This is a genomic window from Rhizobacter sp. P2_G4 (genome assembly GCF_056403575.1).
In genome coordinates, this window is sequence record NZ_JBFUFG010000002.1 from 456328 (window position 1) to 916026 (window position 459699).

At 65.7% G+C, this 459699-nt stretch carries 400 protein-coding genes, 7 tRNA genes, 7 pseudogenes and 2 riboswitches (2 of these 416 cut by a window edge); of the genes and pseudogenes, 239 read left to right on the forward strand and 175 right to left on the reverse strand.

The window, feature by feature from the left end; translation table 11 throughout:
* A protein-coding gene (locus tag AC1DYS_RS08605) for a TPM domain-containing protein (RefSeq protein ID WP_477898023.1) crosses the window boundary here: on the reverse strand, positions 1-267 show its 5' end (the start). It extends 1104 nt beyond the left edge of the window; 267 of the gene's 1371 nt are visible here — the first part of the coding sequence; it begins with the start codon at positions 265-267; its stop codon lies beyond the left edge, outside the window.
* A gap of 301 nt (positions 268-568) precedes the next feature.
* On the opposite strand from AC1DYS_RS08605, the gene AC1DYS_RS08610 reads away from it, so the two are divergent.
* Positions 569-1357: a transporter gene (locus AC1DYS_RS08610; protein ID WP_477898025.1), complete on the forward strand. Its 789-nt coding sequence runs from the start codon at positions 569-571 to the stop codon at positions 1355-1357.
* 66 nt (positions 1358-1423) lie between these two features.
* Here AC1DYS_RS08610 and AC1DYS_RS08615 read toward each other — a convergent pair whose 3' ends face one another.
* The gene (locus tag AC1DYS_RS08615) at positions 1424-4612 is read right to left on the reverse strand and encodes a diguanylate cyclase domain-containing protein (protein ID WP_477898027.1); all 3189 of its coding nucleotides are present in this window, start codon (positions 4610-4612) and stop codon (positions 1424-1426) included.
* A gap of 467 nt (positions 4613-5079) precedes the next feature.
* On the opposite strand from AC1DYS_RS08615, the gene flhF reads away from it, so the two are divergent.
* Genes flhF through AC1DYS_RS08640 form a run of 5 tightly spaced genes read left to right on the forward strand, consistent with a single transcriptional unit; the run spans position 5080 to position 10520 of the window.
* On the forward strand, positions 5080-6828 hold the full coding sequence (gene flhF / locus AC1DYS_RS08620; RefSeq protein WP_477898029.1) for a flagellar biosynthesis GTPase FlhF: 1749 nt from the start codon (positions 5080-5082) through the stop codon (positions 6826-6828).
* Between the two features lie 55 nt (positions 6829-6883).
* Positions 6884-7660: a MinD/ParA family ATP-binding protein gene (locus AC1DYS_RS08625; protein WP_477898031.1), complete on the forward strand. Its 777-nt coding sequence runs from the start codon at positions 6884-6886 to the stop codon at positions 7658-7660.
* Positions 7661-7677: 17 nt separating this feature from the next.
* Positions 7678-8391: an RNA polymerase sigma factor FliA gene (locus AC1DYS_RS08630; protein WP_047484988.1), complete on the forward strand. Its 714-nt coding sequence runs from the start codon at positions 7678-7680 to the stop codon at positions 8389-8391.
* Positions 8392-8405: 14 nt separating this feature from the next.
* Positions 8406-9752: a methyl-accepting chemotaxis protein gene (locus AC1DYS_RS08635; RefSeq protein WP_477898033.1), complete on the forward strand. Its 1347-nt coding sequence runs from the start codon at positions 8406-8408 to the stop codon at positions 9750-9752.
* 9 nt (positions 9753-9761) lie between these two features.
* On the forward strand, positions 9762-10520 hold the full coding sequence (locus AC1DYS_RS08640; RefSeq protein ID WP_477898035.1) for a class I SAM-dependent methyltransferase: 759 nt from the start codon (positions 9762-9764) through the stop codon (positions 10518-10520).
* A gap of 4 nt (positions 10521-10524) precedes the next feature.
* Here AC1DYS_RS08640 and AC1DYS_RS08645 read toward each other — a convergent pair whose 3' ends face one another.
* From AC1DYS_RS08645 to flgA, 5 genes are all read right to left on the reverse strand, one after another.
* Positions 10525-11082: a methyltransferase family protein gene (locus tag AC1DYS_RS08645; RefSeq protein WP_477898037.1), complete on the reverse strand. Its 558-nt coding sequence runs from the start codon at positions 11080-11082 to the stop codon at positions 10525-10527.
* Entirely contained in the window at positions 11079-13733 is a 2655-nt protein-coding gene (locus AC1DYS_RS08650) for a DUF3857 domain-containing protein (RefSeq protein ID WP_477898039.1), read from the reverse strand. The genes AC1DYS_RS08645 and AC1DYS_RS08650 overlap by 4 nt, the downstream gene beginning before the upstream one ends.
* A gap of 195 nt (positions 13734-13928) precedes the next feature.
* On the reverse strand, positions 13929-14315 hold the full coding sequence (locus tag AC1DYS_RS08655) for a hypothetical protein (RefSeq protein ID WP_477898041.1): 387 nt from the start codon (positions 14313-14315) through the stop codon (positions 13929-13931).
* Positions 14316-14376: 61 nt separating this feature from the next.
* On the reverse strand, positions 14377-14685 hold the full coding sequence (gene flgM, locus AC1DYS_RS08660) for a flagellar biosynthesis anti-sigma factor FlgM (protein ID WP_047485392.1): 309 nt from the start codon (positions 14683-14685) through the stop codon (positions 14377-14379).
* A 115-nt stretch (positions 14686-14800) separates the two neighbouring features.
* Entirely contained in the window at positions 14801-15529 is a 729-nt protein-coding gene (gene flgA / locus AC1DYS_RS08665) for a flagellar basal body P-ring formation chaperone FlgA (protein ID WP_477898043.1), read from the reverse strand.
* Between the two features lie 137 nt (positions 15530-15666).
* On the opposite strand from flgA, the gene flgB reads away from it, so the two are divergent.
* The 14 genes from flgB (at position 15667) to AC1DYS_RS08735 (ending at position 31718) form a co-directional block, all read left to right on the forward strand.
* Positions 15667-16074, forward strand: a complete 408-nt coding sequence (gene flgB, locus AC1DYS_RS08670) for a flagellar basal body rod protein FlgB (protein ID WP_477898045.1) — start codon at positions 15667-15669, stop codon at positions 16072-16074.
* Positions 16074-16496 (forward strand): flagellar basal body rod protein FlgC, encoded by a 423-nt coding sequence (flgC, locus tag AC1DYS_RS08675; RefSeq protein WP_047485394.1) that lies wholly within the window; start codon positions 16074-16076, stop codon positions 16494-16496. Before flgB ends, flgC begins: the two co-directional genes overlap by 1 nt.
* Positions 16497-16518: 22 nt before the next feature.
* Positions 16519-17172 (forward strand): flagellar hook assembly protein FlgD, encoded by a 654-nt coding sequence (locus AC1DYS_RS08680; RefSeq protein WP_477898048.1) that lies wholly within the window; start codon positions 16519-16521, stop codon positions 17170-17172.
* Between the two features lie 40 nt (positions 17173-17212).
* Positions 17213-18475 (forward strand): flagellar hook protein FlgE, encoded by a 1263-nt coding sequence (gene flgE, locus AC1DYS_RS08685; RefSeq protein WP_477898050.1) that lies wholly within the window; start codon positions 17213-17215, stop codon positions 18473-18475.
* 25 nt (positions 18476-18500) lie between these two features.
* Entirely contained in the window at positions 18501-19235 is a 735-nt protein-coding gene (flgF, locus tag AC1DYS_RS08690; RefSeq protein WP_477898052.1) for a flagellar basal-body rod protein FlgF, read from the forward strand.
* Between the two features lie 31 nt (positions 19236-19266).
* A complete protein-coding gene (gene flgG, locus AC1DYS_RS08695) occupies positions 19267-20049 on the forward strand; it encodes a flagellar basal-body rod protein FlgG (protein WP_477898054.1) in 783 nt (260 codons plus the stop codon).
* Positions 20049-20726, forward strand: coding sequence for a flagellar basal body L-ring protein FlgH (locus AC1DYS_RS08700; RefSeq protein ID WP_477898056.1), 678 nt, complete (start codon positions 20049-20051; stop codon positions 20724-20726). Before flgG ends, AC1DYS_RS08700 begins: the two co-directional genes overlap by 1 nt.
* A 37-nt stretch (positions 20727-20763) precedes the next feature.
* The gene (locus AC1DYS_RS08705; RefSeq protein WP_477898058.1) at positions 20764-21912 is read left to right on the forward strand and encodes a flagellar basal body P-ring protein FlgI; all 1149 of its coding nucleotides are present in this window, start codon (positions 20764-20766) and stop codon (positions 21910-21912) included.
* 1 nt (position 21913) lies between these two features.
* Positions 21914-22789, forward strand: a complete 876-nt coding sequence (gene flgJ / locus AC1DYS_RS08710; RefSeq protein ID WP_477898060.1) for a flagellar assembly peptidoglycan hydrolase FlgJ — start codon at positions 21914-21916, stop codon at positions 22787-22789.
* A 101-nt stretch (positions 22790-22890) separates the two neighbouring features.
* Positions 22891-24855, forward strand: a complete 1965-nt coding sequence (gene flgK / locus AC1DYS_RS08715; protein ID WP_477898062.1) for a flagellar hook-associated protein FlgK — start codon at positions 22891-22893, stop codon at positions 24853-24855.
* A 20-nt stretch (positions 24856-24875) separates the two neighbouring features.
* On the forward strand, positions 24876-26069 hold the full coding sequence (gene flgL, locus AC1DYS_RS08720; RefSeq protein ID WP_477898064.1) for a flagellar hook-associated protein FlgL: 1194 nt from the start codon (positions 24876-24878) through the stop codon (positions 26067-26069).
* A gap of 9 nt (positions 26070-26078) precedes the next feature.
* Positions 26079-27284 (forward strand): EAL and HDOD domain-containing protein, encoded by a 1206-nt coding sequence (locus AC1DYS_RS08725; protein ID WP_477898066.1) that lies wholly within the window; start codon positions 26079-26081, stop codon positions 27282-27284.
* A gap of 75 nt (positions 27285-27359) precedes the next feature.
* The gene (locus tag AC1DYS_RS08730) at positions 27360-31016 is read left to right on the forward strand and encodes a PAS domain-containing sensor histidine kinase (RefSeq protein ID WP_477898068.1); all 3657 of its coding nucleotides are present in this window, start codon (positions 27360-27362) and stop codon (positions 31014-31016) included.
* 105 nt (positions 31017-31121) lie between these two features.
* Positions 31122-31718, forward strand: coding sequence for an ANTAR domain-containing response regulator (locus tag AC1DYS_RS08735; RefSeq protein ID WP_477898070.1), 597 nt, complete (start codon positions 31122-31124; stop codon positions 31716-31718).
* 111 nt (positions 31719-31829) lie between these two features.
* Here the strand turns inward: AC1DYS_RS08735 and AC1DYS_RS08740 are convergent, their stop codons facing one another.
* Entirely contained in the window at positions 31830-32987 is a 1158-nt protein-coding gene (locus AC1DYS_RS08740; protein WP_477898072.1) for a sensor histidine kinase, read from the reverse strand.
* Positions 32988-33146: 159 nt separating this feature from the next.
* Between AC1DYS_RS08740 and AC1DYS_RS08745 the strand changes: the two genes are divergently transcribed.
* The 4 genes from AC1DYS_RS08745 to AC1DYS_RS08760 all read left to right on the forward strand — a co-directional run bounded on the left by AC1DYS_RS08745 (position 33147) and on the right by AC1DYS_RS08760 (position 41403).
* Positions 33147-36653: a response regulator gene (locus AC1DYS_RS08745; protein ID WP_477898074.1), complete on the forward strand. Its 3507-nt coding sequence runs from the start codon at positions 33147-33149 to the stop codon at positions 36651-36653.
* A 3-nt stretch (positions 36654-36656) separates the two neighbouring features.
* A complete protein-coding gene (locus AC1DYS_RS08750; protein ID WP_047485025.1) occupies positions 36657-38909 on the forward strand; it encodes a putative bifunctional diguanylate cyclase/phosphodiesterase in 2253 nt (750 codons plus the stop codon).
* A gap of 40 nt (positions 38910-38949) precedes the next feature.
* The gene (locus AC1DYS_RS08755; RefSeq protein ID WP_477898076.1) at positions 38950-40650 is read left to right on the forward strand and encodes a sensor domain-containing diguanylate cyclase; all 1701 of its coding nucleotides are present in this window, start codon (positions 38950-38952) and stop codon (positions 40648-40650) included.
* A 123-nt stretch (positions 40651-40773) separates the two neighbouring features.
* A complete protein-coding gene (locus tag AC1DYS_RS08760) occupies positions 40774-41403 on the forward strand; it encodes a hypothetical protein (protein ID WP_477898078.1) in 630 nt (209 codons plus the stop codon).
* A 21-nt stretch (positions 41404-41424) separates the two neighbouring features.
* Here the strand turns inward: AC1DYS_RS08760 and AC1DYS_RS08765 are convergent, their stop codons facing one another.
* From AC1DYS_RS08765 to AC1DYS_RS08780, 4 genes are all read right to left on the reverse strand, one after another.
* Positions 41425-44232 (reverse strand): response regulator, encoded by a 2808-nt coding sequence (locus AC1DYS_RS08765; RefSeq protein ID WP_477898080.1) that lies wholly within the window; start codon positions 44230-44232, stop codon positions 41425-41427.
* Positions 44229-44798: a YfiR family protein gene (locus tag AC1DYS_RS08770; protein ID WP_477898082.1), complete on the reverse strand. Its 570-nt coding sequence runs from the start codon at positions 44796-44798 to the stop codon at positions 44229-44231. Before AC1DYS_RS08770 ends, AC1DYS_RS08765 begins: the two co-directional genes overlap by 4 nt.
* A complete protein-coding gene (locus AC1DYS_RS08775) occupies positions 44795-47026 on the reverse strand; it encodes a TonB-dependent siderophore receptor (protein WP_477898084.1) in 2232 nt (743 codons plus the stop codon). Before AC1DYS_RS08775 ends, AC1DYS_RS08770 begins: the two co-directional genes overlap by 4 nt.
* Before the next feature lie 339 nt (positions 47027-47365).
* Positions 47366-47650: a hypothetical protein gene (locus AC1DYS_RS08780; protein ID WP_477898086.1), complete on the reverse strand. Its 285-nt coding sequence runs from the start codon at positions 47648-47650 to the stop codon at positions 47366-47368.
* Between the two features lie 378 nt (positions 47651-48028).
* Between AC1DYS_RS08780 and AC1DYS_RS08785 the strand changes: the two genes are divergently transcribed.
* Positions 48029-48493, forward strand: coding sequence for a DUF2726 domain-containing protein (locus AC1DYS_RS08785; RefSeq protein WP_477898088.1), 465 nt, complete (start codon positions 48029-48031; stop codon positions 48491-48493).
* A 148-nt stretch (positions 48494-48641) separates the two neighbouring features.
* Here AC1DYS_RS08785 and AC1DYS_RS08790 read toward each other — a convergent pair.
* The 4 genes from AC1DYS_RS08790 to AC1DYS_RS08805 all read right to left on the reverse strand — a co-directional run bounded on the left by AC1DYS_RS08790 (position 48642) and on the right by AC1DYS_RS08805 (position 53440).
* Positions 48642-48731: transfer RNA gene (locus AC1DYS_RS08790), tRNA-Ser, on the reverse strand.
* 75 nt (positions 48732-48806) lie between these two features.
* A complete protein-coding gene (locus AC1DYS_RS08795) occupies positions 48807-50612 on the reverse strand; it encodes an RICIN domain-containing protein (RefSeq protein ID WP_477898090.1) in 1806 nt (601 codons plus the stop codon).
* Between the two features lie 49 nt (positions 50613-50661).
* Entirely contained in the window at positions 50662-52395 is a 1734-nt protein-coding gene (locus tag AC1DYS_RS08800; protein ID WP_477898092.1) for a beta-1,3-glucanase family protein, read from the reverse strand.
* Positions 52396-52618: 223 nt separating this feature from the next.
* Positions 52619-53440 carry a symmetrical bis(5'-nucleosyl)-tetraphosphatase gene (locus AC1DYS_RS08805; RefSeq protein WP_477898094.1) on the reverse strand — a complete coding sequence of 274 codons (822 nt, stop codon included), beginning with the start codon at positions 53438-53440 and terminating at the stop codon, positions 52619-52621.
* A gap of 93 nt (positions 53441-53533) precedes the next feature.
* Between AC1DYS_RS08805 and AC1DYS_RS08810 the strand changes: the two genes are divergently transcribed.
* The 4 genes and pseudogenes from AC1DYS_RS08810 (at position 53534) to AC1DYS_RS08825 (ending at position 57363) form a co-directional block, all read left to right on the forward strand.
* Positions 53534-54835 carry a hemolysin family protein gene (locus AC1DYS_RS08810; RefSeq protein ID WP_477898096.1) on the forward strand — a complete coding sequence of 434 codons (1302 nt, stop codon included), beginning with the start codon at positions 53534-53536 and terminating at the stop codon, positions 54833-54835.
* 105 nt (positions 54836-54940) lie between these two features.
* Positions 54941-56647 carry a GGDEF domain-containing protein gene (locus AC1DYS_RS08815; RefSeq protein ID WP_477898098.1) on the forward strand — a complete coding sequence of 569 codons (1707 nt, stop codon included), beginning with the start codon at positions 54941-54943 and terminating at the stop codon, positions 56645-56647.
* A gap of 20 nt (positions 56648-56667) precedes the next feature.
* A pseudogene (locus AC1DYS_RS08820) lies at positions 56668-57003 on the forward strand (homogentisate 1,2-dioxygenase domain-containing protein); the annotation flags it as partial.
* Positions 57004-57117: 114 nt separating this feature from the next.
* Positions 57118-57363, forward strand: a complete 246-nt coding sequence (locus tag AC1DYS_RS08825) for a hypothetical protein (RefSeq protein WP_477898100.1) — start codon at positions 57118-57120, stop codon at positions 57361-57363.
* Between the two features lie 112 nt (positions 57364-57475).
* Here AC1DYS_RS08825 and AC1DYS_RS08830 read toward each other — a convergent pair whose 3' ends face one another.
* The 7 genes from AC1DYS_RS08830 to AC1DYS_RS08860 all read right to left on the reverse strand — a co-directional run bounded on the left by AC1DYS_RS08830 (position 57476) and on the right by AC1DYS_RS08860 (position 64697).
* Entirely contained in the window at positions 57476-57895 is a 420-nt protein-coding gene (locus AC1DYS_RS08830) for a VanZ family protein (RefSeq protein ID WP_477898102.1), read from the reverse strand.
* A 76-nt stretch (positions 57896-57971) separates the two neighbouring features.
* A tRNA-Thr gene (locus AC1DYS_RS08835) sits at positions 57972-58047 on the reverse strand.
* A gap of 43 nt (positions 58048-58090) precedes the next feature.
* The gene (locus AC1DYS_RS08840; protein WP_477898104.1) at positions 58091-58762 is read right to left on the reverse strand and encodes a histidine phosphatase family protein; all 672 of its coding nucleotides are present in this window, start codon (positions 58760-58762) and stop codon (positions 58091-58093) included.
* Positions 58763-58819: 57 nt separating this feature from the next.
* Entirely contained in the window at positions 58820-59836 is a 1017-nt protein-coding gene (locus tag AC1DYS_RS08845) for a class 1 fructose-bisphosphatase (RefSeq protein ID WP_047485059.1), read from the reverse strand.
* Positions 59837-59846: 10 nt separating this feature from the next.
* On the reverse strand, positions 59847-62540 hold the full coding sequence (pepN, locus tag AC1DYS_RS08850) for an aminopeptidase N (RefSeq protein WP_477898106.1): 2694 nt from the start codon (positions 62538-62540) through the stop codon (positions 59847-59849).
* 22 nt (positions 62541-62562) lie between these two features.
* A protein-coding gene (gene prfB, locus AC1DYS_RS08855) for a peptide chain release factor 2 (RefSeq protein WP_156154200.1) occupies positions 62563-63667 on the reverse strand; the annotation gives its coding sequence in 2 pieces (ribosomal slippage) (positions 62563-63585 and positions 63587-63667; 1104 coding nt in all).
* A gap of 103 nt (positions 63668-63770) precedes the next feature.
* Positions 63771-64697: an alpha/beta fold hydrolase gene (locus AC1DYS_RS08860; RefSeq protein WP_477898108.1), complete on the reverse strand. Its 927-nt coding sequence runs from the start codon at positions 64695-64697 to the stop codon at positions 63771-63773.
* A 420-nt stretch (positions 64698-65117) separates the two neighbouring features.
* Here AC1DYS_RS08860 and AC1DYS_RS08865 point away from each other — a divergent pair, with 420 nt between their 5' ends.
* The 3 genes from AC1DYS_RS08865 to AC1DYS_RS08875 are packed head-to-tail and all read left to right on the forward strand — an operon-like array spanning position 65118 to position 68274.
* A complete protein-coding gene (locus AC1DYS_RS08865; protein WP_477898110.1) occupies positions 65118-65720 on the forward strand; it encodes a hypothetical protein in 603 nt (200 codons plus the stop codon).
* Complete coding sequence (locus AC1DYS_RS08870) at positions 65720-67906, forward strand: toll/interleukin-1 receptor domain-containing protein (protein WP_477898112.1); 2187 nt, start codon at positions 65720-65722, stop codon at positions 67904-67906. Before AC1DYS_RS08865 ends, AC1DYS_RS08870 begins: the two co-directional genes overlap by 1 nt.
* Positions 67903-68274, forward strand: a complete 372-nt coding sequence (locus AC1DYS_RS08875) for a hypothetical protein (RefSeq protein WP_477898114.1) — start codon at positions 67903-67905, stop codon at positions 68272-68274. The genes AC1DYS_RS08870 and AC1DYS_RS08875 overlap by 4 nt, the downstream gene beginning before the upstream one ends.
* 62 nt (positions 68275-68336) lie before the next feature.
* Here the strand turns inward: AC1DYS_RS08875 and AC1DYS_RS08880 are convergent, their stop codons facing one another.
* Positions 68337-70583, reverse strand: a complete 2247-nt coding sequence (locus AC1DYS_RS08880; RefSeq protein WP_477898116.1) for an ATP-binding protein — start codon at positions 70581-70583, stop codon at positions 68337-68339.
* Positions 70584-70849: 266 nt separating this feature from the next.
* Here AC1DYS_RS08880 and AC1DYS_RS08885 point away from each other — a divergent pair, with 266 nt between their 5' ends.
* Positions 70850-71665, forward strand: a complete 816-nt coding sequence (locus tag AC1DYS_RS08885) for an alpha/beta hydrolase (RefSeq protein WP_477898118.1) — start codon at positions 70850-70852, stop codon at positions 71663-71665.
* A 48-nt stretch (positions 71666-71713) separates the two neighbouring features.
* Complete coding sequence (locus tag AC1DYS_RS08890; RefSeq protein WP_477898120.1) at positions 71714-72232, forward strand: GNAT family N-acetyltransferase; 519 nt, start codon at positions 71714-71716, stop codon at positions 72230-72232.
* Here the strand turns inward: AC1DYS_RS08890 and AC1DYS_RS08895 are convergent.
* Entirely contained in the window at positions 72229-73944 is a 1716-nt protein-coding gene (locus AC1DYS_RS08895; protein WP_477898122.1) for an acetate--CoA ligase, read from the reverse strand. The genes AC1DYS_RS08890 and AC1DYS_RS08895 overlap by 4 nt on opposite strands.
* A 153-nt stretch (positions 73945-74097) precedes the next feature.
* Here AC1DYS_RS08895 and AC1DYS_RS08900 point away from each other — a divergent pair, with 153 nt between their 5' ends.
* Genes AC1DYS_RS08900 through AC1DYS_RS08915 form a run of 4 tightly spaced genes read left to right on the forward strand, consistent with a single transcriptional unit; the run spans position 74098 to position 76693 of the window.
* Positions 74098-75156: an aldo/keto reductase gene (locus tag AC1DYS_RS08900; protein WP_477898124.1), complete on the forward strand. Its 1059-nt coding sequence runs from the start codon at positions 74098-74100 to the stop codon at positions 75154-75156.
* Positions 75157-75163: 7 nt separating this feature from the next.
* Positions 75164-75655, forward strand: coding sequence for a Cys-tRNA(Pro) deacylase (gene ybaK, locus AC1DYS_RS08905; protein WP_477898126.1), 492 nt, complete (start codon positions 75164-75166; stop codon positions 75653-75655).
* Positions 75656-75680: 25 nt separating this feature from the next.
* Positions 75681-76337: a glycerol-3-phosphate 1-O-acyltransferase PlsY gene (plsY, locus tag AC1DYS_RS08910; protein WP_477898128.1), complete on the forward strand. Its 657-nt coding sequence runs from the start codon at positions 75681-75683 to the stop codon at positions 76335-76337.
* Complete coding sequence (locus AC1DYS_RS08915; RefSeq protein WP_477898130.1) at positions 76334-76693, forward strand: RidA family protein; 360 nt, start codon at positions 76334-76336, stop codon at positions 76691-76693. The genes plsY and AC1DYS_RS08915 overlap by 4 nt, the downstream gene beginning before the upstream one ends.
* Positions 76694-76767: 74 nt before the next feature.
* Here the strand turns inward: AC1DYS_RS08915 and AC1DYS_RS08920 are convergent, their stop codons facing one another.
* The 6 genes from AC1DYS_RS08920 to AC1DYS_RS08945 all read right to left on the reverse strand — a co-directional run bounded on the left by AC1DYS_RS08920 (position 76768) and on the right by AC1DYS_RS08945 (position 83362).
* Positions 76768-77400: an L-threonylcarbamoyladenylate synthase gene (locus AC1DYS_RS08920; RefSeq protein ID WP_477898132.1), complete on the reverse strand. Its 633-nt coding sequence runs from the start codon at positions 77398-77400 to the stop codon at positions 76768-76770.
* Positions 77401-77404: 4 nt separating this feature from the next.
* Positions 77405-78373 (reverse strand): DMT family transporter, encoded by a 969-nt coding sequence (locus AC1DYS_RS08925; protein WP_477898134.1) that lies wholly within the window; start codon positions 78371-78373, stop codon positions 77405-77407.
* Positions 78370-79227 carry a 3',5'-nucleoside bisphosphate phosphatase gene (locus AC1DYS_RS08930; protein ID WP_477898136.1) on the reverse strand — a complete coding sequence of 286 codons (858 nt, stop codon included), beginning with the start codon at positions 79225-79227 and terminating at the stop codon, positions 78370-78372. The genes AC1DYS_RS08925 and AC1DYS_RS08930 overlap by 4 nt, the downstream gene beginning before the upstream one ends.
* 61 nt (positions 79228-79288) lie before the next feature.
* Positions 79289-80617 carry a PQQ-dependent sugar dehydrogenase gene (locus tag AC1DYS_RS08935; protein WP_477898138.1) on the reverse strand — a complete coding sequence of 443 codons (1329 nt, stop codon included), beginning with the start codon at positions 80615-80617 and terminating at the stop codon, positions 79289-79291.
* A gap of 94 nt (positions 80618-80711) precedes the next feature.
* Positions 80712-82433, reverse strand: a complete 1722-nt coding sequence (recJ, locus tag AC1DYS_RS08940) for a single-stranded-DNA-specific exonuclease RecJ (protein WP_477898140.1) — start codon at positions 82431-82433, stop codon at positions 80712-80714.
* On the reverse strand, positions 82430-83362 hold the full coding sequence (locus tag AC1DYS_RS08945; RefSeq protein WP_477898142.1) for a hypothetical protein: 933 nt from the start codon (positions 83360-83362) through the stop codon (positions 82430-82432). The genes recJ and AC1DYS_RS08945 overlap by 4 nt, the downstream gene beginning before the upstream one ends.
* A gap of 759 nt (positions 83363-84121) precedes the next feature.
* Between AC1DYS_RS08945 and AC1DYS_RS08950 the strand changes: the two genes are divergently transcribed.
* Genes AC1DYS_RS08950 through sixA form a run of 4 tightly spaced genes read left to right on the forward strand, consistent with a single transcriptional unit; the run spans position 84122 to position 88572 of the window.
* The gene (locus AC1DYS_RS08950; RefSeq protein ID WP_477898143.1) at positions 84122-84985 is read left to right on the forward strand and encodes a UDP-2,3-diacylglucosamine diphosphatase; all 864 of its coding nucleotides are present in this window, start codon (positions 84122-84124) and stop codon (positions 84983-84985) included.
* Positions 84982-86049, forward strand: a complete 1068-nt coding sequence (locus AC1DYS_RS08955) for a glycosyltransferase family 4 protein (RefSeq protein WP_477898144.1) — start codon at positions 84982-84984, stop codon at positions 86047-86049. The genes AC1DYS_RS08950 and AC1DYS_RS08955 overlap by 4 nt, the downstream gene beginning before the upstream one ends.
* Complete coding sequence (ppk1, locus tag AC1DYS_RS08960) at positions 86046-88100, forward strand: polyphosphate kinase 1 (protein WP_477898146.1); 2055 nt, start codon at positions 86046-86048, stop codon at positions 88098-88100. The genes AC1DYS_RS08955 and ppk1 overlap by 4 nt, the downstream gene beginning before the upstream one ends.
* 10 nt (positions 88101-88110) lie before the next feature.
* Positions 88111-88572, forward strand: a complete 462-nt coding sequence (gene sixA, locus AC1DYS_RS08965) for a phosphohistidine phosphatase SixA (RefSeq protein ID WP_047483992.1) — start codon at positions 88111-88113, stop codon at positions 88570-88572.
* 16 nt (positions 88573-88588) lie between these two features.
* Here sixA and ppx read toward each other — a convergent pair whose 3' ends face one another.
* Positions 88589-90112: an exopolyphosphatase gene (gene ppx / locus AC1DYS_RS08970; protein WP_477898148.1), complete on the reverse strand. Its 1524-nt coding sequence runs from the start codon at positions 90110-90112 to the stop codon at positions 88589-88591.
* Between the two features lie 118 nt (positions 90113-90230).
* Here ppx and AC1DYS_RS08975 point away from each other — a divergent pair, with 118 nt between their 5' ends.
* Positions 90231-91103, forward strand: a complete 873-nt coding sequence (locus tag AC1DYS_RS08975; RefSeq protein ID WP_477898150.1) for a dienelactone hydrolase family protein — start codon at positions 90231-90233, stop codon at positions 91101-91103.
* Between the two features lie 74 nt (positions 91104-91177).
* On the forward strand, positions 91178-91957 hold the full coding sequence (locus AC1DYS_RS08980) for a ZIP family metal transporter (RefSeq protein ID WP_477898152.1): 780 nt from the start codon (positions 91178-91180) through the stop codon (positions 91955-91957).
* A 106-nt stretch (positions 91958-92063) separates the two neighbouring features.
* On the opposite strand, the gene AC1DYS_RS08985 is transcribed toward AC1DYS_RS08980, so the two are convergent.
* The 4 genes from AC1DYS_RS08985 to AC1DYS_RS09000 all read right to left on the reverse strand — a co-directional run bounded on the left by AC1DYS_RS08985 (position 92064) and on the right by AC1DYS_RS09000 (position 95531).
* Positions 92064-92498: a universal stress protein gene (locus AC1DYS_RS08985; protein ID WP_477898154.1), complete on the reverse strand. Its 435-nt coding sequence runs from the start codon at positions 92496-92498 to the stop codon at positions 92064-92066.
* Positions 92499-92599: 101 nt separating this feature from the next.
* Entirely contained in the window at positions 92600-93430 is an 831-nt protein-coding gene (locus AC1DYS_RS08990; protein WP_477898156.1) for a sulfurtransferase, read from the reverse strand.
* A 3-nt stretch (positions 93431-93433) separates the two neighbouring features.
* Complete coding sequence (locus AC1DYS_RS08995) at positions 93434-94303, reverse strand: DMT family transporter (protein WP_477899593.1); 870 nt, start codon at positions 94301-94303, stop codon at positions 93434-93436.
* A gap of 115 nt (positions 94304-94418) precedes the next feature.
* The gene (locus AC1DYS_RS09000) at positions 94419-95531 is read right to left on the reverse strand and encodes an aromatic ring-hydroxylating oxygenase subunit alpha (protein ID WP_477898158.1); all 1113 of its coding nucleotides are present in this window, start codon (positions 95529-95531) and stop codon (positions 94419-94421) included.
* Positions 95532-95784: 253 nt separating this feature from the next.
* On the opposite strand from AC1DYS_RS09000, the gene AC1DYS_RS09005 reads away from it, so the two are divergent.
* The 11 genes from AC1DYS_RS09005 to uca all read left to right on the forward strand — a co-directional run bounded on the left by AC1DYS_RS09005 (position 95785) and on the right by uca (position 109046).
* Entirely contained in the window at positions 95785-96027 is a 243-nt protein-coding gene (locus AC1DYS_RS09005; RefSeq protein ID WP_047484006.1) for an exodeoxyribonuclease VII small subunit, read from the forward strand.
* Positions 96024-96911, forward strand: a complete 888-nt coding sequence (locus tag AC1DYS_RS09010) for a polyprenyl synthetase family protein (protein ID WP_477898161.1) — start codon at positions 96024-96026, stop codon at positions 96909-96911. Before AC1DYS_RS09005 ends, AC1DYS_RS09010 begins: the two co-directional genes overlap by 4 nt.
* A gap of 84 nt (positions 96912-96995) precedes the next feature.
* Positions 96996-98894 carry a 1-deoxy-D-xylulose-5-phosphate synthase gene (gene dxs / locus AC1DYS_RS09015; protein ID WP_477898163.1) on the forward strand — a complete coding sequence of 633 codons (1899 nt, stop codon included), beginning with the start codon at positions 96996-96998 and terminating at the stop codon, positions 98892-98894.
* Between the two features lie 107 nt (positions 98895-99001).
* On the forward strand, positions 99002-99811 hold the full coding sequence (gene folE2, locus AC1DYS_RS09020; protein WP_477898165.1) for a GTP cyclohydrolase FolE2: 810 nt from the start codon (positions 99002-99004) through the stop codon (positions 99809-99811).
* A 99-nt stretch (positions 99812-99910) separates the two neighbouring features.
* A complete protein-coding gene (locus AC1DYS_RS09025; protein ID WP_477898167.1) occupies positions 99911-101167 on the forward strand; it encodes a lipoprotein-releasing ABC transporter permease subunit in 1257 nt (418 codons plus the stop codon).
* The gene (locus AC1DYS_RS09030) at positions 101160-101846 is read left to right on the forward strand and encodes an ABC transporter ATP-binding protein (protein ID WP_477898169.1); all 687 of its coding nucleotides are present in this window, start codon (positions 101160-101162) and stop codon (positions 101844-101846) included. Before AC1DYS_RS09025 ends, AC1DYS_RS09030 begins: the two co-directional genes overlap by 8 nt.
* A 138-nt stretch (positions 101847-101984) precedes the next feature.
* Positions 101985-102092, forward strand: a riboswitch (guanidine-I (ykkC/yxkD leader).
* A 66-nt stretch (positions 102093-102158) separates the two neighbouring features.
* Entirely contained in the window at positions 102159-102977 is an 819-nt protein-coding gene (locus AC1DYS_RS09035) for an ABC transporter permease (protein ID WP_477898171.1), read from the forward strand.
* 5 nt (positions 102978-102982) lie between these two features.
* The gene (locus AC1DYS_RS09040; RefSeq protein WP_477898173.1) at positions 102983-103837 is read left to right on the forward strand and encodes an ABC transporter ATP-binding protein; all 855 of its coding nucleotides are present in this window, start codon (positions 102983-102985) and stop codon (positions 103835-103837) included.
* A gap of 16 nt (positions 103838-103853) precedes the next feature.
* Positions 103854-104636: an urea amidolyase associated protein UAAP1 gene (locus AC1DYS_RS09045; protein ID WP_477899595.1), complete on the forward strand. Its 783-nt coding sequence runs from the start codon at positions 103854-103856 to the stop codon at positions 104634-104636.
* Positions 104637-104674: 38 nt separating this feature from the next.
* The gene (locus AC1DYS_RS09050) at positions 104675-105337 is read left to right on the forward strand and encodes an urea amidolyase associated protein UAAP2 (RefSeq protein WP_477899597.1); all 663 of its coding nucleotides are present in this window, start codon (positions 104675-104677) and stop codon (positions 105335-105337) included.
* An 88-nt stretch (positions 105338-105425) separates the two neighbouring features.
* Positions 105426-109046 (forward strand): urea carboxylase, encoded by a 3621-nt coding sequence (uca, locus tag AC1DYS_RS09055; protein ID WP_477898175.1) that lies wholly within the window; start codon positions 105426-105428, stop codon positions 109044-109046.
* On the opposite strand, the gene AC1DYS_RS09060 is transcribed toward uca, so the two are convergent.
* On the reverse strand, positions 109016-109270 hold the full coding sequence (locus AC1DYS_RS09060; protein WP_477898177.1) for a hypothetical protein: 255 nt from the start codon (positions 109268-109270) through the stop codon (positions 109016-109018). The two genes, uca and AC1DYS_RS09060, sit on opposite strands and share 31 nt — an antisense overlap.
* Positions 109259-109378: riboswitch (guanidine-I (ykkC/yxkD leader) on the forward strand. (Overlaps the previous gene by 12 nt.)
* Positions 109379-109431: 53 nt before the next feature.
* On the opposite strand from AC1DYS_RS09060, the gene AC1DYS_RS09065 reads away from it, so the two are divergent.
* The 7 genes from AC1DYS_RS09065 to AC1DYS_RS09095 all read left to right on the forward strand — a co-directional run bounded on the left by AC1DYS_RS09065 (position 109432) and on the right by AC1DYS_RS09095 (position 115406).
* Positions 109432-110481, forward strand: a complete 1050-nt coding sequence (locus AC1DYS_RS09065) for an ABC transporter substrate-binding protein (RefSeq protein ID WP_477898179.1) — start codon at positions 109432-109434, stop codon at positions 110479-110481.
* A 66-nt stretch (positions 110482-110547) separates the two neighbouring features.
* Positions 110548-111567, forward strand: coding sequence for a fatty acid desaturase family protein (locus AC1DYS_RS09070; RefSeq protein ID WP_477898181.1), 1020 nt, complete (start codon positions 110548-110550; stop codon positions 111565-111567).
* A 31-nt stretch (positions 111568-111598) separates the two neighbouring features.
* Positions 111599-112354: an SDR family NAD(P)-dependent oxidoreductase gene (locus AC1DYS_RS09075; protein ID WP_477898183.1), complete on the forward strand. Its 756-nt coding sequence runs from the start codon at positions 111599-111601 to the stop codon at positions 112352-112354.
* 67 nt (positions 112355-112421) lie between these two features.
* A complete protein-coding gene (locus tag AC1DYS_RS09080; RefSeq protein WP_477898185.1) occupies positions 112422-113183 on the forward strand; it encodes a creatininase in 762 nt (253 codons plus the stop codon).
* Positions 113180-113836 (forward strand): cysteine hydrolase family protein, encoded by a 657-nt coding sequence (locus tag AC1DYS_RS09085; RefSeq protein ID WP_477898187.1) that lies wholly within the window; start codon positions 113180-113182, stop codon positions 113834-113836. The genes AC1DYS_RS09080 and AC1DYS_RS09085 overlap by 4 nt, the downstream gene beginning before the upstream one ends.
* Positions 113833-114639 (forward strand): N-acyl homoserine lactonase family protein, encoded by an 807-nt coding sequence (locus AC1DYS_RS09090; protein WP_477898189.1) that lies wholly within the window; start codon positions 113833-113835, stop codon positions 114637-114639. The genes AC1DYS_RS09085 and AC1DYS_RS09090 overlap by 4 nt, the downstream gene beginning before the upstream one ends.
* Positions 114636-115406 carry a hypothetical protein gene (locus tag AC1DYS_RS09095; RefSeq protein WP_477898191.1) on the forward strand — a complete coding sequence of 257 codons (771 nt, stop codon included), beginning with the start codon at positions 114636-114638 and terminating at the stop codon, positions 115404-115406. The genes AC1DYS_RS09090 and AC1DYS_RS09095 overlap by 4 nt, the downstream gene beginning before the upstream one ends.
* A 21-nt stretch (positions 115407-115427) precedes the next feature.
* Here AC1DYS_RS09095 and AC1DYS_RS09100 read toward each other — a convergent pair whose 3' ends face one another.
* Genes AC1DYS_RS09100 through AC1DYS_RS09115 form a run of 4 tightly spaced genes read right to left on the reverse strand, consistent with a single transcriptional unit; the run spans position 115428 to position 119372 of the window.
* Positions 115428-116456, reverse strand: a complete 1029-nt coding sequence (locus AC1DYS_RS09100; protein WP_477898193.1) for a VWA domain-containing protein — start codon at positions 116454-116456, stop codon at positions 115428-115430.
* Positions 116437-117429, reverse strand: coding sequence for a DUF58 domain-containing protein (locus tag AC1DYS_RS09105; RefSeq protein WP_477898195.1), 993 nt, complete (start codon positions 117427-117429; stop codon positions 116437-116439). The genes AC1DYS_RS09100 and AC1DYS_RS09105 overlap by 20 nt, the downstream gene beginning before the upstream one ends.
* Positions 117407-118411: an AAA family ATPase gene (locus AC1DYS_RS09110; RefSeq protein WP_477898197.1), complete on the reverse strand. Its 1005-nt coding sequence runs from the start codon at positions 118409-118411 to the stop codon at positions 117407-117409. The genes AC1DYS_RS09105 and AC1DYS_RS09110 overlap by 23 nt, the downstream gene beginning before the upstream one ends.
* 10 nt (positions 118412-118421) lie before the next feature.
* Entirely contained in the window at positions 118422-119372 is a 951-nt protein-coding gene (locus AC1DYS_RS09115; protein WP_477898199.1) for a S1C family serine protease, read from the reverse strand.
* Between the two features lie 120 nt (positions 119373-119492).
* Between AC1DYS_RS09115 and AC1DYS_RS09120 the strand changes: the two genes are divergently transcribed.
* The 9 genes from AC1DYS_RS09120 (at position 119493) to AC1DYS_RS09160 (ending at position 128362) form a co-directional block, all read left to right on the forward strand.
* Positions 119493-120317: a TatD family hydrolase gene (locus AC1DYS_RS09120; protein ID WP_477898201.1), complete on the forward strand. Its 825-nt coding sequence runs from the start codon at positions 119493-119495 to the stop codon at positions 120315-120317.
* Between the two features lie 7 nt (positions 120318-120324).
* Complete coding sequence (locus AC1DYS_RS09125; protein WP_477898203.1) at positions 120325-120843, forward strand: DNA-deoxyinosine glycosylase; 519 nt, start codon at positions 120325-120327, stop codon at positions 120841-120843.
* Entirely contained in the window at positions 120840-121607 is a 768-nt protein-coding gene (locus AC1DYS_RS09130; RefSeq protein ID WP_477898205.1) for a spermine/spermidine synthase domain-containing protein, read from the forward strand. The genes AC1DYS_RS09125 and AC1DYS_RS09130 overlap by 4 nt, the downstream gene beginning before the upstream one ends.
* Positions 121604-123415, forward strand: coding sequence for a type IV pilus assembly ATPase TfpB (gene tfpB, locus AC1DYS_RS09135; protein WP_477898207.1), 1812 nt, complete (start codon positions 121604-121606; stop codon positions 123413-123415). The genes AC1DYS_RS09130 and tfpB overlap by 4 nt, the downstream gene beginning before the upstream one ends.
* 132 nt (positions 123416-123547) lie before the next feature.
* Complete coding sequence (locus AC1DYS_RS09140; RefSeq protein ID WP_047484046.1) at positions 123548-124012, forward strand: tripartite tricarboxylate transporter TctB family protein; 465 nt, start codon at positions 123548-123550, stop codon at positions 124010-124012.
* A gap of 45 nt (positions 124013-124057) precedes the next feature.
* Positions 124058-125563, forward strand: a complete 1506-nt coding sequence (locus tag AC1DYS_RS09145) for a tripartite tricarboxylate transporter permease (protein WP_477898209.1) — start codon at positions 124058-124060, stop codon at positions 125561-125563.
* An 85-nt stretch (positions 125564-125648) separates the two neighbouring features.
* The gene (locus AC1DYS_RS09150) at positions 125649-126497 is read left to right on the forward strand and encodes a GNAT family N-acetyltransferase (RefSeq protein WP_477898211.1); all 849 of its coding nucleotides are present in this window, start codon (positions 125649-125651) and stop codon (positions 126495-126497) included.
* Between the two features lie 25 nt (positions 126498-126522).
* On the forward strand, positions 126523-127440 hold the full coding sequence (locus AC1DYS_RS09155) for a DMT family transporter (RefSeq protein ID WP_477898213.1): 918 nt from the start codon (positions 126523-126525) through the stop codon (positions 127438-127440).
* 142 nt (positions 127441-127582) lie between these two features.
* Entirely contained in the window at positions 127583-128362 is a 780-nt protein-coding gene (locus AC1DYS_RS09160; protein ID WP_477898215.1) for an SDR family oxidoreductase, read from the forward strand.
* A gap of 30 nt (positions 128363-128392) precedes the next feature.
* On the opposite strand, the gene AC1DYS_RS09165 is transcribed toward AC1DYS_RS09160, so the two are convergent.
* Complete coding sequence (locus tag AC1DYS_RS09165; RefSeq protein WP_477898217.1) at positions 128393-129301, reverse strand: DMT family transporter; 909 nt, start codon at positions 129299-129301, stop codon at positions 128393-128395.
* Between the two features lie 262 nt (positions 129302-129563).
* Between AC1DYS_RS09165 and AC1DYS_RS09170 the strand changes: the two genes are divergently transcribed.
* On the forward strand, positions 129564-129923 hold the full coding sequence (locus AC1DYS_RS09170) for a hypothetical protein (protein WP_477898219.1): 360 nt from the start codon (positions 129564-129566) through the stop codon (positions 129921-129923).
* On the opposite strand, the gene AC1DYS_RS09175 is transcribed toward AC1DYS_RS09170, so the two are convergent.
* The gene (locus tag AC1DYS_RS09175) at positions 129910-130275 is read right to left on the reverse strand and encodes a 6-carboxytetrahydropterin synthase (RefSeq protein ID WP_477898221.1); all 366 of its coding nucleotides are present in this window, start codon (positions 130273-130275) and stop codon (positions 129910-129912) included. The genes AC1DYS_RS09170 and AC1DYS_RS09175 overlap by 14 nt on opposite strands.
* Positions 130272-130907, reverse strand: a complete 636-nt coding sequence (gene queE, locus AC1DYS_RS09180; RefSeq protein ID WP_477898223.1) for a 7-carboxy-7-deazaguanine synthase — start codon at positions 130905-130907, stop codon at positions 130272-130274. The genes AC1DYS_RS09175 and queE overlap by 4 nt, the downstream gene beginning before the upstream one ends.
* Positions 130908-131323: 416 nt before the next feature.
* Here queE and AC1DYS_RS09185 point away from each other — a divergent pair, with 416 nt between their 5' ends.
* Together AC1DYS_RS09185 and AC1DYS_RS09190 are read left to right on the forward strand one after the other, a co-directional pair.
* Entirely contained in the window at positions 131324-132709 is a 1386-nt protein-coding gene (locus AC1DYS_RS09185) for an ammonium transporter (protein ID WP_477898225.1), read from the forward strand.
* Between the two features lie 17 nt (positions 132710-132726).
* The gene (locus AC1DYS_RS09190; protein ID WP_477898229.1) at positions 132727-133107 is read left to right on the forward strand and encodes a hypothetical protein; all 381 of its coding nucleotides are present in this window, start codon (positions 132727-132729) and stop codon (positions 133105-133107) included.
* Positions 133108-133140: 33 nt separating this feature from the next.
* On the opposite strand, the gene AC1DYS_RS09195 is transcribed toward AC1DYS_RS09190, so the two are convergent.
* From AC1DYS_RS09195 to AC1DYS_RS09250, 12 genes are all read right to left on the reverse strand, one after another.
* Positions 133141-134268, reverse strand: a complete 1128-nt coding sequence (locus AC1DYS_RS09195; RefSeq protein ID WP_477898231.1) for a DUF3667 domain-containing protein — start codon at positions 134266-134268, stop codon at positions 133141-133143.
* Positions 134265-135326, reverse strand: coding sequence for an adenosine deaminase (locus AC1DYS_RS09200; protein ID WP_477898233.1), 1062 nt, complete (start codon positions 135324-135326; stop codon positions 134265-134267). The genes AC1DYS_RS09195 and AC1DYS_RS09200 overlap by 4 nt, the downstream gene beginning before the upstream one ends.
* Positions 135327-135348: 22 nt before the next feature.
* Positions 135349-136350 (reverse strand): aromatic ring-hydroxylating dioxygenase subunit alpha, encoded by a 1002-nt coding sequence (locus tag AC1DYS_RS09205; RefSeq protein ID WP_477898235.1) that lies wholly within the window; start codon positions 136348-136350, stop codon positions 135349-135351.
* Between the two features lie 64 nt (positions 136351-136414).
* Positions 136415-137569: a BMP family ABC transporter substrate-binding protein gene (locus AC1DYS_RS09210; protein WP_477898237.1), complete on the reverse strand. Its 1155-nt coding sequence runs from the start codon at positions 137567-137569 to the stop codon at positions 136415-136417.
* Positions 137570-137631: 62 nt separating this feature from the next.
* Entirely contained in the window at positions 137632-138552 is a 921-nt protein-coding gene (locus AC1DYS_RS09215; protein ID WP_477898239.1) for an ABC transporter permease, read from the reverse strand.
* A complete protein-coding gene (locus AC1DYS_RS09220) occupies positions 138549-139667 on the reverse strand; it encodes an ABC transporter permease (protein WP_477898241.1) in 1119 nt (372 codons plus the stop codon). The genes AC1DYS_RS09215 and AC1DYS_RS09220 overlap by 4 nt, the downstream gene beginning before the upstream one ends.
* Entirely contained in the window at positions 139654-141171 is a 1518-nt protein-coding gene (locus tag AC1DYS_RS09225) for an ABC transporter ATP-binding protein (RefSeq protein WP_477898243.1), read from the reverse strand. The genes AC1DYS_RS09220 and AC1DYS_RS09225 overlap by 14 nt, the downstream gene beginning before the upstream one ends.
* Positions 141172-141182: 11 nt before the next feature.
* The gene (locus AC1DYS_RS09230) at positions 141183-142406 is read right to left on the reverse strand and encodes a M20 family metallopeptidase (protein ID WP_477899599.1); all 1224 of its coding nucleotides are present in this window, start codon (positions 142404-142406) and stop codon (positions 141183-141185) included.
* A gap of 11 nt (positions 142407-142417) precedes the next feature.
* Positions 142418-144178 (reverse strand): 2-oxo-4-hydroxy-4-carboxy-5-ureidoimidazoline decarboxylase, encoded by a 1761-nt coding sequence (gene uraD, locus AC1DYS_RS09235; RefSeq protein ID WP_477898245.1) that lies wholly within the window; start codon positions 144176-144178, stop codon positions 142418-142420.
* 5 nt (positions 144179-144183) lie between these two features.
* Entirely contained in the window at positions 144184-145191 is a 1008-nt protein-coding gene (locus AC1DYS_RS09240) for a Bug family tripartite tricarboxylate transporter substrate binding protein (RefSeq protein ID WP_477898247.1), read from the reverse strand.
* A 73-nt stretch (positions 145192-145264) separates the two neighbouring features.
* Complete coding sequence (gene puuE / locus AC1DYS_RS09245) at positions 145265-146230, reverse strand: allantoinase PuuE (RefSeq protein ID WP_477898249.1); 966 nt, start codon at positions 146228-146230, stop codon at positions 145265-145267.
* Positions 146231-146236: 6 nt separating this feature from the next.
* Positions 146237-147040, reverse strand: coding sequence for a GntR family transcriptional regulator (locus AC1DYS_RS09250; protein ID WP_477898251.1), 804 nt, complete (start codon positions 147038-147040; stop codon positions 146237-146239).
* Between the two features lie 104 nt (positions 147041-147144).
* Here AC1DYS_RS09250 and uraH point away from each other — a divergent pair, with 104 nt between their 5' ends.
* A complete protein-coding gene (uraH, locus tag AC1DYS_RS09255; RefSeq protein ID WP_477898253.1) occupies positions 147145-147498 on the forward strand; it encodes a hydroxyisourate hydrolase in 354 nt (117 codons plus the stop codon).
* A 52-nt stretch (positions 147499-147550) separates the two neighbouring features.
* On the forward strand, positions 147551-148747 hold the full coding sequence (locus AC1DYS_RS09260) for a urate hydroxylase PuuD (RefSeq protein ID WP_477898254.1): 1197 nt from the start codon (positions 147551-147553) through the stop codon (positions 148745-148747).
* A 12-nt stretch (positions 148748-148759) separates the two neighbouring features.
* Here the strand turns inward: AC1DYS_RS09260 and AC1DYS_RS09265 are convergent, their stop codons facing one another.
* Together AC1DYS_RS09265 and murB are read right to left on the reverse strand one after the other, a co-directional pair.
* Positions 148760-149629, reverse strand: coding sequence for a glycine-rich domain-containing protein (locus tag AC1DYS_RS09265; RefSeq protein WP_477898255.1), 870 nt, complete (start codon positions 149627-149629; stop codon positions 148760-148762).
* A 13-nt stretch (positions 149630-149642) separates the two neighbouring features.
* On the reverse strand, positions 149643-150659 hold the full coding sequence (gene murB / locus AC1DYS_RS09270) for a UDP-N-acetylmuramate dehydrogenase (protein WP_477898257.1): 1017 nt from the start codon (positions 150657-150659) through the stop codon (positions 149643-149645).
* A 113-nt stretch (positions 150660-150772) separates the two neighbouring features.
* Between murB and AC1DYS_RS09275 the strand changes: the two genes are divergently transcribed.
* Together AC1DYS_RS09275 and AC1DYS_RS09280 are read left to right on the forward strand one after the other, a co-directional pair.
* Positions 150773-151261 carry a YajQ family cyclic di-GMP-binding protein gene (locus AC1DYS_RS09275; protein ID WP_477898259.1) on the forward strand — a complete coding sequence of 163 codons (489 nt, stop codon included), beginning with the start codon at positions 150773-150775 and terminating at the stop codon, positions 151259-151261.
* 3 nt (positions 151262-151264) lie between these two features.
* On the forward strand, positions 151265-151897 hold the full coding sequence (locus AC1DYS_RS09280) for a retropepsin-like aspartic protease family protein (protein ID WP_477898261.1): 633 nt from the start codon (positions 151265-151267) through the stop codon (positions 151895-151897).
* A 15-nt stretch (positions 151898-151912) separates the two neighbouring features.
* Here AC1DYS_RS09280 and AC1DYS_RS09285 read toward each other — a convergent pair whose 3' ends face one another.
* From AC1DYS_RS09285 to AC1DYS_RS09315, 7 genes are all read right to left on the reverse strand, one after another.
* Entirely contained in the window at positions 151913-152158 is a 246-nt protein-coding gene (locus AC1DYS_RS09285) for a hypothetical protein (protein WP_477898263.1), read from the reverse strand.
* 114 nt (positions 152159-152272) lie between these two features.
* Positions 152273-153049 carry an exodeoxyribonuclease III gene (xth, locus tag AC1DYS_RS09290; RefSeq protein ID WP_477898265.1) on the reverse strand — a complete coding sequence of 259 codons (777 nt, stop codon included), beginning with the start codon at positions 153047-153049 and terminating at the stop codon, positions 152273-152275.
* A 132-nt stretch (positions 153050-153181) separates the two neighbouring features.
* A complete protein-coding gene (locus AC1DYS_RS09295) occupies positions 153182-154027 on the reverse strand; it encodes a ParB N-terminal domain-containing protein (protein ID WP_477898267.1) in 846 nt (281 codons plus the stop codon).
* A gap of 56 nt (positions 154028-154083) precedes the next feature.
* Positions 154084-154764, reverse strand: a complete 681-nt coding sequence (locus AC1DYS_RS09300; protein ID WP_477898269.1) for a DUF2894 domain-containing protein — start codon at positions 154762-154764, stop codon at positions 154084-154086.
* A 22-nt stretch (positions 154765-154786) separates the two neighbouring features.
* Positions 154787-155434 (reverse strand): OmpA family protein, encoded by a 648-nt coding sequence (locus AC1DYS_RS09305; protein WP_477899601.1) that lies wholly within the window; start codon positions 155432-155434, stop codon positions 154787-154789.
* Positions 155431-157524, reverse strand: a complete 2094-nt coding sequence (locus AC1DYS_RS09310; RefSeq protein ID WP_477898271.1) for a DUF802 domain-containing protein — start codon at positions 157522-157524, stop codon at positions 155431-155433. The genes AC1DYS_RS09305 and AC1DYS_RS09310 overlap by 4 nt, the downstream gene beginning before the upstream one ends.
* Positions 157521-158222 (reverse strand): DUF3348 family protein, encoded by a 702-nt coding sequence (locus AC1DYS_RS09315; protein WP_477898273.1) that lies wholly within the window; start codon positions 158220-158222, stop codon positions 157521-157523. Before AC1DYS_RS09315 ends, AC1DYS_RS09310 begins: the two co-directional genes overlap by 4 nt.
* A gap of 159 nt (positions 158223-158381) precedes the next feature.
* Between AC1DYS_RS09315 and AC1DYS_RS09320 the strand changes: the two genes are divergently transcribed.
* The 7 genes from AC1DYS_RS09320 to lspA all read left to right on the forward strand — a co-directional run bounded on the left by AC1DYS_RS09320 (position 158382) and on the right by lspA (position 166577).
* Positions 158382-158699 (forward strand): hypothetical protein, encoded by a 318-nt coding sequence (locus tag AC1DYS_RS09320; RefSeq protein WP_477898275.1) that lies wholly within the window; start codon positions 158382-158384, stop codon positions 158697-158699.
* Between the two features lie 124 nt (positions 158700-158823).
* Positions 158824-159804 (forward strand): P1 family peptidase, encoded by a 981-nt coding sequence (locus AC1DYS_RS09325; RefSeq protein WP_477898277.1) that lies wholly within the window; start codon positions 158824-158826, stop codon positions 159802-159804.
* The gene (locus tag AC1DYS_RS09330) at positions 159801-161186 is read left to right on the forward strand and encodes an alpha/beta fold hydrolase (RefSeq protein ID WP_477898279.1); all 1386 of its coding nucleotides are present in this window, start codon (positions 159801-159803) and stop codon (positions 161184-161186) included. The genes AC1DYS_RS09325 and AC1DYS_RS09330 overlap by 4 nt, the downstream gene beginning before the upstream one ends.
* A gap of 67 nt (positions 161187-161253) precedes the next feature.
* Positions 161254-161955 (forward strand): pseudouridine synthase, encoded by a 702-nt coding sequence (locus AC1DYS_RS09335; RefSeq protein WP_477898281.1) that lies wholly within the window; start codon positions 161254-161256, stop codon positions 161953-161955.
* Positions 161956-162087: 132 nt separating this feature from the next.
* Positions 162088-163110 (forward strand): bifunctional riboflavin kinase/FAD synthetase, encoded by a 1023-nt coding sequence (locus AC1DYS_RS09340; RefSeq protein ID WP_477898283.1) that lies wholly within the window; start codon positions 162088-162090, stop codon positions 163108-163110.
* Between the two features lie 90 nt (positions 163111-163200).
* Positions 163201-166080, forward strand: a complete 2880-nt coding sequence (gene ileS, locus AC1DYS_RS09345) for an isoleucine--tRNA ligase (RefSeq protein ID WP_477898285.1) — start codon at positions 163201-163203, stop codon at positions 166078-166080.
* Between the two features lie 2 nt (positions 166081-166082).
* Entirely contained in the window at positions 166083-166577 is a 495-nt protein-coding gene (lspA, locus tag AC1DYS_RS09350; RefSeq protein ID WP_477898287.1) for a signal peptidase II, read from the forward strand.
* Positions 166578-166677: 100 nt separating this feature from the next.
* On the opposite strand, the gene ppnP is transcribed toward lspA, so the two are convergent.
* Positions 166678-166989 (reverse strand): pyrimidine/purine nucleoside phosphorylase, encoded by a 312-nt coding sequence (gene ppnP / locus AC1DYS_RS09355; RefSeq protein WP_477898289.1) that lies wholly within the window; start codon positions 166987-166989, stop codon positions 166678-166680.
* Positions 166990-167148: 159 nt separating this feature from the next.
* On the opposite strand from ppnP, the gene AC1DYS_RS09360 reads away from it, so the two are divergent.
* The gene (locus AC1DYS_RS09360) at positions 167149-168867 is read left to right on the forward strand and encodes a serine/threonine protein kinase (protein ID WP_477898291.1); all 1719 of its coding nucleotides are present in this window, start codon (positions 167149-167151) and stop codon (positions 168865-168867) included.
* A 14-nt stretch (positions 168868-168881) separates the two neighbouring features.
* On the opposite strand, the gene AC1DYS_RS09365 is transcribed toward AC1DYS_RS09360, so the two are convergent.
* Positions 168882-169421: a 3'-5' exonuclease gene (locus AC1DYS_RS09365; protein WP_477898293.1), complete on the reverse strand. Its 540-nt coding sequence runs from the start codon at positions 169419-169421 to the stop codon at positions 168882-168884.
* A 240-nt stretch (positions 169422-169661) separates the two neighbouring features.
* Between AC1DYS_RS09365 and AC1DYS_RS09370 the strand changes: the two genes are divergently transcribed.
* Positions 169662-171374: a long-chain fatty acid--CoA ligase gene (locus AC1DYS_RS09370; RefSeq protein WP_477898295.1), complete on the forward strand. Its 1713-nt coding sequence runs from the start codon at positions 169662-169664 to the stop codon at positions 171372-171374.
* Between the two features lie 157 nt (positions 171375-171531).
* On the opposite strand, the gene AC1DYS_RS09375 is transcribed toward AC1DYS_RS09370, so the two are convergent.
* The 5 genes from AC1DYS_RS09375 to AC1DYS_RS09395 form a co-directional block, all read right to left on the reverse strand.
* On the reverse strand, positions 171532-172113 hold the full coding sequence (locus AC1DYS_RS09375) for a DUF924 family protein (protein ID WP_477898297.1): 582 nt from the start codon (positions 172111-172113) through the stop codon (positions 171532-171534).
* The gene (locus AC1DYS_RS09380) at positions 172110-174170 is read right to left on the reverse strand and encodes a prolyl oligopeptidase family serine peptidase (protein WP_477898299.1); all 2061 of its coding nucleotides are present in this window, start codon (positions 174168-174170) and stop codon (positions 172110-172112) included. The genes AC1DYS_RS09375 and AC1DYS_RS09380 overlap by 4 nt, the downstream gene beginning before the upstream one ends.
* 62 nt (positions 174171-174232) lie before the next feature.
* Positions 174233-174523 (reverse strand): GNAT family N-acetyltransferase, encoded by a 291-nt coding sequence (locus tag AC1DYS_RS09385; protein ID WP_477898301.1) that lies wholly within the window; start codon positions 174521-174523, stop codon positions 174233-174235.
* Positions 174524-174618: 95 nt separating this feature from the next.
* Complete coding sequence (locus tag AC1DYS_RS09390) at positions 174619-175173, reverse strand: YaeQ family protein (RefSeq protein WP_477898303.1); 555 nt, start codon at positions 175171-175173, stop codon at positions 174619-174621.
* Between the two features lie 92 nt (positions 175174-175265).
* The gene (locus tag AC1DYS_RS09395; RefSeq protein ID WP_477898305.1) at positions 175266-176417 is read right to left on the reverse strand and encodes a branched-chain amino acid ABC transporter substrate-binding protein; all 1152 of its coding nucleotides are present in this window, start codon (positions 176415-176417) and stop codon (positions 175266-175268) included.
* 180 nt (positions 176418-176597) lie between these two features.
* On the opposite strand from AC1DYS_RS09395, the pseudogene AC1DYS_RS09400 reads away from it, so the two are divergent.
* A pseudogene (locus AC1DYS_RS09400) lies at positions 176598-176867 on the forward strand (hypothetical protein); the annotation flags it as partial.
* Positions 176868-176997: 130 nt separating this feature from the next.
* Here the strand turns inward: AC1DYS_RS09400 and AC1DYS_RS09405 are convergent.
* Positions 176998-177819 carry an acyl-CoA thioesterase gene (locus AC1DYS_RS09405; protein ID WP_477898307.1) on the reverse strand — a complete coding sequence of 274 codons (822 nt, stop codon included), beginning with the start codon at positions 177817-177819 and terminating at the stop codon, positions 176998-177000.
* 115 nt (positions 177820-177934) lie between these two features.
* Between AC1DYS_RS09405 and AC1DYS_RS09410 the strand changes: the two genes are divergently transcribed.
* Complete coding sequence (locus AC1DYS_RS09410) at positions 177935-178441, forward strand: hypothetical protein (protein WP_477898309.1); 507 nt, start codon at positions 177935-177937, stop codon at positions 178439-178441.
* Positions 178442-178508: 67 nt separating this feature from the next.
* On the opposite strand, the gene AC1DYS_RS09415 is transcribed toward AC1DYS_RS09410, so the two are convergent.
* The 3 genes from AC1DYS_RS09415 to AC1DYS_RS09425 form a co-directional block, all read right to left on the reverse strand.
* Positions 178509-180752, reverse strand: coding sequence for a xanthine dehydrogenase family protein molybdopterin-binding subunit (locus AC1DYS_RS09415; protein WP_477898310.1), 2244 nt, complete (start codon positions 180750-180752; stop codon positions 178509-178511).
* Between the two features lie 58 nt (positions 180753-180810).
* Positions 180811-181284, reverse strand: a complete 474-nt coding sequence (locus AC1DYS_RS09420) for a (2Fe-2S)-binding protein (protein WP_477898311.1) — start codon at positions 181282-181284, stop codon at positions 180811-180813.
* 69 nt (positions 181285-181353) lie between these two features.
* Complete coding sequence (locus tag AC1DYS_RS09425; RefSeq protein ID WP_477898312.1) at positions 181354-181926, reverse strand: TetR/AcrR family transcriptional regulator; 573 nt, start codon at positions 181924-181926, stop codon at positions 181354-181356.
* A 197-nt stretch (positions 181927-182123) separates the two neighbouring features.
* Here AC1DYS_RS09425 and AC1DYS_RS09430 point away from each other — a divergent pair, with 197 nt between their 5' ends.
* Positions 182124-184205: a M3 family metallopeptidase gene (locus AC1DYS_RS09430; protein ID WP_477898313.1), complete on the forward strand. Its 2082-nt coding sequence runs from the start codon at positions 182124-182126 to the stop codon at positions 184203-184205.
* Positions 184206-184212: 7 nt separating this feature from the next.
* On the opposite strand, the gene AC1DYS_RS09435 is transcribed toward AC1DYS_RS09430, so the two are convergent.
* The 4 genes from AC1DYS_RS09435 to AC1DYS_RS09450 form a co-directional block, all read right to left on the reverse strand.
* A complete protein-coding gene (locus AC1DYS_RS09435) occupies positions 184213-184749 on the reverse strand; it encodes a protease complex subunit PrcB family protein (protein ID WP_477898314.1) in 537 nt (178 codons plus the stop codon).
* A gap of 45 nt (positions 184750-184794) precedes the next feature.
* Entirely contained in the window at positions 184795-187881 is a 3087-nt protein-coding gene (locus AC1DYS_RS09440) for a PAS domain-containing protein (protein ID WP_477898316.1), read from the reverse strand.
* Positions 187882-187949: 68 nt separating this feature from the next.
* Positions 187950-188990: an NADP-dependent oxidoreductase gene (locus tag AC1DYS_RS09445; protein WP_477898318.1), complete on the reverse strand. Its 1041-nt coding sequence runs from the start codon at positions 188988-188990 to the stop codon at positions 187950-187952.
* 140 nt (positions 188991-189130) lie between these two features.
* The gene (locus AC1DYS_RS09450) at positions 189131-189340 is read right to left on the reverse strand and encodes a cold-shock protein (RefSeq protein ID WP_047484101.1); all 210 of its coding nucleotides are present in this window, start codon (positions 189338-189340) and stop codon (positions 189131-189133) included.
* A gap of 195 nt (positions 189341-189535) precedes the next feature.
* Between AC1DYS_RS09450 and AC1DYS_RS09455 the strand changes: the two genes are divergently transcribed.
* Both AC1DYS_RS09455 and AC1DYS_RS09460 read left to right on the forward strand, forming a co-directional pair.
* Positions 189536-190531, forward strand: a complete 996-nt coding sequence (locus AC1DYS_RS09455) for an LLM class flavin-dependent oxidoreductase (RefSeq protein WP_477898321.1) — start codon at positions 189536-189538, stop codon at positions 190529-190531.
* A gap of 20 nt (positions 190532-190551) precedes the next feature.
* Positions 190552-190761, forward strand: a pseudogene (locus tag AC1DYS_RS09460) (RNA-binding S4 domain-containing protein); the annotation flags it as partial.
* A gap of 119 nt (positions 190762-190880) precedes the next feature.
* Here the strand turns inward: AC1DYS_RS09460 and AC1DYS_RS09465 are convergent.
* From AC1DYS_RS09465 to AC1DYS_RS09485, 5 genes are all read right to left on the reverse strand, one after another.
* Entirely contained in the window at positions 190881-191408 is a 528-nt protein-coding gene (locus AC1DYS_RS09465) for a porin family protein (protein ID WP_047484103.1), read from the reverse strand.
* Positions 191409-191576: 168 nt separating this feature from the next.
* Positions 191577-191828 (reverse strand): VF530 family protein, encoded by a 252-nt coding sequence (locus AC1DYS_RS09470; protein ID WP_477898323.1) that lies wholly within the window; start codon positions 191826-191828, stop codon positions 191577-191579.
* Positions 191825-192319 carry a cupin domain-containing protein gene (locus tag AC1DYS_RS09475; protein WP_477898325.1) on the reverse strand — a complete coding sequence of 165 codons (495 nt, stop codon included), beginning with the start codon at positions 192317-192319 and terminating at the stop codon, positions 191825-191827. The genes AC1DYS_RS09470 and AC1DYS_RS09475 overlap by 4 nt, the downstream gene beginning before the upstream one ends.
* The gene (gene trhA / locus AC1DYS_RS09480) at positions 192320-192934 is read right to left on the reverse strand and encodes a PAQR family membrane homeostasis protein TrhA (protein ID WP_477898327.1); all 615 of its coding nucleotides are present in this window, start codon (positions 192932-192934) and stop codon (positions 192320-192322) included.
* Between the two features lie 23 nt (positions 192935-192957).
* The gene (locus AC1DYS_RS09485; RefSeq protein ID WP_477898329.1) at positions 192958-194265 is read right to left on the reverse strand and encodes a GNAT family N-acetyltransferase; all 1308 of its coding nucleotides are present in this window, start codon (positions 194263-194265) and stop codon (positions 192958-192960) included.
* Between the two features lie 66 nt (positions 194266-194331).
* Between AC1DYS_RS09485 and AC1DYS_RS09490 the strand changes: the two genes are divergently transcribed.
* Positions 194332-195075 (forward strand): 2OG-Fe dioxygenase family protein, encoded by a 744-nt coding sequence (locus AC1DYS_RS09490; RefSeq protein WP_477898331.1) that lies wholly within the window; start codon positions 194332-194334, stop codon positions 195073-195075.
* Positions 195076-195153: 78 nt separating this feature from the next.
* Positions 195154-195825 carry a class I SAM-dependent methyltransferase gene (locus tag AC1DYS_RS09495; RefSeq protein WP_477898333.1) on the forward strand — a complete coding sequence of 224 codons (672 nt, stop codon included), beginning with the start codon at positions 195154-195156 and terminating at the stop codon, positions 195823-195825.
* Here AC1DYS_RS09495 and AC1DYS_RS09500 read toward each other — a convergent pair.
* On the reverse strand, positions 195814-197814 hold the full coding sequence (locus tag AC1DYS_RS09500) for a S9 family peptidase (protein ID WP_477898335.1): 2001 nt from the start codon (positions 197812-197814) through the stop codon (positions 195814-195816). The genes AC1DYS_RS09495 and AC1DYS_RS09500 overlap by 12 nt on opposite strands.
* Positions 197815-197897: 83 nt before the next feature.
* Between AC1DYS_RS09500 and AC1DYS_RS09505 the strand changes: the two genes are divergently transcribed.
* Entirely contained in the window at positions 197898-198191 is a 294-nt protein-coding gene (locus AC1DYS_RS09505; RefSeq protein ID WP_477898337.1) for a hypothetical protein, read from the forward strand.
* 326 nt (positions 198192-198517) lie between these two features.
* Positions 198518-199627: a ribosome small subunit-dependent GTPase A gene (gene rsgA / locus AC1DYS_RS09510; RefSeq protein WP_477898339.1), complete on the forward strand. Its 1110-nt coding sequence runs from the start codon at positions 198518-198520 to the stop codon at positions 199625-199627.
* A 7-nt stretch (positions 199628-199634) separates the two neighbouring features.
* Here the strand turns inward: rsgA and AC1DYS_RS09515 are convergent, their stop codons facing one another.
* The 9 genes from AC1DYS_RS09515 to AC1DYS_RS09555 form a co-directional block, all read right to left on the reverse strand.
* Positions 199635-201347, reverse strand: coding sequence for a diguanylate cyclase domain-containing protein (locus tag AC1DYS_RS09515; RefSeq protein ID WP_477898341.1), 1713 nt, complete (start codon positions 201345-201347; stop codon positions 199635-199637).
* Complete coding sequence (locus AC1DYS_RS09520) at positions 201340-204507, reverse strand: acetoacetate decarboxylase family protein (protein WP_477898343.1); 3168 nt, start codon at positions 204505-204507, stop codon at positions 201340-201342. The genes AC1DYS_RS09515 and AC1DYS_RS09520 overlap by 8 nt, the downstream gene beginning before the upstream one ends.
* Positions 204508-204600: 93 nt before the next feature.
* Complete coding sequence (locus AC1DYS_RS09525; RefSeq protein WP_477899604.1) at positions 204601-205779, reverse strand: MFS transporter; 1179 nt, start codon at positions 205777-205779, stop codon at positions 204601-204603.
* Positions 205780-205838: 59 nt separating this feature from the next.
* Positions 205839-206297, reverse strand: a complete 459-nt coding sequence (locus AC1DYS_RS09530) for a YybH family protein (protein WP_477898345.1) — start codon at positions 206295-206297, stop codon at positions 205839-205841.
* A 709-nt stretch (positions 206298-207006) separates the two neighbouring features.
* Positions 207007-207636: a pseudouridine synthase gene (locus AC1DYS_RS09535; protein WP_477898347.1), complete on the reverse strand. Its 630-nt coding sequence runs from the start codon at positions 207634-207636 to the stop codon at positions 207007-207009.
* A complete protein-coding gene (locus tag AC1DYS_RS09540; RefSeq protein WP_477898349.1) occupies positions 207636-208802 on the reverse strand; it encodes a toxin-antitoxin system YwqK family antitoxin in 1167 nt (388 codons plus the stop codon). Before AC1DYS_RS09540 ends, AC1DYS_RS09535 begins: the two co-directional genes overlap by 1 nt.
* Positions 208803-208840: 38 nt before the next feature.
* Positions 208841-210280, reverse strand: a complete 1440-nt coding sequence (locus AC1DYS_RS09545) for a cytochrome P450 (RefSeq protein WP_477898351.1) — start codon at positions 210278-210280, stop codon at positions 208841-208843.
* Positions 210281-210401: 121 nt separating this feature from the next.
* Positions 210402-210587 (reverse strand): hypothetical protein, encoded by a 186-nt coding sequence (locus AC1DYS_RS09550; protein ID WP_047485090.1) that lies wholly within the window; start codon positions 210585-210587, stop codon positions 210402-210404.
* A 159-nt stretch (positions 210588-210746) separates the two neighbouring features.
* Positions 210747-212441, reverse strand: coding sequence for a serine/threonine protein kinase (locus tag AC1DYS_RS09555; protein WP_477898353.1), 1695 nt, complete (start codon positions 212439-212441; stop codon positions 210747-210749).
* A gap of 444 nt (positions 212442-212885) precedes the next feature.
* Between AC1DYS_RS09555 and AC1DYS_RS09560 the strand changes: the two genes are divergently transcribed.
* Positions 212886-213185, forward strand: coding sequence for a flagellar basal body rod protein FlgC (locus AC1DYS_RS09560; protein ID WP_477898355.1), 300 nt, complete (start codon positions 212886-212888; stop codon positions 213183-213185).
* Between the two features lie 100 nt (positions 213186-213285).
* Entirely contained in the window at positions 213286-214203 is a 918-nt protein-coding gene (locus tag AC1DYS_RS09565) for a DUF808 domain-containing protein (protein ID WP_477898357.1), read from the forward strand.
* On the opposite strand, the gene AC1DYS_RS09570 is transcribed toward AC1DYS_RS09565, so the two are convergent.
* Positions 214200-216485: a penicillin-binding protein 1A gene (locus AC1DYS_RS09570; protein ID WP_477898359.1), complete on the reverse strand. Its 2286-nt coding sequence runs from the start codon at positions 216483-216485 to the stop codon at positions 214200-214202. The two genes, AC1DYS_RS09565 and AC1DYS_RS09570, sit on opposite strands and share 4 nt — an antisense overlap.
* A 72-nt stretch (positions 216486-216557) precedes the next feature.
* Between AC1DYS_RS09570 and AC1DYS_RS09575 the strand changes: the two genes are divergently transcribed.
* A complete protein-coding gene (locus AC1DYS_RS09575; protein ID WP_477898361.1) occupies positions 216558-218453 on the forward strand; it encodes an ABC transporter ATP-binding protein in 1896 nt (631 codons plus the stop codon).
* Positions 218454-218473: 20 nt separating this feature from the next.
* Positions 218474-219325, forward strand: a pseudogene (locus AC1DYS_RS09580) (MFS transporter); the annotation flags it as partial.
* Between the two features lie 123 nt (positions 219326-219448).
* Here AC1DYS_RS09580 and AC1DYS_RS09585 read toward each other — a convergent pair.
* The 4 genes from AC1DYS_RS09585 to AC1DYS_RS09600 are packed head-to-tail and all read right to left on the reverse strand — an operon-like array spanning position 219449 to position 221479.
* Positions 219449-219952: an FKBP-type peptidyl-prolyl cis-trans isomerase gene (locus AC1DYS_RS09585; protein ID WP_477898363.1), complete on the reverse strand. Its 504-nt coding sequence runs from the start codon at positions 219950-219952 to the stop codon at positions 219449-219451.
* A 7-nt stretch (positions 219953-219959) separates the two neighbouring features.
* On the reverse strand, positions 219960-220508 hold the full coding sequence (locus tag AC1DYS_RS09590; protein WP_477898365.1) for a methylated-DNA--[protein]-cysteine S-methyltransferase: 549 nt from the start codon (positions 220506-220508) through the stop codon (positions 219960-219962).
* Positions 220505-220951: a hypothetical protein gene (locus AC1DYS_RS09595; RefSeq protein ID WP_477898367.1), complete on the reverse strand. Its 447-nt coding sequence runs from the start codon at positions 220949-220951 to the stop codon at positions 220505-220507. The genes AC1DYS_RS09590 and AC1DYS_RS09595 overlap by 4 nt, the downstream gene beginning before the upstream one ends.
* A gap of 27 nt (positions 220952-220978) precedes the next feature.
* The gene (locus AC1DYS_RS09600) at positions 220979-221479 is read right to left on the reverse strand and encodes a DinB family protein (RefSeq protein ID WP_477898369.1); all 501 of its coding nucleotides are present in this window, start codon (positions 221477-221479) and stop codon (positions 220979-220981) included.
* 188 nt (positions 221480-221667) lie between these two features.
* Here AC1DYS_RS09600 and AC1DYS_RS09605 point away from each other — a divergent pair, with 188 nt between their 5' ends.
* Positions 221668-222966: a glycerophosphodiester phosphodiesterase family protein gene (locus AC1DYS_RS09605; protein ID WP_477898371.1), complete on the forward strand. Its 1299-nt coding sequence runs from the start codon at positions 221668-221670 to the stop codon at positions 222964-222966.
* A gap of 35 nt (positions 222967-223001) precedes the next feature.
* On the opposite strand, the gene AC1DYS_RS09610 is transcribed toward AC1DYS_RS09605, so the two are convergent.
* Positions 223002-223475, reverse strand: coding sequence for a BAR domain-containing protein (locus AC1DYS_RS09610; protein ID WP_477898373.1), 474 nt, complete (start codon positions 223473-223475; stop codon positions 223002-223004).
* A 221-nt stretch (positions 223476-223696) separates the two neighbouring features.
* Between AC1DYS_RS09610 and AC1DYS_RS09615 the strand changes: the two genes are divergently transcribed.
* Complete coding sequence (locus AC1DYS_RS09615) at positions 223697-224662, forward strand: tRNA dihydrouridine synthase (RefSeq protein ID WP_477898375.1); 966 nt, start codon at positions 223697-223699, stop codon at positions 224660-224662.
* 112 nt (positions 224663-224774) lie between these two features.
* Here AC1DYS_RS09615 and AC1DYS_RS09620 read toward each other — a convergent pair whose 3' ends face one another.
* Positions 224775-225746, reverse strand: a complete 972-nt coding sequence (locus AC1DYS_RS09620; RefSeq protein WP_477898377.1) for a Bug family tripartite tricarboxylate transporter substrate binding protein — start codon at positions 225744-225746, stop codon at positions 224775-224777.
* Between the two features lie 90 nt (positions 225747-225836).
* Positions 225837-226475: a DsbA family protein gene (locus AC1DYS_RS09625; RefSeq protein ID WP_477898379.1), complete on the reverse strand. Its 639-nt coding sequence runs from the start codon at positions 226473-226475 to the stop codon at positions 225837-225839.
* A gap of 98 nt (positions 226476-226573) precedes the next feature.
* Between AC1DYS_RS09625 and AC1DYS_RS09630 the strand changes: the two genes are divergently transcribed.
* The 8 genes from AC1DYS_RS09630 (at position 226574) to AC1DYS_RS09665 (ending at position 233178) form a co-directional block, all read left to right on the forward strand.
* Complete coding sequence (locus AC1DYS_RS09630) at positions 226574-227539, forward strand: Bug family tripartite tricarboxylate transporter substrate binding protein (RefSeq protein ID WP_477898381.1); 966 nt, start codon at positions 226574-226576, stop codon at positions 227537-227539.
* Between the two features lie 102 nt (positions 227540-227641).
* The gene (locus AC1DYS_RS09635; protein ID WP_477898383.1) at positions 227642-228826 is read left to right on the forward strand and encodes an MFS transporter; all 1185 of its coding nucleotides are present in this window, start codon (positions 227642-227644) and stop codon (positions 228824-228826) included.
* 24 nt (positions 228827-228850) lie between these two features.
* Positions 228851-229075 carry a hypothetical protein gene (locus tag AC1DYS_RS09640; protein ID WP_477898385.1) on the forward strand — a complete coding sequence of 75 codons (225 nt, stop codon included), beginning with the start codon at positions 228851-228853 and terminating at the stop codon, positions 229073-229075.
* A 175-nt stretch (positions 229076-229250) separates the two neighbouring features.
* Positions 229251-230183, forward strand: coding sequence for a hypothetical protein (locus tag AC1DYS_RS09645; protein WP_477898387.1), 933 nt, complete (start codon positions 229251-229253; stop codon positions 230181-230183).
* Positions 230184-230434: 251 nt separating this feature from the next.
* The gene (locus tag AC1DYS_RS09650; protein ID WP_047485114.1) at positions 230435-230653 is read left to right on the forward strand and encodes a hypothetical protein; all 219 of its coding nucleotides are present in this window, start codon (positions 230435-230437) and stop codon (positions 230651-230653) included.
* Between the two features lie 81 nt (positions 230654-230734).
* On the forward strand, positions 230735-231529 hold the full coding sequence (locus tag AC1DYS_RS09655) for a hypothetical protein (protein WP_477898389.1): 795 nt from the start codon (positions 230735-230737) through the stop codon (positions 231527-231529).
* Between the two features lie 9 nt (positions 231530-231538).
* Complete coding sequence (gene ylqF, locus AC1DYS_RS09660) at positions 231539-232453, forward strand: ribosome biogenesis GTPase YlqF (RefSeq protein ID WP_477898391.1); 915 nt, start codon at positions 231539-231541, stop codon at positions 232451-232453.
* 107 nt (positions 232454-232560) lie between these two features.
* Positions 232561-233178, forward strand: a complete 618-nt coding sequence (locus AC1DYS_RS09665) for a hypothetical protein (protein ID WP_477898393.1) — start codon at positions 232561-232563, stop codon at positions 233176-233178.
* Between the two features lie 16 nt (positions 233179-233194).
* Here the strand turns inward: AC1DYS_RS09665 and AC1DYS_RS09670 are convergent, their stop codons facing one another.
* Positions 233195-234988: a glutamine--tRNA ligase/YqeY domain fusion protein gene (locus AC1DYS_RS09670; RefSeq protein WP_477898395.1), complete on the reverse strand. Its 1794-nt coding sequence runs from the start codon at positions 234986-234988 to the stop codon at positions 233195-233197.
* A 280-nt stretch (positions 234989-235268) separates the two neighbouring features.
* Between AC1DYS_RS09670 and AC1DYS_RS09675 the strand changes: the two genes are divergently transcribed.
* Both AC1DYS_RS09675 and AC1DYS_RS09680 read left to right on the forward strand, forming a co-directional pair.
* On the forward strand, positions 235269-235667 hold the full coding sequence (locus AC1DYS_RS09675) for a flagellar biosynthesis protein FlhF (protein ID WP_477898397.1): 399 nt from the start codon (positions 235269-235271) through the stop codon (positions 235665-235667).
* A gap of 157 nt (positions 235668-235824) precedes the next feature.
* Positions 235825-236271 carry a hypothetical protein gene (locus AC1DYS_RS09680; protein WP_477898399.1) on the forward strand — a complete coding sequence of 149 codons (447 nt, stop codon included), beginning with the start codon at positions 235825-235827 and terminating at the stop codon, positions 236269-236271.
* Positions 236272-236345: 74 nt separating this feature from the next.
* Here AC1DYS_RS09680 and AC1DYS_RS09685 read toward each other — a convergent pair whose 3' ends face one another.
* The 5 genes from AC1DYS_RS09685 to AC1DYS_RS09705 form a co-directional block, all read right to left on the reverse strand.
* Positions 236346-237491, reverse strand: a complete 1146-nt coding sequence (locus AC1DYS_RS09685; RefSeq protein WP_477898401.1) for a branched-chain amino acid ABC transporter substrate-binding protein — start codon at positions 237489-237491, stop codon at positions 236346-236348.
* A 241-nt stretch (positions 237492-237732) separates the two neighbouring features.
* The gene (locus AC1DYS_RS09690; protein ID WP_477898403.1) at positions 237733-238032 is read right to left on the reverse strand and encodes a 2TM domain-containing protein; all 300 of its coding nucleotides are present in this window, start codon (positions 238030-238032) and stop codon (positions 237733-237735) included.
* Complete coding sequence (locus AC1DYS_RS09695) at positions 238032-238835, reverse strand: LytR/AlgR family response regulator transcription factor (RefSeq protein WP_477898405.1); 804 nt, start codon at positions 238833-238835, stop codon at positions 238032-238034. Before AC1DYS_RS09695 ends, AC1DYS_RS09690 begins: the two co-directional genes overlap by 1 nt.
* Before the next feature lie 12 nt (positions 238836-238847).
* Complete coding sequence (locus tag AC1DYS_RS09700) at positions 238848-239900, reverse strand: sensor histidine kinase (RefSeq protein WP_477898407.1); 1053 nt, start codon at positions 239898-239900, stop codon at positions 238848-238850.
* A 29-nt stretch (positions 239901-239929) separates the two neighbouring features.
* Positions 239930-240463 (reverse strand): DUF6622 family protein, encoded by a 534-nt coding sequence (locus AC1DYS_RS09705; protein ID WP_477898409.1) that lies wholly within the window; start codon positions 240461-240463, stop codon positions 239930-239932.
* Positions 240464-240629: 166 nt separating this feature from the next.
* Between AC1DYS_RS09705 and AC1DYS_RS09710 the strand changes: the two genes are divergently transcribed.
* Complete coding sequence (locus tag AC1DYS_RS09710) at positions 240630-242375, forward strand: M14 family metallopeptidase (protein ID WP_477898411.1); 1746 nt, start codon at positions 240630-240632, stop codon at positions 242373-242375.
* A gap of 77 nt (positions 242376-242452) precedes the next feature.
* On the opposite strand, the gene AC1DYS_RS09715 is transcribed toward AC1DYS_RS09710, so the two are convergent.
* A complete protein-coding gene (locus AC1DYS_RS09715) occupies positions 242453-244003 on the reverse strand; it encodes a helicase HerA-like C-terminal domain-containing protein (protein ID WP_477898413.1) in 1551 nt (516 codons plus the stop codon).
* 91 nt (positions 244004-244094) lie between these two features.
* On the opposite strand from AC1DYS_RS09715, the gene AC1DYS_RS09720 reads away from it, so the two are divergent.
* The 9 genes from AC1DYS_RS09720 to AC1DYS_RS09760 all read left to right on the forward strand — a co-directional run bounded on the left by AC1DYS_RS09720 (position 244095) and on the right by AC1DYS_RS09760 (position 252122).
* The gene (locus AC1DYS_RS09720) at positions 244095-244820 is read left to right on the forward strand and encodes a YebC/PmpR family DNA-binding transcriptional regulator (RefSeq protein WP_477898415.1); all 726 of its coding nucleotides are present in this window, start codon (positions 244095-244097) and stop codon (positions 244818-244820) included.
* Entirely contained in the window at positions 244817-246109 is a 1293-nt protein-coding gene (gene purD / locus AC1DYS_RS09725; RefSeq protein ID WP_477898417.1) for a phosphoribosylamine--glycine ligase, read from the forward strand. Before AC1DYS_RS09720 ends, purD begins: the two co-directional genes overlap by 4 nt.
* A gap of 108 nt (positions 246110-246217) precedes the next feature.
* A complete protein-coding gene (hemF, locus tag AC1DYS_RS09730; protein WP_477898419.1) occupies positions 246218-247141 on the forward strand; it encodes an oxygen-dependent coproporphyrinogen oxidase in 924 nt (307 codons plus the stop codon).
* On the forward strand, positions 247138-247731 hold the full coding sequence (gene nadD / locus AC1DYS_RS09735; RefSeq protein WP_477898421.1) for a nicotinate-nucleotide adenylyltransferase: 594 nt from the start codon (positions 247138-247140) through the stop codon (positions 247729-247731). Before hemF ends, nadD begins: the two co-directional genes overlap by 4 nt.
* A complete protein-coding gene (gene rsfS / locus AC1DYS_RS09740; RefSeq protein ID WP_477898423.1) occupies positions 247732-248388 on the forward strand; it encodes a ribosome silencing factor in 657 nt (218 codons plus the stop codon).
* A complete protein-coding gene (rlmH, locus tag AC1DYS_RS09745; protein WP_477898425.1) occupies positions 248385-248852 on the forward strand; it encodes a 23S rRNA (pseudouridine(1915)-N(3))-methyltransferase RlmH in 468 nt (155 codons plus the stop codon). Before rsfS ends, rlmH begins: the two co-directional genes overlap by 4 nt.
* Positions 248845-249447 carry a Maf family protein gene (locus AC1DYS_RS09750; protein WP_477898427.1) on the forward strand — a complete coding sequence of 201 codons (603 nt, stop codon included), beginning with the start codon at positions 248845-248847 and terminating at the stop codon, positions 249445-249447. The genes rlmH and AC1DYS_RS09750 overlap by 8 nt, the downstream gene beginning before the upstream one ends.
* 39 nt (positions 249448-249486) lie before the next feature.
* Positions 249487-250989 (forward strand): ribonuclease G, encoded by a 1503-nt coding sequence (gene rng, locus AC1DYS_RS09755; RefSeq protein ID WP_477898429.1) that lies wholly within the window; start codon positions 249487-249489, stop codon positions 250987-250989.
* The gene (locus AC1DYS_RS09760; protein WP_477898431.1) at positions 250986-252122 is read left to right on the forward strand and encodes a glycosyltransferase family 9 protein; all 1137 of its coding nucleotides are present in this window, start codon (positions 250986-250988) and stop codon (positions 252120-252122) included. Before rng ends, AC1DYS_RS09760 begins: the two co-directional genes overlap by 4 nt.
* Here AC1DYS_RS09760 and AC1DYS_RS09765 read toward each other — a convergent pair.
* From AC1DYS_RS09765 to msbA, 7 genes are all read right to left on the reverse strand, one after another.
* The gene (locus AC1DYS_RS09765; protein ID WP_477898433.1) at positions 252109-253533 is read right to left on the reverse strand and encodes a glycosyltransferase; all 1425 of its coding nucleotides are present in this window, start codon (positions 253531-253533) and stop codon (positions 252109-252111) included. The two genes, AC1DYS_RS09760 and AC1DYS_RS09765, sit on opposite strands and share 14 nt — an antisense overlap.
* Positions 253534-253575: 42 nt before the next feature.
* Positions 253576-254235: a class I SAM-dependent methyltransferase gene (locus tag AC1DYS_RS09770; RefSeq protein WP_477898435.1), complete on the reverse strand. Its 660-nt coding sequence runs from the start codon at positions 254233-254235 to the stop codon at positions 253576-253578.
* A complete protein-coding gene (locus AC1DYS_RS09775; protein WP_477898437.1) occupies positions 254232-255266 on the reverse strand; it encodes a glycosyltransferase in 1035 nt (344 codons plus the stop codon). Before AC1DYS_RS09775 ends, AC1DYS_RS09770 begins: the two co-directional genes overlap by 4 nt.
* Before the next feature lie 117 nt (positions 255267-255383).
* On the reverse strand, positions 255384-256313 hold the full coding sequence (locus AC1DYS_RS09780) for a glycosyltransferase family 2 protein (protein ID WP_477898439.1): 930 nt from the start codon (positions 256311-256313) through the stop codon (positions 255384-255386).
* A 52-nt stretch (positions 256314-256365) separates the two neighbouring features.
* Positions 256366-257175 carry a glycosyltransferase family 2 protein gene (locus AC1DYS_RS09785; protein ID WP_477898441.1) on the reverse strand — a complete coding sequence of 270 codons (810 nt, stop codon included), beginning with the start codon at positions 257173-257175 and terminating at the stop codon, positions 256366-256368.
* A gap of 11 nt (positions 257176-257186) precedes the next feature.
* Positions 257187-258062, reverse strand: coding sequence for a glycosyltransferase family protein (locus tag AC1DYS_RS09790; RefSeq protein WP_477898443.1), 876 nt, complete (start codon positions 258060-258062; stop codon positions 257187-257189).
* A complete protein-coding gene (msbA, locus tag AC1DYS_RS09795; RefSeq protein WP_477898445.1) occupies positions 258059-259834 on the reverse strand; it encodes a lipid A export permease/ATP-binding protein MsbA in 1776 nt (591 codons plus the stop codon). The genes AC1DYS_RS09790 and msbA overlap by 4 nt, the downstream gene beginning before the upstream one ends.
* A gap of 92 nt (positions 259835-259926) precedes the next feature.
* On the opposite strand from msbA, the gene AC1DYS_RS09800 reads away from it, so the two are divergent.
* From AC1DYS_RS09800 to AC1DYS_RS09830, 7 genes are all read left to right on the forward strand, one after another.
* A complete protein-coding gene (locus tag AC1DYS_RS09800; RefSeq protein WP_477899606.1) occupies positions 259927-260697 on the forward strand; it encodes a glycosyltransferase family 2 protein in 771 nt (256 codons plus the stop codon).
* A 28-nt stretch (positions 260698-260725) separates the two neighbouring features.
* Entirely contained in the window at positions 260726-262003 is a 1278-nt protein-coding gene (gene tolB / locus AC1DYS_RS09805) for a Tol-Pal system beta propeller repeat protein TolB (protein ID WP_477898447.1), read from the forward strand.
* Between the two features lie 51 nt (positions 262004-262054).
* Positions 262055-262588: a peptidoglycan-associated lipoprotein Pal gene (pal, locus tag AC1DYS_RS09810; RefSeq protein WP_477898449.1), complete on the forward strand. Its 534-nt coding sequence runs from the start codon at positions 262055-262057 to the stop codon at positions 262586-262588.
* 11 nt (positions 262589-262599) lie between these two features.
* On the forward strand, positions 262600-263388 hold the full coding sequence (gene ybgF, locus AC1DYS_RS09815; RefSeq protein ID WP_047485155.1) for a tol-pal system protein YbgF: 789 nt from the start codon (positions 262600-262602) through the stop codon (positions 263386-263388).
* Between the two features lie 8 nt (positions 263389-263396).
* Complete coding sequence (locus AC1DYS_RS09820) at positions 263397-264167, forward strand: tRNA threonylcarbamoyladenosine dehydratase (protein ID WP_477898451.1); 771 nt, start codon at positions 263397-263399, stop codon at positions 264165-264167.
* A 38-nt stretch (positions 264168-264205) separates the two neighbouring features.
* A tRNA-Lys gene (locus AC1DYS_RS09825) sits at positions 264206-264281 on the forward strand.
* 30 nt (positions 264282-264311) lie between these two features.
* Positions 264312-264387: transfer RNA gene (locus AC1DYS_RS09830), tRNA-Lys, on the forward strand.
* Between the two features lie 141 nt (positions 264388-264528).
* Here AC1DYS_RS09830 and AC1DYS_RS09835 read toward each other — a convergent pair.
* Together AC1DYS_RS09835 and AC1DYS_RS09840 are read right to left on the reverse strand one after the other, a co-directional pair.
* Positions 264529-265524 (reverse strand): Bug family tripartite tricarboxylate transporter substrate binding protein, encoded by a 996-nt coding sequence (locus AC1DYS_RS09835; protein ID WP_477898453.1) that lies wholly within the window; start codon positions 265522-265524, stop codon positions 264529-264531.
* Positions 265525-265561: 37 nt separating this feature from the next.
* The gene (locus tag AC1DYS_RS09840; protein ID WP_477898455.1) at positions 265562-266650 is read right to left on the reverse strand and encodes a tartrate dehydrogenase; all 1089 of its coding nucleotides are present in this window, start codon (positions 266648-266650) and stop codon (positions 265562-265564) included.
* Between the two features lie 137 nt (positions 266651-266787).
* Between AC1DYS_RS09840 and AC1DYS_RS09845 the strand changes: the two genes are divergently transcribed.
* The 3 genes and pseudogenes from AC1DYS_RS09845 to AC1DYS_RS09855 form a co-directional block, all read left to right on the forward strand.
* Positions 266788-267717, forward strand: a complete 930-nt coding sequence (locus AC1DYS_RS09845; RefSeq protein WP_477898457.1) for a LysR family transcriptional regulator — start codon at positions 266788-266790, stop codon at positions 267715-267717.
* A 228-nt stretch (positions 267718-267945) separates the two neighbouring features.
* Positions 267946-269655 (forward strand): annotated as a pseudogene (locus AC1DYS_RS09850) (tannase/feruloyl esterase family alpha/beta hydrolase); the annotation flags it as partial.
* Positions 269656-269685: 30 nt separating this feature from the next.
* Positions 269686-271317: pseudogene (locus tag AC1DYS_RS09855) on the forward strand (carboxylesterase/lipase family protein); the annotation flags it as partial.
* Between the two features lie 65 nt (positions 271318-271382).
* Here the strand turns inward: AC1DYS_RS09855 and AC1DYS_RS09860 are convergent.
* Positions 271383-273404, reverse strand: coding sequence for a helix-turn-helix domain-containing protein (locus AC1DYS_RS09860; protein WP_477898459.1), 2022 nt, complete (start codon positions 273402-273404; stop codon positions 271383-271385).
* A 242-nt stretch (positions 273405-273646) separates the two neighbouring features.
* Between AC1DYS_RS09860 and AC1DYS_RS09865 the strand changes: the two genes are divergently transcribed.
* Genes AC1DYS_RS09865 through AC1DYS_RS09900 form a run of 8 tightly spaced genes read left to right on the forward strand, consistent with a single transcriptional unit; the run spans position 273647 to position 281264 of the window.
* Positions 273647-274438, forward strand: coding sequence for an SDR family oxidoreductase (locus AC1DYS_RS09865; RefSeq protein WP_477898461.1), 792 nt, complete (start codon positions 273647-273649; stop codon positions 274436-274438).
* Positions 274439-274470: 32 nt separating this feature from the next.
* The gene (locus AC1DYS_RS09870) at positions 274471-275712 is read left to right on the forward strand and encodes a branched-chain amino acid ABC transporter substrate-binding protein (RefSeq protein WP_477898463.1); all 1242 of its coding nucleotides are present in this window, start codon (positions 274471-274473) and stop codon (positions 275710-275712) included.
* 25 nt (positions 275713-275737) lie between these two features.
* Positions 275738-276679: a branched-chain amino acid ABC transporter permease gene (locus tag AC1DYS_RS09875; RefSeq protein WP_477898465.1), complete on the forward strand. Its 942-nt coding sequence runs from the start codon at positions 275738-275740 to the stop codon at positions 276677-276679.
* Between the two features lie 4 nt (positions 276680-276683).
* Complete coding sequence (locus AC1DYS_RS09880) at positions 276684-277901, forward strand: branched-chain amino acid ABC transporter permease (protein WP_477898467.1); 1218 nt, start codon at positions 276684-276686, stop codon at positions 277899-277901.
* Positions 277898-278668 (forward strand): ABC transporter ATP-binding protein, encoded by a 771-nt coding sequence (locus tag AC1DYS_RS09885; protein ID WP_477898469.1) that lies wholly within the window; start codon positions 277898-277900, stop codon positions 278666-278668. The genes AC1DYS_RS09880 and AC1DYS_RS09885 overlap by 4 nt, the downstream gene beginning before the upstream one ends.
* Positions 278665-279390: an ABC transporter ATP-binding protein gene (locus tag AC1DYS_RS09890; RefSeq protein ID WP_477898471.1), complete on the forward strand. Its 726-nt coding sequence runs from the start codon at positions 278665-278667 to the stop codon at positions 279388-279390. Before AC1DYS_RS09885 ends, AC1DYS_RS09890 begins: the two co-directional genes overlap by 4 nt.
* A 26-nt stretch (positions 279391-279416) precedes the next feature.
* Positions 279417-280358, forward strand: a complete 942-nt coding sequence (gene kce, locus AC1DYS_RS09895) for a 3,5-dioxohexanoate:acetyl-CoA acetone transferase (protein ID WP_477898473.1) — start codon at positions 279417-279419, stop codon at positions 280356-280358.
* An 18-nt stretch (positions 280359-280376) separates the two neighbouring features.
* The gene (locus AC1DYS_RS09900) at positions 280377-281264 is read left to right on the forward strand and encodes an SDR family NAD(P)-dependent oxidoreductase (protein ID WP_477898475.1); all 888 of its coding nucleotides are present in this window, start codon (positions 280377-280379) and stop codon (positions 281262-281264) included.
* An 18-nt stretch (positions 281265-281282) separates the two neighbouring features.
* On the opposite strand, the gene AC1DYS_RS09905 is transcribed toward AC1DYS_RS09900, so the two are convergent.
* Together AC1DYS_RS09905 and AC1DYS_RS09910 are read right to left on the reverse strand one after the other, a co-directional pair.
* On the reverse strand, positions 281283-281687 hold the full coding sequence (locus tag AC1DYS_RS09905; RefSeq protein ID WP_477898477.1) for a hypothetical protein: 405 nt from the start codon (positions 281685-281687) through the stop codon (positions 281283-281285).
* Positions 281688-281737: 50 nt separating this feature from the next.
* Complete coding sequence (locus AC1DYS_RS09910; protein ID WP_477898479.1) at positions 281738-281863, reverse strand: hypothetical protein; 126 nt, start codon at positions 281861-281863, stop codon at positions 281738-281740.
* 555 nt (positions 281864-282418) lie between these two features.
* On the opposite strand from AC1DYS_RS09910, the gene AC1DYS_RS09915 reads away from it, so the two are divergent.
* The 4 genes from AC1DYS_RS09915 (at position 282419) to AC1DYS_RS09930 (ending at position 288274) form a co-directional block, all read left to right on the forward strand.
* Positions 282419-284170, forward strand: a complete 1752-nt coding sequence (locus AC1DYS_RS09915) for a methyl-accepting chemotaxis protein (protein ID WP_477898481.1) — start codon at positions 282419-282421, stop codon at positions 284168-284170.
* A 234-nt stretch (positions 284171-284404) separates the two neighbouring features.
* The gene (locus tag AC1DYS_RS09920) at positions 284405-285499 is read left to right on the forward strand and encodes a fatty acid desaturase (protein WP_477898483.1); all 1095 of its coding nucleotides are present in this window, start codon (positions 284405-284407) and stop codon (positions 285497-285499) included.
* Between the two features lie 124 nt (positions 285500-285623).
* A complete protein-coding gene (locus AC1DYS_RS09925) occupies positions 285624-287477 on the forward strand; it encodes a PAS domain S-box protein (RefSeq protein ID WP_477898485.1) in 1854 nt (617 codons plus the stop codon).
* Positions 287474-288274, forward strand: coding sequence for a response regulator (locus AC1DYS_RS09930; RefSeq protein WP_477898487.1), 801 nt, complete (start codon positions 287474-287476; stop codon positions 288272-288274). The genes AC1DYS_RS09925 and AC1DYS_RS09930 overlap by 4 nt, the downstream gene beginning before the upstream one ends.
* Before the next feature lie 19 nt (positions 288275-288293).
* Here the strand turns inward: AC1DYS_RS09930 and AC1DYS_RS09935 are convergent, their stop codons facing one another.
* The 3 genes from AC1DYS_RS09935 to AC1DYS_RS09945 form a co-directional block, all read right to left on the reverse strand.
* Entirely contained in the window at positions 288294-290969 is a 2676-nt protein-coding gene (locus AC1DYS_RS09935) for a bifunctional acetate--CoA ligase family protein/GNAT family N-acetyltransferase (RefSeq protein WP_477898489.1), read from the reverse strand.
* Positions 290969-291811, reverse strand: a complete 843-nt coding sequence (locus AC1DYS_RS09940) for a universal stress protein (protein WP_477898491.1) — start codon at positions 291809-291811, stop codon at positions 290969-290971. Before AC1DYS_RS09940 ends, AC1DYS_RS09935 begins: the two co-directional genes overlap by 1 nt.
* Positions 291812-291884: 73 nt before the next feature.
* Complete coding sequence (locus tag AC1DYS_RS09945; protein ID WP_477898493.1) at positions 291885-292520, reverse strand: hemerythrin domain-containing protein; 636 nt, start codon at positions 292518-292520, stop codon at positions 291885-291887.
* 139 nt (positions 292521-292659) lie between these two features.
* Here AC1DYS_RS09945 and AC1DYS_RS09950 point away from each other — a divergent pair, with 139 nt between their 5' ends.
* The 12 genes from AC1DYS_RS09950 (at position 292660) to AC1DYS_RS10005 (ending at position 302984) form a co-directional block, all read left to right on the forward strand.
* A complete protein-coding gene (locus AC1DYS_RS09950) occupies positions 292660-294942 on the forward strand; it encodes a heavy metal translocating P-type ATPase (RefSeq protein ID WP_477898495.1) in 2283 nt (760 codons plus the stop codon).
* A gap of 9 nt (positions 294943-294951) precedes the next feature.
* On the forward strand, positions 294952-295140 hold the full coding sequence (ccoS, locus tag AC1DYS_RS09955) for a cbb3-type cytochrome oxidase assembly protein CcoS (RefSeq protein ID WP_477898497.1): 189 nt from the start codon (positions 294952-294954) through the stop codon (positions 295138-295140).
* 57 nt (positions 295141-295197) lie between these two features.
* The gene (ccoN, locus tag AC1DYS_RS09960; RefSeq protein ID WP_477898499.1) at positions 295198-296637 is read left to right on the forward strand and encodes a cytochrome-c oxidase, cbb3-type subunit I; all 1440 of its coding nucleotides are present in this window, start codon (positions 295198-295200) and stop codon (positions 296635-296637) included.
* Positions 296638-296655: 18 nt separating this feature from the next.
* On the forward strand, positions 296656-297297 hold the full coding sequence (ccoO, locus tag AC1DYS_RS09965) for a cytochrome-c oxidase, cbb3-type subunit II (protein ID WP_477898501.1): 642 nt from the start codon (positions 296656-296658) through the stop codon (positions 297295-297297).
* A 12-nt stretch (positions 297298-297309) separates the two neighbouring features.
* On the forward strand, positions 297310-297486 hold the full coding sequence (locus AC1DYS_RS09970) for a cbb3-type cytochrome oxidase subunit 3 (protein WP_477898503.1): 177 nt from the start codon (positions 297310-297312) through the stop codon (positions 297484-297486).
* Positions 297479-298393 (forward strand): cytochrome-c oxidase, cbb3-type subunit III, encoded by a 915-nt coding sequence (gene ccoP, locus AC1DYS_RS09975; RefSeq protein ID WP_477898505.1) that lies wholly within the window; start codon positions 297479-297481, stop codon positions 298391-298393. The genes AC1DYS_RS09970 and ccoP overlap by 8 nt, the downstream gene beginning before the upstream one ends.
* Before the next feature lie 12 nt (positions 298394-298405).
* A complete protein-coding gene (gene ccoG, locus AC1DYS_RS09980; RefSeq protein WP_477898507.1) occupies positions 298406-299860 on the forward strand; it encodes a cytochrome c oxidase accessory protein CcoG in 1455 nt (484 codons plus the stop codon).
* 25 nt (positions 299861-299885) lie between these two features.
* The gene (locus AC1DYS_RS09985) at positions 299886-300119 is read left to right on the forward strand and encodes a nitrogen fixation protein FixH (RefSeq protein WP_477898509.1); all 234 of its coding nucleotides are present in this window, start codon (positions 299886-299888) and stop codon (positions 300117-300119) included.
* Between the two features lie 19 nt (positions 300120-300138).
* A complete protein-coding gene (locus AC1DYS_RS09990) occupies positions 300139-300387 on the forward strand; it encodes a hypothetical protein (RefSeq protein ID WP_477898511.1) in 249 nt (82 codons plus the stop codon).
* 154 nt (positions 300388-300541) lie between these two features.
* Positions 300542-301897, forward strand: coding sequence for an oxygen-independent coproporphyrinogen III oxidase (gene hemN, locus AC1DYS_RS09995; RefSeq protein WP_477899608.1), 1356 nt, complete (start codon positions 300542-300544; stop codon positions 301895-301897).
* Positions 301898-301909: 12 nt separating this feature from the next.
* Positions 301910-302614: an urease accessory protein UreH domain-containing protein gene (locus AC1DYS_RS10000; protein ID WP_477898513.1), complete on the forward strand. Its 705-nt coding sequence runs from the start codon at positions 301910-301912 to the stop codon at positions 302612-302614.
* Positions 302615-302669: 55 nt separating this feature from the next.
* Entirely contained in the window at positions 302670-302984 is a 315-nt protein-coding gene (locus AC1DYS_RS10005) for a high-potential iron-sulfur protein (RefSeq protein WP_477898515.1), read from the forward strand.
* Positions 302985-303015: 31 nt separating this feature from the next.
* Here the strand turns inward: AC1DYS_RS10005 and AC1DYS_RS10010 are convergent, their stop codons facing one another.
* From AC1DYS_RS10010 to AC1DYS_RS10020, 3 genes are all read right to left on the reverse strand, one after another.
* Positions 303016-303510 (reverse strand): hemerythrin domain-containing protein, encoded by a 495-nt coding sequence (locus AC1DYS_RS10010; RefSeq protein ID WP_477898517.1) that lies wholly within the window; start codon positions 303508-303510, stop codon positions 303016-303018.
* Between the two features lie 150 nt (positions 303511-303660).
* Positions 303661-304230, reverse strand: coding sequence for an isochorismatase family protein (locus tag AC1DYS_RS10015; protein WP_477898519.1), 570 nt, complete (start codon positions 304228-304230; stop codon positions 303661-303663).
* A 59-nt stretch (positions 304231-304289) separates the two neighbouring features.
* The gene (locus AC1DYS_RS10020) at positions 304290-304757 is read right to left on the reverse strand and encodes a Rossmann-fold NAD(P)-binding domain-containing protein (RefSeq protein WP_477898521.1); all 468 of its coding nucleotides are present in this window, start codon (positions 304755-304757) and stop codon (positions 304290-304292) included.
* Positions 304758-304999: 242 nt separating this feature from the next.
* On the opposite strand from AC1DYS_RS10020, the gene AC1DYS_RS10025 reads away from it, so the two are divergent.
* Positions 305000-305794, forward strand: a complete 795-nt coding sequence (locus AC1DYS_RS10025; protein WP_477898523.1) for a Crp/Fnr family transcriptional regulator — start codon at positions 305000-305002, stop codon at positions 305792-305794.
* A gap of 4 nt (positions 305795-305798) precedes the next feature.
* Here AC1DYS_RS10025 and AC1DYS_RS10030 read toward each other — a convergent pair whose 3' ends face one another.
* The 3 genes from AC1DYS_RS10030 to AC1DYS_RS10040 all read right to left on the reverse strand — a co-directional run bounded on the left by AC1DYS_RS10030 (position 305799) and on the right by AC1DYS_RS10040 (position 309179).
* Positions 305799-307889: an ATP-binding protein gene (locus AC1DYS_RS10030; RefSeq protein WP_477898525.1), complete on the reverse strand. Its 2091-nt coding sequence runs from the start codon at positions 307887-307889 to the stop codon at positions 305799-305801.
* A complete protein-coding gene (locus AC1DYS_RS10035) occupies positions 307886-308614 on the reverse strand; it encodes a response regulator (RefSeq protein WP_477898527.1) in 729 nt (242 codons plus the stop codon). Before AC1DYS_RS10035 ends, AC1DYS_RS10030 begins: the two co-directional genes overlap by 4 nt.
* A 142-nt stretch (positions 308615-308756) precedes the next feature.
* Entirely contained in the window at positions 308757-309179 is a 423-nt protein-coding gene (locus tag AC1DYS_RS10040; protein WP_477898529.1) for a universal stress protein, read from the reverse strand.
* A gap of 320 nt (positions 309180-309499) precedes the next feature.
* Here AC1DYS_RS10040 and AC1DYS_RS10045 point away from each other — a divergent pair, with 320 nt between their 5' ends.
* Positions 309500-309967 carry an NAD(P)H-dependent oxidoreductase gene (locus tag AC1DYS_RS10045; protein WP_477898531.1) on the forward strand — a complete coding sequence of 156 codons (468 nt, stop codon included), beginning with the start codon at positions 309500-309502 and terminating at the stop codon, positions 309965-309967.
* 52 nt (positions 309968-310019) lie between these two features.
* Here AC1DYS_RS10045 and AC1DYS_RS10050 read toward each other — a convergent pair whose 3' ends face one another.
* Positions 310020-310685 (reverse strand): Crp/Fnr family transcriptional regulator, encoded by a 666-nt coding sequence (locus AC1DYS_RS10050; protein ID WP_477898533.1) that lies wholly within the window; start codon positions 310683-310685, stop codon positions 310020-310022.
* 235 nt (positions 310686-310920) lie between these two features.
* Positions 310921-311109 (reverse strand): YgaP family membrane protein, encoded by a 189-nt coding sequence (locus AC1DYS_RS10055; RefSeq protein ID WP_477898535.1) that lies wholly within the window; start codon positions 311107-311109, stop codon positions 310921-310923.
* A 143-nt stretch (positions 311110-311252) separates the two neighbouring features.
* Between AC1DYS_RS10055 and AC1DYS_RS10060 the strand changes: the two genes are divergently transcribed.
* Positions 311253-311699, forward strand: a complete 447-nt coding sequence (locus tag AC1DYS_RS10060; RefSeq protein ID WP_477898537.1) for a universal stress protein — start codon at positions 311253-311255, stop codon at positions 311697-311699.
* Between the two features lie 70 nt (positions 311700-311769).
* Here AC1DYS_RS10060 and AC1DYS_RS10065 read toward each other — a convergent pair whose 3' ends face one another.
* Complete coding sequence (locus tag AC1DYS_RS10065; RefSeq protein WP_477898539.1) at positions 311770-312513, reverse strand: SDR family oxidoreductase; 744 nt, start codon at positions 312511-312513, stop codon at positions 311770-311772.
* Positions 312514-312613: 100 nt separating this feature from the next.
* On the opposite strand from AC1DYS_RS10065, the gene AC1DYS_RS10070 reads away from it, so the two are divergent.
* Positions 312614-313510: an AraC family transcriptional regulator gene (locus tag AC1DYS_RS10070; RefSeq protein WP_477898541.1), complete on the forward strand. Its 897-nt coding sequence runs from the start codon at positions 312614-312616 to the stop codon at positions 313508-313510.
* A gap of 68 nt (positions 313511-313578) precedes the next feature.
* Here the strand turns inward: AC1DYS_RS10070 and fnr are convergent, their stop codons facing one another.
* Both fnr and AC1DYS_RS10080 read right to left on the reverse strand, forming a co-directional pair.
* Positions 313579-314316, reverse strand: coding sequence for a fumarate/nitrate reduction transcriptional regulator Fnr (fnr, locus tag AC1DYS_RS10075; RefSeq protein ID WP_477898543.1), 738 nt, complete (start codon positions 314314-314316; stop codon positions 313579-313581).
* A gap of 119 nt (positions 314317-314435) precedes the next feature.
* A complete protein-coding gene (locus AC1DYS_RS10080) occupies positions 314436-315227 on the reverse strand; it encodes a YoaK family protein (RefSeq protein ID WP_477898545.1) in 792 nt (263 codons plus the stop codon).
* 149 nt (positions 315228-315376) lie between these two features.
* Between AC1DYS_RS10080 and AC1DYS_RS10085 the strand changes: the two genes are divergently transcribed.
* From AC1DYS_RS10085 to AC1DYS_RS10100, 4 genes are read left to right on the forward strand one after another with little or no spacing between them, the layout of a single operon-like run.
* A complete protein-coding gene (locus AC1DYS_RS10085; RefSeq protein WP_477898547.1) occupies positions 315377-315970 on the forward strand; it encodes an RNA polymerase sigma factor in 594 nt (197 codons plus the stop codon).
* Positions 315971-315982: 12 nt separating this feature from the next.
* Entirely contained in the window at positions 315983-316357 is a 375-nt protein-coding gene (locus AC1DYS_RS10090; RefSeq protein WP_477898549.1) for a hypothetical protein, read from the forward strand.
* Entirely contained in the window at positions 316354-316668 is a 315-nt protein-coding gene (locus tag AC1DYS_RS10095; protein WP_477898551.1) for a 4Fe-4S dicluster domain-containing protein, read from the forward strand. Before AC1DYS_RS10090 ends, AC1DYS_RS10095 begins: the two co-directional genes overlap by 4 nt.
* The gene (locus AC1DYS_RS10100) at positions 316665-317903 is read left to right on the forward strand and encodes an MFS transporter (RefSeq protein ID WP_477898553.1); all 1239 of its coding nucleotides are present in this window, start codon (positions 316665-316667) and stop codon (positions 317901-317903) included. Before AC1DYS_RS10095 ends, AC1DYS_RS10100 begins: the two co-directional genes overlap by 4 nt.
* Before the next feature lie 111 nt (positions 317904-318014).
* Here the strand turns inward: AC1DYS_RS10100 and AC1DYS_RS10105 are convergent, their stop codons facing one another.
* The 4 genes from AC1DYS_RS10105 to AC1DYS_RS10120 form a co-directional block, all read right to left on the reverse strand.
* The gene (locus AC1DYS_RS10105) at positions 318015-319028 is read right to left on the reverse strand and encodes an alpha/beta hydrolase (RefSeq protein WP_477898555.1); all 1014 of its coding nucleotides are present in this window, start codon (positions 319026-319028) and stop codon (positions 318015-318017) included.
* Between the two features lie 160 nt (positions 319029-319188).
* On the reverse strand, positions 319189-319659 hold the full coding sequence (locus AC1DYS_RS10110) for a MarR family winged helix-turn-helix transcriptional regulator (RefSeq protein WP_477898557.1): 471 nt from the start codon (positions 319657-319659) through the stop codon (positions 319189-319191).
* Positions 319660-319753: 94 nt separating this feature from the next.
* The gene (locus AC1DYS_RS10115; protein ID WP_477898559.1) at positions 319754-320785 is read right to left on the reverse strand and encodes an NADPH-dependent curcumin/dihydrocurcumin reductase; all 1032 of its coding nucleotides are present in this window, start codon (positions 320783-320785) and stop codon (positions 319754-319756) included.
* Positions 320786-320827: 42 nt separating this feature from the next.
* Positions 320828-322060 carry an MFS transporter gene (locus AC1DYS_RS10120; RefSeq protein WP_477898561.1) on the reverse strand — a complete coding sequence of 411 codons (1233 nt, stop codon included), beginning with the start codon at positions 322058-322060 and terminating at the stop codon, positions 320828-320830.
* 76 nt (positions 322061-322136) lie between these two features.
* On the opposite strand from AC1DYS_RS10120, the gene AC1DYS_RS10125 reads away from it, so the two are divergent.
* Positions 322137-323252: an AraC family transcriptional regulator gene (locus tag AC1DYS_RS10125; RefSeq protein WP_477898563.1), complete on the forward strand. Its 1116-nt coding sequence runs from the start codon at positions 322137-322139 to the stop codon at positions 323250-323252.
* Here AC1DYS_RS10125 and AC1DYS_RS10130 read toward each other — a convergent pair.
* The 6 genes from AC1DYS_RS10130 to AC1DYS_RS10155 form a co-directional block, all read right to left on the reverse strand.
* Positions 323171-325372 (reverse strand): putative bifunctional diguanylate cyclase/phosphodiesterase, encoded by a 2202-nt coding sequence (locus AC1DYS_RS10130; RefSeq protein ID WP_477898565.1) that lies wholly within the window; start codon positions 325370-325372, stop codon positions 323171-323173. The genes AC1DYS_RS10125 and AC1DYS_RS10130 overlap by 82 nt on opposite strands.
* A 19-nt stretch (positions 325373-325391) precedes the next feature.
* Positions 325392-326399, reverse strand: a complete 1008-nt coding sequence (locus AC1DYS_RS10135; RefSeq protein ID WP_477898567.1) for an ABC transporter substrate-binding protein — start codon at positions 326397-326399, stop codon at positions 325392-325394.
* 112 nt (positions 326400-326511) lie between these two features.
* Positions 326512-327657, reverse strand: coding sequence for a response regulator (locus tag AC1DYS_RS10140; RefSeq protein ID WP_477898569.1), 1146 nt, complete (start codon positions 327655-327657; stop codon positions 326512-326514).
* Positions 327654-331547 (reverse strand): PAS domain S-box protein, encoded by a 3894-nt coding sequence (locus tag AC1DYS_RS10145; RefSeq protein ID WP_477898571.1) that lies wholly within the window; start codon positions 331545-331547, stop codon positions 327654-327656. Before AC1DYS_RS10145 ends, AC1DYS_RS10140 begins: the two co-directional genes overlap by 4 nt.
* A 28-nt stretch (positions 331548-331575) precedes the next feature.
* On the reverse strand, positions 331576-333207 hold the full coding sequence (locus AC1DYS_RS10150) for a response regulator (RefSeq protein WP_477898573.1): 1632 nt from the start codon (positions 333205-333207) through the stop codon (positions 331576-331578).
* A 244-nt stretch (positions 333208-333451) separates the two neighbouring features.
* Positions 333452-334405 (reverse strand): LysR family transcriptional regulator, encoded by a 954-nt coding sequence (locus tag AC1DYS_RS10155; RefSeq protein WP_477898575.1) that lies wholly within the window; start codon positions 334403-334405, stop codon positions 333452-333454.
* Between the two features lie 122 nt (positions 334406-334527).
* Here AC1DYS_RS10155 and AC1DYS_RS10160 point away from each other — a divergent pair, with 122 nt between their 5' ends.
* The 3 genes from AC1DYS_RS10160 to AC1DYS_RS10170 all read left to right on the forward strand — a co-directional run bounded on the left by AC1DYS_RS10160 (position 334528) and on the right by AC1DYS_RS10170 (position 336611).
* Entirely contained in the window at positions 334528-335418 is an 891-nt protein-coding gene (locus AC1DYS_RS10160) for an MBL fold metallo-hydrolase (RefSeq protein WP_477898577.1), read from the forward strand.
* A gap of 84 nt (positions 335419-335502) precedes the next feature.
* Positions 335503-336213: a DsbA family protein gene (locus AC1DYS_RS10165; RefSeq protein WP_477898579.1), complete on the forward strand. Its 711-nt coding sequence runs from the start codon at positions 335503-335505 to the stop codon at positions 336211-336213.
* Positions 336214-336221: 8 nt separating this feature from the next.
* Positions 336222-336611 (forward strand): nuclear transport factor 2 family protein, encoded by a 390-nt coding sequence (locus AC1DYS_RS10170; protein ID WP_477898581.1) that lies wholly within the window; start codon positions 336222-336224, stop codon positions 336609-336611.
* 16 nt (positions 336612-336627) lie between these two features.
* Here AC1DYS_RS10170 and fahA read toward each other — a convergent pair whose 3' ends face one another.
* From fahA to AC1DYS_RS10195, 5 genes are all read right to left on the reverse strand, one after another.
* The gene (gene fahA / locus AC1DYS_RS10175) at positions 336628-337929 is read right to left on the reverse strand and encodes a fumarylacetoacetase (protein WP_477898583.1); all 1302 of its coding nucleotides are present in this window, start codon (positions 337927-337929) and stop codon (positions 336628-336630) included.
* A 13-nt stretch (positions 337930-337942) separates the two neighbouring features.
* Entirely contained in the window at positions 337943-339025 is a 1083-nt protein-coding gene (locus AC1DYS_RS10180; protein WP_477898585.1) for a porin, read from the reverse strand.
* 130 nt (positions 339026-339155) lie between these two features.
* Positions 339156-339977 carry a cyclase family protein gene (locus AC1DYS_RS10185; protein WP_477898587.1) on the reverse strand — a complete coding sequence of 274 codons (822 nt, stop codon included), beginning with the start codon at positions 339975-339977 and terminating at the stop codon, positions 339156-339158.
* On the reverse strand, positions 339974-340675 hold the full coding sequence (locus AC1DYS_RS10190) for a TetR/AcrR family transcriptional regulator (protein ID WP_477898589.1): 702 nt from the start codon (positions 340673-340675) through the stop codon (positions 339974-339976). The genes AC1DYS_RS10185 and AC1DYS_RS10190 overlap by 4 nt, the downstream gene beginning before the upstream one ends.
* Positions 340672-341655, reverse strand: a complete 984-nt coding sequence (locus tag AC1DYS_RS10195) for a Bug family tripartite tricarboxylate transporter substrate binding protein (RefSeq protein ID WP_477898591.1) — start codon at positions 341653-341655, stop codon at positions 340672-340674. The genes AC1DYS_RS10190 and AC1DYS_RS10195 overlap by 4 nt, the downstream gene beginning before the upstream one ends.
* A gap of 250 nt (positions 341656-341905) precedes the next feature.
* Here AC1DYS_RS10195 and AC1DYS_RS10200 point away from each other — a divergent pair, with 250 nt between their 5' ends.
* The 8 genes from AC1DYS_RS10200 (at position 341906) to AC1DYS_RS10235 (ending at position 350036) form a co-directional block, all read left to right on the forward strand.
* Positions 341906-343297, forward strand: a complete 1392-nt coding sequence (locus tag AC1DYS_RS10200; protein ID WP_477898593.1) for a pyridoxal-phosphate dependent enzyme — start codon at positions 341906-341908, stop codon at positions 343295-343297.
* Entirely contained in the window at positions 343294-344490 is a 1197-nt protein-coding gene (locus tag AC1DYS_RS10205) for a trans-sulfuration enzyme family protein (protein WP_477898595.1), read from the forward strand. Before AC1DYS_RS10200 ends, AC1DYS_RS10205 begins: the two co-directional genes overlap by 4 nt.
* Positions 344490-345488 (forward strand): isopenicillin N synthase family dioxygenase, encoded by a 999-nt coding sequence (locus tag AC1DYS_RS10210; protein ID WP_477898597.1) that lies wholly within the window; start codon positions 344490-344492, stop codon positions 345486-345488. The genes AC1DYS_RS10205 and AC1DYS_RS10210 overlap by 1 nt, the downstream gene beginning before the upstream one ends.
* Positions 345489-345612: 124 nt before the next feature.
* Positions 345613-346797 (forward strand): acyltransferase family protein, encoded by a 1185-nt coding sequence (locus AC1DYS_RS10215; protein WP_477898599.1) that lies wholly within the window; start codon positions 345613-345615, stop codon positions 346795-346797.
* 167 nt (positions 346798-346964) lie between these two features.
* Positions 346965-347801: an ABC transporter substrate-binding protein gene (locus AC1DYS_RS10220; protein ID WP_477898601.1), complete on the forward strand. Its 837-nt coding sequence runs from the start codon at positions 346965-346967 to the stop codon at positions 347799-347801.
* A gap of 86 nt (positions 347802-347887) precedes the next feature.
* The gene (locus tag AC1DYS_RS10225) at positions 347888-348583 is read left to right on the forward strand and encodes an amino acid ABC transporter permease (protein ID WP_477898603.1); all 696 of its coding nucleotides are present in this window, start codon (positions 347888-347890) and stop codon (positions 348581-348583) included.
* On the forward strand, positions 348580-349299 hold the full coding sequence (locus AC1DYS_RS10230; RefSeq protein WP_477898605.1) for an amino acid ABC transporter permease: 720 nt from the start codon (positions 348580-348582) through the stop codon (positions 349297-349299). The genes AC1DYS_RS10225 and AC1DYS_RS10230 overlap by 4 nt, the downstream gene beginning before the upstream one ends.
* Positions 349296-350036, forward strand: a complete 741-nt coding sequence (locus AC1DYS_RS10235) for an amino acid ABC transporter ATP-binding protein (protein ID WP_477898607.1) — start codon at positions 349296-349298, stop codon at positions 350034-350036. The genes AC1DYS_RS10230 and AC1DYS_RS10235 overlap by 4 nt, the downstream gene beginning before the upstream one ends.
* A gap of 2 nt (positions 350037-350038) precedes the next feature.
* Here AC1DYS_RS10235 and AC1DYS_RS10240 read toward each other — a convergent pair whose 3' ends face one another.
* Positions 350039-351082, reverse strand: coding sequence for an aldo/keto reductase (locus AC1DYS_RS10240; RefSeq protein ID WP_477898609.1), 1044 nt, complete (start codon positions 351080-351082; stop codon positions 350039-350041).
* 35 nt (positions 351083-351117) lie between these two features.
* Positions 351118-352302, reverse strand: a complete 1185-nt coding sequence (locus AC1DYS_RS10245) for an MFS transporter (protein WP_477898611.1) — start codon at positions 352300-352302, stop codon at positions 351118-351120.
* 93 nt (positions 352303-352395) lie between these two features.
* On the opposite strand from AC1DYS_RS10245, the gene AC1DYS_RS10250 reads away from it, so the two are divergent.
* From AC1DYS_RS10250 to AC1DYS_RS10270, 5 genes are all read left to right on the forward strand, one after another.
* Positions 352396-353331: a LysR family transcriptional regulator gene (locus tag AC1DYS_RS10250; RefSeq protein WP_477898613.1), complete on the forward strand. Its 936-nt coding sequence runs from the start codon at positions 352396-352398 to the stop codon at positions 353329-353331.
* A gap of 22 nt (positions 353332-353353) precedes the next feature.
* The gene (locus tag AC1DYS_RS10255; RefSeq protein ID WP_477898615.1) at positions 353354-353836 is read left to right on the forward strand and encodes a hypothetical protein; all 483 of its coding nucleotides are present in this window, start codon (positions 353354-353356) and stop codon (positions 353834-353836) included.
* 3 nt (positions 353837-353839) lie between these two features.
* Positions 353840-354193 carry an ArsC family reductase gene (locus AC1DYS_RS10260; RefSeq protein WP_477898617.1) on the forward strand — a complete coding sequence of 118 codons (354 nt, stop codon included), beginning with the start codon at positions 353840-353842 and terminating at the stop codon, positions 354191-354193.
* Between the two features lie 940 nt (positions 354194-355133).
* The gene (locus AC1DYS_RS10265) at positions 355134-355397 is read left to right on the forward strand and encodes a hypothetical protein (protein WP_477898619.1); all 264 of its coding nucleotides are present in this window, start codon (positions 355134-355136) and stop codon (positions 355395-355397) included.
* A gap of 121 nt (positions 355398-355518) precedes the next feature.
* On the forward strand, positions 355519-356088 hold the full coding sequence (locus AC1DYS_RS10270) for a dihydrofolate reductase family protein (RefSeq protein ID WP_477898621.1): 570 nt from the start codon (positions 355519-355521) through the stop codon (positions 356086-356088).
* 272 nt (positions 356089-356360) lie between these two features.
* Here AC1DYS_RS10270 and AC1DYS_RS10275 read toward each other — a convergent pair whose 3' ends face one another.
* Complete coding sequence (locus AC1DYS_RS10275; protein WP_477898623.1) at positions 356361-357149, reverse strand: fumarylacetoacetate hydrolase family protein; 789 nt, start codon at positions 357147-357149, stop codon at positions 356361-356363.
* 31 nt (positions 357150-357180) lie between these two features.
* Entirely contained in the window at positions 357181-359916 is a 2736-nt protein-coding gene (gene acnA / locus AC1DYS_RS10280; RefSeq protein WP_477898625.1) for an aconitate hydratase AcnA, read from the reverse strand.
* A 266-nt stretch (positions 359917-360182) separates the two neighbouring features.
* On the opposite strand from acnA, the gene AC1DYS_RS10285 reads away from it, so the two are divergent.
* The 12 genes from AC1DYS_RS10285 to AC1DYS_RS10340 all read left to right on the forward strand — a co-directional run bounded on the left by AC1DYS_RS10285 (position 360183) and on the right by AC1DYS_RS10340 (position 373994).
* A complete protein-coding gene (locus AC1DYS_RS10285) occupies positions 360183-362039 on the forward strand; it encodes an O-linked N-acetylglucosamine transferase, SPINDLY family protein (protein ID WP_477898627.1) in 1857 nt (618 codons plus the stop codon).
* Between the two features lie 7 nt (positions 362040-362046).
* Complete coding sequence (locus AC1DYS_RS10290) at positions 362047-364347, forward strand: type I secretion system permease/ATPase (protein ID WP_477898629.1); 2301 nt, start codon at positions 362047-362049, stop codon at positions 364345-364347.
* On the forward strand, positions 364344-365567 hold the full coding sequence (locus AC1DYS_RS10295) for an HlyD family type I secretion periplasmic adaptor subunit (protein ID WP_477898631.1): 1224 nt from the start codon (positions 364344-364346) through the stop codon (positions 365565-365567). Before AC1DYS_RS10290 ends, AC1DYS_RS10295 begins: the two co-directional genes overlap by 4 nt.
* Before the next feature lie 132 nt (positions 365568-365699).
* Positions 365700-367043 carry a TolC family protein gene (locus AC1DYS_RS10300; RefSeq protein WP_477898633.1) on the forward strand — a complete coding sequence of 448 codons (1344 nt, stop codon included), beginning with the start codon at positions 365700-365702 and terminating at the stop codon, positions 367041-367043.
* Positions 367040-367621, forward strand: a complete 582-nt coding sequence (locus tag AC1DYS_RS10305) for a GNAT family N-acetyltransferase (RefSeq protein WP_477898635.1) — start codon at positions 367040-367042, stop codon at positions 367619-367621. Before AC1DYS_RS10300 ends, AC1DYS_RS10305 begins: the two co-directional genes overlap by 4 nt.
* 51 nt (positions 367622-367672) lie before the next feature.
* Positions 367673-367984, forward strand: a complete 312-nt coding sequence (locus tag AC1DYS_RS10310) for a hypothetical protein (protein ID WP_477898637.1) — start codon at positions 367673-367675, stop codon at positions 367982-367984.
* Between the two features lie 3 nt (positions 367985-367987).
* Positions 367988-368695: an SDR family NAD(P)-dependent oxidoreductase gene (locus AC1DYS_RS10315; protein ID WP_477898639.1), complete on the forward strand. Its 708-nt coding sequence runs from the start codon at positions 367988-367990 to the stop codon at positions 368693-368695.
* A gap of 2 nt (positions 368696-368697) precedes the next feature.
* Positions 368698-369363, forward strand: coding sequence for an MBL fold metallo-hydrolase (locus tag AC1DYS_RS10320; RefSeq protein WP_477898641.1), 666 nt, complete (start codon positions 368698-368700; stop codon positions 369361-369363).
* Entirely contained in the window at positions 369360-370370 is a 1011-nt protein-coding gene (locus tag AC1DYS_RS10325) for a ketoacyl-ACP synthase III (protein ID WP_477898643.1), read from the forward strand. Before AC1DYS_RS10320 ends, AC1DYS_RS10325 begins: the two co-directional genes overlap by 4 nt.
* A gap of 63 nt (positions 370371-370433) precedes the next feature.
* The gene (locus AC1DYS_RS10330; RefSeq protein ID WP_477898645.1) at positions 370434-371825 is read left to right on the forward strand and encodes an ANL family adenylate-forming protein; all 1392 of its coding nucleotides are present in this window, start codon (positions 370434-370436) and stop codon (positions 371823-371825) included.
* A 127-nt stretch (positions 371826-371952) separates the two neighbouring features.
* Positions 371953-372882: a WxcM-like domain-containing protein gene (locus tag AC1DYS_RS10335; protein WP_477898647.1), complete on the forward strand. Its 930-nt coding sequence runs from the start codon at positions 371953-371955 to the stop codon at positions 372880-372882.
* A gap of 5 nt (positions 372883-372887) precedes the next feature.
* Positions 372888-373994, forward strand: a complete 1107-nt coding sequence (locus AC1DYS_RS10340) for a DegT/DnrJ/EryC1/StrS family aminotransferase (RefSeq protein WP_477899610.1) — start codon at positions 372888-372890, stop codon at positions 373992-373994.
* Positions 373995-374106: 112 nt separating this feature from the next.
* Here the strand turns inward: AC1DYS_RS10340 and AC1DYS_RS10345 are convergent, their stop codons facing one another.
* The 4 genes from AC1DYS_RS10345 to AC1DYS_RS10360 all read right to left on the reverse strand — a co-directional run bounded on the left by AC1DYS_RS10345 (position 374107) and on the right by AC1DYS_RS10360 (position 377533).
* The gene (locus AC1DYS_RS10345; RefSeq protein ID WP_477898649.1) at positions 374107-375384 is read right to left on the reverse strand and encodes a hypothetical protein; all 1278 of its coding nucleotides are present in this window, start codon (positions 375382-375384) and stop codon (positions 374107-374109) included.
* Between the two features lie 21 nt (positions 375385-375405).
* Positions 375406-376233, reverse strand: a complete 828-nt coding sequence (locus tag AC1DYS_RS10350) for a hypothetical protein (RefSeq protein WP_477898651.1) — start codon at positions 376231-376233, stop codon at positions 375406-375408.
* A 144-nt stretch (positions 376234-376377) separates the two neighbouring features.
* Positions 376378-376815, reverse strand: coding sequence for a hypothetical protein (locus AC1DYS_RS10355; protein ID WP_477898653.1), 438 nt, complete (start codon positions 376813-376815; stop codon positions 376378-376380).
* 283 nt (positions 376816-377098) lie between these two features.
* Entirely contained in the window at positions 377099-377533 is a 435-nt protein-coding gene (locus tag AC1DYS_RS10360) for an energy transducer TonB (RefSeq protein ID WP_477898655.1), read from the reverse strand.
* A gap of 489 nt (positions 377534-378022) precedes the next feature.
* Here AC1DYS_RS10360 and AC1DYS_RS10365 point away from each other — a divergent pair, with 489 nt between their 5' ends.
* The 7 genes from AC1DYS_RS10365 to AC1DYS_RS10395 all read left to right on the forward strand — a co-directional run bounded on the left by AC1DYS_RS10365 (position 378023) and on the right by AC1DYS_RS10395 (position 382605).
* Positions 378023-378469 carry a hypothetical protein gene (locus AC1DYS_RS10365; protein ID WP_477898657.1) on the forward strand — a complete coding sequence of 149 codons (447 nt, stop codon included), beginning with the start codon at positions 378023-378025 and terminating at the stop codon, positions 378467-378469.
* 642 nt (positions 378470-379111) lie between these two features.
* The gene (locus AC1DYS_RS10370; protein WP_477898658.1) at positions 379112-379510 is read left to right on the forward strand and encodes a DUF7668 domain-containing protein; all 399 of its coding nucleotides are present in this window, start codon (positions 379112-379114) and stop codon (positions 379508-379510) included.
* A gap of 118 nt (positions 379511-379628) precedes the next feature.
* Positions 379629-380054 (forward strand): DUF4304 domain-containing protein, encoded by a 426-nt coding sequence (locus tag AC1DYS_RS10375; protein ID WP_477898660.1) that lies wholly within the window; start codon positions 379629-379631, stop codon positions 380052-380054.
* 92 nt (positions 380055-380146) lie between these two features.
* On the forward strand, positions 380147-380560 hold the full coding sequence (locus AC1DYS_RS10380; protein WP_477898662.1) for a hypothetical protein: 414 nt from the start codon (positions 380147-380149) through the stop codon (positions 380558-380560).
* A 212-nt stretch (positions 380561-380772) separates the two neighbouring features.
* Entirely contained in the window at positions 380773-381177 is a 405-nt protein-coding gene (locus AC1DYS_RS10385) for a GFA family protein (RefSeq protein WP_477898664.1), read from the forward strand.
* An 85-nt stretch (positions 381178-381262) separates the two neighbouring features.
* On the forward strand, positions 381263-382036 hold the full coding sequence (locus AC1DYS_RS10390) for a transporter substrate-binding domain-containing protein (RefSeq protein WP_477898666.1): 774 nt from the start codon (positions 381263-381265) through the stop codon (positions 382034-382036).
* A 68-nt stretch (positions 382037-382104) separates the two neighbouring features.
* A complete protein-coding gene (locus tag AC1DYS_RS10395) occupies positions 382105-382605 on the forward strand; it encodes a DinB family protein (RefSeq protein WP_477898668.1) in 501 nt (166 codons plus the stop codon).
* 81 nt (positions 382606-382686) lie between these two features.
* Here AC1DYS_RS10395 and AC1DYS_RS10400 read toward each other — a convergent pair whose 3' ends face one another.
* The gene (locus AC1DYS_RS10400) at positions 382687-383130 is read right to left on the reverse strand and encodes a GlcG/HbpS family heme-binding protein (protein WP_477898670.1); all 444 of its coding nucleotides are present in this window, start codon (positions 383128-383130) and stop codon (positions 382687-382689) included.
* Positions 383127-384104 carry an MBL fold metallo-hydrolase gene (locus AC1DYS_RS10405; RefSeq protein ID WP_477898672.1) on the reverse strand — a complete coding sequence of 326 codons (978 nt, stop codon included), beginning with the start codon at positions 384102-384104 and terminating at the stop codon, positions 383127-383129. The genes AC1DYS_RS10400 and AC1DYS_RS10405 overlap by 4 nt, the downstream gene beginning before the upstream one ends.
* A 149-nt stretch (positions 384105-384253) precedes the next feature.
* Here AC1DYS_RS10405 and AC1DYS_RS10410 point away from each other — a divergent pair, with 149 nt between their 5' ends.
* Positions 384254-385180, forward strand: coding sequence for a LysR family transcriptional regulator (locus tag AC1DYS_RS10410; RefSeq protein WP_477898674.1), 927 nt, complete (start codon positions 384254-384256; stop codon positions 385178-385180).
* 37 nt (positions 385181-385217) lie between these two features.
* Here the strand turns inward: AC1DYS_RS10410 and AC1DYS_RS10415 are convergent, their stop codons facing one another.
* The 4 genes from AC1DYS_RS10415 to serC form a co-directional block, all read right to left on the reverse strand.
* Positions 385218-386039: a YihY family inner membrane protein gene (locus AC1DYS_RS10415; protein ID WP_477898676.1), complete on the reverse strand. Its 822-nt coding sequence runs from the start codon at positions 386037-386039 to the stop codon at positions 385218-385220.
* Positions 386040-386126: 87 nt separating this feature from the next.
* The gene (locus AC1DYS_RS10420; protein WP_477898678.1) at positions 386127-388934 is read right to left on the reverse strand and encodes an SPM autocatalytic domain-containing protein; all 2808 of its coding nucleotides are present in this window, start codon (positions 388932-388934) and stop codon (positions 386127-386129) included.
* Between the two features lie 65 nt (positions 388935-388999).
* Positions 389000-395593 (reverse strand): SPM autocatalytic domain-containing protein, encoded by a 6594-nt coding sequence (locus tag AC1DYS_RS10425; protein WP_477898680.1) that lies wholly within the window; start codon positions 395591-395593, stop codon positions 389000-389002.
* Between the two features lie 434 nt (positions 395594-396027).
* Positions 396028-397110 carry a 3-phosphoserine/phosphohydroxythreonine transaminase gene (gene serC / locus AC1DYS_RS10430; protein ID WP_477898682.1) on the reverse strand — a complete coding sequence of 361 codons (1083 nt, stop codon included), beginning with the start codon at positions 397108-397110 and terminating at the stop codon, positions 396028-396030.
* A gap of 87 nt (positions 397111-397197) precedes the next feature.
* Between serC and sbcB the strand changes: the two genes are divergently transcribed.
* Positions 397198-398631 carry an exodeoxyribonuclease I gene (sbcB, locus tag AC1DYS_RS10435; protein WP_477898684.1) on the forward strand — a complete coding sequence of 478 codons (1434 nt, stop codon included), beginning with the start codon at positions 397198-397200 and terminating at the stop codon, positions 398629-398631.
* A gap of 315 nt (positions 398632-398946) precedes the next feature.
* Here the strand turns inward: sbcB and AC1DYS_RS10440 are convergent, their stop codons facing one another.
* Entirely contained in the window at positions 398947-399294 is a 348-nt protein-coding gene (locus AC1DYS_RS10440; RefSeq protein ID WP_477898686.1) for a hypothetical protein, read from the reverse strand.
* Between the two features lie 134 nt (positions 399295-399428).
* On the opposite strand from AC1DYS_RS10440, the gene AC1DYS_RS10445 reads away from it, so the two are divergent.
* On the forward strand, positions 399429-401522 hold the full coding sequence (locus AC1DYS_RS10445) for a PQQ-dependent sugar dehydrogenase (protein ID WP_477898688.1): 2094 nt from the start codon (positions 399429-399431) through the stop codon (positions 401520-401522).
* Between the two features lie 92 nt (positions 401523-401614).
* Positions 401615-402334, forward strand: a complete 720-nt coding sequence (locus AC1DYS_RS10450; protein WP_477898690.1) for a hypothetical protein — start codon at positions 401615-401617, stop codon at positions 402332-402334.
* 84 nt (positions 402335-402418) lie between these two features.
* On the opposite strand, the gene acnB is transcribed toward AC1DYS_RS10450, so the two are convergent.
* From acnB to AC1DYS_RS10475, 5 genes are all read right to left on the reverse strand, one after another.
* Positions 402419-405016 carry a bifunctional aconitate hydratase 2/2-methylisocitrate dehydratase gene (gene acnB / locus AC1DYS_RS10455; protein WP_477898692.1) on the reverse strand — a complete coding sequence of 866 codons (2598 nt, stop codon included), beginning with the start codon at positions 405014-405016 and terminating at the stop codon, positions 402419-402421.
* Between the two features lie 212 nt (positions 405017-405228).
* Positions 405229-405681, reverse strand: coding sequence for a hypothetical protein (locus AC1DYS_RS10460; RefSeq protein WP_477898694.1), 453 nt, complete (start codon positions 405679-405681; stop codon positions 405229-405231).
* Between the two features lie 310 nt (positions 405682-405991).
* Positions 405992-407005: an HpcH/HpaI aldolase/citrate lyase family protein gene (locus AC1DYS_RS10465; RefSeq protein ID WP_477898696.1), complete on the reverse strand. Its 1014-nt coding sequence runs from the start codon at positions 407003-407005 to the stop codon at positions 405992-405994.
* Entirely contained in the window at positions 407002-407778 is a 777-nt protein-coding gene (tam, locus tag AC1DYS_RS10470) for a trans-aconitate 2-methyltransferase (RefSeq protein WP_477898698.1), read from the reverse strand. The genes AC1DYS_RS10465 and tam overlap by 4 nt, the downstream gene beginning before the upstream one ends.
* A gap of 46 nt (positions 407779-407824) precedes the next feature.
* Complete coding sequence (locus AC1DYS_RS10475; RefSeq protein WP_477898700.1) at positions 407825-408811, reverse strand: malate dehydrogenase; 987 nt, start codon at positions 408809-408811, stop codon at positions 407825-407827.
* Positions 408812-408996: 185 nt separating this feature from the next.
* Here AC1DYS_RS10475 and AC1DYS_RS10480 point away from each other — a divergent pair, with 185 nt between their 5' ends.
* The 27 genes from AC1DYS_RS10480 (at position 408997) to AC1DYS_RS10610 (ending at position 435487) form a co-directional block, all read left to right on the forward strand.
* Complete coding sequence (locus AC1DYS_RS10480; RefSeq protein ID WP_477898702.1) at positions 408997-409770, forward strand: GntR family transcriptional regulator; 774 nt, start codon at positions 408997-408999, stop codon at positions 409768-409770.
* Positions 409771-409867: 97 nt separating this feature from the next.
* Positions 409868-410287, forward strand: coding sequence for a succinate dehydrogenase, cytochrome b556 subunit (sdhC, locus tag AC1DYS_RS10485; protein ID WP_477898704.1), 420 nt, complete (start codon positions 409868-409870; stop codon positions 410285-410287).
* A 24-nt stretch (positions 410288-410311) separates the two neighbouring features.
* Positions 410312-410677, forward strand: coding sequence for a succinate dehydrogenase, hydrophobic membrane anchor protein (gene sdhD, locus AC1DYS_RS10490; RefSeq protein ID WP_047486001.1), 366 nt, complete (start codon positions 410312-410314; stop codon positions 410675-410677).
* Between the two features lie 65 nt (positions 410678-410742).
* On the forward strand, positions 410743-412470 hold the full coding sequence (sdhA, locus tag AC1DYS_RS10495; RefSeq protein ID WP_477899612.1) for a succinate dehydrogenase flavoprotein subunit: 1728 nt from the start codon (positions 410743-410745) through the stop codon (positions 412468-412470).
* An 18-nt stretch (positions 412471-412488) separates the two neighbouring features.
* Positions 412489-413193 carry a succinate dehydrogenase iron-sulfur subunit gene (locus AC1DYS_RS10500; protein WP_047485997.1) on the forward strand — a complete coding sequence of 235 codons (705 nt, stop codon included), beginning with the start codon at positions 412489-412491 and terminating at the stop codon, positions 413191-413193.
* A 16-nt stretch (positions 413194-413209) separates the two neighbouring features.
* Entirely contained in the window at positions 413210-413476 is a 267-nt protein-coding gene (locus AC1DYS_RS10505; RefSeq protein WP_477898707.1) for an FAD assembly factor SdhE, read from the forward strand.
* Between the two features lie 43 nt (positions 413477-413519).
* Complete coding sequence (gene gltA, locus AC1DYS_RS10510; RefSeq protein WP_477898709.1) at positions 413520-414833, forward strand: citrate synthase; 1314 nt, start codon at positions 413520-413522, stop codon at positions 414831-414833.
* Positions 414834-415023: 190 nt separating this feature from the next.
* Entirely contained in the window at positions 415024-416433 is a 1410-nt protein-coding gene (gene leuC / locus AC1DYS_RS10515; RefSeq protein ID WP_477898711.1) for a 3-isopropylmalate dehydratase large subunit, read from the forward strand.
* A gap of 13 nt (positions 416434-416446) precedes the next feature.
* Positions 416447-417109 carry a 3-isopropylmalate dehydratase small subunit gene (gene leuD / locus AC1DYS_RS10520; RefSeq protein WP_477898713.1) on the forward strand — a complete coding sequence of 221 codons (663 nt, stop codon included), beginning with the start codon at positions 416447-416449 and terminating at the stop codon, positions 417107-417109.
* Positions 417106-418185, forward strand: a complete 1080-nt coding sequence (gene leuB, locus AC1DYS_RS10525; RefSeq protein WP_477898715.1) for a 3-isopropylmalate dehydrogenase — start codon at positions 417106-417108, stop codon at positions 418183-418185. The genes leuD and leuB overlap by 4 nt, the downstream gene beginning before the upstream one ends.
* Positions 418186-418236: 51 nt before the next feature.
* Positions 418237-419370 (forward strand): aspartate-semialdehyde dehydrogenase, encoded by a 1134-nt coding sequence (asd, locus tag AC1DYS_RS10530; RefSeq protein WP_477898717.1) that lies wholly within the window; start codon positions 418237-418239, stop codon positions 419368-419370.
* A 296-nt stretch (positions 419371-419666) separates the two neighbouring features.
* On the forward strand, positions 419667-422252 hold the full coding sequence (locus AC1DYS_RS10535) for a motility hub landmark protein FimV (protein WP_477898719.1): 2586 nt from the start codon (positions 419667-419669) through the stop codon (positions 422250-422252).
* A 64-nt stretch (positions 422253-422316) separates the two neighbouring features.
* On the forward strand, positions 422317-423105 hold the full coding sequence (truA, locus tag AC1DYS_RS10540; RefSeq protein ID WP_477898721.1) for a tRNA pseudouridine(38-40) synthase TruA: 789 nt from the start codon (positions 422317-422319) through the stop codon (positions 423103-423105).
* Positions 423102-423749 (forward strand): phosphoribosylanthranilate isomerase, encoded by a 648-nt coding sequence (locus tag AC1DYS_RS10545; protein ID WP_477898723.1) that lies wholly within the window; start codon positions 423102-423104, stop codon positions 423747-423749. Before truA ends, AC1DYS_RS10545 begins: the two co-directional genes overlap by 4 nt.
* A gap of 23 nt (positions 423750-423772) precedes the next feature.
* Entirely contained in the window at positions 423773-425017 is a 1245-nt protein-coding gene (gene trpB / locus AC1DYS_RS10550) for a tryptophan synthase subunit beta (protein WP_477898725.1), read from the forward strand.
* Positions 425014-425841: a tryptophan synthase subunit alpha gene (trpA, locus tag AC1DYS_RS10555; protein WP_477898727.1), complete on the forward strand. Its 828-nt coding sequence runs from the start codon at positions 425014-425016 to the stop codon at positions 425839-425841. The genes trpB and trpA overlap by 4 nt, the downstream gene beginning before the upstream one ends.
* Positions 425838-426710: an acetyl-CoA carboxylase, carboxyltransferase subunit beta gene (gene accD, locus AC1DYS_RS10560; protein WP_047485975.1), complete on the forward strand. Its 873-nt coding sequence runs from the start codon at positions 425838-425840 to the stop codon at positions 426708-426710. The genes trpA and accD overlap by 4 nt, the downstream gene beginning before the upstream one ends.
* A gap of 64 nt (positions 426711-426774) precedes the next feature.
* On the forward strand, positions 426775-428076 hold the full coding sequence (gene folC, locus AC1DYS_RS10565) for a bifunctional tetrahydrofolate synthase/dihydrofolate synthase (protein WP_477898729.1): 1302 nt from the start codon (positions 426775-426777) through the stop codon (positions 428074-428076).
* A gap of 33 nt (positions 428077-428109) precedes the next feature.
* The gene (locus tag AC1DYS_RS10570) at positions 428110-428958 is read left to right on the forward strand and encodes an SPOR domain-containing protein (protein ID WP_477898731.1); all 849 of its coding nucleotides are present in this window, start codon (positions 428110-428112) and stop codon (positions 428956-428958) included.
* Between the two features lie 9 nt (positions 428959-428967).
* Complete coding sequence (locus AC1DYS_RS10575; protein ID WP_477898733.1) at positions 428968-429471, forward strand: CvpA family protein; 504 nt, start codon at positions 428968-428970, stop codon at positions 429469-429471.
* A 16-nt stretch (positions 429472-429487) separates the two neighbouring features.
* Positions 429488-431005: an amidophosphoribosyltransferase gene (gene purF, locus AC1DYS_RS10580; protein ID WP_477898735.1), complete on the forward strand. Its 1518-nt coding sequence runs from the start codon at positions 429488-429490 to the stop codon at positions 431003-431005.
* Between the two features lie 2 nt (positions 431006-431007).
* Positions 431008-432222 carry an O-succinylhomoserine sulfhydrylase gene (locus tag AC1DYS_RS10585; protein WP_477898737.1) on the forward strand — a complete coding sequence of 405 codons (1215 nt, stop codon included), beginning with the start codon at positions 431008-431010 and terminating at the stop codon, positions 432220-432222.
* Between the two features lie 13 nt (positions 432223-432235).
* A complete protein-coding gene (gene gltX / locus AC1DYS_RS10590; RefSeq protein ID WP_477898739.1) occupies positions 432236-433630 on the forward strand; it encodes a glutamate--tRNA ligase in 1395 nt (464 codons plus the stop codon).
* 64 nt (positions 433631-433694) lie between these two features.
* Positions 433695-433770: transfer RNA gene (locus AC1DYS_RS10595), tRNA-Ala, on the forward strand.
* Positions 433771-433818: 48 nt separating this feature from the next.
* Positions 433819-433894 (forward strand) — tRNA-Glu (locus AC1DYS_RS10600).
* A 39-nt stretch (positions 433895-433933) separates the two neighbouring features.
* A tRNA-Asp gene (locus tag AC1DYS_RS10605) sits at positions 433934-434010 on the forward strand.
* Positions 434011-434749: 739 nt separating this feature from the next.
* A complete protein-coding gene (locus tag AC1DYS_RS10610) occupies positions 434750-435487 on the forward strand; it encodes a ParB/RepB/Spo0J family partition protein (RefSeq protein ID WP_477898741.1) in 738 nt (245 codons plus the stop codon).
* Between the two features lie 882 nt (positions 435488-436369).
* Here the strand turns inward: AC1DYS_RS10610 and AC1DYS_RS10615 are convergent.
* A complete protein-coding gene (locus tag AC1DYS_RS10615; RefSeq protein ID WP_477898743.1) occupies positions 436370-437935 on the reverse strand; it encodes a winged helix-turn-helix domain-containing tetratricopeptide repeat protein in 1566 nt (521 codons plus the stop codon).
* A 99-nt stretch (positions 437936-438034) separates the two neighbouring features.
* On the opposite strand from AC1DYS_RS10615, the gene AC1DYS_RS10620 reads away from it, so the two are divergent.
* Positions 438035-438562, forward strand: coding sequence for a lipocalin-like domain-containing protein (locus tag AC1DYS_RS10620; RefSeq protein WP_477898745.1), 528 nt, complete (start codon positions 438035-438037; stop codon positions 438560-438562).
* 187 nt (positions 438563-438749) lie between these two features.
* On the opposite strand, the gene AC1DYS_RS10625 is transcribed toward AC1DYS_RS10620, so the two are convergent.
* Positions 438750-439652 carry a phosphotransferase enzyme family protein gene (locus AC1DYS_RS10625; RefSeq protein ID WP_477898747.1) on the reverse strand — a complete coding sequence of 301 codons (903 nt, stop codon included), beginning with the start codon at positions 439650-439652 and terminating at the stop codon, positions 438750-438752.
* Positions 439653-439975: 323 nt separating this feature from the next.
* Between AC1DYS_RS10625 and AC1DYS_RS10630 the strand changes: the two genes are divergently transcribed.
* Complete coding sequence (locus AC1DYS_RS10630; protein WP_477898749.1) at positions 439976-440866, forward strand: helix-turn-helix transcriptional regulator; 891 nt, start codon at positions 439976-439978, stop codon at positions 440864-440866.
* A 275-nt stretch (positions 440867-441141) separates the two neighbouring features.
* Here the strand turns inward: AC1DYS_RS10630 and AC1DYS_RS10635 are convergent.
* Positions 441142-441255 (reverse strand): annotated as a pseudogene (locus AC1DYS_RS10635) (hypothetical protein); the annotation flags it as partial.
* A gap of 369 nt (positions 441256-441624) precedes the next feature.
* Here AC1DYS_RS10635 and AC1DYS_RS10640 point away from each other — a divergent pair.
* Entirely contained in the window at positions 441625-442485 is an 861-nt protein-coding gene (locus AC1DYS_RS10640; protein ID WP_477898751.1) for a nuclear transport factor 2 family protein, read from the forward strand.
* 42 nt (positions 442486-442527) lie between these two features.
* On the opposite strand, the gene AC1DYS_RS10645 is transcribed toward AC1DYS_RS10640, so the two are convergent.
* The gene (locus AC1DYS_RS10645; protein ID WP_477898753.1) at positions 442528-442833 is read right to left on the reverse strand and encodes a hypothetical protein; all 306 of its coding nucleotides are present in this window, start codon (positions 442831-442833) and stop codon (positions 442528-442530) included.
* 1172 nt (positions 442834-444005) lie between these two features.
* On the opposite strand from AC1DYS_RS10645, the gene AC1DYS_RS10650 reads away from it, so the two are divergent.
* The 5 genes in view from AC1DYS_RS10650 to AC1DYS_RS10670 are tightly spaced (each overlapping or abutting the next) and all read left to right on the forward strand, a layout consistent with a single transcriptional unit that may run on beyond the window.
* Positions 444006-444620, forward strand: a complete 615-nt coding sequence (locus AC1DYS_RS10650) for a hypothetical protein (RefSeq protein ID WP_477898755.1) — start codon at positions 444006-444008, stop codon at positions 444618-444620.
* Positions 444617-454432 carry a DUF6603 domain-containing protein gene (locus tag AC1DYS_RS10655; RefSeq protein WP_477898757.1) on the forward strand — a complete coding sequence of 3272 codons (9816 nt, stop codon included), beginning with the start codon at positions 444617-444619 and terminating at the stop codon, positions 454430-454432. Before AC1DYS_RS10650 ends, AC1DYS_RS10655 begins: the two co-directional genes overlap by 4 nt.
* A complete protein-coding gene (locus tag AC1DYS_RS10660; protein WP_477898759.1) occupies positions 454432-456447 on the forward strand; it encodes a hypothetical protein in 2016 nt (671 codons plus the stop codon). The genes AC1DYS_RS10655 and AC1DYS_RS10660 overlap by 1 nt, the downstream gene beginning before the upstream one ends.
* Positions 456444-457472, forward strand: a complete 1029-nt coding sequence (locus tag AC1DYS_RS10665; RefSeq protein WP_477898761.1) for a hypothetical protein — start codon at positions 456444-456446, stop codon at positions 457470-457472. The genes AC1DYS_RS10660 and AC1DYS_RS10665 overlap by 4 nt, the downstream gene beginning before the upstream one ends.
* Positions 457469-459699 carry the 5' portion of a hypothetical protein gene (locus AC1DYS_RS10670; protein ID WP_477898763.1) on the forward strand. The gene runs 1762 nt beyond the window's last position, so 2231 of the gene's 3993 nt are visible here — the first part of the coding sequence; the start codon lies at positions 457469-457471; its stop codon lies beyond the right edge, outside the window. Before AC1DYS_RS10665 ends, AC1DYS_RS10670 begins: the two co-directional genes overlap by 4 nt.

Below are 459699 nucleotides of genomic sequence, written 5' to 3' on the forward strand. Positions count from 1 at the left end.
CGTCGCGAACGACTTGGGCGCGAGGGCGCCGATGGTCGGCAGCACGACCACGGCGATCTCGACGCCCGTCTCGCGTTCCAGCTCGCCGATGGCGGCGTTGATCTCCTGCTGGTGGCGGCTGATCACGCCGGCGGGGTCGGCGACCCATCCGCCACCGTGGACCTGCGGGTTGGGAACGGCATCGAGCCGCTCCCTCAGCTCGTCGGCATGGGCCAAACTGACCAGAAGGCAGCAAGCAAGGGCAAGGCTTCTCAGCAAGGCAGTCATGGGCGCGCACCGCAGTGCGGCGTGTCGAAAGGTCATGTGGGTGTGCGCCCAGTTCAGGCGCATGTCGAAGGACGCGGGAAAGCGCCTCCAAATCTGCCGGGCCGTGGCAGGTTGATAGGCGTCTATTGAGAGACCGGCGGCGCGATTTTCGTCGAATGCCAGCGGGGATTCCCGAGACCCATCTGATCCGCGTCGCGTCGATCATCGGTGCAAGGGGCCACACTACTGAAGCGTGCCGTACCGATTCAATCCACAGCCGCGACGCCCAGAACCACCGTGGCCCCTAGAAATCGAGAGTTTGATGACACATTCCCCGAACATGCTGAAGACCTTGGCATTCTGTGCTGGCGTTTGCTGCTCCCCAGCCGTTCTGGCCGAAGCGATCGCGACCGACAGGCCCGACTTCGTTGAATCGAGTGACGTCGTGGGCACGGGCCGCTTCCAGGTCGAGACGAGTTTCTCGTTCGAGCGAAACAATGCCGACGGCATCAAGACGCGGACTGTCACCACACCCACGCTGCTCCGCCTGGGCTTGAGCGACAAGCTCGAGCTGCGCCTGGAGACCGACGGCTTCGTGCGTGCCAAAGCAGATGGCCAGCCGACTCAACGCGGCTTCGCCGACACCGCACTGGGCATCAAGTGGCACATGCAAGACGGCGACGAGGCGAGCGGCAAGCCCGCCATTGGCTGGCTGCTGAACCTCGACATGGACTCGGGCTCGGCGGCCTTCCGCGGGCAGGGTGTGCGCCCCGAGCTGCTGGCTGTCTTCGAATGGGAGCTGCCACACGGTTTTTCGCTGGGGGTGATGCCAGGCGTCGTCTCGGACAAGAACGCCGATGGCAAGCGGTTCACCGCCGGCATCCTGGCCGCCGTGCTCGGCAAAGAGCTCACGCCCGAATGGCACGGCTTCATCGAGCTGGCCGGCCAGCAGCTCACCACGGTTAAGAACGGTGGCTCGGTCGTGAGCTTCGACACGGGTGTGTCCTACCTGGTGAGCGATTCGGTTCAGGTCGATTTCTCGGTAGCACGCGGCCTCACTTCGTACACGCCCGATTTCACCTGGGGCGTCGGCCTGTCGGTTTGCTTCTGATTCCTGTACCGAAATCAGAGCGCTGTTCGCTGACCGAAGAGCGCCGCCCCTGCCGTCGAGATCACATCACGTGACTGCGACGGCTTCGGCTTCGCCGGCGGCCGAGTCGTGCCAGCGCCACGTGCCACGCCCGCCGCGCTTGGCTGCGTAGAGTGCCACGTCGGCGGCTTTGTACAACGCATCGGGTGCCTCGCCATGGTCGGGGCACAGCGCCACGCCGATGCTGGCGCCGACGCGCATCGTCGTTCCCTTGAGCAACAACGGTTCGGCCAGGCTGTCGACGATGCGGCGGCAGATGGTGTCGACGGCCTCCCTGTCGGACGTCTGAGGCAGCAGCACGGCAAACTCGTCTCCGCCGGTGCGCCACACGCGGTCGCTTTCGCGCATGACGCGGAGCAGGCGCTTGGCCGTCTGCTCCAGCATGGCGTCGCCCGCGTCGTGGCCGAAGCGGTCGTTGATCTGCTTGAAGCCGTCCAGGTCCAGCAGCATCAACGTGAAGTCCGCGCCGCCACGAGCCGCCAAGGCCGTCTGGTGGCGCAGTTCATCGTTGAACAGCCGGCGGTTGGGCAGGCCGGTGAGGGGGTCGATGTAGGCGATCTGCTCCAGCTGCTGCTGGCTCGCGCGCAATTCTTCGGTGCGTTGCAGGAGCGTGGCGGTGCGTTCGTCGACCAGGCTTTGCAGCTCGCGCTGGCGCCGCCGCAGGTACAGCGTGCGCGCCTGCACCAGCCCGCCGATCAGCGCCAGCGCCAGCAGTGACGCGAGGCCACGGAACCAGAGAGTCTGGTTCCAGGCGGGTAGCACGCGGATGGGAATCTGCAACGAGGTCTGCGACCAGTCGCCTTCGCGGTTGGACCCGCGCAGCTCCATCGTGTAGTCGCCCGGCGGCAGGTTGGTGTAGCTCGCAAACCGCCGTGTCGGCTCGGTGGCGATCCAGTCGGCGTCGAAGCCTTGCAGCCGATAGGCGTAGTGGTTGCGCTCTGGGGCTGAGTAGTCGAGCGCCGAGAACTCGACCGTCAGGCCGCGGTCTTGTGCCGAGATGTCGAGCGGCTTGCTGGTGCCGTTTTGCGGCTGGTTGAGCAACCCAGCGGACAAGGGCGTGGTGCCGGCGCGCGCGTCGGTGATCACCACCGGTGCCGAGTAGGTCCATCGCGTGAACAGCTCGGGGCGCACGATGGAGATGCCTCCCTGGCCGCCGAAGATCAGCTCGCCGGCGGCCGTGACGGCTCCGGCGTTGGTCCAGTAGGCGAGGACGTTCACACCCTGCGGACGCTGTAGCGGGCGGATCGCGAACGTCTTCGCATCGATCATCGCCAGGCCGTCGTCGGTGCTCACCCAGATGTCGCCGCGTGCGTCTTCCAGCATCTTGTTGACGCCGGCGTGGGGCAGCCCTTCGCGCACGCCCAGGGAGCGGAACCACAAGCGGCCGCTCGCATCCTTTCGCTCGAGGATCTGCACGCCGACGCCGAACGACGAGACCCACAGCCGGCCCTGGCGATCGATCAGCGTCGACGACACGTAGGTGCCCGGCAAACGTGTCGGATCGGTCGGGTCGGACGGGATGCGTTCGAACAGGCCGGAGCCGGTGTCCAGGTGGACGAGCCCGGTGCGCGTGCCGACCCACAACCAGCCATCGGCACCGGGTGCGATGCTTGTCACGCGGGAGTCGCCTAGCGTCAATGCGTCTTCCTGGCGCAGCAGTGCGGGCGCTCCGGCATGGCGAACATCCAGCGCCCACAGGCCGTCGAGTCCGCCGACCCACAAGATGCCGTTGCTGTAGCAGAGCGCCCAGACGCCGGCGGTGTCGTTGCGCTGGGGCACGTTGACGCGTGTGACGTGGCGGCCCTGGGCGTCGCTGCGGTAGAGGCCTTGCAGCGTGCCGATGTAGACCACGCCGTCGGCGCCTTCTGCCAGCGACATCACGCGTCCCTTGGGCAATGCACTGAGCGGCCGAGTGGGATCGGGGCGCAACTGTGCGACCCGGCCCCGCACCGGGTCGAGCACGTCGATGCCACCGTCGCCCACGCTCAGCCAGGCCTGGTCCGTGCGCGTGACGATCAGCGCGGGTACGTTGGGTTGGCTGAGTCCGTCGCTTCGCGTGCCGCTGCCCAGCAGTGTGATGACAGCGCGCTGCTGCGGGTCGTGCAGGCTCACCGAGTTGTTGGTGGCCACCCAGATCAGCCCGCTGCGATCGCGGTACAGCGCATAGACGTTGTCGTCGTTCAGGCTCGTCGGTGCATCGGCGTGGTGACGCAGGCGCCGGGTCGCGACATCCTGCGAGTCGACCACCACGATGCCGCCGCCGTCGATGCCCAGCCAGGTCTCGCCCTGCAGGGTCTCGAGGATCGAGGTGATGCGGTCGGTGGCGAGCCCCGCGGCCGCACCGCTCTCCTGCACAGGATGTGGTCCCGCCGCGTCCACGATGAAGGCACCGTGCGCGCGAGTGCCTACCCAAAGGCGGCCGGTGCTGTCTTCATACAGGCGTTCGATGGAAGGTGCCGAGCCGTCGCGCGTTTGCAGCGGAAGGGCTGAAAAGCCGCGCGCCGCGCGATCGCGCTTGATCAGGCCGTGGCGGGTACCGACCCACAGCGTGGCGTGGCGGTCCCTCAGCAGCGCGACCACGCCGCCTTCGGGCAGCCCCGACTTGAGGTCGTCGTCGGTCGGCAGCATGTTCGCTGGGGTCGCTGCGGCGAGCGGCGCGCCGGTGGACATGCTGGCGCGGGCGGCGTTGGCCGTGTCGCGGCGCACGGTGCCGGTGGCATCCATGCGGTCGAGGCCTTCATGGGTGCCGATCCACAGGCCGCCTTCTTCGTCGTCGATGATGGCCGTGATCGTTGCGTTCCGTTGCCCGGGCTGGCCGGTCGAATGCAGGGCGAAGCTGTCGATGTTCGCGTCGTAGCGGACCAGGCCGCGCGAGTTGGTGCCGATCCACAGCCGGCCGCGTTTGTCGGCGTGCAGTGAAGAGACGTAGCTGTCCGGCAGCGAACCTGGGGTTTGCGGGTCGGCGGCGTACTTGCGCAGGTTGTAGCCGTCCCAGCGCATCAGGCCGGCTTGCGAGCCGACCCACATGAAGCCGCTGGTGTCCTGCACGAAGGTCGTGCCGCCGCCGAGCGCGAAGGCCGCCGTCTGGTGTTTAAAGAGCGTGTCCGACAGTCCGACCCAGCGCGCCGGGGTGGCGGTCGTGTCTGATCCTGCGGCGCTCACGCCCACCCCGGCCAGGAGCAGCACATAGAACAGAAGACAGCGAAGCAAAGGCATGGGCCGACGTGAAGAGGCGGGCTATGAGCGATATCGGCGCGCGATGCAGCGCGCTTGAGGCCTCTATCTGTAAGCACTTGCCGCAGCGCGCACGAAGTGATGTTTTGCGCTGCGGGTGAGTGGGTACAAACGACGGTCCGGCGGGTGAAGTGCGAAACCGCACAGTTCCTGTTGCGCGACTGAAAAAGCCGCGCCGAGTCAACACCGGCTGCTCCAAGAAAAGCCCCCGATCCCCCCCTCTCATCAAGCTCAAGTTCAAACCCGACCCCGGAACAATGACAAGGCGCCAAACCTCTGCGCTTTGCCATGACGACACAACAACACCATCAGCATCCAGCCTCTCGGCACGAACCGACCCAAATGAAGGGCTTTACAGCTGCTGATCGCCAGACCGTCATGGCACACCCTCTTACACACTTGCTGTCATGCCAAGCCCTCTCCGTGGGCACGGCCAAGCGGAGCAACCCATGAACGTCAAACGCTTTACCGCGCGCACCTCGCGCGACGCCCTGACCCTGGTGCGCCAGGCTTTTGGCGAAGACGCCGTGGTGTTGTCGACCAAGCCCTGCCCCGAAGGCGTGGAAGTGTTGGCCATGGCGCCTGAGAGCGTGCAGCAGATCGAGCGCCTGTCGGCCTCGTCGATCGCAGCCCGCACCGCAGCTGCACAACAACAGCAAGCCCGTCCCATTGCCCGCCAGCCGCTGGCCCGCCCCGCACAGACCGCTCGCGCAGCGGCGCCGATCGCCGCACCCGAGCAGAACACCGAAGACGTCAGCGACGACGTGGCCCGCCTGTCGATGAGCACGCTGTCGTTCCAGGACTATGTGCGCGAGCGCATGCTCAAGCGCCGCCAGGCCGCGATGAACGCGCAATCGCGCCATCAGGAGCCGAGCTTCTCCGATTCACGCCAGGACTTCGCAGACTCGCGCCAGGGTTTCGCGGACTCGCGCCAAGGCTTTGCCGACTCGCGCCAAGGCTTTGCCGATTCCCGCCAAGACCTCGAACCCGATCTGCCCAGCGCGCTCGAACAGCGCCTGGCTGCTCGCAGCGCCGTGCCGCAACCGCAGAAGGCCGCCCCGTCGCTGGCCATCGTGCAGCAGCCCGCCGCACCGCGCGCCGCGTTGCGCGAGCCGCCCACGCTGCGCGAAGAAGTTCGCGTGCAGCAGCAGGCCCAACCCCAGATGCATGCCCAGCCCGTGCAGCAACCGGCCGTGGCCGTGCCGTCGCTGGCCGATGCCAACAGCGCGGTGAACCAGGCAACCGCCCGCCGCGAACAGCAAGACATGATGAACGAGCTACGCTCGATGAAGGGCCTGATCGAAGACCGCTTCGGTGCACTGGCCTTCATGGAGAAGATGCAGCGCTTCCCGGCGCAAGCCCAGCTGATCCAGAAGCTGCTCGACTGCGGCTTCTCGCCGGCGCTGACGCGCAAGCTGGTCGAGACCCTGCCGACCGACGTGAGCGACGAAACGGCCTGGGCCGGCAATGTGCTCGAACGCAACCTGCTCACCGGCGAGGCCGAGGCTTCGCTCGAAGACCAGGGCGGCGTGTTCGCGCTGATCGGCTCCACCGGCGTCGGCAAGACCACCAGCGCAGCCAAGATTGCGGCTGCCTTCGCCACCAAGCACGGCGCAGGCAACCTCGGCCTGATCACGCTCGACGCGTATCGCGTCGGCGCCCACGAACAACTGCGCGCCTACGGCCGCATCCTCGGCGTGCCGGTGCACACCGCACACGACCGCGCCTCGCTTGAAGACCTGCTGGAACTGCTGGCGTCCAAGAAGATGGTGCTGATTGACACCGCCGGCATGGCGCAGCGCGACACCCGCACCCGCGAACTGCTCGACATGCTGGCCCACCGCTCGATCCAGAAGCTGCTCGTCATCAACGCCTCGGCGCAAGGCGAGACCATCGAAGACGTGATGATTTCGTACCGCGCCGCTGCCTGCAAGGGCATCGTGCTGTCGAAGATGGACGAAGCCGTGAAGCTGGCACCGGCGCTCGACGCGCTGATCCGCCACAAGCTCAAGGTCGTCGGCGTGGCCAACGGCCAGCGCGTGCCCGAAGACTGGCACCGCCTGTCGGCGCATGCCCTCGTTCACCGTGCCCTGCGCGTCAACGTCAACCCGGCCTACCGTGTGGAAGCCTCCGACGTGAACCTGATCTTCACCGCGCGCCAGCAGGCGCAACGTGCGCGTCCGCCGCTCCACGCTTGATCGCGCCCTGAGCAGAACACCCGATCCTTACGTGCCAGACCCACACAAGAACCCCATGCACGACGACTTCGATTCTTCCTACCCAGCCGACCAGGCGCATGGCTTGCGCCAGATGTTTGCGCATGCCCGCGTGCGCTTCGTGCCGGTGGTGGCCAACCCGCATGTGGCCTTCGGCGGCGTGATGCTGGAGCGCCTGTGCACCGCCTTCGGTGAGCAGGGCGCCCACGTGCTGGTGATCGACGCAGCCGAGCGCGCGCCGATGCCCAAAGAGATGGCCGCACTCGACCTGAGCGAGTGCATCGAGACCCTCTCGTCGCAGGTGTCGTACCTGGCCGCCCGTGGCCTGCCGGTGCGCCACGTCGACGCACAAGGCTCGACGGCGAGCTTCCTGCAGACAGCAGCCGATGCCGCCCCGCAAGCCGACGTGGTGCTGGTGCACGCGAACGAATCCGACCTGTGCCGCCTCTTCATGCGCAGCGAGGCACGCCCACTGCTGCTGGCCGACGATCGGCCTTCCAGCGTGACGCACGCCTACGCCGCGATGAAGCTGCTGACACAGCGCGCTGGCCTGGTGGTGTACGACCTGCTGCTGTGCGCTTCACCCGCCTCACCGCGTGCCGAGCGCATCGCGATGCAGCTGGCCACTTGTGCCGATGATTTCCTCGGAGCGGTGCTGCGCGACTGGCTGCAGATCGACCCCGCAACCGATGCGCGCGAAGCGCCGCCGAGCGCACTGCGCCGCTGGGCTCGCGACGCGCTGATGCAAGTTCCCGGCGCTTATCCGCCGGTCTCCGGTGCGTATGCATCGGCCTCACAACACGCTTTGAATTGACCTCCGGGAGCCTATCCATGTACACCGCCAAAGGCCAACTCGACGTCAACTCGATGCTCAAGCAGTACAGCCCGTTGGTGCGCCGCCTGGCCCATCAGATGATCGCCAAGCTGCCTGCCAATGTGGAACTCGACGACCTGATCCAGGTCGGCATGATCGGCCTGACCGATGCGCTCAGCCGCTTCGATGCAGCGCAGGGCGTGCAGTTCGAGACCTTCGCGACGCAACGCATCCGCGGCGCCATGCTCGACGAGCTGCGCGGCAACGACTACCTCTCACGCGGCGTTCGCAAGCAGCAACGCAGCATCGAGAGCGCCGTGCACAAGCTCGAGCAGAAGCTCGGCCGTGCGCCGGCCGAAAGCGAGATCGCCCGCGAAATGGGCGTCACGCTGGTCGAGTACCAGGAACTGCTCGGCAAGGTGCGCGGCACCCAGCTCGTGTACCTCGAAGACATGTCGGGTGACGAAGGCGACAACGACTACCTCGACCGCCACGTGGCCGACGAAGGCTTCAACCCGCTCGCGCAGTTGCAAGACCAGCGCATGCGCGAGGCCCTGGTCGAAGGCATCAAGAACCTGCCCGAACGCGAGCAGTACGTGATGAGCATGTACTACGAGCACGACATGAACCTGAAAGAGATCGCCGCCGTGTTGAAGGTGACCGAATCTCGCGTGTGCCAACTGCACAGCCAGTCCATCGCCCGCTTGCGCGTCAAGCTGCGCGAGTGGTGATCACGGGAAACAGCATGTTCCAAGTCTTCAGATCAGCGCGCGAGCCCCAACCCGTGGCTGCGGCTGAACCCGCCGCAGCCCAACCCGATTTGCGTGCCGCCGTGCACTCGATCAGCAAGCAGGCCTCGACCATGGGCCGCGAAGTGGCCGAAGTGCGTGGCCAGCTTGACGACACCGCCAAGGGCGCTGCTCGCCAGGCGCAGGCCGTGGCCGCGCTTGCCGAGCAGCTGAAAAGCATCACGCGCGCGCAAGACGACATCAGCAACGTCACCGCGGGCAGCACCGACGCGGTCGGGCGTGCACGCCAGGCCGTCGAAGGCGTTGGCACCGAAGTCTCGGGCATCGTCGACACGCTGCGGCAGGTGGCCGATGCCGCCAGCCAGATCACCCAGATTGCCTTGCAGACCCGCCTGGTGGCGTTCAACGCGTCGGTCGAGGCCAAGCGCGCCGGCGATGCCGGGCGCGGCTTCGGCGTCGTGGCCGATGCAGTGAAGGATCTGGCGGGCAAGGTCGAGAGTTCGTCCAAGGCCATCATGAGCACGGTGGGGGACCTCGACACGCGCATCGAAGCGCTCGCACGCGAGATCCAGTCCCGCCCCAGTGGTGCCGAACAGGGCGCCTTCCAGCGCGCACTGGCGGAGCTCGAAGGCGGCGTCTCCAGCATCACTGCCGCGGCCGAGCAGAGCCGCAACATCTGCGCCGGCCTCAACGGTCAGATGGCGTCGATCGAAGCGGAGATGCGCCAGAACACCCGTGCGCTCGATTCGGCGCTCGTGCGCAGCGAATCCTTTCTGAAGGTGTCGGAGCACTTGATCGAACTCGTTTCCGAGTGCGGCATCGAAACCGAAGACACACCTTTCATCCAGTCGGCGAAGGAAGCCGCGGCACAGATCTCCAAACTGCTGGAAGACGCGCTGCGCACCGGCACGATCTCGGCCGCCGACCTGTTCGACGAGAACTACCGCCCGATGCCCGGCACCAACCCGGCACAGCACACCACGCGCTTCGTCGATCTGGCGGACCGCCTGTTCCCGCAGGTGCAGGAGCACGTGCTCGGCAGCAGCACGAAAATCGTCTTCTGCATCTCGGTTGACCGCAACGGCTACGTGGCCACGCACAACAAGCAGTACTGCAACCCGCAGCGTGGCGACCTCGTGTGGGACACCGCGCACAGCCGCTACCGCCGCATCTTCAACGACCGCACCGGCCTCGCGTCGGCGCGCAACCAGCGCCCGTTCCTGCTGCAGACCTACCGCCGTGACATGGGCGGCGGCAAGTTCGTGCTGCTGAAGGAAGCCGCCGCACCGATCACGGTGAACGGCAAGCACTGGGGCGGCCTGCGTCTCGCGTTCAATTTCTGATCGCGCTTGATGTGGCCCTTGCCCGCCCTGCTGGTCTGGGCTCTTTGCTGGGGCCTGTTCTTCGGCTTGCAGACCGTCGACGCGCCTGACTGGGTTTCGCTGCTGCTGGCTACTGCGCTCGGCGGCGTGCTCAGCCTGCTGAGCGCACGCCGCTGGCGCCGCGTGTTTCTGGCGTTAGGCTTCCCGCTGTCCCTGCTGGCCTCCGGTTTTGCAGCCGCCGTGCCGGCCTGGGGCTGGCTGCTGCCGCTGGTGGCACTGTTCGCGATGTACCCGGTGCACGCCTGGCGCGACGCACCGATGTTCCCGACACCTGCCGGTGCCTTGAAGGGCTTGGCCCGAGTGGCCACGCTCGACGGCAGCTCACCACGCGTCGTCGATGCCGGCTGCGGCATGGGCGACGCGTTGCGTGAGCTCCACACCCAGTACCCGCAAGCCCGGCTTGAAGGCCTGGAGTGGAGCTGGCCGCTGCGCATTGCCTGCGCGTGGCGCTGCCGCTGGCTTCGGGTGCCGGCGCAGGTCAAGCGCGCCGACATCTGGGCTGCCGACTGGGCGCCTTATGCAATGGTCTACCTCTTCCAGCGCCCGGAAAGCATGCCGCGCGCCGTGAAAAAGGCCGCACGCGAGCTGCGCTCCGGTGCGTGGATGGCGAGCCTGGAATTCGAAGCGGTGGACTTGCAGCCCACCGCCGTGCACCGCTGTGCCGATGGTCGGCCGCTGTGGCTCTACCAGGCACCGTTCAAGGTCAGGTCAGGCGCAGCAAGCGCTTGACCCATCAAAAGACAAACGGTACGAAGCGTTTGCTGGTCTTCATGTAGTCGTCGTAGACCTTGCCGAAGTGCTGGCGGCACTCGGCCTCGTCGCGCAGGGCGGTGAGCAGGAGCGCGACGCTCGCCACGCCGGCCAGCGAGGTGCTGGGCAGCGACAGGTCTTTCAGCCACGCGCCCCAGTTCAGGAACAGCAGGGCGGCATACATCGGGTGGCGGATGTAGCGGAAGGCGCCGGTGGTCACGAGCGTCGACGTCTTCTCGAAGGCGAACAGCTCAGCATCGCTGCGCTCCGTGCCTGGCCGGCCTATCGCCTTCAGCAGGCGCACTGCGTGCCCAGCCAGGGCGGCTGAAGTAGCGAGCAGCACCCACGAGACGATCTGCCGCGGCGAGAAGGGGTCGAGCGTCCACGACGGGAAGTTCAGCAGCACCAGGGCCAGCATGCACTCCCACGCGATGAAGCGGTAAAAGCCGTGCGAGCGGGGGTTCAGCAAGGCACGCCATGAGACGTAGAGGAAGAAGGCGCTGCCGGCGGCAAAGATGAGCAGCGAAACGGTGGCGTTCATGTTGCAGTGGTTTCCGGAGTCGGGGTCGGCGTGATGGCGGGGGCGGCCTTGGGAGTATCGCGGCCGCGCACGAAGGTCGCCTTGACGCGCTGTGACATGCGGAAGTAGCTCGCCCAGATGGCGAAGAACAGGGCGCCGCGCAGCAGCTCGCCCCAGTCCTTGCCGGTGACTGCACTGGCGGCGCTCGGGATGCTCTGGACCAGCGCGATGTCGATGCCCTGGATCAGCACGTTGCTGCCGAGCAGCACCGGGTAGAACAGCGGCACGACACGGCGCTTCTGGAAGAACATCACCAGCAGCAACGACATGAACACCAGGTAGCCCATGGTGTTCGCCAGCTCGAACAGCAGCACCGGCGCCCACATCGCGTGGTAGGCGTCGCCGCCCACGGTCGTCAGCTGCGTCCAGTTGTCGGTGGCATACGAGGGCAGCAGGCGAGACAGATCCATGAGCAGGCGAACCGGTGCCACCAGCAAACCGAGCGCCGGCAGCAGCAACCAGCCGGCGATGCCTTGCAGCTGCGCGTCGAACACCTCACGCGGCGCGGCCGGTGGGTCGTAGCGGTACAGCTTGGCCGCCAGCCACCCAAAGCCCGCGAGCAGCAGCACGCCGACCATGGCGATCGGCCAGTTGAAGCGTTCCATGGTGCTGAGCACCCGCTTCGGCGCGGCGTTGTCGCGCTTGTACAGGGCGTAGTCGACGGCATCACGCGCGCGGTCGAGGTTGGCGGCGTAGCGGGCCGTGTCGGCGGCGGCCACGTGGTCGGCGCGGCTGCGGAATGTGTCCACCAGCAGCAGCACCTTGTCTTTCTCGGACTTGCGCCGCTCGAACTCGAAGCTCGCGTCTTCGATTCGGGTCTTCTCGGCCGGCGTGTCCCAGGCCTCGGGCAGCCGCACTTCGGTGGTGTGGGTCAGGTTTACCGGGTGGTTGAGCGCCAGCGGGCTGGAGCGGATGGGGTCGCGCGGGCCGCGCAGGTACTCGTCGACCTCGGGCACGTTGATGTTGGCTTCGAGGCGCTTGCGCTCATCAGCGCGCTTCCAGAACTCGTCGATCAGGTAGTGCTCCGTCATCGTCAGGCGGTTGTCGTTCTCGTCTTCCTGCACGCTGATCGGCGAGGCCATCGTCAGCTTCGGGTAGTAGCGCGCATAGAAATTCAGGTAACGCTTCTGCAGGTCTTCGCGGTTCTCGCTGCTGAGCGTGGCGCGCAAGGCTTCGGCGCCCGCGCCTTGCACGATCGTCGTCACGGTGTAGCGCACCGGCTTGTCGAAGCCGTCCTGCGCTTCATACACGCTGCGGATGGTGCGTGTGGACAGGGCGCTGCTGTCGTTGGTCATCGGCACCAGGCCGGTCGTTTCGTCGTCGACCACCAGCGTGGCGTCGTAGTCGGGCTGGTAGAGGTGAACGATGTCGCCCTTTTGCGGCGCGCGGGTCGGGTCGATCCAGTAAGTGCGGCCGGCGATGCTCGTGCGCACCAGCACGTGGTTGAAGGCGAACGGCGTCGGCTGCAGTTCGCGGATGCCTCGCCGCAGCGAGGTGTTGACCAGCGCTGCGCGCGCCTCGATGCCCAGCGCTTGCAGCATCGTCATGGTCAGCAGCGACTTGTCCTTGCAATCGCCGAAGCGGCGTTCGAGCACCTGCTGCGGTTGGCTGGGCGCGTGCGAGCCGGGACCAATCTCGACGCCGAGGTAGCGGATCTCGCGCTGCACGAACAGCAGCGTCGCAAGCAGGCGCTCCTGGGGAGATGCGTGGGCCTTGGCGATGCGGTCGACTTCGGCTTGCAACGCCGGGCTCAGCTTTGCGGGCAGGCGGTAGTAGGGCACGGCCCAGCGGGCCACGGCCTGCCAGTCCTTGAACTCGCTCCACTGCACCGCGGGGTAGGGGTCGAACCAGTCGGGGGTGTTGGACTCGACCACGCGCGCGGCGATGTCGCGGCCTTGCCAGACGTACTCGCGCTGCGCGCCGAGCTCGCTGACCACCGCGGCCGCTGCGCCGTTGCGCGCGGCGAATTCGATCGGGCGTTCCGTGGGCCACAGCAGCCGCGAGTACGACTGGTGCACCGGTGCACTCCATTGCAGGTCGAAGCGGCCGAACTGGCGGTTGCCGAACACCGGGTTGCTGCCGCGCAGCGAGTACGAGTACTCGACGACGTCGCCGACGCGGATGTCATCGAGAAACACGTTCGCGGTCTTGCTGCCGTCGAAAATCAGGTATTCGAGCTCCTTCTCGCGCTGGAGGATCTTCACCGACGCGTTCGCCAGCTTCGAAGTGAGGCGCGCACCGCGGCGCACCTGGATCATGTGCAGCGTGAGCGCCTGGTACGAGGGGTCGAAGCGGATCTCTACATGCGCCACCGATTCGACGCCTCGCTCGCTCAGTGCCTTGGCGGCGATGTGGCGGTAGTGCACCTTGTCATGCGCGTCGACGCGGGTCTGCGTGTCGATCAGCAGGTAGTGCACGCCTTGGCTGATCTGCCCGGTGGGCGGCTCGGCCGTCTCGGCCGGTGCGATGGGCTGCACCCAGTCGGGGACGGGCGCGAGCGCGTATTCCTTCGTCGCGGCGGCGGCGCAAGCCATGGTGAGCCAGCCGCAGATCAGCGCGAGTACTGCTGGCCAGGCGCGCATCGGGGCCGGCAGTTTGAATCGGATTCTCAAGAAGGCTCCCTCGCGCCGCGTTTCGGCACCGACCGGCGGCAGGGCGTGGTCGCTCGCTCGCGTGCCGACGATTCTTTCACGGGATGTACGACCCACTGCTGCAAGCACACGCAGCAGCGCGCCACGGGCGTGAAATCCGTCGCGGCGCGTTGTGTCGAGATGAGCGAAAAAGGGGGGAGGAGGAGGGCCCTGGCCTCAGGCCTGGACCGTGCCGCTGCGCAAGGCGTTGCCTGCACCGCCGGCGGAGTACACCGATGCGGCGCGTTCACGCGGCATCAGCACGTCCATCGCGCGGTCGAGCGCGGCCGTGGCACGTGCCAGCGACTCGCGCTGCGAGGCGACAAGGCCGCCAGCCAGCTTCAAGCGCTCGCGCAAGGGCGGGGGCACCGCGCCTTTGCGTGCAGCATGAGTGAAATGGTCGACGGCACGCGCCAGGGCGCGGTGCAGTTCGGTGGCATGGTGGTCGATCGCCACGCTGTCGTTGGCGCGCAGCGATTCACCCAGCGAAGCGAGCTGGCTCTCGACCGCGGCGAGTGTGGCTTCGAGTTCGGGACTGACCAGTGCAGGGGCTGGCATGTTCATGTCGGGTTCACCAAAGGTGAGCAGGAACGGACTTCGGGCCGGAGCGAGAGGCCCGCGCGATTCAGTGTTGCGGCTTGCCGAGCACGTCGTGTGCGTTGGCAATCAGGCGGTCGGCGATCTTGTCGGCGTCGATCTGGAACTTGCCGTCGGTGATGGCCTGCGCAATGCGGGCCACCTTCTCGGCGTCGAAATCGGAGCTGGCGTCGGTGGACATCAGCGTCGCTGCGGTGTTCGACAGCTCGACCTTGGCGCTCGGGTCGGTGGTCTGGGCGGCGACTTCCTGGGCCTTGGCGGCTTCGCCAGGCTGGGTGCGTGTCGTCGCGACTGGCGCCGTGCCAGCGGTCTTGTCTGCGGGATTGCCGATCTTCATCATGTACTCCTTGGATTCGGTAACGACCCGAACCTTTCAACATGGACGGTGTATCGGCCCGTCCGGCAGGGGACTTTAGGGATTTCTTGCAGATTGTTGTCCGCGGCCCGATTTTTCACAATGCGAGTTCCAGTTGTCGCTCTGCCACCGGCATGCCGGATATCACCCGGCCGCTCTCGGTACGTACCCGTGCCGGCATGCCTTCCAGCCCGGCCGTGAGGGCCTCGCCTGCACCGGCCACAGCAAAACCCTTGCCTGCCACGCGAATCTGCACCGGGTCGCCGGCGGCAAACCACTGGCGGGCCTTCAGGCTCGCCGGGCGCAGGCTCTGGCCGGGCGCGACCGGTTTGGCCAGCGTGCGGCCGAGCAGCACGGCGGCATCGGTGATGGGTGGGTTCATCGTGTCTTCGGCCAGATTGACTTCGGCTTGACGGAAATCTTCGGCCGACAGCACATGGCCTGCCGGCAGCACCGAGCTTGAGACCAGCGCGTTGCCAAAAATGTTCACCGTCACCGGCAGATAAACGCTCCAGGGTGTGACGCCTTTCACGCATCGCAGACCCACGCGCGTCTTTCCGACGAGGCGGGCGCCGCTGGGCAGGTAGGTGAGAACCTTGTCGCAAGGGGCCAGGCGCAAGCGGCTGTCGAGTTGGCCGAAGCTCACTTCGGTGCGTGGCCGCCCCTGAGCCGCAACCTGCGACATCACGAAACGGCGTGCTTCTTCCACCAGCAACTCGGCCAGCGCGTTCTCGGCGTGCGCCGAGCCGGCGCATCCGAGCAGCATCGCCACGCCGGCCAGGAAGGCAAGGGCGGCTGAACGCGAGGAGCGAAGAGTCTTTTCCACGCTGCCACTTTAGAAGGCAGAGCCCCCAGGGCAGACGTGGAAATGACCGAGAAAGGGCCCGCTATTCCCGCTTATGTTTTGAAAGGCGCTGCCCACAATCCTTTCACATCGCCCCATGGGTTTTTGGGAAACGCCACATGCTGAACCGACTCACCAGTTCGCTCGACTTCCAAGGCCAGGCCCTCAGCCTGCGCTCGGAACGCCAGCGCCTGATCGCCAGCAACATCGCGAATGCGGACACCCCGGGCTTTGTGGCACGCGACATGGATTTCACCGCGGCGCTGAAGCAGGCCACCGGCCAGGTGCAAGGCGCACCGGCCATGGATGCCACGCAGCCAGGGCACATCGGTGGCGCGAACAACGCCGCCGCAGCGCAATCCAACCTTGTGTACGCGACGCCGAGCCAGACCAACCTCGACCGCAACACCGTCGACATGGACCGCGAGCGCGCCAACTTCGCCGACAACGCCGTGCACTACGAAGCCACGCTGCGTTTCATCAACAGCAACGTGCGCACGATGCTGGATGCGATCAGGGGTCAATGATGAGCATGTTCCAGATATTCAATGTGTCGGGCAGCGCAGTCAGTGCGCAGTCGCAGCGGCTCAACGTCGTCGCCTCCAACCTGGCCAACGCGGACACCGTCGCGGGCCCGGACGGCACGGCCTACAAGGCGCGGCAAGTCACCTTCCAGACCCAGCTGATGGGCCAGACCGGCCAGATGGGCGACGCCGCCGCAGCGGGCGTGAAGGTCAGCAACATCACCGAAGACCAGACCGCCGGCCGGCGCGTGCACGACCCCAAGCATCCCGGGGCCGATGCCGATGGCTACGTGACCTACAGCAACGTGAACGCGGTGGAGGAGATGGTCAACATGATCTCCGCCTCGCGCTCGTACCAGAACAACGTCGAAGTCATGAACACGGCCAAGACGCTGCTGCTCAAGACTCTGCAGATGGGCCAATGAGGCCCGCTGAAAGGAAAACGCCATGGCCGTGAACACCGTCGACAGCTCCAACCCGTACACCTCGTTGAACGGCTCGCAGACCACTGCGGGCACGAGCACCACCGAAGCCTCGGATCGCTTCCTGAAGCTGCTCGTGGCGCAGATGCAGAACCAGGACCCGCTGAATCCGATGGACAACGCGCAGGTCACGAGCCAGATGGCGCAGATCAACACCGTCACCGGCATCGAGAAGCTCAACACCACCGTGCAGGGCCTGTCGGGCCAATTCGTGCAGATGCAGGCGCTGCAAGGCGCAAGCCTCGTCGGCCGCGATGTCATCGTGCCGGGCAACAAGATCGACATGCAGGACGGCGTGGGCCAGGGCGGCTTCGAGCTGACCAGCGCCGCCGACAACGTGAAGGTCGAGGTGCTCAGCGCTGCAGGCCAGGTGCTCGACACCATGAACCTCGGCGCACAGACCGCCGGCACGCACAGCTTCGACTGGCCGGCCGGCACCAACGCCAGCGCGACCAACCTGACCTTCCGAGTCACGGCCACCAGCGGCGCCACCAAGCTCGACAGCACCGCGCTGATGCGCGACAAGGTCGACGCCGTGAACACCTCGGGCGACACGCTGACGCTCGAGCTCGAGAAGTCCGGCAACGTGGCCTACGACAAGGTCAAGGCTTTCAACTGATTCCTGCCCACGCGGCTTTACCGACAAACAAGGACAACCCATGAGCTTCCAACAAGGTCTTTCCGGTCTGAACGCGGCAAGCAAGAACCTCGAGATCATCGGCAACAACGTGGCCAATGCGAACACCTTCGGCGCCAAGTCATCGCGCGCCGAGTTCGGCGACATGTATGCGGCAGCGCTCGGCGGTGCCGGCGGCAGCAACATCGGCATCGGCGTGAACCTGCAGGCGGTGACACAGCAGTTCAGCCAGGGCAACATCACCACCACCGCCAATGGCATGGACATCGCCATCAATGGTCAGGGCTTCTTCGAGCTGCAGCAGAACGGGCAGACGCTGTACTCGCGCAACGGCCAGTTCCAGGTCAACAAGGAAGGCTTCATCGTCAACAACCAGGGTGCCCAGTTGCTGGGCTACCCGGCTGACGGCCAGGGCGTGATCCAGCCCGGCGTGGCCAGCCCGCTGCAGCTGCCGACCGCCGGCATCGACCCCTCGGCCACCACCGAGATCTCGATGGAGCTGAACCTCGACTCGCGCGCTGCGACCACGCTGCCCGCCACCACGCCGCAGGTGAACTTCAGCGACGCGAAGACCTACAACAATGCCACCTCGCTCACCGTCTTCGATGCCAAGGGCCAGGACGTTGCGCTGACCTACTACTTCCAGAAGACGGCGACCGACACGTGGAACGTCTACGTCACCGCCAACGGCACCTCGGTGGCGGTGGACGGCGCCGGTGACCCGGCCCCGCTGACGACGATCAACTTCCCGAGCAACGGCGGCACGCCGACCTCGCCGAGCGCTCCCATCACGCTCGACATCCCGGCTTCGACCAATGCCGCAGGTGCCGAAACGCTTGCCATCAGTGGCATCCAGCTCGACATGACGGGTGCCACGCAATACGGCGCCAGCTTCGGCGTCACCGACCTGAAGCAGGACGGCTATGCACCGGGGCAGCTGTCGGGTCTATCGATCGAAGACAGCGGCATCGTGATGGCCACCTATTCGAACGGCCAGTCCAAGCCGGCCGGCCAGATCGAACTCTCGACCTTCCGCAACGTGCAGGGCCTGAAGCCGCTGGGCGGCAACCTGTGGGCACGCACCTTCGAATCGGGTGACCCGATCGTCGGCACGCCGAGCCAGGGCAACCTGGGCGTGCTGCAGTCGGGCGCGCTGGAAGAGTCGAACGTCGACCTGACCGCCGAGCTGGTGAACATGATCACCGCGCAGCGCATCTACCAGGCCAATGCACAGACCATCAAGACGCAAGACCAGGTGTTGCAGACCTTGGTCAATCTGCGCTGATTTTCGAGACTAACGGGAGCGCCTCATGGATCGGATGATCTACCTCTCGATGTCCGGCGCCAAAGCCATGATGCAGCGGCAGGACACGCTGGCGAACAACCTCGCCAACGTCTCCACGCCCGGCTTCCGTGCGGAACTTCAAGCGTTCCGCGCCGTGCCCGTGCAAGGCAGCGGCGCGAGCACTCGCGTGTACTCGCTCGAAACCACACCTGGCTACGACGCCTCGCCCGGCGTCGTGTCCGACACCGGCCGCAACCTCGACGTGGCCGTCAAAGGAAATGCCTGGCTGTCGGTGCAGGCGCTCGACGGAACCGAGGCCTACACCCGCAGCGGTGCGCTCGACGTCAACAGCGAAGGTGCACTCGTCACCCTGAGCGGCCTGCCCGTGATGGGCGATGGCGGACCGATCCAGGTGCCGCCGCAAACCGAAGTGAGCATTGGCGGCGACGGCACGATCACCGGCAAGGCCATCACCGGCAAGATCGGCGTCATCGGCAAGTTGAAGCTCGTGACCCCCAACGCCGAGACACCGCTGGAGCGCGGCGAGGACGGCTTGTTCCGCGGTGCTGAAGGCGCCGAGCTGCCGGCCGACCCGACCGCGCGCGTGCAAGACGGCGCACTCGAAGGCTCCAACGTGAGCCCGGTGGAGACCATGGTCTCGATGATCACCGCGGCGCGCCAGTTCGAAGCGCAAATGAAGATGCTTCAGACGGCAGAAGGCGACGAAAAGGCCGCTGCCCAACTGCTCTCGATGAGCTGAACCCACACGAGATAGAGAAGGAGCATTCACCATGATGCGTTCCCTGTGGACATCCAAGACCGGCATGGAGGCCCAGCAAACCCAGCTGGACCACATCTCCCACAACCTCGCCAACAGCGCGACCAACGGCTACAAGAAGTCGCACGCGGTGTTCGAGGACCTGATGTACCAGAACCTGCGCCAGGCAGGCGCCAACAGCAGCGAGCAGACCACGCTGCCCACCGGCCTGCAGGTCGGCCTGGGCACTCGCGCGGTCGCCACGGCGCGCGTCTTCAGCCAGGGCAACCTGCAGCAGACCAGCAGCACCTTCGACGTCGCGATCCGCGGCAACGGCTTCTTCGAAGTGCAGATGCCCGACGGCAGCGCCGGCTACACGCGTGACGGCTCGTTCCAGGTCAACGCCCAGGGCCAGCTCGTGACGAACAACGGCTACCTGCTGCAGCCCGCCATCACGGTGCCGACGAACGCGCAGACGGTGACCATCGGCCTCGACGGTACGGTGACGGCCACGCTGCCCAACCAGACCACGCCGCAGACGCTCGGTCAGCTGCAGCTCACGAACTTCATCAACCCGCCGGGCCTCGAGCCCAAGGGCCAGAACCTGTTCGGAGAAACCGCCGCCTCGGGCACGCCGCAGACCGGCGCGCCTGGCCAGAACAGCCTGGGCCAATTGCAGCAGGGCTTCGTCGAAACCTCGAACGTGAACGTGGTCGAAGAGCTGATTGGCATGATCCAGACGCAGCGCGCCTACGAACTCAACTCCAAGGCGATCCAGACATCCGACCAGATGCTGCAGCGCTTGGCGCAACTGTGATGAAGGTTTGGTTCCTCGCCGCGGCCTGCCTGGCCAGCTTCGTGCTGTCGGGCTGCGAAACGCTGTACGCCGTACCCAAGGTCGACGTGACCGGCTCGCCGAAGACGCGGCCGGCCGAGGTGCAGCCGCCGGTCATCAACAACGGGTCGATCTTCCAGGCCAACCAGTACCGCCCGCTGTTCGAAGACCACCGCGCACGGCTGGTGGGCGACACGCTCACCGTGCAGATCGTGGAAAAAGTCGCAGCCAGCCAGAAGAGCACGAGCTCCATCGACAAGAGCGGCTCGGTCGCAGCCGGCGTGACCGCCTTGCCGGGCATCCGCCCCGCTGCTTTCGCCCGCGCCGGTGCCGAGGGCAGCTCGACCAACACCTTTGCCGGCAAGGGCAGCACCGAAAACACCAACGACTTCTCGGGCACCATCACCTCGGTCGTGACGGAAGTCCTGCCGAACGGGCATTTGCTTATCACCGGCGAGAAGCAGATCGGCGTGAACCAGAACGTCGACGTGCTGCGCTTCTCGGGCCAGGTGGACCCGCGCGCCATCCAGCCGGGCAATACCGTCGCCTCGGCACAGATCGCCAACGTGCGCATCGACCATCGCGGCAAGGGCGCCCAGGCCGACGCCAACGGAATAGGGTGGCTCGGACGCTTCTTTTTGAACGTTCTCCCGTTCTAAAGAATTCCAGAATGGTGGCAGGAGCACTGCCACCGCCATGGAAACCACCCAAGACAAGCTGTTCGAAGCACTGATCAAGGCCTTGATCACCATCACGGTGGTCGTCGCCAGTGCCGCACTGTGGTGGCCGGTGGAGGCGAACGCGACGCGCATCAAGGAAGTCGCCGCCATCCAGGGCGTGCGCAGCAACCAATTGGTCGGCTACGGCCTCGTCGTCGGCCTCGACGGCACCGGCGACCAGACCACCTCGGCCCCATTCACCGCGCAGAGCCTCACGGCGATGCTGCAGCAGATGGGCGTGACCGTGCCGCCCGGCACCAACATGCAGATCAAGAACGTGGCGGCCGTGATGGTCACCGCACAACTGCCTCCCTTCGCCCAGCCCGGGCAGACCATCGATGTGAACGTGTCGTCGATGGCCAACGCCAAGTCGCTGCGCGGCGGCACGCTGATCGTCACACCGCTCAAGGGCGCCGATGGCCAGATCTACGCGATCGCGCAAGGCAACCTGATCGTTGGCGGCGCCGGTGCGTCGGCCGGTGGCTCCAAGGTGCAGATCAACCACCTGAGCGCAGGCCGCGTGCCAGAAGGCGCAACGGTCGAACGCGCGGTGCCCACGCCGCTGAACCAGGGCGACCACCTTCAGCTCGACCTGAATGCCAGCGACTACAACACCGCCCGCGAAGTGGCGCGTGCCATCAACAGCAAGATGGGCGAGGGCATCGCCCAGCCGCTGAACGGCCGCGTGGTGCGCGTGAAGATGCCCGACTCGCCTGAAGCGCGCGTTGGCTTCCTCGCCGACATCGAGAACCTGCCGCTGACGCTTGCCGCGCCCTCGGCCAAGGTGGTGATCAACGCGCGCACCGGCTCGGTGGTGATGAACCAGACCGTTTCGCTCAGCGCCTGCGCCGTGGCGCACGGCAACCTCTCTGTGACGATCAACTCCACGCCTGTCATCAGCCAGCCATCGCCGTTCTCGACCGGCGGGCAGACGGTGGTGAAAGAGAAGGCCGACATCACAATCAAGCAGGAGCCGGGCGCGCTGATCCAGCTGCCCGCGGGCACGCAGCTCGCTGATGTGGTGAAGGCTTTGAGTGCCTTGGGTGCCACGCCGCAGGACCTGCTGGCGATCCTCCAGGCCATGAAAAGCGCTGGCGCTTTGAACGCTGAAATCGAGGTGATCTGACATGGCCGTCTCATCAGGTTCTCCCATCGGCGGCGGTGACTTCCGCGCGCTGCAACAGCTGCGCAGCAATGCGTCGACCGACCCGAAAGCGGCCGTGCGCGAAGCGGCCAAGCAGTTCGAAGGCATGTTCATGCAGCAGCTGCTCAAAAGCATGCGCGAGGCGAGCGCGTCCACCGGCATGCTGGACAACGCCGGCACGAAGATGGGCAACGAAATGCTCGACACGCAACTCGTGTCCAAGATGACCGGTCAGGCCGGCGGCCTCTCCGACATCATTGCCCGCCAGCTCGACAAGCAGCTGAGCCAACCGCTCGCCAACATTGCGGCCGAAGCCGCGGCTGCCAAGACCGGCGCGGTAGACACGACCAAGCAGGCGCCCGTGTCGCTGAACACGCTTCAGGGCAAGGACCGTCAGATCGGCTTTCTGAAATTGCACGACGGCGCAGCCAAGGCGGCCGAGGCGGCCACTGGCATCCCCGCGAGCTTCATGGTGGCGCAGGCCGCGCACGAGTCGGGCTGGGGCCGCCACGAGATCAAGAACTCCGACGGCTCCACGTCGTTCAACGTCTTCGGCATCAAGGCCGGCGGCAGCTGGAAGGGCCCGACCACCGAGGTAACGACCACCGAGGTGGTCGACGGCCAGGCGCACAAGGTCAAGGCCAAGTTCCGCGCCTACGGCAGCTACGAAGAGGCTTTCACCGACTACGCCAAGATGATGAAAGACAACCCGCGCTATTCGAAGGTGGTGGCCAACGCCGCCACGCCGCAGGGCTTTGCACAAGGCCTGCAGAAGGCGGGCTACGCCACCGACCCCGCATACGCCGACAAACTCACGCGGATGATCAACACGACGTTGCGGCTGCAGAGAGTTGCATGAAGCCCCCACGCTCACTTCGTTCACTGCCCCCCATGGGGGCGCAGGCCTTCCTTGGGGCGGCCCGGCGGAGGCCTGGCCTGACTTCTCTCCGGAGTAATTGAATGGGTGCTTCGACTTTGATGGGTATCGGCACGCGGGCGATGTTCGCCAACTACGCGGCGCTGCAGACCACCGGCAACAACATCGCCAACGCCAACACGCAGGGCTACTCGCGCCAGCAGGTCGAGCTGTCGACCGCCAAGGGGCAGTACACCGGCGCAGGTTTTTTCGGCCAGGGCGTGAACGTGACGACCGTCACGCGGTCCTACGACCGCTTTCTCACGACGCAGGCCGCCAGCACCAACTCGGTGGCGTCGGCAGACGCTGCGCGCAACGACCAGCTGACGCAGCTGGAGAACGTCTTTCCGCTCGGCGAATCGGGCCTGGGCTATGCGGCGGGCAAGCTGCTCAACGCCTTCGTCGACGTGGCGAACAACCCACAGGATGCATCGTCTCGCCAGGTGGTGCTCACGCGGGCGCAGGAGCTGTCGACCCGCTTTGCCACCGCGGGTGCGCAGCTCAACGCCTTGCAGATCGGCGTCACGCTGGACGTGCGCTCGGCGGTCGACACGCTGAACTCGCAGGCCAAGCAGCTGGCCGACCTGAACAAGCAGATCTCGGCGCTGAACGGCACCGGCCAGCCGCCGAACGACCTGCTCGACCAGCGCGACCAGCTCATCGCCGACATCAGCAGCAAGATCAACGTCACCACGATCCAGGCCGACGACGGCAGCATCGGCCTGTTCATCGGCGGCGGCCAGTCGCTGGTGCTGGGCTCGAACGCCAACACCTTGAAGGCCTCGCCCGACGACTACGACCCGGCCAAGGTGCAGATCACGCTGACCGAAGGCGGCGTCGACCGACCGGTGCTGTCGCAAAGCATCACCGGCGGCTCGATCGCCGGTTTGCTGCGCTTTCAGAACGACGACCTGTCGGCTGCCCGCAATCTGCTCGGCCAGATGGCCGTGGCGATCAGCGGCGCCGTCAACCAGCAGCAGTCCCTCGGGCTGGACGCTGGCCAACCAGCCGCCGCGGGTGCCCCGATCTTCTCGGTGGGTGCGCCGCGCACGCTGCCGGCCAGCGCCAACCTGGGCGATGCGAGCTTCGGCCTCACCGTCACCGACTCGACCCACGTGCTGGCCAGCGACTACGAGCTGCGCTTCGACGGCACCAGCTACTCGATGACCCGTCTCTCCGACAACGCGCAGGTGGCCAACGGCCTGACGGCTGCTGACCTCGCCGCCGGCGTGCAGGTCGATGGCCTCACGTTGCAGCTGAACGCGGGCGCATCCGCTTCCGGCGACCGCTACCTGCTGCAAGGGGTGGGCACCGCGTCGGCCGAGATGAAGACGGTGCTTGCCAACCCGAAAGGCTTGGCGGCCGCGGCTATGGTGACGTCGAACTTCGCCGTCACCAACACCGGCACGGCCACGGCCGCTTCGCTCGGCGTGGTGGACCCCAGCACCTACGACCCGGCGCTCACCGCGCGCTTCACCTTCAACACCAACACCGGCGACTACAGCTACGACATGCTCGATGCGAGCAATGGCGTCGTCTCCAGCGGCACCGGCACCTGGACGGCCGGCCAGCCCATCTCGGTGAATGGCTTCGAGCTCCAGCTGGCCGGCGTGCCACGCAGCGGCGACGTCGTCAGCGTCGGGCCGACCACCTCACCGGCCGCGAACAACGGCAATGCGCTCAACTTCGTGGCGCTGGCGAACTCGGCCTTCGTGGGCGCGGAAACGCTGTCGAACGGGTCCATCGCTCCCGGCAAGACCATCACCGATGCCTATGCCAGCGCGCTGTCGGAAATCGGCGTGCGTGTGCAGAGCGCCAAGTCGGCCGCGGGCATTTCGAGCTCGGTCGCGGCCACAGCCGAATCGACGCGTGCCAACAAGGCAGGCGTCAACCTCGATGAAGAAGCCGCGCGGCTGATCCAGTTCCAGCAGAGCTACCAGGCTGCTGCCAAGATGCTCCAGGTTGCGCAGTCGATCTTCGACACCCTGCTGCAGACCGCGGGCGGCTGACCTCTCACCTGAGAAACACCATGCGCATCAGCACCTCCCATTCCTATGACGCGACGATCGAGTCGCTGACTCGCCGCCAGACCGACATGGCCACGGCGCAGGAGCAGCTCACCACCGGGAAGCGCGTCAACCGTGCGAGCGACGACCCGGCCGGTGCCGCACGTGCCGAGCGCGCGCTGGCCGCCGAAGCGAACACCGATGCAGCGCAGCGCGCCGTCGACGCGAGCAAGAACGCGATGACGCTGTCCGAGAGCGCCATGGGCGATGCCGAAGAGCTGATGCAGCAGATCCGCGAGACCATCGTCGCGACGGGCAACGGCAGCTACAGCGACGCCGAACGCGCGACGCTGGCCGACAAGATCGCCGGCCTGCGCAACCAGTTGCTGAGCGTGGCCAACCGGCAAGACGGTTCGGGCACCTACCTGTTCGGCGGACAAACGCCCGACCACGCGCCGTTTCTCGACGCAGCCGGCGGGGTCGTTTTTCAGAGCACGTCCGGTCGGACCGATGCGGCGTCTTCGGACGGCTTGCCGCTGACCGTCGACGGCCAGGCGGCATGGACCAGCGGGCGCACCGGCAACGGCGTGTTCGTCACCAGCGCCGCCGTCAGCACCGGCTCGGCCTGGGTCGACTCAGGCCACGTGAGCGACCCCAGCGCCATCACCGGGTCGAACTACAGCTTGCAGTTCAGCGTGGTCGGTGGCGTGACGACCTATTCGGTGCTGCAGGATGGCACGCCGACCGCAATGGCGGGCATGCCGTACACCTCAGGCCACGCGATCGAGTTCGACGGCATGTCGATGATCGTCAGTGGCCAGCCGGCCGATGGCGACCAGTTCGACACCACACCGTCGACATCCGACCTCAACATCTTCAATGCGCTCGACAAGGTCGTGGCCGATCTGAAGACGCCGATGCGCACGTCGTCGCAGATTTCGCAGACGAATTCGAGCAACCTGGCCGCGATCGACAGCGCGATGTCGCAGCTGCAATCGGTGCGCAGCCAGGTCGGTGAAACGCTCAACCGCATCGACAGCGCGACGGGCCGGCTGGCCGACCTGAAGCTGTCGAGTCAGACGAACCGCGCCGATGCGGAGGGCCTTGACATGGTCAAGGCGCTTTCAGATTTTCAGAACAAACAAACCGGATACGATGCAGCGCTCAAGAGCTATTCGCTGGTGCAGAAGATGTCGCTCTTCAACTACATCACCTGAGGCTTGCGCGTGAACGACAACACCATCCTGGGTCAAGTCGCCCTCGGCTACTCACCTTTCATCGACCGCACCCGGGCCGTCACCGCGACGCGCCTGACGGTGTTCCCGCTGCACCCCGAAGCCACGCCCGACGTTGCGCAACTGCTGCATGCCGTGGGTGGCGTGTGGCCTGCCAGCGGCGGCAGGGCCTCGCTCAATGTGCTGAGCGAGAGCCTGCTCCACGACCTGATGAATGCCGCGCCTTCGCCGAACCTGATGGTCGAGGTGCCCGCCTTCATGGCCGTGGACCCGGCCAACATCATTCCGCTGCAGAACCTGCATGCCGCCGGCACCGTGCTGCTGATCAAGGGCCGCCCGCTGCGCGAGGTTCCGCGAGAGGTGCTGCCGTGCTTCACCTATTCGATCATCGACCTGGCCGACGACCGCCGCATCAACGAAACCGGCGCCGCCGCTCCGGCCGGCATCACGCGCAACATCGCCCACGTGCAGGCCGGCGTGCGCACGCTGGCCGAGCTTGAAGGCAGCTTCTCCCGCGGTGCGGCTGCCGTGCTCGGCTGGCCGATCGACGACGCGATCAACGAGGCGCAGGCCAAGAGCAAGCAGCCACAGAACGACCTGCAGGTGATCGTCGAGCTGATCCAGCGCGTCGACAAGGAAGAACCGATCGAGAAGCTCGAAGGCACGCTCAAGCGCGACCCGTCGCTCGCCTTCAGGCTGATGCGCTACATCAACTCGCCGGCCTTCGGCCTGCGGGTGGAGATCAGCTCCTTTCGCCACGCCATCATGATGCTCGGCTACCAGCGCCTGAAGCGCTGGCTCGCGCTGCTGCTGGCCACCGCCGGCAAGGACAGCAACATGAAGCCGGTGATGTTCGCCGCCGTTCGCCGCGGCCTGCTGATGGAAGAGCTGGTGCGTTCGTCGGGCGACGAAGAGATGCGCAACGAGATGTTCATCTGCGGCGTGTTCTCGCTGCTCGACCGCATGTTCAAGCAGCCGTTCTCCGAACTGCTGAAGACCATTCCGGTGCCCGAGCGCGTGTACCAGGCGCTGGTCAATGGCTCCGGGCCGTACCAACCGTATTTCGCGGTGGTGCAGGCGATCGAGAACGAGTCGCTGTACGACTTCCGCACGGCGGCCGACGAACTGATGATGAGCGTGAGCGAGATCAACCGCTGCGTTCTCAGTGCGCTGACCTCGGCCTCACAGATGGAGTAGGGCGGCCGCCAACGGCCGCGATCGCTGCGTACACTGCGCTGAACCAGCCCGCGAGGGGCTGGTAGCCCCGTACCCATGTTCGATCCCAAGGCCCTGCGCAGCTTTCTCGATCTCCTGTCCGATGCCGTGCTCGTGCTCGAGCGCGGTGGGCGGGTCTATTTCGCCAACGCCACCGCGTCGCGCCTCTTGAAGGCCGAGGCCGGCATTGCGCTGGCCGGGCTGACGCCGTTGTTCGGCGAAGCATTGGTCGCGGCGGTCTCGCAAGTGCTGGCCAAGGGGGTGGCGCGCGTCGGGGCGCCCAAACCCGCTGTGCCTGACACCTTGACGCTGCCGGACGGCCGCTTGTTCGGTGTGGCCTTGTTGCCGCTCGAAGGCGAGCGCTGGGCCTTGCGCCTGGCGGCGATGGCGTCGTCTGCGCAGGACTCGATGGCCGCACCGGTCACAGCCGAGTCGTCCATGTCTAGCGAACTGCTGGGGCTGTTCTGGGAATCGCCGTTCCCTGCCTGCTTGCAGGACAGCGAGTACCGCATGCTCCATGTGAACCAGGCCTTCGTCGATTTCACCGGCTTCACTGCCGCGTATCTGATGGGCCGCGACCCGGTGGAGCTGCAGCCACCGGAAGACCGGGAACTGCTGCTCGCCTATCGCAGCCAGATCACGGCGATGTCGAAGCCCGGCCAGCCGGCGCGGCTGATGGAGCGCCGGCTGATCCACGCCGATGGCCGCGAGCGCTGGTACCGCGGAACGTGGCGCACGTGGATCGACGAGCAGGGGCGCACGCGCTACCTCTCCGTGCTGCAGGACAACACCGCCGAGCATGTGGCGCGCGAGCGCGCCGACCGCTCGGCACGCGAGCTCGACGACTGGTTCGACCTGAGCCCGGTGGGCATGGTGCTCTTCGACGAGCAAGGCCTGCTGGTGCGAACGAACCCTGCGTTCGAGGCCTTGGTGGGCCAGGTGCCGGTGCTGATGTCGGAGGCTGAACCTGGCATCCAGCAGCTGTTGTGTTGGCAGGATGGTCAGCCGCTCGACGGCCTGGAGCCTGGCGCCAACCCGGTGGAGGCGCAGGCCTGGGTCTCTGGCCGAGGTACGGGGCCGCATGACGGCGGCCCGCGCCGGCTGCGCTCTGCGGTGCGCAGCTACCGCACCGCGAGCGGGCAACTGCGCTACATGGCGGTGGTGGAAGACCGCAGTGCCGAAGAAGAGCGCGATCTGGCGCAGATGCAGATCGGTGCCTTGATGGACACCGCCGGTGTCGGCCTCGCCACCTTCCAGGAACAATCGGGCTGGGTGCAGCACAGCAGCGCGCTCGCGCCACTGAGCGCAGATGCCACCGAGACGCCGGCCTCGGCGGCCTTGCAATCGATACGCCGCGACGTGGTGGTGGCCGAGTCGCTGCCCGAGTACGAGCGCCTGCAGCAGGCACTGCGCCACGCGCAGCGTGCCGAGGTGCGCTATGCGATCCGCCATCCCGACCTGGGCCAGCGCTGGCTGCTGACACGGGTGGAGCCGGCCACGCTGGCCTCGGGCAAACGGACCACCTCGGTGGTCACGCTCGACATCACCGAGCAGCACCAGTCGCAGCAGCGCAGCGAGACGTTGCTGCACGAGATGACCACCATCCTCGAGAGCACGACGGCCGGCATCGCCTACCTGCGCGGGAGGGTGCTGGTGCGTTGCAACAGCCGCTTCGAGGCGCTGCTGGGCTTCAACGCGGGCACGGTGGTGGGCAGCGGCGTGCACGAGCTGTTCGGCAGCCAGCCGCATGCCCAGGGGCTGATCGCCGACATCGAGTCGGCGCTCGAGCGCGACACTGTCTTCGAGACTGAACTCGCGATCGACCTGCCCGAGCAGGCGCGGCAGTGGTGCGCGCTGACGGTGCGCCGCGCTGGGCCGGCGGGCGATGCGTCGGAAGCGATCGCGGTGCTGTCCGACATCACGCGCCTCAAGGCGCAGCAGGCGGAGCTCGAAGCGCTGGCGCGCGACCACGAGCTGATGTTCAGCCTCTCGGAGGTGGGCATTGCCTTCATTCGCGACGATCGCATCCAGCGCGCCAACCAGGCCATGTGCGAGCTGACCGGCTACCACGATGGCACGATCGAGTTACCGATGGCCACGCTGTTCGCCAACTCCGCCGAGCACGACCGGCATCGCGCGATCGCGCAGACCAGCGTGCGACGCGACGGTAGCTGGAAGGGCGAGCGCCAGCTGCGCCGGCGCGATGGCAGCCTGATCTGGGTGCAGGTGAGCGCGAAGCCGGTCATCGAGCGCCAGCCGGAAGCCGGCCTGATCGCGTCGTACGTCAACGTCGACGACCGCCACCGCGCGCAGCAGGCGGTGGGCCTGCAGGCCGAGCGCACGCGCGCGATCCTCGACTCTGTGCTGGTGGGCATCGTGACCGTCGGCCCGCGCGGCATCGAGTGGATGAACCGCTCGGCGCGGCGCATGTTCGGCGGCGACCTGGCCGATTTCATCAACCAGCCGATGAGCACCGTGGCCACGCCCGGGGAGGACCATCCTTTCAGGCAGACGCACTACCTCAACGACTTGGTCGAAGGCCAGGCGGAGACCTTCGAATGTCGTGTGAAGGGCCGCGACGGCCGCGAGTTCTGGGTGGTGGGCAATGCGGTGGCCACCGGCCGCGAGTCGACAGGCCGGCAGCTCACCTACGCCTTGCTCGACATCGAGCGCCGGCGGCAGGCCGAGGCGCAGACCGCGCAGGCGCAGTCGTCGCTGCAGCGTGTTATCGAGGCGGCGCCGCTCGCGATCACGCTGTTCGATGCGGCCAGCCTGCGCATCCTGCAAGTCAACCAGGTGGCCGCAGCCAGCACCGAGCTGCCGCCGTCGCAGCTGATCGGTCGCTCGCCGGAAGAAATTTTTCCGGCGGCCGTGGCCGAGCAGCGCCGCTGGGACATGGCGAAGGCGCTGGCCTCAAGCGATGTAACGCACCGCGACTACCGCATCGAGGTCAACGGCGAGACGCGCCACTGGGACGCGCGCTACCTGCCGCTGGCCGCGCCCGGTGCGCCACCCGACCAGCTGCTGCTGGTGGCCACCGACGTGACGGAGCAGCGCGCCGCGCAAGAGGCGCGCTTCGAGGCCGCGATCGCGCAGCGCGAGATGTTGGTGAAGGAAGTGCACCACCGCATCAAGAACAACCTGCAGGGTGTCGCCGGTCTGCTGCAGCAGATTGGCGCTCGCAAGCCCGAAATGGCCTCGGCGATGGCCGAGGTGGTGGGGCAGGTGCAGGCCATCGCGCAGGTCTACGGGCTGCAGGTGGGCGTGACCGGGCCGCTGCGCGTGAAGAGCGTGCTGGAAGCCATTACCGGCTCGGTGCAGCGCACCTTCGGCCGCACCATCCGGCTCACGGTCGATGGCCCGGCGCCGCACCTGTGGGCCTTGCCCGAGGCAGAGTCGATCCCGATCGCGTTGACCGTCAACGAGCTGCTGACCAACGCCATCAAGCACAGCGCCGCGATCGACGACCCGTCGGCCGTGTACTGCAGCCTCGTGTGCAGCGACACCGGCATCCAGATCGGCATTGCCAACCGCGGCCAGTTGCCGGCGGGCTTCAGCCTCGCGCGATATCCCGGTGGCGTGTCGGGTCTGGGCCTGGTGCGCGCGCTGCTGCCTCGGCGCAATGCGGGCCTCACGGTCGAGCAGCAGGGCGACGACGTGGTGGCGACGATTGCGCTCACCTCGCCCGGCGTGACGCGGCTCGAGCAGGTGTGACATCCGAAGCGGCCGCGTGCGGCTGCTTACAAGGCCGCACGTGTGTTTGCCGGGGGTATCGGTCACAATCGACGATCGCCCCTGGGCGGACAAGCGAGACGGATCGTGACGCAAAAAGGCAAGATTCTCGTGGTCGACGATGACCGGCTCGTGCTGGCGACGCTGACCCATGGTCTCGCCGCTGCGGGCTACGAGATCATCGATGCCGACAACGGCGACGACGCCATGCTGCTGGCGCGCGCACATCGCCCCGACCTCGCCTTACTCGACATCCGCATGGAAGGGAAAAGCGGATTCGACGTCGCCGAGTTCCTGCGCGACTACTGCCAGATGCCGTTCATGTTCCTCTCGGCCTTCTCGGACGACGAGACCGTGGCCCAGGTGAAGGCACTCGGCGCTGTCGCCTACCTCGTCAAGCCCCTCGACATCCGCCAGATCGTGCCGGCCGTCGAGGCCGCCTTCGCGCAGCTGAGCAAGCGGCAAGTCGAAGCGGCCAATGCCGGCCACGCGCCCTCCGAAGACACACTCGCCCAAACCGTCGCCATGGCGGTCGGCGTGCTGATGCACCGCTACTCGCTGCCGCGCGCCGCGGCGCTGGAGCGTCTGCAACGTCTGGCGACCACCGAATCGCGGCCATTGCATGTGCAGGCCGAGCGCTTGCTGGAAGCTGTAGAGCTGCTCTCCAAGCCCGGCGAAGCCTAAGCGCTACGCGAGAGCGAAGCGACTCGCGTCATCAAGCAACGCCAGCGGAGCCGGCTTTGCCGGTCCGCCAGGCGGCGCCCCTCGGGGGCAGGAGCGCAGCGACTGGGGGGCCTACGGTATCCAGAACACGAAGCGCGCGCCGCGGTCGACTTCGCCTTCGGCCCAGATGTCGCCGCCGTGGCGGCGGATGATTCGCCGCACTGATGCCAGGCCCACGCCGGTACCCTGGAAGTCGTTCGCGCTGTGCAGGCGCTGGAACACGCCGAACAGGCGGTCAGAGAAGCGCATGTCGAAACCGGCGCCGTTGTCGCGCACGCTGAAGGCGGGCCGGCCTTCGTGCTCGATTCGCTCGAACCAGATGCGCGGCTCGCGGCACTTGGTGGTGTACTTCCACGCATTGCCCAGCAGGTTTTCGAGTGCCACGCGCAGCAGCGTCGCGTCGCCTTGCGCCTGCAGGCCGGGCTCGATGTAGATGTCGATCTGGCGCTCGGGCGACTGGCGGCGCAGGTCGTCGACGATGTAGCCCACGAGCTGGGTCAGGTTGACCGGTTGGCGCGTGAGCGGGCGCGACGAGAGCTGCGACAGCGCGAGCAGCGCATCGATCATGCTGTTCATGCGCGCGGCGGCGCCGAGCACGCGGTCGAGGTGGTCGTTGCCGATGCGGTCGAGCAGGCGGCCGTAGTCTTCCTTCACGATCTTGGTGAAGCCTTCGACCACGCGGATCGGTGCACGCAGGTCGTGCGAGACGGTATAGCTGAAGGACTCGTGGTCGCCGTTGTCGTCTTCGACGGAAGACGTGGCGGGGAGACTCGAGACGGCAGGCACGTCGCGCGCCGTGCCCACGTAGCCCGAGAAGCGGCCTTCGCTGTCGAGCAGCGCGGCGCCGCGCAGCACGAGCGAATGCCGCTGCCCGGCAGCAGCAGTGCGCCAGACGGGCAGGGCGTCGAGCTGAGCGTGACTTTGCACACGAGCACGCAGCAGGGAGTCGTCCGACTGGAAGATCTCCCACAGCAAGGGCTTGCCATCGACATCGGTCTGCGGGTTCGTCGCCGTGGCCGGCGAGTGCAGCTGCGTGAGCCGGTGCTGCGCGTTGGTGCGCCATTGCCAGACGTCGAGCGTGCCGGTCAGCGCATGGGCTTCGGCCCGGCTCGCCTGCAGTTCACAGCCGAGCTGCTGCAGCCGGCGCTGCGCGTGCAGGGCCCAGGCCACGGAGGCGACAGCGGCCACGGCGGCGAGCAGCGCCAACGCGGAGAGCAGCACAGACGTCATTGCAATGATTGTAAGGACTGACAACGCGGCATCGCGTGACGCAGCGGGCCAATTCAAGTCACTTCGCACACCTGCCGAAAACAACACGGTAAGCCGCAATGGTGCTGCTCGCTCCGCCTCGGGGCTATTCGCTGTGTCCATGTCTTCGTCCAATTACTCATGCCCCTGCTGAGCTTTCGTCTGTTGCTGGGTCTGGCGGCCATTGCGGCCTGCTTGTCGCTGGCTATTACTCACGGGGCTGCCCGTTGGCTGAGCTTTGTGGCCGTGGCGGCATTGGCGGGTGCCATGCTGCTGCGCCGGGCGGGACGCAGCCCTGGTGGTGAAGGCGATGTCGGCTCGAGCCTCGAAGTCGAATCGAATTCCCCGCACCCGGCAGACCCCGCTGCGGTGTACCTCGACCTCCTCAACCAGGTGGCGCGCTGTTCGGCCACCGCGACCACCTTGGAAGAAGCGCTTCACGCGGTCGGCGCGACCTTGGCCCATGGCCTGGGTGCACGCGACCTGCTGGTGTGGCGCGTGGTGTCGCTCACGTCCGACACGGCCGAGTTGTGCGCGCTGAGCGGAACCGATGAGATCGAGGCGGCCACGCGCATGACCGTGCGCAGCCACCTGAGCGGCACGGGCCTCGCGGTGTCGTGTCAGCACCCGACCATCACGCCTCCGCATGGCGGCACGCTTGCATGCGGCGTGGCCGTGCCGGTGTCGGTGGCTGGCCGCTGTGTGGCGGCCATCGAGCTGCATGCCGTGCCCTGCCGTGCCGACGATGCGGCCCTGCACAGCACGCTGGAAACCGTGCAGCTGCAATTGAGCCTGCTGGCCGAACGCGACGCGGTGCGCAGGCAATCGGTGTCGCTGCCCGACCGTGCAGGCATCGATCTCGGGCCGGAGTTCCTTCACACCCTGGTGGAGAACCTGCCGGTCAGCCTGTACGTGTTCAGCGTGGCCGACCATCGCATCCTGGGCATCAACAGCCACGCTGAGCGGGAATTCGACCTGCGGCGTGAGCAGCTGGTCGGCAAGACGATGCCCGAGGCTTTTGGTCCCAAGGTGAGCGGGCTCGTCGAAGCGGCGCTGGCCGAGGCCCTTGCAACCCAGACCGCGGTCGAGCGTGAATTCGATCTCAATGGCCCGAAAGGGCGGCGCATCGTCAGCGCGCGTTACGTGGCGCTGCTCGACGGGACCGGCCGCCCCAACGTGCTGATGGCGATGGCGCGCGACATGACGCGCGAGCGCCTGGCCGAGCGCGAGCTGCAGGAATCAGAAGCGCGTTTCCAGGAGTTCGCCGAAACGGTGGACGACAGTCTCTTCGTCACCAACCCCGACCGTAGCCACTACGAACTGCTGACGCCGGTGACCTTCGGCGGCCAGCATGCGACGCGTGTGAACTTCGACGGCCGGCGTGAGACGCTGGTCAACTTTCGCCCCGGTGCCGAATCGCCCAAGTCGCAGGCAGACCCGGCCGACCTGCCGGCTCTGGAAGCCCGGCGGCAGCGCGAGCTGATGCTGGAGCCGACCGACACCGTCTATCGCATCAAGCACCCGCAGATGGGCCTGCGCTGGATGCGCACCCGCACCCGCTCGCGCCGCATGCCCGATGGCCAGATACGCGTGTTCGGCCTGGCCTCCGACGTGACCGCAGAGCGCGAACAGCAGATCGAGCTTCAGCGTGCCCGCGACACGGCCGAACAGGCCAGCCAGGCGAAGAGCCAGTTCATGGCCAACATGAGCCACGAGATCCGCACGCCGATGAACGGCATTCTCGGCATGACCGAGCTGCTGCTCGGCACCACGCTGTCGGACAAGCAGCGCCGCTTCGTGCAGGCGGTGTACCGCTCGGGTGAATCCCTGCTGGAGATCATCAACGACATCCTCGATTTCTCGAAGATCGAAGCCGGCAAGCTCGAGCTGGCCAGCATCGACTTCGTGTTGCGCGGGGTGGTGGAAGACACGCTGGAACTGCTGGCTCCGCGTGCGCATGAAAAAGGCCTGGAGCTGAGCTTTCGCGAAGAGGCCGGTCTGCCCATCGTCGTCAACGGCGACCCGCTCCGTCTGCGTCAGGTGCTGACCAATCTGGTCGCCAATGCCATCAAGTTCACCGAGCAGGGCGAGGTGGTGGTGAGCCTGCGCGCCATGCCTGGTGTGCCCGGCCGTTTCGAGTTCACGGTGCATGACACCGGCATCGGCATTGAGGCCGATGTGCTGCCGCGCCTCTTTAGCGCCTTCACCCAGGCGAGCGTGGGCATGGCCCGCCGCTATGGCGGCACGGGTCTGGGCTTGACCATCTCCAAGCAGCTGGTCGAGCTGATGGGCGGCAGGATCGAGGTGCAGAGCCAGCCCGGCATCGGGTCGCGCTTCGTCTTCGGCTTGCCGTTCGGCGTGGTCGAAACCGACAACGCTGCGTTGGGCCTCGATCTGCTGACCATGCCGCAACTGCGCGTGCTGGTGGTGGAAGACAACGACACCAACCGCATCGTGCTCGACAACATGCTCAACGCCTGGGGCATGCAGGTGGTGCTGGCCGAAGACGGCCGCCAGGCGCTCGACATCCTGCAAGGGAAGACGGCGACCGACCCCCACTTCGACCTGGCCCTGGTCGATATGCGCATGCCACGCCTCGATGGCATGGGCCTGGCCCTGGCGCTGCAGGCGGCGGGCTCGCACCCCGAGATGAAGATGGTGCTGCTGTCCTCGGTGTCATCGCCCGACGACGTGCGTGCGGCGCACCAGGCGGGTTTCCACAGGTTCGTGCCCAAACCCATCCGAAAGGCCGAGTTGCGACAGGCCATTCTCGGCATTTCTGCCTCGATTACGGAGGTGGCCCGATTGACGCCACGACTGAACGCCCACATCCTTGTCGTGGAAGACAATGTGGTCAACCAGGAAGTGATCGGGCAGATGCTCAGAACGCTCGGGTGCCGGGTGCAGGTGAGTTCCGGCGCATTGGCGGGTCTTCGGGCCATGTGCGAAAAGCCCTTCAACCTGGTGCTCATGGACATCCAGATGCCGGGCATGGACGGCGTGGAGGCGCTCAACTGGTTCCGTCGCGGTACAGCGGGCCGATTCAACTTCCTGACTTCAGCAGATACTCCGATCATTGCGGTCACGGCCAATGCCCTGGGGGGAGACGAGGAACGCTTCCTGGGCCTGGGTTTCGATGACTACCTGTCCAAACCGTTTCGCCAGAGTCAACTGCTTGCGATGCTGACCAAACACCTTCGACCTGCTGCTCCCGCCGATTCCGGCGACAGAGGTGCTCCCAGTGGCACCACGACCCCGGGCGTCTTGGTCGGCGGGACCGGCGATGCGGAATCCGATTCCACGGTGCTCGACGCACAGGCACTGGAGCGTCTGCGTGAACTCGACCCCACGGGTGAGAATCGCCTGATGGAACGTGTGGTCAAGGCCTTCGAGAGTTCGGTGATGCGCCTCATGCCGCAGCTGCAAGACGCCTTGGACGCCAATGAACTGGGGGGTATTCGCCACGTGTCCCACACCCTAAAATCGTCTTCTGCCAGCATCGGAGCGATGAAGTTGTCCAGAATGTGCTCGGACGTCGAATCCAGGGCCCGCCATGAGCAAACCGAGGGCATGGCCGATCGCATTGCCCAGCTTCAGGCCGAAGTCGAGATCGTTCGCGTCGCGCTCCAACGGATCGTGAGCGCCTGACCCATGACCTCCAGCGCCGCCTTGGTCGACGACGATCTGCTGGTTCAACCCAAGGTGTTGCTCGTCGACGACGACGAGGTCAACCTGCTGCTCACCGCCATCGCCCTGCGCGAGCGCGGTTTTGCCATCACCGAAGCGACCAGCGGCGAACGTGCCATCCAGCTGCTGGCTGACTGGCTGCCCGATGTGGTGGTGCTCGACGCCCTGATGCCTGGGCTCGACGGGTTCCAGACTTGCCACGAGCTGCGCGCGCTGCCGGGTTTCGAGTCGCTGCCGGTGCTGATGCTCACCGGCCTCGACGACGACGCGTCCATCACCCGCGCCTACGAAGCCGGCGCCACCGATTTCTTCGTCAAGTCCACCCAGTGGAGCCTGCTCGCCGGCCGGCTGCGCTACCTGTTGCGGTCGTCGCGCACCCGTCTCGAGCTCGAGCGAAGCAAGGCCAAGCTGGCGCGCGCGCAAGACCTCGCCCGCATGGGCAGCTTCGACTGGCGGCTCGGCAGCGGCAGCCCGGTGTTCTCAGTCGAAGGCCTGCGGGTGTTTGGCTTGGGGGCCGGTGACGTCGCCACGATGCGCGGTGTGTTGCGCATGGTGCCTAACGACGATCGCGAGGGGTTCCTCATGGTGCTGCATGACGTATTCCGTCACAGCTCCGTGCTGGCCACCGACATCCCCGTCACGCTGCCCGATGGCCGCCAGCAGCGCATCGTGCACGTGGAAGCCGAGCCCGAGTTCAACGAACACGGCAACCTGTCGGGCTACACCGGCATCGTGCAGGACGTGACCGACCGGCGCATGGCCGAAGACAAGATCCGCCATCTGGCGAATTTCGATGCGCTCACCGGTCTGCCCAACCGCCGCCAGCTCATCTGGCGCGCCGAGCGCGCACTCGAACATGCACGCCGGCTGAACCACCCGGTGGCGTTGCTGCTGATCGACCTCGACCGCTTCAAGGTCATCAACGACACGTTGGGCCATGGGGCCGGCGACGAGTTGCTGATGGAGGTGTCGCGCCGGCTGCGCTCCTGCGTTCGCCACTCCGACCAGGTGATGGAAAGCTCCATCGAGTCGATGGGCTCGCGCTCGCATCGCACGCTCGAGGCCGTGGGCCGCCTGGGTGGCGACGAGTTCGTGGCGCTGCTGCCCGAGGTCTCAGATGAAAGCGACGCCGAGCGCGTGGCCGACCGCATTCTCGACGTCATGCGCGAGCCGATCTTCGTCGGCGGGCAAGAGTGCTTCGTGACGGCCAGCGTGGGCATCGCAATGTTCCCGCGCGATGGCGCGACCGTGGCCGACCTGATGCGCAACTCCGACGTGGCCATGTACTCGGTGAAAGCCCAAGGCCGCAACGCGGCGCTGCTGTACCGCCCGGCACTGGCCGGCAAGGGCCGCGAGAAACTGGAACTCGAGTCGGCGCTGCACAAGGCCATCGAACGCAACGAACTGGTGCTGCACTACCAGCCCAAGGTCGACGTGCGTGGCGCCAAGATGGTGGGCGTGGAGGCGCTGATGCGCTGGCAGCGCGGCAGCGTGCTGGTGCCACCTGGCGATTTCATTCCGCTGGCCGAAGAAACTGGTTTGATCATTCCGCTCAGCGAGTGGGCCATTCGCGAGGCCGCCCGCCAGGCACGCCTGTGGCAGGACAGCTTCGGCTTCTCGGACTCGATTGCCGTCAACTTGCCCAACCGCTTGTTCGAGCGCACTGATCTCGTCGAGAACATCCATCAGGCCGTCACGCTGTATGGCGTGCCGCACCATGCCATCGAGCTCGAGATCACCGAAACAGGCCTGATGAAGGACCTGCAGAACGTGATCCCGTCGCTGCACCGGCTCAACGAGATCGGCGTCGAGATCTCGATCGACGACTTCGGCACCGGCTATTCGTCTCTTGCTTACCTCACCACGCTGCCGATCAGCGAACTCAAAATCGACCGCTCGTTCGTGCGCGACCTGGGCATGACGCCGCAAAGCTCGGCCGTGGTCACTGCCATCATCGCGCTGGCCCGATCGCTCGGCCTGCGCGTGATTGCCGAAGGCGTGGAGAACATGCGCCAGATGGAGGTGCTGCACCGCCTGGGCTGCGTGGTGATGCAAGGCTTCCTTTTCAGCAAGGCGCAACCGCCCGACCTGCTCGAGCAGTGGCTCGAGCAGACGGTGCTCCCGCGCAAGGCGCCGTGGATCGTCAATGCCGGCGAGGCCGATGCGGCCGATGTGCTGCGGGCCGCCGTCGAGGCGCGTTCGCGGTTCACGCCCTGAGGGTACAGCGCCTCTCGCCTCTCTTTTGATCTGACTCCCGATGGACACGACACGCGCTGCTCCGCGAGCCGCATCAGACGCTCTGCCACCCCAGCTTGCCAAGGCCGCGCTGCGCCGGCTGGTGCTCGAGAAGCTCGAACCCACCCCTGAAAACTACGCCCGCGCCTACCACCTGGAAGCCGGCACGCCGGTGCCCGGAGCAGCCGCGCCGGCAGCGTCTGCCGTCGACAAGGAGGAGTCTGCCGCCCAGGCCGTGGCGCTGGCCAGCCTGATCGAGCGCGTTGTGCGGGGCGTGCAGCGTGGTGGCCGCCAATGGACGGTCGCGCGCAAGAAAGACAGCCTGCAACGCGTACTGTCCAGCTCGCGCAGCGATGTGCAGCGTATGCAGCAACGTCTCACGCAGCTGTTGGCCGGTTGGGAAAGCGATACCGTGGATGGCGCCGTCGACCCCGAGGCGCTGGCGGTCGAAGTCGAGCAGCCCTGGGGCGAGCCGACACAACCTGCGCCGCTGGCGATGGAGGCTTCGGCAGCGCCGTCCAACGAGACCACGCCGATCTGGCAAGAGCTGCTGAGCAGCCTGGGCGGCACGCTGCAGCAGGCCATGCCGCCCGCGCCGGCCGCCAACGCCGAGCTCGCCGACGAGATTGCCGAACTCACCAAGCGCATTCGTGAGCGCGGCCCCACGGTCGGGCAGAGCGATGAGCTGGAGCAGCTGTGCAAGCGTGCTTCGCGCGTGCTGGCGCATCGCCATCACCTGATCGACCAGCTCGGCGGCCTGTGCGAGCAGCTCACCGCCAGCCTGACCGATCTGGCCGAGGACGAAAGCTGGGCCAAGGGCCAGTGCGAGGCCATGCAGAACGAGATCGCCTATGGCCTCACGGCGCGCAGCGTGCGCTCGGTCGGTGAACTGCTCGACAACACGCGCGCCCGGCAGAAGCAGCTTCACATCGAGCGCGCCAAGGCCCGCGATTCGCTCAAGACGCTGATCAACCAGATGCTCAGCGAGCTGGGTGAGCTGGGGTCGCAGACTGGCCGCTTCCACGACAACCTCGGCCGCTACGCCGGCGTGATCGAAAAGGCCGATTCGCTGGAAAGCCTGGCAGGTGTCGTGCGTGAGATGGTCGAAGAGAGCCGCACGGTGCAGTCGCTGGTCAAGGTGGCGCAAGGAAAGCTGCAGTACGAGCAAGGGCGTGCCACCGATCTGTCCGAACGCGTGGTCGAACTCGAAACCGAGCTGCTGCGCTTGTCTGAAGAAGTGTCGACCGACCAGTTGACGCAGATCGCGAACCGCCGCGGGCTGCTTCAGGCCTTCGAGGCCGAGCGTGGGCGCCTGGAGCGCGAAGGCACGCAGTTGTCGATCGGCTTGCTCGACGTCGACAACTTCAAGAAGCTCAACGACGAGTTGGGCCATGGGGCAGGGGACGTGGCGCTGAAATCGCTGGCTGAGGTCGTCAGCAAGGCCTTGCGGCCGATGGATTTGGTGGCCCGCTACGGCGGAGAAGAATTCGTGGTGCTGCTGCCCAACACGCCGGTCGCCGAGGGCGAGCAGATCCTCACGCGGCTTCAGCGCTCGCTGACAGGCGGCCTGTTCATGCACGAGCAGAAGCAGGTGTTCGTCACCTTCTCGGCCGGTGTCACGGCCTACCGCCCTGGTGAGCGCATCGAGGTGGCGCTGGAGCGGGCCGACGAGGCCTTGTACGAGGCCAAGCGGACCGGTAAGAACCGCACCTGCGTCGCCTGAACGTTTCGAGCAGGCGCGCTGCCTGCGCTTTCTGGATTTGCCCCTGCGGGGCCCGGGTTCTTGGCCCGGCAGCGTACCCTGTGGTTTGTGGCGCTGCATCGAGCGCCGACCCAGGAGATTCGCATGACCGTCGCTCGAACCCGCACTGAATTCTTGGCCGTCGCCACCGTTGGTTTTGCCGGCGCCTTGTTGCTGGCCGGCTGTGCAACAAAGACGCTCGACGCTCAGTGGTCCGACCCGCAACTGACCAGCGGCAACCCGCTGCGAGGTGCGCGCGTGCTGGTGGTGTGCGAAGCGCAAGACCTGGTACTTCGACGCATCTGCCAGGACCAGGTCGGCGTGCAAGTGACTGCGGCGGGTGCGACACCCGTCGCAGCGCCTGATGGCGCAGCCGATGCCTCGGGCAACCCGGCGCGATACCTGGCTGCTGCGACAGCGGCGAGTGCCAAGGCGGTGTTGGTCACGACCGTGGCACCCGACAGTTCCGTCGCCAAGTCAGGTTTCACCGTCGGCTTCGGGCTCGGCGGTTTTGGGGGCGGTGGCTTCGGCGGCGGTGTCGGTGTTTCGGCGCCCGTCGGTGACACCAAGGTCGCTACCGGCTATGCCGCCAACGGGTCGATCACCGACGTCGCAAGTGGCCGCTTGATGTGGACGGGCAAGGCCACGGCCGCACCTTCGGATGACCTCAATTCGCAAGTCACCGAGCTGGCGAAAGCGGTGGTGACCGGAGCAGGGAAGGCCGGGCTGTTCTGACCTGCGGCGGGCTGGCCGAGCTCAGACGCGCGGCGAGCCGGGCGTCACCCAGCGCGCGAGTGTCGCGAACATCTGGTTGACGTTGATCGGCTTGGCGATGTGGTCGTTCATGCCGGCGGCCAGCGCGGCGTCGCGGTCGCCGACCATCGCGTTGGCCGTCATCGCGATGACCGGCAGTGTCTGCTGCAGCGGCCGCTTTCTGAGTGCCCGCGTGGCGGCGTAGCCGTCCATCACCGGCATCTGGCAGTCCATCAGAACAGCGTCGAATTCCTCGTGCTCCAGCACGTCCAACGCCTCCTGCCCATTGCGCGCCACGCTCACGTCGATGCCGGCGCCGCCCAGCAGGGCAAGCGCCAGCTCCTGGTTGACCTCGTTGTCTTCGACCAGCAGGATGCGAGCTCCTCGAAGGGTGGTGCTCGGGTCGGTGAAGTTCGCAGCTTCATGCACTGCATCGCGCAGAGTGCCAGGGACCGTGATGCCGAGCGCGATGTTGCAGGCGTCGACCAAGGTCGAGGGCGTGACCGGCTTGACGAGCAGCGCACTCACTGCCCGCTGCTGTTCGGCCAGCCCTTGCAGCACGGCTTCGCGTGACACGGCGGACATCATCAGCGCGACCGGAATCTGCGGTCGCTGCGGGCCGCGCCGGCCCAGCGCAGCGGCGCCTGCAGGATCGTCCATGCCAGGAATCTTCGAATCGACGAGCAGCAGCTCGTACGCCGCGTTTTCCGCGTCGGCCTGCGTTACGAGATGCAGTGCTTCGGTGGCATCGGCTGCGGCGTCGGCCTGGAGCCCCAGGGCCACACAGGTTGCAGCGAGCACGTTGCGCGCACCCGCGTTGCCGTCGACGATCAACACGCGGACTCCGCGCAAGCCTTGGGCTCGGCACTCGGCCGACGTCTGTGCCACCCCCATCTGCAGGCCGAAGCGCAGGGTGAAGCTGAAGCGGCTGCCCCGCGCCGCTTCACTGTCGACATCGAGCTCGCCGCCCATCAGCCGCACGAGGTGCCGGCTGATCGCAAGCCCCAACCCGCTGCCACCGTAGCGGCGGCTGGTGGATGCGTCCGCCTGGGAAAACGGCAGGAACAGGCGCTGCTGTACCGCGGGGCTCATGCCGATGCCGGTGTCGCGAACCTCGAAGCGCAACTGCGCCGAAGTGGCATCGCACGACGCGAGCTTCACGGCCACCGTGACCTCGCCACGCTCGGTGAACTTGACGGCGTTGTTGCCCAGATTGAGCAGCACCTGCCCCAGCCGCGATGGGTCACCCACCAGCGCCGTGGGCAGCTGGGGCGACAAGTCCAGCAGCAGCTCCAGGCCCACCTCCTCGGCCCGCATGGCGAGCACGTTGACGAGGTTGTCCAGCGTGGTGTCGAGGGTGAAAGGGATGGCTTCCACCTCCAGTTTGCCGGCCTCGATCTTCGAGAAGTCGAGGATGTCGTTGATGATGCCGAGCAGCGATTGCGCCGCGGCATGCGCCTTGTGGACGTAGTTGCGCTGTTGCGGTGCGAGGTCGCCCTGCAAGGCCAGCGCAGACATGCCGAGAATCGCATTCATCGGCGTGCGGATCTCGTGGCTCATGTTGGCCAGGAATGAACTCTTGGCCTGGTTGGCCGACTCGGCCGCGTCGCGTGCCAGTCGCAGCTCGGCGGTTCGCTGCTGCACGGTCTGTTCGAGCTCATCCTGATGACGGCGCGCCGCCGCCTCGGCCTGCTTGCGTTCGGTGAGGTCATGGGCCAGCGCGACGAAGCCGGTGATGCGGCCTCCTTCGCCGTGCTGCGCCGTGCGTGACAGCTGCACCGGCAGGCTGGAGCCGTCCTTGCGCACATAACTCCATTCGCCGTCGTCCGGCAGTCCGCGGTGAGCTCGGGCGAACAGGACCTCCATGCCGGGCGCGATGGTTGTCCCCAGCTCCGCAGACAACTCACGTGCCTTGCGCGCGATTTCGGCCGGGTCGTGCCACGCCATCGGTGTCAGCTTGCCCACGACTTCATCGGCGGTGTAGCCGAGCAGGCGCTCGGCCGCACGATTGAAGATGGTCACCACGCCGTCGGGGTTCACGGAGATGATGCACGAGCCCACGTTGTCGAGCACCGTGCGCTGCAGGGCCGAGAGATGGCGCAGCTCGGCGTCGCGGTCTTCGATGACGTCCATCATCGCGTTGAAGCCGCCGCCCAGCCGCGCGACCTCGTCGGCGCCAGCGACCGGAACGCGGTGGCTGTAATCGGCTCGCGTGCGCACCCGGTCCAACGCAACGGCCAGCGCGGCAATGGGGCTGACGACGCTGCGCTGCAGCCCGATCAGCAGGCCCAGCGCGACGACCGTCAACAGCATGATCGAGCCTCCGGCGATCATGAGCAGTGCGTTGCGGGTCTGGCGCTCGAGTTCGCCCAGGTGCATGACCAGGTGCAGGCGCGCGCCGTCCTGCAGGCTCTGCACCAGTTCCACGGAGTGCCGATCGGGCGAGAGCGCCACGCCGTCGGGCCGTTGTGGCGATGGCGAAGCCGAGGATGACGTCAGATCACCGGCGCTGTAGCGGGCCAGTTGGCGACCGTCGGCCAGCACGATCTTCGCTTCGAGGATCTGCGCATTGGCACGCAAGGTGTCGAGGATCTCCTGTGCCCGTGCGGCATCGCCGAACGCCACGGCGGCCTCTGCCCCGACCGACACGAGCTCCGCGTAGGGCCGCACGACGCCGCGTGCGCGGTCTTCGAGCGTGAAGCGCTCGAACAGCAGGATCGCCCCGGTGGCCATCGCAAAAGCCAGCAGCGCCGCGACGAACAGCGCCAGCGCCAGCATGCCGCGGATGCCGACCGGGCGCCACTGGCTCATCGCCATCTCCGCAGCGCGCCGTTCTCCACCACTTCGCGCGAAATCTCCAGCATCTTGGACGGGATCGTCAGCGTGGCGGCGCGTGCCTGGTCCAGGTTGATGCTCATTTCGATGCGCTCGCCGGCCATCAGCCGGATGACGCCGCCTTCTTCCAGGAACTCAGGCGCCCGGCCCACCGTGAGGATTGGTTGCTTCTTCAGCTCGGCGAGCGCGGCACGCCGCTCCGTGGCGAGGGGCAGGTCGACGAAGACGATCTGGCAGGCCGGAAGCTGGTCCAGCCGGGTGACACGCACGACCTCGAACGCGCGGCCGTGCTCCGTGCGGCCTTGGAAGGTCGCCTCCAGCGCGTTGTCGAACTGGTTGCGGCCGAGAAGGCAGATCTGCCACGGAGACCGCTCGCTGGCAAAGGCGCGCGTGGGCCACGTCACGTAGCGGGCAAAGTTGCGCAGGAACGCCGCTTCCACCCGCGCGGGGTCGGTAGCCTGGTCTTGCGCGGCTGCGGCGCCCTGCCACAGCAGAGCGGCCAGCAGGCCCGCGACAGTCGCCCAGCGCCACGGCCCCGTCACAGCGTGACTCGCAGCGTGAGCAGAACTTCGCGCGGGCGCGAGCGTGTGCTTTGCGACGGCCGGTAGGTGGCGCCGCTGAGGTTCTTGCCTGCCACCTCAAGGCTCATGTGTCGCCCGCCCGACAGCCACGAATAGCCGGCCAGCGCATTGAAGAGCGTGTAGCTCTGGCGCGATGACGGTGGCCCGTCGGGCTGCATCGTCTGGTCGCGAACGATGTTGACGCCGCCACCCAGGAAGGCGCCTTGCAGGCCGGGCGAAGTGAAGTCGTAGCGTGTCCACAGGTTGGCCAGGTGCGGAGCACTCATCGCGAGCCTGGCACCGTGCAGCAGGTTCACGTTCTTGTAGTTGAGCTGCCCAGCGGCGTCCAGCGAGGCCGGGTCTTGCGCGAGGATGGCCGCGTCGTTGCCCGTGACCTCGACGATGCGCGCCTTCATGTAGCTGTACGAGAGATACATCTGCCACTGCGGCACCGGCGTGATGGTGAGGTCGAGCTCCACGCCGCGAGAACGTTGCTCGCCGCTTTGCAGGTTGTAGATCACCACCGAGCCGGCCGAGTTCGTCTGCGCCAGATCGTTGACGATCCTGCGGTTGCGCAGATCGAACACGCTCAGCGTACCGGAGACGCGGCCGTCCAGCAGTTCGGCCTTTACGCCGAGGTCGAAGCCCTTTCCTTCGCTCGGTGCGGCGGGTACGGCTGAACCGTCGAGCTGAAACAGGATGCGTGAGCCGGGCACGAAGGACTCTGCATAAGAGGCGAAGGCGGCAAGCTCAGGCGTGACTTTGTAGAGCACACCCAATTGTGGTGTGACCTTGCGTGCGTCGATATGGTCGGTCTGCTGGGTCAGTCGACTCAGGATCTGGCTGTCTGTGGTGGTCGAGCGCAATCCGGCCAGCAGCAGCAGCCGGTCGTCGAACAGGCCCAGCGTGCTGCCGGCATAGATGGACTTGTCGGTGGAGTCCGTGCGAGTGTCGGTGGCGTTCTGGGTGAGCGTGGACAGTGGGATGTCGACGGCGCGGTTCCAGGTGGATGGATCGCGCAGGTCCCACAGCGGCAGCGGCGACCCGATCGGGTTGGTGCCCAGTGCGGGGTCGTTCGGTGCCTGGGCGGCCCAGTTGTCGAACCTTCGTTTGACATGCTGTGCACCGAGCAGCAAGCGCAGGCTCGCCGCACCGAGCTGGAACCGGCCGACGGCATCGAGCGAGAAGGTCTCGCCGCGGTTGGTGTAGGTCTGCCCACGCAATCGCCGGCCCTGCAGGAAGGTCGTGTTGTTGGGCATGCCGAAGTTGCCCGAGAAGAGCGCATCGACGCTGTAGTACTGCTTGGCATAGGCGCCACGAAGGTTCCAGTGCTCGTCGGCCTTGAAGTCGACCCATGCGTTCAGGCCATCGGTTTCGCTGCGTCGGCAGTCGACGTCCGACATGCTGTTCCAGGTGTCCGGCAGGCCGGGCACGCTCACACCCTGCAGGTTGGGGTCGGACGCCGTCGGCACGACGCCACTCTGGCGCCCGTAGGTTGGCTTTTGCATGAGCTGCGGCGACTCGAGCTTGTGGAAGCTCTCGTACTTGAGCGACACACTGACGCGATCGCTGGGCAGCCACAACAGCGAAGGCGAGATGTTGCGGGAGTGCGCGTCGTACGGCTCCCAGTAGTGGATGTCCTGGTCGTAGGAGGCGGCGAGGCGGTAGCGCAGCGTGTCTGATGCCGGCCCCGTCACGTCGGCCTGGGTTCGGTACTGCCCGTACGAGCCGGCGATGACTTCGCCCGTGGCCGAGAACCTCGGCTGCGGGCTCTTGGTGATGATATTGACAATGCCGCCGGGGGCCACCTGGCCGTACAGGAACGATGATGGTCCCTTGACCACTTCCACGCGTGCGATGTTGGTGAAATCGAAAATCGAGGGGCCGAGGGAACCGTCGCGCAGGATCTGCGTGCCGCCGGGCACGGAGCTCACCGCGAAGCCGCGGATGGCGAGGTTGGCGTTGCCTTCATTGAAGTCGTTGCTGCGGTACGTGACACCCGGCGAATAGCGGGCGATGTCGTGGATGTCACGCGGCGCCTGGTCTTTGATGAAGGACTCGGTGAATGCCTGGATGGCGAATGGCAACTCGCGCACCGGTGCATCGAAGCGTGACGCGGACACGGCATTCGAGGCCAGGTAGCCTCGGTCAAGGTGGCTGGATACGTCAAAGGGCGAGACGCGCACGTTCACCAGGTCGGTGATGTCCATGTCGGCCACATCGGGACTGACAGGCGCTTCCGGGGTGCGGCCGTCTTCGGCACCCTTCGCGGGAAGGGACCCCAGGCTCACCAGCGCCAAAGCGGCGCATGCAGCCCAACGCCCCGTCGTCTCGAAACAGCCAGTTGCCATCAGCCAATCCGCCTCGGCCCCATTCTGGGGCAGTCTAGCGGCGGAAACACCGTTGTGGCGTGATCTTTATCAAGCCATTCGACATGCCACGGTGCCTGTCCGTGATGCTTGCTGCATCGCCGCATGCCAGCATTGGGGGGCGCTGGCAGAGCCTCCTGGCGGATGCGGAGCAGCGCAGAAGAACGCGCTGCTTTGAGGCTACCTCGAGATGCAGGTCTCGTTGTAGGTCTTCTCCAGCGCCCGCAGCGCCTCGACCTCTTTGGCGTTCAGCTCGGCTTCTCGTCTGCGCTTGAGCGCGAGGATGTCGCGCATGCCGTCGCACCGGTCTGAGCGCACTCTCGCCTCTTTGCGCTCACTCACGGCGCTCTCCCGCTGGGCCATCAGCTGTTGGCGGTCCTTGCTCCGGTCCTGCTGTGCTTGCGTTCGAGCGTCCTGGTCTTCGACGGAACACTTCTGGCGGTACTCCTCGTGCAAGCCCTGCATGACGTCGCTCCGCACACCTCTTGCCGGACCGGTGCGAATGGCCTCGCTGATTGATGCGCAGGCGGAGCTTAGGTACTTGAGGTGATCCTGTGCCTTGGGCACGCCGGGGAGCGTTTGGGAGTACTGAGGTGTCTGCCGGACAGGTCCGTAAGACTGGATGGATGTGCTGGTCGCGCATCCGATTTGTTGGCCTTGCCGCAAGCACGACTACAAGCGCCTTGTCTTCGAGCCGATATGGATCGCCACAAAGGCGCGAAACGTGAGGTAGCTCACATCAAGTCCTCGAACAGTGCTCACAGTTGTGACGCCCTGAAAGGGCTAAGCGGCGGCTCGTAGGCGCGAGCTAGACTCGCTCGGAAAGGAATAGGAGCACTGGAGATGACGACGCTTGCGGTCATGGCACTTGTGCTGCTGGTCTTGATTGCGGTCGGCATCGTTGGCGCCAGGAGCAGGTCGCGGCCTCTCAAGGAAAAGCCAAAGGCGCGCATGCCTTTGACGAAGTACGAGCAGCCGATGTACTTCCGACTGCGCGAAACGTTTCCCGATGACGTTGTGCTTGCGCAAGTGGCGTTCTCGGCACTGCTGAAGAGCAAGAGCAGATCGACGCGCAACGCTTTCAACCAAAAGGTTGCCGACTTCGTCGTGTGCACCAAAGCGTTCGAAGTCTTGGCGATCATCGAGTTGGACGACTCAAGCCATGCTGATAACAAGGAGGCTGACGCGGCACGTGACGAGTTGCTCAAAGGCGCCGGATATCGCGTACTTCGGTACTCACGCACGCCTGACGCGGCCACGCTAAAAACCGCCATTGACGAGGCGAAGGCGGCGGTCAATTGCGCCTGATTTCGTTGCTGTACAGATTGGGCGCGGCGAGAAGCGGTCGCCGCTCTCTTAATCTCAATCCGTGAGAAGTTGCCTGGGCATTCTTTATTGATCCGGAGGACGACCCGCAGAACGCGAGCGCCTTGCGACGCTACTTAGCGTTCGCGACTGGCGGAAGCGGTGAGATTCGAACTCACGGAAGGGTTCCCCCTTCGCTGGTTTTCAAGACCAGTGCCTTAAACCGCTCGGCCACGCTTCCAACGGAGGCAGATTGTAGACCCGCAGGCTCGTGCCCTCCTTGCGAGGCCGGGGGCTTGCGGGCTCGCAAGAGCGGCTACTTCTGGTACACCCGCACGTAGTCGACTTCCATCTTCTGCGGGAAGCTCGAGCTGCCGTTCGGCGAGCCGGGCCAGTTGCCGCCGACAGCGATGTTCAGCAGCATGTGGAAGCGCTTGTTGAAGGGCGCCGGGAAGGCGCCGCCGCTGGACCACCAGTCGCTGGCGGTGTGGTACAGCACACCGTCGACATAGAAGCGGATCTGGGTGGCTTCCCACTCGACGGCGTAGACGTGGAAGTTGTCCACGATGCTGGTGGCCGGAACTGTATTCCCGCCCTTGTTCGTGTTGTTGGGCCAGGAGCCACCGTAGTGCAGCGTGCCGTAGACGGTGTTGCCACCGGCCGCCGCGGCATTGACCGCTTCCATGATGTCGATCTCTCCGCTCGCCGCCCAGCCGCCGTAGGCGCTGTCGGTGGGCAGCATCCAGATGGCCGGCCACAGGCCTTGGCCGCGCGGCAGCTTCGCACGGACTTCCATGCGGCCATACAGCCAGTCGCCCTTGCCCAAGGTGCGCAAGCGGGCGGATGTGTAGTCACGGCAACCGTCGGTGGAGCAGTAGCGCTCGGCCAGGGCCTGGATGGTGAGCACGCCGTTGGCGACGTAGGCGTTCTGCGAGCGGGCGGTGTAGTACTGCAACTCGTTGTTGCCGCCGCCACCGCCGTTGACCTCGAAGCCCCATTTGTTGCCGTCGACCGCATTGCCGTCGAACTCGTCTTGCCAGACGAGCCTCCAGCCGCTGGGCGGCGGGGTCGGGTCGGTGGTTGCGGTGCCGGCCGGGGTGAATGCCCAGCGCTGGTTGGCCTGGTCGCCGCCGCAGTCCCATTGCTGGATGTTGCCGCCTGCGGCCGTGCTCCAGTCCTTGACGTCGAGGCAGCGGTTGCTGTGGCGGGCCACGATCTGGTAGCCGCTGTTGGTGGTGTTGACGAAGAAGCGCTGGTTGTCGCCGGTGGTGTCGGGCCACTGGATGAGCAGGGCGCCGTTGGCCACCGAGATGGCGTCGATGTCCCACGATTGATGGCTCAGTGCGTTCGAAAGGCGATAAGAACCGCCGGCCTCGGGCAACACGTCGAAGCGTTGCGACGTGCTCGATGAGCACGCGTTTTGCACGACCCGCGCTGCATTGGCGGTGCTCGAGCCCGCGATGTCCATGCACAGGCGCGAGTGGTTCGACGTGATGGTGTACTGCCCCACCGGCAGCGCGCTGCGGCCTGCGTCGGAGCGCGGGTAGAAGTGGAACTGCTGCGCGCCGGTCCCGTTGCAGCCCCATTGCTGGATGTTGGCGCCGTCGTTCAACGAAGCGCCAGTCACGTCGGCACATTTGCCGCTGTTGACGTTGGTCAGCACGTAGCGATTGCCAAGAGTACGTGAGGCGCGAAAGCGCTGTGCGTTGGTGCCGTTGTCAGCCCACTGCTGCACGTTGGCGCCGTCGGCCGCCGAGCTGCTGGAGACGTCGATGGCTTTGCCGCTGCCGACATTTCTGAGCTTGTAGACTCCAGTGGAGGTCGACGTGACGTCGAACACCTGGGCGAGGTTGGTGTTGCAGGCGGCTTGCTGGATGTTGCCGCCGTCGGCCATGCTGGCGCCTGCCACGTCGACGCATTTGCCGCTCGCGGCATTGACGATCACGTAGCGGCCGGGTGGCAACGTCTCGGTGGAGACGCTCGCGGCTTGCTCGCGTTCGGCACCAGCCGTGGGGCTGGAGTTGGCACCGGTGCTGCTGGCGCCGCCGCAGCCTGAGATGAAGCCAACCGCAGCCAAGGCGATGGGCAGCAGCAAGCGCAGATCGGGTGTGCGAGGTGTCATGGGGCTTCCTCTTGAAACGTTGTGGTTGTCGTCTGAAGCCAGGGCGGCCTCACCAGCCCACGGTGACGATCAGTCCCTTGGGCGCCGGGTGCTCGAGCAGGCTGCTCTTGCTACGCACGTCGTCGTAGCAGAAGCCATAGGCAAGGCCGTCGATGCTGTGGTCGTGCCAGAACTTCGCGTAGTAGTTGGCTGGGCCGGCTGCGTAGTAGCTGGCAGCGTTGCTCCACTGCGCGGGATCGACGTTGACCAACAGATGTCGGTTGAATGCGGCGGTGATCTGCGCTTGCACCACCAGCTCCTGGGCGTTGCCCGAGGCGAGGTTGCCCGAGCCTTCAAAGATGGCCTGCGTGGTGGGCTTGCCGTGGATGTAGAGGTTGGCGGGGCCGCCGTCCTTCGAGAAGACGAGGTCGTTGCCGATCACGCGGCCACGGAATGTGCCGGCCTCGGCGGTGAACACCAGATCCCTGGCGGCGTAGGTGCTCCACACCTGGTTGACGTAGGCGTCGAAGTAGTTGCCGTTGGCCTTGCCGGCGTTGAAGTTGCTCTTGGCCGGCGCAATGATGCGGTAGGGACGCTGCGCCAACAAGCGGAATTCGGCGGGCACCTGTGCTTCATAGTCGGCAAAGATCGCAGCGCGCGATTGCGTTTCGCCGAGTGTGCGGTCGTAGCCATCCTTGCCGAGCAGGCGGGTGCGCAGCGGGAAGCCGAACTGGTCGACCCGCGTGGTGTTGCCGTGGTAGCCGTAGCCGTCGACCGTGAACTCCACCCACTCGAAGTAGACATCCTGGTTCGGGTCGCTCGGGTTGCCCATATCCGGCCCGGCGAAGCCGGTGCGCCCATCGCCTGCGGTGTTGATCTTGATGTACATGGGCGAGCCGACACTGAGGAACATCCGCCCCGAGTCGATCTTCGGGATGGAGACCCAGTTGGCCTCGCTCATCTTGTAGAAGTAGTTGGCGTAGGTCTGACCGTTCTTCGTCAGGCGGTTGGCGGCGTTGTTGTCGTTCACCGAGGCCGGCACGAGATTGCCGTTCCTGTCGACATAGGACAGAGCCCGCGTGGTCGGGTTGTAGCCGATGATGGACCAGTAGACCTGCGAGTCCGCATAGGCGCCATTGGTACCGTTGGCGAGCTTGATCGTCATCACGCCGTTGCCCACCGGGAGGTCGGTCGAGCTGGCCGGGCCGAGGGTGTACGACGAGGCCAGGTCGTTGAAGTTCAGCGCCACGAGGTTGGGCACATCGGCTGTCAGCGTGAGGCTGCGGCCGCCTTCGCTCGCGTGCTCGAACAACTGCAGCTGCTGACCGGCCCGCACCTTCACCGACGAGATGCGGTCGTTCCAGGTGCTGCCGACGTAGGCTGAACTCGCATCGCTGCAGAACGAGGCACCTTGGTAGTCGGCGTTTTCGTAGAAGCACGCCGCGCCTGTGGCAGGGGGCGGCGTCGTGCCACTGGCGACCGTGTAGCTGTAGCGCGGCGTGTCGTAGGCCGGCGCGCCGTTGTTGTAGGTGAAGAAGTAGCTGAGCGTGGTGCCGGTGCTCACCGGCACGGCTTGCTCATGGCGGGCGCTGGCGCTTTGGTAGCCCATGCGCAGGTTCTGCAGCCCGCCCCCGTTGACCTGGTAGTGGACGTCGACCCAACTGGTATTGACGCTGGACTTGAACCACAGCGTGGCAACGTTGCCCGAGGCGCTCACGCCTTGAGTGAAATCCGCCGCCAGCGCCGAGACAGACAGACTCCAGCCGACGAGCAAAGCGAAGCACCAAGCTCTGAAATTTTTCATACACCCCCCGTTAAGCAATGTTGTTTGCTGCGGATTCTGGGTGGTGCAAGCAAAGGCAGGTCGTGCGGCTTGCAACAAGCCGCAACCCGACGCCCGCCTCGGGCGCGTTCAGGTGGAGCGTGATTTTTTTCGCGGTTGGCCGCGCTGGCTTACCCCGGTTGGCGGGCGTTGAAATTGGTACTAAACTGGCATCTAAGCGCTTTACGGCGCCTTACAAATCCGCTTAACCCGGTTTCATGGCCTGTTCGCAGTCCACCTGGAAAACTTCGCGCGAGGCGCCGTCGACGCGCACTGCGGTGAGCTTGCCGCCCCAGATGCAGCCGGTGTCCAGCGACAGCAGGTCGGGCTGGTTGATCAGGCCCAGCGTCGACCAGTGGCCGAAGGCGATCGGAACGCCGGCGGTCAATCGGCCCGGGACTTCGAACCAGGGATAGAGACCCGGCGGCGTGGCGCCTGCGCCTTCCTTGGTCTTCAAGTCCAGCGTGCCGTCGGCGCTGCAGAAGCGGATGCGCGTCAGCACGTTCACTGCAAAGCGAAGCCTTGCATCGCCTTGCAACCCGGCATCCCAACGCGAGGGTTCGTTGCCGTACATCACGCGCAGGAAGTCGACCAACTCGGGGCTGCGCAATCGCTGCTCCACCTCATCTGCGAGCTGCAGCGTCGTTGCGAGATCCCACTGCGGAACCACGCCGGCATGCACCATCAGCCAGCCATGCTCATGCACCGCCATGCGTTGATGGCGCAGCCAATCGACGAGGGCGGGACGGTCGGGCGCCTCCAGCAACTCACCCAGCGTGTCGCTGCGGCCGGCGGGCCGAATGCCGTTGGCTACGGCGAGCAGGTGCAAGTCGTGGTTGCCCAGCAGGCAGGTGACGGCGTTGCCCAGCTCTTGCAGGCGGCGCAGTGTCGTCAGCGAGGCCGGGCCGCGATTGACCAGGTCGCCAAGGATGTATGCCCGGTCGCGCGACGGAGAAAAATCGACGCGCGCGAGCAGCCGTTCCAGCGCGTCGCAACAACCTTGCAGGTCACCGATCAAGTAGTTCATGCCGGCATTCTGCGGCCTGTCACTGCGACGCAGGCTCACTCTGATACGCTTGCTCGCTTCTTGGTACGGTGCGTTCCGGGCGGGCCCCGGTTCATGGACATAGCTCTTCTTGTTTTTCTGATTCTGCTCAACGGCTTGTTCGCCATGTCAGAGATGGCGCTCACCGCGAGCCGCCGGGCTCGGCTACAAGTGATGGTGGAGGCCGGCGATGCAGGGGCCCAGGTCGCAATGGACCTGCACGAGAACCCGACCAAGTTCCTGTCCACGGTGCAGATCGGCATCACGTCGATCGGCGTGCTCAACGGCATCGTCGGTGAGGCGGCGTTCTCCGAGCCGTTGGCTCAGTGGCTGAACACCGCGTTCAACATCCGCCCGAAGATTGCCGGCATTTCGGCCACGGCGCTCGTGGTGATGTGCATCACTTTCCTCACCATCATCTTCGGCGAGCTGGTGCCGAAACGCCTGGGTCAGATGTACCCCGAGATCGTGGCCCGCATGGTGGCGCAGCCGATGGAATGGCTCTCGCTCGCGGCGCGGCCGTTCGTCAAGCTACTCTCGTGGTGCACCGAGGCCACGCTGCGGCTGCTCGGCGTGCGCGGTGGGCCGAACCGCTCGGTGACCGAAGAAGAGATTGCCGCCAGCCTGGAAGAAGGTGTCGATGCCGGTGTGATCGAAGCGCAGGAACACCAGATGGTGCGCAACGTGTTCCGGCTCGACGACCGGCCGGTGGGCTCGATGATGATTCCCCGCACCGACATCGTCTGGCTCGACGCCGCCGCGCCGATCGAAGAGGTGCTCAAGGCCATCGTCGACCAGGAGCATTCGCGCTACCCGGTGTGCCGCGGCGGGCTGAACGACGTGCTCGGCGTGGTATCGGCGCAAACCCTGCTGCAGCAGCTGCTGCAAGGCCAGACGCTGTCGCTGACCGAAAAACTGCTGCCACCCGTGTTCGTGCCGGAGACGCTCTCGGGCATGGAGCTGTTGGACCAGTTTCGGGCGTCGAGCGCGCAGCTGGTGTTCGTCGTGGATGAATATGGCGAAGTGCAGGGCGTGATCACGGTGCGCGACGTGATGGAAGCCATCACGGGCGAGTTCACCACCCCTGCAGCCGAAGACGCCTGGGCCATCCAGCGCGAGGACGGGAGCTGGCTCTTCGACGGCCTGATCCCGGCGCCCGAGCTGAAGGACCGCCTGGGCCTGCGGGACCTTCCCGAAGAAGACCGCGGCCGCTACAACACGCTGGCCGGCATGGTGATGCTGTTGCTGGGGCGCCTGCCGCAGACCACCGATTCGGTGGAGTGGGAAAACTGGCGCTTCGAAGTGGTCGACCTCGACGGCAAGCGTGTCGACAAGGTGTTGGTCACGGCCCTGCAGCCCAGCGACGTGCCGGCCTGACGGCGGTATCGGTGGGTCGGCGCTCCACTCGGGTGCGCACTGAGGGGTTCATGGCCCCGGAGGCCTCGCAGGCCCCACAATCAGCCGCTCTTGGTTGCGACACCGATGAATACCCCGATCACATCCTCTGCCCCCCGCCGGCCCGCGCCGGTGGCTTTGGCCGAGGTGTTGCAGCAGGCCGAGCAGGCGGCCGAGCGAGACGAGCATGCGCGCGGTATTCAGCTTGCCCTCCATGCAGAAGCCCTGGCCCGCAGCGCACAGGACAAAGCCAGTCTGGCGCACGCGCTTCGGTTGCTGGTCCGGCTGAATGCCCGCGAGGGCCTGGCGGAGCAGGCCGTTGCGGCGGGGCAGGCGGTGCTGCCGTCCTTGCGCGAAACCGCTGACGACGCTGCCCGCGCGGACGTGTTGTGCAACATGGCCATGGCGTTCATGGACCTGGGCCTGAACCAGGAGGCGCTGGACCACATCAGCGAAAGCGTCGAAGCCGCTCGTGCCAGCGGCGATGCGAAGCTGCTGTGCCTGGCCTACAACCGCGTCGGCCTGACCAAGGCGCATCTGGGTCGCTATGAAGAGGGCGAACGCTTCCTGGCTGAGTCGTTGGCCATGGCGCGCGAGCTGCAAGACGAAGAAGAGATCTACCGCGCGTTGGCCAACCTCAGCGTGGTGGCGTCGGACGCTTTCGACGCGCTCGAATCGCGCGGTGACAGCATGGCAGCGCAGGCTGCCATCGAGCGCGCGCGCCGCCATGGCGAAGAGGCGCTGATCGTCGCGCGCCGTTCGGGTCATGCCTACCGCGAGGCGCTCACGCTGTCCAACCTGGGCCGCTATCTTGGCGTAAGCGGACAGGAGAAGGCAGCCTTCACGCTGCTGGACCACTCGCGGGCGCTCGCCATCGAGCACGGCCACCGCGCGATGGTGCTGGCCTGCGACGGCAACCGTGCCGAGCTGCTGGTGCGCGAGAAGCGTTACGACGAGGCCATCACGATCCTGAACGAGGCGCTGGCGGGTGCTCAAGAGCTGTACGCCAACGCCATGGTGCAAGACATGCACCTGCAGCTCTATATCGCGCACAAGGCGCGTGGCGACCTGGCCGAAGCCCTGATGCACCACGAGACTTACCACGCACTGACCAAGGCGCAGCTGGAGCAGCGCAACGACGCCCAATCGCGCTTGATGATGAACCGGCTCGAGCTCGACCAGGCGCTCTTCAGCGCCGAGCGTTCTCGCATGCAGGCCGAGCTGCAGCGCGTGCGCGCCGAGCAGATGGCTGCAGAAGCCGAGCGGCTGCAGGCGCAGGCGCGAGAGCTGGGCCGCTACGTGCTGGCCGACCCGCTCACCGGTTTGGGAAATCGCCGACAGGTGGAACGCGAGTTGCCTCGGCTGATATCGCACGGCACACGCAGTGGCGAGCCCTTGGCGGTGGCCATGCTGGATCTCGACCACTTCAAGCTGATCAACGACCGTTTCGGCCATGCCGTGGGCGACCAGGTGCTGACGGCCATCGCCGACCTGTTCAGGGCACGGGTGCGCGGTGGTGACCTGATCGCGCGCATGGGCGGCGAAGAGTTCCTGATCGTGTTTGCCCATGCCTCGCCGGAGTGGGCGCGTGACGCCTGTGAGCGCCTGCGCCTGGCGGTCCAGGGCCATGACTGGGAGCAGATTGCTGCGGGGCTGAAGGTGACGATCAGCATCGGCCTGTGCCTGGCCAAGCCCAACATCGAGGCGGCCCAGTTGCTGGAGCAGTCCGATCTCGCGCTTTACGAGGCCAAGCACCATGGGCGCAATCGCGTCGAGGTGATCGATTCGCGCTGAGAATGGAGCGCATCGCGTGCTGGCTGGTGGCCGAGGACACGTTCCGTCCGCCCTGGTACCACCGCAACGTGATGAGCGAGTTCATGGGCCTGGTGCATGGCCAGTACGACGCCAAGCAGGAAGGTTTTGTACCCGGCAGCACGAGTGTCCACAACAGCTTCGTGCTGCATGGGCCCGATGCCGATGCCTTCGAGAAGGCGACGTCGGCCAAGCTGGCACCGCAGAAGTTGGCCGACACGCTGGCCTTCATGTTTGAAAGCCGTTACCGCCTGCTGCCGATGGAATTTGCACTCGGCAGCGGTTTGTTGGATACGCGCTACGCCGACTGCTGGGCGGGGCTCGGCAAAACCACGTAAGCGTGAATTGGACCGCGAACGCCCTGTTTCATTCATCAAGTCGGGATCAGATAAGACGAAAAATAAGGTTCTGGTCGCCCTCGGAGCCTTTGAATGTCTTCTGCCACTTCCGTCATGGATTCATCCACCCTGCGCGAGCGCCTCATGGCGCCCGAGCCCATGCCTCGCGTGAAGGCGTTGCACGCGCTCGAAGCCGTCGGGCTGGAAGAAGGTGCCAGCCCCGCGCGTGCAGCACTGGCGCAGGCTGTTGCCAAGTTCGTCGAACGCGGCATCCCTTACTACTCGAAGCAAGACCCGCATTACCGCGCTTGGGTAAGCAAGGCCGTCGCGTACTGGGAAAAGCTGAGCGCGCCTCACTGAGTTGCCCCGCGACAGGCTCATCGCCGTCGCATTTCTTTGCGCCGTGATGTGCGCCGCGTCGCGGCGGTAAGGCGCTGCTTCACAGGCCGCGCTTGCGGCCTCGTGCGATCGCTCAGGCTGGCTGTGGGATTCGCCCGCGGGTGAGCCACAGCAGCGGCAAGGCCACCACCACGCCGCACAGCATGCCAACCGAGTCGGCCAGCAGGTCGAACCAGTCGCTGCTGCGGCCGGGCACGTAGGCCTGCAATACCTCGATCAGCCCGCCCAGGGCCAGCACCGCGAGCAGCAGAAGCAGGACCATCCGGCGAGAGCCCGGAAAGCCGAAGCAACCCGAGATCGTCAGCGCAGCGAATGCGGTGGCGTGGTTGAGCTTGTCCCAGCCCAGATCGATCTGCTGCGGAGGCGAGGGCATGAGCGCCAGATAGAGCACCACGGCGGTCAGCACGAACAGCAGCGCTTGCCACGAGCGCCGAGCATGGGTGATGGTGGCCAGCGCGCTCGAGAGGCGGCTTGGAGCTTGCAGAGAGCTCATGGTCTGTTCTAGATACCAAAAAGCCAACGGACCGCGGTGGGCGGAGGCGCTGGCTTCAGGCAAAACGATAAATATCTGGTGCCGGTGAAAGGAGTCGAACCCTCGACCTTCGCATTACGAATGCGCTGCTCTACCAACTGAGCTACACCGGCAGGTGAAGCGCGAGATTATAGCGGTGTGATCTGCGTCTTCGGCCTACGCGTACGTGATCCACGGCGCGTGGTCGGGGTGATCGAGGTGTGGCAGCGTGTTGTAGGTCACGAGCATGTGCCGCTTGGGGGTGAAGGCGAACTCAGTGACCGAGCTGTTGCGTATGCGCAGGTTCAGCTCGATGGTTGCTTCGGGCGACATGCCCAGCACTTGGCCCACGGCGGTGGAGATGGGTCCGCCGCTGGAGACGATGAGCACGTTCTTCTCATGGTGGTTCTGCCGGATGTGGTCGAGCGCGCCTGTCACGCCGCTCACGAAATCCGCGTAGCTGGGCATGCCCATGGGCTGCGTCGTGCCGGCCATCCATTGCACGAGGCCGTCGCGCAGCAAACGAAAGTGGTGGCGCACGAGTTCGGGCGTGTCGGGCTTGGCGAGCGGCTCCGGGTGGATCGCGCTGACGACAGCGTGGCTGTCGTATTCGTTGAGGCCCGGCCACGAGAGCGGCTCGGCCTGCCATTGCAGGCCTTCGGCAATGCCGGCAAGCGATTCGATCTGCCGCTGCAGCGTGCCGACCAGCGCGGCGTCGAACGTCACGCCCTTGTGGCGGAAATATTCACCCAGGCGCACGCATTGGCGGTGGCCGAGCTCACTCAGCTTGTCGTAGTTGTCGGCCCCGAACGAGGCTTGGCCGTGGCGCACGAGGTAGAGAGTTCCCATGGAGAAGATTCTCTCGCTGGCGCGTCACGCCGCCTGTCGCCGCGGCGACGAAGCCGCTCAGGCTTGGGCCTGGGCCTGGTGGTAGGCGGTGACGCGCTCGACCTCGTTCTTCGATCCCAGCACCACGCTCACGCGCTGGTGCAGCTTGCCGGGCTCGATGTCGAGGATGCGCTGCTGGCAGTTGGTGGCTGCGCCGCCTGCCTGCTCGACGAGGAAGCCCATTGGGTTGGCCTCGTACATCAGCCGCAGCTTGCCGGCCTTCTCGGGCTCGCGCTGGTCCCACGGGTACATGAACACGCCGCCGCGGGTGAGGATGCGGTGCACGTCGGCCACCATGCTGGCGATCCAGCGCATGTTGAAGTCCTTGCCGCGCGGGCCGGTCTTGCCCGCCAGGCATTCGTCGATGTAGCGCTTCATCGGCGGCGCCCAATGGCGCATGTTGCTCATGTTGACCGCAAACTCTTTGGTGTCTTCCGGGATCTGAACGCCGTCTTGCGTTAGCACGAATGAACCTTGCTCGCGATCGAGCGTGAACATGGCTACGCCATCGCCCACGGTGAGCACCAGCGTGGTCTGCGGGCCGTAGACGCAGTAGCCAGCGGCCACCTGCTGCTTGCCCGGCTGGAGGAAGTCGGCTTCGCTCACGCCGGCCGAACCATCGGGCTTCTTCAGCACCGAGAAGATGGTGCCGATGCTCACGTTGACGTCGATGTTGCTCGAGCCGTCGAGCGGGTCGAACAGCAGCAGATATTCGCCCTGCGGGTAGCGGTTGGGCACGACGTAGATGCCTTCCATTTCCTCGCTGGCCATCGCGGCGAGGGCGCCGCCCCATTCGTTGGCCTCGATCAGCACTTCGTTGGCGATGATGTCGAGCTTCTTCTGCACTTCGCCTTGCACGTTCTCGCTGCCGGCCGTGCCCAGCACGTCACCGAGCGCACCCTTGTTGACGCTGATGCTGATGCGTTTGCACGCGCGCGCCACCACCTCGATCAGCAGGCGCAGCTGCCCAGGGATGTTGTCGTGCAGGCGTTGCTGCTCGATCAGGTACTGGGTCAGGCTGATGCGCTTGCTCATGGGGTTTCCTTCAGTTCGATTCTTGTTGCAGGGCGCGGTTGACGATTTCAGCCACGTCGCTGGAGAGATCAGGTTTGGCAGCCACGCGCTTCAGCGCCTCGCCGGCTCCCGAGCGGTAGGGCTCGGCGAGCTGGCTCCAGCGGTCCATCACCCGCGCGAGGCGAGCGGCTAGCTGGGGGTTGATGCTGTCGAGCTCGATGATGCGGTCGGCCCAGAACACATAGCCGGCGGCATCGCTGCGGTGGAAGGCGGCCGGGTTGTTCATGCACAGCGATGCAATCAAGCTTCGTGCCCGATTCGGGTTCTTCAGCGAGAAGTCGCGGTGCTTGAGCAGCTGCTTGGCACGTGCGAACACCTGGCCGTCTTTTTCCGGCGTGGTGGCCTGCAGCGCAAACCACTTGTCGATGACCAGCGCTTCGTCCTTGAACAGCATGTGGAAGCGCTGCAACGCCAACTCGGCAAGCTCGGAATGTGAATGCGTCAGTGCCGTCAACGCGCCCAGCCGGTCGGTCATGTTGCCGGCATCCTTGAAGCGCTCGTAGGCGCGGCCTGGCCACACCACGTCGGCACGCGTGATGGCATCGCGGCAGAGCATGGTCAGCGCCAGATTGGCCAGTGCACGGCGGCCCGACGACACTGGGTCGGGCGAATAGCCGCCCTTGACCTGATGTGCTTCGAATGCCCAGACCCAGTCTTCCTTCAAGGCCTGCGCCAGCTGCAGCAGCATGGCTTCGCGTGCCTGGTGAATGCGCTGTGGGTCCACCGGGTTGAGCTGCTCGGCGACGTAGGCTTCGCTCGGCGGCGTGAGCGCCAATTCCTTGAAGGCGGCGTCGAGCTCTGGGTGGCGCAGCAGCTTGCGCATGGCGTCGATGAAGGCGTCGTCGAGTTGCAGCGGCGCTTGGTCTTTCACCGCGGCGAGCAGGCGGTTCAGCGCCAGGCGCTGGCCGGCTTCCCAGCGATTGAACGGGTCGGTGTCGTGCTGCAGCAGTGTGAGCAGATCGGCATCGGCCAGGTGATCGGCCAGCACCACCGGGGCGGAGAAGCCGCGCAGCAGCGACGGCACCGGTTCCACGTCGACGTTGATGAAGGTGAAGAAGCTGCGTGCCTCGTTGAGCACCAGCACGCGTTCTGTGCCCACCGGCTCGGCTTCGCCTTCGAGCTGCAGCGGCAGCGCGCGACCATCACGGCCAACCAGCCCCATCGCCAGCGGAATCACGTAGGCCTGCTTGGCCGGCTGGCCGGGCGAGGGCAGGGCGGTCTGCTCGACGCCCAACGTATACGTACGTGACGGCGCGTCGTAGCGGCCGCGCGCGCTGACACGGGGCGTGCCGGCCTGCGCGTACCAGCGCTTGAACTGCGGCAGCTGCCTGGCCAGCTCGCTTTGCGGGTTGGCATCGGCAATGGCCTGCGCGAAGTCATCACACGTCACGGCCTGGCCGTCGAAGCGGCTGAAGTAGAGCGTGATGCCACGCTCGAAACCCTCGCGGCTTACCAAGGTCTGCATCATGCGCACGACTTCGGCGCCCTTCTCGTAGACGGTGGCGGTGTAGAAGTTGTTGATCTCGACGTAGCTGTCCGGACGCACCGGGTGCGCCATGGCGCCGGCATCTTCGGGGAACTGCATCTGGCGCAGCGTGCGCACGTCTTCGATGCGCTTGACGGCGCGGGCGGTCGCGGTACCCGCCATGTCCATGCTGAATTCCTGGTCGCGGAAGACGGTCAGGCCTTCTTTCAGGCTGAGCTGGAACCAGTCGCGGCAGGTGATGCGGTTGCCCGTCCAGTTGTGGAAGTACTCGTGGCCCACCACGCTTTCGATGCCGGCGTAGTCGACGTCAGTGGCGGTGGCTGGGTTGGCCAGAACGAACTTCGTGTTGAAGATGTTCAGGCCCTTGTTTTCCATGGCGCCCATGTTGAAGTCGCCCACGGCGACGATCATGAAGCGCTCCAGGTCGAGCGGCAGCTTGAAGCGCGCTTCGTCCCACACCACGCTCGCGATCAGCGAGTTCATCGCGTGCTCGGTCTTCTCGAGGTCGCCGCGGCGCACGTACACCTGCAACAGATGGTCTTTGCCCGAGCGCGTGCGGATGTGCTGTTCACGCGCCACCAGGTCGGCCGCCACCAGGGCGAAGAGGTAGCTGGGCTTGGGAAACGGGTCATGCCACTTGGCGAAGTGGCGCGGGCCGTACACCCCGGCCATCATGTCGCCTTGCTCGACCAGGTTGCCGTTGGACAGCAGCACCGGGTACTGCGACTTGGCGGCACGCAAGGTGACGGTATAGACCGCCATCACATCGGGCCGGTCGAGGAAGTAGGTGATGCGGCGAAAGCCTTCCGCCTCGCACTGCGTGAAGAAGCCGCCGCCCGAGGTGTACAGGCCCGACAGCTGCGTGTTCTTCTCGGGGCAGCAGGTGTTGCGGATCTCGAGGTGGAACGAGCCTTCGGGCAGGTTGTCGATCACCAGCATGCCGTCTTCGTGTCGGAACGAGACCGACTCGTTGTTGACCAGCACGCGCGTCAGCATGATGTCTTCGCCATGCAGCTTGAGCGGCTGCACCGGCAGGGCCGTGTTGCGCTCGACCTGCATGCGGTTGATGACCAGCGTCTTGACCGGGTCGAGATCAAAAGTCAGGTCGACGGTCTTGATCCAGTACGCCGGTGCGGTGTAGTCCTCGCGGCGGATCAATGTGGCTGTGCCTTCACGCATGCAATATCTCCTTGTTCTTCTCTCAGACGCCCTGCTTGAGGCTGGCCTCGATGAAAACGTCCAAATCGCCATCGAGCACCTTCTGGGTGTTCGACATTTCGACGTTGGTACGCAGGTCCTTGATGCGGCTCTGGTCCAACACATAGCTTCTGATCTGGTGACCCCAACCCACGTCGGTCTTGGTGTCTTCGAGCTTCTGCTGCTCTTCCATGCGCTTGCGCATCTCGTGGTCGTACAGGCGCGAGCGCAGGCGCTTCCAGGCCACGTCGCGGTTGCTGTGCTGGCTGCGACCGTCCTGGCACTGAACCACGATGCCGGTCGGGATGTGCGTGAGCCGCACCGCCGAGTCGGTCTTGTTGATGTGCTGGCCACCGGCACCGCTGGCGCGGAAGGTGTCGGTGCGCACGTCGGCCGGGTTGATCTCGATCTCGACCGTGTCGTCGACCTCGGGGTAGACGAAGAGGCTGGCAAAGCTCGTGTGGCGCCCGCCCGCCGAATCGAACGGGCTCTTACGCACCAGGCGGTGCACGCCGGTCTCGGTGCGCAGCAGGCCGAACGCGTACTCGCCCTCGACCTTGATGGTGGCGCTCTTGATGCCGGCGATGTCACCCGGCGTCTCGTCTTCCATCGTGGTCTTGAAGCCCTTGCGCTCGGCGTACTTGAGGTACTGGCGCAGCAGCATGCTGGCCCAGTCGCAAGCTTCCGTGCCGCCGGCACCGGCCTGGATGTCGATGAAGCAGTTCAGCGGGTCGGCCGGGTTGTTGAACATCCGGCGGAACTCGAGGTCTTTGACCGTGGCGTCGAGCTTGTCGGCTTCGGCTTCAATGGCGGCGAGCGACGCGACATCGCCTTCTTCCTTGGCCATGTCGTAGAGCTCGGTGTTGTCTGCCAGGTTGCTGGTGAGGTGGTTGATCGTCTCGACCACCGTCTCCAGCGTGCGCTTCTCGCGCCCCAGTTCCTGTGCGCGCTTGGGTTCGTCCCAGACCTTCGGGTTCTCGAGCGCGGCGTTGACTTCGTTGAGTCTTAGAGCTTTGCGATCGTAGTCAAAGATACCCCCGGAGGTCGACCGTGCGCTTCGTCAGGTCGGCCAGGGAGTTGCCAATGGCATTGATGTGTTCGACGTCCATGATGCGATTCCTGTGAAATGTGGGCCGTGGCGCACGTCTGGCGTGCGAGGCAAGCCCGCGATTTTACGGCCTGAGGGCCACAACACTCGTCGCGAGCAACCCCTCAATTCGCGAGGAAGGCTTCGAGCAGACGGGCCAGCGCCTCGGGCTGGTCGTGGTGAAGCATGTGCCCGGCGGGAGACAGCACATGCGTTTCGCGCTGCGCCACGGTCGCGAGGCGCTCATGGAACTCGGCTTTGCTGTAGCGTTGGCCCCACCACTTGCCGATGTCGGTCTGGTCGCCTTCGACCCACATCACCGGGGCGGTGATGAGCTTCCAGCAGGCCAGCACCTCATCGCGTTGGTAGAGCAGCGGGTTGCTGCGCTTGTGGGCTGGGTCACCGAGGATCTGCCACTGGCCGTGTTCGTCCTGGCGTGACCAGTGCGCCGCCAGCCACGCTGCGCGGTTGGCCGGCAGCAGCGGGTTGGTCTTGCGCAGGCGCGTGGCCACGGCCTCCAAAGTCTTGTAGGGACGGATCTCCACCGGCTCCTTCAACTCGTCGAGCCACATCGCATAGCGCTTGGGTGCCAGCGAGGGGATCGTCGCCGGCATGCCGAAGCCTTCGAGGTTGACCAGCCGGCGAATCCGTTGCGGCCGCACACCGGCATAGATCATCACCACGTTGCCRCCCATGCTGTGGCCCACGAGGTCGACCTGCGTCACGCCGGCAAAGGGCTTCAGCGTGGTGTCGATGATCGCATCGAGGTCGCCCAGGTAGTCGGCGAACCAGTAGCTGTCTTCCTGCGGGCTGTCGGTGAGGCCGAAGCCGCGCCAGTCGGGCGCGATGACGTAGCGATCGTTGGCCAGCGCGTCGACCACGAACTGGAACGACGCACCCACGTCCATCCAGCCATGCACCAGGACCAGCGGTGGGCGCTCCTGGCTCACCAGGCTGGCATCGCCCCAGTGGCGCACGTGGTAGCTGAGGCCGCGGACGGCAATGAACTCGCTGCGGCTCTCGCGGCGCACGACGTAAGGGGTGTCACTCATGCGTTCGATGATAGGTCGGCCGATCGCGCCTCGCTGTCCGTGGTGCGACAGCGTTTTCAGAACGATTCAGGCCGCCTTCAGGACGTGCGTACCCCTTGCGCACGACAGTCCGCTGGAGCGCCAGGCCACGGAGTCGAATCATCACCACCACCTCTTTCGCGCGTGCGGTCGCAGCCTTGCTGTCGATCGTCGTGCTTCTCGCTGCTTCGTCGCCGGCGACTGAATCGGCCACGCGGGCTGCGCTTCAAGCGTCGTTGCCGGCATCCGTTGTGACACTTACCGAAAGGCGCGTGCCGTCCCCTATGCTTCGGGAGTCGGGGTACGCCATGGCCAAAGACAAGCTCGACTGAGTCAGGGAGACGTTCTTTGTTGCCGCAACGAGCAACCCGGGGTTTGAACATCGGTGTGACGGGGCATCGCTTGAATCGCATTTCGCAGCGCCAGCTCGAGCGGCTCACGCCGCAGCTTCGGCCCTTGCTGGCACAGATCGCCAAAGCGGCGCGCGCGGCCGCGCCGACCTTGTTGTCCGGCCTGGCCGAAGGTGCCGACCGGCATGTGGCACAGCTCGCGCTGGAAACGGGTTATGTCTTGCACGCCGTTCTGCCATTCGTGCGCGACACTTATGAACATGATTTCACCGACACCGCCTCTCGCGCGCAATTTGCTGAACTGCTCGCGCGGGCCGATCGCATCACAGAGCTCCCCGGGCGGCCCGGGGTCTCGGCGCAGGCCTATCGCCGCGCCGGCCATGCCCTGCTCGACGAAGCCGATGTGCTGCTGGCGGTGTGGAACGGGCAGCCAGCCCAGGGCGTCGGCGGCACCGCCGAGATCGTCAACGAAGCCTGCCGGCGCTGCATTCCGGTGATTCACGTGTCCACGCAGCCACAGACCACACCCGTGCTGATCTGGCAGCGGCAAGGCCGCGTCGCACGTGGCCGCAGCGCCTACGAGATGGCACCATCGCGGCCCTGCGGTCCCGCACAGGTGGCCTCGGTGATTGCGCATGTGACAAGGTCCGGGTGATGCTCGAACTGGTCTCGCCCGCCGACCCGCCTGCGCACCCCGTGCCGCAGGCGCCGAAGTACTGGGCGTTCCTGAGCTACAGCCACCATGACAAGGCAGTAGCCAAACGACTGCAGCGCCAGCTCGAAACCTACCGTCTGCCACGCCGCCTTGTCGGCCGAGAAACCTCCGAAGGCCCCGTGCCGGCGCGTGTGCTGCCGGTCTTCCGCGACCGTGACGAGCTGCACGCAGGTGCCGACCTCAAGAGCAGCGTGCAAGACGCGTTGTCACGCAGCCGCTGGCTCATCGTGGTCTGCACGCCAGATGCTGCGCGCTCGCCCTGGGTCAACCGCGAGATCATCGAGTTCAAGAGGCTGCGTGGCGAGCGCCATGTGCTCGCGCTCATCGTGCGCGGCGAGCCGTTTGCGAGTGACATGCCGGGGCGCGAAGCCGAAGAGTGCTTCCCGCCCGCCTTGCGCCGTGCGCTCACGCCCGAGGGTGTGGCCGAAGGCGAGCCGCTCGAACCCATCGCGGCCGACATGCGCAAGCACGGCGATGGACCGCAGCGCGCGATGCTCAAGCTGCTGGCCGGCATGGTGGGCGTGAGCTTCGACGACTTGGTGCGGCGCGATCTGCAGCGGCGCATGCGTTGGATGTCGGCATTGGTCGGCGCATCGGTGCTGGGTGTCATGGTGTTCGCGCTGATGGCTGTGATGGCTGTGCGAGCGCGCAATGAGGCGCAGCTTCAGCGGGTTCAGGCGGAAGGCTTGATCGAGTTCATGCTCGGTGATCTGCGTAAGAAGCTGGAGCCTGTGGGGCGGCTGGAAGTCTTGGATTCAGTGGGTGAGAAGGCGTTGGCTTACTACGGCGCGCAGGAGTCAGACCGATTGGATGCAACGGCACTAGGTCACCGATCCCGCGCGATGCATTTGATTGGCGAGATTCGCGATCTTCGCGGAAACCCCACCGAAGCACAGGCAGCGTTCGAACAGGCTGCTGGCACGACTGCGCAGTTGTTGGCCAAAGCACCGAATGACGGGGCGCGAATTTTCGATCATGCGCAAAGCGTGTTTTGGGTGGGATATGCGGCGTGGAAGAGAGCAGACGGAAAGCTCGCTGAAGAGAAGTTTCAGAACTATCTGGAGCTCGCTCAACGCTTGGTGAAGATCGACTCAAGCAATATCGATTGGCAAGCCGAGGTCGCATTTGCACATTTGAATGTCGGCATGGTTCAGCTCGGGTCCGACAAGCCGGCGCCTGCACTAGAGTCGTTGCAGTTGGCGCAAGCCTCGTTGCGAGAACTCTCCGTCAAGCGATCTGACCTGTTGTTTGACTTGGCAAATGCCCATGGCTGGCTCGCAGATGCATATGAGCTTCTGGGGGACTATCAGCGCGCCTCAAACGAGCAAAGAAGCAAGCTGACGGTCCTTCGCTCGGTGACGAACGCAGAAGCCGATAGGAACGTCCAACTGGCGACTATGAGCGCATTGCACTGGATCGGCATCTATGAGTTGGCACTCGGGCGCTTGGAAACCGCGAAGGCTAACGTCAAGAGTGCGATGGAAATTGCATCTGCTCTGGTGACCGGGGATCCTCAGAATCTTCGGTGGCGAGCTCACGAGTGTTCAGTTCGCCTGAGGCTGGCGGAGATTGAACTGGCGGAAGAGGCCCGAGCCGTTGCACAGGCAGAGTTTGTCAAGGCCAGCCAGTGTGTTTCCTACTACAGCTCGGTGGGGACGACGGGCCTGAGGGACTCGACGCTCATCAGAGCGAGATATTTGCGACTGGCAAGTCAACTCGCTGGACCAGACAAGCGTGCGAGCTTGGTCTCCGAGATGCGAGCCTTCTTGAATGACGTTTCGCCGAAGTTGACGGAGCACACTGTCGATCGAGCTAGGTTCTCTGTCGAGATAGCCAACCTTGCACTGGCGCTAGGCGAAATCTCGCCAGACGCCATTTCAGCGCGGGATGGATGGCGGCGAGCTGAAATGCTGCTCAGCCCGTTTGCTTCCATGTCAGAGGGGAGCGTCCTGGCTGCTTTGGCCCAGGCACGATTTCATATGGGTGACTTCGCTGGAGCCCAGCTTCTGGCTTCTCAAATAGAACTCACTTCGTACCGGCACCCCGCATATGCCCATCTTCTCGCAAATCTGCAAACCGCGCGGGGCGGGAGCAGGCCGACATCCACTACAGGAGCTAAACCATGATCAGAGGTAAGAGGAATCCAGTCGTTCACGTCTTGGCGTTGAAGAAGAACGCGGATGCCGAAATCGAAATCCGAGTCACTCCGGATGTTCTCGACATGACCGAATTTGCGAAGGGTGCTCAAGACATACGGTGGAAACTCGACACCGTGGGTTTTCACTTTCCCGTTGATGGGACGGCTATCGAATTCACATCACCTGGCGCGGAGAAGACTTTTGGCAAAGTCGTTGTGACTTGCGACGGGAAGTTGGCTGCGGTCCACAACAAGAATCGTGATGGGCTCGCGTACGCCTACACCGTTCGCGTTGTAGAGAAGGTCAGCGGTAAGTTGATAGAGCTGGATCCCACCGTGGGAAACAATACTCCTTGAAGTAGTTGCTGACGGCTCCCCGGCCTTTACTGGTCGGGCACGCCCAGCACGCTGCATGCAGCTCAGTTTCGCTTCGGAGGAATGCCAAAGTCCTTTGCTAAGGCTTCGGCTTCCGGCCGCAGATTCTCGGCACCAACAACGTCGCCTTGCGCTCTCAAGGCGGCCATCAAATTCCACAGCGCATTACACAACGTGGATGGCATGCGTCGGGCGCGTAGCTTGAAGATCAATTCCTGGCCTTGCTTGACCGCATCGTCGACATTGCCCAGTGCCAAAGCCAGATCGGCCAGATGCGACAGAGCACGCAATTGCCCGCGTTCGTCGCCTGCTGCCTTTCTCAAAGACAGTTCCGCTTCTCGAGCGGCAAGACTTTCCCTCAATGCCCCGTGGGCTCGTGCCACATCGGCGCGCGCACGTTGGCCCCAAGCACGCTCACGCGTCGGCCAATCACTGCGCTCCAACAACAGTGCCTCCTCCAGCGCTGCTACGGCTTGCGGATGCGCTTCACTCCACATGCCTGCCAACCCGGTAAGTTCGGCATAGAGGCCGTGCACGTCGCCGAGTTCACGATATAAGTCGTGGGCTTGCTCAGCCGCGGCGCGCGCGCGTTCGGGCGCTGATTCTGACCAGGCCCACTGTGCCGCGCGCCACCACTGAGCAGCAAGCGGCTTGGGCGTGGCGGCATCGAGCATCGATTCGCTGAGGTCGTGCCACTGCCTCGCTTCGCTGTGCAGTGACAGGTGGTGCCAGAGAGGAGCCGCTGCACCGACGAGTGCGACCACGGTCTCAGAATCGGCTTGGTGGTGAGCCCAGGCCAAGGCGGCACGCAGGTTGTCGAGTTCGGGTTCGTATCGAGCGAGCCAGTCCGCGTCGCTCATCTGCAACCAGTCGGAGGGCGATGCATCGAAGAAACGCCGCGTGGCGACGGCGTGACGCGTGCGCAAGGCGTTGTACTCGCTGCCAGCCTGCAGATGCGCGAGCGCATAGGCACGCGCCGTTTCGCTGAGTGCATAGCGCGGCGGGTCACCGGGGCTGACGCTCAGCAGCGAATGCTCGGCGAGCACGGCCAAGGCGTCGATCAGCGCCCATTCGTCCAACTCGTTGGTCACCAGCACGGCGCTCGCGAGGCTGAGAGTGAAACCACCCGCGAACACACCCAGCCGCTGGAACACGCTGCGCTCTGTCTCGGGGAGCAGGGCCAGACTCCAGTCGAGCGCCGCCTGCAGCGTTTGCTGGCGCGTTGGCGACGAGCGGCTACCGCCGGCGAGCAGCTTGAAGCGGTCATCGAGCCTCTCGGCCACGCCGCGGGCGCCGAGCAGCGGCATGCGCGCCGCTGCGAGTTCCAGTGCCAGGGGCATGCCGTCCAGGCGCTGGCAGATTTCGATCACGTCTCTAACGTTGTCGTCAGTCAGCGTAAAGCGTCGGTCTGCGGCACGGGCACGCTCGGTGAACAGGGCGACGGCGCCATGCTTCGCGGCACGTTGCGCATCGCTGCCTGATTCGGGCACAGCGAGCGCTTCTAGCCGCAGCACCTGCTCGCCCTGCAGTCGCAACGGGATTTGGCTTGTGACCAGCAAATGCACCCCGGGCGTGCCCTTGAGCAGAGCCTGGATCGTCACGGCCAGGTCGTCGAGCAGGTGCTCGGCGTTGTCGATGACCAGCAGCAACTGCATCGGCTTGAGCGCCGTGACCAGCGCCGGCAAGGCGTCGCCCCCTGGCGCCAGCTGCAGATCGAGTGCTTGCGCGATCGTGCCGGCGATGAGGCGAGGGTCCGTGAGCGAGGCCAGCTCGACCCACGCAACACCGTCAGGCAGGGCGCTTTGCCGGGCCAGCGCCGTGCTTCGCGCCAAGGTGGTCTTGCCGATGCCGCCTGGACCCACGAGCGTCACCAAGGAGTGCTTTTCAAGCAGCTCCAGCAGCGTGGCCATCTCGGCATCGCGGCCCAGCAGCGGCAGGGTCCGTTCGGGCAAGGCGGGCCGCGTGGCCGCTGGGCGGGCTGACGCTCCGGGTGCCTCGTCAATGACGAGCGTGAAGCGGTAACCCCGCCCAGGGATCGTCGCAATGGCCTGCGGGCCCAGCAGCTTGCGCAGGGCGGACACGTGCACCTGCAGGTTGTTTTCTTCGACCACCAGGCCGGGCCAGACGAAATCGAGCAGTTCGTTCTTCGACACCAGGCGGTCGCGGTTCTCCACCAGCGCGAGCAGCACGTCGAAGGCGCGCGCGCCCAGCGTGGCCGGCTGGTCGTCGACAAGCAGTTGGCGCTGGGCGGGTCGCAGGGCGAACCGGCCAAAAAGATATTGATCAGGCACGAGGCCCCTCCTGGGCCGCAATTTACGCGATAGCGCAGGTTTCAGAACGCTTCAGCTTGCTCAAGGACGCTGCCGAGGCGCTCGCCGAACACTGCAGACATCGATCGCGTCGCGTACCCAGCCCGGGGCCTGCCGCGGCAAACGCCCAGGAGCGAGCCATGAACACGCCATTGCCTTTGATGACTTCAGCCGTTGCMGCCGCAGGCGCTCGCTGGGTGGCGAAGCGCGCCTCCCGACCGCGCCGCAAAGTAGATTTTGAAGACTCCTTGCTCAAGACGGCCTCTCCCGACGAGGTGAGTTTCCTGTCGCGAGACGGCCGCGCGCGCGTCCAGGCCAGTTTGCTGCCGGCTGAAAATGCCCGTGCGGCGGTGGTGCTCGTGGTCGGCCAGGTGGGTTGCTGGGGCAGCGATGCTCGCGTCGAGAACCGCAGCCTGCACGTGCGAACCCTGGCGCAGGCGCTGCGCGCGCGCGGCATCACGGTGCTGGTGACGCGCCTGCGTGGCCATGGCGAGTCAGAACGCCATGATGTGCTGGGCGCTATCGACTACCTGCTCGCACGAGGCCATGGCTCGGGCAACATCGGTGTGCTCGGGGCCTCCATCGGTGCGTCGGCCGCGTTGCTGGCGGCGGCCGAAGAGCCGGCTGTGCAGGCCGTGGTGGCCGACAGCCCGCGCGTCGAGGCCCATGCCGACGCTGAGCGCCTCGTCGTGCCACCGCCGGTGCTGGCATTCGTGCGCTGGCTGGGCCGCGCCTTGTCGGGTGTGGACCTCGGCCGGCGCCCGGTGCTCGGCAGCCTGCCTGCGTTGCGCGACCGCGCGGTGCTCATCATCCATGGCCAGGGCGACCGGGTCGTGGCGCCTGCGGTGGCGCAGCAACTGGCCAAGGCATGCGGTGCGCGGCTGTGGCTCACGGCCAGCCAGTCGCATGCTGGCACGCTGCACGAGGCGTTGCCGCTTTACATCACCCGGGTGGTCGACTTCTTCAGCCAGCACCTGCTGCCACAGCGCAACGAGCCGCTGCTGGTGCGTGGCGAAAGCGCGCAAGCCGGTCTGGCACCGCTGTGGACTCCCATCACGATGTGATGCGAAGGGGTGATGCGAAAGGGCGATGCGGGCTGCGAGAATGCGCGCATGTCTTCCCATGCATCACCCGAACCGAAAGCCCCCGACCCCACCGTCCAGCTGCGCCCTGCCGAATTGCGGGACGTAGTGCCCATCGTCGGCCTGATCCGCGAACTGGCCGAGTTCGAAAAGCTGACCCACCTGCTGCAGGTCACACCCGAGAAGCTGCGCCCACACCTTTTCGGCGAAAAGGCAGTCGCCGAAGCGATGGTCGCCGAGGTGAATGGCGAAGTGGGGGCCTTCGCGCTGTACTTCACCAACTTCTCGACCTTCCTGGCCCAGCCCGGGCTGTACCTCGAAGACCTCTACGTTCAGCCGGCCCACCGCGGCAAGGGCGTCGGCGAGGCCTTGCTGACGCGGCTCGGCAAGCTGGCCGCAGAGCGCGGCTACGGCCGTTTCGAATGGAGCGTGCTCGACTGGAACGAGAGCGCCATCCGCTTCTATGAGCGCATGGGCGCGACTTTGCTGCCCGATTGGCGCATCTGCCGGGTGACCGGCGACGCGCTGGCCGCTTTCTCCGCGCGCTAGCCTGCGTCTCGGGCCTGCCCGGCGCGCTCTTCCTCGCGCTGGCGCAGCAATTTGCGCTGCACCTTGCCGGTGGTCGTCATCGGCAGTGCGTCGATGAACTCGATCTCCTTCGGGTATTGATACGGCGCCAGCCTTTCGCGCACGTGCTGCTGCAGTTCTTCGACGAGCTGCGGCGTGCCGCTGTGGCCGACGGCCAGCACCACGAAGGCCTTGACCACGGCACCGCGTTCGGCGTCGGGCTGGGGCACCACCGCCGAATTGGCCACCGCCGCGTGCTTCACCAGGCAGTTCTCGATTTCGCTCGGGCCGATGCGGTAGCCGGCTGCCTTGAACACATCGTCGCTGCGGCCCTGGTACCAGAAGTAGCCGTCGGCATCCATCAGCGCGGTGTCGCCGGTGCGGCACCATGAGTCCTCCGGGTCGCCGGTGAACTTTGCGCGCGTGGCCTCGTCGTTGCGCCAGTAGCCCAGGAAGAAGATTGGGTCGGGCTGGCCGTGCGCATCGAGCCGGTGCAGGGCCACGTCGCCGGGCGTTCCGGGCGGGCACTCTTGGCCTTCTTCGTCCAGCACGGCGATGCGGTGGCCGGGGTAGGGGCGGCCCATGCTGCCGGGGCGCGGCGGCCAGCCGATGTGCGGCGCGCCGGTGGTGTCGACGAACATGCCGCAGTTGCCGATCAGGTAGTTGATCTCGGTCTGCCCGAACATCTCGTTGACGACGACACCCAGCTGCTGCCGGCAGTACTCGAACACCGCGTCGCCCACGGCCTCGCCGCCGCTCATGATGGCCCTCAGCTTGAGCGCGTGGCGCTCGCGCGGCGCAGGCACCGTCTTCATCATGGCCTTGAGCGCCGTGGGGAAGAGGAAGGTGTTCGTCACGCCGTAGCGGGCCATCAGCTCGAAGGCCTTGTCGGAGGCAAAGCGGCCCTGGTAGGCCACGATGGGGTGGCCAAAGTAGAGCGTGGGCAGCAGCGCATCCATCAGCCCGCCGGTCCAGGCCCAGTCGGCGGGTGACCAGAACACATCGCCACGCTGAGGAAACCAGTTCTGGCTGCAGACGAAGCCGCTCAGGTTGCCGATCAGCGCGCGGTGCGGCAGCAGCGCACCCTTGGGTGCGCCTGTGGTGCCGCTGGTGTAGATCAGCACGGCGGGGTCGTCTGCGTAGGTCAGCAGCGAGCTGAATTGCGTGGGCTCACGCGCCAGCAGCTGCGGCCAGTCGGCATCGCCTTGGCCCTGCGAGCCACCCACGGCCACGATCGTCTGCAAGTTGGGGCACTCGGCGCGGGCGGCGAGCAGGTTCTCGATGCCGCCTTCGTCCACGATGGCGAGCCGGGCTTCGCTGTTCTGCAGGCGGTAGGCCAGCGCATCCGGGCCGAACAGCATCGACAAGGGCATGGCCACGGCGCCGAGCTGGTAGATGGCCATGTGCGCGACAGCAGTCTCCACCCGCTGCGGCATCACGATCGCCACCCGGTCGCCCTGTTGCACACCCAGGCGCTGCAGCGCATGGCTGAGGCGGTTGGCCTGCGCTTGCAGGCTCGCGTAGCTGCAGCTCAGCGTCTCGCCGTTCTCGTGTTCGTAGTGCACGGCGATGGCATCGGGCGTCTCGCGGGCCCAGCGCGTGCAACACGCCTCGGCGATGTTGAAGTGCTTGGGCACCTTCCAGCGAAAGCCGTTGTAGAGCTGTTCATACGGTGTCTCGGGGCGCTCGTGCATGCGCTTGTCTCCTGGTTTTTGCCGGCCGCGCAAGGGGCGCTGCCGAATGTCGTGTGGCCAACGCGGCCAAGAATAGCCGCCAAACGGTGCCGGGGGGCTTGCGGCACACTGCCGGCTCAGACCAACGCCAACGCCTCGACGAGCATCCACACCATGCAGCATGTTTCCCTCGGCCAAAGCGGCCTGAAAGTGACGTCCATCTGCCTGGGCACCATGACCTTTGGCCAGCAGGTGGGCGAAGAGCTGGCCCATTCGCTGCTCGACCACGCCGTGGCCCGCGGCATCGACTTCATCGACACCGCCGAGATGTATTCGGTGCCCGCGCGGCGCGAGACCTTTGGTGCCACCGAGCGCATCATTGGCAACTGGTTCGCGGCCCGCTCAGGTGTGCGCGACAAGGTGGTGCTGGCCACCAAGGTGGCGGGTCCGTCGCGCAACATGGACTGGGTACGCAACGGCAGCGGCAACCTCACGCCGGCCGACATCGTGCAGGCCTGCGACGACAGCTTGAAGCGCCTGCGCACCGACCGCATTGACCTGTACCAGATTCATTGGCCCAACCGCAATGCACCGGCCTTCGGCGCGCTGTATTTCGACCCGAAGCAGGACAGGGAATACACCTCGATCCGCGAGCAGCTCGAGGCCTTCGCCGGTCTGGTGAAGGCCGGCAAGGTCCGCTACATCGGGTTGTCGAACGAAACGCCCTGGGGTGTCAGCGAGTTCGTGCGCTTGGCCGAGCTGCATGGCCTGCCGCGCGTGGCCACGGTGCAGAACCCCTATGCGCTCATCAACCGCTCGCTCGACAACGGGCTCGATGAAACGCTGTACCGCCTTGGTGTGTCGTTGCTGGCCTATTCGCCGCTGGCGTTCGGCTCGCTGACCGGCAAGTACGACGAATCGGGCTTTGCGGCACCTGAAACCGTCGGCCGGCTGGCGGCCTTCGAGTCGATGCGCAAGCAGCGCTGGGGCCGCGCCGATTCGCTTGCCGCGGCCCGCTTGTACAACGCGCTGGCTCGCAAGCACGGTCTCACGCCAACGCAACTGGCGCTGGCCTTCTGCTACACCTCGTGGCGCGTGACCAGCACCATCATCGGCGTGACGAACCGGCAGCAGCTCGATGAAAACATCGACGCTCTCAGCGTGAAGCTGTCACCCGAAATCCTCGCCGAGATCGACGCCATCCGATGGAAGCACCGCGACCCTGCCCAATGAACTGAACATGGCGAAAAAAGATCACGTCTCCGAAACTCCGGCCACGCAGCTGCTCAAGTCGCACAAGGTGAACTACACCGAGCATGTCTACGACTACGTCGACCACGGGGGCACGACCGAGTCGTCTAAGCAGCTCGGCGTGGACGAGCACCACGTCGTCAAGACGCTGGTGATGGAAGACGAGAACGCCAAGCCGCTGATCGTGCTGATGCACGGCGACAAGCAGGTGAGTACCAAGAACCTGGCGCGGCAGATCGGCACCAAGAGGGTTTCGCCGTGCAAACCCGAAGTGGCGCAGCGCCACAGCGGGTACATGGTCGGTGGCACATCACCGTTCGGCACCAAGAAGGCGATGCCGATCTACGTCGAGCAAAGCGTGCTGGACTTGCCGCTGATCTACATCAACGGCGGGCGGCGCGGCTACCTCGTCGGCATTGCGCCACAGGTACTTTCCACGCTGCTGAACGCCAAGCCCGTTCAGTGTGCGGGTGCAGAATAGCGCCCCGAACACAACTGACTGCGTGATGGAGACCTTCTACCCTGCTGTTGCTGCGCTGGCGGCCTACCTGATCGGCTCGCTGTCGTTCGCGGTGATCATCAGCCGCTTGATGGGCCTGAACGATCCGCGTAGCTATGGGTCGGGCAACCCGGGCGCGACCAACGTGCTGCGTTCGGGCAACAAGGCCGCAGCGATCCTGACGCTGGTGTTCGATGCCTTGAAAGGCTTTGTTCCCGTGCTGCTCGTGCAGCAGTTCGGCGCGCGCTTCGGCCTGCACACCGGCACGGTGGCGCTGGTCGGGCTGGCAGCGTTTCTCGGGCATTTGTGGCCGGTTTTCTTCCGCTTCCAGGGCGGCAAGGGTGTCGCCACGGCGGCCGGTGTGCTGCTTGCGTTCAACCCCTTGCTGGGCCTCGCCACGCTGCTCACCTGGGTGATCATCGCGGTGTTCTTCCGCTACTCGTCGCTTGCGTCCATCGTGTCGGCGGTGTTCGCGCCGTTCTACCAATTGCTGATCTGGGACGGCGGCCCGCTGGCGGCCGCCATCGTCGTGATGTGCCTGCTGCTGATCTGGCGGCACAGCGCCAACATCCAGAAACTGTTTGCCGGCACCGAGAGCAAACTCGGCCAGAAATCCGGTGCCGCGGCACGTGCCAAGGCCCAACCACGAGGAAACAAGACATGACCCATGCGGTGCGGCGATACCACGTCGGCGACCGGCTGTCGGAGATGGCCATTCACCGTGGCACGGTCTACCTGGCCGGCCAGGTGCCCGATGACACCACGCAAGACATTCGTGGTCAGACACGCCAGGTGCTGGCCATGGTCGACAAGCTGCTCGGCGAGGCGCACACCGACAACGCGCATATCGTCATGGCGCAGATCTTCCTCACCGACATGGCAGATTTCGCCGGTATGAACGAGGTCTGGGACGACTGGGTCGCACCCGGCGATGCCCCGCCGCGCGCCACGGTGCAGGCGCAGCTTGCGAACCCCGCGTACAAGATCGAGATCGTCGTGACGGCGGCGTTGAAGGTCTAACCCCCGTACGGCGCCGGGCCGCCCCAAGCCGGACGCGCGCCCATTGGGGGCAGGAGTGAAACGACTGGGGCGCTCTATTCCGCCGTGAGGCCGAGCAGCGCCGGGTCGCCCAAGCCGATCCGACCCAGCAGCGGCATCTCGCCGGTGAGGTCGACGACCGTGGTCGGCTGCATCGGGCAGGCGCCGGCATCGACCACAGCCTGCACTTGGCCCTGGAAGCGTTCGCGGATTTCGTCCGGGTCGTTCATCGGCTCGGTCCCGCCGGGCGGGATCAGCGTCGTCGACAGCAGCGGCTGGCCGAAGATGTCGAGCAACTCCTGCAGCATCTTGTGCGCCGGTACGCGCAGGCCGATCGTGCGGCGCGACGGGTGCGACACGCGTCGCGGCACCTCCTTCGTGGCCTCCAGGATGAAGGTGAACGGTCCCGGCGTGCCCAGCTTCAACAGGCGGTATTGCTTGTTGTCCACGCGGGCGTAGCTCGACAGCTCGGAAAGGTCGCGGCACAGCAGTGTCAGGTGGTGCTTGTCGTCGACGCCGCGAATGCGGCGAAGCTTCTCGGCGGCCGCCTTGTCGTCGAGGTGGCACACCAGCGCATAACTCGAATCGGTGGGCACCGCGGCAATGCCGCCGCCGTGCAGGATCTGCGCGGCCTGTTTGAGCAGCCGCAGCTGCGGGTTGTCGGGGTGGACCTCGATGTACTGCGGCATGGCGTCAGTCTGCCATCAAGGCTGATTCGCTCGGCGCGATGCGTTGCGCCGCAGCGCTCTCACGCAGGTTCAGCCACACCGAGGTGGCACCGCACAGGGCCACCACCGCCATGCCCACGAAGGCCCAGCCGTCCGGCACATGGCCGAATGCCAGCCACCCGGTGAAGCTGGCCGTGGCGAGTTGCAGGTAGGTGAAGGGCATCAGCACCGACATAGGGGCCACGCCGACCGCGAGGATCAGGAATAGATGGCCGGCGGTGCCGGCGACGCCCGCGAGCACCATCAGGCCCCAGACCGACGGCGGCGCGGCCTGCAAGGCCTGCCAGGCATCCGCCGGCTGCGAGGCCAGGCCCACGAGCCCGACGACCACCGTGCCGACCAGCCCGGTGTAGAAGTGCGTGGTCAGCGGGTGGTCGAGGTGCGAGAGGCGCCGCGTGAGCAACTGGAAGCCGGCGTAGACGAGCGCCATCGCGAGCGGAATGAGCGCGACCCAGCCGAAGAGCCCGCTGCCCGGGCGGGTGACGACCAGCGCTCCGATGAAGCCGCCCAGCACCAGCAGTGCTCGCATCAGCGACACATGCTCGTGCAGGAACAGCGCTGCCAGCACGGTCACCAACACCGGGGTCAGCATGCCGATCGACGTGAACTCGGCCACCGGCATGTAGCGGATGCCGAAGAACAGCAGCGCACTGCAGGCGAGCAGCAGGCAGCCGCGCAGCGCCTGGAAGCGCGGATGCTCGGTGCGGAAGAGGTTGATCCCACCGCGCGCCCACCGAACACCCAGCCAGGTCCCCATGATGAGCGCCTGGATCAGGTAGCGGGCGAACAGGCTGACGATCACCGGCAGGGCCTGGCCGAGCAGCTTCGCGCTGGTGTCCAGCGTGGCGAAGCAGCTGACCATCAACAGGATGAGGCCGATGCCCAGCACCGGGCGAGGCTTGGCGCCGCCGGGCAATGACGGCGCCTGGCTCACGGGTGGTGCACCCGTTCGCTCAAGGCTTCCCAGACAGGCGTCAGGTTTTTGGGCAAGGCCGGCAGGGTGCCGAGGTCGACGTGGCTTTCGTCGGGGCTGTGGAAGTCCGAGCCGCGTGAGGCGAGCAGGCCGAACTCAAGCGCCGTGTCGGCGTACTTGGCGTAGTCGGCCGTGGTGTGGCTGCCGGTGACGACCTCGACACCGCGCCCGCCATGCGTCTTGAATTCGCTGAACAGTGCGTACTCTTCGTTCGGTGTGAACTTGTAGCGGCCCGGGTGCGCGATCACCGCCATGCCCCCGGCCTGCGTGATCCAGCGCACCGCGTCGCCGAGTGTGGCCCAGCGGTGGGGCACAAAACCTGGCTTGCCCTCGACCAAGAATTTGCGAAACACCTCCGAGGTGTCGTTGCACACGCCTGTCTCCACCAGGTGGCGGGCGAAGTGGGTGCGCGAGATCAGCTCGGGGTTGCCCACGTACTGGAGCGCACCTTCGTACGCGCCGGTGATGCCGACCTTTTCCAGCCCGGCGGCCATGTCGCGCGCGCGCTCTTCTCGGCCGCCACGGGTGGCGTGCAGGCCGGCCTTGAGGGCGGCGTCATCGGGGTCAAAGCCCAGGCCGACGATGTGAACCGTCGTGCCTGCAAAGGTGATGGAGATCTCGGTGCCGGTGAGGTAGGACAGGCCTTGCGCCAGCGCCGCGGCACGTGCGCGGTGCTGGCCGCCGATCTCGTCGTGATCGGTCAGCGCCCACAGATCGACCCCGTTGGCGCGGGCTCGCGCGGCCAGGGCTTCGGGTTCCAGTGTGCCGTCGGAAACGACGGAATGGCAGTGCAGATCGGCGTTGAGAGTGCTCACGCCTCGATTGTAGGCAGCCGGCCTTGCCGCAGATGGCGGCAAGGCGACACCACGGCAATGCCTATTGCTCGACGCGAATCAACTTGCCGCTGTCGGTCAGCAGATAGAGCCAGCCGTCCGGCCCCTGGCGCACGCAGCGGATGCGTTCACCGAGGTCAGCGAACAGGCGCTCGCGGCTGCTCACGGTGTTGCCGTCCAACGTCAGCCGCCACAGCGCCATTCCCGCAAGTGCGCCAACGAAGAGGTTGCCTGTCCAGCCCGTCAGCTTGTCGCCGGTGTAGAAGGTGATGCCGCTGGGTGCGATTGATGACTTAGCGGTCCCTGCCGTCCAGGCCGAGCCGTCGATCTTTTCCCAGTAAGTCACGGGTTGTTCCATGCCCGCCTTGGCGGTGCCTTCGCCGAACTGCGTCGTGGTGCCGTACTGCTGCCCCCAGCTGATCACCGGCCAGCCGTAATTCTTGCCGGCGCGCGCGATGTTGATCTCGTCACCGCCTTGCGGGCCGTGTTCTGCTTCCCAGAGTTCACCAGTGGTCGGGTGCAAGGCAGCGCCCTGCGGGTTGCGGTGGCCGTAGCTCCACAGGTTGGGTTTAGAACCGGCGCCGAAGTCGGGGTTGAGTTCGAGTGTGCCGTCAGGCACATTGCCGTCGCGTTTGATGCGCACGACCTTGCCGAGGTGGGTTGTGAGGTCTTGGGCGGGTGAGCCCTTGTCACGCTCACCAAGCGTGATGAACATCGTCTTGTCACCGCGGAACACGATACGCGAGCCGAAGTGGTTGCCTCCATCGACCTTGGGAAGTTGCTGGAAGATGCGCGTGAATTCGAGCAGCTGCCCGCTCGCCACGTCGAGCCGTGCCTTGCCAACGGCCGTGCCTGCCAAGCCGCCGCTGCCGCTTTCCGAGTACGAGAAGTAGACCCAGTTCGACGTCGAGTTCATCGTCGTGAAATCGGGGTCGAGCGCAACGTCGAGCAGGCCGCCCTGGCCGGTCGATACCACCGTCGGCACGCCAGCGAGGCCGCCGGACTTTGTCTTGCCGTCGGCGCTCAAGATCACCATGCTGCCGGCCCGCTGGGTGACGAGCATGCGGCCGTCGGGCAGGAAGGCAAGGCCCCATGGGCCCTCAAGCGTGCTGTTGAGCACCGTGGTCTTGATGGATGGCGCTGGCGCCGGAGCCGGCGGTGGGGGCGCGGGTGGCGGCGAGCCGCCGCTGCTGCCGCCACTCGGAGGCGGCGCAGACCCGGGAGGCGGCACGGGTGACGGTGTCGGGCTGTCAGATCCCCCGCATGCCGCGAGCGGCAACGCAGCCGTTGCGGCCCACAGGCTGCCGAGGCGAACGAGGCTTTCTCGTCGCTTCAGGTCAGGTGACTTGTCGTCGGGCGGTGTTGCGCTCATGGTCTTTGTCCTCGGTAATTTCCAAGAGTAGACCAGCTTCGCATAGCTTGCATGCAACCGGATGCAACCCATCACGATGGCACTGGCATTGCCCTCAGCGCACCGCCTCCACGATCATTTGCAGCCGTTGCTGGCCGTTGTATTCATCCACCCGGAGTTGGTACGCGATCGTCACCTTGCTGCCCACTGGTTCGCTGTGGCCGAACCAGATGGCGTCACGCACGGTGCCGGCGTGGCGCACCGCGAGCTTCAAATGTTTCTCGCCGACGAGACGCTGCGAGATCACTTCCACTTCGTCGCTGAACACCGGGGCCTCGAAAGCCTGGCCCCAGACCTGAGCGTCGAGCGAACGCACGGTCTCGAGGTTGAAATACTCGGCCGGCAACGGCCCGTCGCTCATCAGCGTGCGCGACAGCGTGGCGGCATCGAGCCATTCGGCCGCCACTTTCTGGAAGGCAGTGTCGAAGGTGTCGAAATCTTCTTCGGCCAGCGTGCAACCGGCCGCCATTGCATGGCCGCCGAATTTCTTCAACACGCCGGGGTGACGCTTGCTCACGAGGTCGAGTGCGTCGCGCAGATGAAAGCCGAGGATCGAACGGCCGGAGCCCTTGAGAAAACCGTCCTGCCCGAGCGCGAAGACAAAGGTGGGCCGATGCACACGGTCTTTGAGCCGCGAGGCCACGATGCCGACCACGCCCTCGTGGAACTCGGGGTCGTAGATGGCTAGAGCGGTGGGCGATTCACCCTCGGGCATCAGCGACTCGAGCATCGCTTCGGCCTGCTCACGCATGCCGCTCTCGACATCCCGGCGTTCGCGGTTGATGCCATCGAGCATCTGCGCCAGTTCGCTTGCGCGCACCGGGTCGTCGGTCATCAGGCATTCGATGCCGAGCGACATGTCGGACAGGCGCCCCGCCGCGTTGATGCGCGGGCCGAGTGCAAAGCCGAAATCGAAGCCCGTCGCGCGGCGCGCATCGCGCCCGGCAGCGACGAACAAGGCCGCGATCCCCGGCTGCATCTTGCCCGCGCGAATGCGTTTCAGGCCTTGCGCCACCAGGCGGCGGTTGTTGGCGTCGAGCCGCACGACGTCGGCCACCGTGCCCAGCGCCACCAGGTCGAGCAGGGTGTCGAGGCGCGGCTGGTTTTCCAGGGTGAACACGCCACGCTCGCGCAGCTCACTGCGCAAGGCCAGCAGCACATAGAACATCACGCCCACCCCTGCGAGGTGCTTGCTCGAGAAGCCGCAGGCCGGCTGGTTCGGGTTGACGATCACCGTGGCGTCGGGCAGCACGATCACGTCGTCTTCTTTCGCCGGCAGGTGGTGGTCGGTCACCACCACGGCCAGGCCCAGCGCACGTGCATGCGCCACGCCGGCGAGGCTCGCGATGCCGTTGTCGACCGTGAGCAGCACGTCGGGCTTCTTCTGCATGGCCAAGTCGACGATGGCCGGCGTGAGGCCGTAGCCATGCACCGCGCGATCGGGCACCACGTGGTGCAGGGTGTCGGGCCGCGCGCCGAGCAGCTTGAGGCCGCGCAGTGCCACGGCGCATGCGGTGGCGCCGTCGCAGTCGTAGTCGGCCACCACGCACAGGCGCTTTCCTTGAGCGATCGCGTCTGCGAGAAAGCGCGCTGCGGCTTGCGTACCGTGCAGGTCAGTGGGCGGCAATAGCCGGGCGAGCCCGTCATCGAGTTCGTCGATGTCACGCACGCCACGTGCCGCAAACAAGCGCGCGAGCAGCGGGTGCACGCCGCCTTGTTCCAGCGCCCACACCGTGCGGGGCGGTACCTCTCTCAACTTGATCTGCGGCTCGCTCACAGCGCCTCCAGTACCGGCACCACGGGCGGTGGCGACAAACGGTTGCTCATGCGAGACCACAGGCCTTTTGCTTGCTGCTCGAAACGCCGAGCCAGGCGTTCTCCACACAAGGTCAACGTGACGGGTTGGCCCTGCTGCGAGTGCTTCAACGCTTGAGCCACTTCGTTGGCATCGAGCGCTTGCCAGGCCTCGGCCCAGGCCGGCCAGTTTGAACTCACCAATGGTGCGCGCAGATGGGTTGCATGGACCAGATCGTCGATCGAGCGAGAGGCTTGTGCGCGCCCGCAACCGCTGAGCCAGAACGAGTTCACCGGCAGCGCGCCCTCGGCTATGCGCTCATCGTTCAACGGCTGTTGGTAGAGCAGCATCTGCACTTCGTTCTGCAGACGGCGAATCAGGCGCGCCTGCGGCGTGGTGGGCAGCCACAGGTCGATGTTGCGTCCGATCACGCGGTCGATGGACGCGCAAGGCAGGCCATCGAGCGAATCGTGCGCTGCGTACCAACGGGTCGGTGCGCCCCAGGCCATCACCCAGCCTTCGCTTTCGAACAGCGGCTTCACGATGTCGAACAGAGCCTGCGATTCCTCTGCGCTCAGGTGCAAGTTGTGCGGGTCGGGCAGGGTGACGTGGTCGGCAGCGACGTGCCAGTGAACGGGTGTGAGCTGGCCCCAGGCGCGCGTTCCGATGTCGATGCCGTCTTGCGCTGCGTTGTGTGCGGCCCAGGGGAGGGCGCCGTCTTCGGCTTGCCAGCCCAGTGTGATGGCGAGGGCGCGTTCGTGGGGCGGGGTGAGGCTGTATTCGTCGGTGCCGATGGTGGTTGTGGGGCTGAGACGGGAGAGGAGATGGGTCAGGTTGGGGAGCTTGAGGGTGCGCAATGTTTGCGTGCCTTGCTCGGAGAGGGCTGAGGCGAAGGGGATCAGCAGGTGCATTTCTTGATTATCGGTTGCTGGTTTTTTGTGCCCGCTTTGCGTGGATGCTTCTTCACTGGCGTGAGGCTGTTGCCGGGTATTCGGCCCGGCGGCCGAGTAACTTTCATTTGTCGCGCCAAATGAAAGTCACCAAAGCAAAGGCGCCGAACACCAGCCGACTTGTCACAGCTGCGTGGCTGCAGGACGCGACTTGTCACCTGAGGACAGATCCGTCCCACGGCACACCTGTTCAACGTACCCCACCACTCGGCTCGCTGCGCATCGCCACGACGCATGATGCGCAGCGAGCTGGGACAGGGAATGTCTGCGAAGCAAACGACCGCATTGCTCTTCGGGCCCCGTGGGTGGCGTCGAGGAGCGCAGGGGTTTGGGGCCGCGTGCGCAGCACGCTTCGTCAACTGACTTCGCGCGGCTGTCTGAGCGCAGCGGCCACAGGCCGCGTAGCGAGTTCGGCGCGAGGCCCCAACGCACGAGCACCGCAGAGCAGTCCGGCCCTGGCCGGACCACCCCCGTCGGGGTCGCCTTTGGTGTGCGCATAACTTGGCTTCGCCAAGTGAGCGCACCCCCGCTTCGCGACCTTTGCCTTCTTTCTTTGGCGAAGCAAAGAAAGAAGGCCGCCCGCCGGGGCGACATCCCGGCTACGGCCTCACGCAGTGAACAGAAGCCCCATGCGAATGCAGGCACCAAAAAAGAAAACGACACCAAACCTTCACACCCCCGCCACGCCCTCGTCACACCTCACCCTGACCATGCAACTCCATGCAAAGAGACGCCACCTTCCTTCGCGCATGGACCGACGCCGCATCACCGCCGGCAGACGATGACACGCTGAAGGAAAGCAAGCGGCATTACCGCAGCCTGTGGATATCCGATCTGCACCTGGGTACCCCAGGATGCCAAGCCGGCGCGCTGCTGGACTTCCTGAAGCACACCGAGTGCGAGCACCTGTTCCTGGTCGGTGACATCATCGATGGCTGGCAGCTGCGCCGCAGCTGGTACTGGCCGCAGTCGCACAACGACGTGGTGCAGAAGCTGCTGCGCAAGGCGCGCAAGGGCACGCGGGTGATCTTCGTGCCGGGCAACCACGATGAATTTGCGCGGCGTTATCTCGGCAATAACTTCGGTGGCATCGATGTGGTCGAGGACTGGATGCACCAGACCGCCGATGGCCGCAAGCTGTGGATCACCCACGGCGACTACTTCGACGGCGTGATCCAGTGCGCCAAGTGGCTGGCGCATGTGGGCGACTCGCTGTACGAGTTCACGCTCAAGCTGAACCGCCACCTCAATTCGCTGCGGGCCCGCATGGGCCTGCCTTACTGGAGCTTGTCGAAGTACCTCAAGCTCAAGGTCAAGCGGGCCGTGAACTTCATCGGCGACTTCGAGGCGGCTGTTGCCAAGGAGGCACGCCGCCGCGGTGCCCAGGGCGTCGTCTGCGGCCACATCCACCACGCCGAGCTGCGCGAGATCGACGGCATCGTCTACGCCAACGATGGCGACTGGGTCGAGAGCCTCACCGCGCTGGCAGAGCATGCCGATGGGCGGCTCGAAATTCTTGATTGGGCCGCGCACATGCGCGACCGGCGATCGGTCGTTCCCCACGCCAGCGAGGTACCCGCATGAAGATCGCCTTAGTCACCGACGCCTGGACGCCGCAGGTCAACGGCGTGGTCACCACGCTGGTCGAGCTGCACCAGGGCCTGCTCGGCCACGGGCACGAGGTGGTGTTGATCGAACCGTCGGGCTTCAAGCGCTTCCCATGCCCCGGTTACCGCGAGATCGAACTCGCGTGGCGGCCTGCCCGCAAGGTGGCCGAGATGCTGGAGGCCGCGCAGCCCGATGCCGTGCACATCGCGACCGAAGGGCCGATGGGCTCGGCGGCGCGCGCGTTCTGCATTCGCCGAGGCTGGGCTTTCACCACCGCGTTCCACACGCGGTTTCCCGACATCCTGGCGCGGGCACTCCACATTCCGGAAAGCTGGGGCTACGCCTGGTTCCGGCGCTTTCATGCCAAGTCCAGCGGCATCATGGTGCCGAGTTCGGGCATGCACGGCATCTTGCAAGGCTATGGGTTCGAGCCACTGCGGCAGTGGTCGCACGGTGTCGACCTGAGCCTGTTCCAACCTGTGCCGGATGCCGATCTGGGTTTGCCGCGGCCGGTCTTCCTTTATGTGGGCCGGGTGAGCTATGAGAAGAACCTCGACGCTTTCCTGAAGCTCGACCTGCCCGGCTCCAAGCTGGTTTACGGAGTCGGCCCGCTGCAGCCACGGCTGCAACGCGAATACCCTGATGTGCATTGGCGTGGCGTGGTGCCGCGCGCCGAGCTGGTCCATATCTACAGCGCAGCCGATGTATTCGTGTTTCCGGGCCGCTCGGAAACCTTCGGCCTGGTGATGCTGGAAGCCATGGCCTGCGGCACGCCGGTCGCTGCCTACCCCGTACCCGGCCCGCTCGATGTGGTCGACCCGAAGCACGATGGCGACGACGGTGGCGTTTTGCACGACGATCTGCGCACCGCGGCGCTGAAGGCGCTGGACATTCCACGTGGCGCTGCACGCAGGCGCGCCTTGCAGTTCGATTGGGCAGAAGTCTGCCGCGAGTTCATCGAGCATCTGGTCCCGGCCCGTCACACAGAAGCAGCGACCGTCACACAACCGTCGCAAAAGCTTCATAAACTGGTTTCATGACCCCGGCTACCCGCAATCCAGCGCTCCTCAACCGCGAAAGCTCTATCCTGGAGTTCAACCGCCGTGTGCTTGCACAAGCCCGGCGAGACGACGTGCCGCTGCTCGAGCGCCTGCGCTACATCTGCATCGTCTCGTCGAACATGGACGAGTTTTTCGAGGTACGGTTTGCCGACTACATCGAAGCGGCTCGCAAACCCGGTGCCGGTGTGTCGAACCGCGACCTCGAGCGAGTGGCCGCCGAAGCCCACACGCTGATCGACGACCAGTACCGCGCGTTCAACGACGACGTGATGCCGGCGTTGAAGCGCGCCGGCATCCACATCCTCAACCACTCCGACCGCAACGAAGCGCAGCGCCGCTGGGTCGATCAGTTCTTTCAGCGGCAGGTGCGGCCGCTGCTGGTGCCGGTGGGGCTCGACCCGTCGCACCCGTTCCCGCAGGTGGCCAACAAGTCGCTCAACTTCATCGTGCGGCTCGGGGGCAAGGATGCCTTCGGCCGCGAGAACATCATCGCCATCGTCAAGGTGCCGCGCGTTTTGCCGCGCGTGATGCGCCTGCCCGACGAGCTGGTGGAAGGCGCCGAGAAGGGCGTGCAGGCCTTCGTGCTGCTCACCAGCGTGATCCGTGCTCACCTGAACGAGCTTTTCCCAGGGCGCGAGGTCGAGGCCTTCTCGCAATTCCGCCTGACGCGCGACTCCGATCTGGACGTGGACCAGGAAGACGTCGTCAACCTCCGCCAGGCCCTGCGCTCGGGGCTGACCACGCGGCACTTCGGCCAAGCCATCCGCCTCGAGGTGGTCAACACCTGCCCGCCCGAGTTGTCTGAGTTTCTGCTGACGCAGTTCGCCTTGCCCAAGGCGGCGCTCTACACAGTCAACGGACCGGTGAACCTGGTGCGGCTGAATGCGCTGATCGACGGGGCCGATGCGCCGCAGCTGCGCTTCGAGCCACACGTCGCTCCGTGGCCGGCTGGCCTGTCGCCCGACGCCTCGATCTTCGAGCGCCTGCGTGCGGGCGACGTGCTGATGCACCACCCGTATGAATCCTTCGAGCCGGTGGTGCAGTTCCTGCGTGAGGCGGTGGAAGACACCGATGTGCTGGCCATCAAGCAGACCATCTACCGCACGGGCAGCGAATCGCCATTGATGGACCTGCTGATCGAGGCCGCGCGCCGCGGCAAGGAAGTGATGGCCGTCGTGGAGCTGAAGGCGCGCTTCGACGAAGAGGCCAACATCAACTGGGCCGAGCGCCTGGAGGCGGTGGGTGCGCAGGTGGTCTACGGCATCGTGGGCCTGAAGACGCACGCCAAGCTGCTGCTGGTGACACGCCGCGAAGGCGGCCGGTTGCGCCGCTACGGCCACCTGTCGACCGGCAACTACAACCCCAAGACTGCGCGGCTCTATACCGACGTGGGCTACCTCACGGCCGACCCCGACCTGACCTCGGACGCCGACGCCGTGTTCCAGCAGCTCGCCAGTCTCGGCAAGACGCGGCCGCTGCGCCAGCTGCTGCAGGCGCCGTTCACGCTGCACAAGCAGATGCTGAAGCACATCGAGCTGGTGGCGCAGGCGGCGCGAGAAGGCAAGCCGGCGCGCATCGTCGCGAAGATCAATGCGCTGACCGACGTTCCGCTGATCGATGCGTTGATCACTGCCGGCCAGGCCGGAGCGGACATCGACCTGATCGTGCGTGGCGCGTGCATGTTGCCGCCGGGCATTGCCGGTTTGACCGACCGCATCCGCGTACGTTCGGTGGTGGGACGCTTGCTGGAACATTCGCGGGTGCTGTATTTCCGGTGGGGATTGACGGATGCGGAAGAAGCGTTGTTCCTGTCCAGTGCAGACTGGATGGGCCGCAATATGTTCAGCCGCATCGAGGTGGCCTGGCCGGTGCGCGATGCGGTGCTGCGCCAACGCGTGATCGACGAGTGCCTGGTGCCTTATCTGCACGACCGACAGGACTCGTGGGAACTGAACGCCGACGGCAGCTACCGGCGCTTGGGCACCGACGGCCCGAGTGCGCAACAAGCGCTGATGCAGCGCTACATCTGAAAAGATCACGATGGACCTCATCCTCTGGCGCCACGCAGAAGCCCATGTGCAACGCGAAGGGCAGACCGACCTCGAGCGCGCGCTGACAGCCAAGGGCGAACGACAGGCGCAGCGCATGGCCGAATGGCTGAACCATCGCCTGGCGCATTCCACGCGCATCCTGGTGAGCCCGGCACTGCGCACCCAGCAGACGGCCAAGGCGCTGGATAGGCATTTCAAGACTGTTCAGTTGCTCGCGCCCGAAGCGTCGGCCACGGCCTTGCTGAGCGTGGTGCGATGGCCCGAGGCCAACGAGCCGGTGTTGGTCGTCGGCCACCAGCCCACGCTGGGCCAGGTGGCGGCCTTGCTGCTGGGCGAGGTGGCGCAGACCTGGGTGATCAAGAAGGGCGCGGTGTGGTGGCTGCGCAGCCGTGAGCGCGAGAGCGGCAACCAGGTGGTCGTGCAGGCAGTTCAGTCTCCCGACTGCCTCTAGCGCCTCAAGGTGCCGCTCAGTTCGTCAGCTGAAGGCGCAGCACGCCGCTGCGCTCCCACGCGGCCACTTCTTCGTTCAGCAGAAACAGCGTGCGCGGGTGCGAGTCGGCCCATTCCTGCGAGAACGACAGCTGGGCCACGTTGCCCTTGCGCTGCAGGCGCAGTGCGTTGGGGTTGACCTCGCCGCGCGCGTGGCACTTGATGATGGCCAGGCGCAATGAGAGCGCTTGCCAGGCGAAGCCATCTTGCGCGAGCTGCGATTCGACCTTGCGCAGACCACCGCGCTGCGCAAGCACCAGGTCGGCCAAGCGGCGCTGCTGCGACTGCGAGAACCCGGCCGCATCCACGTTGCTCAGCAGGTAGGCGCTGTGGCGGTGGTGGTCGTGGTGCGACACCATCATGCCGATCTCGTGCACCGCCGCAGCCCAGCCTAACTCGCGGGCGAGCGTGCGGTCGGCAGCGGGGACGGCGCCGGCGTACAGCGCGTCGGCCACGGCGGCCACGTTCCGCGCCTGTGCCACGTCGACCTCGAAGCGACGCTGCAGTTCGGCCACCGAGTCGTCGCGCACGTCGTGGCTCTCGCCGCTTTGGGCTGCTGCGTTCAGGCGCTCGTCCAGGTCGAAGATCACGCCCTGGCGCAAGGCGCCGCGAGCCGGCTGCAATGTCTCGATGCCGAAGTGCGTGGCCAGCGTATAGAGGATGGCGAGGCCGCCGCCGATCACGGCGCGCCTGTCTTCCTTCAGGCCGGGCAGGTTGAGCTTGTCGAGGCGGCCGGCGCGCAGACATTGGTCCATGCACCAGCGCAAGCCGTCGGGGGTGATGACGCCATCGGTGATGCCATTCGCGGCGAGCAAGTGAGATACCGCCCCCGCCGTGCCCGAGGAGCCGAGCGCCTCGCGCCAGTGTCGTGCGGCAAACGGCGCCAGTGCTTCTTCAAGCTCAGCACCGGCCGCCACTTGCGCGGCGCGAAAAGCGTTGTCGGTGAAGCGGCCGTCGCTGAAGTAGCGCATCGACAGGCTGACGCTGCCTACTTGGAACGACTCGGCGCGCAGCGGCGTGCGCCCCTGGCCGAGGATCATCTCGGTCGAGCGGCCGCCGATGTCGATGACCAGCCGTCGCTCGTCGGACGGCTGCAGGCGTGCCACTCCGGCGAAGATGAGACGTGCTTCTTCACGGCCCGAGATCACCTCGATGGGGTAGCCGAGCGCCGCTTGGGCGCGCGCGAGAAAGGCGTTGCGATTCTGTGCTTCGCGCAAGGTCTGCGTGGCCACAGCACGCACCTGCACGGCGGCATAACCGTCGAGACGCTGCGCGAAGCGGCGCAGGCAGGCGAGGCCACGCTGCATGGCGTCTTCGGTCAGCTGGCCCTGGGCGTCGAGACCGGCGCCCAGGCGCACAGTCTCCTTCAGGTAGTCGATTCGCTTGTAGCGGCCTGGGCTCAGCTGGCCGATTTCGAGGCGGAAGCTGTTGGAGCCCATGTCGATCGCGGCCAGGTGATCGGGCCAGCGGAGGTTGTCGGGCAAGGATCTGGGCAAATTCATCGCGCCGATTGTCCGGGCTTTTCGTGACCGCCTTGACGTGCAAAGGGTCAGTGCAAGAAAACTTCGTGCTTCCTAGAATGCGCTGCTTCTTGCACCCCGCTCACTTGGAGACTCCCACATGCTTCGCAAAGACCTGGACAGCCTGACCCCGACTCGCGACTTCAGTCGCCGCGATTTCGTTCAGACCGCCGTGGGCAGCGGGTTCGCCGCCGCCGTGCTGCCGGTGAGCGCGCAGACCATCAAGACCGACACGAGCGGCCTCACCGCCGGCCCGGTGACGATCTCTGTGGGCGACTTCAAGATGCCGGCTTATCGCTCGGCGCCCGAAGGCAAGACCAATCTGCCGGTGATCCTGGTCGTGTCCGAGATATTCGGTGTGCACGAACACATTGCCGACGTCACGCGGCGCTTTGCCAAGCTCGGCTACATGGCGATCGCACCCGAGCTGTTCGTGCGCCAAGGCGACGCCAAGGCGCCTACGGAAATCGCCAAGCTCATGTCCGACATCATCTCCAAGGTGCCCGACGAGCAGGTGATGGCCGACCTCGACGCCACTGTGGCGTGGGCCAAGGCGAATGGCGGCGACACCTCGCGTCTGGGCATCACCGGCTTCTGCTGGGGCGGGCGCATCACCTGGCTTTACGACGCGCACAACCCGGCCGTGAAGGCCGGCGTGGCTTGGTATGGCCGGCTGGTCGGCAACAGCACGCCGCTCACGCCGGCCAACCCGATCGACCTGACCGGCAGGCTCGCCGGTCCGGTGCTCGGCCTGTACGGCGGCGCCGACAGCGGCATCCCGGTCGACACGATTGATAAGATGAAAACCGCCTTGAGCACCGGCAGCGCAGCGGCCAAGAAGTCTGAGTTCGTCGTCTACCCCGACACGCCGCATGCCTTCAACGCCGACTACCGGCCCAGCTACCGCAAGGAAGCGGCTGACGACGGATGGAAGCGTGCAGTCGCCTGGTTCAAGGCCAACGGCGTGGCCTGAGCACACGCCGCTGATTCGACAAGCCGCGCGTGCTGCGCGGCTTTTTTGTGGCTGTGCGTTGTGGCTTTGGATTCATGACTTTTCTCTACATCGTCATCGCGACCTTGGCCGGCGGCCTGCTGTCGGTGCTGATCGCGGCGAGCCTGACCGTGAGGGTGCTCGGCCGCGTGGTGCACCACCTGGTCAGCCTGTCGGCCGGCGTGCTCTTGTCGACGGCCTTGCTCAACGTGCTGCCCGAGGCATTCGAGAGCAAGACGGCCAGCCCGCAAGCCTTGTTCGCGACGCTGCTCGGCGGCTTGATGTTCTTCTTCCTGCTCGAGAAGGCCGAGCTCTACCGCCACACCCACCACCACGAAGGCGACGGGCACCACCATCACCACCACTTCGACCAGCAGCAGGCTGGCCGCGGCGGCTGGAGCGTGCTGATGGGCGACAGCATCCACAACTTCTGCGACGGCATCATCATCGCGGCCGCATTCCTGACCGACACGCGGCTGGGCATCGTGACCTCGCTGGCCATCATTGCGCACGAGATACCGCAAGAGGTCGGCGACTACATCGTGCTGCTGAACGCTGGGCTCTCGCGCAGCAAGGCGCTGTTGTACAACGCCATCTCGGGGCTGTCGTCCGTGGTGGGCGGCGTGATCGGCTATTTCGTCGTCGGGCCGTGGGAGCAGCTCTTCCCGTACCTGCTGGTTATCGCATCCAGCAGCTTCATCTACGTGGCGGTGGCCGACCTCATTCCGCAGTTGCAGCACCGCCTGTCATTGAAGGACACGCTGGCCCAACTCGCCTGGCTGGCGGTGGGCATGGTGATCATCGTTGGGGTTGTGCAGGTAGTGCACGGCCACTAAAACAGCGAGCGCGGCGAAGCGTGACCGAGCCACGCCCGTGGATCCGGCTCCGCCGGTCCATTAGGCGGCGCCCCTTGGGGGCAGGAGCGGAAGCGACTGGGGGGCTCTATCGGACCACCAGCACCGGCACCTTGCTGTGCGTGAGCACCTTCTGTGTCTCGCTGCCCAGCAGCAGCGCAGTGACGCCGCGGCGGCCGTGCGACGCCATCACGATCAGGTCGCACTCGTGACGACGGGCATGTTCGATGATGGCTTCCCAGGGGTGCAAGGCTTCCACCGTGTGTGCTTCACAAGTCACACCAAGGCCTTCCGCCGATTCGCGCACGGTCTTCACGCGGACGGAGGCGATGCGCTCCTGAGCGTCGAAGAACTCCTGCGGCGGCGTGGGCTGCATCTCGGAGATGGCGCTGTAGGGGAACGGCTCTTTCACACTCAGCGTGTACAGCTTGGCGCCGACCGACTTGGCCAGCCCGATGGCTGCGTCGACCGCCTTGCCGGTGATCTCTGAGCCGTCGGTCGGAACCAGAATGCGGTTGAACATGATGGTCTCCTGAAATGAACGGGAGCGTTCAGTCGCGAACTTAGTCCGATGGCCCGCCCCGGTCAACGTGGATCGGCGGCTTTCATGGCGTAGGTCAATGCCTACCCGCGAGCCATGGGGCGCGAGGGGTCACTGGACCATTCGCTCCACGAGCCCGGGTAGAGCGCGGTGGTGCCCAGGCCCGCCACTTCCATCGCCAGCAGGTTGTGGCAGGCCGTCGCACCTGAACCGCATTGCTGCACCACCGGCCGGCCGTCGAGCAACGGGCTGAATTCGGCACGCAGTTGCTCGGCGGGTTTGAAGCGGCCGTCGGGCAGGAGGTTGTCCTTGAAGAAGCGGTTGACGGCACCGGGAATGTGGCCAGCCACCGCATCGAGCGGCTCCACGTCGCCGCGGTAGCGCTCGGGAGCGCGGGCGTCGATCACCAGCACCTCGTTCAGGCGAGCCTGCAGTTGCTGTGCGTCGAGGGTGGGCAGGCCGGGCGGCTGCGATGGATAAGGCGTAACCGGGGCGGGCGTGGGCACATCTGTGGTCAGCGTGCCGCCGGCCTGTTGCCATGCGGCCAGCCCGCCGTCGAGCAAGGCCACGTCGGCATGGCCCATCCAGCGCAATACCCACCAGGCGCGTGCCGCATACATGCCGCCCTGACGGTCGTAGGCGATGACGGGTATGCCGGGTGCGACGCCGATGTGGCCCATCCACTGCGCGTAGGCCGCGCGTTCGCGCAAGGGGTGGCGGCCGTTGCGGCCGGTCTTCGGGCCTGACAGATCGCGCTCCAGGCTCACGTACAGCGCCTGGGGCAGATGGCCCTCGCGGTAGCTGCGTTCACCGGCCGCGGTGTCGACGAGATCGAAGCTGCAGTCGAGCACCACGAGAGGGCTCTTGGAATCCAGCATCCGGCGCAGTTCGGCCGCGGTGATCAAGGGGTGCATGGCTCAGCTTTCCGAGAAGGTGGATGTGTCCGATGGCGCAGACTTGCTGCGCAACAAGGTAGCTGCCAGGCCGGAGCTGACGATCAGCGCCATGCCCAGCAGCGACAGCAGCGTCACCTTGTCGTTGAACAGCAGCACACCATAGCCAAACGAAAACGCGATGCCCAGGTACTGCAGGCTGGCGTTCACCAGCAGCTTGCCGGTGCCGTAGGCGCGTGTCATTAGCATCTGTGCGGTGGTGGCCAGCACCCCCACGGCGAGCAGCAGTCCGACCCCGCGCCAGGTGTGTGCATGGAAGCCGGTCCACACGCTCGCGAGCGCGCCAAGCAGCAAGCCGCCGAGCGAGAAATAGAAGACGATGCGGTAAACAGGTTCGCCGGCCCGGCCCATGGCGGTGACCTGCATGTAGGCGGTGGCGGCAATCATTCCCGACAGCAGGCCGATCAGGCCGTGCCAGAGCTGGTTCTGTTCGATCGTCGGCCGCAGGATGCAGGCCACGCCACCAAACCCCAGCAGCACGGCGGCAATCAAGCGGCCATCGACGCGCGAGGTGCCCAGCATCACGGCGCCACCGATCAGGAACAGCGCCATCCATACCGACGACATGTAGTTCAGCGTCATCGCCGTGGCCAGCGGCAGGTTGCCGATGGAATAGAACCACAGGCCGAGCGCGATCACACCGCTCAGGCTGCGCCAGAAGTGCATCGCCGGGACGGACGTGCGCAGCGTGCCGCCGCGGCGCCAGGTGATGAACGCCAGCGCGGTGGCGCCAACCAAGCCGCGGTAGAACACGATCTCGCCGGTCTCGTACAGCTCGGAGGCGAGCTTCACGCACACGCTCATCGTGGCGAACAGGAACGACGCCAGGATCATCAGCACGGGGGCTGGCAATGCGCCGATTCCGCTGTCAACGGACAGGTCGACAGCTCCCCGCATGGCGCGTGACCAGGCAGGGATCCGCACTCGGCTGCTCAGGCGCCGACGTTGTTCAGCCACGGAAATTCAAGGTGCGTCGGTACCACGCATGGAATTGCTCCATGCCGTCTTCCATCGGAGATTGGTACGGCCCGGCTTCGTTGTCGCCGCGCTCGTACAAGGCCTTGCGGCCGGCGTCCATGCGCACGGCGATCTCGTCGTCTTCGACGCAGGTCTCCATGTAGGCAGCCTGCTCGGCTTCGACAAACTCGCGCTCGAAGGCGGCGATCTCCTCGGGATAGAAGAACTCCACCACGTTGAGCGTCTTCTGCGGCCCTTTGGGATAGAGCGTGGACACCACCAACACGTGCGGGTACCACTCCACCATGATGTTCGGGTAGTAAGTGAGCCAAATCGCGCCGTGTTTCGGTGGCTCGCCATTGCGGAAGGCCAGCACGGCGTCATGCCATTTGCGGTAGGTGGTCGACCCGGCCTTGGCCAGTGCGTTGTTGGCGCCCACCGTCTGCACGGAGTGGTGCTTGCCGAACTCCCACGCCAGGTCTTCGCAGCTCACGAACTGGCTCAGGCCGGGGTGGAAGGGGCCGACGTGGTAGTCCTCCAGGTAAACCTCGATGAAGGTCTTCCAGTTGTAGTCGCACTCGTGCATGCGCACGCGGTCGAGCACGTAGCCGGAGAAGTCGAGGTCGGCACGTGGGCCGATGGCCGACAGCTCGGCGGCCACGTCACGGCCGTTGTCTTCGAAGATCAGGCCGTTCCACTGGCGTGTCTTGTAGGTATTCAAGTGCAGGCACGGGTCTTGCGCAAAGTGCGGCGCGCCGATGAGTTGGCCCTTCAGGTCGTAGGTCCAGCGGTGAAGCGGGCAAACGATGTTCTGGCCCGTGTGGCCACGGCCGCGCAGCATCACCGACTGGCGGTGGCGGCAGACGTTGGAGATCAGCTGAATGCCCTGGGCCGTGCGAACCAGTGCGCGGCCTTCGCCTTCTTGAGGCAGGGCGTAGTGATCGCCTATCTCGGGCACCGCCAGCGCGTGCCCGAGATAGCGCGGGCCATGCTGGAAGATGAGCTCCATCTCGCGGCGATGGAGATCGTCGTCGAAGTAGGCAGAGACAGGGAGTTGGGCGCCTTGGCGCTCGAGAGAGGAGAGAGCGAGGCTCAGGTCAGACATGATCCCGAGATTTCCTATGACCGATGTGAACGTGCCACCCGAGTAACGCCAGCGGGTGGGATGTTTTCGCTGCGCACGGCGCGGACGGGGTGAACCCAGTCATTCAGCGAAGGCCGAATTGTACCCATGGGGTCAATACCCTTCTTCCGGCTTCCCTACCTTTGGACGATGTGTGTCGAACTGCTGAACTGGTGTGTTCAGGCAACGCTCAGCTGCAACCGGCTGACTACAATCCTCTCTTTACTTTCGCAAGATGGCCCGTACACCTATCGCACCGATCACCAGCCCCGAGCCCGCCAGTTACGAACAGGCCCTGGCCGAACTGGAATCACTGGTGGCTGCCATGGAAGGCGGCCAGCTGCCCCTCGACGGCCTGCTGCAGAGCTACAAGCGTGGCGCCGATCTGCTGAACTACTGCCGCGAGCGCCTGCAAGCCGTGGAGTCGCAGGTCAAGGTGCTTGAAGAGGGTCAATTGAAGCCGTGGAAAAAGGAATGACGCAGGTCGATTTCGATAGCTGGTCGCGAATCCAGCTCGACAGCGTCGAGTCGGCACTGTCGGCCTGGGTGCCGGGCATGGCACCCGCCGGACTCGGCCAGGCCATGCGCTATGGCGTTCTCGACGGCGGAAAGCGCTTGCGCCCGCTGCTCGTGCTCGCAGCGGCACAAGCAGTCGATGGCCCCAATGAGGCGGCCCTGCGCGCCGCCTGCGCCGTGGAACTGATCCATGCGTATTCGCTGGTTCACGACGACATGCCTTGCATGGACAACGACGTGCTTCGCCGTGGCAAGCCCACGGTGCACGTGCAGTTCGGCGAAGCACAGGCCATGCTGGCCGGTGACGCCATGCAGGCGCTGGCCTTCGAGGTGCTCACGCCCGACGAAGGTGTGGAGCCTGCTTTGCAAGCCCGTCTCTGCTCGCTGCTGGCCCGCTCGGCAGGCCACGCCGGCATGGCCGGCGGCCAGGCGATCGACCTCGCCAGCATCGGTGTCTCACTGGACGAGCAGGCCTTGCGCGACATGCATCACCGCAAGACCGGAGCCTTGTTACAGGCCAGCGTGTTGATGGGTGCGGCCTGTGGGGATTGCGCTGGCCAGGCTTGGCAGGCATTGGCCGACTACGGAGACGCGGTGGGCCTGGCGTTCCAGGTGGTCGACGACATCCTCGACGTGACCCAGGCCTCTGAAACACTGGGCAAGACGGCCGGCAAGGACATGCACAACAACAAGCCGACCTACGTGACGGTGCTCGGCCTCGAAGCCGCCCGGCGCCACGCCAGGGAGCTGCGGGAAAACGCACACGCGGCGCTGGCCCGCAGTGGTCTGGAGGACGTGACTTGGCTCAGCCAGCTGGCCGATCGCGTGGTGGAAAGGGAGAGCTAATAATGAAACGACCCCACGGTCACTTTGTTCACTGCCCGTCGGAAAGGGCGCCTCGGTTCCTTGCGGCGGCCAGTCGGCACTGACATGAACCACGACCTGCTCAACACCATCCAGAGCCCGGCCGACTTGCGCCGACTGTCCCGGCCTGAGCTCAAGCAGCTGGCCGTGGAGCTGCGCGACTACGTGCTGCAAAGCGTGTCGCAGACCGGCGGCCACCTCTCGTCCAACCTCGGTACCGTGGAGCTGACGATCGCGCTGCACCATGTGTTCAGCACGCCGGACGACCGCCTGATCTGGGACGTGGGCCATCAGACCTACCCGCACAAGATCCTCACCGGCCGGCGCGAGCGCATGGCCTCGCTGCGGCAGATCGGCGGGTTGTCAGGCTTCCCGCGGCGCAGCGAGAGTGAGTACGACACCTTCGGCACGGCGCATTCGTCCACCTCGATCTCGGCAGCGCTCGGCATGGCCGTTGCCGCCAAGATTCGCGGCGAAGAGCGGCGGTCCGTGGCCGTGATCGGCGATGGCGCGATGACCGCCGGCATGGCCTTCGAGGCGCTCAACAACGCCGGCTACGTGCATGAAGGGATCGGGCAGGCCAACATGCTGGTGGTGCTGAACGACAACGACATGTCGATCTCGCCACCGGTGGGCGCGCTCAACCGCTACCTGGCCCGTTTGATGAGCGGCAAGTTCTACGCCGCTGCGCGCGACACCGCCAAGACGGTGCTGAAGAACGCGCCTCCGCTGTTCGAGCTGGCGCGCCGTTTCGAGGAGCACGCCAAGGGCATGGTCGTGCCCGGCACCATCTTCGAGGAATTCGGCTTCACTTATTTCGGCCCGATCGACGGTCACGACCTCGATTCGCTGGTGCCCACGCTCGAGAACCTGCGCGACATGAAGGGCCCGCTCTTCTTGCATGTGGTGACCAAGAAAGGCATGGGCTACAAGCTCGCCGAGGCTGACCCGGTGGCCTACCACGGCCCGAGCAAGTTCAACCCCGCCGAAGGCTTGAAGAAGCCGACCACGCCGCCCAAGACCACGTTCACGCAGGTGTTCGGCCAGTGGCTGTGCGACATGGCCGAAGCCGATCCGCGCCTGATCGGCATCACGCCGGCCATGCGCGAGGGCTCCGGCATGGTCGAGTTCGAACAGCGTTTCCCGAAGCGCTATTTCGACGTGGGCATTGCTGAGCAGCATGCCGTGACTTTTGCTGCGGGCCTGGCTTGCGAGGGCATGAAGCCGGTGGTGGCGATCTATTCGACCTTCCTGCAGCGCGCCTACGACCAGCTGATCCACGACGTCGCCATCCAGAACTTGCCGGTGGTCTTCGCGCTCGACCGCGCGGGCCTGGTGGGTGCCGACGGAGCGACGCATGCGGGCGCCTACGACATCGCTTTCCTGCGTTGCATTCCGGGCATGAGCTTGCTCGCGCCGGCCGATGAGAAGGAATGCCGCCAGGCGCTCACGGCCTCCTTCCGCCAAGACCACCCGACCGCCGTGCGCTATCCGCGTGGCGCAGGCGCCGGCACTGTCGTTGACTCGACGCTCGAGGCCATGCCCTGGGGCAAGGGCGAAGTGCGCCGCCAGGGTGAACGTATCGCCATCCTTGCGTTCGGCACGATGCTGTATCCGGCCCTGGCAGCCGCAGAGAATCTGGGCGCCACCGTCGCGAACATGCGGTTCATCAAGCCGCTGGATGTCGCCCTGGTGACTGAATTGGCGCGCAGCCATGATGCAATCGTCACGGTGGAAGAAGGCTGCCTCATGGGCGGTGCAGGCAGTGCCGTGATGGAGGCACTACAAGCCGCCCGCATCGAGGTGCCGGTGTTGAGTCTGGGCTTGCCCGATGAGTTCATCGAGCATGGAGATCCCGCCAAGCTTCTCAGCTTGTGTGGCCTGGACGCTGCGGGCATCGAGCAATCGATTCTCAAGCGCTTCGGTGCACGGCCTGCGCTGTTGCGGCCCGCGGCCAGTCGTTAGGAAGTCTCGTCTCCAAGCCCTTTGGGCGGCAGGGCGCTTCGATTGCTGTCATCCTCTCGAGCCTGACAGTGGAATCAGACCGCCACGCACGCGGCTGAGAGGTTGCTATGAATCACATGACCGACATGAAGAACGCGTTGAAAGACACGCTGCACATTCCCGACACGCAAAGCGAGCGCGACGAGCGGCACCTGGCCATTCAGCGCGTCGGCGTGAAGGATGTGCGCTACCCCTTGACGCTTCGCACCGGCACCACCACGCAGCCCAGCATCGGCGTGTGGGACCTCGACGTGGCGCTGCCGGCCGAACAGAAGGGCACGCACATGTCGCGCTTCGTGGCCTGGCTCGATGCGCTGAACGAGCCGCTCGATGCCGCTTCGCTGCGGGTGCACTTCACAGCCATGCTCGAGAAGCTGCACGCCACTGAAGGCCGCATCGAAGTACGCTTCCCGTTCTTCATCCGCAAGCGCGCGCCGGTGTCAGGCCTCGAGAGCCTGCTCGACTACCAAGGCAGCTGGGTTGCCGAATCACGCAACGGCCAGGCCGTGGTGTGGTCGCAGGTGGTGGTGCCGGTGAAGTCGCTGTGCCCGTGCTCCAAGGAAATTTCCGACTACGGCGCGCACAACCAGCGCTCGCACGTGACCATCCGCGCCGAGCTGCTGCAAGACGTGTCGTGGGCCGAACTGGTCCGCTTTGCCGAAGACTCGGCTTCCAGCGAAATCTGGCCGATGCTCAAGCGAGCCGACGAGAAGTGGGTCACCGAGCACGCCTACGAGAACCCCAAGTTCGTCGAAGACCTGGTGCGTGATGTGGCGCTGCTGCTGAACGCCGACAAGCGAATCGGCCGCTACAGCGTGGATGTGGAGAACTTCGAGTCCATCCACAACCACTCTGCTTACGCACGCATAGAACGCTAGCCCGCAGGCGCTTCGCTCCTGCCCCCATCGGCACCAACCAGCGGCCCCTGCAGAGCCGGTTCCGCGGCTGTTGCTTGCTCAGGTAGCATCCGCGCACTTATGAACTGGCCCTACGAACTACAGATAGGTTGGCGCTACACGCGCGCCGGTCGCGCCGGTCGGCGCAACGGTTTCATCTCCTTCATCTCTGGCGTGTCGATGCTGGGCATTGCGCTCGGCGTGGCAGCGTTGATCATCGTGCTGTCGGTGATGAACGGCTTCCAGAAAGAAGTGCGCGACCGCATGCTATCGGTGGTGGCTCACGTCGAGGTGTCGGACCTGATGGGTGGCGGCTTGACCGATTGGCAAGCCACGGCAGCCAAGGCGCGGCAGAACCCACAGGTCATCGGCGCAGCGCCCTTCGTTGCTGCACAAGCCTTGATCGCACGCGGCGACGACATGCGCGGAGCCGTGGTGCGCGGCATCTCGCCGAACGACGAGGCCACGGTGACCGACCTCGCTGCACAGCTGAAGAACACAACGCTCGCCAAGCTCACGCCCGGCAGCTGGGGCATCGTGCTCGGCATCGAACTCGCACACTCGCTTGGCGTGAAAGAAGGCGACAACGTCACCATCGTCGCGCCCGGTGGGCAGGTCACGCCGGCCGGTGTGGTGCCGAGGCTGAAGCAGCTCACGGTGGTGGGTACCTTCGATTCAGGCCACTACGAGTACGACAGCACGCTCGCGCTGATCCATCTTGACGATGCGTCTCGGCTCTTTCGCGTGGACGGCCCGACCGGCATTCAACTGCGCCTGACCGATCTGCACCAGGCGCCGGTCGTGGCCGCCGAGCTGGCGCAGTCGCTTGGCCCGCAGGTGGCCGTGCGCGACTGGACGCGCACCAACCGCAACTGGTTCGCCGCGGTGCAACTCGAGAAACGGCTGATGTTCATCATCCTGACGCTGATCGTCGCGGTGGCGGCGTTCAACCTCGTCTCCACCTTGGTGATGACCGTGACCGACAAGCGTGCCGACATCGCGATCCTGCGCACGCTGGGCGCGAGCCCGCGTTCCATCATGGGCGTGTTCATGGTGCAGGGCGCTGCTTCTGGCGTCATCGGCACGCTGGCTGGCGTTCTCTTCGGCCTGCTGATCGCCTTCAACATCGACGTCATCGTGCCCTTCATTGAATCGGCGCTGCACACGAGCTTCCTGCCGAGCAGCATCTACCTCATCAGCCGCATGCCGAGCGAGCCGCAATCGGCCGACATCCTCCCCATCACACTCATCTCGCTGGTCTTGTCGTTCGTGGCCACGCTGTACCCGAGCTGGCGCGCAAGCCGCGTGCAGCCGGCCGAGGCGCTGCGCTATGAATGAAGCCAAGGGTGTGGTGATCGAGGCCAAAGGCCTGCACAAGCGTTTCAGCGAAGGCGGGCTCGACGTGAACGTTCTGCAGGGCGTGGACCTCACCGTGCAGCAGGGTGAAACGGTGGCCATCGTCGGAGCCTCGGGGTCCGGCAAGAGCACGCTGCTGCACCTGCTCGGCGGGCTGGAGGCGCCCACGCAGGGCAAGGTGCGCCTGGCCGGCCGCGACTTCTCCGAGATGAGCCCTGCAGCGCAGGGCGACTGGCGCAACCAACAACTCGGCTTCGTCTACCAGTTCCACCACCTGCTGCCCGAGTTCACCGCGCTTGACAACGTGGCCATGCCACTGCGCATCCGCCGGGTGGCCAAGCCCGAAGCCCGCGCGCAGGCGCAGGCGGTGCTGGCCCAGGTGGGCCTCGCGGGGCGTGTCGACCACCGGCCGGCGCAGTTGTCGGGCGGCGAGCGCCAGCGCGTCGCCATCGCCCGTTCACTGGCCGGACGACCCGCCTGTGTGCTGGCCGACGAGCCAACCGGCAACCTAGACCGCGGTACGGCCAACGGCGTGTTCGAGCTGATGCTGGGCCTGGCTCGCGAGCAGAACATGGCCGTCGTGATGGTCACGCACGACGAGTCGCTGGCGGTTCGCTGCGACCGCGTGTTGCACCTCAATCTCGGTCGGCTTCAGGCCTGACTGGAGCCGCCGCCTCACGGTGGTGCGCGCTTCTCGATCTTGGTGCGTATGAAGGCACGGCACGCCGCTGCAGCGCTGGCACCGAAGTTGCTCGCTTGATCTTCGAGAGAGGCGACGCATGCAGTGCGATCGCTGATCAGCAAAGACCGCTAGGGTTCCGAGCTTCAGGCAACTGAAGCTGTCTGGTCCGAGAGCAGTCGGCCACACGAAAGTGCGGCTCCACGGAGGGACAAAAGCCCGGGAGGAAGCGGTCATGCCGTTGCCTCTCGCGTTTTTGTCTCACGAACAGTCTCACGACTTCAGGAGCCCGCCGTGTCTGCACCCCCTTCGTCACCTCGACGACCGTCCCTGTGGGTCATCGCCGGCGCGCTGTCGCGGCGCCAGTACTGGATGTTCGCGGCCATCGGGCTGCTCGTACCCCTTGCCCTCTGGGCGGTCCTGTCGGCCTCCGGTTGGGTCGACACCGTGTTCCTGCCTGGCCCGATGAAGGTGTTCACGCGCCTGAACACCTGGCTGCTCGAAGACGACCTGATGACCGACGCAGGCATCAGCATCTACCGCGTGGTGATCGGCTTCCTGCTGTCGGCAGTGCTGGCGCTGCCGATCGGCCTGCTGATCGGCGCCTTCCGCCCGGTGGAGGCCTTGCTGGAGCCGCTGACCGACTTCATCCGCTACATGCCGGCGGTCGCGTTCATTCCGCTGGTGATGCTGTGGTTCGGCATCGAAGAGAGCGCCAAGATCTCGATCATCTTCATCGGCACCTTCTTTCAGATGGTGCTGATGGTGGCGGAGAACGTGCGCCTCGTTCCGCGCGCGCAGATCGAGGCCGCGCAAACCATGGGTGCCTCGCGTGAAGAGATCATCCGCCTCGTGCTGCTGCAGTCGGCCAAGCCGGCCATTCTCGACACGCTGCGCATCACGATGGGCTGGGCCTGGACCTACCTCGTCGTGGCCGAACTGGTCGCTGCCAACTCAGGCATCGGCTACTCGATCCTAAAGGCCCAGCGCTACCTCAAGACCGACACCATCTTCGGCGGGATCATTCTCATCGGCGTGATCGGCCTGCTGATGGACCAGGCCTTCCGGTGGCTGCACCGCCGGGCCTTCCCTTACATGCACCGCCGGGGATAAGCACCATGAAGAATGAAATCGTCCCCAGCAAAGTCGAAATTCGCCACCTGGGCAAGGTCTACGACGGCAGTGCCAGCAGCACGCCTGCGCTGCAAGACGTCAACCTCTCGGTCGAGCACAACGAGTTCATCACGCTGGTCGGTGCATCCGGTTGCGGCAAGTCGACGCTGCTGCGCATCCTCGCGGGGCTCGAGTACGCCACCTCCGGTGAGGCCTACTGCGACGGAAAGTTGATCGACGGCCCCGGTGCCGAGCGCGCGATGGTGTTCCAGCACTACAGCCTCTACCCCTGGCTCTCGGTGCTCGGCAACATCAAGTTCAGCCGCAGCCTCAAGGCGAACCGTGGCGAGATCACATCGTCCGACGTCGAAGCCGCGGCCGGCCGCGCCGATGCCTTGCTGAATCTGATCGGCCTCGACAAGGTCGCCAACTCGTACCCCAACCAGCTCTCGGGCGGCATGCAGCAGCGCGTAGCCATTGCGCGGGCCTTGCTCGGCCGGCCGTCGATGCTGCTGATGGACGAGCCCTTCGGTGCGCTCGACGCGCAGTCGCGCGAGGTCATGCACGACATGATCCTGCACATCCACCGCATCGAGAAGACCACCATCGTCTTTGTCACGCACGACGTGGAAGAGGCCATCTACCTCGGCCAGCGCGTGGTGCTGATGGAGCCGCGCCCCGGGCGCATCCACAGCATCTACCCGGTGCCGCTGCCGCGCTCGCGTGACCAGGACATGAAGCACACCGCGCCGTTCCGCGAGCTCAAGGCCGAGATCCTGGCGCGCATCCGCGAGAGCTCGGGCATGGCGACCGATCTCGAATTGCTCGACAAGCTGTGCGCACGAAGCTCGGCGCTCTGATCACCCCATGACCACCATGCAAACCAGTTTCGACAACCTGACGGCACTTGCCCGCGCGGCAGTACCCGACACCTCCACCCGTTTCTCGCCCGATCTCGTGCTCTGGGAAGACACCATTCCCGGCGGCGCCCATTGGTCGGGCCGAGTGAACCGCGGCACCACGCTGCGCTTCACCGACACACACGGTGCGGCGAATCTGTCGGCGCTGTTCTTCAACTTCGAGCTGATGACCGAGCGCTACAACATGCCCGACACCGTGAAGGCGCAGCACACCGCGTTTCTCACACGCGGCCATGCGCTGTACTCCGACATGGGCCGCGTGCTGTGCTCCATCCCTGAAGACAGCTGCGGGTGGCACGACACCGTGTGTGGCCTGCTCGACGACGAGCGTTCGCAAGCCAAGTACGGCGAAGCGCGTTACCAGGAACACCGCAACGCCATGCACCGCAACGGGCGCGATGGCATGCTGATCGAGCTCGGCAAGTGGGGCCTCGGCAAACGAGACCTCGTGGCCAACGTCAACTTCTTCAGCAAGGCCGCGGCCGATGAAGACGGTGTGCTGCGCTTCGACGCGTCGCACCGCCAGCCCGGCCAGTACGTCGACCTCCGCTTTGAGATGAATGCGCTCGTCGTGCTGTCGGCTGCGCAGCATCCGCTCGACCCTGCGCCCACCTACGACCCGAAGCCGGTGCAGGTGACCGCCTGGCGCTCCGGCACAGCCGGTGCCGACGACGTCTGCCGCCGTTCCTGCGCCGAGAACGACCGCGGCTTCATCAACACCGAGCGATGGTTCCTTTGAACGCTCTCACCCACGCACATCAAGAGAACGCCATGCCGATACAAATCGTTGAGAGCGCATTGAAGCCTGAATATGCTGTGCTGGACCAGGTCTGCGCAGCCGGTGAACCGTGGATGGGTCGCGTCGCCAAGGGCCAGGTGCTGCGCATCACCGACCTCGAAGGCAACCAGGCCGTCGATGCGCTGTTCTACAACGCGGCCGACCCGAGCGAGCGCTACAGCCTCACCCACACCATCCAGGCGCAGGGTGCGCTGTACCTCGGCATGGGCACGCGGATCATGTCGAGCGAAGGCCGACCGCTGCTCACCATCGTCGCCGACACCTGCGGCCGCCACGACACGCTGGGCGGTGCCTGTGCTTGCGAGAGCAACGCCGTGCGCTACGCGCTCGAGAAGCGCTACATGCACAGCTGCCGCGACAACTTTCTCACCGCCATCGCGCGTGACGCGGCGAGCCTCACGCCCAGCGGCCTCACCAAGCGTGACATCACCTCCAACATCAACTTCTTCATGAACGTGCCGGTGACGCCGCAAGGCAAGCTGAGCTTCGAAGATGGCATCTCGGCACCCGGCAAATACGTCGAGATGCGCGCCGAGATGGACGTGGTGGTGCTGGTCTCCAACTGCCCGCAACTCAACAACCCCTGCAACGCCTTCAACCCGACGCCGGTGCGCTTTCTGGTGTGGGACGCCCTGGCCTGAGATGGCCTTGGATGGCCGCTTCGCCCGTCGGACGACCGACGCGCATTCCTCGATCCGCAGGACGACCTGCCTTCACTGAACCGTCGTCATGTTCAACAAAGTCCTGATCGCCAACCGCGGTGCGATTGCCTGCCGCATCATCCGCACCCTCAAGCGCATGGGCGTGACCTCGGTGGCGGTGTATTCCGAAGCCGATGCCGAATCGCTGCACGTCGCGATGGCCGACGAGTCGGTGTGCATCGGCCCGGCCGCCGTGAGCGCGAGCTACCTCTCGATGCAGACGCTGATCGACGCGGCATTGAAGACCGGTGCGCAGGCCATTCATCCCGGCTACGGCTTCCTGTCCGAGAACGCGGCCTTCGTTGAACTCTGCGAGAGCGCCGGCCTCGTGTTCCTCGGGCCCACGCCGCAGCAGATGCGCCTCTTCGGGCTCAAGCACACCGCACGTGCACTGGCTGATTCGTCGGGCGTGCCGCTGCTGCCCGGCAGTGGCCTGCTGGCCGACTTGGGCGAAGCGCTCGAACGCGCCGCGGCCATCGGCTACCCGGTGATGCTGAAGAGCAGTGCGGGCGGCGGTGGCATCGGCATGCAGATGTGCGCTGGTGCCGACGAGTTGCGCGCCGCATTCGAATCGGTGCGACGTTTGGCGCACGCTAACTTCTCGGATGGCGGCGTGTTCATCGAGCGCTACATCAGCGATGCACGGCACGTCGAGGTGCAGGTGTTCGGCGACGGCATTGGCCATGTCATCGCGCTCGGCGAGCGCGACTGTTCGCTGCAGCGGCGCAACCAGAAGGTGGTGGAAGAAACACCCGCACCGCATCTGCGCGCCGATGTGCGTGAGGCCCTGTTGTCCACGGCCTGCCGGCTGGCACAGGCTGCGTCTTACCGCTCGGCGGGCACGGTGGAATTCGTTGTCGACGCCGCGACGCAGGAGTTCTTCTTTCTCGAGGTGAATGCGCGGCTGCAGGTCGAGCACGGTGTGACCGAAGCGGTGACCGGCATCGACATCGTCGAGTGGATGGTGAAGCTTGGGGCAGGCGATCTGGCGCCTTTGGCGTCGATGAAAGTCGAGCCGCGCGGCCACGCCATCCAGGCCCGGCTGTACGCCGAAGACCCGGCCAAGAACTTCCAGCCGTCGACCGGCGTGCTGACCGAGGTCGTCTTTCCGCCCGGCATCCGTGTCGACACCTGGATCGAGCGCGGCACCGAGGTCAGCTCGCACTACGACCCGATGCTGGCCAAGCTCGTGGTGCATGGCAGCGACCGCGCCGATGCACTCGCAAAGCTGTCGAGCGCCTTGAGCGAGACACGCGTCGCCGGCCTCGAATCGAACCTCGATTACCTGCGCGCCGTGATGTCGTTCGCGCCCTTCGCCGAGGGCCGCCACACCACCCGCAGCCTCGCTTCGTTCACGGCCGAAAGCCGTGCGTTCGACGTGCTCAGCCCCGGCGTGCAGACCTCCGTGCAAGACTGGCCCGGCAGGCTCTGGTACTGGAATGTCGGCGTGCCGCCTTCGGGCCCGATGGATGCGCTGGCGCTGCGCCTGAGCAACCGGCTCGTCGGCAACGCCCCGGGCGATGCGGCGCTCGAGATCACCGTCGCCGGGCCGACCTTGCGCTTTCGCAGCGACCAGCGCGTGGCTGTCACTGGCGCGCCGATGGAGTTGACGCTCGATGGCGCATCCGTCTCGATGAACACGCGGATCGACGTGCGTGCGGGGCAGACGCTGCGCATCGGCCGGCTCACCGGTGCGGGCTGCCGCGCTTACTTGGCAGTCGACGGCGGCATCGACGTGCCGCTGTACCTCGGCAGCCGCTCCACCTTCACGCTCGGCCAGTTCGGCGGACATGGCGGGCGCTTGCTGCGCGCGGGCGATGTGCTTCACGTCGGCACGTCAATACCATCTGCAGCCATGACGGCCGAGGCGGCCGCTGCACTGGCACCGAGCATCGCAACGCACTGGGACATCGGCGTGCTGATCGGCCCGCACGCAGCGCCCGACTTCTTCACATCGGAAGACATCGACGTCTTCTTCTCCACCGACTGGCAGGTTCACTACAACTCCAGCCGCACCGGCGTGCGCCTGATCGGGCCGAAGCCCACCTGGGCACGACGCGATGGCGGCGAGGCCGGGTTGCACCCGTCCAACATCCACGACAACGCCTACGCCATCGGCGCGATTGATTTCACCGGCGACATGCCGGTGATCCTCGGCCCCGACGGGCCGAGCCTCGGTGGCTTCGTCTGCCCTGCGACCGTTGTGCAGGCCGAGTTGTGGAAGCTCGGGCAGCTGTCGCCCGGCAACACCGTGCGCTTCAAGCCGATGACGCTCGATGAGGCCACGACACTGGCACAGGCGCAGGACGCCGCGCTGCGGCTCGAACCCGTTCAGCCCTTGGCCTTGCCGCCTGCGAAGAGTCGCCCTCAAGATGCCGCGGTGCTTCACCGCACGCCGGCTGCGGGTGACCGCGTCGAGGTCGTCTACCGCCGCGCAGGCGATGCGTATGTGCTCGTCGAGTTCGGTGAACTGAAGCTCGACCTCACGCTGCGCTTTCAAGTGCACGCGCTGATGACCTTGCTCGAAGCCTGGCGCGCAGAAGGGCGCTTGCCCGGCATCGTCGACCTGACGCCGGGCATCCGCTCGCTGCAGGTTCACTACGACGGCGCGCAGCTGCCGCTGCCCCATCTGCTGGACCACTTATTGGCAGCGCAGGACCAGCTCGGTGCCGCGGCCGACATCGAGGTGCCGAGCCGCACCGTATGGCTGCCGCTGTCATGGGACGACCCCGCCACCCGCCTCGCGATCGACAAGTACATGCAGTCGGTGCGTGCCGACGCGCCCTGGTGCCCGAGCAACATCGAGTTCATCCGCCGCATCAACGGCCTGGCTGACCAGCAGGCCGTGCTCGACATCGTGTTCGCGGCGCGCTACATGGTGTTGGGCCTGGGCGACGTGTACCTCGGCGCGCCGGTGGCCACGCCGCTCGACCCGCGGCACCGGCTCGTCACCACTAAGTACAACCCGGCGCGCACCTGGACGCCGGAGAACGCGGTGGGCATCGGCGGTGCCTACCTCTGCGTGTACGGCATGGAAGGCCCGGGCGGCTACCAGTTCGTCGGCCGCACGGTGCAGATGTGGAACCGCTGGCGCAGCACCTCGCACTTCGAGCCCGGCAAGCCCTGGCTGCTGCGATTCTTCGACCAGATCCGCTTCTATCCGGTGAGTGCCGACGAGCTGCTCACACTGCGCCGCGACTTCATCGCCGGGCGCGCTTCGCTGCGTGTGGAAGAGGGCAGCTTTCGGTTGTCGGACTACGAGCGATATCTCCGCGACGAGGCACCATCCATCGAGTGGTTCAAGCGCACGCAGCAGGCCGCGTTCGAGGACGAGCGTGAGCGCTGGCGCATCGCGGGTTTGTCCGAGGCCGCGCAAGACGCCGCTGCAGTGGACGACGAAACCGCGTCCAACATCGCAGCGAACTTCGATGGCGAAGTCGTCGGCTCACAGGTCTCGGGCGGCGTGTGGGCGGTGCTGGTGAAAGCCGGCGATGTGGTGACCGCCGGCCAGGCGCTGGTTGTCGTCGAGTCGATGAAGATGGAGATCACCGTCCACGCGCMGTGCAGCGGCCGCATCGAGCGGCTCATGTGCAGCGCCGGCCAGCCGGTGACTGCGGGTCAGGCGCTGGTGCTGATGAATCCCGCGTAATCCGGAGTGATGGCGTGCGTCAGCTTGAAGCGCAATGCGTCGATGCGCTTTGGTGCAACACCGCGCACCAAGCCGGACCAGTGGTGCGCACTCTCGCCCTCAATCGGCGAATCGAACGCGTGATCTCTGCAAAGCACCTTGGCATGCGCTTTGCTCAACTCCCTGCGCAGGTAGAGCGGTTTCGGATGTCGCAAGACATTCGCAAAGCTCTTGCGCAGGGGCACTAGGGTTCCGATCGGCGAGCATGAGTTCGTCGGTGGCTGGTCCGAGAGTGTCCCGGCCCCGATGGCCCCTGCATCGAGGCTCCACGGAGGGATAAAAGCCCGGGAGAGCGACGTTTTGATCGTCTCTTCCTGCGCACGTCCCATCATTCAGGAGCCCTCTCATGCAATCGCTTCGCCTCGCTGCCCGTACCCCCGGTGCCCAGTCGCCCTTCCGCCGCTGGGTCGCCTCGCTGGTCAAGCCGCTCGCCGGCCTGACGCTGTCCATGGTTGCAGCCTCGGCATTTGCCGCTGGCCCTGCGACGATGAAGATCGGCACCGTGATCTGGATCGGTTACGGCCCGTTCTATGTTGCCGACGCGCTCGACCTTTACAAGAAGTACAACCTCAAGGTCTCGCTGCAGGTCTTCACCGACCCGGCGCTGATCCCGTCCGCACTTGCCAGTGGAGCGATCGATGGCGCGATGCTCACTTATGACCAGGTGGTCGGCCAGACTGCCGGCATCTCGGTGCAGAAGGTCGTGATGCCGATCGACTACTCGAACGGCGGCGACGCCATCGTGGCGGGCAAGGCCATCACCAAGGTATCGGAGTTCAAGGGCAAGAAGATCGGCTTCAATCCGCTCTCGCCGTCCGACTTCTTGCTGTCGTACGCGCTCAAGACCAACGGGCTGACCGACAAGGACATCACCTCGGTGAACATGACGCCTGAAGCGGTGCCGGCCGCCATGGCCTCGGGCCAGATGCCCATCGGCGTGACCTACGAGCCCAGCCTGTCGCAGATCGTTGGGCAAGACGGCGGCAAGAAGTTCCACGTGGTCTATTCATCGAAGCAGGCGCCAGGCTTGATCGCCGACGTGCTGGTGTTCGACGAGAAGGGCATCAAGGCACGCCCGGCCGACATCACCGGCGTGATGAAGGCTTACGTCGACGCGCTGGCCTACATGAAGGCCAAGCCCGATGAGGCCAACAAGATCATCGGCAAGTTTATGGGTGTGTCGGCCAAGGAGGTCAAGGAACAGCTGAGCGGCGTGTACAACATTCCCGTGGCCGAGATGCCCAAGGCCTTCGTCAAGGCGAAGGAGACGACGTCTTACTACGCCAGCGGCGAGATCATCGGCGAGATCCTCAAGGCCAAGGGGCAGATCAAGGAAGTGCCTGCCGCAGCGAGCACGATGGACGCGCAGTTCGTCAACGCGCTGGTCAAGAAGTAAGCTCATCGCGGGGCGGATTCCCGGCGAGGAATCCGCTCTCACCGGTCCGGTTCACAAGAGGTTCGCATGAGCATCTCGCAGACCTTTCGCTACCCCGATGGCGCAGCACCGAACATCGCCGCGCTCGCCTTCACGCTGCTCGGCTGGCCACTCGGCGTGGCGCTGCTGGTGCTGCCATCGTGGTGGCTCAATGCGCTCGGCTTCGTGCTGGTGGTGTTGACGCTGGTGTGGTCGGCGTACTTCATCCATGAGTTCGCCCACATGGCGATCTTTCGCGATGGGAACGTCAATGCCCGCTGGGGCACGCTGATGACGTGGATCAATGGCAGCTGCTTCGCACCGTTTGCCGACCTGCGCCGCAAGCACATGCGCCACCACGTCGAGCGGGCCGACGTGCTGACCTTCGATGCGCGCGGCTTTCTGCTGCGCTCGCCAGCCTGGTTTCGCAACACTGTCTTGGCACTCGAGTGGGCTTACGTGCCGGCGGTCGAGTTCATCATGCGGGCCTATGTGATCTCGCTGCCATTCATCAACGAGCGCAAGCGCGAACGGCGGCTGCGCATCATCGGCATCGCGCTGGTTCGCGTCGCTGCGTTTGCGCTGCTCGGCTGGCTGTCGCTCAAGGCGCTGCTGCTGTACTTCGCGGCCTACATGGTGTTCATCACCGTGCTGCGCTTTGCCGATTGCTTCCAGCACACCTACGACGCCTATCCCATCCTCGACGACACGCCGATCCCGAAAGACAAGCTACGCGATGCGGCCTACGAGCAGGCCAACACTTTCAGCAACGTCGTCGGCATCGACAGCTTCTGGCTCAACCTGCTGTGGCTGAACTTCGGTTATCACAACGCCCACCACGAGCGGCCCACGTTGCCGTGGTACCGGCTGCCGGCATACCACCGCAAGCTCTATGGCGACGACTATGTGCAGGTCATCCCGGTAAGAGCGCTGCTGAAGAGCTTTCACGTCAACCGGGTGAAGCGCGTGATCTCCGACGACTACGGCGCGGTCGCGCCCCACGGCTCGCCGGGCCGCGCCGATGCCTTCCTGGGCGCGGTGGGCGTGTCGTTCCTCACGGCCGTCTGATCTTGCGCCGGCACGACGGCCTGGAGCGTTGATGGAGCACCTATCTCTCGCCGGTCGCACGGCGCTCGTCACCGGCGCGGCCAGCGGCATCGGACGTGCCATCGCGCTGATGTTCGCTCGCGCCGGCGCGGCTGTTGCGGTGGGCCACCTGGACAGCGCAGCGCAGGCAGATGCCCTGGTGCGCGAAATCACCTCCCTTGGTGGCAAGGCCATTGCCTTCGATGCTGATGTCACTTTGAGTGCGGCCGTGGCGTCGATGGTCGATGCCACGCAGGCCGTGCTCGGGCCGATCGATGTGCTGGTCAACTGCGCCGGCATCATCCAGGAGAAGCCGTTTCTCGAAACGACCGAAGCTGACTGGCACCGCATGATCGACACCGACCTGGGCTCGGTGTTCCTGGCCTGCCGCGCGGTGCTGCCTGGCATGGTGGCGCGTGGCAGCGGGGTGGTGATCAACATCGCCTCGGACCTGGGCATCCTCGGCCGCGCCGAGTACGCGCCTTATTGCGCGGCCAAGGCCGGCGTGATCGGGCTCACCCGTTCGCTGGCGCGCGAGTTCGCGCCGGCCATTCGTGTCAACGCCATCGCGCCGGGGCCTGTCGAGACGCAGATGCTGTCGTCCGAATTCATGAGCCCCGAATGGCTGGAGAAGGAAAAGGCCATTCCGCAGAACCGGTTTGCCGACCCCGAGGAGATCGCCGCCACAGCGCTCTTTCTCGCCAGCGACCTGTCGCGCTTCTATTGCGGCCAAGTACTGGGCCCGAATGGCGGCTCGGTGATGCCATGAGCGCGAAGCGCCCGTCCCGCCACCGCCGGTCGCCCGACCGCTGTACCTCATTCATCGGAGAACCCGCATGACCGTCTTCATGAACGAACTGTCGTGGGTCGACTACCAGCAGCGTGTCGAACGTGATGCGCCGACGATCCTGCTGCCGGTCGGCGCGCTTGAGCAGCACGGCCCGCACCTGCCGCTGGGCACTGACGCGCTGCTGTCCACCGCGGTGGCCGCCGATGCGGCGCGGCGTGTCGGCGGCCTGGTGGCGCCGGCCCTTTCGTACGGCTACAAGTCGCAGCCCAAGTGCGGCGGTGGCAACCACTTCTGTGGCACGACGAGTGTCGACGCAGCCACGCTGATCGGCTCGGTGCGCGACGCTGTACGCGAGTTCGCGCGCCACGGCGTGAAGCGCCTGGTGCTGGTGAACGGCCACTACGAGAACCAGTGGTTCCTGATTGAAGGCATCGACCTCGGGCTGCGCGATCTCGGCCCGGGTGCTGCCCTTGAAGTGGTGCGCTTGGAGTACTGGGACTTTCTGAGCGAGAAGACGCTCGCCGCGGTATTCCCCGACGGCTTCCCCGGCTTCGCACTCGAGCACGCCGCAGTGATCGAGACCTCGCTGATGCTGCACTACCACCCGTCGCTGGTGCGTGTGGACCTGATCCCTGTCGACCCGCCGGCGGACTTTCCGCCATACGACGTGTACCCCTCGCGCAAGAACTGGGTGCCGCTGTCGGGTGTGCTCTCGTCCGCGCGCGGGTCGGATGCAGCCAAGGGCCGCCTCATCGCCGAAGAAGTCACGCGCCGCATGGCCGAGGCCATCGACGCCCGCTTTCCATGATGGACCTGCCCCGCTCAACGACGGCGCTGATCGTCATCGACATGCAGCGCGATTTCTGCGCGCCCGGCGGCTATGCGGCGCGTGCCGGGCTGGACGTAACGCGCCTCGCCGCGCCCATCGCTGCGATCGGCCGTCTGCTGACGGCTGCGAGGCGAGCTGGGCTGCTGGTCGTGCACACACGCGAGGGTCACCGCAGCGACCTGACGGATTGCCCGCCCGAGAAGCTGCTCCGCAGCGCATCGGCCGGTGCGGCCATCGGCTCTGCCGGTCCGCTCGGCCGCTTGCTCGTGCGGGGCGAAGTTGGCCACGACTTCATCGACGAACTGCGGCCTGAAGCGGGCGAGCCGGTGGTCGACAAGCCCGGCTACGGTGCCTTTCACCAGACCGATCTGGCGCAGGTCTTCGCGGGCCGCGGCATCGGCACGCTGGTGCTGTGCGGCGTAACCACCGAGGTCTGCGTGCACTCCACGCTGCGCGAAGCCATCGACCGCGGCTTTCGCTGCTTCACGGTCGGCGATGCCTGTGCGGCCAGCAACCCTGCGCTGCACGAGGCGGCGCTCGCGATGATCGGCGTCGAAGGCGGTATCTTCGGCAGCGTGGTGAGCACCGACGACGTGGTCGCCGCGCTCGCCCCGGAGACACGTGCGACATGACCCAAGTCCGCAAGATGTGGCCGTTGCTCACGGCCACGCACCGCTATGACAAGACCATCTCCACCTACCAGCGTGGCCGCGGCCAGCTGATCGAGGCGCCGATCCTGGCGTATCTGATCGAGACGGCCAATGGGCGCATCCTCTACGACGTGGGGTGTGACCACACCAAGATTGCCGACCCAGCGGCCCGCGCACGCTGGTACGACCCGGCGGTGTTCGACTTCGGCGCACCTGAGATGACCGAGGAGCAGCGCATTCCGCGCCACCTGGCGCGGTTGGGGCTCACCCCGGCCGATGTCGACGTGATCTTCGTCGGCCACCTGCATTTCGACCACGCCGGCGGCCTGAAGGAGCTGCGCCGCTGCGGCTGCGGTGCCGAGATTCATTTGCAGCAAGACGAGTGGGATGCCGCCGCCAGCGGCGACGATGTGGCCGTTTTCAGCGACGACCTGATCGACGACGCCGGCGCGCCGCTGCAGTTTCGGCTGCAGCGCGGCGAGTACGAAGTGGTGCCCGGTGTGCGAGCCATCACCTCGCCGGGCCATACCGCCGGCCACATGTCGATGTGGATCGAGATGCCGAAAGGCCCGCCGGTGCTGCTGTGCGGCGACGCGGCCGACCTGCAGGAGAACCTGGACGACGAAATCGCCCCTGGCACGCTGTGGCAGGGCAGGGAGCAACAGGCGATCGACAGCATCCGCAAGCTGAAAGCTCTGTCAGGTGAAACTGGCGCGCAACTCTGGCCCAATCACGACATGGCATTCTTTCGCGCCTTGCCCGCGTTCCCTCAGCCTGTCGAATGAGTCCCTCTCCGTTCAACGACGTTCCGCCCCGCTACCGCGGCGTGTGGAGCCGCACCCTGCTGCAAACACCCGAGCTTCGCGACACCAGCACCTTCGTGCGCTGGATGCAGACGCCGCGCTGGCATGCCGACCTGCGTGTGCCGCTGGCTGCCCGCGGCACCGGCGAGCCGACCCCCGAGATGCTGGCCCAGCAGCAAGGCTTCTGCGGGCTGACCCGCGTCGACCGGCAGGACGGCGCCGAGACCTGCAGCTGGCTCCGGCAGCTCGACTTCCAGCCGCCCCGGGCCACGCCCGACATCGGCCGCATCGTGTTCGAGACGTCGAACCGGCTGGTCGAGACCGGCATCCACAGCGAGTACCGCGAGGTGTGGGAGCGCGTGCCCGGCTCGACCGGCCGTTACGTGGCGCTGGAGGCCCAGCCGGTGGAACCCGGAGCTGCGCGCAGCCTGATGCTGGTGTCCGGCCGCTTTGCGATGCGCGTGCGTGCCCGCGGCGCTGATTGGCCAGCCGGCGCAACCGAGCTGGTCGACCTCGTGCACGGCAGGGTCGAGGGCTGGCAAAGCCTGCTCGACTTCGAAATTTCGTTTTGCCAGCTCGAAGCAGGGCGCCTGAGCATTCAGCGCTCGACGCTGCCGATGCTGGAAGGGCACGACGAAGCCTGCAACATCCGCCGAAGCAGCAAGCGCGAGGCCGTGGTGGCCGGCCCCGACGGCGCCACGCGCTGGAACGTGCTCGACTGGGATGCCGACAGCACGGTGATCCTCTGAGAAGGTGACTGGCTCAGCCTTTCAGGCCACGCGCCCGAACCACCACACCGACAAGGCCGCCGCCAGCAGCACCAGTGCGGCGCCTGCCGCAGCAAACAGCGCGGTGATTTCGGTCTCCTTCTTCTCGACGACCATGCGCGAGCTGAGGCTCTGGTAGACCTTCTTAAGGTCGGCCGCCGTGCCGGCGTAGAAGTATTCGGCGCGCGTCAGGTTGGCCACGTTCTTCAGCGTGTCTTCGTCCAGGCGCACGCGCATCGACCAGCCCTCGAAGCCGATGGTCTCGCCTTCCTTGGTGCCGATGCCGACTGAATAAACCTTAACGCCGCGGTCGGCGGCCATCTTGGCGGCGTCCATCGGGTCGGGGCCGGTGGTGCGCTGGCCGTCGGTCAGCAACACGATGGCGGCCGACGTGAACGAGCCGGGCGGTACCGGCGTGAACTCTTTGGGCGGCTTGTCGCCCGGGCCGAGTGGCATGTTGCGTTGGCCGGTGATCTGCGACAGGTCGATGCCCGCATCGGGGAAGATGGTCGCGAGCGACAGCACGATGCCGCTGCCGATGGCGGTGCCGCGCTGCAGCTGGAAGCGGTCGATCGCCGCGACGATGTCTTCGCGGTTCTGCGTGGGGGGCTGCACCACGGCGGCGGTGCCGGCGAACGAGACCACGCCGACCCGCACACTGCGCGGCAGGTCGTTGAGGAAAGCCTTGGCGGCCTCTTGCGCGGCCACCATGCGGTTGGGCTGCACGTCGGTGGCGCGCATGCTGCCCGACACGTCCATCGCGAGGATGATCGTTTCCTGCTGAAGCGGCAAGGTGACCACCGCGCGCGGCCGGGCGCTGGCGAGCAACAGCGTGGCCAGCGCCAGCAGCATCAGTACTGGCGGCACGTGCCGGCGCCAGCCCGGCCCCTTGCCCATCGCCTGCTTGACGATGGACAGGCTGGCAAAGCGAAGTGTGTTCTTCTTGCGCCGGTGCATCAGCCACCAGTACAGCAGCACCAGCAGCGGCAGCGCGAGCAAAGACCAGAGCAGATCAGGCCACGCGAAGGTCATCTTGCTTCTCCGTGGGCAAAGGTTTCAGGTGAGCCGGCAGGCCACCGCCGGCGGCGAGTTGGCTGCGCCGGCGCCGCAGCTCGACAAAGCGCATCAAGGTGTTGACCAGGTCTTCGTCGGTCGCCAACTCCAAGGCGTCGACGCCTGCACGCGTGAGGCCGGTACGCAGCTCGGCCTCCTGCTGCTCGGCGACCCTGGCGAAGCGCGCGCGAAAGCCCGGGTCGCGGGTGTCGACCAGCAGCTGTTCGCCGGTTTCGGCGTCCTGCATGGTCACCATGCCCAGGTCGGGCAGCTCCATTTCGAGCGGGTCGTACAGGCGCACGGCCAGCACCTCGTGGCGCTGGGCCAGGCGGGCGAGCGCGTCGCCCCAGCCGAGCGCGCTTATGAAGTCGGACACCACGAACACCGTCGAGCGGCGAGGGATCAGCGGGGCGGCGCGCAGCAGCAGGTCTTGCAATTGGGTCTGCGTCTTGGCCTGCGGGGTGGCGTGCTTGCTCATGCGCTGCAGCAGGTGCAGCACATGGGAGCGGCCGTTGCGAGCGGGCAGCACGTCGTCGAGTGAGTTGCCGTAGAGCATGGCGCCGACGCGGTTGCCATGGCGGGTCAGCAGCCGCGCCAGCACCGCCACGAAGTCGGTGGACACGCTGCGCTTGCTTCTGACTTCGAGCCCCGTGGCGCCTGTGCTCCCTTGCGAGCCGAAGTCGATGCTGCCGCTCAGGTCGAGCAGGAACCACGCGGTGAGTTCGCGGTCTTCGGTGAACTGGCGCACGTACGGCTGCTGCAGCCGGGCGGTAACGTTCCAGTCGATGTGGCGCACGTCGTCGTGGTGCTGGTACTCGCGCAGGTCGGCAAGGTCCAGCCCCGCCCCGCGGAAGAGCGTGCGGTAGTCGCCTTGGAGCAGCCCGTCGAGACGGCGGATCACCGTCCACTCGAGGCGCCGCAGGATGGCGTCAGGTGTTGCCGGGTTCGCCATGGGCCATGGGTTTGTCGGGCTTCGGCACTTTCTGCACGATGCGGTGAATGATCTGGTCGGCAGTAAGCCCGTCGGCCAGCGCTTCGTAGCTCAGCACCAGGCGGTGGCGCAGCACGTCGGCCACCAGGTCGGTCACGTCTTCGGGCAGCGCGTAGCTGCGGCCACGCATCATGGCCAGCGCCTTGGCACCTTCAATCAGGCCGATGGTGGCGCGCGGGCTGGCGCCGAAGTTGATGTACTTGGCCAGGTCGGGCAGGCCGTGGCGCGCCGGCGTGCGCGTGGCGCCGATCAGCTTCACCGCATACTGCACGAGCGACGGATCGACGTAGACCTTGCGGCATTCGTGTTGCAACTCGGCAAGCTGGGTGGTGCTCGCGACCGACGACACCGTGGTCGGGTCGCCCGTCACGCGGCCGACGATCACGAACTCTTCTTCCTCGGTTGGGTAGTCGACCAGCACCTTCATCATGAAGCGGTCGACCTGCGCTTCGGGCAGCGGGTAGGTGCCTTCGGTCTCGATCGGGTTCTGCGTGGCCATCACCAGGAAGGGCGAGGGCACCTTGTGCGTTTCGCCGGCGATGGTGACCTGGCGCTCCTGCATCACCTCGAGCAACGCGCTCTGCACCTTTGCCGGCGCGCGGTTGATTTCGTCGGCCAGCAGCAGGTTGGCGAAAACAGGACCGAGCGATGTCGCGAACTCGCCCGTCTTCTGGTTGTAGATGCGCGTGCCCACCAGGTCGGCCGGCACCAGGTCGGGCGTGAACTGGATGCGCTTGAAGCTGCCCCGCAGCGTGGTCGCGAGCGTCTTGATGGTGATGGTCTTGGCCAGCCCCGGCACACCCTCCACCAGCAGGTGACCCTGCGCCAGCATCGCGACCATCACACGCTCGAGAAAGCGGTCTTGGCCGACGACGACGCGCTTCACCTCGTAGAGGATCTGCTCCATCAAAGTAGCAGTCGGACTTGGCTCGATTTTGCTCATGGAATCTCGCTCAGAAAGGTGGCATGCCGGCCGCAGCGGCAGCGTTCTCGATGGGTACGGCAAATCCGATGCCGATGAAGGTGCGTGCCTCGGTGGGGTTGAGGATGGCGGTGACGATGCCGACCACGCTGCCGTCCATCGTGACGAGCGGGCCACCCGAGTTGCCCGGGTTGGCGGCGGCGTCGAACTGGATCAGGTTGGTCAGCTTGCGCTGGCCCTGCGGTGAGCGGAACTCGCGTTTCAGGCCCGAGACCACGCCGCCAGAAACAGACGGGCCGATGCCGAAGGGGTAGCCCACGGCGATGACTTCGTCGCCAGGATTCAGATCGCCGGTGGAGCGCATGGTGGCGGCCTGCAGGTCGTCGGGGATGGTCTGCGCGCGCAGCACGGCCAAGTCGTTTTCGGGCTGCACGCCGACGATGCTGGCCGCGGACTCGCTGCCGTCTGCGAAGGTGACCTTCAGGCGCTTGGAGCCGGAGATCACGTGCAGGTTGGTGAGGATGGTGCCGTTGTCGACGATCACCACGCCGGTGCCCGTGGCGTGCTTGCCATGCGGGGATTCTTCCGGGTCGGCCTTCTTCTTTCCCTTGCCGGGTGGCGGGGTGGGGGAGTCGTCGACCTCATCGTCGCCTTCGACCCGCACGACCGAGGGTGCGACGGCGTCATAGGCCTTGGCGTAGGCCGATGGCAGCGGCTCTTTCTCGAGCGAGCGCCGCACCGCGGTGTCTATGTCTTTTTGCGTCAGGGGCAACCCGGAGGGCGCGAAAGTCCGCATTGAAAATGCGCCGAGCAACACCAGCAGCAGACCGACGGTTGCCCAGGCCATTCGCTCTCGCCAGACAGCGCCTTTGCGGCGTATCGGAACAGCGGGTTGGGGTTGGGTGGGCTCGTCGACCGCGGGCGAAGGCGATGGCACGGAGGCCTGTCGCGGCGAACGGCTGTAAAGCGGAGCCTTTCTCATGCTGACCACCTCCACACGAGGGCGCAGACTGGAACTGAACGACCGGTGGCAAGCACCGGCCAACGACATGCACACCGTATCACGGCAGCGATGTCTATGCACGTGAGGGATGATTGGGAGATGCTCTGGATCGATACCCACTGCCATCTCGACGCCGCCGAGTTCGACGCTGACCGGCCCGACGTGGTTGCCCGTGCGCGCGCCGCCGGGGTGCGGCAGCTCGTGCTGCCCGCCGTGGCCGTGGGCAATTTCGACACCGTGCGCGCGCTGGCCCATGAGCACGGCCTGGCTTATGCGCTGGGCATACACCCGCTGTGCGTGAACGACGCTGCCGAAGCCGATCTGCTGACCCTGCGTGATGCGCTTGCCGCGCACCGGGACGACCCCCGGCTGGTCGGCATCGGCGAGATCGGGCTCGACCATTTCGTGCCGGGGCTCGACCTGCCCAAGGCGGAGCATTTCTATGCCGAGCAGCTCAAGCTTGCGCGCGACGCCGGGCTGCCGGTAATCCTGCATGTGCGGCGCTCGGCCGACACCTTGCTGAAGCACCTGCGGCGCATTCCGGTGAGCGGCATCGCCCATGCCTTCAACGGCAGCGAGCAGCAGGCCGACACCTTCGTCAAGCTCGGTTTCCGACTCGGCTTCGGCGGGGCGATGACCTTCGACCGCGCGCTGCAGATCCGGCGCCTGGCGCAGCGCGTGCCGGACCATGCGCTGGTGCTGGAAACCGATTCGCCCGACATCCCGCCGCACTGGCTGTATCGCACCGCCGAGCAGCGTGCTGCGGGCGCGGTGTCGCGCAACGAGCCGGCCGAGTTGCCGCGCATTGCCGCCACGCTGGCCGAGCTGCGCGGCTGGACGCTGGAGCAGACGGCGCAGACCTGTTCCGACAATGCCTGCGCCGCCTTGCCGCGTCTTGCGCACCTCGCCGCTCTGGCAGACTGACGGGCCGATGCCTTCCACCGACTCTCTGATTGCGCCTCCGCTGCAAGGCCTCGCCCCGGTGATCGACGAACACACCAAGCTGGTCGTGCTGGGCAGCTTCCCCGGCGTGGCCTCGCTGCAGGCCGGCCAGTACTACGCGCATCCGCGCAACCACTTCTGGCCGGTGCTCTCGGCGCTGTGGAATGTGGACCTGCGCACGCGGCCTTACGACGAGCGACTGAAAGAAGTGGTCAAGCGCGGCCTCGGCATCTGGGATGTGTACGCCTTCTGCCGCCGCGAAGGCAGCCTCGACAGCGCGATCGAAGACGCCGAGTTCAACGACCTCGCCGGCTTGAAACGGCGTGCGCCGCTGTTGCGTGCGATTGCCCACAACGGCGGCGAGTCGGCCCGCGCGATGCGATTCACCAGTTCGCTGGGCGTCGACGTGATCCGCCTGCCGTCGACCAGCCCGGCGAATGCGTCATGGAGCTTCGAGCGCAAGCTCGCGGCCTGGCGCGAAGCCTTCACCACACACGGCATTGCATGAAACGAAACCAGACGAGCGAGATGGCGCCCGCCACCTTGTCCGAATTCGAAGGGGTGCGCTACCTGCACCTGGGAACGCCCTGGGTGCAGGGCGCGATGCGGGTGCGCAAGCCGCACACCATCGAGCTTGACTACGTGCAGCGCATGATGGTGTGGATGCTGTTTCGCGAGCAGGCACAGCTCACCAAGGGCCATGCCGTGCAGCTCGGCCTCGGCTCGGCCGCGATCACTCGCTTCTGCCACCGGAACCTGCGCATGAAGACGTCGGCGGTGGAGCTCAACCCCACCGTCATCACCGCCTGCCGGCTGTGGTTTCATCTGCCGGCCGACGACGCCCGCCTCACTGTGCTCAACGAAGATGCTGCCGTCTACGTGGCCGACCTGGCGCATGCCGAATCGGCCGACGTGCTCAACGTCGACCTCTACGACCACGACGCGGCCAGCCCGGTGCTCGACGACCAGGGCTTTTACGACGCCTGCGAGCGCCTGCTGGCCGACGGCGGCGTGATGACGGTCAACCTGTTCGGCCGCGATGCGAGCTTCGAGCAAAGCGCCAGCCGGATCGCCGCCGCCTTCGGCCCGCACGCGGTGCTGTCGCTGCGGCCCACCAAGGAAGGCAACACAGTTGTCGTGGCGGTAAAGAACTTTGCTTTTCCTGACCGAGAGACGCTTGCTGCCCGCGCGGAAAACATTGAAACTCGCTTCGCTTTGCCGGCGCGCAAGTGGTTGCGCATGATTCGCGCACTGCCCGACCTGACACCATGACCACTGCCGCTCCCCAAGCCAAACCTTCCAAGCCCCTCAAACCGTCGAGCCCTCATCCCGCAGGGCGGCTCGAGTGGCGGCGCATGCTGCGCTGGTTGCTGGAAGACGGCATCATCAGCGCCGCCAATTACGAGCAGACCTCGCACCGCTTCGCCGCCGGCGACAGCGTCCAGCACCCATTGGTGCGCCTGGCCAACGCCGAGCTGATCAGCGCCAAGACCGGCAAGCCGCTCGACATCGAGATGCTCACCGAATGGCTGGCCGGCCATTGCGGCATGCCTTACCTGCGCATCGACCCGCTGAAGGTCGACGTGGGCCGCGTGGCCGACGTGATGTCGATCACCTACGCCGAGCGCCGCCGTTCGTTGCCGCTGCAGTTCGGCACGAATGAGGTGACAGTCGCCACCAGCGAACCCTTCGACCTGGGCTGGGTGCCCGAGATCGAGGCCCACACCCGCAAGTCGCTGCGCATGGTGGTGGCCAACCCGATCGACCTGGTGCGCTACACCACCGAGTTCTACACGCTGCAGCGCTCCGTACGCAACGCCATCAAGACCGGCGAGATGGCCGCCACGGCGAGCTTCGAGCAGCTGGTGGAGCTGGGCCGCAGCAACAAGCAGCTCGACGCCAACGACCAAGGCGTGGTGCAGGTGGTCGACTGGTTGTGGCAATACGCCTTCGACCAGCGCGCGAGCGACATCCACCTCGAGCCGCGGCGTGACCTGAGCGTGATCCGCTTCCGCATCGACGGCGTGATGCACACCGTCTACCAGCTGCCGCCGGGCGTGATGAACGCAATGACGGCGCGCATCAAGCTGCTCGGCCGCATGGACGTGGTCGAGAAGCGCCGCCCGCTCGACGGCCGCATCAAGACGCGAAACCCGCAGGGCGACGAAGTCGAAATGCGCTTGTCGACGCTGCCCACCGCCTTCGGCGAGAAGATGGTGATGCGGATCTTCGACCCGGACACCACCGTCAAGCAGCTCGATGCGCTGGGGTTCGGTACACACGATGCGCAGCGCTGGGAAGGGCTGGTGTCGCGCGCGCACGGCATCATCCTCGTGACCGGGCCCACCGGTTCGGGCAAGACGACGACGCTCTATTCCACGCTGCGCCGCCTGGCCACCGACGAGGTGAACGTCTGCACGATCGAAGACCCGATCGAAATGATCCAGCCGGCCTTCAACCAGACGCAGGTGCAATCGTCTATCGACCTCGGCTTTGCCGAGGGCCTGCGTGCACTGATGCGGCAGGACCCGGACATCATCATGGTCGGCGAAATCCGCGACCTCGAAACCGCCGAGATGGCGATCCAGGCCGCGCTCACCGGCCACCTGGTCTTCAGCACCCTGCACACCAACGATTCGGCCTCGGCCATCACCCGCTTGTCCGACCTGGGCGTGCCGCCGTACCTGATCGGCGCCACCGTCATCGGCGTGCTGGCGCAGCGCCTGGTGCGCACGCTGTGCGCCAGCTGCAAGCAGCCCGACGAGGTGACGACGGCCGAAAGCATCGACGAAGTCATCAAGCCGTGGCGCATCAACGGCAAGGTCAAGCCGTACAAGCCGGTGGGTTGCCTGGAATGCCGCATGACGGGCTACCGCGGCCGCGCCGGGCTCTACGAGTTGCTCAGCGTGAGCGATGCGGCGAACGCGTGCATCCACCCCACGCCCGACATCTCCAAGCTGCGCAAGCAGGCCTTGAGCGAGGGTTTGCGCCCCTTGCGCCTTGCGGGAGCGATGAAAGTGGCCGAAGGCCTGACCACGATCGAAGAAGTGCTGCGTGCCACGCCCGCCTGGGACGTCTGAAATTCTCACCTGAACCTCAGCTGAACGCTCGTGCGCGTTAGGCGCTGCGTCGTGCGCTACGTGTAAACCACACGCGGGCCACTAGGGGTTGCTGCCTAGAATCGATCGAGTTTGTTACTCGAGGAGCAGCACTTGAAAATCAAGAGCCAAAGAGACTTTTGGTCGGGGGTCATGTTCATGTTGGTCGGCATCGGTTTTGCCGTCGGCGCGACGAACTACAGCATGGGGGCTTCGGCACGGCCGGGTCCTGGTTACTTTCCCCTGTTGCTCAGCATCATCCTTGCCATTCTGGGTGGGATCGTGCTGTTCAAGAGCCTCACCATCGAGACTGAAGGCGGTGACCCGATCGGCCACATTGCATGGCGGCCGCTGATCGTGATCGTGGTGGCGATCACCGTGTTCGGCATCATGCTGCCGCGACTCGGCATGATCATCACCATTCCCGTGCTGATCTTCATCACCAGTCTTGCGGGCGACGAGTTCAAGTGGAAGGGCGTCCTGATCAACGCCATCGTGCTGACCGTGTTCTCCTGGCTCATCTTCGTGGTGGGCCTGAGTCTCACGATCCCGGTGTGGCCTCCGTTCATGACGAACTGAATTCCACACCTGAATCCCGACAAAACCGAACAAGAGGGTTGACCCATGGACCTGATCAACAACCTGATGCTGGGCTTCGGCGTGGCGTTCACGGTGCAGAACCTGCTGTATGCGTTCTTCGGCTGCGTGCTGGGCACGCTGATCGGCGTGCTGCCCGGCCTCGGCCCGGTGGCCACGATCGCGATGCTGCTGCCGTCGATCTATGCACTCGACGCGACACCGGCGCTCATCATGCTCGCCGGCATCTACTACGGTGCGCAGTACGGCGGTTCGACCACCGCCATCCTGATCAACGTGCCGGGTGAATCGTCGTCGGTCGTGACGGCGATCGACGGCTACCAGATGGCGCGGCAAGGCCGCGCAGGCCCCGCGCTCGCGGCAGCCGGCCTCGGTTCGTTCTTCGCCGGCTGCGTCGGCACGATCGTCATCGCCGCGTTTGCGCCACCGCTCACCGAGTTGGCCTTCAAGTTCGGTCCGCAAGAGTATTTCTCGCTGATGGTGCTGGGCCTGGTCGGTGCCGTGGTGCTGGCATCTGGTTCGCTGATCAAGGCGATCTCGATGATCATCCTGGGCCTCACGCTGGCGCAGATCAACACCGACGTGATCTCGGGCACCGCGCGCTACAGCTTCGACATCCCCGAGCTCACCGATGGCATCGGCTTCGTCGTGATTGCCATGGGCGTGTTCGGTTTTGGTGAAATCATTGCCAACCTTGGCATGCCGGCAGAGCACCGCGAAGTCTTCACCAACGAGGTGAAGGGCCTGTGGCCGACCAAGCAGGACTTCAAGGAAGCCTGGCCCGCCGTGCTGCGCGGCACGGCGCTGGGTTCGATATTGGGCGTGTTGCCGGGCGGCGGCGCACTGCTGTCCTCGTTCGCAGCTTACACACTCGAGAAGAAGATCGCCGGTGCCAGTGGCCGGTTCGGCAAGGGCGACATCCGCGGCGTGGCCGGCCCTGAGTCGGCCAACAACGCCGGTGCGCAGACCTCGTTCATCCCGATGCTGACGCTCGGCATCCCCCCGAACGCCGTGATGGCGCTGATGGTCGGTGCGATGACCATCAAGGGCATCCAGCCCGGACCGCAGGTCATGACCAGCAACCCGCAGCTCTTCTGGGGCCTGATCGCCTCGATGTGGGTTGGCAACGCGATGCTGGTGATCCTGAACTTGCCGCTGATTGGCATCTGGATCAAGCTGCTGACGGTGCCGTATCGCTTCCTGTTCCCGGCCATCACGTTGTTCTGCTGCATCGGCGTCTATACCTTGAACAACAACACGTTCGACGTCTACATGACGGCTGGGTTTGCGGCCATCGGCTACCTCTTCTACAAGCTGAGCTGCGAAGGAGCGCCGCTGCTGCTGGGGTTCATCCTCGGGCCGATGATGGAAGAGAACCTGCGGCGCGCGCTGCTGCTGTCCCGCGGCGACTGGAGCACCTTCATGATTCGCCCTCTGTCCGCCGGCCTGCTCATCGCCGCGCTGCTGATGGTCGTGGTCGTGATGCTGCCGTCGATCAAGAAGAAGCGCGAAATCGCCTTCGTCGAAGACTGATCGGCGTACGTTGCCAGTCGCTGACAAGCCGCCCTCGGGCGGCTTGTTTGTTTGCGGAATTCCCTTTGACGACGGAGGTACTGAAGTGAAGCGTCTGGATCAACTCTCGCTCGGCTGGCGGACGCACCTCATCTTCCCCCGCTTCGATGGGCAGGTGATCGAGCGCGCCGACTGTCTGGTGGTGCGAACGCCTGCGAACCCGGCGTTCTGGTGGGGCAACTTCCTGTTGTTCGACCAGGCACCGCGCGCCGGCGATGCAACACGCTGGCTGCGACGCTTCGATGAAGAGCTGGTGCAACCCGACCCGCTCGTGCAGCACCTGGCGTTTGGCATCGACGTGAGCGAGCCGTTCGATTTACCAGCCGACATCGCTGCGGCGGGCCTGGTGCTGAACGAAGGCGCAGTGCTTCAGCTCGCCCCTCACCAGCTGCGATCTGCATCGCTGGTCGAAGGGTTCACCGTGCGGCCGCTGCGGCTGCCTGACGAAGACACGCTGGCCGTCGACGCGCAGGTGGCTTCCGATGCGAACGAACACGAGCCGCAAAGCTATCGACGCCACCGCAAGAAGATGATGGAACGCTACGGTGCGATGTGCCATGCGGGCTGGGGTCACTGGTTCGGCGTCTTCGCACAGTTGCCCGCCGGCGAGCAGCTCGTGGCGGACTGCGGCTTGTTTGCCGATGGCCCGCCATCACAGCAGACGCTCGGCCGCTTCCAGCACGTGTCCACCCATCCGGCATGGCGCCGCCGCGGGCTTTGCCGCGCCATGATCCACGCGGTGTGCCGCCACGGCTTCGAGCAGATGGGCTTGCAGCATCTCGTGATGATGGCCGACCCGCACGATGTGGCGATCGGCATCTATGAATCGCTCGGCTTCCAACGCAGTGCGAGCACTTGGGAGCTGGAGCGCAAACCCTTGTCGGAGCGGCGCTGAATTCGGCTCCCTAGAATCGACGGCAATGAGTTCATCTTCCATCGCGGCCGACTCTTCGGCGCTGCAACGCGCGTTCTGGCCGGGGCTGCTGTTGGCGACCATCGGTGCCATCGGCTTCTCGGGCAAGGCCATCATCGTCAAGCTGGCCTATCGCTACGGCGTGGACGCGATCACGTTGATCATGTACCGCATGCTCTTTGCGTTGCCGCTGTTCCTGCTGCTCTCGTGGTGGGCAGGGCGCGGCAAGCCGGCGCTCACGCGGCGCGACTGGATCACGGTCTTCGGCCTCGGCTTCAGCGGCTACTACCTCGCGAGCTTTCTCGACTTTGCCGGGCTCGCCTACATCACCGCCGGCCTCGAGCGGCTGATTCTGTACCTGAGCCCGACGCTGGTGCTAGCGCTGGGGGTGGTGCTCTTCAAGCAGAAGGTCACTCGTCGGCAGCTGATCTCGCTGGCGGTGAGCTACTGCGGTGTGTTGCTGGTCTTCGGCCACGAGGTCACGCTGTTGGGCAAGGACGTGGCCTTGGGTGCCTTGCTAGTGTTCTGCAGCACGGTGAGCTATGCGCTGTACCTCGTCTTCAGCGGCGCAGAGGTCAAGCGGCTGGGGGCGCTGCGCCTCACGGGTCTCGCAACCACGGTCGCCTGCGTGCTCTGCATCGTGCAGTTCTTCGTGATGCGGCCGGTCTCTGCGATGGCCGTCGCCCCGCAGGTGCTGTGGCTGTCGGCACTCAACGCCACGGTCTGCACCTTCATGCCGGTGCTGATGGTGATGATGGCCATCGAACGCATCGGCGCCCCGATGACCACGCAGATCGGCATGTTCGGCCCGCTGTCGACAATCTTGATGGGCGTGGTGATTCTCGGCGAACCGTTTACTGGCTGGATCGCCGCCGGCACCGTGCTCGTCATGGCAGGTATCTGGCTGCTTGCCAAATGGAGGTGATGTTGGCCCCCCAGTCGCTTCGCTCCTGCCCCCAAGGGGCGCCAGCCTGTCCTTGGGACGGCCCGGCGGACGGCTGTTGCTCTGTCACGCGTCACTGCGTTCGCTGTGGGCGTGGTGCTCTTTGTTGATGTGGAGGTGAAACATGGATCTCGGAATTGCTGGCAAGTGGGCTTTGGTGTGTGCGGCAAGTAAAGGGCTCGGAAAAGGCTGCGCGCAAGCGCTGGTGAAGGAGGGCGTGAACGTCGTCATCACTGCGCGTGGCGCCGAGGCGCTGGAGGCGACCGCGGCTGAGCTGCGTGCATTGAAAGGTGGCGAGGTTCGTGCCGTTGCGGGCGACATCACGACGCCTGAGGGCCGCGCGGCGGCATTGGCGGCTTGTCCGCAGGTCGACATCCTTGTCAACAACGCGGGTGGCCCGCCGCCGGGCGACTTTCGCAACTGGGATCGTGATGCCTGGATCAAGGCGCTCGACGCCAACATGCTCACGCCTATCGAACTGATGAAGGCTGTGGTCGACCCGATGATGGCGCGTGGTTTCGGCCGCATCGTCAACATCACCTCGGCCGCGGTGAAGGCGCCGATCGACGTGCTCGGTCTGTCGAACGGCGCGCGTTCGGGCCTCACCGGCTTCACCGCCGGCCTGGCGCGCAAGACGGTGCTGAAGAACGTGACCATCAACGGCCTCTTGCCAGGGCCTTTCGAAACCGACCGCCTGCGCGTCACGATGGAAGGTGCAGCCAAGTCCAGCGGGCAAAGCATCGACGCCATCGCCGAGGCGCGCCGCAAGCAGAATCCGGCTCAACGTTTCGGCACCGCCGAAGAGTTCGGTGCAGCCTGCGCCTTCCTGTGCAGCGTGCATGCCGGCTACATCACCGGCCAGAACCTGCTGATGGACGGCGGCGCCTACCCCGGCACGTTCTGAGTGCAAGGGCTGTAAGAAAGACAGGAGAGCTCAGGGCTTGGCCTGTCTTGATGTGACGACGATGCCCGCCGCGATGAGGGCGAAGGCGGCGACGTGGTACGCCCTCGGCGGCTCGCCTAGCAACGCGGCCGACATCAGCGCGGCAAACAGCGGCGTGAGGTTGCTGAAGAACGCGGCGACGGCCGGGCCCACCGTGGCCACGCCAACGCCCCAGCACCGGTAGGCGATGAGCGAGGGGCCCAGCGCCACGTAGACGAGCGCCCACAGCACACCCGGCGACCAATGGATTTCTGCAGGATGCACGGCGTGCTCGACGCCTGCACCCAGCGCTGCCCATGCGCCGCCGAAGATAACTTGCATCAGCAGCATTTCGGCCCAGCCCCAGTCGGGCCGTTCGTCGCCGCGAAACGAAGCCGGTGGCCGGGCGAGCATCCAGCTGTAGAGTGCCCACAGCGCGGCTGCCAGCAACATCAGCAGATCACCAGGCACCAGCTTCAGCGTGAGCAAAGCCGTGACATCCCCGCGCGAAAGCACCAGCATCACACCGGCCAGCGACAACAGCGCACCGACCCAATGCCGCGCTGCCGGCCGTTCGCCGTAGAGCAGGGCACCGACTCCCATCATCCACAAGGGGGCGCTCGAGGCGATCAGCGTCACATTGATCGGCGCCGAAGTCTGCAGCGCCAGGTACTGCAGTGCATTGAAGCTGCCCACGCCCAACAGGCCCACCAGCGCGAACAGACCCGCATGGCGCGCAATCTCGCGTGGCCGCCGGAACAGGCGCCAGCCCAATGGCAGTAGAAAGATCAGCGCCACTGCCCAGCGCAACGCGTTGAGTGCAAGCGGCGGCACGGCGTTCACCATCAGGCGCCCCACCACGGCGTTGCCCGCCCACAGCAGCGGGGGAAGGGTGAGCAGGATGGCGATGCGAAGGCTCATGGGGTGTTGCATCCTATGAGTGTCGCCGCCCGTCAGGGCCGAGGTAGGCGGCCGATGATCGATGCCGGGCTCGGGAGAGCCTTTCGATGCTGCGGACACCGCGTTGAGGATGGCCGGGCAAACGCTGGCCTGCGCTGCCGAGGTCTCGCTTTTCACGCGGGCTGTTGCGAGGTGATGTGCGCTGTGTTTCCGAACTGCGACGAAGCACGCATTGTTCAGAAATACGCCGCTTGCAGACTGGGTGCCGCAACTCCGGCTTCCCATGGCAAACCAAATTCGAATTCCTCCGCCCCTGGGCTTTCCTCTGTTCGGCTGGACAGAGGAAAGCATCAAGCAGTACGTGATTGACAAGCCCCTGGAAGTCGGCGACCCGATGATCATCTACAACGGTCAAGCGGGGATGCATCACTACGTCCTGGCCCGTGTCGAGAATCCTGCCGTCGGCCGGCAAAGGAGAGTTCGGTTGTCCAAGGCCGGCAACCTGGGAGGCACCACCTTCTACCGAGGCGGGAAAAACTGCTTCGCGCCCACGGCGCGAACTCGCATGCTCCCTCCCGTGCCCGAACTCATGAAGCATCTCTCACCTGAATCCGACGTCTTGTTGAGCCCTACCGGAACCTGAGAACGCAGCTGTCGCCGCTGGCCTCTCGCCACACCTTGACGGCGGCGACGGGCGGCCGCAGCGCTTGCAATCTGTGCGCGATGAAGGCGCACAGGTTCTCGAGCGTTGGCGGGCCGAGTTCGGGCACGTCATCGAGCAGCGAATGGTCCAGGACCTCCCGGATGAGTTGAATCTCCCGACGCAGTTGGCCGAGGTCCAGCACCATTCCGGAGGCGGCGTCGCGCGGGCCGCTGACAGTCACCTCGGCCTGGTAGGTGTGGCCGTGGACCCGTTTGCTGCTCGCCGCATCGATCTGGCGGTCGAGTGTGTGAGCGGCCTCGAAATAGAACCGCTGCGAAACTTCGTAGATCATCTGATCCCCGTGATCTTGTGTGTCTGCAGGCTGAGCTTCCAGGCGGGTCTGCTGAGGCATTGAGAAATGCAGGTCTCCACATTGCTGTCGCGCATCAAGCCGTCCATGGGCTGCAGGAACCGATGCGTGAACGCGGCGGATTCCAGGTCGTTCAGGTTGAAGCCAGGTTGTGGCCACACGACCTTCAGTTCGTTGCCGCTGCGCTGCACCCACTCGGTGCCGAACTTCGGGCTGACGCAAAGCCAGTCGATGCCACTGGGCGCAATGACTGTGCCGTTCGTCTCCACGGCAATCTCGAAGTGAAGCGCATGCAGCGCGTCGATCAGAGCTGCATCGACTTGCAGCAAGGGCTCGCCGCCGGTCAACACGACGAAGCGGTTGCGGCTGTCCTGGCTCGGCCAGAACGAAGCGATCCGTTCGGCAAGTGACTGGGCATCGCCGAACTTGCCACCGCCGTCGCCATCGGTGCCGACGAAGTCCGTGTCGCAAAAGCGGCAGGCCGCCTTGGCACGGTCTTCCTCGCGCCCGCTCCACAGGTTGCAGCCGGAGAAGCGGCAAAACACAGCAGGGCGACCGGCATTCGTGCCTTCACCTTGCAAGGTATAGAAAACCTCCTTGACGCTGTAGGTCATGACGACGTGACCCGTGCGTGATTGCAGCGGACATGGCGCATGGCCGCGAGGTCGAGGCGCTGACAGGGGCTGGCTAGCTTGGTGGCGGCAACGGCCGCGGGCATCGCGGCCGATAGGCCGCGGGCGAGGTTTTTGAACATGGTGTTCCTCTACATGGCCTCGGATTGAATGAACGAGCCGGTCTCGGAGGCACGAGGCCGGCTGTGGTGCAGATTTTCGCAGACGCCGAGTTTGCTGGCGCTTATCGATGGATTAGGGGTGGCGCCTGGCGCCTACCCTGTGGTCTATTCCGTTAAGCAATCGTCGGAACGGGCGGGGTGGATGCAACGAGTTGGCACGAGCGGCAATTTTTGGTTGCCATTTCCAGGTGCCGCTTCAAGAATCCCGCACACGTTCTGACAACCTGAGGTGGGCTGATGAACCGACTTGCACGCTGGATGACCGTTGGCGCCTTGCTCGCCAGCGCCTTGCTGACCGGCGCTGCGGCGCAGGCCCAGAGCTCTCCAGCCAGTGCGCCTGTCGCGATGGCGGCTGCATCGGCACCTGCGCTGGCTGCAGCTGTCGCTCCAGCTGCCCCTGCCTTCAACGGCGCCGACACCGCGTGGATGCTGATCTCCACCGTGCTCGTGATGCTGATGACGATGCCCGGCATCATCCTTTTCTACGGCGGCATGCTGCGCACGAAGAATGCGCTCTCGATCGTGGCGCACACGGTCGCATCGGCCTCCGTCATCACGCTGATGTGGGCCATGTTCGGCTACTCCATCGCGTTCACCGCGGGCGGGCCCTGGTTCGGCGACACCTCGCGCTTCTTTGCGGCCGGCCTGATCGGCAACGGCGTCGGCGCCCATGTGGTGGCACCGACCATTCCCGAGTCGGTGTTCTTCCTGTTCCAGCTGTCCTTCGCGATCATCACCTTCGCATTGGTGCTCGGTGCCACGGCCGAACGCATGCGGCTCGGCGTGACCATCGTGTTCTCGGCCTTCTGGATGCTGCTGGTCTACGCGCCGATCGCCCACTGGATCTGGCACCCCAACGGCTGGCTCGCCAAGATGGGCCACATGGACTTCGCCGGCGGCACCGTGGTGCACATCGCCTCGGGCGTCAGCGGCCTGGTGGCAGCCATCGTGCTCGGCCCGCGCCGTGGCTTCGGCAAGGAGCCGATGGTGCCGCACAACCTGATGATCACGGTGCTGGGCGCCGGCCTCCTGTGGGCCGGCTGGTTCGGCTTCAACGCAGGTTCGGCCTTCGAGGCCAGCCCGCGTGCCGCGGGTGCGCTGCTCTCGACCCAGGTGGCCGCTTGCGCGGGCGCCATGCTGTGGGGCTTCTGCGAATACGTGCGCCGCGGTCAGTGGAGTGTGCTCGGCATGATGTCTGGCGCCATCGCCGGGTTGATCGCGGTGACGCCGGCCTCCGGCTACGTCGGCATCAATGGCGCCATCACCATCGGGTGTGCGGCCGGCGTGATCTGCTTCTTCTCGGTCGTGTACTTCAAGTCGCTCACCGGCATCGACGACTCGCTCGACGTGTTTGCACTGCACGGCGTCGGCGGCCTGATCGGCACCCTGCTGACGCCGGTGTTCGCGCTGGTGGCCATCGCCCCGGTCACGGCCACGGTCTGGACCAACGGCACAGGCGCAATCGCTGTGTTCGCCTACGCCGGTGGCATGACCTGGGTCATCCTGAAAGCGATCTCGATGGTCATGAAGCTGCGCGTGGGTGCCGCTCAAGAGAACGTGGGGCTCGACATCTCCGAGCACGGTGAAATGCTGGCGCCCACGGCGTCTGCCTCGCAAGCCTGAGTGTCCAATCCTCGCCGATGGTCACCACCTCCATGAGCGCCGACGACGACAGCAAGTTGATGAACTACGTCGTCCGCATGATCGTGCCCATGCGGCGCGAGTTCGGGCGCGCGCTCGACGTCCGCCAGTTCCTGCATGACTTCGCCTATGCGCGCGAAGTGATGGACCAGGCGCTGAGCAGCCAGGACCCGCGCCTGCGCGAGTACGCCGGCTATGTGGCGCAGCGCTACCACGGTGCCCGTGTGGCCGACTCGCCCGCGGTGCCGGCAACGACACCCAGCGCCGCAGCGCCACAGGCCGCCAAGCCGGCCGCGCCTGCGCCGGCTCGCAGCCTGGAAGAGGAAGAGGCCGAACTCAAGGCCCGCATGATGAAGAAGTACACCGACGGCTTGCGCTAGGTAGCGTCGAGTTGCGCTGAATCGCCGGGCGTATCAGCCCATGGTGACCGCGATGATGATCAGCGTGAACAAGGTGAGCACCAGGGTTGCCGCAACCATCAAGGCGAAGGTTCGCCACAAGGTCGACGACGTCGACAGCCCGTACGTTCCGCGCAGCTGCAGGAACATGTGAACCGGTGGCACGAAGACCAGCAACTCGAGCAGCCCCGACGGCACGTGCGCAGCCGACAGCAGTGCAGCCACGATCAGCAGCAAGGACATGAACGACAGCGAGTACAGCGTGAACACCGCGTGGTCGTACACGACGATGCCGCGCCGCCAGAAGAACATCAGCCACAGGAACGGCAGCGAGATTGGCACCAGCAGGAACGAGAACTTGTAGGCCGCGTTCTTCAGCTTGTAGAGCGTGAGCTCCGGGTTGGCGGCAGCACGGCGGATGGCTTGGTCCAGCCGCGGGTGACCGGTGTTGACGTGCAGGTTGCGCAGTTCGTCGCGCCAGCCGGTGTCCACGACGCCACTCGCTGCACCGCCCGGGCCAATGGCTGAATGGCCTTGCGGCGTGACCGGCTGGCGGAGTTCTTTCTCCGCTTCCCGCAGGTTGCCTTGAGCCTCGGCCAGGTCTTCTCGCGCCTGGGCAGCGTCGCCACCGCTTTGCCGCGCGGCCTCCAGCGCGGCGCGGGCGGTGGCCACCTTGTCTTGTGCCCTGGCCACCTCGGCTTGCAACTCGGCAGGGGTGCTGGCGATCGTGGTGCTGGTGGGCACCATGTCGATCGGCGACCGGGTGGTGAACGAGAACACCAGGAACATCAGGAACACGGTGAACAGGAACAACGCCAGTGGCGAGACATAGCGCGTGCGTTGGCCGTCGATGTAGCGGCGGGTCAGCAGGCCCGGCCGTGCCACCAGCAGCGGCAGCGTGCGCCAGCCCTTGGCGTCGAAGTGGTAGAGGCCGTGCAGGACCTCTTCGGCCAAGTGCAGCAGAGAGCGGTGCAGGTGTGCCGGCTGGCCGCAGGCGCTGCAATAGGCGCCTGCCAGGGCGCCGCCGCAGTTGCGGCAGGTCGAGTGGTGGGTGCCCTGGGCATGGCCGTCAGCCCCCGGCAGCGCGTTGGCCGCCAAGGTGGCGGTGGCCAGGGCGCCCGCCGCTTCGATCTCGTCGCTCATGCGCTGGCGGCTTGCGCGAAGGCCGTGGCCAGCTTCTGCTGCCAGGCGCTCTTGGTCGAGGCGTCGACGAAGCTGGCTTCGAAGCTATTGCTTGCCAGCTGCCAGGCGTGGCGTGCGTCGAGCTGCTGCAGGGCCTCGAAAGTCTCGAGGAAGTTCTGGTTCATATAGCCGCCGAAGTAGGCCGGGTCGTCGGAGTTGACCGTCACGCACAGGCCGGCTTCGAGCAGCGTGGCGATGTTGTGCTCGGCCATGGTGCCGAAGACGCAGAGCTTCACGTTGGACAGCGGGCACACCGTGAGCGGCATGCGCATCGCGGCCAGGCGCAGCACGAGGCGCGGGTCTTCGAGGCAGCGCACGCCGTGGTCGATGCGCTCGACCTTGAGCACGTCGAGTGCGTCCCAGATGTAGTCGGGCGGGCCTTCTTCACCCGCGTGGGCCACGAGGTGCAGGCCGAGCGCGCGGCAGCGTTCATAGACGCGCGCGAATTTGTCGGGCGGGTTGCCACGCTCGCCGCTGTCCAGGCCGACGCCGACGAATTGATGGCGGTAGGGCAGCGATTCTTCGAGCGTGGCAAAGGCCGCCTCTTCGCTCAGGTGCCGCAAGAAGCACATGATCAGCAACGCGCTGACGCCGAGCTCGCGCTTCGCTGTGTCGCAGGCCCGAGTGAGGCCGGTGACGACTGTCTCGAAGCTCACGCCGCGCTCGGTGTGCGTCTGCGGGTCGAAGAAGAGCTCGGCGTGGACCACGTTGTCGGCCTTGGCGCGGTGGAAGTAGGCCATCGCCATGTCGAAGAAATCCTCTTCCTTCAGCAGCACGCTGGCGCCGGCGTAGTAGATGTCGAGAAAGCTCTGCAGGTCGGTGAAGGCGTAGGCCTTGCGCAGTGCTTCGACGTTCGGGTAGGGGATGCTGACGCCGTTGCGCTCGGCCAGCGCGAAGATCAGCTCGGGCTCGAGTGAGCCTTCGATGTGGATGTGCAGCTCGGCCTTGGGCATGGCGCGCAGCAGGGCCGGCAGCTTCTCGCGCGGGATGCTGGCGGCGTTGTCGGGAAGGGTCGTCATTTCAGTTCTCCAAGGTGCCAGATCAGCACACTCCAAAGGTGATGACGCGCTCGCCGAGGTAACGGCGGTACGCGGCAGAGCTGCGGTCGGCAGCACTGTGCAGCTCAGTCACGGGCGCCGCCGAAGTGATCGGCAAGCAACGCGGACGCTGCGATTCGAGCACAGGTTTGTCTTGCAGGAAGATGGTGTCCTGGAAGTCTTGCAGCTTCTTGTCGCTGGATTCGAAATCGTTCATCGCAAGGCGGATCCACACGCGGCTGCTCTCGGGCGAGAGCGGGCACACGAAGAGCGCGATCGACTCGCGAAAGTCGGCCAGCGCCACCGAAGCAGCTTCGGGCACCTTGGTCAGCACGCAGGTGTAGGGCGCGTTCACCTCGTAGGTGTACTCGACCATCGCGCCGTCGGTGGCGTGGAGGCTCGACTGCGGCTGCCAGGCCTTGCATTCGGTGGCGAGAAAGCCGGTGGGCGTGACGTCGACCTTGTACGGAATCATCTCGGTGGTGTCGCGCGAGCCGAGCCAGCCCTCATGCACGAAGCCGAAGTGCGACATGTCGAGAAAGTTCTCGATGATGCGCGGCGCGCTGGTCGCCACCTCATACGGCCCGCAGTTGACCTTGCGCAGCCGGGCGTCGTGCTCGGCTGCGAAATCGGGCAGCAGGCCGGGCTCGTCGTCAGGCACATCGGCTTTCAGTGCCACCCACACCAAGCCGTAGGCCTCGCGCGCGCTGTAGGCGCAGGCGCGGTGCGTGGCCGGTGGCTGGAAATGCGGCACCGCCGGCACCGAGACACATTGGCCGCGGCCATCGAAGCGCCAGCCGTGGTAGCCGCACTCCAGTGCGTCGCCCTGCACGCGGCCCATCGACAACGCCGCACCGCGGTGCGGGCAGCGGTCGGCGGCAGCGTGCACCGCGCCGGTGGAGTCTCGCCACAGCACGAGGTCCTGGCCCATCAGGTGGGTGGCCAGCGGCTTCTCGCCGAGGTCGGTGACCAGCGAAACGGGGTGGAACAGCGTGTTTTCGATCATGGGAATCTTTGATGAAAAAAGCCGTCTGGCGCCAGGGCGTCAGACGGCTTCTCCGCAGCAGCCTTTACTTGGCAGACGGGATCTTGCCTTCAACGCCCTTGACGTAGAAGTCGACCTTGTCTTTCCATTCCTGGTCGGCCTTGGCGTCCTTGGCGAGGCGCTCCTTGCCGGTGCTGTCGACGATCGGGCCGGTGAAGACCTCGAAGGTACCGGCCTTCATGCCGGCCTTGATCTCGTCGATCTTGGCCTTGATGTCGGCGGGCACGGCTTCAGCCGGCTTGATGAAGTCGTTCATGCCTTCCTTCACGCCCCAGACGGTGCGGTCGGTCTTCCAGGTGCCGTCCATCACGCTCTTGACGGCCTGCTTGTAGTAGCCGCCCCAGTTGGCGACGGCCGAGCCCAGGTGGGCCTTGGCGGCGAAGGCGCTCATGTCGCTGTCCCAGCCGAAGGCGTACTTGCCGTTCTTCTCGGCCGTTTGCAGCACGGCGGTGGAATCAGTGTTCTGCAGCAGCACATCGGCGCCGCCGTTGATCAGCGATTGGGCGGCGTCGCCTTCCTTCGGCGGGTCGGACCAGGTGCTGACCCACACTACCTTGGTCTTGACCTTCGGGTTGACGCTCTGCGCGCCCAGCGTGAAGGCGTTGATGTTGCGCAGCACCTCGGGGATCGGGAAAGAACCGACGAAGCCCAACGTGTTGGTCTTGGTCATCTTGCCCGCCACGATGCCCGCCATGTAGGCCGGCTCGTAGAACTTCGAGTCGTAGATGCCCATGTTGGGCGCCGTCTTGTAGCCCGTGGCGTGCTCGAACTTCACGTCAGGGAATTCGGAGGCCACCTTCAGCATCGGCTCCATGTAGCCGAACGAAGTGGCGAAGATGATCTTGTTGCCTTGTGCGGCCAGGTCGCGGATCACGCGCTCGGCGTCGGCGCCCTCGGGCACCTTCTCGACGATGGTGGTCTTGACCTTGTCGCCGAACTCGGCCTCGACTTCCTTGCGGCCGAGGTCATGCGCAAAGGTCCAGCCGGCGTCGCCAGCCGTCCAGATGTAGACGAAGGCGACCTTCACGGGATCGGCCTTCGGTGCAGCGGCGGCAGATGCGGCCGGGGCGGCGGCTGCTGGTGCAGCTTCTTCTTTCTTGCTGCAGCCGGCCAGGGCCGCAATGGCCAGGGCCGACAGCGCCGCGGCTTTCATCAGCGCGCGTTTGCGTTCAACGAACATGGTTTCTCCTCGGGGTGGAACGGTGGTGGTTGGGGTGGAATGCGGGCAGGGGCGTTATCTTGTCATGAACCCGGATGGAAGGGCCGGCCCAGCGAGGCCGGCATGTTGATGCGGATCCAGGTGGGGTTGCGCGAGATCAGGGCGAGCACGACGATGGTGGAGAGGTAGGGCAGCATGGCCAGCAACTGGCTCGCGATTTCGACGCCTTCGCCTTGCAGATAAAACTGGAGCATCGTCACGCCGCCGAACAGATAGGCACCGAGCAAGACGCGTGCCGGTCGCCAGGTGGCGAAGGTGGTGAGTGCGAGCGCGATCCAGCCGCTGCCGGCCGTCACGCCTTCGACCCACAGCGGCGCGCGCACCACCGACAGATAGGCACCCGCGATGCCGCACAGCGCACCGCCGGCCATCACCGCGCCGAGGCGGATCCAGCGCACGCGGTAACCCAGTGCATGCGCCGACTCGGGCGACTCGCCCACACCACGCAGCACGAGCCCCGAGCGGCTGCGGTAGAGAAACCAGCCGAGCGCAAACATCAACGCGATGGCGATGTAGGTCATCGGGTGTTGGCGAAACAGGGCCGGTCCGAGGAACGGCACGTCCATCAGCCCGGGGATGCCGACACTGCCGCGGTCACCCAGCGTCTTGCCCGCGAAATTGGTGCCGACGAAGGCGGACAAGCCACCGCCGAACAGCGTGAGCGCCAAGCCGGTGGCGTACTGGTTCGTGTTGAGCCAGATCACCAGCACGCCGAACACCATGGCCATCACCGCACCCGCGGCCGCACCGGCGGCGAAGGCGACCCAGTCGTTGCCGCTGGCGTACGCGGCGCCGAAGCCGGCGAGCGCGCCGACCAGCATCATCCCTTCGGCGCCGAGGTTGAGCACGCCGGTTTTCTCGTTCAGCAGCAGCCCGAGGCCGGCCATCGCGAGCGTGGTGCCCGAGGCCAGCGTCGCGGCGATCAGCAGCGCAATTTCGTTCATGGCGACGCCTTGGTGATGGTCGCTGTGGCTGGCTTCGGCACATGCCGCGTGGCCTGCCAGCGCACGCGGTAGTTGATGAGCGTGTCGCAGGCCAGCAGCAGGAAAAGCAGCAGGCCCTGGAACACGCCGGTCAGTGCGTTGGGCAGGCCGAGGCGCGACTGGCCGAGCTCGCCGCCGATGAGGAACATCGACAGCAGCAGCCCCGAGAACACGATGCCCACCGGGTGCAGCCGCCCGACGAAGCACACGATGATCGCGGTGAAGCCGTAGCCGGTGGAGACGTGTGGCGTGAGCTGGCGCAGCGGCCCGGCTGCTTCCATCGCACCGGCCAGGCCGGCCATGCCGCCGGAGATCAGCATCGAGGTCCACAACGCGCCGCGTGCAGAGAAACCGGCGTAGCGCGCCGCGGCCGGCGCGAGCCCGCCCACCTGCAGCTGGTAGCCGCGCCACGAGCGGAACAGGAAGGCCCAGAACACGCCCGCCAGCGCCAGGGTGATGGCAAAGCCGATGTGCAGGCGCGAACGCGGCACCAGCATCTCGAGCCAGGTGGACGAGTCGAAGGTCTTGGTCTGCGGAAAGTTGAACCCCATCGGGTCTTTCCAGGGCACGAACACGAGGTAGTTGACGAGCTGCTGTGCCACGTACACCAGCATCAGACTGACCAGGATCTCGCTCGCGTTGAAGCGGTCGCGCAGCAGCGCGACGATGGCCGCCCACGCCATGCCGCCCGCCACACCGGCGAGCAGGATCAGCGGCGTCCAGACCCAGCGCGAGGTATGGATGCCCGAGGTGGTGACCCACAGTGCGAGGCCGCCTGCGGTGATGGCGCCGAGCAGGAACTGGCCTTCGGCGCCGATGTTCCACACGTTCGAGCGATAGCAAACCGCGAGACCCAGCGCGCACAGAATCAACGGCGTGGCCTTGAGCGCCACCTCGGTGAGCTGGCGAACGCCTCGCAGCGGCTCGACGAAGAAGGCGCCCAGCCCGACCAGCGGGTCCTTGCCCAGCACGACGAAGAGCAATGCCGCCACGACCACCGTGAGCGCCAACGCGATCAGCGGCGACGCGAACGACATCGCCTTCGATGGCTGTGGCCGCGCCTCAAGCTTGAGCATGCTCGGCCTCCGGCTTGGCGGTCCACAAGCCCGACATCCATGCACCGATCAGCTCGATGGTGGCTTGGGAGGTGGCGATGCTCGGCGATACCTTGCCCTGCGCAATGACCACCAACCGGTCGCAAATCTCGAACAGCTCGTCGAGCTCTTCACTGACCACCAGCACGGCACAGCCCTCGTCGCGCAGCTTCAGCAGCGCACCACGGATCTGCGCTGCAGCGCCCACGTCGACGCCCCAGGTGGGCTGCGACACGATCAGCAGCTTGGGCTTGGAGTCGATCTCGCGGCCGACGATGAACTTCTGCAGGTTGCCGCCCGACAGGCTCTTGGCCGCGGCATCGGGCCCGCCGGCCTTGACGTTGAAGTTGGCGATCAGCTTCTCGGCCAACGCACGCACTTCGTTGACGCGGATCCAGCCACCGCGCACGGCTTCGTCGCGCGTGAGCAGCGTGTTGGCCGCAAGCGGCAGTGTGGGTACGGCGCCGCGGCCTAGCCGCTCCTCGGGCACGAAATGCAGGCCTTCGCGGCGGCGACGGGCCGGCGGCTGGCTGCCGATGGGCTTGCCGAACAGGTGGATCGAATCCGGTGCGGCGCGTGTGTCTTCTCCGGACAGTGCCGCCATCAGCTCCTGCTGCCCGTTGCCCGAGACGCCAGCGATGCCGACGATCTCGCCGGCCCGCACGTTGAAGCTGATGTGAGCCAGGCTCATGCCGAAGTGCTGCAGCTTCTCGAGCGAGAGATCGCGCACGTCGAGCACCGTGTCGCCGAGGCGGGCCTGCACGTGCTGCAGCTGCGGTGGCTCCGCACCGATCATCAGGCGCGACAGGCTGGCGTTGGTCTCCTTCGTCGGGTCGACCTCGCCGGTGACCTTGCCGCCGCGCAGCACGGTGCAGTGGTGGCACAGCGCGCGGATCTCATCGAGCTTGTGGCTGATGTAGAGGATGGAGCAGCCTTCACTTGCGAGCTTGCGCAGCGTGACGAAGAGCTTCTCCACCGCCTGCGGCGTGAGCACCGAGGTCGGCTCGTCGAGGATCAGCAGCTGAGGCTTGGTCAGCAGTGCACGCACGATCTCGACGCGCTGGCGTTCGCCGACCGACAGCGTGTGCACCGGCCGCATCGGCTCCACGTCGAGCCCATATTCCTTCGACACCTGGTCGATGCGCTTCGTCACGTCGGCCAGCGTGTAGCTCTTGTCCAGGCCCAGCCACACGTTCTCGGCCGCGGTGAGGGTGTCGAACAGGCTGAAGTGCTGGAACACCATGCTGATGCCAAGTGCGCGTGCCTCCTGCGGGTTGCGGATCTGCACTTCCTTGTCGTTCCAGCAGATCTGGCCTTCGTCGGGGCGGACGGCGCCGTAGATCATCTTCATCAGCGTCGACTTGCCGGCGCCGTTCTCGCCCAGCACCGCGTGGATTTCGCCAGGCTTCACGCGCAGGCTCACCTGGTCATTGGCCTTGACCGCGGGGTAGGTCTTGCTGAGCTTGATGAGTTCGAGGCGGAGCATGGAGTGTCTCGTTAGCTCAGCAGGTCATACAAAGACCGTGCCACCACCTTGGTGGCGCGCTTCAAGTCATCGAGCACGACATGCTCATCGGCGCGCTTGGCGTTCGACTCCAGCACCGTGCGCGGCCCCGCGCCGTAGATCACCGCCGGGATGCCTTGCTCGCAGTACAACCGCACGTCCGTGTAGAGCGGCGTGCCCGAGGTGGGAATGGCTTCGCCGAAGACCGCCTGGCCGTGCTTCTGCAGCGCCTCGACCAGCGGCTGGTTGCCCGGCAGCGGCTGCAGCGCACGCGCTAGCAGCAGGCGCTTGATGTCGACCGTGATGCCGGGCTTCGATGCGGCTGCATCGGCAATCACCTTGCGGATGGAGGCTTCGACCACGATCGGGTCTTCTTCCGGAATCATGCGGCGGTCAAGCCGCAGCACGACCTTGCCCGGCACGACGTTGGTGTTGGTGCCGCCTTCGATGCGGCCCACGTTCAGGTAAGGGTGCGTGATGCCCTCGACGTTCGAGGTGACCTGCTGGTACAGCGTGTTCTGGTGGTACAGCGCATTCAGGATGGCGACCGCGCCTTGCAGCGCGTCAACGCCGGTGCTCGGAATGGCGGCGTGCGCCATCTTGCCGTGCACCGTCACCTCCATCTGCAGGCAGCCGTTGTGGGCGGTGACCACCTGGTAGCTGAAGCCGGCGGCGATGAGGTAGTCGGGCTTGGTGAGCCCCTTCTTCAAGAGCCAGCCGGGGCCGAGTTCGCCGCCGAATTCTTCGTCGTAGGTTAAATGCAGCTCGACGCCGCCCTTCAGTGGAGCGCCCAGCGATTCCAGCGCACGCACCGCGAAGGTGTAGCTCGCGAAGTCGCTCTTGCTCACGGCCGAGGCGCGGCCGTAGAGCTTGCCGTCGGCCACGTCGCCGCTGTAGGGGCCGTGGGTCCAGCCTTCGCCGGGCGGCACCACGTCGCCGTGGGCGTTGAGTGCGACGGTCTTGCCCTCGCCGTACTTGCGGCGAACGATCAGGTTGGTGATCGATTCGAGGCCGTAGGCCTTGACCTCGTCGGCCGGCACCGCGTGCTTCTCTGCAGTGAAGCCGAAGCCCGACAGCAGCTCGGCCGTGCGCTCGGCATGCGGCGCATTGTTGCCCGGCGGCGTGTCGGTAGGCACCTGCACCAGGGCTTGCAGGTACTTCACTTCGTCATCGAAGTGCGCGTCGATCCAGGCGTCGAGTTCGGCGTAGCGGGTCATGCTGTCTTTGGTCATGCAGGGTGAGCGAGTTGTTCCAGCAGGTGGGTGAACGCGTCCACGCAAAGTTGCGCGTCGTCGTTGGTGATGGTTTCCAGCGGGTTGTGGCTGATGCCCGAGTTGCCGCCGCGCACGAAGAGCATGGCCTGCGGCATCACCTCGTGCAGCTTCATCGCATCGTGCCCCGCGCCGCTGGGCATGCGGTGAACCGGCAAACCGACGGACTCGACGGCGCGCTCCCACTTCGCTTGCCATTCGGGCGAGCTGGGTGCGGCGCTCGCGCGCAGCGTCTCTTCCAGCTTGCAATGCAGGCCGCGGCGCTCGGTGACGCGCTGCAGTTCGGCGAGCACGTCGCGCGCAATGGCATCGCGTGCCTCGTCGGTGGTGGCGCGAAGATCGAGGCTGAACTGGCAGCGCCCCGGCACCACGTTGATCGAGCCGCTGGGCACGCTGAGGATGCCGACGGTGCCCACCAAGTGAGGTGCCTGCGCTGCGCGCTTCTCGACGTAGAGCACGAGTTCGGCGACAGCCGCTGCCGCGTCGCGCCGGCGGTCCATCGGCGTGGTGCCGGCGTGACTGGCCATGCCGATCATGTCGCCGACGTAGCGCACGCTGCCGTTGATGGACGTCACCACGCCCAGCGGCAAGTCGATCTCGTTGAGCACCGGGCCTTGCTCGATGTGCACTTCGACGAAGCCGAGGTACCTGGCCGGGTCCCGCTTCATCGCCGCGATCTGCTCGGGCTTGCGGCCGGCGGCGACCATCGCTTCGCGCATGGTGATGCCGTCAGCGTCTTTCTGGCCGAGCCACGTGGGGTCGAACTTGCCGATGACCGCGCCTGACCCGAGAAAGGTGGCCTTGTAGCGCTGGCCTTCTTCTTCGGCGAAGCCGATCACCTCCACGCCGAAGGGCAGGCGCTTGCCCTCTTTGTGCAGCTCGTGCACGCAGACCATGGGCACGAAGATGCCGAGGCGGCCGTCGTATTTGCCGCCGTTGCGCACGGTGTCGAAGTGGCTGCCGGTGAGCAGGCGTTTCGAGTTCGGGTCGGCTCCGTGATAAATGCCAACGACATTGCCGACAGCATCGACCTGCACGTCGTCGAAACCGCATTCACGCATCCAGCGCTGCAGCTGCGACTGGCAGGTCTGGTGCGCTTCAGTGAGGTAGGTGACGGTGAGCGCGCCTTGCACGTCGCTGTGCTTGGCCAGCAGCTCGGCGCAGTCCCAGACCTGGTTGCCGAGCACGGGTTCGATGCCGAACTTGTCGTTGAGCCGGATCTCGGCGATGCGGTGGATGTTGCGCAGGCACTCGGCGAGTTCGAAGTCGGCGTGGTTCTCAAGCCGGCGCGCGAAGGTGTCGATGATCTCGGTGCGGGTCAGCCCCGTGCCCCGCGGGCCGCGCGCGGCCAGGATGAAGGGCCAGCCGAACTTGGCGTTGTACTCGGCGTTGAGCTGCTGGATGCGCGCAAGCTCGGCGGGCGTGCAGTTCGTCAGCCCGGATTTCGTCTGCTCGAGGGTCGATTCGGCGGTGAGCGACTTGCTCACCATCGCCTTGCCTGCGAGCTCGGGGTGGGCTCTCACCAGCGTGACTTGTGCCTCGCGGCCCGCCGCCTTCAGCACCTCGATCAAAACCTGCTTGAGCTGTGGCACCGAAGCAAATGGGCGCCGGCGCAGCGCCTGCTCGGCGATCCAGGGCGAGTGCTCGTACAGGCCGTCGAGCAGGGCCAGCGCCTGCTCGGGCGCGGCCTCGTTGAGTTGCTTCAGCGTGATGGGCATGAGTATCAGAGGGTAATGCGGGCGCCCTTGACCACCGGCTGCAGCGCGCCGACCTGTGCGCGCACGAAGCTGGTGAAGGCGTCGGAGCTGCCCGGGGTTTCGGTCACGCCCAGCTCGAGCAGGCGCTTCTGGATGTCAGCCTGGCCCAGCACCTCGTTGACGGCGCTGTTGAGGCGTGCCACTACGTCGGGCGGCATCTTGGCGGGGCCGGTGAGGCCGAAGAAATTGTCGAGCACGAGCTTCGGGTAACCGGCCTCGGCGATGGTCGGCACCTCGGGCACCAGCGGCGAGCGCTTTGCGGAGGTGATGGCCAGCGGCTTGATCTGGCCGCTTTTGAAGTAGGGCACGAAGGCGGTCACCACGTCGATGCCGACCGGGATCAGCCCGCCGATCAGGTCGGTGGTCATGGGCGCGCCACCGCGGTAGGGGACGTGCGTCATCTTGACGCCCATGCTGCGTTGCATCAGCTCGCCGTAGATGTGGCCGATGGACGCCGGGCCACCCGAGCCGAACTGCATCGTGCCGGACTTCTTCGCCAGCGCTTCGAGCTCGGTGATGCTGTTGATGCCGGCCGCCGGGTTGGCCATCACGACACAGGGTGCCGAGCCGATGGCCGCGATGTGGGTGAAGTCGGCCAGCGGGTCGTAGGGCTGCTTTTCGAGGGCGAACGGGCCGATGGAGATCGGGGTCGAGTTCGACAGCATGAGCGTGTAGCCGTCGGGCGCCGCCTGCGCCACGGCGCTGCCGCCCACGCTGCCGCCGGCGCCCGGCCGGTTGTCGACGATGACCGGCTGGCCCAGCTTCTTGCTCAATTGCTCACCGACAACGCGCGCCACGATGTCGCTGGCCCCGCCAGCGGCGAATGTGACGATGATCTTGATGGCTTTCTCGGGGTACGCAGCGAAGGCCGGCAGCGCCAGCGTGGCGGCGGAGCCTGCGGCCAGGCGCAGCGCCTGGCGGCGGCTCAGGCGGCTGGACAGTTGAAAGCTGCTGGAGAAGGTGGGGGCGCGCATGCGGTGTCCTTTCGAGGTGGAGGAACAGGAGACCGTCTCTTCGCAAGCTTCGGACCCGTTCCAGCCGGCGCCTTCAGCGCACCGTCGGCGTGAAAGGGTGCGTCTGCTTCCAGTGGCGGGCGATGTCGATGCGGCGGCAGACCCACACCTTGTCGTGCGCTAGCACGTGGTCGAGAAAGCGCTGCAGCGAGGCGATGCGCCCGGGTTTGCCCAGCAGGCGGCAGTGCATGCCGATGCTCATCATCTTGGGGGCGCCTCTCTGATCACCATCCTGGCCCTCGGCATACAACGCATCGAAGCTGTCGCGCAGGTAGGTGAAGAAGTGGTCGCCGGTATTGAACCCCTGCGCCTGCACGAAGCGCATGTCGTTGGTGTCGAGCGAGTAGGGCACCACCAGGTGCTGCACGGTGCTGCCATCGCTCTTGGTGACCGGCATCCAGAAGGGCAGGTCGTCGCCGTAGTAATCGCTGTCGTATTCGTAGCCACCCTGGTCGACCACCAGGCGGCGGGTGTTGGGGCTGTCGCGGCCGGTGTACCAGCCGAGCGGCCAGGCGCCGCCGGTCATGTCTTTCAGCACGTGGGTGCCGATGTCGATGTGGCGGCGCTCGGTGGCCTCGGGCAGGTTCTGGTAGTGGATCCAGCGCAGGCCGTGGTTCGCGATCTCATAGCCGTTTTCCATGAACGCGGCCAGCAACTCGGGGTAGCGCTGCAGCGCCATGCCGACGCCAAACACGGTGAGCGGAAGTTTGCGTTTCTCGAACTCGCGCAGGATGCGCCACACACCGACGCGCGAGCCGTACTCGTACATCGACTCCATCGTCATGTGGCGGCTCTCGTAGGCCTGGGCGGTGATCAGCTCGGAGAGAAAGGTCTCGGTGGTCGGGTCGCCATGCAGCGGGTTGTTCTCGCCGCCTTCCTCGTAGTTGAGGACGAACTGCACGGCGATCTTCGCGCCACCTGGCCATTGCGCGTGCGGCGGGTTGCGGCCGTAGCCGACCATGTCCCGAGGGTAGTTCTTGGGGTCTTCAGCAGTGCTCATGGGGTTTCAACTTTCTGGCCGCAACACCGTTTCGAGGTCAGGGACCCGCGGGTTCAGTCTCAGGTTGCGCTCGACGTTGTGCAAGTGGCTTTCCATCAGCTTGACGGCGGCACGGGCGTCGCGCTTCTCGAGCGCGTCGACGATGGCCACGTGCTCGGCAAACGAATGCTCGGCCGAATGGGCGGATTGGTACATCAGGGAAATGAGCGAGCTGCGCGACACCAGTTCTCGCAAGATGTCGGCCAGTGCCTCGTTGTCGAGCATGCGGGCCAGCACCACGTGGAAGTCGGCCAGCAGCCGCGTGCGGCCCGGCACGTCGGTGCGCTGCACGGCGGCCTGCTCGTCGCGCAGATGAGCGCGCAGGTCGCCCAACTGCTGCGCGGTGAGCTCGGTCGCTGCGCGTTTGATCATGGCGCTCTCGAGCATGCGGCGCACCTCGAAGACCTGCCGCGCCTCTTCGACGCTGGGCTGCGCCACACGCGCGCCGCGGGCTTGCTCCAGCGTCACCAGCTTGTCTCGGCTCAACTGGTGCAGGGCCTGCCGCACGATGGTGCGCGACACCTTGAAAATGTCTGCGATCTTCTGCTCGGCGAGCTTGGTGCCAGGCATCAACCGGCGCTCAACGATGGCAGCGGTGATCGACTCGGCAATGCGGTGGGTGGTGCTCAGCAGCTGGGTGTCGTCGGCTGCGGCTGCCGTGCGCGGAACTTGCTTCTTGCTTGCACCCGAGTGTGCGCCCCTGTCCGCCGGCTGAATGGCGCGCAGGGCGTTGGCTGGGGCAGCGGCAGATTTGGCAGCAGGGCGGGGCATGGGGCAGCAAGAGCTCGCGAAATTGTCATCCGACGGCTTGCAAACTGTATACACTTTTGCGCGTCTTGCAACCCATTTTGCAACCCCATCCTAAGGCAGACACCATGGGCAAACTCACCACGCACGTGCTCGACACCATGAACGGCTGCCCCGCCTCCGGCATGCGGGTGGCGCTTTACCGGGTCGAAGCAGGCCAGGCCACGCTCATCAAGCAGCTCACGCTGAACGACGACGGCCGTGCCGACGCGCCCCTGCTCGACGATGCAACGTTCACTGTCGGTACCTACCGGCTGCTGTTCGAGGTGGCAGCCTACTTCCGCGGGCGCGGTGTTGTCTTGCCCGAGCCGCCGTTTGTCGATGTGGTGCCGATCGACTTCGGCCTGTCCAACGCGCAGCAGCACTATCACGTGCCACTGCTCGCAAGCCCTTGGGCCTATTCCACCTACCGCGGCAGCTGAGAAAACTCAGCGGCTGAACGCGGCCTGAACTGTATACAAAGGAACTCCGCGGATGGACGCGTACCTGCTCGACTGGCTCAACCTGCTGCTGCGATGGGCGCACGTCGTCACCGGCATTGCATGGATCGGCGCGTCGTTCTACTTCGTCGCGCTCGACAACGGGCTCACGCCGCCGCAAGACGAGAAGGAGCGCGACAAGGGCATCGGCGGCGAGATGTGGGCGGTGCACGGCGGCGGCTTCTATCACCAGCAGAAGTACCCCGTGTCACCGGCCACGCTGCCCGAGAAGCTGCACTGGTCGATGTGGGAAAGCTACTCCACCTGGCTCACCGGCTTTGCGCTGTTCACGGTGCTCTACCTCTTCAACGCAAGCACGTTCCTGATCGACAAGAACGTTCACGACTGGTCGCCGGCTGCGGCCGTCGCCACCTCGCTCGGCTTCTTCGTTGCCTTCTGGGCCATCTACGACGGCATCTGCCGGGTGTTCGGCCAGCGCAAGAACGGCGACATGATCGTCGGCGCGCTGGTGTTCGTGTTCATCGTCTTCGCGTCCTGGCTCTCGTGCCACCTGTTCGCCGGGCGCGCTGCCTTCCTGCTCGTGGGCGCCATGATCGCCACGACCATGAGCGGCAACGTGCTGATGGTCATCATCCCCGGCCAGCGCAAGGTGGTGGCGGCCCTGCGCGCGGGCCAGCCGGTCGACCCGGTCTACGGCAAGCGCGGCAAGCAGCGCAGTGTGCACAACACCTACTTCACGCTGCCGGTGATCTTGGCGATGCTGAGCAACCACTACGGCTTCCTGTACAGCGGGCCGAACAACTGGGTGGTGCTGGTGATGCTGATGCTGTCGGGCGCGCTGATCCGGCAGTCGTTCGTGCTGCGGCACCGGGCGCTCGCCACCGGACAGCCGGTACCGTGGGCCTACGCGATCGTGGGTGTGGTGCTGCTGGCTGGCGTGGTCGGCGCGGCCATGCCCACGGCCTTGCCTGCAGCATCCGCGACCAGCGCAGCACCCACGTTCGCGCAGGTCCGGCAGGTGGTGACGCAGCGCTGCGTGCTGTGCCACAACGAGCAGATGGCCAGCAAAGGCATCCAGCTCGACACGCCCGAGCTGCTGCTGCGAAATGCGCAGGCGGCTTATCAGCAGGCGGCGGTGCTCAAGGTCATGCCGATGAACAACGCGACGCAGATGACCCCGGCGGAGCGTGAACTGTTGAAGCGGTGGTTCGAGGCCGGCGCGGCGCACTGAGCGCGCCGGCGTTCAGTCTCCGCCGCCTCCGCAACTGCTCCCGCCGCCGTCGCTGCTGCCTCCATCGCTGCTACTGCCGTCGCTCGACCATGAGCCGAAGCCGCTGTTGCTGCTGGATGACTCCGAGCCGCCGATGCTGCTGAAGTCTCCACTGAACGAATCGCTGGAAAAGTCGGTGCCGCAATAGCTGCCGCTGCTGTCGCCGCCTCGGGCGTTCTTGGCATCGATGTCGCGGCAATTGGGCACATACGTGAAGCCGTTGGCGATGCCCAGCTTGCCGTCGAGCGCAAACAGCAACGGCAATCGTGTCGGGTTGCGCGGCTGGATCGACTCGTCGCGGCAGGCCCAGTACCAGGCGCGGCGCAGGCCGTCGTTGCCCTGGGCGCGCGGGCCCAGTGCCTCGGCTGGCGTGTGGTGCAGAAACCAGCCCAGCGTCAGCTCGCACCAGTCGTTGTAGGCACGGGTGTGCAGGATGAACTCGTGCCACATCGCATCAACGGCCTTCGAAGGCATTGCGACGAACTGCTTCTTGCTGCGCAGGCACGCGAGGAAGAACTGGCGCAGGCCGCGCTCGACGAGATCGCAGTCCTTGCCGCTCAGCTGCGGGTAGGTTTCGCGCAGCTTGCGCTTGAGGAACTGCGGCAGCGGTGCTTCGCGCACCGCCACCTCGCGCTGCCAGCGTGCCCAGAGGCGCAGCATCACCACGCCGAAGCTGAGCACCACGAGGCTCATGACGGCGATGGACCGCAGGTGCCACAGGCGAAACACGGCGCCGCCGATGCCGACCGCCCACGCGACGATCAGCAGTTTGGTGAAGTTGCCGGTGTTGCGCAGCAACTGCTGCTTCCACGACATCGCGCCTAGCCGCAGGACGGCGCTCATGCGGCGTGCGTGCTCATACGACGACGGGCTCGGGCTCCAGGCGAATGCCGAAGCGCCCGTACACGCTCTCCTGGATCGCCAGTGCCAGCGTCATCACCTCGGACCCGATCGCACCGCCGCGATTGATCAGCACCAGCGCCTGCTTCTCGTACACGCCGGCGCGGCCCACGGTCTTGCCCTTCCAGCCACAGGCGTCGATCATCCAGCCGGCCGCGAGCTTCATGCTGCCGTCGGGCATCGGGTAGTGAACGATCTCAGGGTCGCGGCCGATGATGTCGCGGCACTGCTCGGGCGTGACCACCGGGTTCTTGAAGAAGCTGCCGGCGTTGCCCACCATGGCTGGATCGGGCAGCTTGGCGCGCCGGATGGCGCAGACCCAGTCGAACACCTGCTGTGCATCGGGCGTGAAGATGCCGGTCTCGGCCATCTTGCGTTCGATCTCCAGGTAGCCGAGCACCGGTTGCCACGGCTTGGGCAACCGATACCGCACCCGGGTGATGACCACGCGGCCGGCCAGCGAACGCTTGAATTCGCTGTCGCGGTAGCCGAAGGCGCACAGCTCGCTGCCCAGCGTGACGGTGCGGCCGGTGACCAGGTCCACCGCATCGAGCGACTCGAAGCGGTCTTTCAGTTCGATGCCATAGGCGCCGATGTTCTGCACCGGCGAAGCGCCCACGGTGCCGGGGATGAGCGCCATGTTCTCCAGGCCGGGGTGGCCTTGCGCCAGCGTCCAGGCGACGAACTCGTGCCAGTTCTCGCCGGCACCGGCCTCGACGATCCACGCGTCCGGGCGTTCTTCGACCAGGCGGCGGCCCATCACCTCGACCTTCAGCACCACCTGCGGCATGTCGCGCGTGAGGATGATGTTGCTGCCGCCACCCAGCACGAACTTGGCCGAGCGCCCCAGCTGCGGGTGGTCGACTACGCGGCGCACGTCGGCGTCGCTCGCGATGCGCACCAGCGTTTGCGCCACGGCCGGAAGACCGAAGCTGTTATAGGGTTTCAAGCTGACGCCCGATTCGATTTGCATGGCAGAATTTTCGCTGATCCGCACCAAGCCCCCAAGACGTCTTTACGCGCCCCCACAGGTGAGAAGTCATTGGCTTGGCGACGGCCCGTGCCAACGACTCGAGAACACCTTTCATGCCCAGCTTCGACGCCGTGTTAGACCCCAACCTGGTTGAAGTGCGCAACGCCGTCGACCAGACCGCCAAGGAAATCGGCACCCGTTTCGACTTCAAGGGCTCGTCTGCGCGCGTCGACCTGAAGGAAAAAGACCTCACGGTCTACGCCGACAGCGACTTCCAGATCAGCCAGGTGCTCGACATCTTGCTGGCCAAGATGACCAAGCGCAATGTCGACATCCGCTTTCTCGACCGCACAGCCAAGATCGAGAAGATCGGCGGCGACAAGGTCAAGCAGCTGATCACCGTCAAGAGCGGCATCGACAGCGACACCGCCAAGAAGATCCAGAACCTCATCAAGCAGAGCAAGATGAAGGTGCAGGCCGCGATCCAGGGCGATTCGGTCCGCGTGACCGGCGGCAAGCGAGACGACCTGCAGGCCGCGATGGCGCTCATCCGCGAGGAAGTGCCCGACGCGCCTTTGTCCTTCGACAACTTCAGAGACTAGGCCGTGCGCGCCGCTGCGCTGCTGCTGTGGCTCCTGGCCACGGCAGTGCATGCGCAAACCGTGTCGATGAGCGGCCGTCTCGGCGACCGCGCCTTGTTGATGATCGACGGCAGCCCACGCACCGTGGCGGTAGGCAGCACCGTGCAGGGCGTCAAGCTGATCAGCGTGACGGCCGACGGCTCGGTGGTCGAACTCGGCGGCAAGCGCGTCGCGCTGCCGATGGGCGGCGCGCAGGTCAACCTGGGTGGCGGCAACAGCGAAGGCGGTGGCTCGCGCATCGTGCTCACCGCCGGCCCGGGCGGCCACTTCGTCACTGGCGGGTCGATCAACGGCAAAGCGGTGGAGTTCGTGGTCGACACGGGGGCCACATCCGTGTCGATGAGCCAGGTCGACGCCGAGCGCATCGGCCTCAAGTACCGCGACGGTCAGCGTGGCATGGCCAACACGGCGAACGGCCAGGTGCCGGTGCACCGCGTGATGCTGACGTCGGTGCGCGTGGGCGACGTGCAGGTCTACAACGTCGAAGCGCTGGTCATCCCGGCTCAGATGCCGTTTGTGCTGCTGGGCAACAGCTTCCTCACGCGCTTCCAGATGAAGCGTGAGAACGACATCATGACGCTGGAACGGCGCCCCTGACGGGCGCGTTGCCGATCAAGCGCTTCGGCGCTCTTCTCCGCGTGGTACGGCGGCCAGGTGCGCCAGGCGGCGTTCGGTGCCGATGAACCGGACGCGCTGAGCGCGTCGTTCGTCGATGGGCACGAGCACCAGGCTCGGAGCACTTTGCATCGAGTGCGCGAGCGAGCGTGGCTTGCTGCGGATCGATGCAACGCCTTCGACCAGCGCGAGGAAGATCGTGAGGCAGGCGCCCATCACGGAGATGATGAAGAGTATGGCCAAGGTGGTTCTCCAGTGACCTTGGCTTCGGCGGCTGGCACCGACTCTTGAGGGCCGGCCGCCTCAGCGAGTGCCGAATCGGCACAAACGCACGCAGGCAGCTCGCGCCTCAGCCACTCAAGCCAGCTGCACCCACACCGGCGCGTGGTCGCTGGCCTTCTCTTTTCCGCGTGCATCGCGGTCGACTTCGGCTGCCTTGAGGCGTTTGGCCAGGTCCGGCGTCAGCAGAAGGTGGTCGATGCGGAAGCCCGCGTTGCGCTGCCAGCGCTGGCGCATGTAGTCCCAGAAGGTGTACATCGGCTTGTCTGGGTGGAGCGTGCGGATGGAATCCGTCCAGCCCTGCTCAAGCATGCGGAAATACGCAGCGCGGCTCTCGGGCTGGGTCAGCGCGTCTTTTTTCCACGAAGCCGGGGAATAGATGTCGGCGACCTCGTCGGTGGGGATCACGTTGTAGTCGCCGCACAGCACGGTGGGTTTGCCTTCCTTCAGCAGTTCGGCCGAATGGGCGATGAGGCGGTCGAACCACTTGAGCTTGTAGTCGAACTTGGGGCCGGGCTGGGGGTTGCCGTTGGGCAGGTAGATGCAGCCAATCACGATGCCGTTGACCTCGGCCTCGATGTAGCGGCTGTGCGAGTCGTCGGGGTCGCCGGGCAGGCCGCGGCGGCGCTCCACAGGCTCGCTGCCCTTGGTCAGGATGGCCACGCCGTTGAACGACTTCTGCCCATGCCAGATGGCGCCGTAGCCCGCTTCGCGGATGGCGTCGACGGGAAAGGTGGCGTCAGGCGTCTTCAGCTCCTGCAGACAAGCCACGTCGGGCGACGATTCGGCCAGCCATTCCAGCAGGCGCGGCAGGCGGGCGCCGATGCCGTTGACGTTGTAGGTGGCGATTTTCATGGTTGGGGTAACTCGTTGAAAACTATCGACCTGGTTGCTGACTGCTCAAGCGCAGAGCCGCGTCATGAGCCGCTGGCACATTGTGGCGCGGCTCGCGGTCTCGTCCCGATCTGACCTTGGTGGCAACCTTGCCTAGAACGGCGAGGAGGCGTCTGCGGCCTGTTCGGCGCTGCTTTCGCGCGCCTGGAGCAGCTCTTCCAACCCTGCCACCTGCCGGCGCAGCACCTCGTTCTCTGCGGTGAGGGCAGCAACACGTTGCTGCAAAGACTCCACGGTGGCCTTCGGCTCGTCAGCCTCTTGCGACGCGGCGGCGGACTCGCTGCGTGGCTTGCGCTTGGCTTCGCGCGCGCGCTTGGCGGCCTGCTTCAGTTCGTCCTTGCCGGCGGCGGCCGCTGCGACCTGCTCCTCGGCGGGCAAGCTCGCCACCGCGGCTGCGGCGTTGATCGAGATCGTGCCGGCCTTCACGGCCGCCACGAGTTCGGGCGCTGCCTGCTTCTGGATCTTTTCGATCAGCACGACCTGGTTGCTGCTGAGGCGTGCGGCCTTGGCGAGGGCTTCTCGGGTGTCGAATGGTGCCGAAGTCTGCGCGGTTCCGGCGCTCGCATCAGGCACCTGCGCGGCCGGCTCTGCCGGTGCCGTGGCTTTGCGGGCGCGCCGCTCGGCCACGATCTCCCGCTTGCGCAGGGCGAGCACACCGCGCTGGAAGTCGGAGATGCTGCGCCGGCCCAGGTGCTGGTCGATCATCCACAGGTGCACGTCTTCAATGGACTGGAAGCGCGTGTTCTGCACCGTCTGGAAGGGCAGGCCGTGCTTGCGGCAGATGCCGTAGCGGTTGTGGCCGTCGACGAGTACGTCACCCCACAGCACGAGCGCGTCGCGGCAGCCTTCGGCCAGGATACTGCGCTCTAGGGCTTCGCATTCGTCCTGCGTCAACGGGTCGATGTAGGCTTTGAGGTCTTCGTTGACGACGATGTCCATGGGTCCGGTTCAAGAATGCAAAAGGGCGCGCATTGTAGGGAGGGGCGGCCCGGAGGTTATGGGCTGCCTTGCCCTGACTTGTTTCGCGGGGGCTTGCGTTTCGCGTCGCCTTCGCTGGGCGCGGCGTTTGCCGGTGCCAGCGCGTTGCCGGAGTTCACCTGTTCGAGGCAGTGCAGGGCATCGACATAGGTCATGAACCGTTGCAGATACGCCGGTGAGACCTCACGCATCAGCTCGAGCGATCGAAGCACGAGCAGCTGAGAGTTGAGCGGGCCCGCATTCTTCGGAAGCTCGGCCAATGAGTGGGTCAGCTGTCGATCGACGTTGAGCTTGGACCAGGTGCTTCTGAAATACCCGAGGGCTTTCAGTTCGCCCCTTGGCTCGACATTGGCAGCGAGGTCAGGGGACGAGCCGCCACCTTCCTTCTCCGACGAATGAAGGGCGACCAGTCGCACGAGCTCGGTCAGAGGGCTTGGGCGGGAGGCTTCCGCGTCGGCGTCGACTCGACGGCTGTCGCCGGCCTCCGATGAGGCCTTTTCATGCTGTTCGACAAAGGCCGCCAGCACCGTTGCCAGCTTGTCATCCAGCACGCGTCTCGCCGCGCCTTCACGAGCGGCCGCGCGCCGGGCCAGGGCCTCGATGAAGCGGAAGCGGACGGGGTCGAACGCTTGCGCGCCCCGCTCGCGCAAGTCGGCGAGCGTTCGACCGGGATCGACGCCATCGATCACCTCGGACACCGGTGAGCCGGGTTCGCCGGTCTCACTGAGCGGGCTTCGGCGTCCCATTCGAAGATCTCGGCACAGGGGCCATTTCCACGCGCCGGTTCCGGGACCGTCCGGTGGCATCGTCGTTCGACGCCACCGGCTGCTCGGGCCCGAACGCTGCCGCAAAGGTGGACGAAGACGGTATGCCTTCGTCGATCAGCGCCCGCGTCACTGTCAAGGCCCGTTGGGCCGACAGTTCCCAGTTGTCGACGAATTGCCGGTTGCTGTCGCGAACCGGCCGGTCGTCGGTGAAGCCGCTGACCATCAGCAGTTCATCACGTGCGGAGAGGTAGACCGCCAGCGGCCCTGCTAGGCTCTTCAGCAGCTGCCGGCCCTCGGGCTGCAGCTGATCCGAGTTCAACGAGAACAGCACGCTGCCGCTGATCCCGATGCGCCCGTTGCTCAGCGTCACGCGGCCGGATGCTAGTGGGCCCGCCAAGGCCTTTTCCAGCGAGAGGCGCCGCTGCTCTTCGGCCTGGCGCTTCTTGACCTCGGTGTCCAGGTTGGTCGCGAGTTCCAGCTGCACGCCCAGCACGCAGACCAGCATCAGCACGAAGGCGCCTAGCAAGCCGGACATCAGGTCGCCGAACACGGCCCAGACCGGCGCGGTCTCTTCCATGCCGGTGTCGATGTCTTCCATCAGCTGGCCTCGCCGGCAAGCGCCGCCTGTCGGCTGGAGAGCTGCTGCAACTCCTCGACGATCTGCTTCTGCGACGAGATGCTCAGGTCGATGATCTCCCTTGCCTGCGCCACGTAGTAGCCCAGCTGCTCATCGCTGCGCGCCGCCGACTTGTCGAGCGAGCCTTCGATGCGCGCCAGCGTGGCGATCAGCGCATCGCTCGACTCGCTGAACTGCTGCACGCCGAAGCCGAAGGCTTCACCCAGGCTGGCCACCTCGACGGCACTGCCGGTCACTTCTGCGGCCACGGCCGTCAGCCGATCGGATTCCGCTTCGATCTTCTCGGTGAACTGAGTGCTGACCTGCTTCAGCAGCGCCGCCGATGAAGCGACCAGCGCGTCGATCGACCCGCGTTGTTCGGTGGCGGCGTGCTGTATGGCGTCGAGCAGCGTCCGCAGCGTTTCCATGATGCGATGGCGTTCTTCCAGCAGCTGGTTGTCCTGCACCATGCTGTCGGAGAGCTTCTCGCGCAGCTGGCCGATCACTTCGGCCGCGACCCGTGGTGCTTCAGCGGCGGTTTGCGTCAGCTGGGCGATCTCGGTGATCGTGTTCCTGGCATGCGCCTCGGCTTGCGCGTGGATGTCGCGGGCAGTGCGTTCCAGCGTCTCGCAGATCTGGGCTTGTTGCGCGACGGTTTGCTCGCCGGCCTGCTGCCAGCTGTGCTGGAGCGATGCCGCCATCGATTCCAGCGACTGGGCCAGCGCTGCTTGCCGCTGCTGGTCGCTGGCGGCCAGGTCTGCCTGCAAGGCGACATGGGCCTTCTCGACCGTGGCCATGAGCGCCGCCGGCTGCTGCTCGCTCGCCTGCACCAGCGACGTCAGCGACTTCTGCAGTGCGCTGGACAGGTTGTCGCTGGTGTGCTGGTGCTGCGCGAGCGCATCGCGCCAGGTTTGCGTCAGCGCGGCCTGGCCGGTCGATTGGGCTGCCTCCACCGACGTCAGTAGCTTGGCCGAGCGCTGTTCGAAGGTCTCGGCAAAGTTTTGCAGCGACCCGTCCAAGCGCTGGATCAGCTCGTCGCTGCTGTGCTCGTGGCGGGTGAGCGCGCTCGTCCACACTTTCTCCATGGCCGAGACGCTGTCGCCGTGGCGTGCGGACAAACCTTCCAGCTGCATCGTGACCGTGCCGGCGATTCGTTCGTGCAGCGCCGTGGTCTCGCGTGCGATGCCCGCCATCGTCGCCTGGGCCGCGGGCTCGATCGCCGCACCGGCGACGCGTGCCACCGTCGCCAGGCTTTCCTTGAGGGATTTGTCGACCGACGAAGCCAGGTCCGCATAGACCGTCGTGGTGTTGCGGAAGAAGGCTTCCTGGCTCGCGAGCAAGCGGTCGTTCAGCGCCTGGCTCTGCCGCTCGCTGTGCGCCATCATCGCCTGCAGCTGCGCCACCACTTCGGGGATGACGAGGGATTGGGACTGCAGGGTCTTGAACGTTTCCTTGCGCAGGTGCGCGAGGGAGAAGGCATGCAGGTTTGTCGCAATGCGCGTGTCCAGAACCTGCAGGGTCTGCAGCCTCTCGCGGCGACACACGGCCGATATCAGGCCCAGCATGGCAGACGCGGCCACCCCGGCGACGGAGGTGCCGAACGCCAGCCCCAGGCCCTTGACAGGGGCGCTCAATGCCGCGCGAATCGTGGGCAGATCGGTCGTGCTCTCGAGCGCCAACACCGCACCGTCCAGCGTGACCACCATGCCGAGAAAGGTTCCCAGCATCCCCAGCAGCACGAGCAGGCCCACGAGATAGGGCGTCATCACCGGGCCAGGCAAGCCGGCGCGTTCGCCTTCGATGCGCTGGCGCACCGCGTTTCGCAAGGCTGGTGGCACCTTGTCGAGCCAGTCCGCCAGGTTCGAAAGGCCTTCCGGAATGGCCGTCAACGCCTTGGCCAATGTGGTCGTGGCCTGGTGGAAGCGACGCAACTCGAGCGCGCCCATCAGGTAGAACGCGCCGATGAGCGCCGTCATCGTCAGCGCCAGCGGATTCGAGCGGATGTACCCCAAGCCTACCCAGCACACGGCGGCCAGGCCCACGCAGAACGCCGCCACACCCAGTTTCTTGTTCATTGCTGCCTCGTGATCTCGTGGCCCATGGCTTCCATCATTCCTTCGACGGGCTGCAATCGAATGTCCAGCTCTGCCAGCAGCAGGTGTTGCACGTTTCTCCGGTACGCGGGCCACGGCTCGGGATGCGATTTGCGCAGGTGCTCGAATCGTCTTTCGAGCAACGGGGGCACGTGCGAAAGCAGGTGGCGTTCACGCACGGCCAGGGCCTCGTCCAAGGCGGCATCCAGTGCCGCGAGCCGGCTGAGGGCTGCCGACTGCTTCGACATAGCTGCCCGCACGTTGGCGCGCAGCGGGCCGATGCGCTCGGCCATCGCGCGTTGATGCGCAAGGTACTGGCGCCAGCAAGCTGGAAGGTCCATTGCGCTCTCTGCAGCTGGTTCGGGTGACGTCGACGATTTCATGCTTGCTTTGTCGACCCTGAACAGGTCATCCGTGGTGATTGACTTGACCAGGTCCGCGCGTACGCGGGTGAACTCGTCAAAGGCGGCGCCGGCCGCAGAGGGCGCGCCGGCCGGGATAGGCGGCGAGACGGGCGCACTGGCGCCATTCAACGCCGCCGAGAGGGAGATGGCATCGGACCAGTCCAGCCACAGGCTCAATCGTTCTGCGAAGCTCTGCTTGGATTCGGCAACTTCGCCGGAAGCCATCTCCGTGAGCAGGCGAACGAACGTCGAACTGATGAAACGAGTGCGCGGCATTCTGTGCGCCATACCCTGCAACTGAGCGCTGCCCGAAAAAGGGGCGGAGTCTACCGGATCGCAATTGCCGGGCTGGCGCCTCAGGAACGTGAGTTAGTCCACTGGGTGCTGGTCACAACCCGCGCTTGAAGAACAAGCCTGCGCCTCCATGTTCGACGCATGAACACCCAAACCAGAACTCTGCCCGAGAGCTTTCGGGTCTTGCTGACCCTGGCGCAGCTGCTGGAGCGCCTGGAACGCAACCTCGTCCCCACCTCAGCCGACCAGTACCGTTCGGTGGTGGCGCACCTGTCGAAAGAGCTTGCCGACGTCGAGCCGGGTGAGGATCTCAATGTGCTGCTCGAGACCTTCCCGGCGGCTTCGCAGCTGTACGAGAACCTGCAGTACCAGCACGCCGGCCTGTGCCGTTCGCCGCTGGACGCCTCGCTCGACGCCGAGCTGCGCGCGCAGGACCTCATCCGCAAGCTGCGGCGCTGAGTCGAAAGGCCGCTTGCCGGTCGCGGCGAGGGGTTGTCCCGGGTGGCGTAAATGGTTGTCCCCGGTGGGACAGGGCGGGTGTCGGCAGTCGTGCTAGAACCCCGCTCCAAGGAGGCACCCGACGATGGGGTCCATCACCGACGTCCCCGGCATCGCCGTCGGCCATTTCACAGACACGCGTAGACCGACCGGCTGCACGGTGATCCTGACGCCGAAAGGCGCCGTGGGTGGTGTCGACGTGCGCGGTGCCGCACCCGGCACGCGCGAGACAGATCTGCTCTCGCCGCTGAACACGGTGGAGGTGGTGCACGCGGTGCTGCTGTCCGGCGGCAGCGCCTTCGGGCTCGACGCGGCCGCCGGCGTGATGCGCTGGCTTGACGAACGCGGCATCGGCGTGCCGGTGGGCCCCGTGCGCGTGCCCATCGTGCCGGCCGCCGTCCTTTTTGACCTGACGCTGGGCGACAGCTCGATCCGCCCTGATGCGAACGCAGGCTACGCCGCCTGCGTTGCCGCAAGCACCGACGCACCGGCTGCAGGCAATGTGGGCGCCGGTGCCGGTGCCGTGGTTGGCAAGCTTTTCGGCTTCGACCGTGCGATGAAGGGCGGCATCGGTAGCGCCTCGGTGACGGTGGAGGGCATCACCGTCGGCGCCATGGTGGCCGTCAATGCGACGGGCGACGTGATCGACCCGGCCACCGGCCGTCTCGTCGCCGGCGCGCGCAGCGCCGATGGATTGCGGCTTCACGGCAGCACGCGCGCCATGCTGCAAGGCGAGTTGCCCACCCACATGGCGGTGGGCGCGGCGACCACCCTCGGCGTCGTCGCCACCGATGCCGTCATCACCAAGAGCCAAGCCAACAAGATCGCCCAGATGGCGCACGACGGCCTGGCGCGCAGTATCAACCCTGTTCACACCCAGAGCGACGGCGACACGCTGTTTGCGCTGGGCACCGGTGAAAGCGGCCGCAGCGCCAACATCACGGTGCTGGGCACGCTGGCCGCCGAAGTGGTGGCCCAGGCCGTGCTGAATGCCGTGAGTGCGGCTGAAAGCCTGCCCTCGCTGCCGGCTTGCAGAGACCTAACTACAAACGGAGACAGCCGATGAACCCGTTGAAGAACCCATTCCGCCGAAGGTTGACGATGGCCCTGGTTGCCGCTGCTGCATTGCTTGCGTCGTGCGCGAGCACGCCCCCTGCGGGCACCTACCCGCCAATCGTGTTCGTGCACGGCAACGGCGACACCGCCGCGCTGTGGCACACGACGATCTGGCGCTTCGAATCCAACGGCTGGCCACGCGACCGCCTCTACGCCATCGACGTGCTGTACCCGCTCGCACGCGACACCGACGACAAGCCGCAACCCGGTCGCACCTCTACCGCCGAGCACATGCAGTTCCTGTCGGACGAGGTCGACAAGGTGCTGCGCGCCACCGGTGCGAGCCGGGTGGTGCTGTTCGGCAACTCGCGCGGCGGCAACGCCATCCGCAACTACATCGCCAACGGCGGCGGCGCGGCCAAGGTGTCGCATGCCATCCTGGGCGGCACGCCCAACCACGGTGTGCAGGCCAACCCCGACAGCAACCCCGGCAACGAGTTCAACGGCGCCGGCCCGTTTCTCCGTGGGCTGAATGCGCCCAAAGGGTTGGATGGCGATGAAGTGACGCCTGGCGTCAAGTGGATGACCATCCGCTCCGACAACAACGACAAGTACGCCCAGCCCGATGGGGCGTGGCTGGGCGCCAAGGGCAAGCCGACGAACGTGACTTACGACGGGCCGGCGCTGAAGGGCGCCGAGAACGTGGTGATCCCCGGCATCGACCACCGCGAGACCTCTTTCAGCCCGGCCGCTTTCGCGCAGGCCTATCGCTTCATCACCGGCAAGCCGTCCGCCGTGCTGAGCATCGTGCCCGAGGCCAAGGTGGTGCTCGACGGCAAGGTATCAGGGCTGGGGCTCAACAACGTGCAGGGTGGCTACGCGACCAACCTGCCGCTCGAAGGCGCAACCGTCGACGTGTTCGCCACCAACCCGGCCACCGGTGAACGCCTGGGCACGGCGGTGCACGGCAAGCTGATCGGCGCCGATGGCCGCTGGGGGCCGTTCACCGCGGACGGAAAGGCGAGCTATGAGTTCGTCATCCACGCGCGCGGCTACGCGGTGACGCACATCTACCGTTCGCCGTTCCCGCGCTCGTCCGATGTCATCAACCTGCGCGCCGAACGACTGGCCGACGCCGACAAGGACGCGAAGGCCGTGGTCACGCTGACCCGGCCGCGCGGCTACTTCGGCGTGCCGCGCGATCAGATCAGCCTGGATGGCAAGAGCCCGCCGGCGGGCATTTCGTCGGGCGTAGCGGGTGTGTCCACGGCCAAGCTGAAGGTGATGGATGCGGCGGGCCGGTCGGTCGTCGGCGAATTCAACGGCGAGCGCATCGCCGGCATCGCCTGGCCGGTCGCCGAGAACCATGTGGTGCTGCTGGAGTTGCACTGAGCCGCAGAGATAATGCGGCCCCGTTCGCTCACGGCTTCGATACCCCAGCCCGAACGGGCTGTGCTTCATGAAACTCTCTCAGATTCTTTTCTCCCAGGGCTTCGGTGCCCGTCGCGAATGCGAAGGCCTGATCGCGTCGGGCCACGTCAGCATCGGCGGCAAGGTGCATGACGACCCGTTTGAAGACATGCCGCCCGAGGGCCTGGTGTTCAGCGTGCGCGGCGAGTCGTGGCCGTACCACGCCAAGGCCTTGATCGTGATGAACAAGCCGCAGGGTGTGGAGTGCTCGCAGAAGCCCAAGCACCACATGAGCGTCTACAGCCTGCTGCCCGTGCCCCTGCGCCGCCGCGACCTGCAAAGCATCGGCCGGCTCGACGAAGACACGACGGGGCTGCTTCTCTTCACCGATGACGGAGCCCTGATCCACCGGTTCACCTCGCCCAAGAAGCACGTGAACAAGGTCTACGACGTGACCTGCAAGCACCCCGTCACGCCTGAGCAGGTGCAGCAGCTGCTGGCCGGCGTGAAGCTGATCGATGACCCGGCCACCGTGGCGGCGGCGGCCTGCGAAGTGACCGGCGAGCTGACGCTCAAGCTCACGCTCACCGAAGGCAAGTACCACCAGGTCAAGCGCATGCTGGCCGCCGTGGGCAATCGGGTCGAAGCGCTGCACCGCAGCGCCTTCGGCGCGCTGACGCTGCCGCCCGAGCTGGCCCCCGGACAGTGGCAGTGGCTGAGCGGGCCTGAAGCAATCCAGCCGAACCGATGAGCACCGAAGTCGAGAGCGCGAGCGGAGCAAGCGCGACCCATCAGGCCATGGCCGCCCGCCGGGCCGCCCCAAGGGCTGGCCAGCGCCCCTTGGGGGCAGGAGCGAAGCGACTGGGGGGCAGATAATCCGCCTATGCAAGTCTTTCGTGGGATCCATCACCCCGACATCGCATCTGCTTGCGCGCTGACCATCGGCAACTTCGATGGCGTGCACCGCGGCCACCAGGCCATGTTGGCGCTGTTGAGGTCCGAGGCCCAGCACCGCGGCCTGCCGTCCTGCGTGATGACCTTCGAGCCACACCCGCGCGACTACTTCGCGCTGGCGGCCGGCAAGCCTGAGACGGCACCGGCCCGCATCGCGACGCTGCGCGACAAGCTGAGCGAACTCGAGCGCTGTGGCATCGACCAGGTGGTGGTACTGCGTTTCGACAAACCGCTGGCCACGCAGACCGCGCAGGCCTTCATCGAAGAAGTGCTGGTGCGGGGACTCGGCACACGCTACGTGCTGGTTGGCGACGACTTCCGCTTTGGCGCCAAGCGGGCCGGCGATTACGCCATGCTCGACGCAGCCGGTGCCGCCCAGGGCTTCGACGTGGCACGCATGAACAGCTACGAAGTGCATGGCCTGCGTGTCTCCAGCTCGGCCGTGCGCGAGGCGCTGGCCGAGGGCAATCTGGCGCAGGCCGCTGCGCTGCTGGGCCGGCCCTACAGCATCAGTGGGCACGTGGTGCACGGCCAGAAGCTGGGCCGTGAACTCGGCCAGAGCGCGAGCGGGCGCGCAGATGGTTTCCGCACCCTGAACCTGCGCTTTGCGCATGCGCGGCCAGCGGCCATGGGCATCTTCGCGGTGCAGGTGCACGGCCTGGTCGAGCGGCCTGTTGACGGGGTCGCGAGCCTGGGCGTACGACCCACGGTCGACGACAGCGGGCGCGTGCTGCTGGAGACGCATTGCTTCGATTGGCCTGCCGAACTGGGCGCCGAAGGAGGCTACGGTAAAATCGTCCGCGTGGAACTGCTGCACAAACTGCGTGATGAAGCCCGGTACGACGGGCTGGAAGCACTGACCGAGGCCATCCGGTTGGACGCCCGCAACGCGCAAGACTTTCTGGCTGCGCACGCGTCTCAGCGCCGCCAGACCACGCGCGATCGAATTTAGCGCTCGCCCCACTCCTGCTTTGCGAGCCCCGGCCCCGTGCGGGTCGGCACCCAAATTTCTGACGCGCGCCCTCGCGGCACGCCAAGCGCCATGACCGACAAGACTGCCTCCACGACCACCCCGACCACCGACTACCGGGCCACGCTCAATCTGCCCGACACGCCGTTCCCGATGCGCGGCGACCTGCCCAAGCGCGAGCCGGGCTGGGTGAAGGAATGGGCCGACAACGGCATCTACCAGCGGCTGCGCGAGTCACGCCACGGCAAGCCGCTGTTCGTGCTGCACGACGGCCCGCCCTACGCGAACGGCACGCTGCACGTGGGTCACGCCGCCAACAAGATCCTGAAGGACATGATCACCAAGGCGCGCCAGCTCAAGGGCATGGACGCGCGCTACACGCCGGGCTGGGACTGCCACGGCCTGCCGATCGAGAACCAGATCGAGAAGACCTTCGGCCGCAACCTGAGCCGAGCCGACGTGCAGGCCAAGAGCCGGGCCTACGCCACCGAGCAGATCGCCCAGCAGATGGCCGACTTCAAGCGCGTGGGTGTGCTCGGCGACTGGGAGCACCCGTATCGCACGATGGACTTCGGCAACGAGGCCAACGAGATCCGCGCGCTGAAGCGCATCGTCGAGCGTGGCTTTGTCTACCGCGGGCTGAAGCCCGTGTACTGGTGCTTCGACTGCCATTCGTCGCTGGCCGAATTCGAGATCGAATACGCCGACAAGAAGTCGCAGACGGTCGACGTGGGCTTCCTGTCCGCCGAGCCGGCCAAGCTGGCCGGGGCCTTCGGATTGCCGTCGCTCGCCAAAGACGCTTTCGCGGTGATCTGGACGACGACGGCCTGGACCCTCCCGGCCAACCAGGCGCTCAACGTCGGCCCGGCAATCGAGTATTCGCTGGTCGACACTGAGCGCGGCTTGCTGGTACTGGCCAGTGCGCTGGTCGAGAAATGCCTTGAGCGCTACGGCCTCACGGGCCAGGTGATCGCCACCACCCTGGGTGCGAAGCTCGAAGGCCTGAACTTCCGCCACCCGCTGGCCCATGTCGACCCGGGCTACGACCGCCTCTCGCCGATCTATGCGGCCGAGTACGCGACCGCCGAAGACGGTACCGGGATCGTCCACTCGTCACCGGCCTATGGCCTGGAAGACTTCAACTCCTGCGTCTCGCATGGGATGAAGCTCGACGACATCCTGAACCCGGTGCAGGGCAACGGGCAGTACGAGGCGAGCCTGCCGCTCTTCGGCGGCATGAACATCTGGAAGGCCGCGCCGCTGGTGGCCGATGCGTTGCGCGATGCCGGCCGGCTGTTCGCCACCTCGACGCTGGTCCACAGCTACCCGCATTGCTGGCGCCACAAGACGCCGGTGATCTACCGCGCCGCCGCCCAGTGGTTCGTGCGCATGGACGAAGGCGTGGGTGTGTTCGCGAGCGAGACGCCCGCCAAGACGCTGCGCCAGACCGCGCTCGACGCCATTGAGGAGACGAGCTTCTACCCCGAGAACGGCAAGGCGCGGTTGCACGACATGATCGCCAACCGGCCCGACTGGTGCATCAGCCGCCAGCGCAACTGGGGCGTGCCGCTGCCGTTCTTCCTGCACAAGGAAACGGGCGAATTGCACCCCGACACGATGGCGCTGATCGACCGCGCCGCCGGCATCGTCGAGCAAGGCGGCGTGGAAGCGTGGTCGAAGCTGGCGGTGGAAGACGTGCTCGGAGCCGAGGCGTCGCAGTACACCAAGAGCAACGACATCCTCGACGTGTGGTTCGACTCGGGCTCGACCTTCTTCCACGTGCTCAACGCCAAGGTGGGCAGCCACCCTGGCGTCACGAGTGACAAGCAGGAAGCCGACCTCTACCTTGAAGGCCACGACCAGCACCGCGGCTGGTTCCATTCGTCGCTGCTGATCGCCTGCGCGATGGAAGGCCACGCGCCGTACAAGGGCCTGCTCACGCACGGCTTCACGGTCGACGGCGCGGGCAAGAAGATGAGCAAGAGCCAGGGCAACTTCATCTCGCTGCAAGACTCGGTGAAGGAGATGGGCGCCGAGATCCTCCGCCTGTGGTGTGCGGCGACCGACTACTCCGGCGACCTGGCCATCGACAAGAAGATCCTGGCCCGCGTGGTCGATTCGTACCGCCGCATCCGCAACACGCTGCGCTTCCTGATGGCGAACACCAGCGACTTCGATCCGTCGAAGGATGCGGTGCCGCTGTCCGAGATGCTCGAGATCGACCGCTATGCGCTCGCACGCGCGGCTGCCTTCCAGGCCGAGGTGCTGGCGCACTACGAGGTCTACGAGTTCCACCCGGTGGTGGCCAAGCTGCAGGTGTACTGCAGCGAAGACCTCGGCGCGTTCTATCTGGACGTGCTGAAGGACAGGCTCTACACCACGGCCCCGAAATCACTGGCACGGCGCAGCGCGCAGACGGCGCTGTGGCACATCACGCACGCGATGCTGCGCTGGATGGCACCGTTCCTGAGCTTCACCGCGGAAGAGGCGTGGAAGATCTTTGCGCCGGGTACGTCGCCATCGATCTTTGTGGAGACCTTCAGCGACACCTCGGCGTGGGGTGATGAGGCGCTGCTGGCGAAGTGGCAGCTGATCCGCAAGGTGCGCGACGAGTCGAATCGCCGCATTGAAGACTTCCGCAGTGCGGGCAAGGTCGGTTCTTCGCTGCAGGCCAATGTCGAAGTGCATGCGAAGGGCGAGACTTTGAATGTCCTGTCCAGCTTGGGTGACGACCTCAAGTTCGTTCTCATCACGTCGAAAGCGTCTCTTCTGGAGCTGCTGAGCGATGACGCGGACGATTTCCGCGTTGTTCCCGAAGCCAGCACCTCGCAGAAATGCGAACGCTGCTGGCACTACCGCGACGACGTCGGCGTCGACCCGGCCCATCCCACGATCTGCGGCCGCTGCACCAGCAATCTGTACGCCGCTGGCGAATCACGGAAGGCTGCCTGACCATGGCGTTCAAGAAATCGGGCGGCAGCCTGCTGCCCTGGCTGGGTATTGCCCTGGTCGTGATCGTGCTGGACCAGATCACCAAATGGCTGATCCTTCGCGACTTCCAGTACGGTGAGAGCGTCTTCGTCACCTCGTTCTTCAACATCGTGCGGGCGCACAACACCGGCGCGGCGTTCTCGTTCCTTGCCGGGGCTTCGGGCTGGCAGCGCTGGTTCTTCGTCGGCCTGGGCGCGGTGGCGGCCGTCTTCATCATCTGGATGCTGCGCAGCCACAGCGGGCAGCGCATGTTCGCGCTGGCCTTGTCGCTGATCCTGGGTGGTGCCGTCGGCAACGTGGTCGACCGCCTGCAGCACGGCTATGTGGTCGACTTCATCCAGGTGCACTGGGGCAGCCAGTACTTCTTCCCGTCGTTCAACGTGGCCGACAGCGCGATCACGCTCGGCGCGATTTTGTTGATTCTCGACGAGCTGCTGCGCGTCAGGCGAGGCAGGTGACGACCCCTCGGCCGACGGATACGTCGGCCGATCCCCCTGGGGGATGCGGCCCGGCTTGGGGCGGCCCGGCGCTCGGTCCGCGCCCTCGCTTAGCTGTTCATCAGCCGAAGTGGCAGATGTAGTGCAGCGTCTGCGTCACTTCGATGTCGAACGACGACTTGCCCGGCACCTGGAAGCTCTGCCCCGCGCTGTAGGGCAGCCAGCTCTCGCTGCCCGCGAACTTCACGCGGCACACGCCTTCCACCAGTTCCATCACCTCGGGCTCGCCGGTGTTGAAGTGCAGCGACGAGGGAAGAATCACCCCCACGCTCTTCTTCGTGCCGTCAGCCAGCTCGATGCTGTGCGAGACGCACTTGCCGTCGAAGTAGACGTTGGCTCGGGTGCTGATGTGGGCTTGGATCTTGTCGGTCATGGCGTTCCAGAGAGGGCAGAGAGTGGGTCCGAGGGGGATTGGCGATTCGATTCTAGTGGGGGTGTTTTCGGTGACTTCGAGCCTGCAACGTGTGGATACGGTGCAGTCCGGGCGCTCGGCTAAGCTTCTCGGCATGTTTTCCGAAGGCCCCGACCGCGCATGAGCGCAACGCCACCTGCCGCACCGGTGCTGGCCGCCGGGCAAGACGAGCACGACGCGCTGCCTGCCGGCTCGCGGCTCGATGAGTTCGAGATCCTGCGCGTGCTCGGCGTGGGCGGCTTCGGCATCGTCTATCTGGCGATGGACCACGCGCTCGAGCGCCAGGTGGCGATCAAGGAATACATGCCGGGCTCGCTGGCGGTACGAGGCCAGAGTTCGATGGTGTCGCTGCGATCCGCCTCGCACGGCGAGACCTTCGGCATCGGCCTGCGCTCGTTCGTGAACGAGGCCAAGCTGCTGGCGCGCTTCGACCACCCGTCGCTGGTCAAGGTCTACCGGTTCTGGGAGGCTAACGGCACGGCCTACATGGTGATGCCGTTCTACCCCGGGCGCACGCTGAAGGAAGAACGGCGCGCCGTTGGCCACACCCCGGCCGATGCGTGGGTGCGCAGCATGATCGAGCCGCTACTCGGTGCGCTCGAGACGCTGCACAAGGCCGACGTCTTTCACCGCGACATTGCGCCCGACAACATCCTGCTGCCACCCGATGCCCAGCCGGTGCTACTCGACTTCGGCGCAGCGCGGCGCGTGATCGGCGACCGCTCGCAGACGCTCACCGCCATCCTCAAGCCCAACTTCGCGCCGATCGAGCAATACGCAGAGGTGAGCCACTTGCGCCAGGGGCCGTGGACGGATCTCTATGCACTGGGTGCGGTGCTGCACTTCGTGGTGACCGGCAAGCCACCGGTGCCGGCCTCCACACGGGCGGTGCACGACGAACTGCTGCAGCTGGGCGCTGCCGACAGCCCCTATGCGCATGCGCTGACGCTCACGCTGCGCAAGACCATCGACTGGGCGCTCGCCGTGCGGCCCAGCGACAGGCCGCAGAACGTGCAGCAGTTTCGCGATGCGCTGGCCGGGCTGATCGTGACGCCCGATCGGCCGGTGGTCGACATCTCGATGGAGCCGACGATCCCTGCCGAGCGCGTGGTGAACGCCTGGGCGCCGACGGCACCGCACGAGTCGGCATCGACCGACATCAGCCCCAAGCTGGCGCTGGAGGACGAGAGCTCGGCTTACGCGCCGACGATGATTGTTGCCAACCTGGCTGCAGCGTCTGCCACCGCCAAGTCGCCATCGGCTACTCCGGCAAAGGCCAGATCGAGGGCGCGGCGCTCCGCGGCGGCGCCGGCAACGGCGCCGATGCCTCGCCCGCGCATGGGTTGGCTCGCGATGGGGGTGGGCATGGTCGTGGTGGCCGTGGCCTCGTGGATGCTGGGTGCTCGCCATGAAGCGCGGGAAGATGCGCCACTGCCCACCATCCGGATGCAGCCGAACGAGCCGCTGCCGATGGCCACAACCTCGGAGCCCGCCGCGCAGACCATCGATGCGGAGGCGCCTTCGCCGGTGCGAGCGGCTCCTGCGGCCGCAGCTGCCGAGCCCAAGGCCAAGCCGGCTGCGAACAAGGCGCAGCGGGCTGCATCCCGGCCAACATCCGGCCCCGCGAATGCGGTCGCCAAGACACCCGCCGCGCCGGTGCCGGCGATGACCGCTGAGAACACCTCGTCGACGACGCCGCGCCAAGCTTGCGGCTCGCGCGTCTTCGTCGCGATGGTGAGGTGCATGAAGCGCGAGTGTGAGACGGCTCGCTACCGAGACCACCCTCAGTGCCAGAAACTGCGCCGTGAAGAAGAAGCGGTCCGCGCGCAGGGCGGCTGAATCAACTCACGAACTCAGCCGGCAAGCTGTGGCGTGAGAGGAGGTGCACTCCGCACCCGTTGTAGCGTGAGCTGGAGCCGCCGCGCATCGGCGCTGGCGCGGTGGCGCGGGGCCTGCAATTCATTGCTCACCGACTGCAGCGTGGCGTGCCAGTCTTGTGCCTGCTGTTCGTTCAGCAGCCTGCGCAGGCTGTCGAGCTTGAAGCTGGGCTGCAGGCCGGCTGATTCGTACAAGGCCGACAGCCAGGGGTAGTCGTGTGCCCAACCGTCACTGAACACCGTGAGACCGTGCAGCTGGTCGTTCAGCAAGCGAGCCACCTCGCCGACGTCGCGCCCGTGTTTCACCAAGGCGTCGCGCCGGATGTGGTGGATCTGTTCAGCGGCCGGGTCCCAGTGGGTCCAGCCGGGGGCGGGGCGGATCAGCGTGCAGAAGCTGCTGCCGTCGGGCAGCACGTAGCCGACCTCGATCGGGTAGCTGTCGCGCCCGAAGCCCGACGCCTCGAGGTCGAGGATGGTCGGCACGTCATCGGTCCCCGCCGGCGAAGGCAGGTTCACGGGGCGAATGCTGGCGACCATGGGCTAGCTTAACCACTGCGGGTACCGCGTGAACATGAGGTAAGCCCGTTCGGATCAGGTGTTTTCAGCGTTTCGGTGCTGGCGTCGGCCCCGTGCCAGCCCGGGGCGGCCGAGGCACCGTGGCGCTAGGGTTTGTCCGAGGCGGCTACGGCATTCAAGCGCTGCCATGCTTGCAGCCATACCGATTTTTCAATCGCCGATTCAGCTTCAGGAGACTCTGTGCCCAACGCCGCCGCCCACACCCGCCCGCACGAGCGCATCTGGCCGGCACGCCTGCCGCGCGAGCTGGTCCTGCCGTCGACCAGCCTGTGGTTCAACCTCGACGTCACTGCCCAGCGCTATCCCGACAAGGCGGCATCGGTGTTCTTCGGCCAGGCAACCACGTATCGGCAACTGCATCAACAAGCCGACCGTGTGGCCGGCTGGCTACAGAGCGTCGGCGTGAATGCCGGCGACCGGGTCGGCCTGTTCATGCAGAACTGCCCGCAGTTCGTTGCCGCGTTCTACGGCATCCTGCGCGCGAACGCGGTGGTGGTGCCGATCAACCCGATGAACAAGGCCGACGAGTTCCAGCACTACATCACCGACCCCGAAGCCCGCGTGGTGATCTGCGCTGCCGACCTGGCCGCAATCGTCGAGACCGCCAATGCGGCCGTGCCCGCAGCCAAGCGCCTGAGCCACGTGCTGGTTACGCGTTATGCCGATGCAATGCTCGACGCCGACCGCATCGATCCCGAAGACGCGCCCTCAGCCCCGCTCGAAGCCTGGCTGCGCAGCGACCCGGCATTGCCAGCTCCCGGCGAGGGCAGTGCCGCCTACCTGCGCTGGCACGACGCGCTGGCGCAAGCCCTCGAGCCCGGCCCGCACACCGTGCAGCCCGACGACTTGGCCGTGCTGCCCTACACCTCGGGCACCACCGGCAACCCCAAGGGCTGCATGCACACGCACCGCACCGTGATGCACAACACCTGCGCCGGCATGCAGTGGTCCCATGGCGGCCCTGAAGTGGTGGGCCTCGGTGTCGTGCCGATGTTCCACATCACTGGCCTGGTGGGCATGTCATCGGCCGTGTTCTGCGGGTGCACCGTGGTGCTGATGCCGCGCTGGGACCGCGAGGTCGTCGGCCGTGCGATCTCGCGCTACAAGGTCTCGCACTGGACTTGCATTCCGACGATGGTGATCGACCTCTTCGGCAGCCCCAATTACAAGAGCTTCGACCTCTCGAGCCTGCGCTTCATGAACGGCGGCGGCGCGTCGATGCCCGCGGCGGTGGCCGATCGGCTGCAGAAAGAGTTCGGTATCGTCTTCGCAGAAGGCTACGGCCTCACCGAAACCTCGGCGGCCACGCACGCCAATCTGCCCGAGCGCGCCAAGCCGCAGTGTCTGGGCATCCCGATCTTCGGTGTCGACTCACGCGTGGTGGACCCGACCACGCTGCAGGAGCTGCCGCCTGGTGAGGTGGGCGAAATCATCAGCCGCGGGCCGCAGGTCTTCAAGGGCTATTGGCGCCAACCGGATGCCACCGCGGCGGCCTTCATCGAGTTCGAGGGCAAGACCTTCTTCCGCACCGGCGACCTCGGCCGCATGGATGAGGAAGGCTATTTCTTCCTGAACGACCGGCTCAAGCGGATGATCAACGCGAGCGGCTTCAAGGTGTGGCCAGCCGAGGTGGAAATGCTCTTGTACAAGCACCCCGCGGTGCAAGAGGCCTGTGTCATCGCCGCGCGCGATGCCTACCGCGGCGAGACGGTCAAGGTCGTGGTCGTGCTGCGTGCGGAAGCCAAGGGCAAGACCAGCGAGCAGGACATCACCGACTGGGCACGCGACCACATGGCGGCGTACAAGGTACCGAAGATCGTGCAGTTCGCCGACAGCTTGCCCAAGTCGGGTTCAGGCAAGGTAATGTGGCGGCTCTTGCAGGATAAAGAATAGCGCCCCCCAGTCGCTTTTCGCTCCTGCCCCCGAGGGGCGCCACCCTTCGGGCCGGGAGACCCGTCCTTTGGGCGTGGCTTGATGGGTCACTCGCTTGTGGCGAATTCCATTCTTCTGAACAGCGTCGCCCCCGCCGGGGCACGGTGTTCGGTTGAGATCAGAAGCCCGACCCGGGTTGCTTCAGGAACTCGATTTCTTCGGGTGTGGACGGCCGACCTAGGATGGCGTTGCGGTGCGGGAACCGGCCGAACCTTGCGATCACGTCGCGGTGACGCTTCGCATAGTCGAGCAGCTCTTGCGTGTCGGGTGCCTCGGCGGCGAGCTGGGTGAAGCGTCGCACCGATTCGTCTTGCATAGCCAGGTCTTCGGCGTGTTCGAGCGGCATGTAGGCGAAGAAGCGCTGCCATGGCGGCAGGTCCTGGTCCTGGCCACGGTCGAGCATCGTGCGCGCGGCGGCTAGCGCGAGCGGGTCGCCGGCAAACGCGCGTGGGGTGTTGCGAAACACGTTGCGGGTGAACTGGTCGAGCACGATCACCTGGGCGAGCGCCGTCTCGGTGTTGCCCTGCCAGCCGCTCAGCTCACCGCGCAATGCCTGTTCGATCAGCGGGCCGAATCGCTGGGCGATTTCATGGTCGAACGCATCGTTCTTGCGAAACCACTCCGGCCGCGACACGGCAGGCGACGCGTCGCCGAACCAGAACTGCAGCACCGCCTGTGCGCCGTCGGCCATCGCGTTCATCGTGCGAGCTGTTCCCACAGGTAGGTGAACTCGAGCGCCTGCTTGTGCGCGCGCTGCTCGTTGTCGGCCGCGCCGCCGTGGCCGCCTTCGATGTTCTCGTAGTAGAGAACGTCGTGCTTCTGCGAGAGCATCAGTGCAGCCATCTTGCGCGCATGGGCGGGGTGCACGCGGTCGTCGCGCGTCGAGGTGGTGAACAGCACGCGTGGGTACTTCACGTCGGGTTTCACGTTCTGGTACGGGCTGTACTTCGAGATGTAGTCCCATTCCTCTGGCAGGTCAGGGTTGCCGTACTCGGCCATCCACGAGGCGCCTGCCAGCAGCGTGTGGTAGCGGCGCATGTCGAGCAGCGGCACTTGGCAGACGACGGCATTGAAGAGGTCGGGGCGCTGCGTGAAGGTCGCGCCCACCAACAGGCCGCCGTTGCTACCGCCCATGATGCCCAGGTGCTTGGGCGTGGTGATCTTCTGCGCAATCAGGTCTTCAGCCACGGCGATGAAGTCGTCGTAGCTGCGCTGCTTGTTGGCCTTCATCGCGGCCTGGTGCCACGCCGGGCCGAACTCACCGCCGCCGCGGATGTTGGCGACGACCAGCACGCCGCCACGCTGGTACCAGGCGCGGCCGTAACCGCCCGAGTACCACGGCTGCATCGAGATCTCGAAGCCACCGTAGCCGTAAAGCAGCGTCGGGTTGTTGCCGTCGGGCTTGGCACCCTTCGGCCAGACGACGAAGTAGGGCACTTTGGTGCCGTCTTTCGAGGTCGCGAAACGTTGCTCGGCGCGCATGCCGGCGCTGTCGAACAAGGCATCACGTGACTTGAACAGCTGACGCTCGTTGTTCGCGGTGGTCGCGAGGTACAGCGAATCGGGCGTGAGGAAATCGGTGTAGGTCAGCCAGTAGGCCTCGGCCAGCGGGTCGTTCTTGATCAACGGGTCGTGGAGACCGCTCACGCCGATGGCGCCGGGGAAGGGCGCAGGGACTTCGCGGCGGGTGAACTTGTCGCCCACCTTGTGCCACTGCTCCAGCTTGCCGGCCACGTTGTCGATGATGTCGAGCAGCACGTGGTCGCGCGTGCTGGTGTAGCTCGACAGCGAACGCGTGGTCGTGGGCGTGAACAACGGTGCCAGCTTGCGCTCGCCCTTCAGGTAGGCGGCGGCATTGGTGTGCAGCAGAGAGCCGCTCGGGAAGCTTGTCTCGCCGACCTTCAGCTCGCTGCGCAGGTGCAGCAGCATGGTGTCGCGCATGAAGCTCGGCGTGGCGTCGCTCGGGATGTCGAGCAGCACCAGCTTGTCGCCCTGCTGCAGGAAGGTCTTGCTGTTGAAGAAGTCGACCGAGCGGATGAAGAGCGTGCGCTCGAAGCCAGGCGTCTTGTCCACGCTGACGGCCACGGCCACGTCCTTGGTCTCGCCTTCGAATACGGTGACGGCTTCGGACAGCGGCGTGCCGCGCTTCCAGCGCTTCACCAGGCGCGGGTAGCCCGAATCGGTCAGCGAGCCGGGGCCGAAATCGGTGCCGACGTAGAGCGTGTTCTCGTCCAGCCAGTCCACCTCGGACTTGGCTTCGGGCAGCGTGAAGCCGTCTTTCACGAACTGCTTCGTGACGGTGTCGAACTCGCGGGTCACCTTGGCATCGGCGCCGCCGCGCGAGAGCGAGATCAGGCATTGCCGGTAGCTCGGTGCCAGGCAGGTGGACCCGGCCCAGACCCAGTTCTCGCCTTCGGCCTTGGCCAGGGCGTCGAGGTCGAGCACGGTTTCCCAGGCGGGCTGCGGCTTGCGGAACTCGGCCAGGGTGGTGCGGCGCCACAGGCCGCGCTTGTTGTTCTCGTCTTGCCAGAGGTTGTAGAGCCAGTCACCGCGGCGGGCGACCGCAGGGATGCGGTCCTTGGCGTTCAGCACTTCCAGCATCTGCGCCTTGATCGGCGCGTATTCGGGCCGCGCGGTGAGCTCACTCTGCGACAGCGCGTTGCGCTCACGCACCCAGTTCAGGGCCTTCTCGCCCTGCACGTCTTCCAGCCAGGCGAAAGGGTCGGAGTTTGAAGATGCTGCGGGTGTTTGAGGCATGGCGTGTGAGGTCATCAACAAGAGGGAAAGGGCAGCAACGCAGCTGCGCCAGGCGAATGAGGTCATGTGTGCAGGTCCTGGGTTTCGGGATGACGCTCCATGTAGGCGCGTGTGTAGCTGCACAAGGGTCGAACCTTCAGCCCGTGGGAGCGGGCGTGGTCCAGCGCAGTGCGAACGAGCGCCGCGGCGATGCCACGGCCTTCGATGGAGGGATGCACGACGGTGTGGGTCAGCACCAGTACGCCGGGTTCCAGCTGGTACTCGGCCGTGCCCATGTGGCCGTCGACCGTGGTTTCGAAGCGGTGCGCGTCGGCGTTGTGGCGAATGGTGAAGGGCGAGGCGTTGTCGGGCATGGTTCGGCAGCGACGAAGAGGACGTCGGATCAACCGGATTATTGAGCCTTCAGGAAGCCGTGCCTCGCGGCAGGGCATGTCGGCGCCAACGCGCCTCAGACCGGGTTCAGCCGCTGGGGTGCGATCTCGATGCTGCGTGCGCCGTCGCCCACCCACACCGCGCCGTCCTGCACGGTCACCTGCAGCTGCATGGTGCGCTGGGCCAGCGTGGCCAGCGCCTGGCTCTGCTCGGCCGGCACTTGCCACACGGCGATGTTGCGCGCCCGCGTGATCTTGGTGGCGATGCCGCTCCACCAGATGGGCGTGCTGTGGCTGAAGCTGTAGACCGCCACGCGCTCGGCACGCGGGCTGGCCTTCATCAGGCGCTTGTCATCGGGTTGGCCGATGTCGATCCACTGCGTGATCTGGCCAGTCAGGTCTTTTTGCCAGAGGCTGGGCTCGTCGGCATCCCAGAGGTCTTTGGCGAAATCGAGCGCACCGTGGTGGTCGTCCGCCGGTGCGTTGAGCGCGAACGCCAGCAGGCGGATCATCATGCGTTCGTCGGTTTCCGACGGATGGCGCGCAATCGTGACGCTGTGATCGCCATAGACGCTGCGGTCCATGTCGGCCAGCTGAAGCTGGGCTTTGTAGATCGTGGCTTTGATCGCCATGGGGAGTCAGTCGAAGCTAGGTGCGGGGGATTTGAGCAGATATTCCGCCCGCACCTGCTTCGCCGAGAAGCGCCTCCCGGCGCTCGTGTTGCTTACCAGCGGTCGGAGCGCATCAGCGGGGCCCATTGGCCGTCGCGCTTGCGGTACACGCTGATGGCGCCGTAGGGCTGTTCGCCTTCGGCGTTGAAGCGCATGCTGCTCGTGATCGGCGAGATCGGGTCGACGGTATGCAGCTTCTCGCGCAGCACCTTCGGGTCGACCGAATCAGAGCGGCGCAGCACATCGGCCAGCACATACATCGCGTCGTACGCATAGTGGGCGCCCCACACCGGGTCGGCCTTGTACGCTTCGTTGAACTTCTTCAGGAAGCTCGCCCCGGCGACGAATTCGAGCGGTTCGAGCGCGCTGGAAGTCACGTACAGCGTCTTGATATCGGCTGGCGCCTTGGCCAGCTTGTCGGTCTTGGACGAATTGGTGGTCAGCACCGGCAGTTCGGACAGGCCGGCTTCCTTCAGCTGCTTGAACAACGGCAGCAGCTGGTTGTCGCGCAGCACGCAGATCAGTGCCTGTGGCGGTTCTGCCTTGAGCTTGGCGATCAGGTCGGTGAAGTCGCTGGCCTTGTTGTCGACACCCATGTTGACCGTGATCTTGGACTTCAGCTTGCCGAAGCCTTCGTTCAAGTCCTTGCTGATCGGGCGGCCGAAGCTCGTGTCTTCATAGATGATGGCCACTGTCGAGGCCTTCACGTTCTCGTTGATGTAGCTCACGATGGCCTTCGCCTGCAGGCCGTCGTTGGCGAGCAGGCGGAAGGTGTTGCCCGCGCCGAGGGCCATCAGGCTGGTGGCACTGGACGTGAAGAGCTGCGGAACGTTGCCTTCCTTGTAGATCGGAATGGTCACTTCGGAGATGTCGGAGCTCAGGTGCCCGATCACGGCGGTGACTTTCTGGTCCACCAGTTGCTGGGCAACGACCTTGGCCGTTTCCTTGTCGGCCTTGTCGTCAACGGCCACGATCTCGATCGTCACAGGCTTGCCGGCAATCTTGTAGCCGGCAGCGTTCAGCTCGGCAGCGGCCAGCTTCACGCCGTTGAGCACGTCCTGGCCACGCGCGGCCGATGGTCCCGACAGGGGCTGTGCCACACCGATCTTGATGCTGGGAGGAATGCTCGGGCCGCAGGCCGCAACCAGAAAAAGACCCGCCAGCGCGGCGGTGGTGCGAAGCCGGGTCGATTCGAAAACAGACATGTTCATTTCCATTTATGGCGCCAACACGGTAGTGGCCGGGCGGACTTTAGCGGCGGGTCAAGCGATGTGGAGTTATTTGCACGCACGCAGACGTCAGTGCTCACAACTTTTCAACGTTTAGCGCATGGTTGTGCGTTCGAGGCGTGACAATCTCACGCTCAAAACCGGAGTTATTGCCCGATGAGCATGAAGAAATTCGAGTTGGAGAAGATGCGCGGACTGAAGGTGACCGGGCAGATGAAGGCTGCCGGCATCCCCAGCCGCTTCGCCGAGGGTGCCGGCGAGGTGCTCGACAAGCGCGAGCGGCGCCAGCGCGACGCGGCCCTCGGGCTGGTGCCTTTTGCCTGCAAGCTGCCGAGCGAGCTGACGCGGCGCCTCAACGAGCGTGCGGCTCTTCACGAGGGTGGCATGAACGGCCTGCTGGCTGAGCTGCTGGTGCAGGCGCTCGACGCGGGCGAACCCGCCAAGCCGAAGGCTGCGGCCAAGAAGGCAGCGGTCAAGGACTCACCCAAAGAGTCGCTGAAGGAAGCGCTGGTTGCCGAGAAGGAAGCCGCTGCGCCCGCAGCGAAGAAAAAAGCCGTCAGCCGTAAACCGTGACCACCTGGTAGCCCAGCGCGGCGAGTTCGCCGTCGGGCGACCAAAGGCGGCTGGCCTGGTTGGAATAGCCACCGGCGGCGGCCAGCACGTCGGTGTCCACGCGCCACCAGCCGTCGGCGACCTGCGGCAAGGGCCGCAGCTCCAGTTCCCACGACACCGAGCTCGCCGGCGTGGGCTTCGTGAACTGCGAGAGCAGCGGCGTGGGCGGCACGTCGGCCAGCAGCACGGTGAGCAGTTCGGTGTCCACACCGCTGGCCGGCTCGCCCTTCAATTGCAGATGGATGCGGCTGGTCGTGCTGGGCTGGCCGGTGAACGGCGTGCCCTCGCCGACGAAGCGCATGTCCATGTGCTGTGTGAAATTCGGTGCGATGCCCGGAGGCAGGCTGCGCACCGGAGTGTCCTCGGGCTCGGTCGCCACCGGCGGCTTCTTGGGCGAGAGCGGCGCTACCGCGGTTTCACGCTCCGAACCGAACACGCCGAGCAGCAGGGCCGCTGTTTCGCCCGACTGCTGCACGAGGGCCTGCACTTGCCGCACGTTCTTGCCTTCGCGCAGCAGATTCACCACGACCTCCACCGGCCCTTGCGCCACCGGCCCGATGAAGCTGGTCTGCAGTGCACGCAGCTTCACGTCGGCGGGCCATGCGCCGCCTGCCACGTCGCGCATGGCTTGCACGGCCATCACCGAGATCAGGCCGCCGAACGAGGTGCGGCCCTGCAGCCAGTCGGTGGGAACTTCGAATCGCACACCGCCCTCGATGCGCGTGCGTGCGGCCAGAAGCGAAGCCAGGGGCGTGAATGTGGACATAAGCTGGGGCGAAGAGGGGATGCCGGATTATTGGACTGGCACCGTGCCCGCGCTGCCGCACGGGTGACAGGCGGCCAGTGGCATGATGCCGGCCGCGAACATTGAAGGACAAGACATGAGCTTTGCGAAATTCGTCGCCACCGCTACACGCAGCCTGCTGCCGCTGGCTGCCGCCAGCCTGGCGCTGACCGGTGCCTCGTTGCACGCTGCGTCGCCCAAGCGTGAGGCCACGCTGGGCGGTGGCAAGGGCAGCGGCCCGATCATGAGCATGGCGCAGCTGCGCACGTGCGTGACCCAGCAGAGCCGTATCGAGGCGCAGAACGCTGAGATGGCGAAGGCGCAGCAGCAGCTGACCGCCGACCGGGCCGAGATCGAGCGCAATTCGGCTGCGCTGAAGGACGAGATGGCCGCACTCGACCGCACCAACGAAGAAGCGGTGAAGGCCTACGTGGCCAAGGCACAGGCCCACGACAAGGTGATCGACGACTACCAGGACGCCCGTGTGCCCCAGTTCAACACCCGGGTCGAGGCCTTGCAGGCCCAGCGCGCCGCCTATGCCAAGGACTGCGAAGGCCGCCGCTACCTGGAAGACGACTACAAGGACATCAAGGCGGGCAAGTAAAGGGCGATGGGCGTTTAGCGCTGGATTGAAGCGCTGAACGCCTTCAGCCTTTTATCGGGCCAGCTTCTCAGGCCAGCTTGAACGGCATCTCGCGCAAGCGTTTACCGGTCAGCGCGGCCACTGCGTTCGCGAACGCCGGTGCGAGCGGCGGCAGGCCCGGCTCGCCCATGCCGGTCGGCGCATCGGCACTGGGCACGGTGTACACGGCGATCTGCGGCATGTCGGTGATGCGCGGCACGACGAAGTCGCCGAAGTTGCTCTGCTCCACCACGCCATCCTTCAGCGTGATCGCCGCACCCGGCAGGCAGGTCGACAACCCCATCAGCGCGGCGCCCTGCACCTGCGCCTCCACGGTCTTCGGATTGACGACGAGGTTGCAGTGCACGCCGGCCGTCACGCTGTGCAGCGTGGGCGTGCCGTCTTTCACCGAGGCCTCGACGACGTAGGCGACCACCGAGTTGAACGACTCGTGCACCGCCACGCCCCAGGCTCGGCCCGCGGCGAGCTTCTTCTTGCCGTAGCCGGATTTGTCCACCGCAAGCTGCAGCGCGGCCTTGTGGCGCGGGTGCTTGTCGCCGATGAGCTTCATGCGGTAGGCGACCGGGTCCTGCTTGGTGGTGCGGGCGATCTCGTCGACCAGCGTCTCCATCACGAAGGCCGTGTGGGTCGAGCCCACGCTGCGCCACCAGAGCACCGGCACGTTCATCTTGGGGTGGTGCACGGTGAGTCGCATGGGGATCTCGTATGGCTCCCTCATGCCTTCGACCGCCGTGCCGTCGATGCCGTCTTTCACCATCATCGGCTCGAACGGCGTGCCGCCGAGAATGGACTGGCCGACGATGACGTGGTCCCACGCGGTGATCTTGCCCTGCGCGTCGAAACCGATCTTCGCGGTGTGCAGGTGCATCGGCCGGTAGTAGCCGCCCTTGATGTCGTCTTCGCGGCTCCACAGTGTGCGGATCGGCGCGTTGATGCCCGCCACTTGCGCCGCCTTCACGACGCTGCAGGCTTCGACCACGTAGTCGCTGGTCGCAATCGCGCGGCGACCGAAGCCACCGCCTGCCATCTGCACGTTGACCTTCACGTTCTGGGGCGGCACGCCCAGTACCTTGGAGGCGGCCATGCCATCGAGCCCCGGCATCTGCGAACCCATCCACAGCTCGGCCTTTTCGCCGGCCAGGCTGACGGTGCAGTTGAGCGGCTCCATCGGTGCATGCGCGAGGTAGGGGAACACGTACTCGGCGTCGATCTTGTGGGGTGCATCGGCGAGCTTCGTGACATCGGCGTCGTACTTGAGCGCGCCGGGCTTCGTTGCCAGTTCGCGGTACTGCGTCAGCTGCTTGGCGCTGTCGACCTTGTCGACGCTGCTGGCATCCCATTCGAGCTTGAGCGCCTCGCGACCCTGCTTGGCGGCCCAGTAGCCGTCGGCGATCACGGCGACGCCTTCGCCGCCGCGGTCCACCGGGATGCGCAGCACCGCCTTGACGCCCTTGATGGCCTTGGCCGCGCTGTCGTCCACGGACTTGAGCTTCGCGGCGAACACCGGCGGACGCGCGACGACGGCAGTCAACATGCCGGGCAGGCGCATGTCGATGCCATAACTCTGCTGGCCGCTGGACTTGGCTCCGGCGTCGAGCCGGCCTGTGGCCTTGCCGATCAGGCGGAAGTCCTTCGGGTCCTTCAGTGTGACCGTCTCGGGCACTGGCAGCTTCATCGCCGCGTCGGCCAATTCACCATAGCCGAGCTGCTTGCCGCCCGGGCCGATGACGACACCGTTGCGTGTGCGCAGGCTCGCCGGGTCGACCTTCCACTGCGCTGCTGCGGCGCTGACGAGCATCGCGCGGGTGCGTGCGCCCAGTTCGCGGTACTGTGTGTACGAATGGGCGATGGAGCCCGAGCCGCCGGTGATGTGCATGCCGAACACCGGGTCGATGTAGGCCGGGTCATTGCTGCCGTGCACGCTCTTCACCTTGGACCAATCGGCGTCGAGTTCTTCTGCCAGGATCATCGGCAGGGCGGTCTGCACGCCCTGGCCGAAGTCGAGGCGGTTGATGGTGACCGTGACCGTGCCGTCCTTGGCGATTTGCACGAAGGCCGATGGCTGCTGCAGCGGCTTCAAGCCCGCAGGCTTGGCAGCGTCTTGCGCCAGGGTGCCGAGCGGAAAGGCGCCAAGTGCGAAGCCGCTCACGGCAGTGAGCTTCAGGAAGCTGCGGCGGGGCAGGCCTTCGGATTCCGTCGTGTCGCGATGGCCGCGGGCCATCATTGCCTGCAGATTCCTGGGCAACTCGAAGGTGTTTTGATCGAAATGCATGGTGTGTCCTCTTTGATTTTCGAGCCCTGGCGACGCCCGAGGGCGACCAGGAGGCGACTCAGGCCAGCGACTTGGCCGCGTCGGCCACAGCCGCGCGGATGCGCGCATAGGTGCCACAGCGGCAGATGTTGCCGGCCATGGCACTGTCGATTTCCGCGGCGGTGGGTTGCTTGCCGCGGGGCAGCGATTTGAGGAAGGCCGTCGCGCTCATGATCTGGCCGCTCTGGCAGTAGCCGCACTGCGCCACGTCATGCTTGACCCAGGCTGCGTGCACTGCCTTGCCGACCTTGTCGGTGCCGCCGGTGACGGCTTCGATGGTGGTGATCTTCTGCCCTGCGGCTGCAGAGATGGGCGTCACGCAGGAGCGGATCGCCTGGCCGTCGAGGTGGACTGTGCAGGCGCCGCACAGCGCTGCGCCGCAGCCGAACTTGGTGCCGGTCATGCCGAGCGTGTCGCGCAGTGCCCAGAGGATGGGGGTGGACGGGTCGGCATCGACCTGGCGGTCCTGGCCATTGATGTGTAGCGTGCTCATTGCTCGGTCCTTTCGATGAACATAAATTCGCTTAAACGATAGTCTTCCGGACGGGTTTGGTCAAGCGGCTCAGGCTTTGACGCCGTCCCAGCAGAGCCCGAATGCCATCGCGAGGTGGGCATCCGTGCGCGTCAGAACGCCGGCGCGAATCATGTTCGCGGTCTCTCGAACCGAGCCGCCGAAGCTGTTGATCAGCATGGGCGTCGGCACGTCTTTCAGGATCTGCTGCGCCTTGGCTACTTCGAACACGTCGACCCAGTCCTTGAAGAGCCGGGTCGAGAGGTTGCGGCTCTCTTCGCTGAACCAAGGCGAGTTGTAGTACTGCTCCATGAAGACCACTTTTGCATAGTGGGTGAGCCGATGCTCGAGCCAGTTCATCCACATGCGCTGGAAGCGGCTGCGAAACGGCTCGCGCGGGTCGTCTCCTTGCATCAGACTGGCCGCGGTTTCGGTCTTGGCTTGTTCGTACAGCGCGACCAGCAGCTCTTCTTTCGACTTGAAGTACACGTACAGCGTGCCGGTCGCCAAACCGGCTTCGCGCGCAATGGCTGCCATGGTCAGACCGCTCAGGCCCGTCTGCCCGACCAGCGTGAAAGTGGCCTTGGCGATGGCCCGCAGCTTGTCGTCGTCTTTGGGCTTCACGATAGGATCATAGTCGAACGAAAATTCATTCAAGGTCAGCTGAGGTTGAAGCACAACTGCTTCTTCGCCGAGGTAAGGAGTCTGCCCGACAAGCTTGATGATCGGCCGCAACGGTCGATTCCAGCAAAGCCCTGTTAGGGATTACGGCCCGGAGGGCCGCACCTAGAATCGGCGCGTCTTCAACCCCGAGAAGCGCCATGACACTTGCCACAAGCAATCCTCTGGTGCAGCCGTGGAATACACCGCACGGACTGCCTCCCTTCGCTGAAGTTCGCGCCGAGCATTTCAGACCCGCATTCGACGCTGCGCTGAGCGAGCACCTGGCAGACATCGACGCGATTGCGTCCTTGAACGAGCCGCCGAGTTTCGAGAACACCGTGGCCGCGCTCGACCGCAGCGGGCGCCTGCTGGCGCGGGTGGAGGCGCTGTTCTACAACCTCACGTCGAGCGAGACCTCGCCTGCGCTGCAGGCCGTGGAACGCGAGATGGCCGCACCGCTGGCCGCACACAACAGCGTGGTCTACATGAACGCGCGGCTGTTCGAGCGCATCGACACGCTGCACGCGCAGCGCGCCACGCTGGGTCTCGCACCCGAGCAGCTGCGCCTGCTGGAGCGTTTTCATCTCGACTTCGTGCGTGCGGGCGCCAAGCTCGGCGGTGCCGCCCAGAAGCGTTATGCGCAGGTCATGCAGCGCCTGGCCGAGCTGACCACGCGCTTCGGGCAGAACGTGCTGGCCGACGAGTCGGCCTACCGACTGGTGCTACGCGGCGAGCGCGATCTGGCGGGTCTGCCCGATTTCGTCTGCGCGGCGGCCAGGCAGGCGGCGGTCGATCGCGGCATCACCGATGGTTGCGTCATCACGCTGTCGCGCTCGCACATCGTGCCCTTCCTCACTTTCTCTGATCGGCGTGACCTGCGCGAGCAGGCCTGGCGCGCATGGATCTCGCGCGGCGAGCACGACGGCGAGCATGACAACCGGCCGGTGGCGCGCGAAATCCTTTCGCTGCGCAACGAGCAGGCACGCCTGCATGGCTACGCCTGCTACGCCGACTACGCCCTCGCCGACACCATGGCTGGCACACAGGCCGCAGTCGATGAACTGCTGCAACAGGTGTGGGTGCCGGCCAAGGTGCGCGCCGAGCAAGAGCGCGAGGCGCTGCAGGCGCTGGTGATGTCGCGCAATGAATCGCTGCAGATCGAGGCCTGGGACTGGCGCTACTACGCCGAGAAGGTGCGCCAGGCGCGCTACGACCTCGACGAAGCGGCGGTCAAGCCGTACTTCCCGCTCGACCGCATGGTCGCGGCGGTGTTCGATTGCGCGCAGCGTCTCTTCGGCGTGCGCTTCACCGCGCGTGCCGACCTGCAGGCCTACCACCCCGACGTGAAGGTCTACGAGGTGCGGCAAGCCGCCGACGACAGCATGGTCGGCATCTTCCTGCACGACAACTTCGCGCGGCCCACCAAGCGCAGCGGGGCGTGGATGTCCCTCTACCGCAGCCAGTCGCGCAATGCTGCCGATGCAGCGCAAGGCGTGCTGCCCATCGTCGTCAACAACAACAACTTCGCCAAGGGCGCACCGGGCGAGCCGACGCTGCTGAGCTTCGACGACGCGCGCACGCTGTTCCACGAGTTCGGCCATGGCCTGCACGGGCTGCTGTCGAGCGTCACCTACGAGCGACTCTCTGGCACCAACGTGCTGCGCGACTTTGTCGAGCTGCCGTCGCAGCTCTTCGAGCACTGGCTGAGCGAGCGCGAAGTGCTAAAGAAGCACGCGCGCCATCACGTCACCGGCGAGCCGATCCCCGATGAGCTGATCACCAAGCTTGAAGCCGCCAGCAAGTTCAACCAGGGCTACGAGACGGTGCGCTACGTGGCCTCGGCGCGGGTGGACATGGCCGCGCATGCGCTCACCTCGAGCGAAGGCCCGGACATCACCGCCTTCGAGAAGGCCGAGAACGAGCGCATGGGCCTGCCGGCAGCGGTTGGCATGAACCACCGGCTCGCGCACTTCCAGCATCTGTTCTCCGGCTCCGGCTATGCGGCCGGCTACTACGTCTACCTGTGGGCGGAGGTGCTCGACGCCGACGGCTACGACGCCTTCACCGAGGCCGGCAACCCGTTCGATGCGTCAGTGGCCCAGCGCTTGCGCCAGTTCATCTACTCCAGCGGCAACAGCCGCGAGCCGCGCGAGGCCTACCGTGCCTTCCGCGGCCGTGACCCGTCGGTCCAGCCGATGCTGCGCGAGCGCGGGTTGCTGGCTGAAGACGCGTTGAACTGACAGCCTCCTAGCGCGACGAGGGCGTGAGGTCGACCAGCATGCGCTCCTGCCGCTGCTGGTCGACGATCTGCAGTGCGCGGTAATCACCGCGTGGCAAGCTGAAGATCACGCAAGGCTGGGTGACCACCGTGGCCTGCATGACGCCCGGCTCGGGCTGCTGCCACAAGCTGCTCACGGTCAGCACCCGGCTGTCGAGACGCACGGTGGCGGCGGTGACACCGATCTGGTAACCCGCGCTCGGTTGCTGGCCCATGGACAGCAGCATCACCATGCTGCTGGCAAAGTCGATCATGGGCACGGGCGGCTGGTCGGCTCCCAGCGCGCGCCCACCGGTGATGACTTGCGTGAGCGCGGCCTGGTCCTGCACCGGGTGTACGGAGGGCTGCGCTCTTCCGCACGAGACGCTCGCGTGGATCGTCACCGGTCGCAGTTCGGTCGCGCCGCGTGGTGGGGCGGTGGGTGCAGGCGCCGGCGTCGGCGCTTGGCAGGCGCAGAGCAGCAGGCAAGTCGCGCTGAGGCCGAGGAGTCGTGATGTCGATGTCATGAGTTCGTGGTGCTGGGTATTCAAGAGCGCAAGTGCGCAAGTGCGTCAGGCGGCCGAGACGTCTTGTACGGGGAAGCGCTGGTCGAGCGCTGCGAGGAAGCTGCTGAAGTCGATCGGCTTCGTCCAGTAGTCGCTGAAGCCGGCGGCGGTGGCGCGTGCGATGTCGGCCTGCATGGCGTTGGCCGACAGGGCGATGCAGGGGATGTGCGCAGTCTGTGCCTGCTGCTGCAGGTGGCGCAAGACTTCGAAGCCGTCGATGTCGGGCAGCTGGATGTCGATCAACACCAGGTCGGGCAACAGCGCCGCGGCACGCGCCACACCGGCCAGGCCGGTGACGGCCGATTCGAGCCGGAGGCCGGGCCGCATGCGAACGAGTTCTTCGACCAGCAGCACGTTTACCGGGTTGTCTTCGATGTAGAGCAGGGTGCCCTTGCGTTGACGTGAGTGTGGCGCTGCCATGGCCGCGGTAGGGGTCGCCGCGCGGTCTTGAGTGAGCTGATCAGGAGCGCGCGGCAGACGCACGGAGAAAGTCGAGCCGACGCCAGGCTGGCTGCTCACGCTCACCTCGCCCTGCATGCGCGTGGCGAGCGCCTTGACCACCGCGAGACCGATGCCGGTGCCTTCGATGTCTTCGCGCTCCATGCCCAGTCGATTGAAGGGCTCGAAGAGGTGGGCCAGCTGATCCTCGGTCATGCCGCGCCCGGTGTCTTGCACGAGAAGGCTCACGTCCTTGTCGCTGACCTGGCTCGACACCGTCACGCGGCCCTGTGGCCGGTTGTACTTGATGGCGTTGCTCAGAAGGTTGAGCACCATCTGGCGCAGGCGGGTGCGGTCGCCGAGGGCGACGCCAGCCAGCGCGTCGGTATGGATCGTCACACCATGCGTACGCGCCAGCGATTCAACCAGCGGCAAGGCCTCGTGCAGCACTGCGGCCAAGGGAACGGCTTGCACGTCGAGCTTGAGCTGGTCGCTGTCCAGACTGGAGAGGTCGAGCACATCGTCGATCAACGCCAGCAGGTGTTCGCCTGCGGACTGGATGTGCGCGAGCTTGTTGCGCTGCTGCGGTTGCAGCGCCTCCTTGCCGATCAGCAGCAGCTGCGCGAAGCCGAGCACGGCATTGAGCGGCGTGCGCAGCTCATGGCTCATGCGCGAGAGGAACTCAGACTTCGCCTTGCTCTCGCTCAGAGCCACTTCGCGTTCACGGCGGTTGACTTCGGCGTTCTTGGCTTCGGTCACATCCCAGTTGACGCCGATGCGCCGGTGGGTGTGGCCGTTGGCATCTGGCGCGGGCGTCGAGCGCGAGGCGAGCCAGCGCACCGAGCCGTCAGGCCACACGACGCGGAACTCGTACGACGTCGGGTGGGTGTTGAAGGCGGCTTCGCGCAGCTCTCGCTTGACGGCGTCGACGTCGTCGGGGTGTGTCATCGCCAGGCGCTGCGCGGCGTTCAGTGCATGCAGTTGCGGCTCCATGCCACGCAGGCCGAACATGGCTTCGTCCCACACGGCTTCGCCGGTGGTGACGTCCCACTCCCAGGTACCCATGCCGACGCTGCGCGCGGCCAGCGCCACGCGCTCGTTGACGTTGCGCAGCGCGGCTTCGGCGCGCTCGCGCTCCGTCACGTCGATCGTCACGCCGAAGACCATCAACGTGCCATCGCGCTTCTCGCGGCGGGCGCGGTTCACGAGCCAGCGAACCTCGCCATCGGGCCGCACGATGCGGCACTCATGTTCGACGGACATCGTTTCGGCCGTGATCTCCGCCCGCGCGCTCAGGATGGCCGCGCGGTCATCGGGGTGAACGATCTGGTAGATCCATTCATCGCGCGTCGGGCCGCCGAGGAATTGCGGGCGCCCGGTGATCTTGAACATCTGCTCGTTCCAGGTAGCGCGCGGCTCCTTCGGGTCGCGGCTCCAGATGCCCACACCTGCCGCGCTGACGGCAATCTCCAGCCGCTTGGCAAGCTCGCTCGCCTGGCGCAACTTCTCCACCTGGGTCGACACGTCGAGTGCGACGCCGATGAACTCGATCGGCTTGCCGCTCGGGTCGCGGTGCACCACGCGTCGCGTCAGCACGTAGATCCAGGTGCCGTCGGCGCGGCGGTAGCGCGCTTCCATGTCCACCGGCTCGTTGGTGTGCAGCGATTGCTCAGCGGTGGCCAGCACCTGCGCCATGTCGTCTGGGTGGATGAGGGCGCGCACCTGCTCCAGCGTCAGGCCATCAGGTACCGGCGGAATGCCGAGGATCTGAAAAGCAAGGTCGTTGTAGAAGATGCGGTTCAACGTCAGGTCGTGACGCCAGAACGCGATGTTGCCGAGCTCGACGGCAATCTTCAGCTGCGCGTTCGCCTTGTTGAAGGCATCGGCGAGCTGGTAGGCCTCGGTGTCATCGATCAGCAGGCCGATGGCACGGTTCGGAGCGCCTTGCTCGGAGGTCTTCACTTCCCAGTGGGAGTGCACGTGGCGAACGCCGCCGCTGGGCGATACGATCCGATAGCGGTGCTCGTAGAGGCCGGCGGCGAGCGTGGACTTGCGATAGACATTGCCGAGCTTGTCGTCCGGGTGCACACGCTGCTCGGCGACGGCGAAGTCGGGCGTGCCGCCCGAGGGCTCCATGTCGAAGAAATGGAACATGTGGCGGTCCCAGCGCCCCTCGCCGGTGGGGATGGCGCGTTCCCACACCGCCAGGCGGCCGAAGTCCTGTGTCATGTCGAGCAACTCGGCCTGACGGGCCGTCTCGGCACGCAGCCGCTCGGTTTCCGTGGTGTCTTGGAGGCTCAGCAGCAGGCGGGCCCCGTCCAGTTGCTCTGTCTCGCCGAGCACGCGTGCGGTCGCGAGCGCCGTGCGAACTTCACCGGATACATGCCGCCAAGTCAGCTCGGTGCGGTCGAAGCCGTGGCCCTGGCGCAAGGCGTTGGCAAGCGGAACCCAGCCGTCGCCAGCGCTCAACAGCTCGGCCGCTTCGTGCCCCAGCACCTCGACCAGGGCGTGGCCGCTGGCGCGGAGGAATCCCGCATTGGCCCAGACGATGCGGCCCTGCGCATCGAGCAAGGCCAGCAGGTCGGAGGCCGCATCCAATACGGCGGCCCAAGCCGGGGGAACGGACGGGATGATTGGCGGAACCTGAGGGGCCATGACAGGCCAGTCTAGCGGCCTGTCATTCGAGGCGGCTAGGCATCAACCCAGTCCGCCCGGCACCGGCATTACTCGGCCGCGACCTGCAGCACCAGTTTGCCGAAGTTCTCGCCGTTGAATAGCTTGAGCAGGGTCTCGGGGAAGGCGTCGACGCCACCGATGACGATGTCTTCCTTGCTCTTCATCTTGCCGGCTTTCAGGTAGCCGCCCATCTCGGCGATGGCGACGTGATAGCGGTCGGCGTAGTCGAACACCACCATGCCTTCCATGCGCGCCCGGTTGACCAGCAGCGACATGTAGTTCGCCGGGCCTTTCACCGCCGTGGTGTTGTTGTACTGGCTGATGGCGCCGCAGATCACGATGCGGGCCTTGCGGGTGATGCGGGTGAGCACCGTGTCGAGGATCTCGCCGCCCACGTTGTCGAAGTAGATGTCCACGCCCTTGGGGCATGCGTCGCGCAGGCCCTCTTTCAGGTTGCCGGCCTTGTAGTCGATGCAGGCGTCGAAGCCCAGCTCGCTCACCACCCAGTCGCACTTGGCCTTGCCGCCGGCAATGCCGACCACGCGCAGGCCGAGAATCTTGCCGAGCTGGCCCACCGTCTGGCCGACGGCACCAGCCGCACCGGAGACCACCAGCGTCTCGCCGGCCTTGGGCTGGCCGATGTCCATCAGGCCGAAATAGGCCGTCATGCCGGGCATGCCCAGCACGTTGAGCCATTGCGAGGGCGATGCCATGCGGGTGTCGACCTTGACGAGGCCCGTGCGCTTGATGTCGGCTTCAGCGATCAGGCATTGGGTCTGCACGCCAAGGCTCGCATACACGTGGTCGCCAACGGCGAAGGCCGGGTTCTTCGAAGCCACGACCACGCCGACGCTGCCGGCACGCATCACCTCGCCGATGCCGACTGGCGGGATGTAGCTCTTGCCTTCGTTCATCCAGCCGCGCATGGCCGGGTCGAGCGAGAGGCTGAGCGTCTTCACCAGCACGCCACCGGCCTGCGGCTCCTGCACGGGTTCGGATGTGAATTGCCAGTTCGCTCGGGTGGGCAGGCCCACGGGGCGCTCGGCCAGGCGGACTTGCTGGTTGGTGGTCTGGGCAAGGGTGGTCATGTTTGTCTCCGGCAAAAGTTATTGCGCATCGTAGTCTCGGCGCGGGGTGCCATCTGTCGCCCAGTTGTCAGCGGACTTTTGGAATGACGGGCAAAAAAAACGCGGCCGGAGCCGCGTTTTTTATGTGGCCTGAGCCAGATTTACAGCACGCGAATGTTCGCGGCTTGCAGACCCTTTTGGCCTTGCTTGACTTCGAATTCGACCTTCTGGTTTTCCAGCAGGGTCTTGAAGCCATTGCCTTGAATGTCACGGAAGTGGGCGAACAGGTCAGCGCCGCCTGCGTCTTGAGCGATGAAGCCGTAGCCCTTGCTCTCGTTGAACCACTTCACGGTACCGGTTTGAGTCGTCATGGACGAGTCCTATCTTTTGACAAAGTAATGCGCAGCACATGCTCCGCATGCAGAAACACTCAAGAAGAAACGTTATTGGGGGGGTCTGACGGAACCGGCTTGGAACCAAGCCGATGTTCGAAAAGATCACTAACAACCACTGTCTTGCGTATACCTGTAGGCTGAATATACACCAGCAGTTATAGACCCAAAACCATGAAGCTTTCCGTTCTCGATCAATCAGTTTCCCTCAGTGGCAGCAGTGAAAATGCGGCGATCCGCGACACGTTGGCACTGGCCGAACACGCCGAAGCGCTGGGCTACGAACGCTTCTGGCTGAGCGAACACCACAGCCTGCCGACCATCGTGGGCAGCGCGCCTGAAATCTTGATGGCGGCGATCGCCGCGCGCACCACACGCATCCGCATCGGCAGCGCTGGCGTGATGCTGCCGCACTATGCGGCGCTCAAGGTGGCTGAGCAGTTCCGTGTGCTCGAAGCTCTGGCACCGGGCCGCATCGACCTAGGTGTCGGCCGCGCGCCGGGCGGTGACATGCGCACGGCGCAAGCCCTCAATCCGCACACCTATGGCTCGGCAGAGCAGTTCCCTGAGCAGGTGCGCGACCTGCAGGCGTGGACGTCAGGTCTGCAGCACCGCGGCATCGTGGCGCACCCGCGCGGGCCGATGCGACCCGAGGTGTGGATCCTCGGCAGCTCCGACTACGGTGCGCAGCTCGCCGCGAACTTCGGCCTGCCCTATGCCTATGCGTACTTCTTCGTCGACGGGCAGGGTGTCGAGCAGGCTCTCGACCTGTATCGCCGCCTCTACCAGCCGAGCGAACGCCATCCGCGACCGCAGGCGACCATCTGCGTGTGGGCTCTGGCGGCCGACACCGAAGAAGAAGCCTTGCACCACGCGCTGAGCCGCGAACGTTGGCGCGTGGACCGCGGGCGCGGCATGCTCGGCCCGCTGCAATCACCCGATGCGATTGCAGCGCGCGGCTTCACACCCGAAGAGATGCAGACCGTAGCGCCGATGCGCCGCAAAGCCTTCGTCGGCACTGGGCCGCAGGTCGCGGACAAGCTGCGTGCCCTGGCCGACGAACTCTCACTGGACGAATTGGTGATCAACACCTGGGCGCACGACCCGGCAGTGCGTCGCAAATCGTATGCCCTGCTGGCGGACGAATTCAGATTGGCGCAAACTCGCTGAGACAACAGCGGAGGGGCGGTATGCGGATGATCGAATTCGAATTGCGTGGCGACTACATCACGCTCGACACCTTGCTCAAGGTCACCGGCCTGGCAAGCAGCGGCGGTGAAGGCAAAGCGATGGTGGCCGACGGCAAGGTCGAGGTCGATGGCCAGCAAGAGTTGCGCAAGACCTGCAAGATCCGCGCGGGCCAGGTGATCAGCGTGGCAGGCGCCCGAGTGCGAATCCACGCACCCACGATGCCGGCACCCTTGGAAGGTGCCGAAGAACGACCCCATGACCCAGAAGCCGGATCACGGGGGTCTTCTTCACGTCGGTCCTGAGCTCAGGACTGTCTTTCGGGACTGCCTCAGAAGCGGTAGTTGAAGCCGACCGAGAAAAGATCGGCCTTCGGCTTCACGCCCAGCGCGTCGAACTTGTAGCGTTCGAACTCAGCGCGCACCCCAGCGTTCGCGGTCAGGTCGTACTGAACACCGATACCGGCCTTGTACGACGTGCCGTTGTCGTCTGACGGTCCGTTGTCGAGCTTGCCCTGGAAGACGCCCAGGCGTGCCAGTCCCCACCATCCTGGCGCGAACATGACCTTTCCCACGCCGTCGAGGAAGACGCCATTGGCCTTCACCGTGCCGTTGCCGTAGTCGAAGCTGCCGAGGTCGACATAGCCGAGTTCCATGCCGATGTTGGGGGTGAAGTCGTACCCGCCATACAGCTTGCCGCCAGTATTGGAGTTGTCCAGACCGGGAAAGTCATCCCCCTTCAGCTTGGCTTGCCCGACGTTGCCGCCGACGTACAAGCCGCTGCCAGCGACCTGAGCTTGGGCCGAGACCACAAAGGCACCAGCGATGCAGGCTGCCAGAAGTTGAGGTTTTAGTTTCATTGGTTTTTCCTTTCAGAGGTCATCGAGACGGCGACCCGAAGATCACCAGTGTCGAATCGTCGTTGGGCATCAGGAAAGTCCCCATCGGAGAACGCTGCACATGCGCGTCAGCCCGCGCAGCTTGGAAGCGTAGGACGAGTGTCCCTGCGCGCGCTCAGGGCCTTTGCGTCAAGGCCTTTGCGGACGCGCCGAGCGTGCTTGCTCGCGCAGCATGAAGAGGTAAAGGCTCTCGACTTTCTCTCGCGCCCACGGTGTCTTGCGCAAGAACTTGAGACTCGAGGAAATGCTGGGGTCAGCGGTGAAGCAGCGGATGTCGATCTGTTCGCCGAGACCCGGCCAACCGAAGTACGCCACGAGATCGTTGAGCATCTTCTCCAGCGTGACACCGTGAAGCGGATTGCGAGGTTGCGTGGTGGTCATGACCGGGCCACGCCGGCAAGGCGTGCGAGATCGGGTTGCAGGCGAGCGATGGCGTTCATCGCCGGTTCATCATCGCGCGCGAACGCGAAGTCGGCAAACTCGAAACCGGGGCCAACCGTGGCGCCGATGTAGGCAAAGTCCGCGAGCGGTTCAGCCGCCTGCCACCAGCCGGCAGGCACGATGTGCCGCGGTGCCGAAGTCGCACTCGCAGCAGACAAATCGATAGCCTCGATGCGGTCCAGCTTCGGCGGCATGCACCACAGTCGCAACGGGCCGCCTTCGAGCCAGTGCCATGCCTCGTCGGAGGCCACGCGATGCCAGGCGCTGAACTCGCCGCGTTGCAGCAGAAAGTCGATGCTGGTGAGCGCGCTGCGCGCGGGGCGGCCATCGTCAGGCTTGACGTTCGCGGCCGAGCGGAAGATCTCTCGGTAGTGCCCGCCCTCAGGGTGCGGTGCGAGCTTCAGCAGCTCGATCAGTTCTGCAGCACGCATTCAGTTCACGTACAGCAAGACAGTGACGTAATGGCACACCGTGCCGGCGAGCACGAACAGGTGCCAGACGCCATGTGCATGGCGCCAGCGCTCGTCATTCGCATAGAACACGATGCCAGCGGTGTAGAGCAGGCCGCCGGCCACCAGCCAGGCCAAGCCGGCCGCGGGCAATTCCTGCACGAGTGGCACGGCGGCGATCACGCCGAGCCAGCCCATCGCCACGTAGAGCGGCACCGACGGCACGCGCTCGCGGCCCAAGCTCAGCTCTTTCACGATGCCGATGATGGCCAGGCCCCACACGGTGCCGAACAGGGCCCAGCCCCATGGGCCGCGCAACGTCACCAGCGTGAAGGGCGTGTAGGTGCCGGCGATCAGCAGGTAGATGGCGCAATGGTCGAACTTGACCAGCACCTTCTTCGCCGCGCCGCGCACGCTGTGGTACAGCGTGGAGGCGCCGTACAGCAACACCATCGTGGCGGCAAAGATGCTGAAGCTCACCACCTGCCACGCGTCGCCATGCAGCGCGGCCTGGGTGATGAGCACGGCCGCGCCGGCCACTGCGCCGAGCAGGCCGGCCAGGTGCGTGAAACTGTTGAATCGTTCTCCGTGGTACATGGGCCAAGAATTCCGTGAGATGGTTACGCGATTGTGTCAGCCGCGGTTTTGAACGGGCTGCGTTCGGGGGCTTCGTCGTGGCTCGCGGTGCGTGTCAGCGCGCTGACGATCCAGTTCAACGCCGAGACGCGGTGGCGCACTGCGCAGGCGAGCGGCTCGGGTTTGCAACCCATTTTTGCCTTGGGTTCGAGTGCGGTGCGACCCAGCGACAGGCGGCTTGCGCCAAATGCGATCGCGTCTTCGACCGTCGACTGGAGCAGTGCCAGGTAGATCGGTGCCTGCGCATTGGCCGCGCGGTCGTAGCCGATGTAGTACCCGAGTGCGGTGCTGCCGTCGCTGACGTTGGTGACGAAGCCCAGCCAGGTGCCATCGCGCTCGGCCACGCGGCAGACGAAGCGTTCGCCCAAGGCCTCGGCCATCGCGCCCAGGTAGTCGGGCGACAAGGTGGCCAGCCGCAAGCCCTGGCCCATGTGCACCTGCTCGTAGAGCGCATGCAGTTCATGTTGGCGTGCCTTCATCTCGGCCGCACTGGCGGCGCGCAGCACGATGCCGTTGGCGCTGCAGTCCTTCAGCAGCTTCTTCGCATTGCTGCGGTAGCTGGAGGTCAGGCTGGCGAGGTAATCGTCGTACTTCTTCCACCCAGGCTTGAGCGTGAGCACCATGTCGGGTTCGGTGTCGACGCTGCGGTAGCCAAGCAGCCGCAAGGCGTCGCGTGTGTGCTCGTGGTCGGCAGCAAAGTCCTTGACCATCACCACGTCGGATTCGCCCAGCAGCTTGTCGGCGCGGCGCAGTCGGTACATGGCCTCGCCCACACCGTGCCACAGCAAGGCCGCATCGGCCTCGGGCGCAAAGGCCACAGCGCGTGCACCCCACACCAGCAGGTTGCCGCAGACGAGCAGGTGCTCTTGCAGCCCGGCGAGTGGCTTGGCCATCACGCTTTTTTTGCTGCTCGGCTTGCGCAGGCGGTCACCGCTCACGCTCACTCGTTGGAACAGCATGATCGCGACCGGCTCGCCGGCCTGGTAGGCCATCGCATAGCGTGGCTGGATGTTCTTCGGCCCATGGGCCTCCAGCACGCGCAGGTAGTCGCGCGAGAGAAACACCGTTTGCGAACTCAGCGCATCCCAATGTGCCGGGTTGAGTGCATCGATGCAGTCGGCCAGTGCAAGCTGGAGCCCGGAGGCTTGGCGCCGCGCGGTGTGGCGGCTCTTCAGGGTGGCGGGGCTCGCGATCGAAGGCTTGAGCTTCTTCAGCGTGGTGCCGGTGCGCTTGAGCGAGTCGAGCGCGCTTCGCAGCGGTTTCTTGAGGGAGGCGGAACGTGAGGTGGCCATGCAAGGTGCCAGAGTGGGACCGCACGCAATCTACATCAGGCTCTCAGGGCTGGCATCATTCCGTTCATGACCTCCGGCCTCACACCTCCCTTCATCGCTCCCGCTGAACTGACCGATGCCCTGCGCAACGCGGGTTACGCCACCTTGAACCCGTCGGGCCTGTGCAAGCTCCTGCCTTGCGAGCCGGCTGCACTGAGCTCGCTGGAAGCCAGCTGGGACGACCTGCCGCCCGACGCCTACCTGCGTGATGGTGGTCACTACCGCCGGCGCCGGCACGCTTGCTTCGTCGTCGAAGGCGAGCTGGTGACGCAGGCACCGCACCGCGCGCACTGGCAGCCAGTGGAATACAACGCCTTGCACGGCGGGCTGGAGCGCTGGTTCGAGCCTATCGAGCCGCAGATCGTCGCGCAACCGGTGTGGACGCAGATGCTGCGTACGCTGAGCCAAAGCTGCTCGGCCATCAAGGGGGCGCAGCCGTGGTTCGTCGAGGCGCACCAGTTCCGCATCGACACCACCGACGGCATCGGCCGGCCCACGCCGGAGGGTGCTCACCGCGACGGGGTCGACTTCGTTGCGGTGATCCTGGTGAACCGCGTCGGGGTGAAGGGCGGTGAGACACGCGTGTTCGAAGCGGCCGGCCCGAAAGGGCTTCGTTTCACGATGACGGAACCGTGGACGACGCTGATGCTTGACGACGAGCGCGTCATCCACGAGAGCACGCCGATCCAGCCGTTGGATGTCGGTGGCCACCGCGACACCCTCGTGATCACCTTCCGCGCGCACGGGTTCCAGGGGCCCGTAGGGCCATAGCGCACAAGGAGTAGTCTTCGGGGCTGCATGCCTCTTCATGAGAAGCGTTGTGCGGTCCCGACACAACGCGAAGGCACCATGCCCGGCTACCAGGTCAAGCTCGAAACCATCCCCGTGGCGGGGCTGGCGATGCAGGTGCGTTCGCTGCTGGACAAGCAGCAGTTTCACGACCCGGATGGCGAGGCTGAGCGCTTGGGTATTTCATCCGCCACCTGGCCCCTGTTCGGCATGGTCTGGCCTTCCGCCCTGGTGCTGGCGGCGCACCTGCAAGACGCCGTGCTCGGCCAACGGCGCATTCTCGAAGTGGGTTGTGGCCTCGCGCTGGCGAGCCTCTCACTGCACCGCCGGCACGGCGACGTGACCGCAAGCGATTGCCACCCGCTGGCGGGCGCTTTCCTCGGCGAGAACCTGAAGCTCAACGCGTTGCCGGCGCTGCCCTACCTGCATGGCGACTGGGCCACCGTCAATACCGAGCTCGGCCTCTTCGACATGATCATCGGCAGCGACGTGCTCTACGAGCGCGACCAGCCCGGCTTGCTGGCTGCCTTCATCGAGCGCCATTCGCAGGCGGCGATGGAGGTGGTGATCGTCGACCCCGATCGCGGAAACCGCGCCGGCTTCAACCGGCTGATGGACACCCTGGGCTTCGACCGCGAAGAACTCAAGGTCAGGCAGTTGCCGGACGGCAGCATGCCCTACAAGGGGCGTGTGCTGAGCTATGCGCGGGCAGCGCGGCGTTTACCGACCTAGCGTCTTCTGCAAGAAGAGGATGGTCGCGTAGAACTGGTAGTCGGCGTTTTCCTTGCGCGCGAAACCATGGCCTTCGTTCTCGGCGCGCAGGTACCAGACCGTTGTGCCGTTGGCTCGGGCCTTGGCAACGATCTGCTCGGCCTCGGTGTACGGCACGCGCGGGTCGTTCTTGCCCTGCACCACGAACAGAGGCTTGGTGATGCGGCTGGCATTCGTCAACGGCGAGATCTTTTCGAGGAACTCGCGCATCGCTGCGTCTCGCTCATCGCCGTACTCCACGCGACGCAGGTCGCGGCGGTAACTCTCGGTGTTTTGCAGGAAGGTGACGAAGTTCGAGATGCCCACCACGTCGATCGACGCGGTGATGCGGTCGGCGTAATTGGTGCTGACGGCCAGGCTCATGTAGCCGCCGTAGCTGCCACCGGTGACGATGACCTTCGATGCGTCGAGCTGCGGCTGGGTGGCGATCCAGTCGAGCAGGGCGCCGATGTCCTTCACCGAGTCTTCGCGCTTCAGCCCATCGTCGAGCGCGATGAAGCTCTTGCCGAAGCCGCTGGAGCCGCGCACGTTGGGCTCGATGACCGCCATGCCCAGCTCGTTGATGAAGTAGTTGTAGCGGTTCTTGAAGCCCATCGTGGCCTGGCCTTCTGGCCCGCCGTGGATCAGGATCATCACCGGCCGCTTGCCGGTGAAGCGTGCGGGCGGTGGGTTCAGCAGGCCCGAGATGCTGCGGCCGTCGAAGCTCTTCCAGCGGATGATCTGCTGGTCGGCAAAGCCCGCCATGTCGACGCCGGGTGGCGCATAGGCACGTGTCCATTGCTCGACGCGGCCACTTGCCGGCGCCAACGAATAGAGCTGGCTCGGGCCCTGCGCGCGGTTGAGCGAAAACAGCAGTTCGCCCGAGCGGCGGTTGAAGGCGGCGCTGCCCACGCTGCCCGAGGGCACGGCCGGTGCCGGCATCTCCTTCAGCGTGCGGCCGTCGAACAGGTGCAGCTCGCTGCGGCCGTCGACATTGAATTGCGCAGCGACCACTGCGCCGTCTTCGCTCACCTCGACACCGCTAACGTCCCACGCGATGTGCGAGCTCATGCGGGTGAGCTTGCGGTTGGAGAAGCGGTACGACATCAGTTCCTGGAACTCGCTGGCGCGGTCGCTGACGACGTACAGGCCGGCGTCGCCGTTCATGAATTCGCTGGCGGTATAGGAGGCGCGCTCCTTGCTGCCGGCGGCTGGCAGGATCTTCGTGGTCTTGCCGCTGGCGAGATCGAGCAACCACACCTCGGACTCATTGGCCGAGATGTAGCGCGTGAGGGCCACGCGTTTGTCGTCATGCGAGACGCTGCTGGCTGCCCAGCCGCCGCCTTCGAGTTCTGCCACCTTGCGAGGGGACTGCGGCTTGAGCGGGTCGACGAGACGGAAGGTGGTGGTGACCTTCGCGCGTGTGCCGCCTTCCGCCGTCTTGTCGAGCGGCAGCGAGGCGGTCAGCAGCAGGCTGCTCTTGTGCAGCCACACCTGCAGGTTGTGGCGCTCGATGGAATCCGTGAGCAAGGTCGTCTCTTTCGTCGCGAGATCGAGACGGTAGAGCTGATCGGCTTCGCTGCCACCCACGCTGCGTTCGAAGACGAGGTACTTGCCTTCGCGCGGCTCATAAGTGGCGGTGGTCACCGGGTCGGCCGAGTCGGTCAGTTGCTCTGGCTCTGCGAGCGGGCTCTTCACGCGGAAGAGTTGCGCGGTATTGCCACCGGCCTTGCGGTGCGCCACGACGATCTCGCGTTGCGTGGGGTGCCAGTCGACGAGGCCATGGCCACGGAAATCGGTGTACTTGGCCACCTGATCGACCAGGCTGGTCGGAACCGGAGGGATGCCCTGCGTCATCAGATTGGCGTTGGGTGCCAGTACCGAGACGGGCGGTGGCGCGGGCGGCGCAGGAGGAGGTTTGCTGGAGCAGGCAGACAGAACGATGGCTGTGGCCAGGGCGAGTTTCTTCATCCGATGAGTTCCCATGTGCGGTGAGCGTGCATTGTGACGCGGCCGATAATCGCCTCGACCTGTTGTCTGCTCAGAGGCCTCGCTTGTTGATCTTCGTCCAACGCTTCATTTCCGTCGTTCTGCGCCTGCTGCTCGTTGGCGTGGGCCTGGTGTTCGCGGCCTGTCTGCTGGTGGCGGGCCTCGTGCTCACGCTGCTGCTCGTGGGCTGGAGCCTGATCCGCGGCCGTCGCCCGCGCGTCGTGCGATTTCGCGTCGACCCGCGTTCGCCGTTTTCCGGCATGCGCCGTGGTGCTACCGCGGGACAAGGCGAGGTGGTCGACATCGAGGCACGTGAAGTACCTGATGTATCGCAACAATTGCGACATGACGAGCGTTGACCGCATCCGCGAGGCGTGCCAGACTTCGCACCCTGCGCTTCTGGCGCACCTCTCACATCCGACCAACCCACCTGAAGGAGACCACTCAATGACGCACACTGACATTGCCCTCCTGTGGGTCGCCGCTCGCAACGCCTGAGCTGCTTCGTCGCTTCTCTGATCGAGTCTCTGACCGAGATTCCTTCTCCCTGAGATCTGACTTTCCGCTGTGGCGCGTTCTGCGCTGCGGTTGACCTGCCTCCCTCACTCGTGGCCCGCGCCTTTGGCGTGCTGGCATTCGCATGGCCTCGCGCCGTGCATTCCGACGATGGAAGACAGATCTCACCATGATCGAAATGGATGTCGAGCGTTTGCGCTCGGTTGGTTTGACCCCCGCGATGGCCCTGGTCGCCATCTGTTCTCAACCCGTTCCCGAAACCGATTCGGACGAAGATGGTGACGCGTCGCCAGGCAGCCTGGTGCGCGTGATCGAAGTGCACCGCGAGACGCTGCAGGTGCACGACGGCCTGCACGAACGCAGCGTGCGTGTGCTGCCACGGCTAGCACGCACGCTCTCCGAACAGGACACCGCCGTCGCCGTGGGCGACTGGGTCGTGCTCGTGCACGACGCCCATGGCCAGGCGTGGATTCACGAGCGCATTGCGCCGCTCTCGCACATCGCGCGGCGTGATGCCGATGGCCGGCGCCATCCGGTCGTCAGCAATGTCGACACGGCCTTGCTCGTGATGGGGCTGGACGACGACTTCAACCCGCGCCGGCTGGAGCGCTTCCTGACGCTGGTGCAAGGCCAAGGCGTGACGCCGGTGGTGGTGCTGACCAAGGCCGACACGGTGGCGCGCGATGCCGTCGACCGGGCCACGGCCGAACTGCGCTCACGCATTTCGGCGCAGATCGACGTGGTGGCGGTGAACGGCATGGCGCCCGAGACCACACGGGTGCTCGACGCCTACCTGGCACCCGGGCAGACGGTTGTGCTGCTGGGTTCGTCAGGTGCCGGCAAATCGACGCTCACCAACGCGCTGGCCGGCGCGGCGCTGCAAGACACCGGCGCGGTGCGCGAACACGACAGCCGCGGCAAGCACACCACGACCTCGCGCTCGCTGCACCGGCTGCCAGGCGGCGCCTGCGTGATCGACACGCCGGGCCTGCGCACCTTGCGGCCCGATGCCGACGAAACCTCGCTCGCCGCGAGCTTCGAAGACATCGCCTCGCTGGCCTTGCAATGCCGCTTCCGCGATTGCCGGCATGGCGACGAGCCCGGCTGCGCGGTGCGCGATGGCGTGCCACCGGATCGGCTGCGCAACTACCAGAAGCTGCTGCGCGAGGTGCGCCGCGACACACTCTCGGCAATCGAGCGGCAGCAGCAACTGTCGCAGTGGAAGGCGCGGGGCCGCGAAGGCCAGATGCGCCTGAAGATGAAGCGCGGCGAAGTGTGACGCAGCCTCAGCCGCTCTTTGGCACGGTCGACGAGGCGGCGGCAGGGGCCTTCTTTGTCGTTTTGTGGAGGTACATGCGCGCGTCGGCATGCATCAGCAATTGCGCCCCTGAATTGATCTCCGAGCCGAAGGCGATGCCGTAGCTGATGCCGCTGTCGGTGAAGCCGGATTCGTGCAGCTTGCGCTCGATCACGTCGATGGCCTTGCGGGTGGCCTCTTCGTGCGAGCGCTCGCCGAGCACGGCGAACTCGTCGCCACCGAGCCGGTACACGCTCATGCCGTCCGCCTGGAGCTCGCTCAGGTGCTGGGCAAATGCGCGCAGCAGGGCATCGCCATGTGCATGGCCGCGATCGTCGTTGATGCGCTTGAGGCCGTCGAGGTCGATCATCACGAGCATCGTGCGCTCGGGCGTCTGCGTGTCGGCGCCGGTGGTCGTCATCACGCTGATGGCGCGGTCGAAGGCATGGCGGTTGGCAATGCCAGTGAGCGAATCGGTGCTGGCCTGGCTCAGCGCGTGGTTGAGCCGATTCAGGTATTCGTCTTTCTCGCGGCCGAGCAGGCGGATCTTGTCGGCCAGCGCAAAGGCCAGCAGCACGCCGTCCGTGGTGGCACCGAGCAGCGTGAACAGCTCGATGTTGCGCATCACGCTCGGCACCAGGCCGAAGTTGGCCGGCAAAATGAGGATGGCCGGCAGCAACAGCGCAAAAAAGGCCGCCAGGAAGTAGCGCGCCGGCAAGTAGCCCTGGCCAAGCCGGATCATTCCCGACACCAGCGCGAGCGTCAGCGTGACCGAGATCACTGCCGTGGCCAGCAGGTGCGCGTAGGCCACGGAGATGAAGCACACCGGCATCAGCGCGATCGTCACGAACATGTTGCCGCGCGCCACCCAGGCCAGCCGTGGGGCGTGCTCGGAGAGGCGCAGGAACTCGAGGAAGAACATGGTGTTGAACACCGCACCAAGGTAGAACGCCACGTAGTGCCAGCTCAAGCCGCGCCAGCCCAGCCAGTCGGAGGCGACGTGCAGCGTCATGCCCCATGAGGCGGTGGCCGTCAGCAGGTAGAGCGCGTAGTACAGCAACGCGCGGTCGCGCACGCCGAAGTAGACGAAGAGGTTGTAGAGCGCGAGCGTGAGCATGGCGCCCAGCGCGCACAGCGTCATCACGTTTTCAGAGATCACCGTCTTGCGGTAGGCGGCTTGCGTAGACACGTAGACGCTCGGGTAGCGCGCGAAATAGCTGCTCTCGATGCGCAGCAGCACGTGCGCCTGCGCGCCCACAGGCAGCTCTACATTACCGCCGTAGTGCAGCATGTAGGTGCTCGTCGCGTTGTAGCCGGTGACGAACGACTGCACCGGCTGCCCGGGTGCGTAGACGCGTACGTCGATGCGCTCCATCAGCGTGCCGGTGGGGTCGACGACCCAGTGCGTTTGCCCGGTGTCGTTCTGCAAGGTCGCATGAAACCAGTAGCTGCCGCCGAAGAGGCTCACGCGCTCGATCGGCCTCTGCTTGGCCAGCCATGCGTTCAAGCCGGACTGCGTGGCGGGTGGCCCGTCGTCTTGCGCGACGTAGAGCTGGCCGCGCGAAGCGATCTCCACTTCGGCGTCGCCGCTCAGCACGATGGCCGGCTCTCCGCCCGCCCAGGCCCCCGTGCACAGCAGCCCGCTGGCGAACACGAGCGCACGCAGCCACAGCAGCAGCCGCAAGGGCAGGGCCTTACACATCCTTGTCACCCGCAATCACTTGCGGGTGGCCGCAAATGGCCTGGGACGTCTGCATGCCGGCCATCACTGCTGCCTCGACGCAGCCGGCGTTGACGCCGGTCCTGATCCAGTCGCCGGTGACGTACAGGTTGCTAAAGCCGGTGGAGTGAGTGTGCAGTCGGTGCTTCGTGCTGTCGACCACCGAGAGCACGTAGCGCTCGGAAGGGTCGACGTTGGCGCGCCAATACTGGCTGTCGAAGCGCTTCTCGCCTCGCGCGCCGGTGGTATCGATCAGGCTCGCCCAGTCGAAGCTGTGCGCGGTGCACACGGCCGGCCACAGGGCATGGATGTGGTGCTTGAGCTGGCCGATGGCTGACTGCTTCACCTGCTCGGCCATGCGGGCCGGGAAGCCGTGATCGCTGAATGGCGGGTAGTCGGTGATCGGCAAGGCGCTGCAGAAGTACGAGACGTTCTTCGGTTCGAACTGGACCGGCCAGCTTTCTCGCACCAGGGTCTGGTCCATCGGGCCCCAGGTATCGAAGGGCTCGCTGAAGCTGGTGAGCACGGGTTCTTCGTTGCCACGGCCAAAGTCCGTCCAGCCGAGCTGCTTCACGGTCTTGTCGAGCCACACCTGGTAGGACTGCGTGGCGGCCGTCTTCACGTACTTCACCGAGGCCTGCAGCGCCGGGCTGCGTGCCACCAGTTGCGGGCAGAGCTGCGCCACGCTGTCGGCCGAGATGCCGAAGATCACCTTGTCGAAATCGACGCCGCGTTTCAGCGTGACGCAGGGCAGGGGCTGGCCGAACGCCTTCTGGTAGCGCTCGGGCCAATCGCTCCAGTTCGATTCGAGGTTCACACCGCATTCTTGCAACAAGCGGGCCTGAGCCGGGTCGAGCTGGTCGTAGAGCGGCTGGTTGGGCCAGCAGCCCAGGCTTTTCACCGTGACGAGCGGGTCGTAGCCGTCACCGGCCAGGTCGACTTGCCGCGTGAGGCGGATCTGCGCCACGGTGTCGCTGCCGGCCTCGGGCACCAGCTCCTCGACCTTGTGGAAGAACTCGAACTTCACGCCGCGCTTCTTCAACACTTCGTAGAAGGGCGTGAACACGGTGTCGCCCATGCCGGCCTGCATCTTCCACATGATGCCGCCCTGGTAGCCGCAAGACATGCGGAAAATGCCGCGCAGCATGGTGCCGGCTTCGATGTTGGGCTTCTCGAAGTTGCCGTCTTCGTAGGCGAACACCAGGTCGTAGAGGCCACGGATGGGCGCCGAGTGGACGCTGATCTTCGGGTTGGCGCCATGGCGCGTGAGCCAGGCGTAGAGGTCTTCGTCGTTGATGACGTCGAAACCCTCCACGAACACGCCGTCTTCGAACATGCCGATCAGCGAGGTGATGGCCAGGTCGATGCAGATATAGAGCCGGCGAAGGTCATCAACCACGTCGCTCGCCTCGGCGCGCTCGCCGAATCGGCTTTGCAGCGCGCTGCGCACGCTCTTCAGCGCAGCGGCCTGCAGCGCGTGCTGGCCTTCGTCGTGATCGCCCAGGTCGGGCAGGCTCTGCGCGAAGGTCAGGGCCGCGTCGAACACGCTGTGCACGTCGGAGACGATGGTTTCGACCGTGCGTTCCACGTGCGCGGCCAGCGTGTGCAGCCAGTCGCCGATGTCGATCTCGGTGATCGACACCGAGGTGGTCGTCACCGTGGTGGTCGAGGTCATCGAGGCCACGCCGTGCTTGTTGTCCAGGTCGCGCAGCCACATCTTGATCCACTCGTACATCGTCAGTGCGATGTCCCACAGGCCGATGTCTTCGTCGCCGTTGCCGGGCTCGCCCGGCATGACCGGCGTGTCGATCACCCACTGGCGCCAGGTGCCGTCGATCAGCTCGCTCAGTGCGAAGGAATGTTGTGGCTTGAAGGCGTCTTTCCAGGTGGCCAGCGGCGCGCCAGGTGGGCGGCCCATCAGCTCGTAGGCGCGCTGGATGGTCTTGAACGCGTTTTGATAGAAGCCGAACCAGATGTGCAGGCCGTGCTCCTCGATGCGCTGGCCCAGCGCTGCGTTCCGCCCGCTTGCGCCCTTGCCGCCGAGGCGCCAGCCCATCTGGTAGACGGTGATGTCGTACTGGTTCTGCCAGCCCGGCTGGTCGGTGAGGTAGAACGCTGCCGTCATTGCAGCAACGCCGCCGCCGAGGATGGCAATCTTCTCCGGCGCGATCTGCGAGTTGTCGTAGATCTCTTCGCCCGGCGTCACCTCGAAGTCGAAGCTCAGGTGAAACGGCAGGATGGCCTGCTGCGGCCCGAACGGCAGGCCCAGCGTCTCGTTGAGCGGAAAGCTGGCGAAGGGGTGCAGCGTGAGCTCGTAGTCGTCGCCGAGCACCTCTACGCCGTGTACCGCGGTGACCTTGGCGGGCGCGGCCACGATGGCCTGGTACACCGCCTTGATTCCCGAGGCGTCGGGAAACTGCTTCAGAAAGATCTGCTCGCAACCGGGGCTGCGCAGCATCTGCGCGATCTGTTCCCAGCCTTCCTTGTCAAGCTCGAGCGTGGCCGGCAGGTTGGCGGCGATGAGCTCGATGGCTTCTTCGATCAGCTCGATGAAGCCGCCCAGTGCCTTCGCGCCATCGCGGTTGGTGGTGGCGGCCACCTCGATCAGCGGGTGCTGCGTGAGTGGCGAGTCGGGCGAGAAGGGCTGGAAGCCGCGCGCTGCCAGCGAGAAGTAGCGCGCGGGCTCGCCCGAGGCTGGCATGCTGTAGTCGCACAGGTACTTGGGGTAGCCGAAGAGCTCGCGGCCGTTGATCATGGCCATGCCGTCGTCTACCCAGATGTGGCAAGGGTAGAAGAACACGCGGCTGATGCCGGTCTCGCCCTTCTTGATCTGGCCCACCATCACCCAGGTGATGATGTCGGTCTCTTCGCCCCAGCCCTTGGCCTGGTCGCTCGGCCAGGTGGAGTAGGCACGCTGCACCTTGGTGAAGGTGAGCATCACGAACGGCGAGAACACCTGGAATCGCATCTCGCCGCCTGCGCAGGCGGTGAGCGCAGCGTCGACGGTGGCTTGCAGCTTCGTGAGGTCGCCCCGCACGAAGAAGCCGTACATCTCGGAGTCTTTGAGCTGAAGCGGCGGATGCATCAGCGGCGAGCCGCCCGGATAGAGAAAGTCAGGGCGGTTCGTCTTCGATGCGGTCATGGTGCTTTTTTATGGTTTATGGGTCGGCAGATGGGCGCGAAGTATCTTCGCTGGGTGTGACACCTGCGCTCGTGGAAACCCGCTGCCGCTCCCTCATTGCGGCTCTGTCAGGCGTTCACGCTGTGCCAGCGCGGGGAAGAGTTTCATCCACAACGCGGCCACTGCCAAGGTGCCGATGCCCCCCAACAACACCGAGCCCACCGGCCCGAGCATCGCGGCCGTCGCGCCCGACTCGAATTCGCCCAGCTGGTTGGACGCTCCGATGAAGATCGAATTGACCGCCGACACCCGGCCGCGCATGGCGTCGGGAGTCTCAAGTTGCACCAGCGACTGGCGGATCACCACGCTCACCATGTCGGCCATGCCGCTCACGCACAGCGCGGCGAGCGAGAGCAGGAACACCGTCGACACCGCGAACACCAGCGTGGCCACGCCATAGACGGCCACCGCCGCGAACATCACCTTGCCCACGCGGCGCGTGATGGCCCAGCGCGTGAGCGCCGCCGACATGCACAGCGCCCCGATGGCTGGCGCGCCGCGCAGCAAGCCCAGGCCCCAGGGGCCCACATGCAGCACGTCTTTCGCGTACATCGGCAGCAGCGCCGTGGCACCACCCAGCAGCACTGCGAACAGGTCGAGCGAGATGGCACCCAGCACAACCGGTCGCTGCCAGATGAACCGGACGCCGGCCAAGACCGTGTCGATCGTCACTGGCTCCTTGGGCGGCGGCACGTGAGGATGGCCGATGCGCATGAAGAGCCCGCCCGCCGTCACGAAGCAGGCAGTGCACACCGCATAGACGACATTCGCACCTGCCACATAGATGAAGCCACCCAGCGCCGGCCCGCCGATGATGGCGGACTGCATGCCCATCGAACTGAAGGCCAGTGCGCGCGGCAGCATGGCCGCCGGCACCAGCGAGGGCACCAGCGCCTGCTGCGCCGGCATCTGGAAGGCCTTGGCGCCACCCAGCGCGAGCGACAGCGCCAGCAGCAAGCCACGGCTCGCCCAGTGGCCGTGCGTGGCCACCATCAGCAGCAATGCGATGGCGGCCTGCGAGACCATCACCAACGCAAGGATGCGGGTGCGGTCGTAGCGGTCCGCCACGTGGCCAGCCACCAGCGTGAGTAGCAGCGCAGGCAGAAACTGCAGCAGGCCGACGAGACCCAGGTCCCAGGCGCTGCCCGTGAGCTCATACATCTGCCAGCCCACGGCCACCATCAGCATCTGGTTGCCGGTGGTGGCCGCCAGGCGGGCGTACCAGAAACGCATGAAGGCCCGCAGGCCGAAAAGGTGGGCGACGCGCACGGGCGCCGCCGGAGCAGTGTCGTTCAGGGGCAATTGCAGCCCTTGTCGAAGATGATGCGCCACACACCCGGCGCTTCGCGGCGCCAGATCGAGGTGAAGCTCGCGACGGGTTTGCCGTTCTCGTCGAACACCGGGCCGCTGCTCAGGGCGAGGCTGCCATCGTCGATCACCTCGACCTTCTCGGGCTTCCAGGAGAAGGGGGCCTGCGGCTTGTCGTAGAAGCCTTTCCAGGCCTCAGCGACGGTGGCTTTTCCGCGCAGGGTCTTCGTGCTGGAGAAGAAGATGGTGTCATCCGCGAGGAAGCGCGTGAAGGCCGCATGGTCGCGGTCGGCCATGGTTTTGGCGAAGGCAGTTTCGGTGTCGGTGACCTGGCGCTGGAGGGTAGCGCGGTCTGGTGTTTGTGTGGTGCTGCAGGCGCTCAGCAGTGCGAGGGTTGCGCTGAGTGCCAGTGGTTCAGCTCGGCGCAAGAGTTTGGTGAGCATGGTGGGGGCCGTTTTTGTGGTGCGCGGGGATTGATGGTAGGGGAAGGTCACGGCCCGCTCAGGCTGAGGGATCGAAGCCCCGTGCCGCTGTTCGCGTGATGCTTCCGTTCACTGCATGAGGCCGTTGCCGGGATGTCGCCCCGGCGGGCGACCTTCTTTCTTTGCTTCGCCAAAGAAAGAAGGCAAAGAAAGGCGACCCCGACGGGGGCGGTCCGGCTAGGGCCGGACTGCTCTGCGGTGCTCGGTGTATGGGGCCTCGCGCCGAACTCGCTACGCGGCCTGCGGCCGCTGCGCTCAGACAGCCGCGCGAAGTCAGTTGACGAAGCGTGCTGCGCACGCGGCCCCAAACCCCTGCGCTCCTCGACGCCCCCCACGGGGCCCGAAGAGCAATACGGTCGTTTGCTGCGCAAACATTCCCTGTCCCAGCWCGCTGCGCATCGTCCTTCGTGGCGATGCGAAGCGAGCCGAGGGGTGGGGTACGTTGAACAGGTGTGCCGTGCGGAGAGCCAGCACAGTGGTGACAAGTCGCGTCCTGTAGCCACGCAGCTGTGACAAGTCGGCTGGTGTTCGGCGCCTTTGCTTTGGTGACTTTCATTTGGCGCGACAAATGAAAGTTACTCGCCTGCCGGGGCGACCACCCGGCGCACCCGCCGGTAGGCAGAAGAAATACACAACGCGTCAGCGTGCACAAGCTAAGAAGGTGACAAAACTAGAACGGCACTTCGCTCTCAAACCGAAGAACCGTCCCAGCGACGGGATGCACAAACGACAAAACCCGCGCATGCAACAACAAGCGAGCAGACCGCGCCAACACCGCCGGAGGCGCATACAACGCATCTCCCAGGATCGGATGCCCAATCGCCAACATGTGCACCCGCAGCTGATGCGATCTCCCCGTCAACGGCTCCAGCTCCACGCGCGAATCACCACCCACACGCTGAATCACCCGATACCGCGTCACCGACGGCTTGCCCTCGTCGAAGTCCACCTTCTGCAACGGCCGATTCGGCCAATCGGTGATGAGAGGCAACTCGATCACACCGGCATCGTCGGCAACCGACCCCGCCACCACCGCCACATACCGCTTCTCCACCTCGCGCTGAGCAAACGCGTCGCTGAGCCGCCGTTGCGCCGCCTTGCCGCGGGCGAACAGCAGCAAACCCGAGGTCGCCATGTCGAGCCGATGCACGACAAGCGCGTCGGGAATTTCGGCCTGCACGCGCGTCGCCATGCAGTCCTGCAGATCGGCGCCGCGGCCTGGGACTGACAGCATTCCGGCCGGCTTGTTCACGACGAGCAGGGTGTCGTCGATGAACAGCAGCACGAATCCGGGTGCCATCAACGCGCCTGAAAGGCCTTGCGCGAACCGTCTTCGAACAATTCGTCGTCGCGCTTGACCTGGCCTGCCTCGTCGAGTTCGCGCTCGCGTGTGACGCGTCCCTTGGCGTCGTGGTAGCGCTCCAGGCGCAAGCGGCCGTCGCTGTCGTAGCTCTTGTGCACGCCGCTGGCTTGGCTGTTGTAGCGGCCCGAGACGAGCCACAGGCCCTCGGATGAGACGCGCCCGTTGTCGTGGAAGTAGGTCTCGCGGCGCGTGGGCTGGCCGTCGGCGTTGGCGTACTCCTGCTTCTCCTTCAGCTGCCCGTTGAAGTACCAGCGTTGCTCGAGTCGCAGCTCGCTGTCGCGCTCGTTGACCGCCCACTGCCGTTCGCGCACGAGGGTGCCGCTCTCGTGGTATTCGCGGTCCAGCGTGGTGATACGGCGGGTGCGGCCGTCGGTGACGACGTTGACCCACTGGCGCTCGCTGCGTTTCACGCCGCTCTCGGAGAACGTGCGTTCCGTGCCGCTGCGGGCGTCGCTGTCGACTTGCTCTCGCGGCTTGCCATTGCTCCACAGGGTTTCGCTTTGCCGCAGCTCGCCGCGCTCGAACGCGAGCGTGCCGCGCGTGCTGCCGTTCTCTGCGTACAGCGTGACCTTGCTCGTGCCGCCGCGGTGGCCGCACCAGGTGCCGTCGTTGGCGTCCGGCGCGAGCTGTGGCTGTGCGGCGCAGCGCAAGTTGGCGAGCTTGCCTTGCCGTGTGAACTCGGCCACCGCCTGCTCTCGGCCGTCTTCGCCGTAGAAGGTCAGCCGCTGGGGTTCGCCGTTCTCGTGCCAGCGGCGCGACAAGCCCACCGTGCTGCCGTTGCGGTAGGTTTGTTCGCTCGTCAACTGCTTGCCGGTGAACTCGCGGGCGATGCCGTCGCGGTTCCCGCGTTCGTTGACGCTGTGTTCGCTCTTTAGCACGCCGCCCTGGTAGTAGCGCACGATGCCCATGAAGACGCCGTTCTTCAGCTCCTGTTCGCGCACCACCGGCCCGTCGGCGCCTTCGCGGCAACGCATCAGGCCGGTCTTGCCGGCGGTCATGTTGCCGTTTGCTGGATTGATGAATTGGCCGTCGAGCTCGCACACCTGGATGGCGTGGACGGGCACCGCGCAGAGCGCCAGCAAGGGGAGAAGGAGGAATCGCATGCCCGGCATGCTATCCAACAAACCCCGGCGCGCCAGGCTCAGGCGGCGCGTTCCCTCAGGCGCAGGTTCAGGCCCACCGGACCCATCGAAAACGCCATGTGCTCACGCGGCTCGTTGCCATCGGCGGTAAGCACGCTCTCGATCTCGAAGCTGCCCAGCAGCATGGCCATCGCCATCTTGATTTCGAGCAGCGCAAGGTAGCGACCAGGGCACACGCGCGGGCCGGCGCCGAAGGGCATGGCCACGCGCTTGGGCGAGCCAGCGTGTTGCGAGGCATCAGCGGGCTCGAGCCAGCGCTCGGGCTCGAACGCAGCCGCGTTGGGAAAGTACGCATCGGCAATGCTGTCGTGCCGCATCACGCACCACACGAGGCTCTTGGCCGGCACGTGCACGTCGGCCAGCGTGGTGTCACGCAAGGCCTCGAGCGGCAGGAAGGGGCCGACCGGCTTGAGCCGCATGGTCTCGGAGGCGCAGGCCTCCAGGTAGTCGAGCGAGGCCATCTGCTCCGGCGTGAAGGCGGCCGGATCGGGGGCGATGCGCAGCACTTCGTCGGTTGCGCGCTGCAGCGCCTTTGGGTTGCGCTGCAGGAGGTAAACCATCCACGCGAGCGTGTTGGCGGTGGTGTCTTCGCCAGCCAGCAGCATGGTGAGCACGTTGCCGGCGACCTGCGCGTCGGTCACGCCGCTGTCGCCGAGATCGGCCGCGGCGATCATGCCTTCGAGCAGGTTGGTCGGGTGTTCGCGCAGCGCCGGGTTGGCGTGCATGCGCTGCCGCGTGTTGGTGATGAAGCCTTCGATGGCTTGCTTGATCGCGACCACGCTGCGGTCTAGCGCGCGGTCTGCCGGCAGGCGCAGGTAGCGCCAGTAGGGGAAAGGCGAGAAGATGCGCCGGAACATCGCCGGGAAGATCTTGTCCAGGTGCTGCTGGATCACCTCTTCGTCGGACTCGAGCGTGTTCATGTCGGTGCCGAACGCGAGGCCGGCCACACCGTCCACCGTGTAGCGCATCAGGTCGGCCTGCAGCGCGATGGTGCTGCCGCGGCGCGCGGCCTGCAGCCAGCGCTTGCGCAGGCGCTGCGACACCTTCAGCAGCGAAGGGAAGTACGAGCGAACATGGCCCGGCGCAAAGCTCGCCATCACCATGCGGCGCTGGTCTCGCCAGGCTTGGCCTTCGGAGCTGAAGAGCCCCGGCGTGAAGCCCATTTCCTGGCCGATTTCAGACGAGCGCACGGTGCGCCGGAACCCGTCGGGCCGGTCTTTCAACACGCTTGCAATCAGCTCATGGTCGGTGATGCCGAACACGTCTTGCTTGCCCAGCCGGAAGCGGAACAAGGGCCCGTATTCGCGGCCCCATTGCTCCACGCCGAGGTGAACGCGGTTCAGCTGCAGCTGCAGCAAATTTCCCAGGATGGGAATGCCGCGCGGCCCGGGCAGGTCGGCGATCTGGCGCAGCGCGACAGGGGCTGTGGTCGAGGTCATGGTGTGCCTGGAAGTGCACACCATTCTGCGGCCTCCGGAGCGCGGCCAGATCTCATGCAAGCTGGCGCACGACGCGAGTCATGCGCTCGGGGCGGCCGGGTGGCCGTCCCAGGACGCGCGCTCAGCGCCTCCAGTAGGGCTCGCGGTACTCACGTGGCGGGGGTGGCGGGTAGCCATAACCTGGCGTGACCACCACGGCGCGGGGGCGGTAGCCCGGCACCGGCAGCACCACGCAGGCGCTCAACAATTGCGTACCCACCACGACACCTAGCACGGCAAGGATTCGGCGTTTCGAGGACTTGTTCATCGTCTTGACTCCTGAGCGCCGAGAGATGGCGCCCTGAGTCTGTCAACGGCCGCGCGCCGGGGGTTGTTGACGTGTTTACGTTGCTGTCAGGTAAAGCCGGCGAGCTTGCATCCCGCGATGTGAGACGGGTAAAGAGCGCCCGTGCACATCAGGGCGAGATCAGTTGATTTCGCCTTGCCGCTTGAGGACCAGGCATTGCGCGTGCTGTGCGAATTTGGGTCGGTTGCACTGCGTCTGCATGCAATACAGCAGCGAAAAATTGGATCGCGGGCCGCAGACGGCGCGGGGGTTGTCGGGCTCGGCCGGGACCACAGGGACAGGGGCCTTCGCCACTTTTCGCGGCGGAGCAGGCTCAGGCGCCGGGGCCGGTTTGGGTGCGGGAGTGGCGGCCACGGGGGCCTCGGTCACTGGGGGTGTGGTTTCCGGCGGCGTGGGGGCCGGCGCTGCGGTAGTTGGCGCAACCGGAGCCGGCGCGGCAGCCGTTTCGCTGGCAGCGGCCGACGGAGCCTCCGTCTGGAGCGCCACGGCGCTGGCAGGAACTGGGACAGGTGATGGCTCGATCGCGTCGGCAACTGCCGATGCCGGGGCGTCCACCGGTGCAGGCACCGGGCTGGCCGGTGCGGCCGCCGCTGCGTTGGTGGGTGGCGCCTCGGTGGCCGTGCGCGATGCCGGCGGATGCATCTGCTGCGTCCACCACCAGCCGCCTACGCCCGCGAGCGCGATGGTGCACAGGGCGGCAATCCACAGCGGCGCACGGCTCCGGCGGGGCGGAACCTGGACCGACCGCTCGGGCATGACCCAGTCGCCAGGCATCTGCGACGCCTGGAACACCGAGTCGCCGCGCGGGATGAACGCCGAGGGCGTGCCCAGCGGGTCGGGCAGCGGGGAGACGACGACATTGGGCGGCCGGTCGAGCGAGAGCATGAAATCGGCGGCATTGCGCGGCCGGTCGCGCGGCTTGACCGACAGCGCCTTGTCGATGCCAGCCAGGAACGCTTCGCTGTAGTGCAGGCCGAGAAACAGCTTCTGCAGCGTGCGCATGGTTTCGGCGAGCGGGCGCTGCGGATCGTTGATGGAGCGCACGGTGGCCAGCGCAGGCACCTGCCGCGTGATGGCGAAATGCAGCACCGCCGCCAGGGCGTACAGGTCGGTCCACGGGCCCTGCGACAAGGTGGCCGACTGCGGGTATTGCTCGATGGCTGCGTAGGCGGGGTTCAGCCGCGAGGTGAGCGACACGGTCTTGTCGCCGATCACCCGGTTGGAGGCGCTGAAGTCGAGCAGCACCGGGCGGCCGTCTTCGAGGATGAAGATGTTGTCTGGCGTGATGTTGCGGTGGTAGCACTGCACGCTGTGCAGCACGTTGAGCCCGCTCAGCAGCGGCGCGAGCAGGGCGCGCAGCCACGCTTCGTCGGGCGGGCGCGGCATGGCCTTCAGCGTGGCGGCGAGTGTCTGCCCGGCGTAGTAGGGCATCACCATGTAGGCGGTGTTGTTCTCTTCCCAGAAGCTGTGAACCCGCGCGATGGACGGGTGGTCCAGGCGGGTGAGCAGGTTGCCTTCGCTGAGAAAGTCCGCCAGGCCGTTGGCATACGCATCGGTGTCGGCTCCGGCCTTGAGCACCACGTCTGTGTGACCGCGGCGCTCGGCCAGCGCGAACGGCAGGTACTCCTTGATCGCCATCTGACGCTGCAACGACGAGTCGAGCACCAGGTAGACGATGCTGTAGCGGCCACGACCCACCACGTCGATGATCTGGTAGCCCCCCAGGCGCGTGCCGGAAGGCAATGCGTCGCGCGATGCGGTGTCGAACTGCTGCTGTGTGGACGGTCCGAAATCGGTGGATTGAACTGGGGGCATTGTGGGGAAGGTGTCTCGAGAAATCGGCTTCAGAGGGGGCGTACCGGCCCTCGCTGAGTTATAGAGCAAAAGAACGGGATTGCCGAATGGCAACGAGGCGCCGGTGCCACAAAGCCTGAGATGAGCACGCTCCGTGCCGGGTTCCGCGCGGTCATCCCTCAGTCAGGTGGTGGAGGATGGGCGGGCGCTTGCTTTCCGGCAGGGTTCGCTCGGCCGTATCGCGTTGCAACAATCAGCATGCCAAGCCGATGCAGGAACCTTTTGCAAACCTTTTTTCCTGCAGACACGCACACGCCCGGGTTCAAAGAGTGAACCGCCGGCTGCTTCCTCGGCGGGAGTGAAGCGCCGGCCCCGACCCGGACTGCGACCTGGCGGAATTTTTCGCACTCGGTTGAAAAAGGCCTCAAGTGCCCCGCTTTTCGGTCGATAGCTTGGCGAAGCACCATGAAATCCATCACCGCCATCGCCAATTCGGGAATGAACGCCGCCTTGCTCACCGCGAGCGTGTCGGCGAACAACATCGCCAACGCGGTGGTGCCCGTCTATCGGCGGCAGCAGGTGATCCATGAAACCCAGGCGGGCGGCGGCGTGTCTGCCAGCGTGGCACAGGCCGAAGCGAGCGGCAGCGACCTGGCGACCGACATCGTCCAGCAGCGGGTGGCGCTCTACAGCTTCAAGGCCAACCTGCGCAGCGTGCAGATCGAGAAAGAGATGCTCGGCACGCTGTTCGACGAAAAGGCCTGAGAGCCTGAGCGGGCGCCGCAGGGCGCGGGATACCATGCCGCCTCCCGAGGCGCGCAACTTGCGTCGGCCGGGCCGTTTCGCAACCTTCCCACCGCACGCCATGGCCACCAGCCTGCTCGCCCTGCTCGACGACATCGCAACCGTGCTCGACGACGTGGCCTTGCTCACCAAGGTCGCAGCCAAGAAAACCACCGGCGTGCTGGGTGACGACCTCGCGCTGAACGCACAGCAGGTCTCCGGTGTGAGCGCCGACCGCGAGCTGCCCGTCGTGTGGGCGGTGGCCAAGGGTTCGGCGATGAACAAGGCGATCCTGGTGCCGGCGGCGCTGGCGATCAGCGCCTTCGTGCCCTGGGCAGTGACGCCGCTGCTGATGATCGGGGGCCTGTTCCTCTGCTTCGAAGGCTTCGAGAAGCTCGGGCACAAGCTGATGCACAGCCGCGACGAAGATGGCGCCCACCATGCCGAGTTGACCCAGGCGCTGGCCAACCCGTCCATTGACCTCGTGGCGTTCGAGAAAGACAAGATCAAGGGCGCCGTGCGCACCGATTTCATCCTCTCGGCCGAGATCATCGCGATCACGCTGGGCACGGTCAGCAGCAGCCCGTTCGTGACCCAGCTGGTGGTGCTTGCCGGCATCGCCGTCATCATGACGATCGGCGTCTACGGCGTAGTGGCCGGCATCGTGAAGCTCGACGACCTGGGCCTCTACCTCAGCCGCAAGCCCGGTTGGCGTGCGCCGGTGGGCGAGGCGATCCTGAAGGCCGCGCCCTACCTGATGAAGGGCCTGACGATCGCCGGCACGGCGGCCATGTTCCTGGTGGGCGGCGGCATCCTCACGCATGGCGTGCCGGCCCTGCACCACGCGATCGAAGAGATGGCCCACCGCGTGGGCGGCTTGTTCGGCGCCTTGGTGCCCACGCTGCTGGATGCGCTCACCGGTGTCGTGGCGGGTGCGCTGACGCTGGTGGTGGTGACGCTGGCGCAGAAGCTCTGGGCCCAGCGCAAGGCAATCGCCTAAGGCTTGACGGGCTCCGTGCTCACGGGCGCTGCAACCGGAGCTTCGTCTTCGAAGCCGATGCGGGTGCGCTGGCCGCCAGCAGCCCATTCGCTGTACAGCCACTCTCCGTCGACCTGCACGATCCCCTCGGGCGCCTGGGGCTCCTGCACCGGCACGCCTTGCAGCGCCTGGCGCATGTAGTCGATCCAGATCGGCAGCGAGAGGCCGCCGCCTGATTCGCGCGCTCCCAGGCTGCGCGGGGTGTCGTAACCCATCCACACCACGGTGGCGAGGCTGGGCTGGAAGCCGGCGAACCATGCGTCGACGGCTTCGTTGGTGGTGCCCGTCTTGCCGTAGATGTCGGGGCGCTTGAGTTGCGCCTGGGCACGCGCCGCCGTGCCGCTGCGCGTGACCTCCTGCAGCAGGCTGTCCGTAAGCCAGACGTTGCGTGCCGGCACCACGCGTTCGGCTTCGGTCTGTTGCTGCGGCGGCGCTTCGAAGAGCGTGGCGCCTTGCGCGTCAGAGATGCGTTCGATCACGACCGGCTGCACGCGGTAGCCGCCGTTCGCCAATACCGCGTACGCGCCGGCCAGCTGCAGCGGCGTGGTCGCGCCGGAGCCCAGCGCCAAGGTGAGGTCGGCCGGGTGGCGGGCGGGCTCAAAGCCGAACTGGCTGGCCCACTGGCGCGCGGTATCGGGCCCGAGCATCTGTACCAGGCGGATCGTCACCAGGTTCTTTGACCGGGCCAGCGCTTCGCGCAGCGTCAGCGCTCCGTCGTACTGGTCGTCGGAGTTCTTCGGGTCCCACGCGGGCGGAGCGCCATTGGCATCGGGCGGCAGCGGCGCGTCGTTGATGAGCGTGTTCGGCATCACGCCGTTTTCGAGCGCGGCCGAGTACAGAAACGGCTTGAAGCTGGAACCCGGCTGGCGCCAGGCCTGCGTCACGTGGTTGAACTGGTTGCGGCCGAAGTCGAAGCCACCGACCAGCGCCCGCACGCGACCGGCGCGCGGGTCGATTGCCACCAGCGCGCCTTGCACTTCTGGCCACTGGCTGATGGACCAGCGCTTGCCGTCTTGCACCACGCGAATCACCGAGCCGCGGTCGATGCGCAGCGCCGCCTTGGCCCGCTTCGACAGGGCCGATTGCGCCGGCCGCAGGCCTTCGCCGGTGATGCGCAGCACCTCACCATTGGCCAGCGTGGCAACCACGGCCTGGGGGCTGGCTTCGCTGACGAGTGCAACGCGCAAGTCGTCGTCATCGGGGTGGTCGGCCAGCAGCTGCGCGACGGCGGGGTCGTCGGCGGCAAGCCCGTCGGGCAGGTCTTCTTCGTCTTCCGGGCCGCGGTAGGGCTGGCGGCGCTCGTAGTCGAGCACGCCCTTGCGCAGCGCGCGGTAGGCGGCGACCTGGTCGGCCGCGCGCAGCGAGGTCTGCACCTTCAGGCCGCGGCTGTAGGCTTCTTCGCCGTACTGCGCGTGCACCGTCTGGCGAACCATCTCAGCCACGTACTCGGCGTGCACGGTGTTCTCGTTGCGGCGCTGCACGTGCAGCGGTTCGGCCTTGGCCTTCTCGAACTGGGCCGTGGTGATGGCCTGCGTGGCGCGCATGCGCTCGAGCACCAGCAGTTGGCGCTTGCGGGCGCGCTCGGGGTCGATCACCGGGTTGGCGTAGCGCGGGTTCTGCGGCAGGCCGGCCAGCATCGCGCTCTCGGCCACCGACAGCTGAGTCAGCGGCTTGCCGAAATACGACTGCGAGGCCGCTTCAAATCCATACGCGCGCTGCCCCAGGTAGATCTGGTTCATGTAGAGCTCGAGGATCTGATCCTTGCTCAGGTGGCGCTCGATCTTGAGTGCCAGCAGCGCTTCGCGCACTTTGCGTGTGTAGGACTTGCGGGACGTCAGGTAGAAGGTGCGAGCCACCTGCTGCGTGATGGTCGAGCCACCTTGGCTGCGGGCGCCGCGCCACAGGTTGGCGAGCACGGCGCGCAGTGTTCCCTTGATGCTGATGCCGGGGTGATCGCGAAAGCCCGAGTCTTCGATCGCGAGCACCGCGTCCTGAATCATCTTGGGCGTGTGGGAGATCGGCAGGTAATAGCGGCGCTCGCTGCCGAATTCGCCGATCTCGACGCCATCGCGCGTGAACACGCGCAGGGGCTGCCGCGGCTTGTAGTCGGTCAGCAGGCCGATGTCGGGCAGCTGCTCGTACAACACGGCGATGGTGATGGCCACGCAAACCGAGCACAGCACGGCCACGCCGGCAACAGCCAGCAGAGCGCGGTGGAGAGTGGAGGTGGGCAGACGCATCATTCGAACGAGGGGCATTATCCCGAAGACGCATCCGTTAACCTTGCGGGCTGCAACCCAAACCAAGGGGCTTTCTTGTTCCGATTTTTCGAAGGGCTGGTGCATCCGTTTCCAGCCGCTGAGCCGACACAGCCACCCAGGTCATTCCTCGCCTTCCTGTGGGCCGGCACGCGCGGTTTGCGCAGCTATCTCGTGGCCATGACCTTGCTGTCGGCAGGCATCGGCGCGTTCGAGGCGTGGCTGTTCAGCATGATGGGCCGCATCGTCGACTGGCTGGCCAAGGTGGCGCCTTCACAGCTGTGGGCGCAGGAGCGCACCTCGCTGTTGTGGCTGCTTGCGTTGCTGGTGGCGAGCATCGTGATGGTCGGCCTGCAGACCTCGCTGAAGCACCTTTCGCTGGGCGGCAACTTCCCGATGCTGCTGCGCTGGAACTTCCATCGCCTGATGCTCAGCCAGAGCATGAGCTTCTACCAGGACGAGTTCGCTGGCCGTGTGGCGGCCAAGGTCATGCAGACGGCATTGGCCGTGCGCGATGCGTGGTTCATCGTTGCCGACCTGGCGGTCTTCGTCGTCATCTACTTCGTCACGCTGCTGGCGGTGCTGGGCGGCTTTGCCTTGTGGATGCTGCTGCCGGTTCTGGGCTGGCTGGTGCTCTACGCCGGCGCGCTGTATTACTTCGTGCCGCGCATGGGCGCGGTGGCGCAACAGCAGGCCGATGCGCGCTCACTGATGACGGGTCGCATCACCGACGCCTACACCAACATCGCCACCGTCAAGCTCTTCTCTCACGCCGGACGCGAGGCGGGCTACGCACGCAGCGCGATGGAAGAGTTTCTCGTCACGGTGCGCACGCAGATGCGCCTGGTCACGGTTTTCGAAACGGTGAACCACGTGCTGTCGGTGATGCTGATCATCAGCACCACGGGAGCGTCGCTGTGGCTGTGGACGCAAGGGCAGGTGGGCGTGGGCGCCGTGGCGGCCGCCACGGCCATGGCCTTGCGGCTGAACGGCATTTCGCACTGGATGATGTGGGAGATGGCCTCGCTGTTCGAGCACATCGGTACCGTGCAGGACGGCATGACCACGCTGTCGCGCGCGCAGACCGTGCTCGACGAGCCCGATGCCAAGCCGCTCGTCGTGACGCAAGGCGAAGTGAAGTTCGAGCAGGTGGGTTTTGCCTACGGTGCCACCGGGCCCGAAGCCAGCCTCGTCATCGACAGGTTCTCGCTGCACATCCGCCAGGGCGAAAAGATCGGCCTGGTCGGGCGATCGGGTGCGGGCAAGTCGACCATCGTAAACCTGCTGCTGCGCTTTCACGACGTCGCGCAGGGCCGCGTGCTGATCGACGGGCAGGACATCGCACATGTGACGCAGGACAGTCTGCGCGCTCAGATCGGCATGGTCACGCAAGACACCTCGCTGCTGCACCGCTCGGTGCGCGACAACATCCTCTACGGCCGCCCCGATGCGGCGGAAGCCGAGATGGTGGTCGCCGCCAAGCGGGCCGAGGCGCATGATTTCATCCAGGGCCTGGCCGACGCCAAGGGCCGCAAGGGCTACGACGCCCACGTGGGCGAACGCGGCGTCAAGCTCTCGGGCGGCCAGCGTCAGCGCATCGCCATCGCACGGGTGATGCTGAAGGACGCGCCCATCCTGCTGCTCGACGAAGCAACCAGCGCGCTCGACTCCGAGGTCGAGGCCGCGATCCAGGCCAGCCTGTACCGGCTGATGGAAGGCAAGACGGTGGTTGCGATTGCGCACCGCCTGAGCACCATCGCCGCGATGGACCGCCTGGTGGTGCTCGACAAGGGCCGCATCGTCGAAGAAGGCGACCACCGCAGCCTACTCGCGCAGGGTGGCTTGTATGCGCGGCTATGGGCCCACCAGAGCGGCGGGTTCCTCGGCGAAGAGGCCGATGACGACGAGCCACTGGACGCTGCGCCTTCGCAGCCGCGGGCGCTGGTCTCTTAAGGTCGGCGGTGATCGACGTTGTGGCGCCGGGCCTGGCCCGGTTGGGTCGCCCGTTCCGCTCGCTGCTGGCGAGCGACGTGCTGATGCTGCTGTCGATGATGGTGAACCACGTCGTGCTGCCCTGGCGCATCGCCCACCAGGGCGGCGCAGGCCACCTCGCGATCTACGCGGCGACGCTGGCGGCGGTGTCGTTCTTTGCGCTGCCTTTGCTGTCTCCGCTGGGCGACCGCCATTCCAAGCGAACGCTGATGACGGTGGGCCTTGCCGCGATGCTGCTGGAGAGCCTGCTGCAGGCCGGCATGGCGCAGGCGGAGTTCTATCGCATCGAGTGGATCGTCGCGCTGGGCGTGATCGACACGGTGGCCCGGGCGGTGATCATGCCGGTCTCGTTCAGCATCGTTGCCGAGCTCTTGCCGGCCGAGCACCTGACCGAAGGCCTGGGCTACCAGCGGAGTGCGCAGGCGGTGGGCCGGTTGATCGGGCCGGTGGTGGCCGGCGCCATCCTGGCAGCGTCCGGCACAGCGACGGCCTTGTGGGTCAATGCAGCGTTCCTCACGGTGGCGTGTCTGCTCGCGTGGCGCGTGGTGGTGCCGCCGCGCGATGCTTCAGTGCGGTCGGCAGCTCAGTGGATGCACGATCTGCGCGCTGGCCTGGCGGCCAAATGGAAGATCCCGACGGAGCGCGGCTGGACCTTCGTGTCCTTCCTTGTGATGATCTTCTTCGTGCCGGGCATCGGCATGCTGGTGCCGCTGAAGGTGCAGTCGCTGGGCTTGTCGGGCGCATGGCTCGGCGCGTGCGAAGCGGGACTGTCTGTCGGCATGCTCGTCGGGTCGCTCGGCGGCTCGATGTGGGTGGCCAAGCGCGTGGGGCGGTTTCGCGCCAGCACGAGCGCCGGTTCCTCGACATGCCGCACGACGAAGCGGCTGGCTTTTACGCCCGTGAGCACCCGGCGCTGTTCAGCGCGGGCCCCACGTCGTCTTCCATCAAACCCTGAATCAGCGCTTGGCGATGCCCAGCAGTTCCACTTCGAACTGCAGCGTGGCGTTCGGCGGAATCACGCCGCCGCCGGCACCGCGCTCGCCGTAGGCGATAGACGACGGGCAGGTGAGCTTGGCCTTGCCGCCAACCTTCATCTTCTGCACGCCTTCGGTCCAGCACTTGATCACGCCGTTGAGCGGGAACTCGATCGGCTCGCCGCGCTTGTAGGAGCTGTCGAACTCCTTGCCGTCGGGAAAGGTGCCGCGGTAGTGCACTTTCACGGTGTCGGCCGCCGTGGGGCTCGCGCCCTTGCCGTCTTTCAGTGAGCGGTAGACGAGCCCGCTGGGCGTGACCACGGCACCGGCTTCCTTGGCCGCGGCAGAGGCAGCGTCCGCCTGCGCATGGGCCAGCGGCAAGGCGAGGGCGGTGACCGAGGCGAGCGCGACAGTGCGCAGCAAAGTGGTTCTCACTGAATAACTCCGTGGGTTGTTGGCAAAGGCGCTGATGCTACAGCGCCGCATCCTGCGCCTAGAACAGGCTGGGTTCGTTGCCGATCTGCGCCTGCTCGATCAGCAGGATCTTCAGCTTGGTCGTGACGCCGCCGCCGGCCGAGAAGCCACCAGCCTTGCCGCCGGCGGCCAGCACGCGGTGGCAGGGCACGATGACGGCGAACGGGTTGGCACCCAGCGCACGGCCCACGGCGCGGGATGCCGTGACCGGCTCGCCGAGCGCGGTGGCGAGCTCACCGTAGGTGCGCGTGTGCCCCGCCAATATCTGGCGCGATGCTTCGTAGACGCGCCGTTCGAAGGGTGCGATGCCTTCGAAATCGAGCGGCACGTCGCGCAGGTCGACACGCTCGCCGCGCAGCAGCGCGACCACGCGGTCGATCACGTCCTGCACCCACGCCGGCGGCTCGGCCTGCGGCAGGAGCGAGCCACTGCCCGACATGCGGCGCAGCGTGCCGGCATCGCTGGCCTCGGGAAGCTGGAATGCGGTGATCGCGGTCGCGCTCCAGGCGATGCCGCAGCGGCCCACGGCGGTGTCGAACAGCGCGCAAGACGACGACAAGTCGTTCATGGTTTGCCGCTGGGCAGTGACAGGCCGGGGCGTTCGTCGTCCCAGGCCATGGCGCTCATCTTCCAGCCCGAGGGTGTCTTGACGAACTGGGTGGAGATCATGCCGCGTGCTTCGAAGGGTGCGCCCTTCATCGTGCCGTCCTTCGCATAGGCGCTGAAGCGCTGCGCCACGTTGCCGAAGATCTGGGTTGTGGCGCTAAGTTCGGTTTCGCGAAAGCGGGTGAGCTCGCCGCTGCGCACCATGGCCTGGCGTGGCTCGATGAACGCGCGAATGCCCGAAACCTCGGGCGTGGTGCCAGTGTTCTTGATGAGCAGGCCCGACTCGATGAAGAGTGCGTAGATGTTGTCGTAGGGCGGCACGCCATCGGGCTCGAACGACACGGCACGGAAGAACTCGTTGGTCAGGCGATCGAGTTCGGCCTCAATCTCGCGTTCGGTTTGCATGCGTGTCTCCGTCGATTCAGATGCGCCTCACACACCCACGCGTGACGCCTCGATCTTGCCGAGCAGCCACTGCAGGCCGGCCAGGTGCTGCTGGTCGTGGCTGCACAGGTAGTGCACCAGGCTGCGCATCGACAACGGGCCGTAGCCCTCGAAGACGGCGCTGCGGTCGAGTTGCGCTTCGGTGAGGCCGGCGATCAGGGCCACCGTCTTCTTTCGGGCTTCGCGAAACGTGGCCATGGCCTCGTCAGCATTGGCCTGGTCGTAGGCGCGCTCCTTCGCCAATGCATCGGTGTCGATGGATGCCAGCGTGGGGTGGTGCTCAGTGAGCGTGCGCTGAAAGCGCAGGTGGTAGCCGTCGATCTCGATGTCGCGCACATGGCAGACCTGTTCGATGGCGGTCAGCGCTTCACTGGGAACTCCTTCCCACGACGGCGGTGCCCAGTGCTTGAACTCAGCGGGAATGGCCGCGTAGTGCGCCTGCAGTCGCTGCGGGAAGGCCTCGAGGGCTTGAAGGGTGACGGGGTTCATGTCTGGGCGCCGACGGCGGTGGCATGGGCAAGACCATTGGACCGGCGAGCATAAGACCTTCGCGACGGAATGGTTGTGTTGCCTGCACCCGGCGATGAGATCACGATGCGGCGCGCGCCTGCGTTTCATGAAACTGTCAGCATCCGCGCCGACCATCGTGACGATCGACAACAACGAGGAGAGAGACCATGAGACAAGTGTTCCAACGGATCGGCGCTCTCGCGCTGATGGCCTCCGGGCTGCTGATGACCGTCGCGTGCGCGCATGCCGGTGATGACCGGCGCGGTGACGACGACCGGCGCGGCGATGCCGGCCCGTACCACGCTCGGCGCGGCGACTTCAACGTGCAGGTCGGCCCGCGGCCGTTCTACCTTGTCGAAGGCATGGACGAAGGCCCGCTGAAGCGCAAGCTCGAGCAGTGCGAGGCCGGCCCGTTCTACCAGAGCAAGTTCTCCATCAGCCACCGCGGTGCGCCGCTGGAGTTCCCCGAGCACTCGAAGGAGTCTTACTCGGCCGCTCACCGCATGGGCGCCGGCATCATCGAGTGCGACGTGAGCTTCACGAAAGACGGCGAACTCGTCTGCCGCCATTCGGAGTGCGACCTGCACACCACCACCGACATCGTCGCGACGCCACTGAACCAGTCGTGCACAGTGCCGTGGGTTGCCGGCGGCCCTGCGCCCAAGTGCTGCACCAGCGACATCACGCTCCCGCAGTTCAAGACGCTGCGGGCCAAGATGGACGCGAGCAATCCCAGCGCGACCACGGCGGCGGGTTATCTCGGCGGCACGGCCAGCTGGCGCACCGACCTCTACACCGGCCGCCCGGCCGGCAACGTGGTGACGCTGAAGGAGCACATCCAGATGGTCAAGCAGTGGGGCCTGAGCCAGACCCCCGAGCTGAAGTCCGGCGACCCGGCACGCATCCGCGCCGTCTTCGGTAGCCAGGAGGCCTATGCGCAGAAGCTGATCGACACCTACCGCGAAGCCGGCGTCGACCCGCGCAAGGTCTACGCGCAGTCCTTCAACATCGACGACGTACTCTATTGGCTGAAGAACGACTACGCGTTCGGCAAGCAGGCGCTGTACCTTGACCCGATCGAGCCGGCGAGCAACCCGCCAATCCCGCGCATGTCCGTCGCACGCCTTGCCGAGCTGCGCAACCAGGGCGTGACGACCATCTCGCCGCCGATGTGGGCGCTGCTTGCGCTGGACAGCCAGAACAACATCGTGCCCTCGCAGTACGCGCTCGACATCAAGGCCGCCGGCTTCAAGATCGTGGCGTGGTCCTTCGAACGGGTGAACCTGACCAAGGGCGCAGCGGGCGCCGGCAGCTACTACCAGTTCGACCCCGAAGGCAAGGCGATCAAGAAAGACAGCGACATGTACAAGGCGCTCGACGTGCTCGCCCGCCAAGTGGGCATCAGCGGCATGTTCTCCGACTGGCCCGGCACGGTGACTTACTACGCCAATTGCCTGGGGCTGTGATCTGAGGCGGGCGTGGCGCCTGCGATGGCAGGCGCCTATTTCTGCACGAAACCCAGCGTGGTGAGCGAGGCGCCCAGCCGAGCCATGCGCTCGCTCTGCTGGGCCACTTCCAAGCGATGAAGCTCATCGACCTTGGAAGCGAGCTGGGTGAAGCGTTCGAGGAGATCGTCGTCGTTGAACATCAGCGCGTCGTCTTCGACAGTGATCGATTCGCGGTTCTTTTCGACTAGGTGGCACAGGGCGGATGCCGTGCTGATCCATTCTTCTCGCTGGCGATAGAACCTGCTTTGGGCGTCGAGATTCCAGTTGATCGAACGGACGACGCCCTCTTGATGTTCCCTGGCCCGCTCGGCGGGAAGCTCCGCCAAGGCGGTCGTCATCTGTTCAACGGCGTTCGTGATGAAGCGAGTGAACATCTCCTTGTGGGCTGCGTTCAGCCGAGACAGTTCACTGAGCGTCGCCAGTGACTGGCGCACGCCATCGCTGTGCGCGAAGCGCTGCGGCGTCAACACCTGCTCGAGGTTCAAGGCGTTCTGGGCCTCTTGGTAGGCCTTCGCAGCCTGCATGCCTGCCATGCCGATCTGAAGGGACAACTGGGTTAAGCGCGTCTCTGCGGGGTCCATGGGCTCGGCAAAAGGCCTGGTTGATGGGGCGTGGGCAGTTTAACGAGGCCAACTCATCGAAAGTTGCACAGCGTCGCCCTAGCGAGGTTCCTTACACTTCGGGCGCCATGACGCTCCTCCTCGCCCCTATGGAAGGCCTGCTCGACTACACCTTGCGCGACATCCTCACGCGCGTGGGTGGCATCGACCGTTGTGTGTCGGAGTTCATACGCGTCACCGGCACCTTGCTGCCCGATCGCGCGTTCGTGCGCGTGATGCCGGAGCTGCTCAATGGCGGATGCACGCCCGCCGGTGTGCCGGTGCGTGGGCAGTTGATGGGGTCGGATGCGGCCTGCCTGGCGGAGAACGCGGCCAAGCTGGCCGCACTTGGGGCCGCTGGCATCGACCTCAACTTCGGCTGCCCGGCCAAGGTGGTCAACCGCCACGGCGGCGGCGCGGCCTTGCTGGTGGACCCGCCGTTGCTCAACCGCCTGATCTCGGCCGTGCGCCGCGCGGTGCCCGCCGAGGTGACGGTGTCGGCCAAGATGCGGCTGGGCTTCAACGATGCATCACTCGCGCTCGACTGTGCGCTCGCGCTGCAAAGTGGCGGTGCCGAAGAACTGGTGGTGCATGCGCGCACGCGGGCCGATGGCTACAAGCCGCCGGCGTACTGGGACCGCATCCAGGAGATTCGCGAGGCGCTCACGATCCCGGTGATCGCCAACGGCGAGATATGGAATGCCGACGACGCACGGCGTTGCCGGGAGGTCTCGGGCTGCGACGTTCTCATGCTGGGCCGAGGCATGGTCAGCAACCCCGGCCTGGCGCTGTCCATCGTCTCGCCCGGGCACACCGTGCCGTGGAACGAGATCCTGCCGCTGATGCAGGCCTTCTGGGAGCTGGTGTGCAGTCGCCTGGAAGCGCGGCAGTGCGGCGGCCGCCTGAAGCAGTGGCTCAACTACCTGCGCCGCCACTACCCCGAGGCCCAGGCTGCTTATGCAGAGCTGCGCACCGTCAACGACCCCCGCGAGATCGCCCGCTGGCTGCGCGAGGCGCTTGCTGCGTCAACCCACCTGGTGCCTGAGTTCGCCTGATCGCACGAGCGGAGCGACGTGCCCATCGAGCAACGCCCGCGGAACCGGCTTTGCCGGGCCGCTGGGCGGCGCCCCTGGGGGGGCAGGAGCGCAGCGACTGGGGGGCCAACAATCACTCCGGTTCGATCTTCGCGTCCTTCACCACCTTGCCCCAGCGCGGCGCTTCGGCCTTGATCAGCGCGGCGAAGGACTCGGGCGTGCCGCCCATCACCTCGTTGCCCTGGCCGATGATGGCTTCGCGCACGGCAGCGTCTTGCAGTGCCTTGTTGCCGGCGGCGTTGAGCGTCTTGACGATGTCGGCCGACAGGCCCTTAGGGCCGACGATGCCTTGCCAGTTGAGCACCTCGACCCCCGGGAAGCCCGCTTCGGCCATGGTCGGAAGGTCAGGGAACAGCGACGACCGCGTCCTGCTGGTGATGGCAATGCCGCGCAGCCGCCCGCCCTTGATCGAGGGCGCCGCGGCGTACATCTGCTCGAACATCATGTCGACCTGGCCGCCCATCAGGTCGGTGGCGCCGGCGGCGCCGCTGCGGTAGGGCGAGTGGATCATGTCGATGCCGGCCACGCTCTCGAACAGCGCGCCGCTCAGGTGGTGGGTGCCGCCGGTGCCGCCCGAGGCGTAGCTCAGCTTGCCGGGTGAGGCCTTGGCCGCGGCGACGATGTCTTTCACCGTCTTGTAGGGCGACTCGGTTCGCACCATCAGCACCAGCGGCCCGCGCTCGATCAGCATGATGGGAACGACGTCGTTGAACGGGTCGAAATTGAGCTTCTTGAACAGCGCGTGGTTGACAGCCAGCGGGGCGAAGTTGCCCATGCCGATGGTGTAGCCGTCGGGCTTGGCCTTGGCGATGGCCTCGGTGCCGATGTTGCCGCCAGCGCCGGCCTTGTTGTCGATGATGATGGTCTGGCCCAGTACCGCCTGCATGGCCTTGGCGACCTGGCGTGAACGACTGTCGGCATTGCCGCCGGCGCCGTAGGGGCAGATCCAGGTGATCAGCTTGCTGGGGTACTTGTCTTGCGCGAAGCTGAACTGGGGCAGCAGGGCGGCACTGCCACCGGCTTGCAACAGGGTGCGGCGTTTCATGGAGGTTCTCCCGACAGGTTAGGCGCGCAGCATAGCTTCACAGCGACGCGGGTGGCTGTCAGGGAAAGTCCCGCGCGCGGGCGGGCCGGATCAGTGGTGGTGAGCGTTCCCCGCCGCGGCGAGTTGCTCGCGCAGTGCATCGATCGGCATGTAGCCTCGACCCACCAGATGCAGGTGGTCGCCATGCTCGGCGATCAGCGCGGGGAAGCCGCGAATGCCCCAGCTCTGTGTCTGCTGGAAGTCGGCCAGCGTGGCATCGCGCATTTCTTGCGACGCAAAAGCCTTGGCGAAATCGCCGCGCGGAATGCCCAGCGCATGCGCGACATCGGCCAGCACTTCAGGCTGCGTGACGTCGCGGCCTTCGGCATAGAACGCCGCCTGCACGGCCTTGAAGTAGCGCCACACCAGGCGCGGCCAGTGCGTGCGCACCGTTACGGTGGCACGAGCCGCTGGCTCGGTGTCGTAGATGAAGCCCGGCGCGTGCAGCGCACCGTGGGGCGCCGGCGCAAAGGGCTGGCCGCTGGCCTCGGCGACGTGATGCCAGTGGCCCAGCAGCTCGTCGGCACGGGCAGGCGTCATCGTGTCGGTGGTGAAGGGCCGCAGGCCACCCATCACGAGAGCAAGCTGCAGCGGCGCGGCGTCGCCGGGCTCGTTCAGCAGTTGATCCAGGGGCTTGGCAAAGCCATAGCACCACGAGCACATGGCGTCGGCGACGTAGATGAGGTTCATGGGCCGTGATGCTACCCACGATCAATGCACCCCGCGCGACCGGTGGCATTGCGCGGCTATGCTGGCGCTTTTCGTCAAGCGACCCCGTTCCCATTCTCATGAACCAACTCCGACGTATCTTGGTTGTTGCGGGCCTGTGGGCCATCGCGTCCGCGTGTTTCGCACAAGCCTGGCCGAGCAAGCCTGTGCGCATCGTCGTGCCGTATGCGCCGGGCGGCATCAGCGACGCCGTCGCACGTTTGTTGGCAGAACGCCTGGCACCTGCGCTGGGCCAGGCGGTGGTGGTGGAGAACCGGCCCGGCGCGAGCGGCACCACCGGCATGGACACGGTGGCCAAGGCGACCGATGGCCACACCTTCGCCTTCTCGGCGATCAGCCCGCTGACGCTCAACCCTCACTTTCAGCGCATGCCGTACGAGCCGCTGAAAGATGTGGTTCCGGTGGCTTCGGTGATGTACTCGCCGGTCTACTTCGTCGCCACTCCGGCCTTCAATGGCAAGAGCTTTGCCGACGTGATTGCGCAGTCGAAGGCACAACCGGGCAAGCTCAACGTGGCCACGTCGGGCATGGGCAGCGTGGGGCACGTGATGCTCGAGCAGATCAGCCGCAAGTCGAACGTGAAGTTCAACCACATTCCGTACAAAGGCAGCAGCCAGGTGATCAACGACGCCGTGGGTGGGCAGTTCGAGCTCTTCACCATCAACCCGGGCCCGGCGACGAACGGGCTCATCGCACAGGGCAAGCTGCGGGTGCTGGCCGTGGCGGCACCGCAGCGGCTGACGGCGTTCCCTGATGCGCCGACCTTCATTGAGCTGGGCCAGGCCGATGCCAACCTCAGCTCGGTGTTCGGCATCTTCGCACCGGCGCGCACGCCACCCGAGGTGCTGAAGCGGCTCAACATCGAAGTCAACAAGGTGCTGGCCGACAAGGACTTGCAAGACCGCCTGGCCAAGCTCGACAACCTGGTGAGCACCGGCAGCATCGAGCAATTCACCGCGCAGGTGCAGCACGAATACGAGGCGAATGCGCGAGTGATCAAAGAGGCGGGCATCAAGCTCGATTGACCAAGTGCAAGCCAGCCCCGAGGCCGCCGCGATGGGCCGCTCACAGCGAGAGCCGACTCCTGCGGACAAGCGCCCACCCTGCTCGGCAGGCGGGGTGTCGACATGAACGTCGGCGTCTACCTCGCGGTCATCCAGTTCTTCTTTGCGCTGTCGTGGACGGTGTATGTGATCTTCCTGCCGCAACTGGCAGCGCAGGTGGGCATTCCGCGCAACGCGGTGATCTACGTGCTGATGCTCGACCAGCTCATCTTCGTGCTGGCCGACTACGCCATGGGCGTAGCGAGCGACCGCGCGGTGCGTGTGGTCGGGCGGCTGGGCCGCGCGGTGTTAGCGGTCACGGTGCTGTCGTGCGCGGCGTTCCTGTTACTGCCCATGGTGGCGCCTTCGGGCTCGGCGCCCTTGTTCCTGGGGCTCGTGGTGCTGTGGTCGATCACGTCGTCGGCCTTGCGGGCACCGCCGCTCACCTTGATCGGGCGGCACGCGGCCAAGCCGCAGCAGCCCTGGCTGATCAGTCTGTCCATGCTCGGCCTGGGGTTGGCCGCCGCGATCGGGCCCTATGTGAGCGTGGCGCTGCGCGAAGTCGACCCGCGCTGGCCTTTCCTGCTGTCGAGTGTCGCCTTGGTACTGGCGACCGGCGGCATCGTGGCGGCGGAGCGAGCGTTGGTCGCTCGGCCTGCAGCAGGCCCTAAGCCGCAACCTGCGAGTTCTGGGCCAAGGGGGGCTTCTGCAGCCAGCGGCTTCCTGATCGCGGTTGTTCTGGCTGCGGTGGCTTTCCAGCTGCACACGGCCCTCAACAGCCCGCGGTGGTACCTGCGCTTCGCGAGCCCGGCCGATCTGCCGTGGTTGGCGCCATCGTTCTGGGTGGGATTCAACCTTGCGTTGTTGCCCGCCGGCTGGGCCGCGCGGCGGCTGGGAGCCTGGCGCGTGATGGCCGCTGCCGGCGTGGCCGCCGCAGCAGCTTCGCTCGGTGCGCAGCAGGCCACCGACCTGTCGCAACTCGTCACGGCGCAGCTGGTGGCGGGTGCCGCTTGGGCCTGCTTGCTGGTGAGCGGGTTCTCCGCGGCGCTGGCGCTGGGTCACACCGGGCGGGAAGGGCGCTTCGGTGGCGCCTTGTCCTCGGTTCTGGCCCTCGCTGCGCTCGGCAGGTTGGCGGTGGTCGCGATGGAATGGCAGAAAGCCCCGGCGGCGCAGACGGCATTGGCCTGGGCGCCGGTGCTCGGCTGGCTGCTGGCGGGCCTCGTTCTGTTCATGCTGATAAGGCCGCGTGCGAGCGTTGCAGTACCCTGACGGCTTTCATTGCCAGGAGGCCCTGTGAAGACCTTCCAGATCGAACTTCAAAAAGTCAAAGCCATGGGCAACCGCAACGGCCTCGTCGAAGCCCGCATCGACGCATTGGTATTGCCCATCAACGCCCGCGGCGAAGACAGCCCCAGCACCACGCTGAGCTTCAGCGAAGAAACGGCGCGCGTGTTGATGCTTCTGCTCAAGCAGCAGCTCTCGGAGATCGACGGCCGCAAGGCGCGCAGCCAGCGTTGACGTCACAAGAAGAAACAAGAGGCGGCCCCCGATCGCTCAAGCAAACAGGCCCGGGTGCCGAAGAAAAGAGGCAACTGAAGCCGCACGCGTCGTCGGATAACCGGTTGCAGTCGCTCAGTGGGCGGTTACCAACCGGGTTACCGTCGCGCGACAATCGTGTGCTTGCCTTAGCCTGATGCCAAACCACATCGCCCCCATCAAGACACCACTCGGCGTGGACGAACTGCGCCACCGCACGCGTGGCCTGGGGCAGCGTTTTCGCACCGTGTTGCTGCTGGTGGACGGCCGCCGGCCCTTGGGTGACGTGCTGGGCATGGCGCACAAGGCCGGAGCCCACACGACGCACTTCGAAGAGTTGGTGCGCATGGGGCTGGTCGAGATCCCGAACGAGATCGCGGCGCCCGAGCCTGTCGAAACCATTCCGGGCGCGTTGGATACCCCGCGGCTGACGAGTGTTGAACTCGACGTGTTTGGCGATGCCCCATTGACGCCAATGGGCGAGTTGGAGCCCGAAGCCGACTACGGCCCCGACACCGTGGCCGACGGCAGGTTCGACGACGAATTCGAAGACGAGCCGGTTGCACGGGTCGCCGAGGTTCAGATGGCCACGCGAATCCTGCCCGTGGTCGAAGTGGCCTCCATCGCCGCGTTGCCCGTGCCTGCGGCGCCCGCCCGACCGTCGGCGGTCGTTCCGACCCGCGCCGCAGCTCCCGCGCGCTATGTCGAACCCGAAGTGGTCATTTCGGACACGCCGCGTGTGCCCGACTGGATGCAGCAGGTGCGCGAGACGCCGTTCAAGGTGGCCGACCACGCCCGCCCGGCACCGAGCATGACCGACGAGCAGCGCCTGCAATACGTTCGCGATCTGCTCCTCGACACCTTGCGTCGCGATTCGATCCTCTTCTCCACCTTCGCGGTCGGCCGGGTCCGCGGCGCGATGACCTACAAAGAGCTGATCAAGCTGGTGTGGGAGGTCGAACGCGACCGTGTCCATAGCCGCCGCAGCCGGGAGCAGTTGCTCAACCTGCAGCGCGCCCGCGAACTCCTGGGCATGGGCAACACGCTCGTGGCCGGGGACAGCCAGCCCGGGCCCGGCTCGGAGTTCTGAAGCCACGGTTTCTTCGCCTGGCCGTGAGGGCCTTCGTGCCGTCGATTTACCGGGTGTCAGCCTGACACCACCATGAATGAGGGGCGTCCGAATTGCCCTTAGTCACATGAAACGTGTCAGATGAATTCCTACAGTTGTCCCATCCTCTTTGCGACATCGCACAGAGGTGAAGGCTTAGGGACAGGCACCCTGTCAACTCATAAGCTTCGTTTCACGTTGTCATTGCGGTAGAGCAGCAGGAGATCGTTGCCATGAACACCGAATTTGGTTCCTTGAAGAGCGCGGCTTATGAGTTGCGCTTCCAGTCCCTCTTCCACGAGGGGCGAGCCTTGACCTTTCCTTGCGACGCAGGTGGGCATGTGCAGCTCGACTCGCTCAGCGAGCGCGCGCGGCACAACTACCTGTATGCACGGGCCGTGGTCGGACGTGAATACTCTCCTCCCGCCGTCCAGCTGAGCGACCTGCACTGATCTGATCGGGCGACCCGCGCCCCTCTGACACAATCACGCCGCGGCAGCGGCGCCGCATTGTGATCATGGATGGCGGTGCACATGGGTTTGTTCTTCCTGGCGTTGGGCCTCGCGCTCGTCTCCCAGATCTGGTTGTCGATTCGAGTCGGACGGTCCAACACAGCGTTGGCCGTCGTCACGTTGGTCATCGGATTTCCCGGCGCCCTCTACACCTTCTTGCGTCACCGTGGCGACGATGAACTGTCGGTCACCCGGCCGTTCGTCGCCAACCTCGTTTTCAGCCTGCTTCTTCTGGCGAGCATCTGGCTGATCGTCATCCCCCTGCTGGACGCGCAATCGGCTGAATTCGAGAAGTCGCTTGCTGTGGCTGCGCCCGCTGGTGTGGCCGCATCCGCAGGTGAACACGCCGCGGCCCCTGTGAGGCCGGCCTCGGCGGCGCAATCTGCTTCCGCCGTAGTGGCCGCGGCCGCTTCAGCCGCCGAACCTGCTGCTTCGGCGCCGACAGTTGATTCCGTCGAAGCGTTCTCGGTGGCCCTGCGCTCGGTCGGCGTGAACCACACGGTCACACGCATGGCCGCAGCAGCATCTGCCGCATTGCCCGCTGGTGTCACGAGCGCTGCCTTGTTCTCTGTGACAGGCATGGGCCCGGCCTCTTCCGCAAGTTCCCCCGCCGGCAACGAGTTGTCTGCCACCTTGTTCAGCTGCGAGTCGCCCAGCGCCTGCCGCAGCCTCGCGGGTGCGCAAATGCAGCAGGGCGGGCCAGACAAGCGCCGCGTGCTGCAGAACGGCCTGCTGCTGTTGTCGATGCCGCCTGTGGTGGCAAGCGATGCCGATCTCACGCCCGCTGCGGTGGTGAGTGCGTTTCGCAAGCTCTGAGGTTTCGCATTGGCCATTCAATGGTTTCCCGGTCACATGCACCTGACGCGCCAGGCGATTGCCGAGCGCATCAAAGAGATCGACGTGGTGATCGAACTGCTTGACGCTCGCCTGCCGGGCTCCAGCGCCAACCCCTTGCTCGCCGAGCTGACCGGCAGCAAACCCAAGCTCAAGCTGCTCAACAAGCAAGACCTGGCTGATCCGGGGCGCACGGCCGATTGGCTTGCGCACTACAACGGCCTGCCGGCCACGCGCGCCATCGGGCTCGACGCGTCGGAGACAGCGCCTGCGCAGCGTTTGATCGACGCCTGCCGCGCGCTCGCGCCGCTGCGCGGTGGCATGGCCAAACCTCTGCGGGTGCTGATCTGCGGCATCCCTAACGTGGGCAAATCCACGCTGATCAACACGCTCACTGGCAAGCGTGCCACCAAGACGGGCGACGAGGCCGGCATCACCAAGGTCGAGCAGCGCATCGTGCTGGCGAGCGACTTCTATCTGTTCGACACGCCAGGCATGCTGTGGCCGCGCATCATCGTCGAGAAGAGTGGCTACAACCTCGCGGCCAGCGGCGCCGTGGGGCGCAATGCGTTCAACGAGGAAGAGGTGGCGCTCGAATTGCTGGCTTACCTCAAGCTCCACTACCCGCAAGCGTTGATCGACCGCTACAAGCTCGACGCTGTGGCTGAACTGGGCGACGAGGCCTTGCTCTCCGAGATTGGTCGCAAGCGTGGTGCGCTGCAAAGCGGCGGGCGCATCAACCTGCAGAAGGCGGCCGAGGTCGTGGTCTATGACTTCCGGGCGGGCAATCTCGGGCGCGTCACGCTCGAAACGCCCGATGAGTTCGCCGTGTGGCTGACTGCCGGGCAGGTGCTCGAGGCCGAGCGCGCGCTCAAAAAGAAGAAGCGCACGCGCTCAGACGCCTGATCGATTGCCCGGAAGGGGCATTCACCTGAGGCCGGACTGGCAAGCGAGTGCGGGAGTAGAACCCGTGCCTCGCGCGTACACGCCGTGTACCCATCCTGGAGATTGCCTTGAAGAAACTGTTCACTACCGCGTTGGCCTTGTTCTGCACAGCAGTTCTGGCGCAGACGCCAGCATCGGCGCCGGCGGCCGCCACCGCGACACAGCGTCTGCGCGCGACGGTAGAAAGCTTCGACGGCACCAAGCTGGTGGTGAAGGAGCGCAGCGGCGAAGTGATTTCGCTCGTGCTGGCCGACAACTTCAGTGTCAGCGAGGTGCTGCCCATCGAGCTGAGCGCCATCCAGCCCAACAGCTACGTGGGAATCGCCTCGTCGCCGCAGCTCGACGGCAGCTTGCAGGCGCTGGAGGTGCTGGTCTTTCCCGAAGCAGCACGCGGGTCAGGAGAAGGCCACTATCCGTGGGACCTGCAGCCAGGCAGCATGATGACCAACGCGACCGTGGGCGACGTGGCCAGCACGCCGCAAGGCCGCACGCTGAAGCTGCGCTACAAGGGCGGCGAACAGACCGTCGCCGTGGCCGCCAACGCGCCGGTGGTCACCTTCAAGCCGGCCGACCGCTCGCTGATCGTGCCGGGGGCCAAGATGCTGGTGACGGCCCAGCTTCGCAATGGCCAGCCGACCGCGCTTCGAGCACTGGCCGGCCGCAACGGTTTCACACCACCGATGTGAATCAAAGACCCTGGACTTATTTGGTCCAGGTGTCTTTCAGCGTCGTGGTGCGATTGAACACCAACTTGCCTGCCGCATGGTCGTGCCGATCGGCCACGAAGTAGCCGTGGCGCTCGAACTGAAACTTGTCGTCCGCCTTGGCTGAGGCCAGGCTGGGTTCGACATACGCCGTGACGACCTTCTTGCTGTTCGGGTTGAGCACGCTGAGGAAGTCGCGGCCGCCCGCATCGGGCTGGGCCTCGGTGAACAGGCGGTCGTACAGACGCACTTCGGCGGCCATGCCGGTGCTCACGCTGACCCAGGTGACCACGCCCTTCACCTTCACCGCATCGGCACCGGGCGTGCCGCTCTTGGTGTCCGCGACTAGCTTGGCCAGCACCGCGGTGACCTGGCCCGATGCGTCTTTTTCGCAGCCGGTGCACTCGATCACGTAGCCGTACTTCAGGCGCGTCTTGTTGCCGGGGTAGAGGCGGTGGTAGCCCTTGGCAGGCACTTCCATGAAGTCTTCACGCTCGATCCACAGCTCGTTCGTCAGCACGAAATCGCGTTGACCGCGCTCATGGTGGCTGGGGTGGATGGGGGCGTGGCAGGGCTCTTGATGCGTGTCGCTGCCGAAGACTTCGGCAAAGTTCGTGAGCTTGAGCTTGAGCGGGTCCAGCACGACGCAGGCGCGCGGCGCCTTGGGGTCGAGGTCATCGCGCAACGCGATATCGAGCGAGCTGTAGTCGATCCATCCGCCGGCCTTGCTGACGCCGCTACGCTCCGCCAGCAGCTGCAGGCTCTCTGGCGTGTAGCCACGCCGGCGCAGGCCGACGATGGTGGGCATGCGCGGGTCGTCCCAACCGTTCACATGCTTCTCGTCCACCAGCTGCTTGAGCTTGCGCTTGCTGGTAATGATGTAGGTGATGTTGAGCCGCGCGAACTCGTACTGGTGCGGCCGCGGCTGGGCCAGCAGGCCGAGCGTGCAAAGCTGGTCGAGCAGCCAGTCGTAGAACGGGCGCTGGTCTTCGAACTCGAGCGTGCAGATGCTGTGGGTGATGTTCTCCAGCGCGTCCTCGATCGGGTGCGCGTAGGTGTACATCGGATAGATGCACCAGGTGTCGCCGGTGTTGTGGTGCGTGGCGCGCTTGATGCGGTAGAGGGCCGGATCGCGCAGGTTGATGTTGGGCGAGGCCATGTCGATCTTCGCGCGCAGCACCATTGCGCCGTCGGCGTGCTTGCCGTCGCGCATTTCGCGAAAGCGGGCCACGTTTTCGGCCGGCGTGCGGCTGCGGAACGGGCTGTCCTTGCCCGGCGTGGCGAAGTCGCCGCGGTTGTGGCGCATCTCTTCGGCGCTCTGTTCGTCAACGTACGCTAGGCCTGCGCCGATGAGCGCTTCTGCCGCGCGGTACATGAAGTCGAAGTAGTTGCTGGCGTAGTAGAGATGGCTCTTGCCGTTGGCCTCCCAATCGAAACCTAGCCACTTCACCGAGTCGAGGATGGAGTCGACGTACTCCTGCTCTTCCTTCTCGGGGTTGGTGTCGTCGAAGCGCAAGTGGCACACGCCGGCGTAGTCGCGTGCCAGGCCGAAGTTCAGGCAGATGCTCTTGGCGTGGCCGATGTGCAGGTAGCCGTTGGGCTCGGGCGGAAAGCGGGTGCGGATCTTCGCGGGGTCGAGCGGGCCGGTGGCCTGATGTGCAGCGTCGCCCGGCGTGCCGGCGAAATGGCGGCTCGCATAAGTGCCCTGGGCCAAGTCGCGCTCGATGATCTGGCGCAGGAAGTTGCTGGGCTTGTGGTCTTCAGCGGGCGTGTGGCTTTTGTCGTCGCTCATGCAAGGCGCTTCAAAAAATCGAGAGGTGGGGGGCCGAAGACATCCGCAAAGTGGTGAGAACGGCGGGCAAAAACGGGTGCAAAACGATTGTAGACCGCACCCCTCGCGAGGCCTTCGTCATGGGTGGTGTGACGCTTTCCACGGCAATTGTGACTATTTGTACGAGACCCCCCACGCCTGCGGGTGGGAGGGTCCTATCGCTGCCAGGCGCCATTCCGAACAATGGTGGCAACAGCTTGAGTCATCGCTCAAGCGCTCGTCTTACTTCAAGAAGTACGCCATGAACCGATTGCCATTCGACGCGAATTTGTCTCCGGTGGGAAGTCAATGGATGGCGACCGCTCCGTCACAGTTCCTGGACGAGCCGGCGGCCCGCCTGGTACCGGCCCACCCTCAGCGCAAGCTGCAAAAGGCCGATGCCTTGACCAACGAGGCGCACGCATGGCTCGAGCGCCTGCCGCCGCGCTACCAGCCGCTTGAAACCGCCCGCCGGCACCCGCACGTCGTCAACCGCCTGTCGACGATGTGGGCCACTCCTGCCGAACTGCCGGCGTTCTTCCGCGAGCGGATGCTGAGCAGCCGGCCAGGCCGCGAGGGCTTTGCCTTCGAAGTGCTGACCGAACTGGCCGACCTGCAATCGATGATGGAGCTGATGCTGGAGAAGGGCAGAAGGCGCTGACCGGCGCTTTTGCGGGCGGCATCACGGCGCTGCTTTACGTACAGCAACATTCGCTTTACGACACCTTACTTACGCGGGTGTGAACGGGCGGCGGGTCTGCCGCGTTGTGTGCTCAAGCCGGCCAACTTTGTGCCCGGTTTGAAAAGGAGAGCACATCATGTTCAACCGCAAATCTTCGATCGTCGCCGCACTGCTTGCCGTAGGCACCGTCTGCGTGGGCACCGCCCATGCATCCAACGTGCAATGGTCGATCGGCATCAACCTGCCGCCCGTGGGCACCGTGATTGCAAGCGAACCGGTGTACCAGGCTGCGCCTACTTACTACGCACCCGCCCCGGTTTATGTGCAGCCAGCCCCGGTGGTCGTGTACCGCCCGGCGCCGCGTGTGGTGTACCGCCCCGAGCCGGTGTACGCACCGCGCTACTACGGTCCGGCCGTGGTCCGTGCAGGCTGGGCAGTGCCGGGGCGCGGCTATGGCTATGGGTATGGCCACGGGCGCGACCATGACCATGACCGCTACGACAACCGCCATGACCATCATGACGGCCGTGGCGACGGGCACTGGGATCGCGGCCAACCTGAGCCGCGCCGCCATCACCATTGAGATCGGGCATCACGCCTGATCGATAAAACCCGGGCCGCCAGCCCATTCGCTGGCGGCCCCTTTTTCTTGCCGGATTACCAGTTGTCGCTGCGCGTCATGGCTTCCCAGACGCCCGCGTTGCTGGCCTTGTAGACGCTGACGACGCCGTACTTCTGCTCGCCATCGGCGCGGAAGCGCATGTTGTTGGTGACCGGTGCCAAGGCATCGATGACCTTGAGCTGAGCCGTCAGCGTCTTGGGGTCGACAGAACGGGCGCACTGCATGGCGGCCGCCAGCACGTAGGTCGCGTCGTAGGCGTAGTGCGCGCCGTACACCGGCTCGCCCTTGAAGGCGGCGGCGAACTTGGCCAGGAACTGCGGCCCGGCGTTGAACTCGCGGGCCTCGACGATCGGCGAAGTGGCGTACACCGCGCGAATGCCACGTGACATGCCCGGCATCTTGTTAGTCTTGATGGTGTCGCCACCGACGACCTGCATGTCGGTGAGGCCGGCCTTGACCAGCTGCTCGATCAGCGCGCCGACCTGGAAGTCGGCCAGCGTGGTGACGAACACGTCCACGCCGTTCGCCTTGAGCGCCTCGACCAGTGCGCCGAACTCGGTGGTCTTGTCGTCCAGCGATTGGCGAACCGCCACCAGGCGCTTGGCCTTGACGATCTGTCCGGCGGCCAGGTCGGCGAGGCCTTTGCCGTAGGGCGTGCCGTCATCGACCACGGCGAACTTGGTCGCGCCGCGCAGCTCGGCGGCGTAGGAGCCCAACGCCTTGGACTGCAGTGCGTCGTTGGCCACCAGGCGCAGCGTGGTCGGCAGGTTGAGCTCCGTGAACTCGGGTTTGGTGGAGATGGCCAGCTGGGCGATGTTGTGCTTGGCGTAGATCGGCGCGGCGGCGATGCTCACGCCCGAGTTGAGATGGCCCACCACGGCCACCACGCCAGCGTCGACGAGCGTCTGCGCGACCTTCTGGCCCTCTTCGGCGTTGGCCTTGTCGTCGACGGCCACGACTTCGAGCTTGACCGACTTGCCGTCGACCTTGAAGCCGCTGGCGTTGAGTTCATCGATGGCGAGTTGAACGCCGTTCTTCATGTCGATGCCGAGCGCCGAGAGCGGCCCGCTCATCGGTTGGGCGACACCGATCTTCACGGTGTCGGGGATGCGGTTGCAGCCTGCGAGGATGAATGTGGCGGCCAGCGATGTGGCAAGAAGGGCAGATCGTAAGGAGAGCATGGCGAGAAGCGAGTGGAGTGGAGTCGCAGTGTGTTTGCACGATCTGCGCCAAACCATCGGGTTTTCCGATCATTGGACTCTTCAACGTGTGAAATGTCGCAGCATGCGATTCACACGCGCGCCAAGCGCGCGCGGCGCAGGTTCTTGTGGCCCGATGCGGTGCGTTGCAACCGACACGACTGCTGAATCGCCGTGCGTCTGGCCCGATGCATGTGCGTGCCGTGTGGCCCCAAGGAGGCGCCTACTCCTTCTTGGCTTCGTTGTCACTCTCTCGCCGCATGCGCTCGATCTCCTGGCGGATCATCCGTTCGCGCAGGCCTTCGCTTTGCAGGCTGACGACGGCCAGCACGCCGTGGATCAGCAGGGCAACCCCCCAGCCCATGAATGCCATGCGGTTGAAGTGCCGACCCGTGAACTCGCTGAGGGCGAACAGGGCCAGGTTCACGATCACGAACACGATCGCGTGCTTGTAGAACCCCAGCTTGCGGCGCACCCGGCGCCGGGCACGCGCTTCGATGCTGTCCGGAATGTCGTCTCGCATCACATCGCTTTGAACAGATGCGCGTAGAGGCGGCTCACACCCAGTTTGTCGGCATGGCCACGCAGCGTGAGCGTGATCTTGCCGGCTTCATCGCGCACGGCGGTAGCAATGGCGTCGGCGCGCACCACGGTGCCGCGGTGGATCTGCCAGAAGCGCTGCATGTCGAGCTGCGGCAGCAGCTCGCGCAGCGAGATGCGGATGAGGTGCTCGCGCTCGGCCGTCACCAGTCTCACGTATTTGTCGGCGGCCTCGAAATACAGCACATCGTCGACCTTGACCATGTGGATCGCCGCACCCACGCCGGCCTGGATGACGCTCAGCTTGGGGCCCTGATTGCTGACCGCCGTGGCCCCGAGCAGGCTGCGCAATTGAGCCAGTGCAGCATCGATCGAGCCGTCGGCCGGCTGGGGTTGCTGGCGCTGCTGCAAGGCAGCTTGCAGGCGAGAGCAGGTCTGCGCCAGGCGCTCGGGCGAGACGGGCTTGAGCACGTAATCGACGGCTGCGCGGTCGAAGGCTTCGAGGGCGTACTCGTCGTGCGCCGTGACGAACACCGTCAGCGGCAAAGGCTCGCCTTCAGGCCAGTCTTCAGCCAGCGCGTGCGCGGCTTCGAGTCCGCTCAGGCCAGGCATGCGAATGTCCAGGAACAGGATCTGCGGGTGAAGCTCAAGCGCTTTCTTCACCGCGGCCTCGCCGTGGCCCACCGTGGCGACGATGGACAACTCCGGCCACAGGCGCGCGAGTTCGGCCTTCAGGTGGGCGGCCAACAGGGGTTCGTCTTCGGCGATGAGGGCGGTGGCATTCATGGCATCAGGCGCTCAGGCGGTTCGGTTGAGGGGAATGCGAACGGTGGCGAGTGTGCCGCCTTCGCCGTCGTCGGGCGTGGCGAGAACCAGCGAGGCAACGTCGCCATACAGCGTGGACAGGCGCTCGCGTACCTGCGTCACACCGAAGTGCGTGCCGTCGTTCGCGACGCTGGACAGACCGACGCCGGTGTCACGCACGCTCAGCACGAGTTCGTTGCCTTCTGCGCGCGCCGTCACCAACAGCCGGCCACCGTCCAGATGCGGCTCCAGGCCGTGCTTGATGGCGTTCTCGACCAGCGGCTGCAGCAGCAACGTGGGCACGGCGAGCGGGCCCAGCGCTTCGGGGAAGTCGACCTGGGTCTGCAGCCGGTCGCCCATGCGGATCTTCATCAGCGCCAGGTAATCGTCGATGCGGCCAAACTCGGCCGACAGCGGGTGCAGCATGTTGCGCGATGCGGTGAGCGTGGAGCGCATGAAGGCGACCAGGTGGTCGAGCATCAGTTGGGCGCGAGGCGGGTCCATGCCGATCAGCACGCGCAGGTTGGCCAGCGTGTTGAAGAGCATGTGCGGCTCAAGTTGCGAGGCCAGCAGCTTGAGCTGGTTTTCGGCGGCGTCGCGCTGGGCGGTGGCGACGAGTTGTTCCAGCCGTTCGCCGCGGCCACGGGAATAGAAGAAGTAGCTGATCGCGCTGCTGGCCGTGAGCGCAAGGAACAGGTAGCCCAGGGATTTGCGCAGTGACTGCGACAGCTTGTCGACGGTCGAGCAGCCGCAGTAAAGATCACCGATCGCCGTGCCGAGGGCGTAGCCGCAGAGGATGCCCACCACCATCAGCACGACGCGACGCCACCCCACTGGCCAGTCGCTCTGCGGATCGCGCTGTTTGAAGAGAAGGCGCCCGAAGTCGATGCTGGCCCAGATGCACAGGCCGATGGCCTGTGAGTACACCATCTGGGTCAGCGGATCGTCGTTGCGCAGTGCCAGCCCGATTCCGATGACCGTGTTGAACCCCACGACGACGACGCCGTGTCGCAGGAAATAGGAGACGCTGTTCTTCTCGACGGGCATGGTGCTGGGCAGTCTACTTGGCGTGAGGCTCAGGCCAGGCTCAGCGCGCTGGCCGAAGGCGCCGTGCGCAGGATGCGCAGCGAACGCGCCAGGAACATGCCCGACAACGCACCGTAGACCAGCGGCATCACCATGCTGAACACCGTGCCGTGCGCCCAGTCGTGATGCAGCACCAGCGTCACCTTGGTGGCATAGCGCACGGCGAACACCAACCACATGCTCATCAGCGGCACGAGGCTGCCCTGGACGGCGTAGCGGCCGGCGCCTTCGTACTGCACCTTGCGCGGCCAGGCGACCCACTGGTTGGCTGCGACCGCCAAGGCCACGCCGATGACCCAGGCGGCCAGTACCTCGGTGTGCAGGCCGAAGGCGCTTGTCAGGCCCCACAGCGAGAACGCGCCCAAGGCCACCGGCGCGATGGCCAGGCGACGGGCCGTGACAACGTGGTCGGCGGCCTGCTTCAGACCCAGATAGGTGATGGCGGCCAGGATGCCCCATACCCATGGCGGTGTGTGGGCGAGGACTTGGTAGATGACCATGGAGAGGGGCAGATCGGTCGGCATGGCGGGCTCCGGGTTGGAATGCGATGGCGCCACTGTGCCGAGTGCAGTTCTCGCCGGTGAGGCTGGTGCGATGAAGCGATGGACCCCGGCGTGAAACGAGGCCAGTGCGGCGCGAAATGCGGCAGTGCGTGGCTATAGTCAGTGCTCCAAGCCTGCGGAGAGATGAATGGACCAAGCTGTTGCGAGCCCGTTGAAGCGGCGGGCTGCCGTGGTGATCGGAGTGGCTGGCCTCGTGGCCGGCTTGGTGGCGTGTGGAACGCCGCCGTCTTCTCCGCCGCCGCCGAGCGTGCCGGCTCAGGTCCAGCCGCAGACGCCTGCCCAGCCGCCCGCCGCTCCTGCCGCTCCTGCCCCCCAGCCGGTCGCTGCGGCGTCGCAACCCTACAGCGATGCGGTGGCCGCGCGCTTCCCGGAGCCGGCGGTGAGCTACCGCACGCCGGCGTTCTCCGATGATGGCCGAAGCGGTTTCACCACCAACGCCGAGCTGCAGTCGTGGGTGCGGGGACTGGGCACATACGGCACGGCTGGCGTGCATCTGCTGAACGTGGGCAGCTCGCAGAACGGTGTGCCGCTGGAGGCCTTGCTTTTCACCCGCAACCCGGACGCGAGCCCCGCTGCACTGGTGCGCAGCGGCCGGCCCACCGTGCTGCTGGTCGGACAACAGCACGGCGACGAGCCGGCCGGCAGCGAGGCGCTGCTGGTGCTGGCGCAAGAGCTGGCGCGCGGCCGGCTGCAGCCGCTGCTTGAGCGCATCAACGTCGTCGTCCTGCCGCGCGCCAACCCAGACGGCGCGCTGGCTAACCAGCGCGTGACCGCCAACGGCATCGATGCCAACCGCGACCACCTGCTGCTCAAGACCCCCGAGGCACTGGCCCAGGCGAAACTGGTCCGCGACTACCAGCCGGTGGTGGTGGTGGATGCCCACGAATACACCGTTGTTGGCCGTTTCCTGCAGAAGTTCGGCGCCTTGCAGCGCTACGACGCGCTGGTGCAGTACGCGACGACCGCCAACATGCCGCCCTTCGTGACCAAGGCGTCGGAAGAGTGGTTCAGGCAGCCTTTGCTGAAGAGCCTTGAGCAGCAGAACCTGACTTCGCAGTGGTACTACACCACCTCGACCGACCTGGCAGACAAGAAGCTCTCCATGGGCGGCACGCAGCCCGACACCGGCCGCAACGTGAACGGGCTCGCCAACGCCGTCAGCATCCTGATCGAGACGCGCGGCGTGGGCATCGGCCGCATGCACCTGAAACGGCGCGTGCACACCCATGTGACGGCCATCACCAGCGTGTTGCAAAGCGCTGCCGACCGGGCGGGCGACCTCGTGAAGCTGCGGCAGTACGTGGACGCCGAAGTCAGCGCCAAGGCCTGCCAGGGCCAGATGGTGGTGGAGGCCGGGCCCACGGCCGCTGAATTCACCTTGCAGATGATCGACCCCGTCACCGGCATCGACAAACCCGTCACCGTGAGCTGGGATTCATCGCTCGCGCTACAAGACCTGAAGGTGCGCAACCGGCCGTGTGGCTACTGGCTGGCGGCCGACCAAGGCGATGCAGTGGCCCGCCTGCGCAACCTGGGCGTGCGGGTGGAGCAGGTGGCTGCCGTGGGCGTGGTGCAAGGCGAGACCTACACTGAAACTTCACGTGAAGAAGGCCCGCGGCAGGACGTGCGCGGCACCATTGCCGATGCCGGCAGCAGCGTGCTGCGGGTTGAAGTGCAAACCACGCCCGCACTGCTTGACGCACCGGTCGGCAGCTACTACGTGCCGCTGAGCCAGCCCTTCGCCAACCTGGCGATTGCCGCGCTGGAGCCGGACACGCAGAACAGCTACTTTGCCAACCGCATCATCAGCGCCGTCGGCAAGCAGGCGCGTGTGACCACGCTGCCGGGCATCAAGCTGGTGGTGATGCCCTGAAACGCGGGCGGCGGACCGAGTAGCGGGCCGCACCCCGTTGGGGATCAGCCAACTTGCTCGCCGGCTGAGGGACAGCTCTAGCGTCCCTTGCGTCCGCCGAAGATGCCGCCCAGCACGCCGCGGATGATCTCGCGGCCGACGCTCGAGCCCATGGTGCGGATGGCCGACTTGGCCATGGTCTGGGCCAGGCCATCGTGCTTGGCGCCGCGGGGTCCGGTGGTGCCGAATAGCACATCGTTCAAGCCGCCGAGGATGCCGCCGCCCGGTGCTGCGGCGGTGCCTGCCGGCACGGTGCCCGAACCCTGGGGCTGCTTCTGTGCTGCGTCCGCTCCGGCAATGGCGCGGCCCTTCAGTTTCTCGTAGGCCGATTCGCGGTCGACCGTTTTCTCGTAGACACCGGCCACCAGCGAGCTGGCGATGAGCGCCTTGCGCTGCTCGGGGGTGATGGGCCCGATCTGGCTGCCCGGGGGCAGCACGAACACGCGTTCGGTGATGCTCGGCCGGCCTTTCTCGTCGAGCATGCTGATCAGCGCCTCGCCCACGGCGAGTTCGGTGATTGCCGTTTCGATGTCGAGTCCCGGCTTGGCGCGCATGGTGCTCGCAGCGGCCTTCACCGCCTTCTGGTCGCGCGGCGTAAAGGCGCGCAACGCGTGCTGCACGCGGTTGCCGAGCTGGGCGAGCACGGTGTCGGGGATGTCGAGCGGGTTCTGCGTCACGAAGTACACGCCGACGCCCTTGGATCGCACCAGGCGCACCACTAGTTCGATGCGCTCGATGAGCGCCGTGGGGGCATCCTTGAACAGCAGGTGGGCCTCGTCGAAGAAGAACACCAGCTTCGGCTTCTCGAGGTCGCCGACTTCCGGCAGCTGCTCGAACAGCTCGGACAGCATCCACAGCAGGAAGGTGGCGTACAGCCTGGGCGCGTTCATCAGCTTGTCGGCGCTCAGGATGTTGATCACACCCTGGCCGCCATCGGCCGTCTGCATGAAGTCGGCGATGTTGAGCATGGGCTCGCCGAAGAACTTGTCGCCACCTTGCTCGCTGATCTGCAGCAGGCCGCGCTGCACCGCGCCGATGCTGGCGGCGCTCACGTTGCCGTATTCGGTGGTGAACTGGCTGGCGTTGTCGCCCACATGCTGCAGCATCGCGCGCAGGTCTTTCAGGTCGAGCAGCAGCATGCCGTTGTCGTCTGCGATCTTGAACACCAGGTTCAGCACGCCGGCCTGGGTTTCGTTCAGCGCCAGCATGCGGGCGAGCAGCAGTGGGCCCATGTCGCTGACGGTGGCGCGAACCGGGTGGCCCTGCTCGCCGAACACGTCCCAGAGCGTGGCAGGGCAGGCGGCGGACACGGGCGTGTCGATGCCGCGCTCCTTCAGCACGGCGGCCAGTTTGTCGCTGACCTTGCCGGCCTGGGTGATGCCGGTCAGGTCGCCCTTCACGTCGGCCATGAAGACCGGCACGCCGATCTTGCTGAAGTTCTCGGCCAGGGTCTGCAGGGTGATGGTCTTGCCCGTGCCGGTGGCACCGGTGATGAGCCCGTGGCGGTTCGCCAGGGCAGGGAGCAGGAAGCACTCGGTCGTCTCTTGTTGGGAGATGACGTGCTTGGCGATGAGGATGGGCTCGGCCATGAAGATGCTCCCGGAGAGGGCAAGTAAAATCGCAGTGTATTGAATATGCGGTGCGCCTTGCGCCGCGACAAAGAAGACGGAGCATCGTTTCATGGCGGGACATTCCAAGTGGGCCAACATCCAGCACCGCAAGGGCCGGCAAGACGAAAAGCGCGGCAAGGTCTGGACGCGGGTCATCCGTGAAATCATGGTCGCAGCCCGCCAGGGCGGCGGCGACGTGAAAGAAAACCCGCGGCTGCGCCTGGCAGTGGAGAAGGCCAAGGCGGCCAACATGCCGTCCGACACGATCAAGAAGAACATCGACAAGGCCACCGGCAACCTCGAAGGCGTGCACTACGAGGAGATCCGCTACGAGGGCTACGGCATCGGCGGGGCTGCGATCATCATCGACACCATGACCGACAACAAGGTGCGCACCGTGGCCGAGGTGCGCCACGCCTTCAGCAAGTACGGCGGCAACCTGGGCACCGAAGGTTCGGTCGCCTTTCAGTTCAAGCACTGCGGGCAACTGGTGTTCGCCCCGGGCACGAATGAAGACAAGGTATTGGAAGTGGCGCTTGAAGCCGGCGCCGACGACGTGGTGACGGGCGACGACGGGTCGATCGAAGTGCTGACCCCGCCGCATGACTTCGAGGCCGTGAAAGCTGCCCTCGAAGCCGCAGGCCTGAAGCCCGAGATGACCGAGGTGACCATGCGTGCCGAGAACCCCATCGAACTGGCTGGTGAAGACGCGCAGCGCATGCAGAAGCTGCTCGACGTGCTCGAAGACCTGGACGACACGCAAGAGGTCTTCCACAACGCGGTGATCAACGAATGAAAGTTCTCGTCATCGGCTCGGGAGGCCGTGAACATGCCCTGGCCTGGAAGCTGGCGCAATCGCCCAAGGTGCAGTCCGTCTACGTGGCACCTGGCAATGGCGGCACGGAGCTGAGCGAGCATCTGCACAGCCTCGCCATCACCGATGTGAAGGAACTGGCCGACTTCGCCCAGTCCGAAAAGATTGCACTCACCGTGGTCGGCCCCGAGGGTCCGCTGGCGGCTGGCGTGGTCGATGAGTTCCGTTCGCGCGGGCTGCGCATCTTCGGCCCGACACGGGCTGCGGCGCAGCTGGAAAGCTCGAAGGCCTTCGCCAAGGACTTCATGAAGCGCCACGCGATTCCGACGGCAGCCTACGAGGCCTTCTCGGAGGTGGAGAAGGCGCACGCCTATGTCGACAAGATGGGCGCGCCCATCGTCATCAAGGCCGACGGCCTGGCAGCAGGCAAGGGCGTGGTCGTGGCCATGAGCCTGGCCGAGGCGCACGAGGCCGTCGACTGGATGCTGGCGAACGACGCCAAGGACAACAAGCTCGGCGTGCAGCACAACGCCGGCGGCGCCCGGGTCGTGATCGAAGAGTTTCTGCAGGGCGAAGAAGCCAGCTTCATCGTGTTGTGCGACGGCAAGAACGTGTTGCCGCTGGCCACCAGCCAGGACCACAAGCGCCTGCAAGACGGCGACCAGGGCCCCAACACCGGTGGCATGGGCGCCTACTCGCCGGCACCGGTCGTCACGCCCAACGTGCATGCGCGGGCGATGCAAGACATCATCCTGCCGACCATCGAAGGCATGGCGCGCGACGGCATTCCGTTCACCGGATTTCTGTACGCTGGCCTGATGATCGACGAGCACGGCGTACCCAAGACGCTGGAGTTCAACACCCGCATGGGTGACCCCGAGACGCAGCCCATCATGATGCGGCTGAAGACCGATCTGTTCGACGTCTTCATGGCCGCAACCGAGGGCACGCTGGACGAGGTCGAGCTGCAATGGGACCGCCGCGTGGCGCTGGGCGTGGTGATGGCGGCTGCGGGCTACCCGCTGTCGCCACGCAAAGGTGACGCCATCACCGGCCTGCCTGCCGACGGGACCGATGCCATGGTCTTTCATGCCGGCACGGTTGCGCAGGGCAAGACCGTGCTGACATCGGGCGGCCGCGTGCTGTGCGTCACCGCACTCGGTGACTCGGTGAAGATCGCACAGCAGCGCGCCTACGATCTGCTGCAATCCATTCGCTTCGACGGCGCCCAGTACCGGCGCGACATCGGGTTCAGAGCCATCAAGCGGTGACCCCCCAGTCGCTTTCGCTCCWGCCCCCAAGGGGCGCTACCCTAGGGCCACGGCGAAGTCGGTTCCCCGGGGCGTTGCTGGATAAGCTCGTTTGCTTCTCGTCGTGACATGAATACCCAAGACGTTCGGGCCTATCTGCTGGGCCTGCAAGACAGCATCATCGGCGCGATGGAAGCTGAGAGCGGCGAGGCGTTCCAGACCGATGGCTGGGTGCGCCCGGCCGGCGAGCGTTTGCAGGGCGACGGCCAGTCGCGCCTGATCGAAGGCGGGCGGCTGCTCGAACGTGGCGGTTGCAACTTCTCCCATGTCAAAGGGCAGGCGATGCCGCCTTCGGCCACGCAGCACCGGCCTGAGTTGGCTGGCGCGCCATTCGAGGCGATGGGCGTGTCGCTGGTCTTCCATCCGCGCAACCCGTATGTGCCGACGGTGCACATGAACGTGCGCATGTTCGCCGCGCTCCCCGAAGGGCGCGAGCCGGTGGTGTGGTTCGGCGGCGGCATGGACCTCACGCCGTATTACGGCTTCGAAGAAGACGCTCAGCACTTTCATCGTGCGAACCGCGATGCGCTGCAGCCTTTCGGCGACGACAAGTACCCGCGCTTCAAGAAGTGGTGCGACGAGTACTTCTTCCTGAAGCACCGCAACGAGCCGCGTGGCATCGGTGGCGTGTTCTTCGATGACTTTTCCGAAGGCGGCTTCGAGCGCAGCTTCGAGCTGATGCGTTCGGTGGGCGATGCTTTCGTGGGTGCTTACCTGCCCATCGTGCAGCGCCGCAAAGAGCTGCTCTACGGCGAGCGCGAGCGTGAGTTCCAGACCTACCGGCGTGGCCGTTACGTCGAATTCAACCTGGTGTTCGACCGCGGCACGCTGTTCGGTTTGCAGTCGGGCGGCCGCACCGAGAGCATCCTGATGTCGATGCCGCCGGTGGTGACCTGGCGCTACAACTGGTCGCCCGAAGAAGGCACGCCCGAGGCACGGCTCTACAGCGATTTCTTGAGGCCGCGCGATTGGGCTGCTGAGGCGGGTGTTTGAAGCGCATCGGCCTCTTCGGCGGAAGCTTCGATCCCGTGCACAGCGCCCATGTGGCGCTGGCACGCCTGGCTTTATCGGAAATGCAGCTGGACGAGGTGCGCTGGGTTCCTGCGGGCCAGGCATGGCAAAAGACAGCGCAGCTGGTGCCGGCACACCACCGCGAAGCCATGGTTCGCCTGGCGGTTGCCGACGAACCGCAGTTCGTGCTCGAGCGATGCGAACTGCAGCGCCGCGGCCCGAGCTTCACGCTCGACACGGTGCGCGAGCTTCAGGAACGCGAGCCCGGCCACGACTGGTTTCTCATCGTGGGCCAGGACCAGTACGCCGGCCTTCACACCTGGCGCGACTGGCGAGAGCTGCTGACACGCGTCACCTTGGCGGTGGCCAACCGCCCCGGGCTCATCCCCAGACCGCATGCCGACGTGGAGCGTGTGCCACACACCGTGGTGGCGCTGCCGATGATGGATATTTCGTCTACCGAGATTCGCGAGCGCATTGCCGCGGGCTTGGGGATAGACAATCTGGTGCCCGCCGCCGTGGCAGGCTATATTGACCAACACCGCCTCTACCGAGGTTCTCCTGGGAGCTGAATGGACATCCGTAAACTGCAACGCGCCATCGTCGATGGTCTGGAAGACGTGAAAGCACAAGGCATTCAGGTCTACGACACCGAGCATCTGTCACCACTGTTCGAACGAGTGGTCATTGCCTCCGGCACATCGAACCGACAAACCAAGGCGCTTGCCGCCAGCGTGCGCGATGCCGTCAAATCCAAAGGCTTTCCGGTGCTGCGCACCGAGGGCGAAGACAACGGCGAATGGATCATCGTGGACTGCGGCGCGGCCGTCGTGCACGTGATGCAGCCGGCCATCCGCGACTACTACCACCTCGAAGAGATCTGGGGCGACAAGCCGGTCAAGCTCAAGATCGACATTGCGCCGGCCAAGCTGGTGAAGGCCGCCGAGCCGGACAAGCCTGCGGCCAAGAAAGCGGTGACCAAGAAGGCACCCGCCAAGAAGGTGGCGGCGAAGAAAGTGGCTGCCAAGGCAGCGCCGGCCAAGAAGGCGGCTCCTGCCAAAAAGGCCGCCCCCGCGAAGAAGGTGGCGGCGAAGAAGGCACCGGCCAAGCGCGCCGCGCCGACCAAAGCGGTGGTGACAAGAACCGTGGGCGTCAAGAAGAGCGCAGCGCCCGCCAAGAAGCCGGCGGCCAAGAAAGCTGCGCCGAAAAAGACCTCCACCCGGGCGTGAAACTCCTGCTGGTCGCCGTGGGCCAGCGGCAGCCCGCCTGGGCTGAGACGGCCTACGACGATTTCGCCAAGCGCTTTCCGCCGGAGATGCGCCTGGAGCTCAAGGCGGTGAAGGCCGAGACGCGCGGCTCCAAGACGGCAGACCAGTTGATGGCAGCCGAGGCCGGCCGCATTGAGGCTGCACTGCCCAAGGGTGTGCGGCGAGTAGTGCTCGATGAGCGCGGCGACCGGCTCACCACGATGCAGCTGTCGGCACGCATGAAGGCCTGGATGCACGACGGGCGCGACGTGGCGCTCGTGGTCGGTGGCCCTGACGGGCTTGACGCCACACTGAAGCAAAGTGCCGACGAGACGCTGCGTCTTTCGGACCTGACCTTGCCGCATGCCTTCGTGCGTGTGCTCCTCGCCGAGGCGCTGTACCGGGCCTGGACGGTGATGGTCAATCACCCGTACCACCGTGAGTGATTTCATCTACCTCGCTTCGCAGAGCCCACGACGAAGGCAACTGCTCGAGCAGATCGGCGTGCGGCATGAGCTGTTGCTCGCCGGGCTGGAAGAAGATGCCGAAGCACTCGAGGCCGAGCGCGTCGGCGAGTTGCCCGCTGACTACGTCCAGCGCGTCACCCGTGCCAAGCTGCATGCCGCCAAGGCGCGCTGGGCGTTGCGTGGCCTGCCGCCCGCGCCCATCCTCTGCTCCGACACCACCGTTGCGCTGGGCCGCCGCATTCTGGGCAAGCCTGCAGATGCGGCCGATGCCCGCAACACCCTATCCTTGTTGTCCGGGCAAACGCATCGGGTGATCACGGCTGTTGCGGTGGCTGCCGGGCAGAATGAGGCCCTTGCGGTGAACATCTCGCATGTTCGATTCACGCCGATCACGCGTAGCCAGATCGATGCCTACATCGATAGCGGCGAGCCCTTCGGCAAGGCAGGCGCCTATGCCATCCAGAGCAGCGCGGCCGCCTGGATAGCCCATATCGACGGGAGCTACTCCGGTATCATGGGTTTGCCTCTGTACGAGACGGCCCAGCTGCTGAAACAAGCACGCGTGAAGTTCTAGCGCCGTTGTTGTCGGCGCACACAAGAGACCCGTCCTTCCATGCAAGACATCCTCATCAACTGGGCGCCCCAGGAAACGCGTGTAGCTGTGGTCGAGAACGGCGCCGTGCAAGACCTTTACGTCGAGCGTACCCTCGAGCGCGGCCTGGTTGGCAACATCTACGCCGGCCGCGTGGCGCGTGTTCTGCCCGGCATGCAATCGGCCTTCATCGACATCGGCCTCGAGCGCGCTGCATTCCTGCATGTGGCCGATGTGCATGTGGCCGGTGCCAACGGCGGGCGCCTCGAGCACGGCCCCGGCGTGCCGCCCCCACTGCCCATCGAGCGACTGGTTTTCGAAGGCCAGACCCTCACCGTCCAGGTGATCAAGGACCCGATCGGCACCAAGGGCGCACGCCTGTCGACGCAGATCAGCATTGCCGGGCGCATGCTGGTGTTCCTGCCGCAAGACGACCACATCGGCATCTCGCAAAAGATCGGCTCGCACGAGCTGCGCGAGCAACTGCGCTCGCGCATGAACCTGTTGGCCGGCAAGCCCGAAGAGGGCAGTGGCACCACGTACGCGGGTGGCGGGTTCATCCTGCGAACCAATGCCGAAGATGCGACMGACGAAGAGCTGGCCGATGACATCGCCTACCTGCGCAAGACCTGGGGCGCCATCCGCGAGCGCAGCTTCAAGTCGCCACCCGGCTCGCTGCTGCACCAGGACCTGAGCCTGGTCGAGCGCGTGTTGCGCGACTTGGCCAACGACTCTACCCAATCGATCCGCATCGACTCCCGCATGCAGTTCGACCAGTTGGTGACCTTCGGGACGGAGTTCACGCCCGGTTCGGTGGCCAAGCTTGTTCACTACAAGGGTGAGCGGCCGATCTTCGATCTGTACAACATCGACGAAGAGATTGCGAAGGCGCTGGCGCGCCGCGTCGACCTGAAGTCAGGCGGCTACCTGATCATCGACCAGACCGAAGCGCTCACCACCATCGACGTGAACACCGGCGGCTACGTCGGCGCACGCAACTTCGACGACACCATCTTCAAGACCAACCTCGAAGCCACGCAATCTATTGCGCGCCAGCTGCGCCTGCGCAACCTCGGCGGCATCATCATCATTGACTTCATCGACATGACGCGCGAGGAGCACCAGGCCACCGTGCTCACCGAATTGCGCAAGCAACTCGGGCGCGACCGGACCAAGATCACCGTCAGCGGCTTCACCCAGCTCGGCCTCGTGGAGATGACCCGCAAACGCACCCGCGAATCGCTGGCCCACATGCTGTGCGAACCGTGCCCCATCTGCGACGGCAAAGGCCAGGTGAAGACACCGCGAAGCGTGTGCTACGACATCCTGCGCGAGATATTGCGCGAAGCGCGGCAGTTCAATCCCAAGGAATTCCGCATCGTCGCTTCGGCGGCGGTGGTGGAGATGCTGCTCGATGAAGAGAGTCAGCACCTGGCGGGGTTGAGCGACTTCATCGGCAAGCCGATCTCGCTGCAGGCCGAGGCGGCGGGGTCGCCGGAGCAGTACGACATTGTGTTGATGTGAAGCTGACGGGTCTTTTGCAGGGCCGCGCGTTGCKGGCGGACGACGAATTTCGACGGATCATCGTGATCGTCACCCGGCAGATCGGCGATGTGCTGCTGACGACGCCACTGATCCATGCTGCGAAGCAGCGTTGGCCCGCAGCGCAGATCGACGTCTTGGGTTTTGCAGGCACGCTCGGCATGCTCAAGGGAAACGCCGATGTGTCGAATCTGATCGAAGTGCGTCCGGATTCAGGCTGGAGCAGCTCGGTGCCCTTGATTGCTCGGCTCTGGCGGCGCTACGACCTGGCCTTGATCGCGCAGCACACCGATCGCGCTCATCTCTACGGCTGGTTCGCCGCTGGCGCGCGCAGTGGGCAGGTTCCGGAGAACCGGCGTTCCCGGTGGAAGACTGCACTGCTGGGGCATGCCGTGCCTCTCGGCGTAAAGCACACGCACGTGGTGATCGAGAAGATGCGCCTGCTCTCACCCTGGCTACCACAACTCCCAGAGCCCAGGGTGCAGCCTCCTCCATCGGCACCATTGCCGCCAGAGTTGGTGGCAAAGCTTGGCCCCCACTACACGGTAATGCAGGTGCCTTCGCTTGTTCACTACAAGCAATGGCCTGTTCGGCACTACGCCCAGCTGGTTCGTGACTGGGCAGCCGCGCAGGGGCACCCGGTGGTGTTGACCGGCGGGCCCTCTTCGCGCGATCGGGCCATCGTCGACGGGGTGATGACCTTGAGTGGCGATGCCGCGATTGACGCGGCCGGGCAGCTCGACTTGAACCAGATGGTCACGCTGCTGTCAGGTGCGTCCTTGTACATCGGTCCTGACACGTCGATCACGCATCTTGCAACGGCTTGCGGCATTCCGGTGATTGCGCTGTTCGGCCCGACCAACCCCAGGCTCTGGGGACCATGGCCTGTCGGATGGCCGGTGGAGCAGCCGTACGAGCGAAGCGGCGTGCGGCAGCAGCGCCGGAACGTCGTGTTGCTGCAGGGAGAGCAGGCCTGCGTGCCGTGCAGCCGGGAGGGCTGCGACCGTCATCGCGACAGTCGGAGCGAATGTCTGGAGACGATGATGCCGGAACGTGTGATGGCCGAGGCAGCCTTGCTTGTCGGCACCGGCGAGTCAGCGATCAAGCCGCCTTGATGCTGCGATACGGCGCAATGAATTTGCGGTCTTCCAGCCAGCCATAGCCCGACAGAACCGACATCCGATCGCGCCCGTGCTGCACCTGAGTCAGCAGCGAGGGGCGCACCCAGCCTCGATCCACGTGCTCGCGGATCTGGTCGACGGAAATGAAGCCGTCCTCCACCGCTTCGATCAACTCGTGGACCCACAGGTGGCCGTTGCGGTTCTTCGCGTACACCCACGGTTGCGTGCTCATGTCTGTGTAGTGCAGCAGGGATGTGACACCCGGTTCATGGTGCTCAAGCGAATTCCATGTCGGCGGGATGGCCGCTCTCTGTGCGGGCACCAGCGCCATGTCGTACATGAGCTGTTCGTAGCTGAGCGTTCCGCTGTCGAGCAGGTCGATGATCTTTTCCGGCGTCCAGTCGAGTGCGCCGCAGTCGAGCAGCATGACGCTGAACTGTGGGCGCCGCGACGTGTTGTCTGCCGGTTGTGCCGCCAGCAGGTGTGCGCCGTCGAAAGGGATTGTCCATAGCCCCCGAATGTCGCGGAAGACCTGCATGTCTGAATCGAGGTAGATCGCCCGGCCGCGGTGGCCCGCAATTTCAGGGATGGTGAAGCGTTGGAACGAAAACGGCGTTCGCGGGTGGTTCTTCGGGTTCTTCGGTGTCGCGAAGGGAATGTCGAAGGTATGCAATGGAACGACTTCGACGCGCATGCTCGCGTGCCGACGGATCGAGTGCTCGAGCACACGCACCGACAACATCTGCTCCTGCTGGCTACCCACGTACACGCGGATGGGAGATTCGATGTCGAGCGGCGCGTAATCGACCCCGGTGCTCATCAGCGTGCGTGCGAAGCCCTGGAATTGCACGTCGTAACTGGGCTGGCCGTTGTTGAGACGGGTCTGGTCCTTGAGGTCGGTGAACGAACTGCCGTACGAGACGCCACCATCGATCCCCAGTGACCGAACGGTCTTGACACCGGCCAGCGCGAGCAGGTTCAGCGCGGCTTCTGCACTGAAAGCCGCGGCGCGCACCATCGGCCCGGGGCCGTGCCGCTTCTTCGATGTGGACAGGTCATACCAGAGCAGCCGGCCCTGCGCTTCGAGCCGCTGGAGCACCGGCATCTCATTGACCCAGTGTTCCAGCGTTTTCTCGCCCAACAGATTGCCGGTGTGGGGAACCCATGGCATCACCAGCACCCCCGCATGGCGCTCGATGGCTTCCGCGCAAGGAGCAATGACCTCGATGTCGATCATGTGCGCCACGTCGACAGGACCTTCGCGGATGACGTGGTTGAGGCTCAGCTTGGCGTAAGGGGATAGGTCGAAGGTATGGCGCTTGTCGAACGACGGACCTTTTCCCAGCATCAGCCAGGGCTGTGCCGGATCTCGGCGTTGCTTGAACCAATCGAAAAAACTATTCATGTGTTGCTCCGCACCTGAGATCACAGCACGTGGCCGCGTGCTTCACGAGGGGATTTTGTCCGCGACAACGAGGCACGTCATTGGGTACGTTCGTCGTTGCAGGCGTTTAAATAGTTTCCCAAAGAGACGTGCGCGTCGGTCTCGCAGACCAAGAGCCTCTGCGAAGAAAGGCGAAAGATTGATCTGGTTGATATGAGCTTTCAACCTAATGCGAAAGCCGCTCTGAGCGACCAGTTCAGCAATGGAGTCGACATCCCAGAAGTTGACGTGGGTACGGTCGATCCAGTGATTGAAGATGATCCCACTGCCACGCATGCCCGGCGTGAGATCGCAGTTGGGAACAGTCAATATCAGGCCTTGCCGGCAAACTCGAAAGTATTCGGCCATCGCTTTGCCGGGATCCGGCAGATGTTCGAGTGTCTCGAAAGAAAGAATCGTGTCGACGGCGTTGTCGGGGAGCGTTAGCTGCTGGGCATCCGACACACTGAACAACTCGGGGCGGGCAACCCAGGCATCAAACGTTCGGTAGTCCACGCCTCGGATTCGCAGACGATCTGCAAGATGCAGCACATAGGCCCCATTCCCGCAACCAACGTCCAGAACTTCGCCGCCAGCGTACTCAAGGATAGCGGCAAGGCGTTCGGGATTGAGGCCACGGGCGGCGTAGTCCGGATGTGAAGATGAGGCCGCTGGTGCTTTCATACAGTCTCAGGAACCGTTTCTGATGCACTTTGAAGACCCATCCGAGCGCCCACGTTTGCGGCGAAATCATCCCAACTGCAATGCTGCACCGTCTCGTGCACATTGCATTCGACGGTGAATGCTCGCTCGATCAGCAGACAGACGGTTTGGGCAGTCGCGCCGACATCGAAGATGAAGCCGCTCTCGCCGTGTTTGATGATATCCGGCGCGAATCCTGTGTTGCTCGCGACCGGAACAACGTTCGACATCATGGCCTCGAGCAGCGGGATAGGCCCGCCTTCGAGTTCCGAGGCCGAAACGAACACACTCATCTGTGCGTAGTAGCGCGGGTACTCGGTGTAGTCTGCTTCGATGTATTCGAAGTTGCTGAGCGATGTCAGTTCCGCAAAACGGCCGTACCTCTGCCAGCCCCGTCCCAACAGGAGGAATTGGCGGTGTGGCAAGAGGCGAACGATATCGAAAATGAGGTCTGGCGACTTGCGCTCGTAGAACGCTGAGCAGAAGCCTACTTTGCCGTCTGGGCTCCGCACATGCGGCTGATAGTGCCGTGGGTCAGCTGCGCCCACTTCGACGCTCAGTTTGTGAGCCTCGACGCCGAGGTTGGACAACTCGGCGCTGAGCGCGCGGTTCATGCAGATGACACCGTCGCTGCCGTTGAGAAGCTTGCCAAGCATGGCATTGTCGATACCGTGTTTGGATGGTTCCAGGTGGGTCGCGAAGATGAAGCTTCGTGCCCGGTAGGCAGGCGACATCAGGGACAAAGCCTGGATGTAGTACATGTAGTGCGAGAAGAAGTAGCGGCGCGAGGGCGGCAACTTCGTGCCGGCTGGGCACAGCCGCACCGCGGCGCCCGTCAACCGCGAAGCGATCTCACGGCAGATCGCGTCGAGGATCCAGCCCTTGGCGTTAAGCGGTGCGGTGACGAAGACCACATCGACTGGTGCCTCGTTCTTGTCGAGGCGGGCCATTGTGCGACCGAGCAAACGGACGAAGCGTTTGACGGTCGCCGAACTGAAGAAAGAAAGGCGCATGGATCGCCGATGCGTGCTCATGCCAAAACTGCCATGGCAGAGGTGTTGAAAGAGGCAGGTTGATCAAAACCGGAACGCACAGATCGATGCCTTTCCTGTGCTGAAGCACCATAAGAGTCATTCGCCATAGCCAATACGCAATCGCGTGCTTCCCACACCCCAGAACTTGCGCCAACGCCACGACAGTGGCACCCGCCGAGGCGGATTCAATGCGGCTCGGCCGAGCGTTCCCCAATTCGGGGATTCCAACAGGCCGCGAAGATACTCTTGCTTCGCAAGTTCGGGCTCAAGAGCCTCTTGCACCCTTGAGAGAAATGGCGTGTGTTTAGCATCGGACAGTAACTGCTGCAACTCGGCCAGATGCCTGCGGTTCTGCATCCCCAGCCGGCGCAGTCGATCTGCTGCGCTGGGTGATGGCTGGCGCGCTGACGTACCGCCGCTGCGGTAGCGCACCAGCGGTTCTGGCAGTGTGAGGGCCTTGCCGGCGCAGATCGCGCGGAACACAAGAATCTGGTCTTCGTAGGCGATGTCGGGCAAGAGGGGGCCGAAGCGATCGAAGAGACGCCGGGTCCAGGCGTGAGCGGCACCGATGACATACGGTTTGCGCGCCAGCCAGTCATCCAGGCTTCGCCATTGAGCGAGGTCATCGACAGCGATTGTTGCCCGCAGCGTGCCGTTTTCATCCATGGCGGTCAACGGGGTGGCGATGAGGTCGAGTGTGCAGTCGGACTGCATCCAGGCTTGTTGCAACCGTTGCACGCGTGTGGGCTCGGAGATGTCGTCCCCGGCCGCGACGACCAGAAGCTCTCCGCGGCTCTCTCGCACCAGCGTGTTGATGTGCTCGCCGATGCCGAGGTTGTGCTCGTTTCGCCGTGCAACCACTTGGTGAGGGCCGCGGTAGTCGCGTGCCAATGACGCCATCTCGTCAAAGGTACCGTCGGTGGAGGCGTCGTCAGACAACAGGATTTCGAGCGGCGAGCCTTCCTGATTCAGCACCGACTTCACTGCTTCACGAACGAGCGGACGTTGGTTGTAGGCGAGGAACAAGACACTCGTCGTCACAGCCATGAGTGCCTCGCGGATGTCGTTCGAGACGATGTCACAACAGACGCCAAGCCTGGTTCTCGCGCAGCATGTGCAGGCTCATGCCATGGCGTGCCTTTTCGGCGGCGGACCATTCGGTCGTTTCCCGACGTTGCTGAACCTTGAACCGCTTGCGCTCCCACCAGCCCATGCCCATGCGGCGGTAGGCGTGGCGGTGGTCACCCAGCTTGTCGATTTGCTGTTCGCGTTTCATCGCCGACTGCGTGATGGAGCCGAAATGGTGGAACACCGAGCCTCCGACGGTGCCGACAGGAATGCCTGCACGCAGGCAGCGCACCAGATATTCCTTGTCCTCATGGCCCCACATCAGCCGGTCGGTATCGGGGTAGCCGATGCGATGAAACACGTTGCGGCGAATGGCAAAGCACACGCCATGGAACCAGCCGCGCCGCAGTTCGTCTTTCATCGTGGCCGAGTAGCCGGGCGCGAATGCCGCGAAGCCGTAGTCGTCGGGACCTTCGAGCAGTGAGGGGCTCACGACATCCAGTTCATGGCGATCCGCCGCGTCGAGCAAAGCGTCGATCGCGTTCGGGCCGGCCAGCACGTCGTTGTTGAGCAGCACCACCCAGTCACCTTCGGCGAGGTAGCAGCCTTGCGTCCAAGCACCCCCGCAGCCGAGGTTGACGGCGTTGTGCACCGCGCGCGCATCCTGTGTTTGCGCGAGCCACTGCGCCGTGGCGTCGGTGCTCGCGTTGTCGATCACCAGGATGGCCTCGGCAGGCACGCCGGCGGCCCGCAAACTGGCCACGCATTGCTGCGTGTAGTGGATCTGGTTGAGTACCGGGATGACGACGGTGTAGCGCATGGGCGGCAGCCTCAGTCGGTCGTGACGAGACGGTAGTGCTTGTGGCTCAGGTCAAGGCCGAACCAGCGCTCGAGCGTCATTGCGTGGCGGTGCTTGCGTTCCCGGGCTGTCGGCACATGGTTCGGATCGGGTGCAAAGTGCTGCTCAGCCTCTTCGGCCAGCCACTGCTGCATCACCTTCGGGTGGCTGCCTTCATAGGGATGCAGCGACTGCCCGTCGATCTTGCCGTAGTGCACCTGCGGTGCACCATGCGACCAGTACTTGCTCACCTGGTCAAGCTTGGCCTGCATGTACTCGGTACGGCGAACATGGCCGTAGTGGTAGATGTGCGCGTTGGCGAGCGCCGCGTTCGGGTTGCGACCGTGGCGGTGTTTGTTCATCACCACCCAGAACTGCCCGTCGGGTGCGTAAGTGCGGATCGTGTTGCGGATCAGCCGGCACTCACGTCGATACCATGCCGGACTCACGGCCAGCCAATGTGGTGAGCCGTAAAAGTGCAGGTAGTCGAACACCAGGGCTTCGACCTTCGGGTTGCCGTGGTGCCGGTCGACAGAGGCACGGATGACGGCCAATTCGTTCTCGTGCAAGACCTCGTCGCCTTCGAGATAGAACGCCCAATCGCCGGTGCAGGCGTACTGCGCAATCATCTTCTGCTGCGCATACACGAAACCACGTTCTGCCATGCGCTCGTTCCAATGGGTATCGATGAGCCGGATCTTCGGCTCGCCGATGGCCAGCAGGCGCTCGCGCGTGTCGTCTTCGCCCGCACCGATGGCGATGATGAATTCGTCCACCAGCGGTAGCAGCGACTTGATGGACGCCTCGAACGGGAACCCCAGCTTGACGCCGTTGCGCAGAAAGGTGAAGCCGCTGATGGAGGCGGTCATTCTTCTGCGGCCACGGGGCTCGACCCGGTTTTGAACTGCAGCGAGTGAAGGTGCGCAAACAGGCCACCGAGGGCCAGCAGTTCGGCATGTGTGCCCTGTTCGACCACGCGGCCGCCTTCAAGCACCAGGACCCGGTCAGCCGCCTTGATGGTGGACAGGCGGTGAGCGATGACAAGGCTGGTGCGACCTTTCATCAGCCTGTCCAGGGCCTCTTGCACCAGGCGCTCGGATTCGGAGTCGAGCGCCGATGTGGCTTCATCGAGGATGAGGATCGGTGCATCCTTGAACACGGCGCGGGCAATGGCGAGGCGCTGGCGCTGGCCACCTGAGAGCTGGTTGCCGTTGTGGCCGATCACCGTGTCCAGCCCTTGCGGCAGGCCATCGACGAAGTCGAGCAGGTTGGCTGCCTTCAAGGCCTGGCGGACGGCGTCGCGGTTCTGGTCGCCTTCGACTTCGGCTCCCAGTGCCACATTGGCGGCGATGGTGTCGTTGAACAGCACCACGTCCTGGCTCACCAGCGCGAACTGCCGCCGCAAGGCCACGATGTCCCATTCGGTCAGCGGCTTGCCATCGAGCAGGATTTCGCCGCTGTCGGGCTCGAGAAAGCGTGGCAACAGGTTGACGAGCGTCGTCTTGCCGGCGCCCGAGGGGCCGACCAGCGCCACCGTCTCGCCCACTTGCAGATGCAGAGTGACGTCAGCGAGTGCCGGAGACTGGTCGCTCTTGTACTTGAGATTGACTTGGCGCATTTCGATCTCGCCGCGGGCGCGACCCGGGGCGAAGCTGCCGCCGCCCTCAATCGGCGCATCGTTGATCAGTTCCACTCCACGCTCCAGTGCCGCCAAGCCGCGGGAGACCGGGCCGGTAACTTCGGAGAGGTGCTTCAGGGGGGCCAGCAGCATCAGCATGGCGGTGATGAAAGAGACGAACTCGCCAGCCGAACTGCCCTGCGCGCTGCTCTGCCACAGGGCGGCGACCACCACCGCCGACAGCGCACACGCCGAGATGAGCTGCGTGATGGGCGTCATGGTGGCTGCGGCCATGTTCGACTTGATGGACAGGCGCCGCAGCTTGTCGCTGCCCCGGGTGAAGCGGCGGGTCTGCGAAGGCTCGGCGCCGTGCAGGCGCACGATGCGCCAGGCCAGCACGTTTTCCTCGACCACATAGGCCAGCTCGTGGGTGGCGGTCTGTCCCTCGATGGTCAACCGGTGCAGCCGTTTGCTCAGCTTTCGCATCACCAGTGCGATGGCGGGGAACAGCACGCTGATGAACAGCGTGAGTTGCCAGTTCACGTAAAGCAGATAGCCCACCAGAGCCACCAATGTCAGCGTGTCGCGCACGAGGTTGAGCACCGAGCCCACCAGCAAAGTCGCTCCCGTCTGCACTTCATAGGTGAGGGTGCTGGTGAGGGAACTGGCCGTGTGCCGCCCGAAGAGCGAGGCGTGCACGGTCATCAGGCGCTGGAACATCGCTGCCCGCAACTCCTGCGTTCCCCGGTTGGCGGCCCAGGTCAGCCCGTACTGGGCGACCAGGCCCGCCATGCCGCGAATGAAGAAGATGCCGATGATGGCGACCGGGATCATCCACAGCGGGAAGTCGGCGCCCTTGAAGCCGCGGTCGAACAGCGGCTTCATCATGGCCGGGAGCAGCGGTTCGGTGGCCGATGCGATCACTGCGCCGATGATCATCAACACGAAGCCGCGTCGACTGTTGGCGAAGTAGGGCGCGATGCGCGCGATGCGCGCCTTCCAGGGAAGGGTGGGTGTGCTCATTCAGCGCGGATTATCCAACGCGGAGGCTGCCTACAATCCCGCCACCCCAACTGGCATGCCTCTGCTCCCTCCTTTGCCTCTACATGCCCGACATCACGCTGTCCGTTACCCTCATCACCCGCAACGAAAGCCGGCACATTGCAGCCTGCCTGAAAAGCGTGGCGTTTGCCGACGAATGGGTGGTCGTCGATTCGGGTAGCACCGACGACACACGGGAGATTGCTGCTTCGTTCGGCGCGCGGGTGGTCAAGACCGAAGGGTGGCCCGGCTTCGGTATGCAGAAGAACCGTGCACTCGAGCTGGCACGTGGGCGCTGGGTGCTCAGCATCGACGCCGACGAGCGTGTGAGCGAGGCATTGGCCGCACAAATCCAGGCTGTCATCAAAAGTGAACAGGCGGCCGATGGCTATGAGCTGTCGCGCGTCTCGCGCTTTTGCGGCCAGTGGATCCGCCACGGGGACTGGTACCCCGACCGCGTACTACGCCTCTTTCGCCGCGAGAGCGGGCGCTTCACCGATGACCTGGTGCACGAGCGGCTGAAGGTGAAGGGCCGGGTTGAGCGCCTGGCGGGGGACCTGCTGCACGACACCATGCCCACGCTCGACGACGCCATCGACAAGATGAACCGCTACAGCAGTGGCCGTGCGCTCGACAAGGTAGCTGCCGGCCGCGCAGGTGGTTTGGGTGCGGCGTTGGCCCACGGGCTGTGGGCTTTCGTGCGCTGTTATGGTCTGAAACGCGGCTTTCTCGACGGGCGGCTCGGCTTCGTGCTGGCGGTCTACGTCGCCGAAGGCACGTACTACCGCTACTTGAAGATGGGCTTGCTGACCCAGCAAGCACGCAATCCTATTGAACCAATCTGAAAACAAGAAGTCAGGAGAATTCATGCTGATGAACCGACGTTCCTTTGGAAATTCCGTGGCTGCGGCCTCCGGCCTGGCGCTCGCCGGCCCCGCACTGGCCCAGTTCCGGGTCGAGATCTCCGGCGTTGGCGCCACGCAGGTGCCCATCGCTATCGCACGTTTCCGCGATGAAGACCGCACCACCCAAGTGCTCTCGGCCATCGTGCGGGCCGACCTTGAGCGCGCTGGCGTGTTCAGGGGCATCGACACCACCACGCAAATCGACGAGCTCGGGCAGCCTCAGATGACCGAATGGCGCTCGAAGGGCGCCGACGCCCTCGTGGGTGGCTCGGTCACGCGGCTGGCCGACGGCCGCTTCGATGTGCGGTTCAAGCTATGGGACGTCGTCAAAGGCAAGGATCTGGGTGGCCAGAGCAATGCCGTAGCGCCGACCGACCTGCGCCTCGCGGCCCACCACATTGCCGATTTCGTCTACGAGAAGCTCACGGGCGAAAAGGGCGTGTTCTCCACTCGCATCGCCTATGTCACCCGGTCGGGCACGCGTTACGCATTGCGTGTGGCCGATGCCGATGGTGAAGGTGGGCAGGTCGCGCTCAACAGCCCAGAGCCCATCATCTCGCCGGCCTGGGCGCCTAACGGGCAGGAGCTTGCCTATGTGTCGTTCGAGGCGCAGAAGGCGGTGGTTTACGCTCAGGAAGTGGCGTCGGGCAAGCGGCGGGTGATCGCCAACTTCCGCGGCTCCAACAGCGCACCGGCCTGGTCGCCCGACGGGCAGTCGCTCGTGGCCACACTCAGCCGCGAAGGCGGCTCCCAGATCTTCGTGATGGGCCGCAACGGAGAGAACCCCCGCCGGGTAACGAGCAGCCCCTCGATCGACACCGAAGCCACATTCTCGCCGGATGGCCGATCGCTCTACTTCGTGAGCGACCGCAGTGGCGGCCCGCAGATCTACCGTGTACCGGTCGCGGGCGGCAATGTCGAGCGCGTCAGTTTTACCGGTGACTACAACATCAGCCCCGCGCTCAGCCCGGATGGCCGGTATATGGCCTACATTTCGCGGCAGAGCGGGGCGTTCAAGCTCTACGTGGCGGAGTTGTCCAAGGGTGCGACACCCCAGGCCATCACCGACACGCGCGACGACGAAAGCCCCAGCTTTGCACCCAACGGCCGCTTGATCATCTACGCCACCCGCAGCGGAGGCCGCGATGTCTTGATGACCACCACGCTCGATGGCAAGATCAAGGCGAAGCTGGTGTCGACCACGGCCGACGTGCGCGAGCCGATGTGGGGCCCTTACGACCGTTAGCGAACCCTCGAGAGTTCGCCGATTTCATTCTTTATGACAGGAGCTATACCTATGAAAAATATCAAGTTCACCGCCTTCGCTCTGTTTGCCGCCGCCGTCATGGCCGGCTGCGCTTCCAACGTCCCGCTGAACAACACGCCGGCACCGGTCGAGTCGCGCGCGCCGTCTACATCGGGCAGCACGGGTGCTTCCACCAGTGGCAGTACAGGCAGCAAGGTCGCCAGTGTCGACCTGACCAAGAACACCGCCAATGCAGAGTTGCCGCGCGTGATCTATTTCGACTACGACAGCTTCGTGATCAAGGACGAGTTCCGCCCTGTCATCGAAGCGCAGGCCAAGGTCCTGTCGGCTGACCGCACCAAGAAGCTTTCGGTCGAAGGCCATACCGATGAACGTGGCGGCAGCGAATACAACCTCGCACTGGGTCAGAAGCGTGCCGAGTCGGTCACCAAGGCCCTCAAGTTGCTGGGCGTGAACGACACCCAGGTTGAAGCCGTCAGCTTCGGCAAAGAGCGCCCCGCCGTCCAAGGCAGCGACGAAGCGGCTTGGGCTAAGAACCGCCGCGCTGAACTCGCCAGCCGTTGAGATCTGAAATCATGCCTCGCTCGTTTTTGATTCGTTTCCGGCCCGCGACTTGGCTGCTGGCGCTCGCGCTCATCGCGCCGGCTGCGCAGGCAGGCCTGTTTGACGACGACGAAGCGCGCAAGGCCATCCTCGACATCCGCGCACGCTTGGATCAAGGGGAAGCTCGCAACAAGGCGTTGCAGGCAGAGAACGCGCAGCTGACGGAGCAGGTCAACCAGCTCAAGCGCAGCCTGCTCGACCTCAACAACCAGCTCGAACTCATGCGGTCCGACACAGCCAAGCTGCGCGGGCAGGGCGAGCAACTGACCCGTGACGTGGTCGAGCTGCAGCGCCAACAGAAAGACGTGCAGCAGGGCATCGACGACCGCATCCGCAAGCTCGAGCCGCAGAAGGTCTCTGTGGACGGCAAGGAGTTCCTCGCCGACCCCGAAGAGCAGCGGCAGTTCGAAGAAGGCATGGCGTTGCTCCGAAAGGGTGATTTCGCGGCGGCCTCGTCGGCGCTGTCGTCCTTTACCCGGCGCTACCCGGGCAGTGGCTACAGGGCTTCGGCCTTGTTCTGGCTGGGCAACGCGCAGTACGGAATGCGCGACTACAAGGAAGCCATGGCGTCGTTCCGCTCAGTCGTGGCAAGCGCGCCTGACCATCCGCGTGCGCCTGAAGCCTTGCTGTCAGTCGCCAACTGCCAGATGGAATTGAAAGACGCAAAGGGCGCAAAACGCACCCTCGACGATCTGCTCAAGACCTATCCCAAGTCCGAAGCAGCACAAGCAGGCAAGGAACGTCTCGCCTCGCTCAAGTAACGGGGCTCATGAACGCCTCGCTCGACCAACTGGCTCCTGATCTGGAGCGACGCTTCGGTGGACTGCGCCGCCTGTATGGCGACGCAGGCTATCAACGTTTGCGCGCGGCGCGCGTCGGCGTGGTCGGGCTTGGCGGCGTGGGTTCCTGGACAGTCGAAGCGTTGGCTCGAAGCGGCGTTGCCGAGTTGACGTTGTTCGACATGGACCACGTGGCCGAATCCAACATCAACCGCCAAGTGCAGGCGATGGGCGTGACGATTGGCGCATCCAAAGGCGTGGCATTGCGCGAACGCATTGCCGACATCCACCCCGAGTGTGACGTTCAACTCGTCGACGACTTCGTTTCAGCAGACAACTGGCCAGCCTTGCTGCCGCGCGACATCGACGTGCTGGTCGATGCCTGTGATCAGGTCCATGCCAAGACGGCGATGGCGCACTGGGCACTGCAGGCGCGTGTGCCGTTCATCAGTGTGGGTGCCGCAGGCGGCAAGCAGTTGTCGCAGGCTGTGGATGTGGACGACCTGGCACAGGTCACGCACGACCCCTTGCTGGCATCGTTGCGCCAGCGCTTGCGCAAGCAGCACGGTGCCGCGCGCACAGGCGCCATCGGCGTGCGCTGCGTGTTCTCGCGTGAGCCGGTGTTGCCGCCGGTGGATGCCTGCGAGGTCGACGGCAGCCTCAATTGCCATGGGTACGGCTCGAGTGTTGTAGTGACCGCAACGTTCGGTTTCGTAGCTGCCGGCGAAGCGCTACAATGCGTGCTTCGCCGATTTGTTTGAAGTGACCTGTTGGAGCCGGCTATAATCGTGGGCTTTACGGGTTGTTAGCTCAGTCGGTAGAGCAGCGGACTTTTAATCCGTTGGTCGTGGGTTCGAATCCCGCACAACCCACCAGAATTCGTTAGAAAACTTTTTAGTTAGTGCGGGCTCCTAGCTCAGTTGGTAGAGCAGCGGACTCTTAATCCGTTGGTCGACAGTTCGAATCTGTCGGGGCCCACCATCATTCGTAAAGCCTAGCAGGTACACACCTGCTAGGCTTTTTCGTTTGTGGCAAGAACGGGTCGCCATTGAAATGCGGCGCGAGACTTGTGGTGTCCAGGCGTTAGCTTGAACGCCTGCGCCGCCGGGTGACCCTGACAGTTCAATCGATCGTGACCTTCGCGTCCTTCACGAGTTTCGCGAACTTGTCGGTCTCGTCCTTGATCTGCTGCGCCATCTGATCGGTGCTGTTGCCGATGGGCTCGGCACCGATCTCTTCCATGCGCTTGCGGAACTCGGGCGACTGGATGACCTTCACCATCTCGGTGTTCAGGCGCGCCACAACCTCCTTCGGTGTGCCGGTCGGTGCGAGCACGCCGAACCAGGTGCCGATGTTGAAGCCCTTGAGGCCGGCCTCGTCGAGTGTGGGCACATCGGGCAGCGCCGACGAGCGCTTGGCCGTCGTCACCGCCAGCGGGCGCAGCTTGCCGGCCTTGATGTGCGGCAGCACTGGCGTGGCGGTGTCAAACGACATCGCGATCTGCCCGCCGAGCAGGTCGGTCGCGAGCGGGCCGCTGCCCTTGTACGGGATGTGGACCATCTCTGTGCCGGTGGCGTTCTGGAACTGCGTGCCGATCAGGTGTTGCGCCGTGCCGTTGCCGTTGGAGCCATAGGTATAGAAGCCCGGCTTCGCTTTCAGCAGCGCCACGAGTTCGGCCACGTTCTTCGCCGGCGTGCTCGGGTTCACGACGAGCACGTTCTGCACGAGCGCAATCGTCGTGATCGGCAGCAGGTCTTTCTGGAAGTCGTACGGCAGCTTCTTGTAGACGCTCGAGGCGATGGTGTGGTGCACCGCGCCGACGAGCAGCGTGTAGCCGTCGGGTTTGGATTTCGCGACGAAGTCTGCGCCCAGCGTCGCGCCTGCACCCGGCTTGCTTTCGACGATCACGCTCTGGCCGAGCGCCGGCGTGAGCTTGTCGGCGAGCGCGCGGGCCAGCACGTCGGTCGTGCCGCCGGCCGGGAACGGCACGATCAGCGTGATGGGCTTGCTCGGCCAGGCTTGCGCCATGGCGGAGGTGGCGAACGGCCCGACTGCAGGCAGCGTGCTCAATGCCACGACGGTACTGGCCAGCGCCAGTTGGCGGCGAAGCTTTGTCATCGTTGTCTCCTTGTGTTGTGTGTCTTGTGCGGCGAGATCAGGCAGCCTTGCGCCGCGCGCCCGCAGTCAGCAGCTCACACACCGCCGCCGTCACCTGCGCCGTGGTGGCCTTACCGCCGAGGTCGCCCGTGTGCAGTGCCGGGTTGCCGGTGACCTGCTCGATTGCTTGCATCACGTGCGCGGCGGCCTGTGGCTCGCCCAGGTGCTCGAGCATCATCACGATGGACCAGAAGGTGCCGATCGGGTTGGCCAGGCCCTTGCCCATGATGTCGAAGGCCGAACCGTGGATCGGCTCGAACATCGACGGGAACCGGCGCTCGGGGTCGAGATTGGCCGTCGGTGCGATGCCCAGGCTACCCGCCAGCGCGGCGGCCAGGTCGCTCAGGATGTCGGCATGCAGGTTGGTCGCGACGATGGTGTCGAGCGACGCGGGCCGGTTGATCATCCGCGCGGTCGACGCATCGACGAGCTCCTTGTCCCAACGCACATCGGGGAAGTCCTTCGAGACCTGCAGCGCGATCTCATCCCACATCACCATCGCGTGGCGTTGGGCGTTGCTCTTGGTGATGACGGTGAGCAGCTTGCGTGGCCGTGACTGCGCAAGCTTGAACGCGAAGCGCATCACGCGCTCGACGCCGGCGCGCGTCATGATCGACACATCGGTGGCCGCCTCGATCGCGTGCCCCTGGTGCACCCGGCCGCCGACACCGGCGTACTCACCTTCGGAGTTCTCGCGCACGATGACCCAGTTCAGGTCGTCCGGGCCGCAGCGCTTCAGCGGCGCATCGATGCCGGGCAGGATGCGCGTCGGCCGCACGTTCGCGTATTGGTCGAAGCCCTGGCAGATCTTCAGGCGCAGGCCCCATAGAGTGACGTGGTCGGGAATGTGCGGGTCGCCGGCAGAGCCGAACAGGATCGCGTCCTTGTCGCGGATGGCGTCGAGGCCATCGTCCGGCATCATCACGCCGTGCGCGCGAAAGTAGTCGCCGCCCCACTCGAAGTTCTCGAACTCGAAGCGGAACGCATTGCTCGTTGCGGCGAGTGCTTCCATTACCTGCCGGCCTGCAGGCACGACTTCTTTTCCGATGCCGTCTCCGGGGATCGTGGCGATTTTGTAGGTCTTCATCTCGTCTCTTCGTTGACTGCCCGCGAGGGGCGATGAAGGGAATGTAAGAACGCGACAGACGTTCGACACAGGGCTAAAGTGAATCCATCGTTGACTTCAGTTCAACAATAAAAAAGCCCGTTCAAAGGACCCGCACCATGAGCAAAGGCATTCAACCGGCCGACCTCGGCTTCTTCTCGGTGCTGGCCGGTTCGGGCAGCCTGAGCGCCGCGGCACGCGAGCTGGGCGTGACGACACCGGCCGTCAGCAAGCACCTGGCGCAGATGGAGTCCAGGCTTGGCGTCTCGCTACTGAACCGCACCACGCGGCGCATGAGCCTCACGCCGGAGGGCGAGCTCTACCTCGAGCATGCGCGCCGCATCCTCGGCGAGATCGACGACATGGAGCAGCTGCTCGGCGTTTCCAAGGCCGTGCCGAAAGGCCTGCTGCGCGTCAACGCGACGCTGGGCTTCGGGCGCAGCCACGTGGCGCCGCTGATCTCGCGCTACGCGCGCAAGTACCCGCAGGTGGAAGTTCAGCTGCAGCTCTCGGTGAATCCGCCGCCGCTCACCGACGATTCGTTCGACGTCTGCATCCGCTTCGGCGCGCCGCCCGACACGCGCGTCATCGCGAAGTACATCGCCCCGAACCGCCGGCTGCTCTGCGCATCACCTGCGTACCTCGCCAAGCACGGCATGCCCAAGGTGCCGCACGACCTGACCCGGCACAACTGCATCGGCATCCGCCAGGGCGAAGAGGGCTATGGCGTGTGGCGTCTCTCCAGCGGCCGCGGCAAGACCGTGAAGACCGAGGCGATCAAGACCCGCGGCACGCTGACCACCAACGACGGCGAGATCGCCGTCAACTGGGCGCTCGAAGGCCACGGCATCCTGATGCGCGCCGAGTGGGACATCGAGCGCTACCTGCGCAACGGGCGCCTGGTGCAGGTGCTGCCGCAGTTCTACACGCCCGATGCGGACATCTACGCGGTGTATCCACAGCGGCATCAGATGGCGGCGCGGGTCAGGGCGTTCGTGGAGTTCGTGACGCAGGCGCTGTCGCAACGGCAGGCCGTGACAAAGGCGTGACCGGCTAGAAGCATTTCGGATTCGCGCTCCGAAATCGCCGGCCTAGGGTTTTCGCGATGGCCTGCGCGCACATCGACTGCGCGCCGTCGGTGTGCCCTTCCGATATTGAGTGCCAGGCCCGTCCAACAAAGACTAGATCGTTCCCGAATCTGCACCTGCGAGGGATGCGCGCGCCGTGTCTGCCACCGGCGCGCCTGCTCGGGAAAACGACAACACACAGGAGACACCATGAAACAACCGAGACCCGGATACCGAACTTCGCCGCTGTTCGTTCTGTCCATGCTGCTGGCGGGATGCGGCGGTGGCGGTGGAGATGCACCCCCGCCACCTGCGGCTTCCACGCCGCTCAGCTGCGAACAACTGGCGGGCACCACCATCCCGGCCGCTTCGATCGGGCTGCCGAGCACAGGCGGCACCGTCGTCTCGGCCACGGTCGTCGCGCCTGCTGGCACTGCCCCCAAGTTGATCCCGGAGCACTGCCTCGTCGTGGCGAAGATCTCGCCGGTTGACCCCGCGGCACCCGACATCCGGTTCAACCTGGCCCTGCCGACCGACTGGAACGAGAAGGTCGTGATGTTCGGCGGCGGCGGCTTCGACGGCAGCGTGCCCAACGTTGCCGGCAACGTGCCCGTCGGCCCGACCGACCAGCCCAACCCGCTGGGCCGGGGCTACGCCACCTTCGCCAGCGACTCCGGGCACCAGGCGAACGCCTTCGGCTCGCAGGACGGTTCCTTCGCCGTCAACGACGAAGCCGCAGACAACTTCGGTGGCGACGCCATCAAGAAGACCCGCGATGCGGCGACCTTCCTCGTCAAGTCGCGCTACGCCGTCGATTCCATCCGCAAGGCCTACTTCGCCGGCGGCTCCACCGGCGGGCGCGAGGCGCTCGCTGCCATCACGCGCTGGCCTGCCGATTGGGACGGCGCCATCTCGCTGTACCCGGCCTGGAACGACGCCGCCGCGCTGCTGCACGGCCAGCGCGTCAATCGCGCCCTGGCCAAGCCCGGCGCCTACCCCAGCAGTGCCAAGCGTGCGCTGGTCTACGCCGCGGCGATGGAAGCGTGCGATGGGCTGGATGGCGCGACCGACGGGCTCATCAGCAACCAGCAACGCTGCAACGCCGTGTTCGACCCGGCAACCGCCAGCGTGAACGGCAACCCGCTGCGCTGCCCCGACGGCGCCGATACCGGCGACACCTGCCTGTCCGACGCGCAGATCACCGCGCTGAAGGTGATGAACACCGACACGCAGTTCAACTTCGCCCTGGCCAGCGGCGAGACGCACTACCCCGGCTACAACGTGTGGGGCGCCGACCTCGGCATCACCACCAACCCATCGCCGCTGCAACCGACGATCACCTTCCTGGCGCTCGGCACCGCCGCGCCGGCCATGCCGATGCCGCGCAACTCGCCTTACATCAGCACCTTGCTTGACCAGTGGATCAAGTACTCGGTGACCCGCGACGCAGGCTACGACTCGCTGTCCTTCGACCCCGAAAACCCGGGCCCGTGGGCCAACCGCGTGAGCCAGCTGAGCACACTGCTCGACACCCGCGTCGACCTCGATGCCTTCGCTGCCAAGGGCGGCAAGCTGCTGCTGGCCCACGGCCTCGCCGATGTGCTCGTGAGCACCCGCGCCACCGAGGAGTACTACCAGCGCCTGCAAAGCCGCATGGGTCCGTCGGAGGTCGACAAGTTCGTTCGCTATTACGAGATTCCCGGCCTCGGCCATGCGGTGAGCACGGCCTTCAATGCCGCGTGGGACTCGCTCACCACGCTGGAAAACTGGGCCGAGAACGGCACCAGCCCAAGCGCACAGGTGGCGAAGGACACCGCCGGCGTCCCGGGCCGCACCCGGCCGCTTTGCGACTACCCGACATGGCCGCGCTACAACGGCACCGGCGACGTAAACCTGGCCGCATCGTTCACCTGCGTCAACCGCGAGAACGTGTCGCCCACGCAGCGCACCACGAGCCTCGGCGACGTGATCGGCACCGACCATTCGGCGACCAGCGGCACCTACGCCTGGAAGGGCATCCCGTACGCCAAGGCCCCCGTGGGCGAACTGCGCTGGAAGGCACCCGCAGAGCTCGCACCGTGGACCTCGCCCAAGGCCACGCAGCAGTTCGGCAATGCCTGTGCATCGTTCGGCCGCCTGTACGGCCCGGGCTCGAACAACAAGTACGACGCCACCATCGGCACGACCATCGGCCAACCCGTCGGTTCGGAGGACTGCCTCTACTTGAACATCTGGCGCCCGACCACAGCCGGCACCAACCTGCCGGTGATCGTGTTCGTGCACGGCGGCAGCAACGTCACCGGCTACACCGGCGACCCGGTGTACGACGGCGCCGCGTTGGCGCGCACGGCGAACGCCGTGGTCGTCACGGTGAACTACCGCCTCGGCCTGCTCGGCTTCATCAACATGGCGCAGCTGAAGACGGGCGACACGCTCGACGACTCCGGCAACTTCGCGTTGCTCGACATCCTGCAGGCGCTGAAGTTCGTCAACCGCAACGTCGCCGCGTTCGGTGGCAACGCTGGCAACGTCACGCTGATGGGCCAGTCGGCGGGTGCCGTCAACGTCTATGCGCTGATGACTTCGCCGCTCGTCGTGCAGGCCAATCCAGCGCTGGTGCATCGCGTGTTGCCGATCAGCGGTGGCATCTCGCGCGCCAGCGAGCTGCCGGCCGGGAGCGTCGCCACGCTGGCGTCGCCGTCCGACTTCCGCGGCCAGGCTGACTTTCTGGTCGCCAACATGGTGCTCGCCGATGGCCTGGCGGCTGACCTGACTGCCGCCTATGGCTACGTCGCATCGCGCACGCCGGAACAGGTTGCCACCTACATGCGCGGCAAGAGCGCCGAAGCCATCATCAACACCGTGACGAGCAAGCTGGCTCCGGTGGGCGCCTCGGGCTCCGGCCCGATCGCCGATGGCAACGTGGTGCCGGTCAGCCCCATCGCAGCCATCCAGGCCGGTCAGTACCTGAAGGTGCCGGTGCTGGCGGGCAACACGCGTGACGAGGGCAAGCTGTTCCCGACCCTGTTGCCGCTGGCCGGCGGCACCGGCAGCGGCCGCCTGCTCGACGACGCTGCGGTCTTCTCGATCGCGTTCAACTACCAGCCGAATGGACCGGCGACCACGGCGGTCGAGCAGTGGATTCCGCCGTCGTACCTGCCGGTGTCTGCGCCCACCACCGGCTTCACTGCACGCGCCGAGCAGCTCAACCGCATCTTCTTCCTGAACAGCCGCGACAGCGTGTTGTCGGCGCTGCAATCGCAGCAGAACCCGATCTGGTACTACCGCTTCGACTGGGACGAGCTGCCCGCGCCCTTCAACGACATCTATGGCGCGGCACATGCCTTCGACCTGCCGTTCGCGTTCGGCAATTTCGGCCCATCGCTCTACGCCAACTTCGCCAACACCACGGCCAATGCGCCGGGGCGCCTGGCGCTGTCGGACGCGATGATGCGCAGCATCGGCTCCTTCGCGCGCAACGGCGACCCGAACAACACCGGTCTGGGAGCCACCTGGCCGCAGTGGCCGGCCACGCTGGTGTTCGACGCCTCGCTGACCGCGAAGCAGATCAGCGTGCAGTGAGCACGCCAGGTTGCTGAGCACGTCGGCGTTCTGCGGGGTCTCCATGCCGGAGGCCCCGCGGTACGTCAGTCGCTGCTCGGTGCCACGGTCCCACTCGCTGCCGGCGCGCTCAGGTGCCACAGACGCAACGCGATGTGGATCTCCAGCGCACGCGATGCGTTGCCCCAGTGACCGAGCAAGGTTTCGATGGTCGACAGGCGTTGCCGCACCGTGTTGACGTGGATGCCCAGGCGTTGCGCCGTGGTCTTGGCGTTCTGGTTGTTGTCGAAGTAGCTCAGCAAGGTCGGCGCGAGCTCGGCGCTGCGCTTGCGGTCCAGCGAGATCAGCGGGCCGATGGTGGCGTCGAGAAAGCTGTTCAGGCTTGTCTGGTCGTGGGTCTCGAACAAGGTCGAGTACAGCGCCAGCTCGTTCTGGTTGACGATCTGGCCTTGCACGCCGATGCGCCTGAGCACCGGCAGGGCGCGGCCGAGCGTGGCATACAGGGCAGGGATCTCCGCCGGCCCGCCGATCGGCCGTGACAGCACACCGCGATGCGCGACGTGCAACTCGCCGCGCGCCCAGGCGGACACCGCCTGCCGCACGTCCATGGCGCCGGTGGCGCCGCACAGAATGACAAGCGTTCCGTCGAGATCGTCGACCAGTGCGTTCGTGAGCGCGTTCGTTTGCGCGTTGGCGAAGGGCCGCATCGTCCTGAAGCGCCGCGCCGCGTAGCCTGCGCTGGGCCCGTCCATCTCCACCAGCATCAGCGCGAGCGGCCGCGAGAGGTCCACGCCGTGCAGCTCGGCGCGGTCTACCAGCTCCTTCAACTCGCCCTGGCGTGGCCACACCAGCGAGCGCAGCAGGTCGGAGGCGTCGTGGCTCTTCGAGGCCTCCAGGCGCTGGCGAGACAGGAGCACGACGCCGATGACGCTCGCGCTGCGCTCGAAGGTGCGGATCGCGATCTCTTCCAGTTCGCCGCGATGGAAGAGCAGGGCGGCGCCGAGGATGTCGTCGCCGCCGATCACCGGCATCACGCGGCAGGATTCGTCTTCGACCTGGTAGGCCGGCACCGAGCGGCCCGTCTCGCGGCTCTGCCGCAAGGCGCGCGCCACCTCGGCGCTGCGCGCGCCGTGCGGCGTGTAGCCGATGGCGCCGAGGCCGGCATACCCCGGCGCTGCGTCCATGCTGACCACCTGCGAGGCTTCGTCCAGCACCAGCACGCTGCCACCCAGCATGCGTGCGACTGATTCACACAGCGTGGAGAGCGAGGCGCCGCGAGCGAGCAGCGAGGTCAGCTGCTCGTGCGCATCGGTGGCCGCCTGGATGCTGCGCACATGCCGCTCCAGTTCGGCACGGGCTCGGTCCGCCTCGTTCAGCGCTGCGTTGGCGCGCTCGAAGTCGCGCGCGTTCTTCAGCGCCACCGCGCCGTGCGTGGCCAGTGTGCACAGGATCGAGATGCTCTGCGCGGTATGAAGCCGGTGGTAGCGGTCGGCGACGAAGAGCAGGCCCGTCACCTCGCCGTTCCAGACCAGCGGCACGCCGACAAGCGCTGCAATGCCTTCGTCGCGGAACGCGGCGTCGAGCGAGGCGTCGTGCTCGAAGCGTTCTTCGTGCAGGTAGTCCGGCGTCGTGAAGGGCAGGCGCGTCGACATCACGACGCTCGCGACGCCGCGGTCATGCCGGGCCACCATGCCCGAAGTGGTCTGCTGCATGGCGCCATCGGTGGCCAGCACATGGAACTCGCCACGATCGTCGTCGTAGACCGACAGCCACGCCAGGTCGGACCCGAGCAGGTTGCGTGCGCGTTGCACCAACGCGCCCAACAGGCTCTGGAGGTCCAGCTTGCTGGACAAGGCCTGTGCCGAATCGATGACGGCCAGCATGCCGCGCTCGCGCTGCTGCTGCAGCTCCAGCCGATTGCGGATCGCCATGGCCATGCGCACGGTCTCGGCGAGCGTGGACTTGGCCGCCACGTTGTCCGGCATTGCTTCCACCTCGGCGAGGCTGCGGGCGAAGTCTTCTGCGGGCGCGCCTTGATGAAGCAGATGGATCAGCTCGGCAATCAGTGCGCCGGCACCGTCGAGGGAAGGCGGGGCACCGCTCCTCATCGCATGTCTCCTGTGTCTCAGTCTTGTGTCTTTGATGTGCGCGGCGTACCCGCGTCTGTCTGCGAGAGGCTAACAGAGGGGGTGACGCCAAAGCATCGCAATCGAGGTCCGCTGGAGACACTGAAACGGCGCTCAAAGTGTGCGCGCAACACATTGGTCGCGAGCCGCAACGCAGGGAGACTGCCGCCACTTCGCATCACTTGGTGAATGCGGCAACCACGGCGCACGAACAGAGGACCTGCATGCCCATACTGGATTCGCTTCGGCCCGCGCCCAACCTGCGCGTGCTCGTGACGGCCGGCGCCAACGGCATCGGCGCGGCCATCGCACGGGCCTTCCACCAGACCGGCGCTCGGGTGCACATCTGCGACATCGACCGCAGTGCCGTGGACCGCATGACGGCCGAGCTGCCCGGCATCACCGGCAGCATGGCCGACGCGTCGGTTGCCGCCGACGTTGACCTCGTGTTCGACGACGTGCAGGGAGCCTTCGGCGGCCTCGACGTGCTGGTCAACAACGCCGGCATCGCGGGCCCAACGGGGCCTGTCGAAGACATCGACGGCCCCGGATGGGAGCGGACCATTGCCGTCAACCTCAACAGCCAGTACTACTTCGCGCGCCGAGCGGTGCCCATGCTGAAGCGCTCGTCCGCCGGCCCGTGCCTGATTTCGATGAGCTCGGTGGCAGGACGCCTGGGGTACGCGTACCGCACGCCGTATGCGGCGAGCAAGTGGGCCATCGTCGGTCTGACGAAGTCACTCGCCATCGAACTCGGGCCGCACGACATCCGCGTCAACGCGATCCTGCCCGGCACGGTCGAGGGAGATCGCATGAGCGGCGTGATCGCCGCACGCGCAGCCTCGGTCGGCATCAGCGTCGACGACATGCGCCAGCAGTACCTCAACAAGATCTCGCTGCGCCGCATGGTGAGCCCAGACGACGTAGCCGCGCTCGCGCTGTTCCTGTGTTCACCGGCCGCCCGGAACATGACGGGCCAGGCCATCAGCATCGACGGCAACGTCGAGTACCTCTGATTTCAGTACCCGTAAATCCAAGGAGACAAAAGATGATCGCTGTTCGTGCTCTTCACGCTGCCATTCCCCTGCTCGCACTGCTGGCCGCCGCCGCGCAAGCCGCACCCGTCAAGATCGGCGTGCTCGAGACCCTCTCCGGCCCGCAGGCCTCCACCGGCCAGGCCTACCGAGCCGCAGTGCGCTACGCCGTCGACAAGCTGAACGCCTCGGGTGGCTGGAACGGCCAGCCCGTGCAGCTGCTGGAGTACGACAACCAGGGCGGCCCGGCGGGTGCGTCCGACAAGCTCAAGGCCGCTGCTGCCGACGGTGTGCAGATCGTCGTCCAGGGCGGCTCGTCGGCCATTGGCGGGCAGATCACCGAAGACGTGCGCAAGCACAACCTGCGCAACCCGGGCAAGGAGATCGTCTACATCAACGTCGGCGCCGAGGCCCTGGAGCTGACGGGCGAGAAGTGCAACTTCCACCACTTCCGCTTTGCCGGCAATGCGCAGGTGCGCACCAAGGTGCTGGTGCAGGCCATGAAGCAGGCGGGTGCGCTGGGCAGCAAGGTCTACGCGATCAACCAGAACTACTCCTGGGGCCAGGACATGGAGCGCGCCATCGTCGACAACGCCGGCGCCGGCGGCTACCAGGTGGTGGAGAAGACGCTGCACGACGTCAACAAGATCCAGGACTTCGCGCCCTACATCGCCAAGATCAGCGCCTCGGGCGCCGACACGGTCATCACCGGCAACTGGTCGAACGACCTGCTGCTGATGATGAAGGCCTCGAAGGCAGCCGGGCTCAAGGTGCGCTTCGGCACCGTCTTCCTCGACCAGGTGGGCAACATCGCCAACGCCGGCGAGCAGGCGGCCGGGCACTTCGTGGCCCAGGCCTTCAATGCCGAAGCCGCTGGGGCAGAAGGCGATCGATTCATGGCCGACTACAAGGCCAAGAGCGGCCACCTGCCGGTGGCCACGGAGCCGCAGACCGTGTTCGGCCTCGAGATGGTGGCCGATGCGCTCAAGCGCACGAAGCCGGTGAACGATGCGCTCGACGTCAACGCGCTCGCGCGTGCACTGGAAACCACGCGCATGAAGACGCCGATGGGCGAGGCGAGCATGCGCGCCAGCGACCACCAAGTGCTGCTGCCGCTGGTGGTTTCGGTGGTCACCAAGGACGCCAAGTACAAGGCCGACGACACCGAGCTCGGCTTCAAGCCCGTCAAGGTCTTCACGGCCGAGGAGGCTGCCGTGCCGGCGCAGGCCAGCTGCAAGATGCAGCGCCCGAGCTGAGCCCGGCACGCAGAAGAGCAGGGCCATGGACACCTTCGTCTTTTCGCTGCTGAACGGCACGGTCTACGGCCTGCTGCTGTTCATGGTGTCGGCCGGGCTGACGCTGGTGTTCGGGATGATGGGCGTGCTGAACTTCGCGCATGCGTCGTTCTACATGCTCGGCGCCTACTTCGCATACACGCTGCAGGGGCTGATCGGTTTTGGCCCCGCAGTGGTGGCGGCCACGCTGTTGTCGGGCGCGGTCGGCGTGGTGGTGGAGCGCTGGTTTCTGCGGCGCGTGCACCACCACGGCCACGCGCACGAACTGCTGCTCACCTTCGGCCTGTCATTCATCATCGCCGAGACGATCAAGCTCTTCTTCGGCAACTACCCGGTGGACTACCGCATTCCACCGGCGCTCGACTTCGCCGCGTTCACCATCGGCCGCCAGCAGTACCCGGCCTACCGCGCGCTGATGGCGGTGGTGGCGCTCGCGATGTTCGGCGCGCTGTGGCTGCTGCTCACGCGCACGCGCATCGGCATCGTCGTGCGGGCGGCGATCTACAGGCCTCGCATGGCCCAGGCGCTGGGCCACAACGTGCAGCTGGTCTTCATGGGCGTGTTCGGCGTGGGCGCGGCATTGGCCGGCCTGGCCGGCGCGATTGCCGGTGCCTTCTACACCACCAACCCGAACATGGCGCTAGAAGTCGGCGTGATGGTGTTCGTGGTCGTCGTCGTGGGCGGGCTCGGTTCGCTCGGCGGAGCCATGCTGGCGTCACTCTTGATCGGCGTCATCACCTCGCTGGCGGTGAGCGTGGACCGCAGCCTGGCCGACTTGCTCTCCGTCGTCGGCGCAGGGGCGTGGGCCGAGGCCGTGGGCGGGCTGCTCACGCTGAAGCTGTCGAGCCTGGCCGCCACGCTGCCCTTCGCATTGATGCTGCTGATCCTGCTCGTTCGACCGGCCGGCTTGATGGGCGAGAAGGCTTGACCCGATGCGCATGAACCTTCCCCTTCTCGCGGTCGGCGTGGCACTGCTGGCGGCACTGCCTGCGGTGCTGCCGGGCGGCCTGCTGATCGCGTCGATCCAGATGCTCGTTGCCGCCTTGTTCGCCAGCGCCTACGGCATGCTCAGCGGTCGCGCCGGCATGCTCTCGTTCGGGCACGCGGCCTACTTCGGCATGGGCGCGTTCGCGACCGTGCATGCCATGAATGCCTTTGGAGGCAGCGGGCTGCTGCCCACGCCGCTGATGCCGCTGGTGGGCGCGGCGGCGGGGCTGGCCATCGGCGTCGTGGCCGGCTGGTTCGCCACCCAGCGCAGCGGCACCACCTTCGCGATGATCACGCTCGCCATCGCCGAACTGCTGCACGCGTTGGCACCGCAACTCAAGGGCCTGTTCGGCGGCGAATCGGGCATCTCGACGATGCGGGCCCCCTCGCTGGGCCTGAGCTTCGGCTCGACGACGCAGGTGTACTACCTCACCCTCGTCTGGGTGCTGCTGTCCATCGCGCTGCTGTACTTTCACACCCACACACCGGCGGGGCGCCTGACACTCGCGCTGCGCGAGAACGGGCACCGGCTGCGCTTCCTCGGCTACAACGTGCATGGCCTCGGGGTGTCGGCCTTCGCGATCTCGGCCATGTTCTCCGGCCTCTCAGGCGGCCTGCAGGCGCTGAGCAACGAGGCTGCGAACTACGCCGTGTTCGATGCGGGGGTGTCGGCCACCGTGGTGCTGAACAGCTACATCGGCGGTGTCGGCAGCTTTCTCGGCCCGGCGCTCGGTGCCGCACTGATGACCTTCTTCGGCTACGCCGTGTCCGACGCCACGCAGTCGTGGCTGCTGTACCAGGGCGTGCTCTTCGTGTTGGTGATGATGTTCGTGCCGACGGGCTTGTCCGGCCTGTTCGGCACGGGAGTGCGCCTCGTCGAACAGCGAGGCTGGCGTCCGGCTGTGTTCTCAGCGCTGCTCGTTGGGGGTGCGGCCGTGCTGCTGACCGCGGGCGGCGTCTTCGCCGTCGAGCTCCTGCAGAGGCTGTGCTCGCAAGACTACCGGGCGCTCGCGCAGGCCGCTGCCGAGCTGCCTGCCGTGACCCTGCTGGGCCGCCCGTGGTCGCCCACGTCGGTGTCGACATGGATGCTGCCGGCGAGCCTGCTCGCGTGCGGCACGGTGCTGGCGATTGTCGCGCGGCGTCGCTTCGGGAGTGCAGCATGACCGACGACGTGAAGAACGAGCCGATCCTCCGCATCCGTGGCCTGCGCAAGTCCTTCGGCCCAGTCGAGATCATCCGGGGCGTCGACCTGGACCTGCAGGCCGGCGAGCGCCGCGCGCTGATCGGGCCGAATGGGGCGGGCAAGTCCACGCTGTTCCACCTGATCTCCGGCAACCTGCGGCCGAGCTCCGGCGAGATCGTGCTTAACGGCCAGCACATCGAGGGCTGGTCGCCGGAGCGCGTCAACCGCCGGGGGTTGGGCCGGTCGTTCCAGATCACGAACATCTTCCCCAAGCTCACGGTGTTCGAGAACGTGCGCATCGCGGTGATGCAGCGCTACCGCCTGCAGTACACCTTCTGGCGCCGCATCGAGCGCATGGCGGCCATCCGCGAAGAGACCGAGCGGCTGCTGGAGCGGGTGCGGCTGCAGCACCAGGCCGCCACGCTGGGTGGCGAGATGACCTACTCCGCACAGCGCTCGCTCGAGCTTGCGATGACACTCGCCTCGGACCCGCAGGTGGTGCTGCTCGACGAACCCATGGCAGGCATGTCGAGCGAAGAGACGCAGTACACCGCCGAGCTGATCCGCGAGGTCACGGCGGGTCGCACGCTGCTGCTGGTGGAGCACGACATGGACGTGGTGTTCTCGCTCGGCGAGCGGATCAGCGTGCTGGTCTACGGCCAGGTGATTGCCACCGGCACGCCCGACGAGATCCGCAGCCACCAGGGTGTGCGCGAGGCCTACCTCGGCGAGGAGCACGCGGCATGAACGGGATCGAACAGCAACCACTGCTGCAGGTGGATGGCCTGCATGCTCACTACGGCAAGAGCCACGTACTCCGCGGCGTCACGCTGCAGGTGGGCCGCGGCGAGGTCGTGAGCCTGCTGGGCCGCAACGGCTCGGGCCGCTCCACCACGCTGAAGGCCGTGATGGGCCTGGTGCCGCCGAGCGCCGGCCGCATCGAGCTTGGCGGCCGCGCGCTCGCCGGTGCGCCGCCGCATGTGATCTGCCGCGCCGGCCTGGCCTACGTGCCGGAGGAGCGCGAGGTGTTCGCCAACCTGACGGTCGACGAGAACCTGCGCATGGGCGAGCAGCCGCCGGTGGCCGGTGCCGTGCGTTGGACCGTGGCGCAGATGTTCGATTATTTCCCACGCCTGAAGGAGCGCCGCGCTACCCGCGCCGGCAGCCTCTCGGGTGGCGAGCAGCAGATGCTGACGATGTGCCGTTCGCTGCTCGGCAACCCGCTCGCCATCCTGATCGACGAGCCCACCGAAGGCCTGGCGCCGAAGATCGTTGCGCAGGTGGCCGAGTGCATCCAGGACATGCAGCGCCAGGGCGTCTCGGTGGTGCTGGTGGAGCAGAAGCTCGCCATTGCGCTGAAGGTCTCGACCCGCGTCTGCGTCATGGGCCACGGCCAAATAGTCTTCGAGGGCAGCCCCGAGCAACTTCTGGCCGACCCCGCGATGCAGCAGCAGTGGCTCGCGGTCTGAGCCAACCCACCACCACCGGAGTGCCCATGGCTTCACCCCCTGACAAAGTCATCATCAGCTGCGCCGTGACGGGCTCGGTCCACACGCCAACCATGTCGCCCCACCTGCCGCTGACGCCGGACCAAATTGCCGAGCAGGCCATCGAGGCGGCCGAGGCAGGCGCGGCCATCCTGCACCTGCATGCGCGCGACCCGGTGGACGGCCGGCCGACGCCCGACCCGAAGGTCTTCGACCAGTTCGTGCCGCGCATCCGTGCCGCGACCGACGCGGTGATCAACATCACCACCGGCGGCAGCACGCGCATGACGTTGACCGAGCGCCTGGCCTACCCGCTGCAGGCGCGGCCCGAGATGTGCTCGCTCAACATGGGGTCGATGAACTTCACCATCCACCCGGTGGCGCGCAAGTACTCCGAGTGGCGCCACGACTGGGAGAAGCCGCACGTCGAAGGCATGGAAGACCTGATCTTCCGCAACACCTTCCGCGACATCAAGCACATCCTCCAGGTGCTGGGGAAGGACTGCGGCACGCGCTTCGAATTCGAGTGCTACGACGTGGGCCACCTCTACACGCTGGCGCACTTTGTGGACGAGGGCCTGATCGAAGGGCCGCTCTTCATCCAGAGCATCTTCGGCATCCTCGGCGGCCTGGGTGCCGACCCCGAGAACCTGTTCACCATGCGCTCGACGGCCGACCGCCTCTTCGGCCGCAAGAACTACCGCTTCTCGGTGCTCGGCGCGGGCCGCCACCAGATGCCCTTGCTGACGATGGCCGCGGTGATGGGAGGCAATGTGCGCGTCGGCCTGGAAGACAGCCTCTACCTGGAGCGCGGCCGCCTGGCGCGCTCGTGCGCGGAGCAGGTACGCAAGATCCGCCGCATCCTGGAAGAGCTGTCGCTCGACGTCGCGACGCCGGCCGAGGTGCGCGCCATGCTCGCGCTCAAGGGCCAGGACGCCGTCTCCATTTGATTCACACCAAAGAGAACCATGAAGAAACGTTTGCAAGACAAGGTGGCCATCGTGACCGGTGCGGGCGGTGGCCTGGGGCGCGCGCATGCGCTGGAGCTGGCGCGCCACGGTGCGCGGGTGGTCGTCAACGACCTGGCTGGCCGCGACGACGGCGCTGCGGCGCGCGCCGTGGCAGAAGAGATCAATCAGCGTGGCGGACAGGCCCTGGTGCAGCTGGGCGACGTGACGGTGCCTGCCGACATGCAGTCCATGGCAGACGCGGCGGTGGCCCGCTGGGGGCGCATCGACATCCTCGTCAACAACGCCGGCATCCTGCGCGACAAGAGCTTCGCGAAGATGTCGCTCGACGATTTCAAGCTGGTGCTCGACGTGCACGTGATGGGCGCCGTCAACGCCACCAAGGCGGTGTGGGCGCAGATGCAGGCGCAGCGCCACGGCCGCATCGTGATGACGACCTCGTCGAGCGGCCTGTACGGCAACTTCGGCCAGTCGAACTACGGTGCCGCGAAGATGGCGCTCGTCGGGCTGATGCAGACGCTGGCGCTCGAGGGCGCCAAGTACGGCGTGCACGTGAACTGCCTGGCTCCCACCGCTGCCACGGCCATGACCGAAGGCGTGCTGCCGCCCGAGGCGCTGGCCCGGCTGACCGCCGAACGCGTCAGCCCAGCGCTGCTCGCACTCGTCGGCGACGAGGCGCCCACGCGCATGATCCTGCTGGCCGGAGCCGGCAGCTTCGAGAGCGCCAACATCACGATGACGCAGGGCGTCCACCTCGGGGACGCGGCCGATGCCGCCGAGCGGCTCTGTGCGCGTCTCCACGAAGTCACGGCCCGCACCGACGAGATCGTGCCCGCCTCGGGCTGGGAGCAGTACCAGCTGGAGCTGGCAAAAGCCGTTGCCGCGTAGCGGCCGGCGCTCGCGCTGCTACGCCGCGGCGCGCGGCAGCACCGGCTGAATCTCGACCGTCACCACGGCTTCGTCCCGGTCCCTTGGCGCGTAGACGGTTTTGACAGTTCCATGTGCCACCACGGTCGGGCTCACGTCGGCGATGGCGAGAAGCGTGTCCGCCGTCTCCTGCGGCACGTGGCCGATCTTCCTGTGGATCTTCAGCAGGCCGAGCAGGGCGCGGCATTCGAGCCACACGCCGATGGGTGATGGGCCGCGGTCGTCGCGGCCGGGATCATCCCGGCGCAGTTCGACGGACGAGCCTTCTCGGCAATGCTCTCGCACGAGTGCCGCGCGATCGGGAATGGTGGTGCCACCGACGATCGTGAAGATCGTCGGAACCTGGGATACCTGGTCGGGTTGACGCGCGGCAAGTTCGGGCATGGCGTGGTCTCTGAAGGGAGCGAAGTCGACGCTGTGGACCGGCGGCCGGGTTATTGCGAGCCTTCGGCTGCGCGGCGTGCGCCGAGCAGAACGCTCGACACCAGGTCCGACGTGCTCTTGACGCGGCGTATGGCGTCGCGCGCGTGCAGGTAAGCCTCCAGCTGACGCTCGCTCATGCCCCTCAACTTCTTCGATCGGCGCGGCGCGGCGTGTGCGTCCCTTGAACGGATGCCTGTGCGTTGCATTTTTCCATTCCTCCTTGGGTGTCAATTGGCGACGCGAAGGTCAGCTGCCTGGACGGCAGCGCTTAGCAAAATATGGGCGGTCCGAAAATTTCAAGAGGGTCCAGAAATCGGTGGTAACCCTAAAGTTTTTTGCGCTCTGGCCGAACATCCTCAACCCACGCTCGCAGGCCAGGACGCCGGCGTTTCGCTGAGCGCCACAGGCCGGCGTGCCGGCGCCGGGCCTGTCTGCGTCGTCTTTTTACCTACACGCTGCACAGCGCTCGCCCGATGGTGGCCCAGGGGCCGCGAGAAACACAATGACACCGTCGGCTGGACCAGCGTCCGGCCGGCGATTTCTAGCCGGGAAAGTGGTTCCGTTTCAGCCGTTTCGGCACCACTCGGGGACGGCGTCATGTCCATTCGTCAAGAACGCAAGAGTCTTGCCGAAAACCCGTTGGCGGCCACGGATCGTGGGTCGCTGAATACCGTTGAACTAGGGATCACCTGATGAACAAGCTCAAAGTTTCCACCCAGCTGTCGCTCGGCTTCGGGACCCTGTTGCTGCTGATCCTCGCCATGGGCGCTGTCTCCCTGGTGAAGGTCAACAGCATCCACCAATCGTTCCAGCTGGTGGTCGATGACCGCGTACCGAAGGTCGCCGAGGTCAACGGCATCAAGAGTGACATCAACGTGATCGCGCTGTCGATGCGCAACATGGTCATCGTGGCCGATCCGGCTGAGACCAAGAAAGAACTGGCGCAGCTGGAGTCTGCCCGCCAGGCCATCGCCAAGCGCCTGGAGACCCTTCACGGGCAGATCAGCAGCGAGCGCGGCAAGGTGGAGTTGGCCAAGGTCGATGCAGCCCGCGGAAAGTACATCCCGATGCAGATCAAGTTCGTGGAGCTGGTGACGGCAGGCAAGGCCGACGAGGCGAAGGCGCTGCTGGTCAATGAGGCCCGCAGCGCCCAACATGAATACCTCGCAGCGCTGGATCACCTGCTCAAGTACCAGGACGATCTGATGCAGCTTTCCGAAGATGAAACCGGTGCCCACGTGTCGAGCATGACCGTTGCCATCTGGACGCTGGGCCTCATCTCCCTGGTCGTGGGCACCCTGACGGCTGTATGGATCACCCGCAGCCTGAGCCGGCAGCTGGGTGGCGAGCCGGGCGATGCCGCTGACCTGGCACGCGCCGTGGCGCAAGGTGACCTGAGCGTGCCCATCGCCGTCAAGGCCGGAGACCAGACCAGCCTGATGGCTTCTCTGCACGGCATGCAGATGAGCCTGACCGCCGTGGTTGGCAATGTGCGGCAAGGCTCGGAGTCCGTGGCTACCGCGTCGGCCCAGATCTCCCAGGGCAACAACGAGCTGAGCCAGCGCACCGAGGAACAAGCTTCCGCACTGGAGCAGACCGCCGCATCGATGGAGGAACTCGGCTCTACGGTTCGCATGAACGCCGACAACGCGCGTCAAGCCAATCAGCTCGCCCAGAGCGCCAGCGAGGTCGCCATCAAGGGTGGCCAGGTCGTGAGCCAGGTGGTCGAGACCATGAAGGGCATCAACGACAGCTCCAAGAAGATCGCCGACATCATCGGCGTGATCGATGGCATCGCATTCCAGACCAACATCCTGGCGTTGAACGCCGCGGTCGAGGCCGCACGTGCCGGCGAACAAGGGCGGGGCTTTGCGGTGGTGGCCAGCGAAGTGCGCAGCCTCGCAGGGCGCTCGGCCGAAGCGGCCAAGGAAATCAAGAGCCTGATCGGCGCCAGCGTCGAACGTGTCCAGCAGGGCAGCACGCTCGTGGACCAGGCGGGTGTCACGATGACCGAAGTGGTCAACTCGATCCAGCGCGTGACCGACATCATGGGCGAGATCAGCGCGGCAAGCAGCGAGCAAAGTACGGGCGTGTCGCAGATCGGCGAGGCGGTGACCCAGATGGACCAGGTCACCCAGCAGAACGCCGCGCTGGTGGAAGAAAGCGCTGCAGCAGCCGAGAGCCTGAAGATGCAGGCCGAGCAGCTCGTTCAGTCCGTGGCGGTGTTCAAGCTGGCGTCGAACGCGGTGCGTGTTCCCGCTCCAGCGGCGAAGCCGAGCAACGTCCACAAGTTTGTCGAACGGCCAGCGAGCAATGTGGCGCGCCCGGTGTTCGCGAAAGCCAAGCCAGTCGCTCCCACGCCAGCGCCAGAGGCCGCTGTCAAATCGACCCCCATGCCGGCACCCGCTGCGCGTACCGGCACAGACGATTGGGAAAGCTTCTGAGCCAGGCCGATGGCCAGTTGATTCGCGGCTCTCAAGGGGGCCGTCAGTTGAGCTGATGCAACGCCGCCGCGACGGCAAATCCGGCGCCTGTTTGATCTGCATCATCTCGGCATTCGGTGAGACGGGGATGATCCATGCACCTCATGGATCAGCTGCTTCACAGCAGATAACTCAAATGCCGTTCTCTCGTGTCGTCCGCACCGTCTTTGCCCGGCAAAACCGGCTCGGGGCGAAATGACGTCTCTCCTCGTTGGTCCCCAAACTCAACCCGCTCCAGCCGCCATTCCCCACCGCAAGGTGATACGCGCGTGGCTCGCACCGATCTCGACGCGCATCACCGCGTATCCGCTTCTTCTGGTGCTGATGGATGTGCTGCTGTTCGCCGCTTGCATGGCCGCGACAGTGCTGATCCGCATTCCGCTTCTCCAGCTCGTGGCCGGCATGGCGACGGGCCTGATGATCAGCCGCCTGTTCATCCTCGGCCACGACGCGTGTCATCAGAGCCTCACGCCGCACCGTCGCCTGAACCGCTGGATCGGCCGCCTTGTCTTCTTGCCATCGTTGACGCCCTACAGCCTGTGGGAGGTGGGGCACAACGTGGTTCACCATGGCTACACCAACCTCAAGGGGTTCGACTTCGTCTGGCAGCCACGGTCGCTTGAAGAATTTCAGGCGCTACCCGCGTGGCGGCAAGCGCTGGAGCGCGTCTACCGCAGCGGCTGGGCGCCGTGGCTCTACTACCTCGTCGAGATCTGGTGGCTGCGGATGTTCTTCCCGAGCAAGAAGGTCATGCCCACGCGCCGCGCTGTCTTCGTGTGGGACAGCCTGCTGGTGTGCGTCTACGCCGCCGTCTGGGCCGCAGGCCTGGTCGCCGCAGCATGGGCTACCGAGCAATCGGCGTGGTGGTTGTTGACGGCCGGCTTCGTCGTGCCCTTCGTGTTCTGGAACGGCATGATCGGCTTCGTCGTGTACGTGCACCACACGCACACGGGCGTGGACTGGTACGAAGACAAGGCAAGCTGGTCGGCCTCGCAGCCCTTCGTCTCGACGACGGTGCACCTCACCTTCCGCTCGGCCATGGGCAGCGTGCTGCATCACATCATGGAACACACCGCCCACCACGTCGACATGAGCGTGCCTCTCTATCGCCTCAAGAAGGCGCAGGCTCTGCTCGAGAGCCGGCTGGCGGGCAGCATCGTGGTCCAGCCGTTTTCGTGGCGCTGGTATGCCGACACGGCGCGCCGCTGCAAGCTGTATGACTTCAAGGCCCGCCGCTGGACAGACTTCGACGGGCGGCCAACCAGCAGGGAGCTGACCATCAAGAGCTGAGGTAATTCTTCCCTCGACTTTCTATTGCGTGCAGGTTGGCGAAGGTATCCAATCAGCCTCACAAAATCGAAAGCTGATGCTCCGAAAGTCGCGGGATGCGCACGGAGAAAAGGGGGATGGCTCTGTGAATACCGATGACATCGGCGTGCGCATCTCGCGGGAGACGCCGGACGCATTGATTGCCACGTCGCGCGAGGGTTGCGTGACGTACTGGAACCCTGCTGCCGAGACTCTCTTCGGCTACACCCAGCAGGAAGTGCTGGGACGGGCGCTACCAAGTTTGATCATGGTGGATTCTCCCACCGATGCAGGGCAGTCCGAGGCGGAGAGCCAGGGCAACGATGAGGAGCGAGGGCAAGAAGCCGTGCGCCGCTGCAAAGATGGCTCGCTGATCTACGTCTACGCATCAGTGCGAAGCGTGTTCCTGCCATCAGGAGAGCTGGAATGCATCCACAGCAATGTGGATGTCACACACGTCAAGGTACAGCGCGATGCGCGCCTGATCGAAACCCGCTACCGCGAGTTGCTCGAGTCGACGCCCGATGCGATCGTCATCGTCAACGACATCGGCCGCATCGTGTTCATCAATGGCCAGGCTGAATCGGTCTTCGGCTACTCGCGCCATGAACTGGTTGGCCGGCCGCTGGAGCTGTTGATGCCCGCGCGGTATCGGGCTGCGCACCTCGGGCATCGGGCCGATTACCAGGCGCAGTCGCGCACGCGACCGATGGGCCTGGGGTTCGAACTCCGCGGCCTGCGGAAGAACGGCGAGGAGTTTCCGGTCGAGATCAGCCTGAGCCCATTGGAAACCGACGTCGGCCGGTTGGGCATGAGCGCCATCCGCGACATGACTTACCGCCGCAAGGCAGAGCAAAAGTTCCGTGGCCTGCTCGAATCGGCGCCTGATGCGATGGTGATCGTCGACCGCTCGGGGCTCATCGTGCTGGTCAACGGCCAGACCGAGCGGCTGTTCGGCTATCAGCGCAGCGAGTTGCTGGGCAAGCCGATCGAGACGCTGGTGCCTGAACGCTTTCGCGGGGCGCACCCGGGGCATCGCACGAAGTTCTTCTCGGACCCCAATGTCCGACCCATGGGTGCCGGGCTGGAGCTCCAAGGCCGGCGCCGAGACGGGTCGGAGTTCCCGGTTGAGATCAGCCTGAGTCCGCTCGAGACGGAAGACGGAACGCTGGTCAGCAGCTCCATTCGCGACATTTCCGAACGCCGCCGCGTGGAGCGCTCGCTGAACGAGAAGAACGTCGAACTGGAGCGAGCGAACCGCGCCAAGGACAGGTTYCTCGCCACCATGAGCCACGAGCTGCGCACGCCGCTCAACGCCGTGATCGGCTTCACCGGCCTGCTGCTGATGAAACTGCCCGGTCCGCTCACGGCGGACCAGGAGAAGCAACTGGGCATGGTGCAGTCGAGCGCCAGGCACCTGTTGTCGCTGATCAATGACCTGCTCGACCTGGCCAAGATCGACTCGGGCAATGTGGAGATGAATCTCACTGCGACGCCATGCCGCCCCATCGTCGACGAAGTGGCGGCCACGCTCAGGCCGGCCGCCGAAGAAAAAGGCCTGCGCCTGGAGATTCGACTGCCGGCGAACGATGTCGACGTGAAGACCGACCGGCGTGCTGTTCAGCAGATCCTCATCAACTTGACCAACAACGCGATCAAGTTCACTTCGGCCGGCACGGTGTCGATCGCGATGGAAGAGACGACTCGCGAGAAGCGGCGAGTGCTCCTTCTCTCGGTCGCGGACACCGGGCCCGGGATCTCCCGAGCCGACCAGGACCGACTCTTCCTGCCATTCACCCGGGTCGGTGGGGAGTCGCGCCCCCGCGTGGAAGGTACGGGCCTCGGCCTCTACCTGTCTCGAAAGCTCGCTGAGTTGCTTGGCGGGAGCATCGAGTTGCAGAGCGAACTCGGCCAAGGCAGCCGTTTCGTTCTGGTGCTGCCGGGAGATTCGGCTTCATGACGGCTCGGATCCTGATCATCGAAGACAACGCGATGAACCGTGAGCTGATGGACTACCTGTTGCGATCCTTCGGCTTTGAAACGCTCAAGGCGGTGGATGGCCGCATCGGCTTCGATGTGGCCCGCCGCGAACTGCCGGACATGATCGTGTGCGATATCCAGATGCCCGAGATCGACGGCTACGAATTTGCGAAGCTGGCTGCGGCAACTCCGGAGCTGCGCGACATCCCGCTGGTGGCGGTGACGGCCTACGCGATGGTTGGTGACCGCGACAAGGTACTCGCGCAGGGCTTCGATGGCTACATCTCCAAGCCCATCGAGCCCATGGGGCTCATCCAGACCATCAACGCCTTCCTGCCGCCGCACTTGCGAGCCGGCACCGTCGAGCCCAAGGTGCCGCCGACCTATGTGGCGCGACCCGTGAAGCGCCCCACCACGGTCCTGGTGCTGGACGATTCGCCATTCAATCTGGAACTCAAGCGCGATCTGCTGGAGCCTCACGGCTATGAAGTGCTGACGGTCGACAACGCCGCCGATGCACTGGCGCTCGCCAAGGAGCGCCTGCCGGACCTCATCATCTCCGACGTTGGCATGTCGGAAGGCAGCGGCTTCGATTTCATTCGCCTGGTCAAGGCGGACCCGCGGCTGGAGGCGATCCCGTTCATCTTTCTTTCGTCCACGCATTGGAACGAGGAGTCGAGAAAGCTGGGGTTGGAGCTGGGTGCGTTCCGCTATCTGCTGAGGCCGCTGGAATCGGCGGTCTTGCTGGCCGAGATCCAGGCGTGCCTGAAGGCGTGACTGGACAGCTTTCGAGTGGCTAGGCTGCTGCAGATGCCAGCTCCGGCCTCAATTGCCGCACTAAGCGCAACATGCCAGGTTCGGCATGCGACGAGTCGACGACGAACCCATGCCGGCGTGCCAGCTCACGCATCGCCCGGTTCTCGTGCAGCACCAGTGCCACAAGGCGTTGCGTGCCGTGCTGCGTGAGAAACGCGATCAGCTTGGCCAGCAGCAGGCTGCCCAGCCCGCGGCCCTTGAGGTCGGAGCGAACCATCACGCCGAGTTCGGCCTCGATGTTGTCGGGGTCGATCACGCCGCGCGCCTCGCCCACCGTCTCTCGCGTGCCATCAGGGCCCGTTCGCACGGCGACGAAGGCCATCTCGCGTTCGTAGTCGATCTGCGTCAGGCGCGCGAGTTCGCTGCGCGGCAGGCCGTGCCGGCACGAGAAGAAGCGCAGGCGCAAATCTTCCGGGTCGAGGCGTTCCGCGAATGCGCGGTGCTGCGGCTCATCTTCAGGGCGGATCGGCCTCAGCTGCAGCGGCTCGCCCAGCCAGGATGCGGTCTCTTCCAGCTCGATGGGGTAGGGCGTGATCGCAAAGCGCGCCGCGCCTGGCGTTGCGCTGATGCGCACGCGTGCGTCCAGCGCCAGCGCGCCCTCGGCATCGGCCCACAGCGGATTGATGTCGAGCTCGGCGATCTCGGGCAGGTCGGCCAGCATGCGTGACAGCGCGACCAGCACGCCGACGATGGCGTCGAGCTTGGCGGGAGGGTGGTCGCGGTAGCCGGCGAGCAGCTTGGCCACGCGGGTTCGAGAGATCAGTTCGCGCGCGAGCGTGCTGTTGAGCGGCGGCAGCGCGAGCGCCCGATCGGCCACCACTTCGACGGCCGTGCCGCCCTGGCCGAACATCAGCACCGGGCCGAACAGCGGGTCGACGCTCGCGCCCACGATGAGCTCTTGCGCGTACGGGCGCGCGGCCATGGCCTGCACCGTGAAGCCGGTGATGTGGGCTTCGGGCCGCAACTGCCGCACCCGGGTCAGCATGTCGCGCGCAGCCTCGCGCAGTTCGTTCGCATCGCGCAACCCGAGCCGCACGCCGCCCACGTCGGACTTGTGGCTGATGTCGGGCGACAGGATCTTCAGCGCGACGGGGTAGCCGACCTTCTCGGCTGCGGCCAGCACCGACTCGGCGCTGGCACCGGTGGCCAGCGTTTCCACCACATCGATTCCGTAGGCCTGCAGCAGCGCCTTGGCCTCCTGCTCGCCCAGCATGTCGCGGCCTTCGGCTTTCGCAGCCGCGATGATGCCGCGGGCGGTGTCGACCTTCGGCGGCGCGCATTCGCTGGCGGCGGGCACTTCTTTCAGCAGCGCCTGGTTGCGACGGTAGGTGGCGAGCAGATCGAAGGCGTGCACGGCCTCTTCGGGCGTGCCGTAGTTTGCGATGCCCGCTTCCCTGAAGAGACGCCGCGCATGCGCGACCGATGTGTCGCCCAACCAGCACGACATCAGGCGTGAGGTGGCCTGCCGCACCAGCGGCACGCAGGCCTTTGCGATGTCGTCGGAGCGCACGATCGCGGTAGGCGCATGGATGAACAGCACGGCCCCGGCCTGCGGGTCGGCGAGCAGGGCCTGCAGGGTGTCGACGTACCGCTGCGCGGGCGCGTCGCCAATGATGTCGATCGGGTTGCCGCGCGACCAGTTCGGCGGGAGCACGGCGTCGAGCCGGGCGCGTGTGCCCGCGTCGAGTTCGGCCAGCGGCACCCCGGCCAGCGCGGCTGCGTCGGCCGCCATCACGCCTGCGCCGCCGCCGTTGGTCATGATGGTGAGCGCGGTGTCGCCGTTGCCGCCGAAGCGGGCCAGCGTTTCCGCGGCCATGAAGAGCTCTTGCAGCGTGTCCACGCGCAGCATGCCGGCGCGCCGGATGGCGGCGTCGACGACCAGGTCCGAGCCGGCCAGTGCGCCGGTGTGCGAGGCCGCGGCCGCCAGGCCGTTGCCCGCGCGCCCGGCCTTGACCACGATCACGGGTTTGTTGCGCGCCGCCGCGCGTGCGGCCGACATGAACTTGCGCGGCGAGGTGATCGATTCGATGTACAGCAGGATCGAGCGCGTGCGCACGTCGCTCGCCAGATGGTCGAGCAGGTCGCCGAAGTCGACGTCGGCGTGTTCGCCCAATGACACCATGTGCGAGAAGCCGATGTGCCGCGAGGTGGCCCAGTCGAGCACGGCCGTGACCAGCGCGCCGGACTGCGACACGAACGCCACGTCACCGGCGCGCGCCTCGACGTGCGCAAAGCTCGCGTTCAGCCCCAAGTGCGGCACCAGCAACCCGAGGCAGTTGGGCCCGAGGATGCGCAGCAGCGTGGGGCGCGCCGCGTCGAGCATCGCCTGCTTCTGTTCGGGGCTGAGCCCAGCCGTCATCACGACCACGGCGCGCGTGCCCAGGGCGCCCAGTTCGCCGACCAACTGCGCCACCGTCTGCGGCGGCGTGCAGATCACAGCCAGGTCGGGTACGCCGGGCAGCTTGGCCGGCTTCGAGTAAACGCGCTCACCGTCGAGCGATGAATGCTTTGTGTTGACTGCCCACACCGGCCCGGCGAACCGGCCCGCGCGCAGGTTGCGCCAGACAGTGGCGCCCACGCTGCCTTCTCGGTTCGAGGCACCGATCACGGCGACGGACGTTGGCGCCAGCAGGCGCCCGAGGTGGCGGACGCTCATCAGTGAGACATCAACACGGGTGTTGTCATCGCGCCCAGCAAGCCGCGTGTCGCGCCACCCACCACACGCTGCGCCCAACGCGCGTGGCCGTAGGCGCCCATCACGATGAGGTCGGCGTCGACATCGCTGGCCTGCGACAGCATGGCGTCGGCGATGCGATCGGCGGTGGTCTCGCGGTGAGCTTCGGCGGTGACGCCGTGGCGCTTCAGCCAGGCGCACAGGCCGTCGAGCTGGGCGGGACGCGAGTTGCCCTGGTACATGCCGGTTTCTTTCCAGCTCACCACGTGGACCTTGCCGGCGCGCTGCAGCAGCGGCATCGCGTCTGACACGGCGCGGGCAGCTTCGCGGCTGTCGTCCCAGGCCACCATCACCGTGTTGCAGCTGCCGTCGAAACGCCCGGCATAGGGCAGCAGCAGCGTCGGCCGCGGGCTGAAGAGCACCATCTGCTCGACCATCACCTGCGCGGCCGCATGGCCCGGCTGAGACGGGTCGGGCTGCGACAGCACGGCGAGGTCGTGGAAGTGCGCCTGGCGCAGCAGCGTGGCGGTGGGGTCGCCCTCGCTGACCCAGGCCTCGAAGTTCTTGAAGCCCGCGGCGTGGCACTCTTTCTTGAAATGAGCGCAGGCGTGCTCGGCGTGGTTGCGCAGCTCGTCCCACGCCAGGGTCGCGAACTCGGCCAGCGCTGCGGCGCCCGAGGTGATGCCGGGCAGCTCGATGAGGCCGGTGCTGGCCACGCCGCTCAGCTGTGCTTCGAAGTCACGCGCGAGGCGCACAGCGAAGCGGGTGCGTGGGCTGCACAGCGGCCCTTGGTCGATGGGCATGAGGATGCTGCGGTATGCCATGAAGGACTCCGGGGATTCGATGGCGCATTTTTCGGGGGCGAGCTGAAGGGTTGCTTGATCTCGCGCAAGAACGCTACTCGACATGCAGGAACGATGACAAGCGCCCTCTCCGAAGAGGGGACTTGCGGTGTTCAGGCCCCAGCCCCACGGGTGCGGGCACGGCATGGACGATGCGCGTGAACAGCTCGGCGTAGTCGGCTGTGGGCTCGTGTCCGGTCAGCGGGTCTGCGTTGGCAACGAACGCTTCATCGAGGTCCGCCCAGTCCTGCTTGGTCAGAACCCGCTCGGCCAGCGGCAAGACATCCCGCTCTTCCATCGCCATGTGCGCCAGGTAGAAGGCCACGTAGCGGTTCGCGAGGTCTTCGAAGGCGGCGCGGCGCGGCTCGCCCATCATCTCGAAGGCCAGCAGCGCGTGTTCCAGGTCGCGGATCTTGCGTTCGCCGCTCGCGTGGTCGGCATCCAGGTGGTCGATCAGTTCGCGCGACAAGGGCGTGCGCGCGCGCAGCTTGGGGAACAGCAGCTCGGTTTCCTTGCGGTGGTGTCGCTTCTCGGGGAATTCGTCCAGATAGAACAGCATGGCCCTGAGGGCTGCAAAGTCGGGCAGGGTGCCGTCTTTGCGGTGAAGCGCCAGTAGCAGTGGGATCGACCGGAGCATGGCTGCAAGAGCGTTGTGCTCTTCGCGAATGATCTTGGTGGTGAGGTGTGGCATGCGTTTCTCCCAGCAGATGCCACAGGCTGTCACCTTCACCCGGACCCTTGTTTGAGCGAGATCAAGTTTTGGGCGGCGTGCGCCTCCGCATTTGATCTGCGTCATGCCTGCGGGTAGCCGTGCTCCATAGAGTGCGCCCATGAGTTTTCAGCCCGCCAACGTCAACCCGGCCATGCCGTTTTCTGCTGCTGCGCCCGGCCAGGTTGGGAACGGGGAGTTGCGCGATGACGACGAGGCGGCGCTCGGTGACAGCACGCGCTGGTTCACCGACGACGTCGGCGTGCACCTGGCCGAGTCGGTGTTCGCCTTGCAGGGCATGTACTGCGCCGCCTGCTCCGGCGTGATCGAGACGGCCTTGCAGGCGCTGCCGGGTGTGTTGCAGGTCGAGGTGAATGCCGCAAGCCGCCGCGCCAAGGTCCGCTGGAACCCGATGCGCGTGAAGCTGGCGCAGCTGTTCAAGGCGGTGGAAGCCGCCGGCTACCGCGCACTGCCCGCGCAGCACGAGGCATTGCGGGTGGCGCGCCAGCGTGAATCTCGCCAGGCGCTGTGGCGCCTGTTCGTGGCCGGCTTCTGCATGATGCAGGTGATGATGCTCGTCGCCCCGGCCTACATGGCCGCGCCGGGCGAGATTGCGACCGACCTCGAAGCCCTGCTGCGCTGGGCCGCCTGGGTGCTCAGCCTGCCGGTGCTGCTGTTCTCGGCGGGGCCGTTCTTCTCGGGGGCCTGGAACGCGCTGCGGCAGCGCCGCATGGGGATGGACGTGCCGGTGGCGCTCGGCATCGCCATTACCTTCGTCGCGGGGACGGCAGTCACGTTCGATCCCGCCGGCCCGTTTGGGCGCGAGGTTTATCTCGATTCGATGACGATGTTCGTCACCTTCCTGCTGGCCGGGCGCTGGCTGGAATCGCGCGCCCGCGCCCGCAGCACCGAGGCGCTCGACGACCTGCTGCAGCGCATGCCCGACAGCGTGGAGCGCATCGACGACGCTGGCCGCAGCGAGACCGTGCTCGCATCGCGGCTGCGTGTCGGCGACCGGGTGCGCGTGGCGCTGGGCCAGGCCTTCCCCGGCGATGGAGAGCTGATCGATGGCAGCACGCAGGTCGACGAGGCCCTGCTGAGCGGCGAATCGCGCCCCGTCGAGCGCCGCGTGGGCGAATCGATCGTTGGTGGCACGGTGAACGTCGGCGTGCCGGTGCTGGTGCGCCTGAGTTGCGTGGGCGAGGGCACGCGCTACCGGCAGATCGTCGACCTGGTGCAGCGCGCGCTTGCCGAGCGGCCGCAGATGCTGCGAACAGCGGATCGATGGGCCGGCCCGTTCCTGTGGGGCGTGCTGGTGATGGCCGCGCTCGCGGGGGCGGCGTGGAGTGTCATCGACCCGTCGCGCGCCTTGTGGGTGGCCGTGTCGGTGCTGATCGTCACCTGCCCGTGCGCGCTGTCGCTGGCGGCGCCCGCCGCCCTGCTGAGCGCCGCCGGTGCGCTGGCGCGCCGCGGCGTGCTGGTGCAGCGCCTGGATGCGCTCGAAACACTGGCGCGCACGGACACCGCCTGCCTCGACAAGACCGGCACGCTGACGCAAGACCGGCTGGTGCTGGCGCACATTGGCGTGCACGAAGGCGCCGACCGGGGCGCCATGCTGGCGCGCGCCGCATCGCTGGCGGCGCTGTCGCGCCACCCCTTGTCACGCGCGCTGACGCAAGCCCTGCCCGCACCCGAGGGCGAGTGGTCGGCTGTGTGCGAGGTGGCGGGGCAGGGCATCCAGGCGCGCGATCCGCAAGGCCGGCTGTGGCAGCTCGGGTCGCCGACGTGGCTTGGCGTTCAAGCGTCCGCAGGGCGGCCGGTCGTGGCCTTCTCGCAGGTCGGAGGGCGGCCCGAAGACACCGCCGTTTTCGAGTTCGACGAGGCCCTGCGTGCCGATGCCGGCGAGGCCTTGCAACAGTTCCATGCGCAGGGCGTGGCAGTGCAGATGCTGTCGGGCGACTCGCAAGCCAGCGTCGACGCGGTGGCCAGGCGCTTGAGCATCTCGACCGCGCGTGGCTCTGCCACGCCCGAAGGCAAGCTGGCAGCGCTGAGCGCCTTGCAGGCCGAGGGGCATTGCGTGCTGATGGTCGGCGACGGCGTCAACGACGGGCCGGTACTGGCGCGTGCGGACGTGTCCTTCGCACTCGCCCACGGCAGCGCGCTGGCTCAGCAGCGCTCTGACTTCATCGTGCTGGGCAGCCGGCTGGCCGAGGTGCCCGCCGCGCGGGGGTTGGCGCAACGTACGGTGCGTGTGATGAGGCAGAACCTGCTCTGGGCGCTGCTCTACAACGCCGCTTGCGTGCCGCTGGCGCTCGCGGGCCTGTTGCCGCCGTGGGCGGCCGGTGCCGGCATGGCGTTGAGCTCGCTGGCCGTCGTGTTGAACGCGCTGCGCCTGTCGCGCTGAGGTATCCCCATGGAAAGCCTCTACCTGCTGCTGCCCCTGTCTGTGTTGCTCGTGCTGGCGCTGATCGGCGTCTTCGGCTGGGCAGTGAATGCCGGCCAGTTCGACGACCTGGACCGTGAAGGATGGCGTGTGCTCGAAGAGAACCGCGGCGAGACATCGGCCACGGCACGCACGCCGTTTGATCCTGATCAAGCCTGAGCAGGCACCCCGTCGAGACAATTCTCGAACGATGACAGCGATACCGAGGACACAACCATGACCCAATCGACACCGGCCCTCGCGGCGCCGGTTTACAGCGACCGCGTGGTGCGGAGCTTTGCGCTGGCCTCCGTGCTGTGGGGCGTGGTCGGCATGCTCGTCGGCGTGGTGATCGCGGCTCAGCTCACCTGGCCTGAACTCAACTTCGGCATCTCGTGGCTGAGCTACGGCCGGTTGCGCCCGCTGCACACCAACGCGGTGATCTTCGCCTTCGGCGGCTGCGCGCTCTTCGCCTCGAGCTACTACGTGGTGCAGCGCACCTGCCAGGTCAGCCTCTTCGCCGAGAAGCTTGCGATGTTCACCTTCTGGGGCTGGCAGGCAGTGATCGTGGCCGCTGCCATCTCGCTGCCCATGGGCTACACGCAGGGCAAGGAATACGCCGAACTCGAATGGCCGATCGACATCCTGATCACCATCGTGTGGGTGGCCTATGCGGTCGTCTTCTTCGGCACCATCGGCATCCGCAAGGTGCGCCACATCTACGTGGCGAACTGGTTCTTCGGCGCGTACATCCTGGCGATTGCGCTGCTGCACATCGTCAACAGCGCGGCCATTCCGGCCGGCTTCATGAAGAGCTATTCGGCCTACGCCGGTGTGCAAGACGCGATGGTGCAGTGGTGGTACGGCCACAACGCCGTAGGCTTCCTGCTTACCGCGGGCTTCCTCGGCATGATGTATTACTTCATCCCGAAGCAGGCCGAGCGGCCGGTGTATTCGTATCGCCTGTCGATCGTGCACTTCTGGGCGCTGATCTTCACCTACATGTGGGCGGGCCCGCACCACCTGCACTACACCGCGCTGCCCGACTGGGCGCAAAGCGTGGGCATGGTCTTCTCGTTGGTGCTGCTGGCGCCGAGCTGGGGCGGCATGATCAATGGCGTCATGACTTTGAGCGGCGCCTGGCACAAGCTGCGTGACGACCCGATCCTCAAGTTCCTGATCGTGGCGCTGTCGTTCTACGGCATGGCGACCTTCGAGGGGCCGATGATGTCGGTCAAGACCGTCAACGCCCTCAGCCACTACACCGACTGGACCGTCGGCCACGTGCACGCCGGCGCGCTCGGCTGGGTGGGCCTGATCACGATGGGCAGCCTGTACTACATGATCCCGCGCATGTTCGGCCAGACCCGGATGTACAGCGTGCGTGCCATCGAGCTGCACTTCTGGGTGTCCACGATCGGCATCGTGCTCTACATCGCCGCGATGTGGATCGCCGGTGTGATGCAAGGCCTCATGTGGCGTGCAGTGAACCCCGACGGCACGCTGGTCTACAGCTTCGTCGAGAGCGTCAAGGCCACCTTCCCGTTCTACGTGGTGCGCCTGGCCGGTGGCCTGCTCTACCTGAGCGGCATGCTGATCATGAGCTGGAACGTCGTGAAGACCGCCCTCAACGGCCGCACGGTCAGCGTGCCGGTCCCCGCGGTGGCAATGGCCTGAACGCAGCGAAAGAACACCATGGCTCAACAGCACAAGACACACGACACCCCCGAGCGCGGCTTCAGCCACGAGAAGATCGAGACCAACAACTTTCTGATGATCGTGCTCATCCTGCTCGTCGTGGCGGTGGGCGGCTTCGTCGAGATCGTTCCGCTGTTTTTCCAGCGCTCGACCACGCAGGCGGTCGAAGGGCTCAAGCCCTACACCGCACTGCAGCTCGCCGGGCGCGACATCTATGTCCGGGAGGGTTGCTACAACTGCCACTCGCAGATGATCCGGCCCTTCCGCTCCGAGACGCTGCGCTACGGCCACTACTCGACGGCCGGTGAGTTCGTCTACGACCACCCGTTCCAGTGGGGCAGCAAGCGCACCGGGCCCGACCTGCACCGCGTGGGTGGCAAGTACAGCGACGAGTGGCACCGCCTGCACCTCGAGAACCCGCGCGACCTGGTGCCCGAATCGAACATGCCGGCCTATCCGTGGCTCGCCAAGACGCGCGTCGATGCGGAGTCGCTGCCCACGCACCTGAAAGCGTTGCGTGCTGTCGGCGTGCCGTACACCGACGCCGAGATTGCTGCCTCTGCCGAGGCCGTGCAGAACCAGACCGAGCTCGATGCACTCGTCGCCTACCTGCAGGTGATGGGCACCGCGCTCAAGTGAGAAAGAAGAACCATGGACGTCAATGACCTTCGGATCGTCGTGACCCTGCTGTCGTTTGTCTGCTTCGCAGGCACCGTGGCCTGGACCGTATCGCGCCGCAACAAGCGGGCCTTCGACGAAGCGGCGCTGATTCCGTTCACCGTCGACGAGTCGGCACCTGTCCCTGCACGAGGGGCAAGCCATGAGTGACTTCTTCAACAACGGCTGGTCCGTCTTCATCGCCGTCGCGACGGTGGTGTCGCTCATCGCCTGCCTGGTGCTGCTGGCCATCGCCAGCAAGCGCAAGGTCATGTCCAGCGACAACAGCACCGGCCACGTGTGGGACGGTGACCTCACCGAACTCAACAACCCTCTGCCGCGCTGGTGGATGATTCTCTTCGTGCTGACCGTGTTCTGCGGCGGCGCGTACCTGTTCCTCTACCCCGGCCTCGGCAGCCACCAGGGCAGCCTGGGCTGGACGAGCCAGCGCGAGTACGAGGCCGAGCAGGCCGAGGCCCAGAAGGCGATGGCCGGCGTGTACGCGGGCTACATGGCGCAGACCGCCGAGGTGCTGGCCAAGAACCCTGCGGCCATGGGCATCGGCGAACGCCTCTTCATCAACAACTGCGCGGCCTGCCACGGGTCGGACGCACGCGGCAGCAAGGGCTTCCCGAACCTGACCGACACCGACTGGCTCTACGGCGGCTCGCTCGAGACCATCAAGCAGACCATCACCAACGGCCGCCAGGGCATGATGCCGCCGATGGCCGCAGCCGTGGGCGGCGCACAGGACGTGAGCGATGTCGCCCACTACGTGCTGAGCCTGTCGGGCAGCCCGTACAACTCGATCCAGGCCTACTCGGGCAAGAAGAAGTTCGGCGCCTGCGCAGCCTGCCACGGTGTCGACGGCAAGGGCAACCAGGCCCTGGGTGCGCCCAACCTCACCGACAAGGTGTGGCTGCATGGCTGGGGCGAAGACGCCATCACCGCGATGGTCAACAAGGGCAAGACGAACGTGATGCCGGCGCACGGCAAGCGCCTGTCGCCGGAGCAGATCCACGTGCTCGGAGCCTACGTGTGGAGCCTGTCGCAGTCGCCTGCGGTGGCCAACCCTTAAGGCGGCATCTGCATGGCCGGCTCGCGCGTCATTCCGATCGCCGCCGCTCAGGCGGTCACCGATGCCGAAGGCGAGACGGTCTGGCTGTACGAGAAGCAGAAGAAGATCTACCCCCGCTCGGTGACGGGTTGGTTCGCCAAGTGGCGCTGGGCCATGGTGTGGATCACCCAGCTCGTGTTCTACGGGCTGCCCTGGCTCACCTGGAACGACCGGCCTGCGGTGCTGTTCGAGTTGGCCTCGCGCCGCTTCTACATCTTCGGGCTGGTGCTGCACCCGCAGGACTTCATCTACCTCACCGCGCTGCTGGTGCTCAGCGCGCTGTCGCTGTTCCTCTTCACCGCGGTGGCGGGGCGGCTGTGGTGCGGCTTTGCCTGCCCGCAGACCGTCTACACGGAAATCTTCCTCTGGGTCGAGCGCCACACCGAAGGTGACCGCATCGCCCGCATGCGGCTCGACGCGGCGCCGTGGTCGCTCGACAAGCTGTGGCGCAAAGGCGCGAAGCAGGGCGCCTGGATCACCCTCAGCCTGTGGACGGGTTTCACCTTCGTCGGCTACTTCACGCCCATCCGCGCCTTGTGGGCCGAGGCATTCACCCTGGGATTCGGGCCTTGGGAATGGTTCTGGGTGCTGTTCTACGGCTTCGCCACCTACGGCAACGCCGGCTACCTGCGCGAGCAGGTCTGCACCTACATGTGCCCCTACGCGCGCTTCCAAAGCGCGATGTTCGACCGCGACACCATGATCGTCAGCTACGACACCGAGCGTGGCGACCCACGCGGTTCGCGCGGGCGCAAGGTCGACCCGCGCAAGGAAGGCCTGGGCGACTGCATCGACTGCGGGCTGTGTGTGCAGGTCTGCCCGACTGGCATCGACATCCGCCAGGGCCTGCAGTACCAGTGCATCAGCTGCGCCGCCTGTGTGGACGTGTGCGACGGCGTGATGGACAAGATGGCCTACCCGCGCGGGCTGATCCGCTTTGCCACGCAGAACGGGTTGGCCAAGCACTGGAGCCGTGCGCAGACGCTCAAGCGCGTGTTCCGGCCCCGCGTGCTCATCTACGGCAGCGTGCTCGCACTCATCGCCACCGGCTTCGTGGCCAGCCTCGCGCTGCGCAGCCCCTTCCGCGTGGACGTGGTGCGCGACCGCGGCGTGCTGGCGCGCATGGTCGGCGAAGGGCAGATCGAGAACGTGTACCGCCTGCAGGTGATGAACGCCACCGAATCGGCGCAGCACTACCGCGTGACGCTGGCCGGTTTGCCCGACGCGGTGGTCACCTCCCACGCCGACTTCGAGGTCGGCCCGGCGCAGGCGCGCTGGCTGGCCGTGAGCGTGCGCATCCCACCCGAAAGCGCGCGTGCCGTGGGGTCGGGCGTGCACCCGGTCCAGTTCCATGTCGAGCGCGTTGCGCGAGGCGGCGAGTCGTCTGCAGCCGTGCACGAGAAATCAACTTTTGTGGTTCCGCGATGAACCCGATTACCGAGAGAGGCAGCTCATGACATCAGCGACGAAACCCGACACGAAGGCGCAGCCCTGGTGGCGCTTCGGCATGGTGTGGCTGGTGATCGCCGGCCCGGCCGTGGTGGTGGTAGCGAGCTTCGCCACCTTGCGCCTGGCCCTCGTCCATGGCGACCAGGTGATCAACGAGCCGCCGGCGCAGACGCAATACGACGACTCGCACACGCCCGCGCTCAAGGCGCGCAACCACGCGGCCACGCCGCGTCCGTGACAGCACCATGACCACGGTGATGAAGCGACGCGCGTTGCAGATCCTCTGGCCGGCCTTCCTGATGGCCGGCGTGATGGAGGCGTTGCTGTTCGTCGTCGTCGACCCGAGCGACCTCCAGTGGTTCGGCGCCACGCCGCTCGACTGGTCGCGGCAGGCCGTCTACACCGTGACCTTCATGCTGTGCTGGGGCGTGATCGCCACCTCCGGCGCACTGACCCTGCTGCTGGTCGGCAAGGCCGACGAGCCGGACTGCAGTGAGCCGCTGTGACGGGAGGCTGCTGAACTGCAGCCTCCGCGATTGATCCACGTCAAGCGGGTCGCGGCCTGCCTTGGGCACAGTGGCGGGCATGAGCTCCACCACCACCCGTTCCGCTGAAGAAACCGCATCGCCCACCTCCGTCTCGGCCGGCATCACCACCGAGATGCTGCAGCGCCTGGACGTGCCCGGCCCGCGCTACACCTCATACCCCACCGCCGACCGCTTTGTCGACGGCTTCGGCGCGGCCGATCTCGGGGCCGCGCTGCAGCGACGCGCCACGGCGACCGCAAGCCCGCCGCTGTCGCTGTACGTTCACATTCCCTTCTGCGAATCGATCTGCTACTACTGCGCCTGCAACAAGGTGGTCACGCGCGACCATGGGCGTGCGGCCGCCTACCTGGTCGCGCTGGAGCAGGAGATGGCACTGTATGCGCAGGCACTGGGTGCGCGACGCAGCATCTCGCAGTTGCACTTTGGCGGCGGCACACCCACCTTCCTCAGCGACCAGGAGCTTCGCCGCCTGATGGCATCGCTGCGCCGCGCATTCGACATCGCCCCCGGTGCCGAGATGTCGATCGAGGTCGACCCGCGCACCGTCACGCGTCAGCGCCTGCAGCACCTGGCCGGCCTGGGCTTCAACCGCCTCAGCTTCGGCGTGCAGGACTTCGACGAGCGCGTGCAACGTGCCGTGCACCGCCTGCAGCCTCACGACGCCGTGCGTGATCTCGTCATCGCAGCGCGCGAGATCGGTTTCGAATCCATCAACATGGACCTGATCTATGGCCTGCCGCTGCAGACGCCCGAGTCATTCGCCCGCACCATTGCGCAGGTCAGCGCGCTGCGGCCCGACCGCATCGCGCTGTATGCCTATGCGCACCTGCCGCAGCGCTTCAAGCCGCAGCGCCGCATCCAAACGACCGAGCTGCCACCGGCGGGCGACCGTGTCGAGATGCTCGGCATGGCGATCAGCGGCTTCCTCGAGCATGGCTACGACTACATCGGCATGGACCATTTCGCACTGCCGACCGACGCGCTGAACGTGGCCAAGAAGCAGGGGAGGCTGCACCGCAACTTCCAGGGCTACAGCACCCAGCCGGATTGCGACCTGATCGGTCTGGGCGTCTCGGCCATCGGTGAGATGGGCGGCTGCTACAGCCAGAACGCGAAGACCTTGCCCGAATACTACGAGGCGTTGGCGGCAGGCCGCCTGCCGGCGGTGCGTGGCCTGAACCCCGATGCCGATGACAGGCTGCGGCGCCAGATCATCATGTCGCTCATGTGTCAGGGCAGCGTCGACCTCGACGCCATCGAGCGGCAGCACCGCATTGACGCGCGGCTGTACTTCTTCGACGAACTGGTGCGGCTGCAAGCGCTGGCTGAAAAAGGGCTGATCGAGCTCAGCGACGGTGTCGTGACCGTCACGCGCACCGGCTGGTTCTTCGTGCGCGCCGTGGCCATGGTGTTCGACCGCCACCTGCATGCCGCGCGCGACAGCGAGCGTTTCTCGCGCATCGTCTAAGGGCGACCCGAGATGGATGCAGCGCTCGTGCTCAGCGGCGTGCTGATGGGCGCCGCAGGCATACCCCACTGCATGGCGATGTGCGGCGCGTCCAGCTCGGCGGTGCTCGGCCCCTGCAGCCGGTCTGGGAACGGGGGCGCGGCGAGCCTGGCCTTTCACCTCGGGCGCGTCGCGAGCTATGCGGCCGCGGGTGCAGTGGCTGCGTCCAGCGTCGTGATGCTTCGCGTGCTTGGCGACTTCTCCCCGGCCCTGCGGCCGCTGTGGACGCTGGTGCACGTGGCCGCACTGGCGCTCGGCCTGTGGCTGCTGGTGACCGGCCGTCAACCGGCCCGGATGTCAGCGCAGCCGCGTGCGTTGCCGCAAAAACTCGTTCGAGAAGGCTGGCAGCGTGTGACAGGCCCGGCTCGTGCGGGTGCCGTCGGCGCTGCCTGGGTCGCCTGGCCATGCGGGCTGCTGCAGTCAGCGTTGATCGTTGCGACGCTGGCCAGCTCGGCCACCGGCGGCGCGATGGTGATGGGCGGCTTCGCGCTGGCCTCGTCGTCGGGTCTGTGGGCAGCCAGCCGCATCGTCTTGCATGGGTCAGGCCGAGGCGTGCTCGGTCTCGTGAGTGGTGCCTGGGTGGTCCGCTTCTCCGGCGCGTGCCTCGCGGCAGCATCGGCTTGGGCCTTGGGGCATGGCCTGTGGCAACGGGTCGTGGCGTTGTGTTTCTCGGCCTGAACCGCTGGCGCGCGTGTCGAGCGGAACGGGTTGATCTCTCATTGATGGGGAAGTTATGAAAACGCGACGTCTATTCCTGCAAATGTTGCCGGCCGGCGGGGCCACATGGCTGCTTCCGCAGCCCGCCTTTGCCCAGCAGTACTCACGCCTTGAAGAATCCGACCCGCGCGCCGTGGCGGTGGGCTACGTCGAAGACGCGGCGCGCGTCGACGCGAGGAAGTACCCGAAGTACCGGCCCGGCCAGCTCTGCACCACCTGCGACCTGTACCTGGCCAAGCCCACGCAACCCTGGGCACCGTGCACCTTGTTCCCGAAGCGCGTGGTGGCCGGCAAGGGCTGGTGCGATGCGTTTCGGACGCGGAGCACCTGAGACCCTGCGCCGAAGGTGGCGTGATCGAGGGTTAGTTGGCCTCCACCACCGTGGCCGGCGCGCACGCCGCCGACCCGCAGCCTCGAATCTCGTTGACCGGCAATAGTTCGGGGCGCGACACGTCGCCGGTCGCGATGTCGAACCCGATCCCGCGCAAGTGCAACGCCAACGCAGCGTCCATGCTTTGTGCGTGTTGCGGGAACCAGATTGCCAGTTCATGCGCCATCTGGCGGATCACGTGCAGTTGGCCGGTTTTGCCCTGAACGAGTCCTTCGCGCATCACGCCCAGCACCACCTTGTGCTGGGTCGAGTGGCAGTTGCCGGAGGCGAAGTGCGCTTGGCGCATCCAGCGGTCTTCCTGTGCGAAGTGCTCGTCCGTGTGGTCGATCAACGCCGCCCAGGCTTCTACGAGGCCGTCGTCGGGGGCGTCAGCGGCAATGGCAAGCAGGTCGACGAACTCGCGGTGCGTCTCGTCCATCAGAGGCAGGTTCAGCGAGAGGGCGTCGGACCAAAGCAGTTCGGTCATCGGTGTTTCCTTTGGGAGTAGCAGGGAGCAGAAGGCCTGTCGGGCTTGCTCCCACGATCGCGGACATCGTCGGCGTCAGTGGGAACTCATGGACGCATGGTGCAGCGGCGGGTACGCCGGTGTCTTTGACATGCATCAGTCAGGTATCGTTCAACCCCGGGTGCGGCACCAGTCACCGATGGCCTGATTGGCGGAGCAAACCTCGATGCCTGAGGCGGCCAATGCAGCCAACGAAACGCCTTGGACGGTGGTGGCGGCGTACGCAGTGCCTTCTGGGCCGGATCGAGAAAAGGTGGCACAGGCATCACCCACGACGATCGTCACGTAGCCCAGATCTTTGGCTTCTCTGGCCGTGGCGGTGACGCATGCATCTGTTGCCATGCCGACGATCACCAAGGCGCTGGGATTGATGTCTTGCAGCGCCCGAAGAAGCTCGGTGCTCTTGAGCGCGCTGTTCGTGTACTTCCGGAAGACGGTCTCGCTTTCGAGCGGCGCAAGCTCCTGCTTGATGGCATTGCCCGCACTGCCTTCGGCGAGCGGCGAGTTCGGCCGCCGAGAGATGTGCTGGGTGTACAGGACCGGTTGGGCGGCATTGCGCCAGGCACTGAGCAGACGCTGGACGTTGACCTCGCAGTGTGCGTTGCAGCGCTCGCCGTACTGCGGATCGTCAAGCCCGCTCTGCATGTCAACCAGGATCAATGCAACGGCACGCTCGCTCACGTTGATGCTCCACGCAGTGAATGTGCTCCGCAGCTTGCCAGAATCCGGCGCTGAACGCGTTATGCCATCGCCGTCAGCAGCAGCGCCTGCAGCGTGAAGTTGGGCTCCTCGTTCGTCTCGAAGTGTTGATGGCAAGCCAGGTCATTAAAGACCGGCCTGCCGGTAGTGCGCTCCAGCCGTTCCACGGCGTCCGACGCGACGCCGTGGCAGTCGATGGCGTCGTAGAGGCGGCCGAGCAGGTGACCCAGCGCGTCGGGGGCGCGGGTTGAGACATCCAGCGCCTCGCTGGGGCGGATGTGGGTCACCTGCGCTCCCAGTTCACCGGCGGCGCGGCGAAAGAGTTCGAGGTGCGGGCAGGTGGCGTCTTCGCACAGCACCGCCAGGTTCTTGCCGCGGAGCGACTGCAGCGGATGACCTGCGCGAGCGGACCGTTCCAGTGCGGACGCCATGTCGAACACGCGCTGCCGCTCTGCAGCGGGCAGGGTGTCAAGCGACCAGCGCTTGTGAAGTTGGGGTGCGTGTTGCATGGGCGAGAAAGTCGATGTGACAAGACTAGTGATCCCGGGCCGCGCCGGCTTGATCGGCATCAAATTCGCTGCTTGAAGGCGCATCGACGGCGTGGGGAATGCTCGAATCCGGCCTGCTGATACACGCCAGACACAGATCGTTCACGCTGTGTTACGCAGCGACGCACGCTGTTGGCACCCTGTTGACGCGGGATTTTTAAGCTCCTGTTCATTCGATACACACCTAGATGCAGGAGCCCACCATGCTGAACGCCGCCACGATCACCCCGAGCCTGAACATGCCGCATCGGTCTGCCGCTCACCAGCAGGCCGAGCGGCCGCTCGCTGCTCCGCGGGCATCGGGCACCAGCCAGCGCATTGCCGATTCGCTGAAGCTCGTGGGCGACACGCTCGCAGTCACGCGCCGGCTTCTGCACGCAGGTGACAAGGTCTACCAGGCCGGCGAGCGCTTCGAGTGCTTGCACATCATCAACTCGGGCATCTTCAAGATCGTGAACCTTTCGGCCGATGGGCGCGAGCAGGTCGTCGCTTTGCAGTTCAAGGGCGACTGGCTGGGCTTCGACGGCATTGCTGCCGGCCACCACGGCTGCGACGCCATCGCCATGGACACCGGCGAGGTGTGGACGGTGCGCTACGACAAGCTGCTGCAGGCCTGTGCCCAGCAGCCGATGCTGATGACGGTGCTGCATGGCGCCATGAGCCGCGAGATGACCCGCGACCGCGACTCCATCCTGTCGATCTGCACCTTGCCGGCCGATGCCCGGGTGGCCGATTTCCTGCGCAACTGGGCCGAGTCACTCTCCGACTGCGGGCTGCGCCACGACCAGATCACGCTGCGCATGACGCGCGCCGAGATCGGCAACTTTCTCGGCATGAAGCTCGAAACGGTGAGCCGCGCGCTGTCACGCCTGGCGCGTGAAGAAGTGATCTGCTTCAGCGAGAACGGCCGCCGCGACGTTCACATCCCCGACCTGGCTTTGCTCGAGGCCTTCATTCAGCGCTGCGTGGCGCCGCAGACACCGACCACGATCCAGTGAGCGGTCAGCGCTCGGCGGGCTGAACGGCCGCGAGCGCCTGGGCCATGGCCGCCTGCAGCTCTTCGCGGCTGTAGGGCTTGGCCAGCAGCTCCCACGAGGCGGGAGCGGTCTGGTTGATGTCGAGCAGCTCGGCGGAGAACCCCGACACCAACAACACCGCCACGCCGGGCCGGCGCGCGAGCACCTCGCGGGCGAGATCTGTGCCGCGCATGCCGGTGCCCAGGGCCACGTCGCTGAGCAGGAGGTCGAACTCGGCATCGGCCGTGAGCCCTTGCAAGGCCTGCTCGGCATTGGCGAATGCGGCCACCATGCAGTCGAGCGCGGCGAGGAAGCGCAGCGCCACCGCGCGCACCTCAGGCTCGTCTTCCACCAGCATCACGCGCAGCTTGGGTGGCAGTGCTCGTGTGGCGGGGTGGGCTTCGCCAGCACCAGGCGCCGCGCCGTGCCGCGGAAGGTAGAGCGTGACGGTCGTGCCGACACCGGGCGCGCTGTCCAGCGTGACCGCACCTTTCGACTGCTTCACGAAGCCGTAGACCGTGCTCAGGCCGAGGCCGGTACCGCGACCGCTTTCCTTGGTGGTGAAGAAGGGCTCGAAAGCGCGTTCCTTCACCGCCTCGGACATGCCGGCTCCGTTGTCTGTGATCGAGATTGAGAGGTAGCCTGATGCAGACCGCTCGTGGGGCGCGAAGTCGTCATGCAGCTCCGGCGGCAGGCTGCCGATGTCGCTGCAGGCGAAGATCAGCTTGCCACCGCCCGGCATCGCGTCGCGGGCGTTGATCGCGATGTTGAGCAGCGCCGATTCGAGCTGCCCGGCATCGGCGACGCCGGCGGGGCAGTGCGCCTCGGCCTGCACCTCGATGCGGATGCGCTGGTCGACGGTGCGCCTGAGCATGTCGGCCAGCGAATGCAGCATGCCGGGCACATCAATGCGGCTCGGGCTCAGCACCTGCCGCCGCGAAAAGGCGAGCAGCTTGCTGGTCAACTCGGCACCGCGCTTGCTGGCGCGCGTGGCGGCTGCCACCAACTGCTGCGTGTGCGCATCGTCGGCAATGGCGGGCACCTCTTCCAGCACCTGCAGGTTGCCCTGGATCACCGTCAGCAGGTTGTTGAAATCGTGGGCGATGCCGCCGGTGAGCTGGCCGACGCTCTCCAGGCGTTGCGCGTGGCTCAGCGTTTCTTCGGTCTGCACCCGCTGCAGCGTGGCGGCGAGCAGGTTGGACAGCGACTCCAGGAAGTGGACCTCGTCGTCACCGAAACGCTGGGCCTGTTTGGACCGAACACTCAGCACCCCCACGCGCTTGCCCCGGTCAGACAGCGGCACGGTCAGCGCGCTCACAAGTCCAGCGGCCAGGTAGTGCGGTGGCACGGTAAATCGCTGCTCGATACGGTAGTCGGGGATGACCGTGTGTTGCGCGGCAGCCATGGCGAAGCCCGCCGGCGTGTCGGCTGTGTTGGGCATGCGCGTGCCCACGCCTTCTTCGGGCAGCAAGCCGGCACCAGCGGCGACAAGAAACTCGAGCTGGTTCGGTTCGAGCAGGAACAGCACCGACATCTCCACCTGCAGCGCCTCCACAGCGACGGCGCACACCTGCTGCAGCAGCACCTGCGGGTCGCGCGCGTCGACGGCCACGCGGCCCATCTGCGCCACGTACTCGCTGTATCGCGCGCGCTGCAGCGCCTGCTTGACGCGCGGGTAAGCGCCGATGCCGCGCACGGCCACCACGACCAGCGGCACCGCGCTGTCGTGAAGCGGGCTGAGCGCGATCTCGACCATCACCTCGCTGCCGTCGAGCCGCTTGGCGACGAGGTCCATCTGCGTGCCCATCGGTCGGGCTCGCGGCTTGTGGGCGTAGGCATGGCGGTACTCGGCATGGCGCGGGCGAATACTGTCGGGCACCAGCACGTCGACGTTCAGGCCGACGAGTTGCCCTGATGCGTAGCCGAACAAGGTGTCGGCGGCCGGGTTGGCGAGCACGATGCGGCCTTGCGCGTCGACCAGCAACAAGGCGTCGGGGTAGGCGCCGAAGATCGAGCGGAAGATGGACTGCGGGTCGATTCCGGCCGGGAGGCCGTCGGGGCCCGAGGGCGTGCTCATGATGTCGTCACGGGCGGCACGAACACATAACCCGCACTGCGAACCGACTTGATGATCTGCGGGTCTTCGGGGTCGGCCTCGATCTTCTTGCGCAGGCGGCCCACTTGCACGTCGATCGTCCGGTCGAAGGGCGCTGCTTCGCGTCCGCGCGTTTGCTCGAGCAAGAAGTCGCGTGACAGCACGCGCCCCGGGTGGGTGGCAAAGGCGCTCAACAAGTCGAACTCGCCTGAGGTCAGCGTCACTGTGGCGCCTTGCGGGCCCTCGAGCCGCCGAGCGGCGGTGTCGAGCCGCCAGCCGGCGAAGCACAGCACGGTGGATGTGGTCTGCGCAGGCGCTTGCGCAACTGCCGCCGGTGCGGACTCGATGCGGCGCATCACCGCCTTGACTCGCGCGACGAGCTCGCGCATGTCGAACGGCTTGGTCACGTAGTCGTCGGCACCGATCTCCAGGCCCACGACCTTGTCGACCGCATCGCCGCGGCCGGTCACGATCACCAGCCCGCAGTGCCAGTGCTCGCGCAGCTGGCGGGCGATGACAAAGCCGTCTTCACCCGGCAAGCCCAGGTCGAGCAGCACGAGCGACGGTGGGTCCGACGCCATCAGGGCCATCAGCGCGCGGCCCGAGTGCAGCGGGGTCACGCGATAACCATGGCTGGCCAGGTAGTTGGCCAACAGGGTGGTGATGTCGACGTCGTCGTCGACGATGGCAATGTGGGTGCTTGTCACGGGCCGTCTGCGAAGGGGGATCGGGGCATCCCGCCCGGCCGGGCGAGGGTGCCTAGGTTACCCGTTTCGCAAGAGCCCACCAATCACGGGGCGCGAGCCTGACCGTGGCGCTCTGTCCCTGAGGTTTCCCTGGTGAGGCCACTTAGCGAATGATCAGCATCGGCGTCTTGCAGCGCGCCATGACGCCGTGGACCACCGACCCGAGCACCAGTGAGCCGAGCGTCGAGTGGCCGTGCGAGCCCATCACGAGCAGGTCGAAATCGCCTTCCTTGGCCGCGGTGGAAATGGCCTCTGCCGCATGGCCGGTGGTCTGGATGGTGTTGACGGTCCAGCCCTGCTGGGCGGCGAAGGCCAGCACAGGATTCAGCACCTCGTCGGCCTTCTCCTTGTAGTAGCCATTGATCGTTCCGCGGTCGATGAAGTGGCTGACCTCGTGGGGCAGGGAGGTGACCACCGTCATCACGGAGAAGCGATTCTCCGGGCCGATCAGTTCGTCGTGAGCGGCCAGGTAGGCCAGCATGTGCTTGGTGAATTTGCTGCCATCGACAGCCAACAGGATTTTCATGGTGTGCCTTTCAAGGTTGCTTGAACWCGGGCTAGGGTCTTCCTCGCCTTCATGCTTGGCAGCGTAGGCGGAACGGCGCGCAAAGCCTTGATGCAGCGCAATGTCGACCACACGCGCTGGGATTCGATGCCGGCGTTGATCCGCCTCAAGGCCTGTGCATGCGGGCGTGCCTAGGCTGCAGCGCATGAACACTAGCACCAGCACAAAGCGCCTGCTCGTCGTGCAGGGACACCCCGACGGGACGCGGGCCCACCTCTGCCACGCGCTGGCCGATGCCTATGTGAAAGGGGCCGAGGGGCGCGGGCCACCAGGTGCGCCGCGTGACCGTCAGCGCGCTCGACTTTTCCCTGCTGCGCAGCCAGGCCGAGTGGGAGCAGGGCGTGCTGCCGCCGGGCCTGGTCGACGCCCAGCAAGCCATCGCATGGGCCGAGCACATCGTGATCGTGTTTCCCTTGTGGCTGGGCGGCATGCCCGCGCTCCTGAAAGGCTTTCTCGAGCAGGTAGCGCGCCCGGGCTTTGCGCTCGGCAAGTCCGACGGGAAGGGCTTGCCCGAGAAACTCTTGGCCGGCCGTTCGGCGCGGCTGGTGGTGACGATGGGCATGCCGGCGCTTGTGTACCGCTGGTACTTCCGTGCGCACAGCCTGAAGGCGCTGGAGCGCAACATCCTCGGGTTCGTGGGCATCGCGCCGGTTCGCGAAACGCTGGTCGGCATGGCCGGCAACCTGGACCAGAAGCACGCCGACCGCTGGTTGACCAAACTGCATGCGCTGGGCCGCGAGGGCGGCTGATTGACGAGCCGAGGCCGACCGTCCAACTCGCTCTTCGCAGGTCGCGGAACCTTCAGAGCGTCGGCTGCACCGCGACGGATCTGGCTTGGACGAAGGCCTGCAGGGCCGGTAGATGCAGCACCTCGATGCAGCGGTGTGCGGCATCCGAGAAGCCGATCAAGCCCTCGTGCTTCAGGTGCGACAGCGCCCGGCTGACGCTCTCGATCGTCATGCCCAGCAGCTCGGCGATGTCGTGGCGCGCCAGCGGCAAGTTGACTGCGACGCGTGTGCCCGAGTCTCCGGGATGCGAGCGCTCGATCAAGTCGAGCAGGAAGCGCCCCATTCTTTCGGTGACAGGCAGACGCCGCCACGCGGTCGCGACCTGGCGGTGCCGTGCCATTTCGCGCCCCATCTCGGCATGCAAGGCTTGCAGCAGCGACGGCCAGGCACGCAGGGCGTTCAGCAGCTCGTCGTAGTCGATGCAGGCCAGCTGGGTGTCGCAGAGCGCGATGGCGCTCCATTCATAGGCACCGCCGGCGATGCCGTCGAATCCGAGCCAGTCGGGCGACAGGTGGAGCGCGGCCACGCGCGTTCGCCCGTCAAGGCAATCGCGCGTTGTCTTGAGCGCGCCGCTGGTGACGACGAACAGCGTGGTGAACGGGTTGCCTGACGCATAGACGACGTCTCCGGCATGCACGAGCCGCCGGGTCACCTGGACGCGATCGCGCAGCAGGCTCAACAGTGCAGAGCTTGGCCCAGCGCTTTGCATCGGCGCCCGGTACGAATTCAATGAGATCACGTTCGCTGCCACGGATGACTCTCTCAATCGGCGTGAGTGAGGAACCACGACAGCGCGCCGACGATGATCGCGGCCAGCAAGCCCAGAGCGACCAAGCCCACGCCGATCCACTTCAACCATTCGATCCAGTCCATCGGCCTCTCCTGGTTGTCAGCTCCTGAGTGAACCTTGCGCGCTATCGCCTGCAAGTCGACACGCCGAAGAGGCTGTAGAGCGGGCAGCTCGCGATCGCACCGGTGAGCAGTGGCACCAGGCCGATGAGACCCCAGTAGCCGATGACGCCGGAGAGGCTCAGGCCGAGCAGCGCAAGCCCCAGCAGGATGCGCAGACCGCGATCGATGTTGCCGACGTTGAGGGTACCCATGGTGAGCTCCGGTGAATCTGCCCTGCGGGGTGCAAGCGCTGAAGGAATCTTCTGCGCGCCAGCGACATAGGACTTTGATTCAGCGCAAGCAATGCGGAGTGCGTGCAGCCGAAACTGGCGCATCTGTTCAACGGGAGACCCTCATGTATTCGCGCATCCTGGTGCCGATCGACGACAGCGCTCCGGCACAACGCGGCCTCTATGAGGCCGTCGTCCTGGCCCGCGCCCTCGGCTCGCAACTTCACTTCTTGCACGTGGTCGACCTGCGTGCGTTGATCTCCAGCGGTGCCGGCTACTCGCCTGTTCCACAGCTGATCGACGACTGGAAAGCCATGGGCGAACTGCACGTCGCCAAGGCCGTCGAGCGAGCGCGCGAGCAGGGCGTGGCGGCAGACAGCGCGGTGATGTGCGACCCCGCCTTGCGGGTGTGCGACGCCATCCTCGAAGAAGCCAAACGCAGCAAGGCCGAGCTGATCGTGATGGGCACACATGGCCGCCGCGGTCTCACGCGCGTAGCGCTGGGCAGCGACGCCGAACTGGTGCTGCGCGAAAGCGCGGTGCCGGTGTTGCTGGTGCGGGCTGCGGCCTGAGCTAAGAAGAAACTCGAACTCGTTCCCTCAGCTCATTTGCCGCAAAACGGCCCCAGAGCATCTCGTTCCATCACTTCGCGTTCGCCAACGCAACAGCATCCGCCCCGGCCGCGAAGTGCAACCGCTCCGACGTGTCGTTCGCCGCCTCCCACACCGCCTGCGCAACGTCCAACGGATCGGTGGTCACGGAGACCTTGGCAAACCCGGCGAACACGCCTTGCGCATAGGCCGCGTACGGTTCGGTGATGAGCCCTTGCATGCGCGGACCGCCGTTCTCCGCGAAGCGGGTGTCCGGGCAGTAGCCTGGCTCGACCAGCTTGACGCGCACGTTGAACTGTTGGAGCTCGTTTGCGAGCGAAGCGGTGAAACCTTCGACTGCCGTCTTGCTCGCGGTGTATGCAGCAACCAGAGGGAACGGCGCCAGCGTCGCACTGGACGTGACGTTGACGATGACGCCAGCCTTGCGCTGCCGGAACTGGGGGAGCACCGACTGTGTCATGGCCATCGCGCCGAAGGTGTTGGTCTCGAAGAGCTCGCGCACAGTCTCCATCGGCGTGGCCTCGAACGCGCCCAGCAGCCCGATGCCTGCGTTGTTCACCAGCACGTCGATGGGGCCGGCTTCCGCGACTGCGGCTGCAATGCTCTCTGGCTTGGTGACATCGAGCGCAAGCACCCGCAGCCGCTCGCGGCGGGGCAGAACGTCTTCGCGAGGGGTTCGCATGGTGGCGATGACTTGCCAGCCACGATCGAGGAAGAAGCGAGCGGTCGCTAGGCCATAGCCGGACGAGCAGCCAGTGATCAGAACGGTTTTCATGAGAGTCCTTTGTGTCGGTTGTGGAGTGGATGAACGATAGCCCGCGAAAACAGGACTGAATACAATTCAGAGTCCACAATTGATTTGCGAAAGTATCGTCATGGTCGACCCCCTCTCTGAAGTCATCTCGCTCCTGGAGCCCGGCACCGTGCTTTCCAAAGGCATCAGCGGCGCCGGTAAGTGGGCCGTTCGTTACTCCGAGTTCGGCCGGCCGAGCTTCTGCGCAGTTCTTGAAGGCTCTTGCCGCTTGATGGTCGACGGGCACGAACCGCTCACGCTGGAAGCGGGCGATTTCGTGCTGATGCCGGCGACTCCGGGTTTCACGATGTCGGGCTTCGAGCCCGCAAAGCCGAAGAAGATGGACCCGACGCTTTCGCAGTCGCCCACGGAAGAATTGCGCCACGGCACGCAGAGTGGTCCACCGGACGTCCGGCTGCTGGGCGGCTACTTCGTCTTCGGTTCGCCCGATGCCGCGCTGATTGTTTCCTTGTTGCCTCAGCTGGTGCACATCCGCGGCGAGAGGCGGCTTGCAGTGATGGTGCAGCTGGTCGGAGAAGAGGCGCGTGAACAACGTTCCGGGCGTGACCTCGTGCTCGCGCGCCTCGTCGAGGTTCTTCTCATCGAAGCGCTTCGCTCGACGACCGGTGCAGCGGCCTCGCCGGGTCTCTTGCGTGGCTTGGCCGATGCGCGCCTCGCGGTGGCCATACGGCAGATGCACGAGCACCCATCGCGATCGTGGACGATCGAGCAACTTGCGAAAGAGTCTGCCCTCTCACGCTCGGCGTTCTTCAATCGCTTCAACCGCACCGTCGGCATCCCGCCGATGGAGTACCTGCTTGCCTGGCGCATGGCCCTGGCGAAGAGCCTAATCCGGCGCAACGAACACTCGCTCGCCGATGTTGCCGAGCGAGTGGGTTACAGCTCCGCAAGCACCTTCAGTACGGCGTTCAGCCGGCATGTGGGTCAACCGCCGGGGAGCTATGCACGCAGCCACTGAGGTGTGTCTTGAGATGCTTCGCCGTTGCCGAGCTTTGCCCGACAGGAGACTCTCAGCGTCTGAGTCGTTCAGAGTTCGACAGTTGCAGCGCCTTCGCCGGCGAACCGCTGAAGCGCTGCGTGGTCCAGGACCTGGATCTGCCGGTCCTTGACCTGTAATACGCCATCGGTCTGGAACTTGGAGAAGCAGCGGCTCACGGTTTCGAGGCGCAGGCCCAGGTAAGTGCCGATCTCTTCGCGCGTCATGCGCAGCACCAGCGACGAATGCGAGAACCCGCGCGCCTGCAGGCGCTGCGTCAGGTTGAGCAGGAAGGCGGCCACGCGTTCTTCGGCGCGCATGCCGCCCAGCAGCAGCATCACCGTGTGGTCGCGCACGATCTCGCGGCTCATGATGCGGTGGAACTGGCGCTGCAGCTCGGTGAATTCGCGTGAGAGCTCTTCCAGTTTTCCATACGAGATCACGCAGACCTGCGAGTCCTCGAGTGCAACGGCATCACAGGCGTGGGTGTTGTCGCAGATGCCGTCCAGCCCCAGCAGCTCGCCCGCCATCTGAAACCCGGTGACCTGCTCACGGCCGTCTTCGGACATCACGCGGGTCTTAAAGAAGCCTGTGCGCACGGCATACATGGCTTCGAAGCTGTCGCCGCTGCGAAAGAGCGCCTCGCCGCGTGGCACGCTGCGGCGCTGGGTGACCAGGCCGTCCAGCCGTTCCAGGTCGGGTGCCGAGAAGCCGACAGGCAGGCACAGCTCCCTGAGGTTGCAGGTCGAGCAGGCAGCTGGCACTGAGGTGGACTTGATCGGCGTCATGGTGAGGCGGTGTTTGCGGCACGGATCGGCCGACCACGGAATTGTTGTGGCCGGTTCACTGCCCGGGTTTGCGCCAGATCAAGGACGAAACCGCTGTGTCCGCGCTTGGCGGAGAGGAGTCAGCGGCCGCGCAGCCGCGTGCGGAATGCGTTGAGCAGCTGCTGAAGTTCGCTCGAGCGCTGGATGTCTCGGAGCAGCGGCGGGATCGACAGACCCATCAGCAACGCCGCCAGCGGAATCACGAAGACGAAGCCGACGTACTTGAAGCCGAAGGCGCCGACGAGCCCGCCGAGCACGAACATCGCGACCAGCCCGCCGACCGTCTGCATGCGAAGGCGGTTATGCCGCACGGCGGATGGCGTGGCGGCGTTGGCATGGCTKTTCCAGTAGAGCATCTTGCCGAGCTCCATGCCGAGGTCGGTGATGTTGCCGGTCATGTGGGTGGTGCGGGTGCTGCCGCGCGAGGTCTTCGACGCGACGGCGTTCTGCAGCCCCATCATGAAAGACAGCAGCAGCACGGTGAGTGGCACGGCGAACGGCGTGGTCCAGGTAAGGGTGATGGCCCCCATCAGGCCGAACGGGAACATGAGCGCGGCTTCCAGCAGCAGCGGCAGGGCGTAGACGCTGTGAAGGTGGCGCTGGCGCCCCCAGTTCACCATCACGGCGCAGACCGCCGCGCCCGAGAGAAAAGCGACGAGGGCGCCCATGGCGTTCAGAAAAAGCTTGGTGTCTCCCAGCACCAGCCCATCGGCCAGCTGCGAAGCAAAGCCGGTCATGTGCGAGGTGTAGAGGTGCAGGACCAGGAACCCGCCCGCGTTGACGGCGCCAGCGTTGAAGGCCAGCAAGAGCCCCAGCGCGTGATTCGTCGACGGGGCCCGGTGCCTGTGGGTCAGGAGTTGAAGTCTGCGCATGGTGGTGTTTGGAGCAGGTTGTACACCGCTTCCCGCGTCCCGGCCAGGAACGGGCGGTCTGCACAGGCGAGACAACAGACGAATTGCGCAATTTTGCGAAAGCATTCGAGCGCTCACAATATTCCCGCCGCTGAAACGTCTTCAGTGGCATGGACCCGCCGAACCCCGCACTGATGACCCACCGAGGCCCCGACCGAGACAGCGTCATCACGGCGACAGTTCTTCGCGAGCGCTCGAAGCTGGGCAACTTCATCCGGCGCAGCGTGCGCGACCAGACGGACGCCGAAGACATCCTGCAGGACGTCTTTTACGAGTTCGTCGAGGCGTATCGGCTTCCGGAGCCGATCGAGCAGGCGAGCGCATGGCTGTTCCGGGTGGCGCGCAATCGCATCATCGACCGCTTCCGCAAGAAGAAGGAGCAGTCGCTGAGCGACGTGACCGGCGACGCCGATGACGACGACGAGAGCGCCTACCGGCTCGACCTCGCATTGCCGTCGCTCGACGCCGGCCCGGAAGCGCAGTACGCACGGCGGCGGCTGCTGGACGCTTTGCAACAAGCGCTCGACGAACTGCCGCCGGAGCAGCGCGAGGTCTTCGTCGCGCATGAGCTCGAAGGCAGCAGCTTCAAGGAACTGGCTTCGCGCAGCGGCGTGCCGCTCAACACATTGCTCGCACGCAAGCGCTATGCGGTTTTGCAATTGCGCGTGCGTCTTCAAACGGTCTACGACGAACTCGATATCTGAAGGAGAAGAAAGATGGCATCAAAAGCAAGATTCCTGGGCAAGGGCGTGATGGTCCTTGCAGCAGTCGCGGTGTTGGGTGGGTTGGTGATGGTGTTGTGGAACGCGATCGTTCCCGACCTGTTCGCCGGTGCCCGCTCCATCGACTACCTGCATGCGCTCGGCCTGCTGGTTCTGAGTCGCATCTTGTTCGGTGGATTCAAGGGCCACGGCGGATGGCATGGCGGCCACCGCCACTGGCGTCATGCTGGCCCCTGGAGCGCCATGACGCCCGAGGAGCGCGAGCGCTTCGGCCGTGGCAGAGGCTGTTCTCGTGGCTGGGGTGAAGCCCCGAAAGAAGGCCAGAGAGAGGACCAGAGAGAAGCCCCGAAAGAAGGCAGCGCCGAATGAGCGCCGTCCTGGCTCCAGCCGCGGCATGCAAGCAGCCCGCCGGGGTGATCGCACCGATCGTCGACCTGCGGCGCTGTGAAGGTAAAGGCGATTGTGTACGGGTCTGTCCGGAAAACGTCTTCCGCATCGATCGCATTGCCGACGCCGACTACCAGGCGCTCGGCATGTTGCACAAGCTCAAGCAACGGGTGCATGGCATGCAGGTCGCCTACACGCCGAATGCCGAGGCCTGCCGATCGTGCGGGCTGTGCGTCAGCGCGTGCCCCGAGCGCGCCATCACGCTCGGCCGTTTTCAAGCGAGCAAGCCGTGAGCGCTGTCACCACACCTGCGCTCGCGCCGTTCTCGCCGTACCAGAAGACCGTCGTCGGGATGCTGGCGTTCCTGCAGTTCGCCGTCATCCTCGACTTCATGCTGATGGCGCCGATGGGCGCGCTGATCATGCCCGCGCTGGCCATCGAGCCCAGCCAGTTCGGCTTGGTGGTGTCTGCGTATGCGTTCAGCGCGGCCGCATCGGGGCTGCTGACCGCGGGCTTTGCCGACCGCTTCGACCGCAAGCGCCTGCTGCTGATCTTCTACTCCGGCTTCATCGTCGGCACGCTGTGGTGCGGCCTCGCGCAAAGCTTCGAGGCGCTGCTGATGGCACGTGTCGTGACGGGCCTGTTCGGCGGTGTCATCGGCTCCATCGTGCTCGCGATCTCGACCGACCTCTTCCCGGCCAACATGCGCGGCCGCGTGATGGGTTTGATCCAGACGGCGTTCGCCGCGAGCCAGGTGCTGGGCATTCCGCTCGGCCTGTACCTGTCGAACCGGTGGTCGTGGCACATGCCGTTCCTGGCGATGGCGGGGCTCGGTGTGGTGGGCGGGCTGGTGGTGAGCTGGCGCATGCAGCCGGTTGCCGACCACCTGAAGCTGCCGCAGGAGCACAGCCCGTGGGTGCACCTGCTGCGCACGCTGAGCGTCCCGCGCCACCTGCTGGCGTTCGGAACGACGGCGCTGCTGACGATCGGTGGCTTCATGCTGATGCCTTTCAGCAGTGCCTTTGCCGTCAGCAATCTGGGCATCTCACTGCACGACCTGCCGACGGTCTACCTCATCACAGGGCTGTGCACGATCTTCGTCGGGCCGATGATCGGCAAGGCGACCGACGCCTTCGGCAAGTTCCGCGTGTTCGTGCTGGGCACGGTGCTGTCGATGATCATGGTGCTGATCTACACGCACCTGGGTCCGGTGTCGCTGTGGGTGCTGATCGTCGTCAACGCCGTGATGTTCGTCGGGATCTTCTCTCGCATGATCCCGTTCCAGGCGATGGTGTCCTCCGTGCCGCCGAACGTTCAGCGTGGTGCCTTCAATGCGATCAGCGCATCGATCCAGCAACTTGCCGGAGGCGTGGCCTCGGTGATCGCAGGCCACATCGTGGCGCTGGCACCGGACGGAAAGCTGCTGCATTTCGACGTGGTGGGCTACGTGGTCGTGGCCACGTCGCTGGTGGCGTTTTCACTCGTGTGGCGCCTGCAGCGGGAATTGGGCACCGATAACGCGCGCTGAGCTGGGTGCGGTGTAGAGCCGCGCCGTCAATGGCATGGCAGGCGCATCACGACAAATCGTGACGCGCCTGCTTCATGCGCGGCTCAATGCAGCCGTGGGGTCAACGCAAGATCATCGAAGGCGTGCCTTCAACTCTTCGCTCGCCTGGTGCAGCGCCGCGCGAGTGGCGGGCACGCCGCTCAGCACGTTGAGCAAGCCGAAGTCGTGGATCATGCCGTTGTAGCGCGTGGCGACCACGGTGACACCTGCGGCGTCGAGCTTGCGGGCATAGGCTTCGCCTTCATCGCGCAACACGTCTTTCTCGGCGGACTGCACCAGGGCAGGCGGCAGGCCCTTCAGCTGCTCGGTCGTTGCCAGCAACGGCGAGGCGTAGATGTCCTGGCGTTGCTTCGGGTCGGTCGTGTAGGCGTCCCAGAACCACTTCATCATGTTCTTGGTCAGGAAGTGGTCGTTCGCGAATTCGTCGTAAGACGCGTTCTCGAAGTTGGCGTTCGTCACCGGCCAGAACAGCACCTGTGCACGCAGTGCAGGCGCGCCCTTGGCCTTGGCCATCAGCGCCACGACCGCAGCCATGTTGCCGCCCACGCTGTTGCCAGCCACCGCGAGGCGCTTGCCGTCGACGTTGATCTGCGCACCGTTGTCGGCCACCCACTTGGTGGCGGCATAGGCTTCGTTGATGGCCACCGGGTAACGCGATTCGGGCGAGGGCGTGTAGTTCACGAACACGGCGGCCGCACCGGAGTCGACCACCAGGTCACGCACGAAGCGCTCGTGCGTCGGGAAGTCGCCGAGGATCCAGCCGCCGCCGTGAAAGAACATGAACGCAGGCAGCACGCCCTTGGCGCCGACCGGCCGCACGATGGTGAGCTTGATCGGCTTGCCGTCCAAGGTGATGGTCTTCTCGCTCACGTCGGCCGGCGGCAGTTTGGCGCCAGCTTGGGCGCCGACCAGCACGGCACGGGCATCGGCCGGCGAGAGGGCTTCGAGCGGTTTGCCGCCACCCTTGGCCAGCGCTTCCAGGAAGCCTTGCGTGGTTTGCTCGACGCCCGGGCTCCCGGCGGCCAGCGCGGCACCAGCGGCCAGCGAGAGAACGGAGGAGGCGAAGACCTTGCGGATGCGTTTCATATCGGTGCCTTTGAGAAGTGAAAGTGACAGGAAATCGCGTCTTGTGAACTGCGACCGGTGCGCGACGCCGGTCTGCTAAATCGCGTAGATCGTGCGAATAAATCGTGTACGAAGTAATTGGTTTTGAAGCGGGCGCACATGCGCCCGTCATCAGCGAACCTCAGGCGGCGTTCTTGTAGAGCTTCGACCTCATGTCGGTGAGCCGCGAGCGAAGGGTGTCGATCTCATCGGGAGCGCATTCCATCGCAGCAGCCACGCAGGTGGGGATCTCTTGTGCGCGCTGGCGCAGGCACTGGCCCGCAGCAGTGAGTGAGACGATGACCTGCCGTTCGTCAACAGCCGAGCGGTTTCTTGCAATGTGGCCTGCGACCTCAAGGCGCTTGAGCAGCGGGGTGAGGGTGGGTGAATCGAGGAACAGCCGCTCGCCGATTTCGGAGACGGTAAGTTCGTTGCCCTCCCACAGCACGAGCATCACCAGGTACTGGGGGTAGGTCAGCCCCAGGTCCTTCAGCAGACCTCGGTACACCTTGTTCAGGCCGAGCATGGTGGAGTAGAGCGCGAAGCACAGTTGCTGATCCAGGGCGAGCGACTGGGCTGGCTGCGGCGTTGGCGATGACACAGGCTTCTTCATGGGAAGAGAATGTATATCGCACACAATCTAATTGCAAGCTATTTTGTTTGTCGGCTCGTTTCGTGTGATGCCCAGCGTGAAATCGTTGGCGGCTTCAGTCTTCTGCGACACGCACGACGAGCTTGCCGAAGTTGCAGCCTTCAAGCAGGCCGATGAACGCCTCGGGTGCGCGCTCGAGTCCATCGACGCGGTCTTCGCGCAGCTTCACGCGGCCCTCGGCGACCCACTGGCCCATGTCGCGGCGGAAGGCCTCGAAACGATCGGCGTAGTGGTCGAGGATGATGAAGCCCTGCATGCGAATGCGCTTCTGCAGCAGGGTCGCGACCAGCTTCGGCAGCCGGTCGCGGCCTGCTGGTGGTGTGGCGTCGTTGTAGTTCGCGATGAAGCCGCAGACCGGCACGCGCGCATTGAGGTTGAGCAACGGCAACACGGCATCGAACACCGCGCCGCCGACGTTCTCGAAGTACACGTCGATGCCGCCTGGGCAGGCCGCGGCAAGGCGCTCGGCGAACTGCGGATCGCGCCGGTCGATGCAAACGTCGAAGCCCAACTCGTCCACCGCATGACGGCACTTGTCGGCGCCGCCCGCAATGCCGACCACGCGCGCACCTTTGAGCTTGGCCAGTTGCCCCACCACGGAGCCCACTGCGCCGGTGGCCGCTGCCACGACCACGGTTTCGCCGGGTCGCGGCTGGCCGATGTCGAGCAGCCCGACGTAGGCGGTGAAACCCGTCATGCCCAGGCCGCCCAGCGCCAGTGAAGGCTGCGCCATGTCGCCGAGCGACATCAGGTCGCTGCCATCCGACAACGCATAGTCCTGCCAGCCTGCGTTGGCCAGCACGAATTCTCCGACGGCAAACTGCGGGTTTCGCGAGGTGATGACTCGGCTCACCGTGCCGCCCACCATCGTGTTGCCGATCTGTACCGGCTCCGCATATCCAGGCCCCACCTCTTCCATCAGATTGCGCATGTACGGGTCGAGCGAGAGGTACAGCGTGCGCAGCAGCACCTGTCCATCGCCTGGCACCGGCACGGGCTGTGTGTCGAGGCGAAAGTTCTGCGCGGTGGGCAGGCCTTTGGGATGCGAGGCCAAGGTGAGGCGGCGGTTGACAGCGTCAGCGGGCATGGAATCTCCTGGGTACGAATGGCTACGGAAACCGGAGCGCACTTATGCGCGCACCGGCCGCGGGCCGTGCCGCAAGGTGAGCAGCGTGCCGAGCGTGAGCGCAGCCACGGCGAAGCTCGGGCCACCCAGCGCGCCGATGTGGTCGACGAGCAGCCCACCACCGATGGCACCGCTGGCAATCGCGATCTGGAATGCCGCGACCAGCAGGCCGCCCGCGCCTTCGGCCTGGTCAGGCGCGGCACGCACGATCCAGGTCTGGAAGCCGACCGGGAATGCACCGAAGGCGAAGCCCCACAACGGGATTGCCACGGCCGTGACGATCGCCGACTTGCCGCCAATCAACAGCGCGCCCGCCAGCAGGGCAATCAGCACGCCGCCAAAGATGATCGCGTGGCGCTCACTGCGCCCCGCGATCCAGCCGCCTGCGAAGTTGCCGAAGAAGCCGCCGATGCCGTAGCCGAGCAGCACGGCCGAGATGGCACCAACCGACAGGTGCGTGACGTTCTCCATCAGCGGGCGGATGTAGGTGAACCCCGCAAAGTGCCCCGAGATGACGAGCAGCACGGCGAGCAAAGCGACGCGCACCTTGGGTCGCGTCAGCAACTCGGCGAGCACACGCAGGTTCGGGTTGTCGCGCGGCGGCAGAGCCGGCAGCGTGAAGAGCTGGAAGACGAAGGTGAACGCGCTCACCGCACCGGCTGCGATGAAGGCACTGCGCCAACCCCACAGGTCACCCATCCACGCGCCGATAGGCGCAGCGCAGACGGTGGCCACCGACACCCCGGTGAGGATGGCTGACATCGCCCGCGCGAAGAGCTTCTCGGGCACCAGCCGCATGGCAAGCGCGGCAGACATCGACCAGAAGCCGCCCAGCGCCACACCCAGCAAAACCCGTGCGACCAGCAACACCGGCAAGCTGCTGGCGGTGGCCGCGAGCACGTTCGAGAGCACCAGCAATGCGGTCAACGCCAGCATCACGAGCTTGCGGTCGAGCCGGCGCGTGAGCAGCGGCACGGAGGGTGCCGCGACCGCCCCGATCAGCGCGGTGGCGGTGACCGCCTGGCCGGCCGCACCGTCGCTGATGTGGAGGTCGGTCGCCATCGCGGTGAGCAGGCTGGCTGGCAAGAACTCGGCGGTGACCAGTCCGAACACGCCCAGCGCGAGCGAGGCCACGGCGGGCCAGTCCGCGGCGGCGGTGGGCGCCACCGGGGGGAGAGGTGCGCCGGGCAAGGCGTCGGCGCTCGCGTCGAGGCACTCTGTGCAGGTTGAAGACATGGAGAAGGCCGTTGTTGTTGAATGAGCGACCAGCTTAGGGATAAGATTTCGGCGTTTCAATGTCGGAAGAGCCGAAATGCTTGATTATTCGTCCAGCCGCCTGGAAGATTTGGCCAGCGACACCAGCCGCGAGCGCGACCTGCTGACCGAGATCCTGCTGGGCCTGCGGCTCGATGGCGTCGAGTACGGGCGCTGCGTGATGAAGGCGCCCTGGGCCGTGGCCTTCCCGGCCCAGCGCTCGGCACGCTTCCACTTCGTCGCGACCGGGGGCTGCTGGCTACGCACGCAATCCACCGACTGGGTGCAGCTGAACGCCGGCGATGCCGTGCTGTTGCCGCGCGGCAGCTTCCACATCCTGGCGAGTGCGCCCGATGTGCCGGCGGTCGACATCGACTCGCTGGCCCGCGTGGCGGTCTCGGACAACATCTACCTCGTGGACGGACGGGCCGCCGGCGCGGACGCCGTCAGTACCGGCAGCGCCACCGAGGCCACGCAGAACGACGTTCTCTTCTGCGGCGCCCTGCGCTTCAACCTCGACCCGCTTCACCCGCTCGTCACGATGATGCCGGAGGTGATGCGGGCAGGTGAGCTGGCGCAGCGCGACCCCACCGTGCCGGCGCTGCTCGAGGCCATGGAGCGCGAGGTCGCGTTCGACCGCATCGGTGCCTGCGGCATCCTCGCGCGGCTGGCCGACGTGCTGGCGTCCAGCATCATCCGTGCGTGGGTCGAATGCGGCTGCAGCGACTCGACTGGCTGGATCGCCGCCGTGCGCTGCCCGAAGATCGGCAAGGTGATCGCAGCCGTGCACGCCGACCCGGAGCGCGACTGGAGCGTGGCCAGCCTCGCCGAGCTGATGGGCTCCTCGCGCTCCAGTTTTGCCGAGGCCTTCACGCGAACCATGGGCGAGAGCCCGGCCAAATACGTTGCCAAGGTGAAGATGTTCGAAGCGCGGCGCTGGATTGCGAACGACGGCATGCGCATCGCGGTGGCCGCCGACCGGCTCGGCTACGACTCGGAGGCCTCGTTCAGTCGCGCCTTCAAGCGCGTGATCGGTCACCCGCCCAGTGCATCGCGAACGGGCCATTTGCCGGTTCGCGCGCAGGGGGAGTCTTATGTCCCCGTGCCTGCAGCCGCCAGCTCGCTGCGGGGCGCCCGCGCTCGCAGCCACTTCTCGAAGTCGACCGCGGGCTGAGGCTTCGAGTACAGATAGCCCTGCGCCGTGGTGCAGCCGCAGCGCATCAAAAATGCGGCCTGGCTTTCGGTCTCCACGCCTTCGGCCACCACGTCGATCTTCAGTGTTTGGGCCAGGGCGATGATCATCTTCACGATCTCGCCGTCGCTTTCGTCGCGGTCGGCATTCATCACGAAAGACCGGTCGATCTTCAGCACGTCGAGCGGCAGCCGGCGCAGGTAGGCCAGGCTCGAATAGCCGGTGCCGAAGTCGTCCATCGCGACCACCACACCGATCTCGCGCAGCGAGGCAAAGACCCGCGCGCTCTCTTGCGGGTTCGCCATGATCACGCTCTCGGTGAGCTCGACCTCCAGGTCCGAGGGAGAGATGCCGTGCTGCCGCGTCAGTGCACCGACGCGCTCCACCAGGTCTCCCTGCTGCATCTGCCGCGCAGAGATGTTCACCGCGATCTTGATGACGCCCAGGCCTTGCGCCTTCCACGCGGCGGACTGTCGGCAGGCCTCTTCCAGCACCCAGTCGCCCAGCGGAACGATGAGGCCGGTGGCTTCGGCCATCGGAATGAACTCCATGGGCGGCACCAGGCCGCGCACCGGATGGCGCCACCGCACCAGCGCCTCGACGCCGCACGTGGCATTCGAGCCGAGCAAGACCTTCGGTTGGTAGAAGAGCTCCAGCTCGCCACGAGAGAGCGCAAGGCGCAGCTCCGATTCGAGCTGCAGCCGTTGCACCGAGGTGCTCGTCATGCTGGCCTGGAAAAAGCGGAAGGTGCCGCGGCCGGCCGACTTGGCCTCGTACATCGCCATGTCGGCGTACTTCATCAGATCGGCCGCCGTGTTGCCGTCGTGCGGAAAGCAGGCGATGCCGAGCGACACGCCCGAGTGCACCGTCGTTCCAGCAAGCTCCATCGGCTGCGACAGATGCGCGATCACCTTCTGCGCGACGGTTGCGTAGGTCTCGGGAATCGACACGTCGTTGAGCAGCACCACGAACTCGTCGCCACCGATGCGCGCCACGGTGTCGGCCTTTCGCAGGCAGGCCTTGAGGCGCTTCGCGATCTCTTTCAGCAGGGCATCGCCGGCGTCGTGCCCGAGCGAATCGTTGATCGACTTGAATCGGTCGAGGTCGATGAACATGATGCCGCGCTTCTCGTTCTGGCGTGCCGCCACGGCAATGCTCTGCTCCATGCGGTCCAGCAAGAGCGCGCGGTTCGGCAGGCCGGTGAGTGCATCGTGAAAGGCCAGGTGGCGAAGGTCTTCATCCTTGCGCCGCAATGCGTCGATCGTGAGCAGCAACTCATCCTGCGACGCGCGAAGGTCGCCGTTGACCTGGAGGTTTTCTCGCGCAGCCGCCTCCAGCGCCTGGGTGCGCTCCTGCACCTTGTGCTCCAGCTGAAGGTTGAAGGCGGCGAGTTCCTCGCGATGCGTGTCGATGACCTGGTAAGAACGAGCGATCGCCCGGCTCGAATAGATGACGAAGGCGATGCCGCACAAGAGCACGATCACCTGAGGCAACAGCGTCTTGTGGAAGTGATCTCTGAGCGTCGCGATCTCGCTGTCGGCGGCTTTGCGCAGGGCGTCTTTCGTCGCGGCCGCTTGCGCCGAGACGGCCTGGTCATCGATGTAGACGGAGATGAAGCCTTGCGTCTCGCCGCCGGTGATCGAATCGGTTTTCACGACGAAGGGGTGCTTCTCGCGGAATGCCGGTGGCATGGCGTAGTCGACACGGAATTCGCTTTTCCCTTCGCCCTTCCAGATGGCGGCGTAGGGTCGGTTGTTCTTGTCGCTGACCTCAACGGCAGCGATCTCCGAGTAGTCCATGAAGGGCTCGAGCGTCGACGCCATGCCCTCTTTCATCACGTTGAAAGACTGCGAGTTCTCCAGCTGGCGCGCCGCGAGCTTGGCGATGGTGGCCGACATCGACGCCGCACGCTGGTGCAGCCGCCCGGTCTCTTCTTTCGCCTTCTCTTCGGCGTAGACCTGCACGCTGGCCAGCTTGGCTGCCGTGATGCCCTTCAGCAGTTCGCGCTGCGAGAAGTAGAAGAACAGGCCGTACAGCACGAATGCCGCGGCCAGGGCCGTCGATACCCAGTGAACGCGCCGGCCGGTCAGGTTGAGCGTCATCGCAGAGGCCCAACCCAGCTCAGTACTTTCTGGAGGGCAGGGCCGCTGCTGCGTTGTGGGTGGTGAACACCTTGTCCTCCATGTACATCGTGGGTGGGAAGCTGCGCCCGCCCAGCACCTCGACCGCAACCTTGAGCACGATCTTGCCTAGCAGCGGGTTGCACTCGACCAAGGCATTGATCTTCTTCTCGACGAGAAGCTCGAAGCCGCGCTTCACGCCGTCCACGCCGACGATCAGGATGTCTTTACCAGGCTTCAGGCCCAGTTGCTTGTTCTCTTCGATCGCGTCGACCACGCCGAACGCCATGTTGTCGTTGTGCGCGAACACGGCGCAGATGTTGGTTCCTTCGTCCTTCAGGAACTTCTTCATCACGTCCTTGGCCTGGTCGGCGCGCCACATGCCCGGCTTGGAGGCAATGATCTTCATGCCCGGAAACAGGCTCAGCGCGTCGCGAAACCCTTTCCCGCGTTCGATCGAGGGTGCCGCATCCGGCGGGCCCTGGATCTCGACGATGTTGCAGCGGCCTGCGGTCTCCTGGGCCAGCCACGCGCCTGCAGCACGGCCCTCGTAGCGAAAGTCGGAGCCGATCCAGGTCACGAACAAGCCCTTGCTCTGGTTCTCGGGCAGCAAGACCAGCGTGCGGTCGGAAAGCACCACCGGAATCTTCGCCTTCTTGGCCTGCAACAGCACGCCGTCCCAACCATGAATCTCGTTGGCAGACAGGACGATCGCGTCGACCTTCTGGTCGATGAACTCCTGCACCTGGCGCCGCTGCACATCGGTCTTGCCGCCAGCGTCCTTGAATGCGAGCACGATGCCCAGTTCCTTGGCCGCTTCGCGGAACGACTCGGTGTTGGCCTTGCGCCAGTCGCTTTCTGCGGTGTCGCTCTGCGCAAAGCCGATCGTGTAGCTCTTGGCCTGGGCCCAGGCGCAGAAGAACAGCAGCAGCATCAGTGCGAGGAGCTGCTCCAGGCGCAAACGGCCTGGCGCACGGGGAAGGCGGCAGGTCGGTGCGCATGTGGGCATGAGGTACTTCCTTGGCTGGATTCGTGTCTAACTTGTTCCTATCGGCCGGAATGGCGATTCTCTGAAGGGCGCGCTTCTCATGCCTGAGCGAGGCGAAGGGCCATCCCCACCGTCACCACACGGTCGGCGGTATCTGCTTCGAGATGTCGCGCAGCGTGAAGAAGAAGCTGGCGCCCTCGTTCGGGGCCGCCTGGGCCCAGATGCCGCCGTTGTGCCGTTGGACGATGCGCTGCACGATCGAGAGCCCCACGCCGCTGCCCTCGAACAGGTCGGCCCGGTGGTAGCGCTGGAACGGGGCGAACAGGTGCTTGGCGCGTGTCACGTCGAAACCGGCCCCGTTGTCTCGCACGTAGAAGACGGGGCCTTCACCCTCGAGCGTGGTGCAACCCACCTCGATGAGCGCTTGCTCGGTGCCGCGCGTGAACTTGAAGGCGTTCGACAGCAAGTTGACGAACAGCTGCCTCAGGAGCGACGCGTCGGCCGTGGTGCGGGGCAGGGGGTCGAGCTTCAGGTCCAGCTGGCGATCGGGCTCGTCCTTGCGCAGCTCCTCGACGACGCCTCGCACCAGCGCGTCGGTGTCCACCGTCTGCAGCATGAGCGTTTGCCGGCCCACGCGCGACAGGCGCATCAGCGCGTCGATGAGCTGGTTCATGCGCTGAGCCGAGCGTTCGATGTGCGACAGCCACTCGCGCTGCTCAGGCTGCAGCTGGGTACTCAGGTCTTTCACCAGCAGGCTGGAGAACCCCATGATGATGTTCAGCGGCGCGCGCAGGTCGTGCGATGCCGAGCGGGTGAAAGCGTCGAGCTCACGGTTGGCTGCTTCCAGTTCGACCACGTGCTCCTTCACGCGTCGCTCCAGTGCCGCGTTCTCGAGTTGCAGGCGCCGCACGGTCAGGCCGCGCCCGAGCACCGGCAGAATGGCGCTCACCTTGAACGGCTTGAGGATGTAGTCCAGCGCGCCGGACCGCATGGCGTCTACCGCGCTCGTGATTGTTCCTTCGCCGGTCATGATGATGCCCACCAGCGTCGGGTCGATTGCAATTGCCTCGCGCAGGAGCGCAATGCCGCTCATTCCCGGCATCATCAGGTCGGCCAGCAGCAGGTCGAATGGCGAGCTCTGCAGCGCGGCCAATGCGGCTTCGCCGTTCTGGCATCCGACGGTCTCATAACCGTGGTCTTCGAGCGTGTCGCACAAGGCCTGCATGTGCGCCACTTCGTCGTCGACGATGAGCAGCCGGGGTTTCATGGCTTCGGTCACGGGTTCTCCACGATCGTTGACAGCGGCGTTGCAGTACGGCTGCTTCGGGTCACATGGGCCAGCGCCGCCCGCATGTCGCGCAACTTGGGCGGCTTGCTGAGAACTTGATCGACGTGCGTCGGAATCTCGCCGTCGGCCACCAGCCGTTGACCCCAGCCGGTCAGCAGGATGACCGGGGTCTGGCTGCCGGCTTTCACGGCAGCGGCGACCTTGCGCCCGTCAATGTAGGGCATGCCGAGGTCGGTGATGACCACGTCGAAGGGGTCATGGTGGCCCAGGTGTTCTCTGAACGCATCGATGCCTGCCTGGCCCCCGTTGGCGATGGCGACGAGGTGGCCGTCCAGTTCCAGCGTGTCGCACAGCGATTTGAGCATCAGCGGATCGTCGTCGACGATGAGAACGCGCAGCCTTGCACGAGGGGCTTCGGCCTGCTCTGGCGTGGCCGCTGCAGGCAGCAGAGTCGCCGGAATGGGGAAGCTCAGGCGCACGGTGGTGCCGCGGCCGGGGGCGCTGTCGATGTCGACGTCTGCGCCGTGCCGCTGCGTGGCGCCGTAGACCATCGCGAGGCCGAGGCCCGTGCCGCGTTCGCCCTTGGTGGTGAAGAAGGGCTCCAGGCAACGCCGCCGCGTGTCTTCGTCCATGCCGACGCCGGTGTCGGCCACCTCCACGACGGCATGGCCCGCGGCTGCGGACACGCCACCGTCCATAGGCGCGGCGCGGTAGGTGCGAAGGGTCAGCACACCACCTTCGGGCATGGCGTCGACGGCGTTGAAGATCAGGTTGGTCAAGGCCTCCCGCACCTCGCCTTCCACACCCACGATGGCGGGCAGGTCTTCTGCCAGCTCGGTCTCGAGGCGGATCACGATGCCGCGTTGCTGCGGCATGTCGCTCCAGCGTGCGCGCGTGAGTGCCACGACCTGGTGGACCAGCGGGTTCAGCTGCACGGGCTTGGGGTGCTGCTGCGGCTCGCGCGGGCGATAGAACTCCCGCATGCGGGCCACGGTCGCGGCGACGTCTTCGATCGCCCGGGCGATCGTCACCAAGTAGCCCCGCCCGCGATCACTGAGCTGAGGCTCGCGCTCGAGAAGGCTCTCGGTGTAGAGCGCCACGGGCGACAGGGCGTTGTTGATGTCATGCGCGATGCCGCTCGCCATCTGGCCGAGTGCGCGCAGCCGCTCCTGCTGCATCACTGTCTGCTGCGTCTGCCGCAGGTCGTCATAGGCCTGCTGCAAGGCGCCGTGCAGCTCGGCCTGCCGGGCCGCCAGTGCCACATGCGTACTGAGCTGGCGCAAGAACTCGCATTCGCCGCTGCTGAACGACCGGGGCTGTTGGCGGGCGACGAGTAGGACGCCGAAGACGCGGCTCTCCGACAGCAGCGGCGCGACCACCAGTGAGCGCAATCCACCGCGTGCGAGGCGCTGGGGGAACGGAAACGCGACGTCCTGGATGTCCGGCTCGTAGACCAGCTCGCCATGCACGGCCTGTGACAGGCCGTTCTCGTCGATGGCGATGCGCGACTGCTCATCGAGCGCGAGCTCCAAGGCCAGCGTGTGGCTGTGGGCGCCGACCCGGATGACCGTCAGCGCGTTGTTTGCCGTGTCATGGCTGCAGACACACGCAAAGTCCACCGGCAGGTGCTCTTCGAGGCTGCGGATGGCGACCTGGTAGATGCTCTGCAGGTCCTGCCGTTCGCCGATGGCGCGGGTGATCTGATCGAGAAGCATGAGCCGTTCGAGCTGGGCCTGCACGTGCTCCTGCGCCTGCTTGCGGTCGGTGATGTCGCGCGCGAAGGCGCTGAAGCTGACCTCTGTGTCGGTTTGAATCGGCGTGATGGACAAGTCGATCGGGAACTCATGCCCATCGCGATGTAGCGCCGTCAGTTCCACGCGCTTGTTGAGCACCGGGCCTTCGCCGGTCGCGAGGTAGTGCTCGATCCCCCGTTGATGGGCGTCGCGGTAGGCGGGCGGAACGATCGTTTCCCCCAGACGACGCCCGACGGCTTCGTCGCGCGTCCAGCCGAAGGTGGTCTCGGCTTGCGGGCTCCAGCCGGTGATGAGCCCTGCGCTGTCCATCGTGACCACCGCGTCGAGCGAGGTGTCGATGATGAGCCGGGTGCGTTCTTCGCTCTGTTGCAGGGCCTCCCGGGCGAGGTGCTGCTCGGTCACATCTTGAATGGTGCTGAACCAGCGCATGCGCTTGCCAGCATCGGCCTGGCCGGGGAGGGGTTCGATCACCTGGCGCAGGCAGACCAAGTTTCCGTCCGGGCGCTGCAAACGGTACTCGACGTCCCGGCGTTCCCCGGCGACCGCAGCCTCGATGCTGGTGCTGCGAAACCGCATGCGGTCATCGGGCGGGAGCAGGCCCATCCATTCGCGCGTGCTTTGCGGCATCTGCCCAGGCTCGACCCCGATCAGCAGCGGCAGCGTGTCGGACCAGCTCTCGAAGGACCCGTCGGGTCGGGTGATCACGTGGCCCAGCTTCGTCATCACGTGGGCGCGGTGCAAGGCGGCGTCGCGCTCCCTAAGCACGCGTTCCATGCGGGCTCTATCGGCAATTTCTCGCTGCAGCTTTTCCGTCGTCTGCGTCAATTCAACAGTGCGCTCCGCCACGCGCATCTCCAGTTCGTCGCGTGACCGTTGCAGGCCAACAGAGTGAGCCTGTATCTGCTCGGCCATGGCATTGAAGTGCGCGCCGAACTGACCCAGCTCGTCGCGACGCGTCTCCTCGATTCGGGCGCCCAGGTCGCCGTTCGCGATGGCGGCAGTGGCCTGGCTCATTTTGCGGATGGGTCTGAGAATGCTGGCCGCGAATGCCAGCCCCAAGAGGGCGGCGCCGGCAATGATGCCCGTGGCAAGCCACACCCGGTCGCGCGTGGCCTGGTTGATCTGAGCAAGCACGGCCTCTTCGGGAGCCATGTAGAACACCGTCCACGGAACACTTTCAAGGCGCCGTGCAACGCCATAGTTCCAGCTTTGGTTGACGGGTGCAAAACCCCGAAAGACCGCAGTGTCGGGAGCTGCAGCCCGCGCCCGTTCGAACTGCTCGGGGAAGGGCCTCACATCTTCGAGCAGCGTTCGCGTGCGCGGTCCGAACCGATGGGTTGCATCGAACCTGGCCACCATGGCCGGGTCGATCGGCCCTGCGGGGTGGAAGACGATGTCGCTGCTGTAGCTGTGCGCGACGCGTATGCCTTCGTGGTCGAAAAGGACCGCGAAGCTCTTGGAGCCGACCAGGGCGTTGGAGGCCTTGACTGAGTCCCAGAACGCCGTCGCACGGACCCACAGCCCGACGACGCAGGAGACCCGCTGGTTCGCGTCGAGCACGGGCGCGAGGTAGGCGATGGTCGGAACGCCAGCACCGTCCGCACCACTGGCCGAGGAGACGTACAGATCGGAGGTGACGGGCTTGCCGTTCAACGCCACACGCACGCTGAAACGATCGGAAAAATCAGAGCCGACCAAGGCGCCTTCTGTGGCGAGCGTCACGCGACCGGAGCCGTCCAGCAGCGCGATGCCGCGCACAGCGGCGTCGCCGTTCGCGTGGGCGAGCAGGCTGCCCATGACCCGCGATGCGAGTTCGGCCCGGCGCTCGGGCGGTGCTGCGCAATACGCTGCGGTGTCCGGGAACCGGGTCACCGCGTCGACAGAACGTTGATGGCCCCGGTGGAAGCCGTCGAGCTCGTGGGCGATCTGGTCACCACGTGCCGAGAGAAGGTCCTTCGTCGCGGTCAGCAGGCGCGTCTGGGTCTGGCGCAGATCGGCATACGCCGAAATGGCCAGGGGCAGCAGCGAGGCAACCAGTACAAGCGCCGTCATCTTGGCGCGCAGCGGCCAATCGGAGAAGCGCCATGGAATCGTCAACGGCGTTGTCCGCATGACGAGCGGAAGCATGGTCTGCGCCGCCTGTGGCTGGACACGGCTATTTCTCCCTGCCCACGGCGGCCATGGTGCGCGGGTCGTTCGCCCGGCTCAAGTGAACCTGCGTGCCGTAACCGCGGTACTGCGAATGCAGTGTCTCGGCGCGCAGCTTGAGCGATTCGGCGCCATCCACTCGGTCGAAGTGCCTTTCGATGGTGTGCAGCGCCAGGTCGATGAGCTTGGCGTTGAGCGACATCTCCGCGTTGGTCAGCAGCAGGTGCACGGCTTCCCCGGGCGCTCCGGCGATCGTCTTGGACACCGCCTCTTCGGCCTCGGTGCAGATCGCTGCGTAGGCATCACGAATGATGGCTTCGAACGGGGCCTGCGCCCTCGCAGCCCGAATCAGCAGCTCGCATGTGGTGCGAGAGACAGCGAAGCGCCTGGCCAGCACGGTGACGTCGTCTTCCAGGCCTTCGAGCTGTAGTTCGTGCTTGGTGACGCGTGCCAGCAGTGCGATCAGGTTGCAGGCTGCCTCGAACTCGAAGTTGGGCGTGCGCACCTCGGCGATGAGTTCGCGCACCTCGCGCACGGCATCGCCCACCTGCCGCTCGACGAGCGCTTTCAAGGACTTGACCACGGCCTCGAAGCGGCGAAGCCGCGCGCTCTTGAGTTGCGGCGCGCGGGCCGCGCTGAGGCTGTTCAGTGACATCGTGAGACCGCGCTTGTCGCCGAGGTCGAACTGCATCGCGGCCAGCAACACCAGGCCCTGAAGGTCGTACACGCGGGAGTTGAGCCCGAGCCTGGCGGCCTTGGCGAGCACTTCGGCGGCCTCTGCAGGGTCGCCGTAGTAGAAGGCCAGCAGGCCGTGCTTGACCATGCGCGCCACGCTGCCGGGGGTGAGGGCCGTGGCCTGGCGCAAGGCATCGAGCGCCTTCTCAGGCTGGCCCTGGTCCAGCAGCGTGCGGCCCATCACGTCATAGGCGTCGGCGTAGCTGGGCAACTCATTGAGCAGGCTCTCGAGCGTGCGCCGAGCCTGGATGCCACTGCCGGCGTCGTACTGGGCACGCGCCACGCCAAGCCGCGCCCACGGCACGGCGCCGACCTTGAGGATGGCGTCGAACATGCTTTGTGCGGCATGCGGTTTGCCAAGGCGCAGCCAGAGTTCGGCGCCGACACGCGCTGCCTGCAGCCACGCCGGGCCCCGCGTGTCGAAGCGAATCTGGCAGATTTCGGCGGCTTCGATCAGCTTCTCGGCCTCCACAAGAGTGATGATGTCCTTCAGCATTTTCTTGCGCTGCCGCGCCTGCAGCAAGCGTTCGCGCAACGCGGCCTGGGTGTGCGGCTTGACCAGGTAGGCGTCGAGCGCGGCTTCCGCCGCTTCGGCCACCTTGGCATACCCCGCCTCGCTGGAGATCATCACGACCACCGTCGATAGCGGCAGCAAATGCGCCAGCCGCAGATCGTCCATCAAGTCTTGGCCGCTGACGGGCTCGTCGTCGAAGTGGTACTCGCACAGCACGATGTCGAAATGCTGAGTCTCCAGCAGGCGCCGCGCATCTTGCGCGCGCCTGGCTTGCGCGACATTGGCGATGCCGAAGTCGTGAAGCATGTTGACCAGGGCACTGCGCGAGCCAGCGTTTCCATCGACAACAAGCGCCTTGGCCTTGCCGATGTCGGGGTCGAGGGGCACCATGGAGAGATCCTTCCTGTCGGGAGACATCGGCGCAATCGATGTGCCGCCGTGAGTGAGCGCCAAGCTTGGCGCGGAGAGTGCCAAGCCATTAAGGCCTTCCCATCGGCAAAAACGTAGTGTCAGTTGTTGCAGGTGTCGGCATCGAATCGCGCGCTTCTGACAAGCGAGCATCGCGGTAAACCCCTATCACCGATATTGGCGCACCACGGGCGTGCGGCGTGCGTCACACGCCACGGTGGCTCTGTCAGCGCCGTGTGCTTTGCCGCGATCCCCGCCGGTTGGGCACGGCCAGCACCTCTCGGTCCCACGGCGCAACTTCACCACCGAAGCGCTCGGCAAGAAAGTCGATCAGCAGCTTGAGCGGCTGCGGCTGGTGCTGGCGAGACAGGAACACGGCGTGGATGCCCAGCGGTTCGGGCTCGTGGTCGGGCAGCAGGCGCACCAGCGTCCCCTCAGCGAGGTCGTCGCGCACGAAGTAGGTCGGCAGCATCGCGATGCCCGCGCCCGCAAGCGCCGCTTGCCGCAGCACCAGCGTCTCGTTGCTCGAAATCGAGCCCTTCACCGCCACTGTGGTCAAGTGGCCCGCCTTCCGAAGCCGGTATTCCGCCCGTGTGCCGAAGGAGTGCGTGATGCATTCGTGCGCCGCCAGATCGTCGGGCCGTTGGGGGGCCCCCCGTCGCTTGAGGTAGGAGGGCGCAGCGCAAAGCACCGAACGGCAGGTGGCGAGCCGGCGGGCGACGACGCCTTCATCCAGGTGGTTGGTGATGCGCACTGCCAGGTCGATGCGCTCGCCGACCAGGTCGACCGCTCTGTCGATCGTGAGCAGTTCGATCTCGATGCGCGGGTATCGCACTTGAAACTCCACCATCGCCTGCGTGAGGCTGGAGGTCGCGAACGACAGGCTGGTCGTGATGCGCAGCTTGCCGGTGGGCTCCGTGCGGCGCGCTCCGGCGAGGGACTGCACGTCGGTGGCCAGCTCGAGCATCTGGCGCAATCGGGGCAGGGCTTCCTGGCCAGCCTCGCTCAGGCTCACGCGGCGGGTCGTGCGGTGCAAGAGCCGTGTGCCAAGCCAGCGCTCCAGGCTCTCGAGGTGGCGGCTCACCATGGCGCGAGACAGGTCGAGCGCCTCGGCGGCACGGGTCAGGCTGCCCTGGTCGGCAATCTGGATGAAGGTGCGGATGGCGCTCAGGTGATCCATGGCATCGGCCGTGTTATTGACTCGAAACAGTTGACAATATCTTCAACGAAACGGAGTTTATCTCTGTGATTCGAATCAATACAGTCACTCCATCGACAACCAACCTTCGATGGAGCTCCCGAATGAAGATGATCAAGACCCTCACCATGGCCCTGTTGCCCGCTGCGATGACGCTGGGCGTCGTCTCCACCGACGCCGCTGCACAGTCCGCCTCTCCGCTGACGCTGCAGGTCTACAACGCCGACGGCGCGAGCTTCCACGTCAACGCCGTGCTCGTGTCCGGCAAGACCGACGCCGTGTTGCTCGACACCGGCTTCACCCGTGCCGACGCATTGCGCATCGTCGCGATGGTGCTCGACAGCAAGAAGACGCTGAAGACCGTCTACATCAGCCAGGCCGACCCCGACTACTACTTCGGCATCGAGGTGCTGAAGCAGTACTTCCCCGACGCGAAGGTCGTGACCACCGCGCCCACGCTGAAGAAGATCCAGGCGACGCTGGCCAACAAGCTGCAGGTCTGGGGCCCGCGCATGGGTGTCAACGCGCCGAAGAACGTGCCGCTGCCTGAAGTGCTCGCGGGCAACACGATCACGCTCGAAGACCAGGTGCTGGAAATCCGTGGCCTCGACGACAGCCAACCGCACCGCAGCTTCGTGTGGATCCCGTCGATCAAGACGATCGCTGGCGGCGTGAACGTGTACGCCGGTTTGCACCTGTGGACGGCCGATGCACAAAGCGTGCAGGAGCGTGCCGACTGGTCCAAGAAGCTCGGCACCATGGCCGCCCTCAACCCCGTGACCGTGATTCCCGGCCACAGCCTGCCCGGCCAGAAGCAAGACGTGTCGCAGATCGCCTGGAGCCAGGCCTACCTCGCTCGCTACGAGCAAGAATTGCCGAAGGCAGCCAACAGCGGCGCGCTGATCGAAGCCATGAAGAAGGCTTACCCCGAAGCCGGCTTGGGCGTTGCGCTCGAGATCGGTGCCAAGGTCAACAAGAGCGAGATGAAGTGGTGAGCGCCAAGCGCACCATGGCATGACGCCAAATCGGCGCGGGGCCTTCGGGCCTCGCGCCGCTCACGTTCAACGGAAGGAACCTCCATGTCGACGCCCACGCTTCACTACATCCACGACCCGCTTTGCGGCTGGTGCTACGGCGCCTCGCCGCTGGTGCAGGCAGCCCGCAGCAAGCTCGCGGTGACGGCCCATGCCGGTGGCATGATGGCCGGTGCCGCACGCCGCGCGGTCACGCCCGAGTTGCGCCAGTACGTGATGGGGCACGACAAGCGCATCGCGCAGCTGAGCGGGCAACCCTTCGGGCAGGCCTACTTCGACGGCCTGCTGCAAGACCACGGCGCGGTGTTCGATTCGGCGCCGCCCATCACCGCGGTGCTGGCCGCAGACCAATTGGGCGGGGCGGGGCTCGACATGCTGGCGCGCCTGCAGAAGGCGCACTACCTCGAAGGCCGTCGCATCGCCGAGCTCGACGTGATCGTCGACCTGGCGGTGGACATCGGCCTCGACCGCGAGGCCTTTCGCCAAGCGTTCGGCGCATTGGAAGGCAAGGCTACCCAGGCGCACATCGAGCAGAGCCGTGCTTTGCTGGCGCGCGTCGGCGGCCAGGGTTTCCCGACCTTCGCGCTGGAGCTCGATGGGCAGTTCACCCGCGTGGAAATCGGCCCGTACCTCGGCCAGCCGGCTGCATGGAACGCCTGGCTGACGCAACAGGTGCCGCAGCAGGTGCCGGTTGACTCCACTGGCGCGCAAGCCGACGCCACGTTCGTCTGCGGCCCCGACGGCTGCGCACTGTGAGACCCACGATGAAAAGCAACCTCGACGTCATCCAAGCCCACTACGCCGCCTCGGCCCGCCAGGACACCGCCGCCATGATGGCCGACGTGTCGCCGGACGTGCGCTGGACCGAGATGGCCGGCTTTCCGTGCGCCGGCACCTGGGTCGGCCCGCAGCAGGTTCTCGACAACGTCTTCGCCGTGCTCGGCTCGGCCTGGCAGGGCTACCAGTTCAAGCTCGAAGGCCTGATCGACGGAGGCGACCGCGTCGTGGCCACCGGCAACTACCACGGCAGCTACCGCGCCACCGGCAAATCGATGGTCGCGCGGGTGGCCCATGTGTGGCAGCTCGAGCAAGGGAAGATCGTGACGTTCGAGCAGTTCACCGACACGCTGCTGGTGGCTCAGGCGATGAGCTGATCGACGGCTCGCTCCGTCATGCTGGCGCAAGTGCCGGCAGCACCGTGCCCGAGCATTCGCCGAAGCCGATGCGCGCCGCTCCGGGCTTCTCGCCCCACGCGCGCAGCGTCACGGTGTCGCCGTTCTCGAGGTAGCTGCGCGTTTGCCCATCGGGCAAGGTGATCGGCCTCGTGCCGCCCTGGGTGAGTTCGAGCAGGCAACCTTGCTCGCCCTCGAAGGGACCCGACTGGGTGCCGGTGCCCATCAGGTCGCCAGGGCGCAGGTTGCAGCCGCCTTCGGTGTGGTGCGTGAGCATCTGCGCGATCGACCAGTAGCAGTGGCGGAAGCTGCTGCGTGAGAGCCGCATGGGCCGCTTGCTGTGCAGCGTCTGCAACCTGACTTCCAGCTGCAGGTCGAACGCGGGCTTCGGGTTCGTGGACTGCAGGTTCGCGATCGTCGGCGGGTCGCCCGCGTCGCGCGGCAGCGCGCAGCGAAAAGGCGCGAGCGCCTCCAGCGTCACGATCCACGGCGACACGGTGGACAGGAAGTTCTTCGCCAGGAAGGGGCCGAGCGGCATCGCCTCCCAGCCCTGCACGTCGCGCGCCGACCAGTCGTTGAGCAGGCTCAGGCCGAAGATGTGGTTCTCGGCGTCGTCGATCGCGATCGACCGCCCGCGTTCATTGCCGGCGCCGACCCAGAAGGCCAGCTCCATCTCGTAGTCGAGCCGCGCTGTCGGCCCGAAGCTCGGTGCCGCAGCGCCGGGTGGGCGGGTCTGGCCGAGCGGGCGCGTGAAGTTCGTACCGCTGACCTCGATCGACGAGGCGCGGCCGTGGTATGCGATCGGCAGCCATTTGAAATTCGGCAGCGGTGGGGCGTCGGGCTGGAAGATGCGGCCCGCGTTGAGCATGTGGTGCGTCGACGTGAAGAAGTCGGTGTAGTCGCCGATGCTCGCCGGCAGCGTGTACTCGGCATCGGCCTGCGCGATGAGGCAGCCGCTCAGCCGCTGCGCTTCGGGTGCATCTGCTCGCAGCAGGCGCGACAGCTCTGCGCGCAGCGCCGACCATGCACTGGGGCTCATCGCCATCAGGCCGTTCAGCGTGCCGGCGCTTGCACCCAGCGCCGCCACCCGTGTCGAGGGTTCGAAAACGCCGGTCATGAAGGCCGCGGCCATGTCGAGCACCTGGTCGCCGATCGCGACGCCGCCGCGCCATGCTTCGCGCGTGCCTTTGCGGCGGAACACGCCGTGGGGCAGGTTCTGGATCGGGAAGTCGGTGTCCGGCGTGTTGGCAGACGGGACCCAGCTCGACAGTCGCGGGTCGTGTGTGGCGTTGATCGTCATGAGCGCACCGAAGTCAGAAGCGGTGGCGGATGCCCAGCGCATAGCCGGTGCCGCGTGAGAGCGCAGTCACCTTGTCGGCCATCAGCACGGTGTACACGTCGGTGCGCTTGGAGAGGTGGTGGTCGTAGCCGAGCGTGGTGGTCGTGCGCGACTGGTCGGCAACGAGCGTCTGCTCTTTGGTGGTGTGCGCGGCAGAGAGCAGCACACGCCCGCTGCCGACCGGCGCGGCAAGCCCGAGTTGCAGCGTACGGAGCGCGATCGTCTTTTCTCCCGGTGGGCCAGGGCGTGTGCCGGTGATCTCGGTGCGCGCGAGCTGGCCGAACAGCTTGACGATCGGCAGCTCGAACGACATGCCGAGCTGCACCGTCGAAAAATCGCTCGCGGTGAAGGGGGGCACCGCGCCGGGCAGGGAAGGAATGCCGAGCGGGAAGGCCAGTGCAGCGCGCGAGACCTTGTCGAAGGACAGCATCGCGGCAAGCTGCGTGCCGGTCCATGCGACGCTGCCACCGACGCGGCGGCCACTGTTGGTGCCTTCGCTGGGTGCGGCCTGCAGCGCGACGACGGTGCCGCCGAGCGTCGGCGAGGTATAGCCGAGCGAGTTGCTCCAGCCCGAATCGGTGGCACCGCTGCCGGTCACCATCGGCTGCGTCGGGCTGCCGAGGTAGGTATGCAGAAAAGTCGGGTTGATCACCGACGACGCACCGAACGGATTGAAGCGGATGTTGTTGATGAAGTTCGGCGTCGACATGCGACCCAGGCGCAGTGCGCCGGCCGAGCCCGACACACCCACCCACGCGCTGCGGCTCCAGAAGGCTTCGCCGGGGATGCCACGTGTCGCGCCACCGCTGTCCGGCGCCATGAAGGTGCTGAGGTCGAAGTTCGCACGCAGCCCACCACCGATATCTTCGCTGCCGCGAAAGCCGAGGTGCGGCGTCTCCATGACGCCGCTCTCGACGTTCTTCGTGCGGGCCGTGCTCGCGAGTTGTTTGCCGTAGAGGCCGACGTCGACGACGCCATAGATCGTCACCGACGATTGCGCCTGGGCTGTTCCGTTCAGTGCGAGCAGTGCGGCGGCGGGAATCCATGTCTTCTTCATGCTTGTCTCCATGTGGTTGTGCTTGTGGTGCAGTTGCGCGAGGGTGAGCAACCCCGGGGCGCGGCCGAGGCCGTTCCCGAAAAACTCATGTGGGAAAAACTGCCCGCGCGTGGCGCGCGGGCTCAGCGGGTCATCCGCTCATCGGCGGGCTGACTCCCGTCAACGCTTCGTCGAAGATCGCGACCGCGCGGGTCCAGCCTGCAGAGGCATTGCGGACCTTGTGCGGAAAGCAGCTGACGTAGAAGCCATCGGCCGGCAGGGCTTCGAGGTTGTGCAGCTTCTCGAGGTGGCAGTAGCCGATGTCGCGCCCGGCCTTGTGGCCTTCCCAGATCAGCGACGCGTCGCTGGACTCACCGTACTTCTTTGCGGTGTGCACGAAGGGCGCGTCCCAGCTCCAGGCGTCGGTGCCGGTGAGGCGCACACCACGCTCGAGCAGGTACATCGTTGCCTCGTAGCCCATGCCGCAGCCTGCGCTCACGTAGTCGCGCTCGCCATAGCGCGCGCCGGCGCGGGTGTTGATCATCACGATCTCGAGCGGCGCGAGCGTGTGGCCGATGCGTGTGAGTTCGGCTTCGACGTCGGCCGCGCTGACCACATAGCCGTCAGCGAAGTGCCGGAAGTCCAGCTTGACGCCAGGCTGGAAGCACCACTCCAGCGGCACCTCGTGGATCGCGATCGCAGGGCGCTTCTCGCCGAGCCCCGCGTCCATCGTGCTGTGGAAGTGCCAGGGCGCATCGAGGTGCGTGCCGTTGTGGGTCGACAGCTGTACCAGCTCGACCGCCCAGCCTTCGCCATCGGGCAGGTCCTCTCGCCGCAGGCCCGGGAAGAAGGGCGCGATCTGCTCGAAGGTGTTCTCGTGCGTGAAGTAGGTGATGCGAGGCTCAAGGCCGGGCGGGTCGGAGGCGACGTCGTTTTCGAGGAAGATCGACAAGTCGATGAAGCAGCGGGTCATCGGGTTCTCCGTTTCGAAGGGGCGGTGGTGGGCTTGTCGAGCACCGCGCGAAAGCCCGCGGCGACGAAGTTCAGCAGCGTGGCCTGGGCGGCAGGATCGGCTGCGCGGTTCTCGCCGCCCGAGAGGCGCTCCACGCGCTGGTCGGTCATGAAGTGCAGCAGCGCGCCGAGCATGAACTGATAGCACCACGCCACCTGGCCACGCGTGGCGGCAGGGTGCAGGCTGCACAGCGCATCGATGAACGCGTTGGCCATCGGGTCGAAGAACTCGCGGTGCACACGATCTGCCTCCGGGCTCGGAGCGGCGAGGTCGCGCGCCGCCATCAGCGCGTAGTAGCGCCCGTCTGTGTGCTGGTGCAACGCGAGCACCGGGCTGATGAAGGCATCCAGGATGCGCTCCAGCCGGCCGGCCTCGTCCCCATCGGCAATGACGGCGGCGAGGCTGCTCAGGCGCTGCTGGATCATCGGGTGCCATGACTCGAAGATCGCGTGATAGAGCTCGTGCTTCGCGCCGAAGTAGTAGCCCACCAGCGCGAGCGGCACACCGGCCTCGGTGGCGATGTCGCGGATCGACACGCCGTGGAAGCCGTTCAGCGCGAACAGCTTCTCGGCCGCCAGCAAGATGGTCAGGCGCTTGTCGGGCTGATCGCTCAGCCCGCCGACGCTGCGCACGATGCCATGGGGCGCGCGCGGTTTCATTCCGGTGTGAACCCGACGCGCTTGACGATGGGGGCCCAGGCCGCGTTCTCGTCCTTCACCGCCTTGGCCAGCACAGCTGGCGTGGTAACCGCCACCTCGAGGCCGAACTGCGCGAGCGCTTCGGACATCTCGGGCGCCGACATGGCGGTGCTGATCGCCGCGGCCGTGCGCTGCACCAGCTCCGGCACCGCCTTGCCGGGCAGGAAGAAGCCGTACCACTCCACCTGCTCGAGCGCCTTGAACCCCAGCTCGGTGAAGGTCGGCACGTCCGGCAGGAAGCGCGAGCGCTTCGGGCCCGAGGTGGCGAGCACGCGCAGCTTGCCGGTCTTCACATGCGGCAGGTAGTCGCCGATCGGTCCGCTGAACGAGGTGATCTGGCCGCCGAGCAGGTCTTGAATGCCGGGGACGGTGCCGCGATACGGCACGTGGTTGAGGTCGACTCCGCTCTCCTTGCCGAGCAGTGCGCCGATGAAGTGCGGCGGTGAGCCGGCACCGGGTGAACCGTAATTCGCCTTCGCGGGGTTGGCCTTGGTCCAGGCGAGAAAGTCTTTCAGTGTCTTAACTGTCTCGGGCACTGCCGGCCCGACACCCAGGCCGAAGACGACGCTGGTCGCGCCGCACACCGGCGTCAGGTCGTCGATGCCGTAAGTGAGCTTGCTGTACAGGTGCGGGTAGAGCGTGATCATTGCCGCCGGCGTGATCAGCAGGCTGCTGCCGTCGGCGGCACTGCGCTTGAGTTCGTCGACCGCAAGACGCCCGCCGGCACCGGGCTTGTTCTCCACCAGCGTGACCTTGGCGATGCTGCCGCGGAGCTTGTCGGCGACGCGGCGCGCCACGACGTCGACGGTGCCGCCGGGTGGGAAGCCGGTCAGGATGCGGCTGGTCTCGGGCGTTTGTGCGTAGCTCAGCGCGGGCCAGCCGATGAGCGAGCCGACGAGCGAGCCGGCGGCGGATGCGATGAGGTGTCTGCGGTTCAGCATGAACATGTCTCCAGATGGTTGTTGGCCAGGGGCAGGTCTTTGAATTTGATTCAGTTTATTAACTAGTTGTACGGTCGTACAACAAGGGCATACCCTGAAGGCGCTCACGCAAGGAACGCCAAGCGCACACCGCATGCCGCGCGGCACCCAAACGCGTTTCGTGTCGATCGATCATCGGAACCCGCATGGGTTGGCGCATGCCAATCTCCTTGCGCTTGACAGGACTTGGGGCGGCCCGTATCACCGCGGCATGCCTCCCATTGACGACCTCTCGCCCGCACAACGCCCTGCAGTTCTCGACCTGATCGGCAACACGCCGCTCGTGCAGGTCACGCGCCTCGGCACCGGCCCTTGCACCTTGCTGCTGAAGCTCGAATCGCAGAACCCCGGCGGCTCCATCAAGGACCGTGTCGGCCGCTCGATGATCGAAGCGGCCGAGCGCGATGGCCGCTTGAAGCCGGGCGGTACCGTGATCGAAGCCACCGCCGGCAACACCGGCCTGGGCCTCGCCCTCGTGGCGCGGGCGAAGGGCTACCGCGTGGTACTGGTCGTGCCCGACAAGATGTCGACCGAGAAGGTGCTGCACCTGAGGGCGCTCGGCGCCGAGGTGCACATGACGCGCAGCGACGTCGGCAAGGGCGACCCGGCCTACTACCAGGACTACGCGGCGCGCCTGGCGAAAGAGATCCCGGGCTCCTTCTTCGCCGACCAGTTCAACAACCCCGCCAACCCGCTCGCGCACGAGACCTCGACCGGCCCCGAGATCTGGCAGCAGTGCGGCCATGAGCTCGATGCCATCGTGGTCGGTGTCGGCTCAGCCGGCACGATGACGGGGCTCACGCACTTCTTCCAGCGCGTGCAGCCCAAGCTCGAATTCGTTCTCGCCGATCCCGTCGGCTCCATCCTGCGTGACCACGTGCTCACCGGCACCCACGGCGCGGCCGGCTCGTGGGCGGTGGAGGGCATCGGTGAAGACTTCATCCCGCCGATTGCCGACTTCTCGGCGGTGAAGCACGCGTACTCCATCTCCGACGAAGAGAGCTTTGCCGCGGCGCGCGAGCTGCTGAAGGCCGAAGGCCTGCTCGGAGGCTCGTCTACCGGCACGCTGCTGGCCGCCGCGCTGCGCTTCTGCCGCGCGCAAACAAAGCCGCTGCGTGTGGTGAGCTTCGTGTGCGACACCGGCACGCGTTACCTCAGCAAGGTCTACAACGACGCCTGGATGATCGACGAAGGCCTGCTCAAGCAGCGCCGCTATGGCGACCTGCGCGACCTGATCGCGCGGCGCGCCGAAGATGGCAGCGTGGTCTCGGTGCAGCCCGGCGACACGCTGCTCACCGCCTTCCAGCGCATGCGCCTGGCCGACGTGCAACAGCTGCCGGTGCTCGATGGCGGCACGCTGGTCGGTGTGGTTGACGAGTCCGACCTGCTGCTGCACGTGCAGGAAGATTCCTCGCGCTACAACGACCCCGTGAAGAGCGCGATGAGCACCGCGCTGCAGACGCTGGCACCCGATGCCGGCCTGCCTGCGCTGCGCCGCGTGCTCGCCAGTGGGTTGGTTGCCATCGTGGCCGATACAGCGGGCTTCCATGGCCTGATCACCCGTTTCGATCTACTCAACCACTTGCGAAAGAGCAAACGATGACCGACCCCAAGAAGGGCAACACTGGCGACAAGAAGCAGAAGTTCGCGACCCGCGTGATCCACGCCGGCCAGTCGCCCGACCCGAGCACCGGCGCGATCATGCCGCCGATCTACGCCACCTCCACCTATGTGCAGAGCAGCCCCGGCGTGCACCAGGGCCTCGACTACGGCCGCTCGCACAACCCCACGCGCTGGGCGCTTGAGCGCTGTGTGGCCGACCTCGAAGGCGGTGCGCAAGCCTTCGCGTTCGCCTCGGGCCTCGCCGCCATCTCGACCACGCTCGAGTTGCTGGATGCCGGTGCGCACGTGATCGCGAGTGACGACCTTTACGGCGGCACCTACCGCCTCTTCGAGCGTGTGCGCGCACGCAGCGCCGGCACGCGCTTCAGCTTCGTCGACCTGTCGAACCTCGACGCGGTGCGCAAGGCCATTCGCCCCGAGACGCGCATGCTGTGGGTCGAGACGCCGAGCAACCCGCTGCTCAAGCTCGCCGACCTGGCGGCACTGGCGCAGTTCGCGCGTGAGCACGGGCTGATCGCGGTGGCCGACAACACCTTCGCCAGCCCCTGGGTGCAGCGCCCGCTCGAACTCGGCTTCGACGTGGTGGTGCACTCAACCACCAAGTACCTCAATGGCCACTCCGACGTGATCGGCGGCGTCGCCATTGTGGGCAGCGAGCCGCGCCAGGCCGACTGGCGCGAACGCCTCGGCTTCCTGCAGAACTCGATCGGTGCGATCGCCGGGCCCTTCGACAGCTACCTGGCCTTGCGCGGCGTGAAGACGCTGGCCTTGCGCATGGAGCGCCACTGCAGCAGTGCGCTTGCGCTCGCGCAGTGGCTCGAAGCGCAGCCGAAGGTCGCGCGCGTGCGCTATCCCGGCCTCGAATCGCACCCGCAGCATGCGCTGGCCCGGAAGCAGATGCATGGCTTCGGCGGCATGATTTCGCTCGACCTCAAGACCGACCTGGCCGGCGCCCGCCGCTTTCTCGAAGCGGTGCAGATCTTCGCGCTGGCCGAGAGCCTGGGAGGCGTCGAAAGCCTCATCGAGCACCCGGCCATCATGACGCACGCCACCATCCCCGCCGAGACACGCGCCACGCTGGGCATCGGCGATGCGCTGGTGCGCTTGTCGGTCGGCGTGGAAGACGTCGACGACCTGCGCGACGACCTGGCACAGGCGCTGGCCGCCATCTGATGGAGACGCTGCCCGTCATCGACGTGCAGGCCCTCGTCGATTCGAACAGCAGCACCGCTGCACAGGCCTCAGTGGCACGCGAGCTCGACGCGGCAGCGCGCCGCTACGGCTTCTTCTATGCCAGCGGCCACGGTGTCGACGCAGCGCTGATCGAGCGCACCGCGCAGCTCGCGCGGGCCTTCTTCGCACAGAGCGAAGACGCCAAGCTGCGCATCCCGATGTCGGCCGGCGGGCGCGCATGGCGCGGCTACTTTCCGCTGGGCGGTGAGTTGACGTCCAACCGGCCCGACTGGAAAGAGGGCCTGTACCTCGGCACCGAACTGCCCGCCGACCACCCGCGTGTGCGGGCCGGCACCATCCTGCACGGCGCCAACCTGTGGCCCGAGATCGATGACTTTCGCACCACGGTGCTCGCCTACCTTGAAGCGCTCACGCAACTCGGCCATGCGCTGATGCGCGGCATGTCGATGGCGCTCGGCCTGCCGCCGCACTGGTTCGCTGACCATGGCACCGCCGACCCGCTGATCCTGCTGCGCTTCTTCAACTACCCGAGCCGCCCGGTGCCGCCGGGCAGCGCGGCGCAATGGGGCGTGGGCGAGCACACCGACTACGGCCTGCTCACCATGCTGTGGCAAGACGAGGTTGGCGGCCTGCAGGTGCGTACCGACAACGGCTGGATCGACGCACCGCCGATCACCGGTACTTTTGTCTGCAATATCGGGGACATGCTGGACCGTATGACCGGTGGTCGCTACCGCTCGGTCCCGCACCGCGTGGCCATCAACACAAGTGGTTACGACCGGCTCTCGATCCCGCTGTTCTTCGACCCCGACTTCGCCGCGCGCGTGCAGCCCGTGCCCGGCAGCGGCCCGGGGCAGGACGACAGCGGCCGCCGCTGGGACGGCGCCAACCTGCAGGCCTTTGAAGGCAGCTACGGCGACTACGTCACCGCCAAAGTCGGTAAGGTTTTCCCAGACCTTAAGGCAGTGGTCGGCTGAGGTAGTGGGGCGGATGGCATGACCCGCCGGTGGTTGCGGCCATGCGGCATGGTTTGTGCCAAGGCGCGGTGGCACATCACTTCTCGCGTTGGGCTCGCGTTGTCTTGCCCATGCCCCTCCGCCCATGAATCCTGTCAGCCCCTTGCCAGCGTTGGTCGCCTTGTTGGCGGCACTCGGCACCACGGTGCTCCTCGTCAAGCGCTTCGGCGCCCCCAAGCAAGAGGGTCGCTTCGCGGCCATCGACGGCCTGCGGGGTTACCTGGCCTTCTTCGTGTTCGTCCACCACGCAGCCATCTGGTACTTTTTTCTGCGGAGCAGTGAGTGGAAGGCCGCGCCGTCGAACCTGTACACGCACTTCGGCCAGACCAGCGTGGCCATGTTCTTCATGATCACCGGGTTCCTGTTCTTCACCAAGCTGCTCAATGGGCGGCGGCGGCCGGTCGACTGGTTGCAACTGGCGGTGTCGCGCGTGATGCGGCTCGCCCCGCTGTATCTGTTCGCGATGCTCTGCCTGTTCACCATCGTCACGGTCATCTCCGGCGGGGTGCTGCACGTCCCCGAGTCGAAGCTGGCAAAGAGCGTGATCCAGTGGATGCTGTTCACCGTGGCCGGCGCACCCGACGTCAACGGCGTGGCCCAGACCAGCAACATCCTCGCGCGGGTGCCTTGGACGCTTCCGTATGAATGGTTCTTCTATCTCTCACTCCCCCTCCTGGCGCTGGGCATCCGCGTCGACGTGCCGCGCCGCTACGTCGTGCTCGGGGCCGTGGCGATGGGCTTGATGCTGGTGGTGTGGCGGCCCGAGACACACAACATGCTGTCGTTTCTGGGTGGCATCGTCGCTGCCGTGGTCGCAGCCTCTAAGCGGCTCGACGGCGTGGCCTCGTCCAAGTGGGCGTCTGTGGCCGTGATCGCCTGCCTGGCAGCCGTCGTCGTGCTGTTCCCGACGACGCACGAGCCCACTCCCGTGCTGTTGATCTCGGTCGCGTTCACCCTCATCGCTTGCGGCGCCAACCTGTTCGGGGCGCTCACGCACGCGGTGTCACGCACCCTCGGCGAAATGGCCTACAGCATCTATCTGCTGCACGGCCTGGTGCTGTTCCTCTTCTTTCACTGGCTGCCGCGGTCTGGCCTGGGTTTGCCGGACCCCGTGGCACATTGGGCTTTCGTGGTCGCGCTAACGCCGGTGCTGATCGGGCTGTCCTTCCTCACCTTCAGCGGCATCGAGAAGCCGGCCATGCAAAGCACGGCACGCGTCACGCAGTGGCTGCGCCTGCGGTTCGGCAAGGTCAGCGCCGTGGCAGTTTGAGCGAGCCCGCGAACCGGCAAACCCCCATGGTGGACAGGGGCTAGCGGCGGGCAACATGCCGTGCGGCTTGGGTACGAAGACATTCGCACATGGATATTCCTATTCGTTCCTTCGGTGTTGCGCGGGCCAGGGTTAGCCTCGCGTCTTCATTCACGGAGAGTCTTTCCATGCATTCACTGCGTACGCGCACGTTCGCCCTGCTCGCCGCCACGGCGGCTTCCCTTGTCTTCACGGCCGCTGCGCGCGCCGACCAGCTCGACGACATCAAGAAGAAGGGCGAGATCGTCATCGGCGTGCTCGGCACCGACGAGCCCAACAGCTTCGTCGACCCGAAGACGCGCGAGATCGTCGGCTACGAGGTCGACATCGCCACCGCCATCGCCAAGAAGATCGGCGTCAAGCCGGTGTTCAAGCAATTGGCGGTCGCCGCGCGCATCCCCGAACTGCAGCAGGGCCGCGTCGACATCCTCGCCGCCTCGCTCACGCACAACAAGGAACGCGAGGCGCTGGTCGACTTCTCGCTCACCACCTTCGTCACCGGCCAGAAGGTTCTCGTCAAGACCAGCAGCGGCATCACTGACGTGCCGCAGCTCGCAGGCAAGAAGGTGCTCACCGTCAAGGGCGGCACGCAGGAACCCAACATCCGCAAGGCCGTGCCCAATGTCGAGGTCGTCACCTTCGAGACCACGCAGCAGGCCTTCCTGGCGCTGCAGCAAGGCAAGGGCGTGGGCTATGTGAACGACGAAGCCTCGCTGGTGAACGACTACGCCAAGCTCGGCCCGGCGAAGAAGGATTACGCGATCCTGCCCACCAACATCAGCGTCGAGCCACTGGCGCTCGGCCTCAAGAAGGGCGAGAAAGGCTTGAAGGCGCTGGTCGACGGCGTGCTGCGCGATCTGGAATCGTCCGGCGAAGCCGACAAGCTCTTCGTCAAGTGGTACGGCCCGGCCACCAAGCTGCAGTTCGACAAGCGCAGCTTCAAGATCGACAACGACAAGCTCTGATTCGGGTGTAGAACGGTCGGGAGTGAGCTCCCGACTTTTCGCCCTGCCGCCCGAAACGGAGCGGCAGGGCTTTTTGCGATCTGCCGATGCCTTCTTTCGATTTCGCCCTGCTGCAGCAGGGGCAGTACCACGACTGGCTGATCAGCGGCCTGTGGGTCTCGCTCCTGCTTGCCGGGCTCACGCTCGTGTTCGCCTTGCCGCTGGCCGTGCTGGTGGCCTTGTTGCGCATTTCGCCGCTCGCGCTGCTGCGCTGGCTGGGCGCTGCGTATGTGGAAGGCATTCGCAATGTGCCGCTGCTGGCGCACCTGCTGTTCTGGTACTTCGGCGCGCCCGAGCTGCTGCCCGAGGCCGCGCGGCAGTGGCTGTACGCCGGCAACATCGAACTCGCCAGTGCCGTGGTGGCGCTGACGCTCTACACCGCGGCCTACATGGCCGAAGACATCCGCAGCGGCATCCGCGCGATTCCGCTCGTGCAGTTCGAGGCCGGGCGCGCGCTGGGCTTCGGCTTCCTGGCGACGATGCGGCGCGTGATCCTGCCGCAGGCCCTGCGCGTGACCGTGCCGCCGCTGATCTCGCAGACGCTGAACCTGTGGAAGAACACCAGCATCGCCACCGTGATCGGCGTGGCCGAGATGATGTACCAGGCTGCCAAGGTGGAGTCCACTTCGTTTCGCAGCGTCGAGGCCTTTGCCTTCGCGACGAGCGCCTACCTCGCGGTGTCGCTCGTGATCACCGGCCTCGGTGCGTGGTACCACCACCGCTACCCGGTGCGCACCGCATGATCGAGCTGATCGAGACCTACTGGGTCTACTTCCTCGTCGGCCAGTACCCGAAGGGGCCGCTGGGCGGGCTGGCGCTCACGGTGCTGCTGGCGGGGCTGGCGCTGGTGCTTGCGCTGCCGTTGGGTGTGGCGCTCGGGCTCGCGCGTGTGAGCCCGTACCGAGTCATCCGCTGGCCAGTCACGGCACTGGTGTTCGTGGTGCGTGGCGTGCCGCTGCTGATGGTGGTGTTCTGGGCCTACTTCTTCTTGCCCAGCGTCACCGGCGTGAAGACCGACCAGTTCGGCACCATGCTCATCGCGCTGGTGGTGTTCGACGGTGCCTACCTCGCCGAGATCGTGCGCGCGGGCATCCGCGGCGTGCCGAAGGGTCAGTTCGAGAGCGCACGCTCGTTGGGGTTGAGCTACGCGCAGACCATGCGACGCGTGATCCTGCCGCAGGCACTGCGCCACATGCTGCCCTCGCTGGTGAACCAGTTCGTCGCCACCATCAAGGAGACCTCGCTCGGGTACATCATCGGGCTGACCGAGGTGTCGTTCATCGCCGCGCAGATCAACACGCAGGTGTTCACGCGCGGTGCCGAGGTCTACCTGCTGCTCGGCCTCACCTATTTCGTGCTCTGCTTCGGCCTGTCGCGCTTCGCGTTCTGGCTCGAGCAGCGCATGGCGCGGCGCAGGGATGTGCAGCTGCCGCCGCAACCACTGAAGGCATCCGCATGATCCGCTTCGACCAGGTCAACAAATGGTTCGGCTCCTACCAGGCGCTGGTGGACATCAACGAGACCATCGCCGAAGGCGAGGTCGTGGTGGTGTGCGGGCCCTCCGGCTCGGGCAAGTCGACCTTGATTCGCACCATCAACCGGCTCGAGGCCATCCAATCGGGCACGATCTCGATCAATGGCGAAGACATCCACCGCCAGGGCCTCGACGTCAACGCCTTCCGCTCGCACATCGGCTTCGTGTTCCAGCAGTTCAACCTGTTCCCGCACCTGTCGGCCATCGACAACTGCACGCTCGCGCCGATGGCCTTGAAGCGCTTGTCGCCCGCCGTGGCGCGTGAGCAAGCCATGGCGCTGCTCGACCGCGTGGGCCTCGCGCACAAGGCGAATGCCTATCCATCCGAGCTGTCGGGCGGCCAGCAGCAGCGCGTGGCCATCGCGCGTGCGCTGGCAATGCAGCCGCCCATCATGCTGTTCGACGAGCCCACCAGCGCGCTCGACCCCGAGATGGTCGGCGAGGTGCTGCTCGTCATTCGAGACCTGGTGCGCGACGGCATGACGCTGGTGGTCGTCACGCACGAGATGGGTTTCGCCCGCGAGGTGGCCCACCGCGTGCTCTTCATGGACCAGGGCAGGGTGCTCGAACGCGCGACGCCCGACGACTTCTTCAACCGGCCGCAGCACCCGCGGGCGCAGCAGTTCTTGTCCGACATCCGCACGCCGTTCGCCACGGCCTGAGGTCAAGAGCCGCTGTTGACGGCCACCGGGCTGCGCTCGGCGAACTGGCCATTCCAGTACGGGTAGTAAGGGTAGGGCGGCGTGGTGGCGCTGGCAGTGTCGAGCCGGGCGACCTGCTCTGCGCTGAGCTGCCAGCCCAGGGCGCCGAGGTTCTGCTTCAGCTGCGCCGCATCGCGCGCACCGATCAGCACGCTGGCCACTGTGGGTCGCTGCAGCAGCCAGTTGATGGCGATCTGCGGCAGTGTCTTGCCGGTCTCAGCCGCTACCTCGTCCATCGCGTCGACGACGCGGTACAAATGCTCGTCGTCGACCGGCGGCGCGAAGCCGGCGGTCTCGTGCAGGCGGCTGCCAGCGGGCAAGGGTTGGCCGCGGCGCACCTTGCCGGTCAGCCGGCCCCAGCCGAGCGGGCTCCACACGATGGCGCCCAGGCCCTGGTCCTGCCCCAGCGGCATCAGCTCCCATTCGTAGTCGCGGCCGATCAGCGAGTAGTAGCTCTGGTTGGCCACGTAGCGTTGCAGGCCCAGCCGGTCGGCCGCGGCGAGTGATTTCATCAACTGCCAGCCGGAGAAGTTGGACACACCGAGGTACCGCACCTTGCCGGCACGCACCAGGTCGTCCAGCGTGGACAGCACCTGCTCTACTGGCGTCATCGCGTCGAAGGCGTGCAGTTGCAGGATGTCGATGTGGTCGGTCTGCAGGCGCTTCAGCGCGGCGTCGGTCGCTTCGATGAGGTGGTGGCGCGACGAGCCCACATCGTTCGGCCCGTCGCCGCTGCGCAGCGAGAGCTTGGTCGAGATGATGGCCTGGTGTCGCCGGCCCTTCAGCGCTTCGCCGAGGATGGATTCGGAGGCGCCGCTCGAATACACATCGGCGGTGTCGAAGAGGCTCACGCCGGCATCGAGGCAGATGTCGACGATGCGGCGTGCGCCGGCCACGTCGGTGTTGCCCCAGGCGCTGAACAGCGGGCCCTGCCCGCCGAAGGTGCCGGCGCCGAATCCGAGTGCAGGCACCTTGAAGCCTGAGCGGCCGAGAAAGCGGTGTTCCATGGTGATGTCCTTATTGATGTGGTGATAGTGGTGACTCAAGCGAAGGCGGAACGCGGCGTGGTGCAAGCGTCGGCGCGGTGGCTCCACAGCGCGATGCCCAGGCCCACCAGCGTGATGAGCGCGGCGATCCAACCGAGCGACTGCAGGCCAGGCCCGTGCTCGACGGTCACACCGCCCACCCACGCGCCGATCGCGTTGCCGAGGTTGAAGGCAGCGATGTTCAGGCTCGACGCGAGGTTCTGCCCCGCGCCCGAAGCCTGTTCCAGCACGCGCATCTGCATCGGTGCCACGGTGGCGAAGGCGGCCAGTCCGAGCAGTGCGACGAATACCACTGCCAACCATGGCGTGCCGATGGCGAACTGCATGGCACCGAGCACCGCCGCGAGCGCGGCCAGCGTGCCCAGCGCGGCCGGCATGGTGCCGCGGTCGGCCAGGCGCCCGCCAAGCAGGTTGCCAACCGCCATGCCGCCACCGAACACGAGCAGGATGGGCGAAACCGCCGAGTCCGGCACGCCGGTGATGCGCGTGAGCAGCGGCTGGATGTAGGTGAATACCGTGAACACGCCGGCGTAGCCGAGCACCGTCATCGCGAGGCCGCGCAGCACCTGCGGGCGAAGCACGGCAGCCAGTTCGTCGCGCAGCGGTGCTGCTGCCGCATCAGCCGCATCGCCTTGTCGGTTGGCCGGTACGAAGAAGGCGATCACCGCGAAGGCGGCCGCACCGATCAGCGTGATGACCCAGAAGGTGGCGCGCCACCCGAACTGCAGCCCGAGCCAGGCACCAGCCGGCACGCCGAGCAGCGTTGCCAGCGTGAGGCCGGTGAACATGATGGAGATGGCCGAGGCGCGCCGCTGCGGCGGCACCAGGCCGGTCGCGACGACCGCGCCCACGCCGAAGAAAGTGCCGTGCGCCAGCGCAGTGACCACGCGGGCGACCATCAGCCAGCCATAGCCGGGCGCCAGGGCGCAGGCCAGGTTGCCGAGCGTGAAGATCACCATCAGCGCCAGCAGCACCGCCTTTCGCGGCATGCTGCGCGTGGCAATGGTGAGCAACGGGGCGCCCACCGCCACGCCGATGGCGTAGCCCGATATGAGCAGGCCGGCGGCCGCGATGGAGACGTGAAGGTCCGCCGAGACCTGCAGCAGCAGGCCCATGATGACGAACTCGGTGGTACCGATGGCGAACGCACCGGCGGAGAGGGCAAGAAGGGCGATTGGCATGATGGGAGCAACTGTGCGGCGTTTGTTGCGCGGTGACTAGAATGCCGGCCGGAATTGCACTTGTGACTTCAACTCACAGCCGAAGGGTCTGCTATGCCGCGCATTGACGTCAACCGCTCCGGCGAGATGGAAGCCTTCGTGCAGGTCGTCGAACGCGAGGGCTTCTCGGCCGCGGCCCGTGCGCTGGGCATGACGCCCTCGGCCGTCAGCAAGCTCATCGGCCGGCTCGAAACGCGCCTCGCCATCCAGCTGGTGCACCGCTCCACACGCAAGCTGCAGCTCACGCCCGAAGGCCAGCAGTTCTACGAGCGCAGCGTGCGCGTGCTGGCCGACATCGACGAAGCCGAGCGCAGCGCCGCGACGAATGCCGTGCCGCGAGGGCGCGTCGTCATCAACACCAGCATGTCGTTCGGCTCGCAGGTCGTGGTGCCGCTGGTGGCGCGCTTCCTCGAACAGCACCCGCAGATCACCCTCGACATCGTGCTGACCGACCGCGTGGTCGACCTGATGGACGAGCGTGCCGACATCGCCATCCGCTGGGGGCCGCTGCCGTCGTCCGACCTGATCGCGCGCTACCTGGGCGAAACCGGGCAGTCCATCGTTGGCTCACCCGCCTACCTGGCGCGGCACGGCACGCCGCGCAAGCCTGGCGACTTGGAGTCACACCACCAGATCGACTTCAGCTACCGACGCCGGCTGCCCGACTGGCCGCTGCGCGTCGACGGCAAGCTGGTCGACGTGCCGGTGCGTGCCAGCGTGCGCGCGAGCGACGGCGAGGCGCTGCGGCAGCTGGCGGTGGCCGGCGCCGGCTTGGCGCGGCTGTCGAGTTACCACATCCAGGCCGACCTCGACGCCGGCCGGCTCGTGCCCGTGCTGGAGAAATTCAACCCTCGCGACATGGCGCCTATCCATGCGGTGTACCTTGGCAAGGTCGAGCGCTTGCCGTCACGTGTGCGTGCGGTGCTCGACTTCCTGGTCGCAACCGTGTGCCCGGACCCGCGCTTCAAGCCCAGGCGCGTTCGGGCGTGAGCTTGAAAGGAGACGAAGGATCATGAATCGCTGTTTCGCCGTGCTCGCCGCTGCTGCACTGTCGGCGTGCTCGTCGTATGGCCCCGGCTCGCTGAGCAAGGATGCAAGCGTCGAGTCCACCCTGCAGGCGATGGGCCCGCCCACGGCCGACATCACGCTGCCCAACGGTGAACGCCGGCTCGAATACGCGCGTGGGCCCTACGGTAAGCACACCTACATGCTCGACTTCGACGCACAAGGCCACCTGCTGCGCTGGGACCAGGTGCTTACCGAGAGCCGCTTCAACGCCATCCAGGCCGGCATGACTGCAAACGACGTGCTCACGCAGATCGGCCATGCGTCCGAGACCTACTACATCGGCTGGCAGAAGCAGAACGTCTGGGCGTATCGCTACGAATCTCCGTTCTGCGTCTGGTTCCAGGTGGGCCTCGATCAGCAAGGCAAGGTGGTCGATACTGCCTACGGCCCCGATCCCATTTGCGAACATCCTCGAGACGCACCCTGACCCATGAGCATCACTGTCTACGGCATTCCCAATTGCGACACCGTCAAGAAAGCCCGCACCTGGCTGGCCGACCACCAGGTCGACATCGCATGGCATGACTTCAAGAAGCAGGGCGTGCCCGCCGCCGAACTCGACCGCTGGATGAACGCGGTGGGTTGGGACAAGGTGCTGAACCGCCAGGGCACGACCTGGCGCAAGCTCGACGATACGACCAAGGCAGCAGTCACCGATGCAGCATCGGCCAAGCAGGTGATGCTGGATCAGCCGAGCGTCATCAAGCGCCCGGTGGTGCAGTGGGCTGACGGCCAGATCACCGTTGGCTTCAGCGAGGCGTTGTTCACGCAGCACTTGGGCTGAACGCGAACAAAGCTGGCTTGATTGGCGACGAACTCAGCACACCTCCGTTTGCCTTGCCTGTCATGAAGACCGACTACAGCGCGCCTGACGTCTCAGCTTTGGCGCTTCTGCGACGCGGAGAAGCGGTTGCAAAATCCCACCTGCGATTGATTGACTGACTCGGCATGCGCGACTCCGATCGACATCGCTCCAGGCCATCAGTAAGCTGGCCAACGCTGGCTGGCGTCGGTCACCAAGGTGCTGCTTTTGCCGGATCAATACGCACACTGCAATTGCGTCCAGATAGGAATGCAATCCAATTCTGCAAGGCACTTTGCGACGCTTGGCTTTCGACACCGGGATACGCAGCAAAACTGTCGCCCGAGAACATAGTTAGAAGTCGCCAGAGCCTAGGCCGAGATTCATTCAGCATTTAAAGGGAAGCATGCTACTAATCGGCGCGGCCATCGTCGCACTCATCTGCATATTCATAGGGGTTCCAGTCACCCGTGTCATCTCACGTGCCATGAGACCCAAGCGCCCAGTTCTCGCCCGAATTACAGTAATCGGATTTTGGGTTGGTCTTGCAACACTGGTCACTTGGCCCGTGCTTTCTGGCCCATTAGTTTTCGAACTGAAGTGCAGCAATTTCACGAGACTGGATGTGCCCCCGCCCATAGACGCTCGGGCAAGCGGATACTTTGATGAACGCCTTAGCCTTCCCGCCCACATCCAGACCCACTTCGACGAGTTCTTCCTAGACAGGGACGTAGATGACCTGTTGGCCGGACGAATTGCGTTCTTTGAAAGGCGCCACCCCTCGCCTTACGCATCGGCACCATTCCTTAGGTACTCGCTGATTGAGGCCGGCGCAAGCAACTGCGCACCAAAGGTCACTGGAGGTACCTATGGAAGAGCGAAGCTGCCTCAAGTCGCACCAACCAAGTGTCTAGGTGTGGAAATGGTCCAATCTGCAGCCAGTCAGTTCACAGTGTCCGCATCCGGTGACCTGAACACCAATGACGGAACCACGCGGATCACTGATCGCTCGTCGCACGAAGTGCTAGCCATGTTCCGTTCATTCGGTCGCACCTATCTGTATGGCGGAACGAAGTCTTGCCCGATTGTTCGGGTACGCGGCGATGACTATGGTGGGCACATCAATTTCACAAAGGCGGTTTTCATGGACGCATCTGGCAAGGTGGAAGAACTTGTTCGCAAGTAACCGCATCGGCACAAAGTTGACAGCGACTTCTAACCCATCGAGAGGACCAGGCAAGCCGGGTCATGCAACTCATGTCAAACGTAGGTGGACGGTGGAAGCAGTCAATTCATAGGAGGTCGAAGTGTCTGCATCAGTGCTCTACATGTCGATGTCACTCGACGGGTATATCGCAGGTCCGAACGATGAGGTGGGCAACCCCGGTGGCGACGAGTTCATGCGGCTGCACGAGTGGTACGGGGACTTCTCCCGGCCGTCGGGGCCGACCGGGGAGCTGTGGGACGAATGGAACGCTCCTGGCGCAATACTGGCGGGTCGACGTACCGTGGAGCAGGTCGATCACTGGGGCGGTGACAATCACGGTGTCCGGATCTTCGTGCCCAGCCACCGGCCGCCCGGTCCGTCCGTCGCGAACTATCCGTTGGTGACGTACGTGACCGATGGGATCGAGAGCGCGATGGCGCAGGCGAAGTCCGCCGCCGGGAAGCGCGACGTGCTGATGCTGGGCGCGTACACGGCGCAACGAGCGCTCGTGGCCGGTGTGCTGGATGAGTTGCAAATTCACCAGATTCCAGTCCTGTTCGGTGGTGGCCGTCGGCTGTTCGAGGTGTTGCCGTCGCGCATCGAGCTGGACATCGTTCGGGTGATCGACACGCCGGAGGCCACACACATCCGCTACCGCGTCCGTCGCTGAGCCGGGCTGTTGGGAGACGGATGGACGGTGGGACGTCACCTAACAGCCGGTGGCAGCGGACGGTCCGCTGCTGAACCGGACGTTAGGCCTCACGGCCGGCTCCAATCTGAAATGTGACACCCCGCGCAACGCTAAGGTGCTGCGTGGGAACTCACGACACACAACTGACGGAACAGGTCGCTGGTCGATGCAGACGATGCTTTCCAATGGGCATAGCCAGAGGTCAATCGCCTCATCCTAGAGCGTGAATCCATCGACCATCTCTTGCGAGGTCAGACGATCTTCACGCTCAGGTTGGGCAGGCCATCGACGTGGCACTCGATCACGTCGCCGCGCACCACCGGCCCGACGTTCTCGGGCGTGCCCGAGTAGATGATGTCGCCGGGCATCAGCTCGAAGGCTTCAGACAGCTTGCTGATCTGCTCGGCCACGCTCCAGATCATCTGGTTGAGGTCGGCGCTTTGCTTGGTCTCGCCGTTCACCTTGAGCCAGATGTTGCCCTTGGTGAACGCACCCGTCTGTGTAGCCAGGTGCAATGGGCCGATGGGTGCTGAACGGTCGAAGCTCTTGCCGATCTCCCACGGTTTTTTCTGGTCACCCATACCGCGTTGCAGGTCGCGGCGGGTCATGTCGAGGCCGAGCGCATACGCGTAGACGTGGTCGAGCGCCTTGTCGATCGGGATGTCACGCCCGCCCTTGCTCAAGGCCGCGACCAGTTCCACTTCGTAGTGGTAGTTCTTGGTCAGCGGCGGGTACGGGTGGTCGGCCACGGTGCCGGGGGCCACGTTCTGGATCGCGTCGGTCGGCTTCTGGAAGAAGAACGGCGGCTCGCGCGTCGGGTCAGAGCCCATCTCGCGTGCATGCGCTGCGTAGTTGCGGCCGATGCAATAGATGCGCCGCACCGGAAACACCATGTCGCTGCCGACGATGGGAATGTAGGTGTCGGGCACGCTGAACGGCGTCTTCGCGCTGCCGGTCTGCGCGGTGCCGGGCAGGGCGCATCCGACGAGCGCGCCGAGGCCCAGCGTGGCGGTGGTTCCGAACAGGGATCTGCGATCCATGCAGTGTCTCCTTTTGATCTTGTGATGCCGATCAAGCCGCCAGCAACTGCCTCAGCACGAAGGGCAAGATGCCGCCGTGTTTGTAGTAGTCGACCTCGATCGGTGTGTCGATACGCAGCGTGACGCGCACGTCGCGCTTGCCGCCGTCGAGGTCGTGGATCACGAGCGTGGCGTCTTGCTGCGGCTTGAGTTCAGTGCCCAGCAGCACGTCGAACTTCTCGTCGCCGGTGATGCCCAGCGTCTGCCATGAGTCGGTGCCCTTGAACTGCAGCGGCAGCACGCCCATGCCCACCAGGTTGGCGCGGTGGATGCGCTCGTAGCTGCGCGCGACGACAGCCTTGATGCCGAGCAGGGCTGTGCCCTTGGCAGCCCAGTCGCGCGAAGAACCGGTGCCGTACTCTTCACCGGCAAAGACGATGGTCGGCGTGTTCTCGGCCATGTACTTCATCGCAGCGTCGTAGATGAACATCTTCTCGTTGCCAGGCTGGAACAGCGTCACGCCGCCTTCCTCGCGGCTGCCGTCGGGGCCGGCCGGGATCATCAGGTTCTTGATGCGGACGTTGGCGAAGGTGCCGCGCACCATCACGTCGTGGTTGCCGCGGCGCGAGCCGTAGCTGTTGAAATCGGCCTTGCCGACCTTGTGCTCTTTCAACCACTGGCCTGCAGGAGACTGCTCCTTGATCGAGCCTGCCGGTGAGATGTGGTCGGTGGTGATCGAGTCGCCGAAGAGCGCCATCGCACGCGCACCCTTCACGCCCGAGTCGGCCAGGCCCGGCTCCATGTGGAAGCCGTCGAAGAAGGGCGGCTTGGCGATGTAGGTGCTGGTAGGCCAGGTGTAGGTCTCGCCCTTCACACCCTGGATGTTTTCCCAGAGCTTGCCCGGCTTGGTCTTCACCTGCGCGTAGTTCTCGCGGAAGGCCTTGCCGTTCATCGCGAACTTCATCAGCTTGTAGATCTCGTCACTGCTGGGCCAGATGTCGCCGAGGTAGATGTCGCGGCCGTTCTTGCCCTTGCCCACCGGCTCGGTCATGAGGTCGACGTTGGCGTTGCCAGCGATGGCGAACGCCACCACCAGCGGCGGCGATGCCAGGAAGTTGGCCTTGAGGTTCGGGTGGATCCGTGCCTCGAAGTTGCGGTTGCCCGACAGCACGGCCGCGCACACCATGTTGTTGGCGGTGATCACCTCGTTCAGCTCGGCCGTCAGGTCGCCGGCATTGCCGATGCAGGTGGTGCAGCCGTAGCCGGCCAGCGTGAAGCCCAGCTTGTCGAGGTACTGCGTGAGCCCGGCCTTCTCCAGGTATTCGGTCACCACGCGTGAGCCCGGCGCGAGCGAGGTCTTGATGTGCGGCGCGACCGTGAGGCCTGCCTCGACTGCCTTCTTGGCCAGCAGGCCGGCGGCCAGCAGCACGGCCGGGTTGGAGGTGTTGGTGCACGAGGTGATGGCGGCGATCAGCACGTCGCCGTTGTGCACCTCGAGCCCGCTCTTCGTCTTGTACGCCTTGTGCAGGTTCTCGGCCGGCTGGTTGAAGCCGTTGGCCGACACCGGCTTGCTGAAGAGTTCGGTGAACTCGGTCTTCATCTTGCCGAGCTCGATGCGGTCTTGCGGGCGCTTCGGGCCGGCGAGCGAGGGTGTCACGGTGCTCAGGTCGAGCGACACTTCCTTCGAGTAGTGGATGTCGCCCGAGCGCGGCACGCCGAACATCTTCTGCGCGCGGAAGTAGGCCTCGAAGGCCTCGATCTCGGTCTTGGTGCGGCCCGTGCCTTCGAAGTACTCGATGGTCTTCTCGTCCACCGGGAAGAAACCCATGGTCGCGCCGTACTCGGGCGCCATGTTGCCGATGGTCGCGCGGTCGGGCAGAGACAGCGTGCTCGTGCCTTCGCCGAAGAACTCGACGAACTTGCCGACCACCTTCTCCTTGCGCAACAGTTCGGTCACGGTCAGCACCAGGTCGGTGGCGGTGACGCCTTCGCGCAGCTTGCCGGTGAGCTCGAAGCCCACCACGTCGGGCGTCAGGAAGTACACGGGCTGGCCCAGCATGCCGGCCTCGGCCTCGATGCCACCCACGCCCCAGGCCACCACGCCGATGCCGTTGATCATGGTCGTGTGGCTGTCGGTGCCGACCAGCGAGTCGGGGTAGTACACGCCGTTCTTGTTGTGCACGCCGCGCGCCAGGTACTCCAGATTCACCTGGTGCACGATGCCGAAGCCCGGAGGCACCACGCCGAAGGTCTCGAAGGCCTGCATGCCCCACTTCATGAACTGGTAGCGCTCGTTGTTGCGCTCGAACTCAAGCTTCATGTTCAGGTCGAGCGCGTTCTTCGTGCCGTAGTAGTCGACCATCACCGAGTGATCGACCACCAGGTCGACCGGCACCAGCGGCTCGATGGTCCGCGGGTTCTTGCCCATATCGACTGCCACATTGCGCATGGCGGCCAGGTCGGCCAGCAGCGGCACGCCGGTGAAGTCTTGCAGCACCACGCGCGCCACCACGAAGGGGATCTCGTCGACGCGGTCAGCGGTGGGCTGCCAGTTGGCGAGCTGCGCCACGTGGTCGGCGGTGACCTTCTTGCCGTCGCAGTTTCGCAGCACCGACTCGAGCACGATGCGGATCGAGATCGGCAACTGGTTCACGTTCGGGAACTTCTTGGCCAGCTCGGGCAGCGAGTAGTAGCTGCCGGTCTTGCCGGACGCGGTCTTGAAGGTCTTGAGGGTGCTGGGGAAAGCGTGTTCGGCTGGCTTCTTGGTGGTCTTTTCGGCTTTGGCCATGGGTTCGCTCCTGGGCTGAGGTGAGAGGGGATCGCGGTGATTGTGCCCCTCGGGTGGGCCTCGAGCGTGACAGAAGTCCGCATTTCCCTGAGCCGCACTGTGCTGTTGCCGGCGCGTGGCGTCATCCTCTGTTCAGGCGCGGGAATGGCGACGAGATGGCGCGGAAATGGCCCCGAAAAGCCGCTGAATTGCCCCCTTAATGGCTCGACCGCCCGCGAAAGGCGCTGCCCACAATCGATCGACGTGAACCTGCCCATCGTTTCCCCATGAAAAAGTCGACCGCGAAGCCCCCGGCCGTGGCGGCAAGTCCAGCCGCGGCTGCCTTGTCGGAGTTCGACCGCGAGCTGGCCCTGGCCCGCTCGGGAGCGATGGCGCTTGCCGATCTGATGAACCGCGCTTCGGCGTTGAGCCAGGCCGGCCGCACCGCCGACGGCGCGGCACTGTATGAAACGTGGATCGGCCACACCGTCTCGCCGCTGCAGCACGTGGCCTGCTTCAACTGGGGCACGCTCTTGGGCGCCATCGGCCGGCATGTGGACGCCGAGCGCGCCTACCTGCGTGCGCTGGCGCTGAGCCCCGGCTTCCTGCAGGCCCGCCTCAACCTGGGCCACCAGCTCGAGCACCTGGGCCGCCCGGACGAAGCCCTGGCCCAGTGGCAGACGGTGACCGACAGTGCGGATGCGGCCATCGAGCTCTACCTGCACGCCATCAACAACTCGGCGCGGCTGTATGAAACGCAGCGCCGCTACGACGAGGCCGAGCGCTGCATGCGCGCCAGCCTCGAGCGCAAGCCCGACCAGAACGACGTGATCCAGCACTACGTGCACCTGCGCCAGAAGAAGTGCGCCTGGCCGGTCTACGAGCCGGTGGGCGCGCTGACGCAGAACCAGCTGCTGCTCGGCACCTCGGTGCTGGCCATGCTGGGCGCAAGCGACGACCCGGCGGTGCAGCTGCTGTCGGCGCAGCGCTTCGTCTACGAGCGCACGCCCAAGCCGCCGGCTGTCCCCTTCCATGAAGGCCAGCCCCAGCGCACCGGCAAGATCCGCATCGGCTACCTGTCGGGCGACCTGCACATGCACGCCGTGGGCCTGCTGTCGGTCGAGCTGCTGGAGCTGCACGACCGCGAGCGCTTCGAGATCTACGCCTTCTCGTGGAGCCGCGACGACGGCACGCCGCTGCGCGCGCGCATCCGCAAGGCCATCGACCACTACATCCCGATCGGCGGTGTCGATGACACCACCGCGGCGCGCCTGATCGCCGCCCATGGCATCGACATCCTGGTCGACCTGCAGGGCCTGACCAACGGCGCCCGCCCGGCCATCGTCGGCATGCGCGGCGCGCCCATTCAAGTGAGCTACCTCGGCCTGCCCGGCACCTGCGCGCTGCCCGGCGTCGACTGGATCCTGGCCGACCGCTTCGTGATGCCCACCGAGCTGCAGCCCTACATGACCGAGCGGCCGATCTACGTGCCGCACTGCTACCAGGTGAGCGACCGCCAGCGCGAGGTGGCGCCCAAGCCCACCCGCGCGGCCTACGGTTTGCCCGAAGATGCCTTCGTCTTCTGCTCGTTCAACAACACCTTCAAGTTCACCGAAGAGGTGTTCCGCAGCTGGATGCGCATCCTGAAGCAGGTGCCGAACAGCGTGCTGTGGCTGCTGGCCGACAACGAATGGGCGCTCGCCAACATGCGCCGCGAAGCCGACGCCCACGGCATCGGCCACGAGCGCCTGGTCATGGCACCGCGCGTGGCGCCGCCCGAGTACCTGGCGCGCTTCCAGCTGGCCGATGTGATGCTCGACACCTTTCCGTACAACGCCGGCACCACCGCCAGCGATGCGCTGTGGATGGGCCTGCCCATCGTCACCTACTCGGGCCGCAGCTACATCTCGCGCATGGCCGGCAGCCTGCTCACCAACGTCGGCCTGCCCGACCTCGTGACCTTCTCGCTGCAAGACTACGAGCGCCTCGCGGTGCAACTGGGCAACAACCCGCTGCGCGTGGCGTCTTACAAGCGCTACCTGTCCGAGCACGGCCGCGAGTCGAAGCTGTTCGACGTGCCGGGCCTGGTGCGCGACATCGAAAACGAATTCGAACGCCTGGCGCTCGAATACCGCGCGCACTGACTGACCCATGTCTGCACGCCAAGAGCCCTTTCTCGATCCCAACGCGGCTGCGTTGGCGGGGAAAGACGCGCCTTCGGCGGCGACGCACGGTAGCGATGCGCTGCTGCAGGCGCTTCTCTGGCTGAACCGCCACCACGGCCGCGAGCGCTCTCCCGAGTCGCTCTTGGCCGGCACGCCGCTCGAAGGCGCGCTGGGGCCTGACCAGGCTGTGCGTGTCATGCGCGAGGCTGGCTTCAACGCCGGGCTGATCCAGCGCAAGATTTCCGACATCCACGCACTGCTGCTGCCAGCCGTGCTGCTGCTGAAGAACGGCGACGCCGCCATCATCGTGGCGCGCAAGCCAGCCAAGAAGGGCCCCGACAGCTACGACGTGGTGATGCCCGGCCCCGAGAGCCACAGCTGCCAGGCCACGGAAGCCGAGCTGTCCGGCGAGTACACCGGCTTTGCCTTCGTGGCCTCGCCCAAGCCGCTCGCGCCCAGCAGCAAGGAGCACGAGGCGCTGATCCTCGTCGACCCGAACAGCCACTGGCTGTGGGGCACGCTGCGTCGCTTCACGCCGTACTACCGCTCGGCGCTGCTGGCCGCCATGCTGAGCAACGTGCTGATGCTGGCCAGCGGCCTGGTCACCTCGGTGATCTTCGACAAGGTGATTCCGCACCAGGCCTTCGTGACGCTCTGGGCACTGGCCACCGGCGGCATGATCGCGCTGGTCTTCGACCTGATCGCGCGCCAGCTGCGCACCCACCTCATCGACGTGGCCGGCAAGAAGGCCGACCTCATCATCGGCTCGCTGCTGTTTCGCCAGACGTTGGGCGTGCGCATGGAGCACCGCCCCGAATCGGCCGGCTCCTATGCCCACAACCTGGCGCAGGTTGAAGTGGTGCGCGAGTTCTTTGCCGGTGCCACGCTGTCGGCCATCAGTGACTTGCCGTTCATCGTCATCTTCATCGCCATGACTTTCGTGGTCGGCGGACCGCTCGGCTGGGTGCTGGTGGGCTCGATCCCGCTGATCCTCGGTGCTGCACTGGCCATCCAGGGATCGCTGCGCCGCTCGATGGCTGCCAACATGATCCACCAGGCCGACCTGCAGGGCCTGCTGGTCGAGGCCGTCGAAGGCCTGGAGGACCTCAAGGCTGCCGGCGCGCAAGGCCGCTTCCTGCGCCGCTTCGAAGATGCCAGCGCCGCTGGTGCCGAAACCGCTCTGCGCTCGCGCAACCTCGGCGGCCTCACGAACAACATCTCGGCCATGGCGCAGCAGCTCGTCACGCTGGTGATGCTGGTCGTGGGCGTGTACCTCATCCATGCGGGCTCGGTGACCGGCGGTGCGCTCATCGGCGCCATCATGTTTGCCGGCCGTGCCGTCGCGCCGCTGGGCAGCGTGGTCGGCCTGGCCACGCGCTACCAGGGCGCACGCGCCGCGATGGTGTCGCTCGACCGCCTGATGAACCAGCCCATCGAGCGCGCGCCGGGCGCCGCCTATGTGGCCAACCACCAGATCACCGGCCGCATCGGCCTGCACGACCTGAGCTTTGCGTACCCGCCCACCGCGCCCGACCAGGCGCCGCCCAAGGTGCTGAAGAACGTGAACCTGAAGTTCGAGCAGGGCGAGCGCGTGGTCATCCTCGGGCGCATCGGCAGTGGCAAGTCCACCGTGCTGCGCCTGCTGGCCGGGCTGTACCAGCCGACCGAAGGCATGGTCGACGTCGACGGCATCGACCTGCGCCAGGTCGACCCCGCGGACTTTCGCGCCAAGGTGGGCTTCGTGTCTCAGGAACCGCGGCTTTTCAAGGGCACGTTGCGTGAGAACGTGCTGATGGGGCGGGCCTCGGTCGATGCATCGCGCCTGAGCGAGGTGGCCCGCGTGACCGGGCTCGACCGCGTGGTCGCGTCGCACCCGCAGGGCTGGGAACTCTCGGTCGGCGAAATGGGCAGCCTGTTGTCGGGTGGCCAGCGCCAGCTCGTCGCCCTGGCGCGCTGCCTCGTCACGCAGCCGCAAATTCTGCTGATGGACGAACCCACCAGCTCGATGGACGCGCAGTCGGAAATCATGTTCCTGCGCCAGCTGAATGAAGCCATCGGCAAGCGCACCGTCATCATGGTGACGCACCGCCCGGCCGTGCTCGAACTCGCTCAGCGCGTCATCGTGGTCGACGGCGGCAAGATCATCCTCGACGGTCCCAAGGCCCAGGTGCTGGCCGCCTTGTCCGGCGCCAAGCCGGCGGCCACCGCCACGCCTGAAGCGAACGCGTCGCCGAACGTGCACCTGCACCCTTCTACGCAGCCGGTGCAGCGCCAGGCCTCGGTATGAGTTTTTGGAAGCGCAAACCCAAGGCCCCCGAGAGCCGCGACATGGCCTACATGGCCGATGTGCGCGCGGCCATGATCGTGGAGGCCACGCCGAAGACCACCTGGGCGCTGTACCTGATGGCGATCATCCTGATCTCGGCCATCACCTGGGCGGGTGTGGCCCGCGTCGACGAGATCACCCGCGCCGATGCACGCGTGATTCCCGACGGCCGCGAGCAGGTGATTGCCAGCCTCGAAGGCGGCATCCTTCGCGAGCTGAACGTGCGCGAAGGCATGCAGGTGTCCGAAGGCCAGGAGCTGGCGCAGATCGATCCGACGCGTTTCGAATCGCAGCAGAACGAAGGCCAGGCCAAGCGCCTGGCGATGCTCGCGACCATCGCCCGCCTCACGGCCGAAGCGAGTGGCAAGCCGCTGCAGTTTCCGAAGGAAGTAGCGAACGTGCCTTCGATCATCGACGGCGAGAGCGATGCCTTTGATGCGCGCAAGCGGGCGCTCGACGAAGGCCTGCGCAGCAACCAGCGCAGCGTCGAGCTGCTGATGAAGGAGCTGGGCGTCTCGGAGGCGATGTCGGCCAAGGGCTTGATGTCCGAGGTGGAGGTGATGCGCCTGCGCCGCCAGGTCAACGACCTGCAGCTGCAGAGCCATGAGCGCGCCAACAAGTTTCGCCAGGACGCCAGCACCGAGCTGGTCCGTGCGCAGACCGAGCTGAAGCTGCTCGACGAGCAGATGGCCGGCCGCGCCGACGTGCTGCGCCGCACCGTGCTCACCTCGCCGGTGCGCGGGCTGGTGAAGAACATCCGCACCAACACCATCGGCGGCGTGGTGTCGCCGGGTGCGCCGATGATGGAGATCGTGCCCATCGGCTCGCGCGTGTTGATCGAAGCTCGGATCAAGCCGCGCGACATCGGCTTCGTGCGCCTGGGGCAGAAGGCCGAGGTCAAGCTCGCGGCCTACGACTACACGACCTATGGCGGGCTGCAGGGCAAGATCGAATACATCAGCCCGGATGCGCTGGGTGACACCGAGAAGGCCGCGGCCGATCAGACGTATTACCGGGTGACGCTTCGCTCGGACCGGTCGACCTTGAAGGAGAAGGGCAAGCCGCTGCCCATCCTTCCCGGGATGACGGGGACGATCGAAGTGCGGACGGGCGAGCGCTCGGTCTTGAGCTTCATCTTGCGGCCCATGATGAAGTCGAAAGAGGCCTTCAGCGAACGGTGACTGGTGCCTCCCAGTCCCGAAAATTGGCAGGCAAACCGCCTCGCTTTCTGCGCATCACACCCCTCGTGATCGCGGTGTACTGACGAAGATTTCTGCGCCTGTGCGCAGCCTTTCGGTCAGGAGTTCTACCCCATGAAATTGTTCACGCCCCGTCTGCTGCGCTCATGTGCAGCCCTGGTGGCCGCCGGTGCGTTGATGCCCGCCGTTGCCCGCTGCATCGACGAAGACAACGTGGAGACGCGTCCCAGCACCAACGCCAATGGCGTGCCCATCGATGCCGGCTCGGCTCGCGCCAACCTGCAGAACATGGTCAAGGAAGCACTGCGTCGCAGCCAGGCCATCGGTTCGTCCAGGCTGTTGGCCGAGGCCGCGGCGATCGACGTCGACGAGACCCGCGCCAGCCGCTGGCCGCAGCTCACCGCCAACGGCTTCCTGGGCGCCACCGAAAGCCGTGCGCCCGACGTCGTCGAGTCGCGTGGCAAGCAGGGCCGGGTCGGCCTGGCCATCAGCGCGCCGCTGTTCGATGGCGGCCGCACGTCGGACCTGATCGACTGGCGCAAGAACCTCTCAGAAGCCGCCCGCCTGAACCAGATCAGCTCGGAAGAGCAGGTCGCGTTGCAGACGGTGTCGCTGGCCATCGAGCGCAGCCGCTACCGCCTGCAGGTGCAGGTGTATCAGCAGTACGCGCGCAAGATGAGCTGCCTGGTCGAAGCGCTCGAGACCATCGTGCGCGCCGACAAGGGCCGCACCAGCGAGCTGGTGCAGGCACAGAAGAACCTCCAGCAGGCCGAGATCCAGCAGGCACAGACCGTCTCGCTGGTGCGCCAGATCGAAACGCGCCTGCGCCGCTTCGTGGGCGACGGGCTGCCGCCGACCGAGGGCCTCTCGTCGCTGCTGCTGACGCCTCCCGCATTGCCGGACCTGCTCGCCCAGGCCGAGCAGGCACCCGACATCGAACAACTGCAATCGCAGGCTCTCGCAGCCCAGGCCTATGCCCGGTCTGTCGGCGCCACCCGCTGGCCCCAGGTGAACGTGGTGGCCGGCAACAATTACGTGCGCGGCACCACGCCGGGGTCGAACTGGCAGGCAGGCATCACCGTCAGCGTGCCGCTGTTCACGCCCACCGTCGGCTACGCCGTCGAATCGTCGGCCAAGCGGGCCGAAGCGGCCAAGCTGCAGCGGCTCGACGCCATCGAGGCACGCAAGTTCCGCATGGCCGACGTGCACGAGCAGGCGCTGTCGTCGTTCGACAAGGCACGCCGCACCGTCGACGTGCTGCGCGACAGCGACCGCGTACGCAACTTCACGCTGCAGCAATGGCAGCAACTCGGTCGCCGCTCGCTGTTTGACGTGATGGCATCCGAAGGCGAGCACTACGGCCTGCGCGTGTCGTACGTGAATGCGCTGTACGACGGCGAGCAGTCCACGGCCTTGCTGTATTCGCTGGGCCTCGGCATCAGCGTCTGGCTGCGATGAGCGTCACGCTGAGTGGCGAGTTCGTCACGCTACGCCCGCTGGTGCCGGCCGACGCCGAACTGACTCTGGCCTGGCGCCAGAGCGAGCGCGCGATCAACCTCAACAAGGGTGCGCAGACGGTGGCGCAGCAGGCGGCGTGGATCGCCTCGCGCCCGGCGTCCGAACACAATTTCATGATCGTGCTGAAGAGCGGGCAGCCGGTGGGCATGGTCTCGCTGGTCGGCGTCGACACCGAACACCGCCACGCCGAACCGGCGCGCTTTCTCATCGGTGAAGAAGAGGCCGTGCGCGGCATCCCCGCCGCGGTCGAAGCCATGAAGCTGCTCTACGAACTGGCCTTCGACCGGCTGGAGCTGCTGCGGGTGCATGGTGCTGTTGTCTCCGACAACCCCCTGATGCTCAAGTGGCAGAAATTCCTGGGCATGAAGGAAGAAGGGCGGCAGAGGCAGCACTTATTCATCAATGGCCACTTCCAGGATTCGATCATGCTGGGCATGCTCGCCGATGAGTACCGGAAGAGCGCCTTGCCGCGCATGAAGATGCTGATCGCGGCCGGGCGCAACCGCGCTGCGGCCTGAGACATCGAACTGATTGAACGAACGATTGAACGAACAATAGGAGAGATCGACGTGGAAAAGATCACACTCGACAAGGACGCCGCCGTCCTGGAATGCATCTACAAAGCGGTCCGCTCGCTCAATGAAGAGCGCGGGCCCGACGAACAGATCGCGCTCAGCCCCGACACCAGCTTCTTCGGCGAGGGCTCGGCGCTCGACTCACTGTCGCTGGTCTCGGTGATCGTCGACCTGGAGACGCTGGTGTCCGACGAGTTCGGCAAATCGGTGAGCCTCACCGACGACCGCGCCATGAGCCGCGACCCGGTGCCCTTCACCGACGCCGCCACACTCAAGAACTACCTGCTGGAATTGCTGGCGGAGTAAGCCGTGTACGACGGCAAGATTGCCCTGGTCACTGGCGCACGCCGCGGCGTGGGGCAGATCGTCGCCGAGCATTTCCTGAAGCACGGCGCTCAGGTGATCGGCTTCAGCCGCCACGATGACGCCGCCGAGCCGCGCCCGGGTTACCACCCGGTGGCGGTTGACGTGAGCGACGCCGCATCCGTGGCCCGTGGCTTCGAGTTCGTCCGCAAGCAGTTCGGCCGTGTCGACATCCTCGTCAACAACGCCGCGGTGCTCACTTCCCAATATTCGATGGTGATGCCGGCCTCGGCCGCCAAGAGCATGCTCGACACCAATGTGTTCGGCAGCTTCATCGTCTCGCGCGAAGCAGCCAAGCTGATGCGCCGCGGCAAGTGGGGCCGCATCATCAACATCAGCTCGATGGCCGCTGCGCTCGAACCCATGGGCGACTCGATGTACGCCGCGACCAAGGCAGCCGTCACGACGCTCGCCAACGTGATGGCCAAGGAGTTCGCGGCCATGAACGTCACCTGCAACACGCTGGGCATCACCGCCATCGAGACCGACATGCTCGATGCGCTGCCGCGCGACAAGGTCGATGCGCTGATCGCCGCCTTGCCCATCCCCCGCTACGCCACGGCCGACGACGTGCTGAACGTGATCGACTTCTTTGCCGCCGAGCGCAGCAGTTGCATCACCGCGCAGACGGTGTTCCTCGGCGGGGTGAATTGACCATGGGACCTTGGCCGCGCGACGAGATCCGCAGTGTCGTCAACCGCGACTTTCATTCCAACACCTACTTCCTGAAGACGGGGCAGGGCAACGCCTGCGTCGTGATCGATCCGGGCCTGGACCGCGAGGCCATCGAAGCCGACCTGGCCGCCAGCGGCTGGCAGCCCGAAGCGGTGCTGTGCACCCACGGCCACTTCGATCATGTGGGCGGTACCGCCTGGATGCAGCAGGCTTACGAGCTCCCCGTGTACTTGCGGGACGCCGATCTCAAGATCGCCAAGCAGTCCAACTTCCTGATGGCGGTGTTCAAGATCAAGCAGCGCATCGCGCTGCCGGAGTTCACGCTAGTGAAGGAGGGCGACGCACCAGTCGCGATTGGCAGCCGTTCGTTCACGTACCACCCTTTGCCGGGCCACACGCCCGGAAGCGCCGGCATCGCGGTCGATGACCTGCTGTTCTCGGGCGACACGCTGTACGCCCGAAAGACGGCTTTGTCGCGCATGCCTGGCGAAGACCACGCCGTGCTGCGCGCCTCGCTCAGCGGCTTGTTCGGCTGGGTCGACGGCAGCACCCGCGTGCTGCCCGGCCACGGCGGCAGCGCCACGATCGACGAGATCCACGCCCACAACGAGCCACTGCGCGTCTTTATGGCCGAGGTGGCCGCATGAAGCAATTTCCCGGTGCGGTGCTGGACATTGCCTACCACCTGCCCGAGCGGGTGGTGAAGAACGCCGAGTTCCAGGCCGACCACCCCGACTGGCGCGTCGACCAGACCGAGAAGAAGACCGGCGTCTTCGAGCGCCACATCGCGCGCGCCGACGAGACGGCCTATGACCTCGCGCTGATCGCCACGCAGAAGCTGCTCGCGAAACACCCGGCGCTCGCCGACAAGGTCGACGCCATCATCTTCTGCACTCAGTCGCCCGACCACGTGATGCCGGGCAATGCCTTCCTGCTGCACCGCGATCTCGGCTTGAGCCAGAGCGTCATCGCCTTCGACTACAACCTCGCCTGCTCGGGCTATGTGTACGGCCTCATGATGGCCTCGGGCTTCATCAAGATCGGCATGGCGAAGAACGTGCTGCTGGTCACGGCAGACACCTACTCCAAGTACATCGCCGACGACGATCGCTCCACCCGCATGCTTTTCGGCGACGGCGCCTCGGTCTCGTGGATCGGCGAAGCCGCCCAGTTCGACGGCGTCCCGCTGATCGGCGCGTTCGAGGATTTCCAGTGCGCCTCCGACGGCAAGGGCTGGGACAAGTTCATCATCAAATCCGGTGGCCACCGCCAGCCGGCGTCACAGAAGAGCGAACCCGGCTACCGCGACACCATCGAGATGAACGGCTTGCACGTGCTCAACCTCGTGAACGACCGTGTCATCAAGCAGATGCTGGAGCTGCTGCAAAAGCACGAGCTGGCGCCGGCACAGATCGACCAGTTCTTCCTGCACCAGGCCAGCGGCCTGGCGCTCGACAGCCTGGGCAAGAAACTCAAGCTGGGCGGCGACAAGCTGTTCTCGAACCTGGCGACCGTGGGCAACACGGTGTCGTCGTCGATCCCGATCCTGATCAAGGACTATTTTTCGCAGGCATCGCTTGCCCCCGGCAGCCGGCTGTTCCTTTGCGGGTTCGGCGTTGGCTACTCCTGGGGCAGTTTGCTGGCGCGCAAGTGAATCACTGCATCACGTCGTTTTGCTTACGTGGAACGACGGTGTGCTGACAACGAAGGCAATGCCATGTCCACCGAACTTCTCTCCCGCCCAGCCGTTGCCGAGCGCGACGCGGGCATGCAATGGCTGCTCGACCGCTTCGCCGCGGCGCCGTCCGGCCGGCCGGCCTTCGTTCACAAGGGCCGCAAGAGTTCGTATGCCGAGGTGTCGGGCAGCATCGGCAGCTTTGCGCAGGAGTTGAAGCAGCGCGGCGTGAAGCCGGGCGACACCGTCGTGGTGGTGGCCGACTACGCGCCCGATGTGTTCTGCATGATCCTCGCGCTGGCCTCGCTGGCCTGCATCGTGGTGCCGATGACGCGCGGCTCGGTGATTGAAGAATCCGAGGCCCTCGCCATCTCAGGCAGCAGCCACTGCATCAGCTTCGCACCCGATGGCCTGAGTTGGGAGATCGAAGCCAAGCACGTGCCGGCGCCGAACCCGATGCTCGAAGAATTCCGCGCCAACGGCCGTGCCGGACTGGTGTTGTTCTCATCCGGCTCCACCGGCAAGCCCAAAGGCATGCTGCACGACTTCGAGCGCGTGATGAAGAAGTTCCGCACCGCGCGCGAGCCGGTGGTTGCCATTCCCTTCCTGATGCTCGACCACTTCGGTGGCATCAACACCATCCTCGCCATCACCGCCAGCCTGGGCACGGTGGTGACGGCCGAGAACCGCAGCATCACGACGATCTGCGAGGCGATCCAGGCCCACAAGGTTGACCTGCTGCCCACCACGCCATCGTTCCTGACGCTGCTGGCCGCCACCGACCTGTCGAGCAAGTACGACCTGAGTTCGCTCAAGCGCATCACCTACGGCACCGAGACCATGCCGCAGGCGACGCTGGACCGCATCCGCACGCGCTTTCCCGCGGCCGAGCTGCAGCAGACCTACGGCCTCTCTGAAGTGGGCGTGCTGCGTTCGCAGTCGCGCCCCGACGGGTCGCTGTGGGTGCGCATCGGCGGCTCGGGTTTCGAGACCCAGGTGCGCGACGGCATTCTGTGGGTGCGCTCCGAGTTCCGCATGGTCGGCTACCTCAACGCACCGTCGGCCTTCGACGAAGAAGGCTGGTTCAACACGCAAGACCGGGTGGAGGTGGATGGCGAGTATTTCCGCATCCTCGGCCGCGTCACCGACCTCATCAACGTGGGTGGCCAGAAGGTCTACCCCGCCGAGGTGGAAGACGTGATCCTGGCCTTGCCCAACATTGCCGACGTGGTGGTGACGGGCGAGAAGCACGCGCTGCTGGGCCAGATCGTGGTCGCGAAGGTGCACCTGACCGAACCCGAGGCGCTGGACGCCCTGCGCCTGCGCATCCGCAAGGCCTGCCTGGCCAAGCTAACCGCCTACAAGGTGCCCGCCAAGGTGCAGTTGCTGGAGCAGGAGATCTATTCGGCGCGCTTCAAGAAGATGCGCCGCTGAGGCGTGACCGCGGCCCAGGTCGCCGTCCCCTGAATTGGCCCCGGTTTCCCCCCGCTTTCCGGTCTTTGTTCCGTCCTTCTTCGCGGTGTACTGCCAGGGTACGCACAGACACGCGAAAGAACTCCGCATGGGCCTCATCTCTGAAACTGAAACCTCTTCCCTGAGCGCAGCCGCCGGTGTGCTGGCGCTGCGGGATCGCTTCAGTTCGATCGACGCTACCGCCCAGGTCGGCACGGGTACGAGCGTCGGCCCGCATGTCTTCATCGACGCGCTGGCAACGGTGGGCGACAACTGCACCTTGGAGAGCGGCGCCCACCTGGCGCGCGGCACGGTGCTCGAGAACAACGTCTTCGTCGGCGCGCACGTGGCCTTTGCCACCGCGCCGGGCAGCACCCAGCGCCCGGTGGTGGTGAAGCAGGGTGCCTGGATCGGGGCCAACGCCAGCATCGTGGCGGCCGGCATCGTCATCGGCGCCAAGGCCATCGTGCGGCCCGGCTCGGTCGTCACGCGCTCGGTGCCGCCGGGTGCCATCGTCGAAGGCAACCCCGCCAACATCATCGGCTATGTGGACGCCACGCAAGGCCCGCCCGGCTCGGCGCAGGCCGCCGTGGTGCCCAACCGTGCGAGCGTCGAAGTCATGCCCGTCAAGGGCGTGGCGGTGCACCACTTCCCGGTCATTCCCGACCTGCGCGGCAGCCTCAGCGTGGGCGAGTTTGACCGCCAGATTCCCTTCAAGCCGCTGCGCTACTTTCTGGTCTTCGGCGTGCCCAGCCGCGAACTGCGCGGCGAGCATGCGCACCACCAATGCCACCAGTTCTTGATCTGCCTGCGCGGCAGCTGCGCCGTGGTGGCCGACGACGGCGTGCACCGCGTCGAAGTGGCGCTCGACTCGCCCGACCGCGGCCTCTACCTGCCGCCCATGACCTGGGGCATCCAGTACAAGTATTCGGCCGACGCCATGCTGCTGGTCTTCGCCTCGGACTACTACGACCGCGACGACTACATCCGCGACTACGCCGAGTTTCTCGACCTGATCGAGGCGCAAGCAAAGGCATGACGAGCATGGTTCCCTTCCTCGACCTCAAATCCATCCAGCTCGCCCAGCGCGAGGAGTTGACCGCCGCGTTCAACCGCGTGCTCGACTCGGGCTGGTACATCCTCGGCCAGGAGGTCACGCGCTTCGAACAGGAGTACGCCGACCACTGCCAGGCCAAGCACTGCGTGGGCGTGGCCAACGGGCTCGATGCGCTGGTGCTGGTGCTGCGTGCGATGGACATCGGCCCCGGCCACGAAGTGATTGTCCCGTCCAACACCTACATCGCCACCTGGCTCGCGGTGAGCCACGTCGGCGCGACACCGGTGCCGGTGGAGCCGGATGCGCGCACCTACAACATCGACCCGGCCCGCATCGAAGCGGCCATCACGCCGCGTACCAAGGCCATCATCCCGGTCCACCTGTACGGGCAGCCGGCCGACATGGCGCCCATTCTTGCCATTGCCAAGAAGCGCGGCTTGCGTGTGCTCGAAGACGGCGCCCAGGCGCATGCTGCGCGTTACCAAGGCCAGCGCCTCGGCGCGCACGGCGACGCAGTGGCCTGGAGCTTCTACCCCGGCAAGAACCTCGGTGCCATCGGCGACGGTGGCGCGGTGACGACCAACGACGAAGCCTTGGCGCAGCGCATTCGGGTGCTGCGCAACTACGGCTCGCAGGTGAAGTACCACAACGAAGTCATCGGCTACAACTCGCGCCTTGATGAGCTGCAGGCCGCCTTGCTGCGCGCCAAGCTGCCGCAGCTCGAGCGCGGCAACCAGCATCGCGCTTCGATTGCACAACGCTACCTGGCTGCATTCGCGGGGCTCGACCTGGTGCTGCCTGCCGTGCCGGCGTTTGCCGAGCCGGTGTGGCACCTGTTCGTGGTGCGCCACCGCCAGCGCGATGTGCTCGCGAAGCGCCTGGCCGATGCGGGTGTGGCCACGATGATTCATTACCCGGTGGCACCGCACCTTCAGCCGGCCTACGCCTCAATGGGGTTGCGAGCAGGAGCCTTGCCGATCTCTGAAGCCATGCACGCCGAAGTGCTGAGCCTGCCAATCGGGCCGACCCAGGGCGACGACGACACCGAGCGGGTGATCGCTGCGGTGAAGCAGGCGGTGGCCTCGCTGGCCTGAAAGATTTCCAGTTTCGCTACCGGTCAGCCTGATCCTTCATTCCGTTCAGGCTGAGCCTTTACTCCGCTCGCCCTGAGGTATCGAAGGGGGCGCCGCGCGCCGCCAGCTGCCCTCAGTCCGAACTCAATTCAGACAGAACCCGCAAGAACTCAGCCCGCGAATACCGCTGGTCATAGAAGCCGCGAGCCTGCGCGCTCAGGCGACCCAGCTGCGAACCCATGGCCTTCAGCAATACCGACAGCTCGGCCAGCGTGCCCCAGCCCAGCGACTTGTCGGCATAGATCGAATCGGCCGCCACCAGCGAGCTGGCATCAGCCACGCGGTAGTAGGCCAGCGGATAGCCGCAACCCTGCGCCTCGATCGCCGCCCGCCCGCCGCCCACCGGCGCAGAGCCGAGGTACACATGCGCGTCGAGCACCGAGAGGGCCTGCCACAGCGAGGCCACAGGCCCGACGGCGACGAAGCGCTCGGCATCGATACCGACGCTTTGCAGATGCAACTTGATCTCAGCTTGCCAATCGTCTTCGAGCGGCCCGATGTGGAAGAACTTGCCGCGCGTGCTGGTGAGCACCGCCTGCGCGATGTTCTGCAAGGCCAGCTCGCCGCTGCGGGCGAACTTCACCTGCGTGCCCGAGGTCACGACCGAGAACGCATCGGCGTCGACCGGTGAGAAGGCCTTGTAGCCAGAGTCGGGCACGTACAGCGGCAGGATCTTCGTCGGCACTTGCAGCTCGCGGCTGCAGACGGCTGCCAACTCGGCAGTGAAGTCAGCGTGCCCCATGCCGGGCAGCGTGACGCCGAGGCTCGGGTTGTGATCGGAGTGGTGCACCAGGGTCTTGCGCGCGCCACGGTGGCTGAGCGTGCCGATGAAGGCGATCGGGTCCTGGTGGTGGTTGAAGTAGAAGATGTTGCGCGGCTGGAGGCGCTGCGTCAGCAGCAGCAGGGCGCGGCACTTCTCCCACAAGGTGCGCTGCGGCAGCGTGATCAGCGGCGTGTCGGCGTAGGTGTCGTGCAGCCAGTTCAGGTGATCGGCCGCCTTGCGGTACGACGAGAACAGGTCGGTCAGCACGATGGTGGGCGACTCGAGCTCGCGCGCAAAGTCTTCGACCACGCGCGAGTGCCCGCCCATCTGGTAGAGCTCCGTCGCGATGATCAGCGTGTTGCGCGAAGCCGGGCGCTCGGTAGACGGCGGGGTCGAGGTGGCCAGCAGGGCAGACAGCTGCTCGATCTGCCGGTCGAAGGCCGGGTAGTAGAGCGCGTGGTGAGCGACCTCGGGGGCCTTGTAGTGGTTGTGCACGCCGACCACCATGTTGGCGAGGGCGTCGTTGTAGCGCGTGGCGGCAATCAGCCGATCGATGTCGGCCTCCACGGTGGGCAGGCTGCTGAACATGGCGGAGTTGATCGCGCCTTCTCAGGCGGCCTTGCGGCTGGTGAAGGTGTCGCGCACCCGTGCGAATGCCACCATGTATTCGGCAAAGCCTTGTTCACGGTAAGCAATCTTGAGCGCGTCGCTGATGAAGGCTTCGGTCGGGTGCTCGCTGAAGCGCGTGGCCGACCAGGCAAAGGCAAACGGGTCGTAGGCCTTGGTGCGCCACTGCGGCTGCGTGGTCAGCAGCAAGGAGGCGACGCGTTCGATCAAGAAGACCTTGCGCTGCGCACCACCCGTGTACGTGGTCGACTTGGTCAGCTCGCGTTGCAGCGGCGTCTCGGCGCCTTCGCACAGCGCGAACATGGCCTCGGTGACCGAGAGCCATTCGCGCCAGAAGGCGGGGCGTGCCACGAAGTAGTTGGAGAACACGATCTGGCGCGAGTCCATCACCATGTCGCGCAGCGCGGCCGGTCGGCCGATTGATTCGAGAAACCCGCTGAAGGCATCGATCAGCCCGGGGTCGAAGGTCTCGCCCTGCTCGAACACGTTCAGGAAAAAAGCGCCCATGTCGGGCTGGGGCGAGAACAGCAACACATCCGCCTCATGCGCATGCGTCTGCACGAACTGCATCACCTTCTCATGCGGCAGGCCCGTCTTGCTGCCGAACTTGGGCGAGAAGAAGCCGTAGAAGGCGTCGGCCTGCAACGTCTCGTTCAGCAGAAAGCGGCGGATCGCCCAGTACTCGTACCAGTCGGGCCGGCTGTTCTCGAGGTTGTCCAGCACCCGATAACCAGGCTCGATGCGCGCCAGCGTCTCCTGCGAATACGCGAGCTGGTACAGGTGAACCGGCGGAAGCGGAGTGGGGCTCATCCCTGGCAGTCTAGGGAGATGGCTCTGGAGCGAAGCGCTGAACAGGGCGGTGAATCAGGGCCAGCTCGATTGGTGTGAAGCGGGGAATTGAGCTCAGCACTCTCAGTGTCGGAGGCTCCTGTTCCACGCGACCCGATCCGGGCGCTATTTCATATTCGGGTCTTTACGAAACGCATGGATTTCGATCTCGACTCGCCTTTGGGTGGCTCGCCCTCGCGGCGTGTTGTCCTGACTCTCATCGACGTCGACAAACTGAACAGGCACCGCCGTATCCAGGCCGGCGGCTTGAAAATATCGAAGGACAAACTCAGCCCGCTTGCGGGCGACGTTGTCACCGGGTAAAAGTTTTCTCTCATCAGGATCGGCGGAGCCACCGAGGGACATGGACCGCACCTCATAGGTTGTGCTGATGTGGTCAACCAATGATGCGAGCCTTTCAATATCCACGGGCCTGGGATAGCTCTCCAACGGATTGAAAAAGACGTCGGCTGCAAACGACACGTGCTGGGAGTTCTGCATCGGCGCGGGCGGCTGCAGTCGAACTTTCGGAGACTTCGGCGGTGGCAGGTTGTTCAGCTTCAAAAGAGCCGCAGCGGGAGCTTCGGGGGTACGGGTGCAATCTTGGGATATGGCTCGAAGCTTGGTCGGATCGTTTGACTGAGCCAGAACGCTCGGTGTGCAGCTGTCAGGCAGATCGTCGTACGCGAGGCTTGTGCACGCACTCAAGATTGCAACGATGCTAAGAAGCGCGGCTGCGCTACATGCTTGACTCACACTGTGTGTCTGCTTATTCACATGCACTCCGATTTGAAGGGGACAGCGTCAGAACTCCAAGTCTCGGCCGCCACAGCTGAGTCAGGCATTTTCAATCGGGAAGTCGGAAGCTGATTCGAATGTCTGTCTTCACGCTCACGATCTCACCGCCTCGGGTCGCTGGCGAGAACCGCCACATTCGTATCGCCTTGAGCGCGCTTTCAGAGAGAGCCTCGTCGGGGGACGACACAATTTCGACAGACGCCACAGTCCCGGCCTGTGTGATCGTGAACTTCACCACAACCGGCCCTTCGACATAGCGGTCGATGGCGTCTTGTGGCATCGCGGGCAGTTCGATGGCTAATACGCGAAGCCGCGCGTCGAGCCCCAGCCCCTTGCGCGTCTTTTCGGACTCGATCATTCGGGCCATGGCGTTTACCGCCATCTTGTAGGGCAGTTCCTCCGTCGTGTGAGCAAGGCGGTAGGTGTCGCCCGTCTGGTGATTCCGGCTCGCGCATCCCGCCGCGGCGATCGAGATGAGAAACACGATCAGGATTCTGTGCACTGGTAGGGGTTTCCAAAAAAAAAGCGCTGGGTTCAGCGTGCATCGCGTGCGTCTTGCGGCTCGGCACAACTGTACTGTTGAAGCTAACGCGACAAACGACCGGCCGCCGAGCTGCCGCCAGAATCGCCCAGCCGATCTCGGTTGGAGGCTGCCCCAGCCTCGGATTTTTAGGTGATCTGACGCGTCCGCCAAATCTCCAACGATGGGGTTGAAAAAAGGGGCTCGCATGGGAGGGGGGGAATGAAGCACAAATTGAAGTGGCGCATTGAGCCGATCGCGGTTGTCCGTTGCCGTCTGTCTAATTAACGTTTGGCGTCATAAGGAGCGCAGATGCTTAGCCTTGAGAGTAGTCGTTGGAGTTGATGAGACTTCGTACTTCCCATCGTGGCACTCTGTTGCCGGTCGCCGCTACGCGGCTAGTTCGGGATGGGGAAGTCCCTTCCATCCCTTAGTCCTCACTAGAGAGAACGAATGAAGTTTTTTACCCCCGAATGGTGGAAAAGCGCAGCGGGCGAAGATTTCTCTGCACACGAGAAGTACGCGGCTTACCTAGAGTCCGTGAAAACCTTGCTTCCAGCCGGACTGCTGGAACTGCAAGCCAAGCACACGCTGCACGACTCAGAAGTCAAGTCTCTTGTCAGTGACTTCAATGAACGAACTGTGGTCATGGTCCTGCATGGCTGGGACAGTCCGCTGGAAACACCAGTTCGATATGCGTTGCGGTTTTCTGACGTCAGCTACTTCGAGCAAATCTTGCCTCAGCAAGAATACGTAGAGTCCGAGCTTGGGGACCTCGGGTATTGGGAGTGCGAACTTCTTGATGCCGCCGTAGAAGTAAGAATGCTATTTGCTTCGTACGCTGAGTTTCGTATTGCCTTCAAGGGGTTCAGCTTTGAACACGTGCGTCGCGAGACCTAACCCTCTCTTCAAGCGTACGCGGACCTTGCATCGGTTTAGTTGACGCTCCCCCGGCAAGCCGCGTCATGCGGCTCCTGTCAAACGTTAGGCGCCTGAAATGCCAGCCTCGCTTCTTCAATTCGATCATCAAGATGGTGCGCTCTCATTTTCCATTGAGCGAGCCTCGTACCATCTATCGGAGGAGGGAACTTTCTGCTGTTCCATCTCGTGCAAGCTAAACCACGACTATGACTACATGTCAGCGCCGTGCTTTGCCGCTCACAATTTCGTGTTTGGAGGTGCTATTCGCGTCGGCCAAGTTCTAGAACTTGAGGCGAAGTATGAGCAAAGCCAGGGCGTTGAAGTGCCTCGTGTCCATCTCTATGCGGGTGCGCACTACGACCCATGGAACACGAGGTTGGAAGTGGTATCGATCGAGCCCAAGAGGCTCGGCATCAATGGTTCATTCATGACGCAGGATCCGAATTACTACGACGCTAGGGCCGAGAATACTCGCGCAACGTTTTTTGCCGTCTTCGTTGCAAGGCCTGTTTCAGAGCTTTGGTCACCTTACTAAGAAGAGGCGCCCAACTTGTCATACCAGCGGCTGCCTGCGGTATCCGATGAACTAAAACGTTAAATGCTGCAAGAAGCCCGCCGAGAATGAGTGATCACAACGTCGACGTTGAAGTTCTACCCGTCAAAGACTCGTCAAATGAGCGCCCCATCCCAACAGCTTGGCGGCCGATACTTCGCAAGATTGCGAGCTCTCTATGCGCGCACGACTATCAGCTGAAAACGGGCGTAGCGAGCGTGGAAGTCGTTTCGCCCGAGACAGCGCTGCACATCCAGAACTACATCCAAAGCTATGGAGCAACCTTGGTGGATCTGCCAGAGGAAAGCTGGGCCTCCTCCGTTTGCATCTGGTCAGGAAGCGATTGGGAAGCACTGGTCGATCTATGGACGCAAGAGGAAAGTCGCAGTGATCTGGTACTGAGCTTGCGTGTCACAGAAGTTGAGAGTGGCTTCAGTTTCAAGATTTACATGGTCTATGTACCCTAGCGATGGCAGAACGGACCAGCGCCAAGTTCTCTCGCTGAAGCCAACCTTTACATCGAGCTGACGTCCGGTTGGCTACGCCAGCCCGAGCCACAACTCATCTCAAACGTATGACGCCTCTATGCTGCCAGTCGAAATCGCAATCGCACCCGAATTGAAGTTGCGGGGGTTCAAGAAGAAGGCCGGCACTTGGTGGCGAACGACAGACGATTCCATTCAGGTAATTAATTTGCAGAAGAGTGCGTATGGTGAGGCGCTCTACACGAACCTTGGTATCTACGTCCGATCGCTGGGTTCGGAGCTCAGTCCACCTGAGTATCGATGTCACATTCGGGCGCGTCTTGAGAAAGTAACTCCAGATTCTCTGCACCTGCCAATACGATGTGCAACGGCCATCGGTCAGCCCAGTGAAGAGTTGCTCGAGGCCCTGCTGAGTTATGGAGTAGGGTGGCTTGAAGCGCTCGCGACGCCGAACGGGCGTCGAAGCCTTCTCGGTGAGGCATCCGCTGCGCATTGGTTCGTGGCGTACAGGGTGCGGGAAGCGTGACGGTCTGGCTTCAGCCTTCCATCCAACTGACCTGAGATGGGTTTTAACAGTCCGCTGCAGCGGCTTATGCCAAACGCTAGACGTCGAAGTACATGACCCAATTCCTACTCGTCGCATCGACGCACCCATACTCACAGTTCTCCAATTTGACGTTTTCTCGGGTGGACGAAGGATCGTTTCTTGCCGATGTCGCATCTGTGCTTTTCCCGAGTCGAAGAACATCGGTATGGAGCGTTGCTGCGGAAAGAAAAGAGACTGGAGAACTCGCGTATGAGGCAAGAGAAGAGATTCGTGCTGGAAAGAAGGTCGACGATACAACTCTAGGTTGCCTCGTCCAGCATGCAATGAACCGGCAGGATTCATTTGCCTTGTTCTACGCTGCTGATTTCGTGCAACTGCCAACGGCAAGAGCGCCGGAAAGCCTGCTTGGGCTCATTGACGAGCAACTGCGAGTGAATGATGGTTCCAGCCTTGAACTCTATGCTCTGTGGCGCGAAGACGCCTGAGCGTTTTCGCGAGAGGTGATTGCTAGCGGCTTCATCAACTTGCGTCCATATCAAGCCAGACGTTGAGTCTGCCAAGTGCTGCATGCCCGAAGTGGGGCGGTGGGCAGGCGTCACCTCAACGCTACTGACACCTCGTTGTCAGTAGCTCAGAGGCAAGATGGCATGCACGGCTGAAGCTTGCCGTTCCTCCAATCGATCAATCAGGAGTCGCCATGCTCAAGACCTACATCGGGAGCTGCCATTGCGGCGCCGTCCGCTTTGAGGCTGATATCGACCTCGCGCTCGGAACCGGTCGTTGCAATTGCTCCATCTGCACGAAGACACGAAGCTGGGGAACCATCATCAAGCCTGGGGCGTTTCGCCTCCTCGCTGGTGAGGAGCACCTCACTGAATACCAGTTCGGCTCTCACAGCGCTCACCACATGTTCTGCAAGACCTGCGGCGTGCGCCCGTTCGGCCGTGGATACGTCGAGCAAATCGGCGGTGACTATGTCTCGGTCCAGATCGCAGCCCTGGACAACGCGGAACCCGCCGAACTGATCGAGGCCCCGGTTCGATATTCAGACGGGCGCAACAACAGTTGGTGGAACGAACCTGCTGAAACGCGGCACCTGTAGCGTCCGTCCGCCTCCCGCAAACGAAAGTTCCTCTCGTGCGCAAGAAGTACGATCCCGTTCTCTCAATTCCATACCTGAGGCGACGATGCAACTTCGTGCAATTCTTTGGCTTGCGGGTGTCCTGGTGGCACAGGTTGCGGTCGCGCAGGATCTCCCGGCGTCTCGCCTCGATGCCGTTCAGAAGGCGAGCAAGCTGCGAGTCTGCACGCCGGGCGACTATCGGCCCTTCAGCCTCTTGCGCGCCGACGGCGGCTACGAAGGCATCGACATCGACCTGGTTCAATCGGCGGCGAAAGCGCTGGGTGTCGACGCGGAGATCGTGAAGTCTTCCTGGTCGACGTTGATGAAAGACTTCCAGGAGAAGTGTGACGTTGCGGTGGGGGGCATCTCCGTCACGCTGGAACGCCAGAAGTCAGCCTTCTTCACGGCGGCCTACATGGTCAACGGCAAGGCTCCGATCACGAAGTGCGAGAACGTCTCGAAGTTCCAGACGGTGGCCGACATCGACAAGCCCAGCGTCACGGTCATCGAGAATCCGGGTGGCAGCAACGAACGCTTTGCCCGCGCCAACTTCAAGCAGGCCAAGATCGTGATCTACAACGACAACACGACCATCTTCGACGAGATTCTCAAGGGCAATGCAGACGTCATGATCTCGGAGTCTGTCGAGACGATCGCCCAGCAGAAGCTTCGCCCCGGGCTTTGTGCCGTGAACCCCGACAAGCCGCTTCAGTACGGCGAGATGGCGTGGCTCGTGCCCCGTGGCGATTCGGTTTTCAAGGCGTGGATGGACCAGTGGCTTCATCTCGCCAAGGCGACCGGCGAGTACGACCGTGTCGTGGCACGCTGGCTTCGATAGGCTGCAGGCGCAAGGCACCGCAAGCAAGCCCGCCGGTTTCAAACCCTCCAACTCACCACGAGTCCGCCATGTCCACCGCAACATTGATCTCATTGTTTGGCTACAAGGCCTGGGCCAATTCGGAGCTGTTCGCCGTCTTGGGTACGCTCCCGGCAGAACGTGCGGACGAGGCTCACACCTGCATCCGCACGCTGAACCACATCTACGTGGTCGACAGAATCTTTCGCGCTCACCTCAGCGGAGAGCCGCGGCCGTTCGAGGCCACGAACACCAAGGCGACGCCATCACTGGGCCAGCTCCGAGAAGACGTCGCGGCCACCGATGCCTGGTACCAGAAATACGTCTCGGCGCTGACCGCAGATGAGCTGGCGCAGGTTCTGGACTTCACGTTCACCGACGGAGACCGTGGCCGCATGTCGCGAGAAGAGATGCTGCTTCACGTGGTCACTCACGGGGGGTATCACCGAGGCAATGTCGGGCAGGTCCTCAAGTCGATCTCGGTCGCTCCGCCACGCGATCTCTACACCAAGTTTCTGCATCAGAGCGAACCGGCACGCAGGGCGGGCTGACGACAGCTCACCGAGAAACCGGTAGCAAAGAAGCACGCGTGGCCGTTCTGCTTTGGCCGAGATCGGGCCGTGACGGCGTCTTCAGCCCTTGGCGGCAGTGGCGCTGAATCCAACCGACTCCAGCGCCGACTCTGCGATCTGCTGATCCTGCAGGTAGTCGCCGCCAGAGATGCCGATGGCGCCCACCAGTTGTACGCCGTCGAACACCGGCACGCCGCCGCCGACCGCAACGAATCGTGGGCGGTGCGAGAGTTGCGCCGCATTCGGATTCGCCAGGATCGCTGGCCACGCGTGCGTGGGCATGCCGAAGGACGCAGCCGTCCACGCCTTGTCGATGGCGATGTCGACGGTGAGGAACAGCGAGGCGTCGGTGCGCTCGAAGGCCCTGAGGTGGCCGCCAGCGTCCGTCACGGCAATGGAGACCTCCACGCCGATCTTCTTCGCCGCCTCTCCGGCGGCACTCACCAGCGCCGCGGCCGACTGTCGGCTGAGGGTTGCGGCGGTGAGCGTCTTGGCTGCGCTCATGGGCGCGCCTGCGTGAAGTTGACCGGCACCCACTGGTACTTCTTGCCCACGGCACGCAAGTGGCCGAGCCCCGGGAACTGGATGTGTGAGGCACCGATGAGGTCACCGTTCTTGGCAGCCTGAGTGAAGACCTTGTCACGCGTGAGCGCCGCGGCCTTTGCATCGCTGTCGAATGCAATCGTGACGGCCGGGTCATCGAGCTGCACGGCGGTCACGTGGATCAGGTCGCCGACCAGCAGCAGCTTCTGCCCCTTGCTCTCGATCACGTAGCTGGTGTGGCCTGCCGTGTGGCCGTAGCTCGAGTACGAGCGCACGCCTGGCGACAGCTCGGTGTTCGCTTCGAACGGCAGGTACTTGCTGGCCGTCACATACGGGTTCACGGACGCCATCGCGCCTTGGAAGAAGCCCTTGGAGGAGTCGGGCGCCTTGTCGAGATTCGCCTGGCTCAGCCAGAAGTCCGAGTCCCGTTTGTCGGCGCGGATCAGCGCATTGGGGAAGACGAGAGCACCGCCCGCGGCGAGGCCGCCGACGTGGTCGGGGTGCATGTGGGTTAGGTAGATCTCGTCGACTTGCTCGGGGGTGTATCCCGCGGCCTTGAGGTTGGCCACGAGCTTGCCGAGCGTGGGGCCGAACAGCGCGCCAGCTCCGGTGTCAACCAGGATGAGCTTCGCGCCGGTGTTGATCAGGTAGGCGTTGACAGAGGTCTCCACCGGGCTCTTCAGGAACGATTTGGCCAGCGCGGTGTTGACTCGCTTCGCGTCTTCTTTCAACAGCTGGTCGACCGGGAGGTCGACGGTGCCGTCGTTCAGCGCGGTGATCTCGAAGTCACCGACCATGATTCGATAGAACGCAGGCGCCGAGGCCTTGACCATCGGCGCTGCGGCATGCGCAGCCATGGGCGCAAAGGCCGAGAAAGCCAGGGTCGTGGCGAGCGTGGCGGCGTAGGCCAGTTTGGTGATGTGATGCATTGACATGAGTCGTCCAGTAAAGGCCAGTGAAGGCCGTGTGTTGCGGATGAACGGATTGTGTTGATTTGCGTTTATTGGAACAATCGGCCGCAATGCAAACATTGGTTGCGAAAAATGCAAAACAGATTCCGAAACCCAAACGCGCGAGGCCCTGAGTGATTGAGACCCTGCCGACCTTCGTGGCCGTTGCCGAAGCGGGCACCTTTTCAGAAGTGGCGCGCGTGCAGGGAGTCGCAGTCTCATCGGTCACGCGGCGAATCGATTCACTCGAGGCCGAGTTCGGAACCAAGCTCTTCAACCGCAGCTCGCGCCGCGTGCTTCTCACGGATGCCGGCGAGCAGTTCCTCGTGCGAGCCAAGAGCATCCTGGCGGACCTGGCCGATGCGAAGGAAAGCCTCACCGCCTCCAGCGCAGAACCGCGCGGCCTGCTCACCGTGACGGTGCCGTCGGCGTTCGGACGCCGGCACATCACGCCCGCTGTCGTCGAGTTCCTGAAGCAGTACCCGTCGATCGAGGTCGACCTTCACGTCAGCGACGAGATCATCGACCTGTCCGAACGACGGGTGGACGTTGCCATCCGCATCGGCTTGCTCCCGAGCAGCGATCTCGTCGCCACGCAGTTGGCCCCGCTGCGCCGCCTGGTGTGCGCCAGCCCGGCCTATCTGAAACGACATGGGCGGCCCGCTTCACCACTGGAACTGCTGGAGCACAACTGCCTCACGCTCGCGTCACGCCCGACGCCACCGGGCTGGTGGTCCTTCGCTGCGGTCAACAAAGGCTTGCCGCTGGCCGTGCGAGGGAATCTTCGTACCGACGACACAGAGTCGCATCTGCAGGCGGCATTGGCCGGCGTGGGCATCGCTCACCTGGGCACTTGGCTGGTGAGCGACGCGATCAAGAACCGGCGGCTTGTGTCCCTGTTCCCCGATGCAGAGCGTGCCGACAAGTACCTGCCGGGCATCCACGCAGTGCGCATGCCTGGCCGGTCGCACGCCACCAAGGCCCAGCTCTTCATCACTCATTTGCGCACCGTGTTCGGTGAGGTGCCCGCCTGGGATCGCGTGATTGCCGAGAGCCGGTGAGGTTGCCGCTGGCTTTGGCGAAGGTGCGCCGTGTTTTCTAGGGCCGCGGCACCTTGCGCGGACGCTGCCGCACTCTGGCGAGGTTCGACGTGATGAGCGCCGCAGTCAGCGTCACGAGCCATGACAGGTAGATCCACAGCAGGAACACCGGGAAGGCGGCGAACGTGCCGTACACGGCCTTGTAGGTCGGCACTTTCAGCAGGTAGGCCGCGAAGCCGCGTTTGCCCAACTCGAAACCGATGCTCGCGATCAGGCCGCCGACGAGGGCATCGCGCCGACGCACCTTGGTGTTCGGCACGAAGTAGAAGAGGCAAGTGAGCCCCACCAGGGCAAGCAGCAGCGGGCCGAGGTTCAGCACGAACTTGGCCGAGGGTGGCAGCGTTTCGAGCAGCCCCACCGAGGCGCCGAGCACGTAAGAGGTGGCCCACAGGCTCACGCCCACAACCGGCGGCCCGACGGCCAGCATCAGCAGGTACAGGCCGATCCGCTTGAGGAAGGGGCGGTTCTTCTTCACCTTCCAGATCTGGTTGAGCGCGTTCTCCACCGTGAGCAACAGCGCGACGGCCGTCAGCAGCACGAAGAGCGAGCCCAGCCAGGTCAGGCCATTGGCGTTGACCGCGAACTGGTTCAGGTACTTCAGCACCGTGCGCGAGATGTCGGCCGGCAGCAGGCTTTGCAGCAGGTAGTTTTCGATCGCCTGCTCGAAGCGGTCGAAGATGGGGAACCGCGTGAACAGCGCAAAGCACACCGCCAGAAACGGCACGATGGACAGCACGGTCGTGAAGGTGAGGCTGCCGGCGATCTGGGCCAGGCGTTCTTCTCTGGCGCGGCGAATGGTGAGTAGGGTCAGGCCGATCATGTGTCGCTCGAAATCGAGGCGCTGATTCGCCTCCTCCGAGGTCAGTCTATGCGAGCCGCGGCGCTGGGCCGCTGTCGGTCGACAGGCCTAGATCAACGGCATCGGTCGTGTGTCGCCAAAGCCTCGCGGCGGCGTGTGCGGCACGGCGGCATGCTCGTGAACGGCGGTTGGTGCAGGTGCCGCGGCAACGGCCAGCGAAGCGGGCAAGACCTCGGCCGCCGGCCCGGCCAGCAGCTCGCTCAGGTTCGGGGCGGCCGGTGCCGCCTCTCTGGCGAACCACACATCGGCCATCTCGTGCTGTGCGCCGTCGGCCGTGGTGTAGGTCGACACCAGGCCGATCAGGTTGCCGTTGTCCAGGGCGGTGCTCGTCTTCGCATGCAGGTCGAGCGAGACGATGCCGAGCTCGGCCAGGGTCTTCAGCTCGCCGGCGCTGGACACACCGTTGTGGTCGGCATCGACCCAGACACGCAGGTCCTTGAAGTGCGTGTCGGCTGCGCTCAGCTTGCCGTCGTGGTTGCTGTCTTCCAGCGCCATGGCGGCATAGCCGTTGCCGGCGCGCGTGCCATCGGCGCGCAGCGTGGCCACGCCGAAGAGCTCGGTGCCGTCGTTGATCTTGCCGTCGTGGTTGCGGTCCATCACCAGCAGGCCGTCGGTCGGCGCGACCCAGCCCACCTTGCCTGCGTGGCCGGTGCCGAGCACGTCGAAGTTCACGCCGTGGGACGCAGCCAGCGTGCGGATGCCGTTGCCGTCGAGGTCGAGCACGATGGGCGTGGCCTGCAGGAAGGCGTTGATCTGCGCGAGCGACATGGCACCGATGTCCTCCGCCTCGAAGGCGGCAATCTGCTCGGGCGACATCGCGAGGATGTCGGCAGTGCTCAGCGAGCCGATCTGCGCGGTGGTGAAGGCCGCGACCTGGTCTGTCGTCAGTGCCTGGATCTGGTCGGTGGTGAGCACGGCGATTTGCTGCGGGCGCAGGGCCGCAAACTGGTCGGTGCTCAGCTCGGCCACTTGCGAGGGCAGCAGCGAGTGGATTGCCGAGGTGTTCAGTGCGCGCAAGTCGGCGCTCTCCAACCCGATGATCTGCTCGGCGCTCAGCGCACCCACTTGGGCGCCGGTGAGGGCTGCGAAATGCGCGCTGTCGAATGCGTTCAGCTCGTCGGTCGCGAGCGAGCTGATGTGGTCGGTCGTCAGTGCCCGCATCTGGCCTGTGGTCAACGCGGCGAGCTGGTCGGAGCTGAGTGCGTTGAACTGCTCTGCCGACAAGGCCTGGATCGCGCCGGTGCCGAGCGCGCGAATGTCGGCAGTTTCGATCACTGCAATCTGGTCGCTGCCCAGCAGGCCGAGCTGATCGGACTGCAGCGCGGCGAACTGCCGCGTGCTCAGCGCGACGATGTCATCGCTGTTCAGGGCGCTGACCTGCACGGCATCCAGCGCGCGGATCTGCGCCGTGGTCAGCGCAACGATCTGGCCGGTGTTGAAGGCGTTCAGCGTGTCGGTCGACAGGCCGGCCACCTGCACGGCACTCAGCGAAGCAACCTGGGCGGTCGACAGGGCCGCCAGGTGAGTGGCATCGAGCGCGGCGAACTGGTCGCTCGACCACGCACGCAACGCGGCCGTGCTGAGCGCCTGCAGGTCGGCCGTCTCAAGCGTGGCGATCTGCCCGACCGACAGGCCCGCGCTCTGCGCCGAGCTGAGAGAGGCGAACTGCGCGGTGCTCAGCGCGTTCAGCGTGTCGCTGGCCAGCGAGCCGATCTGCGTCGAGGTGAGCGATGCCACCTGCGCTGTCGTCAGCGCGCCGATCTGCTGGCTGCCCAGCGCCTCGACCTGCTCGGGCGACAGCGAACGCAACGCGGCGGTGGTGAGCGCGCGCAGGTCGGCGCTCTCCAGCGCCGCGAGCTGCGAGGTGGTGATGCCGCCGATCTGCGTGCTGGTGAGCGAGGCGAACTGCGCTGTGCCCAGTGCATTCAGCTGTTCGGTGGCCAGGATGCCGAGCGAGGCGCCGGACAGCGCCCGAACCTGCGCGGTGGACAGCGCCTGAAAGTCGCTGCTCGACAAGCTGGCGAGCTGCTCGTTCGCGAGCGCTGCGATCTGGCCGGTCGACAGCGCCGCCACCTGGGCGGTCGTCAAGGCTCGCAGCTGGTCGCTCGACAGGGCGGCCAGCGCTAGCGGGTTGAGTGAGCGCAGGTCGGCGGTCTCGAGCACGGCCACTTGCGCGGTGGTGAGGGCAGCCGCCTGACCGGCGTTGAGCGCGCCGAACTGGGCTGTCGTCAGGCTGCGCAAGTCGTCCGACGACAGGCTGACGATCTGGTCGCTCGTGAGCGCGCCGATCTGCGCCGCATTGAGCGCAGCGAGCTGGGCAGTGCTGAGCAACGCCAGGTCGGCGGTGGTGAGCGCCGCGACCTGGTCGGTACTCATCGACGCGATCTGGGTGCTCGTCAACACGGCCATCTGCGCCGTGCTCAGTGCGTTCAGCTCGGCGGTGGTGAGCTGTGGAATCTGTGCGCTGGTGAGCGACACCACTTGCGCGGTTGTCAGCAGCGGGATCTGCGTCAGCGTCAGCGAATCGAGCTGCGCCGCGCTCAAGCCGCGGATGGCCGCGCTGCTGAGCGCGCGCAGGTCGGCCGTCTCCAATGCAGGGATCTGCAGCGTGGTCATGGCGCCGGCCTGCGCGGGCGTGAATGCGGCGAACTGCGTCGCCGTCAGCGCATTCAGCTCGGCCGTGCTCATGGCCGCGATTTCCGCGGGCGTGAGCGCGCGCGCCTGCGCATCGGTGAGCGGGCCGCTTTCGGCGGCGCTCCCGGGCAGGGCGATGTGCTGCGAGTGGCCGAACCGCGCTTTCAGCGCGCGGATCGGCGCCTCGCCCGTTGCCCACTTGAGCAATTGCGAGAACTTCATGGGCCGGGACTAGAGTTCGGATCGGGCCACGGCGATCGCGGTGAAGCGATTGCCCTGGCCGTGGATCAGATCAGCGGTTGCTGCTTGTTGTCGTCGACCGGCAGGATGCTCTGGCTGATGGCCACCACCGGTGCCGGTGCAACCACCGCGGCGTGGGCCGTGGTCGATGCGGGCAGCACGTCGGCGGTCGGGCCGGCCAGCAGTTCGCTGAGTGCCGGTGCCGTCGTCGTGGCAGCGGTCGTGTCCTTGGCGAAGTACACGTCGGCCATCTGGTGCGTGGCACCGTCGGCGGTGGTGTAGCTCGACACCATCCCCAGCAGGTTGCCGTTGTCCATCTGCGAGCCCGTCACGTGGTTCAGGTCGAGCGAGACGATGCCGAAGTCCGCCAGGCCATGCAACTCGCTCGCGTCGCTCTTGCCGTCGTGGTTGCCGTCGACCCAGACCTTGATGTCCTTGAAGTGGGCATCGGCGGTCGTGAGCTTGTGGTCGTGGTTCGTGTCTTCCAGTGCCAGGGCCGCGTAACCGTTGCCGGCGCGGGTGCCGTCAGCATTCTTCGTGGCCACACCGAACAGCTCGGTGCCGTCGTTGATCTGGCCGTCGTGGTTGCGGTCCATGACCAGCAGGCCGCTGTTGCCGGTGATCCAGCCCACCTTGTTCGTGGTGCCGGTGCCGTTCAGGTCGAAGTGCACGCCGTTGGCTGCCGAGGTCGTGTGGATGCCGGTGCCGTCGAGGTCGAGCACGATCGGCGTGGCGCCGAAGAAGGCGTCGAGCTGTGCCGACGACATCACACCCACATCGCCACCTTCGAAGGCCGAGATCTGCGTCATCGTCATCGCACCGATTTCAGCCGTGGTCAGGGCCACGATCTGGTCGGTCGTGAAGGCCACGATCTGGTCTGTGGTCAGCGCGTGCATCTGAGCCGTCGTGAAGTGCGCGACCTGGTTGGCGGTCAGTGTCTGGAACTGGTCGGTCGTGATGGCCTGGACCTGATCGGTCGTCAGCGATGCGAACGAGGCGTTGCCCAGGGCGCGCAGGTCGGCGCTTTCCAGCGTCGAGATCTGCGTCGTCGTGAGGTGCGAGATCTGGTTCGTGGACATCACCGAGAACTGGGCCGCGGTGAACGCGTTCAGGTCGTCGGACGCCAGGCCAGCCAGCTGCGAGGTGGTCAGGTTCATCACCTGGCCGCCCAGCGACGTGAGTTGCGTCGTGGTCAGTTCGGCCAGTTGCGCATCCGTCAGGGCGCGCAGCGTGGTCGAGGTCAGGGCACGCAGGTCGTTGGTTTCGATCACCGAGATCTGGTCGGTGGTCAGGGCCACGATCTGCGCTGCCGAGAACGCGGCGAACTGGGCCGTGGTCAGTGCAACCAGCGAGTCGGTCTCCAGGCTGCCGATCTGGCCGTTGGTCAGCGAGCTGATTTCCGAGGTGGTGAAGGCCGCGAACTGGGTCGTCGTGAAGGCATTCAGGTGATCGGTGGTCAGCGACGCGACGGTCGAGCCCAGGCTGGCGACTTGTGCGGTCGTCAGTGCAGCAAGGTTGTCGGTGCTCAGCGCGTTCAGCTGGTCGGTGCTCCAGGAATGGAGTGCCGCCGTGCTCAGGGCGCGCAGGTCGGCCGATTCCAGCGTGGAGATCTGGTCGGTGGTCAGCGCCTGGGCCGCTGCAGTGCTGAACGAGGCGAACTGCGCCGAGGTCATCGCATTCAGGTTGGTGCTGCTCAAGCCCGCGATCTGGTCGCTGCTCAGCGCGCCGACCTGGGCGGTGCTCAGGGCCACCATTTCATCGGACGTCAGCGCATTGAGCTGGGCGGTGTCCAGGGAACGCAGAGCCGCGGTGCTGATGGCGCGCAGGTCGGCGGTCTCCAGCTGCGAGAGCTGGTCGCTGGTCAGTGCGTGCACCTGAGCGGTCGTCAGGGCGGCGAACTGGCCGGTCGTCATGGCACGCAGGTCAGCCGATTCGAGTGTGCTGATCTGGTCGCTCGTCAGGCCGACGACTTGCGAGGTCGTGAGCGCGGCGAACTGGGCGGTGCCGAAGGCGTTCAGGTGGTCCGAAGCCATCGACGCGAGGGCGCTGGTGCTCAGGGCGCTCACTTGAGCCGTGGTCATCGCGGCCAGGTTGTCGGTGCTCAAGGCGCCGAACTGGTCGGTGCTCCAGGCACGCAGCGAAGCCGAGCTCAGGGCACGCAGGTCGGCAGACTCCAGTGCGCTGATCTGGTCGGTTGTCAGGGCCTTGGCGGCGGCGGTCGTGAGCGAAGCGAATTGCGTCGAGCTCAGCGCGTTCAGGTTGGTCGTGCTCAGGCCGGCCACTTGGTCGGTCGTCAACGAGCCGATCTGGGCGGTGGTGAGGGCGACCATCTGGTCGGAGGTCAGCGCATTCAGCTGATCGCTGCCCAGCGAACGCAGGGACGTCGAGCTGATAGCACGCAGGTCGGCGGTCTCGATCTGCGACATCTGGTCGGTCGTCAGAGCGTGGACCTGTGCGGTCGTCAGCGCAGCGAACTGGCCAGTGGTCAGGGCACGCAGGTCAGCGGATTCCAGCGTGCTGAACTGGTCGGAGCCGAGGGCGGCGACTTGCGCCGTCGTCATCGCAGCGAACTGCGCGGTGCCGAAGGCATTGAGGTGATCGGAAGCCAGCGACGACAGTTCTGTCGTTGTGAGCGAAGCGACTTGAGCCGTCGTCATCGCGGCCAGGTTGTCGGTGCTCAAGGCGCCGAACTGGTCGGTGCTCCAGGCACGCAGGGCCGACGAGCTCAGGGCACGCAGGTCGGCAGACTCCAGGGCGCTGATCTGGTCGGTGGTGAACGCCTTGGCGGCGGCCGTCGACAGCGAAGCGAACTGGGTCGAGCTGAGTGCGTTCAGGTTGGTCGTGCTCAGGCCAGCGACCTGGTCGGTGGTGAGTGCGCCGACTTGCGCCGTCGTCAGGGCCACCATCTGGTCGGAGGTCAGTGCATTCAGCTGGTCGCTGCCGAGCGAGCGCAGTGCGGTCGAGGTGATCGCACGCAGGTCGGCCGTCTCCAGTTGCGACATCTGGTCGGTGGTCAGCGCATGGATCTGCGCTGTGGTCATCGCAGCGAACTGGCCGGTGCTCAGGGCACGCAGGTCAGCCGATTCGAGGGTGCTGATCTGGTCGCTGGTGAGGGCGGCCACTTGAGCCGTCGTCATCGCAGCGAATTGCGCGGTGCCGAAGGCGTTGAGGTGATCCGAGGTCAAGGACGACAGCTCGGTCGTGGTCAACGAAGCCACTTGACCCGTGGTCATCGCGGCCAGGTTGTCGGTGCTCAGCGCGTTGATCTGGTCCGTGGTCCAGGCACGCAGGGCCGACGAGCTGAGGGCGCGCAGGTCAGACGATTCGAGCGCGGAGATCTGGTCCGTCGTCATGGCGCGGGCCTGGGCGCTGGTCAGCGATGCGAATTGCGGCGCCGAGGTGAGGGCGTTCAGGTTGGTCGTGCTCAGGCCGGCAATCTGGTCGCTGCTCAGCGCGCCCAGCTGGGCCGTGGTGAGGGCAGCAATCTGATCAGAGGTCAGCGCGTTGAGGTGGTCGGTGCCGAGCGAGCGCAGGGCGGTCGAGCTGATCGAGCGCAGGTCGGCTGTTTCCAGCTGCGACATCTGGTCGGTCGTCAGGGCGTGCACTTGTGCGCTGGTCATCGCAGCGTACTGGCCGGTGGTCAGGCCGCGCAGGTCAGCGGATTCGAGGGTGCTGACCTGGGCGCTGGTGAGGGCGGCCACTTGCGCGGTCGTCATGGCCGCGAACTGCGCGGTGCCGAAGGCATTCAGGTGATCCGAAGCCAGCGATGCCAGTGCGTCCGTCGTGAGGGAAGCGACCTGGGCCGTGGTCATCGCGGCAAGGTTGTCGGTGCTCAGGGCGCCGAGCTGGTCGGTGCTCCAGGAACGAAGCGAAGCCGAGCTCAGGGCGCGCAGGTCAGCGGACTCCAGCGTGGAGATCTGGTCGGTCGTCAGCGCATGGGCGGCGGCGGTCGTCAGCGAGGCGAATTGCGTTGAGCTGAGGGCGTTCAGGTTGGTCGTGCTCAGGCCGGCGACCTGGTCGGTCGTCAGCGAGCCGATCTGGGCGGTAGTGAGTGCGACCATCTGGTCGGAGGTCAGCGCGTTCAGTTGGTCGCTGCCGAGCGAGCGCAGCGCGGTTGAGCTGATCGCACGCAGGTCGGCGGTCTCGATCTGCGACATCTGGTCGGTCGTCAGCGCGTGGACCTGTGCGGTCGTCAGCGCAGCGAACTGGCCGGTGCTGAGGGCACGCAGGTCAGCCGATTCGAGTGTGCTGAACTGGTCGGAGCCGAGGGCTGCCACTTGAGCCGTCGTCATCGCAGCGAACTGGGCGGTGCCGAAGGCGTTCAAGTGATCGGAGGCCAGCGACGAGAGTTCGGTCGTGGTCAACGAGGCGACTTGCGCCGTCGTCATCGCGGCCAGGTTGTCGGTGCTCAAGGCGCCGAACTGGTCGGTGCTCCAGGCACGCAGGGCCGACGAGCTCAGGGCGCGGAGGTCAGACGATTCGAGCGCGGAAATCTGGTCGGTCGTCAGTGCCTTGGCGGCGGCTGTCGACAGCGAGGCGAACTGGGTCGAAGTCAGCGCGTTGAGGTTGGTCGTGCTGAGGCCGGCGATCTGGTCGGTGCCGAGGGCGCCGACTTGCGCCGTCGTCAGGGCGACCATCTGGTCGGAGGTCAGTGCGTTCAGCTGGTCGCTGCCGAGCGAGCGCAGGGCAGTCGAGGTGATCGCACGCAGGTCGGCGGTCTCGATCTGCGACATCTGGTCGGTCGTCAGGGCGTGGACCTGTGCGGTCGTCAGTGCAGCGTACTGGCCGCTGCTGAGGGCGCGCAGGTCAGCCGATTCGAGGGTGCTGATCTGGTCGCTGGTGAGGCCGGCCACTTGCGCGGTCGTCATCGAAGCGAACTGGGCGGTGCCGAAGGCGTTCAGGTGATCAGAGGCCAGCGATGCGAGTGCGCCGGTGGTGAGTGCGGCCACTTGCGAGGTGGTCATCGCTGCGAGGTTGTCGGTGCTCAGTGCGCCGAACTGGTCGGTGCTCCAGGCGCGCAGCGCGGACGAGCTCAGGGCACGCAGGTCGGCAGACTCCAGGGCGCTGATCTGGTCGGTCGTCAGCGCCTTGGCGGCAGCCGTCGTCATCGACGCGAACTGGGTCGACGTCAGCGCGTTCAGGTTCGTGGTGCTCAGGCCAGCGATCTGGTCGGTGCCGAGGGAACCGACTTGCGCGGTCGTCAGGGCGACCATCTGGTCGGAGGTCAATGCGTTGAGCTGGTCGCTGGACAGCGAGCGCAGCGCGGCGGAGCTGATGGCACGCAGGTCGGCGGTCTCAAGCTGCGACATCTGGTCGGTCGTCAGCCCATGGATCTGTGCCGTGGTCATCGCGGCAAACTGGCTGGTGCTCAGGGCACGCAGGTCAGCCGATTCGAGGGTGCTGATCTGGTCGCTGGTGAGGCCGGCGACTTGGGCGGTCGTCATCGCAGCGAACTGCGCGGTGCCCAAAGCATTCAGGTGATCGGAAGCCAGCGATGCGAGTGCGTTGGTGGCAAGCGCAGAGACTTGCGAGGTCGTGAGGGCGGCCAGGTTGTCGGTGCTCAGGGCGCCGAACTGGTCGGTGCTCCAGGCACGCAGGGCTGACGAGCTCAGGGCGCGCAAGTCAGACGACTCGAGCGCGGAAATCTGGTCCGTCGTCAGCGCCTTGGCGGCGGCCGTCGTGAGCGACGCGAATTGCGTCGAGCTCAGCGCGTTCAGGTTGGTGGTGCTCAGGCCAGCGATCTGGTCGGTGCCGAGGGCGCCGACTTGCGCCGTCGTCAGGGCCGCCATCTGGTCGGAGGTGAGTGCGTTGAGCTGGTCGCTGGACAGCGAGCGCAGCGCGGCGGAGCTGATGGCGCGCAGGTCGGCGGTCTCGAGCTGCGACATCTCATCGGTCGTCAGCGCCTTCACTTGCGCCGTGGTCAACGCGGCGAACTGGCCGGTGCTCAGGGCACGCAGGTCGCTCGATTCGAGGGTGCTGATCTGGTCACTGGTGAGGCCGGCGACTTGCGCCGTGGTCATTGCGGCGAACTGGGCGGTGCCGAACGCATTCAGGTGATCGGAGGCCAGCGAGGCGAGGGTGCTGCTGGCGAGCGCGGCCACTTGCGAGGTCGTCAAGGCGCTGAGGTTGTCAGTGCTCAGGGCGCCGAACTGGGTGCTGTCCCACGAGCGAAGGGCAGCGGTGCTGAGGGCGCGAAGGTCAGACGATTCCAGCGTGGAGATCTGGTCGCTCGTCAGTGCGTGAGCCTGGGTGCTGGACAGCGCGGCGAACTGCGTGCTGCTGAGGGCGTTCAGGTTGGCGGAGTTCAGGGTCGAGATCTGGCTGGTGGTCAGCCAACCGATCTGGCTGGTCGTCAGCGCAGGGAACTGGTCGCTCGTGAAGTAGCCGAGCTGATCGCTCGTCAGCGTGCGGATCGCCGCCGAGCCGAGGGCGCGCAGGTCGTTTGTTTCCAGCATCGGAATCTGGTCAGACGTCAGCGTCTGAATGCCCGCGGTCGAGATCGCGGCGACCTGCGCGGAGGTCAGCGCAACGATCTGATCGGTGCGAAACGCCGCCCAATCGTCAGTTGTCAAACCAGCGATGGTCTTGGTCGACAGACCGGCGATGACAGCGGTGCTTAGATTCGGGATATAGCTGGCCATGGTGTGTCCTAGTTCGCTTGTTCAGTGATTCCGGTCAACGGCAGAGAGGCAACCTTCTTGGTTGGCAACACGGCTATCTGACGCAGAACGGTTGGTTTCACTTGGGTACTTCAGGGCGGTTGGTTCTTGCGTCGCAGACCGCGACGCGGCCACGAGGAAAGTCCCTTTCTCCCATTCCCTCGGAATATCGGTCCCGCGTCAGTTCGACTTAAGGCGGATTTGCAGGCCCTAAACAGCGCAGTTCGTGACTTGATGTTGGAGTTGGCAAGTTGCCTGCATGGCGACAGAGACATTCGTCACGAATGGCGTACCACCTAGGGAAACTGCTGACAAAAAAGGGCCCTGCCGTTTCCGGCAGGGCCCCTGTGTCTTTTCTCTATCCGTGCGTGTTGCTTGTTCTTATATGAAGGGCCGCTCAGGCGGCCGTCGCACCCTCAACCGTGGCGAGCAGCGAACTCCTTCATGTAGTCGGCCAGGGCTTGCACGCCTTCGACCGACATGGCGTTGTAGATCGACGCGCGCATGCCGCCCACCGAGCTGTGGCCCTTGAGCTGGCGCATGCCGCGTTCTTCAGCGCCCTTCAGGAAGGGTTCGTTGAGCCGGTCGTCGCGCAGCGTGAAGGGCACGTTCATCAGCGAGCGGTCTCCGCGGGCGACGGGGTTGGTATAGAACGGCGTGGCGTCGAGCAGGTCGTACAGCAAGGCGGCCTTGCGGCGGTTGCGCTGCTCCATGGCCGTCAGCCCGCCTTGCGCCTTCAGCCACTTGAACACCAGCCCGGCGATGTAGATCGCGTAGGTGGGCGGCGTGTTGAGCATGGAGTCGGCATCGGCCTGCTGCTTGAAGTCGAAGGCCGAGGGCGTGATGGGCAGGGCGCCGCCGAGCAGGTCGTCGCGCACGATCACCACGGTGAGGCCCGAGGGGCCCATGTTCTTTTGCGCGCCGGCAAAGATCAGCCCGTAGCGGCTGACCTCGATCGGGCGCGAGAGGATGCTCGACGACATGTCGGTCACCAGCGGCACGCTGCCGGTGTCCGGCACCCAGTGGTACTCGACGCCACCGATGGTCTCGTTGGAGCAGATGTGCACGTAGGCGGCGTTCTTGTCGAGTTGCCAGGTGTCGCGCGGCGGGATGCGCGTGAAGCGCTCAGCCTCGGAACTGGCGGCCACGTTGGCGGTGGCGTACTTCTTCGCTTCCTTGATCGACTTGGTGGCCCACGAGCCGGTGTTGATGAAGTCGATGCTGGTTTTGCCGCGCAGCAGGTTCATCGGCACGATGGCGTTCTGGCCGATGCCGCCGCCTTGCAGGAACAGCAGCTTGTAGTTGGCGGGCAGGCCGACCAGCTCGGCGAAGTCGGCCTGGGCTTGTGCGTGAATGGCCATGAACTCCTTGCCGCGGTGGCTCATCTCCATGACCGACATGCCGGAGCCGTTCCAGTCGAGCATCTCTTCGGCGGCCTGTTGCAGCACGGGCTCGGGCAGCGCGGCGGGGCCGGCGCTGAAGTTGAAAACGCGGGTCATGCAAGGGTCTCCGGGGGCGATGGAAAAACGAGTCCGTCAGCTTAGCCGATGGCAGTCGGCGTCGAGGGCCTGCTAGATTGCGGCCATATGACCGATACGACCTTCTACTGGCACGACTACGAAACCTTTGGCCGCGTGCCCCGGCGTGACCGGCCTTCGCAATTTGCCGGCGTGCGCACCGACGCCGACCTGAACGAGATCGGCGAGCCGGTGATGATCTATTGCCAGCCTGCGCCCGACTACCTGCCCGAGCCCGAGGCGTGCCTGCTCACCGGCATCCTCCCGCAGACCTGCCTGGCCCAGGGTGTGCCCGAGCATGCGTTCGCCAATGTCATCGAGAAGGAGCTGGCCAAGCCCGGCACCATCGGCGTGGGCTACAACTCGATCCGCTTCGACGACGAGGTCACGCGCCATCTCTTCTGGCGCAACCTGATCGACCCGTATGCCCGCGAATGGCAAAACCAGTGCGGCCGCTGGGATCTGCTTGACGTGGTGCGCGTGACCTGGGCGCTGCGCCCAGAGGGCATCGAGTGGCCGAAGCACGAAGACGGCCGGCCCTCGTTCAAGCTCGAGCACCTGACCAAGGCCAACGGCCTGACGCACGAGGCGGCGCACGATGCCTTGTCGGACGTGCGAGCGACCATCGCCATGGCGCGACTGATCAAGAGCCGCCAGCCCAAGCTGTGGGACTTCTGCCTGCGCCTGCGCAAGAAAGACGAGGTGGTTCGCGAGATGGGCGTTGGCAAGCCCTTCCTGCACGTCTCGGGCATGTATGGCGTGGAGCGTGGCGGCATTGCGCTGGTCTGGCCTCTTGCGCCGCACCCGACGAACAAGAACGAAGTCATCGTGTGGGACCTGGCGGTCGACCCGTCGGAGCTGTTCACGTTGGGCGTCGATGCGATCCGCCAGCGCATGTTCAGCAAGACCGACGACCTGCCCGAGGGCGTGACGCGCCTGCCGATCAAGACCATCCACATCAACAAGTCGCCGATCGTGGTGGGCAACTACAAGCCCTTCGGCGTCACCATGGCCGAGAAGTGGAGCCTGGACATCGACCAGTCGCTTCGCCATGCCGAACTGGCGGCTGAGAAAGGCCAGCTGCTGGCCGGCATGTGGCCTGCCGTTTTCGAGCGGCCGGCGCCCGACAGCAAGCCCGACGTCGACGAAGACCTGTACGGCGGCTTCATCGGCAACGAAGACCGGCGCACCCTCGAGCGCCTGCGCGGGCTCAGCCCCTCGCAGCTGGCCGACAAGCGACCGGCGTTTGCGGACAAGCGGCTGGATGAGCTCTTCTTCCGCTACCGCGCGCGCAACTTCCCCGGCACGCTCAGCGACGTGGAGACGCAGCAATGGCTGGAGCACTGTGCGCACCGCCTGCACGACGGTGCCGGCGGCGCGCTGACGCTGCAGGCCTTCATGGAACGCGTCGACCTGCTGGAAGAAACGGCGGACGAGCGGGGGCAGGACATCCTCGGCGCACTGGTCGACTACGCGACCGAGATCGCCCCCGAACGCGACTGAGTCGACGGCGCCGCCCGGGGCAGGGCGGGCTGCGCACACTCTGTTCGAGGGGTCGCCAAAGTCGCTGCAGGGCGCAAAGATCGATTGGATCTTTGACGTGACCGAGAGGTGGTGCTGCGATGGTGCGTGACTCCCGAGCCAAACTCGCCTGCCTGGCCCTGCCGTTCCTCTTTGCAGCCTGCGGTGGCGGAGGGGACGAGCCGAGCGGAGGGAGTGGTTCGGTACCGGCGCCCGCACCAGTCCCGGCGCCATCGCCAAGCCCCGCACCGGTGCCTGAACCGGCACCAGCACCGACCCCAGAGCCCGCGCCGGCGCCTACACCCACGCCTGCACCGCCACCGGCGCCGACCCCTGCACCAGCGCCAGCGCCGACCCCCGCACCGRCGCCAGCGCCGACCCCCGCACCGRCGCCAGCGCCGACCCCCGCACCGGCGCCAGCGCCGACCCCTGCACCGGCGCCAGCGCCGACCCCCGCACCGGCACCAGCGCCGACCCCCGCACCGGCACCAGCGCCGACCCCTGCACCGGCACCAGCGCCGACCCCTGCACCGGCGCCAGCGCCGACCCCTGCACCGGCGCCAGCGCCGGCCCCTGCACCAGCGCCGGCCCCTGCACCAGCGCCAGCGCCGACTCCTGCACCGGCGCCTGCGCCGACTCCTGCACCAGCACCTGCACCGGCACCAGCGCCAGCGCCGACCCCTACACCACCACCACCGCCACCGCCACCGCCACCGCCACCGCCACCGCCACCGCCACCGGTGTCCGGCCTCGACTCGCGTCCGAGCAACACGAGCTGCGTGGCCCCTGCACGACCCCAGGCGGGCACCGGCGTGCAGCTGACACGGGTGTTCCCCAACCTGAGTTTCAACATGCCGGTGGGCATGTACCAGCCACCCGGCGACACTTCGCGCTGGTACGTGATCGAGCAGCAGACGGGCCTGGTCCGCAGCTTCCCGAACAGCCAGACCGCGCAATCGTCGGACGTGAGGACGGTCATCAACCTGTTCTCGAAGATCCAGACCGATTCCGAGATGGGCCTGCTGGGCCTGGCCTTCCACCCCAGCTGGCCGAGTACCCCCTACGTGTACGTCTACTACTCGACCGGCAACAACCCGATCGAGAACCACGTTTCGCGTTTCACCAGCTCGGACGGCGGCAACACACTGGACACCAACTCAGAGCAAGTGCTGCTGCGCCTGGTGAAGAACCAGAACGACCGCAACCACAACGGTGGCAACATCGTCTTCGGCCCCGATGGCTACCTTTACGTCGGCACGGGTGATGGTGGGGGCGGCGGCGACCTGAACGGCAATGCGCAGAACCGCAACGTGCTGTTCGGCAAGATGCTGCGCATCGACGCGAGCCCGGCCTCGGGCTACGCCATTCCGTCGACGAATCCGTTCGCAACGAACGCCAAGTGCACGAATGGCAGCGGCAGCGCCGCCTGCCCCGAGATCTTTGCCTACGGCCTGCGCAACCCCTGGCGCTGGAGCTTTGACCGAAGCAACGGCAACTTGTGGGTCGCTGATGTGGGCCAGGACGCACGCGAAGAAGTGGACGTGGTGAAGCTCGGCGGCAACTACGGCTGGCGAATTCGCGAGGGCAGCACTTGCTACAACGCGAGCAGCTGTGCCACCACCGGGGCCAACGGCGAAGCGCTGGTCGACCCGTTGCTCGAGTACGGCCGCGACGTGGGCCAGGCCATCACCGGCGGTTATGTGTACCGCGGCAGCCTGGTCCCGAGCCTGGTGGGCAAGTACGTGTTCGGCGACTACGTGTCGAGCCGCATCTTCGCCTTCACGCAGCCGAACCCGCTGGTCGCCGCCAACCCGCGCGTGGTGCTGAGCACGAGCGATGCGATCCTCAACGCGCCGCAGAACATCACCTCGTTCGCACAGGGCAACGACGGCGAGTTGTATGTGGTGGGCTATGGCGGCGCGCTGTACCAGATCCAGGCAGCCGGTGCCGGCGTCGACACGATCCCGACGCTGCTGTCGCAGACGGGTTGTGTCGCGAGCGGCAATGCCACGCAACCAGCCGCCGGTTTGATTCCCTATGGCACCAACGCGCCGTTCTGGTCTGACGGCGCCGACAAGCAGCGCTGGCTTGCCGTGCCCAATGGCACCTCGATCACGCCGCAGACACCTGGGCGCTGGACACCACCGAACGGCACAGTGTTGGTGAAGAACTTCAAGATCAACAACCAGCTGATCGAGACACGGCTTCTGATGCGTCACCCCGACGGCGTGTGGGCCGGCTACACCTACGAGTGGAACGCCGGGCAGACCGATGCCACGCGGGTAGTCGGCGGCAAGAACAAGACGATTGGCAGCCAGACCTGGGTCTACCCGAGCGAGAGCGACTGCCTGCAGTGCCACACCTCGGTGGCGGGGCGCACGCTCGGGCTGGAAACAGCGCAGCTGAACGGCGACATCACCTATGCGCTCACGGGCCGTACCGCCAACCAGATCACGACCTTGAACACGATAGGTTTGCTGAGCCCGACGATCACCGGCACGCCGGGCACCTTGCCGACGTACTTCGATCCTCATGGCGCGGGCGGCACCATCGAACAGCGGGCACGCTCCTTCCTGCATGCCAACTGTTCGCAGTGCCATCAGCCGAATGGCCCGACACCGGTGGGGCTGGACCTGCGCTACACGACCGCGTTGGCGTCGACGGGCACCTGCAACGTCACCCCGACTTCTGGGAGCCTCGGCATCACCAACGCCAAGGTGATCGCCCCGGGCGCGCCCGACAGCTCGGTGCTGCTCTCACGCATCAACCGGCGCGACACGTACGCCATGCCGCCGCTGGGCAGCAAGCTGGTCGACACGACGTCGGTGTCGGTGGTGCGGCAGTGGATCCAGAGCCTCACCAGCTGTCCGTAGTCGGCTCGACTCCACACCGGGAAGCGGGCAGGCTATCCTCGGCACCCACGCGGCGTTGGCCGTCGCGATGCACAACCGACCGAGGAGATCACATGCCGTCTTTCAACATCGTTCGTCTGGTAGCGCTGTTTGCTGGAGCGGCCGTGTCGGTTGTGCTCAGCGCATGCGGCTCGGTGCACAGCGTGCCGGTGCGCGATAACGAGTCGGCCACGTTCGCTGTGCGCGCGACGGTTCGTCCCTCCGCGTGGAGAGGCGGCGAGCGTGAAGGTCCGGGCATCGCCGTGGGCTACGAGGGCTACCGCGCGAAAGACACCCAGACCCTTGCTGGCGGCGAGAGCATCCAGCTGGAAGGAGGCACGATCTTGGGTCCCGATACCTTGCGCCACCAGGCCGACATGCGCCAGGGCTACATCGCCTACAACCACCTGTTCCGGCTGGGCTCGCATTTCGAGCTGGAGCCATTCGTCGGCGCGACGCGGATCCACCTGAAGATCAAGTCCACCTCTGCAGACGGCACCACGCGGGCCGTGCTGAACAATTGGGACACCGGTGTGATCGGTGGGGTGACGCCGCGCTGGCGCTTTAACGACTGGGTGGCCATCGAGGCGCGGCTGAGCTACTTCAACGTGTCGGCCTGGGCGCACGGTCAGAGCTACGAAGCGGCGGTGGTGCTGAGCCCGGTGCCCAACACGTCGCTGCGGCTCGGCTACTCGGAGCGGCGCTACGACATCGAAGACAACATCCCTGGCTGGTACTCCGAAGTGAACGTGCGGGCGCGCGGGCCGATGGCAACGCTGCAGTTCGATTTCTGACGGAGGACGCAGTGCAGCCGTCCATGAAAAAGGCCCGCGGTTTGCACCGCGGGCCTTTTGTCTTTCAGCGCGAGAACCGCGTCGTCAGGCGGTGACCTTTTCCGCTGCGTCGGTGAAGTCCTTGATCTGGTCGAAGTTCATGTACTGGTAGATCTTGTCGCTGGCGGCGGTCAGCACGCCCATGTCGACCAGGTACTCCTCGCGGGTCGGAATGCGGCCCAGCTTGGAGCAGATGGCGGCCAGCTCGGCCGAGCCCAGGTACACGTTGCTGTTCTTGCCCAGGCGGTTGGGGAAGTTGCGGGTCGAGGTGGAAAACACCGTCGCGCCTTCTTTCACCTGCGCCTGGTTGCCCATGCACAGGCTGCAGCCCGGCATTTCCATGCGTGCGCCGGCGTTGCCGAGAACGCCGTAGTGGCCTTCGTCGCTGAGCTTCTTCGCGTCCATCTTGGTGGGCGGTGCGACCCACAGCTTCACCGGGATGTCGCGCTTGTTCTCGAGCAGCTTGCTGGCGGCGCGGAAGTGGCCGATGTTGGTCATGCACGAACCGATGAACACTTCGTCGATCTTGGCACCGGCGACTTCGCTCAAGGTCTTCACGTCGTCGGGGTCGTTCGGGCAGGCGACGATGGGCTCGTGGATGTCGGCCAGGTCGATCTCGATCACCGCAGCGTATTCGGCATCGGCGTCGCCCTTCAGCAGCACGGGGTTGGCCAGCCAGGCTTCTTGTGCGGCGATGCGGCGCTGCAGGGTGCGCGCGTCGGCATAGCCCTCGGAGATCATCCACTTCATCAGCGTGATGTTGCTGTTGATGTACTCGATGATCGGTTCCTTGTTCAGGTGAACCGTGCAGCCGGCGGCCGAGCGCTCGGCAGAAGCATCGCTCAGCTCGAAGGCCTGTTCGGCCTTCAGGTCAGGCAGGCCTTCGATCTCGAGGATGCGGCCGCTGAAGATGTTCTTCTTGCCTTGTTTGGCAACGGTCAGCAGGCCAGCCTTGATCGCGTACAGCGGGATCGCGTTGACCAGGTCGCGCAGCGTGACGCCAGGCTGCATCTTGCCCTTGAAGCGCACCAGCACGCTCTCAGGCATGTCGAGCGGCATCACGCCGGTGGCGGCGGCAAAGGCCACCAGGCCGGAGCCGGCCGGGAAACTGATACCGATGGGGAAGCGAGTGTGGCTGTCGCCACCGGTGCCCACGGTGTCAGGCAGCAGCAGGCGGTTGAGCCAGCTGTGGATGATGCCGTCGCCAGGGCGCAGCGAAACACCGCCGCGCGTGCTGATGAAGTCGGGCAGCTCGTGGTGCATCTTCACGTCGACCGGCTTGGGGTACGCGGCCGTGTGGCAGAAGCTCTGCATCACCATGTCGGCGCTGAAGCCGAGGCAGGCGAGGTCTTTCAGCTCGTCGCGTGTCATCGGGCCGGTGGTGTCTTGCGAGCCCACGCTCGTCATGCGCGGTTCGCAGTAGGTACCGGGACGCACGCCGACCTGTTCGCCGTTGACGATGGGCAGGCCGCAGGCCTTGCCGACCATCTTCTGTGCGAGCGAGTAGCCCTTCTTGGTGTCGGCCGGGTTCTGCGGCAGGCGGAAGAGGGTCGACGGCGGCAGGCCGAGTGCTTCACGCGCCTTGGCAGTGAGGCCGCGGCCGATGATCAGTGGAATGCGGCCACCGGCGCGCACTTCGTCGAACAGCACCTCGCTCTTGACCTTGAACTCCGCGATGACCTTGCCGTCCTTCAAAGCCTTGCCTTCGTACGGGCGCAACTCGACCACGTCGCCCATGTTCATCTGGCTCACGTCGAGCTCGATCGGCAGGGCGCCGGAGTCTTCCATCGTGTTGTAGAAGATCGGCGCGATCTTGCCGCCGAGGCAGACGCCGCCGAAGCGCTTGTTCGGCACGAAGGGAATGTCTTCGCCGGTGAACCAAAGCACCGAGTTGGTGGCGGACTTGCGGCTCGAGCCGGTGCCGACCACGTCGCCTGCATACGCAACCAAGTTGCCGCGTGCGCGCAGGTCTTCAATGAACTTGACCGGACCGCGCTTGCCTTCCTCTTCCGGCGTGATGCCGGGGCGCGGGTTCTTGTGCATCGCCAACGCGTGCATCGGGATGTCGGGGCGGCTCCATGCGTCGGGTGCGGGAGAGAGGTCGTCGGTGTTGATTTCGCCAGTCACCTTGAAGATGCTGACGGTGATGCTTTGCGGCACTTCGGGGCGCGACGTGAACCACTCCGCCTGAGCCCAGCTTTCCAGCACGGACTTGGCGTTGGCATTGCCCTTCTCGGCTTTCTCTTGCACGTCGTGGAACTGGTCGAACATCAGGAGCGTGCTCTTCAGGCCCTTGGCGGCGATGGCGCCGACGGCGGCGTCGTCGAGCAGGTCGATCAACGGGCTGATGTTGTAGCCGCCCAGCATGGTGCCGAGCAATTCGGTGGCCAGCTCGCGCGAAACGAGCGAACAGATCTCAGTGCCGTGGGCCACGGCGGCCAGGTATGAGGCCTTGACCTTGGCGGCATCGTCCACGCCCGCGGGAACACGGTGGGTGAACAGGTAAACGAGGTTGGCGCCTTCGCCTGCTGGCGGCGTCTTCAGCAGCTCGATCAGCTCGCCCGTTTGCTGTGCCGACAGGGGCAGGGGCGGGATGCCGAGTGCGGCGCGGTCAGCGACATGTTGGCGATAGGCTTGAAGCATGAAATTCTCCGATGGATGCAAAGCGAGACGAACGGTAAAGACAAGCAAGAAGCTTGCGAACTGAGCTGCCGCGAAGGGCAACTGAAAACAATGAATCACTGCCGGGTTGCCGTCGCGGCAAGAAAGGCACGCCCGCGCTTGGCCGCAGGGCGGCGAAGTGGGCGGGTCGTGCGCTTGTCATGGTGCTGTCGCTTGCGTCGTCGGAGGCGTTCTTACTTGTTCGCGTCGTGGGCGGCGCGTTGCTTTTCGTGGACGCAATCGTCGACCAGGCGCTTGCCGGCCTTGGTGTCCATCAGCATAGACTTGTTGGCGATCTGGATCAGCAGGCCGACGCCCTTGACGTCTTCCAGGCGCAGTGCGCCGGTGGACGACAGAACCGGCTTCATGGTGTAGACGGTCTTGCCGAACTTCACGTCGACGTAACCGGGTGTCTTGGCGTTCATGCCGACGTCGATGCTCTGCTTGAAGTCGCACTCATAGGCGCCGAAATAGGTGCGTTCGGCGGCATCGAGTTGGGCTTGGTCAGCGGGTGCCAGCACGACGGGAGCCGGTGCAGCTTTCTTGGCGGGAGCCTTGGCCGCAGGCTTTGCAGCCGGCGTGGTTTGGGCGATGGCAGATGCGCCAGCGCATGCAAAGGCGACTGCGAGAACGACAGTACGAATCATGGAAATCACTCCTCTGGGTTGAAGAAGCACGGATTGTGAAGGTCCGCTTACTTCGGCTGCCCGAGGCCGATTCCTTGATTGCAACAAATTGCACAGAGTGCCGGGATAACCGTTGAACGCGCTGGTTCGCTTGCGCCGGAAAGCAGGTTGAGGCGCTTCGTCGTGCAATGAACTCACGTGCACGAAATCACAAACAAGCTTGCCGAGACAACCCGCCGCTGAATTCATCGTGTGCTAGCGCCCGTGGCGCCGAGCTCGGAACGGCAGAAACAATTGTTCGCCATCTCGTCGGAATGGGATGTGGAGCAGTTCACGCGGCCGCTCCGGTCACGTCGGAGAAGAAGGCTTGGCGAACCTCAACCGGAAGGGACTGGCCAGTGCGCACTGCGCGTTCGAGCACGTGCCAGAAATAGCGGTAGCTGGCGCGGTCGTGCAGCGTGTCGCGGTGGCTGATGGGTGCCCAGTCGTTGGCTTGCGCCGCCATCAGGATCTCGGTCGCCTGGTCGGTCTCGGCCACGGTGGGCGCGAAAGCTTCGACGATGGGGACGATCTGGTCGGGGTGGATGCTCCACATGCGCAGGTAGCCGAGCTGGCGCGATGCCTTCTGCGCTGCAGCGCGCAGCAGGTCGAGCTTCTTGAACTCGGTGACCACGCAGTGCGAGGGAATCTTCAAATGCGCGTGGCACGCCGCCGCAATCTCGAGCTTGGCCCGCACGACCAGTGGGTGTTCGAACTGGCCGCTGGCGCTCATGCCGGCTTGCGGAATGGCGCCGCGGTGGGCCGAGACGAAATCCATCAAGCCGAAGGACAGCGATTCGATGCGCGGGTGTGCGGCGATGGCGTCGACATCGCGCAAGGCGCCGTGTGTCTCGATCAGCACATGCACCGGCACGCGGTGGGTGTGGCCGTGCTCGCGCAGTGTGCGGTCGATGGCGTTGACTGCCCCGCGGGCCTCTTCGATGCCACCGACCTTGGGCACCATCAGGTAGGCGAGGCGAGAGCCGGCACGCCGGATGATGGTTTGCACGTCGGCGTCGAACGACGGGTGGTCGAAGGGGTGCACGCGCGCGCCGACGCGGCCATGCTCGTTGCGAGCCGACATCACCAGCTCGGCCACCAGGTGCGCATGCTCGGCTTCACCGCCGACAGGGGCACCGTCTTCGCAGTCGAGCGTGACGTCGAACACCGGGCCCAGCTCGGCCTGCATCTTCAGGCTCTTGAGCATGCGTGCCTCGACGCCGCAGTAGTGGTCGCAAACCGGCAAGGCAGGTGCGGCTTCGCTGCTGTCGAACAAGGCTTGCCGAGGGTGAACGTGGCTGCTCATGCGGGACGGCGGGCAACGATGAACATGCGCGGGAAGGCGAGCAGCAGCCGGCCATCGGCGCGCGGCGGGTAGGCCTGCGCGATGCGGCGCTCGTATTCGGCGAGGAAGGACGCGCGTTCGGCCTCGGGAAGCGGGTCGATGAAGGGCTTCAGCCCGGTGGCACGCATCCACTCGACGATCTTCGCCGGCGACTCCATCGGGTGCTGGTAGGCCGTACGCCACACTTCTACCTCGGCAGCGTGGGGTGAGAGCAGGTCGTAGTAGGCATCGAGCGGCAGGATCTTGGTGCGAACCGAGGCGACGTCGTCGATGAACTGCGACCACGGCGCGAGCGCGGCCACCTCGCGCATCGAGCGGTGTGTGGGCTCTTCGCGGTTGTCCGGCATCTGGATCGCGAGCACGCCGTTGGGTGCCAGCAGATCGAACAGGCGAGGGATCAGGGCCTCATGGCCACCGACCCACTGAAGCGCCGCGTTGGCATAGATGAGGTCGGGTGCAGCGGATGGCTTCCAGCTGACGATGTCGCTCAGCTCGAACCGGCAGTTCGGCAGCCGCTTGCGCGCGCTGACCAGCATGGGTTCGGAGTTGTCGGTGCCAACCACATTGGCCCGCGGAAAGCGCTCGACCAGCAACTCGGTGGAATTGCCCGGGCCGCAGCCCAGGTCATAGATCAACTTCGGTTCGCTGAGCGCGACCTGGACGAGCAGTTCGCGCGCGGGGCGGGTCCGCTCGTCCTCGAAGCGGCGGTACAGGTCTGGGTTCCAGTCACTCATGCCTGAGCGTTCACGGGTTCCGTGCCTGCACGCCGCCTGGGTGGGCTCAGAGCAAGTGCTTCACGCCGTCCTGCTCTTCCTGCAGTTCTTTCAGCGTGAGGTTGATGCGCTCTTGCGAGAACGCGTCGATGGCCAGGCCCTCGACCAGCTTGTATTCGCCGGCTTCGGTGGTGACCGGGAAACCGAACATCGTGTCCTTCGGAATGCCGTACTGGCCGTCCGACGCGATGCCCATGGTGATCCACTTGCCGTTGCTGCCCAGCGCCCAGTCGCGCATGTGATCGATCGCGGCGTTGGCGGCCGAGGCGGCGGAGCTCAAGCCACGCGCCTCGATGATCGCGGCGCCGCGCTTGCCGACGGTGGGCAGGAACGTGTCCTTGTTCCACACGTCGTCGTTGATCAGTTCCTTGACCGACTTGCCGTCGATGGTGGCGAAGCGGTAGTCGGCGTACATCGTCGGCGAGTGGTTGCCCCACACCGTCAGCTTTTCGATGCTGGACACCGGCTTGCCCGTCTTGGCAGCGATCTGCGAGGCAGCGCGGTTGTGGTCCAGGCGCAGCATGGCGGTGAAGTTCTTGCGCGGCAGGTCGGGGGCGCTCTTCATCGCGATGTAGGCATTGGTGTTGGCCGGATTGCCGACCACCAGCACCTTGACGTTGCGCGACGCGACGGCATTCAGTGCCTTGCCTTGCGCCGTGAAGATCTGCGCATTGGCGGCCAGCAGATCCTTGCGCTCCATGCCGGGGCCGCGGGGGCGGGCGCCGACGAGCAGTGCGTAATCGGTGTCCTTGAAGGCGGTGTTGGCATCGCCATGGGCTTCCATGCCGGCCAGCAGCGGGAAGGCGCAGTCTTCGAGTTCCATCATCACGCCCTTGAGCGCTTTCTGGGCCTTCTCGTCGGGGATCTCGAGCAGCTGCAGGATGACCGGTTGGTCTTTGCCCAGCATTTCGCCAGAGGCGATACGGAACAGCAGGGCATAGCCAATTTGGCCAGCTGCGCCGGTGACGGCAACGCGAACGGGTTTCTTGCTCATGAGGAGGCTCCGCAGGGGTTCGGGTGGGTGAAAACAGGGCGCGAGAAACGCGCTTTCTGTGCCAGCCGGGAAGTGTAGGGGAGTCTAGGTGGCAACCCGATGTATGTCAATACTCTTATGTCTTATATAAGACATCTTTCAGTGGTGTCGTGGACTCGGCGCGGGCGGTGTGCTGCAATCTCGCCATGGCCACTTCGCTCCCTCCCTCCGTTGCTGCCCGCTCGGCAGAAGGCGAAGGTGACAGTCCGGCCTTCAGCCCGCTGTATCAGCAGATCAAGGTGCTGATCACCCGCAGCCTGCAGAGCGGTGAGTGGAAGCCAGGTGAATCCATACCGAGCRAGATCGAACTCGCGGCGCGCTACAAGGTGAGCCAAGGTACGGTGCGCAAGGCCATCGATGCGCTGGCCGATGAAAACCTGGTCGTGCGCCGGCAAGGCAAAGGCACGTTCGTTGCCACGCATGCCGAAGAGAAGATCCTGTACCGCTTTCTGCGTCTCACGCCCGATAACGGGGAGGTCGGTGGCATGCAGCGCCGCTTCATCGACTGCCGCCGCATGCGCGCTCCTGCCGACATCGCGCGCTCGCTGGAGCTGAAGTCGGGCGACACGGCCGTGCAGGTGAGGCGGCTTCTTCATTCGCGCGACGCGCCGGTCGTGCTGGACGACATCTGGCTACCAGGCAGCTTGTTCAAAGGTCTCACCGCGGAACGCCTGAGCGAATACCAGGGCCCGATGTACGGGCTGTTCGAGACCGAATTTGGCGTTCGCATGATTCGGGCCGAAGAGCAGTTGCGCGCGGTCGCGGCAGACGCCTCCGCTGCCGAGTTGTTGTGCGTGGCGGTGGGCACGCCTTTGCTCAGCGTCGAGCGCTTGTCGCGCACCTATGGCGATAAGCCGGTGGAGTTGCGCCGCGGCCTGTACAACACGCAGTCGCATTACTACCGCAATGAACTAAGTTGACCTGCGTCAATGACTCAGAAATGAACCTGCGTTCGGCGATGGCTGCTGCATTGCAATAAACTTCGAAAGTTTCCTCGGGATTACAAAAAGGTTGGGTATGGCAGACGCAGCAAGACAAAGACCCGGTTCACCCATGCGGCTCATCGAGGCCACGCAGTACAAACTGCCGCCCGCCGCCTGGGTTTCCATCCTTCATCGTGTCAGCGGCATCGTGATGTTCCTGCTGCTGCCGTTCGTTCTCTGGATGTTCGACACGACACTGACTTCAGAGATCACCTACAGCCAGTTCACTGCGGTCTTCATGGGGGGCGTGGGTTTCATTCCGGCGTGGCTCATCAAGATCGTGACGCTCGGCCTGATCTGGGCTTACCTCCATCACTTCATCGCCGGTTTGCGCCACCTTTGGATGGACGTGACGCACTCCGTCACCAAGGAGTTCGGCCGCATCTCCGCACAGGTGACGCTCGGCTTGAGCATCGTGCTCACGCTGGTGCTCGGCTTCAAGCTTTTCTTTTGAGTTCATTCTGAGGTTCATGCAAACATGACGACACCGAACTACGGTTCAAAGCGCGTGGTGGTCGGCGCGCATTACGGTCTGCGCGATTGGCTCGCCCAGCGCGTGACGGCGGTTTTGATGGCGCTCTTCACGCTGGTCGTGATCGTGCAGGTTCTGCTGCCGGGGCCGATGGGCTATGACAAATGGGCCGGCATCTTCAATCCGCAATGGATGCGGGTGCTGACCTTCGTGACCATCGTTTCGCTGCTGTACCACGTGTGGGTGGGCATGCGTGACGTGCTGATGGACTATGTGACGCAAGTCGGCCCGCGCCTGGTGCTGCAGGTGGCCGTCATCGCTTGGCTGGTCGGCTGTGCCGGCTGGGCTATCCAAGTGCTTTGGAGAATGTGAACGTGAGCGCAACCATTTCAAAAAGAAAATTTGATGTCGTGATCGTCGGCGCCGGTGGCTCCGGCATGCGCGCGTCCTTGCAGTTGGCACGCGCGGGTTTGAACGTCGCCGTGTTGTCCAAGGTGTTCCCGACGCGCTCGCACACCGTAGCAGCGCAAGGCGGCATCGGTGCTTCGCTGGGCAACATGAGCGAAGACAACTGGCACTTCCACTTCTACGACACCGTCAAGGGTTCGGACTGGCTCGGCGACCAGGATGCCATCGAGTTCATGTGCCGTGAGGCTCCGAAGGTCGTGTACGAACTCGAACACTTCGGCATGCCGTTCGACCGCAACCCCGACGGCACCATCTACCAGCGTCCGTTCGGCGGCCACACCGCCAACTACGGTGAGAAGCCGGTGCAACGTGCCTGCGCCGCGGCCGACCGCACCGGCCACGCGATGCTCCACACGCTGTACCAGCAGAACGTCAAGGCCCGCACGCAGTTCTTCGTCGAGTGGATGGCACAAGACCTGATCCGCGACGACGAAGGGGACGTGGTTGGCGTCACCGCCATCGAGATGGAAACCGGTGAACTGCACATCTTCGAAGCCAAGACCGTGATGCTCGCCACCGGCGGCGCCGGGCGCATCTTCGCGGCTTCGACCAATGCCTTCATCAACACTGGCGACGGGCTGGGCATGGCGGCACGTGCCGGCATTCCGCTCGAAGACATGGAGTTCTGGCAGTTCCACCCAACCGGCGTGGCCGGTGCTGGCGTGCTGCTCACCGAGGGTTGSCGCGGCGAGGGTGCCATTCTGCGCAATAGCGACGGTGAGCGCTTCATGGAGCGCTATGCGCCGACGCTGAAGGACCTGGCACCGCGTGACTTCGTCTCACGCTGCATGGACCAAGAGATCAAGGAAGGGCGCGGCTGTGGTCCCAACAAGGACTACATCGTGCTCGACATGACGCACCTGGGCGCCGAGACCATCATGAAGCGCCTGCCCAGCGTTTTCGAGATTGGCCACAACTTCGCCAACGTCGACATCACGAAGGAACCGATCCCGGTGGTGCCGACCATCCACTACCAGATGGGCGGCGTGCCGACCAACATCCATGGCCAGGTGGTTGCGCCGAAAGACGGCAACCCCAACGCGGTGGTGAAGGGGCTGTATGCCGTGGGCGAATGCTCCTGTGTCAGCGTGCACGGCGCGAACCGCCTCGGCACCAACTCACTGCTCGACCTGCTGGTGTTCGGCAAGGCGGCCGGCGACCACATCGTCGCGAGCGCATTGAAAGACAAGCGGTACAAGCCGCTGCCGGCCAATGCGGCCGACTACACGCTGTCGCGCTTGGCTCGGCTGGATGGCAGCACCAGCGGCGAGTACGCGCAAGACGTGGCGAACGATATCCGCAAGTCGATGCAGCAGCACGCCAGCGTGTTCCGCACCCAGAAGCTGATGGATGAAGGCGTGGTGCAGATCAAGGCGCTGGCCGAACGCGTGAAGGGCATCCACCTGGCGGACAAGTCCAAGGTGTTCAACACCGCACGCATCGAGGCGCTGGAAGTCGACAACCTGATCGAAGTGGCGCTCGCCACCATGATCTCGGCGGCGGCTCGGCACGAGAGCCGCGGCGCCCACACCGTCGATGACTATGCCGACACGCCCGAGCACCCGAATGGCCGCAACGACGCTGTGTGGATGAAGCACACGCTCTGGTACAGCGAAGGCAACCGGCTCGAGTACAAGCCGGTGAACCTGAAGCCGCTGACCGTCGAGTCGGTTCCTCCCAAAGTTCGTACGTTCTGAGGACAGAGAAAGCATTCCATGACCAAGCGCGTATTCCAAATTTACCGCTACGACCCTGATACGGACACCAAGCCGCGCATGCAAACGCTCGAGGTCGAGCTCGACGGCAGCGAGCGCATGCTGCTCGATGCGCTGATGAAGCTGAAAGCCGTCGACCCTACGCTGAGCTTCCGCCGCTCCTGCCGTGAAGGGGTGTGTGGTTCGGACGCGATGAACATCAACGGCAAGAACGGCCTGGCCTGCCTGACCAACATGCGCACGCTGCCTGGCGTTGTGGTGCTCAAGCCGCTGCCCGGTCTGCCGGTGGTGCGCGATCTGATCGTCGACATGACGCAGTTCTTCACGCAGTACAACTCGATCAAGCCGTATCTGGTGAATGACAACGTGCCGCCCGAGAAGGAGCGCCTGCAGACGCCGGAGGAGCGGGACGAACTGAACGGCCTGTACGAGTGCATCCTGTGCGCGAGCTGCTCGACGAGCTGCCCGAGCTTCTGGTGGAACCCGGACAAGTTCGTCGGTCCGGCAGGCCTGTTGCAGGCTTATCGATTCATTGCCGACAGCCGCGACCAAGACACTGCCGGCCGTCTGGACAATCTCGAAGACCCGTACCGTCTTTTCCGCTGCCACACCATCATGAACTGTGTTGACGTTTGCCCCAAGGGACTGAATCCCACCAAGGCAATCGGCAAGATCAAGGAATTGATGGTGCGCCGCGCCGTCTGAACCTCCGCTGAACGCCGTGCAATCCGTGATCGATGCCCGTGCACTCAGCAAGCTGAAGTGGCGTTGCCGCCGCGGCCTGCTCGAGAACGATTTGTTTATCGAGCGGTTCTTCACACGGCACGAGGCTTCGCTGACGCAAGCTCAGACCCAGGGATTGCAGGTCTTGATGGACCTGTCGGACAACGACTTGCTGGATCTGTTTCTGGCCCGCAAGCAACCCGAAGGTGAACTGGTTCGCGACGATGTGATCGAAGTGCTCAGACTGATGAGAGTCCCTCACTGAGCCACCGTGTGTCTTTCTCGACTACTTCCAAGAAGGAATGCCCATGACCCCCTCTGACGTGAAAGCCACTCTGTCGTTCTCTGACGGCAGCCCCGCGATGGACCTGCCCGTCTACAAGGGCACCATTGGCCCGGATGTGATCGACATCCGCAAGCTCTACGCCCAGTCAGGCAAGTTCACCTACGACCCGGGCTTCCTGTCCACGGCATCGTGCCAGTCGACCATCACCTACATCGACGGCGACAAGGGCGAATTGCTGTACCGCGGCTACCCTATCGAACAGCTCGCCACCAACTGTGACTACCTCGAAACCTGCTATCTGCTCTTGAACGGCGAACTGCCCAACGAGACGCAGAAGACCGACTTCGTGCAGACGGTGACCCATCACACGATGGTCAACGAGCAGATGCAGTTCTTCCTGCGCGGGTTCCGCCGCGATGCACACCCGATGGCCATCATGACCGGCTTGGTGGGCGCGCTGTCGGCCTTCTATCACGACAGCACTGACATCAATAACCCCGAGCACCGTGAGATCTCGGCCATCCGCTTGATCGCCAAGATGCCGACGCTGGTGTCGATGGCCTACAAGTACACCATCGGGCAACCCTACATCTACCCGAAGAACGATCTGTCCTACGCCGGCAACTTCATGCGGATGATGTTCGCCACGCCTTGCGAGGACTACACCCCGAACGACGTGCTGGTGCGTGCCATGGACCGCATTTTCATCTTGCACGCCGACCACGAGCAGAACGCGTCGACCTCGACAGTGCGCCTGTGCGGCTCGTCGGGCACCAACCCGTTTGCGGCCATTGCCGCGGGTGTGGCCTGCCTGTGGGGCCCCGCGCACGGTGGCGCCAATGAGGCGGCGCTGAACATGCTGGAAGACGTGAACCGCATGGGTGGCGTGGAGAAGATCGGTGACTTCATCAAGCAGGTGAAGGACAAGAACTCCAACGTCAAGCTGATGGGTTTCGGCCACCGGGTCTACAAGAACTACGACCCGCGTGCCAAGCTGATGCGCGAGACCTGCCACGAAGTGCTGGACGCTCTGGGCCTGCACAACGACCCGATCTTCAAGCTCGCCATGGCGCTGGAGAAGATTGCGCTCGAAGACGAGTACTTCGTTGCCCGCAAGCTGTACCCGAACGTCGACTTCTATTCCGGCATCGTGCAACGTGCGATCGGCATCCCTGTGACGCTGTTCACCGCCATCTTCGCGCTGGCCCGCACGGTCGGCTGGATCGCGCAGCTGAACGAGATGATTGCCGACCCGGAATACAAGATCGGCCGTCCGCGTCAGCTATTCCACGGTGCCACGCAACGCGACGTTAAACCGATCGCGCAGCGCACCTGAACGCCGGAAGCACCTCTTCGTGCACGCAAACCCGGCCACAGGCCGGGTTTTTTGCTTTTGAGGTGGTCTTTCTGGCTTCAGCGAGCTGGGGTGAGCTCCCCGAGGGGGAGCGCAGGAAATTGGAGCGGTCTGGCGTTTCTGGCAACGCCTAAAATCCGCCTTCTTTACGCCAGAGCCAACGAAAGTCGCCATGGGCCGCACGCTGTACGACAAGATCTGGGACGAACACGTCGTTCATACCGAAGATGACGGCACGGCCGTTCTCTACATCGACCGCCACCTGGTGCACGAAGTGACCAGCCCGCAGGCGTTCGAAGGTCTGGACCTGGCCGGCCGCAAGGTTTGGCGACTGTCGGCCAACTTGGCGGTGAGCGACCACAACGTGCCAACGACCGACCGCTCGCATGGCATTGCAGACCCGATTTCGCGCTTGCAGGTCGACACGCTCGACAACAATTGCGACCGCCTGGGCATCACGCAGTTCAAGATGAACGACAAGCGCCAGGGCATCGTCCACGTCATCGGCCCCGAGCAGGGTGCGACGCTGCCCGGCATGACGGTGGTCTGCGGCGACTCGCACACCTCCACCCACGGCGCTTTCGGCGCCTTGGCGCATGGCATCGGCACGAGCGAAGTCGAACACGTGCTCGCCACGCAGACGCTGCTGGCGCGCAAGGCCAAGAACCTCCTGATCAAGGTCGAAGGCCAACTGAGCAAGGGTTGCGGCGCCAAGGACATCGTGCTGGCCATCATCGGCAAGATCGGCACAGCCGGTGGCAATGGCCACACCATCGAATTCGCCGGTTCAGCCATTCGTGCGCTGAGCATGGAAGGCCGCATGACGGTGTGCAACATGGCCATCGAGGCCGGGGCGCGCGCCGGACTGGTGGCGGTCGACGACACCACGATCAATTATGTGAAGGGCCGTCCTTTCACGCCCACTGGAGTGGCCTGGGATCATGCGGTGGCGTACTGGCGCACGCTGCACTCTGATGTGGATGCGAAGTTCGACCGCGTGGTTGAACTCGACGCCTCGCAGATTCGCCCGCAGGTCACCTGGGGCACGTCGCCCGAGATGGTGTTGTCCATCGAAGACCGGGTGCCTGACCCCGAGCGCGAGAAAGACCCGAACAGGCGCGGTGCGATGGAACGCGCGCTGACCTACATGGCGCTGGAGCCGAACAAGCCGATCGCCGACATCCTGATCGACAAGGTGTTCATCGGCTCCTGCACCAACTCCCGCATCGAAGATATGCGCGAGGCCGCTGCCGTTGTGCGCCGGGTGGGCGGCAAGATCGCCACCAACGTGAAGCTGGCGATGGTGGTGCCGGGCTCCGGTTTGGTGAAGGAGCAGGCGGAGCGCGAAGGCCTGGACAAGGTCTTTCTCGCGGCAGGCTTCGAATGGCGCGAGCCGGGGTGCTCGATGTGTCTGGCGATGAATGCCGACCGTCTGGAGCCGGGCGAGCGCTGTGCTTCCACCTCCAACCGCAACTTCGAAGGCCGGCAGGGCGCTGGTGGCCGCACGCACCTGGTGAGCCCGGCGATGGCCGCAGCAGCGGCCATGGAAGGCCATTTCGTCGACGTTCGGCGCATCGCCTGAAGGAGCGCACAGCATGCAAGCATTCCGCATCCACAAGGGCCTGGTCGCACCACTCGACCGGGAGAATGTCGACACCGACGCGATCATCCCGAAGCAGTTCTTGAAGTCGATCAAGAAGTCGGGTTTCGGCCCAAACCTGTTCGATGAATGGCGTTACCTCGATCACGGCGAGCCGGGGCAAGACCCGACCACGCGCAAGCCGAACCCCGACTTCGTGTTGAACCAGCCGCGCTACAAGGGCGCATCGATTCTGCTGTCGCGCAAGAACTTCGGTTGCGGATCGTCGCGCGAACACGCGCCGTGGGCGCTCGACCAATTCGGCTTCCGCGCGCTCATCACGCCGAGCTACGCCGACATCTTCTTCAACAACAGCTTCAAGAACGGCTTGCTGCCGATCGTGCTGCCGGAGCTGGTGATCGATCGTCTGTTCGACGAGGTGAATGCTTTCGTGGGCTATCAACTCACCGTTGACCTGGAGCGCCAGGTGGTGGTCAAGCCCGACGGCGCCGAGCTGGCTTTCGAGGTCGAGCCTTTCCGCAAGTTCTGTTTGCTGAACGGCTTCGACGACATCGGCCTCACGCTGCGGCATGCTGACAAAATCCGCGCCTTCGAAGCCGAGCGGCTGTTGACCAAGCCCTGGTTGGCTCACTCTCTTGAACTGAAGGAAACACGTTGAAGATCGCGATCCTGCCGGGCGACGGCATCGGTACCGAAATCATGGCCGAGGCGCTGAAGGCGCTCGCCTGCCTGGACCTTCAGTTCGAATTCGAAGAGGCCAAGGTCGGCGGAGCCGCCTACGAGGCCCATGGCCACCCGCTGCCCGAGGGCACGCTGCAACTCGCCAAGTCGTCCGACGCCGTGCTCTTCGGTGCTGTGGGCGACTGGAAGTACGACAAACTCGATCGGCCGCTGCGCCCGGAGCAAGCCATCCTCGGCCTGCGCAAGAACCTCGAGCTGTTCGCGAATTTCCGTCCAGCCATCTGCTATGAAGAGCTGACACACGCGTCGAGCCTCAAGCCCGAGATCGTGGCGGGGCTCGACATCCTCATCATCCGCGAGCTCACCGGCGACATCTACTTCGGCCAGCCGCGAGGTCGCCGCACGTCGCCCGACGGCGCGTTCAAGGGCGCTGACGAAGCCTTCGACACGATGCGCTATTCGCGCCCCGAGATCGAGCGCATTGCCCACGTGGCCTTTCAGGCAGCGCGCAAGCGCAGCAAGAAGGTGCTGAGCGTCGACAAGGCCAATGTGCTGGAGACCTTCCAGTTCTGGCGCGATGTCGTCACCGAGGTGCATGCACAGTACGCTGATGTCGAGCTCGAGCACATGTACGTCGACAACGCGGCTATGCAGCTGGTCAAGGGCCCGAAGCGGCTCGACGTGATCGTCACCGGCAACATGTTCGGCGACATCCTGAGCGATGAGGCGGCCATGCTCACCGGGTCGATCGGCATGCTGCCTTCGGCATCGCTGAATGCGAGGAACCAGGGCCTCTATGAGCCCAGCCATGGTTCAGCTCCGGATATTGCGGGCAAGGGCGTTGCCAATCCGCTCGCCACGATTCTTTCCGCGGCGATGATGCTGCGCTTCAGCTTGAATCAGGAAGCTGCTGCGAAACGCATTGAAGCGGCCGTCAAGGCTGTGCTGGCAAAAGGCCTGCGCACCACCGATATTTACAGTGCCGGTACCACCCAGGTCGGCACGAAGGAGATGGGCGACGCTGTGGTCGCCTGCCTGAAAACGCAGGGCTGATTCTTCTTTCGCGTTTTCAGATCAACACATTCACAGACGATAGGAATAAAGATGGCTACGAGATTGGTCGGCCTGGTGGGCTGGCGAGGCATGGTGGGTTCGGTCCTGATGGACCGCATGCAGCAAGAAGACGACTTCGCATTGATCGAGCCGGTGTTCTTCAGCACCAGCAACATCGGCGGCAAGGCCCCGGCGCAAGCCAAGAACGAGACGACGCTGCAAGACGGCTTCAACATCGATGCGCTGAAGCGCTGCGACATCATCATCACCGCCCAAGGCGGCGACTACACGACCGAGGTGTTCCCCAAGCTGCGCGCAGCCGGCTGGAACGGCCACTGGATCGACGCCGCTTCGACGCTGCGAATGAAGGACGATGCGGTCATCATCCTCGACCCAATCAACATGCCTGTGATCCAGAAGGCGTTAGCCTCGGGTGGCCGGAACTGGATCGGCGGCAACTGCACTGTGAGCTGCATGCTGATGGGCGTGGGCGCCCTGTACAAGGCTGGCCTGGTCGAATGGATGAGCACGCAGACCTACCAGGCTGCGTCGGGCGGCGGTGCGCAGCACATGCGCGAGTTGCTCACGCAGTACGGCACGCTGAACGCCGAGGTGAAGTCGCTGCTCGACGACCCGAAGAGCGCCATCCTCGAGATCGACCGCAAGGTCATTGCCAAGCAGCGCAGCCTCACCGAAGCGGAGACTGCAAACTTCGGTGTGCCGCTCGGCGGAAGCCTCATCCCTTGGATCGACAAGGATCTCGGCAACGGCATGAGCAAGGAAGAATGGAAGGGCATGGCCGAGACCAACAAGATCATGGGCCAAGGCGAAGGTTTCGGTACGCCTGCTGTGCCCGTTGACGGCTTCTGCGTGCGCGTGGGTGCGATGCGCTGCCACAGCCAAGCGCTCACATTCAAGCTGAAGAAGGACGTTCCGCTGGCCGATATCGAGTCGATGATCGCCAACGACAATGAGTGGGTGAAGTTCGTGCCAAACACCCGCGAGGCGACGATTCACGATCTGACCCCCGTGGCGGTGACTGGCACGATGACCATCCCCGTCGGCCGCGTTCGCAAGCTGGCAATGGGCCCGGAATACCTGGGCGCTTTCACGATCGGCGACCAGCTTCTGTGGGGTGCCGCTGAACCCCTGCGCCGCATGCTGCGCATTCTTTTGGCGGCCTGAGACCATGCCCAGCGCCCCGTGTAGCTTCGTTGTCGTACGACAACATGGGGTGCTGCAGACCGTGCAAATGACGCCTACAAGGGAATGTCAGGCATTGCATGAGCTTGTCTTCGTATCTAGTTGATGTTATTGTGATTTCTACTGTTACGCCCAGAAAACCCCGTGGTTAGCGTCAACAACAACTCTGAAAGCTGTGGGGCTCGCTCGGTTCCACCCCCGTCCTATTGGGAGACGCCTTGAAAAGAAATTCGCTGTACATAGGGCGATTCGCTCTGACCGGATCGGCTTTGGCCGCCATGTGCCTCCTGGCTTCGAACGCCTGGGCCCTGGGCCTCGGGCGGTTGGACGTGCAGTCGGCGCTGGGCGAAAACCTGCGTGCCGAGATCGACGTCACCAGCCTTACGCCCGAAGAAGCCTCCAACCTCAACGTGCGCGTAGCGCCGCCGGAGTCGTACCGAGCCGCAGGCGTTGACTACAACTCAGTGCTGCCAGGCACGCAGGTCGTGCTGCAACGTCGCACCGACGGTCGCTCTTACCTGAGCGTGACGAGCGACCGGGCAGTTCAAGAGCCGTTCATCGATGTCATCCTCGAGATTTCTTGGTCCACCGGGCGCCTTGTTCGCGAATACACGCTTCTGATCGACCCGCCCGTCACACGTACGGCGGCGTCTCCCGGCGGCTCCGAGGCGAGCACGTCGCCAGTGATCACGCCTGCACCGAGCCAGGCCATTGCCACGGCACCGCGTGCCGCCGAGCGCAAGCCTTCGACGCCTCGCGCCCCCGCCTCGACGGGAGATTCATCCACCGAGCCTCGCAAGCCGAGCGCCAAAGCGCCTGCCGCTGCGCCGACCGAAGCCGGTGCCGATGAGTACAAGGTTCGCGATGGCGATACGCTGTCGCGCATTGCAGGCCGTACCCAGCGCCCTGGCGTGTCGCTCGACCAGATGCTGGCCTCGCTGTACCAGACCAACCCTGATGCCTTCATCAGCAGCAACATCAACCGCCTGAAATCTGGCGTGGTGCTTGCCGTGCCGTCGGCCGAGACGGCCAAGGCCGTCACCCCGGCCGAGGCACGTCAACTGATCCAGGCCCAAAGTGCCGACTTCGGCACCTACCGCCAGCGTCTCGCTGCAGCCGTGCCTCCCGCCAAGACCGATGGCACCGCACGCCAGGCCAGCGGCAAGGTGCAGTCGTCGGTGGACGACCGCAAGGCATCTGCCGCCCCAGCGCCCGACAAGCTTGTCCTGAGCAAGGGTGCAAGCGCCAAGGCCTCGGCACCGGAAGACAAACTGTCTAAGGAACGCGAGAAGAAAGATGCGACCGCACGTGTCGCCGAACTCTCCAAGAACGTCGACGAGTTGAAGAAGCTGTCGAGCGCGTCTGCTGCAGCATCGGGCAAGACCGCAGCGGCGGCACCCGCGCCCGTGGCTCCGCCTCCGGTGGTCGTGCCGCCTGTCACGCCGCCGAAGCCGCCGGTTGTGGCAGCTGCCCCTGCGCCGGTTCCCGCCCCGCCGCCGCCCGCTCCCCCGCCCGCGCCTGTGGTGGCCGCCACACCGGCTCCCGCACCAGTGCCCGCCCCATCGCCTGTTGCCTCGGCACCTGAAGTCGTTGCTGCAGCATCGGCGGCAGCCAGCGCTGTGACCGAGCCTGCAAGCGCTCCGGTGGTCGCCGCGGCGCCTTCGCGTCCTGCGGCCGCCTCGGCACCCGTTGTCGTGCCCGCTGTCGAGCCTCCAGGCCCGTTTGCATCCTTGTTAGAAGACAACCCGCTGGTGCTGGCTGCGGGCGCCGCCCTGGTGGCTTTGCTCGCTGGCTTCGGCATCTATCGGTTCACCAAGCGTGCCAAGAAAGACAGCGGCGAGACGTCGTTCCTCGAGAGCCGCCTGCAGCCTGATTCGTTCTTCGGCGCCAGCGGCGGCCAACGCATCGACACCCGCGATGCTGGCGGCGCTTCGTCGTCGATGAGCTACTCGTTGAGCCAGCTCGACGCCATTGGCGATGTCGATCCGGTGGCAGAAGCCGATGTGTACCTCGCCTACGGCCGCGACCTTCAGGCCGAAGAGATTCTCAAGGAGGCCATGCGTGCGAGCCCCGAGCGTCTGGCCATTCGCACCAAGCTGCTTGAGGTTTATGCCAAGCGGCGCGACACCAAGGGCTTCGAGCTCCTGGCAACGCAGCTGTTCGGCTTGACCGGCGGCCAAGGCGAAGACTGGGCCAAGGCACAAGAGATTGGCGTGCAGATCGACCCTGACAACACGCTGTATCAACCGGGTGGCAGGCCTGCATCCAGCGAAGGCGAAGGTCGCCCGACCGCCGAGCTGCTGGGTGCGAGCACCATGCCGCAATCGGTGCTGCCATCGCCTTCCGAGTTCGGCGCGAGCGGCAACTCGGGCAGCGGCTTCGACTCCACGTCGGGCGGCGCCATCGATCTCGATCTCGACTTGGGTTTTTCGAATGCGCCGCCTCCTCCCGCGGCACGGCCCGTCGAGCGGACGCAGCCGCTGAACGTTGCGCAAGACGTTCCTTCGCTCGATGACATGAGCTTCAACCTGCCCCCTGCACCGCCGCCCCCCGCTTCGGCACCAAGTTCAGGCTCCATGGATTTCGATTTGGGCAGCATTTCGCTTGACCTCGGTGAAGAATCCACGGTGGCTCAACCCAACAAGTCACAACCCGCGCCCGTGTCATCTGACTTCGGTGCTATTGATCTGGGCGAGGCTGTCGATGACGGTGCCGATCCGATCGTCCGCAAGTTGGAGTTGGCTGAGGAATTCCGCCAGATCGGCGACACGGAAGGTGCTCGCGATCTGCTGCAGGAAGTCGTGTCCAAGTCCAGCGGTGCCGTGAAGACGCGCGCGCAGGCCATGCTCAACGACTTGGCCTGATCGGCCTGGGCAGGCGCCGTTCGTCTCTTCGTCGAACGGCGCGACTTGATCGCGTGATCCTGGCATGAGGCTCGCACTCGGCATCAGCTACCGCGGGCAGGCCTACAACGGCTGGCAGAGCCAGCCCGACAGGCGCACCGTGCAAGACCAACTCGAATCGGCACTGTCGAAGTTTGCGGCGGTGCCTGTTCGCACGATGTGCGCAGGACGCACAGACACTGGTGTGCACGGCTTGAACCAGGTCATCCACATCGACCCGCCGGTGCAGCGCGAGCTGGCTTCATGGGTGCGTGGCACCAATCGCTTCCTTCCGGCCGATATCGCTGTGCAGTGGTGCCACGATGTCGATGTCGATTTCCATGCACGCAACAGCGCCCTGGGCCGACGCTATGCCTACCTGCTGCTGGAGTCTGCCGTGAGGCCCGCCATCGAGGCGGGTGTGGCGGGGTGGACGCATCGCACCTTGAATGCCGATGCCATGCGGGCTGCTGCAGCGGTGTTGGTCGGCGATCACGATTTCAGTGCTTTTCGCTCGTCCGAATGCCAGGCCGCTTCGCCGGTAAAACAGATGCGTTCGATCGAGGTCCACCGCGTCGGCGCCTATTGGCGTTTCGACTTTGATGGTTCAGCGTTCCTGCATCACATGGTGCGCAACATCATGGGCTGCCTGCTCACCATAGGAAGTGGCCAGCACGGGCCGGAATGGATGTCCGAGGTGCTGGCGTCTCGTTCTCGCCAAGTTGCCGCGCCCACATTTCCCGCCGATGGTCTCTATTTCGTGGGGCCGTACTACGATCCACGTTTTGCCTTGCCGACGCACACGCCAGCCATGGACTGGCTGCCGCACCCATGAATGCCCGCACCCGAATCAAGATTTGCGGCCTGACCCGCGAGGCCGATGTCGATGCCGCCATCGAAGCCGGTGCCGATGCGGTGGGTTTTGTCCTGTACGAGCGCAGTCCGCGCCACGTCACGGTGCAGCGTGCCGCGGCACTCGCTGGGCGTCTGCCACCGTTCGTGACGCCGGTGGCGCTGGTCGTCAATGCCGCGGCATCGCTGATCCAGGCAGCGGCCCAAGTCATTCCCGGTGTGCTACTTCAATTCCACGGTGACGAGAGCCCGGCCGATTGCCGTGCGGCGGGCCGGCCTTTCTTGCGCGCTGCCCGCATGGCGCCGAATTTCGATTTGCTAGACTTCGCCGCTCAGTACCCGCACGCCCAGGGGCTGTTGCTCGACGCCCATGTCGAGAGTTACGGGGGCGGTGGAAAGGTCTTCGATTGGTCACTCATTCCTCCAAACGTGCCCCGTCCAGTCGTTTTGTCTGGTGGGTTGCATGCCGGAAATGTGATCGAAGGCATTTTTCAGGTGCGGCCATCGGCCGTTGACGTCAGCTCCGGCGTAGAGAGCGCCAAAGGCATCAAAGATGCCGCGGCCATACGCCGGTTCTGCGAAGCCGTCCGCGAAGCGGATGCGCGAATCGCAGCCTCCCCGGTTTGACTCCACCTGAAAGCGGTACCCACATGTTGAATTACCAGCAGCCCGATGCCAGCGGGCATTTCGGTCCCTATGGCGGCACCTTTGTCGCCGAAACCCTGATCCACGCGCTCGACGAGYTGAATGCGGCTTACGAGCAAGCCCGTAAGGACCCGGCTTTCATCGCCGAATATCAGTATGAACTCGCGCACTTCGTTGGTCGGCCCAGTCCGGTCTACCACGCTGCACGCATGAGCCGCGAGCTCGGCGGCGCGCAAATCTACCTGAAGCGCGAAGACCTCAACCACACCGGCGCGCACAAGGTCAACAACACCATTGGCCAGGCTTTGCTGGCGCGCCGCATGGGCAAGCCGCGCGTGATTGCCGAGACCGGGGCGGGCCAGCACGGCGTGGCGACCGCCACCATTTGTGCTCGCTACGGCATGGAATGCGTGGTCTACATGGGCAGCGAAGACGTGAAGCGCCAGTCGCCCAACGTCTATCGCATGAACCTTTTGGGAGCTCGCGTCGTGCCGGTCGAGAGCGGCTCCAAAACGCTGAAGGATGCGCTCAATGAGGCCATGCGCGATTGGGTTGCCAATATCGAGAACACCTTCTATATCATTGGCACGGTGGCAGGTCCGCACCCCTACCCGGCGATGGTGCGCGACTTCCAGCGCGTGATCGGTGACGAGTGTCTTCTGCAGATGCCCGAGATGACTGGGCGCCAACCTGACGCGGTGATCGCCTGCGTCGGCGGTGGCTCCAACGCCATGGGCATTTTCTACCCCTACATCCAGCATGAAGGCACGCGCCTGATCGGCGTCGAGGCCGCAGGGCAGGGGCTCGACTCCGGCAAGCACTCGGCCAGCCTCACCAAAGGTTCGCCAGGCGTGCTGCACGGCAACCGCACCTATCTGCTGCAAGACGAGAATGGGCAGATCACGGAGACGCACTCGATCTCGGCTGGCCTCGACTACCCGGGCGTTGGCCCCGAGCACGCGTACCTGAAGGACATCGGCCGTGCAGAGTACGTCGGCATCACGGATGAAGAGGCACTGCAGGCATTCCATCGCCTGTGCCGTACCGAAGGCATCATCCCCGCGCTGGAGTCCTCGCATGCCGTGGCGTACGCGATGAAGCTCGCCCCGACCCTGCGGCCCGACCAGCACCTGCTGGTCAACCTGTCGGGCCGTGGCGACAAGGACATCGGCACGGTGGCCGACCTGTCCGGAGCTGAGTATTTTGACCGCCCTTCGCAGGCAGGCCGCAGCGTGAAGGGCTCCACATGAGCCGCATTCAAGCTGTCTTCCAGGCGCTGAAGGCCCAGGGCCGCAAGGCACTCATCCCCTACGTGACCGCCGGTGATCCGTTCCCCGATGCCACGGTCGAGCTGATGCTGGCGATGGCCGAGGCCGGTGCCGACGTCATCGAACTCGGTGTGCCGTTCTCCGACCCCATGGCCGACGGGCCGGTGATCCAGCGCGCTGCCGAGCGCGCGCTCGCCAAGGGTATCGGCATGCCGCACGTGCTCGATTTCGTTCGTGGCTTCCGCAGGCAGAACGACACCACGCCGATCGTGCTGATGGGCTATGCGAACCCCATCGAGCGCTACGACCAGCGCCGAGGCGAGGGCGCGTTCGTGCGCGATGCCAAGGAGGCCGGCGTCGATGGCGTGCTCGTCGTCGACTACCCGCCGGAAGAGTGCGAAGCCTTTGCAACGCAGCTCAAGGCGCAACAACTCGACCCGATCTTCCTGCTTGCGCCCACCTCGACCGAGCAACGCATGAAAGACGTCGGCCGCATCGCGAGCGGCTACGTGTACTACGTGTCGCTCAAGGGTGTGACTGGTGCCGGAGGCATCGACGTGAACGCTGTCGGCGAGATGGTGCCGCGCATCCAGGCCCATGTGAACGTGCCGGTGGGTGTGGGCTTCGGCATCCGCGACGCCGAGACAGCGAAGGCGGTTGCGGCGGTATCCGATGCGGTGGTGATTGGATCCCGCATTGTGCAATTGCTCGAAACGCAAACGCGCGACAATGTCGCTCCCGCGGGTGCGGCGTTCATCGCCGAAATCCGCGCAGCCCTCGATTCCCTGAAAGGAGCTCCCGCATGAGCTGGCTTGAGAAACTGCTGCCTCCCAAGATGCAGCAGACCGACCCGAGCGAACGCCGCACGGTGCCTGAAGGTCTGTGGATCAAGTGCCCGTCGTGCGAGACGGTGCTCTACAAGAACGACCTCGAGCAGAACGTCAACGTCTGCCCGAAATGCGGCCACCACCACCGCATCGGTGCTCGGGCGCGGCTGAATGCCTTCCTCGACGGCGAAGGCCGCTACGAGATCGGCCAAGAGGTCTTGCCGGTCGACGCGCTGAAGTTCAAGGACAGCAAGCGCTACCCCGAGCGGCTCAAGCAGGCCATGGAAGCCACCGGCGAGACCGATGCGCTCGTGGTGATGGGCGGCGCGCTGCATACCATCCCGGTGGTGGTCGCGTGCTTCGAGTTCGATTTCATGGGAGGCTCGATGGGCTCGGTGGTCGGCGAGCGCTTCGTGCGCGGTGTCGAAATGGCCGTCGAGCAGAAGGTGCCTTTCATCAGCTTCACTGCCACGGGCGGCGCACGCATGCAAGAGGGCTTGCTGAGCCTCATGCAAATGGCCAAAACCAACGCGGCGCTCACGCTGCTGTCCAAAGCCAAGCTGCCGTATGTGAGCGTGCTTTGCGATCCGACGATGGGCGGGGTCTCGGCGAGCTTTGCGTTCGTCGGCGACATGGTGATCGCCGAGCCGAAGGCGCTGATCGGGTTCGCCGGCCCGCGCGTGATTGCCGACACCGTGCGCGAGAAGCTGCCTGAAGGCTTCCAGCGCGCCGAGTTCCTGATGCAGACGGGCGCCATCGATGCCATCGTCGACCGGCGAGAACTGCGCGGCGTGATCGCCAAGTCGCTGGCCATGCTGCAGCGGCAAAGCGCCGACGCAGTCGCCTAAGCCTTCAGCGGTATCGACACAAAGGGCGGCTCAGGCCGCCCTTCTTCATTCAAACTTGTCCACCATGCCTCTGCCCACCACGCTCGCTGAATGGCTGGACCATTGCGAACGCCTGCACCCGAAGAACATCGACATGGGGCTCGCGCGGAGCGAGTTGATCAAGCAGCGCCTCGGCCTCAAGTTCGACGTGCCGGTAATCACCGTGGCTGGCACCAACGGCAAGGGCTCGACCTGCGCATTCCTTGAAGCCATCGGCCTGCAAGCTGGCTACCGGGTGGGGCTGTACATCAAGCCGCACTTTGTTCACTTCGAAGAGCGCTGCCGCATCAATGGCACGATGGTGTCGGCGAGCGAACTTCTGCCGCATTTCGAGGCGGTGGAAGCGGCCCGTGGCGACATGGCGCTCACGTACTTCGAGTTCACGACGATGGCGATCATGCGGCTGCTCTCGCAGGCGGGGCTCGACATGGTGATCCTCGAGGTCGGCCTCGGCGGGCGCCTGGACACGGTCAACGTGGTCGACGCCGATTGCGCCGTGATCACCAGCATCGATCTCGATCACATGGAGTATCTCGGCCCCGACCGCGAGACCATCGCGCGCGAGAAGGCGGCCATCATGCGGCCCGGCAGACCCGTCGTGTTCAGCGACCCGGTGCCGCCGAAGAGCGTGGCGGCCTACGCCGAGGAAGTCGGCGCCGATCTCTGGCAGATCGGCCGCGACTTCAACTACGCTGGCGACAAGCAGCAATGGGGTTGGGCAGGGCGCAGCAAACGGTTCAACGGCCTCGCGTATCCGGCGCTGCGGGGTGCCAACCAGCTGCTCAATGCCTCCGGCGCACTGGCTGCCTTCGAGGCGCTGCGCGAGCGCCTGCCAATCACCGCACAGGCGGTGCGCAGCGGCCTGGCGCTGGTCGAACTGGCGGGGCGCTTTCAGATCGTGCCCGGCCAGCCGACGCTGGTGCTCGACGTGGCGCATAACCCGCAGGCGGTCGGCGCGCTGTTCCAGAACCTGGACCAGATGGGCTTCTTTCCGCGCACGCACGCCATCTTCGGCGCGATGGGCGACAAGGACCTGACTGCCATCCTCAAGCGCATGGCACCGGTCGTCGATGATTGGTATTTCTGTGACCTGCCGGTCGGTCGGGCCGCCACTGCGACGCAACTCAAATCGCTGCACGAAAGCCTCGCATTGCGGGGCCCCGGTCCTGTCACGACAGCGTGCCACGCCAACCCCTCAGAAGCCCTGCGCGCAGCGATCGTCGCCGCAGACCCCGCTGATAGAATCGTGGTCTTCGGCTCGTTTTACACCGTGGGCGGCGTGCTGAAGAATGGTCTGCCCCGTCTGACTGCCAAGCACGTCGGCTGACGCCAGCCAATCCGGCCTTCTTGCCGGTCACCCGTGCAGGTGGGTGAACTCCAAAAGCCCGAACGCACCGTTGTGCCCACCTGGAACCAGCACTGCATGGGTTTGCTGTCATTTTTGAAGCGCAACAAATCGGGAGCTCCATCCAAGGCGCCTCCGATTCCTGAGTCCGCCGACTCTGTGCAGCAAGCACGCACGCGCGCCCGCCAGCGTCTGATTGGGGCCGTGGTGTTGGTCACCGCAGGCGTCGTCGGTTTCCCCCTGCTGTTCGAAACCCAGCCGCGCCCTTTGCCGGTCGACACGCCGATCGAAATTGCGCGCAAGGACAGCGCTGCTCCCGCGGCGCCTGCACCGCGCACGACAACAGCGCCGCGGCCCGCAACCCCAGCCGTGCCGCCGAGCGTGATCACGGAAAACACAGCCGATACAGGGCGCGAGGTTGTGGCAGCCTCGTCTCCCGCCGTTGCCTCTGCACCCGCTACCACCCCGGTCCAGCCCAAGCCAGCGCAGCAGCCTGCTGCGGAACCGAAGCCAGAGCCGAAACCTGAGCCCAAGCCGGTCGCTCCGAAGCCGGACGCTAAGCCTGTCGAGAGCGCACGCGCGCAAGCTCTGCTCGAAGGCAAGGAAACGGCCGCCAAGCCGGTCGCAGCGGCGGAAGGACGCTTCGTGGTGCAAGTGGGGGCCTTCGCTGAGGTCACGGCGGCGCGAGAGGCGCGGCAGAAGGTCGAGAAACTTGGCCTGAAGACCTACACCCAGGTGGTGGAAACATCCAACGGCAAGCGCATCCGGGTTCGCGTCGGCCCCTTCGGCTCGCGCGGCGAGGCCGACAAGGCAGCCGACAAGATCAAATCCGCCGGGCTGTCTTCGGCGGTCTACACGCTCTGACGGCGAGTCATGCAATGGGTCGATATCGTTCTCGCGGGCATCCTGGCGCTGTCGGTCATCCTGGGGTTGATTCGCGGGTTCGTGTTCGAGGTGCTCTCGCTGCTCGGCTGGTTCGCCGCGTACTTTGCGGCGCAGTGGCTGGCAGTCGACGTGGCGCCGCATATTCCGGTCGGCAACCCGGGCTCGGCCATCAACCATGCGGCCGCGTTCTCGGCGGTTTTCATCGCGGTGCTGCTGGTCTGGGCGGTCGGGTCGCGCTTGTTGCGCTTGCTCATCCATGCCACGCCGCTGAGCCTGCCAGACCGCTTTCTGGGCGCCGTCTTCGGGCTGCTGCGCGGCCTGGTGCTGTTGCTGGCGGTTGCTACCGTGATCAGTCTCACGCCGCTGATGAAATCACCGGCGTGGCAGTCTTCCCAGGGTGCACAGTGTCTGCAGGTGGCATTCGATGCCTTGCGCCCGGTGCTTCCGCCCCAACTTTTGCAGCACCTGCCAGCATCTGGCAAGGTGCGTTGAACTCCAAGGACTCCCCATGTGCGGCATCGTCGGCGTCATCTCCAAGAGCCCTGTCAACCAGCTGATCTATGACGCGCTGCTGCTACTGCAGCACCGTGGGCAGGACGCTGCAGGCATCGTCACGATGCAGGGCACGAAGTGCTTCATGCACAAGGCGCGCGGCATGGTGCGTGACGTGTTCCGCACCCGGAACATGCGGGCGCTGCCCGGCGCGGTGGGATTGGGTCAGGTGCGCTATCCGACAGCCGGCAACGCCTACAGCGAAGAAGAGGCGCAGCCCTTCTATGTGAACGCGCCGTTCGGCATCGTGCTGGTCCACAACGGCAACCTGACCAACGCTCACACGCTGAAGCAGGAGCTGTTCGACATCGACCGCCGGCACATCAACACCACCAGCGACACCGAGGTGCTGATCAACATCCTCGCCCATGAGCTCGAACTGGCCGCGCGCGACCTCCCGCTGTCGCCGGAAGAGGTGTTCAAGGCCGTGCGTGCGGTGCACAAGCGCATCAAGGGCTCGTACGCTGTGGTGGCGCTGATTGCGGGCTATGGCTTGCTGGCCTTCCGCGATCCGTATGGCATCCGCCCGCTTTGTTTCGGCGAAGGCGTGACGCCCGAAGGCCGCGAGGTGATGGTGGCGAGTGAGTCGGTGGCCATTGAAGGCACCGGGCACACGGTAATCCGCGACGTGGCACCCGGCGAGGCCGTGTTCATTGACCTCGAAGGGCAGATCCACACGCAGCAATGCGCCGAGAACCCGACGCTGAATCCGTGCATGTTCGAGTTCGTCTACCTCGCCCGGCCCGATTCGGTGATGGATGGCATCTCGGTCTATCAGGCCCGCCTGAACATGGGCGAGACACTGGCCCAGCGCCTGATCTCGACCATCCGCCCGAACGAGATCGATGTGGTGATCCCGATCCCCGAGTCGAGCCGTCCCTCGGCGATGCAGCTTGCGCAACGCATCGGCAAGCCGTACCGCGAAGGCTTCGTAAAGAACCGCTACGTCGGCCGTACCTTCATCATGCCGGGGCAGGGCGTGCGCAAGAAATCGGTACGGCAGAAACTCAACGCCATCGGCGTTGAGTTCAAGGGCCGCAACGTGCTGCTGGTTGATGATTCCATCGTGCGCGGCACCACGTCGAAAGAGATCGTGCAGATGGCTCGCGACGCCGGCGCACGCAAGGTCTACATGGCCTCGGCTGCACCGCCAGTGCGCTACCCGAATGTGTACGGCATCGACATGCCCACCAGCGAAGAGCTGATCGCACACAACCGCAGCATCGAGGAGATCCGCCAGTTCATCGGTGCCGACGCCTTGATCTATCAAGATGTTGACGCAATGAAGAAGGTGGTCAGCGCGCTTAACCCCAAGCTGGCCGGATTCGAGGCCTCGTGCTTCGATGGGCGCTATGTCACCGGTGACGTGTCGCTGGCTGACTTCGATGCCATGGCAGCGCAGCGCTTGTCGCAAGGCGACGAAGAGGAAACCAACGACCGCTCACGGCTTGCGCTGCAAAGCGCCACCGAATAGCCGTGGCCGCGGGCAAGAAGATTCCTCGTGTCGACCTGCCTGTCGGCACCCGACGCGACACGCTGGCCGTGCGCGAAGGACTGCCTCGCAGCGCCTGGGGTGAGAACTCCGAGGCCTTGTTCCTGACCAGCAGCTTCGTGCAGCCCGATGCCGCCACGGCCGCGGCGCGCTTCGCGAACGAGGAAGAAGCCTTCACCTATTCGCGCTTCACCAACCCGACGGTGATGATGTTCGAGCGTCGCCTCGCGGCATTGGAAGGCAGTGAGGCCTGCATTGCCACGGCCAGCGGCATGAGCGCTATTCTTTTGCTCGGTCTCGGCGTGCTGAAGGCGGGCGATCACGTGGTGTGTTCGCAGAGCGTGTTTGGCTCCACCATGATGTTGTTCAGCCGCGAGTTCGGCAAATTTGGCGTCGAGACCAGCTTTGTTTCGCAGACCGATGTGAACGCCTGGCGGAAGGCCGTCAAGCCAAACACGCGCCTGCTGTTTGCCGAGTCGCCAACCAACCCGTTGACCGAGGTGTGCGACATCCGCGCGCTCGCAGCGATCGCGAAAGAAGCAGGCGCTCTGTTCGCCGTCGATAACTGCTTTTGTTCGCCCGCCTTACAGCGGCCCATGGAGTTGGGCGCCGATGTCGTGATCCATTCGGGCACCAAGTACCTCGATGGGCAGGGCCGCGTGATCGCTGGCGCCATCTGCGGTACTGAGCAAATGGTCAACGAAAAGTTGATGCCGGTGATGCGCAGTGCGGGCATGTCCTTGTCGCCCTTCAACGCCTGGGTGGTACTGAAGGGCCTGGAGACGCTGTCGATTCGAATGGAAGCGCAGAGCACGCGTGCTCTGCAGCTGGCAACCTGGCTCGAAGCTCAGCCGCAGATCGAGCGCGTGTTCTACCCTGGGCTGAGCTCGCATCCGCAGCACGAACTCGCGATGGCGCAGCAGTCGGGGAAGGGCGGCGCCGTGGTGTCGTTCGTCGTGAAGGGCGAACGCAAAGGCGCCTTTCACGTGATCGATAGCACGCAGATCTGCTCTATCACCGCCAACCTCGGCGACACCAAGACCACCATCACCCACCCCGCCAGCACCTCGCATGGCCGACTTAGCGAAGAGCAACGCCAAGCCGCCGGCATCACCCAAGGAATGATCCGCGTGGCGGTGGGGCTGGATGATGTCGAAGACCTGAAGGCCGACCTGCTGCGCGGCCTGGCCACACTGTGAATACTCAACACGCATGACGCAAAAGATCCGCACCCGCATCGCTCCGTCGCCCACCGGCTTTCTTCACCTCGGCACGGCGCGCACGGCCCTGTACTCGTGGGCTTTTGCACGCCACTTCGGCGGGGAGTTCATTCTCCGCATCGAAGACACCGACGTGGCTCGTTCCACGCAAGATTCTGTAGACCAGATCCTTGCGTCGATGAAGTGGCTTGGCCTCGACTACGACGAAGGCCCGATCTATCAGATGCAGCGCCTCGACCGCTATCGCGCAGTAATCGACCAGCTCATCGCAGAAGGCAAAGCCTACCGCTGCTACAGCACCCCCGAAGAGCTGGAAGCCACGCGTGAAGCACAGCGCGCCCGCGGCGAGAAGACGCACTATGACGGACGCTGGCGGCCTGAGCCGGGCAAGGCGCTCCCCGCCATCCCCGAAGGCGTGCAGCCGGTGGTTCGCTTCCGCAACCCGCAAGACGGCGTGGTGACCTGGGACGATCTGGTGAAAGGGACCATCAGCATCTCGAACCGCGAGATCGACGACCTGATCATCGTGCGGCAGGACGGCATCCCGACCTACAACTTCTGCGTGGTGGTCGACGATTGGGACATGCAGATCAGCCATGTGTTTCGTGGCGACGAGCACGTCAACAACACGCCGTGGCAGATCAACATCTTTCATGCACTCGGCGCACAGCTGCCGAAGTTTGGCCATGTGCCGGTGATCCTAGGTGACGACGGGCAGAAGCTTTCCAAGCGCCGCGGCGCGGTGAGCGTGACGGCCTATGAAGAGTCGGGCTTCCTGCCGGAAGCGATGCTCAACTACCTCGCTCGCCTGGGGTGGAGCCACGGTGACGAAGAGTTGTTCACCCGCGCGCAACTCGTCGAGTGGTTCGATGGCAGCCATCTCTCCAAGAGCCCCGCGCAATGGGACGCCGCCAAGCTGGCGTGGGTCAATGCCCACTACCTGAAGGCCTTGCCGGACGATCAACTTGCCGAACTGGTGTCAGCGCAGTTGGCAAAGCGTGGCATTGCATCGGCAAGCGTTTCTTCCGTGACCCGTGTGATCGGACTGTTCAAGGACCGTTGCTCGACCACGGTCGATCTCGCCGACTGGGTTCAGATGTACTTCACCGACGTGGTGCCAACCGCCGAAGACCTCGCTGCCCATGTCACTGATGCAGTGAAGCCGGCCTTGCCCACCCTGACCGACAAGTTGTCGATCGTCGAATGGAACAAGGCCGCGATCGCTGCCGCCATCAAGGAAACGCTGGCTGCACACGCGCTCAAGATGCCGCAATTGGCCCACGCCGTGCGCGTGCTGGTGTGCGGTCGCGCCCAAACACCATCGATAGATGCAGTGCTTGAACTGTTCTCTCGTGAGATCGTGATTGCGCGTTTGCGAAGTGCTTGAAAATCTGTCTATAATCGCAGTCTCGCTTGAACAGCGCGTCCAATCCGAGATAGTCAAAAACGGAGGGGGTATAGCTCAGCTGGGAGAGCGCTTGCATGGCATGCAAGAGGTCAGCGGTTCGATCCCGCTTACCTCCACCAAGAACCTAACGGTTCGAGGCGGCGCGCAGTTCAAGGAAGAAGGATTGAGTCCCCTTCGTCTAGAGGCCTAGGACACCACCCTTTCACGGTGGCTACAGGGGTTCGAATCCCCTAGGGGACGCCAAGTTTGATGGCGCTTGCGCAGAGATGCGGAAGCCATCATGGAGTGGTAGTTCAGTTGGTTAGAATACCGGCCTGTCACGCCGGGGGTCGCGGGTTCGAGCCCCGTCCACTCCGCCAATAAAATCAACGGGTTAGCGCGAAAGTGCTAGCCCGTTTTTCTTTGGAATATTCCAAATTTGGAATATGGGTCACAGGTTCCACGGCTGTTGAAGCGCCGTAAGGATCGCGAGTCTCCGCTGCTGCCCCCTTCGCCGGTCACCATCACATTTAGCGGACGAGAACGGCGCCGCATGGCGGAGGCGTCCCAAACCCTGTTGGCTGTGCCAGTTCAGACCCTTCTAGGAAGCGTCCGCTGCGACGAGCCTTATGTCGTGTTGCTCGATGGATGCTCGCTTGGCCAAGTCCTCTGCAATCGGGGTGCTGTGCAGGGCGACGTACCTCAACGCCGTGACTCGTGATGGGTAGGTTTGAGGCAACGCCTCGCTACCGCGCGAACCTGGCGGGATCCAGCTTTGATGGCGAGATTCATGGATAAATGGCTATCACATTTGAACGCGGGCTGACAAGGTTGCGGGCAAATGTCACGCCGTTAAAGGCTTCTTGCTTTGCATGCCTTGCGCGACGCATTTGCTTCGTTGGATACTTTCTTCGTTAGACCGGCAGCTCCCGCTGCTCATTGAGATTTCATCACTCTGACGCCTCGAGAGAGGCGTGCGCAAGCATGGAATCTCAACCGTCTATCTCATCCCCTGCGCTCAAAAGCGTGCTCGGCTCTCTAGGCGAAGCTGGGCCTTCCTTTCAGGAGTCGGCGCCCCTTGACGCGCCCATCCCTGCGCCAGCTCTGAGTGCATGGCCTGTGCTGCTGGACGCAGCCTGCGTCCAGCCGACTCTCTACATCAACCGGGGCCCGGAAACTTGGGAGAGTGCGGCGTTTCAGGAACTGAAGCGGCACATTCAAAGCACGGGTGGCAATGTCCAGCCCATCAAGGTTCGGCCGGTCAGCCCGACCTGTCAGGACCAGTGGGAAGTGGTCTTCGGCCACCGCCGTCACCGGGCTTGTCTAGAGCTCGGACTTCCCGTGGCCGCGTTCATCGAAGCGATGGACGACAAGAAGCTGCTTGTGGAGATGGTGCATGAAAACCTAGCTCGCAAGGACGGGAGTCCGCTTGAGCGCGGCTTGCATTTCCAACGTGCGCTCGACTTCAAGGTCTTCGGCTCGGCCGAAGAGCTTGCGAAGGCGATCAATGCCGACAAGAGTGGTGTCTATCGCCTTCTGAAGCTTGCACGACTTCCTAGGGAAATCGTCGCGGCATTCCGTTCGCCATCGCACTTGCAAGCCACCTGGGGAACGCGCTTAGAGGCAGAGCTTGAACGCGACCGCGAGCGGGTCATGAAACGTGCTCTGGAGATCGCGGCAACGGGAACGCCGTCCGATCCGAAGCAAGTCATGCACGAGCTTGCACCGGAAAGTCTCCCAAACCACATGCCCCCGCCCGGTCGCATCGACATCGAACGCGATGGAAGGGTGGTGGCGACGATCGTAGTTCCAACTCCGGCGAGTGGCGAGAAGGTCATGCACCTACCACTCGCTTAGTCATCGCCTGTCATTGTTCCTAGGGACTCTTTAGCAGAGCTGATGAATGGCTCCGGCATAGGTCCCGGTACCGGTCGAAAAATTCCATGCTCCTATTTGAGTCGCAATGGGACGTTGGTAACGCCGCTGACTTGACAGAGACGTGTCCGAGTAACGTGCACACAGAACTTTTTTCGTGAACTCGACGATGTCCTGGGTTGCGCAAGCATCAGCCGCGGTCTGCCTTGAAGCGTTTGCATGGCTGTGCATGGGCAGCGGTCGAGAATCGGAGTTCTGAGCGACCTGGCAGAACTTTGAAGTACCGAACGCCGCGGTTCTCGGCGTTTGGTGCTTCAAGTGTTGAATGTTGCTGAGCTGCGCGGGGTCAAGTGCACGAAAGCTGCTCGAAACCAGGATCATCTTGCCCGCCGGAAGCATCACGAACTAGGACTTTTCGTTGTCTTGGTAGCTGATGAGGCCGTGCAATTCGTCGCCACCAGCACCGCCAGCAGCTGCACGACCAGGCGGTTGAAGCCGATTTGCGCTGGGCGCCACACGATGCAAATGCCCCGCTGCAGCGATGGTGGCCAAGCTTGCTGGCAGTGGAATGATTCCACTGCTGCTGCCGCGCTCAGACAAGAGAGGAGCGACTACTCCCTCGCCGAAGCAATCACTGCAGATGTAGCACCAAACCTTTGGTGAAGACGGTGGTTCATGCTGCGAAATGCCGTGCTGTCCATCAGCGCCTCCTCGCAGGCTTCGTCACCGGTGAGAGCCAGGCACCCTACGCGGAATGACCGCCTGTGCTCGTGGCGATGGGGCGCTGCCGACCCTTGCAGACGTCCCGTCCGCTCAACGGGCCACCACAAAGCTGTCGTTCAGTCCTGCAACGCAGTACATTGCCTAGGGCGGAATTCCTGCCGCAGCGCAAGCTACGCGAATCCTCTCGCGCAGTTCGACGGCCGAGTCTGCGTAGTAGTTCATCACCTCTGAGGCAGTCCGCTTGGGGACCAGCGACAGCAGTGTCGCGGCCTCGCGCCGCGCTTCGTCGAGTCGACCGAGCTCCGCCAGCGCAAGCACGCGGGCCTGCCGACTTGGCGTGTAGTGCGGAGTCTTGATGAGCGCCTCTTCTGCATGTCGCAGCGACTCGACGAGCTGTCGGTTCGCCCAAAGCATCACCGAACGCGCAGCAGCCCAGTAGCCGGAAAGTTCGGTACCTTGGGGAAGCACCATCAGGTTGGTGTCGAGCGCCTCGCGCGCGCGGCCAAGGTAAAGCAGCGCGTGCGACAGCATTTGCCATGAGTCGATGCTCGACGGCGCCAGCTCGACGGCACGCTCGGCGGCCGCAAGCGCGGCTTCGAAGTCTCGCTTCACGCGCAAGGCCATCGACAGCCCACGGTGCGCGCAAGCGCTCCGCGAGTCGAGTTCGATCGCATGCTGCAACTGCGCCAGGCTCTCGGACACGCGGTCGGCATTGAACGTGCCCGTGATACCGAAGTACGCGTCGATCGTGTTCAGGTACCCCAGCCACGTCCACGCGGGCGCATAGTCGGCGTCGAGCGAGAGCGCACCTTCGAGCGACCGCCTGCCGGCCGCCAGCGCTTCAGCGCCGAATTGCATCGCGAGCAGACTGCCCCGCATCGTCATGCTGTAGACGCTCGGCGCCGCGGGTGGCCGTGCTTGCCGCATGCGCTGGAGTTCGCGGGCCTTGCCATGCAGCGACCGCGCGATCGACTGGACGAACGCATCACGGATCCATGTCGGCGAGGGGTCGGTCCTGTGCTTGCTGGTCCAAAGAATCGTCGCAGTTTCACTGTCCAGCAGTTCCAGCGTGACGACGATGGTGTGCCCGTCCAGGCGCAGCTGGCCGTCGATCAACATGCGGCAGCCGAGGCGCCGGCCGATTTCGACCACCGGCGTACCGCCGCCTGCGAACGCGAAGCTTGCGTGGTGCGACACCAGGCGCAGGTCGCTGTTGCGACCCAGTTCGGAGGCCAGGTCGCGCGCCAACGCTCTTGCTTCTTCATCCGAGGAAAGGTCGCCGCCCATCGAACGGAAGGCAAGAACGGCCAGTGATGGGCGGTCGGCCTCTTCGAGGAAGTAGGGACCATCGTCGCCGCGGACCTTCGGCGGAACCGGCTCGAGGACGAGCTGGTAGCCACGTCGCGGCACCGTCTTAAGCGCGCAGGCGCCGGCGTCGCCCATCGCTTCGCGGATCTCGCTGACGGCCTGCGCGAGCGAGCCGTCTGTGACCACGAGGCCCGGCCAGACCGCCTGCAACAACTCGTCCTTGGTGACCACCCGACCGGCGTTTGTGGCCAAGCAGCGCAACACCGCCCAAGCACGCGGTCGCAGCGGCACGGGAGTGCCCTTTGTGTCACGCAGCTGTTCGCGTCCGAAATCGACGACGAAACCCGCCACCGGCACTTCGGAGGGCGAGGCGTTCGACTCCAGCGTGAATTCGCCCATGGTGCGATTTTCATCGAGCTTGAGGATTCTTGATAGTTCGGGCAGGACTCGTGCCGCCCCGTTGCCCGATGCTTGGGCCTGCCCCCAAGGAGAACCAGCATGCAAGCAGACCTTCGCACCGTCGCCTGGACCGTTGTCCTGTTGATGTCGCTCGGCGGCTGCGCCACGGCGCCGGCGGAGCCGGGCACCGCCGCTGGCCTGCTCGGAAACTGGCGCTTGCTAGCAGTAGAGACTTTGCGCGACAAGGGTGAGGTCTCAACGGTCTGGATGGGCGAGAAGCCGCTCGGCCTGATCACATACCAACCCAATGGCCTGATGTCCGTGCAGATCATGCGCGACCCAAGGCCACTCTTTGCCAGCGGCTCGCGGGCCTCCGCGACACCCGAGGAGCTCAAGAGAGCCTTCCTCGGCTACTACGCCTACTGGGGCACGTACGCGATCGATCCCGTCGACAACAGCGTCTCGCACCAACTTGCTGCCAGCCTCTACCCCGAGGAAGTCGGCATCGTCTACAAGCGCTTCTTCAAGATTGAGGGCCCGCGTCTGGTGCTGACGACCGCCCCGATCACCTACGACGGGCGGCAGATCGTGAACCGCTTGACGTGGGAAAAGATGGCGGCGCCTTGACCGGTGCCGGCCATTCGTCGATGCAACGACTGTGGACCTGCATCGCTCGGAGTCGTGGCCCAGGCAAACGGCTCGCGGTTTCAACAAGCAAGTGCAACAGGGTCGGCGAGGAAGAGTCAGTCTCGGTCAGAAGCTGCCCGTCACGAACGACCGCTGCCTAACTTGCCGCTTGTGGATGGTGCGAGCTTCAGGCGCCAGGTGGGTTGGCAAGCCACGTACGCAAAGCCTGCTGCGACCCGCGGATGAATCCAGGCGCCCACGGACGGTGATCCAGGGTGGGCCAGTCATCCAGGATCCACGCCAGCGTGAGGAAAAGCCGTGCAGTGACAAGCACCGAAACCTGCAGGCCTAGGTCTGGCGAAGGGGTGTTTTCCTCGGCGTAGCCTCGCAGCAACGCGTCGTGCAGGGCGGGGTACTGTCGCCGATGGTCATGATTGCTCGCCAAAGGGTAGCGCAGGTACTGCAGCGTGGCGGCGAGGTCCATGGCGTGATGGCCCATCCCGCAGTCAGTGAAGTCGATGGCGCCGGCAGCGCCTCGCACGAAGAGCAAATTCCATAGATGCAGGTCGCCGTGCACCAGGCCCCAGCTTTCCGGCCCGCGACTAAAGGCTTCGACTTCATCGTGCAGTCGCGCGGCTGAATCGCGAAGCAACGCGCGATTGGCCGTGCTTAGGCGCTCCATCCCTGGTCGAGTGCCCGCGGCCCACGCGGGCAGGTCCAGTGGCGTGGCTTGACGATCCGTGCGTACGCGGCCGGCTGCGTGCAGCGCCGTGGCCACTCGGTGCAGAGCTCCAGTGAACCGGCCAACAGCATGCAACCGCGCGGGTGTAAGGCTGCGGTCGCAATGACGCCCGTCGAGCCATGTCAGCAGGACCGCGTAGCGCCCATCTGGATGGCGGTGCAGTCGCGTTCCTTCGGCGCTGCATTGTGGAACCGGCACGTGCAGCCCGTCGGCAGCCAGCGCCCCAAGCCAGTCCAGCTCGGTGTGGATGGCAGCGGGATCCTGGTGGCTCACCGAGTAAAGGCGCAGCGCCAGATCGGGACTGACCTTGCGGCGTACCCGCCAAACCTCGCAGTCCAGCCGTGTCACGCAACGCAGCGCGTCGGCCCGCACACCGTGTTGGCTTAGCAGAGTGTCGATGAATGGGTCGTGCACACATGGAGTGTCCCCCAGCGCGACTTCGTCGTCAGCACGGCCTCAGGCGCCACGCGGCACATTAGTTCATACCGGATTCCGCGGCACCGTTGGTCAATACCACCAAGTTCGCATCAAACGCCCTCGTAGCGAATCTGGAGCCTGATCAGCCGTGGAAGTGCGGGGCAGCTTCCATTCTTGCTTGAGCGGCAAGCCTGCGCCGTCGACGAGAATCCCTCCCGTACCCAATTTGCGGCACATGGAACCAACGACTACCAATGCCCCGAGAAGTAGCCGCCGTTCGGAAGATTCCGTTCTACAACCCACGCCTGGCGAAGCTCGGCATCGAGGTACTTGCACTGCCCGAGGCGCGCCGCCGGCATGGGGCGCTCCGGCTCGAGCCAGAGCGCCCGGACTTCTACCTGATGCTGCTGGTCCGCGGTGGGACGGGAAGGCACCGCGTCGACTTCATCGAACACCGGCTGGGGCGGGGCGACGTACTCCTCGTGCGTCCCGGCCAGGTCCAGCAGTGGGGCTTGCAGGACAGGGTGGAGGCGGATCTGGTGCTGGTGTCTCCCCTGGCCCTGGCTCCACTCATCGCACGCGCCGAGGCGGACATGAAGATGTTGGCCCTCGACGACTGGCCCGCGAAGCTGCGACCGACCCGCCAGGTTTTCGTGGACGCGTGTGCGGATGTCGAAAGGCTTCGAGCGGACATCGGGCGCTTCGAAGGCAGCGCACTGGAGACGGCGCAAATATGGCATGAGTTGCTAGCCTTGCTCCTGCGTCTTGCGCGCGAGCGCCCAGAGCTGCCGGCAGTGGCGGCGAGCACGGACCGCGATATCTACGGAGTCTTCATGCGGGAGCTCGACAAGCACCTGGATCGCCGGCCCAGCATCCGAGAGTTGGCCCAGCGAATCGGCTACTCCGAGAGCACCCTGTCGAGGGCTTGCCTCGCCGCCGCCGGCCACACAGCGAAGAGCGCGGTAGACCAGCGCGTGGCACTCGAGGCCAAGCGGTTGCTGGTGCACAGTGAAGCGAACGTCGCGCAGATCGCGACCAAGCTCGGGTTCTCGGAAACAACAAACTTCATCAAGTTCTTCCGCCGACTTGTAAAAGTGACGCCGTCTGCCTTCCGCTCAGCGCAGGCAGAGTTCAACGCACGTTGACCAGCGTCCCGATGTATCCGCCTCTTCGCGATGGCACTTGAGCTCGGCAGCGAGGCCTGCTGAACCCATGCCAAGCTCTCCACGGCTCGTCGTCGAAAACAGGCAAAGGTCAGCAGGGGAAGTGAGACCACCCTTGCACAGTCGCGGCATCGCCTTGATAGAACGTCAAGCCAACGCTCGTCGTGACGACGAACGTTTGTTGCTCGATGACGAACGGCGTGCGCATTGCCTGGACGATCTTGCTGGCTACGCACCTCGGTGAACTCGTCGCGACCCAGCCGAGCAACCACATCGGTGGACCGAAGGGTCTGCGTCAATCTTCTCGCAAACGCTCGCAGCAGCGCCAGTCGGTTGGTTGGTTGCCTGATGATCGGCTCACGACTTGACATTCGAGTTCCAACGCCGCGCTGCCGAGTTGCGGCGAGGCGTCGAATGCCTTGAGGCGACCAGAGGAAACACTCTCACCCGTCTCGCCACATGAGCGGCGGCCTCACGGGTTGAATACCTGCATCGCGGCGGAATGCTTCCTGCGAACCATGCCTTTGACGGGATAGAGCAACGCGGGAACTATCGCCGTGCCTGCGATGAACTCCAGGCCCTGCCGGCAATCTCGGTGGATCAAACCGAGGCTGAAAGCTTCGTCCCGTGGTCGCATCGATTCCGCTGTCGGACAACCCGGTCAGCGGATGACTGATTTCGACCGCATCGCGCCTCAGTCTCACCTTGTACCGGCGCACTCAATTCAGCACAGTTGCGTCATGAAAAACACCTTCTTCCTCCAAGTACTTTCAATCGGCGCGATAACTGCTGCGCTGGGCGGCTGTGTAACCCCTGCAAACCTAAATCGGACATCTCCCATGACCGCCCAAAAAAGCCAAGTCGTCAGCCTTCTCAAGGCAATCGAAACCGGAGAGTCTGAGCCGATCGTCGTGATTAACCCGGACAAGTACATCCAGCACAACCTGAGCGCACCGGATGGCTTGAAAGGTTTTCAAGCGCTCGTGCAAGCCATTCCCAAAGGCTCTGCCCGTGTGAATACTGTGCGCGTCTTCCAAGATGGCAACTACGTGTTCGCGCACACCGACTACATCGTTTTCGGGCCGAAGATTGGCTTCGACGTCTTCCGTTTTGAAGACGGCAAGATCGTTGAACACTGGGACACTCTGCAGGAGACGCCGACAAGCCCGAATCCCAGCGGGCGGACGATGATCGACGGTCCGACGCAAGCCGTTGATCTTGAAAAGACGGCCGCGAACAAGCTGGTTGCGCGGGCCTTCGTGGAGGACGTTCTCGTCAACGGCCGAGTGGAAAAAATTGGCGAGTATTACGATGCTGACATCATTCAGCACCATCCGCTGATCCCGGACACGCTTCCGGCGTTGATGGCCGTATTCGGGGGCTGGGCCAAAGCGGGCATCACGGTGACGCATGACCGCATCCACAAGGTGCTCGGCGAAGGAAACTTCGTCCTCGTTTTGAGCGAGGGGCATTTTGCTGGAAAGCACACAGCATTCTCAGATTTGTTTCGGGTTCAAAACGGAAAGATCGCTGAGCATTGGAGTGCAGTCCAAGAGATCCCGCCTCGCGCAGAGTGGAAGAACGGGAACGGCAAATTCTGATCTTCTTCGCTGACCAGTGGCTCGCAGTCCTTTACCCCGTCTTCATAGGGTAAAGATCACGGCGATGTCACCTGTACTGCTGACGTACCTCAGTGCCGAGCTCGGCGTCAACGAGTGCCAGATCGCGACGATTCGATCACCAAGGCAACAAAGCAGGTGCTGCTGTACCTGTCCAATTTCCACCCAGCCGATGCCGCGGCATTGGCAGAAGACCTGTAGCGCTCGTGGCCAGCTCTGATGCCTGCCGATGCGGTTCGGTTGTCTTTCCGGCCACTGCAACCGCAGTGCCGCGACATCGAGCTGACCTGACTTCCCGGCACCGGCGTGATTGCCCGTCATCCATGTCATCACTGAACCATCCGTGCCGATAGCTGGTCGTCCCATAACATCGCGGCCATGAAATCTCTCTGTTCGATGGCCGCGCTGCTGGCAGCACTCTGCGTTCCGCTTGAAGCGTCTGCCTAGGGCGCAGAAGGGCACCGCGTAATTGCCGAGCTAGCGGAGGCGCAGCTCACGGCCGAGGCGCGTGTCGAGATCAATCGGTTGCTGGCGCTGGAGCCCGGTGCAAGGCTGGCCTCGGTCTCAACCTGGGCGGCGTTCTGCCCGGCATACGCTACGGGTCAGTTTCTGGGATGGGTGCGCGTTGGCGCAGGCCTGCGAATCACGGTGGCCGGCACGGGCCGTGATCGGGTATCACTATGACGTCCAGATGCCTGCGCCCGCCGGGCGTACCGATTCGTCCGCCGGGATGGACCGAACCGCCGAAGGAGGACGAGCCGCCGCCGCCGGAAGATCCACCCAACCCCTTCGATGACCCCAAGGTCCGGGCATGCTTCGTCATGGGCCGGCGCCGTCAACGCGGCGCACTACCAGCAGATGCTCCCGCCGAACGGTGCCGACGACTGAAGGCGCCCATGTCGCTGCGTGGTTCACAGCTCGCGCCATGGCGGGCGATCCGCTGGCCGTCACAGACGCAGCGGCCGGTGCTGTGAGGGGGGCACGTCCGCCAACCGCGTCGACGTCGAGTGGGGTGGGCATTGCAAGGTGTAGGCGAGGGCCCGCATCGATGGCACACACGAACTCGCCGTGATCGTCCGGCGCACCCACGTCCTGGTGTTTCCCGGGTGCGGCGAGCGATGCCAGGTACGCCGCGCAGGCGGCGCTGGCGCTCGTGTACTCCTTGCCGCTGACGGTGAAGGCGAAGTGGCCGTGGACGATCTGGAGGTTCCGCGACTCTGCTGCAGTGCTGCAAGCCATGACGCCCACCACAAGCCCATGGCGCCTGCGAGCATGCGAACGAAGGGTGAGATGTGCACGGTGCGCCTTCATGAGTTGACGCCTGCGAACGCGAGGCAGCTCACGAGGAATACGAACTGCAAGCTCGCATCCGGACATCTCTGAACCGTCACCGCTAGGACCACCCATCAACGGAGTCATTGCTTGTCATACGCAAAGTTAGGGATTGCCGCCCACTGAAAATGCGCAGACTGTGCGCCAACTTAGGCAACAGGGGCGCGCACATGAGCGATGCCGTCGACACCGAATTCGCTCGATTCGTCGAGTCGGAACGGCGTGCCCAGCGGCTGCCCCGTGCGGTGCGGCCCATGGCCGAGGGCGATGTCTTCGAGCCCGTGCGCATCACGCCCGAGCAGGGCGCCGAGCTGATGCGCGTGGCGGCCCGCCGTGCCGCCGGCTTCTTCCGCCCGACGAAGCGCACCGAGGTCGTGTGGGTCGAAGGCGAGAGCGAACTCGCCGTCGGCATCGCAGGCGTCGACGTCAAGATCGAAGACGGGCTGATCCGCGTGCGCATCCCGGTGCGCTGCGACCAGACCGGCCCCACGACGGTCGAGGCTCTGTTCGCCACCGGCTCACCCACGGCCCCCGCCGGCCTGTACGCCGCCACGCCGCGCCGGCCGAACGGCCCGCCGGTGGTGATCGACGCCTGGGGCGATGCCCTGGTCGCGTTCGCCTGGCAGTGCGTGCTGGGGCTCGTCACCGGCATCGCCGCGGCCATCGGCAAAGACACACGCGGCAACCTGCTGGTGCCGGTGGAGCTCTCGGTCAGCGCGCGCGGCATCGAGATCCTGCCGATGGCCCGGCACCGTTTCGCGGGCTCCAGCTCGCTCAAGGCATGAACCTCGACCTCGGCATCCTCGGCAACCTCGCCAAGGCGCTGGGGATCCTCGACGCGAGCGGCAACCCGAACCAGGGCTGGTTCGCCAACCCCGAGAGCTCGCTCCAGAAGATGCTCGCGTCGCAGGTGCAGCGCGAGGCGCTGATCGCGTTCGTCGACGAGGCGCTCGGCGGTGCCGAGCGCAGCACCTCGGGCGGCGTGACGTGGCTACCAATCGTGTCCATCGACGACCCGGCGCTGTCGATCGCGCTGACGATCGACGAGAACCCGAGCGATGGCCTGCACGTCGGCATCGGCCTGAGCTTCGCCACCACCGCCCCGACCTCGCTGACCACGCTCGCGGTGCCGCTGTTCCGGATCCACAAGGAAGGCGGGCCGAGCGTGTCGCAGCCCCTGCTGCTCGGCTCGGCCGGCGGGCGCATCCGCATCGGCACGTCGGTCACGATCGACGGCGCACCGCCGCAGCCCGGCCAGGCGCGGCTGGGCGGCATCGGCCTCCAGGTCGACCTGCCGACCGCGCCCGGCGACCCGAAGCCACCGGTGTTCGGCGTCTCGCTGGCCGGCCTGCAATTGCCCGGCGCCACCGAGCCGCGCGACATCCGCGTGAGCGCCGACGGCGCCGAGCAGCTCGACGACGCGCTTCTCGACCTGGTGCTCTCGCTCGTCAAGGCGCAGGCCGACGCCGCGCTCGCGCCGCCCGTGCTGCGTGCAGTGGCCGGCCTGCTCGGCCTGCGCGCCAACGACGACGTGCCCGACTTCCCCATCACCACCTTGCCCACGCGCGGCGTGCTGGCGATCGCCGACTGGGTGCGCTTCATCCTCACCGACACCGATGCGCGCACCGACTGGCTCGGCCATCTGGCGACCCTCGTCGGCGGCACGCCCATCGCCGACGGCGTGAGCTTCGACCTCGGCGCCGCGGTGCTCACGCTCGCGCTGCGCACCGACACCGGCCCGAGCGGCAACGCGCGGCTCACGCCCAGCGTCGCGATCGAGCTCGGCAACGACGACGCGCGCATCGAAGCGCGCGCCGACGTGTTCCGCATCGACCTCGTCACAGGCGTTGCCTTCGCGCTGCCGAGCTTCGGCGTCTGGGCCGCAGCGGGCCGCGCAGGCCACCGCATCCTCGACATCACCGCACCGACCGTCGCCCGCGCCGACACCTTGCGCATCGGCTTCGGCATCGATGCGCAACGCCGGCTCGGCTTCGTGCTCGCGGCCGACACGGTGCGCCTCGGCACGCGCGACTACCCCACGCTCGACCTCACCTCGCCCGACGCGGTGATGGACGCCGCGGGCAACGCCGTCGAAGACGTCGCCGACGAACTGCTGGCCGGGCTCGGCAGTGCGCTCGGCCTGGCGCGCCAGCTGCTCGGCCTCACGCCGCCGGCCGGTGTCCCTGCGGTGACGCTGGCGGCGCTGATGGCCGACCCGGTGGCGGCGGTGGCCGGTTATTGGCAGCAGCTCATCGCCAACACCGCGGCCGCGACCACGGTGCTGTCGGCGCTGCGCCGCGCGATCACCGATGCGAGCGAAGCGGTGTCGGTGGTGTCCGGCCTCGGCACCGTCGAGCGCCCGTGGCACCTGCCAGTGATCGGCCCGCTGGCCTTCGAGGTCGTGGCCGACGGCCCCCGGCTGCACATCGGCCTGGCCGCCGCGACCGAGGTCGACGACCTCGGCCAGCGCTGCACCGTGCTCACGACGCGCATCGCCGCGCAGATCGCGCGCATCGACCTCGCCGCACGCAGCGCCGTGCTGCTCGGCAGCGTCGAGGCCTCGCTGACCGCGCGTGAACGGGGCGCCAACCCACCGCGTGCGCGGCTCGCATTGGGCGACGCGACGGCCGTGGTGGCCGACCACGTCGGCCTACGCCTCGCATGGTCACCCGACGCGGGCCTCGCGGCCCACGTCAGCGCGCCCCACCTGCGCCTGGAACTCGACGCGATCGACCTGCCGATCGCGCTGCCGGTGATCGGCATCGATGGCAGCGTCACGCTGCCCGCCGAGTCCTGGGACGGCGTGGAGGCGCTGATCGGCCACCTGGGCACGCTGATCGGCGGCGTGGTCGGTGATCTCGCGCGCGCGTTCGGCTGGGCCGAGTCCGTTCGCGAGGCGGGCGGCGTCGCCCGCAGCGGTGCCCGGCTGAGGCTCGCCGATCTCATCACCACGCCCGAGTCGGCCCTGCGCGACTGGCTACCGCGGCTTGCGATGAGCGATCTGGGCGAGCGCGCGCTCGAACTGCTGGCCGACCTGTTCGGCGGCCTCGGCGCAGCGCGCGGCGTGATTGCCGGCAGCGGCCGGCCGCACGACCCGTATCGCTTCGCGCTGGCCGATGGCCTGCCGAACATCGCGGTGTGGTTCCCGCCGGACGGGCTGGAGCCGGTCGTCACCGCGGCGCACCAGGCGATCCGCAACTGGCGGCCGGGGATGCCGGGGCTGTCGACGGCCTCGCTCGCCGCGGCTCTGCGCAACGAAGCCGAGGTTGCCGAGGAGGTGCGCGCACTCGTGGAGGGCCGCGACCTCGATGCCGGCTTCACCGCGCTTGTGCAGCGCTGGGTCGGCGGCGACGGCCGCATCGTCGCGCCAGCGCAGGCACCGGCCGGCGTCACGATCCGGCGTGTCGACGTCGGTGCGTCGCAGCTGCTCGACGAGTTGAACCTCGAAGACCTGATCGGCCGCGCGCCGACAACGACGCTCCATGTCGCGCTTGGGGCATCGGCCTGGGCCGGCTTCGGCGAAGAGCGGCGCATCGACATGAGCACCGCCGGCCTGGACGCCAGCATGTTCACCGCGCCCACCGCCGACACCGGCGACTGGTACATCGCGCTCGGCACGCGCGCCGACTGCCGCACCGGCACCAGCAGTGGCGACGGCACGGCGGAGCAGTCCGCGCGGCTGGAGCGGGTGCTCGATGCCTTCGCCGCGGTGGCCGGTGGGGTGGTGGTGGTTGCGGTGGGTGGTGCAGGCCATGCGGCGCGGCGTGCCGCCGACGCGAAGGCGGTGGTCACCGAGCTGGTGCTGCTCGGCACGCCGCTCGCACCGATCTCGCTCACCGCCGTCAGCGTGCAGCCCACCGCCGACATGCTGCGCCTGCTCGACCGCCTGCTGCCCACCGACGGGACCGACGAAGACGACGCCGACCTCGCGCTCGGCCGTTCGATGGTCGGCGCCTTGATGGAGCTCGCGCCCCTCGCCGACCCGGCTGCCAACCTGCGCCCGCCGACCGACCCGCTGCCCGCACCACGTGCCGGCCTCGCGGTGCACGCCCTGTTCGGCGACGTGCCGGCCGAGCGCATCGCGAGCGCGCTCACCGCCATCGTCGCCGCAGGCCTTGCCGGCCGTGCGCGCGATCGTTCGAGCGTCGGCATCGCGGCGCCCACCGGCGTGTTCGCCGGCCTGCGCTGGGCCCTGCCGGAAGACACCAGCGGCACGCTGCGCATCCGTGCGAGCGCGCAGCTCGGCCTGTTCGGCTTCGACCTCGAAGACGGCGTCGACCGCACGCAGGAGCTGCGCGTCGACCTGCGCATCGGAGACGCGATCGGCTGGCTCGCCGCCACGCCCGAGCTCGAACTGCGCGCGATCTCCGCCGAGTTCACGATGCCGCTCGACGGCTCGTCGCCGGGTGAGGCGCGCGTCGTGCTGCACGAGGCGCGGGTGTTCGGCCAGTCGTGGGAGGCGCTGGTCGTCGGCCTCGGCGAAGACGACGTGCCCGTGCTGCCAGAAGCGCGCGTGCTGCTGTCGGCCGCCGTGCAGCGGCTCACCGCCGACCTCGGCAGCGCTCGCTCGCTGGCGCTCTCGAACCTGTTCACGGCGCTCGGGCTCATCGGAGTCAATGGTGGCGTCGTCGGCGATGCCGTCGACCAGTTCGTGCACGACCCCGCCGGCTTCGTTCGCCAACGCCTGGTCGCGGCCAGCACCGCCGTCCAGGCGGCGATCACCTCGATGCTCGGCCCCCTCGGCGCCAGCATCGATCTCGCTGCGCGCAGCGTGCAGGTGCAAGGCGGCGGCAGCGCGCTCGGCCGCTTCGGCTGGCAGGCCGACGTCACCGCGTCGCTGACCGGCCTGGCAGGCGCGCTACGCTTCGGCCCGGATGCAGCACTGCCCACGACCGGCTCCCTGCAGGTCCAGGTCGCGCTGGCGCCGTTCGCGGTCACGCTGCAGTGGCAGCAGAGCGCGACGAACCAGGTCGTCGTGCCACTGTGGCCACAGCCGGACGGCCAGGCGCTCGCCCGCGTGCTGGCCCAGGCCGCGCCCAGCCTGGCGGCGCACGTCACGCTGGAGCTGATGCGCCGGGCCGACGCGGAAGCCCGCCCACTGATCGATGCGGTGCTCGACGCGCTCGGCATGTTGAACGGCGCCGCAAGCGACGCCGGACGCGCATTGCGCCCGCTCGCCGGCCTGCTGGCCGACCCGGCCGCGTGGCTGCGCAGCGCCGGCTCGCTGGCGTCCAGCCCGCTCAAGATCCAGGCGCTGTTCGATGCGCTGCGCCCGCTGATGAAGTTGCAAGGCGTCGCGGGCTCGCCCTTGCCCATCGCCACCGGCGTGAGCCTGTCGGTGGCGGCGGACGGCGCCGGCGCACGTCTTGCGCTGAGCGTCGATCCCTCCGAGTGGACACCGGCCGCCAGTGTGCGGCTTGCGGGCGGCATCGGCGCGAGCCTGGCCATCGCGCCCACCGGCGCGCCGCGTGTCGCCCTGGAAACCCACCTCGGGCTTGACAGCACGACGCCTGGCCGCCAGGCGGTCTACGCGCGCATCGGCAACAGCGGGCTCGAACTCTTCCTGCGGCCCGCCAGCGGCGCCGACGTCCCGCTGGTGCCGTTCTCCGGCCTGGGCGCGCTGTCGGCCGTGGCCGAAGCGGCGCTGCCTTTCCTGCTCGACCAGCTCGCCGGGCTAGCCGGCACGCCGGGCGAGCTGGTCGGCAAGGTCGGCGACGCGCTGGGTCTGCGCACCGGCATCGACCCGAACAGGAAGTTCAGCGCCGAGGCCCTGCGCCAGTGGGCCGCCAACCCGGTGGGCGCGCTCACCGCGGCCATCCCGTCGATCACCGCGACCGGCCTGAACCTGATCGCGCCGCTGCTCGACGACTTCCTGCCCAACGGCGTCAGCGCGAGCGGCACCAGCAACGAGCTGACGGTGGAAGTGACCAACGCCTTCACGCTGCAATGGCAGCCGGGCGCGAGCCGCGTGCGGCTCACGGTGCCCGGCGTTGCGGTGCCCGGCATCGAGCGGCTCGGCGGCACGCTCGCGATCAGCGCCGCGGGGCTGGACGAGCTGAGCCTCGCGCTCGGCCCGGCGAGCATCGAGGCCGGCGGCGTGCTGCTGCAGCCCTTCGTGAGCATCAGCGCGGGCCTGGCGCCGGTGGGCGGCAGGCGCGTGATGGTCGGGCTTTCGGCCGACGCCACCCACCACTTCGCTGCCCGCTGGACGCTCGACACCGCCAGCTTCGACCTCGTGGCCAGTGACGGCGCACTCGCCACGGCAATCGCCACCACCGACCCGGGCGCGGTCGCGTTGCGCGTCGTCGAGATCGTGGCTGACGTCGTCGCCGCCGTCGCGATGGCGCAGCAGGCGGTCAAGGACCTGCTCGACGTGACCGTCGGCGCGCAGGACGTGCGCTTCCTGCTCGCCGGCGTGCTGCTCGATGCGGCCAACCCGACGCGGCTGATCGACCAGCCCTTCGATGCGAACCTGCTGCTGCCGCGCATCCATCGCCTCTTCACCAACATCGCCGGCGCCGGCATCACCATCCCGATCGGCCCGCTGGAGATCGCCTTCACCACCCTCGGCGGCAGCATCGGCCTGCAGCTCGGCGTGACCGACCGCTTCGCGCTGGTCGAGGGTGACGTGTCGCTCTGGCTGGAGAACGACGACCGCTGGATCGACCCGAACCCGCCCGGCGACGGCGGGCTGTTCGTCGGTTTCCTGCCGACCACGTTGCCGCTCGCGTTCACTCCGAGCCTGGTGGTCAACGGCCTCGGGCTGCGCGTGGGCAGGTCGTCCGGCCCGCTGCTCGATGCCGGCATCACGATCGAATCGATCGCGCTCTACGTCTTCGCGGCGATCGACTCCGGCGGCGCCTGGAGCGGCGGCGTACAGCTGAAGTTCTCGAACCTGGCGGTGTCCGCGTCGGGTGCCGGCGGCGAGAACGGCATCGCCAAGGGCATCATGCGAGACACCGGGCCGACACCGCCCAAGCCCGCGTTCTCGCCCGCGCTTGCGATCCAGTCGCACCACGGCGGCGCGGTGCAGGTCTCGCTCACGGCGGGCGACGGCACCGGGCCGTGGTGGATCGCGATCCAGCGCGGGTTCGGCCCGCTCTACCTGGAGCAGATCGGCTTCGGCACCACCATGCCGCAGGGGCGGCTGGAGCGCATCTCGCTGCTGATGGACGGCTCGGTGTCGATGTTCGGCCTCACCTGCGCGGTCGACGACCTGCAGCTCACCTACATCGTCGGCAACAACGACTTCTTCAACCCCGCGAGCTGGGCGATCGACCTGGCCGGCCTGGCGGTCTCGGCCAACATGGCCGGCGTGTCGATCGCCGGCGGCCTGCTCAAACAGGCCACGCCGCAGGGCACCGAGTACCTCGGCATGCTGCTCGGGCGCTTTGCGGTCTATGGCCTCACCGTCTTCGGCGGCTACGGCGAGGGCAAGACCGACCAGAACGAGAAGTTCGTCGCCTTCTTCGCCATCGGCGCGATCAACGGCCCGATCGGTGGGCCGCCCGCCTTCTTCCTGACCGGCATCGGCGGCGGCTTCGGCATCAACCGCATGCTGAAGGTGCCCACCGACCTCTCGAACTTCGGCAACTACCCGCTGATCCAGGCGCTCGACATCGCCGCCAAGCCGAGCGATCCGATGACGCAGCTGCGCGAGCTCGGCCAGTACTACCCGATGCGCAAGGGCACCTTCTGGTTCGCCGCCGGCATCTCGTTCAACAGCTTCGCGCTGGTCGACGGCATCGCGGTGGTCGCAGTGCAGATCGGCGATGGGCTGGACATCAACATCCTCGGCCTCGCGCGCATGGCGCTGCCCCGCCCGCAGGCGGCCATCGTCTCGATCGAGCTCGCGCTGCTGGTGCGCTTCTCCAGCAGCGAGGGCGTGCTGTGGGTGCAAGGCCAGCTCACCGACAACTCCTGGCTGCTCTACCCCGACGTCAAGCTCACCGGCGGCTTTGCCTTCGTGATCTGGTTCAAGGGCGAGAAGGCCGGCGAGTTCGTGCTGACGCTGGGCGGCTTCCACCCCGACTTCCGGCGCGACGGTTACCCGGTGGTGCCGCGGCTGGGCCTGCGCTGGAGCATCGGCAGCACGATCGTCATCAAGGCCGGCAGCTATTTCGCGCTGACCTCCGAGGCCCTGATGGCCGGCGGCGACTTCGAAGCCTCGGCGAGCTTCGGCGCGGCATGGGCGGAGGTGAAGTTCGGCGCGCACGGGATCGTGTTCTTCGATCCGTTCTCGTACGACGTGATGGCGTACGCGCGCATCGCGGCCGGCGTGACCATCGACACCTGGCTGTTCGGCGAGATCACGATCTCCATCCACATCGGCGCACGTATCCGCGTGATGGGCCCGGAGTTCCGCGGCAGCGTCACCTTCGAAGTCGGCCCGATCGGGCTGACCTTCGAGTTCGGCGGTTCCGGCCAGGAGCAGAAGCAGCCGATCGCGGCCGACGCGTTCATCGCCAAGTACCTGGAGGCGGCCGACAACGGCAATGCGCGCCCGCACGCGGTGATGACGAACACCGGCGCCTTGCCGGCCAAGGGCGAGCAGTCAACGCCCGACGGCTCGTCGCAGCGGCCGTTCATCGTCGTGGTCGAGTTCTCGGTCACGTTCACGAGCACGGTGCCGGCGTCGCGCGTTAACCGCACGCTGGCGCCGGCGATGATCACGAGCACCTCGCACGCCCCCAGCCGCGCACTGGGCGTCGCGCCGATGGACACCGTGAGCGTCACGCCGACGATCACGATCACGTGGCGGCGCGAGGGTGTCGACCGGCCCTATCCCTTCATCGACACGGTGCGCCCCTTCGGCCACTTCCCGGCCGGCATCTGGGGCCAGCCGCAGGATGCGAACGCGCCCAAGATGCCCAAGGGCGAGATGATCGAGGCGCTCAACGAGCTCGATCTCGTCTGCAAGGCCACGCCGTCCGGCGGCGGGCCGGAGATCCCGTACCACCAGGTCGAGATCGGGCCACGCCGGCCCTTGCCCTTTACGCGGCGGGCGACCGAGATCGCCAACCAGCGCAACTCGGCGAAGTCGGTGAGCCAGCTGGTCACCGCGCCCATCACGCGCGACGCTGCCTTCTCGGCGGCGGCACGTTTCCTGAGTGAACGTGCGTCGCCCACGGCGCTGGCCGCGCTGCGCGGCGAACGGCAAAGCCCGCCGCGGCTGGGCACGCTGACCGAAGGGCTGGAGGTCGCGGTGGCGACGACGGTGCCCGAGGTGGCGCCGCCCATGCCGCCCAAGGTCTACGACCATTTTGTCGATGCACCGCGTGCGGTGGGGCTGCTGTCGGGTGCGACGGTGGGGATCAGCGTCGCGAACAAGGCACGCACCACGGTCGAAGGCAGCCAGCGCGCGTGGCGCACCGCGCGGCCCACGCTTGCGGCCGTCGAGGCGCAACGCAGCCGCTCGATCGCGGCGCGCCTCGTGGTCACCGACACGCCGGCGGTGTCGACCGCGGCCAATGATCGACGCGGCACGGGTGGCACCGTGATCGCCGCGACCCGGCTGCCGCCGACCGCGGTGGCACACGGTGCGACTGCGATGGTGGCGCGCCGCGGGGCGCCGCTCTCGGCCACGCTCGGCGACTTCGGCAGCGCGATGCTGGCGCCGGCGGGCCGCGGGTTGGGTCGCGCCGCAGCGGGCGGCGCGCGCCTCGCGACCGGCCAGACGGTGGTGCTCGAGCTGCCCAATGCGCGCCGCGATGCCGGCGACGGCGATCGGCCGAAGCTCGTGGTCAGTGGTGCCGCGGCGCGCATCGTGCTGCTGTCGCACGGCGGGCGCTGGCTCGCCGACGAGCGCGTGGAACAGCGCGAGATCGAGATCCCGAGCGGCACCGAGCGCATCGTGGCGATCGGGCAGGGCAGCGGCGTGCCGTCGCAGCTGGGCCTCGCCGGATGGCATGCCGGCATGCAGCTGCCCTATGCGGGCCGCTCGACCGCGGTCGGCCCGGGCTGCGTCGTGCACACCGTCGGCGAGCGCCTAGGGGCACACGACCAGCGGCTCGATGCCGGCTGGGTCAGCGGCGCCGAGCTCGCGCGTGGCACCAGCACCGTCACGACCATCTTCACCGGCGTGCCCCGCACCGTGGTGATCGTGCTCGACGACCCGGCCGCCGCGGGCGACCCGGTGGCGGCGCGGCAACTGCTGCTCGGCCTGGACGGCGCGACGCGGCTGCACGAGGCCGACGGTAGCGACCGTGCCCCGGTGCTGCTCGCGAGCGACAACCGCAGCGTGCTCGCGTACGACGTGGTCGCCGATGGCGACCGGCCGCTGGTGGTAACGATCGCCACGCAGGCGGGCTGGTCGCTGGTCGGCGTGATGGCGTCCGACAGCGTGGACGCGACGGGCGCCGTCGCGCTCATCGCCTCCCGCGGCCTCGACGCCGCGATGCTGCCGTTCGCGAGCGCCGACCCCACCCAGCCGGGCGCGAACAGCGTGCTGCAGTGGGAGGCGCCCACACGCACCCGCGAAGAGCGCACGCTGGCCCGCGCCCAGGCGCAAGGCGGCGCACGGCTCGCCACGCTGATGTCGCAGCGGTTGGCGAAGCCCGCGAAGAAGCCGGCCCCCAAGACAAAAGGACGACGCTGATGCCAAACACCGGCCACTTCATCCTGCACTCCAACGTGATGCCGCCGATCACCGCCGGCCCGTATGAGCTGCGCACCGATCAAAGCGGTCTGCCGTTCACGGTCGAGACCGAGGTCACGCACGTCCGCGTCGCGGCGCCGCGCTACACGATGCCGACCGAGCAGATCCTGTCGAGCTTCCCGCCGGCCAATGCCGAAGGCGCGTTCGGCGACCGCCTGCCGCAGATCGTGCTCAAGCGCCGCACCTTGCCGTGGGAGCGCAACCCGGCCGGCTCGGCCAACCCGTCGCCGGTGCCTTGGCTCGCGCTGGTGGTCGTGGCCGAAGGAGAAGCCGAGCTCTCCACCGCCACGCCGGTGGCCGAGTGCTTCACCGCCGGCACGCTCGCCAAGATCGCCGACCCGACCGACCGCGATGTCGAACAGGGCCTCTACCTCGCGGTCACCGAGACGGTGGTGAAGAAGCTCTTCCCCACCGCGGAAGACCTGCCGCTGCTCACCCACGTGCGCGAGGTCGACGTCAATGACACCGAGCTCGCCAACGGCGACGACGACGGCTGGCTCGCCGTGGTGCTCGCGAACCGCCTGCCGGTGTTCGACACCGCCGCCGCCAAGCCGGTGCGCTACATGGCCTGCCTGGTGAACCTCGAAGGCCAGCTCGACGCGCTGCCGCCACCGACACCGCCGGTGCCGAGCTTCGAATACGCGCTCGCGCAGGACTGGAGCGTGCTCGCGACCGTGAACGCGACCAGCGCGCCCGACCAGCTGGTGATGGGCGGCGTGTCGATGAGCCACGTGGTGCTGCCTGCGGCCGGGCTTGGCTCGCCCCGTCCGCCGCACCTCGCGGCGCCTGCGCTCAAGACGACCTCGGCCGGCGCCAAGATCGGCAACGCGATCGACGGCGGCGCCTCGATGGCACAGCAGAGCGTCTCGAAACAATGGGTGTCATCGCCCACCGCGAGCATCGCCGCCGCTGCGAAAGATCCCGACGCCAAGCGCAAGGTGCGCGACACCATGGCCGTGGGCTTCCGCTACCCGATCGAGCTGTATGCGATCGAGAAGGTGCTGCGCTTCCCGGTGCTCGCGCATTGGTCGTTCACCACCAGCGGCAAGGAGAGCTTCGAGACGCTGATGCAGGACATCGACATCGGCCTGCTCGGCACGGTGCCCGAACGTGCACCCAACGCACCTGCGTCCGAAGCCGGCCCGGAGGTCGTGCAGACCGGCCACATCGGCCTCGACCACCGCACACGCCGCGGCGACACCTCGCGTGCCTGGTACCGCGGGCCCTGCGTGCCCTTCCCGACACCGCGCGACTCGACCGCGAAGGACGAGCCGCTCGCGCTCGCCCACGCCGCCGACCAGCTGCGCCGCGTGATCCCCGACGGCCGCGAAGACCTCGCGCTCGCGGCCGCTTTCGAGATCGGCCGGCTGCTCGCGTTGTCGCAGCTGTCGGTCGTCTCGGCGCTGTTGCGCTTCCGTGGCGAGCAGTTCGGCGCGGGCCGCGTGCGCGAGATCCTCGCCGAACTGGTGCCCTTCGAGCTGCCCGTGCTGAAGCACGAACGCTTCGACATCGGCCGCTTCGTCGCGATGCAGACGCTGGACGTGCTGTCGAAGAACACCGACCGCATGATCGGCCCGCAGCGCCCGGTGGCCGACCCGGGGCGACCGCTGCGCGTCGACGGCGACCTCGATGTCCTCATCGCTGGCGGCCTCGGCTACGACCTCGCATCGCTGCGCAAGCGCGCCGATGCGGTCGGCATGGTGGCTGCACTCGAGCAGACCCAGGCGCCGGTGGCCCTCAAGCCGGGCCAGGCGCCCAACGAGAAGCTGGTGGTGCCGGCGCTGCGCGCCGCACTCGGCGCAGAGCTCGAACGCACGCTGGGGGTGGCCGCACCGCCGCGCATCGTGGTCGGCCCGCTCGGCGTGGCGCGCGCGGCGCGCAAGCCGCAGCCCGACGCGCTGGACGCGCTGATCGCGCACGCACCGCCCGACGACGAGACGGAGGATCTGCCATGAAGGCCTACATCAGCGGCGAGGTCGCGATCCAGGCGGCGATGGCCGCATCGCTGAACTACGCCGACATCGTCACCGACCAGGACCCCGACGACGGCACCCACGTCGTGCCCGGCGAGGTGCGCCGCTTCCTCGCGCGCCTGCGCCTGCTGCACGGGGTGCCTTTCAGCTACCTCGTGCCGGATGCCGAGCTGCTGCCGGTGGAGTCGATGCGCTTCTTCTACATCGACCGCGCGTGGACCGACGCGCTGGTGCAGGGCGCGCTGAGCGTGGGCACCATCACCAGCGCCGACCGCACGCAGCTGGAGGCCGTGTACCCGCACATCCGCGACGAGGTCGACGAGGCCGAACGTGCGATCCGCCGGCCGAAAGGCGAACCGCGGCTCGCCGCCGGCAGCGGCACGATCACCGGCTTCATCATGCGTTCGCGCGCGATCTCGGGCTGGCCCAACCTGCATGTGCGGGCGTACGCGCGCGACGTGGTCGCCGACGACGCGCTCACCACCGCGGCCGAGTCGCACCCCGACCGCATGAAGGTGCTGCGCATGGAGCGCCTGGCCCCCGCGGTGCTGTTCGTGCTGTTCGACGGCGTGCCGGCGGTGGTGCACATCGAGGAGCCGCGCCAGGGCATCCAGTTCGGCGCGCGGCTCGACCCGGAAGACCCGCCCGCAAGCCGCCGCGCCAAGGTGCACGTGCGCGACTGCAACACCGGCGACAGCGTGCCGCCGCTGGACGACTTCACCCCCGACAACTCGGTCGACGTGCCCTTCCGTGCCGGCGCGCCGGGCGTGATCGACCTGACCAACCTGCGCAAGCGGTTGGCGGCCAAGGCGCCGAACAGCGGCGGCACGCTGGAGCCGAACGAGTACGCGCTGCAGATGCTGCGCTTCCCCTACCGCCAGGTGTTCGGCGACCCGGACAACCAGCAGGGCCAGCAGTTCTACTCGCTCAACAGCTTCAAGGCCACGGTGGCGCTGTCGGACTGGAAGAAGACCGTGACCGCCAATCTCGCGAAGGTGATCAAGTGAGTACCGCCAAGCGTGCGGCGTTCGAGCCCGGCGTGGTGCGCGAGATCACGCGCGGCAAGCGTTTTCTCGCCGCCGACCGCGCCGCGCTCGACCTCACCGAGATCGGCACCTGGGACGACCACCTGCTGCGCGAGCACCGGCTGCTGGTGCCGGTCGACGTGCAGGCGCTGTACGTGCCGCCGGGCAGCACCGAGGCGATGGTGCGGCTGCCGATGCTCGTGGCCGGGCCGAACGGCCAGACCGTCACCCAGGCCGAAGACGGCATGCCCGATCCGTTCGACGCGGGCACGCCGCGCGAACCCGGCGTGCACCTGCACTGGGCCATGCCCGATGCGCTGCTGCGGGGCAGCTTCCGCAGCGCCGACGACGGCAGCACGAACCGCCTCGCCTTGCCCGCGCTGCCCGACCGCTGGCTGGTGCTGCGCATCGTGCTGCCCAAGGGCGCGAGCGATGCGGCCGTCACCGGCTGGGTGCTCGAAGCCGATCGTGCGATCGCCGTGCCGCTCGCCCAGTGGAAGGAAGGCGGCACCGCCGCGGGTACGCCGGCGGGCGCCACGATCGAGCGCCAGCAGCTCACCGGCACGGTGGGCGGCGCGGTGAGCTGGTCGGGCGTTTACGACGCGGTGCTCAACCGCTTCGCCTTCCATGACCCGCTGAAGGACGTGGGCGACGCCGACGAAGACTGCGCCAGCTACCTGGTCACCGGCTGGTGGAGCGACCCCGCGCTCGATCCGCTCGACAAGGCGCGCAACAACGGCAGCCTGCACGAGATGCTCGACACGCTGCGCTGGCGACTGCTCTACGAATGGGGCGACGCCGCCTGGAGCCGCGCGCAGGACCAGGCACGGGCCGAGCTGCGCCAGGCGCTCGGGCTGGAGTCTGCCGACCGCGGCGCGACGAAGCGCCCGGTCAAGAAGAACGGCGTGCGAGCGGCCGCTGCGGCGACTGCCCTGCAGGCCTTCGTGCCGATCGACAAGACCGTGGTCGAGACGCAGAAGCTCACCACCGCCTCGGTGTTCGCGAGCGACGCGGCGACGCGCTACGCCGCGCCCGCGTGGCACCTGCGCTCGTCGCTGCTGCACGGCGCGATCTACGGTGTGCCGGTGCGGGGCGACGTGGGCGTCGATCGTCGCCCCTCCGCGCAAGGCATCCTCGTCGCGCTCGGCCTGCACGACGACGACCTGCTCGCCGGTCTCTCGTGCGCGCAAGCGACGCCCGACCAGCGCCGCGCCGCCGAGCGGCTGATCACCGCGTTCACTGCGCAGAAGGTGAATCGGCTGGGTTCGGCCGATGGCGCGGTCGAACTCGAAGAGCATGAACACGCGGCTGGATTCGCCTCGTTGCCCTCGGGCTCGGCAGGCACCGACCGCTTCTTGCAACGTGTGCAGACCGGCGGCACCGGCGGCCTCGGCATCGGACGCAAGCGTGGCGACCAGGTCGGCATCTCGGCGAAGACGAAGTCGGCGAAGGCCGGCAAGGTCGGCAACGCGCTCGGCGCCCAGGCGCCGGCCTCACGCACGCACCTGGCGTTCACCGGCAAGCCGGCGCTCGTCAAGGCCACCGAGATGATGGTCAACGACCTGGCACGCTCGCGCGTCGGCGAGGTGCTCGCGCCCACCGATGCGCGTGTGGTCGACCGCCCCGCGCCGCGCTTCGCTTTCCCGACCGACCCGATGGTCGCGCTGCGTGGCGCCGGCCGCAGCCTGCGCCACGGCGGCGACGGGCGCGGCTCGGCCGACGGCAAGCTCACCTGCCGCTGGCCCACGCACGTGATCACCGAGATCGACGGCGTGGTCGCGAAGGACCGCTTCATCCGCTCGCTCGGCAACGGCTCGGTGCCGGCCGAGGCGCTGACGCTCGCGCGCGAGGTGCTGTTGCACGACCCGTATCACGACGAGTGGATCGCGGCCGCCATAGCACCGCCCGGCGTGGGACGCAACACCTTGCTGACGCGCCTCAAGGCCGAGTCGGTGCTGCGCTTCGGCCGCGACGGCACCTACGACGGCAGCACCATCGCACTCACTGCGGCCGCCACCCCCGGCACGCCGCGCGGCGCACGTGCCGCTGCAAAGCCGTTCGAGCCCGGTCGGCGCGAGCAGCAGACGATGGTGGCCGACGAGTTGCGCAAGTTCTCGCTCTACAAGGGCGCGGACCCTGACCTTGTCGGTGTCACCAGCTGGGCGCAGCCCTGGGTGCCGATGTGGCTCGAATGGGAGGCGCGTGTCGA

Excerpts from the sequence above, each read along its gene's own strand:
- AC1DYS_RS08610 (WP_477898025.1), top strand. The coding sequence starts at position 569 with ATGACACATTCCCCGAACATGCTGAAGACCTTGGCATTCTGTGCTGGC.
- AC1DYS_RS08615 (WP_477898027.1), bottom strand. The coding sequence starts at position 4,612 with ATGCCTTTGCTTCGCTGTCTTCTGTTCTATGTGCTGCTCCTGGCCGGG.
- flhF (WP_477898029.1), top strand. The coding sequence starts at position 5,080 with ATGAACGTCAAACGCTTTACCGCGCGCACCTCGCGCGACGCCCTGACC.
- AC1DYS_RS08625 (WP_477898031.1), top strand. The coding sequence starts at position 6,884 with ATGCACGACGACTTCGATTCTTCCTACCCAGCCGACCAGGCGCATGGC.
- AC1DYS_RS08630 (WP_047484988.1), top strand. The coding sequence starts at position 7,678 with ATGTACACCGCCAAAGGCCAACTCGACGTCAACTCGATGCTCAAGCAG.
- AC1DYS_RS08635 (WP_477898033.1), top strand. The coding sequence starts at position 8,406 with ATGTTCCAAGTCTTCAGATCAGCGCGCGAGCCCCAACCCGTGGCTGCG.
- AC1DYS_RS08640 (WP_477898035.1), top strand. The coding sequence starts at position 9,762 with ATGTGGCCCTTGCCCGCCCTGCTGGTCTGGGCTCTTTGCTGGGGCCTG.
- AC1DYS_RS08645 (WP_477898037.1), bottom strand. The coding sequence starts at position 11,082 with ATGAACGCCACCGTTTCGCTGCTCATCTTTGCCGCCGGCAGCGCCTTC.
- AC1DYS_RS08655 (WP_477898041.1), bottom strand. The coding sequence starts at position 14,315 with ATGAACATGCCAGCCCCTGCACTGGTCAGTCCCGAACTCGAAGCCACA.
- flgM (WP_047485392.1), bottom strand. The coding sequence starts at position 14,685 with ATGAAGATCGGCAATCCCGCAGACAAGACCGCTGGCACGGCGCCAGTC.
- flgB (WP_477898045.1), top strand. The coding sequence starts at position 15,667 with ATGCTGAACCGACTCACCAGTTCGCTCGACTTCCAAGGCCAGGCCCTC.
- flgC (WP_047485394.1), top strand. The coding sequence starts at position 16,074 with ATGAGCATGTTCCAGATATTCAATGTGTCGGGCAGCGCAGTCAGTGCG.
- AC1DYS_RS08680 (WP_477898048.1), top strand. The coding sequence starts at position 16,519 with ATGGCCGTGAACACCGTCGACAGCTCCAACCCGTACACCTCGTTGAAC.
- flgE (WP_477898050.1), top strand. The coding sequence starts at position 17,213 with ATGAGCTTCCAACAAGGTCTTTCCGGTCTGAACGCGGCAAGCAAGAAC.
- flgF (WP_477898052.1), top strand. The coding sequence starts at position 18,501 with ATGGATCGGATGATCTACCTCTCGATGTCCGGCGCCAAAGCCATGATG.
- flgG (WP_477898054.1), top strand. The coding sequence starts at position 19,267 with ATGATGCGTTCCCTGTGGACATCCAAGACCGGCATGGAGGCCCAGCAA.
- AC1DYS_RS08700 (WP_477898056.1), top strand. The coding sequence starts at position 20,049 with ATGAAGGTTTGGTTCCTCGCCGCGGCCTGCCTGGCCAGCTTCGTGCTG.
- AC1DYS_RS08705 (WP_477898058.1), top strand. The coding sequence starts at position 20,764 with ATGGAAACCACCCAAGACAAGCTGTTCGAAGCACTGATCAAGGCCTTG.
- flgJ (WP_477898060.1), top strand. The coding sequence starts at position 21,914 with ATGGCCGTCTCATCAGGTTCTCCCATCGGCGGCGGTGACTTCCGCGCG.
- flgK (WP_477898062.1), top strand. The coding sequence starts at position 22,891 with ATGGGTGCTTCGACTTTGATGGGTATCGGCACGCGGGCGATGTTCGCC.
- flgL (WP_477898064.1), top strand. The coding sequence starts at position 24,876 with ATGCGCATCAGCACCTCCCATTCCTATGACGCGACGATCGAGTCGCTG.
- AC1DYS_RS08730 (WP_477898068.1), top strand. The coding sequence starts at position 27,360 with ATGTTCGATCCCAAGGCCCTGCGCAGCTTTCTCGATCTCCTGTCCGAT.
- AC1DYS_RS08740 (WP_477898072.1), bottom strand. The coding sequence starts at position 32,987 with ATGACGTCTGTGCTGCTCTCCGCGTTGGCGCTGCTCGCCGCCGTGGCC.
- AC1DYS_RS08745 (WP_477898074.1), top strand. The coding sequence starts at position 33,147 with ATGCCCCTGCTGAGCTTTCGTCTGTTGCTGGGTCTGGCGGCCATTGCG.
- AC1DYS_RS08750 (WP_047485025.1), top strand. The coding sequence starts at position 36,657 with ATGACCTCCAGCGCCGCCTTGGTCGACGACGATCTGCTGGTTCAACCC.
- AC1DYS_RS08755 (WP_477898076.1), top strand. The coding sequence starts at position 38,950 with ATGGACACGACACGCGCTGCTCCGCGAGCCGCATCAGACGCTCTGCCA.
- AC1DYS_RS08760 (WP_477898078.1), top strand. The coding sequence starts at position 40,774 with ATGACCGTCGCTCGAACCCGCACTGAATTCTTGGCCGTCGCCACCGTT.
- AC1DYS_RS08765 (WP_477898080.1), bottom strand. The coding sequence starts at position 44,232 with ATGAGCCAGTGGCGCCCGGTCGGCATCCGCGGCATGCTGGCGCTGGCG.
- AC1DYS_RS08775 (WP_477898084.1), bottom strand. The coding sequence starts at position 47,026 with ATGGACATCACCGACCTGGTGAACGTGCGCGTCTCGCCCTTTGACGTA.
- AC1DYS_RS08780 (WP_477898086.1), bottom strand. The coding sequence starts at position 47,650 with ATGCAGGGCTTGCACGAGGAGTACCGCCAGAAGTGTTCCGTCGAAGAC.
- AC1DYS_RS08785 (WP_477898088.1), top strand. The coding sequence starts at position 48,029 with ATGACGACGCTTGCGGTCATGGCACTTGTGCTGCTGGTCTTGATTGCG.
- AC1DYS_RS08795 (WP_477898090.1), bottom strand. The coding sequence starts at position 50,612 with ATGACACCTCGCACACCCGATCTGCGCTTGCTGCTGCCCATCGCCTTG.
- AC1DYS_RS08800 (WP_477898092.1), bottom strand. The coding sequence starts at position 52,395 with ATGAAAAATTTCAGAGCTTGGTGCTTCGCTTTGCTCGTCGGCTGGAGT.
- AC1DYS_RS08805 (WP_477898094.1), bottom strand. The coding sequence starts at position 53,440 with ATGAACTACTTGATCGGTGACCTGCAAGGTTGTTGCGACGCGCTGGAA.
- AC1DYS_RS08810 (WP_477898096.1), top strand. The coding sequence starts at position 53,534 with ATGGACATAGCTCTTCTTGTTTTTCTGATTCTGCTCAACGGCTTGTTC.
- AC1DYS_RS08815 (WP_477898098.1), top strand. The coding sequence starts at position 54,941 with ATGAATACCCCGATCACATCCTCTGCCCCCCGCCGGCCCGCGCCGGTG.
- AC1DYS_RS08825 (WP_477898100.1), top strand. The coding sequence starts at position 57,118 with ATGGATTCATCCACCCTGCGCGAGCGCCTCATGGCGCCCGAGCCCATG.
- AC1DYS_RS08830 (WP_477898102.1), bottom strand. The coding sequence starts at position 57,895 with ATGAGCTCTCTGCAAGCTCCAAGCCGCCTCTCGAGCGCGCTGGCCACC.
- AC1DYS_RS08840 (WP_477898104.1), bottom strand. The coding sequence starts at position 58,762 with ATGGGAACTCTCTACCTCGTGCGCCACGGCCAAGCCTCGTTCGGGGCC.
- AC1DYS_RS08845 (WP_047485059.1), bottom strand. The coding sequence starts at position 59,836 with ATGAGCAAGCGCATCAGCCTGACCCAGTACCTGATCGAGCAGCAACGC.
- pepN (WP_477898106.1), bottom strand. The coding sequence starts at position 62,540 with ATGCGTGAAGGCACAGCCACATTGATCCGCCGCGAGGACTACACCGCA.
- AC1DYS_RS08870 (WP_477898112.1), top strand. The coding sequence starts at position 65,720 with ATGCTCGAACTGGTCTCGCCCGCCGACCCGCCTGCGCACCCCGTGCCG.
- AC1DYS_RS08875 (WP_477898114.1), top strand. The coding sequence starts at position 67,903 with ATGATCAGAGGTAAGAGGAATCCAGTCGTTCACGTCTTGGCGTTGAAG.
- AC1DYS_RS08890 (WP_477898120.1), top strand. The coding sequence starts at position 71,714 with ATGTCTTCCCATGCATCACCCGAACCGAAAGCCCCCGACCCCACCGTC.
- AC1DYS_RS08895 (WP_477898122.1), bottom strand. The coding sequence starts at position 73,944 with ATGCACGAGCGCCCCGAGACACCGTATGAACAGCTCTACAACGGCTTT.
- AC1DYS_RS08900 (WP_477898124.1), top strand. The coding sequence starts at position 74,098 with ATGCAGCATGTTTCCCTCGGCCAAAGCGGCCTGAAAGTGACGTCCATC.
- ybaK (WP_477898126.1), top strand. The coding sequence starts at position 75,164 with ATGGCGAAAAAAGATCACGTCTCCGAAACTCCGGCCACGCAGCTGCTC.
- plsY (WP_477898128.1), top strand. The coding sequence starts at position 75,681 with ATGGAGACCTTCTACCCTGCTGTTGCTGCGCTGGCGGCCTACCTGATC.
- AC1DYS_RS08915 (WP_477898130.1), top strand. The coding sequence starts at position 76,334 with ATGACCCATGCGGTGCGGCGATACCACGTCGGCGACCGGCTGTCGGAG.
- AC1DYS_RS08920 (WP_477898132.1), bottom strand. The coding sequence starts at position 77,400 with ATGCCGCAGTACATCGAGGTCCACCCCGACAACCCGCAGCTGCGGCTG.
- AC1DYS_RS08935 (WP_477898138.1), bottom strand. The coding sequence starts at position 80,617 with ATGAGCGCAACACCGCCCGACGACAAGTCACCTGACCTGAAGCGACGA.
- AC1DYS_RS08945 (WP_477898142.1), bottom strand. The coding sequence starts at position 83,362 with ATGCACCTGCTGATCCCCTTCGCCTCAGCCCTCTCCGAGCAAGGCACG.
- AC1DYS_RS08950 (WP_477898143.1), top strand. The coding sequence starts at position 84,122 with ATGCAAAGAGACGCCACCTTCCTTCGCGCATGGACCGACGCCGCATCA.
- AC1DYS_RS08955 (WP_477898144.1), top strand. The coding sequence starts at position 84,982 with ATGAAGATCGCCTTAGTCACCGACGCCTGGACGCCGCAGGTCAACGGC.
- ppk1 (WP_477898146.1), top strand. The coding sequence starts at position 86,046 with ATGACCCCGGCTACCCGCAATCCAGCGCTCCTCAACCGCGAAAGCTCT.
- sixA (WP_047483992.1), top strand. The coding sequence starts at position 88,111 with ATGGACCTCATCCTCTGGCGCCACGCAGAAGCCCATGTGCAACGCGAA.
- ppx (WP_477898148.1), bottom strand. The coding sequence starts at position 90,112 with ATGAATTTGCCCAGATCCTTGCCCGACAACCTCCGCTGGCCCGATCAC.
- AC1DYS_RS08975 (WP_477898150.1), top strand. The coding sequence starts at position 90,231 with ATGCTTCGCAAAGACCTGGACAGCCTGACCCCGACTCGCGACTTCAGT.
- AC1DYS_RS08980 (WP_477898152.1), top strand. The coding sequence starts at position 91,178 with ATGACTTTTCTCTACATCGTCATCGCGACCTTGGCCGGCGGCCTGCTG.
- AC1DYS_RS08985 (WP_477898154.1), bottom strand. The coding sequence starts at position 92,498 with ATGTTCAACCGCATTCTGGTTCCGACCGACGGCTCAGAGATCACCGGC.
- AC1DYS_RS08990 (WP_477898156.1), bottom strand. The coding sequence starts at position 93,430 with ATGCACCCCTTGATCACCGCGGCCGAACTGCGCCGGATGCTGGATTCC.
- AC1DYS_RS08995 (WP_477899593.1), bottom strand. The coding sequence starts at position 94,303 with ATGATCCTGGCGTCGTTCCTGTTCGCCACGATGAGCGTGTGCGTGAAG.
- AC1DYS_RS09000 (WP_477898158.1), bottom strand. The coding sequence starts at position 95,531 with ATGTCTGACCTGAGCCTCGCTCTCTCCTCTCTCGAGCGCCAAGGCGCC.
- AC1DYS_RS09005 (WP_047484006.1), top strand. The coding sequence starts at position 95,785 with ATGGCCCGTACACCTATCGCACCGATCACCAGCCCCGAGCCCGCCAGT.
- AC1DYS_RS09010 (WP_477898161.1), top strand. The coding sequence starts at position 96,024 with ATGACGCAGGTCGATTTCGATAGCTGGTCGCGAATCCAGCTCGACAGC.
- dxs (WP_477898163.1), top strand. The coding sequence starts at position 96,996 with ATGAACCACGACCTGCTCAACACCATCCAGAGCCCGGCCGACTTGCGC.
- folE2 (WP_477898165.1), top strand. The coding sequence starts at position 99,002 with ATGAATCACATGACCGACATGAAGAACGCGTTGAAAGACACGCTGCAC.
- AC1DYS_RS09025 (WP_477898167.1), top strand. The coding sequence starts at position 99,911 with ATGAACTGGCCCTACGAACTACAGATAGGTTGGCGCTACACGCGCGCC.
- AC1DYS_RS09030 (WP_477898169.1), top strand. The coding sequence starts at position 101,160 with ATGAATGAAGCCAAGGGTGTGGTGATCGAGGCCAAAGGCCTGCACAAG.
- AC1DYS_RS09040 (WP_477898173.1), top strand. The coding sequence starts at position 102,983 with ATGAAGAATGAAATCGTCCCCAGCAAAGTCGAAATTCGCCACCTGGGC.
- AC1DYS_RS09045 (WP_477899595.1), top strand. The coding sequence starts at position 103,854 with ATGCAAACCAGTTTCGACAACCTGACGGCACTTGCCCGCGCGGCAGTA.
- AC1DYS_RS09065 (WP_477898179.1), top strand. The coding sequence starts at position 109,432 with ATGCAATCGCTTCGCCTCGCTGCCCGTACCCCCGGTGCCCAGTCGCCC.
- AC1DYS_RS09070 (WP_477898181.1), top strand. The coding sequence starts at position 110,548 with ATGAGCATCTCGCAGACCTTTCGCTACCCCGATGGCGCAGCACCGAAC.
- AC1DYS_RS09075 (WP_477898183.1), top strand. The coding sequence starts at position 111,599 with ATGGAGCACCTATCTCTCGCCGGTCGCACGGCGCTCGTCACCGGCGCG.
- AC1DYS_RS09080 (WP_477898185.1), top strand. The coding sequence starts at position 112,422 with ATGACCGTCTTCATGAACGAACTGTCGTGGGTCGACTACCAGCAGCGT.
- AC1DYS_RS09085 (WP_477898187.1), top strand. The coding sequence starts at position 113,180 with ATGATGGACCTGCCCCGCTCAACGACGGCGCTGATCGTCATCGACATG.
- AC1DYS_RS09090 (WP_477898189.1), top strand. The coding sequence starts at position 113,833 with ATGACCCAAGTCCGCAAGATGTGGCCGTTGCTCACGGCCACGCACCGC.
- AC1DYS_RS09095 (WP_477898191.1), top strand. The coding sequence starts at position 114,636 with ATGAGTCCCTCTCCGTTCAACGACGTTCCGCCCCGCTACCGCGGCGTG.
- AC1DYS_RS09100 (WP_477898193.1), bottom strand. The coding sequence starts at position 116,456 with ATGACCTTCGCGTGGCCTGATCTGCTCTGGTCTTTGCTCGCGCTGCCG.
- AC1DYS_RS09105 (WP_477898195.1), bottom strand. The coding sequence starts at position 117,429 with ATGGCGAACCCGGCAACACCTGACGCCATCCTGCGGCGCCTCGAGTGG.
- AC1DYS_RS09110 (WP_477898197.1), bottom strand. The coding sequence starts at position 118,411 with ATGAGCAAAATCGAGCCAAGTCCGACTGCTACTTTGATGGAGCAGATC.
- AC1DYS_RS09115 (WP_477898199.1), bottom strand. The coding sequence starts at position 119,372 with ATGAGAAAGGCTCCGCTTTACAGCCGTTCGCCGCGACAGGCCTCCGTG.
- AC1DYS_RS09120 (WP_477898201.1), top strand. The coding sequence starts at position 119,493 with ATGCTCTGGATCGATACCCACTGCCATCTCGACGCCGCCGAGTTCGAC.
- AC1DYS_RS09125 (WP_477898203.1), top strand. The coding sequence starts at position 120,325 with ATGCCTTCCACCGACTCTCTGATTGCGCCTCCGCTGCAAGGCCTCGCC.
- AC1DYS_RS09130 (WP_477898205.1), top strand. The coding sequence starts at position 120,840 with ATGAAACGAAACCAGACGAGCGAGATGGCGCCCGCCACCTTGTCCGAA.
- tfpB (WP_477898207.1), top strand. The coding sequence starts at position 121,604 with ATGACCACTGCCGCTCCCCAAGCCAAACCTTCCAAGCCCCTCAAACCG.
- AC1DYS_RS09145 (WP_477898209.1), top strand. The coding sequence starts at position 124,058 with ATGGACCTGATCAACAACCTGATGCTGGGCTTCGGCGTGGCGTTCACG.
- AC1DYS_RS09155 (WP_477898213.1), top strand. The coding sequence starts at position 126,523 with ATGAGTTCATCTTCCATCGCGGCCGACTCTTCGGCGCTGCAACGCGCG.
- AC1DYS_RS09160 (WP_477898215.1), top strand. The coding sequence starts at position 127,583 with ATGGATCTCGGAATTGCTGGCAAGTGGGCTTTGGTGTGTGCGGCAAGT.
- AC1DYS_RS09165 (WP_477898217.1), bottom strand. The coding sequence starts at position 129,301 with ATGAGCCTTCGCATCGCCATCCTGCTCACCCTTCCCCCGCTGCTGTGG.
- AC1DYS_RS09170 (WP_477898219.1), top strand. The coding sequence starts at position 129,564 with ATGGCAAACCAAATTCGAATTCCTCCGCCCCTGGGCTTTCCTCTGTTC.
- AC1DYS_RS09175 (WP_477898221.1), bottom strand. The coding sequence starts at position 130,275 with ATGATCTACGAAGTTTCGCAGCGGTTCTATTTCGAGGCCGCTCACACA.
- queE (WP_477898223.1), bottom strand. The coding sequence starts at position 130,907 with ATGACCTACAGCGTCAAGGAGGTTTTCTATACCTTGCAAGGTGAAGGC.
- AC1DYS_RS09185 (WP_477898225.1), top strand. The coding sequence starts at position 131,324 with ATGAACCGACTTGCACGCTGGATGACCGTTGGCGCCTTGCTCGCCAGC.
- AC1DYS_RS09190 (WP_477898229.1), top strand. The coding sequence starts at position 132,727 with ATGGTCACCACCTCCATGAGCGCCGACGACGACAGCAAGTTGATGAAC.
- AC1DYS_RS09195 (WP_477898231.1), bottom strand. The coding sequence starts at position 134,268 with ATGAGCGACGAGATCGAAGCGGCGGGCGCCCTGGCCACCGCCACCTTG.
- AC1DYS_RS09200 (WP_477898233.1), bottom strand. The coding sequence starts at position 135,326 with ATGACGACCCTTCCCGACAACGCCGCCAGCATCCCGCGCGAGAAGCTG.
- AC1DYS_RS09205 (WP_477898235.1), bottom strand. The coding sequence starts at position 136,350 with ATGATCGAAAACACGCTGTTCCACCCCGTTTCGCTGGTCACCGACCTC.
- AC1DYS_RS09210 (WP_477898237.1), bottom strand. The coding sequence starts at position 137,569 with ATGTTCGTTGAACGCAAACGCGCGCTGATGAAAGCCGCGGCGCTGTCG.
- AC1DYS_RS09215 (WP_477898239.1), bottom strand. The coding sequence starts at position 138,552 with ATGAACGAAATTGCGCTGCTGATCGCCGCGACGCTGGCCTCGGGCACC.
- AC1DYS_RS09220 (WP_477898241.1), bottom strand. The coding sequence starts at position 139,667 with ATGCTCAAGCTTGAGGCGCGGCCACAGCCATCGAAGGCGATGTCGTTC.
- AC1DYS_RS09225 (WP_477898243.1), bottom strand. The coding sequence starts at position 141,171 with ATGCTCCGCCTCGAACTCATCAAGCTCAGCAAGACCTACCCCGCGGTC.
- AC1DYS_RS09230 (WP_477899599.1), bottom strand. The coding sequence starts at position 142,406 with ATGACCCGCTACGCCGAACTCGACGCCTGGATCGACGCGCACTTCGAT.
- uraD (WP_477898245.1), bottom strand. The coding sequence starts at position 144,178 with ATGCCCATCACGCTGAAGCAACTCAACGAGGCCGCGCCCGAGCAGGCG.
- AC1DYS_RS09240 (WP_477898247.1), bottom strand. The coding sequence starts at position 145,191 with ATGCGCGCCCCCACCTTCTCCAGCAGCTTTCAACTGTCCAGCCGCCTG.
- puuE (WP_477898249.1), bottom strand. The coding sequence starts at position 146,230 with ATGAGCACTGCTGAAGACCCCAAGAACTACCCTCGGGACATGGTCGGC.
- AC1DYS_RS09250 (WP_477898251.1), bottom strand. The coding sequence starts at position 147,040 with ATGCCCCGCCCTGCTGCCAAATCTGCCGCTGCCCCAGCCAACGCCCTG.
- uraH (WP_477898253.1), top strand. The coding sequence starts at position 147,145 with ATGGGCAAACTCACCACGCACGTGCTCGACACCATGAACGGCTGCCCC.
- AC1DYS_RS09260 (WP_477898254.1), top strand. The coding sequence starts at position 147,551 with ATGGACGCGTACCTGCTCGACTGGCTCAACCTGCTGCTGCGATGGGCG.
- AC1DYS_RS09265 (WP_477898255.1), bottom strand. The coding sequence starts at position 149,629 with ATGAGCGCCGTCCTGCGGCTAGGCGCGATGTCGTGGAAGCAGCAGTTG.
- murB (WP_477898257.1), bottom strand. The coding sequence starts at position 150,659 with ATGCAAATCGAATCGGGCGTCAGCTTGAAACCCTATAACAGCTTCGGT.
- AC1DYS_RS09275 (WP_477898259.1), top strand. The coding sequence starts at position 150,773 with ATGCCCAGCTTCGACGCCGTGTTAGACCCCAACCTGGTTGAAGTGCGC.
- xth (WP_477898265.1), bottom strand. The coding sequence starts at position 153,049 with ATGAAAATCGCCACCTACAACGTCAACGGCATCGGCGCCCGCCTGCCG.
- AC1DYS_RS09295 (WP_477898267.1), bottom strand. The coding sequence starts at position 154,027 with ATGGACATCGTCGTCAACGAAGACCTCAAAGCCTACATCGACCCGTTG.
- AC1DYS_RS09310 (WP_477898271.1), bottom strand. The coding sequence starts at position 157,524 with ATGAACAAGAAACTGGGTGTGGCGGCGTTCTGCGTGGGCCTGGCCGCC.
- AC1DYS_RS09315 (WP_477898273.1), bottom strand. The coding sequence starts at position 158,222 with ATGCCGCGCACTCGTTTCATCAGTTCGACGTTCGTTCGCCTGCTCACG.
- AC1DYS_RS09320 (WP_477898275.1), top strand. The coding sequence starts at position 158,382 with ATGAACACCCAAACCAGAACTCTGCCCGAGAGCTTTCGGGTCTTGCTG.
- AC1DYS_RS09325 (WP_477898277.1), top strand. The coding sequence starts at position 158,824 with ATGGGGTCCATCACCGACGTCCCCGGCATCGCCGTCGGCCATTTCACA.
- AC1DYS_RS09330 (WP_477898279.1), top strand. The coding sequence starts at position 159,801 with ATGAACCCGTTGAAGAACCCATTCCGCCGAAGGTTGACGATGGCCCTG.
- AC1DYS_RS09335 (WP_477898281.1), top strand. The coding sequence starts at position 161,254 with ATGAAACTCTCTCAGATTCTTTTCTCCCAGGGCTTCGGTGCCCGTCGC.
- AC1DYS_RS09340 (WP_477898283.1), top strand. The coding sequence starts at position 162,088 with ATGCAAGTCTTTCGTGGGATCCATCACCCCGACATCGCATCTGCTTGC.
- ileS (WP_477898285.1), top strand. The coding sequence starts at position 163,201 with ATGACCGACAAGACTGCCTCCACGACCACCCCGACCACCGACTACCGG.
- lspA (WP_477898287.1), top strand. The coding sequence starts at position 166,083 with ATGGCGTTCAAGAAATCGGGCGGCAGCCTGCTGCCCTGGCTGGGTATT.
- ppnP (WP_477898289.1), bottom strand. The coding sequence starts at position 166,989 with ATGACCGACAAGATCCAAGCCCACATCAGCACCCGAGCCAACGTCTAC.
- AC1DYS_RS09360 (WP_477898291.1), top strand. The coding sequence starts at position 167,149 with ATGAGCGCAACGCCACCTGCCGCACCGGTGCTGGCCGCCGGGCAAGAC.
- AC1DYS_RS09375 (WP_477898297.1), bottom strand. The coding sequence starts at position 172,113 with ATGAACGCGATGGCCGACGGCGCACAGGCGGTGCTGCAGTTCTGGTTC.
- AC1DYS_RS09380 (WP_477898299.1), bottom strand. The coding sequence starts at position 174,170 with ATGCCTCAAACACCCGCAGCATCTTCAAACTCCGACCCTTTCGCCTGG.
- AC1DYS_RS09385 (WP_477898301.1), bottom strand. The coding sequence starts at position 174,523 with ATGCCCGACAACGCCTCGCCCTTCACCATTCGCCACAACGCCGACGCG.
- AC1DYS_RS09390 (WP_477898303.1), bottom strand. The coding sequence starts at position 175,173 with ATGGCGATCAAAGCCACGATCTACAAAGCCCAGCTTCAGCTGGCCGAC.
- AC1DYS_RS09395 (WP_477898305.1), bottom strand. The coding sequence starts at position 176,417 with ATGTCTGTTTTCGAATCGACCCGGCTTCGCACCACCGCCGCGCTGGCG.
- AC1DYS_RS09405 (WP_477898307.1), bottom strand. The coding sequence starts at position 177,819 with ATGTCCACATTCACGCCCCTGGCTTCGCTTCTGGCCGCACGCACGCGC.
- AC1DYS_RS09410 (WP_477898309.1), top strand. The coding sequence starts at position 177,935 with ATGAGCTTTGCGAAATTCGTCGCCACCGCTACACGCAGCCTGCTGCCG.
- AC1DYS_RS09415 (WP_477898310.1), bottom strand. The coding sequence starts at position 180,752 with ATGCATTTCGATCAAAACACCTTCGAGTTGCCCAGGAATCTGCAGGCA.
- AC1DYS_RS09420 (WP_477898311.1), bottom strand. The coding sequence starts at position 181,284 with ATGAGCACGCTACACATCAATGGCCAGGACCGCCAGGTCGATGCCGAC.
- AC1DYS_RS09430 (WP_477898313.1), top strand. The coding sequence starts at position 182,124 with ATGACACTTGCCACAAGCAATCCTCTGGTGCAGCCGTGGAATACACCG.
- AC1DYS_RS09435 (WP_477898314.1), bottom strand. The coding sequence starts at position 184,749 with ATGACATCGACATCACGACTCCTCGGCCTCAGCGCGACTTGCCTGCTG.
- AC1DYS_RS09440 (WP_477898316.1), bottom strand. The coding sequence starts at position 187,881 with ATGGCCCCTCAGGTTCCGCCAATCATCCCGTCCGTTCCCCCGGCTTGG.
- AC1DYS_RS09445 (WP_477898318.1), bottom strand. The coding sequence starts at position 188,990 with ATGACCACCCTTGCCCAGACCACCAACCAGCAAGTCCGCCTGGCCGAG.
- AC1DYS_RS09450 (WP_047484101.1), bottom strand. The coding sequence starts at position 189,340 with ATGACGACTCAAACCGGTACCGTGAAGTGGTTCAACGAGAGCAAGGGC.
- AC1DYS_RS09455 (WP_477898321.1), top strand. The coding sequence starts at position 189,536 with ATGAAGCTTTCCGTTCTCGATCAATCAGTTTCCCTCAGTGGCAGCAGT.
- AC1DYS_RS09465 (WP_047484103.1), bottom strand. The coding sequence starts at position 191,408 with ATGAAACTAAAACCTCAACTTCTGGCAGCCTGCATCGCTGGTGCCTTT.
- AC1DYS_RS09470 (WP_477898323.1), bottom strand. The coding sequence starts at position 191,828 with ATGACCACCACGCAACCTCGCAATCCGCTTCACGGTGTCACGCTGGAG.
- AC1DYS_RS09475 (WP_477898325.1), bottom strand. The coding sequence starts at position 192,319 with ATGCGTGCTGCAGAACTGATCGAGCTGCTGAAGCTCGCACCGCACCCT.
- trhA (WP_477898327.1), bottom strand. The coding sequence starts at position 192,934 with ATGTACCACGGAGAACGATTCAACAGTTTCACGCACCTGGCCGGCCTG.
- AC1DYS_RS09485 (WP_477898329.1), bottom strand. The coding sequence starts at position 194,265 with ATGGCCACCTCACGTTCCGCCTCCCTCAAGAAACCGCTGCGAAGCGCG.
- AC1DYS_RS09490 (WP_477898331.1), top strand. The coding sequence starts at position 194,332 with ATGACCTCCGGCCTCACACCTCCCTTCATCGCTCCCGCTGAACTGACC.
- AC1DYS_RS09495 (WP_477898333.1), top strand. The coding sequence starts at position 195,154 with ATGCCCGGCTACCAGGTCAAGCTCGAAACCATCCCCGTGGCGGGGCTG.
- AC1DYS_RS09500 (WP_477898335.1), bottom strand. The coding sequence starts at position 197,814 with ATGAAGAAACTCGCCCTGGCCACAGCCATCGTTCTGTCTGCCTGCTCC.
- rsgA (WP_477898339.1), top strand. The coding sequence starts at position 198,518 with ATGATCGAAATGGATGTCGAGCGTTTGCGCTCGGTTGGTTTGACCCCC.
- AC1DYS_RS09515 (WP_477898341.1), bottom strand. The coding sequence starts at position 201,347 with ATGTGTAAGGCCCTGCCCTTGCGGCTGCTGCTGTGGCTGCGTGCGCTC.
- AC1DYS_RS09520 (WP_477898343.1), bottom strand. The coding sequence starts at position 204,507 with ATGACCGCATCGAAGACGAACCGCCCTGACTTTCTCTATCCGGGCGGC.
- AC1DYS_RS09525 (WP_477899604.1), bottom strand. The coding sequence starts at position 205,779 with ATGCGTTTCTGGTACGCCCGCCTGGCGGCCACCACCGGCAACCAGATG.
- AC1DYS_RS09530 (WP_477898345.1), bottom strand. The coding sequence starts at position 206,297 with ATGCTCACCAAACTCTTGCGCCGAGCTGAACCACTGGCACTCAGCGCA.
- AC1DYS_RS09535 (WP_477898347.1), bottom strand. The coding sequence starts at position 207,636 with ATGGCACCCGGATTCGTGCTGCTGTTCATCGACGACACCCTGCTCGTC.
- AC1DYS_RS09540 (WP_477898349.1), bottom strand. The coding sequence starts at position 208,802 with ATGCGATTCCTCCTTCTCCCCTTGCTGGCGCTCTGCGCGGTGCCCGTC.
- AC1DYS_RS09545 (WP_477898351.1), bottom strand. The coding sequence starts at position 210,280 with ATGACCTCGACCACAGCCCCTGTCGCGCTGCGCCAGATCGCCGACCTG.
- AC1DYS_RS09550 (WP_047485090.1), bottom strand. The coding sequence starts at position 210,587 with ATGAACAAGTCCTCGAAACGCCGAATCCTTGCCGTGCTAGGTGTCGTG.
- AC1DYS_RS09555 (WP_477898353.1), bottom strand. The coding sequence starts at position 212,441 with ATGCCCCCAGTTCAATCCACCGATTTCGGACCGTCCACACAGCAGCAG.
- AC1DYS_RS09560 (WP_477898355.1), top strand. The coding sequence starts at position 212,886 with ATGAAATCCATCACCGCCATCGCCAATTCGGGAATGAACGCCGCCTTG.
- AC1DYS_RS09565 (WP_477898357.1), top strand. The coding sequence starts at position 213,286 with ATGGCCACCAGCCTGCTCGCCCTGCTCGACGACATCGCAACCGTGCTC.
- AC1DYS_RS09570 (WP_477898359.1), bottom strand. The coding sequence starts at position 216,485 with ATGATGCGTCTGCCCACCTCCACTCTCCACCGCGCTCTGCTGGCTGTT.
- AC1DYS_RS09585 (WP_477898363.1), bottom strand. The coding sequence starts at position 219,952 with ATGCGGCGCTGTAGCATCAGCGCCTTTGCCAACAACCCACGGAGTTAT.
- AC1DYS_RS09590 (WP_477898365.1), bottom strand. The coding sequence starts at position 220,508 with ATGAACGACTTGTCGTCGTCTTGCGCGCTGTTCGACACCGCCGTGGGC.
- AC1DYS_RS09595 (WP_477898367.1), bottom strand. The coding sequence starts at position 220,951 with ATGCAAACCGAACGCGAGATTGAGGCCGAACTCGATCGCCTGACCAAC.
- AC1DYS_RS09600 (WP_477898369.1), bottom strand. The coding sequence starts at position 221,479 with ATGAACCCCGTCACCCTTCAAGCCCTCGAGGCCTTCCCGCAGCGACTG.
- AC1DYS_RS09605 (WP_477898371.1), top strand. The coding sequence starts at position 221,668 with ATGAGACAAGTGTTCCAACGGATCGGCGCTCTCGCGCTGATGGCCTCC.
- AC1DYS_RS09615 (WP_477898375.1), top strand. The coding sequence starts at position 223,697 with ATGACGCTCCTCCTCGCCCCTATGGAAGGCCTGCTCGACTACACCTTG.
- AC1DYS_RS09620 (WP_477898377.1), bottom strand. The coding sequence starts at position 225,746 with ATGAAACGCCGCACCCTGTTGCAAGCCGGTGGCAGTGCCGCCCTGCTG.
- AC1DYS_RS09625 (WP_477898379.1), bottom strand. The coding sequence starts at position 226,475 with ATGAACCTCATCTACGTCGCCGACGCCATGTGCTCGTGGTGCTATGGC.
- AC1DYS_RS09630 (WP_477898381.1), top strand. The coding sequence starts at position 226,574 with ATGAACCAACTCCGACGTATCTTGGTTGTTGCGGGCCTGTGGGCCATC.
- AC1DYS_RS09635 (WP_477898383.1), top strand. The coding sequence starts at position 227,642 with ATGAACGTCGGCGTCTACCTCGCGGTCATCCAGTTCTTCTTTGCGCTG.
- AC1DYS_RS09645 (WP_477898387.1), top strand. The coding sequence starts at position 229,251 with ATGCCAAACCACATCGCCCCCATCAAGACACCACTCGGCGTGGACGAA.
- AC1DYS_RS09650 (WP_047485114.1), top strand. The coding sequence starts at position 230,435 with ATGAACACCGAATTTGGTTCCTTGAAGAGCGCGGCTTATGAGTTGCGC.
- AC1DYS_RS09655 (WP_477898389.1), top strand. The coding sequence starts at position 230,735 with ATGGGTTTGTTCTTCCTGGCGTTGGGCCTCGCGCTCGTCTCCCAGATC.
- AC1DYS_RS09670 (WP_477898395.1), bottom strand. The coding sequence starts at position 234,988 with ATGAGCGACGACAAAAGCCACACGCCCGCTGAAGACCACAAGCCCAGC.
- AC1DYS_RS09675 (WP_477898397.1), top strand. The coding sequence starts at position 235,269 with ATGAACCGATTGCCATTCGACGCGAATTTGTCTCCGGTGGGAAGTCAA.
- AC1DYS_RS09680 (WP_477898399.1), top strand. The coding sequence starts at position 235,825 with ATGTTCAACCGCAAATCTTCGATCGTCGCCGCACTGCTTGCCGTAGGC.
- AC1DYS_RS09685 (WP_477898401.1), bottom strand. The coding sequence starts at position 237,491 with ATGCTCTCCTTACGATCTGCCCTTCTTGCCACATCGCTGGCCGCCACA.
- AC1DYS_RS09690 (WP_477898403.1), bottom strand. The coding sequence starts at position 238,032 with ATGCGAGACGACATTCCGGACAGCATCGAAGCGCGTGCCCGGCGCCGG.
- AC1DYS_RS09695 (WP_477898405.1), bottom strand. The coding sequence starts at position 238,835 with ATGAATGCCACCGCCCTCATCGCCGAAGACGAACCCCTGTTGGCCGCC.
- AC1DYS_RS09700 (WP_477898407.1), bottom strand. The coding sequence starts at position 239,900 with ATGCCCGTCGAGAAGAACAGCGTCTCCTATTTCCTGCGACACGGCGTC.
- AC1DYS_RS09705 (WP_477898409.1), bottom strand. The coding sequence starts at position 240,463 with ATGCCGACCGATCTGCCCCTCTCCATGGTCATCTACCAAGTCCTCGCC.
- AC1DYS_RS09710 (WP_477898411.1), top strand. The coding sequence starts at position 240,630 with ATGGACCAAGCTGTTGCGAGCCCGTTGAAGCGGCGGGCTGCCGTGGTG.
- AC1DYS_RS09715 (WP_477898413.1), bottom strand. The coding sequence starts at position 244,003 with ATGGCCGAGCCCATCCTCATCGCCAAGCACGTCATCTCCCAACAAGAG.
- AC1DYS_RS09720 (WP_477898415.1), top strand. The coding sequence starts at position 244,095 with ATGGCGGGACATTCCAAGTGGGCCAACATCCAGCACCGCAAGGGCCGG.
- purD (WP_477898417.1), top strand. The coding sequence starts at position 244,817 with ATGAAAGTTCTCGTCATCGGCTCGGGAGGCCGTGAACATGCCCTGGCC.
- hemF (WP_477898419.1), top strand. The coding sequence starts at position 246,218 with ATGAATACCCAAGACGTTCGGGCCTATCTGCTGGGCCTGCAAGACAGC.
- rsfS (WP_477898423.1), top strand. The coding sequence starts at position 247,732 with ATGGACATCCGTAAACTGCAACGCGCCATCGTCGATGGTCTGGAAGAC.
- AC1DYS_RS09765 (WP_477898433.1), bottom strand. The coding sequence starts at position 253,533 with ATGAATAGTTTTTTCGATTGGTTCAAGCAACGCCGAGATCCGGCACAG.
- AC1DYS_RS09770 (WP_477898435.1), bottom strand. The coding sequence starts at position 254,235 with ATGAAAGCACCAGCGGCCTCATCTTCACATCCGGACTACGCCGCCCGT.
- AC1DYS_RS09775 (WP_477898437.1), bottom strand. The coding sequence starts at position 255,266 with ATGCGCCTTTCTTTCTTCAGTTCGGCGACCGTCAAACGCTTCGTCCGT.
- AC1DYS_RS09785 (WP_477898441.1), bottom strand. The coding sequence starts at position 257,175 with ATGCGCTACACCGTCGTCATCCCGGTACTCAACCAGATCCACTACACG.
- AC1DYS_RS09790 (WP_477898443.1), bottom strand. The coding sequence starts at position 258,062 with ATGACCGCCTCCATCAGCGGCTTCACCTTTCTGCGCAACGGCGTCAAG.
- msbA (WP_477898445.1), bottom strand. The coding sequence starts at position 259,834 with ATGAGCACACCCACCCTTCCCTGGAAGGCGCGCATCGCGCGCATCGCG.
- tolB (WP_477898447.1), top strand. The coding sequence starts at position 260,726 with ATGAACCGACGTTCCTTTGGAAATTCCGTGGCTGCGGCCTCCGGCCTG.
- pal (WP_477898449.1), top strand. The coding sequence starts at position 262,055 with ATGAAAAATATCAAGTTCACCGCCTTCGCTCTGTTTGCCGCCGCCGTC.
- ybgF (WP_047485155.1), top strand. The coding sequence starts at position 262,600 with ATGCCTCGCTCGTTTTTGATTCGTTTCCGGCCCGCGACTTGGCTGCTG.
- AC1DYS_RS09820 (WP_477898451.1), top strand. The coding sequence starts at position 263,397 with ATGAACGCCTCGCTCGACCAACTGGCTCCTGATCTGGAGCGACGCTTC.
- AC1DYS_RS09835 (WP_477898453.1), bottom strand. The coding sequence starts at position 265,524 with ATGACAAAGCTTCGCCGCCAACTGGCGCTGGCCAGTACCGTCGTGGCA.
- AC1DYS_RS09840 (WP_477898455.1), bottom strand. The coding sequence starts at position 266,650 with ATGAAGACCTACAAAATCGCCACGATCCCCGGAGACGGCATCGGAAAA.
- AC1DYS_RS09845 (WP_477898457.1), top strand. The coding sequence starts at position 266,788 with ATGAGCAAAGGCATTCAACCGGCCGACCTCGGCTTCTTCTCGGTGCTG.
- AC1DYS_RS09860 (WP_477898459.1), bottom strand. The coding sequence starts at position 273,404 with ATGAGGAGCGGTGCCCCGCCTTCCCTCGACGGTGCCGGCGCACTGATT.
- AC1DYS_RS09865 (WP_477898461.1), top strand. The coding sequence starts at position 273,647 with ATGCCCATACTGGATTCGCTTCGGCCCGCGCCCAACCTGCGCGTGCTC.
- AC1DYS_RS09870 (WP_477898463.1), top strand. The coding sequence starts at position 274,471 with ATGATCGCTGTTCGTGCTCTTCACGCTGCCATTCCCCTGCTCGCACTG.
- AC1DYS_RS09875 (WP_477898465.1), top strand. The coding sequence starts at position 275,738 with ATGGACACCTTCGTCTTTTCGCTGCTGAACGGCACGGTCTACGGCCTG.
- AC1DYS_RS09880 (WP_477898467.1), top strand. The coding sequence starts at position 276,684 with ATGCGCATGAACCTTCCCCTTCTCGCGGTCGGCGTGGCACTGCTGGCG.
- AC1DYS_RS09885 (WP_477898469.1), top strand. The coding sequence starts at position 277,898 with ATGACCGACGACGTGAAGAACGAGCCGATCCTCCGCATCCGTGGCCTG.
- AC1DYS_RS09890 (WP_477898471.1), top strand. The coding sequence starts at position 278,665 with ATGAACGGGATCGAACAGCAACCACTGCTGCAGGTGGATGGCCTGCAT.
- kce (WP_477898473.1), top strand. The coding sequence starts at position 279,417 with ATGGCTTCACCCCCTGACAAAGTCATCATCAGCTGCGCCGTGACGGGC.
- AC1DYS_RS09900 (WP_477898475.1), top strand. The coding sequence starts at position 280,377 with ATGAAGAAACGTTTGCAAGACAAGGTGGCCATCGTGACCGGTGCGGGC.
- AC1DYS_RS09905 (WP_477898477.1), bottom strand. The coding sequence starts at position 281,687 with ATGCCCGAACTTGCCGCGCGTCAACCCGACCAGGTATCCCAGGTTCCG.
- AC1DYS_RS09910 (WP_477898479.1), bottom strand. The coding sequence starts at position 281,863 with ATGAGCGAGCGTCAGCTGGAGGCTTACCTGCACGCGCGCGACGCCATA.
- AC1DYS_RS09915 (WP_477898481.1), top strand. The coding sequence starts at position 282,419 with ATGAACAAGCTCAAAGTTTCCACCCAGCTGTCGCTCGGCTTCGGGACC.
- AC1DYS_RS09920 (WP_477898483.1), top strand. The coding sequence starts at position 284,405 with ATGACGTCTCTCCTCGTTGGTCCCCAAACTCAACCCGCTCCAGCCGCC.
- AC1DYS_RS09930 (WP_477898487.1), top strand. The coding sequence starts at position 287,474 with ATGACGGCTCGGATCCTGATCATCGAAGACAACGCGATGAACCGTGAG.
- AC1DYS_RS09935 (WP_477898489.1), bottom strand. The coding sequence starts at position 290,969 with ATGAGCGTCCGCCACCTCGGGCGCCTGCTGGCGCCAACGTCCGTCGCC.
- AC1DYS_RS09940 (WP_477898491.1), bottom strand. The coding sequence starts at position 291,811 with ATGGCATACCGCAGCATCCTCATGCCCATCGACCAAGGGCCGCTGTGC.
- AC1DYS_RS09945 (WP_477898493.1), bottom strand. The coding sequence starts at position 292,520 with ATGCCACACCTCACCACCAAGATCATTCGCGAAGAGCACAACGCTCTT.
- AC1DYS_RS09950 (WP_477898495.1), top strand. The coding sequence starts at position 292,660 with ATGAGTTTTCAGCCCGCCAACGTCAACCCGGCCATGCCGTTTTCTGCT.
- ccoS (WP_477898497.1), top strand. The coding sequence starts at position 294,952 with ATGGAAAGCCTCTACCTGCTGCTGCCCCTGTCTGTGTTGCTCGTGCTG.
- ccoN (WP_477898499.1), top strand. The coding sequence starts at position 295,198 with ATGACCCAATCGACACCGGCCCTCGCGGCGCCGGTTTACAGCGACCGC.
- ccoO (WP_477898501.1), top strand. The coding sequence starts at position 296,656 with ATGGCTCAACAGCACAAGACACACGACACCCCCGAGCGCGGCTTCAGC.
- AC1DYS_RS09970 (WP_477898503.1), top strand. The coding sequence starts at position 297,310 with ATGGACGTCAATGACCTTCGGATCGTCGTGACCCTGCTGTCGTTTGTC.
- ccoP (WP_477898505.1), top strand. The coding sequence starts at position 297,479 with ATGAGTGACTTCTTCAACAACGGCTGGTCCGTCTTCATCGCCGTCGCG.
- ccoG (WP_477898507.1), top strand. The coding sequence starts at position 298,406 with ATGGCCGGCTCGCGCGTCATTCCGATCGCCGCCGCTCAGGCGGTCACC.
- AC1DYS_RS09985 (WP_477898509.1), top strand. The coding sequence starts at position 299,886 with ATGACATCAGCGACGAAACCCGACACGAAGGCGCAGCCCTGGTGGCGC.
- AC1DYS_RS09990 (WP_477898511.1), top strand. The coding sequence starts at position 300,139 with ATGAAGCGACGCGCGTTGCAGATCCTCTGGCCGGCCTTCCTGATGGCC.
- hemN (WP_477899608.1), top strand. The coding sequence starts at position 300,542 with ATGCTGCAGCGCCTGGACGTGCCCGGCCCGCGCTACACCTCATACCCC.
- AC1DYS_RS10000 (WP_477898513.1), top strand. The coding sequence starts at position 301,910 with ATGGATGCAGCGCTCGTGCTCAGCGGCGTGCTGATGGGCGCCGCAGGC.
- AC1DYS_RS10005 (WP_477898515.1), top strand. The coding sequence starts at position 302,670 with ATGAAAACGCGACGTCTATTCCTGCAAATGTTGCCGGCCGGCGGGGCC.
- AC1DYS_RS10010 (WP_477898517.1), bottom strand. The coding sequence starts at position 303,510 with ATGACCGAACTGCTTTGGTCCGACGCCCTCTCGCTGAACCTGCCTCTG.
- AC1DYS_RS10020 (WP_477898521.1), bottom strand. The coding sequence starts at position 304,757 with ATGCAACACGCACCCCAACTTCACAAGCGCTGGTCGCTTGACACCCTG.
- AC1DYS_RS10025 (WP_477898523.1), top strand. The coding sequence starts at position 305,000 with ATGCTGAACGCCGCCACGATCACCCCGAGCCTGAACATGCCGCATCGG.
- AC1DYS_RS10030 (WP_477898525.1), bottom strand. The coding sequence starts at position 307,889 with ATGAGCACGCCCTCGGGCCCCGACGGCCTCCCGGCCGGAATCGACCCG.
- AC1DYS_RS10040 (WP_477898529.1), bottom strand. The coding sequence starts at position 309,179 with ATGAAAATCCTGTTGGCTGTCGATGGCAGCAAATTCACCAAGCACATG.
- AC1DYS_RS10055 (WP_477898535.1), bottom strand. The coding sequence starts at position 311,109 with ATGGGTACCCTCAACGTCGGCAACATCGATCGCGGTCTGCGCATCCTG.
- AC1DYS_RS10060 (WP_477898537.1), top strand. The coding sequence starts at position 311,253 with ATGTATTCGCGCATCCTGGTGCCGATCGACGACAGCGCTCCGGCACAA.
- AC1DYS_RS10065 (WP_477898539.1), bottom strand. The coding sequence starts at position 312,513 with ATGAAAACCGTTCTGATCACTGGCTGCTCGTCCGGCTATGGCCTAGCG.
- AC1DYS_RS10070 (WP_477898541.1), top strand. The coding sequence starts at position 312,614 with ATGGTCGACCCCCTCTCTGAAGTCATCTCGCTCCTGGAGCCCGGCACC.
- fnr (WP_477898543.1), bottom strand. The coding sequence starts at position 314,316 with ATGACGCCGATCAAGTCCACCTCAGTGCCAGCTGCCTGCTCGACCTGC.
- AC1DYS_RS10085 (WP_477898547.1), top strand. The coding sequence starts at position 315,377 with ATGGACCCGCCGAACCCCGCACTGATGACCCACCGAGGCCCCGACCGA.
- AC1DYS_RS10090 (WP_477898549.1), top strand. The coding sequence starts at position 315,983 with ATGGCATCAAAAGCAAGATTCCTGGGCAAGGGCGTGATGGTCCTTGCA.
- AC1DYS_RS10095 (WP_477898551.1), top strand. The coding sequence starts at position 316,354 with ATGAGCGCCGTCCTGGCTCCAGCCGCGGCATGCAAGCAGCCCGCCGGG.
- AC1DYS_RS10105 (WP_477898555.1), bottom strand. The coding sequence starts at position 319,028 with ATGAAACGCATCCGCAAGGTCTTCGCCTCCTCCGTTCTCTCGCTGGCC.
- AC1DYS_RS10110 (WP_477898557.1), bottom strand. The coding sequence starts at position 319,659 with ATGAAGAAGCCTGTGTCATCGCCAACGCCGCAGCCAGCCCAGTCGCTC.
- AC1DYS_RS10115 (WP_477898559.1), bottom strand. The coding sequence starts at position 320,785 with ATGCCCGCTGACGCTGTCAACCGCCGCCTCACCTTGGCCTCGCATCCC.
- AC1DYS_RS10120 (WP_477898561.1), bottom strand. The coding sequence starts at position 322,060 with ATGTCTTCAACCTGCACAGAGTGCCTCGACGCGAGCGCCGACGCCTTG.
- AC1DYS_RS10125 (WP_477898563.1), top strand. The coding sequence starts at position 322,137 with ATGCTTGATTATTCGTCCAGCCGCCTGGAAGATTTGGCCAGCGACACC.
- AC1DYS_RS10130 (WP_477898565.1), bottom strand. The coding sequence starts at position 325,372 with ATGACGCTCAACCTGACCGGCCGGCGCGTTCACTGGGTATCGACGGCC.
- AC1DYS_RS10135 (WP_477898567.1), bottom strand. The coding sequence starts at position 326,399 with ATGCCCACATGCGCACCGACCTGCCGCCTTCCCCGTGCGCCAGGCCGT.
- AC1DYS_RS10145 (WP_477898571.1), bottom strand. The coding sequence starts at position 331,547 with ATGCTTCCGCTCGTCATGCGGACAACGCCGTTGACGATTCCATGGCGC.
- AC1DYS_RS10150 (WP_477898573.1), bottom strand. The coding sequence starts at position 333,207 with ATGGTGCCCCTCGACCCCGACATCGGCAAGGCCAAGGCGCTTGTTGTC.
- AC1DYS_RS10155 (WP_477898575.1), bottom strand. The coding sequence starts at position 334,405 with ATGGATCACCTGAGCGCCATCCGCACCTTCATCCAGATTGCCGACCAG.
- AC1DYS_RS10160 (WP_477898577.1), top strand. The coding sequence starts at position 334,528 with ATGAAGATGATCAAGACCCTCACCATGGCCCTGTTGCCCGCTGCGATG.
- AC1DYS_RS10165 (WP_477898579.1), top strand. The coding sequence starts at position 335,503 with ATGTCGACGCCCACGCTTCACTACATCCACGACCCGCTTTGCGGCTGG.
- AC1DYS_RS10170 (WP_477898581.1), top strand. The coding sequence starts at position 336,222 with ATGAAAAGCAACCTCGACGTCATCCAAGCCCACTACGCCGCCTCGGCC.
- fahA (WP_477898583.1), bottom strand. The coding sequence starts at position 337,929 with ATGACGATCAACGCCACACACGACCCGCGACTGTCGAGCTGGGTCCCG.
- AC1DYS_RS10180 (WP_477898585.1), bottom strand. The coding sequence starts at position 339,025 with ATGAAGAAGACATGGATTCCCGCCGCCGCACTGCTCGCACTGAACGGA.
- AC1DYS_RS10185 (WP_477898587.1), bottom strand. The coding sequence starts at position 339,977 with ATGACCCGCTGCTTCATCGACTTGTCGATCTTCCTCGAAAACGACGTC.
- AC1DYS_RS10190 (WP_477898589.1), bottom strand. The coding sequence starts at position 340,675 with ATGAAACCGCGCGCGCCCCATGGCATCGTGCGCAGCGTCGGCGGGCTG.
- AC1DYS_RS10195 (WP_477898591.1), bottom strand. The coding sequence starts at position 341,655 with ATGCTGAACCGCAGACACCTCATCGCATCCGCCGCCGGCTCGCTCGTC.
- AC1DYS_RS10200 (WP_477898593.1), top strand. The coding sequence starts at position 341,906 with ATGCCTCCCATTGACGACCTCTCGCCCGCACAACGCCCTGCAGTTCTC.
- AC1DYS_RS10205 (WP_477898595.1), top strand. The coding sequence starts at position 343,294 with ATGACCGACCCCAAGAAGGGCAACACTGGCGACAAGAAGCAGAAGTTC.
- AC1DYS_RS10210 (WP_477898597.1), top strand. The coding sequence starts at position 344,490 with ATGGAGACGCTGCCCGTCATCGACGTGCAGGCCCTCGTCGATTCGAAC.
- AC1DYS_RS10215 (WP_477898599.1), top strand. The coding sequence starts at position 345,613 with ATGAATCCTGTCAGCCCCTTGCCAGCGTTGGTCGCCTTGTTGGCGGCA.
- AC1DYS_RS10220 (WP_477898601.1), top strand. The coding sequence starts at position 346,965 with ATGCATTCACTGCGTACGCGCACGTTCGCCCTGCTCGCCGCCACGGCG.
- AC1DYS_RS10225 (WP_477898603.1), top strand. The coding sequence starts at position 347,888 with ATGCCTTCTTTCGATTTCGCCCTGCTGCAGCAGGGGCAGTACCACGAC.
- AC1DYS_RS10230 (WP_477898605.1), top strand. The coding sequence starts at position 348,580 with ATGATCGAGCTGATCGAGACCTACTGGGTCTACTTCCTCGTCGGCCAG.
- AC1DYS_RS10235 (WP_477898607.1), top strand. The coding sequence starts at position 349,296 with ATGATCCGCTTCGACCAGGTCAACAAATGGTTCGGCTCCTACCAGGCG.
- AC1DYS_RS10240 (WP_477898609.1), bottom strand. The coding sequence starts at position 351,082 with ATGGAACACCGCTTTCTCGGCCGCTCAGGCTTCAAGGTGCCTGCACTC.
- AC1DYS_RS10245 (WP_477898611.1), bottom strand. The coding sequence starts at position 352,302 with ATGCCAATCGCCCTTCTTGCCCTCTCCGCCGGTGCGTTCGCCATCGGT.
- AC1DYS_RS10250 (WP_477898613.1), top strand. The coding sequence starts at position 352,396 with ATGCCGCGCATTGACGTCAACCGCTCCGGCGAGATGGAAGCCTTCGTG.
- AC1DYS_RS10255 (WP_477898615.1), top strand. The coding sequence starts at position 353,354 with ATGAATCGCTGTTTCGCCGTGCTCGCCGCTGCTGCACTGTCGGCGTGC.
- AC1DYS_RS10260 (WP_477898617.1), top strand. The coding sequence starts at position 353,840 with ATGAGCATCACTGTCTACGGCATTCCCAATTGCGACACCGTCAAGAAA.
- AC1DYS_RS10265 (WP_477898619.1), top strand. The coding sequence starts at position 355,134 with ATGGTCCAATCTGCAGCCAGTCAGTTCACAGTGTCCGCATCCGGTGAC.
- AC1DYS_RS10275 (WP_477898623.1), bottom strand. The coding sequence starts at position 357,149 with ATGGATCGCAGATCCCTGTTCGGAACCACCGCCACGCTGGGCCTCGGC.
- acnA (WP_477898625.1), bottom strand. The coding sequence starts at position 359,916 with ATGGCCAAAGCCGAAAAGACCACCAAGAAGCCAGCCGAACACGCTTTC.
- AC1DYS_RS10285 (WP_477898627.1), top strand. The coding sequence starts at position 360,183 with ATGAAAAAGTCGACCGCGAAGCCCCCGGCCGTGGCGGCAAGTCCAGCC.
- AC1DYS_RS10290 (WP_477898629.1), top strand. The coding sequence starts at position 362,047 with ATGTCTGCACGCCAAGAGCCCTTTCTCGATCCCAACGCGGCTGCGTTG.
- AC1DYS_RS10295 (WP_477898631.1), top strand. The coding sequence starts at position 364,344 with ATGAGTTTTTGGAAGCGCAAACCCAAGGCCCCCGAGAGCCGCGACATG.
- AC1DYS_RS10300 (WP_477898633.1), top strand. The coding sequence starts at position 365,700 with ATGAAATTGTTCACGCCCCGTCTGCTGCGCTCATGTGCAGCCCTGGTG.
- AC1DYS_RS10305 (WP_477898635.1), top strand. The coding sequence starts at position 367,040 with ATGAGCGTCACGCTGAGTGGCGAGTTCGTCACGCTACGCCCGCTGGTG.
- AC1DYS_RS10320 (WP_477898641.1), top strand. The coding sequence starts at position 368,698 with ATGGGACCTTGGCCGCGCGACGAGATCCGCAGTGTCGTCAACCGCGAC.
- AC1DYS_RS10325 (WP_477898643.1), top strand. The coding sequence starts at position 369,360 with ATGAAGCAATTTCCCGGTGCGGTGCTGGACATTGCCTACCACCTGCCC.
- AC1DYS_RS10330 (WP_477898645.1), top strand. The coding sequence starts at position 370,434 with ATGTCCACCGAACTTCTCTCCCGCCCAGCCGTTGCCGAGCGCGACGCG.
- AC1DYS_RS10335 (WP_477898647.1), top strand. The coding sequence starts at position 371,953 with ATGGGCCTCATCTCTGAAACTGAAACCTCTTCCCTGAGCGCAGCCGCC.
- AC1DYS_RS10340 (WP_477899610.1), top strand. The coding sequence starts at position 372,888 with ATGGTTCCCTTCCTCGACCTCAAATCCATCCAGCTCGCCCAGCGCGAG.
- AC1DYS_RS10345 (WP_477898649.1), bottom strand. The coding sequence starts at position 375,384 with ATGTTCAGCAGCCTGCCCACCGTGGAGGCCGACATCGATCGGCTGATT.
- AC1DYS_RS10350 (WP_477898651.1), bottom strand. The coding sequence starts at position 376,233 with ATGAGCCCCACTCCGCTTCCGCCGGTTCACCTGTACCAGCTCGCGTAT.
- AC1DYS_RS10365 (WP_477898657.1), top strand. The coding sequence starts at position 378,023 with ATGAAGTTTTTTACCCCCGAATGGTGGAAAAGCGCAGCGGGCGAAGAT.
- AC1DYS_RS10370 (WP_477898658.1), top strand. The coding sequence starts at position 379,112 with ATGAGTGATCACAACGTCGACGTTGAAGTTCTACCCGTCAAAGACTCG.
- AC1DYS_RS10375 (WP_477898660.1), top strand. The coding sequence starts at position 379,629 with ATGCTGCCAGTCGAAATCGCAATCGCACCCGAATTGAAGTTGCGGGGG.
- AC1DYS_RS10380 (WP_477898662.1), top strand. The coding sequence starts at position 380,147 with ATGACCCAATTCCTACTCGTCGCATCGACGCACCCATACTCACAGTTC.
- AC1DYS_RS10385 (WP_477898664.1), top strand. The coding sequence starts at position 380,773 with ATGCTCAAGACCTACATCGGGAGCTGCCATTGCGGCGCCGTCCGCTTT.
- AC1DYS_RS10390 (WP_477898666.1), top strand. The coding sequence starts at position 381,263 with ATGCAACTTCGTGCAATTCTTTGGCTTGCGGGTGTCCTGGTGGCACAG.
- AC1DYS_RS10395 (WP_477898668.1), top strand. The coding sequence starts at position 382,105 with ATGTCCACCGCAACATTGATCTCATTGTTTGGCTACAAGGCCTGGGCC.
- AC1DYS_RS10400 (WP_477898670.1), bottom strand. The coding sequence starts at position 383,130 with ATGAGCGCAGCCAAGACGCTCACCGCCGCAACCCTCAGCCGACAGTCG.
- AC1DYS_RS10405 (WP_477898672.1), bottom strand. The coding sequence starts at position 384,104 with ATGTCAATGCATCACATCACCAAACTGGCCTACGCCGCCACGCTCGCC.
- AC1DYS_RS10415 (WP_477898676.1), bottom strand. The coding sequence starts at position 386,039 with ATGATCGGCCTGACCCTACTCACCATTCGCCGCGCCAGAGAAGAACGC.
- AC1DYS_RS10420 (WP_477898678.1), bottom strand. The coding sequence starts at position 388,934 with ATGAAGTTCTCGCAATTGCTCAAGTGGGCAACGGGCGAGGCGCCGATC.
- AC1DYS_RS10425 (WP_477898680.1), bottom strand. The coding sequence starts at position 395,593 with ATGGCCAGCTATATCCCGAATCTAAGCACCGCTGTCATCGCCGGTCTG.
- serC (WP_477898682.1), bottom strand. The coding sequence starts at position 397,110 with ATGACCCGCGTTTTCAACTTCAGCGCCGGCCCCGCCGCGCTGCCCGAG.
- sbcB (WP_477898684.1), top strand. The coding sequence starts at position 397,198 with ATGACCGATACGACCTTCTACTGGCACGACTACGAAACCTTTGGCCGC.
- AC1DYS_RS10450 (WP_477898690.1), top strand. The coding sequence starts at position 401,615 with ATGCCGTCTTTCAACATCGTTCGTCTGGTAGCGCTGTTTGCTGGAGCG.
- acnB (WP_477898692.1), bottom strand. The coding sequence starts at position 405,016 with ATGCTTCAAGCCTATCGCCAACATGTCGCTGACCGCGCCGCACTCGGC.
- AC1DYS_RS10460 (WP_477898694.1), bottom strand. The coding sequence starts at position 405,681 with ATGATTCGTACTGTCGTTCTCGCAGTCGCCTTTGCATGCGCTGGCGCA.
- AC1DYS_RS10465 (WP_477898696.1), bottom strand. The coding sequence starts at position 407,005 with ATGAGCAGCCACGTTCACCCTCGGCAAGCCTTGTTCGACAGCAGCGAA.
- tam (WP_477898698.1), bottom strand. The coding sequence starts at position 407,778 with ATGAGTGACTGGAACCCAGACCTGTACCGCCGCTTCGAGGACGAGCGG.
- AC1DYS_RS10475 (WP_477898700.1), bottom strand. The coding sequence starts at position 408,811 with ATGAGCAAGAAACCCGTTCGCGTTGCCGTCACCGGCGCAGCTGGCCAA.
- sdhC (WP_477898704.1), top strand. The coding sequence starts at position 409,868 with ATGGCAGACGCAGCAAGACAAAGACCCGGTTCACCCATGCGGCTCATC.
- sdhD (WP_047486001.1), top strand. The coding sequence starts at position 410,312 with ATGACGACACCGAACTACGGTTCAAAGCGCGTGGTGGTCGGCGCGCAT.
- AC1DYS_RS10500 (WP_047485997.1), top strand. The coding sequence starts at position 412,489 with ATGACCAAGCGCGTATTCCAAATTTACCGCTACGACCCTGATACGGAC.
- gltA (WP_477898709.1), top strand. The coding sequence starts at position 413,520 with ATGACCCCCTCTGACGTGAAAGCCACTCTGTCGTTCTCTGACGGCAGC.
- leuC (WP_477898711.1), top strand. The coding sequence starts at position 415,024 with ATGGGCCGCACGCTGTACGACAAGATCTGGGACGAACACGTCGTTCAT.
- leuD (WP_477898713.1), top strand. The coding sequence starts at position 416,447 with ATGCAAGCATTCCGCATCCACAAGGGCCTGGTCGCACCACTCGACCGG.
- asd (WP_477898717.1), top strand. The coding sequence starts at position 418,237 with ATGGCTACGAGATTGGTCGGCCTGGTGGGCTGGCGAGGCATGGTGGGT.
- AC1DYS_RS10535 (WP_477898719.1), top strand. The coding sequence starts at position 419,667 with ATGTGCCTCCTGGCTTCGAACGCCTGGGCCCTGGGCCTCGGGCGGTTG.
- truA (WP_477898721.1), top strand. The coding sequence starts at position 422,317 with ATGAGGCTCGCACTCGGCATCAGCTACCGCGGGCAGGCCTACAACGGC.
- AC1DYS_RS10545 (WP_477898723.1), top strand. The coding sequence starts at position 423,102 with ATGAATGCCCGCACCCGAATCAAGATTTGCGGCCTGACCCGCGAGGCC.
- trpA (WP_477898727.1), top strand. The coding sequence starts at position 425,014 with ATGAGCCGCATTCAAGCTGTCTTCCAGGCGCTGAAGGCCCAGGGCCGC.
- accD (WP_047485975.1), top strand. The coding sequence starts at position 425,838 with ATGAGCTGGCTTGAGAAACTGCTGCCTCCCAAGATGCAGCAGACCGAC.
- folC (WP_477898729.1), top strand. The coding sequence starts at position 426,775 with ATGCCTCTGCCCACCACGCTCGCTGAATGGCTGGACCATTGCGAACGC.
- AC1DYS_RS10575 (WP_477898733.1), top strand. The coding sequence starts at position 428,968 with ATGCAATGGGTCGATATCGTTCTCGCGGGCATCCTGGCGCTGTCGGTC.
- purF (WP_477898735.1), top strand. The coding sequence starts at position 429,488 with ATGTGCGGCATCGTCGGCGTCATCTCCAAGAGCCCTGTCAACCAGCTG.
- gltX (WP_477898739.1), top strand. The coding sequence starts at position 432,236 with ATGACGCAAAAGATCCGCACCCGCATCGCTCCGTCGCCCACCGGCTTT.
- AC1DYS_RS10615 (WP_477898743.1), bottom strand. The coding sequence starts at position 437,935 with ATGGGCGAATTCACGCTGGAGTCGAACGCCTCGCCCTCCGAAGTGCCG.
- AC1DYS_RS10620 (WP_477898745.1), top strand. The coding sequence starts at position 438,035 with ATGCAAGCAGACCTTCGCACCGTCGCCTGGACCGTTGTCCTGTTGATG.
- AC1DYS_RS10630 (WP_477898749.1), top strand. The coding sequence starts at position 439,976 with ATGCCCCGAGAAGTAGCCGCCGTTCGGAAGATTCCGTTCTACAACCCA.
- AC1DYS_RS10640 (WP_477898751.1), top strand. The coding sequence starts at position 441,625 with ATGAAAAACACCTTCTTCCTCCAAGTACTTTCAATCGGCGCGATAACT.
- AC1DYS_RS10645 (WP_477898753.1), bottom strand. The coding sequence starts at position 442,833 with ATGACATGGATGACGGGCAATCACGCCGGTGCCGGGAAGTCAGGTCAG.
- AC1DYS_RS10650 (WP_477898755.1), top strand. The coding sequence starts at position 444,006 with ATGAGCGATGCCGTCGACACCGAATTCGCTCGATTCGTCGAGTCGGAA.
- AC1DYS_RS10655 (WP_477898757.1), top strand. The coding sequence starts at position 444,617 with ATGAACCTCGACCTCGGCATCCTCGGCAACCTCGCCAAGGCGCTGGGG.
- AC1DYS_RS10660 (WP_477898759.1), top strand. The coding sequence starts at position 454,432 with ATGCCAAACACCGGCCACTTCATCCTGCACTCCAACGTGATGCCGCCG.
- AC1DYS_RS10665 (WP_477898761.1), top strand. The coding sequence starts at position 456,444 with ATGAAGGCCTACATCAGCGGCGAGGTCGCGATCCAGGCGGCGATGGCC.